Here is a 461373-nt window from a genome sequence, read left to right on the forward strand (position 1 = left end):
TAGTGCATGATTCTTTGCTCTTTTTAATCAGTTCCAGATAATTGTTTACCTGATTGGCTTTTACGTAGCCACGGATATAATCGGCAGCTTCCGGATAATCGGAGTCCTGCATGAGCGAATCGCTTTGCATTTCGATCTGTTCTTCAAAAAGGGATTTGAGAACAATTGCTCCTGCACCTGCTTTTTCAAATTCTTTGTTTCGTTCCGGGTTATTAGTCAATCCGGAGCTTCCAACGATTATAGGATTACGAAGTGTTAGTCCTGCGTATTGAGTTTTAATGTCAATCATGTCAGATTCAATTTTAATGTATTAGTACTCGCGTTCGCCGAAAATACTGGTTCCAACCCGTATCATGGTACTACCCTGGCGAATGGCAACGGGATAATCGTGGCTCATACCCATAGATAGTTCTGCAAAATTATCATTTCCTATGAAATATAGCGCTTTTAACTCGATGAAAAGTTCATGTAAAATGTGAAATTCCTGTTCGATGAGAACGGTATCGTCGGTATAGGTCGCCATTCCCATTAATCCGCATATTTGAATATTGTCAAGTCCGGCCAGTTGTTCGCTTTGCAAAAGTTGACGACATTCGTCTGGAGTCATTCCGTATTTAGTGTCTTCCTGAGCGACATGTATTTCCAACAAAACACGGATCACACGATTGTTTTTTGCCGCTTGTTTGTTTACTTCCTGTAACAACTTAAGTGAGTCGATACTGTGGATAGTATGAATAAACGGTGCAATATCTTTTACTTTGTTACTTTGCAATGGTCCGATAAAGTGCCATTCGATATCATCCGGTAGTACTTTTTGTTTAGCCGTCAGCTCCTGTGCCCTGCTTTCGCCGAAGACACGCTGGCCTGCATCGTAAGCTTCCTTCAATGCTTCTGCCGGATGAAACTTAGACACGGCTACCAATGTCACGTTTGTCGGTAGCGATGCCTTTAATTGTACTATATTCTGGGCGATACTCATGCTTCCTGAACTTTGTCTTCTGCTTGTTTCTTTTGTTCGGCAATCAGTTCTTCGCCGGATTTAGGAGTTTTGTCGTCGCTGGCAGAGAATGGGAATACATCCATAAGCATGGTTTCAGTGACTGAGGCGATTGTGTAGTCGGCCATCGTTCCTTTCATGCCTTCTTCCAATACGGCAATGGCTTCTTTCAGCGTGCATGCCTGTGCAAGCATTTGTGCAGCTGTTTTCTTTTCTGCACCGCTTTTTTCGTCTAACGTGATAAAGTATACTTTAATTTTATAGAAACGATCGCCATTCTCGTTGAAGAACAATTCTGAAAGGCGGGCGCGTTTGATGTCTGTAACAGTAAATTCGCCGGAGATGAACGGGCGGATTTCTTCAATGATACGGGCTTCCGCTTCTGTGAATGACAGGGCGTCAACCAGGTAAGGTTCTGTTACTTTCTTTTGCATTCCATTCTCCAGTACTTTTTCGAAGGAGACTTTACATTCAAACCAACTATGCATATTATTTTCTTTTTATTTTGTCTATACTCGTGTTTAAAATACAGTACAAATATAGGTTCAATTCGGCAATAATACAACTGCAATGAAATTCTTTATTTTTTCGGAACATTTTCTATTAAGGGCTTGTTTATAAGATGTAGTGTGTTTTTCATGGTATTAGATTTTTAGATTAGTAATGAGGTTGTTCATTCAGTCCGGGAGGATAGAATGAAATATCTGAAATAAGAAAGCCGGAAAAGAGAAGACTTATCAACTCCTTTCCGGCTTTTTATTTTATCTTTGAATCCTTAAAATTCGTCGTTTGCGTAGAGACTGGGGAAATAATTCATTTTATAGTCAAATAGTTCATCCTCATTAAAGAATCTCTTTAATTCGATCTCTGCTGTTTCGAGAGAGTCGGATGCATGTACAATATTTTCTTGTACGCTCATGCTATAATCACCGCGAATGGTTCCGGGTGCAGCATTTCTGCCATTTGTAGCTCCGGCCAGGGTACGAACTACCTGTACCGCGTCGACTCCTTTCCAACAACAAACAATGACCGGGCATACAGCCATGGCATCTTTTACTCTTTGGAAGAAGGATTTTTCTCTGAGGTGGGCATAGTGTTCGCTTAAGAGATCATCAGTCAACCAGATCATTTTCATGCCACAGAGTATTAATCCTTTCTTTTCAAAACGGGAAATGATTTCACCGATCAAACCTCGTTGAATGGTACATGGTTTTAATATAACAAGTGTCTTTTCCATACTGTTATCTTTTATAAGGTTCTACGAATATTCTTGATAGCACTAATAATCCCAAAGATAGTGTATTTATTCACTATTAATTAATTTATAGTATAATAATGTGTAAAAACGTGGTAAAAATAACAGGTTTTCACTATTGCAAATATCATTCTATACTAAAGTGGGAACTGGGCTGTTTATCCATTTTAGGTTGGTTGTCCAGCTATCTGATTATTCTGTATTTTATTTTTATAAGCTTGTGTCCATATTTTTATATTCTTTGAATTTTCGTCCTTGGGTGTATTTATTACAATCACAGTTTTATACCCAAAAATATCTATTTTTATCCGAAGATTGCCTGTATGTTTGCCTTTGATATGTGAATCATCCAATATGAAATATTTCTTGATTCAGTTTTGATTCTAAAGTACTTATAATCATCATGAAATAGAGTGTAAAATATCCCTTCAGAACACAAACATTCTTAACTTTGAATTCTTTGGAACAAGTGTTTTCCACATATTTAGAACAAACAAGTTTAAATAAACAATTTAGCTTAGGTTTCATTTGCAGGGATTGCATTGTTTAACAATTTAGACAGTAACTCTCCGGTTGACAATAACTTAATATTTCTATATTTAATCCAACTCTGGATTCATTTTCATAAAGTCTCTCAGTGTTTGCCGGTTTACTCCTAACTTCTTACTTATATACAATCTGGTTTTCTTTTCCTGCAGAAGTTTGCGTATCTGTCCTTCTTTTCCAGATAACTTATACAACTCGGATTTACCACCTTTAGGACGACCAAGCTTGGTCCCTTCTTTCTTTTTTCTGGCCAATGCTTCCTTGGTTCGTTGGGAAATCAGGTTACGTTCAATTTCGGCACTTAAACTAAAAGCAAAAGCCAAAATTTTACTGTTGATGTTGTTTCCTAACTCGTAGCGTTCTTTTACCGTAAGCACGAAAATGTCTTTTTCCATACATTGATGGAGAAAGCTCATAACCTGCATAAGATTACGACCCAACCGGGATAATTCGGTTGTGACCAAAACATCCCCTTTACGGATTTGTTTGATTAATCTACCAAGTTGCCGTTCTGCAACATCAGTTGTACCACTGATTGTTTCTTCTACCCAACGATCAATACGCATGTTCTTTGCTTTTGCGAACTTTTCGATCTCGAATCGCTGATTTTCAGTACTTTGCTTATCTGTACTGACTCTTACATAACCGTATATCATACAATCTGAAAATTAAATGAATAACTAAAGATACGTCAGAAAACTAAATGGTAAGGGGTGATTAGTAAAAACCAACGTTTTTTATCGTCAACTGGATATGTAAGTTGTTTTTCCCTGCAAATATGAATATAATAATTTAAATCAATAGTATCCTGAATTGTGAAATTAAATTAAATTTCAATGTCGGTACATCCAAAACAGAATCGAAAAATAATATCTGGTTCGTTTTATTGTGCTATTGAGTAGGAAAAATTACTTTTGTATTAAAGAATAGATTATTAAACAGAAGCGATTTTCATCGTTTCCATGTAATTGTAAGTATGAAAAAGTTGTTATCGCTCCCTCCCAATCTGGTGAGTAGTTTTCATAAAATCGCGAAAGTCGGCAGGAATGAATGGTTTTGCACATCCGATCCGGTTGGTGCCCGTTTAGGATCCGGGGGAGGCACTACCTGGCTGGTGGAAGCTTGCCGGCAAAATGAAGCTCCGGAAACACCGGTAAAGGAATGGTTGGATAAGGAAAAAAGAATATTATTGCATGCCGGCGGGCAGAGCCGGCGTTTACCGGGGTATGCCCCTTCCGGAAAAATATTGACACCAATTCCTGTTTTCCGGTGGGCGAGGGGGCAGAAGTTATCACAAAATCTATTGTCTTTGCAGCTTCCCCTTTATGAGGAGATTATGGAGAAAGCTCCTGAATCGCTCCATACACTGATTGCCAGTGGGGATGTATATATACGAAATAGTGAACCGTTGCAGGATATTCCGGATGTGGATGTTGTCTGTTACGGGTTATGGGTCGATCCGGCCCTGGCAACCAATCATGGCGTGTTCGTATCGAACAGGCAGACTCCCGATAAGCTAGACTTTATGCTTCAGAAGCCCTCTCTGGCCGATCTGGGGCAGTTGGCCCAGACACATCTTTTTCTGATGGATATAGGTGTGTGGTTACTAAGTGACAGGGCTATGGAGTTGCTGATGAAACACTCGTATACAGCCGATGGAAAGACAATGAAGTCATACGACCTCTATTCTGAATTCGGACTGGCTTTGGGTGAACACCCCCGTATTCCAGATGAAGAGTTGAACCGGTTGAGTGTGGCTATCCTTCCTTTGGAGGGAGGGGAGTTTTATCATTATGGGACGAGCCGTGAACTGATCTCTTCGACTCTGGCTGTGCAGAATCTGGTCCGCGATCAGCGGGCTATCATGCACCGGAAGGTTAAACCTCATCCAGCCATGTTTGTTCAGAATGCATCGATTAATATCACCCTGACTGCCGCAAATTCGGAGTTATGGATTGAGAACAGCTATATAGGTAAGCACTGGAAGCTGGATAACCGACATATTATAACCGGAGTTCCAGAAAATGATTGGGTATTGGATATCCCGTCCGGTGTTTGTATTGATGTTGTACCTGTCGGAGAACAGGACTGGGTGGCTCGTCCGTATGGGTTCAATGATCTGTTTAAAGGAGCATCGACCGATGAGAAAACAGTCTTTATGGGATATCCTGTCGCTAAGTGGGCAGAAGAAAGAGGCTTCCTATTGGAGGCTTTCGTAGACTTACAGAATGCTGCATTATTTCCGGTTTGTAAAAATATCGAAGAATTGGGCTTGGTTATGCGGTGGATGGTTTCTGAACCGGAACTGCAAAGTGGCAGGGATATATGGAAGTCGTCGGAGAAAATGTCGGCGAATGAATTATCCGATCGTGCCAATCTGAGCAGACTTTTTGCCCAGCGTGAGAAATTCCGTTATGCCAATTGGCCTATGTTGGCAGTCAATCATGAGAAAAGCGTATTCTACCAGTTGGATCTGGCAGATGCCGCTCGCGAGTTTGCAGAGGGAAATCTAGATTTACCGGATGTACTTCCTTCTGAAACACCATTGATGAAACAGATACATAACTGGATGTTCCGGGCTCGTGTATTACAATTGGAAGGGAAACCGTATGAGGGAGAGCAACAGGAAGCCTTTTCTTTATTGCGGGAAGGATTAATTGGCTCTGTATCCGGAGAAAAACAGTCTCCTTATCTGAATGTATATCGTGACCAGATTGTGTGGGGACGAAGCCCGGTCCGTATCGACTTGGCTGGTGGATGGACTGATACCCCTCCTTATTGCATGTATGCTGGGGGGAATGTGGTCAATGTAGCCATCGAGTTGAACGGTCAACCACCTTTGCAGGTATATGTAAAGCCTTCGAAAGAATATAAGATCATTTTGCGTTCTATCGATCTGGGAGCGATGGAAGTTGTTTCTACCTGGGATGAATTGCGTGATTATAAAAAGATCGGTTCTCCTTTCTCTATCCCCAAAGCGGCTTTGTCTCTAGCCGGCTTTATCCCGGAATTTTCAGCAACGCATCACTCTTCACTGGAAGCCCAGTTGAAAAGTTTTGGTTGTGGACTGGAAGTTACTTTACTGGCGGCTATTCCGGCTGGATCGGGACTTGGGACCAGTTCCATTTTGGCAGCAACTGTGCTTGGAGCAATATCCGATTTTTGTGGTCTGGCCTGGGATAAAAGTAAAATAGGATATCGTACCTTGATTTTAGAGCAACTGCTTACAACAGGCGGGGGCTGGCAGGATCAGTATGGCGGGGTATTACATGGCCTGAAACTGTTACAGACAGGAGAAGGTTTCAATCAGAATCCTTCCGTGCGCTGGCTACCGGAATATTTGTTTACCGACCCGCAATATCAGGCTTGTCATTTATTATATTATACAGGCATAACCCGTACGGCCAAGAATATCCTGGCAGAGATTGTACAAGGTATGTTCCTGAATAGTACCACGCATCTTCGTCTGCTTTCAGAAATGAAGATACATGCCCTGGATATGTTCGATGCTATTCAATGCGGTAATTTTGAAACGTACGGTAAACTTATCGCAAAGACCTGGGAACAGAAGAAGGCACTTGATTCCGGAACGAATCCTCCTGCTGTAGAAGAGCTGATCGCGCAGATAAAAGATTATGCCTTAGGCTATAAACTACCTGGAGCAGGAGGTGGTGGCTATTTGTATATCGTAGCAAAAGACCCGGAAGCTGCTTTGCTGATACGCAAACAGTTGACGGCTTCTCCGCGTAATCCGAATGCCCGTTTTGTAGAAATGGGGCTTTCGGATAAGGGATTGCAGATCAGCCGGTCCTGACAGGAAGAGACAGAGTTGTTAGAATAATTGTTTGTCCCTGATTAATAGGTAACCGGCCATTCCCGTCAGTGTAATAAACAGGAAACCGATAAGTATCAGTACCTTTTTAGGTGCTGATGCTTTTAGCGGGACAGTAGCCGGCTCTATGATCGTATAGATCGGTGTTTGTTCCTGTACCCGCAGTTTATCCTGTTCCAATTTCTGTGCCAGCGTATTATATACATTGAATGTCAGTGTCATTTCATTGCGCAATCTTTCCTGTTCTGTCCGGTAACTGGCTGAAATGATATTCTTATTACTATCCTCGAAAGCAGCATAAGCCTTTTGTGCCTTATAATAGGCAGCCTGGGCCTCCCTCAGTACTTTATCGGTGAATTCAAGATCCTGTTTGGCCTTTTGTGTCCGATAGTTGGTGATGTAGGTTTGTAATTTACTTACTACACTTTCTGTTATCTGCGCAGAAATGACCGGGTCCTGCATTTCGACGGATACGGTTACCACCTGTGTCTTTTTATCGACAAAGACGGATATTCTGCTTTGCAATTCCTTAATAATATTCTCCTGCTCTTTGGTCAGAAAGAAAGGGTCGACTTTATCTGATTTCTCTTCCTGGTCTCCGAAAAGTCCGATTAAGTATGATAACCCTTTTAATGGTGCTTTCAGGATATAGTTCCACCACGCATCCCGCTGATGTTCGGCCAGATAATCGAATACGGAGACCGACAATGTCTTTTTCTTATTGGTTACCTGTTCCGGAAACAGCTCCAGCAAGAAAGGAGTACTGTGAACCACGTCCGGATACAATTCCGGTGAGATTGCATCCGGGCTGGTTGTACTATTCAAATCTATCCCTGCTATGGCAGCTAATCCGCCCAGGTTTCCCATCTTATTAGCCGGATTGTTTGTTTCAGGCATGAGTTTGATGGTCGTTGTATATTCTTTGGGGATACTGAAAGCTATGATAAGCCCGGCCAGTATAGCTATAACACTACTTTTTAATAGTAGCTTTCGCTTAGACCACAGATAACGGACGATAACGACAATGTCTATATCCTGTTCCGTTCCGGGTTGTTTGTTTTCTGTTGTATCCATTATTACTTATTTTAAATTATTTATTATTGAAGTAACCATGGCGGCCATAGAGGTTGTCGAACTTGCTATACTTAGTATTTCAGCCAGATTCGATCGTCTGTCTCGTTGTGTTTTAGAAGGTACGACGATTTCACATCCCGGTTCGACTTTAGGATAACGCTTAAAGAAGATGCCGACCCTACGTGTAGTGGCTACTTTACCGTTCATATAAATAACGATCGGGTATTTGCGGGCAATGTCGTTATATCCTCCGGCCTGTGAAAGGCAGTCGCGTACGGAGGCTCCTTTTGTATAGGTGATACTGTTGGGATAGGTAACGGAACCGCTCACCTTTACGGTACTTTGTAGCTGAGGTATATAGATTGCATCCCCGTCGCGGAGTACCAGGTCGTGTGTACTTCCTGGATGTGCCAGTGCCTGCTCCAGGTCGATGCCGACCGAATAATCTTTTATGTTAGCAAGCGATAGGGCGATGGAGTCTTTGCTTTGTTTATTATTGTTGCTTAGATGCAATAAAGTCTCTACCTGACGCACTTCATCTCGTGTTAACTGGCGTTTCAAACTAGCTCCTTTCACATAGGCATCTTTGGTGACACCTCCGGATTGGGCTATGATATTACTTAGCCGGGTGTTTTTGGTAGGCAATGCATAATCACCGGTGAAAGTTACTTCACCGTTTACTTTAACAACCTGCTGTTTTTCATAACCAGGGGAGAAGCGTACGAATACCTCATCGAATGGTTCCAGCGTGAAGAGTGTATCCGTATGCGATCCGGATGATTTTGAGGATAGTTTCAGATCATTGTTCAATGAAACTGTATATATCCTGGATATCTGGTTTGTGCTTTTGTCGGCTGTCGGATCTTTTATACGGCGTGCCACTTCCACATTGATTGTAGAGGCTGACTCTTGCAAGCCACCTGCCAGTATAACCGCATCTTCAACTGTCATATTTTTACTGAAAGGAAGGACTGTGTCTGGATAATTAACCGCTCCGCCTACTTTGATGGTATAAGGTTCCCGTAGCTCGAAGAGAGAAGGGATATGTAGTTTGTCCTCTTTCTGTAATTCAATATCAGGGGCTTTCCCGTTCAGGATGTCCTGAACGTCGATAGCTATTACTGTACTGGTAAAATCCGGGTTCAACCGGGTGATATGGGCTCTTCCGATAAATTCGTCTCCTTTCAGTCCGGCAGCCTGGTTGATCAGTTGTTTGACGGTATGTACTCGCGGACTTAACTCATATTCGCCGGGACGCCATACGGCTCCGGTTATTGTGAGCCGGTTGTCATAGAAAGGGATAACAGAGTCTACCAATAGGGAGTCGCCGTCATGAAGGATAAAGGTTGGGAACTCTTCTTCCGTAATGGTGGCAATCTGATAGCGTGAGCCGGATTTTCGTTTGATTGTCACGTCTTCGGTAAAAGCATCTCCGGTAAATCCTCCTGCCATCTTTAATAAATCACTTAAAGTTTCGCCTTTACGAAGTTCGAATGTACGGTTGCGTTTTACTTTGCCTTTGGTGTTGACCAACTGGTCGTAAGGTTCAATGATAATCATATCATTATCTTCCAGGCGGATATTCGTATCGTATTTACCTTTCAGCAGATAGTCGTACACATCCAGGTTGGCAATTTCTTTATTGTTGCGATATACCCGTATGTTACGTAAGGAACCGATGTCATTGACACCTCCGGCTGCATATAAGGCGTTGAATAAGCTGGCCAGTGAGGGAAGTGTATACGTTCCGGGGGTAACGGCTTCACCTACGATATTCACCTTAATGCTACGTATCTTCCCAAGTCCGACGGAAACGAAGGTGTTAGGCTCGCTTCCATCTACCAGGTTTGTCATGATCTTTCCCAGTTCCTGCTTGATACGGTTTTCCGCCTGTTCGACGGTCAGGCCGCTAATAGCTACAGGACCTACATTCGGTATAATAATTGTACCGTCGGGTGATACGGTTAGTTGCAGATTTAACTCAGAGTCTCCCCATACGTTGATTTGTAATTCGTCACCGGCTGATAGTGGATAGTTTCTGGGGGTAGGCATGTTTAGGTTCGGCTCGAAAGACAGGTTTTTATTTGAGAATATTTCACGACCGAATACGAGGTTCTTGCTACTATCCTGCGGAGTATTGTTTTCGCGTTGTAACTCCAGCGGAGGTATCTTTGTATCGAATGTGATCCTGTCCGTAACCGGATGTTCGGTTGCAGAAATTACCGGTTGATTAGAATGCTGTTGTTCCAGGCGTTTTCTCATCTCCTGCTGAATCTGTTCTTCCGTCATACCTGCAGCTTTTGCTTTATCCAATAGCTCTTGCGGTATTTGGGCGAAAGTGACAGCTGGTATAAAGAGACATAAAACACAGAAAATGTATCGGCTCAAAGTTTTCATAAAATCTTTCTTATTTGTGTTACAATTCTTTGGCAGGCCAGTCCATCCCCATAAGGATTAACGGCTTTACTCATTTGATCATACAGATTCTGATCTTCCAATAACCGGGAGGTTTCATCCAATATTTTTATGAAATCAGTTCCTACCAGTTTTACTGTTCCGGCGTCTAACGCCTCCGGACGTTCGGTTGTATCACGCATAACCAATACCGGTTTACCCAATCCGGGAGCCTCTTCCTGGATGCCGCCGCTATCGGTCAAGACGATTGTCGATTGTTCCATCAGATAGACAAACGGAAGGTATTCTAACGGTTCTATAAAGAACATATTGGGGAGATGCGTATCTCCGAATACTTCCTGTATGGGTTTCCGAACGTTCGGATTCAGATGCATCGGATAGACAAAGTCTACTTTCGGGTATTTCTTTGCTAAAGTTTTGATGGCTTTACACATGGCTATAAAACCTTTACCGAAGTTTTCCCTGCGATGACCTGTTATTAAAACCAATTTCCGGTTACTTTGTTCTGCCAGTCTACTTATTTTATAACCTGCTCTTTCCAGTTCATTAGTAAGTTGTTGGCGTAAATTGTCCTTGTTTTTTATTTGCCTGACCACATGATACAAAGCATCTATAACGGTATTGCCTGTTACTGTGATCCGTTCCTCTGCGATCCCTTCCGCCAGTAAGTTTTTTTTGCTTAAAGAAGTTGGAGAGAAGTGATAAGTTGCAATTCTCCCGGTAATCTGACGGTTCATTTCTTCCGGCCAGGGACTGTATATATTATGAGTCCGCAATCCAGCTTCTATATGTCCGACAGGGATCTGTTGATAAAAGGCGGCCAGAGCTGCGGCCGTAGAAGTGGTTGTATCGCCATGTACCAGAACCAGATCAGGCCGGGCTTCCTGTAGAACATCTCTCATTCCGATAAGGACGCGGGCTGTTACATCATACAGATCCTGCCCTTGCTTCATGATGTTCAGGTCATAGTCTGGATGGATGTCAAAAATATGCAGCACCTGGTCCAGCATTTCACGATGTTGTCCGGTGACACAAACGATGGTTTGAAAATTGTCGGTATCTTTTTGAAATTCCTTTACCAGAGGAGCCATTTTTATTGCTTCGGGGCGAGTACCGAAGACTAGCATAATTTTTTTCATATTGTTTCTTTTATTATATGTAACATTCGTTTGGCGAGTAATTTACGGTCGAAGTCGTGAGCCAGTTTCCGACATCCTTCTTGACATTGCTTGTATAAGGCTGGGTCGGATAGAAGCGAATGAAGTTTCCTGTTAAAATCTTCTTCTGATTCCGGCTCAAAGAACAATCCGGCCTGATAAGCTTCTATGATCTGGCGGGCTTCTCCATCTACACCCATAAGAATAGGAATTTCCATACCTGCATTTTCGAATATTTTAGAAGGAATCACAGTGGTGAACAAATCCGATTTACGCAGGTTTATCAAGGCTATATCGAGGATGGATATATAGCGTTTTACATCTTGTTTGGAGACGGGATCGAGCATGGTTACATTTTTTATATTTAATTGCTCTTTTAGTTTTAGTAAGTTCTTTTTTTCCGCCCCGGTTCCGATCAGAAGGAAATGGTAATTATTTTTACCGTGCATGTTGGCGGCACATTGCAGAATAAAATCTAGTTTATGCGCCATGCCATGTGTGCCGATATATCCGATCACCTTTTTCCCTTTCAGGTCTAATTCTTCGATCAGTTTTTCATCTTTCCCGACTGGGGTAAACCTGGTCAGGTCTACTCCATTCTTTATTACTTCTATCTTAGGAGATGTAATACCTTTTTCTTCCAGCTTCTTTTTGAAGGAGTCGGTTACGACAACGATTTTATCTGCCGACCGGTAGCATCTTTTTTCTTCCCATTCGAAATAACGGATGATTGGATTATCTTTCATGGCTCCGACTGTCTTGATCGATTCCGGCCAAAGATCGCGTACCTCCATGATCCAGGGCTTTCTTTTCCAGAAAGCTAATGTGCGTCCCGAGAGGGCCGTGAAGAATTGAGGGGATGTTGCAATGATAATATCAGCCTGTTGAAAGAGGCCGGCGAAGAATGCGGATACAGAAAAACTAATGTAATCAAGTGTACGTTTCAGAAATCCTTCGTTGGCGGTGATATAACTCCATACACGAATAACATGAATGCCATCCATCATCTCCTGTTGATATAATTTATTACTGTATCCTTTATATACTTTTCCTTGTGGAAAATTGGGGACGCAGGTGATAACTGTGACTTCTGCTCCTTGTTGAACCCATTCTTTGCAATGTTCGTAAGTACGTGTAGCGGGTGCATTTACTTCCGGAGGAAAGTTGTCTGTTAAAAATAAAATTTTCATTTGTGTTCTGTCCTGAATTTGTTAATAGTGTATTGCATTTGGTTCGTGAATGCTATACATATTTTTTTTGTGGCGACTCGCTTATTGTATTCGAAAGCTACTTCACAGTCTTCTATCCATATTTCATCTGTTCCGTAAAACCAGAAGATTGCCAGATTGGTTTTTATAGAGTCATTATTGACGGATATGATTCTTATATCCGGATGAAGATGAATCATGGTGATCCCTTTTTTCTCGGATAGAGGTAGAAGAGAATCGCAAATCATGATCTCTTCATCATTCATGTTAAATATCCGTTGGTGACTGATTCCTGTTTCTCTGAAACCATTATGACTTGCCGTAATACAGAATTTGTCTTCTTTTAAGCCGGATATCTTTGCTCGTTGTGCAACCCGGAAACCTCCCCATACTTTACTGGAACTTTTTCCATCTACCTGAACGGTATTATGGGCATGTGTTTCACGTTCGTATTGTCTACGGCTATTTTTTTCATAAGTAGAAATGCCGGAATCGATAATGAAAGGCTTTCCGTCAATGCGAAGTTCATAATTGAATGTATCGGCATGAGCATGCCCCGGAATATAATCAGGACCGATATTTCCGACATCCATAATCATTTCAAACGTATCGGATACAAATTTCCGATATCCGCTTTCTTTTAATTTATGAGTAGACCATTGGATTGCCAGTCGTTTAGCATAGGCGAATAAATCCCTGGCGGAAGGAGCGATCCCGTAAGCGGAATCATTCAATAAAGGAATTGTACCGTCTTTATAGATAATAGCGTTTAGCCAGCTAAGCATAAGCCGGGCTTTTTCTTCCAGAAAAGCAATAACACTCTCTTGTCCTTCAAAACGGTAATTGTATTTTAACGCATTGATACAATCCAGTAACCGGTCCAGAAGTATTTCGTGATACATCGGGCTCAGTTCATAATGAGCCCCATCCGGAAGAATTTGCTCATTGAGCTCTTGCGTCAACAGCCAGACTGCTTTCTCATAAAATTTATCTTCCCGGAAATAAAGTCCTCCCCATAAAAGAGAATAAGCATTTTCAAGGAGATGATTACCCAAGAGGTGGAATTCGAGGTTACTGAATAATCTTTGATACTGGGAATATATGGAAGTGTTCCATTGAGTTAGTTCCGTTTCCGAAATCAGAAAATAATATCGGGATATAAATTTGATCCAATTGATATTACGAAGAGCTATCGGATAAGGATCTAATCCTGTTATATTTGTTGATTGGTCCTGTATAAAGCGGTTGATCCAATCAATACCTAGTTTCGGATCCAATCCTGTTTGTAACAGATAATCCATATAATTGAGATTATACATCCATAGCATGGATCCTTCGGTATAATTCCACTCTTTAACCCTTTTATTGATGTTTAGGAACGTAAAAGATCCGTCTGCTTGTAGACAGATAGATTTATCTATATATGTTAAAAGAGATAATGGTTCTCCTTTTCTATATTTATTTATGCGAAGAGTTTTTTTTTGTATTTGCCAGATATGATGTTTTATCTGATAAATAATTTGTATTGGCCTCAGGTGGCGTAAAGTATGATAATATAAAGATAGTTTCATTGTTGGGGATGTATTAATTCGGATACAACAGCTTTAAATTTTCCAGCTTTGGTGCGAGGTATTTCAGATACGTATTCAAAAAGAACTTGCATATTGAGACTTATGTAATGTTTAACTTGCTTGCGGATGTTGTTTTCTGTTTGGACAGAATAATTATTTCGACGTACAATCCGTAATGTTATTTCATTTGGTTTGGTTTGTACTATCTGGCATTCTTTTATATCGTGAGTATCTTTGAACAGATAATCAAAGCGCATAATTTTTATTCCTTCCGGAGTTAATATATAATCTTCTATTCTTCCTGTGATTTCTTTAATTATCTGACTTTTTAAATGACATGGGCACGGATGATTATCGAATATAGCAGTGTCTCCATTTCTATACCGGATGAAAGGCATTCCGTAATTCGCGAAGCCTGTTGCCAGTAATTCTCCTGACTCTTCACCTTCGTTTTGTACGGAGGAAGCCAGTTCAAAGTGTCCTAATTCAAAATCTTCATGGTATTTGTTGTCTGTGCATTGAGAGGCAGAGGCTGCTTCTTCTGAAAAGCTATAATGTTCATGAATCTCACATCCTTTAAATGTTCTGGCAATTTGATTTCTTTGATATTCGTATAACTTTTCTGCTCCGGTAAATATATGTTTGGGAGAGTTTAATATAATGAGTCCCGCTTCCTCAATCTGAAGCGAGAGTTGGTAGAGGATGGAAGGATATCCTGTGAAATATTTGAAATCGGTTTGATTGATGAAGTCGGTGATGGATTTTATTTTATCTTTGGTAATATGTTGCATGTTAATGAAGTATTGATTTAATATTGTGTTTTTTCTCCAATATGGAGGTTGGCTTATTGATATTGGAACGACTGTTTTTCCTGTAAGAGTGAGATATCTATCACCTAACTTAACTCCAAACCTGGCCATATATCTGTAAACAACAGCCCAGTAGAATTGTGTACTATATTGAGTCCAATAGAAATTTAAAGCAGTACCGGTACTTCCACTGGTATGATATTGGATAAGTTTTCCGGCAGGGATATTATCTGCAAGCATTTCTTTCCAGTGCATACGTATTTCTTCTTTAGTCAATTCTGGGAATAGCAACAGATCGTCTATTGATTTAAAATCAGCAGGAGATAAGCCTACTGAAGAGTATTTTTGTTTGTAATAAGGACAATGGTTATAAGCATGATGTATGATCCGGTGAATATTATCTTCTTTATAAGACAGGATTTGGTCTGGATTCCAGCTGGAGGTACTGTCTAAAAATTTACGGATAGCATAAAAATCCTTATTAAATCGTTGTTCTTTAAGTTTGTATCCATATAGGGAACAAGCTAAATTTTGCAGAGACGGCGTTAGTCTTGCATATATATTTTCATAATTCATATAAAATGTCAATTTGGAGTTATGAGATAATTTTATTTGTGATGCGCTTATTTACTGTGTCAGAATCGAAATTTTCGTGAAAGGAAAGTAAGGCATTCTGAGAATAATTCGAGTAATTTTTTGAATGAAACGATAAGATCGCTTCTTCCAGTTCATCGGTATTCTGAGGTGATATTAATCTTCCGTTATATCGATCTGTTACGATTTCGGGAATTCCTCCGAAGTTTGTAGCTATTACAGGTATTCCCACAGAAAAAGCTTCGATAACGATCCCGGGATATCCTTCTCCCGAATGGAATGTTGGGAGCAACAGTATATCATAGTTGATAAGGGTGTTCGTTACTTGATCCGGATTGATAGTGCCGCGATAGGTCACATTATATTGCTTGAAATAGTCGGCTGTATAGCTCTCGTCTTTAATGGGACCGTAAATATCCAATGTATAATCTGGAGGTAACCGTTTAGATACCTCCAGAATTTCGTTAATACCTTTACTCTGTTTTACATGTGATATAAAAACAAGGCGTTTTTGATAAGGTGATATTTTGATTGTTTTGCTTTTCTTTCGCACATTAGGGAACCATAGTACTTTATCGGGTTTTCCACTTATCTCCGCGAAGAATGATACTAATTCTTTTGTTTCTCCAAATGTCAGGTCCGCTTTTTTTAAAAAAAAGCGAAAGAAAGCTTTAGTAATAGGTGATTGTTTTTTGTAAACGCTTTTAAAACTTCCTGCAAACTTTCGAAAAACAATTTTTTTGTTGAAAAGTAAAGCTAGTGGACTTAAAATAGGAAAAAGTATAAAAGCCCCTTTGCTGGTGACATGAAAAGTTACGATATCTATATTATTAAGATTGATTACATATTTCCATATTACGTATAAGAAATTTATTTTTTTTAAGAGTTTCCCGTTAAAGCGATTTGTCGGTATTATTTTATAAGGATATTGGTTGCTAGCCATATAATCTATGAGATTTTGTAGTAAGACAGTTGTCCCTCCATAACTTTCTTCCCTATTTTTATAAGGAATAGCTCCTATAATAAGTGTTGTTTTATTGTGCTTTTTCATAGGCTTAAAAATTGGGTACTCTCCAATATATTCTATAAATTATTTTGTTTAATAATAGACCAACCGGATTTATTTTGAAGAAATAAAGTAATTTGTACCACTTTGTTTTTTTATGATTTACTTTGCTGAACATTTCAGAAAGTGATGCCTTCATATCCAAACTTTTTCGATTTTGTGTATTGTGTATTCTATATGTAAAAACAGCTTCACTTCTAAATGTTATGATTGTATCTGGATGTTGTATATTAAGCGAATAGAATATACCCCAATCATCAGTCCCTTTATTTTGTAAGTCTGCAAAGCCTCCTACATTTTCAAATAAACTTTTACTAAGAATATATTGTCCTGGTGAAACAGCAATATTTGACATGAGAAATATTTTTAGATCGGTTAAAGACTTAGCCTTTGTATACATTCTGGTTGTTTGGGGGCGAAAGGGATTAAAGTATTTGCCCGTATTCATATTGTATAGATTGAATCCTGAAAAAGCAATCTGTGCATTTTCTTTTTCGATGGCTCTGAGTAGTATAGAATAAAAATCCTGTGAGATATAATCATCCTGATCTATAAAATGTAAATAATTACCAGAAGCTAGACTTGCTCCAATATTACGTGAACATCCCTGTCCTTTGTTAGTTTGGTTATTACGTATTATTGATCGAGGAATGTTATATTTAGTAAACACAGAATAAATAAACTTTTCTATATCTTCCTCCGGACAATCATTTATGATTACGACTTCACTAAATCTTTTGTAGGTGTAGGTCGACTGAAGATTTTGAGCTATCGATTGTATAAGTATATCAAAATATATTTTATTCTTATTGTCCAATAGATGATATACAGGAATGATAATTGATAATGTATTCATTAGATTTATTTTAAATTAAATCATTTCTGGAACTAATCGTGCAAACATTGTATATTCTATAAGAATATTGAAAAATAAGGCTGTCAGTACGATGTTTTTATTCAGAGAGGAGTCTTCATATAAGTAAGTGAGCAAAATGAACTCAAAAAATATGAATATTTCTCCTAATCTTCCACCAGCCGGAACAAAGTAAAACATGAGAGTAAGAATTGTTCCGATACAGTATGTGTTTAAAAAGAAATTGTACGTTTTCAATTTCTCTGGGGATATATAATCTTTTAAATAAACAAACAGAATACCACATAAACCGAATTTTATTTTTGACAGACCATACATTTGTGAACTAATGTCTGCATGATCTATATACTTCTGAAATCTTGGAGAGAATGATAAAAGCTGTGATATTGTCTCTAACTGTGTTAATATATGATTCTGTAGAGATAGAAATGGAAGGAGAATCCCTATACTAAGTATTATATAAAGATATTTCTTTTTTATATTAATAAATCCAACTAATGGTAAAATGTAAAATAATATGGTAGTCTGATGTATAAAAAAAGCGATTGTGACGATGGTATAATAAAGACAGATTCCATATGATGTTTTATGATTTAGTAAATATGTAATTCCTATGAAACAAATAGATATAGCTAATGCAACCCGTATGATGATTCCAAAATAGTAAAATCCGAAATAAGGTAAGAATAGTAGAAATGCTAAATTTACGTTTTCAACGAGTTTTCTTGTACATAAGAAGAAACAACAAAATAAAAAACAGAGATAGATGAATAGAAAAAGATGAAAGCTTATCCCGAAAGATAGAAATGATTTATTGATAAACATAAATCCTTTTTCCACGATATCTTCCATACTGTGAAATAGATAAATCTCTTTATATTCCAGTGTATCGGGGATATTATCACTACGTAATAAAGATAAAAGAATTATAATCCAGATATAAAGAGTCGCATATATCAGGAATTTAGTCCTTTTATTGAATTTTAGAAAATGATCTAATGCGTAGAGGTAAATAGTTAGTGCCAAAGTTGCGATATACATAGTATTTATACTTTGGTAGAGATATCGATTAAATCTTTAAATTTTGAATACGCTTTTTCCCAAGTGAACTGTTGAATGTATTTATGCCCGTTTTCTGCTAATTTATATCTTAATGAATTATCAGTGATGAGCCTTTCTATATTACTGGCTAAAGCGACAGGATCTTTTACCGGTGATAATAAAGCTGTCTTTTCATGATGACAGACTACTTTAAACCCTCCAATATCTGTACAAGCGATCGCACAACCACATTGCATGGCTTCCGGTGGAGTTAGGCAAAATCCTTCTCCATGACTGGCATTAATGAATATTGCAGCTTCATTATACAAACGATTATGTGTTTTTTTGTCTGGCTGCTGATAATAGTTTATCCAATTCGGCAGATCAGGAGGCTGCTTGGGAAAACCAAAAAGATTGACTTGCAAATTAGAAAATTTATTTTTTACGATCGAAAGAGCTTCAAATGCATCTTTACACCCCTTCTCCGGCATAGGGTGATAAAGCATAGTAATACAATATCTGTTTTTGTCTTTATAATCTATTTCTTTTTTGAAATACTTGAAATCAAACCCATTATAGATAAGATCAGCTTTTCCTCCGGCTGATTCTATTTTATCCATTAACCAGGGAGCAATTGTTATTTTTTGAAGTGGATAAGTATATGTTTCTAATACTTTTTTTTCTGGTAAAGCCCAGGTTTCAAATCCTTGTATGAAATAAAACTTTTGATGACTAGTGATTTTTTTATACTCATTCAAATAAACAGCAGTCTGAACTGCTGTAGCAATATATATATCAGCTGCAGGAATATTTGATTCACTAAGATCCCATACAGGAAATAGTTTGACACGTTTATCTAAATTGAACCAGCTATAAGGTGTGTATCTCCTGGGACTGAAATTTAATAAATAGCGAATTATTGCTTTAACTTTCTTTTTTCGACTGAGAGTGTTATAGAAATGTACGGCCGGAAATACAATGGAAACCTGAAAGTCATCATTGACAAATCTATTTGCATATTCAAAAACAACTTTGAATCCTCCAGAAGGAGCATATCCGACAGCCGGCATTAAAAAACATATATGTTTTCCCATTATCTTGCTAATAATTTCTTTTTCTTTATGATGTAATAATTGTAAGTTAACTCGAATATTCCAGATAGACTAACAGCAAAAGCGATAATACCTATTTCTTTAATGAGAGATACTCCGGATAGGCAGACTACCATGAAAATGATCAATGCCCCTATCTGACTCTTAGTGACATAATTATATAACCCTAATGGAACATAGATGAAGTTAATAAAGCAACCTACCAGTAGCCAGCAAGGAATTATAATACTTAAAATCATCATTAGCGGATAGGCCTCTAACATATTGGTTCCGGCAAATAATCTGATAATCAGTTTTCCGAAAATAGCCAGGCCACTTATAATTAGCAGCGATAGTGCACTTTCCATATAGATAATTTTTTTGATATATTGTTTGTTGTATTCTTTTATGACTTTAGGAAATAAAGCATTGTTTATTTGTGCAATAAAGTTCATGGGGACGGCCACTAACTTATTCGCGAGATCATAGATAGCAACATCGGACATGGAAAATGAAATCCCGATGATAAATATAGTAAACTGCTGCTTTATTATACTGGCCGATGAAGAAAAGAAGAAAGGAATTGAATTTTTGAATAACTTTTTAATAGCGGAAAAAGATTGCCATCTGATAATTAGTTTTTCTTTTCTTACTAAAAGATACAAGGTATATAAACCACTGATTCCACCGCTAACAGATATAATGAGTGCTATAATCCAAGTATCGGAAGGATTTGTTACAAATAGAAAAATGAATGGTAACGACATGACTTTTGTTACGACCTGTGCAATCGTGACAGATTTCATCTTTTGCATTCCTTGAAAATACCAGACTGGCAATAATATAGTCGTTATAATATTGGAATAGCAAATAAGATAGATAATCCAATCCTTTCTGAAAAAGTCGAAGCACCCTATTAATAGGATAAATATTATTATCGAAATCGCTGCTAAATATATTTTGGCTGTTAAAACAGATGATACGATGGAGGATTTTTCTTCAATATTATCCGGTTGGGTGGATATAACTTTAACTGCAGGAAAATCAAAGCCGAAAGATATAAAAGTTTGAAAATAAGTCGTTATGGATGATGCAAAAACGAATAGTCCATAACTGTCTGTTCCTAACTTTCGGATAAGAAAAGGATAAACTAATAAATAAAAGAAAGAATTTACGAATTTTATAATAGTCATGAAACAGTAGTTCGTGATTACTGTTTTATGATTGTTTATTATATTCTTTATTCTGAGGTTTGTAATCATTTACTTTTTGAATATCCCACAAAAATCCAATATCACCTTATCTTCCCTGTAAGATAACTCTTTAAACTGCTTATGTGCCACCATCAATGCTACGATATCCGCTTTTTCGTATGCCTCCTTGTAATCGGTGAGTTTAAATACCTTGTGTACTTCGACGTTTGGTTCCACAACCAGAATGTCGGCATTGTTATGGCCTTGCATCACTTTCGTGGTAATATATTTGGCCGGTGATTCCCGTAAATCGTCGATATTCGGTTTGAAGGCCAGGCCCATCATGGCGACAATCGGTTTACGATGATGTTTCAGTTCGAATCTGAGCATGGCGTTTTCTATCTTTTCTGCACACCAGAAAGCTTTGTAGTTATTGATCTCACGCGCTTTGGCTATCAGCTGCGATTCATAGGGGAATTCTGCCGTGATGAAATAAGGGTCGACAGCGATACAATGTCCTCCTACACCGGCACCCGGTTGAAGAATATTTACCCGGGGATGTTTGTTGGCCAGTTCTACCAGCTCCCATACATTGATCCCTGCTTTATCGCATATCAACGACAACTCATTGGCAAAAGCGATCTGTACGTCACGGGAAGAGTTCTCCGTTAACTTACACATCTCGGCCGTTTTAGCATTCGTCTTATGTAATGTCCCTTTTACAAAACGGCTGTAGAACTCTATCGCTTTTTCCGTTGATGCCGGATCGATACCACCGATCACCCGGTCGTTATGTACCAACTCATAAATTACATTACCCGGTAATACACGTTCCGGACAGTAGGCGATGTATATCTTACCCTTCAGCTCTGGGCGAAGGGTAAAAATCAGTTCTGTCATTTTATTCGTTGTCCCTACCGGAGAGGTCGATTCTATAATAAACAGATCGTTCTCCTTAAGGAGAGGAATAACGGAACGGGTTGCCGTCTCGACATAAGAGATATCCGGTTCATGATTTCCTTTGAAAGGTGTCGGTACAACAATCAGGTACACGTCGCTGACCTCCGGTTTGACCGAGGCTTTCAGATGACCGGATACTACTACCTGCTGGCATAACTCCTGCAATCCAGGCTCTACGATATGGATCTGTCCTTTATTGGTCATATCTACAACCTGAGGGTTGATGTCTACACCAACTACATCGATGCCGTTGCCGGCTGCTATTATTGCTGTGGGCAGGCCTATGTAACCAAGCCCCATAAAACATGCTTTCATACTTTTAGTTCAGTCTTTTAAATAATTTTCTTTTCATTGATAACTTTTTTTCTGCGATGCACTTTATCCAGGCAGATATTCAATACCGTCCAGACTACTATATCGCCTATAAAAAGGATATTGATATTAATAAAGGGAGCAAGTATGATATTCAGGCTGCTGAATATCCATGAGATCCCCAGAATATAAAGTAATGCTTTGTGCGGTGAAAAGCCCATCTCCAGAAATTTGTGATGAATATGATTTCTGTCCGGTGAGAACAGGCTTTTCCTTCTGCGGAACCGGATCAACATAACCCGGATCACATCAAACATCGGAACGATCAGTGTTGAGAAAGAGATCAATATCGCACTGGTCGAATAGGGCGCCACATCCGGATTATATACAGCGAAGCGGATGCAGAGAAATGCCAGGATGTATCCTAAAGTCAGGCTTCCCGTGTCTCCCATAAATATCTTTCGTCCATGCTCTGCCTGTCCGAATACATTATAGTAGAAAAAGGGGATCAGTACACCCAGGGTCGAGAAAGATAGCATGGCATACGCCCACATATGATTGTGCAGAAATAAAGATCCCAATATAAGCAGGGCAGCCCCGCTTAATCCGGATGCCAGTCCGTCGATACCGTCTATCAGGTTGATTGCATTGGTAATAAATACAATAGCGAAGATCGTAAGCGGCATTCCTATCCACGGTGCCAGTTCATGAATACCGAATAATCCGTAAAAATTGTTGATCCATAATCCGGAAAGGGGGAGTAGGGTGGCGGCAAGTATCTGTACGATAAACTTGGTATGATATCGCAGACCTATTAGATCGTCTTTGATACCGGCCAGGTAAAGAACGATCAACCCGCAGGTCAATAGATAGAGGTCGGGAGTGATATGAGGTGTAATATCTTTAGGTATTTTAAAACCATACAGATATCCCATGTAAGAGATGGCAGAAACAAAAGCTAATGAGAATAAAATAGTCGGGGCAAATGATATTCCTCCAAGACGGGGAATGGCTCCTGTATGTATTTTTCGCTCATTAGGCATATCGAAGAGTCTTTTCGTTAATGCCACGATCAGGATACGTGGTATTATCAGCATAGAAAAGACTATTGATATTATAAAAGCTAATAAAATCAAGAGATATATCATTTGCGTTGTAAGTTAAGTTATACGACAATGTTCGTCAGTCACAGTAAATGGGACTGTCGGGAAATAATTTTGCTCATAACAAACATACCTGGATTTCTGACTGAGGGGGCGTTTCCCTGGGAAGGTATGTGTCTTTTGTTTAGCTGTGTATATAAACAGAATGCTTCTGAAAACGTTCATCATTTAAAAGGTTATTACTCTATTTTAACGCTGAATTTCAACACATTTGAAGAGGTATGGAAAGTAAGTGATGATTGTCAACGCCTGATAATTCGGCTATACAAATGATTGTATTTTGTCGTTAAAGACGACTTTTTTGAGATAAGAAAAGTGTGGAATATTTACTTTACAGAAACAATTGTTTAGTGTTTTTTACGAGCAGATCTGTCTGTTTGGTTGTCGTTTAGGTTTATTATTTGAATACACAATACCATGTTAAGGCTGCTTTCCCGTTATTGTTAATTCTTAATCATACTGTAATTAAGATCGTAACCTGTGAGAATTAATTCTTTTTCTTCTTTATCCTAAATATGTAAGGCTTACGTTGCTAAAAAGTAAGGCAAGCCTTGCATATTTGTATCCTATGCCTTACATATTTGTAATCTATATGTTTCTTTTTTAATACTAAGGAGAAATTTATCTAATAGTAGGGAGGTATGGAAGTAATCTTCTTATAGAAAGAACTTAATTGTAGGGATGATGCCTACCGGATTATTCATACAAGGACTGTTATAGCGGGATAAAGTGGAAGATATGAAAGCAAAATGAAGGGTCTGTGAATACAATATGAATGCAAAAAAGCAGGTGTATTCATGTGTTTATTGTGCAGAAAATGAGTTGTATAAGGGTATGGAATGAATGCATGAACCCGAAAAGATAAAAAAAGAGAACCAACCTTGTTGATTCTCTTTAGATAGTTGCGGAGGCAAGACTCGAACTTACGACCTTTGGGTTATGAGCCCAACGAGCTACCACTGCTCCACTCCGCGATATAGTTGCTATCATTACCTGATTGCGAGTGCAAAGGTACGAATTATTTCTTACAAACCAAATTATTTTACAAATAGTTTGTATATTTCTGCTTATAGAGGGGATGAGGATGCTTGTATTGCGACAAATTGACACATTTACCTGGCTGATTGTAAGGTAAATGTGTCAGTTGAGGCTATAATTCATTTTCTTCAAAATCTTTTGCTTCGTATATCGTCAGCTTCTTTTTCAGATGCCCAATCTCCTGCTGCATCGATTTGACGCGGTTTAACAGATGATGAATGGCATCTATTCCTTCGAAATTAATAGACAGGTCGTAATACATACGTGTATACCTTTCAATATCGTGCAATTGGGAAGCCTGTAAGAATTTTTCGCCTCCTACAATACGGATCTCGATCAATCCTCCTTCTTCCAGACGAAAGATAAAGGAGGGTTCAATATGACATATCCGGCAATATTCGTTGACTATAATTAAATCTGTTTGCATACTACTCATGTTTTATTGGTTAAGACTCTGTATTTCGCGGAACAACTCTTTCTGTTTGTCCGTCAGATTAGTCGGTATTTCGATAGAGTAGGTCACTATCAGATCACCGAATTCTCCTTCTTTCTTATAGACAGGGAAACCTTTGCCTTTCAGGCGTACCTTTGTATTGTTCTGGGTACCGGGGCCGACTTTCAGTTTAACTTTACTGTCCATTGTTTCCACGATCTGTTCACCTCCCAGGATGGCGGTGTACAGGTTAAGAGGAACGGTAAGGTATAGATCGTCGCCGACACGTTTGAATCTGCCGTCGTCGGTAATATTGAAAGTAATGTACAGATCTCCGGCAGGACCTCCGTTTACACCCGGACCTCCCTGGCCTTTTAATTTGATGGTCTGCCCATCTGCAATACCGGCCGGGACAGTGATACGCAGGTTCTTTCCGTTAACGGTGATGACCTGTTTATGTGTCTTTGCCGCATCTGTCAAGGAGAGGCTCAGTGAAGCTGTATAGTCTTGTCCACGGAACATATGATTACCGCTACCGCTACTACGACCGCTTCTGCCGCCAAACATCGATTCGAAGAAATCGGAGAATCCGCTTCCGTCGTCGGATGCACTCCAGTAAGTTCCGCCACCACCACCGAAACCGCCGTTTTGATACTGTCCGTATTGCTGTTGTTGAGCCTCGAACTGATCGGCATGTTTCCAGTTTTCACCATATTGATCGTATTTCTTCCGTTTTTCAGGATCGCTCAATACTTCATTGGCTTCGTTGATTTCCTGAAATTTCCGGTGAGCATCCGGATCACCCGGGTTCAGGTCCGGATGGTATTTGCGGGCCAGCTTCTTGTAAGCTTTCTTTATCTCATCCTGAGAAGCGCCTTTGTTTACTCCAAGAATGTTGTAATAGTCTATATAAGCCATATTATTTATATTGTTAAGTCTTTATGTCAGTAGATAACCATACATATACATTACAATAAACATGCCTGGGAGTAATTTGATCGTTTAATTTTGGCTAATAAACCTTAGGGAAGTTGAAAAAGAAAAAGGCTCTCAGTTAAAAACTGAAAGCCTTTAGATAGTTGCGGAGGCAAGACTCGAACTTACGACCTTTGGGTTATGAGCCCAACGAGCTACCACTGCTCCACTCCGCGATATAGTTTACAATCATTTCCTGATTGCGAGTGCAAAGGTAAGGTTTTTCATTTACAAAACAAATTTATTGCAAGTTTTTTTTAATATACTTGGTAGAACCAATCTTTTTTAGGTACTTTGCGCACAGTTTTAATCAAAATGTGCAATACGATGCCGATGACAGTTTCTAAAACACGCGAAATGTTGGTGGATGTGGCCAGGCAATTGTTTGCCCGCATGGGGGTGGATAATACGACAATGAACGATATTGCACAGGCTTCCCGGAAAGGCAGACGTACGTTATATACGTATTTCAAGAGTAAAAATGAAATTTATCTGGCTGTGGTAGAATCGGAGCTGGATAAATTATATAAGATGTTACTCGATGTTGCCGGAAAGGATTTGCCTGCCGACGAGAAGCTGATGACATTCATTTATGCAAGATTGGATGCTATCAAAGCGCTTGTGTTTCGTAACGGAACATTGAAAGCGAATTTCTTTCGGGATATCTGGCGTGTAGAAAAAGTTCGAAAGAGCTTTGACATTCGGGAGACTGAATTATTGAAAGGAATCCTGGATGCTGGTGTAAAGGAAGGTATTTTTGAAATGCCCGATACAGAAATTACTGCGGTTGTGCTTCATCATGCCTTAAAGGGATTGGAAGTTCCTTATATAAGGGGTATTATGGGAGATAATATCAGCCAACGAATTAAGAGAAGAGATAATGTGATGAATTTAATATTCAACGGAATAAAGATAAAGTAAACCAGAGATGTTTATTAATGCAACAGGGTTTTATGTGCCTGAAGAACGGGTACACAACCAACATTTTTTGGAATTAAACGGGTTGACAAGCGAGTGGATTGAACAAAGAACCGGCATTAAAACCCGTTCTAAAGCTAAACCGGAAGAGACTATTTGTACAATGGGTATTGAAGCCGTACATAACGCGCTGCCTAAATTGCCTTATGACATTACGGATGTTGATTTAATTATCTCAGCTTCCTATTCGCCGTACGATACAGTAGCAACTGCAGCTCACTATACTCAGCGTGAATTTAATATTACAAACGCAAAAGCGTTGTATTTGTCTTCAGCCTGTTCCTCCTTTCTGAACGCATTGGAGGTGGTGGAAGGTTATTTTGCGATGGGAAAGGCAACGAAAGCCCTGATCCTTTCCGCAGATAAGAACTCTGCCTATTATAATGAAACGGATCCAAAAGCCGGTCACCTTTGGGGGGATGCGGCAGCCGCTTTCTTTATATCTAAGGAACGTGTAACGGAAAATGATCCGCACATACTCGAAGTCTTTACGCAAGGTTTGGGACATTTGGGAAAAGGGCCGGAAGGCGTTCAACTACGTCCGCGCGATGGTGGTATCCTGATGCCGGAAGGTCGCGACGTGTTTATTCAGGCTTGTACCTATATGCCTAAGAATGCTGTATATTTGTTGGAGAAGAACGGATTTACATTGGATGACCTGACTTACTTTATCGGTCACCAGGCTAATATGCGTATCATGTCTAACATCGCTAAGCAGTTGAACCTGCCGGAAGAAAAATTCCTGCATAACATCGAAGAACTGGGTAACACCGGTTCGGTTAGTTCTGCTCTGGTATATGCCCAGAACGATGAGACATTTAAAAAAGGCGATTTGGTTTGTCTGACCGTATTCGGTGGAGGATATTCTGCCGGTGCCTGTTTAATTCAGTGTTAATTAAGACATAAAATAAAAGTATTATGAAATTATTAGAAGGAAAAGTAGCTATTGTTACCGGTGCCGCACGTGGTATTGGTAAAGCCATTGCTTTGAAGTTTGCCGCTGAAGGTGCTAATATCGCATTTACAGACCTGGTTATCGACGAAAACGGTGAGGCAACACAGAAAGAAATTGAAGCTTTAGGTGTTAAAGCAAAAGGTTATGCTTCTAACGCAGCTAACTTTGAAGATACACATAACGTAGTGGCAGAGATCCAGAAAGACTTCGGCCGCATCGATATCCTCGTAAACAACGCCGGTATTACAAAAGACGGTTTGATGATGCGTATGAGCGAAGGCCAGTGGGATGCTGTCCTCAACGTAAACCTGAAATCAGCATTTAACTTCATCCATGCTTGTACTCCGATCATGATGAAACAACGTGCCGGAAATATTATCAACATGTCTTCCGTTGTAGGTGTTCATGGTAACGCTGGTCAGAGTAACTATTCCGCTTCAAAAGCAGGTATGATTGGTTTGGCTAAATCGGTAGCTCAGGAACTGGGTTCACGTGGTATCCGTGCCAACGCGATCGCTCCGGGTTTCATCATTACTGATATGACTGCTAAATTACCTGAAGAGGTAAGAGAAGAGTGGAACAAGAAAATTCCTTTGCGTCGTGGCGGTACGACAGAAGATGTGGCTAATGTGGCTACATTCCTTGCTTCTGATCTGTCTGCTTATGTATCCGGACAGGTGATCCAGGTAGACGGCGGTATGAATATGTAATATGGAGGTTATCTACGAAGACAATCATATCATTGCGGTAAATAAAACGTGCCGTGAGATTGTACAAGGAGATAAAACCGGTGATACTCCTCTTTCTGAAATGCTGAAGGCGTGGCTGAAGGAGAAGTATTGTAAGCCGGGAAATGTTTATGTAGGTGTAACTCACCGGTTAGACCGTCCCGTTAGTGGTGTCGTTCTGTTTGCCAAGACAAGTAAAGCTTTACCCCGCCTGAACGAAATGTTCCGGGTAGGAGAGGTGAAAAAGACTTACTGGGCGATTGTGAAGAATTGTCCGCCTGCTGATGAAGGCGAGTTGGTAAACTGGCTGGTCCGCAACGAGAAGCAGAATAAGAGTTATGCATACGATACTGAACGTCCGGACTCCAAGAAAGCAATCCTGCATTACAAAGTGATTGCACGTTCAGATAATTATTATTTACTGGAGATCGACCTGAAGACCGGCCGCCATCATCAGATACGTTGCCAGTTGGCAAAGATGGGATGTCCTATCAAAGGTGATTTGAAGTATGGAGCCGACCGTTCGAATAAAGACGGTGGTATCAGTCTTCACTCCCGTAGTGCCGAATTCATTCATCCGGTATCGAAAGAAGCGGTAAAGATCGTAGCTCCTGTACCCGATGATAATCTTTGGAAGAGTATTTCTGCGGGACTATAAGAGTCAAATGAAGTAAAATAACAGGAAACTGCATTGAATTGTCGTCAGGCACTTTGATGCGGTTTCTTTTTGTTTATCTTTGTCTGCTGTAAATTTGTGTTATTAATTAATAGGCAGACCATGAAAAAGCTATTAGCAATCTTATTGTGTTCAGTATCCGCCACGGTTGGACTGGCTCAGCAACAAACTTATTTTTCTAACCCCGTTATACATGGAGATCTGGCCGATCCGTCCGTTCTCCGGATTGGCGATATGTATTATGCAACAGGAACATCTTCGGAATGGGCTCCTTATTATCCGGTATTTACTTCTTCCGATCTGGTAAACTGGAAACAGACAGGCCATATCTTTGATGAAAAACCGACCTGGACTAAATCTTCTTTCTGGGCTCCGGAGTGGTATTATCATAATGGTAAAGTATATATGTATTATACGGCCCGTAAAGAGTCGGATAATATTTCATGTATCGGAGTTGCCATAGCTGACTCTCCGACCGGAAAGTTTACGGATTACGGTCCGATTATTGAATTCGGTAAAGAAGCGATCGATGCCTTTGTTTTGGAAGATAACGGACAGCTTTACATCTCTTGGAAGGCTTACGGACTGGATCAGCGACCGATTGAGTTGCTGGCCAGCAAGCTAAGTTCCGACGGATTGCATCTGGAAGGCGAACCTTTCAGTCTGCTCCGTGATGATGAAAGACGCGGTATGGAAGGACAGCACTGGTTCAAGCAGAATGGCTATTACTATATTATATATGCAGTGAACGGTTGTTGCGGCCCAAACAGTGATTATGCAGTGAGTGTGGCCCGTTCGAAGAAACTGGCTGGTCCATATGAGAAATATGAAGGTAACCCGATCCTTCATGGTGGAAAAGATATTATGTCTATCGGCCACGGGACGTTAACCATTACACCTGACGGACGCATGTTTTATCTTTGTCATGCTTATAGCAAGGACGGTGATTTCTTTCAGGGACGTCAACCGCATCTGCAGGAGATGAGGATGGGTGGAGATAACTGGCCTTATTTTGTCACCGGAGAATATGCCAGTATGGCACAGCCGATGCCCTTCACCGATTGTGTGCAGGAGCCGGTTCCCGACTTTGCCGATGATTTTACTGCAACGTCTCTTCGTCCTGAATGGTCCTGGAATTATCCGTATGCCGATGTGAAGATGGAATTGAAAGCCGGAAACTTGTATTTAAGCGGTTCTCCGAAGCCGGGAGTCAGTACCGGTAATGCCCTCTGTTTACGTCCGGTGACAGCCGATTACATTTTGGAGACAGCAGTGGTAAATCAGAACGAAAGTTGGAAAGGTGTTGTCATGTATGGTGACGACAATAACCTATTGACACTCGGTTGTGAAGCGGATCGCCTGAAACTGAAAGCTGTAAACGAAGGAAAGGAACTGATATTGGCTGATATGAAATTGCCGGCTCCTTCCTTGTATCTCCGGATGAAGGTGAAAGACGGTGTTCGTTGTTCATTTACTTATAGTGAAGACGGCTGTAAATGGAAAGAAATAGAGTATGATCTTTCACCGTCCGCCTTGAAATCTCTAGTGCGTTGGGATCGCATTTCCCGTCCCGGACTTTATCAGCAGGGAGATATAAGTAAACCGGCCGTTTATGGTTATTGCCGTTTACAAAATAAATAGAATAAAAGGTTATTCAGGCTTGCCTTGTGCAGCCTGATAACCTTCCAGTTGCGCCCTCGATTTACTTTGTGTTACAATATATACGCCGGAAAAGACCAGTGCAACGGCGATACCTTTCATTACCCCGAAAGTATCCATTCCCCAAAGTACGGCAATCAGGGATGCCACGATCGGTTGTACATAATTATACATGCAGGCTACTGTCGGGCGCAGCAGGTTTTGGCCGATAGGGATAAACAGGTAAGGTAAGAATGTTCCTCCCAATACGACATACGCGATACCCATATATAATTCAGAAGGAAGATGCAGGAAGTCGATGCCTGCAATGTGATTGTAGGAAAACGGTATCGTACAGATAGATGCATACGTAAACATCCATTTCATCAATGTGATGGGTGAGTATTTGCCGATCAATCCCTTAAATAATACAAAATAGAATGAAAAACTGAACTGTGCCAGCAGGCAGAGTAGGTCTCCCCATATATTACTGCTTTTCCCTCCGCCGGCAGCAGAACTCTGACTGCTCAGGATTAGTAGTAATGCTCCTGCTGCTCCTATGAAAATTCCGATCACTTTCTTTCCTGTAACAGGTTCTTTCAGATAGAACGCAGCAATAATCATCGTGATGATAGGTGTTGTGGTCGTAACGATAGATGCATTGATCGGTGAAGTCAGGGAAACTCCGAAAATGAATGAACCCTGGTTCAGAACGATCCCCAGTAACGCAGCAAAGAACAATTTCATCAAGTCCTGATGGTTGACATGTTCCTTTTTAGTAAAGAGGGAAGCCAGCCAGAATATAACTGCTGCTCCTACCATGCGGAACGTAGTCAGTGATAGCGCACTGATAGGACCTGCTATTAATACCGCTTTCGATACGGGAGACATCAGTCCCCATAGTATGTTTGCACTCAGCATCGCCAGATGCCCTTTATAAGCCTGAGATTTCATTTTGCCTTTATTAATAGGTGCAAAGGTAATGGCTTTTTACATAAAAAGTGCATGAAAAGGGATAACCTTCCATGCACTTACCATATATCCCATTTCTTTGTTTATGCAATCGTAATTTCCGGGTTCAGATATACATCCTGAATGGTGTGTAACAGTTCGACACCATCTTTCATGGAGCGTTGGAAAGCTTTACGTCCGCTGATAAGTCCCATACCGCCGGCACGTTTGTTTACAACGGCTGTGATGACGGCATCTTTCAGGTCGGAAGCTCCGTGCGATTCTCCTCCGGAATTGATCAGACCCACACGTCCCATATAACCGTTTGCTACCTGATAGCGACAGAGGTCGATCGGGTGTTCGGTTGCCAGTTCGGTGTACATCTTTTTATCTACTTTCCCAAAGTTGATGGCTGTGAATCCACCGTTATTGGAAGGTAATTTCTGTTTGACGATATCCGCTTTGATCGTTACTCCCAAGTGATTAGCCTGTCCGGTAAGGTCGGCTGCCGAGTGATAATCGATTCCATCTTTTTTGAAGTCATTATTCCGTAAATAACACCAAAGAACGGTGGCCATACCCAGTTCGTGCGCATATTCGAATGCCTCTGCTATTTCTACCAGTTGGTCACGACTTTCGGCAGAACCGAAATAGATTGTTGCACCAACGGCTGCGGCTCCCATATTCCAAGCTTCTTTTACAGTTCCAAACATCACCTGATTGTAACTGTTCGGGTAGGTAAGCAATTCGTTATGGTTTAGTTTTACGAGGAATGGAATTTTATGTGCATATTTACGTGCAACGATTCCTAAATTCCCGAATGTAGAAGCAACGGCGTTACAACCACCTTCGATAGCTAACTTCACGATGTTTTCCGGATCGAAATAAATAGGATTCGGAGCAAACGAGGCTCCGGCAGTATGTTCGATATCCTGATCAACCGGGAGGATAGACAGATAACCTGTATTTGCCAGTCGTCCATGCCCCAGCATTCTCTGCAGATTATTTAATGTTTGAATGTTTCTGTCCGTATTAATCCATATGTCATCAATAATAGAAGGTGATGGAATATGTATCTGCGATTTGTCGATCGTTTTGCATGTATGACCGAGATAATACTCGGATTTGTCGCCTAATAAGCCTGTAATCTTTAATGTATCCATATATATGTAAGTTTTATAAGTAAACAGTTCGCCGTCTGAATAGGTTTCATAGTTTTTATCAATTAACACATAGAATATTTCTATCGGCTATTTCTTGTCCTTTAGATTTGTTTGGTTAATTTTGTCACAGCGAATAACAACGATTATATATACTAATAGTTTTACAACCAATAAAATTTTACGAAGATGAAAAAGAAATGGATCTGCACGGTATGTGGTTATGTTCATGAAGGTGATGAAGCTCCCGAATTCTGTCCGCAATGTAAACAACCGAAAAGCAAGTTTAAAGAACTGGTAGAAACAACCGGTGCTTTACAGTTTGTTGACGAACATGTATTAGGCGTAGCTAAAGGTGTTGACCCTGTTATTCTTGAAGGTTTGAACGCTCATTTCATGGGTGAATGTACTGAAGTCGGTATGTATCTGGCTATGAGTCGTCAGGCAGACCGTGAAGGTTATCCTGAAGTAGCAGAAGCATTCAAACGTTACGCATGGGAAGAAGCTGAACATGCTGCTAAATTTGCAGAATTACTGGGTGATGTTGTTTGGGATACAAAGACTAACCTGAAAAAACGTATGGAAGCAGAAGCAGGTGCTTGCGAAGACAAAAAACGTATCGCGACTTTGGCTAAACAGCAGAATCTGGATGCTATCCACGATACTGTACACGAAATGTGTAAAGATGAAGCCCGTCATGGTAAAGGCTTCGAAGGATTATATAACCGTTATTTCAAATAATACGGTCAAATTCGTTAACACGATAGAAGGGAGTGCCGGGAGGTTACTCCCTTTTTTGACATTATAGTGCTACGTCTTTAAGATAATAGTGCTATACCATCTGACACTATAGTGTGAAGCGTATTAGCACTATAGTGTCATACCGGCTAGTACAGTAGTGTTACTTATTGAAAAAAATAGTCTTCGGAGGATAACGGTACCAAATTTTTCATACATTTGCCACGCAAACGATCAGGAAAGCTGCCGGAGTGGTCGATCGGGCCGCACTCGAAATGCGGTGTACGGGTAACTGTACCGGGGGTTCGAATCCCTCGCTTTCCGCAAAAAGGTAGAAAAACGGGTAGGCATCCATTTATAAAGCGATGCCTACCTGTTTCTTGTTCGGTATTTACCCGTTCCTGGCTTGTTTATAGCTTCAGTGCTTCCAGTAGCTTGTTGACTGCTGCGGCTGCTGTCGGCTCACTTTTCAGTAGTTGTACAAACTTGCTGCCGATAATGGCACCAGAGGAATTGGAGGCTGCTGCTTCGTAAGTAGCTTTGTTGGAGATACCGAAACCGACCAAACGCGGATTCTGCAGATTCATTGCGTTGATACGGCGGAAGTAGGCCTGTTTCTGATCGTCGAAACTTTGTTGTGCTCCGGTGGTGGCTGCACTCGATACCATATAGATAAAGCCGGAAGTATGCTCGTCGATCAGGCGGATACGCTCTTCGGAAGTTTCCGGAGTGATTAGCATGATCATTTTCAGATCATAGCGGTCGGCTGTCTCTTTGTAGTCGGTCATGTAATCGGCAAAAGGCAGATCGGGGATGATCACGCCGTCTATACCAACCTCTGCACACTTCTTGCAGAATGCCTCGAAACCGAATTGCATGATAGGGTTGAGATATCCCATCAGTACCAGTGGCATTTGAACTTCTTTCCGTATGTCTTTCAACTGGTCGAACAGGAGGTGGAGCGACATGCCGTTGCGTAACGCCTGTGTAGCCGCCTCCTGGATAACGATACCATCAGCCATCGGGTCGGAAAAGGGGATACCCACTTCTACCATATTGATGCCTTTTGCCTCCAACTCTTTCAGAATGGTTACCGTATCGTTTAATTGCGGATAACCGGCTGTAAAGTAAACGGACAGGATGCCGTTTTTCTTTGTTTCGAATAAATTTGTAATGCGATTCATATCCTTGTCTTTTTATTATTTCTTAATCTTATCAATAAACGTTTTTATCTTATCCGCATCCTTCATGCCCGGTTCGGTTTCAAACCCACTGTTCAGGTCGATACCAGCCAGTCGGGGATGCCGGAAATTCACGATGGCGTCTGCGCTGTCGGGGTTGATACCACCACTGAGCAGGAACGGTGTGTTTCCTTTATAAGAAGTGAGTACCGACCAGTCGAACTGTTTACCTGAGCCACCATAACCGTTGCATTTGGTGTCGAACAGGAAATAATCGGCACGTCCTTCATATTCGGAAGTCGGAGCCAGGTCGTCAATCGAGGCGATAGAGAATGCTTTGATAATTGTATAGCCACGCTTTTGGAGTGCGTAACAGGTGTCCGGTGATTCGTTGCCATGTAACTGTAAGTAGTCGAGTTTATACAGGTTGGCTGTTTCCATCATATACTCGGGAGTTGCATTGACGAAGACACCTACTTTTTTCAGTTGACGATTGATAGTTGGCAGTTGACAGTTGGAGGAGTGGTTGTTGTCGGTTTTCTTTAAACTGTCATCTGTCAACTGTCCACTGTCCACTGAACCAAATCGCCTTGGCGATTTGGCGTAAAAGATGAATCCCATCCAGTCGATTCCTGTCGCTGCTACCTGCCGGATATTTTCCGGGTCACGCATTCCACATACTTTGATCAGCATGGCAGATCTCCTATGAAAGCAGACAGGGTATCACCCGGCTGCCCGGTTTTCATAAATGTTTCACCGATCAGGAAACCACGGAAACCAGCTTCCCGAAGACGACTTACTGTTTCTGTATCGGAAATGCCGCTTTCGGAAACCAATAGAGGAGAAAGATCTTTTTCTCGGACTATCTCCTGCATCTTTTCTGCCAAATGGAATGAATTAGCGACATCGGTGTGGAAGGTTCCGAGATTACGGTTGTTTACGCCCAGCATGTCGATATGCGGATTCAGATATTCCAGTTCTTTTTCGCTGTGGACTTCCAGTAGTGTTTCCAATTGCAACGTATGTGCCAGTTCTGCCAATTCAAGGCATTGGTCCGGAGTGAGGCAGGCGGCAATTAATAATACGGCATCGGCTCCCATGACACGTGCCTGGTAAAGCTGATACTCATCTATGATAAAATCTTTTCGCAGCAGTGGAATATCGACCAATTTGCGTGCCAGGCACAGGTCACCCAATGAGCCGCCGAAGAATTGCGGGTCGGTAAGGATGGAACAAGCAGAAGCTCCGGCCTCTTTATAAGCTGGTACTATCTCTGTAATAGCCGCATCCGGATGTAACCAACCTTTGGACGGACTTTTACGTTTAAACTCGGCGATGATTCCCGAAGAGGAAGCCGCCAGCGACGCACGCATCGAATAGGTGGTGCGTTCAAGCCGTTCGCCGCCTAATGCCAGTAACGTTTGAAGGCGGACGGCCTGCTTTTGCCGTTCTACTTCAATGCGCTTGTTGGCTATGATGTCTTGTAATATATCTTTCATAATTAATCGTTTAGTGAAATGAACTTCTTCAATGTTGCCAATGCTTTTCCGCTTTCCAGCGACTCGCGTGCCTCGGCGATGCAGGTTTCAATCTTCTTTTCCGGGCAGATCACCTGGATGGCGAAGGCGGAGTTGGCAATCACGCAGTTCTTCTGTGCCGGGGTTGCCGTATTCCTCATTACGTTGTCGAATATCCGGGCGGCATCTTCTACGGTTTGTCCGCCGTCGAGATCGGCCTCGGTACAACGGGAGAAACCTAACATTTCCGGAGTATACAATTTTTCTTTTTCCGGCATAGCTACCTTAAACTCAGTCGTCAGGGATATTTCGTCGAACCCGTCCAGACTGTGAACGACAGCAAAACGTGTTCCGCTTTCCTGATATGTATAACTGTACAGACGAAGCAGCGGTAGGTTATATACACCCAGTAACTGATAAGCGGGCATCACCGGATTAACCAGCGGGCCGAGCATATTGAAGAAGCTACGTACCCCCAGGCTTTTGCGTACCGGAGCGACAGCCTTCAATGCGGGGTTGAACAAAGGTGCATGCAGGTAGGCAATGTGGCAGGCTTCCATCGATTCGCGAAGTTTGTCGATACTGTTCGTGAACTTAACACCGTGTTGCTCCATCACATTGCTGGCCCCACTCACGGAAGTAGCCCCATAGTTGCCATGCTTCACCACGTTGTAACCGGCTCCTGCCACAACGAAGCAGGAGGCGGTGCTGATATTGAATGTGTTTTTGCCATCGCCTCCGGTTCCTACGATGTCGATCGGTTTGAAATCGGTCAGGTCGACCGGTACACGCATTTCAAGCAGTGCTTCGCGGAAACCGGATAGCTCTTCTACGGAAATGTTACGCATCAGGAATACCGTGATCAAGCTGGCTATCTGTGAATCGTTATATTCTCCGGCTGCCATCTTTTGCAATATCTGTCGGGCTTCATCCCGTCCCAGATACTGATGTTCGAATAATCTGTATAATATATCTTTCATTGTGTTATGCTTTTAACCAGTTTTCAATAATGATTTTTCCTTTCGGAGTCAGCACCGATTCCGGGTGAAACTGAATACCCCTGACATCATACGTGCGATGACGTAAAGCCATGATCTGTCTTTCTTCCATATCTTCGGCTGTTATTTCCAGACAGTCGGGGAAGTTATCGCGCGATACGGCCCATGAATGATAACGTCCGGCACGAAATCCAGGTTCAAGACCGGCGAACAAAGGTTCTTTCGCTGTCACCCGGATATCGGAACATACGCCATGATGAACATCTGTCAAGTTAATAAGAGTCGCCCCGAAGGCTTCGCCTATCGCTTGTTCGCCCAGGCAGACACCCAGGATACTTTTGGTCGGGGCATACCGGCGGATCAGTGGGAGCAGGATACCAGCTTCTTCGGGGATACCGGGCCCCGGTGAAAGCAATATCTTATCGAAACGGTTTACTTCGTCCAGTGATATTTTGTCGTTGCGGTGCACTTCCACTTCTGCACCCAGCTCCTTCAGTATGTGTAGTAAATTGTAAGTGAAGGAATCGTAATTGTCGAATAATAATATTTTGCTCATAATCTTAGTTCTTTAAAGTTGCTGCCAGGTCGATTGCTTTTTTCAAGGCTCCCAGCTTGTTGTTTACTTCCTGAAGTTCACGTTCGTCGTTGCTTTTGGCAACGATGCCGGCGCCAGCCTGATAATATAATACGTTGCCACGGCTTACGAATGTACGGATGGTAATAGCCTGGTTCAGATCACCGTCCAGACCGATAAATCCGATACAACCGCCATAAGCGCCGCGGTTATGTTTTTCGAGATCGGTGATCAGTTGCATGGCACGCACTTTCGGTGCACCGCTCAAGGTTCCGGCGGGGAAGGTATCTATATAAGTCTTGACAGGATTGCTATTGCTGTCGACTTCTCCGCTCACACGGGATACGAGGTGGATAACGTGACTGTAATATTGTACTTCTTTATAGAAATCGACCTGTACGCTGTGGGCATTGCGGCTCAGGTCATTGCGGGCGAGGTCTACCAGCATCACATGTTCGGCATTTTCTTTCGGGTCGGCCAGCAACGCTTCTGTACGCTGTTTGTCTAATGCCACATTTCCCGTGCGGAAAGCGGTTCCGGCAATGGGGTCGATGCTTGCGTGTCCTTCTGTCACCTTACAATGTGTCTCAGGAGAAGAACCGAAGATGCGGAAACCGCCGAAATCGAAATAGAACAGATAAGGAGAAGGATTGACACTTCGTAAGGCACGGTATACCTTAAAGTCATCCCCTTTGAATGGTTGTTCGAAGCGGCGGCTCAATACGATCTGGAAAACATCGCCGCGCATGCAGTGTTTGATACCTTCGCGAACCATTGCTTTGTATTCGTCTCCGGTGATAGGAGAAGTTTCCGGACCTGTCGTCTGGAAGTTATAGGAGGCATAGTTGCGGTTTTCGATCAGTGTTTCTATTTCCTGCAGGTTGCTCTTTTCATCTTCCTGCAATAACTCGACTAATGTCAACTCATTTTTGAAGTGGTTGAATACAAGGATATACTTATATAATATGTATAGCATATCAGGCGCATCGTTTTCTTCGTGGTGAGCTTCCATGACCGGGATGTTCTCGAAGTAGCGGACAGCATCAAAAGCTGTGTAACCGAACAGGCCGCATACTTTCTTGTCAGTTCCTTCAATACTGTAACGGCCGAGGAAGTCATTCATTGCATCAGCAACGTTGTAACTTTCGGTGAGTGGAGTAACTTCGCGGTTTCCGTCGGGGAAAGTGGCTGTACACTCACCGTTGTTGATGCCGATACTTGCCAGCGGACAAAGGGCGATAAACGAAAGACTGTTTTCATTTCCGTGGAAGTCCGAACTTTCCAGTAAAGCCGATTCCGGATAGATATCCCGTACTTTCAAATAAATACTGACGGGAGTGTGCAGGTCGCCTAAAACCTGTTTGCTTATAGTTTTGAAATGATAATTTTTCATCGGTTACTTTCTGTTTTTATATTCAATATATGTATCCATATCCTTATCTCCACGTCCGGAAACAGTCAGTACGACCACATCTTCCGGTTTAAAATCCACCTTGGCGAGTGCCCCTAAGGCATGTGCACTTTCCAGTGCCGGGATAATCCCTTCCAGACGGGTCAGTTCGAATGCAGCTTCCAAAGCTTCGTCATCATCGACAGCCAGAATGGAAGCCCGGTGGGAAACAGACAGGTTTGCATGGATCGGTCCGATACCCGGATAGTCCAATCCGGCAGATATTGAATAAGGCTCTTCGATCTGTCCGTCTTCACTTTGCATCACCAAAGTACGAGCTCCGTGGATAATACCCTTTTTCCCCAGTTGGATAGTGGCGGCGCTCATTCCTGAGCAGATTCCTTTTCCTCCGGCTTCAGCCAGTACGAGTTTTACCCGTTCATCGTCAATAAAATGATAGATCGTTCCTGCGGCGTTACTTCCACCTCCTACACAAGCAATCAGATAGTCCGGATTTTCGCGTCCTTCCTGTTCGAGAAGTTGTTTTTTTATCTCTTCACTGATTACTGATTGCAGGCGGGCAACCATATCGGGGTAGGGATGAGGTCCAACAGTCGAACCAATGATGTAATACGTATCGGAAGGATGACAACACCAGTCGCGGATCGCCTCGTTCGTTGCATCTTTTAATGTCATATTACCGGAAGTAACGGGGACAACCGTTGCACCGAGCATTTCCATTTTTTGCACATTGGCATGCTGGCGTTCCACGTCGGTTTTACCCATATAGACGATACATTTCATATTCATCAGAGCACAGACGGTTGCGGAGGCAACACCATGCTGTCCGGCACCTGTTTCGGCGATGATACGTGTTTTACCCATGCGGCGTGCCAGTAGGATCTGGCCGATCGTGTTGTTGATCTTATGGGCACCGGTGTGATTCAGGTCTTCCCGTTTCAGATAGATCTTACAGCCATACTTTTCGCTTAGCCGTTTTGCCAGGTAAAGGGGAGAGGGACGGCCTACATAATCGCGCAACAATTGGTTGAACTCCTGCTTGAAACTCTCGCTTTCGAGTACTTCCAGATAAGTATTCTGTAATTCTTCCACACACCGGTGAAGTATCTCGGGAATATATGCCCCGCCGAACTCACCATAATAACCGTTCTTGTCAACTTGATACGTTTTCATCTTTTTGCTATTTTATTTTAGTTGTATTCCGTTTGCTTACAAAAGAAAAAAGGTCTGTCGCAAGTGCGACAGACCTTTCTATGATATCTTTCTCTAGTATATACACAGGACTGCGTTCCTTACGACCGTTTGAGGAGTAAAGAGCGCCACCACCAAAATGTATTTACTATAAATGTTCTCATCTTTGTTTTTTGTTATTACGGCAGCAAATATAGATATTCTCTGACAAACTGCAAATGATTTGATACTTTTTTTGAAAATATTTTATCTCTGCCTGTTTTGAATAAATGCTGTATCTTTGCCGTATGAAACAGACAGACGAATTCAGGTTATTTGTAAAAGAACATGCCGGTGACGATTTGACACGGTTACTGCTGAGTGCTTCCCGTTATCCTTCGGTGGATGTTCCCTTTGCAGTCGAACAGATTGCTTCCCGGCGTCAGATCAAAGACAAGTTACCTGTATGGTATACGAATGACGCCTTGTTGTTCCCCTCCAAAATATCGGCGGAACAATGTTCGTCCGAACAAACTGCTTTATATAAACAACGGTTGGTTGAAGAAAGCGATACCTTGTGCGATCTGACCGGAGGTTTGGGGATCGACAGTTATTATCTCTCCCTCAAAGCCCGTCATATCACCTATATAGAACGCTTCCCCGCTTACTGTGAGGCGGCACGCAATAACTTTTCCGTACTTGGAGCTGATAATATCACTATCGTGGAAGGAGACAGCACGGAATTGATTTCCCGCGTGCCTGAAATCAGTATTTTCTATATCGATCCTGCCCGCCGTGGTGAAGGCAATAAACGTGTTTATGCCTTACAGGATTGCGAACCGGATCTGCCGGCTCTTTTGCCCGAATTGTTCCGTCATGCTCCCAAAGTAATAGCTAAACTGTCTCCGATGGCAGATATTCAGATGACGCTGGATTTATTGCCGGGAACAACAGCTATACATATACTCTCTGTAAAGAACGAATGTAAAGAGCTTCTTTTTGTTGTAGAGCGCAATGCGGAAGTAGAATCACCCGTTATTCATTGCGTCAACTATAATAGTAATGGACGGGAAGAATCTTTTGTATTTACATTGCATGATGAACGCCGGCAAGAGTTACATTTGGCCGGCCTGATAAGAAAATATCTCTTTGAGCCCAATGCTTCCCTATTGAAAGCCGGAGCTTTTAAGAGTGTGGCAGCTCGTTTCGGTTTGGAGAAACTACAAGTAAGTAGTCACCTTTATACCTCAGACATACCGGTAGACGATTTTCCCGGTAGGCGTTTTGTCGTAGAAGAAGTTTATCCCTTTTCCGGAAAACTGTGTAAGAGGCTGGACAAAGAGATTCCGCAAGCCAATATCACTGTCCGCAATTTCCCGTTATCCGTTGAGGAACTGCGTAAACGTACAAAGATAGCGGATGGAGGAGATGTTTACCTTTTTGCTACTACCTTAGTTAACGGAGACAAAATATTGGTTAAATGCCATAAGTTTTAGCATCGTAAGCTTTCTAAAGTCTTCGATCGACAGATTTTATTTTTATATTTGCGACTGTTAAATCAAATACATGAAATGATACAGAAAGATTCTTACACTTCTGCGCAGTTGACCGCGATGGTTATACTGCGATTATTTATTGGTTGGCATTTTGCCTATGAAGGGTTGGTGAAGATCCTGAATCCAAAATGGACTTCATTGCCTTATCTGATGGATTCCAAAGGTTTTATGTCAGACTTTTTCTCCGGATTGGCTAGCGATCCGGCTATGATGAACATGGTCAATGCGCTGAACGAATGGGCATTGCTGTTGATTGGTCTGGGGCTGATTACAGGTGCTTTCAGCAAACTCTCTTCTATCGGGGCAATGATATTGCTTGCGTTTTATTATCTTTCCCATCCTTCTTTCATCGGTGCACAATATATGATGCCGTTTGAAGGTTCCTACCTGTGGATAGACAAGAATCTGGTCGAGATGGCTGCACTGGCTGTGCTGCTGGCTTTCCCCACCTCACATATTATCGGGCTGGATCGTTATCTGAAAAAGGCGATCCCCTTATTGTCTAAACTCAAACTAATGTAATATCATGGCAACAGAAAATAACAATAATACTCCGAAAGAAAACAAAGGCCCCGAATCGGAAGGCCGGCGCAATGCCCTGAAAACATTGGCTACCATACCCGTGTTGGGAGCATTGGGCTATGGCGTCTATAAGAAACAGCAATACGACAAAAAAACGAAAAGTCTGGGTAGCTCTTTCCGTTTCGATAAAGAACATTATATGATCCCCGCCCAGCCGGACGGAAAGAAGATACGTATCGGGATGATCGGTTTCGGTATCCGCGGTAAGCAGTTGATGCGTGCCGCCGGTTTCGCCGAACCATCCTGGATCGACGGACTGATCGAAGGGGCAAAGAACGACAGTAAGGACAAGCGTTACGAACAGTTCCTGCAACAGGACGACCTGAATATAGAAGTAACCGGCGTATGCGATATTTTCGATGTATATGGCGAAGCGGCTGTACTGGCTGCCTCCAACATCCACCGCGAAGGATCGAACGGTACTTTCGGTAAGGCTCCGAAACGTTACAGAACCTATCAGGAACTGTTGGCGGCCGACGATATCGACGCTGTTATCATTGCGACTCCCGATCACTGGCATAGTACGATGGCGATGGAAGCGGCTAAAGCCGGCAAGCATGTGTATGTAGAGAAACCTCTTTCGTGGACAGTTCCCGAAACTTATAAGGTACGGGAAGTCGTGAAAGAAACAGGTATTGTATTCCAGTTAGGCCACCAGGGACGTCAGACCGACAGTTATATCCGTGCCAAAGAGATCATCGACAAGGGGCTGATCGGTAAAGTATCCCTGATCGAAGTATGTACCAACCGTAACGACCCGAACGGAGCCTGGGTATATCCGCTGATCGACGGTGCTTCCCCCGAAACGATCGACTGGAAACAGTTCGAAGGGCCGGAAGAACGTATCAAGGAATATACCGACTATATGACATCTAATAACCTGCAACGGTATATCGGTCCTGATCCCCGCGACAAGTTCAGCCTGGAACGTTTCTTTCGCTGGCGTTGCTGGTGGGATTACAGTACAGGATTGAGCGGTGACCTGTTGACACACGAATATGATGCGATCAACCAGATATTCGATGTCGGTATTCCTCACTCGGCAACCTCTTCCGGTGGTGTCTATTACTTCAAGGATGGCCGTACCGTGCCGGATGTGTTGCAGACTACCTTCGAATTTCCGGACCGCGATATGACGATGTTGTACAGCGCCACACTGGCAAGCAACCGTCCGCGTGGTAAAGTCATTATGGGACACGATGCCCAGATGGAGCTTTCCAATACGATCACCCTGAAGGCCGATCCGGCTTCCGAGATCTATAAGGAGAAGATCGACAAGGGGATCATCAAACCGAACGAACCATTCTATACCTATGTGCCGGGGCAAAACTCGGTGGATGCCATCACGTCGCCTACGGAGTTGTATTTCGCTCAACGCGGTCTGCTTTATACGTATGTAAGCGGTAAACGTTACGATACGACTCACCTGCATATTCGCGAATGGTTGGAATGTATCCGCCAGAACAAGCAGCCCAGCTGTAATATCGATGCCGCATTCCAGGAAGCCATGACCGCCCACATGGGAACCCATGCTTATCTGGAAGGACGTACGATGTACTGGGATAAGGAGAAAGAAGAGATCGTAAGAGGGTAACTTATTATACCCATTGGCAGAATTAGTTTATTTCGATTCTCGCCAGAATTGAATGTAGTGTCGTTGGTAGGGGCGGTTCGCGAACCGCCCTTACAGGCGCCGTCACAATGGGACAGGCAGGTTCGACTGTAGGGACAGGTTTGGAACCTGCCCTTTGTGACAATGATTACGTCCTGTTGATATTGGGCGGTTCGCGAACCGCCCCTACAAGGTCTGTCATTTTGGTTCACCTTTTACTAGGTTTGTATCTTTAATAAGACACAGCTTTTATAAAAGGAGAACCGTGCGTTATGCAACTAAACACATCGGATTGATGGCAAAATATCACGAACAAGCCACTTTGTACAACAGAGACAAAGAAATAAATGCTCCTGACAGGTTACTTTTCTAAGAATATCCGGCAGCTAGTGGTGATGAAATCGGACTTTGCTTCCATCGGCTGGGACCTAATCGCGATGGAGACCGAGGTAAATGCAGGTGAAGTCCGAGCTAATCCGAATGAAGTCCCGGCTGATGGCAATGAAGTCCCAGGTAGTTGGAGTAGACAGGTAGGGAAGTACTAAAAAGATACAAATACGGCATACTAAATGGCTCTTTTTCTTCCGGAAGTTACTGTCGGTTAATACTTTCTCGACTAACATTGTGTTGCTCAAACTACATTCTTACTACCTTCTTTCTCAATTGCCTGCCGGAAGTATTCTCGCCGGTAATCTATCTGCAATCTTTATCTGCGTATACGTAATCAAAATGTCAATGCTTAACTCCGGCACAGCGGGATATTTGAATAGACCTCTGACCGTAAGTGCATACAACGAAAGGATTTCATGGGAGAATTATCAAAATGGTAAAATGACAAAATGATAAAATGATAAAATAACCGATAGCACAACCTTGTCTCCTCATGCTCGAAACAGAAAAACAAATCCGGCTTTTCCTGCTTATTGACATAGAATATCAACGAGATATTGAATTTGAACGAATAAAGAACGACAATCAAATCGAAAAACTTTTTCCTTTTTGCTTGTTTTATCCGCCGCTTCTCTATATTTTTGCCCTTGTACCCTGGTATAGCGTTACCGGTAAGTACGTTTTATTGATTACGGAAGCGTTTTAAAGATATTATCCAAGAGTTGAAACTTAGACAATTTCATAAACATCGGATAATATACAGGCTAAATGCTCACGTACCTTTTTTGTTATATCTATTCATAGGCATTACTATATGTATATGTTTGTATGGATTTACAAATAAAAGGGCGTGAGGGTAGCTGTTGTATATTGATGTTTAGGGCAGTCTAAGGCCTCAACTCTTGATATATCAACAGTCCTCGCGCCTCTTTTATTTTATAACCTATCCACTCCGGGGATTGATGGATATCAATTCATTTTCACATGAACAAAACATTACATTCAGGTGCAAGCCGTTTGCTGACGCTGGTTTCCGCGTTAGTATTCTCAGGTATTTTACCCGCTTGTACAGACGATGCAGAACGAGAACTGCCCGACAAAGGAAAAGGAGAAACGGCTACGCTGAAATTGTCGCTTGCCGTACCTCCGATAGTTGAGACAAAGGCCGTAATCTGTGAATCCGACTCCGCCAGCGAAGCACGTAAAGCAGGCTTCTACTACGAGATGCAGGTATTGACAACCGATACGGCAAAGACCATCACCACCAAAGCCGCTTCGTCACTAAAGAATATCTATGCTTTTTTGTTTAAGAGCGATGGTACGTTCAACGGGAAGGCTTCGCTTACAATGGCAAGTACAGGTTCAAGTGTGACGCTGGTGTTTACCAATATCGCAGATGCTTCTGCCACCAACGGTCGCTTGGTTATTATTGCCAATGATGCTGCCGGGGATAATTATACAAGTAATACTGCTTTTTCTACTTTTAATGGAAACTATGCCGCATTCCAAAATCTGACATTAACAAGTGATGTAACAAAAGACACGGATATACCTTATGTGGGTAGTGCAACGGTTACTTTATCAGGAGGTTCCTTTACTGCTGTACCAACCGTTCAGCTCTACCGCATGCTTGCCCAGATCAATTTGACTAACAATACTTTTTCCATCGAGGGAGGCCCTTCCCGTAATGCCATCAATTTGTATAATGCAGGAAAGATGTATTTCGGCACTTCCAATAATTATGACGGAACAGGCTCTACAGCAACTGCTTCGGGGCGATATAATACAACTGCCACTGCCGGGAAAAATACAAACGGTAATACCTGGTATGTAGGTGAGAACGTACAAACGACCGCTGATGCGGCTAAAACCGTTTATATCCGGCTGGGAACCGATACAAAGTCAGTAGCAGTCAATACAAATCCGGCAGTTGGGGAGGAATATATAGCCGGTGGCGGCTATGCCTTTACCTATGATGTTTATTTGAAAAATATTGCTTTACGGCGTAATAACATTTATAACATAACAGTCAACGTTAGCGGAACCCTGGCGAAGCATCTGGAATTGGCGGCTACTGCCAATTCAAATGTAACTGTTACCAACACTGTTGTAAAAGGGGGCCTAAACATCGGCCGATTCGGTGGTGCTTCGGGGTACACAACCGGAACAGGTGCTGCGCCGACAATAATCGGCTCTTATACGAAGAACCTGTTGTTACAGCCTAATACGAGTGGGACGACGGCAACAGATAATGTAACAAGAAAGTGGTCAGACAATACTTCGACTCAATATCAATCGGATACCCAAAAATACTGGGATTATACTTATACATTAAACTGTATAAATCAGACTGCCGGTTTAGCTTATGATTATTGCTATAATCTGACGATTGGCGGTGTCGCTAAAGGAACCTGGTATCTACCGACTCAAGCACAGTTGGCAGCAATATGGGAAATATTGAGAGGTATAGAGCAGAACGGCGCTTATGCGGACTACTCTGCGTTCTACACCGACATCTTCTGGAGTTCTTCGGAGGCCAATGCGACTAACTCGTGGTACGTGACTTTCGGTAATGGCTACGTGGACAATAATTTTAAGACCACTATGTTCAGGGTTCGTTGCGCCCGAGATCTTTAACTATTTATCTATATGTATTTGGTGGATATTTTCTAGTGTGTTCATCAATGTATGTAACGTTATTAAAAGAATATAGGAGGAATATAATTATGTATCGAATAAATAAAGTCTGTATCTATTTATTATTGTTGTTGATCTTCTCTGCCGGTTCAATGTCGGCACAGGTTGTTACTATGCCAAGCGGCTATCCGGTAATTGATTTAAGTGCTTTGAATCCGCTGGGGGCTGTGTTGTCATCTACAGAAGCGGCTTCCCGGCATGCGCAGATAAAACAGCAGACACCGTCAAATACAGATTTTTTGTCTGCCGGTAGTTCTGTATCCGGTCAGAATGGTAGCTGGAATGCCAGGATGTCAATAAAATATCAGGTGATGCGGGCTGATTTGGAAGTTACCGTTGACTGGGCTGCTGCCTGGAAGGCTTGTGCGTCGTATAATGGAGAAGGCGGTGGGACAGGTTCTTGGCGTTTGCCTACTCAACGTGAACTGCTGATGATATGGATATTGCACCCTCAGTTAATCGGAAAAGGCCACTTTACTGCGTTTTTCGCCGGCGGCTACTGGAGTGCTACGGAGTACAGCACTAACAACGTGTGGCGTGTGTACTTCGGTAATGGTACCGTGGGTACCAGCAATAAGACTAATTCGTTCTACGTTCGTTGTGTCCGGGATCTTTAACAATTACCTGTTTGTCAATTTAATTCACGCTCAGTCAAATTTCCTGCTTACACATAGCGATTACTAACAAAACAAATATGTTTATAGTAAAAAACTGTTGCTATCGGTTGTAGTATCATTGTTTTTTGTTTGGATACTACTTCCGATAGCTCACATTCTACATTGACAGATTGACTCATTGTTTTACATAAATAGCATAATAATCAACTGTGCCGATATCACCCTGATAAACATGGATAGGGGATAAACCGTAGCGTAGGCTACCGAAGGTTCGTCGCCTTCCACTGTCGTATTGGCATAAGTCAGCGCCATAGGATTCGCCATACTGCCGCAAAGCATTCCGACATTATGTGCATAATCGAGTTTGAGGAATTGGGAGGCGATAAAGCCGACTATCAGTACCGGTACGATGGTCAGCAGGAATCCCAGTCCGATCCATAACAGACCTTCCGTCCGGAATACCGTTTCGAAAAAATGAGCTCCTGAATCGATTCCCAGTCCCGCCAGATAGATCACGATACCCAATTGACGCAACATCAGGTTGGCACTCATTGTTGTATAAGTTGTCAGATGAAAGCGTGGACCGAAGGCTCCCATCAGGATACCGACAATGATCGGGCCACCGGCAATACCCAGTTTAATAGGAGTAGTCATCCCCGGCAGCATAATAGGCAGCGAACCAAGCAGGACACCCAGCGAGATGCCGATAAATACGGCCAGCAGGTTCGGGTTGTCCAGGCGTTTGATCTCATCACCCAGTATCTTTCCTACATTATTAACCGCATTTTTTTCACCGACGATCGTCAGGCGGTCACCGATCTGCAAGCGCAGATTTGTATCGGCTATCAGGTCGATACCGGCACGGTTGACACGGGTGATATTGATACCATACAGGTTACGCAGGCGGAGCGATCCGAGCTTTACGCCGTTCACTCGGTTACGGGTCACGACGATACGGCGTGAGATCAGTTGCGAGTCGATTGCATTCCAGTCTATATCTTCTTTGTTCCAGTCTACATTTTCTTCTTCTCCGAAAAGGACTTTGATCGTTTCTGTGTCTGATTTTTGGGAGATGATCAAGAGGTGGTCGTCCTGGTGGAGGATCGTATCGGAGGTAGGAATACTGACTTTCCCGTTGCGCCATACCCGTGAGATGACAAAATGTTTCTCCGTCAACTTCATGATATCCTTGATGCTTTTATCGTAGATAGCAGGGTTGCTGATATGGAATTCGGTAATGTTGGGTTTAGAGTTATGTTTTTCCTTTTCGTCCGGCAGATTTTTATTGCTGAATACTTTCCGTAGCAGGATAATAGCCATGATCACGCCTACAACGCCCAGAGGATAAGCCACGGCGCAAGCCAGTGCCATGTCGGTCACTTCTTTATAATCGGCAGGATTCACCTGTAGTAAAGCCTGTTGGGCAGCTCCCAATGCCGGCGTGTTGGTTACAGCCCCACAGAGTAATCCGACCATATTGGGTAGCGAAACACCTGTGGTCCAATGCAGGACAAGCGTCATGATCAACCCTAGCAAAATAACGCCCAGCCCCATCATATTCATGGCGACACCGCCTTTCTTCAGTGAAGAGAAAAAACCCGGGCCGACCTGTAACCCCAGGGAATAAACAAACAGGATCAAACCGAAACTCTGTGCAAAGTTCAGCATATCCTTATTGACTACAATCCCGAAGTGTCCGGCCATGATTCCGGCAAAGAAAACAAAGGTGATACCCAGTGATATACCGAATATTTTCTGTCTTCCCAGAAACAGTCCCACCGCAGAAACCAGTGAGATCACGATAACAGCCTGCAACATCGTCGGCTCAAAAAAAGCTTCCTGCAACCAATCCATATCCGTGTTATTTGTTGAGGATGCAAAGATAGGGCTTTATTTTGATAACAGGCGAAATAATGGAGTAATGTGGGAATAGAGGAATGGGGTGGGAACAGGAAAATGTAAAAGGGCAGGTTTAGAACCTGCCCCTACAAGGTTGGTATATATTTACTTGCCGAATAACTGTACTTGTAATTTCTTTTCCGGGCTGACAATCATATTGTCTATCTGATAGCTGACCGACTGACTGCTTTCATTTTTAGGAAGAATAACCAAGACCGTTTCTCCTGCCGGTACTTCGATCGTTTCCGGGTAGCCATTGGCATTTTTGTCGATTTTCTTTAACAGGAAAGGGACATCTGTGTGGTTGACGATGCTCTGGTAAGAACGTTCGGGAGTGGTGTGATGGATCGGTTTCACTTCGATGGAGGCCTGGAAGAACTTCCGCAGCAGGTCCTCTTTTCCCATCAGGGTATCGTAAAACCATATCAAAGTACGGCGGTCGAAGAGCGCTTCACGGATTCCTTCAGTTGTGCGGTCTTTTGATAGGACAAGCGTCATCGGACGGTGGCCAGTGGTGCGGAAGTCATATAAACGTTCGATTACGTCGTGTATGTCGGTGTTACAAAGCAGGGTCAGGTTCTTTTCGTTCACCCAGTTCAATGCCACCGGATACCATTCGAACTCGTTGAAAACCTCGATACCGTTCAGCCAACCTTTTTGGTAGAGTGTCTCGTGCACTTCGTGCCACTGGATAGAGTCGACTCCCCATCCCGGATGATTCCACTGGATGAAGGCTCCCTGGTTGTGTGCTTCTTCAATTGCTTTCATATAATCCTTTTGGTCGAGAGCATTCACATCTTTGACGAACAAAGCATTCAAATGGCCGGGAGGCATCGAGCGGGTGATTTCACCCCCTTTGATAAGGATGATTTCCCGGCGTGCTGCTTCCTCCCGGGCCAGGTCGAAAGAGTAGTTATGATTACCTTTTTCGATGGCCGGGCGTGCCGGTTGTCCTTCGATATGGTCGGTGATGGCAATCGCATCCAAACCTTCCTCCCAGGCTTCCTGCACCCGCAGGGTCGGCCAGACGATACCGTCGGAGAAGATGGTGTGGATATGGAAGTCGCATTTCAACAGGTTGTACCCGTCGATCTGCGGCAGGCGAATCTCCTTGCGGGCCTTTACCCGTTCTTTTCCAGCTTTAATCTGTTTGGGCAGTGCTTCCTGCGCATTTGCACATATACCTGCCGCCAATAATGATAGTGCGATCAATACGTTTGTTGTCTTCATATTATATTTTATATTACCTTATTAAATAATTCTCTATTCTCAATTTTCAATTCTCCTTATTCCCATCCGAACAACTGCGGAGCTAGTGCCGGATTCAGTTCCATTTCGTGTTTGGGGACGGGACGGTAGTAGAACTTAGGTTCCTGAAACGTGCCGATATCTTTGATGGTCAGAATATTACCTTTTGTGCCTTCCGTCAGGTAGACGGTCGCGTTCGTGTCGTCGATCGTTCCGGTTTTGTAGTAGACTAGCTTTTTGCCTAATGAGTTGCTCTCTTTATCCGCTTCGGCAGGGATGTCCTGTGAAGAAGGGATCAGGTAAATATCTTCGATGCCGTCTCCGGTCAGGTCGAACTTGCCTAGAGAGGGGAAGTAGAGACCTTCAGGTTCTTTTTCCAATAGCTTTCCGGCTTTCCAGCGCATCAGGTCGTCGTAGCGGAAACCTTCGAGGGCCAGTTCGACACGGCGTTCGCGGCGTATCTCCTGCAGGGTGGAAGAGATATTCGGGAAGGCTTTCTGCATGACCGGATCGGCTGTCGGGTTCAGTTGCATGGCAGGGAGGCCGGCACGTGAACGGAGCAGGTTGATTGTTTTGTTCAGGTCGTCCTGTGTCAGTTCGCCCAGTTCGGCACGGGCTTCGGCATAGGTCAGCAACACTTCAGCATAACGGAGTACCGGATAGTCGATGCCCAGGTAATAGTCTTCGTCCTTATTGTTGATAAAGCCTTTGATCTGGTGGTAACCCGAGAAGTTCTTGTTTAGGTTCTGCACATAGATACCTGCCCCAGGTGCATAAGTCATCGTGTTGATCAGCTCCCATCCCGGCCAGGCGAGAGTCTGCCACATACGTGGGTCACGGTTCTGGAACTCTTCGACGAACTGTTTGGTCTCGTAACCCGGTTGGGCGGAGTAGTAAGAACCGTCTTTCATCAGGTACGACTGTACCAGGTCTTTGGTCGGACAGGGGATATAATTACCGAACATAAAAGCCCAGAAGCCATTTCCCTGTATCTTCCTGTCGAAGTAGGTCGCCAGAATGATTTCCGGGTTGATACTCAGGTCGGAACTTTCGAACAAGGTGTGATAATCGTTGTCTATATCCCCTGTCGTGTAGATGCTGAAACCTCCTTCGTTCATGATCTGAAGGGTAGCGTCGGCAGCCATTTTCAGGTAAGTGTCGGCAGAACTTTGCAAGTTCAGCTCGTTGTGATACTTACGGTAAGTACCCTCATATAAGGCATGACGCGCCATATAAGTGAGGACAACCCATCTATCTACGGCACCGATCTCCTGTCCGGTCTTTACATGTTCGGCGGCAAACTGATAATCTTCGAATATCTTCTGAACGACAAAATCCCTTGAATCGCGCGGCTTGTATAAATCTTCATCTGCGGTAGTCAATGTCTTGTCGTACCAGGGGACATCGGAGAAGCGTTTCACTTTGTCCATATAGAAACGGGCACGGAAGAAGCGGGCAACCCCCTGATAGTGGGCTAGTACATCTTCGGCTACGGCCGCCCTTTCGCAATTTTCGAGGAAAAGGTTGATCGTGCGCAGTTTATCCCATTCCCAGTCGGCACTGACGGTCGTCGAATTGGGGTTGGTCGAGATCATGATATTCTTTACTTCCACCACGTCCGTCGTAGCCTGGTTATCTGTGCCGGCATCCGCCGTATAATTGTTGAAGTTGGGGAAATTGTAGAGGTTATAGCAGTACATTTTCAGGTCCTGCTCCGTATTGAAGTAACTTTCCACGCCGATTTCCGTTTGCGGTTGACGGTCCATGAAACTGTCGTTGCAGGAGGTCGCTACGAGGCAGGCAAGGATCGTTGCCAGGGAATATAATTCTTTTTTCATTATTTCTCTTTTAAATAGTTAGAATGTCACATTGATGCCGAATGAATATTGGCGGTTGAACGGATAGACATACCCGTAGTTGGATTCGTCGGTCACAGCCTCGGGATCGAAATATTTCTTCAGGGCACTCCATTCGAATATATTATCACCGCTGACGAACACACGTACCCGGCTCAAGTGTGCTTTTTGGGTCCATTCGGAGGGCAGAGTATATCCCAGCGTGATGTTTTTGATACGCAGGTAAGCACCGTTCAATAGATAGTTGGTCTGAGGAATAGCCAGCCCCATCGACTTATTGATATCGGTTCCCAGGTTCTTGTCGGCCAGCCAGGATTGGAGCACCGGATAACGGGCATTTAGATTTTGGTTAGCCAGCCCGGCGGCGATATACGACTGTGAATGTTTGGCCATATCCACATCGCTGTCGGTTGTCGGGCGGTAGAAGTCGAACAGATGTTCGGGACCTCCGGCATAGGGTTGCTGGTAGAAGCCCCAGTATAGGTAACTGACCGGGTAATAGTCGCGTTTGGCAATCCCCTGGAAGAAAGCGGACAGGTCGAATCCATTCCATTCGGCATTCAGGTTGAACCCGAAGCGGAAACGGGGCGAAGAATTGCCGATGATGCTCAGGTCGCCCGGATCGTCTACGGTCGTGTTTCCTTTGGTAATCTTCTTGTCGCCGTTCAGATCTTTGTATTTCGGCCATCCGTTGACGATCTCCAAAGCACCCCAGGGGATGATCGTCGACTGGTCGAGGTTCTTGATCTCCTCTTCACTCTGGAAGAAGCCGTCGCTTTGTAAACCCCAGATCTCGCCCAGTTCCTGCCCTTCGTAATATTGGGTCAGGCTCCGGGTCGGATTGTCGAAACGGGTGATCCAGGAGCGGTTGTCGGACAACATGAACTTAGCTCCCCAATTGAAAGGCTTGCCGTCCAGTTGGAACTCGTCACGGTAACCCACGGTCAATTCCCAGCCGGTTGTTTTCATATCGGCCGCGTTCTCTTTGGGTTCGCTGGCTCCCAGTACTCCGGGAAGCTCTTTTCCCAGGGTAAGCATCCCTTTGGTATCGCGACGGTATACATCGACGGTGGCTGTCAGCTTATTATCGAGGAAAGCCAGGTCGAGACCGCCGTTAAGAGTACGTACCTCTTCCCAGGTATAATCAGGAGAAACCAATGAAGGGGGAGTGACTACCTGTTGCAGCTTGCCGTTAATGATATAACTTCCCCGTTTCGAGCTCATCGCCGGGATATACCCGTATTCCCCGACCAGCTGATTACCCAGTGAACCGTAGGAAGCACGGAACTTCAACTGGCTGACTGTCTCCCTCAGCGATTCGAAGAACGGCTCTGCATCCACACGCCAGGCGGCGGATGCGGAAGGGAAGAATCCGAAACGTTTCTCTTTCGGGAAACGCGAAGTACCGTCGTAACGCCCGTTCACTTCGAAGATATATCGGTTGTCGTAGGTATAATTGGCACGGAAGAAGAGTCCTCGTATCGCCCAGTCGGCATACTGTTCGCTGACGAACTGGTCGCCCGACGAAAGCCCGATGGACGGAAGCGAGTTCGAGATGATACCTTCCCGTTCGGCCTTATACCAATTCCAGCGGTTGTATTCTTGGTTGAATCCGAGGATACCGGTTACATAATGTTTGTCGAACGCCTTATTGAAGGTCGCGAAGAGTTCCAACACGCTGTAAAAATCGTTGGTCGTACTTTTGTACGCTTTGCTGTTGCCCAGTTCGCGGATGTCGTTCGGGCCGTACCCGATGGTATATTTGTTCTTGAACCAGTTGTAATCTTCATTCCCTTTCATAAAGGTGAAGTTGGCATTTACCAATAACATCTTTTCCAGGAAGGACATTTCTGCGGAGAAAGTGCTCTGCAAGCGGTTGTATTTAGTCGTTTCCTCTCCGCCGTCCACTAGCTGGGCCATAGCGATACCGGCAGAGTTATTCGCCCAGGTACCGTCTGGGTTTTTATCCCAGTCGGTAGGAGCGAGGTCGTAGAAGATACTCATGTTCGAATCGCCGATTCCTTTCTGCCGGATGCCGTTACTGTCGATATATGGTTCGCCGCGACTGGAAAGATAACTGGGCTTGATGCGGTTGGTCGCCACGAACGATGTATTGTTCGATAACGTCAGCCAGTCCCACACTTTGTAACTCACCTTGGCACGCATGCTGTAACGGCGGTAGTTGTCGTTCTTTACGATCCCTGCCAGGATACCGTTCTCATCGTCGACACCTCCGGAAAGGTAGAACTTTGTTTTCTCCGTAGCTCCGGATACCGACAGTTGGTGGGTATTACTGAACGTATTTTTATCCAGGAAATAACGTGTCCAATCGCGGTTTCCCATATATTCCCATTGTGTTTCATCCAGCGGATTGAGGCGTACCGGATCGGTACCGTCCGGGTTGTCGGAACGCTGGCGCGCCCATTCGAGGCGTTCGTCGCTGGCGACGTGGCCGGAGCTCCAGGGAGTGTTCAGTACGGCAATGTTTTTCAGTTTCAGGTAGATATAAGGGTCGGAAGTCTTGTTAGGGAGGATGGAGGGGCGTTTCCAGGCAAAGTTATTGTTGTAGCTCACCTGGATACGGTCGGTGTTACCCTGTTTGGTCGTGATCAGGATCACACCGAAGGCGGCACGCGCACCGTAGATGGCAGCCGAAGAAGCATCTTTCAGTACGGAAAGGGTTTCGATATCTTCCGGCAACAGGCGGTTCAGTTCTTCGGCATCCGAAGCGACCCCGTCGATCAGGATCAGCGGACTGCCACCATTGATGGAGGCTTCTCCACGGATATTGATCTTGGCAGCCTGTCCAGGTTCGCCACTTGTAAAGTCGATGTTGAGGTTGGGTACCATTCCCTGTAATCCTTTGGAAATGTTGGTGATCGGACGGACTCCCAGTTGCTTGGCATTGATCTGGTCTACCGAACCGGAGAGATTCACCTTCCGCTGTACCCCGTAGCCGACAACGACCACTTCTTCCAGTTTCTCTGCATCATCTTCCAGTACGATATGGAAGTTTGTCTTTCCGTTGACTACTACATCCTGTGGTTTATAACCGATATAGCTTACCGATAGGACAGCATCGGAGGGGACAGCCAGGCTGAAATTCCCGTCGACGTCGGTAATCGTTCCGTTACCACTGGCTTTTTCCAATACGGTCGCTCCGATCAGTGGCAGGCCGGTAGCATCTACAATGGTACCGCTCACTTGTATTTTCGTTCGCACCTGATGGGAGATGGCTACCGGTATGTCGTTTCCGGCAGCAGCGCAAAAAGGGGTAAACAAGCTGCAGGCCAATATTCCGGCCGGTACTAAGAGCACACGCCTTACACGCGAGTCAGAAGTAAAATTTGTCATAAATTTGTTTCTTTTTGTTGCCGCAAAGGTAAAAGCGTGGAATTACGGAAATGTTGCGGTCATTTTTCATTGCAGAGACAATTCCGTCTCTTCTCTGTTACAAAAAAGATCTTATTTAAAGCCTTCGAGAGGCCGGATATATATGAATTATCTTTTATCTTTGAATACTCATTTAATGAAAACAAGAAAAACAAACGATGTCTTTAAAGATCATACATACTGCCGACTGGCATCTGGGGCAGACCTTCTTCGGTTACGACCGGGAGGAGGAACACGATGCCTTTCTGAATTGGCTGGTCGATACGCTGGCAGCGCAGCAGACGGATGTCCTGTTGATTGCCGGGGATGTATTCGACGTGGCTAACCCGTCTGCTGCGGCCCAACGGCGTTTCTTTCATTTCCTGAAGGAGGCAAACCGCCGTAATCCGCACCTGCAAATCGTTGTCATTGCCGGAAACCATGACTCGGCAGCCCGGTTGGAATCTCCCATCCCTTTGTTGGAAGAATTGAATACCTCTATCGTCGGGATCATCCGGCGGACGGAGACCGGAGAGATTGATTTTAATTCCCTGGTGATACCTTTATATAATAAGGAAAAGAAACGTGAAGCCTGGTGCCTTGCCGTTCCTTATCTCCGGCAGGGGGATTATCCGGCTTCGGAAGAAACACACGATACCTATATTGCCGGTATCAACCGTATGTACCGCCAATTGTATGACTATGCCGATGCCAGGAGGCAACCCGGCGAGGCGTTGGTCGCTATGGGCCACCTGCATGCTACCGGAGCCGAGTTGTCGGAGGATGACCGAAGCGAGCGTATCATTATGGGGGGGCTGGAATCCGTCTCTTCCGATACATTCGACGAGGGATTGGCTTATACTGCCCTCGGTCATATCCATAAAGCGCAACGGATAGGAGGCAGGGAGAACCTGCGCTATTCCGGCAGTCCGCTGCCGATGTCTTTTTCGGAGAAGAACTACCGTCACCAGGTCGTTGCCGTTACGATCGATAACGGATGCCTGTCGGAGGTCGAACCGGTGCCTGTCCCTTTGCTTGTCGACTTGCACCGGATTCCGGAGCAACCCCTTTCACCGGAAGAGGTGGTTACCCGGCTGGCAGAATTGCCTGCCTGCGGAGAGGAAGAATCCGAAAGTCCGAATCGCTGGCCATATATCGAAGTACGCGTTTTACTGACCGAACCCGATCCGGGATTTCGCCACAGGGTGGAGGAGACGCTTGCCGGTAAAGCGGTCCGTCTGACCTCTATCGTTCCGTCTTACCCGAAGCGGAAGGAGGAGGATACCGCCCGCCCGTTGTCTTACAGCGATCTGCAACGGATCGATCCGCTGGAAATGCTCAAACATGCTTTTACCGGCAAATATGGCGGGGAGTTGCCGGAGGATATAGAATCATTGTTTAAGGATGTAATGCGGGAGGTTTCTTTATGAAAGTATTAGCGATACGGGGCCGTAATCTGGCCTCGCTGGAAGGTGAGTTTGAAGTTGATTTTACTGTCGAACCTTTGTTGTCTGCCGGGATCTTTGCTATTTCCGGACCGACGGGGGCGGGAAAGTCTACCATATTGGATGCCATGTGCCTGGCTTTGTTTGCCCGTACGCCGCGTACGGACCAGGCGAAAGAGAACAACGTGAAACTGCGGGATGTAAACGAAGAGGTACTGCCGCAAAGCGATCCCCGCTTTTTATTGCGCAGGGGAACGGCTTCCGGTTATGCGGAGGTCGATTTCCGGGCTTTGAACGGACACCGCTACAGGGCCCGTTGGTCGGTCGGACGTGCCCGCGACAAAGAGAACGGACGTTTGCAGAGTCCCCGCGTTACATTATATAATATAGATAAGGAACAGGAAGAACAAGGTACACGTTCTGAATTACAATCGCGTGTAGTCGAACTGATCGGCCTGACGTTCGAACAGTTCACCCGCTCTGTCCTGCTGGCACAGAATGACTTTTCCACCTTCCTGAAAGCGGAACAGGGAGAAAAGGCTTCGTTATTGGAAAAACTGACGGGTACCGAGCTTTATTCTTCCATCTCCCGGCTGATATTTGAAAAGAATGCGGTAGCCAAAGAGGCTTACGACAAGATACAAGCCCGTATCCAGGGAATCGAACTGCTTACGGAAGAGGCGGAGCAGGAATTGCAGGCCCGTTTCAAAGAATCGGAAGCTGCCTTGTCGGTCCTTGAAAAGGCGAAAGTGGAACAACAAGCCTTACAGGAGGCCGTAAAATCTACTACCCAGCAGATCGATACCCGGCGGGAACAACAAAAGGAGGCTACCGGTAAGCTGCTCCGGGCTACGGAGCTTTTGGATACAGCCCGCAAAGAGTATGAACGAGGTATTCAGGACGAACAACGTTCGGAAACTGACTTTAAGGCCTTGCAGCAGGAATTGCAGCAGGCTCGCAAACTCGATGTACAACTGAATGAAGCAACCCGTTCGGTGAAAGAAACGGAAACCCGCCTCCGCGATGCGCTCCAACGGAAGAAAGAAAGTGAGGATAAATTGAAGGCTGCCCAGACCAAACAGGAACGAAGCACAGCGGAGATCGCCCGCCTAACCGATTGGCGGAAGCGTTATGCGAGTAAGGAGAGCATTGCGGAACAACTATCGGCATTGTTGTTGCATCTGGATGCTGCTTCGGCTGCGCGGCAAACGTTGGAAAAATCCGGTAAAACAATTGCCTCGATTCGTCAGACGACCGAACGTCTGGTCATGCAGCTAAAGAGTGTACAACAGACTGCCGGGACTAAACGAACGGCTCTTCAACAGACGGAAGAATCTATCCGTTTGTTGGAGCAGGAATTGAAAGCGCAGGATCAGGAAGCATTGGAGAAACAGTTGGAAGCTGTTCGTGCGGAACGTGAGAATCTATTGATCGAACAGGCACGGCAGGCTGCCAGCGGTGATATAATGGAGTTACGGAAGAAGTTGCAGGAGGGAAGCCCTTGTCCGGTGTGCGGAAGTACGCATCATCCGGTAATTCACACACCCCCTGCCCCCGGCGATCCCATTACCGAAACTATTGCCGCTTTGACCTTGCAACTCCAGCAGCTAACCACCCGTAAAACGGCTTATGCCGCCAGTGAAAAACAACTGAACCAGTTACGTCAGCAGCTTTTGCAACTACATAAGGAACTGACGGAGGCCGAACAATCGCGTACGGACATCCTCGGACGTCAGAAACTGGCAGAAACCCAGATTGTCCGCGAAGAATCCATCTATGCGGAAAGTAAGGAAGCGCTTAATAAATCTCTCTCTGCCGCCAACCGTCTTTTCGGAAATGATGAATGGCAGAAGGGCTGGCAGCAAGATCCGGACTCTTTCCGAGATACGTTGACGACCTTTGCCCGTCAGTGGCATGAAAATACAGAACGGTTACAGCAACTGCAACGGGAACAAAGCGCCCGGAAAGCGGAATGCGAATCCTTTGCCTCTTTCCTCCCTTCATTAACAAAAGAAGTAGAGGATGCCACCCTGCGGTATGAGAAAAACCGGACGGAACTGTCCGCTCTGCAGGCTGAACGTTCGAAATTGCTGTCCGGTAAGCCTGCCGATCAGATAGAACAGGAATACGGCCGTCGTAAAGAGGAATTAAAAGAACGCCTGAAACGCCTGCAAGCCGTCCAGACCGAACAATCGGGTATCGCCGACCAATTGAGAGGTATCTCCGAACAGATCGCTCGTGATCTGGACAAAGCATCGGAAGATTTACAATTTCGCCGGAAAGCATTGTCCGACTGGTCCGAATCATGGAACCGGGAACATGAAGGGGAAACGCTTGAAACATTGTTGCCCCGCGTCACCCAGGAGAAAAATGAGTATGCTTTCCGTCTCCGTTCCAATACTGAGAATAAACAGAAAATAGCCAGCCAGCAGAAGGAACTGGAGGAATGTCGTCGGGAAAGTGAACGCTGGGCGAAGCTGAATGATCTGGCAGGCTCGGCCGATGGTGCTAAGTTCCGCCGTATCGCCCAGGGATATACGCTCGATGTCTTGCTTAACTATGCAAACGTACAATTGCGAGACCTGAGCCGCCGTTATCGGTTGGAGCGTGTTCCTGAAACTTTGGCTTTACAGGTGATCGACCGTGATATGTGTGATGAGATCCGTACCGTGCATAGTCTTTCGGGAGGAGAGTCATTTCTTGTTTCTTTGGCATTGGCACTCGGATTATCGTCTCTTTCCTCCAACCGGATGAAGGTCGAGAGCTTGTTTATCGACGAAGGTTTCGGCTCGTTGGATGCCGACACGCTCCGTATCGCAATGGATGCCCTGGAAAGCCTGCGTACACAGGGACGTAAGATCGGAGTGATCTCGCACGTACAGGAAATGACGGAACGCATTCCGGTGCAGATACGGGTGAGCCGGGCAGGGAATGGAAGGAGTTATCTGGAAGTTTTGTAAAATGGTAAAAAAGAGACAGACCCCAAAGTCTCTTTCAAAAAGGACTTTGGAGTCTGTCTAAAGATATAATCGAATTGATTTAGATTTGATTGAAAATATATCTATAATCTAATAAAAGTCGATTATTTGAAATCCAAACCTAAACCGAATTCTGTTGTTACCGGCCAATTCTGAGGGAAGTTAAGTAGAATCATAAATGCAGCACTTGCTTCTTGCGGAATTACTTTTGCTGCAACCAATAGATTCCATAATTTGATAATATCTGCATTCATTCCTTGTGTTGCATCCAAAGTTTTATCAACCATGAGAGGGGTCAACGCCTCTTTATCAAGATACATATGAGTTCTTCCTTCTTCTGTTATGACATTCATAGGTATACCGTTATTAGTCCAGTTTAATAACATTTCAAATGTATCATCGCTGATAGAGCTAAGATCGAGACCCGGAACAAAATTACTTAACATCGCTTTGATGGTAGCAGGATCTCCTTGTAATATGCTGTTAATAATTTCAGACATACCACTTGCATCAGAGCCCAGTACTTGTGAAATTATAGCTGTAATATTTAGCTTAACATACAGTTTGTTGTCTTTAACGAACCAGTGAGCTAGATTTTTCGGTGAATCCAACCATCCTTCGGAAGGTATCATTGCCTGTACTTCTTCTGCTGTTGGCGGGGGAGTACCCATCATTAATCCCCTAATAATGTCTGGGTCGAACACGATAGAACCTTTATGATAGCTGGCTGTAATATTACCATCAGTTTCAAGTGTTACCGTTTTTAGTACTTGGGGCATAAGTAGGCTACCAATAGTTCTAAGCATTGGGGCTACGGCTCCTCCGTTACCTTCTGAAACCCAGTTACAGTACATTCCTCCAGTTAATACTATTTCCTGTCCTCCTACTGTTCCTGTCGTATAATCAGCCAAACTGTAAGTCTTAGCCCATCCATTCGGATCATTCATAACCACAGTCAGTTTCAACGTCATGACTTCGTCCTTTACAGAACCGGTATATTCTACGTTTGCATTGGTGGTCGTTGCAGTTCCGGAGAATTCGCCTTTAGTAACAGTGATATTAGAAATTGTCGTTTCGTTTTCACCGGGGATTACATTCTTTAAAAGAAGGCTTCCGTTTGCTCCGCTTGTCGCAGAGAATTTCACTTCTTTTCCTGTCAAAGTCATTTCACCGTATGAGAATGCCAGCTTGTCTCCGCTGTAATCGCCAACCACCTGTTCCCAGCTGTTGTCAACTTCTTCTTTTTTCTCATCATCGTCATCGCTACATGCTGTAAATAGACTGAAAGAACAAATCAGTGTAAGTAGATACAGTAATTTTTTGCTCATAATAAAGTAATTTAATTAATAAAAAATCAGGCTCATTTGAACCAGGACAAATTAACGGCTTTCTTCGTTAACAGACAATTGCTATTTTAAAGAATGAATGTTCTGTATTTAAGAATTAAGCTTAATTACTCTTCAATGATCACACGGAATCCCACATTGAACGGACATTGCCACGGATAGTAGGGTTTACGGATGGACGAAGTGGAATACTTCGGACGTTCGCGCCAGGAGCCGCCGCGTACGACTTTCTGTTCAGCTTTCACAGGATTTGCTTTTTCTTTAAGCGGATAAGGCATATAGTCGGAGCGGGTCCATTCTGCCACATTGCCATTCATGTCATATAATCCCCAGGGGTTCGGTTTCATGGATGCCACATTAGCCGAGATCAGATGATGATCGTTCACGTTCAGCTCTTTGGGTAAGAAGTCCCAGAACTCACGCATCGGGTCGTTCGGACGCATCGGTTTGGGGTTTACACCCGTAACGGCGAGATCCACGGTGGTGCTGTCTGCCAGGTTTTCATACGGACCGAAGTTTGCCTGACGGTTGCCGAACCAAAAATCACCTGCCGATCCGGCACGGGCAGCCCATTCCCATTGTGTCTCTGTCGGAAGGGCGATCCGGCATTGATTTTTCTCTCCCAGCTTCCGGCAGAACTCGTTTGCTTCGTCCCAGCTGACACGGATTACCGGTTGCTTGGGAAGATTGGCGGCATAACCCGGAGTGGTATGATCTTTCCAGGTCTGACCGATGAAACGACTGTCGTGTTCGGGGAACAGGGCACAGAACTGCTCATTCGTGATCTCTGTCGTGCTCATCCAGAAGCCTTTCCTGACTTGCGCCTTGAAAGCCGGAGCTGCGGAAGGTTCGTTGTTGTCGCCCATCGCGAATGTTCCGGCAGGTATCCATACCATGTCGAGCGTAATACCGGGGGCTACAGTCAGCTTGCGAGGGGTTTTGTTGTCTGCCTGCTGTTTCTGCACGGCTTCTTCCCGGTTGAAGGGGAAACCTTTGACCCTGACTGTTTTTACTTTCTTCTTATCTTTCGAAGGAGCGTTGCCGTCGGATGAAGTGGCAGCGGTAGTTCCATCGACTTCTTTACTTTCCCTGTTTTTCAGCCAGGTGGCATAGTCCTTGATTTCCTGCTGCCAGTCCACGCGTACGCCGCTGTATTTCTCTGCCAGCTCCATACGGCGTTCAACTTGGTTCTGAGGAGCTTCTTTCTTTAAGTCCAGTTGGGTGAAAGCTCCGAAATAAGGAGCATTCAGGTCGATCCAGGTATATAAGGTCTGCATATCCTGTTCGGGAACTTTTACACCGTGATGTCCTGCCTGCAGGATACGGATCAATTCGCTGTTGTTGGCATAATATTCATAAGGGCGGAGCACGTAAATATCCGACTCCGGTCCCTGACGATAGACGTACGGATGAAGATTCAGATAACTTTGGTCGTAATGACGTTCGAGTTTGGTCAGGGCACCTCGTTTGTAGGTGACCATTTGATCTTTGCGGAAGTCCGGCTGGGCTACCGTCCCGTTATGGCAGGAGACGCAGTTGCGATCGAGTACCGGTTGCACTTCCAGGCGGAAAGTAAACGGCCGGATGCCTCCTACGGGTGATTTCAACGCATGCGGATTGATTGTCGAGGCGACCGTGCGTTTGGGCATGGCGATTGTATTCTGGTCTTCATGACAACCCGTACAGGAAACGATTTCGCCGGGCATACCCGTCAGCCAGCTTCTCATCCACTGGATGGCTGCTCCGTTTTTATCCAGCGGCTGGATAGAAACAGGGGTGTTGGCCGGTATCTTGAACATGACGGAACCGTCTTCTTCGACCGGAACCGTACCGAGAATACGTTTGATATCCCACCCGCTCTGGATACCTTGTGCATCGTGGTCGGATGGAGCGAGGATATAGGCATATTCATAGGCAAAGATACGGAGTGCCTTGATAGTTCCGCGGGGAACCCCCTGTGTGCCTTCGCCTTCATAGATATCTTGTATGAATACGGTCGCTTCCTTTTCTCCCGGTTTGATCTTGGAGGGGATGACGGGAGGTGTTTCTGTTTTCCTGAGCGGGATAGGGGCGGTGAGGCCTTCGCCCTCCTGTTCAATAATCAGGGTGAGATTGTCGAATACATCGACCAGGTAAATGCCCCAAAGCGAATCCGGTCCCGGCTTACAGGCAACCAGGAAATACTTTTCATTTAGCGGATAAGGTTTCATGAATTGCGGCCATACGCCTTCCACCAGTTCGTCTTTAATGATCGGGACGATCGGGCGTTTACTGAACGGTAATTCCTGTATCATCCCTTTTTCTTCTTTGCGGCTCTTGGCCGGATCGAAGATGATTAGCCGTCCGGAACGCGCAGTTCCGTGATGTCCGGAGATAATACCGACAAAACGGCTGTTGTGTTTGGATAACGGTTTCATATCGAACGTACTGTTAGGGAAATAGGAGCCGCTACCGTAAAGGGCTTTATTCTCTGTCCCGTCCGGGTTCATGTGCATCACGATACGGGAGAAATAATGTGTCAAGTCGGTATATTCCCAACGGGTATACATCAGGCGGCCGTTTGGAATGACGATCGGTGACCAGTTCCCGTCCTGGTCGAATGTCAGGCGGCGTATGTTTTTCGTTTCCGGATCGTAAGAGATGAGGTTGGCGACTACATCATCCCCATGCACACAGGGAACACCGTTGTAACCGATATTGCAGGTAGCAACCACTTTGCCGTCCGGCAGATAGTTGGCATCACAAAATTCCAGGTCCGGCTCATCGACCGTTATCTTTTGGTGGAGTCCGCTTCCATCTGTGTTCATTTCATATATCTGCCATTTCCGGTTTTCGTCGAGCGAAGAAAAGAGCAGGCGGTCGGCATCCCAATGCAGTTGAATGTCAGAAATGGGAACGTCCGCAGTCGGTTTATAGAGTATTTTGCTTTGAATCTCTCCACGTAGATTGGAGAGATGGCAGATTTCGGCATCATATCCTTTGCGTCTGTTGGAGAAAAGGGAGTTATAGTTGGCTGTGGATGTACCGAGTGACGGTCCCATGGCTTTGCGTGCTTTATCGCCTAGATGGTAGCGGGCTATCAACAGGTTATCGATATCCAGCAGGGGGTTAGCCAGGATGATTTCCCGTTTGAGGGCGAGCAGCTTTTTTGCTTCGTCGATTGTTTGCAGGCTTGTGTCTTTTGCAAGATGCTGATTTACCCGGGGCAATAAAGATTCCAGCTCTTCCAGTTTTTGATAGAGTCCGGGAGCCTGGTCACCCAATGATGATTTTGAGTCATCCAGATATGCACGGATGGCTTTGGGATTTACCCAATCCACTTGCTCCTGCAGGCGGTTTATTTGTACTTGGCGCAACGAGTCGGCCTCAGTGGTTGCTTTACCCCATACGGGAAAGGTTAATAAAAGTGAGAATAAATAGAGTTTATATCGCATATTCATGATATTGTTTTAATGTTATTCGATTATTTGTATACAAATGTATAGGTTTATGTGTACGAAAACATATAAAATCGTATCAAATGCGATCATTATTATCTCTGTTACTGTCAATCGTTAAAAGCTAATGATAAAAAGAGGTTATCCGATTGATTATTCGGGTAACCTCTTTTCAATATTAGTCGGTATCAAACCTGTTATTTATTTTCCCAGCCTTGATTTTGAACAAAATTTTCGTTCATAATTAATTCTTCTTTTGGAATAGGCCAGTAATAGCGATAGTCATCCCAAGGTAATGTGCCTTTAATTGTATTTTGATACGGGCTCTTTGGATAACAGATGATAAAACCATTTTCATCAACAAAAACTGTTTTATTTAATTCTACAGCTACTGCCGTTTCCGGTTTGGTGTTATGAGTTCCATCATATAAATCTTGTACAGAAAGAAAGTTCATACCACGCAAAGGCACTGTCAGTAATTTACCGGCTTTCCAACGCATCAAATCTTCGTAACGGTGATTTTCAATTGCTAACTCAATACGACGTTCACGGCGGATCTCTCGTAATAAAGGACTGACTGTGTAGTCTAATTTGTCTGCATAGATTTTGTCCAAACGCGGGTCAGCCGGTTCTTGTCCAACAGTCAATTTGGCAGTCGGATATTTTTCGAAATCAAATCCGGCACGTTCACGCAATGCATTGATTGTTAAGTCAACATCAGATTGGCTCAATGTTCCGTTTAATTCGTATTTTGCTTCTGCGTACATTAACAGAAGCTCTGCATAACGAAATTCGATAGCTGCCTGGATACCATTGGTTGTACGGTTTTCTTCTTCAGGGTCACCCATCCAATGCTTGATTACACGGTAACCAGTCATTGCTGCTCCACTTGCATTGTAGGTTAAATTTGGATAAGTAATACCATTTTGTTCCAAATCAACAACACCTCCTTGATAGATTGTGACATATTCTCCCGGTTTACAAATTGTTTGGGTTAAGCGAGGGTCACGATTTTCTAATTCAGTCCATTTCCCGTAATCAAGGAAGTTCGGATTCTTTTCATAGTTACCTTCACTGCCTCCTGTATAAATCGGACGCCCATCGATGCAAAGGTATTCGTCGACGAGCCCTCGTGTTGCTCCCATTGCTTCACGGTTGGAATTATTTTGATTGTAATAACGTTGAGCAGCATGTCCTACTTTGGATTCCAGGTAGTTGCGAGATAAAATAACTTCTGGATTATTGGAAACGTCTATAGCTGCGAACATTTTCCAATATGTATCATCACCGTCCTTATAGAGTGAATATTTACCGAGTAGTGTTTCACAAGCTTTTACAGCTTCTTTTAACCATGTATTTGCTGTGTTTTGTAAGTTCAATTCCGTGTGATATTTACGGAAAGTTCCTTCGAATAAACAAATACGAGCTTTTAAGAAGTTTGCCTGATCTTTGTTTAATCGGTCTGTTTCCTGATAGGCTTTTTCCGGTAACCAGTCGACAGCTTTGTTTATGCACATTAAAACAGAGTCCATAACTTCTGCACGTGGTGCGCGTGGAGCATATAATTCCTCAGAGTCAACGTTTAAGTCCTTTGTCAACCAAGGTACATCACCGAAGTAGAGAACTTTCTGATAATAGTCCCAAGCTTTGAAGAAATAGGCTTCAGCAGCATAAGCATTTTTCTTTTCCTGACTTAATTCAGCTTTGTCATAGTGTGAGAGGAAGAAGTTTACTTTACGTAAATTCCACCAATACCATCCTGTACTTTCTTTAGCTTCTGTCGGAACGATTAATTCGCCAGCTAAGCTACTGAGTTCGTTACCTGCTCTTACACAGTTATCTGAATAAACATCTCCATACATCAATGGACTGCCTGTAACTCCTAAAGGATTAATATCCGAATCGGCCCATCCACTTCTGTGCCCGATAATATAAAGTGGATATAAACTGTTCAGCATCATTTTTAAATCTGTTTCAGATTTCCAGAAACTTTCATCGGTAATTTTATCCAGCGGATAACGTTCCATGAAATCGTCGTTGCAGCTTGGTAGTAATGTTGCAGCTAGTCCAAGTGCTAAAATGTATTTTTTTATGCTTAATTTCATAATCGATTTATGCTATTTTGAATTATACTATTTAGAAACCAACTTGTAGACCGAATGCAACAGAGCGCATCATCGGATAAGAAGATGAAATCTGATCCGGGTCATAAAGATTCGGTATCTGAGTGATTTCGAATAAATTGTATCCGGAAATACTCAGTCGGACATTAGATAGTTTAGCTTTGTTTACCCAAGCTTTCGGCAATGTATATCCCAGTGCCAATGTTTTCAGACGAAGATAGGCAGCGTTAAACAGATAACCGCTTTGAGTAATGCTGGAAATACGTCCGGCATACATCGGATATTTGGCATTGGTACGTTCCGGAGTCCATGAGTTATTATACATTTCCCAGTTACCGGAAGTTCCGGAACCACCCCAGAATACGTTGTCATTAATCCATACATCTTTTTTACCGACCCCCTGGAAGAAAATGTTCAAATCGAAGTTTTTCCAGGAAATGTTACCAGTAATACCGTATTGGAAACGAGGAGTAGAATTACCAATGATTTTACGGTCTCCCGGATTTTCAACAGTTTCATCGCCTTTGGATATTTCGCCATCGTTATTTAAGTCAGCATATCGTACATCACCCGGATATATGGTTGATTGAATTTTTGTCTGACTTGGACCGATTAGAGTCAATTTCCCATTTTCATCTTTGGTAAAATCACTTTCCTGCAAAATACCAACTGTCTCATACCCCCATATTTCTCCCATTTTCATACCGTCATAAAGGGTAGAGAGTAATTTGTTTGGGTTTCCTGTAAATTTGATAACTTCAGATTGGTAGTCGGATAATACCAAGCCTACATCGTAACGAATACCGTTACTTAATTGATCTTTCCATTTCAAACTTAATTCCCAACCGTTGGTTTTTAGTTCTCCAGAGTTACGCTTAGGAACGGTAGCGCCCAATACCGCTGGAAGTTTTGTTCCGTTCATAAGAATGTCTGTTGTGCGACGGGTGTACCAGTCGAATGTGGCGTCCAAACGACCTTTCAACAGGGTTACGTCTACACCGAAGTCAAGCGTGCTCGCTGTTTCCCAAGTCAAGTCGCTGGCAATGATACCTGTGGGACTCATACCCTTGATCTGATCTCCGTTCATTACCCATGAGATATAGTCGGCTGCACCGTAGCTGGCAATGTAAGCGTAATTGGCTACATCCTGATTACCTAAAGAACCCCATGAACCACGAACTTTCAGGTTGTCTAACCAACTGCGTGTATTTGCCATGAATTTCTCTTCTGAAAGTCTCCAACCGGCAGAGAAAGATGGAAAGAACTTGAAACGAGAGTTCTTTCCAAAGCGGGAAGTTCCATCGTAACGACCGCTGAATTCAAACAGATAGCGTCCGGCATAATCGTAGTTGGCACGAACAAAAGCACCACGGATGGCCCAATGTTCCTCGTTGTCTCCAGAGTATTGGGTACCGGTAGTCATACCTAAAGTAGGCAGGTCATTTGTCAGGATATCCTGAGCTTCTCCATATAGTTTACGATAGTGATACCATTCTTGGTTGAATCCGACAACACCTGATACATTATGTTGTCCGAATGCTTTGTTGTAGTTTGCGTACGCATTGATTGTGTAATAGTCAGAATGGGTTGTTTCTTCTCTTACAGTGGAAGGATTAGTATGTGTCGTATTTAAGTTGACCCAATCGGTTACCACATATTCACGTAAAGGTATGACACGTTTTTGGAAGTATTCAGTCGGGCGATAAGACAATTCAGCCTTGATATTTAATTCCGGCAGGATGGTCAGGGTGGGAGCTACACTATATACAGTGTTGGTGTTGTGTGTTTGGCGCGTTGCACCATAAGCTAACCAACCAAAAATATTGTCTGTCCATGCATTCGGAATCGGGTCATTCGGGCCGGTTTTTAACGGCATATTCAAATTACGTCCAGGTTCATTTTTCATAGAAGCCCATACGGATGTTCCTTTTCCACTTACTAACCATGGTTCGTTATAATTACTGGTGTTGAAAGATATCTTGGATGCGACATCGAACCAGTCTGTAATTTTGGTTGTCAGGTTCACATTAATGTTATAGCGTTTCTGTACATCTGTGTTTACTTCATACATACCTTCCTGGCGTTGGTAGCCCAATGAAATGTAGTAACGTGTTTTAGCCGAACCGCCACTAATAGAGATATTATGACGTTGAAGTGGTGTCCAGTTTTTCACATAATTTTCATACAGGTTGTTGTTGGCAACCCATGTTATGTCTGTTGCACTACCTTCGTTGTAAATCCATGCATTTTCCGGTCTCGGATCTTCCATATATTTCTTTTTGGCAGCCAGCAATGTTTCCATCCAGGGAGTAACTGTTCCACCTGTCATTTCTGTCTGTTTATTGGATGCCAGTTGATGTGTGTATGAATCCAGAATGTCCGGAGTGTGTGACGGTGTATTCCACTGCATATTTAAGTTATATGTAACTGTTGCCTTGGTTTCGTTTTTTCCGGATTTTGTTGTAATCAACATAACACCGTACGTTGCACGTGCACCGTATATGGCTGCAGCAGAAGCATCTTTCAGAATAGAGATGTTTTCGATATCGCTCGGGTTCATCATATTTAGATAATCTGTATCTACCTGGATACCGTCGACAATGATTAACGGACTACCGGACTTTACCTCCCATTCGTCTGTTTTGCCTTCTTTTAAGCCGATAGAAGTACCACCACGTACGTTGAATGAAGGTGATGAATTCGGTGACGCATTCGTAGCCGACACATTTAAGTTAGGAACAACGCCCTGCAATGCCTGACCGACATTGGCAACCGGTTTGTTCTCCAGCACTTCGGCACCGACAGAAGCGACGGCACCTGTCAGGTTTACTTTCTTTTGTGTACCGAAGCCGACTACAACCACTTCTTCGAGTGCCTGAGAGTCTTCTTTTAATGTAACGTTAATAACCTTATTCCCTTTAACAGCGATTGTTTGGGTTTGGTATCCCATATAGGAGAAAACCAACTCGCTGTTTGCGGGCACAGAAGAAATCGTAAAATTACCGTCTATGTCGGTAATGTTCCCGATTGTGGTCCCTTTTACCTGGATAGAGACACCAATCAGCGCCTCGCCCTTCTCATCTTTTACATTACCTGACACAGAAATGTCTTGTGCCATTAATTGGTGGGCGAAAAGAAAAATTCCCATCAACATTGTTAAAAACTTGTTTCTCATATAAATTATAATAAATGGTTAACACTTATTGATTGACCTGCTGCAAAAGTGATGAGAAATCAAGGCGAAAAAAGTCTATTTCGTTTCAAAAAAGGTTAGTTTTGTCTCTAAATAGAGGGCTTGGGACTATTTTTACTTGTTAATAAAGGATATTTGTTTTTAATCTTTTAAATTATTGACGTTTCTGTATTCTTTAGGTGACATGCCATATACAGCTTTGAAGCAGGAGGCGAAATAGCCGCTGCTGCTGAATGCTACTTTTTCCAAAATTTCGGAGATACTTAAATTGGTTTCACGCAACATTTGGGCGGCAGCTTCCAGGCGGAGATGTTTGATCATTTCAGCAGGTGAGAGGGCTGTTAGCGTTTTTGCTTTCCGATAGAAGTTGGCACGGCTCATGCCTATTTCCTTACAGATCATTTCGACATCCAGATCCGGGTTCGAGAAATTGGCTTTAATAATGGCTGTATATTGTTTGAGAAATTCTTCATCCTGCCGGGTTGTTTTAACACCTAGTTCATTCAGATTCAGTTTTTTCTCGTATTTTTGCTGTATCTGCTTCCGTGAGGTTAGCAGGTTTTTTATGCGGGTTTGCAGCAAGGCAATGTCGAACGGCTTTATGATATAGTCGTCTGCTCCGGCCTTGTATCCTTCCGTTATTTGAGAAGGCATCGTTTTGGCAGTCAGTAGAATGAGTGGAATATGAGAGAATTGTTTTTTTTGCTTGATTTGGGTACATAGTTCCAAGCCATCCATTTCCGGCATCATGATATCACTGACAATCAGATCAGGAATTTTTAATGCTATTTGTTCCAATGCTTCTTTTCCGTTTCCAGCTTTTAATATGTTGTATTCATTTTCAAATTGATTTTCGAGGTATTCCAATACATCTTTATTATCTTCTACGAACAGCAGGGTTTGTGTGATGGCTGTATTCCTTTTTTTATCGTTCGGAATGAACTCCTGGATATTAACAGGAATAGCCGGTTCTGTTTGTTTTACCGGAGTACTGACCGGTTTCTCCGGTACAGGAAGTAGTACATGCATTCGGGTTCCGGATTGAGGCATTGTCTCCGCCCATATAATGCCATTATGCTGTTCTACGATAAATCGTGCCAAACTTAAACCGATACCGGAACCTGCAACCTGATGATGCAGATCCTGGGAAGACCGGTAGAAAGGCTGGAATATTTTTTCAATCTCTTCTTGCAATATACCTTGCCCATTATCAGATACTTGTATGTGTAGATAGTAATCTTCGATGAGTTGTTGATTTTGCCTAAGTTTCACACGAACTACGCACTCCTTTAACACTTATCATCAATCCTCTGGAAGATCTTTTAAGCCATAGTGCGTTCTCTACGGAGGTAAAAAACTCCTTGCAACTGATGCGCAGGAATACGCAGCGACTGCTCTTACTCGTTAATAATCTGATGGATGTGCAAAAATATGATGCACATAAAATGGTGTTGCAAAAAACAAAATTCAATCTGTCTGAATTTGTGAAAGAATTATATGATTCTTTTATATCTGTTGCCAACCATCGACACATCACATTTACCCAAAAGAATGCTATTCCTGATGGTTTTTGTGTCTATTATGACAGGCAAGAGATTGAAAAAGTGATGTTTAACCTATTATCCAATGCTTTTAAGTTTACCCCTGAACAAGGTGTGATCGAAATGAAATTATCGATATTATCCAGAGAAAGTGACGTAGTTCGTGTGAGAAGTTGGTAAATAATCTCATACGTTCCTCGTGTAATTCCTTCATTTTTTCCTGTTCAAGCTGTTTAAAACGGATATTACTTTCCAGTTCATGACGAACCTTTTGATGGTATACGAACTTCCATATAATAGTGCATATAATTGTGATATACAATAGATAAGCCCACCACGTTTTATATAAAGGAGGTAATACTGTAATGCTTAAAGATGTTTCCTGAGGGTTCCAGTATCCTTCGTTGTTTGCCACCTTTACTATGAAATTGTAACTGCCTGGAGCTAAATTACTATAATAAGCTACTCTTCGCCCCTTTACATAGTTCCACTCATTTTCTACCCCTTCCATTTTGTAAGCATATTGATTTTGTGAGGGTGAAATAAAGTCTGGAGCAGTATATCCGATAGAAATATTGGTTTCGTCAGCCTTTAACCGGATCGATTTGTTATTCCCAAATTCTACCGGAAAATTATTAATAGACAAGGTGGTCAGATAGACGGGAGGGATATATGTGTTTTTGTTCATTTGAATGGGGTTAAAACACAATATCCCCTTATTTCCGGGGAAATAGAGTGTTCCTTTGCTATCACAGGTTCCTGCCTGTCGGGTAAACTCCAAAGCTTGTTGGCTGGTATTGTGGACAGAGATGAAATGATCCGTCTCCGGTTTGTAATAATATAGACTATTTCCGGATAAAGCCCATATGGTTTGATCTTTACCCTGTATCATCGTGTAGATATAGCCATCTGTTATACCATTGTCATCCGCATAATGTTTGAGCAAATTCATCTCCCGGTCAAACCGATATATGCCGCTGCCGAAAAATGATACCCATATATTCTGCAGGGAATCAGTCAGGATTGTACTGATGGCACCGGGTTTCGAATTTTCAGGCAGGTTTAGTTCCGGGGAAGAAATGGTTTTGAGTGTTCCCTGTTTCATATCGTACCTGTAAAGTTCCTGTTTAAGCGTTCCCATGATAAAAATATCAGGTTCTATTTCTTTTAATGCGGAGACGAAGAAGAATTTTCTGGTTTCTCCGTTTATTGGGAACTGGTTGATCTCTTTGTTTTTATCAATTAAAACCAATCCGGAACTAGAATTAGTTGGAATCCATAATCTGCCTTTATTGTCATATAATAGCGTATAGATATCACCGCGGTTATAATCATAAAGCAATCGGTAATCTTTTCTTTTCTTAGAAAACAGATAAACAGAACCGGCATTGGTTGCACAAATAATGCTGTCGCCTTTGATCAATAGCGATTTGAATATGTTGGAACTGTAATTGCTTTTATACGGTGACTTTTGGGAATAAAACTGTTGGCTCTGTGTCTCTGGATTATAGCAGAACAAACCGGCTCCTTCTGTGGCAAACCAAATATTGCCGTTTTCATCTTCTTGTCCCATTCCTAATAATCCGGTAAAAGCATTTGGGGTAATTTGATAGAATTGTTTACGGGCAGGACTGTAATAATTTAGCCCTTTCCAGGTTCCCACCCATAAAGCTCCGGTATTGTCTTTAAGAAGGTTGTGTACGGAATAATAACTCAATGCACCGGGTTCATCCGGATTGAATTTATAAGGAGTCACCTGAAGTGTTTTCAGATCGAGACGGTTCAATCCGGCAAAAGTGCCGAGTAATAGTGTGCCAGACTCTTCCTCCACTATTGTTCGGACCACATTGCTGCTCAGAGCTGAATTAGCCGTATTCAAGTGAACAAATTTGTTATTAGCCTTATCCAGATAGCATATTCCCGATGTCTCGGAAAGTATCCATAACCGATTGTTGCTATCAGTAAATAATCCGCAAATACTCCCTTTAATAAGGGAAGACGGATCGTCCGGATCATGTTTATAATAATGTATAACTTCTTTTTGTTTGTTTAGTACGACAAGTCCGGATTGAGAACTGACTACATACAGATTGCCTTCTTCATCTTCCTGCATGGCTTTTATATTGGGGGCGATAGGAGTGGAGGTCAACCAATCTTTATAGACAAGTGAATCACCTTGTTCATCGTATTGGTAAAGATACTTTTCTCCGGCAAGTAGGAATTCCCCGTTTTTACTCAGCAGACAGCAGTGCATGAAACGAGTTTCTTTCACATAATATCGTTTGATTGTCTTTGTCTGATGTGTTATTTTGTGAACACCGTTATCTGTAATGACCCAGATATTCTTATTCCTGTCTTCGGCAATGTCTTGTATATTATTATCTGTTAAAGAACAAGAATCAGCCGGATTATTTTTGAAAACTTTAAACTCGTATCCGTCATACTGGTGTAACCCCCCCTGAGTCCCTACCCATAAATATCCGTCTGTGTCCTGGTATATCTTTCCAACAGACCCTTGTGTCAATCCGTCTTCAATCCCAATCTGCGAAAAAAAATAGGGAGATGTACTCTTACTATAACCTGAAAGGGATAGTAGCGAGAGTAGATGTATTAATGCTATTTGTACGTGCTTTATCATAGCTTATTGAAGATTAAGGATGAATCGTTGTAGAATTTTGATGTTGTTGCAAAGATATGTGATTTTTTGTTTATTCTTCGTCTATTCCATTGAATTTCCTGTTGAAATCGCGTAACCTCATAAACCTGGCTTTCGTTTTCAGATTGTTTTTTGAAAAAATCCCCTGCCATCGTATGAATGACAGGGGATAACTGGAGTTTATTTATCAGATAGCGTATAAAATAAGGACAGTGAATTTTCTTTTAGAGAGACATGTATCCGGTAATCTCCAAAAGTATAAACAGCATTCAATATTTCTCCGTCTACTTCGATCTCTTCACCTGAGGCATCGGCTTCCTGTAAAGAAACTTGTTCTAAAAGGTTGGCTGCCCAGTAACGGTGAGCCGGTAACAGACGTTCGTAAGATGTACAGATATTGTTCTTCATATTGAACAAATAAGAAACTTCGAACAGACGGCCTAATTCATCTTCTTCTTGGTAAGTCATGGTGAAGAGTGTATCGGTCTGTTGGATGTCCTTGATGCGTTCTTTGTTATCTGTCGTATATTGCAGGATCTCTTTATCTGTTTTTTTCAGCCATGTTTGTGAGAAAGCGACCTGGCTGCCTAACAGCAGCAACAGGCCTATCATTAATTTATTCCACATAAAATTCAGCGTTTAACGGGGTTGACTTAGATGAGTTTCCGGCAAAGAGGAAGAACTTTCCGGGCTCTACAATAAATTCATTTTTGTCGTTATACATACCGTAAGCACGACGATTTACTTTGAAAGTGACTGTCTTTTCTTCACCCGGTTCCAGAGTAACACGTTCGAAACCGCATAGCTCTTTTTCAAAACGGGAAATGGAAGATGTTTCATCATTCAAATAAAGCTGAACCACTTCGTCTCCTTTTATGGCTCCTGTATTTTTTACTTTGCAGGTTACGGTCAGGGTATCGCCATCAGAGATCCGGGTGGTTGCCGGTTGAAGGCCGCTGATTTCAAAAGTTGTATAACTCAGTCCGTAACCGAATGGATAAAGTTCACCGTCCACACGGGCAAAACCTTTGCCGGTAGCATTCGGCTTGAAGGGGAAAGCCCAAGGGATTTGTCCGACTGACTTGGGGAAGGTTGTAGATAGTTTACCTCCTGGATTGTAGTCGCCGAATAATACTTCGGCTACGGCTTGTCCGGAGAATTCTCCCGGATACCAGGCTTCCACAATGGCAGGCAGGTTAGCGTTTTCCCAGTTCAGGGTAACCGGACGTCCGTTGAAGAGGACCAGTACGATAGGAGTTCCGGTTGCCTGTACGGCACGTACCAGTTCTTTTTGTCTACCCGACAAATCCAGGTTGACACGGCTTCTCGATTCACCGATCGTACGGAAATCATCGCCTACGTAAACGATGGCTACTTCTGCTTTTTTAGCTATTTCTACCGCTTTGTCGATTTCCTCTTTTTCTTTATCGCTCAGTTCGAAGAACATTACATCACTTTGCGGGAAATTCTTGTCTCTGACATTACATCCTTTGGCATACATCAGGTTTACGTTGTCTCCCAATAAGTTCTTTAATCCTTGCAAACCTGTTATTACATTCGGATTGTGTGAACCGTAACGGGAAGTCAGTGATTTCACTTCGTCGGCTTGTGGGCCGATCACTGCAATATTCTTGATATTTTTCGATAAAGGAAGCGTATTGTTCTCGTTTTTCAGGAGAACGATCGACTCGCGGGCAGCACGAAGGGATACTTCCCGGTTCCTATCACTGTTTACCACTTTATCGGCCAGCTTGGTATCTTTTACATACGGTTCATCGAAAAGTCCCAGCCAGAACTTGACATAGAGTACTTCGCGGACGCGCTGATCCAATGTCTTTTCGTCTACCAATCCTTTTTTCAGAGCGTTCCTCAATGTTTCGATAAACACTTCCGATTCTTCAAAGAAGGTACGGATGTTCAGGCCTGCATTCAATTCGCTTGCAACAGCTTCTTCGGGGGTAGAAACGATATGATAGAAATCGACATTCTTACCGATAGACCAACTGTCGGATACGATATATCCCTTGAATCCCCACTGATCACGCATCAGTTCTGTCAGTAAATAGTGATTGGCACTGACGGGAGTCCCGTTATAATCATTGTGTGAACACATGGTTCCCAAGGCCCCGGCTTCTTGAAAAGCAATACGGAACGGTTCCAGATGTAACTCGTGTACTTCCTGTGGTGTGGCGTGAGGGTCTGTTCTCGACTCGCAGTCGCGGCCACCTGCCGGCACACCGTAAATGGCAAAATGTTTCGGAGTAGAGACAACCCGGTTACTTTGGATACCGAGTACTTGCTGGCGTCCCAATTCGCCGACCAGATAGGAGTCCTCGCCGTAACTTTCGACAGTGCGGCCCCAACGCGGATCGCGTGACAGATCGAGAATGGGGGAGTAGACGTTTGTATATCCGAGTGCTTTGGCTTCTTCTCCGGTAATACGTCCGATTTCGCGGATCAATTCTTTATCCCAGGTACAGCCTTGTCCGATCTGTGCCGGAAAGAAGGTGGATTTTTCATGTTTCAATCCCCGGATACCTTCATTGGTCAGATCGGCAGGAATACCCAGCCGGGTTTCTTCCACAAAGAATGCCTGTACCTTATTCATCGCTTCTGCGTGATTGGAATAAGGAAAATCCAGTGAGGTACGTTTCCATTCCCCGTTCAGATGTTCGTCGATATTTCCGATGCCGTCTTTCCAGATACGGGTTTTCCATTCATCGGTAGGCAGTGTGTCTTTAAGGACAGCACCATATCCGTAGATGGTTCCGAGTTGGCAGGTCTTTTCTTCTATCGTCATTTGTCTGAGAAGGTTTTCTACCCGTTTGTCGATAGGTTGGGAAGGATCTTCGTAGATATCTTTCTGACCGTTCTTATTAAAGTCGATCCAGCCTTTGTGATATATTTTTTTCTGATTTTTGGCAGGATGGGGCATGGAAGCCTGTAAGCTGCTGTTACCTGTATTCAACATCGGTAGGATGCCGAACGACAAACAAAGGATCAGACGTTTGGCCGGTGTGTTATTGATGTTCATGATTTTTATATTATATGGTTATACAAATCGGTTTATTCGACGATGTACCAGTTATATCCTTTCGCCGGAATGGTGATAGGGATCGTGATGGAATAGTCGCGTTCCAGGACGTACACCTGCACGTTCTGATCTTGTTCTTTAATCGTTACTTTGTCGGTCAGTCCGGTATAATAGAGAGGTATTCTGATCTCTTTCCGGATAGGAGTATCCAGCGGATTATAAACGGATATGAAACCTTTCTGCTTCAATGCCGGATTGACATGCATGATACCGTCCCAATCCTGTCCGTCAGGACGGCGCAGATGAATAATATCGGAGTCCAGTATCTGACGGTATTTCTTGTAGAAAGAAACCCATTTATTAACAAGTTCTTTCGTCGCTTCGGTATCATACAGCCGGGGACCGCGATAGCAAGCCTGTACGCCTGCTCCAAACAGGTTCCGGAGACGTGTCTCGTAATGGTCCAGATGTTCGTTCAGCGGTTCGATCGTAGCAGCTTCACCACCTCCGTGATATTGGGTAAGAGGTACAAACATAAAGCCCATGCTGGGTGTTTTCTGCCAGGTACCGTCGTAGATATTCTGCCGTTCGATAATCTCCTGGTAAGCACGGGGTAACGACCAGTTTGTTTCGACATATCCCATCGGTGTTTTGTTGGAACCGCTCAGGAAGTACCAATCCGGTACATTCAGATAAACTCCGTTGGCCCGGCACCAACGATAGAACTGACTGATTTTTTTCCATTGTGTCCACTGTGAATCGAGATATCCTTTATGCCCGCTATGTGATGTCGAAGCACAAGGATCACCGGGGTATGAACCGTCGTTTTCGAATACATTCATGCCCGTTGTTGTAAAGAAATTCTGTAATTTACGGAAGTAGGTATCTCCCCAATCGGATGCGATGCAGGGAGATACGCCGAAACGGCTACCTTCTTCACGTGTGTTGGCCGGTTTCCCGGTTTTATGACTGATTGCGGCGTCTTTGTCTGTTGCTCCCCGGCTTGCCAAGAGGGAATAACCTCCGATGGCAATACCTTTTCGGGCGGCATAATCGCTCAGTTCTTTCATGCGTTGTAAATAGGATGCGGAATCATTTTCGATTTTAAAACCACTGCCGAAAGTCATGATCACCATTTCAAAACCTACCGCAGCGCATTGGTCGATCGCCTGTTTGACAGCTTCATTATCCGATTGGCGTACATGCATAAATATAGGGTTCTCTTGTGTCCACGGAGCCATCATACGCCAGAATTTGCATTCCGCCAGTCCGCGTCGTTCCTGGTCGGTGGCATCGCGAAGCATTTCAAAAGCAGTACAGGATTCGAAACTTTCTCCGGCTTTGATATCCAGTCCGGGGCCGAGTAAAGGGGTTACTTCGAGACGGGCCGGTTTATATTGGCCATAATAACGAATACCGGTAAATTCATATTCCGGATGATCGAATACCCAGCGTACCGCCGGATTGTCTTTCATTGCTTCCATATCTCCGCCCATTGCATAATCGGTTACGACGAACAGTTGGGTGAAACGGTCGATATAATCGCGTGGGGCATCTGTCTGTACCGGTTGTTTGCGAAAATCATTCGTGTAGGTACCCGGTTCCTGTGCCATCATACGGACTTCGTGAGGTTCGCCATAATGCACTTTGGGAGCAGTTTCCACCAGCGCCAGTATTTCCGACTTGAAAGAGTCGAGTGTGATTGTTTTTGTTCCTTTATTATCTATTTCGATCCATTTAGCCAGGATGGGAGCTCCATCATATAGTTCGTAGATGACACGGACTTTCAGGTCTTTACATTCCTGTGGTGCTTTTACCGGAGCCTGATAGTTGAAGGTGATCCGTTTTCCCGGAGCAGGCCAGGGATATAAATTAGATATCCATTGCGAGTTCGGTTTCCAGGGGAAACGCTCTTTGCTTTCGCTTATTTGATAATCGACTAATGTAAAAGCCGAGTCGCAAACCTGCATGTTATTAATAAATTCTTCTGTCAGGAAGTTGTTGACGGGTTGTCCGGTCAATCCTCCGACAGGATATTCTTTTCCGTTTATGACGAGTAAGGCTTCAGGACGGACAGCACGTAATTCATTTTGTCCGGTCATCAGGTTGTCGAGGGCTATTGTTGCTGCGTTGGGGGTAAGAAGAAAAGTACGGCGCAGGAGGCCGTTTGTTAGTTCGAGACGTTTCCCTTTGTGCGTTGTCTGTACGGCAGATTTGTAAGAAGAACCGTCGATCAGCCAATCCTGGGCGGATAGGCAGATAGTAGAGGAAATATATAAACTTATTATAAGCAGTAGGTATCTCATGATATGATGTTTTCTTGGTATTTGAAAGGAGAGAAATAAGGGGCAAATACATTGCTTGTAGATGCCCCTTGTTTTGTTGTAGATTAATTAATAACCCGGATTTTGCGGGAAGTCAGCACCTGTGTTAGAATCGATAATAGATTGTGGGATTGGCCACAAAGTATTATGCTCATCTATTTTGCTGCTGTAAGAGTTGTATTTTCTCGTACGTTCAACCAGTTTGCCGGTACGAACCAATGTGAAGCGACGTAGTTCTTCACCTACTAATTCACGAATACGTTCATCCAACAGGAAGTCTATCGTTGCCTGGGATGCCGTGATTTCCGGAGCTCCGGCACGTTTGCGTACTACGTTGATTGCTTCAGCTGCACCTTGTGCGTTACCTTGTTGTAAACGGGCTTCAGCCAACAGCAGGTAAGTTTCAGCCAGACGGAACTTCATACGGTCTTTGTTATTACCAGCATAAGCAGGATCGTCGTCTGTTTTACCATAGTTGAACTTGGTGATGGTTGGGAAAACAGAGCATTTAGACCATGTTTCTTCTGTTATCTCACACTTTTTGCCAAACAGTTCGGGAGTTGCCGGATTGTTGTAATACCAGTCTCTCTTAATACTGTATTTAGAATTACGTATATCCGCAGGAGCATAGAAGTCTTCACTTTCGATCCACCATTTGAACGGAACGATCTGAGCCAGACCACGACCACCCAGTGAGTCACATAATACGAAACCTGTTTCGTTCCAGTATTTGGGAACCCATGCACGTTTAGTCCAGTCTTCGTTTGAGTCACCACCACCAGGGGTGTTATATTCCAATTGCATTACCCAAATAGTTTCCATATTACCGGCTGTACGGTTCTGATTATATTCAAGGAACATATCGGAGAATACATCGCCCGGTGCTGATTTGTTTACACCGAAACGTTCTGTCATCAAATGGAAATAACCGCAATCGATCACTTGTTTAGCAGCAGCTTCAGCTTTATCGTATTGTCCGGCCATTAAGTATACTTCAGACAATAGTTGAATAGCTGCCCATTTGGTCAATTTACCGACTTCATTTACATTATCCGGATTCTCCGGCAAATTATCAGCAGCAAATGTCAAATCCTCGATCATGTGGTTCAACACTTCGGCTTTCGGTGTACGGGTGAAGTCAATACGGAAATCACTTTCTATTTTATCCACATAAGGAACATCTCCATAGAGATAAACCAGGTAGCGGTAAGCATAAGCACGGAAGAAACGTGCCTCAGCCTGGAAGCCTATCTTGTCGGTCGGTGCATCCCAGTTTTCATTCTTATCGGCATAAGTCAATAATTCATTGACGGAAGCAATTAATCCGTAAGACCATTTCCAATAGTTTTCAACGAATGTCAGTGAAGGAGTGATAGCCAATGTTTCGAAAGGAACCAGCGAGCCATCTTTATGACCGGTGTATACAATGTCGGTAGCCACTTGAAACGATTCGTACGGACAAGCCTGTCCTAATGTTGTCGGTGAACTCCCCCAGGTGTTAAATTCAGAACGTGCCCAGGCATACAACCCGTTTACACCTACCTGGAAACCATAAGTACTGGTATAGGTATTATCAGGAGCCAATTCCTTTTTCAGATTTTCATCCAGAAAATCGGAGCAGCCAGTTGCTGTGATTAATAAAAATGCTGCTGCAGCAGCTGCTAATATATTTTTCATATTCTGTCTTTGTTTATGAGATTAGAAAATAAGATTTAAACCCAGCATGTAAGAACGTGCTGTCGGGTAACAAGAAATAATGTTTGCATTATAGTCTGTTCCGTCAAAGTTCAGCGCATTCTTTATATTACTGAATGTGTACAGGTTGTTAACACTCACATTAACGTTCAAAGAAGAAACTCCGATCGGGTTAAGAATACTCTTCGGCAGGTTGTAGCCTAATGAGATGTTCTTGATTCGTACATAATTCATCTTTTTGTAGAATTCATGTTTGTCGTAAGGAACATACCCGGGAGAGGTCATTGCATTTGTCGGATTTTCCGGAGTCCAGTAATCCATTCCGCTGATATAGTTGTATTTGGAACTCCAACGGTCGAAGTTGTAATCGTTCATTTGTTTCCAAGCTCCGAATACACCGTTCAATAAGAACGAGAATGTGAAATTCTTATATGCAAAAGTGTTGCCTAATGACATCGTGAAGCTCGGCAACTTGGAGCCGATGATCTGTTTGTCTTTAGCTGTAATTGTTCCGTCGCCGTCGACATCTTCCAGTTTAGCATGTCCGGGTTTTGCACCTTTCTGTATTTCTTTTCCGTCTGCATTCAGGAAGTTATCGCCTTCCTGCCATGTACCAACTACTTTATAGTCGTAGTAAACCTTTACCGGTTCGCCGATAAACCATTTGTTTGTGATATCATCTTTACCGTCTCCGCGAAGTTCGATGATCTTATCGCGGTTCAGTGCGAAATTGAAGCTGCTGCTCCAGCGGAAGTCCTTACTTTCCACGTTCACTGAGTTCAAAGCCAGTTCGACACCTGTATTACGTGTTTCACCGACGTTGTCCATGATTGAGTTGTAACCGTTCATAATAGGAACTGTACGGCTCATCAACAGATCGGAAGTGTTTGATACATAGAAGTCGATGCTACCTGACAGGCGGCTGTTGAAGAAACTGAAATCGACACCGGCGTTAACTGTGCGGGTCGTTTCCCATTTAAGGTTAGGGTTACCGATGGAGTTGTACGACAAGATCACACCGTTCACAGTTGTTCCTTTGTCTCCCCAGATATAGTTTGTCAGTTTCAGGCGGTCGAGTGTCTGATAGGCTTTGATAGCCTGGTTACCGTTGGAACCCCATGACACACGTACTTTCAACATATCCAACCAACTGTTTGTATTTTCCATGAATTCTTCGGAAGACAGATTCCAGGCAGCAGCCAGAGATGGGAAGAAAGCATATTTGTTATTCTCTCCGAATGCTGAGTAACCGTCCGAACGACCTGTTGCAGTAAACAAATATTTGTTGGCATAGTTGTAGTTCAAACGTAACATATAAGATAGCATCGCTGTCTCGGTCAGTTCGGAAGTAACTGTTTTGTTTTCTTCCGCACCCGCCATGTTGTGATATTCGGAATCGTCGTTTACGAAACTGGTACCTTTTTGTTCGGATATCTCCTGAGAGGTCTGCTGCATACTGAACAGGCCGGTTGCATCGAATTTGTGCTTACCTAATTGAAGCTCATACTTTAATACGTTTTCCCAGGTATAATCCCAGTCATGTTGATTCTTGATTGCGGCAGAACCGTTCTTTGCTTTACCGGTCAGAGTGTTGCGTCCATAATAGGAAGCCTCGAATTTATTGCGGTAGTTGTAACCGAAGTTAGTACGGAAGCTCAATCCTTTTATCGGAAGTTTTACATCTGCATAGGTAGAGACAAAGATGTTACGGCTTGTTTTATCGCTCGTGGCATCCAGATCGGCTAATGGATTGGGGTGTAAAGTTTGGTCCATCGGATAAAAGTTTAATGAACCATCGCTATTATACGGCTGGCCATAAGGAGACTGGCAAAGAGCATCAGAAATGCCGGCCTGTACACCTCCGTATTCTTTTAGTGCTGCTTGTGTTGCCATACCGATAGTTAGCCAGTTACCTAGTTGTTGTGTAACATTCAAAGATATATTGGTACGTTTCATGCCGGTATCTTTAACTACACCTTCCTGATTCAGACGTGAGATAGATGCCATGTAAGTAGTCTTTTCCGTACCGCCCGATACACTGATCTGGTGACTGTTGGTCAATGCATTTCTAAAGATCTGATCCTGCCAGTCTGTTTCGATACCGTTCTTCCAGTTCTCGATTTCACTGACGTTCAGAATATCTTCCGGGTTTTTGATCACCCCGTTATAGTTCATATATGCCCATTGATCCTGAAGGAATTTTACATATTCCGGTCCCTTCATTACATTGATACGGCGTTCCGGCTGTGAGAAACCAACCTGTCCTTTGTAGGATACGGTAGCTGTTCCTTTCTTACCTTTCTTTGTCTGGATCAGGATAACACCGTTGGCACCACGTGAACCGTAGATGGCGGCCGAAGATGCATCTTTCAATACAGACAGGTTTTCGATATTGTCAGGATCGATGTCTCCCAGTGAACCGCTGTAAGGAATTCCATCCAATACGATCAACGGAGAGTTGTCGGCTGTCAATGAGTTTTCACCACGAACACGCAATACCTGGTCTTCCGAAGGGCTTGCCTTTTCCATTGTGATGTTCAACCCCGGAACCTGGCCTGCCAGTTTATCCATCAGGTTGTTGGTAGTAACCATTTGTAACTTCTCGTTACCTACTGCTACGATACCGCCAGTCATATCCGACTTTTTCTGCGAACCGTAACCGATAACGACTACCTCATCCAGTTTTTCGGAATCTTCGGACAGAACGACTTTAATAGGAGCATTTCCGCTCACTTTTATTTCCTGTGCCTGATAGCCGATGTAGGAGATAACTAATGTAGAACCCTGGGGAGCTTCAAAGGAGAAGTTACCGTCTACATCTGTAATAGTACCGATGGTAGTCCCTTTTACCAGAATATTAGCCCCGATGATCGGGTAATTGTCTGCTCCGGAGATAACAGTACCGGAGACTTTAATGTCTTGCGCATATACCTGTACGGATATAAACGCCATAAAAAAGAATAATAAAGAAAGAATCCTGTTCTTTCGTTCTGCTGCCTTATTATAGGGAGGCAGGTTCCCGTCCAGTTGTCTGCTCATGCTTTTCATAATTTATTTGCGCATTAAACAATTTAAGTAATTAACCAGATGGCTATTTTGATTTTTTGTGTCAAAAGAATGAAAGAAGCGCCTTGTGTGCGGACAAAAATGTCTCAAAAGGATGTAATATCGTCCCAATACGCTAAAAAACATGTAATTTCTATAAATTTATCTGGCTAGTCGGTGGATTTCGCATGCTGCCATCAGGAAGGCTCCGGTTCCGTATAACTCGGTCATATCTTTGGTCACTTTACGCGGATCAGCTCCGACAGGTTGTACCCAGCCCAGTTTTCCGTCGCTCTCTACGGCAGAGCATAAGGCAGTCCATCCTTTTTCTATAACCGGGAGGTATTTGTCAGCCGGAAGATATCCCTGGTTGACACCATAAGCTAGTCCGTAAACGATAAATCCGGTGGCACTTGTTTCCGGTGACGGATAGCTGGCGGGATCCAAGAGGCTGGCATGCCAGAAACCGTCTTTGTTTTGTAATCCGGCCAGGCGTTCGCTGATTTCCTTAAATAATTGCAGGTAGAAAGGACGGTATTCGCTATCGTCGGCCGGGAGTGTCTTTAATATTTCAGCCAGTCCGCCGATAACCCAACCATTGCCGCGTCCCCAGAATACTTTCCGGCCGTTTGCCTCCTTTTGGTTGAAATAACGACTGTCGCGGAAGAAGAGTTTTTCTTCTTTGTCGTATAGATGATTGTAGGTGGCCTTAAATTCCGCATCGGCGAAGATCATATACTTTCTATTGCCGGTAAGCGTGTAGAGGCGGGTATATACAGCCGGTGCCATAAACAATGCGTCGCACCATGACCAGCGTTCGTAGGACAGTGGTTTGCTGTAATCGATATCCATACCGCCTTTGGAAGGGTTGTTGACTACCCAGTCGATGCGTGCCAGCGTAGGGAGTAGCATTTTATCTTCCTTATATTTACCATACATGTCGATATAAGTCTGTGATACGCAAACATCGTCGGCATGATACATCCGGTCGGCCACCTGCCAGTGTTGACGGTTGAATACTTTTTTCATCCAGTCGAAATACTGTTCGTCTCCACTGAGTTCTGCCCAGTCGAACATCCCCATATAAAGAGCCCCTGCGATCCAGCCTTTCGGTTCACCGACAGCATATTTATTAGTAGGAAACTCTTTGATCTGCCAGTCTGCTACTTTACGTGCGATGGTTGTAACTTCTTCCTTTTTTAAGTCGGCAGCCTGTAGAGAGACTGCTGCACATCCTAGCATAATAACAGCTGCAATGTGTTTTAATGGTATTCGTTTTGAAATCATAGATCTGTTCTTTTATTATTAGATTAATAAGTTTAATCAAATGAATAAAAGAACAAGATCCTTTGAAAACACAATTATCTCAAAAGCGAGTACAAACGTCTCATTCGTTTTCCTGATACTCGGTAGGTGACATTCCGTATACAGCCTTGAAGCTTCGGGCGAAATAAGAACGGCTACTGAAACCGATGTGCTGGGCTATCTCAGATACATTCATATTGGATTCTTTCAGCAGTTTGGCTCCGGCTTCGAGGCGGATATTCTTTATCAGTTCGATGGGTGATAAACCCGTCACCGCTTTTACTTTCCGGTAGAAATTGGCGCGGCTCATACCCAGTGTCTGATAAATAACCGATACATCCAGATCCTGATTGGAGATGTTTGCCTTTACGATCTCGATGTATTGGGTTAGGAAGTCGTTGTCCTCTTCGGGTTCTTCCACTCCCAGGTGACGGAGACTCAGCGATTCACCGTATATGTTTTTCATCTTTTCGCGAATGGAAAGCAGGTTTTTTATGCGTGCTTTCAGAATGGAAACATGGAACGGTTTCAGGATGTAATCGTCGGCTCCGGCCTCCAAACCTTCCTCTATCTGCGATACCATAGACTTACCTGTCAGCAGGATCACGGGTATGTGGCAGAGGTGTTGACTTTCCTTGATACGTTTACATAGTTCCAATCCGTTCATTTCCGGCATCATGACATCACTGACGATTATATGGGGCGAGGTTGTCTCCAGTTGTTCAAGCGCCTCTTTCCCATTGGTCGCTTTCAAAACGATGTAATCGAGTTGTAATTGATGTTCCAGATATTGCAGGACTTCTTGATTGTCATCTACGAGCAGAACCGTTTGCTTGTTGCGGGTTTCCGTTTCTTCTACAAGCAAAGCCACCTTTTTGCTGATTTCGGAAGAGTGGGATTGGGAAGGTTCTTCCTCCTTTTTTACATCTTGTTTCTCGGTATCGGGAAGAAGGATCAGGAAGGTTGTTCCTGTTTCCTCCGGGCTGTTCGTCCAGATACATCCCTGGTGCTGCCGTACGATCGAACGTGTCAGGCTTAATCCTATTCCGGTGCCGGAAACTTCTTTGTGGACATCCTCTTCCGAGCGGTAGAAGGGTTCGAATATCTTGTCGGCTTCCTCTTTGTTGATCCCCTTTCCGGTATCGCTTATTTCTATCAGGATGTATTGGGATTCTATCAGGGTGGAACTTTCCTGTTCGGGAAACATGGCCAGCTCTTCGCACTTGTCTTGCATTATCCGGCTGATCCGCATTGTCACGTTTCCTTCTGCCGGAGTGAACTTAAACGCGTTCGACAGCAGGTTGAAAAAGACTTTCTCTATTTCCGCCTCATCATAACAGGTAAAGAATGTTTCCGGCAGTTCGTTTTTCAATACGAATGTTATCTCCCGGTTCTGTGCCACACTTTCGAAGGAGCGGTACATCTCCTCGATGAATGCCGAGAAATTGAAACGTGTCTTTTGAAGGATCGTTTTGCCGGCTTCGTATTTCTGGATATCCATCAGGTTGTTGACAAGCAGCAACATACGTCCGGTATTCTTTTTGATCAGTTGCAGGGCATCCTTTACTTCCGGAGAGAAACTGACCCGTTGCAATAGATCGTTCAACGGATTAATGATCAATGTGAGCGGAGTTCTCAGTTCATGAGAGAAGTTGGTGAACATACGCATACGTTCTTCGTGCAGTTCGTTTTCCTTCTCATGTTCCAACTGTTTGTACTTGGCCTCCCGTTCCCGTTCGTGTTTGAGGTGCTGCCGCTGTACGATTCCTATTACGATGATCGACAGGATACATAGATAGATCAGGTAAGCCCACCATGTCTGGTAGAAGGGAGGGTTTACGGTGATGTATAAAACAGCCTCTTCCGGATTCCAGACACCATCGTTGTTGGCGGCTTTCACACGGAAAGTATATTTTCCCGGGGATAAGTTACTGTAATAGGCTTCCCTGCGGTTTCCGATATTATGCCAGTTATGGTCGGCCCCTTCCATCATATAGGCGTACGAATTATTCTGGGAATGGATGAAGTTGAGTGCCGAATAGCGGATGGTGATGTTTCCCTGGCTGGCTTCCAGCGTGATGTTGTTGTTGTATTGCAGGGGCAGCAGTTCCTGGTAAGCCGGCAACCCTTCCGGATCTACCTGCGTGTTTATCTGTAATGAAGTGATATAGACGGGAGGTATGTTCGGGTTTGTAATTGCTTTTTGCGGATTGATAGCCAGTATTCCTTTATTTCCGGAGAAATAGAGGGTTCCGTCTTTCGAAACGCAATTGTTGGCATATAACGAGTATTCCTGTGTAGGGCTGTCGACTGGCCTGACCTGTTTGAACTTGTTTGCCGGACGGTCCAGCTTGTATAGTTCTTTGCCGGTCACGACCCATATATTCCCCTCTTTATCGATTGAAAGCGAATTGATATAACTTTCCGACAGACCATCTTCCTTCTGGTAGTTCTGTATTAAGTTGAGGTCTTTGTCGAGCCGGAACAAGCCGCCTTTGGTGGTGGCTATCCATATATATTGTCCGGAATCTTTCACGACACCGGATATACTTCCCAACCGTTTGTTTTTATCGCCGTTCTGCAATCGGGCGGTGAGGTTGACAGACGTTTTCTTGTTCATGTCGTAGACAAAAGCACTATCGGTGATGGCCCCGAATAGAAATACGTCCGGTTCCAGTTCTTTGATCAGGCACATTCCCCGGAATGCCTTTTCCACACCGTCTACGCTAAACCTGTTGACTATTTTATCTTTGTCCACCATGACGGTATGGGCGGGTGTATTGGTCGGTATCCATAACCGTTGCTGGCTGTCTATATATAAGGTATTGATGTCGTTGTATTTGTAGTCATGTATTTTCTGGTATTGCTCCTTACGGATGGAAAAGAGGTAGACGGAGCCGAAGTGTGTGGCACAGAATATGGAATCTCCCTGTATCAGGATTGTTTTGAGGATGTTTATTTCATAATTCCCGGCTTGTAAAGGCTTTATGGGGTAAAGCTTCTGTTCACCGTTCCGTGGGTTGTAATAAAGCAGTCCCGCCCCTTCCGTGGCGAACCACATATTGCCTTTGTTATCTTCCTGGCCTTGTCCCAATATGCCGGCAAAGGCTTTCGGGGTAATGAATGAGGTCGGTCTATGGAAAGGGCTGTGGTAATTGACACCGGCGGAATAGGTCCCGACCCATAGTGTCTGGTCGCGATCGATCAGCATGCTATGGATAGAGTAATGGCTGAGTGCTCCTTTGGCTTTCATATCCATATTGACCGGAGTGATGGTCATGTCGCGGGTATTCAGGATATTGAGTCCCCTGAAGGTGGCGATCAGTACCGAGTCTTTACCGAATGGAATAAGATGGCGCACCGAGTTGTTGTTGAGGCCGGAGTTGGCGGTGTTGAGGCGCCTGATAGTATCGTCTTTCTTGTTATAAACGCATAGGCCATCTTCATTGGTACCAATGAAGATATTATTGGCTGGCGTAGCCAATAATATGGATATAGTGCTTATAGGAAGTTTATGCGGGTTACCGGAACTGTCCGGCAGAAAATGTTTTTTCAGCTTCCAGTCGGTAGAGTATACATAAAGCCCTTTCTCTTCCGTTCCGATAAAAATATCTCCGTCCTTATCCTGGATAATGGAATGAATAGGTGAGTCCATTTCTTTCAGGTAAGGCATTTCTTCTACCGTTTTATCCGGATTACACTTTAATATGCTACGGGTGGTTAGAGCATAAAGCTCGCCGTCTGCATGGAGAAGGAAATTATTGACTGCATTCGTCGTTATCTCCGGGTTGATAGCCTGGGGATAGAAACGGGAGATCTGTTGTGTCTTGTAGTCGATGCAGTTAACCCCGTTGGAGGTACCTATCCATATGTTTTTATTTCTGTCTTCGTTGATTCTACGAATATAATTGTCGCTTATTGAAGCCGGGTTATTTACCTCGTTCTGGTATATTTTGAATTCATATCCGTCGTAACGGTTCGCCCCGTTGCGTGTACCGAACCATATATATCCGTCCGAGTCCTGGAATATATTCAGTACAGACACCTGTGAAAGTCCGTTTTCAACTCCCAGGTGGGAGAAGAAGAAGGGACTGTTATCGCCGTAAACCGTAGGGGTACAGGCTAGGAGAAGCCAGGCTATGATAAGTTTATATATTGTATTCATCCCTGGTCGTCCTCTTTTTTTAATCCGTATTGTGCATTCGCGCGGTATCCCAGACGGACGATCTTCCCTTCTTCCTGCAAGGTTTTCAGATCTTTCAGGGCTGTATATTTCGAGCAACCGTTGAGCGAACGGCAAAGGAAGGTCGAGATCGTATCATTCTTTTCGATATAAGCCAGAATGTTGGCTTTGCGCTTTTCTTCCGTATATCCTTTCAGGCGGCTGGGTTCGTCGGCACGTTCCACCTTCATGTATCGCAACTCGTTCTTCAACTCTTTGGAGCAGCGGAATACTACTTTGTGGAACTTCACCAGATGAGGTTTGATCTCTTTCTCTGTTGTCAGTGAGGGACATTTAAGCGAGGCGTTGAACGTCCCCAGACCTTCCAACTCGACGATATCGCCGTATTTCAGATGAAAAGCGATCCGGCTTTTCAGCGCGTCCAGCATCCCTTTTACATCGGCAGACGAAAAGGAACTGATCTGTGAGATCTCTTCGCAAAGAGCATCGATACGTACGGTATATTGGTTCACCTGGCGGGCGTGGAGGTTTTCCTTCTTTCCCGGATTTCTGAATAGGTTGTAAGTGGCTGACATCTGCTGTACTGTTAAAGTGTTTATATCGGTTGTTATTAGGCTTGTCCCGGTCTTCTTATCAAAAGACTGCCTTCTAAATTTCCTTTTCTCGTGACAAAAAGTTTGTTCGACTCCTGTCAGACAGCTGTCCGACATTAGTGAGACAGCTATCCCACCCGGGTCGGACAGCTGTTCGATTGCTGTCGGACAAAGATTAGGATAGCACCAAAGATACATTATATTGGGACAAAATGTATCTCTCGCGGCATCTTTTTTTATTTATCCCCGGGTGAAGGCGAAAAGAACTCTTCTATCTGCCGTGTCGGCCTGCGGTCGGTACTTATTCGGCTTAGTAGGGAGGTTTGGCGGCAAATAGAGACAATCTTGATCGGTAATGAGATAATTTTATTAGTTAGTATGGGAGTGGCGAGGTATATTTGCACCTCATTCAATTAACAAATCATGAATAAACGAGTATTAAGTTTAACCTTATTGTTAGCCTGCCTGGGATTGATGACGATGCAGGCGGAAGGCCGGAAAGTGGAATCTTTTAATTCCGGCTGGTCGTTTAAGAAAGCTCCGGTGGAAAAAGAACTGGCCCTTAATGCCCCGAAATGGGAGAGCGGTTGGTCGGAAGTGGAAATTCCTCATACCTGGAATGCCAAGGATATGCAGGTACAGGCCAATAACTTTTATGAAGGGGCGGCTTATTATAAGAAAAACTATTTCTTTCCTGCCGACCTGAAAGGAAAGCGGGTCTTCCTGCGCTTTGAGGGTGTCGGTTCTTGTACGGAAGTGTTCGTGAACGGAATGTTGGCCACTTCTCATAAAGGCGGTTATTCGGCTTTTGCCTGTGAGATCAGCCCGCTGTTGAAGGTAGGAGAGGAGAATGAGATCATTGTGAAGGCGGATAACAAATCGCGTCCGGATGTGATTCCGGTCAACCATAATTTGTTTGGTGTGTATGGCGGTATTTATCGTCCGGTATGGTTGATCGTTACCGAGCCGTATAATATCAGTGTTACCGATTGTGCCTCTCCGGGCGTTTATATAACCCAGAAGAATGTATCCAAAAAGCAAGCGGATGTAAAAGTAAAGGTCAAACTGGATAACGGAACCTTGCAGCCCGTCCCTGTGACCTTACAGAATACGATCTATGACCAGGAAGGGAAACTGATTGCAACGAACAGCCAGTCGTTCGAACTGACTGCACAGGGCGAACAGGCTTACGAATCTTCTTTTACAATCAAAAAGCCGACGTTGTGGCAGGGACGTGAAAATCCGTATCTGTATAAGGTAGTCAGCCGCCTGATCAAAGACGGGCAGGTGATCGACGAAATGGTACAACCGCTGGGTTTACGCAAATATGAAATTGTAGCAGGTAAAGGCTTTTATCTGAATGGAGAGAAGTACCCGATGTACGGTGTTACCCGTCATCAGGATTGGTGGGGGCTGGGTAGTGCCCTGAAGAATGAGAACCATGACTTCGACCTGGCTACTATTATGGATGTCGGTGCAACGACTGTCCGTTTTGCTCATTATCAGCAATCCGACTATCTGTATTCGCGTTGCGACAGCCTGGGACTGATTATCTGGGCGGAGATTCCTTTTGTCAACCGTGTTACCGGCCAGGAAGCGGAAAACTGTCGTAACCAGTTGCGCGAAATGATCCGTCAGAGTTTCAACCACCCTTCCATCTATGTGTGGGGATTGCATAATGAGGTATACCAGCCGCACCAGTACACAAAAGAGTTGACCCAATCGTTGCACGACCTGGCAAAGACGGAAGACCCGGATCGTTATACGGTGTCGGTAAACGGATATGGTCATATGGAGCATCCGGTGAACCTGGTTGCCGATATCCAGGGAATGAACCGTTATTTCGGTTGGTATGAAAAGAAAATACAGGATATCAAACCCTGGGTGGAAGGACTGGAAAAGGAATATCCTCACCAGAAACTGATGCTGACCGAATATGGTGCTGATGCCAACCTGAACCATCAGACCGAATATCTGGGAGATGCCCTGAACTGGACCAAAGAATTTTATCCGGAGACATTTGCCACCAAGACACACGAATATCAGTGGAGCGTGATCGCTGCCCATCCGTATATCATCGCATCTTATCTTTGGAATACGTTCGACTTCTGTGCCCCGATGTGGGTTCGCGGCGGTGTTCCGGCTCGTAATATGAAAGGGTTGGTTACTTTCGACCGCAAGATCAAGAAAGATTCTTATTTCTGGTATAAGGCCAACTGGAGCAAAGAACCTGTACTGTTCCTGACGCAACGTCGTAACTGGGATCGTGAGAAAAAGGAAACTTCAGTGACGGTTTATTCAAATATCGGTACGCCGAAAGTATACCTGAACGGTAAAGAATTGGGCGGTATTCGTGAAGGTTATACGCGCGTACATTATATAATAGATAATGTGACGCTCGATATGGGTAAGAATATCGTAAAGACAGTCGTAGTGAAAGACGGCAAGACATACGAAGATGAGATCGAATGGATGTATAGCGGAGAAAAGAAACGCGATTCGGACCAGTCGGTCAACAAAGAAGAACATGCCGGATTCTGATCTTTTCCCGGAATTAAATGATAGATAAAATCCCGGTATCATTCCTGAAAGCCAAAGGGCAGGGGAGTGATACCGGGATTTACTTTTTACCATCCGTTGTAATGCATCTGTTTCTTATTGAATTTGTCTTTCGACTTTTCTATTCCCGTAGGGTAACCGACCGGAATAACTGTCAGCGGAACGATATGTTCGGGAAGATGCAACGCATCCCGTACAACATTCATCCGTTCGGGATAAGGATAAGCGGCAGTCCATACGGCTCCCAGTCCTAACGATTCGGCCGCCAGCAGTACGTTTTGTGCAGCTGCGGAGCAATCCAACTGCCAGGCATTGCCGGATTTGACGGTATCGCCGCAAACGATAATCGCCTGTTGGGTATCTTTCAACATACGCGCCAATGGTAATCCGTCTCCCATCGTATCCAGGATATCACGGTCTGTTACGATGATAAACTCCCAGGGGCGGCGGTCTCTGGATGAAGGGGCTGCCATTCCTGCGCGGACTAATGTTTCCAGCTTCTCTTTTTCAACCGGTTGCTGCGTATATTTACGTACACTTTTGCGGTTAAAGATCGTTTCCAATGTCTGATTGGTATCTTTATTTTCCTGTTTTATTTCAGTCTTGCTGTTGCAGGCCATTATAAGAAGAGGCAGTGCAATCAGAGTGTATTTCCATTTCATACTAATTGTTTAATTTCTGACATTCAAAGCAATAATAGATACTTCCTCCCATATAATTCTCTTTGCGTATATCTTCTCCGCAAACCGGGCAAGGCTTGCCGGCGGTATCTTTGGATAGTATGGGGATATAGCGGCCTTTATTTCCGAGCAGGTCTGTTTCCGAATTACGTCCGCCTGCCTGATAGATTTCCTGAAGTGTCGCTTTTATGCAATGAAACAACGTATCTTTCTGTTCTTCGGATAATATGTTGATACGAGTCTTCGGATGGATACGGGCTTTGAACAGGATGTCCTGTAAAACACCGTTACCTAATCCCGGTATCGTTTGTTCGGTCGCAAGGAATGCCTTTGCCGTTTTCTTTTGTTTTTCTTCGCTGTTTATCAGGCTCAGAAAATAGGTTTTGTCGAAAGCATCCGAAAGCACCTGCGGTTTGGTACGTGCCCCTTCACGATAGGAGCTGAAACCGCAATCGAAAGAACCGTCTGGAAAACACATGACTGCCCCGTACATCCGGACGGATCCCATGATACAACTCTCGTCTTCGAAAGCAATGAGCAACTGGTGTTTTTCCGGTATCTTTTCACCGGGAGCGTAGTACCGGATATTCATACCGTCTCCGAATAATAAACGCATATCTTCTATCTCTATCTCGATCAACCCTCCATAAGCATGGGCTTCCCCGATTTTCTTACCGGTAAGCATCGTCGAATAATTGGCCGGATCTCCATAGAACCAGGCGAACTTATGAGGTGTATATCCTGCGCTGACAAATGTAATTCTTTTTCCTTTAATCGTTTGATTCATCTGCTCGGAGATGTACAAGGCTTCCGGTGCTTCTATCATGTCTTGTGAGTTTTTAAGCGATAAAGATTCTATAATTAATTACAAACATACGAATATTATGGATTACCGTATACAAAAAGAGGAGGAAAACGTTTCAGGTTTCCTCCTCTTTTCGTGTATAGCATATTGCTTATTATTGCATGCCTTCAGTTGTCATTTCTTTATTGATCTTCTTTACCAGACCTTGCAGTACAGCACCCGGGCCCAGTTCGATGAAATGGTCGGCTCCGTCTGCAATCATGTTCTGAACGCTCTGAGTCCAGCGAACCGGAGCAGTCAGCTGAGCGATCAGGTTTGCTTTGATCGTTTCAGGATCTGTTTCACCTTTAGTGCTTACATTCTGATAAACCGGACAAGCAGGAGTATGGATCGGAGTAGCTTCGATAGCAGCAGCCAGTTCGGCACGGGCCGGCTCCATCAGCGGAGAGTGGAATGCACCACCTACTTTCAGTTTCAATGCACGTTTAGCACCGGCAGCCAGCATTTTTTCGCAAGCAGCATCGATTCCGGGGATTGAACCGGAGATAACCAGCTGACCCGGACAGTTGTAGTTTGCACAAACAACCACTTCGTCCTGAATACTTGCACAGATCTCTTCAACTGTTTCATCCGGCAAAGCCAGTACGGCAGCCATTGTAGAAGGAGTGGCTTCGCAAGCTTTTTGCATAGCCATGGCACGTTTGGAAACCAACACCAGGCCGTCTTCGAAAGACAGTGCTCCTGCGGCAACAAGTGCAGAGAATTCACCTAATGAGTGACCGGCTGTCATATCCGGTTTGAACTGGTCGCCTAATGTTTTGGCGAGAATAACCGAGTGTAAGAATATGGCAGGCTGTGTAACTTTAGTTTGTCTCAGATCTTCGTCTGTTCCAGCGAACATCAGGTCTGTGATGCGGAAACCAAGGATATCGTTTGCTTTCTCAAACAACTCTTTTGCAAGGGGATTGTTATCGTAAAGGTCTTTTCCCATTCCGACAAACTGTGCACCCTGACCGGGAAATACATAAGCTTTCATCTTTCTAATCTTTTTCTAATTTCAGTTTTTTAAGACGGTGCAAAGGTAATAAATTTAGAATAAGAGAGTGACTATTCATTACAAATAGTATCTTTGCCCCATATAAAAGGTGAATATTTAATGACTAATATTATAATATCATGAATGAATTACTATTCTTAGGAAATTTAGGTACGGGCGAAATTGTTATCATCGCCATTGTTGTGTTGTTACTTTTTGGTGGAAAGAAGATCCCGGAACTGATGAAAGGTATCGGTAAAGGTGTGAAGAACTTTAAAGACGGTGTAAAAGGTTTAGAAGACGACATTAAACTCGACGACAACGATAAAAAGTAAGAAATGGAAGAACTGGAACAAGATGAAATGTCCTTTTGGGATCACCTGGAAGAACTTCGTTGGACTTTATTCCGTTCTATTTTAGCACTCTTTGTCTTTGCTATCGGTAGTTTTGCCTTTATGCGTGATATTTTCGATCACGTCATCATGGCCCCCTGTTATTCCGATTTTGTTCTTTATAAATGGTTGTGTGAGTTAAATATCTGGCTTATCAATATAAGCCCCTGGTTTGATGTTCTGCCTGACTTCTGTAACGATAGCTTTCACGTAGATATTGTCAACATTAAGTTGGCTTCCCAGTTTTTTACTCATATGTCAACCTCATTCTGGCTGGCCCTTGTACTGACTTTCCCGTACTTAATGTATGAGGTTTGGAGGTTTGTAAGTCCGGCTTTGTACGAGAATGAAAAGAAGAACATCCGGTGGGTATTCTTTTTCGGAACGATTATGTTTTTCCTGGGTTGTGCCGTAGGTTATTTTATGGTATTCCCGATGACACTTCGTTTCCTGGCAACGTATCAATTGAGTGCTAACATTACTGAACAAGTCTCTCTGGATTCGTATATGGATAACTTCCTTATGCTGATCTTTGTGATGGGAATTGTCTTTGAGATGCCATTGGTATCCTGGTTGCTATCGAAACTGGGATTGTTGCACAGAGGATTTTTCCACAAATACAGACGACACGCTATCGTCGGATTATTGGTTGCTGCGGCATTCATTACTCCAAGTAGCGATCCGTTTACATTGAGCGTAGTGTTCTTCCCATTGTACGGATTGTACGAATTAAGTGCATTCTTTGTCAGAAAAGCTCCGGTAGAAGAGCCTGACGACGACGATGATGAAGAAAATGAAGCTTAATAGGCCATAGACATTAGAAATGAATTTATTCAGGCATGGATTTCGCAGATAAAACTGTGGGGTTCATGCCTGATTTATTATATAGCCTAAAATTTGCTTCTTATCTTAAATCATCCTATTTTTGTGAAAGTTAAATTCATTTCTCATGCTGAAGAAAGAAGATTATATACGTCAGTTGACAGCCTGTAAGCAACAGCTTATGCAGAAGTTCGGGTTACGTTCTATCCGTCTTTTCGGCTCTGTTGCACGGGGAGATAACCATGAGGGTAGTGATTTGGATGTTTGTGTGGAAACAGAAACTCCCAACCCTTTTCTACTGATGGATTTGAAAGAAGAACTGGAAAATATGTTTAAGCACTCTGTCGATATCGTTCGTTATCGTGAACGTATGAATCCTTATTTACGTCAACAGATAGAAAAAGAAGGTATCTATGTATAACAAAGAGTTAGCCACATCCATGCTGATTCAAATAGAAGAAGCTTTATTGCGATTGAAGCACCGAACGGTTGATATCCATTGTGCAAATGACTTTTTATTATCTCCTGAACGGGTTGAAAAGCTGGATGCTGTTTGTATGCTCTTTATTGCGATCGGTGAAAGTCTGAAAAGCCTGGATAAAGTGACGAATAAGGTGTTGTTGCCGCTTTATCCGGATATACCCTGGAAAAAGGTGATGGGTTTTCGGGACGTAATAGCACACCATTATTTCGATATAGATGCGGAAGAAGTGTGATGGGTATTGGAAAATGAGCTGGATCCATTATCGTAGTAATCAAAAAAATGAAAGAGGATATTTAAATTATATAGATTTGATACTGGATTTGTATGTTCTCTTTCGGATCATTCTTATCTTTGTAAACGTCTGAACAAAATTATAAGCAAATGAGGCACATATCATTATTGGCGGTCTCCCTGCTGGCTCTGGTAGCCTGCACGCCTGAGGAACCAAAGGAGGCAGATTATACACAGTATGTAAACCCTATGATCGGTACCGATTTCACTGGAAATACCTATCCGGGAGCACAGGCTCCTTATGGTATGGTGCAGCTTAGTCCTGATAACGGATTGCCGGGATGGGATCGTATCTCCGGGTATTTCTATCCCGATACGACGATTGCCGGTTTCAGCCATACCCATCTTTCCGGTACAGGGGCAGGAGATCTGTATGATATCTCCTTTATGCCTGTCACCCGTCCTTATAAAGAAGCTCCGGCTCCTCTGGGCATTTATTCTACCTTTTCGCATAATGAAGAAGCTGCTTCGGCCGGTTATTACCGCGTCTTGTTGCAGGACTATAATATTAATGTAGAGCTGACGGCTACCGAACGTTGCGGTATTCAGCGTTATACCTTCCCGAAAGCGGAAGCTTCGGTATTTCTGAACCTGAAGAAAGCGATGAACTGGGACTTTACCCTCGACTCTTATATTGAGGTGATCGACTCGGTGACTATCCGCGGATACCGTTTCTCACAGGGATGGTCGCCTAACCAGCATGTTTATTTCCAGACACGTTTCTCCAAGCCGTTTATCGCCTATCATATGGATACGACTGCTATCGTGACAAAAGATAAGGGACAGATCGGAACCGCTTACATTGCCCGTTTCGATTTTAATACGGAGAAAGACGAAGAGATCCTGGTCAATACGGCTATCTCGGGTGTCAGCATGGAAGGCGCAGCGAAGAATCTCCAGGCGGAAGTACCTTTGAATGATTTCGACAAGTATCATAAAGAAGCTGTTGCCCGTTGGAACAAAGAACTGTCCAAGATTGAGGTGAACGGAAATAATACGGATGATCTCGTGAAGTTCTATACCGCTATTTATCACACGATGATCGCCCCGACCATCTTCAGCGATGTCGACGGTTCTTATTACGGCCCCGATAATCAGATCCATAAGGCGGACGGATGGAATAACTATTCCACTTTCTCTCTGTGGGATACCTTCCGTGCAGCTCATCCGTTGTATACTTATACAGATCCGAAGCGTGTAAACGACATGATCCAGGGCTTCCTGAAATTCTACGAACAGAATGGTGCGCTTCCTTTGTGGAACCTCTACGGCCATGAAACCAATATGATGATCGGTTACCATGCTGTTCCGGTCATTGTGGATGCTTATCTGAAAGGTATCGCGACATTCAATCCGGAACTGGCTTTGCAGGCATGTGTCGCTACAGCCAACCGGGATGATTACCGGGGAATCGGAGAGTATAAAAAGTTAGGTTATGTGCCTGCTAACAGTGATCCGGCTAAATGGGAAAACTGGTCGTTGTCTAAAACAATGGAATATGCTTACGACGACTATTGTATAGCGCGTATGGCAGAGAAGATGGGAAAGAAAGAGATTGCAGATGAATTCTACAAACGCTCACAGAACTTCCGGAATGTGTACAACCCCGAAACAACCTTTATGCAGCCGCGTAATGAAAAAGGACAGTTCGTTACTCCGTTCGATGCCAAAGAGTATACCGAAGATATCTGTGAAAGTAATGCCTGGCAGTATTTCTGGTATGTGCCGCAGGATCTGGACGGCCTGATCGGACTGTTAGGCAGCAAGGAACGTTTCACGGAGAAACTGGACAGCATGTTCACCTATGCTCCGGATGCGAAAGAGGATCTGCCGATTTTCAGTACAGGTATGATCGGACAGTACGCGCATGGCAACGAGCCCAGCCATCATGTGATCTATCTGTATAATAAGGTAGACCAACCCTGGAAGACACAGAAATATGTAGCACAGGTATTACATGACCTGTATCTGAATGCTCCCGACGGTATCTGCGGTAACGAAGACTGCGGACAGATGTCTGCCTGGTTCGTCTTCAGTGCGATGGGCTTCTATCCGGTCGATCCGGTAAGCGGACAGTACGAAATCGGTACGCCTCTGTTCCCTGAAGTGAAAATGCATCTGGCAGACGGTAAGGCATTTACTATCCTGGCTCCGGGTGTTAATGCAGAAAACATTTATATTCAGTCGGTTAAATTGAACGGCCAGCCGTATGATAAGAGTTATATTACCCACGAACAGATTATGAGCGGTGCAACGCTTGAGTTTGAAATGGGTAATCAGCCGGGGCCGGTTTGGTATAAGAAATAATATGCCAATGGGGCGGCAGGTTTTTCCGGATCGCTCGGCAGCTTTTCGGGAATGGGTCGGCGCTTATTTAAAATGGGTCGGCACCCAACTGGTTTGCCTAAGATAAGACTGTGGTATAGTTTAGCGGGAGTTGCAACTCTATAGGGCCGGGCCGCTCACCCTTTAGGGAAAGCTGTCCTTCCCTAAAGGGTACGCTCAATTACTTAGTAGGGGATATTGCTTTACCCTGTCTTCATAAATCACTTTTGAGTGGAAAGTTCTGTATCTAAGTGGATTACGCTGAAGTTCCGTATGGAAATTATACTTCTTGTATATAAGGAACTTCAGCGTATACTGCTGAGTATCAAAAGTATTAATCTGAAAAGTGATTTATGAAGATGGAACTTTTAAATTGTAGGTTCTATCTTATTGAGGGGATCTTCTCTGTCGATACTTGAAACAATTGATCGCTGGAATCTTTTCATTCAACTGATTATTTATATCAACTTAATACTAATTATTATGTTAAGAAATACCTTCTTTATTATTCTATTACTAACCGGTAGTTTTCTGGCACAGGCGCAAGACCGTGAGTATGTAATCGTTGTACATGGTGGAGCGGGAGATGTGGCCAAACTGGAAAGCGATCCTGTGCGTTCAGCCCAATATTATGCGGCGCTTGATTCCGCTTTGATGATCGGCGACTGTATTCTTGCCGCTGGTGGCGAAGGCCCGCAGGCTGTCATGGCTGTGATCAATTATTTTGAGAACAATCCGTTATTCAATGCCGGAAAGGGTGCCACCTGTACGGCCGAAGGGACTTTCGAACTGGATGCCTCCATTATGGAAGGGAAGGATCTCTCTGCTGGAGCGGTTGCCGGAGTTAAGACGATAAAGAACCCGATCAATGCCGCTTATGCCGTTAAAACAAAGTCTCCTCATGTTATGCTGAGTGGTACGGGAGCTGACGCTTTTGCTGCCGAACAGGGATTGGAGTTGGTTGATGATAATATGTATTTCGCTACTCCCAAAACGCTGGAATGGATCGATAAGCTGAAGCAGGAAAGCCGGAAGAACGGGACGGTCGGCTGCGTTGTCCTGGATAAGCAGGGAAACCTGACAGCCGGAACCAGTACCGGCGGTACGTTTAAAAAGAAATGGGGACGTATCGGCGATTCTCCGGTGATCGGTGCCGGAACGTATGCCGATAATCAGAGTTGTGCCGTATCCTGTACCGGTCATGGCGAATATTTCATCCGTCATGCCGTAGCTTTTAACCTGTGTGCCCGGTATAAATACCTGAAGGAACCGGTAGAACAGGCGGCCGGTTATATTATCAATACGGAGTTGAATGTCAATGCCGGTGAAGGTGGTCTGATCGCTGTCGATAAGGATGGAAATATCGCTTTTCCTTTTAATACCACTGGTATGTTCCGGGGGTATCTGTATAAGGAAAAAGGCCGTTCCGGGATCGAAAAGAAGGTGGGTATCGGTAAAGCGATGGTTCGCTTTACCGAATAAGTTGTCTTTATTGTTGGTTCCGGCGGAAGGCACCGCTCACGAAACTGAGTACTTCCGGGAGAGCGGTGCGCCAGTATAACCAGGTATGTCCGCCGCCGCGTACACGGAATTCGTGTTTCATTCCTTTCTCCTGCATGATCTTATGGGCCTGGAAATTACCTTCCAACAGGCCGTCTTTGTCTCCGCAGTCGATATAATAGCGGATGCGGGGCAGATTGTCTTTATCGAGTTCGGATAGCATTTTCAATACGCTGTTCTGATGCCAGTAGTCGAGTCCGGGGCCGAACAGGCGGCTGAACAGGTCTTTATGCGATTGGGACTGGCGTTTTTCCATCGTGCTGTCGTCGAAAACTGCGGCGCTGAGCGGTGCACAGGCGGCGAACATTTCCGGGTGATGCAGCGAGTAAAGGAACGAACCGTAGCCACCCATCGAAAGCCCGGCAATGGCACGGAACTCCTGACGGCTGCGGGCGCGGTAGGTCTTTTCGATATAGGGGATCAGTTCTTCAAAGAACATATCTTCGTAAGGGGCTTTGCCATCGTATTGGTTGATGTACCAGGTATCCCAGGCATTGGGCATCACGATGATCATTTGTGAGGCGTCGCCGCTGCTGATCGCTTTGTCGGCAATTTCTTTTACTTCACCGGTCTGTATCCACATGGTTTCATCGTCCGTGTAGCCGTGCAACAGGTAGAGCACCGGGTAATTACGTTGCGAGGTGTTGTAATCGGACGGCAGGTATATCGAGTAGGATACCTCTTTACCTAGTTTCTTACTATCGAATTTCAGCGACTCGAAGACGGCGCTCTGAGCCATTCCGTTCAGATTGAACAGGATGCACAGAACAAGACTGATGAATAATTTGTTTTTCATATACTGACAGTATTAAATGAATAGTTCTTTGCCTGTAAACAGCTTGTAAATACGGAAGGCAAAGTTAGAAAAAACGGAGAGCTATGCTTGATAAAACGTCAGAAAATGTTATTTTTGTTTACGAAACTTACTAATCAATAATTACGTATGTCGCATTTACCCGATTTGATTTCCGATCTGGCTTTGATCCTTATATCCGCAGGTGTAATAACCCTATTATTTAAATGGCTGAAACAACCGCTTGTGCTAGGGTATATTGTGGCCGGGCTACTGGCCGGGCCTTATATCCACATCTTTCCGACTGTTGTAGATGTAGAGAATATCAATCTCTGGGCGGAAATGGGAGTGGTTTTCCTGTTGTTTGCCCTGGGACTTGAATTTAGTTTTAAGAAACTGATGAATGTGGGATCTACTGCTTTTATCACGGCGATGACGGAAGTGATAACCATGCTTATTGTAGGGTATCTGATCGGGCATTTGCTGGGATGGTCTACCATGAATTCTATTTTTCTGGGAGGGATGCTATCGATGTCGTCGACTACTATTATCATAAAAGCCTTTGATGATTTGGGGCTGAGGAACCAACGTTTTACCGGGATCGTGTTCGGGACGTTGGTGGTGGAAGACCTGGTGGCCATAATCATGATGGTATTGCTCTCGACTATGGCGGTGAGCCAGGAGTTTGCAGGAGAAGAAATGATAGGTAGTATCCTGAAGGTCGCTTTCTTTCTGATTCTTTGGTTCTTAGTCGGTATTTTCGTTATTCCGGCTTTGTTGAAAAAGGTAAGGAAGCTGATGAATGATGAAACGTTGCTGGTAATAGCCTTAGGATTGTGTCTGGGAATGGTGGTAGTGGCAACGAAGACCGGTTTCTCAGCTGCACTTGGAGCTTTTATTATGGGATCGATCCTGGCGGAGACGATTGAGGCGGAGCGTATCGAACATATTATCAAACCGGTGAAAGACCTGTTCGGGGCTATCTTTTTCGTTTCGGTAGGGATGTTGGTCGACCCGGCGGTCCTGGTACAATATGCATGGCCGGTAATTCTGATTACGTTGGTTACTATTGTCGGGAAGGCTTTCTTCTCTTCATTCGGTGTCTTGTTGTCGGGACAACCGCTTAAAACATCTATACAATCGGGTTTTAGCTTGGCGCAGATAGGAGAGTTTGCCTTTATTATTGCAGCTTTAGGAGTATCGTTGAAGGTGCTCGACGACTTTGTGTATCCGATCATTGTGGCAGTCTCGGTGATAACAACTTTTACGACTCCTTACTTTATCCGCCTGTCGGGACCGTTTGCAGAATGGCTATACAGAATATTGCCGGATAAGGCGCGTGATTTTCTCGACCGGTATTCTTCCGGATCGAAGACGATTAATCATGATAGCGATTGGCGGAAGTTGCTGAAATTGTACGTTGGAAAGATATTGATCCATTCCGTATTATTGACAGCTATCCTATTGTTGTCTACTAAGGTGATTCATCCGCTGATGGTTGAGAAATTTCCAGCTATGGAAATGTGGGGAAATATCATTATGAGTGTATTGACACTTATCCTTATGACCCCTTTTCTGGCCGGGCTGGTGGCAAATAAGAATAACTCGCCGGAGTTGTTTATGAGTCTGTGGAAGGATAACAAATATAATCATGGGAAACTGGTGGCACTTGTGTTGTTCAGGGTGTTTGTGGCTATTCTGTTCGTTTCGATCGTATTGATCAAGTATTATCATGTGCAGTATGGTATCGGTGCGATTATTGCCGTTGGTGTCTTGATCCTGATTATTTTATTCCGTCGCGATCTGAACCAGTACTCCAAACTGGAAGCCCATTTCCTTACTAATTTAAACCGCCGCGAGGAAGTAGACCGCAAGCGTAACCCGTTGAAGACAAGTTTCAACAAGCAGTTGAGTGATAAAGACATTCATCTGGCCGTAGTGCCGGTTTCTCCTTGTTCACCCTATGCAGGGAAGTCGTTGGCAGAATTGCCTCTCCGGAAAGACTTCGGCGTAAGTATTGTAGAGATCATCCGGGGAGATTATAAAATTTATATTCCAGGAGGCTCCGACCATATCTATCCGCAAGACAAAGTGGTTGTAGTGGGTACGGATGAACAGCTGAAAGCATTCCAGGCTAAACTGGAAGATCAGCAGAATGGAGATGACTGTTGTGGTAACCAACCGGAAGAGATTACAGTCAACTCATTTATTGTCGACGAAAGTTTCCCATTTCTTGGCCAAAGTATTACACAGTCGAATGTAGGTCACCGGTATAATTGCCTGATCGTTGGCCTTGAGCGTAATGGCGATTCCCTGATAACGCCGGACAACGATACGATTTTTGAAATGGATGACCTGGTATGGGTTGTGGGTGACAAGAGTAAGATACAGGAGTTGATAAAAGGAGAGTAAATATATAAAGAAAAGGGGTAGCCGGCATAAAGCTGACTGCCCCTTAACATTTGTAAGAACTTTATTTATTCTTTATCCCACCATACACGCGAGGTCATTCTGTCGCCACCATTCATGCGACCAATAGCCTCCTGATAGTTAGCCTCGTTGTTTTGGCTTTCTGTTACAGGATATTGGAAACGACGCGGGATAGTTCCGTTCGTAACGCAAGTTGAATAGTTTTTGTTTACCGGAGTTAATACCGGATAACCAGAACGACGCCAGTTAGCAAATGTTTCATATTCATCACAGAAAGTCGTGATATAATATTGTGTATTGATTTGCTCGAGAGCTTTGGATTGATCAAATGGATTCTCTGCCAGATATTTATCGATGGCCTCTGCATTCAGATAACGATTGTAAGAACTTTCTGCAGCAGAATAGAAAGAGAACTGTTGCATAGCTGATCTTACGCCTGCTTCATAATAATCTTTTGCATTACCCGAAACCCAGCCACGGTAAGCCGCTTCAGCCAGTAACAACTGATTCTCGGTGTAAGTCAGTAGCATAGTCGGTGCATCCGGACGTGCGTAGGTCTGACGGTTCGGTAAAGAATAGTATGATCTCCAGTTAATTCCCGGATAGCCAGGAGCATTAGACAAGTCCCACTCATTCCCTTTTGTATCATAACCAACCGGCAAGCCGACCTGTTTGGACGGGTCATTATCTCCGAAATCAAAATCACCTTGCCATTTTTCGGAAGGATTAGAACAAACTGTGGCGATCAATGGCAGGCGAGGGTCGTTAGAGTTTTTCAGCATATTGATAAAGAACTCGCTCAGGTAGAAAGCTTGGGTATCTTCATGACTCAGTACTTTTCCATAAGGTTCGGCTGAATCGTCGGTAACCAAACCATCCGGATGTTTTACCATCGCATTATCTGCTGCACTTTCAAACAAACCGTTGGAAATGGCTTTTTTCACCCATGTTTCGGCAGTGGCCTGGTCTACTTTTGTTAAACGCATAGCCAGGCGTAACATCAAAGAATTGGCAAACTTCTTCCATTTAGTTACATCTCCGCCATAAAGCGGATCTTCATTACTTACTGTCGTTGCAACGGAAGTACTCAAGGCTGCCTGAGCTTCGTCTAATTCCTTGAACAAATCATTGTAGATCGCCTGCTGTGTGTCGTATTTAGGGTATCCGAGACCTTCTATACCTTTGGATGCATCGAAATAAGGTACATCACCATACAAGTCGGTCATGCGATGGAACATAAATGCCCGTATAATACGACACATTTGATATTCGTTCTGATACTCAGGTCTGTCTTTCCATTCTTGCATTACCAGGTAGGCATTACGGATGGCTGCTCTGTCTCCACTATAAAATCCATCCCAGTAAGCAGCATTATATCCATCTGAATAGGCATAAAATGTACCGTAATCCCAAGTGACGGATGTTGTATGCTGTAACATACATGCGCTATAAATCATGCCGTTACGCCAAACATCCCAGTCTGAACCGCAAGCCTGTGAGATGACTTGTGTAAATACCAGTTTAAAATCCAAGATAGCTGGGGTCATCTGTTCCGGATCGTTATTCACGTCTCCAAAATCACTACAGCTTGTTGCGCCTGTCATTAATGAAAATGCCGCCGCAGCATATAATATTGCTTTTTTCATATTACCAATGCATTAAATTAAAATTTAACATTCACGTTGAAACCAATGCTTCTTGTTGCAGGATAACCGTTCAACTCTAATCCCTGCCCATTTGTATTGTTGTAAGCAGATTCGGGATCGATATTGTCGGTATGTTTCAGGATAGTCCAAAGGTTACGTCCAACCAGAGAAATAGAGGCGCCCTTCACTACATTCTGTCTGCCTAACAATGATTTCGGGAATGTATAACCAAGGGATAATTCACGTAACTTGATGAAGCTCGCATTATAAATAAATTCTTCTGCGATGTTGTTACTTACGATACCTTGCCAATAAGTTTGGGCTGATACTTTAACGTTATTGGCTACATAGTTGCCGCTTTCGTCAAGCATAACACCTTTCCCGATGATAGTTCCTTTGCCATCATCTCCACGGCCTTCCAATGTGTTTTTATGCAAACCATCGCTATACAGACCGTAGTTTGTTCCGGAAAACAGTTTGGCTCCGGCTTTGAAGTCGAGCAGGAAAGACAATGTCCAGTCTTTATATGTAAATTCATTACGCCATCCTCCGGTTAGGTTATAAACACCGCTTCCTAAGTTTTCCGTTTTGGTAGTTGCCTGTGCAACACCATCTTTGAAAACGATGTTTCCCTGGTCGTCTCTTTGATATTTGAAGCCGACCAATTCTCCATAAGACATTCCAACGATGTTCTTAACGGTCACATTTCCGCTTCGGGATGTTGCGCCGTCAATACTCAGACTGCTTACACCTTCTCCTAGATATTTGACTTCACTATTATTATGAGCGATATTGAAAGTCGTACTCCACTGGAATTTGCTTGTTTGTACCGGTACGGCGTTCACCATTATTTCTATACCGTTGTTTTGGATTTCACCGATATTCTGGATGGCAGATGAAAAACCGGATGCATTACTGGTTGTTACCTGGGCAATGTCATCTTTCGTATTCTTTACATAATAAGCAGCATCCAAAGTCAGGCGATTATTAAGGAAGGAGATGTTCAAACCTGCTTCCCATTCCGAGATACGTACCGGTTTCAACATACTGTTAGGAACTGTGCTATTATTGACTGTCGCTACAGACTGACCGTTGATTTTATAGTTCTGTAATTTATAGGTCAAATAATTCTGATAAGGATTTGTCCCGTTTGATGCAGAGGCATACGATCCACGAACCTTACCGAATGTAAACCATTCCGGCATTTCGAAGGTATCGCTGAATACCCACGACAAACTTACGGAAGGATAGAAATAATGATTATGATCCGGATTCAGCGTGGAGAACCAGTCGTTACGTCCGGTCAGGTTTAAGAATACCTGATTCTTCCAACCTATGTCGGCCGTTGCGTAAACTGAATTAACACGATATTCGGTATAGTCTTTCAAATAGGTACGGTTGCTGATATTGTTGGCAGATTCAAATCCCGGAACCAGGAAGCTTTTGATATTGCCGTCGGTACCCCATTGTTTGGTGATATTACGCTGACGGTTACCTCCGATTGTTGCACCGATATTCCAATCTCCGAATCCCTTATTGAAACCGATCAAATAGTTCAGGTTCATTTCAGAATAGTTCTTTTCATATTCCTGCAAATAGCCGGCTGCATCAGCGGCTGCGCCATAAGGCTGTACATTTCTGAACTCAAAGCTAAAGCCGTCGCGAGTTATACCTCCTTGTGCATACAGCCAGTCAAAAATGTCATATTTCAAAGTGATACCACCTGTCAGGCGGTTTTTGTTGGTCGTGTTTACTTTCCGGTATTGTAGCCAATACGGGTTGTTGAAATATTCATTCGTACCACCAATCATTTCTTTACCACTGGCTGTTGTTCCCCAATCGCTTTCCGGTGTTTCACGTTCCATCCAACGAATATCGAATGTGTTGGCACGATATAACAAAGAGGCATTTGTACTACCGTTACCATCAGACAGGTTTGAACGGCCTTGGTTCTTCTCAAATACGTAGTTCGCATTTACACTCAGATGCAGATTCTTAAGAATATCATAGGTAGTATTCATGTTGATACCCTGCTGGCTGATATTAGCATTGGGAAGAATACCTTTTTCATAGGTATTGGATACGCCAAAACGATAGGTGATTTTGTCACCGGCACCGCTGATAGCTAATGAAGTAGCATTGTTAACACCTGTGCGATAGAAGTTCGACCAGTTATCGACTGGAGAATAAGCATATTCATTTCCCAGGAAATTAACAGCCTTGCCACCGTCCATACGTTCACCCCAGCTCAGTACTTCGGTTGCTTTCGCAGCATCAGCAGTGAGAGGACGTTGTCCTTCCGAACCCTGGCCGAATACATTCTGGAAATCCCTGTAATCATAGATGGCATTGAATGTCAGGTTATTGTTGAAGTCGATGCTAACCGGTTTCCCTTTCTGACCAGACTTTGTCGTGATCAGGATAGCACCATTACCTCCGCGATAACCATATAATGCGGAAGCTGCAGCTCCTTTCAGAACCTGGATATCCGCGATATCGTCGGGATTAATGTTTGATAAACCGTCACCAAGGTCAAGACCACCCCATTGTCCGGCACTACCCATATTGGTGTTATCGAAAGGCACGCCATCCACCACATACAAGGGTTGGTTGTTACCGGTTAAAGAGGCATTACCGCGAATAACGACACGGCTACTACCACCGCTACCGGTAGAGTTTCCGGCTACCGTTACACCGGCAATCTTACCGGACAAGGCATTCCCCAGATTCGGATCACGGGCTACCGTAAAATCGTCACCTCCTACGGTTGTGGTAGAATAACCTAATGCTCTTTTCTGGCGTTTGATACCTAAAGCAGTTACGACTACTTCATCCAGCGTTTGTGTATCCTCTTTCAGGATAACATTAAAAATAGTCTGTCCGTTTACAGGTATACTGACTGGCGCGTATCCGATATAACTGAATTCCAGAATAGCACCGACAGGCACTTCGAGCGTAAAGTCTCCGTCAAGGCCGGTCATTACGCCGTTGGTTGTTCCTTTTTCTATGACATTTGCTCCGATGATCGGTTCGCCAGTTGCGTCTTTTACTATACCTGTTACTTTTTTGGTTTGTTGGGTTATACTTGCTTTCGCATTGTTTTTGGAAGTGTTTGCGGCATACAGTACAACAATGTGGTTTTCGATTTTGTAGTTAACACCCGTGCCTTTCAGGGCTTGTTCGAGTATAGATTCAATACTTTCGTTTTTTGCTTTTACCGATACGTTGTTTACTTTTATTGACTCCAACGTATGATCGTAACTGAATACGACATCGGTTTGTTCTTGTAACAGTTCTACAACATTTTTCAATGTTACTTGATTAACGGAGAACTGAACATCGAACTTCTTTTCAAATGCGCTATTAGTTGCAGCTTGCGCTCCGCTTGCCATACAGCATAAGGAGAGTCCTATGCAGAGGTTTTTGACTGCAATAAAGTTTCTACTTTTTCTTTTCATACATTCTTTTTATTTGTTTTCTTAAGATTAACTGATAACAATTTACTCTTTTTGTATCCTCGGTTAAAACTGAGGTTCTTTCTTTGGCTTCACATAGGCTTTCTTTTTAGTTTAACATAATTGATTTATCATTAGTGCATTATCTTAAATAATGCGCGTTTTCACGAAAGCCCGCTTTATTACATGGCGAACGGGCATACTTATTTATGTAGCAATGGTGTCAGCCTTACGCTTTTACCATTCGCTACATAATAAATACAATTTTGTATAAAGAAGTACCTAAAGGAAAGTTTACTTTTTTTATTCGGATAGGATAGTGGCTTGTACGCCAGTAAGATAGAATAGATGTCTCAGTGCATCTTCCGGATTATTAGCTTGTTTGAATGAGAAGTTATAGCGGCGATTAGTGAATTTTTTAGTATCCATTTGTATTTTTATGTGATAGGTTTCTTCCAGACAGGAGAGAATCTCCTGTAAAGAAACATTAGAAAGACAAACCAGTCCGAATCGCCATAATGTATGCTGGCGGGCATCGATTTTATTTATTTTGACGGATGAACAGTCACTGGTAAATACAACCTGTTGACCGGGTTGAAGGACTACGAGGTTTTCTCCGCTGGATTTTTCCAATTGGATGGATCCTTCCAGCAATACGGCTTCAGCCATATGATCAGCATTATCTGTATTAAGACTGAAGATTGTTCCCAACACTTTGATCCGGTATAAATCCGTAGAAACGATGAAAGGATGCAGCGTGTCTTTAGCTACCTCAAAAAAGGCATTTCCTTTGAGTTTAACCTCTCTTGTATCGCTAATAAATTCGGCAGGATAGCTCAAAGATGCTCCGGAATTCAGCCAGACGGTGCTACCATCGGTCAGTTTTATCTGCATGACAGAATCGGTGAAGACATTGGAAATTCTATTCATAGGTAAGGAAGCCGGCCTTTGCATATAGAAAATCGAGAGAGTAAGGATGATGGCAATAATAGCGGCAGCGCTACTCCATAGATAGAGATATTTTCGGGCGTAAGAACGCTTGTCAGGCTGTTTTTCCAGATTGTCGATACGCTGGTTCAAACTGTTCAATGAATGCTTCAAAACCCATGGATCTTCTCTTTTTTGTTCAGAGCAAGAGTGCCATATTGTTTTTAATTCAAAGAATAGAGCTTCGTTTTCTTTTGAAGCCTTTATCCAGTCCAAAATAGCCTTATCTTCTTCTTCTGTAGTCTGACAGGTAAAATATCTATATATAGTATCCTCTTCCATTTTCTAGTTCTCTTATTGTTATATACAACTTTATAAGAAAAAACACCTAATTCGTTTTATCTATAATTTCTATAAATTTGAACAGAATCGGGATGATCAGTGAACTGCCTTTATGGGATTTCAACTTTTCCCGGAGTACTTTAAGCGCGTTGTAAATGTGGTTTTCAACGGTGCTTTTAGATACTCCCAGTTTTGTGCTGATCTCTTTTGCAGACATATCATATAAGAAGCTTAAAGAGAAAGCCTCTTTGCAGCGAGGCGGAAGGCTTTCAATAGCTGCGTTTAATTCAATTCTGAGATCCTGATTATATAAATTCTGTAATGTGTCGTTGGTATCGGGATTGTAGTACTGATACCCAATCTCTTCAATCTCCTGTTTATATATATTACTGTAATTTTCCAGTAAACCTTTACGCTTCAATATATTTAAAGCGGTGTTATAAACAGAACGGAGCAAATAGCCACGTAAAGAAAGAGTTTCATCCAGTGTATCCCGATGCAACCACAAATTAAAAAATACATCCTGAACGACATCCTCAGCTTCATTTTCATCCAACAATAGCCTGGCGTATGAACGGACAGAAAAATAATGCTGCTTATAAAGATCATTAAAAGCATTTCGATCTCCATTTTTGATTCTTTCTGCTGGCGAGATGTCTTTCATCAAATATTCCTTTATACTCATTTTCAGAGGTCAAATATATCCCTTTTTTTCTTCTTTCCCATTTGTTTTATTCGTTATTTTTTTTGAATATTGCATGCGGAAGTGGTTGTGACATATATACTAAGTTATATATGCACGACCACTTTTTGTTTATTATTGTATAATCCTTTCTTATATTATTATGGTATGAAAATAGTTGGTTATTGTTGTATTTTAATTTTGTTTTTGTGCTCTTTTACCGAATCGGAAAAACGTCTACCTTATAAGGATCCGACATTACCTGTAGAAGAGCGGGTGAAAGATTTGTTAAACCGGATGACGATTGAAGAAAAATTCTGGCAGATTTATATGATGCCGGGTGATCTGGATTTGGGTAAAGAGAAATTCTCTCATGGGATTTTTGGTTTTCAGGTATCGACAGTAGGGGCAGATAATCCCGAACTGAAACAGCTTTTGCAGTATAATCCGACTTTGACAGCACCTGAAACAGTTAAAAAGGTAAATGAGATTCAGCGATTTTTTGTGGAAGAAACGCGTCTGGGAATTCCTATTATTGCTTTTGATGAAGCTTTACATGGGTTGGTACGTGGCGGAGCAACCGCTTTTCCTCAGGCGATTGCTTTAGCTGCCAGTTTTGATACCACGTTAATGAAAAAAGTTTCTCATGCCATTGCCATGGAAACGAAAACACGCGGTATCCGGCAGATCTTATCACCGGTAGTTAATCTGGCTACGGATGTACGGTGGGGACGTGTGGAAGAAACGTATGGAGAAGATCCTTATTTATCGGCTTGTATGGGAGTGAATTTTGTGAGAGGCTTTGAAGAGTTGGGTGTGATAACTACTCCCAAGCATTTTGTGGCCAACTCCGGTGATGGAGGACGGGACAGCAATCCGATCCATTTTACCGAACGCTATTTGGAAGAGACACATCTGGTACCCTTTAAAGCCTGCTTTATGGAAGGTGGTTCACAATCGGTAATGACAGCTTATAATATGTTGGATGGAACACCATGCACAGCCAATCCTTGGTTACTGATAGATAAGCTTCGGGGAGAATGGGGGTTCGACGGCTTTACAATAGCTGATGCTGATGCGGTCGGTATTATTCATAAATTACATCATACAGTTAATAATTTTGCAGAGGCTGGTGCTGATGCTGTTAATGGAGGTTTGGATGTTATTTTTCAGACAACTTACGATGAGCATCTTCCTTTTTTACAGGCTTGCCTGGATGGCCGGGTTACAAAGGAGGCACTCGATCGGGCTGCCGGACAAGTATTAAAAGCTAAGTTCCGCCTGGGGCTTTTCGAACATCCTTATGTTGATGAAACTGAAGCGGAGAAATGGAATGCCTGTGCCGAACATCGGGCATTGACACGCGAAGCGGCCCGTAAATCGATGGTTCTACTTAAGAATAGCGATCAGGTATTACCGTTATCCAAACAAATCAGTCGTATCGCACTGATAGGGGAGGATGCAACAGCTGCTCGCTTAGGAGGATATAGCGGTCCCGGCGTAAAGAAGGTCAGTATTTTAGATGGTATGAAGAATAAGCTGGGTGACCGGACGGAGATACTTTATGAAATGGGGTGTAAACGGGTAAATCCAGCTTACGTGACGGTGCCGGGTAATTTCCTTTTTACGTCGGAAGGGAAATCTGGCTTGGAAGGAGCTTATTTTAATAATATCACTTGTGACGGACAACCGGATCTGAGACGGATCGATAAACAGTTACAATTCTCTTGGACACTTTTTGCTCCGGATACCTGCCTGGCTGTTGACTGGTTTTCTGTCGAATGGAAAGGGAAGATGCAATCCCCTGTTTCCGGAACGTATCAGTTCGGGTTGGAAGGTAACGATGGTTATCAACTTTGGATAGACGGGGAAAAACTGATCGACAAACCTTATAAGACTTCGTTCGGAACCTCTCTTGTGCCGTTCCGTTTTGAAAAAGGGAAGGAATACGATATAAAGGTCCGCTTTTATGAGAATACCCGTAATGCCCGTATTCGCCTGGTTTGGGATTATGGAGTTAAAAATGAAGAAGAGAGTATCGAACGTGCTGTACAAGCTGCCCTTCAGTCGGATGTTGCGGTTGTGGTGGTGGGCCTTGAAGAGGGAGAGTTTCGTGACAGAGGTTATCTGACTTTACCCGGCAGGCAAGAGGAATTGATCAATCGTGTGGCTGCGACAGGAAAGCCGACAGTTGTCGTACTAATAGGGGGAAGTGCCGTTGTTATGTCGGAATGGATAGATAATGTACAATCTATATTAAATGCTTGGTATCCTGGTGAAGAAGGGGGAAATGCCATTGCCGATGTATTGTTTGGCGACTATAATCCTTCCGGAAAACTTCCGATAACTTATCCTATCGATGAAGCTCAGTTACCATTGAATTATAGCCATAAACCTACCGGGCGTAGCGATGATTATCTGAATTTGACAGGGGAACCTTTATTTCCGTTTGGTTATGGATTAAGTTATTCGGAATTCGATTATAGAGATTTGAAAATAGAACCTGTTCCCGGTCGTACATCTTATAAGGTCTCTTTTACAGTAAAGAATATCGGAAAGTATCCGGCGAATGAAGTCGTACAACTTTATTTACTCGATAAAGTGGCCTCTGTTACTCAACCTATCACCTGGTTGATCCATTTTGAACCGGTTCCATTGGCGCCGGACGAAACCCGGAAAGTAAGCTTTCAGATTACAGAAGAAGACTTGTCGATGTTGGATAAAGACATGAACCGGGTGGTAGAACCCGGTGATTTCCGTATTATGGTAGGACGCTCCTGTAAGGATATCCGTTTGAAAGGGACTATCCATCAGCAATTGAAAATAAATCTGGGGACTGTTTCCCAACCTCCACATATTAAACTATAAATACAATGAAAATATCGATCAAACAGGTAACAATGACGATACTGGCACTTTTACTTCTGTCGTGTACAGAACGTGGAAAAAAGTTGTCGGCTGACTATCGTATCATACCTCTGCCGGTAAAAATAGAAGAAACGGGAACCTCTCCATTCACTCTTTCCGGGACAACGCGTATCGGATATCCGGCGGGTAATGAAAAAGCCGAACAATTAGCGGCTTTCCTTTCTGGCTATATAAAAGAAGTAATCGGATTTCAACCGGAAACGACAGAAGGTAGGGTTTCCTCCAACGGAATAAATTTGCTGTTGGAGGATATTTCTGAAAATTCTCCGGAGGGCTATCGATTGGAAGTGAATAATAAAACCGTTTCTATTACAGGTAAAAGTGAAGCCGGGCTTTTTTATGGCATACAAACCTTGCGTAAGTCGTTGCCGTCAGGAGCAGAGAATAAAGAAATCATTCTTCCGGCAATCCTGATAGAAGATCATCCTCGGTTTTCGTACAGAGGGATGCATCTGGATGTTGGGCGCCACTTCTTTTCAACAGATTTTATCAAGAAATATATTGATATTCTAGCTCTGCACAATCTCAATACCTTCCATTGGCATCTGACGGAAGATCAGGGATGGCGGATCGAGATCAAGAAATATCCCCGTCTGACAGAGGTCGGCTCACAGCGTAAAGAATCGTTGCTGAACGATGGCTCCGGAAAGTTCGACGGGATTCCTTATGGTGGTTTCTATACGCAGGATGAAGTCCGGGAGATTGTAAAATATGCAGCTGATCGCTACATAACAGTTGTTCCGGAGATCGATTTGCCCGGTCATATCACATCGGCGTTGGCTGCTTATCCGGAATTAGGGTGCACGGGTGGTCCGTATGAAGTAGCTACAACTTATGGTGTCCATAAAGACGTTTTATGTATAGGGAATGAACAGTCACTTCGTTTTGCAGAGGATGTCCTATCGGAGATTATCAATCTGTTTCCATCACATTATATTCATGTCGGTGGAGATGAATGCCCTCGCGACCGATGGAGTAAATGTTCTAAATGTCAGCAATTAATTCATAAGATGGGCTGGAAAGATACCAAAGAACATCAGGCGGAAGATAAACTACAAAGCTATTTCATGACGCGTATCGAAGCGTTTGTAAACAGTAAAGGCCGCCAGATAATCGGCTGGGATGAAATACTGGAAGGCGGCCTTGCTCCGAATGCAACCGTGATGTCATGGCGTGGAACAGAAAACGGAGTTAAAGCGGCACAACAGCAGCATGATGTCATTATGACACCAGCCGGGATTCTTTACTTTAGCAGTAAACAACTGCTGGAACTTGGTGGAAATCGTGGTATTCGGCGGATATATAATTTCGAGCCTGTACCCGATTCTTTGCCGTTGGATGTACAAAAACATATTATCGGTGTACAAGGTTGCCTTTGGTCAGAACGGATCGAGACGCCGGATCGAGCCGAATATCTGATTCTCCCAAGAGTAGCCGCATTAAGCGAGTTGGCTTGGTCAACACCTGAACAACATGACTTTGACGGTTTTATGGACAGGCTTTATCGTATGGTAGATATCTATGATCGGGAGAAATATACTTATTCTAGACATGCATTCCAAATAACGGAATCTTTTAAACCGGATACCGTCCGCGGAGCATTGGCCGTTTCTTTATCGACCATCGGCAACCGCACTATTTATTATACGTTGGATGGTAGCGAACCGGATATCAGTTCAACGGTTTATACAATGCCTGTTATGGTAGATCAAAAAGCTCTTCTTCAGGCCCGGGTTATCTTCGAAGGAGAAACAAGCGAGCTTTTTACAGAAAATATACAGGTGAATAAGGCAACCTTTAAACCTATCCGCCTATTTAGTTCTCCTCATCCGAACTATACTTTTGGAGGAGCGACTACCCTGACAGACGGTTTACGGGGAAACAGTAATTATAATACCGGCCGTTGGCTCGGTTTCCTGACGGATATGGATGTAATGATCGATCTTCGGGAAACAACCCCGGTGAAGACAGTTTCTTTTACTGCAAATATCTCGAAAGGAGCAGCTGTTATGGGACCGATAGGGTTTGATGTCCTGCTTTCGGCGGATGGGGCAAACTTCCGTAAAGTAGCTTCACAATCTTATCCGGTATTAGGTAAAGACGATAAAGACGGAATCTATCCCTATACCCTGGATTTTACGGAGACGCCGACACGTTATGTCCGTATCGTTGTTAAAGTGACTCCCAAGCTTCCTGCCTGGCATATGTGGCCGGGAAATGCGGCGTTCCTGTTTGTGGATGAAATAAGTATAGAGTAAGGTGATCATCTTCGATGGTTTGATATTCCAATTTGCATTATCAAAAATTAAATATTGTTTGTGATACCTTATTTCCTGCTGTAAGATATTTGTTGATAATATCTTACTCAGGAAATACTTTGCTTAAATTCTGAAAGAATATAGGATTTATTCAAGCTCGATTGCTTAAAATAGGTTACTTCTGCCTTTATTTCTCCAAATATTCTAATTTTGTCATGTTGAATAATAAAAACGGAAGAGATGAAAAAGTATGCATTTTTATTCATGATAATGATTGTCGGATTATTATCTTGCGGAGATGATGATAAACCTGTTGTACCTGAATTGGACAAACTATCCCAGATTACATGTACCAAAGGGACGGATGTGGTGTTTTTTGCATATATCAATTATACGAATGATGATAAGATTGCTTCTATCGACTTTGTTGATGGAAAGAAGATTCCTTTTATATATGTAGATAAAAAGATAACAATGATAAATCCTGAGGAGGGTATCGAACGGATTGAATATACTATGCAGGGAAGTGTCATTATAGAAAAGTCCGTTAAAAAGGATAACCCCTATAATAGAGAGGTTTACACAAGTGATAAATATGATTATAAATATAGTGGTTCCAGCCTGACCGGTGCTTCACGAACAATGACCTGGCCGAAAGAAGGAGGGGACGGCTACGAATCACAAATATTTGACAAAGAAGAAACTTATTCATGGGAAAACAATAATGTTGTCCTTTTCACCCAGGACAAGAAAAGAATAGAATATAAATATGGCATGGCCTTGACTCCGTCCAATTTCCCCTGGCGTGTGATACCTTCTTTTAATCCGGTAGGTTTTGACGCTTTTTCTCCGATAAATCTACTCTATGGAAACCGGAGTAGGAACTTACCTGAATCGGCTACTTACTACAGTCTTTCCGGAGAGGATGACACAACTGCAAATTACACGTATCATTTTACAACTACCGGCGATTATATTACCGCCATGACAATTCAGGAACAGATCAGTTCTACCGATAAAATAGCAGAGACGAATACATATAATTATACGTTTACCTATTCAAAGTAACAGGTCTATTAGTAATAGGGATATTAAAAAGGTTGTTTGTATAAGTTGTTAAACCGCATCTAATTAATATGTGATGCGATTATCTGTCGGTATTGTATAAATATCTCACAAATATCCCTTTTTGCAATAAATCTACAAGCTTTTGCGATAATATTAAAAACGGCAAAGGAGAACAAACAGTATTTTTGGGCAAAAATAAAAGTCTGTCTATTGAGACCTAATTCCATGAATACAAAGTTTTTATTATTGATTTCAATTACCGTATTTGTTTTTAGCTCCTGCTCTCATAAAGCACGATTGAAAAAACAAGTATCCGACCTGTTGTGTTCTGAAGTTGTCCTTCGGGGAAATGAGGCACTGGAAGAGGAACCTGTCACAGTCACATCCTTTGTGGCTGAAAGAAGTGTCGGTGGAATTCACGATTTTTATTCCGAAGGCGATTACTGGTGGCCGAATCCGGCCAGTCCGGATAGTGCTTACATCCGTCGTGACGGAGAGACGAATCCCGATAATTTTGTGGCCCACCGACATGCAATGATACGCTTCAGTACTATCGTTGGCGATCTTACTTCTGCCTGGATCATTACCCAAGATAAAAAATATATTGAGCAAGCCCTAAAACATATTCATGCCTGGTTTATAAATCCTGAAACACGCATGAACCCAGACCTTCAATATGCTCAGGCTATTAAAGGAATCGCAACAGGTCGTGGAATCGGTATTATCGATACGATTCATCTGTTGGAAGTCGTCCAATCCCTGATCGTGATGGAGCAGAATAATTTACTCCCGGAAGAAGAAATGGTTGCATTAAAGGGTTGGTTTTCAGAGTATTTATGTTGGTTGACCAATCATCCTTATGGAAAAGATGAAATGAATGCAAAGAATAATCATGGTACTTGCTGGGTGATGCAGGCTGCCCTGTTTGCTAAATATACAGGAAATACAGAGGTCTTGAATTTTTGCAGAGATCGCTTCCAGACCGTTCTATTGCCGGATCAAATGGATGCGAACGGTAGTTTTCCGTTAGAATTGGAACGGACAAAACCATATGGATATTCCCTTTTTAACCTGGATGCGATGGCTACGCTCTGTCATATCCTCTCTGATGAGAATCATAATCTATGGCAATATACAACGGAAGACGGGCGAAATATGCAGAAAGGGGTGGCATGGATGTTCCCTTACATAAAGGATAAATCCGCATGGCCGTTCGATAAAGATGTGATGTACTGGGATGAATGGCCTGTCGCTCATCCGGCTTTGCTGTTCAGTGTTTACGATACGCCCGACGACGCCTATGTGTCTCTTTGGTCGGCATTGGAACATTTTCCCGTTAATGATGAGGTCACAAGGAATTTGCCTGTTCGCCATCCGTTGTTATGGTTGTGAAAATAATGTCTTACTATATAATCGATTTACTTTATTAGTTGAAAAAATATGAAGTTCAAAACTCCTCTTTTGCTGTTATTGGTTGCTTTGACCTCTTGCGGAAATAAGCCTGATCTTGTTCAGGATAATTTTTCTTTTGCTTCGACCCAATTGAAGCAGGCTTTTGTTGAAATGGATGCTGTCCGTTCCGCTGAATCCCTCGAAAAGCAAGCCTTACGTGATAAACAGAACCTGGGGCCGTTAGCCAGTCCGCGTAATGTGGAGGCAGACGGTACATTGCATATGGTCATTTCCCGTGACTGGACCAGCGGTTTTTTTCCCGGCGAACTCTGGTACATGTATGAATATACAAAAGATGACTTCTGGAAACAAAAGGCCCGGGAGCAAACGGCTTTGATAGAGCGTGAAAAGATGAACGGAGGAACACATGATATGGGCTTTAAGGTGTATTGCAGTTTCGGGAACGGTTACCGGTTGACCGGAGATGCTGCTTATAAAGATATTTTGTTGCAGGCTGCCTATACGTTGACTACCCGTTATAAAGAGAATGTGGGGGCGATCCGCTCCTGGGATCATAGCCGTGATAAATGGGATTGCCCGGTTATCATCGACAATATGATGAATCTGGAACTTCTTTTCTGGGCGTTTAAGACAAGTGGCGATTCTTTATTCTATAATGTGGCTGTGAACCATGCCCGTACCACGATGAAGAACCATTACCGTAAAGATTATAGCTCTTATCATGTGGTTGATTATGATACGATCACCGGGGCTGTGCTGCACAAACATACGCATCAGGGATATGCACATGAATCGGCCTGGTCGCGTGGGCAGGCATGGGGACTTTACGGATATACGCTGTGTTACCGTGAAACTGGTTTGCCCGAATTTCTGGAGCAGGCTAAGCAGATAGAAAATTTTATTTTTTCCCATCCGAACCTGCCGGAAGACCTGATCCCTTACTGGGATTTCAATGCTCCGGGTATCCCCGCCGAACCCCGGGACGCTTCCGCGGCAACGGTAACGGCTTCTGCTTTATATGAATTGAGTATGTATGATCCTGCAAATGGAAAGGATTATATAATGAAGGCAAATACAATCCTGGACAATCTTTCCAAAGGGTACCGTACTGCTCCCGGCAAGGACAGAGGTTTTCTGTTATTACATAGTACAGGTTCTAAAATGCATAACGTAGAGGTCGATGTCCCGATCGTATATGCCGATTACTATTACCTGGAAGCACTTCTCAGGAAACAGAAATTAGAAAAAGAAGGAAATCTTTTTCAGTTGACAAGTGACAGATGACAGTTAGGCTTCGCACTCGAACATAGAAATATTTGAGCCTATCCGGGCATAAACTATCTGTCATAAATAAGGCATACTTAGTTGTAGGTTCATTTGCCGTTTGCTTCAGCTGACGGATTAGTAAATGCTCTATCTCTTTGGACTTTAGTCCCATTTTAAACACACTCTCTATGTTCAGAGAAATGTGGCTAAAGCCAAAAAGAGAAACAACTTGTAGACCGTCAGTTAAAACTGACGGCAAAGGAACCTGTAATAGCCTAGTCACTTTGATTATGGGATAGTTCACTTTTGATTGGTATATATTTCATTGATAATGATTAAATAATATAAAACAAATAAATGATGAGAAACATTCTTTTTTCCTGTCTTTTCCTGTTTTGCTGTTTTTCGATGGCAGGAAAAGTACCCTCTAAACAGAAAATACGATTAACGGAAAACTGGGAATATCTGAAAGGTGACCTGGGAGGGATCTGGGAAGCAGTACGCCCTGCTTCTCCCGGTAATCCTGAAACTGTCCCTGTCTGGCAGAAAGTCACTTTGCCCCATTGTTTCAATGCGGAGGATGCCGTAGATCCCGATGTCAATTACTATCAGGGACCGGGCTGGTACAAAACATTACTGACTATTGATAATCCGTATGCCGACGGTCGTATCGTACTCGATTTCGAAGGTGCCGGGCAGAAAACGAAAGTGTATATCTACACGACGTTGGTCGGTGAACATGTAGGCGGTTACGACGAATGGAGTGTCGACATTACCGAAGCCGTAAACTCCTTTATGGCAGACGGTCAGTTAATGAAACGTTTCAAAGGGAAAATTCCTTTATCAGTCCGTTGCGACAACTCACGCGATCTGGAAATGATCCCGTCCGATTTGTCGGACTTCAACTTATACGGCGGTCTTTACCGTTATCTGAACCTGGTTTATCTGCCGAAAGCTTCTTTTGAACGGATCCGTCTCGAACCGGTACTTTCAGCCGACAGGAAGGAGGGAACCGTCAAAGTAAAGGCCTCTTTCTATAACCCGGAAGATATCCGTAAAGCGAATGTCACCGTTGCCATCTATGATGCAGGGCATAAACAAATATATTCTCAGACGGTACAGAACATCCTACCGCTCGGTAATCAACTCCTTGCGGAAGCCAGGATCAAGAACCCGGCTTTATGGGATGTCGATTCACCGGATCTTTATACTTGCGAACTGACGATCGATGCCGGTGGGCAAACCCTGACGACTGAAGAGCGTTTCGGCTTCCGTCAGTTCGAATTTAAGGAGAAAGGTCCGTTCTATCTGAATGGTCGGCGTCTTTTACTTCGTGGAACACATCGCCATGAAGATCATGCCGGAGTAGCACAGGCTATGACCGAAGAAATGATGCGTACGGAAATGAAGATGATGAAAGACATGGGGGTCAACTTCATCCGTCTCGGACATTATCAGCAGTCGGATATTATCCTCCGGCTTTGCGATGAGCTGGGTATTCTTGTTTGGGAAGAAGAGCCCTGGTGTCGTGGAGGTCTGGGCGGGGAAACCTACAAAGAACAGGCACGCCGCATGTTGACGAATATGATCGGCCAGCATCATAATCACCCTTCTGTCATTATCTGGGGATTAGGAAATGAAAACGACTGGTCGAATGATTTCAGTACGTTCGATAAAGGTGCTATCCGTGCCTTTATGAAGGAGCAGCACGATCTGGCACATCGTCTGGACGATACCCGTATGACGGCTATCCGCCGTTGCGAGTTCTGTAGTGATATTGTCGATGTTTATTCGCCTTCTATCTGGGCCGGTTGGTATCGGGGTGTGTTCACTGATTATAAATCGGTCTCTGAGGAAGAAATGAAGAAAGTGAAACATTTCCTGCATGTCGAGTGGGGAGGTGACAGCCATGCCCGCCGCCATTCGGAAAATGTGTTTGCCAACCTGAAAGGTATCGAGTCGGGGAAAGGCGCGGATGAACGTGACGGGGATGCTTCCCTGTATGGAGGTGCCGCCCGTGCATCCAAAGATGGAGACTGGTCTGAAAGCTATATCGTCCGCCTGATCGACTGGCATTTGAAGGAACAGGAGACAATGCCGTGGCTGACCGGTACTGCCTATTGGCCGTTCAAGGATTTCTCTACGCCTGTACGTCCTGAAAATCCGGTTCCGTATGTGAACCAGAAAGGTGTCGTCGAGCGTGACTTTACTCCGAAAGAGAGTTATTATGTTTTCCAGTCGTATTGGACTACCGAGCCGATGGTACATATTTACGGTCATAGCTGGCCTGTACGTTGGGGTAACAAAGGAGATCGTAAGGAAATTCTGGTTTATTCTAACTGTGAAGCGGTGGAATTGTTCGTCAACGGTGTCAGTCAGGGAATAAAGAAACGTGATAGCCAGGATTATCCGGCTGCCGGGTTGCGTTGGAATTGTGTATATGAGGAAGGTAAGAACGAGATACGTGCAGTTGCCGTAAAGGGAAAAACAAAGGTAACGGATGAGATCGTCCAGGAGTACCAGACGGCAAAATGGGGTAAAGAAGCTGTGGCGGCTTTGTCTGTCGTTTCCCGTGAAGGCGATACCGTTTTACTGGAAGTACAGCTTCTGGATAAAGAGGGCGTCCGTTGCCTCGATTCAAAGAAATATATTGAATTTGAAATCGCAGGCGATGGCTCGTTGATACAGAATCAGGGGACATCTACCGGTAGCCGGAAGGTACAGGCTTACAATGGTCGGGCATGTATCAAAGTCAATCTGAATAAAGGGAAGAGCATGGTTGCGGTTAAAGCGGAAGGCATACCGACCGCTTTTATGGAATTGATGTAAAGACCTGTTCCCATTAACCAAAACTTTTACTATTTTTGTTTTATCTAATCAGATTCTACTACCATGGTAAGGAGATTGTCTTTCATATTATTGCTGGTCCTTTTTGCATTGATATTACATGCAGAAAGGACTAATTATTTGTATTCCTTTAATTCGGATTTGAATGAAGGTATCTCCCAGCTATCCGTCATGGATATCTATCAGGATTCAAAAGGATATTTATGGTTCGCCACGAAGAACGGCCTGAACAGGTTTAACGGAAAGGAGTATGTGATTTATCGCCGGGAAGACGGGAATGAACAGAGTTTGTCCGGTAACTCGATCGCTTCGGTCACAGAAGATCAGGACGGTTATCTTTGGGTGGGTACGAACAACGGGCTGAACCGGATCGATTTGAATACCGACCGGATTAAAAGATATAATTCGGGAGCAAACGGTTTAACTCAAAGTAGTATTACCAAAGTGTATTCCGATGCTGCCGGTTACCTTTGGGTAGGTACATGGGGCGGATTATACCGTTTTAACAGGGAGGAAGATCGTTTCGAACGGATTCTTTTGGATAATAACCTCGAAGATATCTCTGTTTCGGCTTTATTTGAAGACAGTGCGGGACGATATTGGATCGGAACAAGGAACAAAGGGGTTTATTTGTGTGACAATCAAATGAACATTATCAGTCATTTTACCCGCGAATCTAGAAATATGCCGTTGAATAACAATAATATAACCTCCATATATGAGGATACACAGAAACAGATATGGATCGGTAGCAAGTACGGGTTGAACAAGGTCAATTTACGTGAAAATGAGGTTCTGTCTTTTACGAGTGAGAACAGCAAACTAAGTAATAATACTGTCCGTTGCCTGGTCGAATGGGAGGGAAAACTGCTGGTCGGGACTTTTGACGGTATATTTGCTTTGGATCCTGAATCCGGGCAGATAGTAAAAGTGGCGGGATATGATGATATAAACCATTCTTTAAGTCATTATTCTGTCTATGCTTTTTGTGTGGACCATGATTATACGTTGTGGGTCGGGACATTTGCCGGGGGGATCAATTACCTGAATAAGTTTACTAACCGTTTTGTACTTCACCGGCCGGAAGATGAACTGAATATCAGGACGGGGATTTATGGAGCGATAACATATGAATCTCCCTCTGATTTGTGGATAGCCACCGAGGGATACGGATTGTTGAATTATAATTATCAGACGAATACGTCGCATTATTATCTGATCGACCCGTCTGCTCATTTTGCCTTTAATACGAATATTATCAAGTCTGTCTTTTATGAGGATGGATATGTGTGGTGCGGGACGACGAAAGGGGAAATCTATAAATTTAATATCAGGACCAAGACGTTTTCTCTTTATCATAAATATCCGGTTGAATATTCTATCTATTCCATTATACGTGACCGTAAAGGAAATTTATGGGTGGGAGGTGCGTCTACGGAATTCGGCCTGACCTGTTTTGTTAACGATCTATTGGTCACGACTTTTACCAATAATGTAGATGAACCTTTTTATCTATCGAATGTCCGTTGTATCCTGGAAGAAGAAGACGGTGTGTTGCTGTTAGGCAGTACGGCTGACGGATTACTTCGTTTCGATACCAATAAGAAACAGTTGACGAAATATTCGAATGAAGCGACGGTGGAAAGCTATCGTATTCCTAATAATTATATCTCTGCCATCGTCCGTACAAAGTCAGGCGAAATATGGGTATCGACGTATGGGGGCGGTATCTTCCAGTTTGATAAAACAGAGCATGTTAAACGGGTTATGACGGCTGGAGACGGATTGTTGGATAATAATATCTGCTCGTTGGTAGAGAGTAGCGACCGGAAGTTGTGGATGAGTACTGTGAACGGATTGATTATGTTTGACCCCGTAGGAGGTGAGGTCAGGAACTACCACCGTCATAACGGGATAGATATCCGGGAGTTTACTTTACATAGCGGGATTGCTCTGCCGGATGGGAATCTTTGCTTTGCCGGGAGCAATGGTTTTGTCACTTTCCAGGTGGCTGCGATGGATAAGAATGAAAATATTCCGTCGGTGGTACTGGAACAACTGTCCGTCAATAATCGTCCGATCGAAGTAGGGGATGAATCGGGGATATTGGATAAAGTGCTGGATAGTATGGATACGATCCGCCTACTCTATAATGAAAATAATTTCTCGATAACCTACCAGGCTTTGAATTATATCTATTCTACGCAAAATCAATATGCTTATAAGCTGGAAGGATATGATGCCGACTGGAATTATGTGGGAGGACGTAATTCCGCTTTCTATACAAATCTAAGCCCGGGAAAATATGTTTTCCATGTAAAAGGATCTAATAACGACGGTGTCTGGAATGAGCAGGGGCGTTCGCTGACCATTATCGTGCAACCCCCTTTATGGAGGACCTGGTACGCTTATTTGTTTTATGTTATTGCATTGGCTGTTATCAGTTACGTGATTCTTCATTATGTAAATATTAAGCGGAACCTGGAAGCCGGTTTGAAACTGAAACAGTTGGAAAAACAGAAGCAGGAGGAGTTCCATGAAGCAAAGATCCGTCTGTTTACGAATTTCTCCCACGAATTGCGTACCCCTTTGATGCTGATCATTACCCCGTTTGAGGAATTGGTCAAACGGGTGGATATTCCGGCAGAATTGCATGACAAACTTTCCATTATATATAAGAATGCCCGGAAACTTCTGCTTCTGGTGAACCAGTTGATGGATCTGCATAAAAATCAGGCCGGTAGCCTGGAACTGAAGGTCAGTGAAGGAGATGTCTGTGAATATATAAAGGAAATATATTATGCCTTTAACCAGATCGCTCTTACGAACGAAGTGAAGTTTTCGTTGAATTGTACGCCTAAGACGATCAATGCCTGGTTCGATAAGTCTTTATTGGAAAAGGTTGTTTTCAATCTTTTATCGAATGCATTCAAATACACGCCGTCCGGTGAATCCGTTACGATGGAAGTATCGGAAACATCATGGAGCGGACTGGATGCAAAGCAAACAGATGGGTTGTATAAGGATGAAAATGCGAACTATCTGGTATTGCGGGTGAAAGATTCCGGTAAGGGGATAGAAGAAGGGGAAGTCGACAAGATATTTACTCCTTTCTATCAGATTCCGGAAACGTCAGGAATCAATCTGTCCGGGACAGGTATTGGCCTGAGCCTTGTATATACGATCGTCCAGCTTCATCGTGGGGTTATCTATGTAGATAATACGGAACGGTCAGGAGCCTGCTTTGTTGTGATTCTCCCGATCTCCCGTTCCGCTTTTTCCGAAGACCAGATTGAAAATATAGAGTTTGATAAGATTTCGGAAGTGACGAATACGGATGATATTTCCGCATCTCTTCCTGCTCCGGAAAAAGTGGAAGGACCGAAATATAAAATCTTGCTGGTCGAAGACGATAAGGATGTGCGCAGTTATCTGAAAAAGAGCCTGGAAGCTGAGTATACCGTTATAGAAGCGGCTGACGGTGTAAGAGCATATGAAAAAGTAGTTCAGGACTTTCCCGATCTGGTCCTTAGTGATATCATGATGCCGAAACGGGACGGACTGGAACTTTGTACGTTGATCAAAAACGATATAAGGGTGGGGCATATCCCTGTGATCCTGATGACGGCGCGTTCCATGGTTGTCCATATCAAGGAAGGATTCCAGGCCGGTGCGGACGATTATATTGTAAAGCCGTTCAATATGGATGTGCTTCAAACGCGTATCCGCAGCCTGCTGGCTTCGAGGGAGCAATTGAAAAAACTCTATGGAAAGCGTTTCTCTCCGGATGTGATGGGTATCGAGGTGAAGTCGGCCGACGAACGGTTCTCCCAGAAACTGTTTGACGTGATCGAGAAAAATATATCCAATGAAAAACTGGATGTCGAATTGTTATGTACGGAAATCGGTATCAGCCGTGCGAACCTCTACCGCAAACTCAAATCCATTACCGAGCTTTCACCGATGGAATTGATCCGTAACAAACGTCTCGAGATGGCGGCAAAATTGTTGAAAGAATCCGAAATGAATGTTTCTGAAATAGCGTCGCATCTTGGATTTAACAGCCACTCTTATTTTTCCAATTCCTTTAAGACTTTTTATGGTTGCACTCCGACTGAATTTGTGCAGATGAGAAATAACCAGGAACAGGGCGGCTGATAAAATCGTATCACTTTTCTGTAACTTTTGTATCAATCTATTCATATAGAATAATTTAATACAAAATTGGAAGCATGTTTTCTTTTGTAAAAAAGAGAATATGTTTCTTTGTATTATTGAATTTGTTGAAATTTTAAGTCTAATTAAATCCATGATTAAATGAAAAAGGAAATTAAGAAAGCCACTTTGTCGTTTTGGCGATTATTTTTATTAATGGTGGCGTTTAACTCAGGTTTGAGTTTGTTTGCGCAAACACAAACTGTCTCCGGAGTTGTTTTGGATGAGTTCGGAGACCCGGTGATCGGTGTATCTGTATTAGTGAAAGGTACGACTACGGGGATTATTACAGATGTGGACGGAAACTTTACCGTTCCGGCTAACAACGGGGATGTATTATTGATCAAATATCTTGGTTATAAGGATCAGGAAATAAAAGTGACAGGTAATACCCGTCTGAAAATTACTCTTCAGGAAGATTCTCAAAGTTTGGATGAAGTTGTTGTTGTTGGTTACGGTACACAGAAAAAAGTGAATCTGACCGGTGCCGTATCTGCTGTAACCGGCGAAGAAATTGCAAAACGTCCGGTTGCTAATACCTCGACAATGTTGCAGGGACAGATGCCGGGATTGCGTATCACTTCCGACAAAGGTCAGCCGGGTAATGAAAACGTTCAGATCCGCGTTCGAGGACAAGGAACCTATTCTGGGACAGGTTCCGATCCGTTAATCCTGATTAACGGAGTCGAGGGGGATCTTGCCTCCCTCGATCCGAACATAATTGAAAGTGTTTCTGTGTTGAAGGATGCTGCGTCGGCTTCTATTTATGGTTCGCGTGCTGCAAACGGTGTGATTTTGATTACGACCAGGAATGGTTCGGAAACGAAAGATCGTATTTCTATCCGTTATAATGGAAACTTTGCAGTTCACAATCCGACAAACCTGTTGGATGTGATTTGGGATTCTCCTACATATATGAAGTATTTCAATATGGCAAAAGACAATTCCAATGCTCCGGCAACAGACCGTTATTCACAGGAGATGATTGCTAACTATACAAATCCGTCTGATCCGATTAAGTATCCGAGTTTCAACTGGCTGGATTATATGTTTGATCCTGCTTTCGTTCAGCAACATAATTTGAGTGTGGCTGGTACTACCGGTAAAACCTCTTACAATGCTTCTTTGAGTATGATCAATCAGCCGGGTACCATGAAAGGACAGGAGTTCAAACGTTATAATGCTACATTGGACCTGACTTCACAGGTAAATGATTGGATTAGATTCGGTATGTATTTTACGGGTAGCCGCAGTAATCGCCAGGAAACACGCCAGGGAGATACGGATGCTTATCTGTCTACTATTTCACAGGCTCCGACTTATATGCCTTGGTTACCGGATGATGGTACGGGTGTCAAACGCTACACCATGAAAGCTTTTACTTTTGAAAGTAATAATAAAAACATGGTTGCCATTGTTGAAACTGAAAACTTCAAAAATTATGTGAATACCGATGTGAATGCACAAGCCTGGCTGGAAATAAGTCCGGTCAAAGGGTTGAGCTGGTACACCAAAGGTGCCATGCGTTATAAACAACAGCATACAAAAGATTGGGGAACATTGCCTACACCGGTTTACTATTATCATGACGGTGTTCAGAACGGTACATTGAATACGAACGGTACAGGCTTGACCAGTACAATGGAGAACAGTTCATATTATAATTTATATACTTATTTGAAATATGATTGGGCTACCCCGAATAAAGAACATGATTTTTCCGTAATGGCAGGTTATAACCTGGAATATTACAAAATGGATAATCTTTCCGGTTATCGTCAGAACTTCGACTTCCCGTTGCATGAACTGAATACCGGTATCTCTTCCGTACAGACTAATACCGGTAAATCTGAAGAATGGGGGATTATGTCTGCCTTTTTCCGTGCTAACTATGCATTCAAACAACGTTATTTGTTGGAAGTGAATGCACGTTATGACGGTTCTTCACGTATTTCTTCCGAATCTCGTTGGGGGATATTCCCTTCCTTCTCTTTGGGATGGCGCATGACAGAAGAAGAGTGGATGAAGGATTTGAATTGGGAATGGTTGAACAGTTTGAAATTTCGTGGTTCATGGGGTATTTTGGGTAATCAGAATATCGATCTTTACTCTTACTATGCTTTGGTTACAACCGGAAAGGATTATAGCTTTGACAACTCAAATCTGGATGCTGGTGTGGCACAGACTACCCTTACTAACCGCGATCTGAAATGGGAATCTACTTCTATCGGTGACTTCGGGGTCGATATCACTGCTTTCAATGGTTTTAATGTAACTTTCGACTGGTATAGGAAAAGAACATACGATATTCTTCGTAAAGCGCAGAGTAACTCATTATTAGGTTTGACTGCTCCGTATGTGAATGGCGGTGAAATGGTAAATAAAGGAATTGAAGTGTCGTTAGCCTATAACGGATATATTAAGGACGGTGTATTCAAGGGGTTGAGTTATAATGCAGGTGTTTTCTTTGATCGTACAAGAAATGAATTGACGAAATATGGTGCTGATTATGTGGATTCTACTAATGGATTGATCTATAAAGAAGGTCTCCCTTACGGATCATTTTATGGTTATGAAGCAATTGGCATTTTTAGAGATGAAGCTGATGTGACTAATTCTCCAAAGCAATTTAATGATAATACATTGCCTGGTGATATTAAATATGCCGATATCAGTGGTCCGAATGGAGTACCAGATGGCATTGTCGATGAAAATGACCGTAAGGTACTTGATGGTCGTTTTCCTGATTTTGAATATTCTGTAAACTTGGGTGCCAACTGGAAAGGGTTCGATCTTTCTTTGATGGGACAAGGGGTACAGGGAGCAAAACATTATGCCAGTGGCTGGGGATTGCGTCCGTTCTATCAGGGAACTCCGATCTCACAAGATTATATCGATAATATGTGGACGGAAGATCATAGAGATGCTAAATATCCGCGTTTGTATTTCGCAGATTTAGGTGGTGCAAAGAACCAGCGTGAAAGTACTTATTGGTTATACAATGCTTCTTATTTTCGTTTGAAGAACCTGACATTCGGTTATACATTGCCGAAAACTCTTACAAGTAAAGCGAAAATAGAACGTCTGCGTTTCTATTTCTCTGGTGATAACTTGTTGACAATTACTAAATTCCCTCAAGGTGGTGACCCGGAACGTAATTATAACTCTACAAAGGGTACACGTTTGGTTTATTATCCCCAGAACCGTATCATTTCATTCGGTGTAAATCTTGAATTCTAATTAAATCGTAAAATGGTTATGAAAATGAATAAACTATCATATATTTCACTATTGGTTGCCGGTATGATGACAGTGTCTTCCTGTTCTGATATTTTAGATACTCCGCCGACAACTTCTCCGTCAGAAAGTATTTTTTGGCAATCAAAATCTGATTTTGATTCGGCATTGACCGGTTGTTATCAAGGTATGCAAGCTAAAACATTATCTTATGGGATGGTTGTTTATGATTGTTTGACGGACAATGGTTACGGTAGCTCCGGTTCCAGTTATGTATATAAAACAGACTTGATTCAAGCTGATAATATAGACCCATCCATGCAGGGGTTTGTTCCGGATCTTTATAAAGAAGCGTATGAGGCTATTGCCCGGATGAACATTTTTTTATATCAGTTGAATAATTATCAGGGTGGGGACATGAGTAATGTTCGTAACCAATATGAAGGTGAAATTATGTTCCTGCGCTCTTATTGCTACTATCTGCTTTATCTGTGTTATGGTGAAGTTCCGTATCCAACGATGCCGTTGGATCTTACGACACAAAATATGCCGAAAGAAACGCTTGATAATGTATATAAAAATTTGATTGCCGATTTACAGACAGCGATTGATAAGTTGGATGATAAAACTTATAAGGGATCGGGCGGACATGTAACAAAAGGTGCTGCAAAAGCATTGAAAGCTCGTGTACTTATGCTCCATGCTTTTGGAGAAGACGGAAAAGTGGCTAATCGTGACGAGGTTCAGGAAGCTTATAATTTGTTGGACGAAATCAAAGGATATTCTTTGGCTGATCGTTATGCTGATAACTTTACGTATGATACACAGGAATCTAGTCCGGAAATCCTTTTCTCTATTAAGTTCCTGGCTCCGAATAACTATAATAATTTTGACCATATATATGGCAATTATTCCGGAGTTCGTCCGGTTGCCAACCTGACGAATGAATATGAAGAAGGTGATAATCGTTTAGGACAGATCGTTGCTTTCGATGACAAATATCAATGGCCGGGTGGTGAAGTCGTTTCTTTGAATAGAAGTGACTTAAAGAAAGCTATGGTAAAATGGCTGACCCCATTGATGAAAGATGGTGATATGTGGCAGGCAAGTACTCGTAGTGAACAGGATTGGGTATTCCTTCGTTGGGGTGAGTTACTACTGCTGAAGGCTGAAGCTGCTAATGAATTGGGAATTTCCGGGGCCGCTGATATGGTAAACCAGGTGCGTAAGCGTGCAGGACTGGCTGATTTGGCTGCAAACCTGACCCAGGATCAGATGCGTGAAGCGATCCGCCACGAACGTCGCGTGGAAACTCCGTTCGAGTTGATACGTTTCTACGATATGAAACGTTGGAAAATGATGGATAAACTGAACGGACTGGAACTTGATCCATTGTTAGCCGGACATATAACAGCTTGGTCGAAGGCACACGAATATTTTCCGTTACCACAAGATCAGATCGACTTCTCCAACGGAGTGTTGATCCAGAATCCGAACTATTAATCGTTCGCTAATAATTTAAGTATGGGTGAGGAGCCTCGCTGTTATTGGCGGGGCTTCTTTCTCTGAATATAGGAGATAGATATCATGGAAAAGAGATTAATTATTTTATCAGCCTGCCTTGCTTTTTCACTTTCTGCCTTTTCCCAAAAGCAGAAAAAGCAAGGGAATGTACCCGCTTCCTGGTCGGAAAGAATCGCTGTTGCCAAACAGAATGCCTATGAGCAAATGAAAAAGAGCTCTCTTCCGGTCGCATCCAAAGTAATAAAAGCAAAGAAAGCAGCCGAAAAGTTTACCGCCGATGTAACAGGATTGGATGAAATCGTGCTTTATACCTGGGGTACTGTCGACGGTACTGCCGACGACCAGGCTGTATGGGCCAATGCCCGGCTGATCGCAGCCGACGGTTCGTCTGTCTGGCTGAATGACCTGAAGGATACCTTCAAAGATACGGGAACAGGGCGCCTGGTCTTTAATGCCAACGCCAAAAATGTTCCGGTCGTTATGGCTGGAAAAACCTATGAACGGACAATCATGGCGAATGCCAATGCACAGATCGTCGTACCTTTGGATAAGAAATATGTCCGCTTTGAAGCTGAGATCGGACTGGAAAACCGTTCCTCTGCGGGAACAGTTATTTTCCGCTTGCAGGGAATAACCGGAAAAGAGTTATCCGAAGATATTATTGCCGGTTTCCCGGCTGAATCGGCACAATTCCTTCCGTTTGCCGGAAGTGATATGAAAGCATTGGTTACGACCTATAATGCCGATATAGAAAAACATATCGCTCAGTCCGTTGTCGACCTGTTGACGGATAAGGCGTATTTTACAACCCGGATTGCTGCTGCCGGTCAGGAAAAAGAGTTGGATAAACAGGTGATCGCTTATCTGAATATAGCACAGGACGCTATGCAGATATACGAATTGCAGGAATCTCTGAGTTGGCTGAATTTGAGGGCCATCGAAGAGTCATTTAATGATATGAAACGTAACAAATCGTTTGACCAGGCTGTTAACCAATCCCGGCTTTCCAGGTTAAAGGGATTGGTCAATAAAGGTTTTTCCGGTATATATTCAAACGATGAAACTACTATAAAAGATGCCAAACAAGCCCTACAGTTGAAACATGATATATTGTTGGCAAATCCTGAACTGGATATCGACAAATTGATCGTCGGCCGTTATCATATAGGAACTAATGCCCGTCAGATCAATCCCCGTGCTCTGGGAACGCAGAATAACAACTGGTCGAACCAGACTTCTGCCGCCCGTAGCGGATTTGATGCGGAGATTGTGGAATTATCGAACCTGCGTGGCGATATTCAGTCGCGTACTATTTTCAAACCGGATAACGGCTCATCCCTGCCTGACCTGAAACTACATTGGAATGCCGATCGTGTTATGTTCTCCATGGTCGATACTGACAAGCGCTGGCAGGTTTTTGAAGTCGGGTTGGATGGGAAAGGTTTGAAGAAACTGGTCGAATCGCCGGAGAAAGATCTGGAGTTTTTTGATGCGACCTGGCTACCTTCCGGAAAAATCATTGCGATATCCAATATCGGTTATAATGGTGTCCCGTGTGTAAACGGTAACGATGAAGTCGGTAATATGTGTTTGTATGATCCGAAAGACGGTTCGTTACGTCGCCTGACATTCGATCAGGATGCCAACTGGTCGCCAGTATTGATGAATAACGGGAAGGTGATGTATACCCGCTGGGAATATACTGATCTGACGCATTATTTCTCCCGTTTCGTTATGCATATGAATCCGGACGGAACGGAACAGAAGGCTCTCTACGGTAGCGGTTCTTATTTTCCGAACAGTACATTTGATGCAAAACCGCTTCCCGGACAGGCGTCCGGTTTTATAGGAATTATCTCCGGTCATCATGGTGTTGCCCGTTCAGGTCGTCTGATCCTGTTTGACCCGTCTAAAGGGCGTAAGGGGGAGTTGGGAATGGTGCAGGAGTTACCTTTCCGTGATCGTAAGATAGAACCGATCGTAAAAGACCGTTTGGTTGATGGTGTATGGCCACAGTTCATTAAGCCTTATCCATTGAACGATAAATATTTCCTGGTGACAGCCAAGTTAAATCCGAATGCACTGTGGGGAATCTATCTGGTAGATGTATTCGATAACCTGACTTTGATCGCAGAGTACGAAGGGGAAGGCCTGATCCATCCGATCCCGGTCAGAAAGACACCGCTACCTCCTGTTGTTCCGGATCGCACGAAACCGGATACAAAGGAAGCAACTGTATTTATTCAGGATATCTATGAAGGAGAAGGATTGAAAGGCGTACCGCGTGGTACGGTGAAAGCTTTCCGTGTGCTTTCCTATGAATATGCTTATAACAGAACACCATCCGACCATTGGGCTCAGGGTGTGCAAAGCGGGTGGGATATTAAACGTCTGTTAGGTACTGTTCCGGTGGAAGAAGATGGTTCAGCCTTGTTCACCATACCTGCAAATACGCCGATCTCGCTTCAACCACTCGACTCGTGCGGACGTGCCGTACAATGGATGAGAAGCTGGCTGACCGGTATGCCGGGTGAAACCGTTTCCTGTATCGGCTGTCACGAAGATCAGAATCAGATACCCATGCCGAAACGTGTGGTCGCATCGACAATCAAACCGCATGCGATCACCTTGCCGGAAGGAGGACAACGTCCGTTTACCTTCGAATTGGAAGTCCAACCGATCCTGGATCGTGCTTGTATCGCTTGCCATGATGGTTCCAATAAATTAGCCGATCTTACCGGTGGCCGTATCGATGAATTTTCCGGATTTGGCAAAAGCTATCTGAACCTGCATCCTTATGTTCATCGTCAGGGGCCGGAAGCTGAAATAGAAGTCTTGAATCCATATGAGTATCATGCATCTGCCAGTGATTTGATCAGGATATTGAGAACCGGACATCATGGAGTAGAATTAACAGATAAGGAGTGGAAAACTCTTTATAACTGGATTGATTTTAATGCTCCCTATCATAGTAAGTTCAAAGCGAATCTCTTTAAAGGGGTAGAACAGATCAGTCGCCGCACGGAACTGACGGAAAAATATGCCCGTTCAGGTGTAGACTGGCAGGCAGAAATACGTGATTATGCCGATTACCTGGGTAAACAGCCGAAACTCTCTCCCGTAAAACCGGAACGTCAGGAATATAAGGATAAAGAAGTGAAAGTTAAAGGCTGGCCATTTGATGCTGATGCAGCTAAGGGAATGTTGGCAAAAGAACAGGAGACAAAGAAAAGCATCGAACTGGCTCCGGGTATTGTGATGAACTTTGTCCGTATCCCGGCCGGTACGTTTGTAATGGGAAGCAACCGGAGACACTCTGATTATTCGCCGGCCAACAAACAGGAAGTAAAGAAAGCTTTCTGGATGGCAGAGATTGAAGTGAGTAATGAACAGTTCCGTACCGTTTTCCCGGATCATAACAGCCGCTTCATCAATCAGCTTTGGAAAGACCATGTACATGAGGGATATCCGGCAAATAATCCGGAACAACCTGCTATCCGTGTCAGTTGGGATGAAGCCGTGGATTTCTGTAAGAAGTTGAGTGCAAAAACCGGATTGAAGATAACTTTACCGACGGAGGTGCAATGGGAATGGGCTTGCCGGGCCGGTAGTGGCAGTGACTTCTGGTATGGTGCATTAGATACTGATTTTGCTGCGTATGAAAATATGGCGGATAAGCAATTGAATAAATTAGCCGTGAGGGGAGTTGATCCTCAGCCGATGAGTTCGACCGATCCCTGGTATAAATATTATACTTTCCAACCAAAAGATAATGAAGTGGATGACGGTAATATGTTGATGGTGAAAGGTGGCGGTTATCAGGCTAACCCCTGGGGATTATATGATATGCAGGGGAATATTGCCGAATGGACCCGCTCCGATTATTTGCCTTATCCATACAACGAAAAAGAACAAGGACGAGGAATTGAAAAAGTAGTTCGTGGCGGTTCATGGATAGATCATCCGAAAACGGCAACAGCTTATTTCCGTAAGTCTTATCTGCCCTGGCAGAAAGTACATAATGTAGGTTTCCGTGTGATTATTGAAGATTAAGATTATAGTGAGCGCTTTTAAACAATTTGTAGTAGGATTAGTGGCCGGAGCTGTAGTTGTTTGTTGTCATGCACAAACGAAACTGCCTCCGGCCTGGCAATCCGGTTTGATAAAGATCAGTGATGAGGGTACGTTGACTTATATACCCGATAAGGAGGGAAACACTATACCTGATTTCAGTAGAGTTGGGTATCATCATGGCAATAAAAGTATTCCCTGTCATCCGGCTGTAAAAGTAGTATACCCGGTTAAGAACGGAGATAGCCGTGCAGTTATACAGCAAGCTATTGATGAGGTTTCCCGTAGGAAGCCGGATGAGAACGGGCATCGGGGTACGATCCTTCTAAAGCGGGGCGTTTACCGGATAGCCGACTCGATAGTAATCAATAACAGTGGTATAATCCTTATGGGAGAAGGGGATAATATCAATGAAACCCGTTTGATCGCTACCGGTAAAAAACGACGTTCACTTATTCAGGTGAGAGGTGCCGGCTCTATGCAGGAAATGCAAGGAACAAGAATGAAGATAACAGACGATTTTGTACCTACCGGTACCCATTCGTTCCGTATATCATCAGCAGATAGCTTCCGGGTAGGCGACCGTATAATAGTTTTTCGTCCCGGCACTCAGGAGTGGATACATGCTATCAAGATGGATCAGATCGTGGAACGGAAAGGAACCCGCCAATGGACTCCGCAGGAATATAATTTGGCTTTTGAACGGGAGATTACCGGAATAGAAGGAAATAATATCTTTATCGACAATCCTGTCGTTATGCAGATGGATAAGAAGTTTGGAGGAGGCGAGGTCTATAAATATACTTTCGATGGGCGTATCAGTGAAGTCGGAATATCCGATATGTGTATAGAATCTGAGTTCGAAGATTACGAAGATCTTGAACATGGTTGGATTGCCGTAGAACTGGACAAGGTGGAGAACTGCTGGGTAAAAAATATTACGGTACGTTATTTTGCTTACTCGGCTGTCAGTTGCGAACGTTTTGCAAAAAATGTTTCTGTTATCGATTGTCGTTGCCTGGAACCGAAATCACTGATTACAGGAGGATATCGCTATTCCTTCAATAACTGGGGGCAGCAAAATCTCTTTATGAATTGTCAGGCGATAGAAGGCCGTCATGACTATGTCACCGGTGCGCAGGTTTGCGGACCGAATGTTTTTTATAATTGCACGGCTTCGCAAACATTTGCCGACATAGGTCCGCATCACCGTTGGTCGATAGGCACATTGTATGATAATATCATTACGGATGGAGAAATAAATGTGCAGGACCGGGGACAAATGGGGAGTGGGCATGGTTGGGCCGGTGTTACACAGGTATTATGGAATTGCCGGGTGAAACGTGCTGCGGTACAGAATCCGTGGACTTCCGGAAAGAATTATTGTATCGGACTGAAAGGAGAGAAGTATTCCGGCCATTTTACGGATCGTCCGGAAGGTGTCTGGGAAGGACAGAATGAGATCAATATCTTTCCCCGTTCTTTGTATGTTGCGCAGTTGATGGCACGCCAAAAGGAAAAAGATTTGTGCTTTTTAATCAAATAGGTAGTTAACAACGTGAAAGGGCGGACTCCAATGGAGTTCGCCCTTCTTTTTCAAAATGATATTATTCGTTCTCTATCAATAGTTGTCATTCTGCGTTAAAGAACCCCCTACGTAATCGATTTCATTCTGTGGTATCGGATACGGATAGGTTTTGTCTGTAACGTGAGTTCCAGCTCCGGAGTATTTACCTTCGGCTGTTTGACCGAATGCCTGCATGGTAGGAATAAAAGCTCCCCAACGGAGTAAGTCATACAAGCGTAAACCTTCACATCCCAACTCGACTCTTCGTTCATGGCGTAAGGCTTTCTGCAGGTCATCAGATACTTTTACTTTGTATTTCGCGTTGAAGATATCTTCAGTAACCCGTTTATCATCGGTCAGATTGAATTTTCTCAGCTTTGCATAACTGTCTGCCGGAGAGGTGGTGACGAAAGCACGGTGACGAACCTGGTTGATCAGATCTACGGCTTTTTGTTTATCATCGCCCGTTTCGATCAGACATTCGGCATACATTAACAGTACGTCGGCATAACGGATATGATAGAAAGTCCAGTCCGTGTTCAATAAATCGCCGATAGGTCTTCTTGACCAGTCGGGATACTGTTTGCGGCTATGTTGTAATGAGAAATTATCATATCCGGAGTAATCGTGGACTTCCTCTGTTCCATCCGATTTAACGAAGATATCTCCTGATGAAAGTACGGTGTGAACCAGACGCGGATCGCCTACTTCATATTCGTCTACCAGGTCGTAGGTCGGACATTCGCCTCCCCAGCCACCTGCTCCGGCACGTCCGATATTCATTTGAGGACAAACACTTCCTCCCGTATAATTCGGAACATAGGAACGTAAGGTGATAAATACAGCCTCTTTAGACATATACCCCTTAGCGGCACTATTAAACAAGGTCTCGTAATCATCGATCAACTCGTAACAACCGGAGTCGACGACCGTTTTCAAATCAGTTTTCGCTGCTTCATAATTACCATAAAACATATTTACTCTGGCTCTGAATGCTAGAGCTGCTTCTTTTGTGATACGTCCCAGTTCGGATGCGGGTAATGATTTGGCACTCGGCAGATTTGGCTCCGCAATAGCCAGCTCCAGATCCGAAAGGATAAATTTCATAACTTCCGCTTTATCAGCTTTTGTTATATCTCCTTTTTCACTTGCACTTAATGGCCTGTCTATGATCGGGATATTGGAAAACAGCATTGCCAGGTCAAAATAATAGAAAGCACGCATAAAATAGGCTTCTGCTATCCAGCGTTTTTTCTCCTCGGTAGAAACCAGGGAACCTCCGGTTTTGATCAGCTGCGTTTCCGGAGTTATCAGCGAGAGGAAGACGTTGCAGGGAGAAATAGCCTGTTTATAACGATGATCCCAGAATTGTGTCAGTAAACTACTGGTGGCGGTAGGATTACCCCGGGTTACTTCTGTGATAACAGAACGGTCGCCGGCATCCGAGCCTCCTTTGGAACAGTCGTCTGTCAACTGATCGCCAAGGTCAAACTTCATGGTCTGATAATCCCACTGGTTTAGTATAGGTTGATAACAGTTTATCAGAAGTTTGAAGCCCGCATCTTCCGTACTCAGATACGTCGTTTCGTCGAGTGATCCTAAGGTTGGCCTGTCCAGGAAATCGGAATTACAACCGGCCATCAGAAGACTTATGGCTACTGTCGATGCAAATAATGTACATTTATTTAATATTGATTTCATAATACAGTCATTTTTAAGATTAAAGTTTTAGACTTATACCAAACATAAATGTTCTTGGCTGCGGATAAAATCCCATATCACATCCTTTGTATTGAGGATTGTTATTGATCTCCCCGATTTCCGGATCGAGTCCTGAATATCCGGTAATGGTAAATAGATTTTGTGCAGCAACGAATACACGCAGGTTATTGATCGTAATCTTTTTGGTGATGGCAGAAGGGATCGTATAACCTATTTGCAGGTTTTTCAAACGGACATAAGAACCATCTTCCACATACCAGTCCGACATTTCCAGGTTCATGCGGCTATCGGCATCGATACCAAAATTCTTATTCGTACTGCCTGGGCCGTTCCAATAGGTTGTCAGGATATCTTTCGGGGCATTATACCATCCTGTTCCCGAATAAATATCATATTTCAAAACATTCAATAAGTCGTTGCCGACAGATCCCTGGAAGAAGGCTGAAACATCAAAACCTTTATATTCGGCGGACAAGGTTAGGCCGAATGTGAAGTCCGGATGTGGATTACCGGTCATGGTACGGTCTTCGTCATCCAGTTTACCGTCTCCATTGAGATCTTTAAATTTCAGGTCACCCGGTTTAGCTCCCGGCATAACTACCTGGCCATTGTTTTTATAATTGTCGATCTCTTCCTGTGTCTGGAATACTCCATCTGTTTTATATCCATAGAAATAACCGATCGGTTTACCCGGTTCTGTCATGGTGTAGCTATAATAACCCAGATGAATTCCTTTACCGGGAATATTGGCTCCGCTACCAAGACTTTCTACCTTATTGCGATAAGTGGAAATATTTCCATCGATAGAATACTTCAAATCTTTTCCGGCTTTGCCATTATATCCTATTGTCAGTTCGATACCTTTATTACTTACGCTACCGGCATTCATCCAAGGGATATTGGGAAATCCCAGACTGCTGGGAACCGGAACCTGTACAAGCATATCCTGTGTCTTACGGTTGAAGTAATCGAAACTGGCATGTAGCGATCCATTGAAGAAGGCCAGGTCTAAACCGAGGTCTAATTGCCGGGTGGTTTCCCATTTTAAATCCTGGTTACCAACCTGGGTACGGCCACCGTAGAGGATAGTTTCATAAGGATTACCGAAAATGTAATAGCTGCCATTCCCGTAGGTATTCAAATAGGCACCGTCTGAAATAGTCTGGTTTCCTATTTCTCCCCAACCAGCCCTTAGTTTACTGAGGGATAACCATTCGAAATCTTTCATGAAGCTTTCTTCCGAGAAGTTCCAGCCGGCAGAAACGGACGGGAAGCACCCCCAGCGGTTACCGTCTGCGAAGCGGGAGGAACCGTCCCAACGAATATTGGCAGTCAGCATATAACGGTTGTCAAATGAATAGAATACACGTCCGAAATATGAATTCAGTGAGTTGGTGACAGAATATCCGCTGGCTCCCGGATTAAGTGTACCGGCATTAATGATTTGCTGGCTCGGATCGTTGTTGACCATTCCCTGTTTGGATGCACCGATGTATTCGTAGCGTTTCTTTTCGGCCGAGGTTCCTATCATGGCACTGACTGAGTGTTTGTTGAACTTTTGATTGTAAGTAAAATAGTTGTCGAACACCCAATAATCGGTATTGGAAACACCCCTGCTTACGGTTGCATAGGTACTGTATTCATCTCCATCCAGATAATACTTGGGAGTAAAACCATCGCTTTGATTGCGATTCAGGTCAAGTGCGATACTGGATTTGAATGTCAGGAATGGGAATAGTTTGAATTCTCCGGAAACATTCGATTTCGTTGCTATGCCATGCCATTTGTTTTCAGCCATGCGATCTACCTGGGCAACTGTATTAGGTTTGTTTGAGTAAATGACACCGGTATATCTGGACCATGGATTTGTCGGTTCATATCCACCCATAATACGTGTTTGCAGGAAATCTGGAATATCGACCAGATTATCTCTGTATACGGGAGTGATCGGGTCGGCACTGATCGTACTGAATACAGTAGCGGTATAAGAGTTGTTTTCATCCAGGTTTCTTCTGGATTCATAAACCACATTGATGTTTGCCGATAAATTCAACCATTTGGTTACTTCCGAGTCCATGTTCAGACGGCCGGACAAACGTTCGTAGTCGGAACCTCTCAAAATACCATCCTGTTTCATGTATCCGAAACTGGTGCGGTATCTCAGTTTATTCAAGCCACCTGAGAAAGCCAGGTTATAATTCTGGTTAATCGCTTCCGACGGTTTACGGGTAGTTTCGTCCCACCAGTCTGTACCTGCGCGTCCACCGTTCTTTTCAAGGAAGGAGAGGATCTGTTCCCGTTTCTCCGGCGTGGAGAAGTCGTCGATCAATGTTTTGCCGGCTGCTGTGTAAGCACGATTCTTATATTCCATAAATCCTTCGGCATCTAATACGTCATAACGTTTGGGAATGCTTTGGAAACCGATATTCATATCGAATTCGATATTGCTCCGGTAACTTTCACCCGAAGCTCCGCGTTTGGTAGAGACAAGTATAACACCATTAGCGGCACGTGCTCCATAGATAGCCTGGGCGGATGCATCTTTCAGCACTTCGATACTTTCTATATCGCGTGCATTCAGCCAACCTATATCATCCTGCGGTAGTCCGTCCACTACATATAACGGATTATTGTTGTTGATGGTACCGACACCACGGATACGTACATTACCCAACGAACCCGGGCTGCCGGAACTGGAGGTGATGGTTACACCTGCTGCTTTTCCTTGCAAGGCATCTGCGGCACTACGAAGAGGAAGGTTCGCTATATCATCTCCTTTTACCTGGGTAATAGCTCCGGTCAGGTCTCTTTTCTTGAAATGACCGTAACCGACCACTACTACTTCTTCCAGTTTCTGGGTATCTTCCGACAACATGATATCCAACCGGCTTCTGTTGCCTGCATTTATACTTTGCTGTACATAGCCGATGTATGAGAATTCAACAATTGCATTGTCCGGGACATTATCGAGAAGATAATTTCCATCTACATCTGTCATAGACCCCAGCGTAGTACCTTTTACTATGACATTTACTCCGATCAGGGCTTCTCCGTCCGGATCGGTCACTTTTCCGGTTATTCTTTTTTTATCCTGATTAACCGATTCGACCGGGGCCTCTTTAATTTTCTTATTTGTCAGAACGACATGGTTCTTTACGATCTTATAAGTGATATCCGTATCCCTGAACATATCGTTCAGGACATTTTCAATAGGACTTTCCTGTACCTTGATATCCACCTTGTCGTTTACATCGATCTGGTTATCATTGTAAAAGAATTTGTAATCGCTTTGATTCTCTATTGCTTTAAAAACATCAGAGATCGTTCCTTTGGTAATACTTAGTGAGATCATCTGGGCGGATGTTGCCGCTACGTTCAGTTGGAAGATAATTAAGCACAAACCTATTATAGTAAACTTCTTTAAAGTACTCAATTGGGTGCTTCCTGAACTCCCTGCATGATTTGCCATAATTTGTATATTTAAGATTAGTAATTATTTATAAACACAACGATCAGGACCGTTACCGGCCTGTAAAAAGACTTTATGATTGTTCCATAGGCAATTTGTTTTTAGGAGATTGAAACTTCGTTTTATTTAATAATTATCGTATCCTGCCTGGCCTGATACTGAATACCGGTATTTGTCTTGATCACATTGAGTATCTGAGTCAGATCTTCGCTGTTTCGGAAACTTCCGCTGAATTTGAACTTCTTGATCTTTTGATTGTCATATCTGAATACGACATTATAATTTCTTTCCAGCAGTTTGGTTATATCCTGCAGATACATCATCTCGAAAGAGAGATAACCGCCTCTCCACTGCGCAAATAGTTTTTTGTCATAAGGGGTTACCTCTATTTTGTTTCCGCTTTTGTAATAAATGGCGACCTGGTTAGGAGCAAGCATGATCTGCTGCTTGGTCAATGTCGGTTGCACGGCTACCTTTCCACTGAACAGGGTGGTGATCAGCTGGGTATCTTCCGGATAGGCAGATATATTGAATGCGGTGCCGAGGGCTTTTACATCGATCCCGTTTGCCTTGACGATAAACGGCTTATTCTCATTTCTGGCTACTTCGAAATAAGCTTCACCGCTTAAATGGATATTGCGGTTGGATCGTCCGTAATCTTCTGCATATTGGATTGTCGTGCAGGAGTTAAGCCATACTTTTGTTCCGTCGGGTAACTGAAGATAACTTTTTTCTCCTTTCAGTGTGACCAGTTTATATGTTCCGGTTTCTGTTGTATTTTTCTGGTCGATAAAGAAGATGGTTGCCAGCGAAATGCCGAAACCGATAAAAATGGCTGCTGCATACCGGAGGACCAGCAAGAATGTTTTTTCTTTTTTGGGGGTGGGAGAGCTGCTCGGTTCCAATGCCGGTAGCGACGATAACAAGCGTTCCCATTCATAGCCTACAACCACTTCATCGTTCAGACTTTCTTCGATTATATCTTTGGTGTACTCCTTCATTTTTAGTTTTTCTTTTTCTCTTTTATAAGTATGACACATCCGAAGGCTGAGCTACTTACAAGACTGATTCATTTTGTGTTATAAATTTGTTAAGAGGCCAGATAATCTTTCAGGTTATTTTTTAGGATTTTGAGAGCCCGGTAGATTTGTGTTTCCACTGTCCGGACGGAGATAGCCAGTTGATCCGCTATTTCCTGGTTCCTGAGACCGTCTATACGGCTTAACCTGAAGATGGATTTACATTGATCCGGTAATTGTTCGATCGTGTTTTCCATTATTTGTTCTATTTCCAACATTGTCAGTTCTGAGTGTGGATTTGCATCCCCGGCAATTTCTGTTTTTTGACCGGAATCGTTGTTTTCGATGATTGCTGTTGTTTTCATAGTCCGTATATAATTTAAACATTCATTTTGAACAGATCGGTGTAAATAGGCATTTAAGGAAGTGTGGATATCTATTTCTTCTCTTTTTTCCCAGAAACGGAGAAAGACATTTTGTAACAGGTCTTTTGCAATCTCGGGATCGTAAATGAATTTACGGCAGTGGACATATAATTGGATATATACTACATGGAACAGCGTATTAAATGTAGAAATATTTCCAGCCTGGATCTGCGCAATTATTGTTTCATCAGATTTCATTGTAGTTTGAATGTTTGAAATCGTTTTACTTTCTGTTTTTGATGATTAACGGGGACAGGTATTGCCTGCGAAGTTCCTTGGGAGGGTAGTCCCGGACTTCGCAAGCAATTTAGTTTTGCAGATCATAAAATTTCATCTGTCACCTGATTGAAATACTGAATGCATTTTTTGATGTCAGGAACAGAATTTTCCCAGTTATATTCATATTCGATGGAGAATACGCCTTTGAATTTCTGTGATTTTAATTCTTTCAACATACCTTTGACATCAAGTATACCGGTTCCCCAGATTACATCATGCTGTTCTTTCTCGCCGGTTTTTTTAGGTGCGATATCTTTGAAGTGAAGGGAGATCAGGCGGCCTTTCAGTTTCTTCAGGCATTCGATCTGATCCAATCCTTCCCTACGCCAGTGACCGACGTCGGCACAGGAACCGAGCGAGTGACTACGGCCGGATATCGCTTGTAACAGGTTTTCCGGTTTCCAGTAATCGGAAGGTTGGGGATGGTTATGTACGGATATTTTGATTCCATACTGTTTTGAGAGTTTCTCTACCAGGTCCCAGTCCTCGAGAGCCGGTTCGCAAGTGATGAATTCCATATCCATCGCTTTGGCAAAGCGGAACATCTTTTCCCAGTCGGATGATTTCTCTGCTACATAAACGCCTGTTCCGATAATTTTTATGCCTTTGGAGGCTGCCAGTTCTTTCAGTTCTTTCTGGGTCTGGGTATCCAGGTTGAAATCGAAAACCCGGTCGCCCCATGTACCGCCCAGTTTATGTCCGGGATATATTTCTATATACTTCAGGCCTAATTGCTGGGTTTTGTCGAATGCCTCCGTCAGGGAAAAGAGGTGGAAGCTATAGGATTGCATTCCCAGGCGCCAGCCGTTTTTTTCGGCTTTGGTCTGTGCCTGTGCCGAGAAGGCCAGCAGGCAACAAACCATTGTCAATAAGCTGTTGAATATTCGTTTTATCATAATTTATTCATTCTATTTGAGTTATTTAGGCATATCGGGTAAAGAGAACCCGTTATTATAGGTATGCTTGATCCATTCGTCGGCCATTTCAGCTGCATTGAATTCGGCAAAACGACGGTCGAAGCGAGGATCGCCATCTATTACCTTGAAATCGTCTACCGTTACGATCTTTATTTTGTCGGTCGGAGATATATTGGTAAAGCGCATATTCTCGCCATCCCATTGCAGTTCCCGGTGTAAACCTTGCAAACCGGACAGACGTACGGCAAGAACTCCCATCACGACCATTTCATTGAACGGACCGGAGAATTGGAAATTGGAAGAAGCTTCCGTCCTGTTTTCCGGCGATTCTTTACAAGCCCGTATCCAATCCTGTTCATGGGCATTGGTCGACCAGATATCACCGTTACCTCCCTTGATTCGTGGGATAGTCGGTTTTGGCTGGTTGAAATGTTCCATGGCGGAAATGGGTAATAGGGTCGGATTCATTCCGTAACAGCCGGTCATGATCTTTCCTTTGGTACCGACAAAGATGATACCGCCGTTTTCATCTCCCATCATCTGACCGTCTTTCAGTTCTTCAGGGCGCGGAGGCATCAGGCCGCCATCGTACCAGTAAACTTTTACTTCCGGCATTTTGACGCTTCCTTTTGCCGGACGTGCCGGGAAAGTATAAGTAACGATCTGAGCATGAGGCGGAGAATATAAATTGCTTAAGGTCGAGCTACCGATAACACTGGTCGGATATTTCAGGTCGAGTGCCCAGTAGAGCGGGTCCATGATATGACAGGCCATATCGCCTAATGCACCTGTTCCGAAATCCCACCAGCCACGCCAGTTCCAGGGTGTATATACCGGATTATAAGGACGTTTCTGTGCCGGGCCGATAAAGAGATCCCAGTCCAAAGTCTTCGGACATTTAGGCATATCTTTAGGCTGCATTAGTCCTTGCGGCCAGATAGGACGGTCGGTCCAGCAATGTACTTCATATACTTCACCGATGATACCAGCCTGTATCCATTCTGCGATCTGGCGGCACCAGTCGAATGAATTGCCTTGGTTGCCCATCTGTGTGGCTACTTTATATTTCTTGGCCAGCCTGGTCAGTAAACGTGATTCGTAAACAGAGTGGGTAAGCGGTTTTTGTGTGTAGCAATGTTTACCTAACGTGATGGCATGGGCAGTTACGCCTGCATGAGTATGGTCGGGGGTAGCCACCATCACCGCATCGATCGATTTGCCTATCTCGTCGAACATCACACGCCAGTCTTTAAAGCGTTTGGCGTTCGGGTAATCTTTGAAGGTCTTGTCGGCATAATGCCAGTCGACGTCACAGAGTGCCACGATGTTTTCCGTGTTCATATTCGCCAGGTTACGCCGTCCCATACCGCCTACGCCGATACCGGCAATATTCAGTTTGTCACTTGGAGCCGTATGCCCGAAAGTTCTGCCGAGCACGGATCCCGGAACGATAGTCAGACCGGCCGCAGCCACAGCCCCGGTCTTCAGGAAACTTCTTCTTGAAATGTTTTTCATAACTATTATTATTAAAGTAAACGATATGATTATAATGTAGTCAGGCGGAGGTTACGCCATAGGACCTTAATACCTCCTCCATCATGTATCTGAAGAGCGATGCGTCCTTGTCCGGCACCGATTTTCTCGTCCCGGATATTTATCATTTCTTTTCCATTGAGCCAGGTTTGTACGTTATCTCCTTGTATTCTGACCCGCAGGGTATTCCAATCTCCGTATTTCAGGATATCTTCTTTTTCATCCGGGATCTGTATCAACCATCCGCGGCCGTACGATTCATATACACCTCCGGTATCGAAGCCCGGAGGAGCTACTTCTACCTGCCATCCGTTCACTTTCACATCTTCTTCCACGAACGAACGGATGAAAACACCGGAGTTTCCGTCCGATTCCTGTTTGAATTCGACAGTAAGGTCGAAATCGTCATAATATTCTCTGGTGGCCAGGTAGCCGTATTGTTTATCAGGGCCGCTTTCACATATTAAAAGACCGTCTTTGACATACCATAACTCGGTACCGTATTTATCCCAGCCATCCAGGTTTTCTCCGTTGAATAAGCTGACTTCTTTTGTTTTGCGGGGAAGTTCCCTTATCTTAATGTTACGGAACCAGGCGGGATATCCATGATCTTGCAGGCAGATCAATCCTTTGTGAGCCAAACCGTATTCCGGAGTATGCGACCATTTTCCGCTGTTCTTCCGGTTGAACCAGTCGTCCGACCAGGCATCGAATTCGATTGTCTTTTCCCCGTTCATGAAATAGGTGACATGACCGTTGTCGAAAATGATTTTGGAGTTGTTCCATTCTCCTGCCGGATTGATTTTGATTGTGGAGAAATCCGGTGAATACATGGCATAGTCCACGCCGCAACGTTGCCAGTCTTCCAGAGGTTCTGCGAAGTTTATATCGTCGATCAGCTGATATTCGGGTCCGGTTACATAAGGAACTGCAAATCGAGGGCGTTCTACGACATGGTATAATAGTCCGCTGTTTCCTCCTTTAGATATTTTCCAATCCCACGAGAGTTCAAAGTTCTCATATATTTTATCCGTCACTATATAGCCGTTAGCATCACTTCCGTGCCCGTTGGCTTGTATAGTTCCGTCTACCACCTCCCAGGGGCCTGTGAGAGCTGTTCCGTTATAGTCCCGCCAACCGTCGAGGCTCTTTCCATCGAAAAGGAGTTGCCACCCTTCTGCTTTTTCTTTTTCTGTCAGGCTGTTGTTTTCCTGTGTATTGCATGCGCTAAACACCGACATGATTACAGCGGCGAGAGATAAAAAGATTTCGTTTGAATATTTCCCTGTTACCATTGTTTGAGTTTATTAAATGTTCATGATGTAAACTTTACTAGAGTGACAAAATTAGAGTTAGGCCTACTTACAACATGAATACCTTTTTTGTTTATTTTAACCAAAGGATAATGGGAAATATCTGAACTGTGGCGGGAGAAGAAAAGTAATGGAAATGTGGTTCTTATAAACCGATAGAGTTAAGGGCGATATAAAAAAAGCCGCTCTTATTGTTTTTAGAGTCGGCTTTATAATCTGTGATTTATTTATCTTTCAGTAGGTCCGGTCGTAGGCGTGCAGTGCGTTCCTGTGCCTGTTGTAACCGCCATTCATCAATCTTCCGTTGATGGCCGGAGAGAAGGACGTCGGGTACTTTCCAACCTTTATATTCTGCCGGGCGGGTATATACCGGAGGTGCCAGCAAATCATCCTGGAAAGAATCGGAGAGGGCACTTTGTTCGTCACCGATCACTCCGGGGATTAAGCGTACCACTGCATCGGTAATAATAGCGGCAGCCAGTTCGCCTCCGGTCAGGACATAATCACCGACAGATATCTCTTTAGTGATCAGATGTTCGCGTATCCGGTAGTCGATGCCTTTATAATGGCCGCATAGAATAATCATATTATTCAGTAGCGACATGCTGTTTGCCATGGGCTGGTTGAGGGTTTCTCCATCCGGGGATGTATAGATGACTTCGTCATATTCCCGTTCACTTTTTAAAGCAGATATGGCCCGGTCGATCGGTTCGATCTGCATGACCATCCCGGCTTCTCCGCCGAAAGGATAATCATCCACACGCCGCCATTTGTCGGTCGTGTAGTCTCTTAGGTTGTGCAGGTGTATTTCTGCCAGGCCTTTGTCCTGTGCTCTTTTTACGATGGAGCAATTAATCATTCCATCGATCATTTCCGGTAATACGGTCAGTATATCAATACGCATAGAAGTTCATTTATTTACGGTGCAAAATACGGTATTATTTTATAGTTATCAAAATTCTGTTGGTTCATAATATCTTTTTCTTACTTTTGTAATCAGAATCAAACGGCTGATAAATCAACGGTTTTTGCAGGATTTAAGGTGGAATTCGGTATCAGCAAATAATTATATAATGAAAAACACACTAGGTATAGGGCATTTTATCGTATTACTGATTGCTGTCGCAATAGCCATTTTAATAGTGACTACCGCATATTCTTTTGTAAATGAAGGGGAAATAACATTTGTAGATGAAATAGATAATGCAGAGACGGGTGAAAGTTCTTCGTCGGATGAACTGTATTTGTCGAATTCCAACGAATATAAAAGTTGGAAGAACACAACCGATACTACTTTTAAAAGTTTATATAACGGGAATCAGGCGGAAGACATCCTGGCGATGCGTCCGGATATGGTTATCCTCTGGGCCGGCTATGCTTTTTCTAAAAGTTATTTATCCCCGAGAGGACATATGTATGCTATTGACGATCTTCGTTATAGTCTACGTACCGGAGCCCCGCGGAAAGCAGGTGAAGGTCCTCAACCGGCTGCATGCTGGTCATGTAAAAGCCTTGATGTTCCGCGGCTGATAGGGGAAGTCGGTTCGCAAGGCTTTTATAGAAAGAAGTGGTACGACTGGGGATCGGAGGTTGTCAACCCTGTCGGTTGTGCCGACTGTCACGATCCCGAAAGCATGGAGTTGAGAGTGCCGCGCCAGTTTTTGTCCGATGCTTTGAAACGGGCAGGCGATGCGATAGAGAATGCTTCCGAGCAGAAGATGCGTTCGCTGGTTTGTGCTCAATGCCATTCGGAATATTATCTGAAAGGAGAAGATAAAGAGATTGTTTTACCCTGGGACTCCGGCTATACGGTAGAAGCGATTGAAAACTACTATGACCGGATAGACTTTACGGATTATACCCATAAATTAAGCAGAACTCCCATGCTGAAAGCCCAGCACCCGGATTATGAACTGGCTCAAATGGGTATTCATGCCCGCCGTGGAGTCTCTTGCGGGGAATGTCATATGCCTTTTGTGGAAGAGGAGGAAAGAGGATATAATAATCATCATATCCAAAGTCCGTTGGCGATGATAAATAAAACGTGCCAGTCCTGCCATCGTGAAAGTGAGGAAGAACTCCGTCAGGACGTATATATCCGCCAGAATAAAGTGATGGAATTACGGAATCATATGGAAAAAGAATTGGTAAAGGCACATATCGAAGCCAAATGTGCCTGGGATAGGGGTGCAACGGAAAGCCAGATGCAACCGGTTCTTAAACTGCTTCGTAGTGCCCAGTGGCGTTGGGACTTTGCTATTGCTTCGCACGGCGCTGCTTTCCATGCTCCGCAGGAAGTAGAACGCATATTGGGTGACGGCCTGTATAAAACGATGCAGGCACGTATGATAATCAGGAATATATTGGATAAACACGGTTACGACAGGGAGGTTCCTATACCAGATCTTTCTACTAAAGAGAAAGCACAGAAATACATCGGTCTGGATATCCGTTCGGAAATGGCAGCGAAAGATGAATTCCTGAAAACAGTCATACCGGAATGGATTGAAGAAGCCAAAGCCAATAAACGTTTTATTGAGGAGTATAGGGTAGCGAAATAGTAAATTTGCTGCCTTTCCCTTCTTCCGATTCGAGCAGGATCGTCCCGTTGAATGTTTTTATGATACTCAGGCTGATAGCCAATCCCAAGCCTGTTCCTTTGGCGAACTCATCCAGCTTCTGGAAGCGTTCGAACACCTGGTTTATTTTATCTTTAGGAATTCCCTTTCCGGTATCTTCTACAGAAAGTAAAATATGTTGATTGTCTGTGTCGTATTCATATTTGACTTTGATATATCCATGCGATGTAAACTTGGTTGCGTTGTTGATGAAATTGGTCACCACCTGCGTCAGTCTGAAACGGTCTGTGTAGATGATAGCCGGCTTTTCCGGAGTCTCTTTGATCAGTTCGACCCCCTCAGGCATCAGTAACTTATGTGTATTGAAAATTTCATCTACCAGCTGGCTCAGGTCGCAGTCCGCATAAGTAAAAGAGATTTGCCCGGATTCGATACGTGATAAATCCAGAATGTCGTTGATCAGTTTAAGCAGTAGCGTATTGTTCGTGTTTATCAGGCTGATGAACTCGTTCTTTTCTTCCTTGCCCAATTCCATATCCGAACCCAGCAATTGGGAAAAGCCGACGATTGCATTAAGCGGCGTACGTATCTCATGGCTCATATTGGCCAGGAATGCAGACTTCATCTTATCCGACTCTTCTGCCTTTTTCAGGGCATTCGTCAGGTCTAATTCCGTATCCTTGATTTGCTGGATATTGAGACAAAGACCGTTCACTTCAACCGAATATTCGTCATCCGGAGACGATTTAATATTTCTATTTTGCGCATATCTGAACTCCCACCATTCATGCCCTTTTTTATTGAAATCATATCTTCTTCTGGTTATTTGCCGGGAAGGGAAACCATGATCCAGCTTGTAACGGTTAAGCAGGAAATCGGCTTGTTCATCTGCATGGATGGCATTGCTGAATTCTTCCGCACTGATCGGTTTTTCGGGCATATCCAGGTAATGATAGAATTCTTTATCGAAATAAAAGACTCCGTTTTTATAACGGAACGTGAAGATATTACCGCTTTCCAGGGCAAAAGACATGAACTCTTTTTCGCGTTTCAGGTTTTCCTGTATCTCTTTTTTACGTGTGTTTTCCCTTTTGTATAATATTCGTTGGTAGATAATGATTATCAGCAACACTATACCTAATATAATACCTATACATATAATATATGGCTGATACCGGACATAGAAAGGAATGTTTATGATCTCACTTCCGGCAGGAAGTTTACTGGGGCTGATATCCCACTGGTCGAGAATTTTATAGTCGAAGATATACTTTTTTGCTGTTTCCGTAATTTTGGGGAAATCGTTTACTTCTGCTCCCTTCAATATATCGGCTATGCGGTTGGCTGCCACGATCGTTTGCTCTTCCAGGGTGGTCACATATCCTCCGATTACCCCGTAGTTATGACCGATCATTTCGGAAATGACGGAAAAACCGGGAAAAGAACTGAATCGTCCCAGGGAAAGTGTCAGGTAATCTCTCTTAACAGCCAGGTAAGCTTTGTTATAATAGTTCTCGCCCAGGCCTTTCAGTAATGACCGGGTCGATTTGCCGTTGATCGTACTGATATACATGGCATCCGGTATGATCTTTTTATCTTTGGGCAGTGAGATACCGCTTTTCCCCGACAGCCGTATTTTTTCGGAGGAGAAGATATTATTTGTCTTGCAGATATCTTTTATTTGCTGATCCATATCATCCAGCATGATTTTATCTGAATAGATATCGTCGGTGACCCGTACCACGATACATTTCCCGATAAGCTGTTCGATCAGTTCGATATTCGTTTTATAATCCGGCTTGTCATGAAAACCAGTGATGTTGGGATACTTCTGAATAAATGACTGGTTGGGATAATTGACACCGGTAAAGACTACCGGAGTTGTTTTGACGGAAGGATGATCGCAGGTCAGTAATGCGTCCAGTGCCTGGTCGTCGTAGGCCAGGATAATGTCGGGATGCAGCGATGACAACGTATTCAACTTCTCATAGAGGAACATTTTTTGTTTCTTCTCCGTCTTTTTTATACAATCCAGGTAGATGGAATGCACTTCTGCCTGAATCTCTCTTTTCTGTAACTGGTCGGCAAATATTTTCTTTATTTCTTTATAGGCAGGGAACCCGGCTTCGTATGACTGGATTATTACTATCTGTTTTGGGATGGTTGTTTGCTTGCAGGAACTATTCAGAAAGCAAAACAGGACAAGAGTGAATATAGATACATGGAGAAGTCTATTTGACATTAGAATGATGATTTAGTATATGTTTTTATCCCTAGTGTGTTATTGTTTATGACCTCGATCATTAATTTACGCCTCTAAATTAGACTGAATTTTTATATTGAACAAAGATTTAGGGAGTGAAATGTTATAATAACTGTTGATTTCTATGGTTTTTTAGAATCGTGCAAGAATAAAGTCGGCACACACGTTGAATAATTATTCTATTATTTGTACTTTTGCCAGTCAAATTGCCGCTGGCGGTGAAGGCCGCAGACGCATAGTAACTTGATTGAATAAATTTTAGAACAATGAATATATCTTACAACTGGCTGAAAGAGTATCTTGATTTCGATTTACAGCCTGAAGAAGTATCAGCAGCACTAACCTCTATCGGTTTGGAAACCGGCGGAGTGGAAGAAGTTCAAACTGTCAAAGGTGGACTGGAAGGACTGGTTATCGGTGAAGTTCTTACCTGTGTGGAACATCCGAACTCCGATCACTTGCATATTACAACAGTAAATGTCGGTGGTGAAGAACCTTTGCAGATCGTTTGTGGCGCACCTAATGTTGCAGCAGGCCAGAAAGTGGTTGTTGCTGTAAACGGTACGAAACTGTATGACGGTGACGAAGTCTTTACGATCAAACGTTCAAAGATACGTGGTGTCGAGTCAAACGGTATGATCTGTGCAGAAGACGAGATCGGTATCGGAACAGACCATGCCGGTATTATCGTCCTCCCGGCTGATGCGGTTGTAGGAACTCCTGCCAAGGAATATTATAATGTAAAGAGCGACTATGTGTTGGAAGTGGACATCACTCCGAACCGTGTGGACGGAACGTCTCATTTCGGTGTTGCCCGCGACCTGGCTGCTTACCTGAAACAAAACGGCAAGCCGGCGGAACTGAAACGTCCCTCTGTCGACGCTTTCAAAATAGATGATGAAACCCCGGCTATTGAAGTCGTGGTAGAAAATACAGAAGCCTGTCCCCGTTACTCCGGTGTGACAATCAAAGGCGTAACCGTAAAAGAAAGCCCGGAATGGTTGAAGAACCGCTTGGCTATCATCGGTCTGCGTCCTATCAATAATGTAGTGGACGTAACTAACTTTGTCCTTCACGAATTGGGACAACCTTTGCACTCGTTCGATGCCGGTAAGGTTAAAGGAAATAAAGTGATCGTGAAGACACAACCGGAAGGAACGAAGTTCGTTACTCTGGACGGTGTTGAACGTACGTTGACCGATCGCGACCTGATGATCTGCAACGCTGAGGAAGCAATGTGTATCGGTGGTGTATTCGGCGGTCTGGATTCAGGTGTAACGGAACAGACTACCGATGTATTTCTGGAATCAGCTTGCTTCCATCCGACATGGATTCGTAAGACAGCCCGTCGTTTCGGTCTGAATACGGATGCCTCTTTCCGTTTCGAACGTGGTCTGGATGCAAACAATACAATCTATGTATTGAAGCGTGCCGCATTGTTGATTCAAGAAGTTGCAGGTGGTAAGATTACCGGTTCGATCCAGGATGTATATCCGGTTCCAATGAAACCGTACACGGTTGAACTGACTTATAATAAGATAAATTCACTGATAGGTAAGGTAATTCCGGTAGAAACGGTTAAGAGCATTCTGGACAGTCTGGAAATGGAAATCGTTTCGGAAACAGCCGAGGGATTGACTATCCATGTACCTGTTTACCGTATCGACGTACAACGTGATGTAGACGTGATCGAAGATATCCTTCGTATCTACGGATATAATAATATCGAATTCAGCGACAGCGTGAAGTCGAACCTGAGCTACAAAACAGCAACAGACCGTAGTTACGATCTGCAAAACCTGATCTCGGAACAGCTTTGCGGTTCGGGTTTCAATGAGATCATGAATAACTCGCTGACCCGTTCGGCTTATTACGATGAGTTGACTACTTATCCGGTGTCTCACTGCGTCATGCTGATGAACCCGCTGAGTGCCGACCTGAACGGTATGCGTCAGACACTGTTGTTCGGTGGTTTGGAAAGTATCGAATACAATGCCAAACGTAAGAACGGCAATATCCGTTTCTTCGAGTTCGGAAACTGCTACGATTACAATGTAGAAAAGAAAAGAGAAGATGCCACACTGGCCGAATACTCGGAAGACTATCGTCTGGGAATATGGGTTTGTGGTAACCGGGTGGAAAACAGTTGGGCACATGCCGACGAAAAGTCTACCGTATATGAACTGAAAGCTTATGTAGAAAATATCCTTGCCCGCCTGGGAGTAAACCTGAAGAAAGTGATCTTCGGAAACCTGAGCAATGACATCTATTCGACAGGTGTTAGCATCACAACTGCTTCCGGTCGTCAGTTGGGTACTTTCGGTATCGTGAGCCGTAAGATATGTAAGGCGATGGATATCGACTTCGAAGTTTATTATGCAGAATTGTCATGGACGCTGCTGATGAAAGAAACGAAGAAGAACAAAGTTACTTTCTCCGAGATCTCCAAGTTTCCGGCAGTGAAACGCGACCTGGCTCTTTTATTGGATAAGTCGGTTCAGTTTGCTGAAATCCAAAAGATCGCAGAAGACAGCGAACGAAAGTTGCTGAAGGAAGTATCCCTGTTCGACGTTTACGAAGGCAAGAACCTGCCGGCAGGTAAGAAATCGTATGCCGTAAGTTTCTATCTGCAGGATGAGACAAAGACATTGAACGATAAACAAATCGATGCAATCATGCAGAAGATCCGGAAGAATCTGGAAGATAAGCTGGGTGCGTCATTGAGATAATGATTAATTCATAACAATAAAAACATTCATACAATATGGGAAGAGCGTTTGAGTTCCGTAAAGCAAGAAAATTTAAACGTTGGGGTAACATGGCCCGCGTATTCACAAAACTGGGTAAGGAAATCACTATTGCGGCGAAAGCCGGTGGTCCTGATCCGGAAAACAATCCCCACTTGCGTGCTTTGATGCAGAATGCAAAGAAGGAGAACATGCCGAAGGAAAATGTAGAACGTGCTATTAAACGTGCTGTAGAAAAAGACTTCACCGGTTATAAGGAAATGAACTATGAAGGATACGGCCCGTATGGTATCGCTATCTTCGTGGAAACAGCGACTGACAACACAACCCGTACGGTTGCCAACGTGCGTAGCTATTTCAACAAACACGGTGGTTCGCTGGGTACAAGCGGTAGCCTTGAATTCCTGTTCGACCATAAGTGCGTATTCCATATTGCGAAGAAGGAAGGCATTTCACTGGAAGACCTGGAACTCGAACTGATCGACTATGGTGTGGATGAAGTGGATGAGGACGAAGAAGAAGTGGTTATCTACGGCGAATTCTCCCAGAACTCCGCTATCCAGAAGTATCTGGAAGAAAACGGCTATGAGATCACAAGCAGCGAGTTCGTACGTATACCGAACGACCTGAAAGAAGTGACTGCCGAACAACGTGAAGCACTTGACAAGTTGATCGAAAAGCTGGAAGAAGACGACGACGTGCAGAATGTATTCCATAATATCAAGGAAGACGACAGCGAAGAAGAGTAATCTTCTGTCTTATATGTTAAAAGGAAGTGATATCGGAGTAATTCCGGTATCACTTTTTTTATGTCATTGGGTTTTTTTGTACTTTCGCGCCGGACTAGTATATAATTAAACTCTATCTGTATGAAAAAGGTAATTTTTCTGTGGGTTCTCGCATGCCTCGGTGTAATGTGTAATCAGGCTTCGGCGCAAAAGGAGCTGGGCATTTTCAATTCTCTTTCGGTAGGTGTAAGTGCCGGTACGACTGGTATCGGTGTCGATGTGGCAACTCCTGTTACACCTCATTTTGCAATTCGTGGTGGTGTTTCGTTTATGCCGGGAATAAAGATCAATACCGATGCGGATGTCGATCTGACAGATCCGGAATTGGGTGAGCGAACTTCAAGTATCGACCTGACGGGTAGTACGAAACGTGCTTCCGGCGAGTTGCTGGTCAATTATTATCCGTTCCTGAGTTCTTCTTTCTTCGTTACTGCCGGTGCTTATTTCGGTGGTTCCAAGATGGTGAAGATCGACGGGCATAGCGATGAACTGGCCGAATACATAAAGAATGGTGGTGATGCCAATATCGTTATCGGCGACCAGACGATTGCTGTGGATAAGAACGGTAACGTATCCGGCGGTCTTAAGGTATCGGGATTCCGTCCTTACCTGGGTGTCGGTTTCGGACGTGCTGTGCCTAAAAAGCGTGTCGGTGTACAGTTTGAACTGGGTGTACAGTTCCATGGATCTCCTAAACTTTATACAAGTTCCGGTGATCTGGGTAGCGCATTGGGTGACGGCGACGATACTTTCACGAAGATCATGGATAAACTGACGGTTTATCCGGTAATGAAAATACGCTTCTGCGGTAGATTATTCTAATCCCTTTAGGGATGTTGCCGGACATTTGCCTTCATCATTCATATTGTGAGGGCAAGTGTCTGGCTTTTAATTCTTTTATCTATGAATGCAGCCGGGTGAATATCCTTCATTATGCCTTCATCCGAACGATAAACAAGACCGGATTATCTTCCTCCGTACGATCCGGGAAAGCCCGTTTCAACTCTTCTCCTGAACGGCAGTAACAAAACGAATTATTATATACATCCAGGGCTTGCAGGTCGGGGACTTTTCCTGTTTGGTAGAAGTTGTCGTCAAACCCTCCCGCCACATTATAAGCATAATCTTCCCGGCGGTCGTAGCAGAAAGTGTAATTCTGTTCATCTTCGCTTGCATCACCGTAGGTGGAGACCAGGTAACGCCCGGCTATGCACAACGGAAGGATGGAGGAATATCCTTCGTGGATATCCAATTTGTTCCGGCTGATCAGATAAAGTGTATCCGCCAGTATCTCTTCCGGCTGTACGGAAGGGGTGTGGGCATATACATTGCCGTTGGAAACGGACAGTTCCGGCGAAAAGCAGGCTCCGAGATAGAAACGTCCCAGGTCGGCAGCCGTCAGTTTGCGGGCATCCTGCAGATGGAGTGTCGTATCGAATTTATAGAGCCAGCGATCGATATATTGTTTACCGGGTTCTTCTTTGCAGGGAGACAGGGATTGTGCCGTCATCCAGATATGGCGGTCATGATAGATCATCCGGGTAGGAGTGTTCAGCGGATTGATCCCTGCCAGGCTTTTCTGTTCCAGCAATACGCCTTCGTAATCGTAATAATAAACGTTTTCTTTATCATCCATCACGATCAGTTGTTTTTGCAGCGGATCGATCACATAGTCGGTCACCGGAAAGAGGGTGTTCGATGTCACCTGGTTTTCGAATTTACCGGAACAGTTGAAGCGGTAGAGCTGACGGTTGCTGACAAGGAACAAATCTTCCCTGTCGCGTTTAATCTGCGTGGCATATTTCAGTCGGCAGTCGGAATTGGTTTCCAACGGGATGGCGATTACCTCTTCGGCGATATCCGACAAGGAGCCTTTAACGGTGCTTTTCACCGGAGTATCGACACAGAAAAGTTGATATCCCTCTTTTATATAGATGATACTGACGAGCAGTAGCAGTAGTAAACAGGTCTTTTTCATTTCATGATTCGTTTAAAGAGAACGTAAATATAACGATCTTATCTCCGGTTTATTGAATGAAAGGTCGATTTCTTTTGTTCTTTTGAAGTATTTAGAGCAAAATCATTAAATTTGTACAGAAGGTAGTAAAAACACAGAAGTGATGGAGAATTTGATCGAATTGTCGAAGACGGAATTGACTCTTGCCTTTGCAGCTTCATGCATTGAAAGTGTAGCTCGCAGGTTGAGTGTGCCTTATCAGGAAGTATATACCCGAATGAAACGGGTAGGATTGATAGAGCGCTACATACTTCCCTGTTACGACACATTGCATACAATGAGCCGGGAGAATGTAACGGATGATGTAATAGAATGTTTAACTCGGTGGGAGAATCAATAATGAAAATTAGAGTATATCATGGAGGAACGGAATGCGTAGAGACTCCTGTTTGTCGTTTGGGACGGGGAAATTTGGATTTTGGACAGGGCTTCTATGTGACTGATATGAAGGAACAGGCTCTCCAATGGGCTATTACAACAGCTATGAGACGCAAGGCCTCTCCAATTATCAATGTGTACCAATTGGATCGGGAGGCCATTTTGCTTGAAGCACGTTGTAAACTCTTTACGGCCTATGACATGGAATGGTTAGACTTTATTGTAGCCAGTCGTAACGGAAAGAACCCGTCAATTGCCTACGACTATGTGGAAGGCGGTATTGCCAACGACCGGGTAATTGACACTGTTAATCTATATATAGCCGGTCTGATGAGTGCAGAAGTCGCTTTGCAGCGCCTAGCTTTGCATCAGCCCAATAACCAGATATGTTTGCTTAATCAATGTCTTACCGATAAATATCTTGTATATGAAGGATTTGAACCAGTATAGTGATCCGGTGAAGTCTCCTGAAATTCAGGAAATCATCCTAAGCAACCGTATCGGCATGATTGCGGCAGAATTGTCAAAACGTCTGGATATCGCTCCGGGCAGAGCATTGCAATTATTTTATGAAAGCAAGAGTTGTGCAGATCTACATGATAAGGCTACCGGACTTTATCTTTATGGTAACCTCTATATTGTGGATGAAGTTATACGGGAGTATGAAAGGGGATAAAATCAGATCCCCTTTAGCTTTGCAGGAATACCCAGTTGTCGCCATCCGACATGCTTTCGTCGTACCTGAACCCTTCCCATGAGAAACTCTTTAATGCTTCCGGGTCGTTGATCCGGTTTTTTAGTATGTAACGGGTCATCTGTCCGCGGGCCATCTTGGTATAGATCACGATCGTCTGTGCCTTCCCGTTCTTCCAAACCTTGAACTCCGGTGTGATGATGCGTACCGCTTTTTCTACCTCTTTCCAGTTGTAAGCTCCTTGTATCTCCTGGCTGGCAAGGTTGATCAGGATATTGTCGTTCGCTTTCACATCGTCTATAAGCGTTTGTGTCTGCCGCGGGCGCCAGTAGTTGTACATATTTCCTTCGCCCAGTTCCGGCAGTTTCACTTCATATTCCATCCGGTAGGTCTTGATAAGGTCGAGCGGACGCAATAGGCCATAGCAGATGGAAGCGATCCGCAGATGATCATTCATGTAACGAAAATCGTCGGGCGTAAAGTCCTTCGGTGCCAGGTTCTTGAAGACCACTCCGGTATAAGCCAGTATTGCCTGCAACGGATGGTTCTCTTCCGAATGGAACTCCTGGAACCGGTTGTAATTCTCTAACGCCAGCTTGGGGTTGAGCTTCAATATCTTTTTCAGTTCATCGGCAGAGAACTGTGCCATATTCAGGGCTATTTCCTTCGCTTCCTGTGCAAAACGGGGCGTGGTCCCTGCAGGCGCTTTTATCTTAGAGGTGCCGGCCATTGTCTTGGCTGACGTTAATATAATTAGCATATTTATATGTTGTTTCTGGTTTACCGGGTAAATTTAATGTTTTCTTCCCTATATCCTAACTCAAAACATACGAATAACTATTATTTTTCTCCTATGTTTTTTTACTTTTGAGCAAGCCCGAAATTAATTTTTAGCATGCTTGAATTTAATTTTGAGCTAGCTAAAAATTGATTTTATGCTTGCGCAAAAGTAAAATTATTGCTATCTTTCGAACTAAATAATAAGGACTTAAAACTTAAATCTACTGCATATGTGTGCTAAATATACGTTTTATAAGAATCCACCGAACCGGGAAACGGGAGAAACAGGTTCACTGTATGCCAAAGTCGTTTCCGATGGGAAGATCACGACTGACTTGCTGGCGGATGAGATAGCCGGCATCTGTTCGTTCAGTTCCGGCGATGTAAAGGGGGTGATTCGTGCTTTATCGGACAGGTTGGCCTTTCATTTGAAATATGGCGAAACCGTTGACCTGGATGGGATAGGTAACTTTTCTGTCACCTTAAAGACACCGAAGGGCATCACCAGCCCGAAGCAAATTCGTGCCGAGTCGATCAGTTTTAACAATGTTGTCTACCGTTCCTCTCCCCAACTTAAGCAGCAACTGAAAGCAATGCCTCTTGAACGTGCCGTCCTTCCCAAACGCAAGGAACAGGCCGAAGAGGAACGGCTGAAGCGCATCCTCACCCGACTGGAAACCAGCCACCTCATTTCTTCCTCCGATTGCATGTGTTTTAATCAATGCAGCCGTTATCAAGCCCTGAAAGACCTGAAGAAGCTTCACGAACTAGGTAAACTGCTCCGGCTGGGAAGGGGGAAGCAGAAGTATTATGTGCTGGCGGAGAATTGGCAGAAAGGGATGCGGAAGGATGGGGAAAGCAATGAGTAGGTTTCTCTGAACCGATCATGTTAAAGTTTCATTACTACTCAGAAAGAAAAATAAACAGCTCACAGGGCGTTTCTATGCTAAACATTTCATATATTTGTTGCGGCAAAGGATTTATTTCCTGGGCTGACATAAATATTTATAGAAGCGTTTAGCTTATTCCGACGTAAAGAAATCTGGACAATTTCTCGTTAGGTGGAATAAATTGAGACGCTCATCCTTGTTGTATATGTATTTCATATATGATAAAGGTGTGAGCTGTTTTTTTATCTCCTAACAGGGCAGTCCAGAGCCTCTTTACTGGATAAACTAACAGGCTCACACTTCTTTTCTAAAAAAACACTCCGGGCCTCAGTGTTGCAACTACTAGTATTATGAAACACATGTTACACAAGTGGATTATTCCTGTCGTTTTGTTAATCGGGTTTATTGTGGTGTCTGTTAGTTGTCGGAAAGACCTGAGAGATGATGTAGATGATTTGTTAGATAGAGTTTCCAAGTTGGAAATGATGTGTGAACAAATCAACTCGGATATTGCAGGTTTGAAGCAAATCGTATCTGTACTGGAAGCAAATGACTACATTACAAGTGTAAATGAACTAGCTGATAAGAGCGGATATGCCATAAATTTTTTGAAAGGTAATACAATCGTTATCAAACATGGAACAGATGGTGAGTCTCCTGTAATCGGGGTAGAAGAGTTTGAAGATATTTTCTATTGGACACAGAAGATAGGAGATAATTCGCCGTCCTGGATATTAGATTCTGAAAGAAATAAAGTACAGGCAACCGGAGTGAACGGTACAACACCGGTTATAGGTGTCAATAAGAATGGTAATTGGACAGTCGATTATGGAGAGGGCGTCCAAGAAATAAAAGTAAATGGTAAGCCTGTTCCTGCTAGGGGTAAAGATGGGCTCGACGGATATTCTCCGTTTAGAAGTGTGACGGATCAAGGAGATTATGTCGAAATAAAATTAACCACCGGAACTGTATTAAAGTTGCAAAAGTGGGATGAAAAGAAGATGAGGATAGTGTTTGAGGTAAATGCGGAAAATCTTATATCTGATGTGATGTATTTAAACGAGGAGAATGTAGTTCCTTATTATGTAGAAAATCCTGATCCGCAAGCTTCTGTTTACTTTGAAGCAACTAATGGCTGGATTATCAATCATAACTCAGCCGATCAATCTATTACTATAAAACCTTATGCTGCATGGGATTGCGAGGGGCGTATAATTGCTTCTGTAATAAAAGGAGATAAATTAATATCACAATTCAGGTTCTTAGTAAAAACGAATATGCAACAACAACCACTAAAGGAAGATTACATCAAAGCCGAACCACAGCCTTTGGAGGCGATAGGTGGAAAAGTCCCTGTAACCATTAATGCAACTTTCCCGATGAGATGGTTTTGTAAGGAAGCTGTCATAACAGTGACGCCGGTACTTCGTTATGAAGGTGGTGAAGCTTGGGGGACTTCTTATACTTATCAGGGCGAAAAAGTCGGAGAAAATAATCAGGTAATTTCATACGAAGAAGGAGCAAATGTGACTATGAAATCAGCTTTTACTTACAAGCCGGAAATGAAAAAATCAGAGTTGTATTTAACCTTTGACATAATAATATGGGGTAAAAAATATACCTTACCGGATGTAAAGATTGGTGAAGGGGTTATAACTTAACTTACTGATTGAGTATTGTATTGGCGCTGCGTATATAATGCCAGGCTCTGATGTTTATGGATGGGCGTTTGTAAGGCTTATAAACAAAAAAGTTTTGTTTGGATAGAATAGTTTCGTGTTTTTTTGTTATATTTGGATGTGTAAAATTCACATTAGTATTAATGAAAAACACAATAATGTATGTTTACTGTAGCCATGACAAACGCAGAGCTTCAACATGAAGCTTATCTTGATTTCCTTGAGTTGAAGGGGCCTATAAGGATTGCTTTCGGTAATTTCCGTTGGCAAATGAATTCTTCCGGCAAAAAGAATCCTTATTGTATCCATAATATTGTTCAAACGAAAACTTATCGTACCAAACGAAATAATACATGGCAAATAGAATTCCACAGTAATTATTACACCCGGGAAAATGCAATGATAGGAGGTTATGTGATTTATATTCCTTTATATCGGGGAGAACTTACCGAATATCTGTTCCTGAGGAGTATTGATGATTTTTTTCCTGAAAAGATAACTTCCCATTTCGTACAACGTTATAAAGAACGTTATCTGCTGCCGAACAAGATCAATACGAAAGGGATGAATGCTGCCCTTTATTTCCAACGTCACTCTGACGATATGAGGCCAACGGATTTTTATCCGGAAAACTGGAGTGAAGAAGATAAGGAAAATAAAATGATCTGGCTCTCGGATCAAGGACTGTTCGTTACTCATATGGAAGATAAGATGCGCGTTTATATCACTTTCCTTGATCAGGAGAACTTGTCATGCTATAAAGCGATAATTTATGAAGAAGAGAATTTGATGCGATTGTACAATGAAGGGAAAAAGATCAAGGATCCTATTGAGCAGGCTAAACACATGGCTTATATTTACAAACAACCCAATGCCAGAAAGATACAGGAAAGATATCTGGAAAGAACAACTGACTATGATCTTCCTGATCGCGAAGAAATTATCAAGGATTGCCTTAAGGCATGGGATGCAATGGTGAAAGCGACTTTCCAACTGTTGGATAAAGTTAGAGAGCTTGAAGTGGATGCAGATAGGATATTCAGATAAAAGAGGCTATTGAATGGTCGAATTAATGAGTGATTTCCGTGGGTTGTAAAGGTATAGGTGAATATTCAACCTTAAACTCTGTCTCCATATAAACCTCAATCTGTAATCCTATTTTATATTTTCCGGGAGCTAGTATTCCTGCTTTGAAACTCTCTTTATCGTGGCGTGATTGTAAACCATTGGTGTCCCACGATATCGGAATACTGAATAGCATGGCTTCTCCACCTTTCAATAGAGCATGGCTTTTCATCCACTCGACTTCTCCGACCCATCCTGAACGGGCATACGGATGGACATTGTATAATTCGTCTGTTCCGACACTGGGGAGATATACGGGCTGTACTGGCAGATTGGTATGATTTTCAAACAGAATGCGGAGTGAATCGTTCTTTGAGTCCAATACACGGAAGGTAAACGCACCTTTCATTTCGCTGTTTTTTACAGATTGAATACTCTTGTCTGTTACGGTACAATAGGTGTAGATGTTAGCAAAGACATAGAAATGAATTTTGTATTTATTAGGTTCTAAAAGATATTTAAACTCTGACATATTGATAACTTCCGGTAACGTATCTCCTTTGGATAGATCTCTGCCTACTCCGGCAAAAGCCAGATTGTCAATGAATGGGAATTCAGTCCATTTCCCGTTTTCCCATTGCTCCATTCTGTGATATTCGGGTTCGGCAGAAGGCGCGTTGACATTGATCACATCTAATGTGATTTGGTTTGTTTTAGTCGTATAAACAGGTTTTTGGGTTCTTATCTTGTAAGCATCCGGGTGGGTGATCGTTACATTGGGGATACGTTTCAAAGTCACTCGTTTGTTATATTGTTCTATCTCTGACAGAGGAATAGGGGCATCTATGTCGTATTGTTGTGTGTCTGCATTGGCAATGACGATTTCAGTGGTACCATCTGCACCGCCAATGATTGTCGATTGCTTTTGTTTGTTTGTACATCCGGTAAAAAGAATGCAAAGCAGCAGGTTGTATAAAATGACGGATCTCATAGGTTCACGTTTTAAAATTCAGAATTCTTTCTTCCGTATCAGGAAGAATGACCGGAATGCCTTTCTTTGGCTATGTCCGTAAAAATATGAAATTAATCTGAGAACGGATAGAAAGTGTGATTTTTATTTCTCATCAATTGCTTAATGATTGTTGGTCTGGAATTTATCCTATATATTTGAATAGTCTATGATATAGTACTAAGGTTTCATCAGAGAAATTATTATTTATGCTCCAATACATTAAAAACGAACAACATTACTCTTCCCTTATCGAGGCTATCCGGCAGGCAAAGCGGACAGTATGGATCGGCACGGCTGATATAAAAGACCTTTATATCAAAGAAGGAAAAGACGCTGTCCCCCTCCTGAAGCTGTTGGAGCAAAAGGTGAAAGAAGGTGTTGAAGTACGTCTGATCCATGCTAAAGAACCGGGACAGAACTTCCGCGATGATTTTGACAAGTATCCTTTGCTTTGGAGTCGGATGGAGCGCGTACTTTGTCCGCGTGTCCATTTCAAGTTATTGATATTCGACCTGAAGCAGGTCTATATCGGATCGGCAAACTTGACGGGAGCCGCGTTAGGCATGAAAGGAAAAGACAACCGTAACTTCGAAGCGGGAATCTTCACCTCCATAGAAGAGCTGGTGACGGAAGCCGTCGAACAGTTCGATGAGCTTTGGATGGGAATTCCTTGCAAGACATGTAAGCGGAAGAAGTATTGTTCGGACAGGATTACATGATTGAAGATCAGCACTGCCTGTAAGACGGAATCCGTATTACAGACAGTGACTTTCTTTTACTTTTTTGTATATGTTCTGGTGTAACTGTCTTGGGTGAGCGTCAGTGAGTTTTCAGATATCTTGTCAATCTTTAGTGTGTCGGAGAATGAGAGTGTTTGTCCGTTGCCGATACTTTTTCCCTGAAGTACCAAGACATCTGCATTGTCCAGTTTTATAGTTTCCCACTTCTCATAAACCAGTGTTGCCATATTGATAGAAGAGGCAAGTCCATCGTCTTTCAGTTCGAAACCTTCCATCTGTTCGGGCATACCGTTGATAGGAGCGACCCAGGAACCTTTTAATTGGTTTGTAAGATTATTATTTCCGCTGCAAGCAATCAATGCCAGTGTGGCGATAGGTAATAAGAGGCCACACGTAATCGTCTTTTTCATATTAAATACTGTTTTGAATTTGAATAAGTACACAAATATATCTGAAGGATATAGGAATCCGATGATTTATATAGTTTTTTTAGTACAAGCGAGTAAGGTTTGAATATATTTATTATATTTATGCAACCGAAGAATATTAATTAACATACTATGATAGGTGCAATAGCAGGAGACATTATCGGCTCCGTTTATGAATTCGATAATATAAAGACGACGGACTTTCCGCTGTTTACAAGTGAAAGTGATTATACGGACGACACGATCATGACAGTTGCCGTTGCAGACTGGCTGCTTAATGGGGGAGATCTGACCCGTGTCATGCAGGGATACGGACGTAAATATCCATGTCCGATGGGAGGTTACGGCGGTCGTTTCAGCGGTTGGCTTCGGGAAAAGGATCCGCAACCGTATAACAGCTGGGGAAATGGTTCGGCGATGCGGGTAAGTGCTGTCGGATGGAAATTCGATTCGTTGGAAGAGACTTTGGATATTGCCAGGGAAACAGCTATTGTCTCTCATAACCATTCTGAAGGAATAAAAGGAGCACAGGCTACCGCAGCTGCTATTTATTTGGCACGAATCGGAAAAAGCAAGCAAGAAATCAAACAATATATAGAAACTACTTTTTCCTATGATCTGAACCGAACCTGTGACGATATACGTCCGACTTATCATTTCAATGAAAGTTGCCAGGGCACCGTTCCCGAAGCAATTATCGCCTTCCTGGATAGTACAGACTTCGAAAATGCCATCCGTCTGGCTGTCTCTTTGGGTGGCGATAGCGATACGCTAGCCTGTATCACCGGAGGGATAGCCGAGGCTTTTTATGGCGTACCGGACGGAATCCGGTCGGAAGTATTTAAACGGATACCACGGAAATTTCAGGAGATAGTGAAGCAATTAGTTGTTTATTAGGCAACTTCTTTTTGGTTTTGTACAATTTTAATAGTAAACATTATGGCACGACAAATTAAACCAACACCTGTCCTAAAGGACGAAGATGCTGTGAACTTTATACAGAAGCTAGAACAGCGTAAAAAGGCCAGTAAAAAAGAACTGGAGCGAATGAACGAAGGATTTCAGCGAATAAATGAAATGATGACATTTAAATTCTAAGCTATGAAATCCAATTTCCGAATTATTAGATTGTCGGAAAATTTTCAGCTGAAACCTTTTGACTGTGGAGATAATGATCTGAATAATAAAATCTCCATACCGGAGGGTGATAAAGCGATCTGATATACTTCGGTTTATTAAAAAAGATATTTATAACGGATAATAAGACGGGATGTGGTTTTATTACAATTGATGTATTATATGTAACTCTTCCTTTTTATTTGAAAAATGGATTTGAATATCTAAGGAAAGAAGATATGTTGGATGAAACAGATAGTACAATCTTATTATTCTATGACTTATATCCGTTGACATTTATAATGTTACAGGTGGTTACTATAATACGCCGACTAGTATCACCGGAGCAGTTATAGAAGTACTTCTTTATGTCTTTCTTTTGAAGAATTTGTCTTCATGAAAAAGAAAGAGTTAGTGAAATGTCTGACTCTAATGTGATCAAAGAATATACATTCTGTTTTTCTAAACTATATTTCTATAATATAATACCGTCTATCGCTGTTATCATATTTTTCCCAAGTAAAATTATATATTCCTTTAATAGTTATACATTCTTGTCCTTTTGTCTCACCTGTAGGTTTGAATATAGTTTTATAAATTTTATTTTCATCTCGGAAATACTTGTAAATGCCTTCAGATTTAATTGCTGTTGTATAAAATGTTTTATGAGATACTAGAACAACACAATATGTGTGATTAAAACCTAGGTTTTCTTTAATTTGTTCCATGAATTTAATATCCTTTACGAAGGAATACATTTGTTCGGGATATTGGCCATTTAAGGGACATTTTAACTCGATAGCGTATTTCTCACCATTCTTATTATAAATAGAGATGTCAATTTCTTTTTTTATAGAATTGAATTTTGTATTTGTAAAGAACGAAATATTTCGTTCAAATTGTACTTTGAAATCAGGTAAACATTCTCTTAGATAAATACCTAGTTCATGTTCTAGACTAAATTCGTTATAAATTTCTATATCTCTTTGTTGGATAATATTTTTGAAAAAGTCATGAATAATTAGTGGTATATTATTTCTATTATGTTGTAACTTTTTGTGTAATAAAATATTCTGCAATTCTTTTTTTATAGATGTCAAATTATCTTTCGGATCCAGAATACATACGAATAGTTGAATACTTTTAGCAGTTTCTGAAGCTATTATTGAATTAATATGACAAAAGGTAGATGTTCCATGAATGAGACATTTGCTTTCTGTTATTTTTCCAAAACCATTATTTATGACGTTTGCTATATCCGTATCTACTTTGCCAACGTGAATGATTTCGTTATTCACAACAAAATAATATAATCCTGCTGAATTATTGATATTTTGATTTTTAGATATGGAAAAATAACAAAAATCACAATCTCCATATCTATGTTTGGTTTGATTGAGTGAACGGAAATTATACAATTTGTCTTTATTAATATCTAACTTGATTTCTTTAAATACAAGAGGTGCGTGATTTGATATTGAAATAGTAGATGTATTCATAATATGACTTATAATTGATACTATAAAAATACTGTTTTTTACAAAAATATGAATTATCTCTGATATATTTAATAGTTTAATTAAATATTATGGTATGAAGAATTAAATCAATACCTGTTCTTTAGATACGAATAAGTGAAACGATGATATTAAACTCTAATTTATGAAATCTGATGTCTAAATTATTAGATTGTTATGCTCATCTTCGAGAGGGTATACCTGTTAATCGGGTATCTGACTCCATACTTTATTTTCTATATCTTCGATGGAAAATGTATCTTTCTCTTTGTCGTAAGATAAAGAGAACTTGTAGTATGTGTCGTTTTTTACGTGGCGGAGTGCGCCCAGGAACATTCCGTTATCATCATCGGAGAGGTTTATGGTAGGGATTAATTTGACGACGTAAGTCCTATCGTCTATCGCTATATGAACTTGTGAGTTATCTTCTCCCCAATAAGCAAATACGATTGCTTTGTAATGTTGTAGGTTCGCTTTATCCCTGAAGGGATGGATAAGTACCTGGTTCTCTACCAGGACGCTAGCCGATTCGGGAACATTTTTCAATTCGAAATCCAGAAGAGCATTGTAATGGATTAACATGTCGGAAAGAACGGTTGATGCTTTTCCTGTATATTGGCAAGACAGGCAATCGGCGGCCAATAGCTTTTCTTCGGTTGTCTGGTCGAAGAATGTGGGTGGTGTATTATCCGTACTTCCGGATATGAATTCGGAATAATAGCCGGGTGACGCAAAAAGTATAAGCGGACCTGAGCCCAGACCGACCCAGGGGCTTCCGCTGTTGTCTTCCGTTATAAATGAACCGGGAATGTAGCAAGGCTCGTCTTTAGGAAAGGATTTGATTCTTTTACCGTCTATCGTATAATCATATATGTAGTAGTAATTCATTGTCAGTATCCAATTGTTCCGATTGGACAGGTCGACATTTGAAACACCTTCAAATGACTCGATAAAAATATTTTCCTTTTCTTCTTCTTTGTCTTTTTCGCTCAGGAGATATTTATTACATGAGATATTTCCTGATACACAGAAAATAGCAAAGAGCAAACCGAATACATTCTTTCTCGTCATACCTAAAACTTGCATATTGGTGGTTGACAAAGATAGTAAATATTGGATAGCCGGACAGGATTACACCTTTATTCTTCTTCCATTCTCCGAATCTCTTCCATCTCCTTATTCAACCGTTTGAACTGTGTCGGTAAGACATATTTCAGATTTATGAATATGGAGGCAGCCATGACAGCCATGATAAGTAACAACATGACAGCCCCTTCGGTTGTAGTAAACAGAGGTGCATTGATCATCAGGAAAATACCGGCTATTCCCACCGGGCTGCAATAGTAATTCCTTTTCGTCACGTTCAGTTTATATAATTCCAGTTCCCGTATGGTCTTTTTATTTTCAAGATATGAATCAGTTATATCCAGCTTTCTCAGATTCAGATAATATTTTATCAGTCCCCATGAAGCAAAGCAGGCAAAAGCCAGAAACAACACGGTTCCAATATAAAAATTAACCATGTTGTGTATATGAAGGTGTGAAAATAACGTGGCAAGGATAACTACCGGAAAAGGGATTCTGAACAACAAGAGTAACAGATTCTTTCTTTTCATACGGTTTGTTTCTGCCGAGATTTTTTTCATCAGGGCTGTTCTATTCAGATGTACATTCGCTGCAATTTGCCGGTTTTCCTGTTTCCAGCTGTTTTTTATATTATCGAGTTCCATAACGATTCATTTATTGGGGTTCATTTGTTTTCTTAATTGCTCTTTTATCCGGTTCAAACGTGTACTGACGTTCGTCCTGGACAGACCGAGGATTTGAGAGATCTCTTCGTACGATTTATCATCCAGATACAATAGGATAATAGCCTTGTTCTGTTCCGATAAACTTTCGATGCACTGATAGAGTTGGCCGATTTCAGAGGAGTTGTCGGTCGGGACTTCGAGGATATCACTGCCGTCCGCAACCTTCAACTCATCGAAAAACAATACTTTGTTGTTGTCCCGCTTTCGTTTGACATTCAACGCCACGTTGAGTGAGACGCGATAGATCCAGGTCGATATTTTGGAGTCGCCTTTAAACTTCGGGTACGACTTCCACAACTCGAGGATGATGTCATTGATCAGATCTTTCCTGTCGTGCGTGGTATAAGCATACACCCGGGCGATCTTGATCAGTATGCTTATGTTCGATTCCAGCGCAGACAGGAAGTCTGCTTCATCTTTTATCATATTCATTTCTCTTTTAGTTTGTATTGGATTAGTACCCCGGTGTGTGAAAAAGTCACACATCTTCGGCAAAAGTAAACCTTTTTTGCTTTCTTGTTGTTTTCTTACCGAAAGTACAAAATATGTCGTTAATCCCGACTGATCGGCATAACATCTTTCTCTTATAATTAAATAATGCTGACAAAATGACTTGTTTTCGGTATGGTATTTGTTTTGTAGAGTTATCAGTGGAAGTTTAAAATAAAGAAGATAACAAGAAAGTAATATAAGGTATGAATTTAAACAATTTTACAATTAAATCACAAGAGGCTGTTCAGCAGGCGGTGCAGTTGGTTCAGAAGAATAACCAACAGGTGATCGAACCTGTTCATTTGCTGAAGGCTGTCATTATGACGGGCGAAAGCATCACGAACTTCCTCTTCCAGAAACTGGGTGTGAATATTCAGAATCTGAATATGGTGCTGGATCGTCAGATAGAATCCTATCCGAAAGTATCCGGTGGCGAACCTTACCTGTCGAGCGAATCGAATGCCGTTTTGCAGAAAGCAATCGATTATTCCGGTAAGATGGGTGACCAGTATGTTTCTCTGGAACATATCATTCTCGCTTTGTTCACCGTAAAAAGTACGGCTTCGCAGATATTGAAAGATGCCGGTGTTACGGAAAAAGAACTGGAGAAAGCGATCGAGGAATTGCGTAAAGGAAATAAAGTAACGAGCCAGTCGGCGGAAGACACATACGACTCTCTGAATAAATACGCCATCAACCTGAACGAACGTGCCCGTAGCGGTAAGCTCGACCCGGTGATCGGCCGTGATGACGAGATCCGTCGTGTACTTCAGATCCTGAGCCGCCGTACAAAGAACAACCCGATCCTGATCGGTGAGCCGGGTGTCGGTAAAACAGCTATCGCTGAAGGCTTGGCACACCGTATTGTTCGTGGCGACGTTCCGGAGAATCTGAAATCAAAACAGATTTACTCTTTGGATATGGGGGCATTGATTGCCGGTGCCAAATATAAAGGAGAATTTGAGGAACGATTGAAATCCGTAGTCAACGAAGTGACCAAGTCGGAAGGCGAGATCATCCTTTTCATCGATGAGATCCATACATTGGTAGGAGCCGGTAAGAGTGACGGGGCTATGGATGCCGCCAATATCCTGAAACCGGCGTTGGCACGTGGTGAATTGCGTTCTATCGGTGCAACGACACTGGACGAATATCAGAAATATTTTGAAAAAGATAAGGCGCTGGAACGTCGTTTCCAGGTTGTGATGGTCGAAGAACCGGATGAACTGGATACTATTTCTATCCTGCGTGGTCTGAAAGAGAAGTACGAAAATCATCACAAGGTACGTATCAAAGACGATGCCATCATCGCTGCCGTCCAGCTTTCGACACGGTATATTACCGACCGTTTCCTGCCGGATAAGGCGATCGACCTGATGGATGAGGCTGCAGCCCGTCTGCGTTTGCAGGTGGATTCGGTACCCGAATCATTGGATGAAGTTTCCCGTCGTATCAAACAGTTGGAGATCGAACGCGAAGCCATCAAACGTGAAAACGATAAGACGAAACTGGAACAGTTGAACAAGGAAATCGCCAACCTCAAGGAAGAAGAAAAGAAACAGAAAGCCCAGTGGGAAAGCGAAAAGGAACAGATCAACAAGATCCAGCAGAATAAGATCGACATCGAGAACCTGAAGTTTGAAGCCGATAAGGCAGAACGTGAAGGCGATTACGGCAAGGTTGCCGAGATCCGTTACGGTAAACTGCAGGCGAAAGAAGAAGAGATCAAAGAAATACAGGCCAAGCTACACACCATGCAGGGTGCTGCCGCCATGATCAAAGAGGAAGTCGACAGCGAAGACATTGCCGATGTGGTATCCCGTTGGACCGGTATTCCCGTCAACAAGATGATGCAGAGCGAACGCGACAAACTGCTCCGCCTGGAAGACGAATTGCACACCCGTGTGATCGGTCAGGAAGAGGCCATTACAGCCATAGCGGATGCCGTGCGTCGTAGCCGTGCCGGATTGCAGGATCCGAAACGCCCGATCGGTTCGTTTATCTTCCTCGGTACGACCGGTGTAGGTAAGACCGAGCTTGCCAAAGCGTTGGCAGAATACCTGTTTGACGATGAGAACAGCATGACCCGTATCGATATGAGCGAATATCAGGAGAAATTCAGTGCGACCCGTCTGATCGGTGCACCTCCGGGATACGTCGGTTACGATGAAGGTGGCCAGTTGACGGAAGCGATCCGCCGTAAACCTTATTCTGTCGTCCTGTTCGACGAGATCGAAAAGGCGCATCCGGACGTATTCAATATCCTGTTGCAGGTATTGGACGACGGTCGTCTGACGGACAACAAGGGACGTGTCGTGAACTTCAAGAACGCGATCATCATCATGACCAGCAATATGGGTTCATCCCTGATTCGTGAAAGCTTCGAGAAGATTACGCCCGACAATCGCGAAAAAGTGATCGATGAAACCCGTATACAGGTACTGGAATTACTGAAGAAATCCATTCGTCCGGAATTCCTGAACCGTATCGACGAGATCATCATGTTCACCCCGCTGAATGAGGAAGAGATCCGTAAGATCGTTACCTTGCAGTTGAACAGCGTAAAGAAGATGCTGGCCAACAATGGTGTTGCCTTGAGCTTTACCGATGCGGCTATCGATTTTATTTCGGATGCAGGTTACGATTCCCAGTTCGGTGCCCGTCCGGTGAAACGTGCTATCCAGAAATATGTCCTAAACGAACTGTCGAAGGAGATACTGGGTATGAAGATCGATAAGAACCGTCCGATCATTATCGATCGGGAAGGGGATGGATTGATATTTAAGAATTAAAGATGATTGGATTGATATATTAAGTAAAAGGGTCTACTTCCAAAAGAGGTAGGCCTTTTTGATTTATCTGATATGAGCTAAATTTGATATTGTCGTATATAAGTTCTATTTTTGTTGATATAATTGATTTGAATGGATTATCAATCACACATAGAGACAGTGATTCATTATATAAATATGCAAATACGGCATAATTGGTCTTTAGAGTCTGATGATGCATTTAATGAATCGACTTGTATTAATACACTTTCTCAGGTAGCCTGCTTATCAAAGCGTAATTTTCAGCTCGTTTTCAAATCTATAATGAAAGAGTCACCGGGACAATATATTAATCGTGTTCGACTTGAATATGGATTGCAGTTGTTGAAAGAAGGACGTTATTCTCAAAAAGAGATTGCTGAACGTACCGGTTGGACAAATGATACGGCTTTTTATAATGCTTTTAAGAAGAGGTATTTGCAATCACCTGCAAAATATAAGTCAGAAAATTTTGTTTCGGATGTTATATCTGATACGATAGACTGTTCTCTTCTTGAATTATCAGAAATACCAATTATCTTTTTTATATATCAAGGCAGTTATACGGATTTTGTTTCCGGATGTTTTGAAGAAAGAAGTTGGGAACTGCTTTATGATTATGCTCAATCAAATAATTTACTTCCGGAAAAAGAGGAGTATTGGGGTATTTGTTATGATGACCGGGATATTACGGTTGATGAAAAATGTTGCTTTTATGCCGGGTTAACTGTTCGTCATATGCCTAATTTGAAAGTGGACAATGAAATAAAAGCTATGCTTTTGCCTAAAGCAGAGTATGCCGTTTATGTGCATAAAGGTATTTATGACAAACTTGATTCTTTTTACAATGCTATTTTGCAACAAATTCCGGAAGGTTATTGTTTAGGAGAAGGTTTGATTCTTGAACGATATTTGAACAGTGTAGCAGATACTTCAGAAGAGGATTTATTGACTGAAGTTCTGCTACCTGTTGTTAAAGCTAAATCAAATTTATTGTAGTCTATTTATTTTTTGACATAAAATTGATATTCAGCATCCAAAAAGTCAATGAATTTGGAATAGTCATTTTTAAATCTGTTCTTCGCTTTTTCCTTGTCTGCATCATTGTCTTTATTGAATGTGATTTTTCTCTTTCTTTTTAAGATGGTTTTCTCTGTTTTTTCTTTATGAACAATTAATGGATATTCATCAGATTTCATTTTGAATGCGTCAAATGCATCAAATAGTTCCCATGAACTTTTTAAAGGACCATTAATAATCTCATCACCATGTTTTATACTTTTAATCAGAATTCCACCATAGCTTTCGGCATCACTATGCAACGACAGGTCAACACCGCTTGGGTGGAAATACCATTTACCGGCATCTATGGTTCGTGGATAAGTTATGATGTCTTCATGTCCCTTTGTGTAGTAATAAAATTCTATTTCAATGAAATCGTATATATCATTTCCTTTTTTTATATGATATTCTTGAAATAACAACTGGGCAATATTTTTGAATCTATTTTCGAGCTCTCCAATATTGACATTTCTTAAGTCTAATAAATCTTGTAGTTCCATAATGATATTTGTTTATAATTAGGTATGTTTCTTTTTTATTTCATCTAGTATCTTTTTCTGGTTTTTTGAAATTTTACTTGTCCCATTTATCCAACGCTGTAACTTTACTCCGATCCAGAATAGGATAACGAAGATACTAATAATAATTATCAACTCTTTCATGATGTTTGTTTTTTTATGATGTGGGGTATTTTGAGAGTGGATCGCATAAGGGAATGCTTACTTTTTTATGTTCCATGTTATGCAATTAAGCACTCCTCCGTTTGTTGCTATCTCATTAGAATTAACAGGAATGACTTGATAATTAGGAAATAATTCTTTTGTACGTATAAAAGCAAGATCATCTGTATCAAGTCCAAACTGAGGAAGTAATATATAATTTTCAAATTGTAAAAAATTGATATATGTTCCTTTGGCTGTATAATCTCCATCCTGATTTCTCTCCTCTGTAGTTTTAGCAGGGTATTGGATAATGTTTAATCCGGTTTTATCCAGTGCCTTATCCATTCTTGTACGCCAGCTTTTACTTTCATTGGAATAGTCGGCAACCAGTAGGTCTGTGTTGCTTATAAATCTGACCATTCCGTCTGCATGTCCTGTTATATCATAAGGTAATTGAGGTATCAGATAGATATTGTCAAGATGAATCTCTTTTTTTAATAAAGTGATAATAGCCTCTTTACTGAGTCTATGGTTCTCTTTAAGAACTTTTTCTGTTAAGATAACATCAGATGTTGATTTAATAAAGTTACCTCCGTCAATGACTAAATTTATATATTTGAGATCCATTTTTTCATTGGTTCTAACTTCGGATGGTATTGTTAGTTTAGAAATATATTGGGGGGAAAGATAATAATCTGGGAAGAATTCAAATTGAACAAATTGGTTGACATTTAATTGAATGGGCATATAATCCCTACACCAAATGTCACGAGTATTTTCAATAAAACCATAATTGATTTTTTTCTCTGTCAATATAGTATTTAACCTTTTCCAAAATGGTGTATATTGGTCGAGTTCTTTTATTAAAGAACTGAAATAAACGAAATCGGTATTTTTATCTGTAATCATGTCTTTAAAGTTTATGAAGCAAAATTAGATGGAAAAGAAATGTGCGGGACTATTCAAAAGTGCAAAAGTTATTTTTTCTCAGGATGTCTTTTTTGATGTTCGGAAATATGTATTGGGAGTGGTCTTTAAGAATTATAAGGAATATCCGGATTTTACTGATCTTCTATTAATAAAATATAAAGAGCAGGGCTTCTTCTGTTTGTGAAAGACGCCTTGTCTTTTTTTTGTCGTATATTACGGCTGCTAAATTGTATACGTTATGAAACACACATCTCTTATTTTACTTTGCTGGTTTTTGATTGTTTGCGGATTATTTCCACTCTCTGCACAAGAGAAACTAATATTGGCTTTCCCTGATCCCGGGGAAAAAACTTTATTTGATTCCGGCTGGATGGCGCGGAGAGCCAGTGAGATAAAGACTGATGGAAATCTTTTAAGCTCTACGCCCTTGGAAACAACAGGCTGGATGCCTGCCCGTGTCCCTGGGACAATACTGACCACTTTACTGGAAAATGGACTGTACCCTGCACCTGAGTTCGGAATGAACAATAACCTGATCCCCGATATTTATGAAGCCGGCAATGATTTTTATACTTTCTGGTTCGTTTACCAGTTTGAAACGCCGACAGTACCGGACGATCGGATTGTCTGGCTGAACTTCCGGGGAATAAACTATAAAGCAGAACTGTTTCTGAACGGCAAGCGGCTTAATAATACCACCCATGAAGGAATGTTCCTGCGGAAATCGTTTAATATAACGGAACATCTCCGGAAGGAAGGCACAAATGTTTTGGCGGTCCTCGTTTATCCTCCCACATACCCCGGCGATCCGAATGGCGGACAAGGCGGTGACGGACAGATCGCCCGTAATAACACCATGCAATATACGCCCGGCTGGGACTGGGTTCAACCCATCAGGGATCGTAATACCGGTATCTGGGATGAGGTATCGGTTACTACTACCGGTGCTGTAACCGTTCAATCGCCATATATTGTAACGAAAGTGCCTGGTGTCCGCTCTCCGGAAAAGAAAACACAGGAGGATGCTTTTGTAAAGACCTCTGTTGAGGTGGAGAATATCACCGATACACCACGTAAAGGCCTGTTAGTCTGCGAAACAAACGGCATCCGTTTAACGCAGCGTCTTACCTTGTCTCCATACGAAAAAAGGGAAGTTCGTTTCGACCCGATGAAAATAAAAAATCCGCAGTTGTGGTGGCCCAACGGAGTGGGGGAACAGCCTCTATACGATATGCATATTTACTTTGAAGCAGATAACCGGGTCAGTGACAGTCAACAACTCAAATATGGTATCCGTGAGATCACAACAGATAAATGTCCGGATAACGGAGGTCGTCGCTTCTATGTGAACGGCCGGAAGATTTATGTAACCGGAGGTAATTATATCTCTTCCGACTGGTTACTGCGTCTTTCCCCTGAACGTTACCGCGATGAAGTCCGTTTCCATGCCGAAATGAATTTGCGTATGATCCGCGTATGGGGAGGTGCCCTGCTCGAACGCCCGGAGTTTTATAATGCCTGTGATGAATACGGAATACTGGTCTTCCAAGATTTATGGGGCAGCGGCGATTGTAACGGTGCCTGGGAAGACCCGATGAAAATGGACTCCCGCGAACGTCGTTGGGAATATCCCGACAATCACGATCTCTTTATCGCCTCGGTAAAAGACCAGGTTAAAATGATACGTAACCATCCGAGCCTTTGTCTTTGGTGTGGAGCTAACGAATGGCCGTTGGCTAAAAACATCGACAAGCAACTGAAAGAAAAAGTCTTCCCCGAGCTTGATCCCGAACGCCTGTTCGTCAGCTATTCGACCGACTCCCTCTTTACCCGTAACCTGCTGGGCGATAACGGCGACGGTCCTTACGGTATTCAGGAACCGGAATGGTTCTTTACTTTCCGTTCGCATCCGTTTAATCCGGAGGCAGGCTCCGTCGGTTCGCCGGAGGTGGAAAGTATGCGGGAAATGATGACGGAGAAAGACCTGGAAGGATTCCCGAGAAAAGGTTTTACCCGTAATGCCACCTGGCGTTATCATCGGGATCTGGGATATCAGGATCATTTGGAACGTTATGGCGAGGTAAAGGATATCGAAACCTATTGTAAATACGCTCAGGTCGTGAATTACGATCAATACCGTAGCTTTATGGAGGGTTGGGGGTCGCATCTTTGGGACTGGTACACCGGGATACTGATCTGGAAAACCCAGAACCCGTGGACTTCCCTGCGCGGGCAGATGTACGACTGGTTCCTTGATGTAAATGCTTCCCTGTACGGTACACGTAAAGGATGCGAACCCCTGCATCCGTTTTACAATCCCGTTACCCGGCAGGTAGAACTGTTGAATACATCCTTGTCCGATTACCCGGATCTGATCGTAAATGCACGTATCTACGACACCAGCGGTAAGATCCGTTGGGAAAAGGAAATAAAGTCGGATGCCAAAGCCAATACGGTAGCGCCCTTGTTTGATGTTCCCTTTCCGGAGGAGATAGAAGGAGTCTACTTCCTCCGCCTGTCTATGCAACCGGCTGATCCAGCCCGGCCTTCCAACGTAGCTGTCGCATTACCGGATGCCCCGAATATCTATTGGCTGACCACGCTTCCGAAAGATTATTCCGGCTTATCCCGTTTGCCCGAAGCAAAGCCGGAGATGAAAGTATCGCTTCAACGGGAAGGAACAACCTATTCCGGTATGGTATCGCTCCACTCAGAAACGAATATTTCTTTTTTCAACCGCATCAAAGTATTGGATAAGGAAACCGGCAAGCGTATCCTTCCCGTACATTATTCGGATAATTATATCACGCTTATGCCGGGTGACTACTGTACTTTAACGATCAGTTTTACCTCTTCTTTACCCGCAGACCGGATACAGATAGTAGCTGATAGTTGGACGGCAGACCGGATCGTAGCTACAGCCTATTAATATCTGTCCGGCAGTTTCATTCGGCCGGACAGTGCAGATCCTCTTTTTTTGTTTACTTTTGTTGGAATTAATCTAAAAAGGAAAAGATATGAAAAGGTTTTTAATGATGATGTTTGCCGCTATTACGCTTTTAACATGTAATAGTTGCAGTGAAACGAAGGAATCGTATGTAAAGGACTTCACCAAGTTTATCGAAAAGGTGCAGAAAGAAAGTGAAAAATATACTTCTGCCGATTGGGAGAAGGTAGATAAGACATTTCAGGAATTTGCCGTTACCAAATATGATAAATACAGCCCGGAACTCACAACCGATGAAATGTTTGAACTTACCAAACTGAAGGCTGAATATATCACGATCCAGACAAAGCATGGCATCAACATCGGTATTAACAAAGCTATCAGGGAAGGGAAAAAGGCGATTGACGGATTAGTCAAGTGATACGGCGGAGGATTTTTTTTTAATTCTCAATTAAAGCCATATCTTTGCATAAGTATGTAACCAATTAAACTGAAAAAGTTATGAGCGACAAAGACGATTTGATTTACGATGAAGACGAATCTGTAAAATTTATTCAGAATTATCTTCCCCAGGAGTTGAAAGGAAAATTCAGTAACGACGATATCAATTATATTGTAGACCTGATCTACGATTTCTACGAATCACGCGGTTATCTGAACGACGATGCAGACGATAATACCGATATCGAGATCGACGAAGATGAATTGATCGAATATGTTATCAAGAACGCTAAAAAGGATGGCGTAGGCAAATTCGATCCCGAAGCAATAAGCTTTATCGTGCAGGGAGAACTTGAATATTGCGATTCTATCAACATGTTCGATTGATAAACTGTTATATTCATATAAGGTTTATAAAAGAGTAAAAAATCATGAAGAGTTTTAAGTTATTATCTGTACTGCTATGTATGGCAGTAGTATTTACGAGTTGTGGAACATGGACGAATACAGGTAAAGGTACAGCCATCGGCGTAGGTGGTGGTGCTGCTGCCGGAGCCGGGATCGGTGCATTGGCTGGTAATACCGCTTTAGGTGCCGTTATCGGAGCCGCCGTAGGTGGTACAGCCGGAGCCCTGATCGGGAAAAAGATGGATAAACAGAAGAAAGAACTCGAAGCTACTTTACCGCCTGAAACTACTGTTGAAACGATCAACAATGGGGAAGCACTGAAAGTAACTTTCGACTCCGGTATTCTATTTGCCACCAACTCGAGCACATTGAGCGACGCTTCACGCAGCGCATTGCGTAAACTGGCTGTCAGCCTGAATGAGAACCCGGATACCGACATCAAGATAGTTGGTTATACCGATAATACCGGTAAGGTGGATTACAACCAGACATTGTCTGAGAAACGTGCTAAAAGCGTATATGATTATCTAATGGTAGATCAGGGTGTAAGCGGACGACGTATGGAATACGAAGGCAAAGGGGTTCACGATCCCGTTGCCAGCAACGATACTCCGGAAGGACGTGCCTTGAACCGTCGCGTGGAAATCTTGATCCTGGCAAATGATAAAATGATACAGGATGCACAGCAAGGCACATTGAAATAAATATTTATTTCTTAAGAATAATCCAAAAGCCTGAAATAGCGTAAGTTATTTCAGGCTTTTTCGCGTTTTAACTATCGTTTACGAGCGTTTTGAAGTCTTTCTGTAAGTTAATTAACACAGCCAAAATAACATCAAAGAGAACTTTTTTTAATTTCTTGTTGTTTCATGGATAACTTATATATAAGCACAAATAATAGTATAAACTGTTTTAAACGTTAAAATGAGATGAAAAAGATTATTCCTTTTTTCTTGTTGATCCTTTTACTGGCATCCTGTCAGAAAGATCCGGATATGTCAAAGCTGGATAATGATTTCGTGGTGTACACAAATCACGATAGCAAAACGGATTTTAAATCGTTCACCACATTCTATGTGCCTGATAGCGTGTTGGTAATCGGTAGTAATGAGAAACCTCAGTACTGGACAGCAACAGAAGCCGACAATATTATTTCTACAGTGATCGGCAATATGGAAAGTCGTGGTTATACACGCACAATGGATAAAGAAGACGCAGACCTGGGTCTGCAGGTTTCTTTTGTTGAAAATGTAAATTATTTTACAAACTGGTATAATGATTATAACAACAACTACTGGTGGTGGGGTTACCCAGGATATTGGACACCGAATTATTGGAGACCGGGATGGGGTCCGACATGGGGATATGACTGGCACGATTGGTATTATCCGTACCCGGTAGTTTACAGCTATAGCGTAGGTTCTCTGCTTGCTGAAATGGTTGATCTGAAAGCTCCGACTCCTAAAGCCGATGCTAAACTGCCGGTTGTCTGGACTGCTTACATGGCTGGATTATTGTCTGGTTCTGATAAGGTCGACACTCAGTTGTCAATCCGTGCAATCGATCAGGCATTTGTTCAATCACCATACCTCAGGAAATAATTAAACGCGAATCAGTAAAATTTGAGTCTTATGAAAAAGATAAATAAATCAATAAAATTAGTCGCTTTACTTATCGCCTGTTTAGCGATGCCCTCACTGGCTGGCGCCCAGGTTGTAAACAATATGTATTTCAATATCGACTGGGATATTAACACTCCGTTCGGCAATAGCTTTGCCGACAAGACAAGCGGTTGGGGCGCTCACGGTGAAGCCGGTTATTATGTAGTTCCTAATTTTGCAGTAGGTGCATTTATTTCTTATCACACGAATAATAAATATATCGACCGTCAGACACTTAATGTAGGCGAAACTTCTGCTATCACATCCGATCAGCAACATTCCTTATTCCAGTTGCCTTTTGGTGCAGCGTTCCGTTATAGCTTCACCCGTGAAGGTCAGTTCGAACCTTATATTTCAGCTAAATTAGGTACTGAATACAGCGAAATGTCGACTTATATGAATGTAATGAAAGTATACGACCGCCAGTGGGGTTTCTATGTAGCTCCTGAAGTCGGTATGAATATTTTCTTTACTCCGGAAAAGAAATTCGGTTTGCATGTAGCCGCTTATTACAACTATGCAACAAATAAAAGTAAAGTCCTGACTTATTCCATGGACGGAATAAATAACTGGGGCGTACGCTTCGGTGTTGCATTCTAAAATAGAAGTTTGTTCTTTTAAGTGTTTTATGTAGTTTATTAGAAAATGGGGAGCTGCAGCGGCAGCTTCTCATTTTTTATTTTTTATACTCATGCCTGTTATTCGATCAGGAAGTCGTCATTTTCCTCTTTCGGTTTAAAGAGGTCTTTGATGAATAAATAACCAATGCTACCGAATATTGCCAGGAATACGAAGCCTATCAGGATCAGCGGTTTCTTGGGGGATGCCGGTTTCAGAGGAACAGTGGCAGGTTGTATAACGGTATAAACCGGTGTCTGTTCCTGAACCCGCAATTTATCCTGTTCCAACTTCTGTGCCAATGTGTTGTAGACATTGAAGGTCAGTGTCATTTCATTCTTCAATCGCTCCTGTTCTGTCCGGTAACTGGCAGAAATAATATTCTTGTTGGCATCTTCAAAGGTTGCGTATGCACGTTGAGCTTTATAATAAGACTCACGGGCTTCGCCGAATACTTTTTCTGTGAATTCCAGGTCTTGCTTAGCCTTTTGGGTACGGTAATTAGTAATGTATTCTTGAAGTTTATCTACGACAACCTGGGTGATACTGGCTGAGATCAACGGGTCCTGCATCTGGACAGCTACGGTAATGACCGATGTCTTTTTGTCGACAGAGGCGGAGATGCGCTCCTGTAAATCCTTGATTACGTCAGCCTGTTCCTTTGTCAATCGGAAAGAAGTCAACTCCCCGTTACTTGCCGGCTCTTCTTTTGAGAACAATTCTTTCACCCCGCCTATTAATTTGAAAGGTGCCTGTATCACATAACTCCACCAGGCACTTTTCTGATTATCATCCATATAGTCGTATAAAGAGGCTGAATAGTTCCCTTTTTCTGTTGTTACCTGTACCGGAAACAACTCCAGTAGAAAAGGAACACTGCTGACTACGTCCGGATACAACTCCGGAGAGATAGCATCCGATCCGGAAGATGTATTCAGATTAATACCGGCCATGGCAGCGAGTCCTCCCAGGTTCCCCATCTTTTTGGTTGGATCGGAGGTTTCCGGTGCCAGTTTTACGCTGGTACTATATTCTTTAGGTATGCTGAAAGCAACGATAAGTCCGGCTACTACGGCTATTCCACAACATTTAAAGATGAATTTACGCTTACTCCACAACTGTTTGGCTAATTCGATCAGGTCGATTTCCTGTGTGTTGTTGTCCGTATCCGGAGAACTCATTTGAATCATATCCATATATTTTGTCGTATTATTTCATATTGTTAATAATAGAGGTAACCATTGCTGCCATTGAAGTCGTCGAGCTGGCTATACTCAATATCTCTGCCAAACCGGTCTTACGATCGCGTTGTGTCTTGGCCGGTACCACAATTTCACATCCCGGTTCGACTTTCGGATAATGTTTGAAGAAAATGAGTCTTTTCTTTGTGGTAGCGACTTTTCCGTTCATATAAATAACGATCGGGTATTTACGGGCAATATCGTTATATCCTCCGGCTTGTGACAAGCAATCACCCACTGACATCCCTTTCGTATACGTTACACTGTTCGGGTAAGTGACGGCTCCGTTTATCTTTACTGTGCTCTGTAATTGGGGAATGTAAAGAATATCTCCGTCACGTAATACCACATCGTGAGAACTTCCGGGATTAGCTAAAGCTTTTTCCAGATCGATACCGACTGAATAATCCTTAATGTTTGCTATCGATAATGAAATCGAGTCACGACTCTGTTTGTTGGAACTTAGCTCCATCAATGTTTCCAAACGACGCATTTCATCTTCCGTCAACAGTCGTTTCAGGCTGGCCCCTTTTACATAAGCATCCGGAGTTATTCCACCGGCTTTAGAAATAATGTCACTTAGGCGTGAATTCTTTTCGGCTAATACATAATCGCCCGCAAAAGTGATTTCTCCATTTATTTTTACCACCTGTTGTTCCTGATAGCCTGGAGAGAAGCGAACATATACTTCATCAAATGGTTCAAGGGTGAAGACTGTTTCAGCAGTTGTACCGGCTGCCGGTATCAGTCCCAAATCGTCATTCAGTGTGAAATTGAACACTTTCGCTGTGATGTTACTGTTTTGTTCGGCTTTTGAATCTTTAATACGGCGGGCAACTTCAACATTTACTGTAGCCGCAGATTCCTGCAGGCCTCCGGCCATAATGATAGCATCCTCTATGGTCAGACTATGGCGGTAAGGTAACACTGTGTCTTTGTAGTTGACTGCTCCACTTACTTTTATCGTATAAGGTTCGCGAAGGTCGAACAGGGAAGGTATTTCCAGTTTGTCTTCCGGTTTCAGTTCCATATCCGGAGACGTGCCGTTGAGTATGCCGCGTATGTCCACCGCAATAACTGTTGTTGTAAAATCGGGATTCAACCGCGTGATTTGTGCACGTCCGGCAAATTCATCTCCTTTCAGGCCGGCGGCTTGCTTGACCAACTCTTTGACTGTGCGTACCGTCGTACCTAATTCATATTCTCCCGGACGCCATACAGCTCCTGTTATCGTCAAGCGGTTTTCGTAGAAAGGAATTACCGAGTCCACCATCAGCGAATCCGCATCCATCATCGTGAAGGTCGGGTATTGGTCTTCCCTGACGGTGGCAATCTGATAGCGGCTGCCGGCTTTCCGTTTTACGCGGACATCTTTGGTATAAGCATCTCCGGTAAATCCTCCGGTCATATTCAATAATTGCTGTAACGTTTCCCCTTTCTTCATTTCAAAGATGCGGTTACGTTTCACTTTACCTCTTACCACAGCCAGTTGGTCGTATGGAGGGATTATGATCATATCGTTTTCTTCCAACCGGATATTGGTTCCGTATTTTCCGTTCAACAGATAATCGTACACATCCAGGTTAGCCACCTCTTTGCTGTTGCGATAGACTTTGATACCACGCAGCGAACCGATCTCGTTTACTCCTCCGGCTGCATACAATGCGTTGAACAAGGTGGCAAATGAGGGTAGGGTATAAGTTCCCGGAGCGATAACTTCCCCAACGATGTTTACTTTTATACTGCGTATCTGGCTCAGGCTGACTGAAACAAATGTATTGGCCCCGTCGGTAGTACCGGACAGGGTAGACATGATACGTCCCAGCTCTTGCCGGATACGACTTTCGGCTGCTTCAATACTAAGTCCGCTAATGGCTACCGGCCCCAGGTTGGGGATCAGGATGGTTCCTTCGGAAGAAACTTTCAGTTTCATATTCAGTTCCGAGTCTCCCCATACGTTGATTAATAACTCGTCGCCCGCCGACAGGATATAGTTCTTGGGAGTCGGTATGTTAAGATCCGGCTCAAACGACAGGTTCTTGTTTGAAAATATCTCCCGTCCGAAAACAGTTTCTTTCAGATCATTTTCCGGAAGGTTTCTCCGGCGTTGTTCTTCCAGTGTTGTTTCTTCTTTTCCTTCGGGGGTTGCAACAACCCGGTCGGAAACCGTTGCATCGGAAGCCTTTTGGCCCATTTGCTCTGTACCCGACTGTCCCATTCTTTTAGTGATCTCCTGCCGGATCTGCTCTTCCGTCATTCCGGCTGCTTTCGCCTTGTCGATCAAATCTTGGGAAACCTGTGCCGCCATCGGAACCGACAGCAACAGCAATCCCCCCATTAATACATTTCTGATTACGGTATTCATATTGTTGTTTGTTTTTGTTATTTCGATTTTAGAAAGTTTTGAACCTACTTTTGGCTTGATCCAAAAGTAGCCAAAAGATCAAGGCTGCACCTGGTTCGCTACTCCGCATCCTACGTTCGCTGTCGCCTCCGAACTCGCTTCGCTCAGACAGCGGATGCTCCGGACGCTCACTCCGGCTGCTGCGTTTAACGCTCGCCAGCTGACGCCTTTCATAGGAAGCAAAGCTTCCTCTTAGGATGGCCGATACTGTCAGTTAAAGGCGAAAACACCTGTTGTATTATAAAGGTGTCGGTATCGGCAATCCCAAAAGAACGCTTTGCGTTCTCTGACAGGCCTTCGGCGGGTGAGCGTCCGCGAAGGGGAAAGACGAAGCGTGAGGAGGCTGCGCTGTTTGAGCGAAGCGAGTTTCGGATTTTTCAAGCGTAGTCTTTCACCGTAGCAGCGAAGCCGGTGCAGCCTTGAACTTTTGGTTACTTTTCTTTCAAGAGAAAAGTAACATTCATATCTGACAAATATTGAATCAAAACTTTCTGAACTCCAACCGGGCATAGTCTGATTGTAAAACCAAATGTTTGGAGGATAATTCTTTTACTCCGAAACGTTGCTCTGTTCCGTTCATGCCGAAAGGCAATAAATCTTCGACTGTACTGATCGGCATGGTGACAAACAGTGAATCTCCGGTATACTCCATATTCCCGGTTTGCTTTGTAACGCCGACCTGCATTAAGTTGATTGTATGTAATGCCACACTATAATAAGCCCGTTCCGGTGTTTCCTCCTCTCCGGAAGCATATTCTATTTTCATAATCTGCCAACGGCCGTCCAGATCACCATTGATAGGCATTTTGCCACACGCACTGATCAATAAAATCAGCAATGTAAAAATCACTCCTTTTTTCATCGTATCCATCCTGTTTTTCTGATTGTAATCATTCCTCCGGTACTTTTTCCCAGCATAGCACCCCGGTCCATGCCTAATGAAGCAGTGAAGTCCCACCCATTTAGTTGGTGAGGAGTATATTTTAATTCGGCTAAAGCGTTGCCATTTTTCTTGATTTCATAAAAAGGGAGTGCATAAGTACCCCAATTTCGGGAAACCGATAAAAGAATACGATATTGTAAATCGGCACAAGGATTGCCCATTATCCCAAAATGATGTCCTTGCATCCGGTTGCTTTTAAATCGAATTTCCCCATCGGTATTATAAATAGGCGATACGACAAGCGGATTTCCGATCCCCATTCCCCAATGTTGCCAACCGGTATAAATACCATGATTATAATAATCGTCCGTACCACTCACCTGCTCGGGGATTTCCGGCGTGTGATCCCAATAAACAGCCCCTGTCTGATCCTTTGTCGAGATATATTCGTAGACGAAACCACTGATTATGCGGTTCTTAGGGAATGTTACTTCTATTCCCGCCAGACAATCTTTCCAACCATATTCACCGAACATCTGCGAGTGATCCTCGAAATAATGTTCGTAATAGGGGCGGATTGTCCAATTTCCGGGAGCATACCAAGTGAGTGAAAAATTCCAACTCCCCAAATGGTTCCCGTAAATATTTGTTTGTTCACCCATCGGTGTTTCGCTACTGCCTCCACTAGGGATAAACACCTTGAAAAAATCCTTTATCCCGTTCGGCATATCAGTCTTATCGTTCCCGATATACGCATTCCCTCCGAACTGCGCAGCCATTTCCAGCCCCCCTTCAAGGATCAGCGGGAATTTCTCGCGGTTACCGATCTTTACATATAAGTCTTTGGAATGATAGAGCACATGTTCCGTATATTTATTCCCCGGAGCTACGAAATCCTTTTGCCATCCGTCGTCGGTAAACATGCCGTAAGCAACATGACCTTTGAATGCCAGCCATCCTTTGGTACCCGGTACGGGCGTATATTCGGGAATACCGATACGAACTTGAGGGATCGGACGTGCATTCCCTGAAAATGTCAGTCCTCCGCTGCTGAGAAACGGATTATTGAATTCACTATGCCGTTCCTTACTCCCGATACTCAGTTGCAGGCAACGGTATTTCAGGTCTGCATACAATTGTTGTATGATAAAGGATGAGCTGAAATTATAGGCTACAGCCAGATCCGCACCAAAGGCATAGGAGAAACGTTTATCGTCTTCCATCTCCCGGAAGATACCGGCACGAAGGTATCCGCTGTTCTTTTCGATAGACGAAAGTCCCTGTTTATTAGCTGTCAGCCAGAAAGGCGTATGTTCCCCTCCGCTAAAGCTGATCCCGGTCTCTGTCCGGTAATTCAATCCCTTGGTAAACTGAGCATAAGAGGATATGGGAAACATAAAGATGCCTCCAAAAATGATTAGTTTAGATATAAATTTCATTTATTGTTTGATTAGAAAATAGTGACATAGGAAAAGGTGAAACCTTTTCAATTAATAATGAATAATGAATAATTGGGCTTCGCGCTCGGATGTTAGAAATAATTGAGCTATTATAGAAAAATATGAACCTACTTTTGGCTTGATCCAAAAGTAGCCAAAAGATCAAGGCTGCACCTGGTTCGCTACTCCGCATCCTGCGTTCGCTGTCGCCTCCGAACTCGCTTCGCTCAGACAGCGGATGCTCCGGCCGCTCACTCCGGCTGCTGCGTTTAACGCTCGCCATCTGAGGCCTTTCATAGGAAGCGGAGCTTCCTCTTTGGATTGCCGATACCGTCTGTTAAAGTCGAAAACACCTGTTGTATTATAAAGGTGTCGGTATCGGCCATCCCCAAAGAACGCTTTGCGTTCTCTGACAGGCCTTCGGCGGGTGAGCGTCCGCGAAGGGGAAAGACGAAGCGACTCGGAAAAATCCGCTGTTTGAGCGAAGCGAGTTTCGGATTTTTCAAGCGTAGTCTTTCACCGTAGCAGCGAAGCCGGTGCAGCCTTGAACTTTTGGTTACTTTTCTTTCAAGAGAAAAGTAACATTCAAATCTGATAATAATTGCAACATTTAACTCTGATAATATTAGCCCCAAACGGCTCCCGGCCTATCCAGATTCTCCGACACGTGGCGTAACTGTTCGCGGCGTTCAGCGATATGGACAAGGATGGCGAGGCGTTTCTTTTTCTTTTCAGGGGCAGTTTCCAATAACAGGCGGACCTGTTCTTGTATATCCCGGAGGATACGGTTTTCCGCATATAAAAAGAATAACCGGGTCAGGTACATATCCATAATGTTCGTTGCCTCCGGGTAAATAGACTCGAACTGTTCTTTTTCATTGTAAATCAATGAATCATATTCCGTATGCAGCTCATCGGCTATCGCTTTTAATGCAGGTGAAAGGTCCGATTCCAAATGTCCTTCGGCCAGATGGGCCAGTATCATCCGGTTTTCTTTATTTTCCAAAAGCAAGTTGTCCGTTTCCAGGATGCTGTTCAATAACTCGGCAAAAAGACAAAGCAAACCTTTAAACAGATAATAAGTATCCGCAAACAGCAGGCAGGCTGTCAGCAACAACTCTTCCGACAGGTGAGGTTTCGACCGGTATCTGTGTATCAGCGAAGCAAACGCCTCCTTGCCGAGTCTGCGGAATAAGGAATCAGGATCTTCACCTTCCGAAAGCGAAATCGTTTGCACTTCCATCGAAGCCGGATCGAGCGATAAGGATATTTTGCGGGCAGCCTTCCGCCCCGGCATGTCCCCGTCGAGTAATAGACAGATCCGCGTCGTATACTTTTGCAGCAAGATAAGCTGTCCGGCAGTCAACGCCGTTCCACACAGGGCTACCGTATTGGTAAAGCCGGCTGCATGCATGGCAATTGCATCTTTGTAACCCTCTACCAGGTAAACAAATCCTTGCTCTTCAATCCCTTTCTTTGCCCGGTAAAGGGCATAAAGGTTTTCCCCCTTTTTGTATCCGTCAGCTGTCGAACTATTGATATATTTCGGTTCATCCCGATTCCCATCCACCAACCGGCGGGCAGCGAAGGCAACTAGTTCCCCGGCTTCATCCCGGATCGGGAAAACGATACGGTTGCGTATGATATACCATTCCTTCGGAACGTTTACCGGCGATTGTCCGACTTCAAAATCCAGATAGGCAGGCGTTAATTCCGAATTGCCGCATGCATAGGGAAGTAAGTTCTGAAGAAATAACCTGTTGTTTTTGGTTGGAAGGTGACATGAGTTTATAGTGTCAGGAGTAACTTTTTCCCTCTTGAGAGGGGGTAGGGGCTGTGTTACCTTCCCTTTTATATCAAGCTTTCCCACCGCTTCCATAAACCCGCAATGCTCCATCTTTTCTATGAATCCGATCGCATCCCCATGTTCTCCGCAGGCAAAGCAATGGAAAGTCTGCTTCTTGGGATTCACCATGAGTGAAGGATGGTGGTCGTTGTGGAACGGACAAAGTCCGATATAGTTAGCCCCTTTCCGTTCCAGCTTTACAGATTTACCGATCACCTCTTCTATACGGAGCGACGATTTCAATTCTTCTATCTCTTTTTTTGTCATGACCGTCTGCGTGTATAGTTTGTGATACGGGTGTAACTTTCGTTGTAGCGGTAACGGGCAATCCCGGTTGATCCGTTAAGCGTTTTTCTTATATACAGTTTTCCTACCAGGTGCAGGCTCTCTCCGGTGATTTCGTCCGTTGTAATCCCATTATGCTCGGGGATATAAACGAAATAGACACAATCGGCTACCTGTTCGATCACGCCCGAATCCCGCAGGTCATGCAAATCGGGGATGTGTGCCCTGTCGGCCCGGTTCACGCTGTTGCGGTTCATTTGCGAAAGGACGAGTATAGGGATATCGGCATCCAGTGCCAGTTGTTTCAGGCCCTGTATATTACGACCTATCATCTGGTCTAAGGTATCTTTCCCGTGATTCTCCATTTTCATCAGGTGAAGATAGTCTACCACCGCCAGGTCGCATTGTTTCTTACGTTTCTGGAGCATTACCTGGGCACGTATGTTTTCCACACTGTTTGCCGAGGTATGGTCGAAATACAACGGAAGGTTCTGGAACTCATCCGCCATTTTCCCCATTTTCGCCAGATCGGCCGGATTGGCTCCGTCGATACGCAAATGGTTGGCATCCACGCCTCCGTAACCGGCAAACAGACGGTTCATCGTTTGCAAAGCCGTCATCTCGAGACTGAAGAAGCAGACATGCTTTCCCGCCAGGGCGGCATTCATGGCGATCTGCATGGCGACAGCCGTTTTTCCATCGCCGGGACGTCCGGCCCCGACTGTCAGTTCGCCTCTGTAAAGTCCTCCGGTCACATAGTCGAACTCTTCGATACCCGTCAGGATGCGCATCGTGTCTATGCCGCTTGCCAGTCGTTCGCGATGCATTTCCAGTACATCGTTCGCCGTTTTACCGATCCGGGTGATCTGTCTGCCTGCAATCCCGTCCTCCCTCAGTTCCAGTAACGACGATTCCGCCTCTTCGATCAGAGCCATGTAGGATGAATCGAAGCTGTGAGCCTTTGTCTGCAAGGTCGTGAACAAGGTTGCCAGCAAACGAAGCATATACTGCCGCTTCACCTCTTCGACATACTGTTTCAGGTTGCCTGTATGACGGATCTGCATCATGAGCGTATGGATCGCTGCGATCCCGTTCATCTCTTTCCAGCGCTTTTCGTTCAGGCAGCGCATTTCTATATCGGTGGTGACCAGGTCTGCCTTTTCTCCCCGGTCGTTCAGTGTCCGGATGGCCGTGTAAATGAAAGACAACAAGGGGTCGCTGAACATCTCCGGTTTCAATACCGGGGCAACCTGCCAGATGGCAGATTCGGAAGAAAGGAGTGCACAGATCACTGCTTCTTCTACCTGGCGTACAGATTCTATTGTTTCCATAAGCATTGTTAATCAGGTTGGTTAGTCGGATTCTGCATACTTCGTCCGCCCATCTTTTTTTCAGCTTCGGCCATTTGAGCGGCTGCATTCGTTGCCGGTGCATTCCTGGGTGTCTCCTTACTCTCGGGTATCCGGGTGAAAACATCATACCCCTTCACCTGTATACGGCTCCCTCCCGGTATATGAGCGACAGATATCAATTGCAGTCTCACCAGCTTATCGATCAACCGGCTCAATGATCCGGGACGGATTCCTGTAATGTTAGCCAACTGAAGTTGGGTACCGACATATTCCCCTCTTCGGCAACTGACTTTGCGATTGTTTAACATCACATACCCGTCAGTGTGATAACAAAGCCCGAACAGGTATAGATGTAATCGGGCCATCTGGCGTTCGACCAACCGGACGCTGTCTAAGCGATCCATCATGCTTCTGGGGATCTTGATGAAGAATTTCCCTAGATAGTCTAATGCAATCTCCTCATTTTCAGTGTTTTTGTAACATTCCATGATACTAATTTTTTAGTTAATACTTTATATTAGCGCATGATTACGTTTTTCATCCTTTAATGAGTTGATTGCCAGTTGTTTTGATATGTCTCATATTAGACTTCGGTGATGGCTTTATTTTTCTCTTTAATATATATAGAATATTTTTATTAAGATTATATAAGGCCTTCGGCGTTTTTTTCAGCTTTTAAAGGAATCAAAGAGCGCATTTCACATTGCTGATACAAAGGTATATTGCCTCTGCCTTTCCCGTATTACTGAAATAGCCTGTTTTTATTTGCTTAGAATGTTGTTTTACAGCTGGTTATAGAAATAAGTGTTTCGAAAATTATTACTTTTTCAACTTCTTTAGTTCTTTGATAAAGTTCTGAATGACAGCCTGATAAATGTGTTCCTGATAGACTGTTTTCAGTTTTGTACAAATGGTATTTATTGTATTTGTAAAATTGAACGTGGCATATAATATTTTAGCCAGTTGTTTGTAAGAACATTTTCCCAGTAAACCGAACTGTTTCAACAAGGCGAACAGACAAAGCAATAAATTCTCGTCTACTACCGCAAAACGTCCGGTCTGTGGATTGACCGTGTCATAACCACACCAGTGCAGGATCGAATTTTTATACTTCTCAAAGAAACAAGTTCTTAAATTGTCCCACGATTTATGACCGGTTACGCATTTACTTCCCAACAGCAGGGCTAAATAAATGATCAGTTCTTCGCTTTCTTCCTGGCTCTCTATATATTCGACCAGTTTCTCAAAAGCCAGGTCTCTTCCTATGATCCCGGCAATTTTTTTTTATATTGTTTGATTGAGTTGTGCATGGCAAATTTAATATTTACGCTGCAAAACAGGCATTCTCTGTTATATACTCAATCTCCTTTTCATGCGATGTTTATTTTAGTGTTTGCAGATAATCGTTTTCAGTAATAAAAACAATTGTATTTGATTTGAAAAACAGTTGTTTCCGATTACAAATACAATTGTTTTTTAGACGAAAATCGATTAGGGCTCTCCCAGGAAATCGACAATTATTCCCACTTGTAACGGTGAAAGTATTCGGCATCCTTTTGCCCATCCCGAACGGATCATACGTTCATGCAATTCTTTGTTTATAACAACCCACTGTGTAAGTCTTTTTGAAGCGGAATGAGGAGTCAGGTCGGGAGCATAAAGAACTGCCAGTTCCTGCCATCTGTACGTTTTTTGTTGAAAGGAATCTTTCATAATGCTTTGATTTTAATGTTGTTATTGTATTGTAAATATACGGAATAATCCCAATATAATAACCCTGTTATCAAATAAATTCAATAAAAAATACCCATATATTCCTACCGGGTTCCATCCGGTTCATTCACCCCATATCCACATCATATCTTTGTAATGTATTCAAGAGAATAACAGCGGTTAACCTCTCCCGAATCCATAACGAATTATTCACTATTAATTATTCATTATTAATTAAAAAAGCTATGCCGTTAAAGTATCGCATCGTCCTCAAAAAGGACATGAGCAAAGGAGCCGCCAAAGGCGATCAATTGTATTACGGTCAGATCCGTTCGTTGGAAAAGACCAATTTCAAAAAACTGTGTAAACTGGTATCCGGTTACTGCACTGCCAAACCCGGCGAAGTGGAACTGGTTATCGACGGTCTGATCTATGTCTTGTGTATGCTGCTCGAGAGCGGCAATGTGATCCAGATGGGCGAGTTCGGCAATTTCCGTATGGTAGCCGGCAGTAAAGGTTCCGCCACCCTGAAAAATTTCGATCCGATGTTGTTCAAGAAAGCCCGTATCGTCTTTACCCCCGGTGCCATGTTACGTCAACTGATTTCCGAGGCTAGTTACGACCGTCTCGACCCGTTCTCCGATCCGGAAGAGAAAGAAGGCGAAGGTGGAGAAGACGACAGACCGGTAATCGAATAATCCTTCTCTGATTATGACGAAACAAGAATTTATCACCCGGTATCTTCCCCTGGCTCAAAAGGCCGGGGAAGCTTTCCGGATCAATCCGGTAGTGATCCTTGCACAAGCTGCCATTGAAACAGGTTGGGGACAAAGCGATCTTTGTCTGTTGTATCATAACTTTTTCGGTATCACCGCCTACGGTAAAAAGAACGTCTGGTGGCCCGGTACCGGTACGCAGTTAAGCGCGAACTCCCTCTCTTTCCGTACGTATCCCGACCCGTTACACTCTTTCATGGACTATGCCCGTCTGATCCGTCATGCCTACACCGCCGCCGCTGATGTCAGCAACAATCCGTCAGCCTTCGCCCTCAAAATCAGTTACAGTAAATACATCAGCGAAGTAAACGGCGACAACCGCGAAGCGTATCGGCGAATGCTGGTTTCGATTTGCCGGTCGATCGGGAAGTTAATTAAAGACTAATTCATTCATGATACAACGCACTATGACAAGCATCATGCACATAAACATAAGGTTCCCCTGTTTCATCGTCGGTATATATCTGAAATGCAAAATGAATATCTTCTATAATACACTCCCGAAAATTATTTTGTATCCATAGAGGATGAAGACGGGCCTTATTATAAATGGTTGCATATCGTCCCAACTGATCAAGACAGGAAAAGAGTCGTTCCATTTTCCTGACAATCGTTTCTTTATCCAAAGAAGGATGGATGTACAATGCGGTTTCATAGAATTCATTTAATGTTAAATGAACGGTTTGGTCAATAAGTACTTTCATAATAAAATATGATTTTTAATGAAAGTCTCTCTTTATTCTTTCAAAAATCAACCGTTTTGATTCTTCCAGAGGTATTCCGGTTTTTAATGCTTCTTTCATCGACATGACCGGATATTTTTCCAAAGAAGAACTCTGTACATACATCTCTTCCGGTTCTTTTACCGAAGAAGTGTCATTCTCAAAGATGTATTCTTTAAATTTTTTCATAAGGCATATGTTTTTGCAAATTATTTAGCAAAGATATAAAATACCTTTTATCATGATCATTTTTTAATCATTAATTTTCAATCAATCATGAATGTACTCGAAACAATTCTCAGTTTCCTCACCAGTCTTGCCCGGATCATCTTTCCCCGCAAGCGAAAACCGGCAGCCGGCGACTGTCCCTGTCCTGATCCATACCCTCGTCCTCTTCCTGATGGCGATCACCCTATTGTCTCTCCTGATGCAGCAAACGGAAGTGACCCTGACAGCGATCGGAGCGATACTCTCGCTTTGCACCAGGGCGACCGGGGAACAAAACCGCGTATCGAACCCATAAACATGGCCGGTTATTGCCTGATGGCGGTCGGAGGTATCGGTTGTTTGTATAAACTGTTTGCTGTATGAGTCGGAAAGAAAATTACCAACGCATGCTCCTCCACAACAAAGCGACCGGATATGCTATCTTTATGTAAATACCATCTGTTTTTCGTTATCATCGACCAGTATTTCCCGGAAGAGGGGTGGGGGGATGAAGAAACGGAAATTTGAGGGTTTAAAAGGGATGTAGCAAAAGGTTCACTCAGGACTGTTGCTACATCCTTTTACTTATTTCACTAGCATATTCATTTTTAACAATGATTGCCTGTTATCCCATATATAAACTATATGGACAATATCATTCTCTATGAAATAAATTATTTTATGATTAGAATGTTCTGCAAATGAACGATAACATTTATCATGATGAGCTAACATTGGCTCTATTTTACCGATTGTAGGGCATACCTCTAAGGTATTTACAGCCTTTATAATGCTATTCTTAAATTTATCAGCAGCTTTAGTTTCCATTTCTTCAAGATACCAATCAAATATTTTTTTCATGACAGTTAAGGCTTCTTTCTCCCAATGTATCACATACATTACCAGGACTTTATAATTTTCATAGCTTCTTCATTCGTCACATATTCCCCACGTTCAAAAGCTGCTTCTGCTTTATCCAAAATTCCATCAAGTTCCTCTACTGAGCAACATCCCGGACATTTCTTTTCCTCCAATATCTCCTGATGAAGTAACTTTTGTAAATACTGTCGAACTTTTTTCAAACTCTTGATAGAATTCAAACGTCTGAGGCTGTTTTCAATCTCCATTCTTTCTAATTGAATCTCTGTTGTTTTCATAATTATATGTTTTGTAAATTCAAAACAAAGAAACGGATAAATAACTAAAAACCAAAAGAAAACCTCTAAAATGTCCTGAATTTTCTATCCCCTTTACCACTTTGACCATTCACCCCCAAGTTGGGGATATATTAAATTAGCCTGAGACTAAAGCAGCTTTTATCTGGCTTTGCTTAAAGCGTTCACTCAAATTTAGAATCATCTATGACCTTATCACCGACCTTATTATTATCCACTCCTTCTAAATCCTTACAGACTTTACCAATCCCTATCCATCATTCGCTTTTAAAGGTAATCCCTTCCGATGCATCATGTACAAATTCAAACTCCAATGTCCGGGCCAGTCCTTCTCCCAAGGTATAAGGTGCTTTAAATCCGGACTCCTGTACTTTGGTTGCATCAAACTGTGTCGTGGCACAGAACTTTTTTACCCGCACAGAACTTACGGTCAATTTCTTTCGGGTCAGGAAAGCCAGTGCATCAAAGCAATACCCTCCAATCATTCCCAGCCAAAGCGGGAAATGAGTTGCCGGTATATGTCTCTTTAAAACTTTGCTCACATGATCGATTAATTCATTCATCGTGAAATCAGGCTTGTCAATATAGTTATATACGTTATATCCTTCCGTTTTGTTTTCTATCAGAAACTTGATAAAAGCGACAATATTTCCTACATAGGCCATTGATTTTTTATTATTCCCTTTTCCAACCATCAGGAACTTACCTCCGGATATTTGCCGTAGCAAGTTATAAACATTCCCTCTGTTCCGTTCTCCGAATATGACTGTAGGACGCAGGATATTTATATTCCAGTCCGGATGTGCTTTATACCATTCCTGTAATACTTGTTCCGCCTGCCATTTACTTTTACCGTAATGGTTGAACGGATCGGCGGGATGATTTTCATTCGGTTTTTGTTTATTTAAACCATAGACGGCTACCGAACTGGTAAAAACAATGCGCTTGATACCATTAGCTTCCATCGCTTCCAATGTATTCCGCATACCTCCGACATTGACATCGTAATAAAGCGAAGTAGGGGAGACGTCGTCACGGTGCTCGGCGGCAAGCAAAACAACTAAATCTGTTCCAACTAAGAGCTCTGTTAGCTGGTCTTTATCTAATACATTTGCTATTGTTGTTATTTCCTGATGGAAATGACTTAGCTGTTTATCAATGTTTGTAATATCAAAAGAAGTACAATCTTTTAATAGATTGATAAGACGAGTGCCGACAAAGCCGGAAGCTCCTATTATTGTTATTTTCATAGATCAACAATAAGATTATTTGATGAGTATTATATTCGTTTCTTACAAATTAAGAATATACAATCGCATTTTTTTCATAAAATAGCAAGGCATATTGATTATCCAAAAAGACATATAAGCTAGAAGTAACGGGTACTTCAAAACTTGCCTATAGACAGCAATATTATATCTGATAAGCGACAATTTGTTAGAGGATAATGATGTTTCTTGTATTCTATAAACAGCTAATGGTTCTTTCATGCCATAAGCCACTTTTATTTTTTTCAAAATATTAAGCCAAAGTCCCCAATCCTGACGTTTCCTTATATCTGGAAAATACATTTTCCCAACCTTATATACATCAAAAATTGCAGTAGAACAACCTATCCCATTGTCTCTTTTCAGAGCCGCATAGGTAATATTGGAAAGGGAAACAACAATACTTGTAATTACATTACTCTCATCGCAGACCATATAGGAAGTATAAGATAATGCACAATTCTTTTCTTGCATAAAAGCAAGTTGTTTCTCCAATTTTTCCGGATACCACCGATCATCACTGTCACAGAAGGCGATAAATCGCCCTTTTGCCATTTCTATGGAATGATTACGAGCGACACCGGGACCAGAGTTTTCCTTCAATTGAAAAAAATTAATCCGAGTATCCTTTCGTTGATAACTATCTACAATCTCTCGTGTATTATCAACCGAACAATCATCTGTAATCAACAATTCCCAGTTCGTATATGTTTGGGAAAGTATGGATTCGATGGTTTGAGCGATGAACTTGGATGAGTTATAGGAAGGGGTTATGATGGAAACTAAACCGTGATTTTGCATAAGTCTTTTATTTGCATTTTAATTATAGTCTCATAACATACAAGGCTCTTTTACCCGATCGAGAGGAGTCAAAGCTTATATACTTTCCCGATGATGATATACGAGGATGAAGATCACAAGCTATATGGCACTTAAAATCCTTTGTTTGAAACTTTTTAGGGGAATATACATCAGCCAGCAACTTCACATCCGATGTCTCAATATCTACCTTATAAATTTTCGCCATTCGATATTTATCAGGATAGGTATCTGTTACAAAAACTGTATCCGATACAAAAGATTGATGCCCATCAGAGTTTAGCTTGTTTCCTGCAATTATTTTATAGTGATCAACATCTTTCATATCAAACAATACATGACAACTTTGACCATCTATAATGCACGATGCTATTAATTGATTTTTATGATTCCACACATAGTGAGAACCTGAATTTTGAGTAGGTAAGATAATAAGACCATTTATTTCCAAATCATAAACCATAATCCGAGTCCAACGTTTCATATAATTATCACTCTCGCTAATCCAGCGATGTAAAAAAGATATATATCGACCACTCGGACAAAACTCGGAATGGGTTATAAAATGCAGGTAGCCATTCTTAAATTTTTGTTCCACTGTATTTGCCAAATTAGATAGGGGGATCAATAAGCGGCTTGTGTTATTAGCCAAATCTATTATGAACAACCCTGTTTTCTCAGGAGCGGCTTCAGAAATAAAACCATTATCCTTATACGGATATCCATACCCCGGCATACATCTTTCTAAGCGCTCATAACTAAAAGAGGTAGCTAGCATACTATCGGAGTACACTGCATCTATAGGATAGTCCACTATATGTTCCTGAAGAGTATCTATATTTATAATCTTTGATACTAATTTATCATCAATCGCTGTATTAAAAATAAAACTATGATTATTTATCCATTGTAATCGACACCCTTTATGGTAATTCCAAGCATAAGACACTCCCTTCTTATGGAAATCACCTATTTCTATTTTTCTTAGATCAAAATATCCTACATCCAAACCTTCATTGGGTTTTGGCATTTTCAAATCAAAAGAAGAATGATTTGCCAAAAGCTTTGTGTCATCTTTTGAAAAAGGAGAAATGTCATGAAAACCGAAAAAGAAGCCTTCCTTAAATTGATACTTTTGCAAGAAATAATCATTTTTTCGAGGTATCAAGTCAAATACTCCTTGATATAAGTTTCTAATAAATTGTTTTATTGCAGGATTTTTTCGTACAATATTGTATATAAAATATTCTAATTTATTCATCACGAATAGTTAATTTTAGTCCATAATAATCAAGGGTATCTTGCAGTTGTATATCATTCTTTTTTTCTCCAACATTTTTGTCGTGTAATCGATCTCTAGTGATAATTTGGCGGAATAAGTCTACATTATAAGATTTTATCCCCGAATTAGGCACCCAAGTCCGTAATGTCTTATTTTTTATCGACATAACATAAAACCAAATGTCATCAGCCATTGGACATATCTTCATAAATACCTCTTTGTCTAATATATCTTTATCAAAGGCTGAAGGAGGGTAGAGTACGCCACCGAAACCTTGTGGCATTAATAAATTTTCGTTTAACTGTTGCCTATTATTAACTCGGCGATACTCTTTCCAATGCGAGTATGTACAAATATTACCATTGGTTTCAAATTCAGGAATACAACAGCTTAATGCACATATTTTCTCCGGGAATTCTCTATGACGTTGATAAAGTTTCTCAATTAAATGATGTGAATAATAAATGTCATCATCTATTGTTATTATAATTTTATCAGGATACTCAATTAATGCAGGTACTAACTTTGTAAAAGAACGCATATCTTCGCAGAATTTAATTTCAAATCTATCCCATGTACACATTCTTTTTAGTAAAAATGGTATATTCTCTTGATTCCACTTTGTTTTGTCTAGCCATAGGATCACTTTCTCAGGGGATACAGACTGAGATAAAATAGAGAATACCGAGTATATCGCACACTTAAAAACTCTATCTCCATAGCTGGTTAACGATACAATGACATTTTCTGCGATAAAATCAGATTGTTTAGCTCTGATATTAAATAGCAGAAGGAATAATACTTTAATTTTATACATGTTCCCTATTAAAGCGTCTATGAATATTTTTAATAAATGCATTATATGAAAGTTTATATTAAAATAATAGATTTCAATCAGTCATATATGTTTGAAATATTTCCATCCTTTCTTCAAAAGAACGTATGCCCCAAAGTAGATTGTCATACATCGACATAATATTTGAATGGGCAGTGAATGTTTTCATCACACATAGTAAGATTATATATGTTAGGAATAATTGTCTGTTTAATGGTCTTTTTATCAATTGCAATGTGTTTGGATAAAGTATCCAATATGAAAATATAAACAGTACGGATACTCGTTCAGCTAAAACCATTACATCAGTAAACATGTAAAAAGAGAGATAATAGAGTACAAAACAGTTGCTAAAGATACGGTTGTATTCACACTGTACATATAGCTGTTTGTTTAAACACACAAAAAGTATAAAAGCGAGTGTACGTTCTATATATCCAATCGAAAAATTATAATTTTCAGCATTAGACAAATAATTTACAACTTTGTCCGCCATTCTTTCTATTCCAAGTAGAGGCGCAATAAGCTCTACTAGCCAATCCGTCATACTGATATGAAGAAAAAACATAATATTAACAACAAAAAAACCACTCCATATCAGTATTTTGGGAATTTTTTTTGTTAGGATAAAATACATAGGTAAATATAAAAAAGATGTCAGATGAAAAAGGCATCCACCTAAATTTAAAAGAATATAAGGCAAGAATTTACGTTCCTTTAAATAAGGAATAGAGAGTAGAAATAAAGCCATGGCTTTCGTATTACGATATAAATTAAATTCTATCCCAAGTCCTTGGATGGCAAAGAATATAATAAAAGAAAGTACAACCGAGAAACTAAATCTTTGAAATAACCAATAAAAGACAGACAAATCAACTAGGGTATTAATAAATACCCAAAAAAAGAAATCAGGATAAATTGTTTTAATAATGGAGGAGTAAAAGATAAAACCGAATTCAAAACCTTCAGAATACAAACTGTTGAACTCCAGTTTGGAAAGAGTAGGAAGCTCTTCAAAGAAGGGATAATAAGATGCGTAATCAGAAGCAACGAACCCACGTAACCCGATGAAGAACAAAAGTAAGAAGAAGGCTCCTTGCTTCGCAAATCTTTTATGGTTTTGCTCTCTCCTGTACAAGTAATACAAGATGAGCAATATTATTATATAAGGTAATGTATATAAGTAACTGTACTGCACTCTCTTGCTTATTTTTGTAATAATCGGTATAGCTTGATTATCAGATTGCAAATACGTCTTTGTTTGTACATTGCTAATCTAAGTATGACTTTTTTGCTCATCGGTAAATGAAGTTCTTTTAACAGGGTTGGCTTATTTGATTCTGGCCACCACTCGTAAAATTCAGTTGGGACAGATTGATAAAACCATACGGATTTAGCTTTTAATTTTCGTATTAGTAAATCATGATCATATTTATTGCCATACTCTTTATGAATAAAGTTACTAATCCAATTGTTACAGACATAATCCAACTTTTTGATTAATTCAACTTTAGCAATAGAGGTGATTCCCTGCCCCTGTCTGCGGTAATGGTAAAGCGGTTCAGATACATATGCATATTTTTGAGAATAGATAAGCACCTGACAAAATCGTATTGTATCTTCAATGTATCCGCAATCTACAAATTCAATTTTTTTATAAATATCCCTTTTGACAAGTGTAACCCAAGAATAAAAACCATATTTACCTTGAAGGCAAGCTCTAATGCGTTCTTCCTTCGTACCTTCAAAGTTAAGATTTTTTTTTCACTCCTATTTTCCCACTCTGTCCAATAATTGCATAAAACCATATCTGCGTTTTTTGCTTTAGCCTCATTATACAACTTTTTATACATAGTTGTTTCTACCCAATCATCTGAATCACAAGATATGACGTATTCACCTGAAGCGTTTGAAAACAGCGTTTTGAATACTTTGAAATGTCCTTGATTATATTTATTATTTATAATACGGACTTGTTGTTTGCGCTGTGGAAACTCCTCTAAAACATTTTCTAAAATCTCTATACTGTCATCAAGCGTACAATCGTTAATAAACAAATATTCCATCTCTTCCAGTGTTTGGGAAAAAAGAGAGCGAGCACATTGTCCTATGTATTTCGCTGTATTATATATAGGAACACAAACGGTAACTTTAGGTTGCATATGTAGTATTTTATTCAAATGTACAGAACATCATGTTGTGAATATATGTAAATCTGAGTCATAGTAATCAAATTCTTTAATAATATATTATTTGTTATAGGGTGAAACTGGATATCTTAGGTATAATGTATTTCCTATTTTCCCCAGAAATGAATAGGCGAGCTTCCTGAGGAAAGACTTGCATCGTCCTATATATCCTCCATTATATCGCATTTTCATATCTTTCCATTCAGTCATAGATAAATATCTCATCCATTCATCACGATAAGGTAAGTAATCACCTTTAAACCATGGTTTATCACCAGCAAAATGGATTACTACTGGAGCTTTTATGGCTTCTCGGATGGACTTCATATCATTATACCAAACTCGAACGCTTAAATACTTTTCTTTGGCAAAATAAAAACTCATGGTATTGTATTTCTGATGAATATATTTTACTTTACCTTGTAATACAACATTTAAAGTGTCTTGATCAGGGTATAAAATCTTTTCCGCAAAAGAACAAATATAATTTATGCAACGCTCCCCAACTGAGTTTAGTCTCCAATAATTAAGGTTTATCAGTAAAACTCCTGAATTAAAATAAAAATGTTTCAGGTGGTTTATTTCTAAACGATGATAATCTTTTATACGTACAAAATCAGGTATTGCACATAATGCTATTTCGTCATCCATCTTTTCTTCCCATAAAGATCTTAAGTTATCAATCACAATTAAATCTGAATCCAAATAAATAATCCTATCCAAATATTCAGGTAACCACTCTGCCATAAGAAGACGATAAAAAACAGATATATGATATTTTCCTGAAATTCGATTTTTGACTTTTTCTATTTCTTGGAACTTTTCCAAATCAAAATGAACTAAGGACATCTCATGATCATAATGAGCAAACAAATGAGCTAATTTATCTTTATTTTCTTTTTTTAAATCAGGACAAATAATATGTACACAAAAACGATTATCTTTGTTATTTTCAAATAGAGAAACTAACGTGACAGCACAATAAGCCGCATAAGAGTCGGTTATTGTCAACAGGATGTGAATAGTGTCGCTCATGGTTTACTTTTTAAGTAAGTTATAGATGTAAAGTAGTGAGTTGCACAGCTTTTTATGATGGTGGATGGCAAGCCATAAAATCATTTTCTTTCCTATCGAAATGTGGAGTCGTTGTAGGACGGAATCTTGGTTGGCCTCCGGCCATGTGCCATAAAACTCATCCACGACTCGATTTCTCAGCCAGCTGATTTTAAACATCAATTTCACATCAAGTATTTCTTTTGCATATTTATCCCCATACTTTTCCTTGATAAAATCAAATATCCAAGTATATTTTTTGATAAGAGAGTCTCTTTTTTTCTCCAAATGAGATATATCATGGCTAATGCTGTTTGGTATAATACGGTAATGGTAAAAAGCCCTGGGAATAAAAGAGTAAGACTTTATGTAGCTTAAAAACTGGCACATTATGACGCAGTCCTCGCCATAACTTCCTTCGGATTTATCCGGGAAATAGATATTTTGTCCAGTCAGTAGTTCTCGTTTTATTATTCTGCTCCATACATAAGCGGCATATTCCCTTTTTATCCAATCGCCCATTATGGTGTCAAAAGGTCCGATATGGTGACTGGTTGCATATTTGACACCCGGCATAAATTCGATATAATGATCGCAGGCTACCATATCGACTCCGGTCTCTTTGGCTTTTTTGTAAAGTTCCTCATACATGGTAGTCTCTACCCAGTCGTCCGGTTCGCAACAAGCTATATATTCACCGGTGGTATGCTGTATGCCTGTCCGGCGAGCCGTACAGACTCCTTGATTTACTTCATGACGCACTATTTTAACTTGTGGTTTTCGATTAGGGTATTCTTCCAATACTTGTTCCAATATTCTAATGCTATCGTCCGGACTACAGTCATCAACAAAAATGTATTCCAAATCGTCCAGTGTTTGCTCAAATAGGCTTCGAACACACTTCTCAATGTATTTTTCCACTCCGTAAACCGGGACGTAAACCGATACTTTAGTCTGTTTCATTTTTGAATATATTAGGCAAATGGATATTGTCTTCTTTTAATCCGGGTATGGCACCCAAATATGCGGGAATTCTATGAGGGCGGCGCAACATTTTGAATGCTAATTCATTCCTTATATATCCACATATTCTCATGGGGAGAGGACGGTTGTCTTGACACTCTCCTTCCATTTCAAGATACTTGATTTTTAACTTATTATGTATACAATAGAGACCTAACAAAAACTCTCCCATATATGCAATATTGCGATTCAATCTTGTATATTGTGTAGGATGTATCCGATCTTCCACCCTGAATAAAATGTTAAAAAGGAATTGGGCATATTTTTCAAATTCACTCTTTCTAGTCACAAACATTTGAAAGGGAATGAGTTTATTGTTTGCATAATAGTAGTTGATAATGCTCTCTCGATATTCAGGATAAATTTCCAATATGGTATCGATAAAAATACATATATCTTCCAAACAGGTTAGATTGTGAAGTAAATCCATTATAGGACGGGGGCTATTGCCTGTTTTAACTAATATGATGTCTTTTCCATCCATCAATTTGTCAATATTATCTTGTGTTATGTGAGTTTTGAATTTCCTTCTATAATGGTTTAATCCAATATATTCAACATCCTTTAAGTTTTTCCACGCCCAATACAAGACTGTTGTTTCGCAATATCTTTTATTTTTGGCACTAATGTTATCTCCGGTATCATCACCCAATATACCTAAATCCACATTGGAAATAGCTTTACCTCCATGAATGGGGGTATATACTTCATCTTGGTAGAAATTGCCCGGTTTATGGCAACAAACCAATATTTTAATCTTATCCATCTTTTAAATTACCATTCTCAATATTTTTTCAACAATCTGGTGCATATCATAATACTTATACTCAGCCAGTCTTCCGCCAAATATCACCTTCTCATCCTTTTCTGCCAATTCTCGGTATTTCTCATACAATAATGTATTCTTTGTGTCATTCACCGGATAGTATGGTTCGCAGTCTTCTTGCCATTCTTGCGAATATTCTTTGGTAATGACTGTTTTCGGTTGCGTTCCGAACTCAAAATACTTATGCTCGATGATTCGGGTGTAGGGATGGTCTGTATCCGTATAGTTCACGGCAATGTTGCCTTGATAGTTGGAAATATCCAGTACTTCCTCCTCAAAACGAAGGCTGCGGTATTCCAGCTTGCCAAACCGGCAACCGTAATATTCATCGATTTTTCCGGTAAAGACCACTTTGTCAGCCAAAGCCTCCAAACCGCTGCGGTCTTTGATGAAGTCCGTGTTCAGCCGTACTTCTACACCGTCCAACAATCCTTCGATCAATTTGTTATATCCTCCTACCGGATGGCCCTGATAGATGTCATTGAAATAATTGTTGTTATAAGAAAGACGTACCGGTAGCCGGCGGATAATGAACGCGGGCAGGTCTTTGCATCGACGCCCCCATTGTTTTTCAGTATAGCCTTTGATCAATGTCTCATAGATTTCCCGCCCTACTAAAGAGATGGCTTGCTCTTCCAGATTTGCAGGTATCTTTCCCGCCATTTCCATCTGCTGTTCTTCTATCTTGACCATTGCCTCTGCCGGAGTAATCGTACCCCACAATTGATAGAATGTATTCATATTGAAAGGCAGATTATACAACTTGCCCTTGTAATAAGCCAACGGTTCATAACGGAAATGATTGAAAGGAACAATGGAGTTCACAAAATCCCATACATCTTTATTCGACGTATGGAATATATGCGGACCATATTTGTGTACATTTATTCCTTCTACATTTTCACAGTACAAATTACCGCCTGTATGAAGACGTTTATCAATCACCAACACTTTTTTTCCCACCTTTTTAGCTTTGTAGGCGAACATAGAGCCATACAATCCGGCTCCAACTATTAGATAATCATATTTACTCATGTTTATTCTTATTCAGCATATTAACAATTACACTTCGAATCTGATGGACAAAAACATCTTCTTTAATCCAAAGATATCCTCCATATATTAAAATCGAGGATAAACAACCCGTAAAGACATACACTATCTCATCGGTTATCAAGAATTTCAACAAAAAAAGCAGAACAGCCATTAAAAAGGTAGCTACATAATAATGTGTGTTTTGTTTGGATATAAACCTTATAGAAACATATCTTCGAGCGAAAACAATAGCAGTAATCGTCACCAAGCATTCCGCTATACAAGTCGCTATCCCCGCCCCATATTGGGAATAGGAGGGTATAAGAAGCAAATTCAAAATAAAATTCACGACTGCTCCAGTTAACGTAGCATAGACCACCAACTTTTCTTTATCCAGCGGAAACAATATTTGCCAGCACATAATCCCCGAAAGAGAGATAAACAATATAATTGGAGCCATGATCTGCATCGTTAATATAGCAGGTTCAAATCCATCCCCACAAAAAAGATGGATCAATGGCTTTGCCGTGAATATTACCCCGATAGTTAGAGGCAAACTGGTAGCCAATGTGAAATTCATAGCCTTATTCGCTAGTAGTCGGAATTCATCCATACGATTCTCACTAATCAAGTTCGCAAGACGAGGTAATAAGACTGTTCCTAATGATTGCACAATTCCCAAAATGGATTTAGTTATACGGGTAGATGCAGCATAATACCCTACGGTCGCCTCGTTTTTCATGAATCCAAGCATGACAGAGTCTAAGTTCACGTAAATACTGATCACCAGATTCATGGCGAATATTTTCAAAGCTGGTCGTAAATGCCTCAAAGGATGTAACTCTTTCAAACACAATTGACTGATATCAATATACTTTCGTAAGCGAATAAAATTGAATAAGTTGCTCCCCACTTCCGCTGTAACAGATATAGCTGCATAATAAAACAAATCGGACTTATCTTTAATAAAAACAAACAAGCATATCAATGAAAATACGCGAATGACAATAGCCCTTATCGTGATATACTTGAAATCTTCTATCCCTTGATAAAACCAGATCGCTCCGATCGCTGTGAAAAACAAGTTGGTACTTAGTAACAGAAACAAAGGGATATCCACTTGGATCTTCGCAACTGTCGCCACTAGCACATATACTACGGCATACCCTCCCAAAGTCAATACGGAATGTAACAACAATATCTCGATAGCAGTCTTACTACACAAAGTTTTATCATTACGTACACGGGCTATCTCACGTATCGCATACAGAGGAATGCCTAAAGCTGTACAAAGAGAAATATAACCTATTATCCCTTGGAAAAACTGTACTTGACCAATTCCATCTGCCAATAATATTCGTGAGGCATAAGGAAAGGTAACCAATGGAAACAGTAATCCGGAAATGGTATTGACTAAGTTTAAAGCGAAATTACGTTTGATAGAAGATGCCATAAAATCAAACACTCCATATCACACCTTTCACAGCTTGATACTTTAATAAATCATTCATATAGCTTAAATGGGAATAAATCTGTTATTTTAAGCAGATTACTTTTTTATTTTATTCTCGAAATATCCAATTGTTTTCTTCAACCCTTCTTCCAATCGGATAGTAGGTTCCCAATTTAACTTCTCTTTTGCCAACGTTATATCCGGTTTACGCTGTTTCGGATCGTCACCTGGTAACGGGCAATGTACAATCTTTGATTTCGAATTCGTCAACTCTATCACTTTCTCTGCCAATTCCAACATCGTAAACTCACCAGGATTTCCGGTGTTCACCGGACCGATAAAATCATCACCGGTAGCCATCATACGAACCATAGCTTCAATCAAATCATCCACATATTGGAAACTTCTGGTTTGAGTTCCATCCCCATAGATTGTGATATCTTCCCCTTTTAACGCCTGCACAATAAAATTGGAAACGACACGTCCGTCATTCGAATTCATTCGAGGACCATACGTATTGAAGATGCGGATGATTTTAATCCGTACACCATTCTGACGATGATAATCCATAAACAAAGTTTCGGCTGCGCGTTTGCCTTCATCGTAACAACTACGAATTCCAATCGGGTTCACATTTCCCCAATAAGATTCTACCTGCGGATGAATGGCCGGATCGCCATACACTTCACTGGTCGATGCCTGGAGAATCTTTGCTTTCGTTCGTTTGGCCAACCCCAACATGTTCATGGCTCCGTAAATGGAGGTTTTCATTGTTTTTATGGCATTATATTGATAATGGGGAGGTGATGCAGGACATGCCAGATTATAGATTTCATCAACCTCCGCGTAATAAGGAGAAGTTACATCGTGACGAACCAACTCAAAGTTGTCATAATGCAACAGGTGACGAATATTATCCTTACTTCCGGTAAAATAATTATCCAGGCAAATGACGTCATTACCTTCTTTCACCAAGCGTTCGCACAGATGGGAGCCGAGAAAACCGGCTCCACCCGTTACTAATATACGTTTCATTTTTGTCCGATTCTCGAATAAGTAAAACCTAACTCTTTTAACTCTTCTCCATCATAAATATTCCGTCCATCTACAACCACATGATTTTTCATAGCTTTATGGATTATAGACCAACTGGGCATACGGAATTGTTTCCATTCTGTCATCAATGCGATAGCATCAGCATCAATCACGGCTTCATACATATCTTTACAATAGGAAACAATATTCCCAATTTTACGTTTTGTTTCATCCATGGCAATGGGATCGAATACATTAATCATAGCTCCTGCTTTCAATAACTTTTCAATCACAACTAATGCCGGAGCTTCACGCATATCATCTGTTTCCGGTTTAAAAGATAATCCCCACAAAGCAATAGTCTTACCTTTCAAGTCTCCATTAAAAGCTGTACTCAATTTGTCGAATACAATATTCTTTTGCTCTTCATTTACTGCTTCTACAGCCTCTATGACGCGCATATGGTATCCGTTTTCTATTCCTGTATGCAGCAAAGCTTTCACATCCTTGGGAAAGCAAGAACCGCCATATCCACAACCAGCATACAAAAAACGACTACCGATACGGGAGTCTGCCCCCATACCTTTACGCACATTGTCTACATTTGCTCCAATGCGTTCGCAGAGATTAGCTATATCGTTCATAAAGCTGATGCGGGTTGCCAGCATGGCATTTGCTGCATATTTTGTCATTTCGGCAGAAGAGACATCCATTATTAGGATTGGATAGCCATTTAGCGTGAAGGGGCGATATAGTTTTTCCATTAATTTTTTTGCCCGTTCGCTTTCAACACCGACAACTACGCGGTCTGGTGCCATGAAATCTTTGATGGCTGCTCCTTCTTTTAGGAATTCAGGATTAGAAGCAACATCAAATTCAATATCTACTCCACGTTTATCTAGTTCCTCCTGTATGGCTACACGAACTTTTTCGGCTGTACCAACAGGCACTGTACTCTTTGTAACCAGCACGACGTGCTTCTTTATATGACGTCCTACCGTACGAGCAACTTCCAACACATATTTCAAATCTGCACTTCCATCTTCGTCGGGAGGGGTTCCTACCGCACTAAAGACTATTTCAACATTATCTAAGCAAGATGTTAAATCTGTTGTAAAATGAAGACGATCTGCTTTTACATTACGTGCAACCAAATCATCCAAGCCTGGCTCGTAGATTGGCATCTCACCATTTAATAATTTTGTAATTTTGTTTTCATTGATATCTACACAAGTGACATCAATGCCCATTTCTGAAAAACAAGCTCCTGATACAAGACCTACATAGCCTGTACCAACAATTGCTATATTCATATTTTTATAATATTTGTTTGTGAAATATTCTTTTTATTAGACCTTTTATCTCGTATCCTATCAAACCAAACATTTAATCCAATCCAGATAATGATATCTGCTAGAAGTAAAAGGTTGTTGTCTATGTAGGGTATTAATAGAATATTGAGGCAACTAAATGTTATAGCCATAGCTAAAATGCAAATCATTGCTTTACGGGGACTATATCCCATATCCAAAAATTTATGATGGATATGATTTCTATCTGCCTCAAACAGTCCTTTATGATTTCTAAATCTTACTAATATGACCCGGAACACGTCGAACATAGGTACTATCAATGTTGAGAAGGCAACTACTATTGCCCCTTCTGAATAGGGAGCCTTTTCCGGATTATAATTGGTATAGGAGATTGCTAAAAAGGCTAATATATATCCTAATGTCAGACTACCTGTATCCCCCATAAATATTTTTTTGCAACGATCGACTTTACCAAATACATTATAATAGAAGAAGGGTAGTAGTACTCCTAGTGTCGAGAAGGCGAGCATGGCATAGATCCATTGGTCATGATAAAGGAATAAGCTTCCAAGTGCCAACAGTGATATGCTACTTAGCCCTGATGCCAATCCGTCGATGCCATCAATTAAATTGATCGCATTAACAATGAATACAGTTAATAAGATGGTGAAGGGGATACCTAGCCAGGGGGTAAGTTCGTCAATACCGAAAAGACCATACAGGTTATTAATCCATAGGCCGGATAAAGGTATTAGAGAGGCGGCTATGATCTGTACAACAAATTTGCTTCGATAACGTAGTCCTACCAGGTCGTCTTTTATGCCTGATAAATACAATAACGTTAGGCCACAGGCCATGAAGTAAAATTCAGGAATTATGAAATGGAGCCTTTCTGTAGGGATTTCATAACCCATAAGGTACCTTAAACCGGTGGTGAAAGATAGTGCAAAAAGGATGGTGGGGACGAAAGATATACCTCCGAGGCGGGGTACTATTCCATTATGGATTTTTCGTTCATTAGGTATATCGAATAATTTTTTTCGGAAGGCAACTACCAGAATACGTGGAATAATCAACGCTGATAGAATTATTGATATAAATAAGGATATAGCTATAAGTAGGTAAGCCATTATATTAATACTAGTTGTAAAATACGACAATGTTCGTCAGTCACATATATGAGCTGACGAATGAATGACTAAAAAAAACGATCGTTTTTTTTAGTCATTATTATGTTCTTTTTAACATATTGCTTAATTATTCATTAGTGCATGATAATCATGTATTGATAAATTTTGTTTGTTGTATATACAAATAAAATGCATACCTTTGCACTGACTAAAATAAACGATCGTTTTTTTTAGTCATGTATTTTGGAGTTATATGTTTGATATATAGTGGTTTGTGAAGTTTTTTATGTGGGTCCCAAAAGAAACTTTGTTTATATGACGGCAAAGATGAACTTATAAATGAAATCCAACAATAAGTAGACGCGTTTTTCTAATGACTTAAAGTGTGATTTATATATAAGTGATAAATATTATTTAGAATAAACTGTTTTGAATTTATTGTTTGATTCATTTCTTGACAGTTTTGAAACAAATAATCTCCTTTCCTTTTTGTCCGAAGGAAATATTCTATATCTTTGTCACACCGCCTGTTATTGGGTGGCGACCAAAATATATATGCTATGGGAAAGTTTATTAATCCCTTCACCGACTTCGGTTTTCACCGGATTTTCGGTCAGGAGGTGCACAAAGAGTTATTAATTGATTTCTTAAATCAACTGCTGGAAGGCGAACGCCATATCAGCGATATCATCTTCCAAAATCCGATCCTACAACCGGAAACGATTGAAGACCGGGGAGTGATATTCGATATTCATTGCAAGGATGATAAAGGCGGTTGGTTTGTAGTGGAAATGCAGAACGGAGCCCAGCCCTACTTTTACGACCGGGGTATCTATTACTTATCGCGGGCTATCAGTAATCAGGGTGAAAAAGGTAAAGACTGGACGTTTAACCTCTGCCCGGTATACGGCATCTTCCTGTTAAACTATAAGATGGGAATGAACTCCAAATTCCGTACAGATGTTATACTGGCAGACCGTGATACCGGACGGATGTTTAGCGACAAAATCCGGCAGGTATATCTGGAGTTACCCTGGTTCACGAAAGATGCTGATGATTGTGAAACAGATTTTGAACGTTGGTTATATTTGTTAAAACATATGGATACATTAGACAGAATGCCCTTCAAGGCGCAAAAGGCCGTATTCGACAAACTGCTCGAAGTGGCGGATGTGGCTAATCTGAGCAAGGACGAGCGTGTCTTGTATGACGAAGCCTTGAAACGTTATCGCGACTACAAAAATACGATTGACTATGCCGAAGAGAGAGGGATAGAAAAAGGGCGCAAAGAAGGTATCGAGATAGGAGTGACCAAAGGACTAAAGGAAGGACGTAAAGAAGGCAAAAAGGAAGGCGTCTATTCCGTAGCAAAAGCCATGAAAGAGAAAGGTCTTCCTCTCCTGACAATTGCAGAGGTAACCGGTCTCGGCGAGGCGGAGATAGAAACATTATAATATTTATAGTAAATAGATAACTAAACAAGGCAGTTTCATTCGAGACTGCCTTGTTTACGTTAGAAATTGCCTCACTTTCTACGAGTGCGCCAGTCAACCGTTGTTAAAATTAAAATATCCTTTTGCTACTGGAGTGAACCCGCAAAAAGAGCGATCTCAGACGAGACCGCTCCTTTGTTTTCTGTTATATAATGTGGATTTTACAACGCCTGTATCTCGGCTTCACTAAGACCGGTGGCTTGAATGATAGATTGCAAATCCATCCCAAGCCCCTTGAGTCGGGTAGCGACACTTCTGACGCCTTCGGCTTTACCTTTTTCCATCCCGATCTCTATCCCCTCTTCCAGCTTTGTCTCCATACAAGCGTATAAGTCACGCTCTGTCGACAAGCTAAGTTCATAGGCCAACCGCTCGTCGGGGGTCATGCGTTCGATCTCCACAATGCTTTTCAGCTTCTGGAAAATTTGCTCGTTTAATTCCTTGGGTAATCGTTCCATGATCTCGATATTGTTTAATACAAATAAAAACTTCTTATATAATGTATCGCACTGCGAAAGCGCCAACCTGAATTTGGGCATCTCCAGATAAACCTCCGTAAGGGTATCACTGAAAGGCTCCTTTAGTTCACGGTCCATACGGATCACATCCCAGCGATACTTCTCAGGATGCTTACGGTCCATGATATAGTTTAAAACACAAACTACATACACACGGTTCACCGCATAGTTCCAACGAAGACGTTTCGGCACGGTTTTACCGCAGTTTTCTTCGCTATTTCTTTCTCTGCTCTTTTCCCAAGCTGTCAACTCTTCGAGTTCGTGTTCCAACTGCTGTGGTAAATGTAAATATTATATACTAAATAACAAAGCAATTGAAGAAGAAGAATTAGGTGTTAATGGGATGGCGGTTGAATCAATTATTGACAGATATGAATGTAGTGCGTTGGTAGGGGCGGTTCGCGAACCGCCCTTACAGGCGCCGTCACAATGGAACAGGCAGGTTCGGCCGTAGGGGCGGGGTCTGCCCGCCCTTCTTCACCGGTTGTTATATTATTGTCGCAAAGGGTGGGCAAACCCCACCCCTACAAAACCTGTCATTTTGGTTCACATTTTGCTACATCCGAGCGCGAAGCCCAATTATTCATTATTAATTATTAATAGAAAAAGGCTTCACCTTTTTCTATTACAGACTCAAATAATAAATTCAAAACCGTTTCTTATTCTATATTAAGTAGAACTTTCTGAAAGTTGCGAATGTATGGTCTCGTTTGTTATAATATCTGGAACTTCAGCCCGAACGATAAGCTCAAATAGTCTTTCGGTTTCAGGTATTTATTTCCGAATTTACTAAGGATATACAGGTCACAGGTGCTAAGTTCGTAAAATAAGGTGACAGATTTATGCCATCTTCCCGGATTGTTGAATTTGAAGGTGACACGTTCACCCAGGAAAATATGAGTACGTATGCGGGTCGGAAAAAAGTAATATCCATCAGGATATTTGCTTGGGCTGTGTACCCAATAGTCTCTGTCGAGTAAGGTACTGATGTATAGTCCTGTTGTTAATGGTTCGAAATCAATGCTTTTGTGTAAAGGGACTCTCCAGGGTATATAATTTTGTTTAAATGTGAAAGTAGCCATGGCATGCCGTCTTTTGGCACTCTCAGCACTAAGATTGCGTGTCGTTTTAGGTACAAAGCCGAATAATAAATCCGTTTCCCAATGATGACGGTAGTAATCCCATCCCAATCCGAAAGAGAACATCCCGATGGAGCCTGCGAATTGTATTTTGCTATATCGTGGGATTAAATTTTCCCATAGCAAAGTATACTTTTCCACATGCCTTTCATATAGAGTAGGGGCAGGGATGCTATCTTGTGCATTTATATGAAATGAGAAAAAAGCGAATATAAGTAATAGTAAACAGTTAGAATTTAATGATTTCATATGAATAGCTATCCGGTGTTATAGTATAGAGAAGATAAGTTCGTTTTCCTATATTGTCACAACAATAATAAATAATCCCGTCATTGAACAGGTCGCGTGCCACAAAGTTATGATCATGGGCATGCAGGCAGAAAAGGGGAGAAGGAAATTCTCTGATCTTTTCCTGAAAAATATCTGCGACGTTATTGTTGAACTGATCGCTTCCCGGTGGAACATGCATAACAAAGACCGTATGCGTATCCTTTTCATTTGTATCATTCAATTGATTTTTTATGAAGGCAAAATTGGGTACAGGAGTTGAATAGTCATATTCAAGAGCATTCGTATTCAGGCAGATGAAGCGGATTCCTCCTCCCGTCCGGAACGAAAAGTTTTCATTTCCATATAAATCTTCATAAATCAGGTCGCCCTTGCCAATAATATCGTGATTACCGATTAAGGCAATATAAGGGATATTTAACCGCGACAGAATCTTATGTTGCAGGAGATATTCTTTTTTGATACCGAAGTCGGTCAGGTCTCCGCCATGAATGACAAAGTCGACGGAATTTAATTGGTTGACGTGCTTTACGAAATCATCTGTTTCATCATACCAGCGCTGTGTATCGCCGGTAAAAACAAAACGGATAGTATCTTTATCTGCACAAGCTTTTTCGATCTTGACAATATTGGTTGCATTGATGTTTTTGTCTTCTTTCTCTGAAACTCTTCCGTCGTACGGGTGATAATCTATCAAATCGCAAGAGGTGAGTAGGATGAATAGTAATAAAGCATATTTATTTCTCATAATAAAGCCCCATCTTTTTATATGCAAAGATAGGGCGACTTTTATTTTAGAGAAAGGTCTTTATTGAACTATTGGTAGTCAAAATATCTATATGTCGAAGATTTGTTCCAGTTCCGTAAAATCCGAGATCACGAGATCTGCTGTTTCGTCTCCCCGGTATTCTTCCCAGCCAATGCTTCTCAACCATATTGTCTTACATCCGATGGAAGTGGCAGGGATGATATCCTTATCGTAGGAGTCACCGATTACGACGATCTCTCCTGCGGGGAGTGCTAATTCTTTTACGCCTAATCCGAAAATGGCGGGATCTGGTTTACGGATACCGACAACTGCCGATTCGATGATCGACTGAAAATAGATATCGAGGTGGAAGTCTTTCAATACAGATTCGATATTCCCGTAAAAGTTAGAAACCAGCACCAGCGGATATTTTTTAGATAAGGAGGCAAGTATGGGACGGGCTGAATCGATCGATCTTCGTGCATACGCATAGCACCAGTCTGCCAGGCGTTGTTTCAGTCGTGGGGTGGCATATTCTTCCGGCAGAAAATCACCCGCTTTGAGCCATTCGATTTGCAGGTCGGTTTTCAGGCGTAGCATGTCGAGAAAGGTGTGATGCGGTTGTACGATCGGATTTTTACCTAGTGTCCGTTCTCCATGCACATAGGCTTCACGGAAGGTCTCTTTACTTACCGGTACTTCTTCCGCCTGGTAAGCTTTCCAGATCACTTCGGCCCAATGCATACCGTTGCTGTCGATAGTGCCGCCGTAATCGAACAGGATCCCTTTTATCTTATCTGATTCTAACATATTGTCTTATGATTTTGATTTAAGTTCTTTGGTGAATTCTGCACAGAAATGTTCGTGCGTGTATATCATATATATCAGCATCGTATTTAGTACAGTCATCTCAAATACGAAATACAGCCACGGCATATCAATACAAATACTGATGAACAAGGCGATGACACGTGTGTTGAACGACAACATATTCGTGTATTTCATCATCGGGAGGCTCTTTTCCCGGAATGCTTTGCGGAACCATTCCGGAGCTTCGTCATGATATTTGCTGCGGATGATATCCATCATCTTCTGAAACTTCGGTGTTAAAGCTTCCTGGCCGACGGTATAGTTGATATAGAATGTTTCGAATAGTTTGTAGATGAAATCCTTTTTCCAACTCATTGTCTTGTATTTCTCTTTCAGGGCAGGGGAGTGGGATAATTCGCTTCCGGCCTTTCCCTTCAGGAACAGGAGGTGGATGTTCCGGTAATAGTCGGCCATAGCGGCCTGTTTACTATGAAAGAATCCGGTGATGGCTGCTAATATCCATATCCAGATACCCCATTCCGGTGTGAGGCGGAGACAGATTGCCGCATAGATGGCTATGAACCAACAGTCGCCGGCAGTACCGTCGAGTATGCGTCCCAGAGGCGTTTTCTTTCCGGTCATACGCGCCAGTTGTCCGTCTGCACTGTCGTAAGAATTAGCCCAGATAAGCAGTAGCATGCCGATTATATTGATCGTGAGGTCCTGGAAGTAGAAGCAGATACCTGCTGCAATCCCTATGAATATACTTGCAACGGTAATGGCATTGGGGGATACTCCCAGTTTATTGAAGAACAATGCCCAGCGATAACCTATCGGACGGTAGAAATGAATGTCGATAAACTCTTCCGTATCCAGTGATTTGAGAGTTGATTCTATATCGGGTTTCTTTTTTGTTTCTTCCATTATTTGTTGATTAAATTATAGATGCGGCGGGCTATCTGGGGAGCGGCTTCGTCCCGGCAAGGGGCAAAGCTGGGCCAGTCGTTGAAGTCGATCAATCGGATTGAACCGTCTTCGGATACAATGCAGTCGCCACCGTAAACATGTATGTTTAATACCTCGGCTGCCTGGCTACAAAGCTGTTGCAGCTTTGAATCGTTAAACGGAATGCCTTTAGCCGTTCCGTTTATTTGCTCTAAGCCAAATTTGCTGTGATGTTGGTTAGAGGGATAGAACCAGTAAAAGAAATCGGTACCGGTTACACCGTAAAACTTAACCAGGTCACCTACCAGATGTTCGTTGATTACCGCCGTTTTAATGCCGCGAATAGCATATTCTTTCAGAATTGTTTTGGCTTCCTCCGGGTTTCTGACATATGTAACGTCTTCCCTGTGGATGGCATGGAAATCACCGCGTTTGATCCAACAGTTGTAGAATCCGGCTTCTTCCATAGCAGCAGTCGGATCTTCATTGGTGGGAAGGATCAGGCTGGCCGGGTGTGAGATATTGTTCGACATTAACAGGCGTGTCATTTTCTCGCGCGTACAGTTTTCAATACCATAACCGGAGTTGATAACGGTGTATCCCTGATCCTCCATTTGCTGAAGTTTGTGGATGGATGTCCAGTTTCGTACCATGTTGAAGATTGCAGTCTCTTCAAAGTTCCGGACAATCAGGTCTGATTCTATATATTCGTTTACTTCACACCCCAAGTCGCGCAAATATTGAGCGGTCAGGGAAAAGATGGCGGCATCGTTTCCGATATGATTGGGGGAAAATTGATTTTCCCTGCGGATGCCTGCTATTGTTAGTTTACTCATTGTTTACTGTTTTAAAAACTCTTCGGCTTTTTGGATATCTTCGGCATGATCGACATCTACGATTTTACTGAACGGATATGCTTTAAGCTGTAATCCTTCAGTTATAAGCTGGCGTTGATAGTTGCGCATGCGTGACATTCCCTGTTCGATGGCTTTATTCAAAACCTTTAGCCCGGAACGTCTCAGGCAGTAGATACCGCCGGAGATATAAGAGCATGCGGGTTCTCCCTGTTTGTCTAAAAAGCCATGGATCATTAAATCCTTGTCTGTATCTACGTATAGGGGTTTTTCATCATCTATAAAATCGGTTACGGCCATCAGTCCGTCCAGCCGGTTTTCTTTCAGGAATTCATTAATGTATCCACTGAACTCATCTTCCTTAAAAATCGTGTCGACAGTTGTCAGGCAGATATTGTCGCTGTCCAGGTGATGGCTCAATTCATAGAAACTATGCATCGAACTGGGTGTCGACTTTACCAGCAGTCGGAAAGGAACCGGAAGTTCCAGTTTCTGCAGATGTTCCTGTACCTCTGTCATTTCTTCGTTTACAATAATACTGATAGATGACGCGTCGTTTTTCAGGAAGACATTGATCAGACGGTCTATAAGAGTGATACCATTTAGTTGCACTAAAGGTTTGGGCCATTTAATACCTTCTTGCACCAATCGGGAACCCTCGCCTGCTGCAATGATTGCATAATCCATATGTTAGAATCTGTTTGAATTAAAAGGAGTAATATATGAAAAGAATTTCTTCTTTCTGTGAGAAGACGGACTTTTCACGGAAAGAAGAAATCTTTATCTCTGTATGTATTTTATCAATCCAGATAGCTGGGCTCTTTTTCGCCGATCATGTTACGCAGTGTCTGTTTAACCATTCTCCACTGTGTGAACAGGTCATGAACAGGCTGGTGTTCGAAGTCGTGCATCGGGCTCTTGCAGAAGAATGACAACCAGGTCTGGATACCGGACATACCGGCACGCATAGCAAGGTCGCTGAACAATACAAGGTCGAGTGCGATAGGAGCGGCAAGGATAGAGTCGCGGCAAAGGAAGTTTACTTTGATTTCCATCGGGTATCCCATCCATCCGAAGATGTCGATGTTGTCCCATGCTTCTTTGTTGTCTTTACGCGGCGGGTAGTAGTTGATACGTACCTTATGATATACGTCGCCATAAAGATCCGGATATTTCTCAGGTTCAAAAATGTTATCGATTACCGACAGTTTGCTGACTTCTTTCGTCTTGAAGTTTGCAGGGTCGTCCAATACTTCGCCGTCGCGATTTCCTAAGATATTGGTAGAGAACCAACCGCTGACACCCAGCATACGTGTTTTGAACATCGGAGCCAGTACTGTCTTCATCAGAGTCTGTCCGCTCTTGAAGTCTTTACCTGAGATAGGTACATTCATCTGTTTGGAGAATTCCCACATAGCAGGCGTGTCTACGCACAGGTTAGGAGCGCCCATGATGAACGGAGCACCTTCTGCAATGGCTGCATAGGCATAACACATACTGGGAGAAATGGCCTCCGTATTGTTTTCCTTCATTGCTTTTTCCAATGCGGCAAGCGACATATGTTCTTCTGAAAGAGGAATATAGATTTCTGTACTTGCTGCCCATAATACAGCGATACGTTCACAGTTGTTAGCTGCTTTGAAATCGCGAATGTCCTGGCGAATTTGCTCTACCATATCCCAACGAGTAGCAGCTTGTTTAATATGCGTTCCGTTTAAGCGTTTGGCCCAATTGTGATCGAAGGCTGCCGGCATCGGCTTAATAGCCTCCAGTTCATCTTTCACCTTGTTCAGGTCTTTTTCCTTTAAAACTTCTGCATACATGGCGGCTTCATATGCATTGTCTGCGAATATATCCCATCCGCCGAATACAATATCGTTCAGATCCGCCAAGGGTACAATGTCCTTAATTGCCTTCTCTTCTCCATTTTCCAAACGCATCGTCGCCATTTCTGCAATTGACCCGATTGGTTTGGCTACCCCTTTACGAGCGGCCAGTGTACCTGTAATCATGGTGGTTGCTACTGCTCCACCTACACCCACAACGAGAATACCAAGTTTTCCTTTGGCTTCTTTTACTTCGATTTTTTCCATGTCAATTTAAGTTCAAAAATAATGGTGCAAATTTAGGCCTTCTAATTTGAATTAAAAAGGATAAATATGCGATATAATTGGTCAAAAATACTATTATTTCTAACAACTTGTCCGGATAACGATTTAAAAGTACTGTATTTTAAAACTCCGTTTGTCCTGATACTTTGTAAAATGGAGGTTCTGTTGTATACCTCGTTATCCGTTTTATATGTTACAAAATTATAAAATACATTTTACCTGACAAAAAAAATAGTGATTATGATGATATATCAAATAAAAATACTTTCCTTTGCCCCATGTGAACAACATAGTTTTCAGAAATAGTTCTTTTATCTCCGATGTAATATTCAAAAATGAATTTATTTTGTAGTAATCGACCTTTCCAAGCTTATTTGTTACAGTTTTTTTATTAATTATTTTATATCATTTTTGTATGAATATTTACATTGGTAACCTGAACTACCGGGTTAGAGAATCTGACTTACAGCAGGTTCTGGAAGAGTATGGAGTTGTAGAATCAGTAAAGTTAATCATTGATCGCGACACTAACAGATCTAAAGGTTTTGCATTCGCTGAGTTCACAAATGAAAGCGAAGCAAGAAATGCGATCAAAGAATTGGACGGTGCTGAATACGAAGGTCGTCAGATGGTTGTTAAAGAAGCAACTCCGAGACGTTGAGTTAGCTTTAGCAAATAAAATATTGAAAGGGATACGGTGGGTAAAACTTCCGTATCCCTTTTTATTTATGCCGATAATTTCTTACGTTTGCTGCAAATTTAAAAAACAAATGAAAATAATAGGTATTTGTCTTGTGCTTGCCGGTTTGCTGGCTATACAGACTGCTTCTGCACAGATTCCTGAACGTGTATTTAAATCGGACCACAGGATTGATCCGGATAAAAAGGGACAATTGTCCGTGGAGCTCGATAATATAAGCTTTTTCAAAGATAATGAATATACGGGTTCTATTATGAAAGGATACTCACTTCCGGGACTTTGGGTTCAACCGAAAGTGACCTTCTATCCGTTAAGTAACATCAAGCTGGAGGTGGGCGCGCATATGCTGCGTTACTGGGGGGCAACTAAATATCCGAGCCTGGCTTATCAGGATATTGCAACCTGGAAAGGTAACCAGTTTCAGCACGGATTCCATGTACTTCCTTTCTTTCGTGCACAGGTGGCCTTGTCGGATCATGTAAATATAGTATTAGGAGATATTTATGGGGGAGCGAATCATAATCTGATCGAACCGTTATATAATCCGGAGCTGAACCTGACTGCTGATCCTGAGGCCGGCCTGCAATTGTTATACGATTCCCGCCGGTTCGATTTCGATGTGTGGGTGAACTGGGAGAGTTTTATCTTTCATGAAGATACTCACCAGGAAGCATTTACGGTCGGGTTGTCTGCACGGTATAAGTTGAACAATCCGGAATCTCGTTTTCATTTCTATGTACCTCTGCAAGGTCTTGCCCAGCACCGGGGAGGAGAGATAGATACGATCTACACAAATTCTGTTCAGACTTTGATGAACGGTGCAATTGGTGCTGGTGCAGTATGGAATACAGGAAATCCAATATTTAAGAATGTCAATCTGGAATTTGACGTAACCGGTTATTACCAGCAAGCCGGTGAATTATGGCCTTATGATAGCGGGTCCGGTTTTTATGTTCGCGCTTCGGCCGATATTTATGATTTCCGCGTGAAAACATCCTATTGGAATAGCAATAAGTTCATATCGATGTTCGGCAGTCCTTTCTATGGAGCTGTTTCAACATCCACGGAAGGTGTTACGTTTGACGGACAGAATATGTTCTATCTGGGGTTTGAATACTCCCGGAGTTTCGGAAAAGGTTTTTCTATGGGAGTAGATGTCGATATATACCAGCATCTTCCTGTTAACATGTATGAACAAGGAGTTGACGGAGTCAGTAAGTCCGGCAGCGCAACGAGTTTTTCTGCCGGAGTTTATTTACGGATAAATCCGTCATTCCTGATCAAAAGCTTTTAATTCAGCTTCGCCTTTGCCTCTTTCTGATAGGATTCGAGCAGGTAGATCGTTTTAGCCAATGAGGGGAATATCGGGAGGACGACCGGTCTTTCCGGGTCCCATTCCGGATCTTCCGTGATCATGGCGGATAAACTTCCTGCATACATTAATACTGTTTGTGCATCGGTAACGGCCGTTATGATATAACGTTGTTCTGCGGGTAGCAAAACAAAATACCCTTCATTTAGTTCTATGGCCGAAGTCGATGTTTGGGGGTCGATAAGAAGTGTTCCGGAGGTAACAAAAAGTAAGACATTGCCAATCGACTCTGTGTCGTATGCTGTTTCACCTGCTTTAACTTCTTTACATTCAAACTGATTAAAAAAATTCTTCATAAAAAAATATTACTCATTCTGTATTGCTTCAGACTGCCTGTTGGGTAGATATTGGAGCATGCCTTCAGAGTATTCTATCTGATGTTTACCATTTTCATCGGAGTAGATTACATAATATTCAATATCAGGGATGTTTTTAGCTGCCTGGCGTGCTTTTTCAAGACCCATTGCCATGAAGGCCGTAGCGTAGGCGTCGGCGGTGATGCAGTCATCTGCAACAATAGTTGCGCTTAAGATATTCTGTTCAGACGGGTATCCTGTACGCGGATCGATCGTATGTGCATATTTTTTTCCGTCTTTTACATAATAATTCCGGTAATTGCCCGAAGTGGCTACTCCGCCTTTTTTACATAGCTGGACAACCTCTTCTATATCGTTTCTTATTCCGGTGGAATCGTCTTCCGGTTTGTTAATACCGATACGCCAGCAGTTTCCATTCTGGTTGACACCTTTCATGGTAACCTCACCGCCAATCTCAACCATATAATTCTTAACACCTTCGCGTTCAAACAGGCGAGCTATTATGTCGCTCGCATATCCTTTTGCAATGGCTGAACAATTCAGTAAAATGCGGGGATCTTCCTTCACTACTTTTCGTCCGTCCAGTTTTACTTTCCGGTAACCTACAAACTGTTTGATGCTGTCGATCATCTGTGGGGTGATGCTGTCCATTTTGCTGAAGCCAAATCCCCACAGGTTTACCAACGGGGCGCATGTGATGTCGAAAACGCCATCGGAATGGTCTGAGACTTCCCGGGCTTTGTTGAATACTTCGATAAACCAGTCGTCGGCTTCAACAGGCTCGTTCTGATTTACCTTGGATATGATGGAATTCGGGTTGAACGGATTCAATGAAAGATTAAACTTTTGGAATTCAGCATCAATCTTGTCTGTCAGCAGTTCGGACGCTTCATATTTGACATGATAGATTGTATGAAATACGGAACCACTCTCTTCAAAATATTGTTTCTGGTTTGTGCAAGCAGTGAGAATAAATATCCACAGACTTACCAGAAAACCGATCTTCTTATACATCTCTTTTAATTTTAGGTCGGCAAAGATACTAAAATTTATTGTGATTCAACTATTATCAAGGCTTAAGCATTTCTGTTCTCCATGTAGGCTCCTTTCATGGGGGATACGCTGTTATTTGTGAAAATATCGAGGATACCTTGAGTTTGAAGCGGAGCTGGTTTGTTCCATAGTCTCCGGCGCTCCTGTAGGATCTGATTTATTTCTTCCGGTGTCTGTTGTACGCCGTTTGTTCCTGTAATTTCCAGTATCCGGGCTGGGATATCGATATGAACCAAGTCGCCGTTTTCAACCAAAGCGATAGGTCCGCCTTCGTATGCTTCCGGTGAGACATGGCCAATGGCCGGTCCACGGGTTGCACCGGAGAAGCGTCCGTCGGTAATCAGAGCGATACTTTCTGCCAGTTCCGGATCGGAGGCAATGGCTTCTGTCGTATAGAACATTTCGGGCATGCCACTTCCTTTAGGACCTTCATAGCGGATAAAAACAGCATCGCCCGGATGAATATCCTTTTGTAATACAGCCTGTAAAGCCTCCTCTTCCTTATTGAAAACACGGGCGATCAATGTGGCCTGCATCAGGTTGGGAGAGATGGCTGCATGTTTGACAACGGCACCTTCCGGAGCCAGGTTTCCTTTTAATATAGCAATTGCTCCTTGTTTACGGATCGGATTATCGAAGGGTTTGATGATATCGCTTATTTTTACTCCAAGTGCAGGCAGGTATTTCCGACATCCTTCATAAAAGCCGTTCTGCCGGAGTGTTTCAAGATTTTCTCCCAGGCATTTGCCTGTGACGGTTCGTACATCCAAGTTAAGAACGTCTTTAAGCTCTTCCATAATGGCCGGTACACCTCCTGCATACCAGAAATATTCGCCCGGCCAGAATCCACTTGGCCGGATATTCAACAGGAATGGGATCTGCCGATGAATTTCATCGAACAGTTCAGGAGGAAGTTCTAAGCCTAGTTCATGTGCAATAGCCGGCAAATGTAACAGGCTATTGCTTGAACCGGCTATGGCGGCGTGTATTATGATGGCGTTTTTAAAGGCCTCGATAGTCAGAATGTCGGAGGGAAACAGTTCTTCATTCCCCAATTCGACAGCCCGCTGACCTGCGTAGCGGGAAATATCTTTCAGATAATGTATATGGGTAGGGATCAAGGCTGAACCGGGCAATGCGATACCCAGTGCTTCCGCCATTACCTGCATAGTAGAGGCTGTTCCCATAAAAGAACAGGCACCACAGGAAGGGCAGGCGTCTTTTTTATAAGCCAGGAGTTGTTCTTCGCTGATCTCCTTACGTTCGTATTGTGCGTTATATTTGCCGATCTGCTCCAATGTTAGCAGATTGGGGCCGGCTTTCATAATGCCTCCGGGAACAAGTACGGCCGGCATATTCAGGCGGGCGATCGCCATTAGGTGGGCCGGGACGGATTTATCGCAACTCGTGATGAATACGCCTGCATCGAATGGAGTAGCTTTGACATGTATCTCCATCATGGCGGCCATGATATCGCGGGATACAAGTGAATAATTCATGCCGTCATGTCCCTGTGCTTCTCCGTCGCAGATATCGGTTACGTAATAATTGGCAGCCCGTCCTCCGGCATCGTGGATGCCTTTCCCTGCTTCTTCGACCAGTTTATTCAGATGTGCACTACCGGGATGGCTGTGTCCGTAACTGCTTTCGACAATGATCTGGGGTTTGCTGAGGTCGTCGATACTCCATCCGCTGCCGAGTCTGAGCGAGTCGATCTCCGGGGCCAGTTTACGTAACTCCTGACTTTTCATAAATTATTCTTTTAACTGAAGAATATGTGTTCTATTAATATTTTAGTTCCGATACCGATCAGGATCAGTCCGCCGATCAGGTCGAGTTTCAGGTCGACCTTACGTCCGAAGCGGCTTCCGAAGTATACACCGGAAACTGACATCAGGAAGGTAACGATCCCGATCAGGAAGGCCTGGATGATAATATCCGATTTGAGGATAGCCAGCGATATACCGATTGCCAGGGCGTCGATACTCGTAGCAATGGCTAACCCGAACAATGTCTTGTTGCAAAGCGGATTGGATTTACAGTCTTCATCCTCTTCCTGGGTGCTGTCGTAAATCATTTTACTTCCCAGGTATAATAAAAGAATGAAAGCGATCCAGTGGTCGAATGCTGTAATGTATTTCTGGAATCCGACGCCTGTCAGATAACCAAGAGCGGTCATTACTGCCTGTGTGATCCCCATAAAAGAGCCTATCTTAACCATATTACAAGCGGTGCATTTACGAATCATCGCACCGCCGGTTACAGACACGGCTAAACTGTCCATCGATAAACCGATAGCTAGTAACACTATTTCTATAATTGACATATATTAAAAAGTTTCCCTTTTGCTAACCTCTTCGATCGCTTTGTTCCGGAATACGGACAAACTTCCCGTATCTTATATTTCCGATTCAATCTTATAATTGTTCCGGTTGGGGGCATTTCTGGATATCAACTCTCCGATAAATCCGGCAAGGAACATTTGGGTTCCTAGTATCATTGCGGTAAGTGATATATAGAAATAAGGCGAATTAGTCACAAGCGGACGTAAATCACCTGAAAACATTGAGATCAGTTTCATGCTCAGAACGATTACTAAAGCTATAAAACCGATAAAGAACATTACGCTTCCCCAAAGGCCGAAAAAGTGCATCGGTTTCTTGCCGAACTTGGAAGTAAACCACAGCGTAATCAGATCGAGATAACCGTTCACGAAACGATTTAGTCCGAATTTGGTTGTCCCGTATTTGCGTGCCTGGTGTTGTACCACCTTTTCGGCGATCTTATTAAAACCAGCGATCTTTGCCAGGTAAGGAATATACCGGTGCATATCATTATACACCTCTATATTCTTTATTACAATATTCTTATATGCTTTTAATCCACAATTGAAATCATGGAGATTGTTTATACCGGAGAATTTACGTGCCGTAGCATTGAACAACTTAGTCGGTATAGTCTTGGATAATGGATCGTACCGTTTCTTCTTCCATCCTGAAACGAGATCGTATCCTTCGTCTTTTATCATACGGTAAAGTTCGGGGATCTCGTCGGGGCTGTCTTGCAGGTCGGCATCCATGGTGATGACCACATCTCCTTTGGCACGCTGGAAACCACAGTGCAATCCGGGTGATTTACCATAGTTGCGACGGAATTTAACACCTCTGACACATGGATTCTTTTGTTGTAACTCTTCGATTACTTCCCATGAATTGTCCGTACTTCCATCGTTTACAAATATAACTTCGTAACTAAAGTTGTTTTCTTTCATTACCCGCTCTATCCATGCTTCCAGCTCAGGAAGGGATTCAGCTTCGTTATACAACGGAATAACTACTGATATGTCCATTATTTGTTTTGTTTCTCCTTTTATTCTTGTCCGACATTTCCGGTTTCGTTATTTCTGCATATAATAGCAGCTACCGGAATTGAAAGTATGATACCGTAAAATATATTGTTAAAGATACCTTGAATCGCCATGTGGATAGGAGTGAAGTTCGTTCTTCCTACAGCCTCCATTATTTCGGTGCTTACCTGCGAATCTTTCAGTACATCTATCATCTGGTTTATCGAGTTAGACAAAAAGTCCGCCGGTGCGATAAACTGGAAAAATACAAAATGTTCCAGTGCTACGATCAGAGCGGCAAAGAAATAGAGCATCGTACCGAATCGCCATGCGTGAAAGAAACTGATTTTTCCTCCGATGTCTTGTTTATATCGTTTGGTCAGATAGTAGGCGATAAACGGAACCAACAATGTTAGTGCCAAATAGACAATATTAAGAGCGGGGATTGTGTTGCTGAAAATAAAGAATAGATACTTTATCACCCAGTAAATTCCCATGGCCAGGCCATAAGTCATCGCACTTTTTAATAGTAGACCTTTATTTTCTTCCATCGTATATTGCTGTTTTAAAGTTTATATCAGCAAAATTAATCCTTTTGTAAGAATATGCAATTATGATAATAAAAAAAAAGAGGAAGTTTACTTAAATAAACTTCCTCTTTCTGAGAGCCTCTTGTCGGATTCGAACCAACGACCCCGAGATTACAAATCACGTGCTCTGGCCAACTGAGCTAAAGAGGCAGGTGGGTAAGCTTACTACATCGCGCCGCTACAACCAAGTACCCTTGCTGCGGTCAAGCCCTGGGGGATTCCGAGGGAGCATGCCGTATAGGACTTACCCGGGTGCAAAAGTAGATATTATTTTTTACAATGCAAGCGTTTTTGTTTATCTGAAGTGATATTTGTTTCTAAATGGCTGGAAACCTTTTATTTTCGGCGTAGTTAAAAAATGTTTACCGGTCTCTTGAGGGCTTGTGCAGTCTTGTGAGTTGCTCTTCCCTGAGGTGATTCGGCATTTCCTTTGGGGAGGGAATTGTTTCTTTAGCATTAACGGATTGTTTCACTAGGATGAAACACTTGTTTCACTTATGAGAAACACTTGTTTCTTCTTGGTGAAACAGTTTTAAGTATATGACTCTATTTCGGATTTATCGGCAAGGAAGTAAGGAGAGGCTTGCTTGTAATAAGGCGGTAACCGGTCATATTTTTTGATAGATTATGATCTACTCTGGTATATGTATAAATATTCTTGTAACTTTGTGTCCTAATTTAAAAATCAAAAATAGTAAGAACAATGGGTGGTTTTTTCGGAACTATTTCTAACTCGGCTTGTGCTACCGATTTATTCTATGGCACAGATTACAACTCTCACTTGGGGACCCGCAGAGGCGGTATGGCAACTCTCCATAATGGCGTATTTAAGCGTTCTATCCATAATCTCGAAAATTCTTATTTCCGTACACGTTTTGAAAGTGAACTGGACAAGTTTCAGGGAAACTCTGGTATCGGTATCATCAGTGACACGGATCCTCAACCGATCTTTATTAATTCTCACCTGGGTAAATATGCCGTAGTAACGGTTGCCAAAGTGAATAATATGGATGAGTTGGAGAAAGAATTACTGGATAAAGGTTGTCATTTCTCCGAATTAAGTTCCGGACAGACCAATCAAACAGAATTGATCTCATTATTGATATCTGAAGGAAGAACTTTTCTGGAAGGAATAGAGTTGGTATTCGAAAAAGTGAAAGGTTCTTGCTCGATGCTGATCCTTACCGAAGACGGTATTATTGCAGCCCGCGATAAATGGGGACGTACGCCGATACTGGTCGGGAAGAAGGAGGGAGCTTATGCAGCCACCAGCGAACCTTGTAGTTTTCCGAATCTGGGATATGAAATAGAATATAATGTAGGACCGGGTGAAATCGTACATCTTACAGCTGATAAGATGACACAACTGCGTAAACCGAATAAAAAGATGCAGGTTTGTTCTTTCCTGTGGGTTTACTATGGATATCCGGTATCTGAATATGAAGGGGTAAATGTAGACGCTTCACGTTATGCCAGCGGTGTTTCGATGGCAAAGAAGGATGAAGTGGAAGCCGATTTCGTATCCGGTATTCCTGATTCGGGTATCGGTATGGCTTTGGGGTATGCTGAAGGAAAGGGAATCCCTTACCGTCGCGCCATTGTAAAATATACACCGACATGGCCTCGTAGCTTTACTCCGGCTAACCAGGCAGTTCGTGACCTGGTTGCTAAAATGAAACTGATCCCAAATCGTGAACTGTTGCGTGGAAAGCGGGTTATCTTCTGTGACGACTCGATTGTACGTGGAACACAGCTTCGCGATAATGTAAATATATTGTACGGATATGGGGCAAAAGAGGTACACATGCGTATCGGATGTCCTCCTATCTTGCATTCATGCCCGTTTGTCGGATTCTCTGCTTCCAAATCTCATCTCGAACTTATTGCCCGCCGGATTGTTAAAGAAATAGAGGGCGATGATGCTAAGGATCTGGATAAGTATGCGACTACTGGTACTGAACAATATAATAACCTTGTTGAGCGTATCCGTGAACAGTTGAACATCACCACGCTCAAATTTAACACCGTAGAAGATTTAATTCAATCGATCGGCTTGCCTAAGGAATGTGTTTGTACGCATTGCTATGACGGGTCAAGCTGTTTCTAAAAAAACACAGCCTTATGAATCTGACAGAACGATTTTTGAAGTACGTTACGTTCGACACACAGTCGGACGAAGAGACGGGCACAACGCCCAGTACTCCCGGACAACGGGTGCTTGCCCTTGAATTGGTAAAGGAACTGGAAGCAATTGGCCTGGAAGATATTACCCTGGATGATAATTGCTATCTGATGGCAACTCTTCCGGCTAATACAACAAAGAAAGTGCCGACCATCGGTTTTATTGCACATCTGGATACCAGTCCGGATATGTCCGGCAAGGATGTGACGCCGCGTATCGTAACCTATAAAGGGGGAGATATCGTGCTGTGTGCTGAAGAGAATGTCGTACTTTCTCCCCGGATGTTTCCCGAACTGAACGACTATAAAGGGCTGGATATTATCGTGACTAACGGTAAAACCTTGCTGGGTGCCGACGATAAGGGTGGCGTGGCCGCTATCATTTCGGCTGTTCAGTATCTGAAGGATCATCCGGAAATCGAACATGGAAAGATTCGTATCGGTTTTACTCCCGATGAAGAGATAGGCCAGGGTGCCGATCATTTTGATGTGGAAAAGTTCGGTTGCGAATGGGCTTATACGATCGATGGGGGACAGATCGGTGAACTGGAATATGAAAACTTCAATGCTGCCGGAGCAAAAGTAACTTTCAAAGGGTTGAATGTTCATCCGGGTTATGCAAAGAATAAGATGTTGAATGCTTCGCTTTTGGCGATCGAGTTCGCTTCCTGGTTGCCTGCATCGCAACGTCCGGAGCATACAGCGGGGTATGAAGGGTTTTATCACTTGACTAATATGTCCGGTACCGTGGAAGAGGCTTCTTTGTCTTATATCATCCGCGACCATGTTCGTACCTTGTTCGAAGAAAAGAAAGAACAGTTGCGTCTATTGGTAAAACGTATGAATGAAATACATCCGGGTAGTACGACACTCGAACTTCGCGACCAGTATTATAATATGCGTGAGGTGGTTGAACCGAAGAAATATATTGTGGACCTGGCGTTCGAAGCGATGGAAGCTGTCGGTGTAAAACCGTTGGTTAAGCCGATTCGTGGCGGAACGGACGGTGCCCGTCTGTCGTTTATGGGATTGCCTTGCCCGAATATCTTTGCGGGAGGACTGAACTTCCATGGACGTTATGAGTTCCTTCCGGTGGGTTCACTGGAAAAAAGTATGCAAACCATAATAAAAATAACCGAGCTGTTAGCTCAAAAATCTTAAACGAATAATAACATGAAAACGACTCCGTTTACCGATGTGCATATCGCATTGGGAGCAAAAATGCACGAATTTGCCGGCTATAATATGCCTATTGAATATACCGGCATCATCGACGAACACATGACCGTAGTGGATGGTGTAGGTGTGTTTGATGTATCTCATATGGGTGAGTTTTGGGTAAAGGGCCCGAATGCGCTGGCTTTTATTCAGGGTATCACGTCTAATGATGCTTCTGTTTTGCCTTTGGGTAAGGCACAATATACCTGTTTCCCGAATGATAAAGGCGGTATTGTAGATGATCTGCTGGTTTATCATTATGAACCGGAAAAATATTTACTGGTAGTAAATGCCGGTAATATTGCGAAGGACTGGGATTGGTGTGTGAGTCATAACACAGTGGGAGCAGAGCTTGAAAACTCTTCCGATCGTACTGCACAGCTGGCTATCCAGGGACCGAAAGCAACTGAAGTTTTGCAACGTCTTACTCCGGTCGACTTGTCTTCTATTCCTTATTATTCATTTGTAACGGGTGAATTTGCAGGATGTAAGAACGTGATTATCTCTAATACGGGTTACACGGGTGCCGGTGGTTTCGAACTGTACTTCTATCTGGATGATGCTATGACGATCTGGAATGCCATCTTCGAAGCTGGAAAGCCGGAAGGTATCAAGCCGATAGGTCTGGGTGCACGTGATACGCTTCGTCTGGAAATGGGTTTCTGTCTGTATGGAAACGACCTGGATGATACGACTTCTCCGATCGAAGCAGGTCTGGGATGGATCACCAAGTTTGCAGAAGGAAAAGAATTTACCAACCGTGAGGAGTTGGAACGTCAGAAGAAAGAAGGCGTAACACGCAAACTGTGTGCATTCGAACTGATAGATAAAGGTATACCCCGTCATGGTTACGAGATTGTAGATGCTGAAGATAATGTGATCGGGGTGGTTACTTCCGGAACCATGTCTCCTGTATTGAAAAAAGGTATAGGTATGGGTTATGTGAAACCGGAATATGCGAAAGTCGGTACAGAGTTTTTCGTGAAGGTGCGTAACAGGAATCTGAAAGCTCAGGTGGTGAAAGCTCCGTTCCGTAAATAATACAATATAAAGTATGCATAAATAAGAAGCCCTGTTCGTTGTCGAATGGGGCTTTTTTTGTCTATCTTTACGGCGAAATATAAAGACAGATTGTATGTTGAATTTTTTGAAAAACTGGACGTTGCCTATTGCCATGCTGGCAGGTGCGTTGGGTTATTTTATATTTGCCAATGTCGCATTTCTGGAACCGGCAAGACCGTTTCTGAATACGTTTATTTCATATCTCACCCCCTTTTTGATCTTTGGACAGCTCTTGCTTACTTTCTGTAAAGTAGACTGGAGGGAATTGATGCCGTCCCCGTGGCATGGATGGTTGTTGTTGTTTCAGATCGTTTCGTCTTGTGCATTAGCTGCGTTATTGATCTTTATCCCTATGGGAGGCTCTTATCGTGAAGTGTTTGAAGCAGCAATGGTTTGTTTGATTTGTCCGACGGCGACGGCTGCGGCTGTGATTACAGGTAAGTTGGGAGGGAGTGCGTCTAGTCTGACTACTTATACCTTGCTTTCGAATATTATGGCGGCGGTAGCTGTTCCTTTAATATTCCCATTGGTCGAACCCCATACGGATGTAACGTTCTTGACGGCTTTTCTGAAGATATTGAGTAAGGTATTTCCATTATTACTTCTCCCGTTCTTTCTGGCTTTGTTTTTTCGGTATTATCTTCCGAAAGTACATCACTTTTTGTTAGGCTTTCATGATCTGGCTTTTTATATGTGGGGAATAGCATTGGCAGTTGTAACGGGCCAGACCGTGAAGTCGCTTGCCGACAGTAGTATCCCGGTGGAGATAGAGATATTGATCGCATTTGCCGGTTTTGTTACTTGTGCCTTGCAATTTTTTCTGGGCAAACGAATCGGAACTATTTATAAAGACCGTATCAGTGCCGGGCAGGCGTTGGGACAAAAGAATACGGTACTTGCTATCTGGATGTCTTATACTTATCTCGATCCTGTATCGTCGGTAGGCCCAGGATCTTATGTCTTGTGGCAGAATATTTTCAATAGTTGGCAGTTGTGGAAGAAGAGAAAGAATGAGTTGAAATAACAAGTATAAGATATTGAAAATTAGATGTATGAAGACGGACTTTACAATCAGGCAAGCTCAACAGCCGGATGCGGTTGAACTAAAAGAGTTATTTCAAAATACTGTTCTCGTAATAAATAGACGTGATTATTCACAGGCAGAAGTTGAAGATTGGGCATCGTGCGGAGATAATCTATCTGCAATAGGAGAGATGATAAAGACTCACTATTTTATTGTAGCTGTTAATCAACAGTCACAAATCGTTGGTTTTTCATCTATTACGTCTCAAGGCTATTTACATTCTATGTTTGTTCACAAGGATTTTCAAGGTAAGGGTATTGCCACGATGCTTTTGGAAGAAATAGAACGGTATGCAATTACAGCCGGGATTATGCGGATTACATCCGAAGTGAGTTTAACTGCTCGTCCTTTCTTTGAAAAAAAAGGTTATGTAGTAGAGGAAGAACAAAAGCGCAAAGCGAATCAGCTTTCTCTTACTAATTTTTGGGTGGCAAGGGAGGTAGCTAAAATTAAGCCTTATAATGGTCGTATTCCTGCTTGTGGTGTCTTTTGTGGGGGATGTCCCATATATACGAGAGAAAAAAGACCTTGCAGAGGAGCCGAGCTAAATAGTTCTCGCTGTGAAAAATGCAAAACATTTCATTTATGTTGTTTGGGGAAAGAGATAACACATTGTTTCCAATGCAGCAGCTTCCCATGTACCAAATTTAAAGGCTTTACCAAGCGTTGGTTAAAGTATGGACAGAATTTTATTGAGAATCAGAAACTGTTAAGTGAAATAGGCGAAGTGGCATTTTTGGAGTATTGTAATAAAAAGATTACAGATTGAGTTTAGTACGTTCCTTTGTTTATATATCCAAAACGGACTAAACTTCTTTGTCCTGACAGCAAGATAGGTGCCGGCGAAAAGAAAAAATACCTTTGTTTTCTTTTCGCCAGCATTATTTTTGTACTTTTGTTGCATGTAACAAAGCGCAAATGGATATAAATCAGAATTATAGGGAAGCAGTAAAGACTATAAAAGAAGCTATTCTACGCAGCCAGTACCGTGCAGCTGCATCGGTGAACAAGGAACAGCTATCTCTTTATTACGGTATCGGACGTTACGTGTCGGAAAATTCCCGTAAAGGCTTTTGGGGGAAAGGTGCAATTGAACAAATATCTTCTCTGTTGCAAAAAGAACTACCGGGGCTAAGAGGATTTTCAGCTTCGAATATTAAGAATATGCGAATTTTCTATGAAGCATGGGAACCCGTTTTAAATCGCCAGCCAATGGCTGACGATTTAGTGTTGAATGAAAAATTGCTGTTGAGCGTAATTCGCCAGCCAATGGCTGATGAATTTAACTGGTCAGACTTCCTTTCAATCGGCTTTAGTCATCATACCGAAATCATATCCAAAGCTAAGACTTTGGAAGCAAGGCTATTTTATATACATGAGTGCGCCATTCGCTATTGGAGTAAGTACACTTTAAGGGATTACTTAAAAGCAGACCTGTACAGCCATCGGGGAACTTTGCCTAACAATTTCGCACAAACATTGCCTGATACTAAATGAAAATCCCTCTATAGGAATAATTCTTTGCAGGGAAATGAATCAAATCTTTGTAGAGTTTGCAGTTCGTGATTATAACAAACCGATGGGAGTTGCTACATACCGTGCGTCCAAGGATATGCCGGAACGACTTCGTAATGCTCTACCGGACATTGAGGATTTGAAAAAGCTATTGTAAGGAAAAAGTCTTATTTCTTTTTTGGCAGGTAGTTGCCTTTTGTTACTTTTGCACACGAAGCCCACCACTAAGCGAATTTCTTCGTTTTTTGTTACTATTTTGTTACCCACTGTTAGTAATAGGTGGAATTTTCTTTTGATAATCAGGCTTGTATGCTGCTATGTATATAATATGTGGCAGAATATTTTCAATAGTTGGCAGTTGTGGAAGAAGAGAAAGAAAGAGGAAAAGATGAAATATACTATCGCATAATATAATAAAAATAAGAATATATGAGATTAAGTGATGAATGGTTTACAGCATTGTCGGAAGACGAGTCCGGAAATCTGGTAACAATCTATGGGCGTGATGAACTGACAGAGTTTATCCAATCCGGGAAGTTCAAGGAACGTGTAGAGATCACCTGGAAATATGAAGGGGATGAAAAAGGAATGCCAGACGATGCACTTGCCGAACAAATGGAAAACGTTCAGGAGGCATTGAAGAAAGCCATGGAAAAAGATAAACTGTCTATCCTGACTGCCGTATATACCGGAGCGGGAGAGAAGATTTGGGTATTCTATACCCGTACTGTCCGTGTCTTTGGAGAACGATTGAATGAAGCGTTAGCTTCATTCGAACTGCTTCCTATTTCGATTTATACGGAAATAGACCCTGAATGGGAAGAGTATCTGGATATGTATGAAATGAAGCAGTGGGCTGTCGATTGAAATAATTATACAAAAGACGTCAGACGAAAACTCTTCAAGAGTTTTACAAACCAGCCCCAGGCGGAAGCTAATATACATTTGCCGGAGGTAGATTACCAGCCTGGGGGGCGGGGATGTCCGTTCATCTTGACTATTGTATTTGGAACAATTTTAATATTTTTAGTAGGGCTCTTAATATCTCTATTCGCTGCAAAACATGATAATAAACAGAGTCGTTTTTTGTTACTTTACATGGAATTAATGATGGAATAGGATTAAAACATAAAAAGTTATCTCCTTAAAGAGATAACTTTTTAATTTATATCAAAAAAAGAACAATTGAATTATAGATTACTGCAATCGGATTAATCTGTAAAGCAACTGCTGGATAGCTTCCTGATAATCATCAATGATAGATTGAGAGAATGCTTCAGGGAACAGATCTCTGTGTTTTTCTACATAATTGTAGAAATCCGTTGCATGTTTTACAATGTCCTTCGGTGTTTTGGTTTCAGGAATTGAAATCTGCATGTCACCAACCATGGCGTATGTTGTTTCTGTAATTCTGTCGATCACATCCAATAAAGAAGCGATGGCTTCGTCTAAAGCCATATGTTTAGCGTAGCTACCCGTTCCGGTTACACTCCAGTGGAATAATTTTAAACTACTGTTGAAGGAAAACAGTTCTCCAATAAATGTTGCAAGCTCTTTATTTGAAGTATGAGCTACTTTTTCTTTTTGTTCTGATTTTACTGTTGTACTCATAATTTGTTTATTTATGTTTTGTATGTATATAACATTATTGATGTCGGGGATGTTTACAGGAATATGGAAAAACAGAGTAAGAATATTGATGATAACAATACGTTTATAAATCTTGTTTATATAAGCAACTGATATATAAATAAGATATGGTACATATTAAACTAAAACGAGTTTATGAAGATCCTGATGAGTCGGATGGTTATAGAGTTTTTGTAGACCGTCTGTGGCCAAGGGGAATGAAGAAGGAGGCTCTGCATTATGATTTATGGGAAAAAGCGATAACTCCTTCTCCTGAGTTACGTGAATGGTTTCATCAGGCACCCGATGAGAGATGGAAGCAGTTTGCTGCTTTGTATAAAAAGGAGTTGGCAGGTTCGGATGCCATTAAAAAGCTAGTTGAAGAAATAAAGAAATATCCGGTTGTTACTTTGCTTTATGCTGCCAAGAGCCCGGATCATAATCATGCTTTGATATTGAAAGAGTATTTGGAAAAAGTCGTTTGAGTATTTTGTGATTTGAATAAAGTAAATGCCATCAGAAGTGTATAAAGACATTCCTGATGGCATTTGTTTTATAGAATTATATTTGGAGTCCTTTATTTTGACATCAGATACGACTTGAATGTATCGAATTCTTTGTTTAGTTCGATACTTTGTTTCGTACCTTTCATGAATTCCTGCAATTTAGCCGGAATTTCTATATCTGCTTCCAGGATACGGTCGACTGTATCTTTGAATTTGGCCGGATGGGCTGTTTCCAGAAATAAACCGGTTTCGTCGGCTTCAAGTGCATTTTGTATCAATGCCTGGTAGCCACAAGCACCGTGTGGGTCGAGTAGATATCCATCGTTCTTATATACATATCTGATTGTCTGTTCGATCTCCTCGTCGGTGAAGCGATAGCCGGTGATATGTTGGCATATTTCCTGATGTTTATCTTCATAGATATCGAACAGATCCATGATGCGGGCAAAGTTACTCGGATCGCCGACGTCCATCGCATTTGCAATCGTAGCAACAGAAGGACGCGGGGTGTAAACTCCAGTTTCCAGATATTTGAGGAATACATCATTGCGATTGTTGGCTGCAATAAAGCGTTTAACGGGTAATCCCATCCAGTTGGCAAAAATACCGGCTGTGATATTACCGAAGTTACCGCTGGGAACAGAAATGATCAGATTATCGGCTTTACCGATCTTATCTAATTGTGCATAAGCATTGAAATAGTAAAAGGATTGCGGCAGGAAACGGGCCACATTGATTGAATTGGCAGAGGTCAGTTTCATATGACGGTTCAGTTCCTCATCCATAAAGGCTGATTTAACCAATGCCTGGCAATCGTCGAAAGTTCCGTCTATCTCCAAAGCAGTAATGTTTTGTCCCAATGTTGTGAACTGGCATTCCTGGATCGGACTCACTTTCCCTTTCGGATAAAGCACATATACATGAATACCCGGTACTCCCAGAAATCCGTTGGCTACGGCGCTTCCTGTATCTCCGGAAGTAGCAACCAGTACATTTACTTCGTTCAGGCCTTCCTTTTTGATAAAATACCCCAACAGACGGGCCATAAAACGACCGCCGACATCTTTAAATGCCAACGTTGGACCGTGGAACAATTCAAGACTGTAAATATTGTCATGTACATGTACTACCGGAGTTTCGAATGACAAGGTATCTTTGACAATTTCATCCAGAGTTTCCGGTTCGATATCTTCACCAAAAAAAGCTTGTGCTACCGTACAGGCTATTTCGTGGAAAGACTGATTCTTCATATTATCGATCGTACCTTCATCCAGTCTGGCAATACGTTCGGGCATGTATAATCCTTTGTCGCCCGCCAGGCCTTTCACTACGGCTTCTTCGAGGGTGGCCAACGGAGCTTTTTTGTTTGTGCTGTAATATTTCATAATAATTCCTTTATAAATTCATCTTTTTCAAGTACACCATACTTGCCTTTCAATACGGAGAACTCGTCGAAACAAGTTACTGCATCCGGTTCCTGTCCGGGTTTATAGATCAGGAAAGGAACAGGTGTGTTGGTATGTGTACGGATCGAACAAGGAGTCGGGTGATCGGGGAGTATGGCAATGGCGACCGGTTCGTTCCATTTCTGTAACTCTTCGTAAATAATACGGATGGCCCGCTTGTCAAGATACTCGATTGTTTTTATTTTCAGGTCGACATCTCCTTCGTGTCCGGCTTCATCGCTGGCCTCTACGTGAAGGTAAACGAAATCGTTTGTCTTAAGGGCTTCGAGGGCGGCATACGCTTTGCCCTCATAGTTTGTGTCGTATAAACCGGTAGCTCCTTCCACATTGATCACCTCGAGTCCGGCATAAACACCGATACCGCGGATCAGGTCGACAGCGGAAATAACGGAACCTTTTTCGAATCCGTACATCTCCTGCATGGTCTGCATGGCGGGACGATAACCGGGCGACCAGGGCCAGATACTGTTGGCCGGATCTTTTCCTGCGGCAATCCGTTTGAGGTTTACGGGATGATCCTTTAATATTTCCTGTGATTGCAGGATCAGGTCGTTCAATAGATCGGCTGTCTCTTTTGCTTCAGCAACTTCGGGTTTTACCATTAGAGGACGGAAAGGGTGGAGGGGCACATCGTGCGGGGGAGTGCAGTCCAGTCTTTTATCACCGCCTTTGATCACCAGCAGGTGACGATAAGATACTCCTGTATAGAACTTAACCCGGTCAGAGCCCAGTTTTTCGTTGAGGAATTGTATTAACTCGTCGGCCTCTTCGGTGTGAATATGTCCGGCAGAATGGTTTTTCAGTATCTCTCCTTCCACGCAGATCAGGTTGCAACGCATCGCCATCTCACCCGGTTGGAGGGTGACACCGATACTGGCTGCTTCCAATACACCACGTCCTTCGTATACTTTGGGTAAGTCGTATCCTAATACGGCCATGTTGGCAACTTCGCTACCCGGATGAAAACCGTCGGCAACCGTTTTCATTTGTCCGGTGACTCCCAGTGCAGCCAGCTTGTCCATATAGGGAGTATCTGCATATTGCATGGGGGTCTTGCCTCCAAGTGCCTCGATGGGTTCGTCGGCCATGCCGTCTCCCAGAATTATAATACTTTTCATCTTTATCGAATATTTGCAATGGAGATTATATCGGCAAATACGCCTGCTGCCGTTACGTCGGCTCCGGCGCCATAGCCTTTTATAATCATGGGATATTCGTGATATCTTTCGGTTGAGATCATGATGATGTTGTTGCTGCCTTCCAGTTCGTAGAACGGATGATGGCTGTCTACTTCCTGTAATCCGATTTCGCATGCTCCGTTTTCCATTTTGGCAACGAAGCGGAAACGTTTGTTTTCAGCCTCCAGTTGCTGACGTTTGCTTTCGAATTCGGCATCGACTTCTTTTATCTTACACCAGAACTCATCCAACGATCCTTCAAAGAATTTTTCAGGTATGAATAATTTACGCTGAACATCTTCCTGTTCAACCTTATAGCCTGCTTCGCGTGCCAGGATAACCAGTTTGCGGAGTACGTCTTTGCCACTCAGGTCGATACGTGGATCGGGTTCGGAATATCCTTCCTCTTTAGCCATCAGGATGGCTTTGCTGAAAGGGATATCTGCGCTAAGTGTATTAAATATATAATTTAATGTACCGGAAAGGACTGCTTCCAGTTTCAGGATATGATCTCCACTGTTTATCAAGTCATTCATCGTATTGATGATGGGAAGTCCGGCACCGACGTTTGTTTCGAACAGGAACTTTACACCACGATGACGGGCTGTTTCTTTCAACTTGATATAATTACTGTAAGAAGAGGATGCGGCAACCTTATTAGCGGCCACTACCGAAACGTTGTTATTGAGCAATGTTTCATACAGATCGGAAACGGCTGAATTGGCAGTACAATCAACAAAGACAGAGTTGAAGATATTCATTTTCAGTATCTCTTCCTTCAGATGTTCCGGGGAACTTTCTTCTCCATTTTTCTTTAGTTCGTCGATACAGTTTTCGAGGTTAAGGCCTTCACGCAGGAAGAGAGCCCGTTTACTGTTGGATACTCCTACGACATTCAGTTTCAGTCCGTTCTGTTGCATTAACTTCGGTTGCTGGATGCGGATCTGCTCCAGTAGGTTTCCACCGACAGTTCCCACACCGGCGATGAACAGGTTTAAAACTTTATATTGTGACAGAAAAAAGGAGTCGTGAATGGAGTTCAATGCCTTACGCAGGTACTTGAACTTAATAACGAACGAGATATTGGTTTCGGAAGCCCCCTGGGCACAGGCAATAACGCTGATACCGGCACTACCTAATGTACCGAAAAGTTTTCCGGCAATACCCGGAGTACGTTTCATGTTTTCACCAACGATTGCTACGGTGGCCAGATCTTTTTCTGCTACTGTATCGTTCATATCACCTTGGGCACGTTCCAGTGCGAACTCTTCATCGAGTACCTGCACGGCCAGGTCGGCATCTGCGTTACGGACAGCGAATGTGGTATTGTTTTCAGAACTGGCCTGTGATACCATAAATACGCTGATGCCGCTTTTTGCCAATGTCTTAAAAATACGGTAGTTAACGCCGATCACACCAACCATCCCCAAACCCTGAACGGTGATCAGGCAGGTGTCGTTAATAGAAGAGATACCTTTAATAATGGCTTTACCTTCTTCCTTAACTTTTTCTTTGGAAATATAAGTTCCCGGTGCCTCCGGATTGAATGTGTTCAGGATACGGATCGGAATATTCTTATGATATACCGGATAGATCGTTGGCGGATAGATCACTTTGGCGCCGAAGTTACATAACTCCATTGCTTCGGTGAATGTAAGCCGGTCGATCACATAAGCAGAGCTGATCACACGAGGGTCGGCAGTCATGAAACCATCCACGTCTGTCCATATTTCGAGTACGTTGGCATCGAGGGCAGTAGCCAGGATAGAAGCCGTATAGTCGGAACCACCACGTCCCAGGTTTGTTACTTCCCCGTTTTCCGTGCTCGATGAGATGAAGCCGGGAACCAGCGATACTTTGGGTAGCGGATTGAATGTTTCTTTAATCAGTTGATTGGTCTGTTCGAAGTCGACAATATGCTTATTGAACTGCTTGATCGTTTTGATAAACTTGCGTGAATCAAACAACCGCGCATCTTCGATCACATTCGAAACGATCAGGGAAGAGATATGTTCCCCATAGCTGACGATCGTGTCGGAAGTCTTGGCAGACAAGTCATTGATGAGGTACACACCTTTGAAGATATTCCCCAGTTCGTCCAGCAGGCTCATGACTCTTTTCTGTACTTCTATCCGCTGCATCTTGTCGGGTATAACGCCTTCAATCACGTCCAGGTGGCGTGTTATGATTTCGGAAAACTCCCTTTCATATCCTACATCCCCTTTGGATGCCATGACAGAAGTCGCCAACAACTTGTCTGTGATGCCTCCCAGGGCAGAAACGACAACGATTACAGGCTCTTCAATAGCCTCTACTATCTTCTTTACACTCAGAATACTATTCACAGAACCTACGGACGTTCCGCCGAATTTCAATACTTTCATCGGTATGTATTATTTTAGTTGACAATTGACGGTTGACAATTGACAATTTATTTGTAACTAAATTAATTGATAATAAGAACCGGATGGAACCGGCATAAAGGATGCAATACAAATGATTGCAACAATGCAGGACGTGGCCGCTGCGCTTGTTTATTTGTAAATTCTAACCCCCCAAGGGGTCATCAATGCCCATGTATAATATGCTATACCTGCAATCATTCTTTTCTTTTTCTAGTTTTCATATCTTATTGCAGGGGCAATATTACACATTATTTTTCAAATGCAAGCATTTTTTCAGTAGAAAGTGATAAAATAGTGGAAAGTTGACAGGAAAAGAGGATAGGTTGGTTACTATTGTTTTTTTATTTTCTCTTTTCTCACCCTGCGAAGCCAGAAAACCGGGAGGATACAAATCATTGTGACGATGAATGCGATGTAGAAATCGTCGTTGATGCCGCCGATGTATGCTTCGAGTTCGAGTCGTTTGATTATGAGTTGTTCGGCCAGGGAGCGGGCGGACTGTTCGGTGGCTCCGGCGGTTTGTGAGGCGAAGGCACTTAGCTTGTCAATGGTCTGCTGATAGACTTCTCCGGTATAGTTCAAGGCTTCGCTATAACGTTGGGTATGATAGCTGGTACGCGCGGTAAGCATGTGGCTGAAGATTGCAACGCCGAAGCTACCACCCATCTGGCGGACGATATTGGTGATGCTGGATGCCTGTGCCATCATATCCACTCCGATTTTAGCCAGCGACAAGGTTAATAACGGGGTAAAAAGTATTCCCATGCCGACACCGCGCAGGTAAAGACTCAGCATGATATACCATTTCTCCGTAAGAAAAGAAAGGTAAAAGTTGAGATAGAAGCTGAGTGACATCAGGATCAGTCCGGCGGCAATCAGTATCTTCGGGTTGATCTTCTGCCCTAAAGCACCGGCTGCGGGCGAACAGAAACCCTGGATGATCCCCACCGGGATAAAGAACATACCGGCCTGAAACGCTGAATATCCCAGGTTGTTTTGCAGATAAAGAGGGATCAGGAACGTACTTCCGAACATTCCGATGCCGAATATGAACATCATCAGGTTGGAGAGTGCGAAATTACGATCTTTGAATATACGCAGGTTGATAAGCGGATATTTCACAGTCAGTTCGAAGTAGATGAACAGAATAAACACGACAGCCGATATCCACATGGAGCCTAATACTATCGGGCTGTTCCATCCCTGTGTGTTGGTCGATGAGTTTACTTCCGACAGGCCGTACATGAACAAAGGAAGAAAGATACCGGATGTAATAAATCCCGGTATGTCGAAAGGCTGTACCGTCTGCGCTTTATACTCTTTCTGCAAAATAGCCGTAAAGAACAAGGCTAGTGCCCCGACCGGAACGTTTACATAAAATATATAGTTCCAGTTCATATTATCTACCAGGTAACCCCCGATAGACGGGCCGAACGATACCGATGCTGCCGAAGCGATCGCCCAGAACCCCAGCGCCATCCCTCGTTGTTCGGGAGGGAATACATTGCTCACGATAGCCATACCCACCGGCATGATAGCCCCGCAGCCGAGTCCTTCGATCACGCGCCAGAAGATTAATTCCTCGATAGAGGTGGAGTTGCCGCACATGAACGAGCCGAAAGTAAAGACCAACAGGGAGAGGAAATAAATCTTTTTATATCCGAAGCGGTCGGATAACCAGGCAGCTGCCGGAAGGATACTGGCGATTGCCAGCATATAACCGGTAAGTACCCATTCGGCCGTATTGATACTCGCCCCGAGTGTACCCATAATGGCAGGCAGCCCGGTGTTGACAACGGTCGAGTCGAGCACAGCCATGAATGTACCGATCATAATATTGCCCAGTACCAGCCATTTATAGGAACTGTTGCTTGTGTTATCCGTCTTATCCATCACTTTGACTTTTCCTTTTCGATCTTAACGGTTGCAGACATTCCGGAGACAAGTTTTGGCTTTTCTACTTTGTCTTTTTTCCCTACGGCTTTGTCGATGGATATTTTCAGAGGGATACGTTGTGCTACTTTCGTATAATTACCCGAAGCATTGTTGGGAGGGATAAGTGAAAACTCCGAGGCTGTATTTGTACCTATATAGAAAATCTTTCCGGAGAAGGTCAGGTCGGGGAAGGCGTCGAGCGTGAAGATTGCCGGTTGTCCCATCCTGATGTGGTCGAATTTAGTCTCTTCAAGATAGACGGCAACCCACAGGTCTTTCCCTTCGTTGATGGTGAAAAGCGTTTGTCCTGGTTGGATGATATCGCCGGGCAGCGACCAGCGTTTAGCTATCACCCCGTCGACCGGAGCTGTGATCCGGTAATATCCCAGGGATACGCGGGTGGACTCGATAGCGGCATTTGCCGAAACGATAGCTGCTTCTCCGGCAGCGATCCGTGCCTGCGATATCTTGATCTGATTTTTGGCAACGTCCACTTTGATGGCGGCACTTTTATAGGTATCTTCCGTATTCTGGAATGTCTCCTGCGAAACAGCATCACTTCCGTATAACTTTTTGTCGCGGCGGTAGTTTACTTCAGCCTGATGATAGTCTATCTCTGCCAGGCTCAGGTTCTTGATCGCCGTGTTGAGATTCTCTTTATCCAGTTTCAGGTTGGCAACCATTTCCTCCCGGCGTGCAACGGCTTCCTGCAATTGGGCAACAACCGTACTGCTATTCAGTTCGGCCAGGATCGTACCGGCTTTCACCGTATCGCCTTCCCAGGCATACTGTTTAAGCATCGGAGCCATGACTTGCGCCGCAACGCTAACCCGGAAACTGTCGAGGTTTGCATCGTCGGTCGATATATATTTGCGGTAGTTCCACCACCAAAGGAAAGCAATGCCAACAGCAACAATCAGTATGACGATAAGCCATACCATACTATTGCCCGATGTTTTTTTAGAGGGACTTACTGTATCCATAGTTTTGACGTATATTTATTGCATAAAACAAATAAAATATACAAAGGTTCAGAGTTTCTACCGTGCAGACTAATGTTTCTTCTGATGCTGTAACAGCCAGTCAAAGATCTCATTATCTTTATAAAGGTATTGAATGCCATGTCCCTCGCCGGGTAAGCGGGTGAATTTTATATGGCCGTACGTTTCGAGCTTGCTTACGACCCTTTCCGTTTCATTTATCGGGATCATATCATCTGCCGTTCCGTGGAATGTCCAGATGGGAAGATGTTTCAGGCTGCTGATTTTAGCAGTGTCGCTATCGTTTACACCACCGCACAGGGGGGCAATCGCGGCAAACCTGTCGGGATAGTCCAACGCTACCTGCCAGGTGCCGAAACCACCGTTACTGATACCGGTCACATAGATCCGGGTTGTGTCGATCCGGCATTTTGAAGTTAATTCGGCATACAATGAATCGAACCAATTCTCGGTTGTCCAGTATTTGTTTTGTGGACACTGTGGGGAGGCTATGATGAAATCGTATTCATATCCCTGTTCTATATAATAAGGAATTCCATAGGCTTTCAGTTTATTCAGGTCGTTCCCGTTCTGTGCACCGCCGCCCAGGTAGATAACCAACGGGTAATCCTTGTTGTTCGTTGGATAATCTTTCGGAAGATAGAGTAGGTACGGGTAATCCGCTTTAGGTTTTTGCGGCGTTTGTCCATCCGCTTTCATATCGAAAACGAAGAGTATAATCAGGATGGAAAGGAATAGTTTGTTCATCTGTAAATATTTTAGGCTTATGCCTGAACGTAGGGTGTTTTTATCGTATAGCTTCTTTTAATATGATTAATGCATTGACATAGTCATTTTCTAATATGATAGTCAAATCTTTGAAATATAAATCTTCTGTCAATATATTTGTTTCTATATCATACATTTGCAACCGACCGCTCTTTGATGATATGATCTTACTTTCTGTGTTATCATGTCTGATCCCGGGAGATTGTATTTTCAGGTATCTATTCTTTTTCTCTTGAAGTACATATACAGTGGCATTATTCAAGTGTCTATCATTATTATCAGTAAAATCGCTTTCTGCTATTTCAAATAGAGTGCCACAATTATTGAATATAGGTTTCACCTGTTCATTATTCCATTTTAAAATTCGTCCCCATAAAGAAGGCTCGTATAGATTAATGGTGTAATCCAGTAATTCCGCATTGCTGCATTTCCCATGTCCCGGGACGACGATTTCGGCATTTCCATATAATTCTTTTACCCGTTTGATGGTATTAGACCATTCTCGCAGATTGGCATCTTCTATGTTTCCATACCATCCTTTGCTCCGTACTTCATTACCTCCAAAAAGAATTTTCTCGTTCGGCATCCATACGACAATACCGTCGCTTGTGTGTGCTTCTCCCAGATAATGACAAATTAGTTTGCCTTTTCCTACTGTCAGTTCCATTCTGGGGTTAAATCCTTTTTCAGGAATTGGTAGATTTCTATTTTGTGCTATTGTCCTGGTTCCTTCGTATGCATAGGAAGGAATGCCCGCTTTTTTAATTGTCTTTAATCCGCCCATAGCATCTGGATGCCAACGGTCGACAATACAACCGATAATCTGTGCTTTTAAATTTTTGTGGATATAGTTTATTAGGTTATTCGTTTCTTCATCATTTTCTGGAGTAGAGATAATAATGGCCTTTTTGTCATTTACATATACAATGCCATTATTATCATTCTCGGTATGTATATACACATGTTTATTTAATTCTATCAGATGTAATTTCTCGCTTACTCTGATTGTGTCAGCAAAACAATCGGGTAAAATGGCCAACAAGCAGCCCAGTAATAATATTTTTAGGTATAATCCGTATGTATTCATTTTAAAATGTTGTTAATTAGATTGAGATTTTTGTTATTAACGAATTCTACCTTTTTCCATATCTTCCCGGCTCTTGCTCTGGGTCACCAGATAAACCCCTACGAAAACGAGGACAGCCGAGAATGCTTTTTGGAAGGAAAATGTATCTTGTCCCACCATAACGGTTATCAGCGAGGCGATGATCGGTTGTACATAATTATACATACTCACCGTTGTCGGACGAATACGTTTCAATGACATCGGTATCAACAGGTAAGGAATAAATGTGGCGCCTATCAGGACAAAGCTGATCGCCCCGATCTCTTTCATATCGAATACTTCCCGTTGAAAAGCGGGTGTTTCAAGCACATGCCGGTAAGTGAAGGGCAACAATACGAGTGTGGAAAAAAGAAACATCCACTTCATCATCGTCACGGCCGAGTAACGTAAACTCAACGGTTTGGATAGAACCAGGTAGATAGAATAGATGATTGCACTGGTCGTGATCATCAGGTTTCCGGTGAGTCCGCTGGCCTGTCCTGAGTTATGTGTGGAGGCTAATATTAAGGAAATACCACCGCTGCAGCCTAATAATACACCGAAAGCCTTCATCTTCGTAATCGGTTCTTTCAAAATAACGGCAGCCAACAGCATAACGAAGATGGGAACGGCTGTGGCGATTATGGAAGCATCTACCGGAGACGTGCGGTTCAGCCCGATAATAAACAACCCCTGGTTGAACCCGACCCCGCAAAGGGCACAGACGAAAAGCAGACCCAGGTCTTTCATCGTCACCTTTTCCCGTTTCACAAAGAGGGATGCTATCCAAAACAGCAGGCAAGCGGAACTCATTCGCATGATAGTCAGTGCTTCGGGCTGAACATGTGTCGGCAGCAAGTACTTAGATATGGGCATATTGATAGCGAATAGTATATTGGCTATCAGGATCAGTATGTGACCCTTTAATTTTTCAGAGTTCATTCTTTTGCTGTTTTATGCAATGCAAATGTAGTGATATTTATTAAACGCACAATTAGGTTTCATCTTTCACGGTAATAACATCTTTTATCTTGGTTTCATGAATTTATCGTATCTTTGTATACCTAATAATATGATAAAAAGAATATCAATGAAACCGACCCGAATAATCGAGATATGTGCCAACTCGGCACAAAGCTGTGTGGAGGCTGAAGCCGGAGGAGCTAAACGTGTGGAACTTTGTGCCGGCATACCGGAAGGGGGGACCACCCCGAGTTATGGCGAGATCAAAACAGCCCAGGGGCTCACTTCGTCGATCGATATAAACGTAATCATCCGTCCGCGTGGTGGCGACTTCCTATACACTCCGGCAGAAATAGACTCTATGTTGCTCGATATTGAATTATGTAAACAATTGAAGGTACATGGTGTCGTGTTCGGATGCCTGACGAAAGAGGGCGATATCGACGTCCCCCTCATGCGTCGTCTGATGGAGGCCGCCAAGCCATTATCCGTCACTTGCCACCGGGCTTTTGATGTCTGCCGTGATCCGTTTGCCGCTTTGGAACAACTGATCGAGTTGGGTTGCGACCGTATTCTTACTTCCGGCCAGCAATCGGATGCCGTGAAAGGTATCCCCCTCATCACCGAACTGGTGAAGCGTGCCGACGGACGTATCATTATCATGCCGGGATGCGGCGTGCGCGAGAATAATATCGCCCGGATCGAAGCCGAAACTGGAGCGAAGGAGTTCCATACCTCTGCCCGTAGTATCGTGTACAGCAAGATGGAGTACCGGAACGAAAATGTCCCGATGGGTAGCAGTATCGTTTCTTCTGAGTTTGAAACAGTGGAAACCGACCGGAATAAAGTGGCCGCTTACATCTGATATGGAATGAAACACCGGCTATCCTTTGTTACCCTTTTTCTGTCACTCTGTGCCTTCTGTCATGCACAGCAGGATTCTATTGTCCCGTTCAAAGATGCCTACAAGCGCATCTATAATATAACGAAAGTGACGGGAACGAAGCCGGTGATGGACGGACGCCTGGACGAAGATTTCTGGATGAAACAAGGGGAGTGGTCCGACCGCTTTGTCCAGATCATCCCTTACGAACGCGGTATACCGGATTCCCCGACCCGTGTCAAATTGTTTTACGATAATAAATACATCTACGTAGGCGTCTATTGTAAAGATATCCGCCCGGATAAGATGATCCCTTTTATCGGGAACCGGGATGATAACAGCATGGGTGATCTGATCAGCGTGGCTTTCGACACCTATCATGATTACCGGGCCGCTCCCGAATTCAACATCAACCTGGGAGGAAACAAGACCGACCTGGTCGTAACCGATAAATTGAATGTCAACCTCAGCTGGAACGCAGTCTGGGAAGGGAAGACACATATCAACCTGCCGGATTCGAGCTGGACGGCCGAGTTGCGCATCCCGTTCAGCCAGCTTCGCTATAACCAACTTTCAGAAGATGGGATATGGGGACTTCATGTGCGCCGTATCATCCGCCGGAACAACGAAGTACAGAACTGGAGCATGATCCCTTTGAAGAACAACGGTCATGTCTTTTCCTTCGGTGAAATGCACGGGATGACCGATCTACCCAAACCGCGAGGCATCGAGTTTCTCCCCTATGTGATGGGGAAATACCGCAATGAACCGAAGATACCCGGAAGTCCTTACCAGAAGGGGCATAGCTGGGGAGGGAATGTCGGCCTCGACGCCAAGTTCGCCCTTTCCGATTTTACGCTGGATCTGACGATCAACCCGGATTACGGGCAAGTCGAACTCGACCCTTCGGTGATGAACCTGACCGCTTACGAAACCTTTTATGACGAGAAGCGTCCTTTCTTCCTGGAAGGAAAACACATCCTCGATTTTGCCAACGGCAACGATATGATGTTTTACACCCGCCGTATCGGAGCAGCCCCTTCATATACCCCGCAAGGGATAGACAATATAAACAGTTTTGCCGACAGCAAGGAGAACGTTCCGATTATCGGTGCCCTGAAATTGACAGGCACGAATCGGCGGGGGGTGACGATCGGAGTGGTGCAGAGCGTCACAGCCCGTTCGTCGGCCAAGGTGACCCGTAGTGGGGTGGAAGATATCGAAGTGGTGGAACCCCTGACCAATTACACCGTGGCCCGTGTCCAGAAAAACTGGAAAGGAAACAGCCTGCTGGGAGGAATGATTACCTCTGTCAACCGGGCCTTGGATCAACCTTACCTGGAGGATTTCATGGTGCGCAACGCCTTTACCGCCGGTATCGATTTTACCCAGTATTTTAAGAACCGGCTTTATTATATCGATGTGAAAGGAATGGTCAGCTCGCTGAACGGTAGCAAGGAGGCGATTACCCTCCTGCAAACGAACCCGGTGCATTATTATCAGCGGACATCGGCAGCCGGCTACCTGGGAGTCGATCCGGACCGCCGTTCTTTGAACGGAACGGGCGGATATGTGAAAGTCGGGCGAAAGGGAAATGCCAAATGGGCTTTCTCGGAAACATTCAGTTGGTCGTCCCCCGGTTTCGACCTCAATGATATGGGATATATGAAGGAAACCGATAACCGGACGAATGAGACGGAGATTGCTTACCGACAGACCGATATCTGGAAAATATTCCGTTATAACGCTTTTACCGTTACCCAGAAAAATCAATGGAATTACGGCGGTACGCCTTTTAGTAACGACCTAGCTCTCCGCTGGCAGAGTATGACGATGAACCGTTACGAAATGGATATGAAAGAAACCTTTGTCTGGAACCGTCTCGACAGCCGTATGCTTCGTGGAGGCCCCGATATGCGTTTCGATCCTTATTTCCAGACCTCCGTAAAAGTCAATACGGATAAGGCCCGGCGGATGATGTTCATGCTCAAATATGAAGGTAATCATAACCTCGACGGATATAACCGCTTCAATACGTTGATGCCGAGCCTTACCTTCCGCTTGGGAAACCATGTCTACTTATCCGGACAGGTGGATTACGCCTGGAATACAGACAACATGCAGTATGTCGGAACATTACTGCCCTCGGATGCATCCGCCTCCCCGGGCGATCCTTCGCTGATCTACCTGATGGGGCATATGAAGCAGAAAACGTATGGATTGACTATGAAGTTGCAGGTAAATGTCACTCCGGATATTTCCATCCAGTTCTATGGTTCTCCGTTTACGTCGACGGCAAAGTTCAGCGACTTCAAGGCGGCGGCCGATACCCGTTCGCATACTTACGTCAACCGTTTCCACCTCTTTACTGCGGACGAGATCAGTTATGCCGGATTCACAAATCCAGATTTCAGTTTTAATGAATTTCGTTCCAACCTCGTGGCACGGTGGGAGTATCTACCGGGATCTACACTTTATTTTGTATGGGAACACCGTATGTCTAACCAGGATAACCGGATGGTAAGCGGCTGGGGAAGTAACCTCGACCGGATGTTCGGTCTTCCGGCTACCAATACTTTTATGCTGAAGATGAATTACTGGTTCAATTTGTAGCCTGATCTCTTCTACCATATATATATAATTAGTATCTTTACAAAACTAAAATGACAGATCATGGAAGAAGAACCTAAAAGACTTACCCGTTCGAATAACGGAATGATTGCGGGTGTATGTGCCGGCATAGCGGATTACTTTGATTTAGATCCGACGCTGGTCCGTGTGGGATACATCCTGTTGAGTCTATTTACAATGTTTTCCGGAGTGATAGCCTATTTTATCCTTTGGTTGGTTATACCTAAAAAGACTTTTTATTAAGAATGAATTTTGAATTATCTTCACCATTCAGCCCTACGGGAGATCAGCCGGAAGCAATAGCGGCTCTTACGGAGGGCATAGAGAGTGGTGTGCCTTTCCAGACACTGCTCGGTGTTACTGGTTCCGGGAAAACCTTTACTATTGCCAACGTTATTAAAGAGGTGCAACGGCCTACGCTGATATTGAGTCATAACAAGACGCTGGCAGCCCAGCTGTATAGCGAGTTTAAGGCCTTCTTTCCTAACAATGCCGTGGAATATTTTGTCTCATACTACGATTATTATCAGCCGGAAGCCTATTTGCCTTCTTCCGATACCTATATCGAGAAAGACTTGCAGATCAACGAGGAAATTGATAAACTCCGCTTGCGTACGACCGCATCTCTGTTGTCGGGCAGGAAGGATGTGATCGTAGTTTCTTCCGTCTCCTGCCTCTACGGTATGGCAGACCCGACGGCTTTTGCCGAGAAGGTGACTCATCTGGAGAAAGGGATGCAGATCGACCGCGATAAGTTATTGCGGCGTTTTGTCGATGCGTTGTATGTGAACAATAAACTGGAGTTTAATAGCGGCTGTTTCCGTGTGAACGGTGATACGGTCGATATCTTCCCCGCCATCGAAACATTCGACGGTGTGGCTTACCGCATAGAGTTTTGGGGAGACGAGATCGACCGCTTGTCCTCTTTCGATCCGAAGACAGGGCAGGAGATAGACGAGCAGGATGAACTGAACATCTATCCGACCAACCTGTTCGTCACCACCCAGGAACGTATCAACGCAGCCATCGGCCAGATAGATGTCGACCTCGGTACGCAGGTGAACTTCCTGAAAGAGATAGGCAAACATTATGAAGCGAAACGTCTGTACGAACGTGTCACTTTCGACCTCGAGATGATCCGTGAGTTGGGGCATTGTTCCGGGATAGAGAATTATTCCCGTTATTTTGACGGACGTATGGCCGGAGATCGTCCCTACTGCCTGCTCGACTATTTCCCGAAAGACTTTATGCTGGTTGTCGATGAAAGCCATGTGACGATCCCGCAGATCCGTGCGATGTACGGAGGCGACTATTCGCGTAAAAAGAACCTGGTAGAGTATGGTTTCCGTCTGCCCGCTGCTATGGATAACCGTCCGCTAATGTTCGATGAGTTTGAATCGCTTACCCCGTTGGCCATTTACGTCAGTGCAACTCCTGCCGATTACGAGTTGGAGAAGAGCGAAGGTATCGTGGTGGATCAGGTGATCCGTCCGACCGGACTTCTTGACCCGGTGATCGAAGTGCGCCCGACTTTGAATCAGATCGATGATCTGATGGAAGAGATCATCCAGCGCTCGGCTATCGATGAACGTGTGTTGGTGACAACCCTTACCAAGCGGATGGCAGAAGAGTTGACTTCTTATCTGACCCGTATGGGAATACGTTGTAACTATATCCATAGTGATGTCGATACGTTGGATCGTATTCAGATCATGGATGATTTGAGGAAAGGACTTTTTGATGTCCTGATTGGGGTCAACCTGTTGCGTGAGGGGCTCGACTTGCCGGAAGTCTCTTTGGTTGCTATCCTGGATGCCGATAAAGAAGGCTTCCTCCGTTCCCACCGTTCTCTGACGCAGACAGCCGGACGTGCTGCCCGTAACGTGAACGGAAAGGTCATCTTCTATGCCGATAAGATAACAGCGAGTATGAAACTGACGATGGACGAAACAACCCGTCGCCGCGAAAAACAGTTGGCATACAATGAACTGCATGGCATCACTCCTAAGCAGGTAGTAAAAAATAGTGTCTCCCTCTTGGGGGAAAAACAGCAGGCTACCGCGGAACCGTATGCTTATATCGAACCGGAACCAAGCTTGGTTGCCGATCCGGTTGTCCAGTATATGAACCGTTCGCAGCTTGAAAAGGCCATCGAACGAACCAAGAAGCAAATGACCGAAGCTGCCAAGAAGCTTGACTTTATCGAGGCAGCACAGTTTAGGGATGAGCTGATTAAGTTGGAAGACCAGTTGAAAACTAAAGTATAGAAATAATTGAACCTACTTTTGGCTTGATCCAAAAGTAGTCAAAAGATCAAGGCTGCACCAGGTTCGCTACTCCGCATCCTACGTTCGCTGTCGCCTCCGAACTCGCTTCGCTCAGACAGCGGATGCTCCGGCCGCTTACTCCGGCTGCTGCGTTTAACGCTCGCCAGCTGAGGCCTTTCATAGGAAGCGGAGCTTCCTCTTAGGATTGCCGATACTGTCAGTTAAAGTCGAAAACACCTGTTGTATTATAAAGGTGTCGGTATCGGCCATCCCCAAAGAACGCTTTGCGTTCTCTGAAAGGCCTTCGGCGGGTGAGCGTCCGCGAAGGTGAAAGACGAAGCGTGAGGAGGCTGCGCTGTTTGAGCGAAGCGAGTTCGCAGACGACAGCGTAGTTTTTCCCCGGAGCAGCGAAGCCGGTGCAGCCTTGAACTTTTGGTTACTTTTCTTTCAAGAGAAAAGTAACATTCAAAACTGTCAAATAATGAATTTATGAAAACAATCTATTTTTTGCTTTTTACTTGTTTCTTCTTTTTTCGTGCGCAAGCTGCCGATAAAATATATTGTACCGATGAGGACCGTGCTGTCTTTGACCGGTATGTTGCAGAGATGGCCCCAAATAAGTCATTGCCGACCGGGGAACTGATGGTTAAAACGGCCCGTTTTTTCCTGAATGCCCCTTATGTGGCCGCTACTTTGGAAAAGGAACCGGAAGGATTAGTCATCAACCTTCGGGAAATGGATTGTATGACGCTGGTAGAGAATGTCGTCGCATTAACGAGGACTATGCAATCAGCTTCTCCTTCCTTTGAAGAGTTTTGTAAGAATCTGCAAACTCTCCGTTATCGTAACGGGGAAATTCATGATTACGCAGACCGCTTGCATTATACGACAGACTGGATATTTGAGAATCAACGGAAAGGTATCGTGAAAGATGTAACCCGGGAAATCGGAGGGATCTCCCTTCCTGTCGACGTCTCTTTTATGTCGACTCACCCGGACAGTTACAAGCCGTTGAAAGAGAATCCGGCGCTTGTCGCGAAGATCGCCTCCAAAGAAGAGGAAATCAATGCACGCTCTTATTATTATATTCCGGAAACAGATATAGATAAGTTGTCTCCCGGCATCAAAGAGGGCGATATCGTCTGTTTCGTCACTACGATAAAAGGGCTGGATATATCCCATGTCGGTGTCGTTTGCCGGGTAGGAGAGAAGCTTACTTTTATCCATGCTTCTACAACAGGAAAGAAGGTCATAATCAATGAAGCCCCTTTGCAGGAGTATGTGGAAGGCATCAAACGGAACAGCGGGATTATGATTGTCCGTCTGCAGGCAAATCATTGAAACAATTCGAAGGCGAACTTGACACCGATATTCTGGTACTTCCACCTGTCGAAGCCGGCAAATACGGCAACGTTGAAGATATGGTTACCGAAACCATATCCCACCTCCGTGTAGCTAGGAAGAACAGGTGTCCAAAGTTGGCTGAAATAAAAACGCTCGGACAAGATATATTTGGACGTCTTTTTCTTGAATAACTGTGATAGGATAAAAGGACTCTCGTACATCAGGTGCCCCTGTACATATTTGTCGGATGCATTAAACCAGAAACTTCGTAGTTGGTTAAATACGCCTCCGAACTCATCTCCCCATGATTCGGGGAACTGACGGCGCGAAAAATAACGGAAGTCTGCGAAATAGATCGACTTCGGATTTAGATACATTCCTCCGCTAATATGATAATTCAGCTTTCTGGCCAGTCCCAAAGGGATGCTTTGATGAATATCAGCCTCTATACGCGCATAATCACCGGTACTCTTGCCTACTCCGGGTATCGCCCGTGCAAACTCGACGGATATGGTAGGATAGTGGGAATACAGATATTCTTTCCGGTATCCATCCATCCAGTAATACTGCCGGGGAGTATAGGAGATGCCGATAACAGGTGTGAAGTCATGATAGTTCTCATTGATCAGTTCTTCCACTCCTTCGCCGGGATCTGTTATATTGCTGCCTTTTTTCACCGGGATACGGCGGTGGTAGGTGACACCGGCCCAGAGTTGAAAACCGTTGAACAGTTCTATGTTATTACGTATTTCAGCATAGTAATGTTTGAAATACTCGAGATTCAGGTCATCGAAGTTGAACGATGAGTCTTTGAGTTGTTCGTTGATATCTTTCATGATAGCCGACGAATAACTTTGGTTTCCGTTACCGACTGAAATACTGAGTATACCTTTCTTTTCGGGTTGGTACTCCCAGTCACTGTTTACGCTGAAAAATACTTCTTTCCTTTTGAACACGAAACCGACATCCGGGCGGAAACGAAGCTGGCGGTCTTTGTCGAATGTTTTACTGATACGCAGACGTTGCCTGTACGTGATACCGTTGTGTCCGGAGTAACCCAGCTGGAACGGATTGAATATACCCGAATATTTGAGACGGGTCGTCTTGTAGTCCATGCTGATCGTGTTGGTGAACTTTTCCGTCAGTTTCAGGTACTTGGTGATATTGGCGGTATCCGTTTCCTGTTCATTTTTCTTCTCCTTCTCGGCTATCAGGTAGAGTCTTTCCTCATCCGGAGTGAGTGGCAGGTCGCGTTCCTTGTTCCAAAATGCCGTATCGGTGATAATGGGGACGGTATCGGAAGAAAGCTTGTAGTACCCGGTAAGGTCGAGTGACTTCCATTTCTTACTTTCATTATCTTCTTCCACCCATTCGATTGCGTTGTATTTAAACGAAGAATGATAGCTGGTGGCGATAGCATTACCCAATACATGGTAACGCAGGAACAGGCTGGCCTTGTCCGGAAGGATGAACCGGCGGTAATCCCTCCCGAATGTCATTACCAGGTTGAACTCAGCAAAGTCGAATCGACCGTTCACATCTATCTTATCGATGATCCATGACTTGTCGCGGATATACAGATCCCCGCAAATCAGCTTCTGGCTCCACAGCTTAGGCATGAACCGTATCTTGTAGATCTTTATGCCGGTCGTGTCGGAGACTTCCTCGAGATTGAAGGAGTAAAATTTGGATGCGTTTTGAGTCATGGGCGTAATGATTCCTTCATTGTAGATCGTCGAAGAATATACATTCAGGTTGAGGAAGCCCAAAGCCTCCTGTTGTTTTTTACTGTTGGGGATACTATTCCCGTTCACTGCCTGGAAATTGTGTTGGAAGCTGTTCGGAGCATTGAACTTTGAATGACTTACCATCTCGAAGATCATGTCTTTGTTTTTTCTGTCGACAGGGAAAAGATGATGCCCGAAGCGTAACAGAAAGTTGTGTTTGAGTATTTCCGTGCGCCCTTTAATGTATATCTCCGCTTCGTATTTTGACAGGACGTGCTGGTATTTTTCAGCGTTCCTAATCACTTCTTTCATAATGGAGTCGGCTCTTATGGACGACTCTGTTTTCTCTTTTGAGTCGGGCAACAACTTACTTCTATAACCACTTTCCGGTTTGGCGAAAGCAGTTATAGTAAACAAAATCAGAGCAAATATCAAAACGTATCTTTTCAACAAATTATCACCCCTTTTGCTACAAACGTAACGAATAAAATTTGAATTAGTAGTAAAAGAAAGTAAAATGTAATTGAAAATACAATTTATCGTATTAAACATTTTATTAATTCAAAAGAAAAGTTGTACATTTGTGCTTCATAAGTATGTTATAAAACAGTCGTGGTTAAACAACAAAAAGAAGAGGTCGATCTATCGGCCAGTTTGGCAGAAGTATGGAGAGTACTGACCGACAAAGAGCGGGAGATTCTCCGTAATAATTCGACGATCCAGCATTTCAAACGTAACGAGTTGATATATTGCGAGGGCGACGAACCAAGGGACATGATGTGCTTACTAAAAGGTAAGGTGAAGATTTTTAAAGAAGGAGTTGGCGGTAGAAGCCAGATTATCCGTATGATCAAGCCTGTGCAATATTTTGGTTATCGCGCAAACTTTGCTCAGGAAAACTATTTGACGAATGCTTCTGCGTTCGAAGCATCTTCGGTTTGCCTGATACCGATGACGGTTGTTACCGAATTGTTAATGGGTAACCCGCATCTGGCCATGTTCTTTATCCGTCAGCTATCGTTCGACTTGGGAGTTGCGGACGAACGTACCGTGAACCTTACGCAGAAACATATCCGGGGTCGTCTGGCAGAATCTTTGTTATTCCTGAAAGACAGTTATGGATTGGAAGAGGATGGTGCTACCTTGAGTATCTACCTGTCTCGTGAAGATCTCGCTAATTTGTCGAACATGACTACTTCCAATGCCATCCGGACACTGTCCACATTTGTCTCTGAACGTATCATCGCTATCGACGGACGTAAGATCAAGTTGATAGATGACGACAAGCTTAGAAAGATAAGTAAAATGGGATAATAAGGATCAGGACTTTTGAAAATATAAAAGAGAGGGGGCTTTCGGTAAACGGAAGCCCCTTTTTGTTATGGGTAAGCGGTCTCTTTATCTGATAGCTTCGCGGATACGTATCAAACGTGTCAATAGGCCTTCCAGTAAATCCAACTGTAACATGTTGGCTCCGTCGGATTTGGCTTTCGAAGGTTCCGGATGGGTTTCGATAAACAGTCCGTCGGTTCCTACGGCGATGGCGGCTTTAGCTATTGTTTCTATCAATGCGGGCAGGCCACCTGTTACACCTGAAGTCTGGTTAGGTTGTTGCAACGAGTGGGTTACGTCCATGATAACCGGGTAACCGAATGTCTGCATTTCAGGGATACCCCGGTAGTCGACTACCAGGTCGGTATAACCGAAGGTGGTTCCCCGTTCCGTAATCATCACGTTGTCGTTGCCTGCATCGGCCACTTTCTGTACGGCGAATTGCATGGCTCCCGGCGAAAGGAATTGTCCTTTCTTTATATTGACTATCTTTCCGGTCTTCGCTGCTGCCACCAACAGGTCGGTCTGACGGCACAGGAAGGCTGGGATTTGCAGTACATCCACATACTCGGCTGCCATCGCTGCTTCGTGTGTTTCGTGGATATCCGTTACGGTAGGGATATTGAATGTTTCGCCTACTTTATGTAGTATCTTCAACGCTTTCTCGTCGCCGATACCGGTAAATGAATCCAGCCGTGAACGGTTTGCTTTGCGGTATGAGCCTTTAAAGACATAGGGTATGTTTAATTTTTCAGTAATCCCCACTACCTTTTCGGCGATACGCAGAGCCATTTCTTCTCCTTCTATCACGCAGGGACCGGCCATCAGGAAGAAATTATCCCCTTTATTTAAATCGTTAATTGTTACCATATTTATTCGTTACTCCTTATTTCTGTTTAGTAATTCAATTGTCTTCTCTATTTTCTCTTCGGTTGGCAGGGTTGCTTCGATCCAGTGGATAGTGCATCCCCGGCGTTCCATACCACGGAACCAGGTCATCTGCCGTTTGGCAAACTGATGGATGGCTATCTCTAGTTGTGAAACCATTTCTTCATAGGAAAGTTCACCTATAATATATAAGGTAAGGAACTTGTACTCGAGGCCATAATAGATCAGGTCGTCCGGTTTGACCCCCGATTCGATGATTCTTTTTACCTCGTCCACCATGCCTTCGTCGAGACGGGCACGCAGTCGTCTGGAAATCTTTTCCCGGCGAAGCTCCCGGTCGATATTTATACCGATGATAAGGCTGTCGATCGGATCGTATTCGTTTGTTTCCGGCGACTGTACCTTGTAAAACTCTTCTATTTCTATCGCCCGGATGGCTCTTTGGGCAGAATCTACATCCGTTTTGTTGTGCAAAACTTTGTAAGTAGCCAATATCTGCTCCAGTTCCGGCAGCGATTTCTCTTTCAGCGACTCGCGGAGTTCCGGATTTTGGGGAACGTCTAGCAGTTTATAACCTTTCAATACGGCTTCGATGTACATACCTGTGCCACCGCAGAGGATAGGCAATTTCCCTTTTTGCCGTATCTCTTCGTAAGCGCGGAAGAAATCGTGCTGGTATTCGAAGACGTTGTATTTGTATCCCGGGTCACAGATATCGATCAGGTGATAGGGGACGGGCTTCCCGGCGACGGTATAATCGGCCAGGTCTTTTCCCGTGCCTATATCCATGCCACGATAGATCTGGCGGGAATCGGCGCTGATTATTTCCGTATCCAGCCGGTCGGCCAGGGCTGCGGCAAAAGGAGTTTTACCGGAAGCGGTCGGCCCAAGTATGGTAATAAGTTGATATGTTCTCATCTTAGTGCAAAGATACAAAAAAAGCCGTCCCCTTTATAGAGGACGGCTTCCATATACTGATTTGTATTTTGATTACTTACCAGCGATAACGCGAGCCATTTCACAAACTTTGTTTGAATAACCCCATTCGTTATCATACCAAGAAACGATCTTAGCGAAGTTGTCATCCAAAGAGATACCTGCTTTTGCGTCGAAGATAGAAGTGTTGGCACATCCACGGAAGTCAGTTGAAACAACTGCATCTTCTGTGTAACCCAGTACACCCTTCAATTCGCCTTCAGAAGCTTCTTTCATAGCAGCTTTGATGTCGTCCATTGAAGCAGCCTTGTCAAGAACAACTGTCAGGTCAACAACAGAAACGTCAGAAGTCGGAACACGGAAAGCCATACCTGTCAGTTTACCGTTCAATACCGGCAGAACTTTACCTACAGCCTTAGCAGCACCTGTAGAAGAAGGGATGATATTTTCAAGGATACCACGGCCACCTCTCCAGTCTTTCTTAGAAGGACCGTCTACTGTTTTCTGAGTTGCAGTAGCAGCGTGAACTGTAGTCATCAAACCTTTAACGATACCGAACTTGTCGTTCAATACTTTAGCGATAGGAGCCAAGCAGTTAGTAGTACAAGAAGCGTTAGAGATGATGTCCTGTCCTGCGTAAGAAGTATGGTTAACACCATAAACGAACATAGGAGTAGCGTCCTTAGAAGGAGCAGACATGATAACTTTCTTTGCACCAGCCTGGATATGTTTGCGAGCTGTTTCGTCTGTCAGGAAGAAACCAGTTGATTCAACAACAACGTCAGCACCAACTTCGTTCCATTTCAGGTTAGCAGGATCCATTTCAGCAGTCAGACGGATTTTGTTACCGTTTACTACCAAGTTGTTGCCTTCTACAGCTACAGTTCCGTCGAAACGTCCGTGTACTGAATCATATTTCAACATGTATGCCAGGTAATCAGCATCCAATAAGTCGTTGATACCTACAATCTGAATGTCATTGCCGAAGTTCTTAACTGCAGCGCGGAACACCATACGTCCGATACGGCCGAAACCGTTAATACCTACTTTAATCATTGTAATAAAACTTTTATGGGTTTATTAAAAATATTACGTAAAATCATTTAACAGCCACAAGGAGTAGCACACGAAACCAACATCACGAGCATTGATATAAATGCGATCAAAAGAGAAATAGTATGTTTCATTATTTATCCTTGTTTTTAACGACTGCAAATGTAGTCATGTTTTTTCTATTTTACATTTATTATGGAGAGAAAAATATGCCCTCTAACATAAATTAATTGTTAGCGGTCATTTCTTTTTCTTGAATAATAAGCCTGTAAACCAGCTTTGCGCCTTTCTGATTCCCCAAGTCAGTAGAAAAGGTCTCACAACGTCCCATGCTACCGGGAGAAGACCTTGTGCTATACTCAAATAATCGGAGAAACCGATCGGGGTGGCGGGTTGAATAGGCGAAGCCGCCGGCTCGGAAGGATCTGTCTTTTTTGATTTAGTGTTCGGGAAAAGTAAAGCAGTAAAACCGGAAATCAACAGACTTCCTGCATTTTCCTGTATATAGGAAAAATCCTCATTCAGTTTTTGTTCCTGCATGACGCATTGCCTCCGGATCCGTTCTTTATCAGAAATCAGCTTCTCCAGTGGTGTCAGTGGCTTGTTTTGTATCTGTTGCATCGTCTTTTTCGTCATTACTGTTTAATGCTGCAATCACTACGTTCAATACTGTATTGCAGATTCTACCTTTGTTCATTATAATGAGCCCGATCAATAGGAGATATAATACTGCCACAAAAGCAAATCCGGATCCCATGGAGCCGAAGATATCACCCATAAAGAACCCTAAAGCCAGGAATATGAACAGGATGGCAAAGAAAGCCAGGAACAATAAAATTAAGCCATACGAAAGAACCGCGATCAGTTGTCCGCTTCTCTCGTATGTGCTTAACTTTAAAAGTTCAAGCTTTAACTCTACATAAGCTGAAACGTCATCCTTCAGCTCATGAAAGATTTTTCCTGAATCTTTTTCCATAAATGTTTATTCGGCTACGATTTCTTCGGTAGCTTTTACAACTTCAGTTTTACCTTCTTTGTACTTGGCGAGAGCGGAATTAAAGCCTTCTTTTACTTTTCCAACTACACCGTTCAATTCTTCCAGTAACTGTTCTCTCTTATCGGTAGCTGCCAGATATCCAACTGCTGCACCAACTGCTGCACCAACTACCAAACCTAGTAATAATTTAGAATCTACATTTTTCATAACTCTTACATTTAAATGTGTCTACTAAAATAACGCTTTTCTTTGGATGATAGTTTACTTCTGCATTAACTTTTACTGTTAAATAAAGTTATGGCTTCTGCGTTTTGATGGCCACCCAGTTGTTCTTTTCGACATGGGACTGGAATATCAATCCGTTGCGTTCGCATTCTTCGCGGATGAAGGGGATGTCCTGGGTGTAGAACCCACTCATAAAAAGGAGTGCGCCCGTCTTCATGCAGCTGACGTAGTGGCGAATATCGTTCAAAAGTATATTGCGGTTTATATTGGCAAATACGATATCGAACTGTCCGAAGCCTGCGATTTGCTCGGCGCCGCCCAATGCTATGCGGATGTCTTCCGTATCGTTCAGGCGAATGTTCTCGAGTGCATTGTTGTAAGCCCATTCGTCGATATCGATGCCGACCACCTTGCCGGCTTTCTTCATCTTGGCGAGGATGGCCAGGACGGCCGTGCCGCATCCCATGTCGAGCAGGTCTTTCCCGGCGAGGTCGAGTTTCAGCATTTCGCCGATCATCAGGTAGGTCGTTTCATGGTTGCCGGTGCCGAAGGCCATCTTCGGGTCAATGATTATATTATATGTATAGCCCGGCTCCGGTTGGTGGAAAGAGGCGCGGATGATACAGTCACTACCGATACGGATAGGTTTGAAGTAGTTCTTTTCCCATTCTTCGTTCCAGTCTTTGCTTTCCACCAGCTGTGCGGTGTAGTGGAATGTCACGTTTTCGAGGGGGAATTCCTTCAATTTATCCTCCACAGCCTCTACATTATATAATGTGTCGGTGATATAGGCTAATAGGCCGTTTTCATTTTCGGTGAAACTTTCAAACCCGATCTCGCCCAGTTCGGAGGCCAGTATGTCGCTGATGACGGTCGCCTCGACAGGCGATTCGTATGTGAATTTCAGTTCGTAATAATCCATAATTTAATTTTTAATCATTTGCTGGGGCAAAGGTATCGAATATAAATAAAAATCGGAACGATAACGAATATAATCAAAGTAATCTTTTATCCCCTGTTTGACAAAATGTCATATTATGTGTCTTATGAATAAGATGTATGGGGCGAAGCACAGGCTGTCCTGTTTTTATGAGATTGTGGGAAAGGTGGCTTTGTTGTAAAAGTTATTATATTCATAAAGAAAACATTATATTGATAGATTGTTGTGCGTAATATAGTTATAATGCTGTTGTTTAGTTTGTATTGTATGATTAGAGATATTTGTTGAATGCTGGGTGGAATTATTGTTTTAGATATGGAAATATGTTCTACAGCATACATTGTGGGCTCTTGGGACTTTAAAAATAAGGTCGTTTTAGCTGTTGTTAACGTTTGTTTTGCTTTAAAGCGAATAAATTTTTGATTACATAAAAAAAATATCTCGTTTTAAACGAATTCCAATTTCGTTTAAAACGAGATAAAGCTTGGATGCGGTGTTAATAAATGTATCTTTCTCGTTTCTGTAATGGAAATAAAGAAAGAATCTTGTGTTATATAAAGTTGTATTATACGATTGTAAAGTAGGAAAAGTATGATTGAATGTGTCAAAATGATATTTAATGAGGCGAAAGAAACTTAAATATTTTGGTTTGTTTTATTTGTATTTGTTATTACCTTTGTCCTACGTACAGAAAAAACGTAGAAGCGTTACATATTATCCGATATTTGGAATCTGGACAATTTCATCACATTGGATAATATCCAAGATGCTCCTACGCCTATGTTGTTATATACTTACCTTAAAGAGGAACCTATAGCAATCATAAGCGTGGGGCTATTGTATATTATAGTGTGATGGGCCGTCCAGAGCCTCAAATGTCGTAATATCAATAGCTTCCACGCTTTCTTTATAAATTTAATACACTTATGTTTGATGTTTCTTTGTTAAGTCAATTGAAAGAAGGAAACCGGGAAGCTTTTAATAGTCTGTTCCGTTATTATTATCCTCGCGTTATGGCATATGTTACTGCTATGGTGGAACAAGAGATTGCCGAAGATATCGTTCAGGATGTTTTTCTATATGTATGGGAGAACCGCAGTAAGTTATATGTAGGTGACGGTTTTCATTCTTATTTGTTCCAATCGGCCTATACCCGTTGTCTCGATCATTTTAAAAAGCAGCAATCAGCAGAAAAATACTATCTTCATGTAGAAAATACTTATTTAAAGGAGTATGGTGATTTACTAAGAAAAGAAACTTCAGTTATGGAAGAACTGTATTCTAAGGATTTTTATAAGCGATTATATGATTTGCTGGACCAATTGCCTGCTCAACGGCGCGAAGTATTTATTCTGACTTATATTAATGGATTGAAAGCTAAAGAAGTATCCGCACGGACTCACATACCACAACGGACGGTGGAAAGCCATATTTATTTGACTATTAAGTATCTGAAGGAGCATATGTCTAAAAAAGATTTTTACTTGTTGTATGTTCTTCTGCTTACAGAGGGAATGGTTCTGAAAAATATTTCCTGATAAATCGTATTTGTCTCCGTAGTTTTTTCCATTCGTTCGTTTCGCTTATAAAAAGAGAAATAAACGAATGGATTTTGATTACGGGCTTCTAGCAAAATATCTAGCGGATAATATCTCTCCGGATGAAATGGGGGAGGTGGTGGATTGGAGTAATCTGTCTTCTGAAAATAAGAAAATATTTTCAGAGGTGATGTATTTGCGTGCTTCGTGGGACGTGATGCATTATAGTGATGCCGCTCATATTGATCATGCCCTTGAAAAGCAGAATGTAAGGATAGACCGTTTGAACTATAAACGGCTTTTGTATAAGGTAATACAGTATGCGGCTGCCATTCTTGTTTTATTATCTTTTTCTTATGGCGGGTATGAATATTTTAGGCCGGAAAAACAAATAAGTATTACGGTTAAGTCCGGTGAGGATGTAAAAAAGGTGATACTTGCCGATGGTACTTCTGTTTGGTTGAGAGGTGGGGCAACATTAAAATATCCGGAATCATTTTCATGTAAAAACCGTCAGGTTTCTTTACAGGGAGAAGCTTTTTTTGATGTAACAAAGAATGTAGGATCATTATTCAGCGTTTCTACTGATTATATGCATGTACGTGTAAAAGGTACTTCGTTTGATGTAAAAGTAGACGCAGCCAATAAAAAAGTAGAAACGGTTTTGGTAACCGGGAAAATCGATTTGCTTGATATCGCCTGGAATAAAATACTGGATGTATCCCCGGGGGAAAAAGTAACCTATGACCAAAGTAAGAATGAATATACTATGGAGGCTGTAGATACCAATATCTGTACAGCCTGGCGTTTGAATCAGTTTGTTTTTGAAAATGCCACTCTCCGTGAAATAGCAAATAAGCTTTCTGTAAAATTTAATGTGAATATCAATATTCAATCATCGATACTTGCCCAGCGTAAGTTCCGGTGTGTGATTAATGAGGATGAAAGTCTGCCTGACATTTTAAAATTGTTGGAATATTTAGCTCCGATCCATTCAAAGATAGAAGGGAAGGAGATTTTTATTTATAATAATAAACAATAATGCCTATGGTAAAGCAACATGAAAAAGGGAAAAATTACACACGCGTAACATTAAAATTAGTACTAACATTATTAAATCACATGTATGATTAAAAAAGTATCTATTGCGACATTAGCAATGTTTTTGGCATCTGCATCGCCTGCAATAGCAGTAAACGATGCACAATTTTTGTATGTGAGTCTGGAGTTGACCCTTAACCGGACAACGGTCGGTATCGTTATACAAAATATAAGTAAACAAACCGGGTATGAATTTTCTTATGATGAAAACCTGTTGAGAAAGAAGATCTCCAAGATCTCTGTCAATATGAAAAATGAACATATCGAAAATGTATTAAAAGAGGTCTTTAAGAATACGGGGATTTCATATAAAATCATCCATAACCGCATTTTCCTTAAAGATAATACAAAAAGCAGTTATCAGGTCGAACCCATATCAACCGATATCCTTCAGCTGAAAAAGTCCGTAACAGGTGTTGTTGTTGATAATACCGGATTACCTGTTATCGGTGCGAATATTGTAGTAAAGGGTAGTACGGATATCGGAACGATTACCGATATAGACGGAAATTTTAAATTAGATAATGTTTCGGATGGAGCCACTTTGTTGGTAACCTATATTGGTTATGTAGAACAATCTGTCTTAGTAGTAAGGGATAAAAATACTTATCAGATAACCTTACACGAAGATACTCAAAAGCTGGACGAAGTGGTCGTAGTCGGATATGGTGTACAGAAAAAGGTGAATATGACCGGTTCGATATCTAATGTGAAAGCGGATGAGTTGTCTGTTATTCCGAATACGAACTTATCCAATTCGTTGGCTGGTCGTGCTCCGGGGGCTACGATTACTGGTAACTCCGGTTTGATGGGAGCTTCTTCTGAAATCCGTATGCGTGGTGGTTTTGGTGATCCACTGTTCGTCATCGATGGTGTGATTCGTGACAAAGAAGCATTCGATAATCTTGAACCGTATGAGATCGACCAAATGAGTTTCCTGAAAGATGCTGCATCTGCTTCCATCTACGGATCGGCAGCAGGTAATGGCGTTGTTCTGGTGACGACGAAAGGTGGTGTTAAGAATCAAAAACCGACTTTCAATTACCAGGGTTCTTATGCTTTTAGTAAACCTACCCAGGAATTGTTTGCCGACAGATGGACAGCCATCGATGACTTGGATTATCAGAATGCCGTAGCCCGTTTTCAGGGGACGAAAGAACCGAACGGTGAAGCGGAATATGCTTATTTTCACGATAACAACATAAATTATAATGTAAACGACTATATCTGGCAAAATCCCTGGAATACAAAGCACTCTTTGAGTGTGACAGGTGGTAGTGAAAAGGTACAATATTATGTGATGGGGTCTTTTCTGGCGGAAGAAGGTTCTTATGTGTCTTTGGAAAACAAGAAGTTTTCTTTACGTTCGAATCTGACGATGGAATTGAGTAAATACATAAAAATGAATGTAAACCTAGATGCGAACCAGTCTAACGATGAGCGTTTCTATTGGCCGTTCTCGGACGATGACGACCAGGCTGTATACGATTTATATCGTTGTACGTTCAATGCGATGAAAACAACTCCGTTCTATTCAAATCTGGATGGTACTCCCTCAGCAACTATTACGGATTACCCGATCTATCAGGATTATGGATCATGGCAGGGCTGGAACCCGGTAGACCAGGTGGTGGGTAACCGTTATTTGAAGACGCGTCGTCGTAATATGAACGGTATTGTCTCCTTTGATATCAATCTCGATTTTATCACGAAAGGGTTGAGTACGAAAGTTATGGGTAGCTATATCGGTCACGACTATTCCCGTAAGAGATTTATGACTTTCCAGAAAAACTATAAGTTTCAGCAGGCTGATCCCGAAGGGAACCGTTTTTTACCGGCTCCTTTGAATCCGAATGAGTTTAATACATTCAATTTCTCCCAAAACTATGAAAATCTGGATTACCGTATGAAACAGTTGTGGACTGAGCAGTTTAACTGGTTTATAAACTATGCAAATACGTTCGGAAAACATGACATCGGTGGTATGATCGTTTTCGAACAGGCTGCAAACGGAGGAGAGTGGACACAAGCAAAAGCTGAACAACCATTAGCCAATATTGATCAGATGTTTAATTATTCGAAAGATGCGGAACGTCGTTGGGGGGATGCGGAAGAGTATACTGGCGGTCGTCTTTCCTGGATCGGTCGTTTCAATTATACGTTTGACCAGAAGTATATTGCCGAATTTTCTTTCCGTTATGACGGTAATACGTTGTTCCCGAACGGGCACCGCTGGGGATTTTTCCCGTCTGTATCTGCTGCGTGGCGTATCAGTCAGGAACCGTTTATGGAAAAAACTTCCGATTGGTTGAGTAATTTGAAACTACGTGCATCTTATGGAACGACCGGAAATGATTTGGATTTGAGTAAAGATCCGATTGATAAGATTACTGCTTTTTCTTATTTGCAGAAATATAATACGGGGGGGGTATATGTGTTCGGAAATAATTTGGCTAATACGATTACAGCTGGTGCGACTCCCAATTCAACGTTGACCTGGGCAACTTCCACAACTTATAATGGAGGTTTGGACTTCGGTTTCTTCAACAATCGTTTGTCCGGTACGTTTGATGCTTTTTATCGTAAGGAAGTCGATATTCTTGGGCCGCGTACAGTGACACTCCCGAATACTTACGGACAGTCGTTGGCCCCGGAAAACTATGCAGAGCGTTCATGGCGTGGTGGTGAACTGGCTTTGACCTGGATGGACAAAGCTGCTAACGGGATAATCGATTATTCGGCTTATGTAAATTTAGGTTTTGCTCGTGATCAGTGGGATGTATTAGATGTTTCTGCTACCTATCAGGAAGGTGGAAATCTATATGCATTGTCACCGGTGGGTAAAGCGAATGGTATCTTGACAGGCTTAATTGCCGATCACTTGCTGACAGATCAGGCAGAGGTGGATGCTCTGAAAGCGAAAGGTTTCAAACAGTATGGACGAGACCCGTATCTGGGGGGTATTTTGTACAAGGATACACGTGGTGATGGTTATTCGGAAGGACCTGATGGTCGTATTGATGGAAACGATGCTTATAATTTGTTAAGTGAGAATGGAACTCCACGTATAAATTACGGTTTCGGTGGTAGCATTAAATGGAAAGGTATTTCTTTGGATATTCATTTCCAGGGAGTTGGTAAATATGATCGTTTTGTAGGTGGTGTGGATGGCGGTTTTTACCAACATGGCGGTGCTGTCCGTCCTTATTTCCCGATCTGGACAAGCGATAAAGTTTATGATCCGGAATATAATCCAAATGGTGTTTATCCTCGTATCGTGGGTAATGGTTGGTATGAATCAGGTGCAGGGAATACGAGTTATTGGATGCGTAATGGTGCTTATCTACGTTTGAAAAACTTGAATATCGGTTATGATTTACCTAAAGTTATTCTTCGTCCGTTGGGTATTTCGCATGCTCAGGTATTTGCTAATGCAACCAATTTGTTCTGTATTTCAGCAGTAACAGAGTTTTTGGATCCTGAACAAAAATATTACGACTCTTATCCATTGATGAAAACATTTTCTTTTGGTCTTAACTTCTCGTTCTAATTTTAAATCGAAAAGAGTATGAAAATGAATAAAATTAAATATACAATAGTAAGTGCCGTTCTCGTTTTAGGCGGAATGACAACTGGTTGTGATACGTTGGATATCGACAACTTAAATAGCTATGATGAATCTATGGTTTGGGATGATATCAGTTTAGCGACAGCTTATGTTAATAATCTTTACTCGGAATGTTTTGGAAACTGGAGTGCCGGAGCCGATAATAATTCAGAGCAAGTAACCGGTATACCTTGGTATTTGGGTACTATTACGGAAACAGGCAGTGCTTATAAAAAATGGGATTATACAGCGATCCGTCATATTAATGAAGCTATTAAGCGTTTAGAAGAGGGAGTATTGGATAGTAAAAACGCCGATGGATTGTTAGGGCAAGCTTATTTTATGCGTGCTTATACTTATTATTGGATGGTTTTACATCATGGTGGTGTCCCTTATATTAAAATCCCTCAGGATAAAGATAAAGATGATTTATATGTAAAACGTAATTCTACGCCGGAATGTTTTCAGTTGATGGTGGAGGATTTGGATCATGCTATAACATTATTGCCGGAGAAGATAGCAGGTAGTTCTGTTGATTATGGTCGTATCGACCAGTGCTTTGCTAAAGCATGGAAAGCAAAAACATTATTACTGAAAGCTTCTCCGCAGTTCAATCCTAGTAATCCGTATGGTAATGCTTATTGGGACGAGGCTTATTCAGCAGCAAAAGAAGCTTATGATTTTTGTGTAGCTAAAGGGATCTATTTAGCTCCTGAATATGCGAATATCTGGATACAGGAACAGGGACCCGAAGTGGTGTTTGCTGTAGTGAATTCAAATCCGAACAAAGTATCATCTTGGGAATATACGACTCGTCCGGCTTCAGTCAGTCGTGATAAGTCTTATAGTAATCCGACTTGGGAGTTTGTGAAAAGTTTCCCTATGATAGATGGTAAACGTTACGACGATCCGACTGGTAAATATTATGTGGGCGATGAACAGGCTTTATTGAAATCTTTTTGGCAGAATAGAGACCCCCGTTTTAATAATGTATGTTTATATAATGGTCGTGAATATCCGGTAGCGGGAAAACATGCTGATTACAGACAATATAATGCGCTAGGAGTTAGTAGCCCGGATGATCAATATGGTGTGAATCCTGCAGCACATACGAATGCCGTGAACAATGATATTTTTTCCGGTTTTTATATCTATAAGGCAGCAGATTTAACATTGACTCAAGATAAGGTAATGACATACGATATAGATTATATCCTAATGCGTTTTGCTGAAGTGATGTTTATCTACGCCGAAGCAGCAAATGAAACCGGACATTCGGATGTGGCTGTCGAAATGTTGAAACAAATCCGTAAGCGTGCCGGAATAGAAGCTGGAAGTGATGGACTTTACGGATTGAATGTCGCCAGTCGTGAAGAAATTCGTCAAGCTATCCTGGATGAACGTAATATCGAGTTATGTTTTGAAGGTCACCGTTTTTGGGATTTGCGCCGTACACGTAATATGATGAAACTGGCCGGCTGGACCAAACATGGCCTTGAGGCAATTGCTATCAACCCGGATGGTACCGATATGGATTTGAATACTGCCAGGACAAAAATCAATAACAACGAACTGGCTACCGGTGATTTCCGTTATGTAATCCATCAGGTTCCTTATACGGAAGCAGCCGAAAGAGAGTTTGTTATTGAAGAATCTTTTTACTTCTTCCCGATTCAGAAAAGTAATATTGATCAGAATCCCAATCTGGAGCAGAATAATAACTGGGGCGGTACATTTAATCCGACAATGGAGTAAATAAAAAACATATAATTTTAGGACGGAAAGTTTATTAATAAATATTCCGTCCTAACTTTGTATTGACTAAAATAAATTTTTACATTATGAAAGTAAAACATTGTTTGTTGACAGCCGCGTTGCTGTTTGCTTTTACGACCGCACAGGCCGCTGATAAAATCACAATCGGTATTATCCAGTATGACCTGAGTGATATCGACAAAAGTTTCAAGGATCTGCATGAGCAGGGATTCGGTTCATGTGAAATCAATTACAGGAAAAATACGTTGACGAAAGACTTTGCAGAAAAGGTGAAAGAGGCTTCAAGGAAACACGACATCAAGGTGACGACACTGGTCGGTGTGCCCGGAAGCAAAAGTGTATGGAACTTTCGGCAGGGACCAGCTACTATTGGTCTGGTGCCTATGGAAGAACGGGTAGAAAAAATAAAAGTATATCATGAAATGATAGACTTCTGTGCGATGGCGGATATTCCGGCAATGCATTCTCATTTCGGATTTATCCCCGAAGATCCTTCTTCTGAACAATATAAGGATTTCATCAAAGTCATGCAGGATCTGGCCAACTATGCAAAAGGCCGCAAGGTCATGATCTATTTTGAAACGGGGCAGGAGACACCTACAACCCTGATCCGTGCTATTAAAGATATAGGTACCGGAAATGTTTTTATCAATTGTGATTTGGCAAACCTGTTGATGTACGGGAAAGCAAATTCTTTGGATGCGGTGAAGCTGTTTGGTCCGTTAATCAAGGAATTTCATGCAAAAGACGGTAAATATCCGGATCCCAATAATCCATATGAGTTAGGTGCAGAAGTTCCTATTCCTACTGGTGAAGTGGATTTTCCTGCTGTAATTGCCGAATTAAAGAAACAGGGTTTTCAGGGTGCTGTAACAATTGAATGTGAGTTAAATGGTTCCCAGCATGACTATGTCATAAAAACTCGTAAATATTTGCAAGAGTTATTGGATAAATAATATCTTTGTGAGACATTAGAAATGGCATTTGCTTTCTAATGTCTTTTTTATCATGAAAAACGAAAATAATAGCTAATCATTTACATATATTAATCATACTATGAGAACAAACAGAAGGGACTTCCTTAAAACTCTGGGAGGTATTGCGGCCTTTACTATTGTGCCGCGCCACGTGCTTGGAAAAGGCTTTATTGCTCCAAGTGATCAGTTGACTAAAGGTATTATCGGAACCGGCGGTATGGGACGCGGACACGTGGACTATGCTGGAACACGCCTGGTCGCTGTGTGCGACGTCGACAAAAAACATCTTGAATTAGGAAAACAGCTGGTGAAGGACAAGATCGCTGCTTACCATGATTTCCGTGATCTGATTCTCGATCCAAACGTTGATATTGTGCATATAGCTACACCTCCCCATTGGCATGGGATTATGTCGACGGAGGCCGCTAAAGCCGGGAAAGACATCTGGTGCGAGAAGCCGATGACCCGTACGATCGGCGAAGGCAAGCGCGTAATGGAGGCCGTTAAGCAGAACGGTCGTATGTTCCGCCTCAACACCTGGTTCCGTTTCGCCGACCCGTTCTATGGATTGGGTACACCGGTGAAGCCGTTGAAAAAACTTGTTCAGAGCGGAATGCTCGGTTGGCCGTTGAAGGTGACTATCAGTAAGCACACCGGTTTCGACTGGAAGTTCTACTGGGTGGGCAAAGAGTATCTCGAACCGCAATCCGTTCCTGCCGAACTCGACTACGATATGTGGTTAGGCCCGGCTCCTTACAAGCCTTACAACGCACACCGTGTGCATCAGACTTTCCGTGGTTACTGGGATTATGACGGTGGCGGACTGGGCGACATGGGGCAGCATTATATCGACCCTGTACAGTATTTCTTAGGAAAAGACCACACCAGCCCCGTGAAGGTGGAAGTAGATGCTCCACAGCAACACCCGGATGCGGTAGGAACCTGGCGTTCCATCACTTACACCTATGAAGACGGCTGTCAGATCGTTCTTTGGGGTGGCGACTACGGAGATCCGAACACGCCTTATATTTCCGGTCCTAACGGCAACGTTTACAAGAACTTTGTGTGCGATATCCCCGACTGGGAGAAGAAACTGGCCGATTATCCGGAACCGGAACCACAGGTGACAGACTTTATCGAATGCGTCCGTACCCGCCAGCCGTTCGCCTTGAACGAGCAAAACGGTTTCCGCTCGTCGACAATCGTTAATATGGGGGCCGTTGCTCTTCGTCTGAACCGTACGCTGGAATTTGATCCTGTTAAACTTGAGTTTATTAATGATGAGGCCGCTAATCGTTTGCTGGATCAGCCGATGCGTGCTCCCTGGAACATTTAGTTAATTGAAAATTGACAATTGACAATTGAAAATTAAAGAGAATAAGATGAGAAAAGCATATATATCGATTGCTAGCTTGCTGTTATTCGGTAGTGTATTGATGGCCCAGTCGCCGGCAAACCGTACAGCTAAAACAACTGCGGCAGATGTACTGGCCCAGATGCCTGCGGAGCAACAGGCTGAATACAATAAACTGATCAGCGACCTGAAAGGAACCGGTGAAGAAGGTGTCCTGATGTTGGTCAATATGATTAATGCCCCGGGCAAGGGTAGTAACGCCCAGGTAGATTACGCCCTGAGCGGCCTGACGCATTATGTGATGGCTAAAGGCGAAGAAAGTGCCCGCCTGGCTACGGCCAATGCCTACCTGAAAGCTCTTGACATGGTGAACGAACGTGAAACGAAAGCATTCATTATCCGTCAGTTGCAGATACTTGGACAGGACGAATGTATCGATGCCCTGTCTTCTTACCTGAATGAAGAGAGCCTGAGCGGTCCGGCCTCCCGTGCCCTGGCTGCCATCGGAACCGAGAATGCCGGTAAGGCATTGAAAGCGGCACTGATGCGTCGTATGGGAACTCCGAAAACTCAGAAAGATATTATTGTAGCCATCGGCGAAGCACAGGTGGAAGGTGCGGAAGATTTGCTGAAAGCCCTGCTGGGGTCAGGCGATGAGAACATGCAGAAAACAGTTTTGTATGCCCTGAGCCGCGTAGGAACGAAAGCCTCCATCAAGGAAATGTCGGAAGCTGCTGCCGCTGCCGGTTATACGATGACAAATACAAATGCCAATGAAGCTTACATCGCCCTACTAAAACGTGTTGCAGCGCAAGGCGACGCAAAGGAAGTGGAGAAGGCCGCTAACGATTTGTTGAAGAAGGCAACCAAGGCTGGAAAGACACAGACGCGCGACGCTGCTTTGCAGATCTTGCTGTCGCTGAAGAAGGAAAACAGTAGCAAGCTGTTGCTCTCGGCCCTGAAAGATACCGACAAGGAATACCGTAACGCGGCTCTGAATTATGCTTCGGGCTTTGCAGATAAAGATCTTTATATCGAAGTCATGAAGGCGATGCAGAAAGCAAAACCGGAAGTGAAGGTGGATATAACCAACTGGATCGGACGCGAAGCGAAATGCCCGACCAAGCATGATGTCATCAAGAACCTGGAACTGCGTTTCGACCTCACAGCCATGCAGGTATTGCTGGCTCAGCTGAAAAGTACAGACTTCGACGTAAAACAGGCAACAGTCTGGACCTTGGTGAAGATTGGAGACAAGCAGGCGATACCAGTACTTGCCGATCTGTTGACAAGCGATAATAAAGATATTATTTTGTTGGGACAGGATGCCCTCGCTGCCTTTAAGGGAGATATCGACCAGGCTGTAGCTCGCGTGATTCCTTCTGCAACGGATGCGGGAAAGATTGCCGGGGCTGAATTACTGGCCATGCGCAAAGCGACAGCCAACCTCACGACAGTGTTCGAACTGATTAAGTCCGGCTCCCCGGAAGTAAAGAAAGCTGCTTATACGGCTTTGAAGGATGTTGTTTCGGAAGGCGACCTGGTTAACCTTTGTGGCATGCTGGAAACTGCCGAAGCTTCCGCCGTTGCTCCGATACAGCAGGCTGTGATCTCTGCTATCTCTTCTATGTCTCCTGAAAAACAAATGGAAACAATTACCCGCCGTATGCTTCAGGCTGGCGACAGTAAGAAGTACCTTTATTATATTGTTCTGGCCACAACCGGCGAGAAGGATGCATTGGCTACCATCGTCGACGGTTTCCATAAAGGAAAAGGCGATGCTCGCGATGCTGCTTTCGAAGCTTTGTTGAACTGGAAAGGTATCGAAGTTGCCGACGAATTGTATGCGATCTGCAAGGATACTTCTTCATCCGCTTATTTCGACCGGGCCCTGAAAGCCTATGTACAGCTTGTATCTAATCCGGCCTTTACGGGCGAAAACCGTTTGTTGGGTCTGCGTAAAGCAATGGAAATAGCAAAGACGGATGAACAAAAGATTACGATCCTGCGTCAGATCGAACGGACAGGAACCTTCTTGGGTATGCTGTATGCCGGCGAATTCCTCGATCAGAAACCTGTTCAGCAGGCAGCCGCCAACGCGGTCATGAATATCGCTTTGGGAAATAAGGACTATACGGGAACCAATGTGCGTGAATTGCTTAACAAGGTAATGCAGGTGCTTGATAACCCGGATGCTGGCTATCAAAAGGAAGCCATCAAGAAACATCTGGCGGAAATGCCGCAGGGAGAAGGTTTTGTTTCCATCTTCAACGGAAAAGACTTGACCGGCTGGAAGGGGCTGGTTGCTAATCCGATTGCCCGTAGTAAAATGAAGCCAGCTCAACTGGCAAAAGAGCAGGAAAAAGCGGATCAGGTTATGCGTAACGGCTGGATCGTGGAAGATGGTGTCTTGGTGTTTACAGGTAAAGGTGACAACTTGTGTACCGATAAACAATACGGTGACTTTGAAATGTACGTAGACTGGATGCTTGATCCGGCCGGTCCCGAAGCGGATGCCGGTATATATCTGCGTGGAACGCCTCAGGTGCAGATCTGGGATACTTCGCGTGTGAATGTAGGTGCTCAGGTGGGATCAGGTGGTTTGTATAATAACTCGGTAAACGAAAGTAAACCTTCGAAAGTCGCAGACAACAAGCTGGGTGAATGGAACAGCTTCTATATCAAGATGGTTGGCGACCGTGTAACGGTTGTCCTCAACGGTGAAAAAGTGGTGGACGATGTGATCCTCGAAAACTATTGGGATCGTAAACAGCCTATCTTCCCGGTTGAACAACTGGAATTGCAGGCACACGGAAGCAAAGTTTACTACCGTAATATATATGTAAAGGAATTGGACCGCAAGGAACCGTTCAAACTGTCTGCCGAGGAACAAAAAGAAGGTTTTAAGGTATTGTTTGATGGAACCAATATGCACCAGTGGACCGGCAATACAGTAGATTATACGATCGAAGACGGTTGTATCTCTATGATACCGAGTAAGAGTTATGGTGGAAACCTGTACACGAAGGATGAATTCGGTAATTTCGTTTATCGTTTTGAGTTCCAGTTGACTCCCGGTGCCAACAATGGTGTAGGTATTCGTACTCCGATGGAAGGCGATGCCGCTTACGTTGGTATGGAAATTCAGATTCTCGATTGCGAACATCCTATCTATAAGGATATTACCAAATATCAGCATCATGGTTCCGTTTACGGGATTATTCCAACGAATGCCGATCACCACAAGGCTTTCAAACCTGTGGGTGAGTGGAATGAGGAAGAGATTGTGGCCAACGGAGATAACATCCGCGTAACGGTAAACGGTGTGGTTATCCTCGAAGGCAACATTCGTGATGCCGTGAAAAACGGTACTCCCGACGGCAAGGAACACCCGGGACTGTTCAACAAAAAAGGACATATCGGCTTCCTGGGACATGGTTCTCCGGTGAAGTTCCGTAATATCCGTATCAAGGAATTGAAATAAGATTTTATTCTTTTTGGGAAAGCGGGGATCGATCTGTCGGTCTCCGCTTTTCTTTTTAACACAAATCTTTGAAATCCCTTGAATATTAAAGTGATTAAAATTTGCTGGTCTGGTTTATTATAGCGTATTTTGTGCTGTTTAAGCGATACAGAGCAAATGGATATAGAGCAATATCAGTTATTGTTGGATAATGCCCAGGTAGGTTGGTGGGAAGCCGATTTTGCAAAAGGGAATTATATATGTTCAGACTATTTGGTAAGTCTGCTGGAGTTAAAGGACAGAGAAATTCCTATTCCGGATTTTCTGGCGTTGATTCGTGAAGATTACCGCAGTCGAATTGCCAGCGAGTTTGCCTTTTTCAAAGAAATAGGTATTTATGAGCAAGTATTTCCCCTTAAAACTTGTTATGGGGTTAAATTTGTCCGCTCGAAAATATGTAAGCGTGAGATCGATTCCAGCGGGAAAATAAATGTGCTGGGTCTCTTGCAATTATTACCTTATGTCGAGGTCGGTGAGAAGCCGCATGTAGACAATCAGGAAGACAGCCTGCTCAGGCATTTGGGAAGTCTCTCGCGTTCGCTTCATTCTTTTATCCAAACGAATGATTTACCTAAATCGATTCATCTGGTCCTTTCAGAGATCTTGTATTCGATTGGAGCTAAGGGACGTGCCTGCATAATGGAGTATGATAACAGCCAGCAAACACTGAGTTGTACTTACGAAGTATGCAGTGAAGGGGTAGTTTCTGTCCGCTCGTCTCTACAGGATATATTAGTGTCGACATTACCCTGGTCTACGAAGAAAATACAAAGCTTCTATCCGGTATTAATTAACCATCTGGACGAACTGCCGCCTGAAGCCGCCGAAGAAAAACGTTACCTGCAATTGAGAGGATCGCTTTCGCTGATATTAGTCCCTTTAGTTATAAAGGATAAGGCCTGGGGATATATCGGTATTGATATAATGGACCGGAATCGAATTTGGAGTCTCGAAGATTATCAGTGGTTTTCGTCGATCGCCAATATCATCAGTATCATTACTAAAATGGCAAGGATCAACGAAGCACTCGACCGGGGTGAGAAGTTGTTGCGCAATATCTATACCAATATTCCTGTCGGGATAGAGCTTTATGATAAAGACGGTTACCTTGTCGATATAAATAAAAAGGATATAGAGATATTCGGCTTGAAATCTAAAAAAGATGTTCTGGGTGTCAATATCTTTGAGAATCCGATCGTACCGGAAGATGTTTTGGAGAAAATGCGGAAAAAGAAAGCTGTCTCTTTTCGGTTGAGTTACCCGTTTACAAAGGTTGTATCCAGTAATTACTATCCTACCCGTAGAGCAGGAACAATCGATTTGCTATCAAAAGTATGTATGCTTTATGATAATAAAGGCGAACTGATAAACTATCTGTTTATAAATCTGGATAACACGGATAAAACAATAGCCTATAACCGTATAGAAGAGTTTGAATATTTCTTTACGCTGGTAAGTCGCTTTGCCAAAGTCGGATATGCTAAATATGATTTGCTTACCTGCGATGGTTATGCTATTAGCCAGTGGTATCAAAACCTTGGAGAGAAGGATGGGATACCTTTGCCTCAGATTGTTGGTGTGTATGGAGCAATGCATCCGGACGACCGTAATATAATGTTAGACTTTTTTGAAAAAGTTAAAAAGGGACTGGCTACCAGTATACGTCAGGAATTACGTGTCCGTACAGAGGATGGCTGGAAATGGATACGTGTAAATATCATGCGTAACCTTCAATCTAATGATCCGGATAAGCTGGAAATTATTTGTGTTAATTACGATATCACGGAACTGAAAGAAACCGAGCAGCAAAGGGAGAAAGCGGAAGAACTCGACCGTTTGAAGTCTGCCTTCCTGGCAAATATGAGTCATGAGATACGGACGCCTTTGAATGCCATAGTCGGTTTTTCCACCTTGCTGGTCGATACGGAAGATGAGGAGGAGCAGCAGCAGTTCGTGAGTATCATCCAAAAGAATAATGAGCTTTTACTTCAGTTGATCTCGGATATTCTCGACTTGGCAAAGATTGAAGCCAACACGATAGAATTTAAACCTGTGGAGATCAATTTGAAGGAGTTCCTGGAAGAAATAGTCCGCTCGATGAGCATCAAAGTGGGTGAGGGCGTGACGCTTTGCTGTTCTCCGGATCTGGAACCTTGTGTTTTCACTTTCGACCATATCCGGATGAATCAACTATTTGCCAACTTCATAAATAATGCGATTAAATATACGGAACATGGCTCGATCACATTAGGATACGAAATCCGTCCCGATGAAATAGAGTTTACGGTGACGGATACCGGAGTCGGGATGAAAGAAGAAGTGCGTGCACATGTATTCGATCGTTTCTATAAAGGAAATGAATTCAAACAAGGAACAGGCCTGGGGCTTTCTATTTGTAAAAGTATTGTGGAACAGATGAAGGGAAAGATCGGGGTAAGATCAGAGATCGGTAAAGGTTCCTGCTTCTGGTTCTGCTTACCCCGTTAGTTCTTATTCTTTTTCTCCGTATGCCAGGTCGCCGGCATCTCCCAGTCCTGGGATGATATAGGAGTGATCGTCCAGTTCGTTGTCGAGGGCGGCGATCCAGATGGTCGTTTTGTCGTCTGGCATTTTCCTTTGCAGGTATTCGATAGCCTGCTTGCTGGCGATAATAGAGGCCACATGGATATGTGACGGATGTCCCTTTGTCAGCAACGCTTCGTAAGCCAGTTCCATCGAACTACCCGTTGCCAGCATCGGATCGGTGATGATCAGGGTTTTCTCTGTTAATCTCGGGGAAGCGATGTATTCTATATGGATGTCGAAGTTCAGGCGATCCTTGTATTTCCGGTAAGCAGATACGAACGCGTTCTCCGCATAATCAAGATAACTCAGGAATCCCTGGTGATAAGGGAGGCCTGCGCGTAGGATGGTGCTGATCACGACCCGGTCGTCAGGCGTATTCATAGGAGCGATTCCAAGCGGGGACTGGATATCTTTTTGACTGTAAGAAAAATCTTTACTGATTTCGTAGGCCATAATTTCACCTATCCGTTCGATGTTTCTGCGGAAACGAAGACTATCTTTCTGAATATTTACATCCCGTAATTCAGAAACGAATCTATTTAATATGGAGTTTGATTCTCCCAGATTAACTATTTTCATGTGAATATTTTGTATATGCCGGACATTTATTTTTTCGGAGCCGAAATTATATATAATTAGAGCATCATACAAATGTTTGTTGATAAAATCCAAAAGTAGGCACAAAGTTTCATATTCCGAAACAAGATTGGATGTTTAGATTTAAATATTGCGAAAAAAGAAGTGGGGATATGTATTCGGTTGTTTAATTAGAACCGGGCTGCTTAGGTATACTTTTAAATCACCTCGAAATACTAAAATACTATATGTATTTTTGCACAAGTGATATAAATAAGAGAAAAGGAGGTGAAAAAAACTTCCCCCATGCATATGGCATGAAGGAAGTTATAAAAACAAATCATATTATTTTTTCTCGCCAGTGCCGTTCATAGCCTCCAGCAAGAATTTACCGGGTTTGAACTTTACCGTTGTTCTGGCTGGAATCTGTACCGGAGTACCAGTTTTTGGATTACGAGCCAGGCGACTTGTTTGAGGTCTAGGTATTAATGTACCAAAACCAATAAGAGTAATTTCCTCTTTTTGTGACATTTTTTCGGTTACGATCTCGATGTAAGCATCTAATACTTTTTTTGCTTTCTGTTTCTGTAACCCTGCCTTATCTGCTAAGGCCTCGATAAGTTCTGCTTTGTTCATGAGTGTTTCTTTTTAATGATTATATACAGTGCAAATGTAAGCCATACTATCTTTTAAATGGTGTCTTTTTGCAGACAAGAAAAATGGCGTTCATTTCTTATTAAACAATAGCTGTAGGCTTTTGTTACGAATAGAGAAACAAAAAACGTTAATTAGTATCTGTTTGCGGTAATCGAAACGAAAACAAGGCCTTATGCCATTTGGATACACTGGACTGGCAATTTTTTTATGAAAAACATGAGTAGAAACAGTAAAAACAACACACTAATAGTTATGAAAGATGCATTGAATAACGGGCTTATAAAAGCCATGAGGGAACATCTCCCTGAGGAGACAAATTTGGCTAACTATATTATGGATATAATATCTATAGGAAAGGAGGCTGTATACCGCCGGTTGCGTGGAGAAGTTCCGTTTACTTTTTATGAGGTATCATTATTATCCCAGAGCCTGGGTATTTCGTTGGATCAGATTGTCGGAACCAACCGGGCAGAAGGTGCCGTCTTTAATCTGAATGTAGCTGACGGCGTAAGCCATATCGACAATTACCATGATATCATCAAACGCTATCTTAAATTGTTCACTTTCATTAAAGATGATCCGAAGTCGGTGGTCAGTACAGCATGCAACATTATTCCTTTCACGCTCTACTCTCCGTTCGAGCGTATAACGAAGTTCCGCCTGTGCAGATGGTTGCATCAGAATAACGGGATGAAGATGACGGGAAGTATGGAAGATGTTGTGGTTCCGGAGAAGGTGCTGGAGTCGCAGCGGAAGTTGATGCAGGAGATACGCCAGGTTCCGGTGACTTATACTATTTTGGATAACAACCTATTTCAGTCGTTTGTGCGGGAGGTAAAATACTTTGCCGGACTGAATATGCTGTCGGATGACGACATCGAAGTGATGAAGAACGAACTTCACCGTCTGTTGGACGACCTGGAGCATGTAGCATCCTCCGGCGAATTCTCCAACGGGAAACAATCTTATCTCTATTTATCGAACATCAATTTTGAAGCGACTTATAGCTTTATCGAGAAAGGCAGTTTCCAGTTGTCGATGTACCGCCTGTATGCGATCAATTATATGGATTCGCAACACCCGGAAATATGCCGTGCGCAGAAAGAGTGGATACAGTCTTTGAAACGATATTCCACACTGATTTCACAAAGCGGAGAGATACAACGGATGATTTATTTTACGAAACAAAGAGAGATAGTAGACACATTGTAAAAACAGAAAATATTTATACTATATATATAATGTAGGCATATACCTATAATATATGGTGCTTGGCGTTTCCTTCCGGCATACTGTAACGTCCCTTGGGGGGATAACGTTGTGTCGGGAGGAGATGTGTAATTTTCGATTTTGCATTCTGAATTCCCGATTTTATAACTACTTTTGTCCTGCAATAAATAAACAGAGAGATTATGAGGATAGAAGAAAATTACTCGTTGGAAAAGCATAACACTTTCCATCTGCCGGTCAAGACGCGTTGGTTCATGGAGTATGCGGATGAAGAGGAGTTGGGGCGTATTTTACATGATGAGTATTTCCAGGAGTGTTTGTCGTTACACATAGGAAGTGGGAGTAATCTGTTATTTATAAACGACTTCAACGGGATCATCCTGCACTCGGCCATAAAAGGGATCACTCTGGTGAAGGAAACGGACGATCATGCCTACCTGCGCGTAGGAGCCGCCGAGCAGTGGGACGACGTAGTGGCCTACGCCGTGTCGAAAGGATGGGGAGGTATCGAGAACCTGTCGCTTATACCCGGGGAGGCCGGTGCTGCCGCTATCCAGAACATTGGTGCTTACGGCGTGGAAATCAAAGACGTGATCGAAAATGTGGAGACATACAACCAGTTGACATTCGCAAAGCATACCTTCACAAATGCCGAATGCCAGTACGGTTACCGCAACAGCTATTTCAAAAACGAACATAACGATCCGCACATTGTTACTTATATAACACTGCGGTTGGATAAACACCCCCGCCTCTCCGTCAACTACGGAAACCTGAAGGAGGAACTGGCTCATTATCCGGAGATCACACCGGCAACCATTCGGGAAGCCGTCGTCAAGATCCGTCGGGAGAAACTTCCCGACCCTGAGAAGCTGGGCAATGCCGGCAGTTTCTTCATGAATCCCGTTATTGCTGCCGCACAGTTCGAGAAACTGAAGGCGCAGTATCCGGAAATACCGTCGTACGCTGCCGGCGAAGGCAAGGTGAAAGTACCTGCCGGCTGGCTGATCGAGCAATGCGGGTTTAAAGGTAAGTCGCACGGGTCGGTAGGGGTTTACGAAAAACAGGCGCTTGTCCTGGTCAACCTGGGAGAGGCCAGGGGACACGAGATCGCGCTGGTGGCCGAAAGTATCCGTGCCGCCGTAAAAGATCGTTTCGGCATAGAGATCATGCCGGAGGTTAAATATGTAGGATAATGAAAATTACTTTTTTGGGGACGGGGACTTCAACCGGGGTTCCCGAGATAGGTTGCCAGTGCGAAGTCTGTACGAGTAAAGACCCCCGCGACTGGCGTCTGCGCACTTCGGTGCTGGTGGAGACGGAAGGAAAACGCATTTTGCTGGACTGTGGCCCGGACTTCCGTTGGCAGATGATAACAAGTAGGACGTACCATCTGGACGCCGTTTTAATCTCGCACGAGCATTATGACCATGTAGGGGGGCTGGACGATCTGCGTCCTTTCTGCCGCGAAAAGGGAGTCGATATTTATGCTGAAGACTCCGTGGCCGAAGCCATCGAGACACGTATCCCTTATGTCTTCCGTAAACATAAGTACCCGGGCGTCCCGAACCTGGAGATGCACCGGATCGGCACTGCGCCCTTCGTGGCTGCCGGACTGACGATTGTTCCTATTCGCGTGATGCACGGCAGTCTGCCTATCTTGGGCTACCGGATCGGAAATATGGCCTATCTGACCGATCTGAAATCACTTCCGGAAGAGGAATATGTCAAGTTGGAAGGGTTGGATGTCCTGATTATCGCGGCGTTGCGACGGGGAGAGCATCCCACGCACGAGAGCCTGGAGCAGGCTTTGGCCAACGTCGAGCGTATCCGGCCGAAAGAAGCCTACCTGATCCATATGAGTCACCGGATCGGATTACATGCCGAAATAGAAAAAGAATTACCCCCGCATGTACATTTTGCGTATGACGGATTGGTGATTTGAGGCGACTGTCAGAAAGTACATCCCGTATAAAATACTTTTCCGTCCTCCTCATAGCTCTGGCTGGAGATATGGAGTTGGGGGAAACGCTGTTCGAGTCGTAGCGAGAGCGTGTCGGCGATGGTGCGGTAGAGCGTGTCGGCCGGGGCGAGATAAGGCAGGCTGCTGAAATAACAGATGTTGCCTTCGCTTTCGAACAGGTCGGCACCTAGCCATCTGTCGCTTATCTTCCAAAGGGTAGAGTCGCCCGTCCTGACGTAGAGGTTGAGTTTCTCGGACTGTATCATGAGGTTGAGCGGCGCGTTTTTGTCGAGGGTCTTGCGCAGTTTTACCTGCTCTTTCTGCAAGTAGTTCTTCTGGTTTCTTTGTATGTCGGCCACCTCTTCGAGCAGTTTTTTGCTGTAACTGGCTACCCAGATGCCGTTGTACTGATAATACCCGAAAAAGCGATTGTCGGTATCCGGAAAATAAATGAACGTAATCTCCCCTTTGGTCTGCTTTTGGGGCGCAAATGAGGCGAAGGTGCTGCTCAGTATTTCGCTCTCGATGTGACTTACTGTATTTTTGTCGGCTTTGGCATACATCACCACCCCTTGCGTGTGAAATGAGAGTTGCAGGGCGGAAAGCTCCTTGTTCTTCCTGATGATAGACAGGAATATCTCCGGAATCTCCGATGCGAAGGCTTGATATACAGGCTTCTTGGATAGTATCATACCCGCAAAGACAGCCGGGCGGTTCACGGTCAGGATGGCTTCGGGCGACGGAGCGGTCAGGGTATAGAGATCCGTTTGCGCCACGTTCATACCCTTCTTCATGTCACCGAAAAAGTAATAGACTGCCGACAGTGTAGCGAGAGCAGTTAGAATAAAAATTACTATTTCCCGCCTATGGTCTTTCATGTTTTACGTTTTTGTCGTCAGGAAATGCTTGCACCAGGGCTTGAGGCCGCATTCTTCGCATTTAGGTTTCCGGGCGATGCAGGTGTAACGTCCGTGAAGGATGAGCCAGTGGTGGGCGATCGGGATCATTTTCTCGGGTATATGTTTCACCAGTTTGCGTTCCGTTTCGAGCGGAGTCTTGCTGTTGTTGGTCAGTCCGATGCGGTTGGCTACGCGGAACACATGGGTGTCTACCGCCATGGCCGGCTTGTTGTAGACGACAGAGGCGATCACGTTGGCCGTTTTGCGTCCCACGCCGGGTAGTTTCTGCAACTCGTCGATGTCAGAGGGCACCACGCCTCCGAAGTCGGAGATCAGCATCCGGGCCATTCCGACCAGGTGTTTCGCTTTGTTGTTGGGGTAGGAGACGCTACGGATATATTCGAAGATGACCTCGGGTGTGGAGGCCGCCATCACCTCAGCGGTGGGAAAATCCTTGAACAGAGCCGGGGTTATCATATTGACCCGCTTGTCGGTGCATTGTGCAGACAAGATCACGGCAATAAGCAACTGGTAGGGGTCGTCGTAGTGCAACTCCGTTTCTGCAACCGGCACGTTTTCGTTGAACCAGTTGAGTACACCTTTATATCGTTCCTCTTTACGCATACTTTATTTCAATAAAGATAATGTATTTTTTCCAAGCAGCAAACCCAAAAAGACGGCAAGTAGTCCTAATATGTTGCTAGCCAGTATATTCAGTATTGCAAGTTTATATTCGCCGGTTTTCATCAGCGACATTGTATCGAGTGCGAACGACGAAAATGTGGTAAATCCGCCGAAAAGTCCGGTGAAGAGAAAAGCTCTTGCGTTGAGCGACAGGTTGTGATATTCGGCCAGGCTCCAGCAAAATCCGATAAGGAAGGAACCGATCACGTTAACGGAAAGTATCCCGAAGGGAAAGGAGTGCAGCATCGTTCGTTGTATCCACATGGAAACTCCATAGCGTAGTGCCGATCCGATTGCGCCTCCTGCAATTAAAAATAAAACCTTTATCATATTATCCTCCTTGATGTGTTTCCCCCGGGCTGGTTAAAGGCCCGGGGAAGATGGTAAATGATTTAGGTTTCCAATTTAATTGGCTGATTCAAATTGTTTCAGGAAACGAACATCGTTCTCTGAGAACATTCTTAGGTCTTTTACTTGGTATTTCAGGTTTGTAATACGTTCGATACCCATTCCCAGGGCGTAGCCGGTATATACTTTACTGTCGATACCGCAACTTTCCAAAACATTCGGGTCTACCATACCGCATCCCAGGATTTCCACCCAGCCGGTATGTTTGCAGAATGCGCATCCTTTGCCTCCGCAGAGATTGCAGGAAATATCCATTTCCGCCGACGGTTCAGTGAAGGGGAAGTAGGAGGGACGCAGACGTATTTTTGTTTCCGGGCCGAACATTTCTTTTGCAAAGAAGAGCAGGGCCTGTTTCAGGTCGGCAAACGACACGTTCTTGTCGACATACAGGGCTTCCACCTGGTGGAAGAAGCAGTGTGCGCGGTAAGAGATCGCCTCGTTGCGGTACACACGTCCCGGGCAGATGATGCGGATAGGAGGTTGCTGTGTCTCCATCACGCGGGTCTGTACGGATGAGGTGTGCGTACGCAATAGCACATCCGGATTATGTTGTATGAAGAACGTGTCCTGCATATCGCGTGCAGGATGGTCTTCGGCAAAATTCAATGATGAGAATACATGCCAGTCGTCTTCAATTTCGGGGCCTTCTGCGATGCTGAAGCCCAGACGTCCGAAGATGTCGCATATTTCCTTTTTAACAAGAGAAAGCGGGTGGCGTGTTCCCAGTTCAACCGGATAAGCGGTACGGGTCAGATCGATGTCGTCGTTGCCCGTTTGCACGTTATCGAAACTCTCTTTCAGTTCGTTGATCTTATTCTGAGTCGTTTCTTTCAGTTGGTTGAGGAACTGTCCTACTTCACGTTTCTGATCGGCCGCCACGTTGCGGAAATCATTCATCAGCGCGGAGATTTCTCCTTTTTTGCTGAGGTATTTGATGCGTAAAGCTTCCAGCTCTTCGGCATTTGCTGCCTTCATGTTCTCTACTTCTTGTAGCAGAGCCTTGATTTTATTGATCATTTCTAATCATATTTGTTTTCGTCGTGCAAATTTACTCCTTTCTTTTGGATACTGCAACCGATTGCAGCAGGTTTTTTATTAAAAACGCTGTCTGGGTCTTGTTTCCGGTCAGAAATTGTAGGCCAGGCCCACGCCCAGTATCTCTTTGAACTGCACTTTTGCGCCGTGTTTCGTACCGTTGTCGTCGAAAGTCTTGACGTCGTTGTCGTATTTCAGCGTCGTGTTGAGTGTTGCCGAGAGGAATTTGTTGATCTTCATGCTGATGAGCATATCCCAGTTGACGTCGATGTTGCCGAACTGGTTGCTGTAAGGGGTGAAGAAGTCGGCTGTCGTGATGAGACTGACATTTTCCATCAGGGGCATTTCGGCACGTGCTTTGAGGTAGGCGCCGCATTCGATTTTGAAACGGTCGCCCGGATCGACTCCGAAGGCTCCGATTTCTGACAGGTAATCGTCCTCAACAAACGTCATTTTGGCGGATACGGGCGAGAGGTAGACCGAATAGTTGCTCTTCGGGCGGTATTCCATACCCAGCGAGACGTTGGAGTAGGCCGGTGCGAAGAAGTTGGAGATGTAATGTTCCTTGTCCGGGTAGTTGTAGCCTTTGGCGAACTGGGTGTTGATGTCGCCCATGAGGGTGTAGTACCAGACATTGTTGGTCGAGTAGCCGAGCTGGGTGGAGAGTCCGATCTTGTCGGTGCTCTTGCGCATGCCCTGCGATTTGGTTTTCGTCAACCCGTAGTCGAGGACGAGGTTGGTCACCCAGAGCCAGTTGCCGCTTTTGTGCGTCAGCGAGCCGTTGAGGTAGGCGTTTCCGGCTACGGAGTTTTCACCTCCGGCCGACCAGTTGGTCATGGCTGTTTGCGACAGGTTGAGGCCTGACACGCCTTTTAACACATATTTCCCTTCCTCATAGCCTTTGTCGTCGGTCTGGCTGTACACAGCGGTAGCCAGCGCGGCGAATAATATCATTAAGTATGTACGTTTCATTTTCATTTTCTTTTTGTTGTTTTTATTTGAGGGGCGCCTTATTTATAAAACAGGATGGATTAATTTTTGTTCAGTGGCGAGAAAAGAACTTATTGTATATAATTTACCGTGTTGTTTTTAGGTGCAAAACAGACCATCCGTGAGAAAAAAAAATTTCTTTCGGAAGAAAATAAAAATTCTTTCGGAAGAAATTGAAATTTGTTCCGAATGGGGTTTTAGGGGCATATGGGTTATTGTAATAAAACGAGCAGCAGCGGCATATAGTCTTTCAACTCTACCCGCAGGATTTTGAGCGCCTGTGAGATGCGATAGGCCACGGTCTTGGGTGAAACGCCGGTTCTCTCTGCGATCTCGTTGTAGGTAAGGTTGTCGAAACGGTTCATTTCGAAGGCTTTTCTATAATCATCCGGGAGCTCCCGGATCGCCTTGGCTGCCAAGGCGATCAATTCGTTCTCTATGTAAAAGTCGGGATCTTCGAACTGGTTTTCGAATTTGGCGTAAAGCTTTTCATGTACCCGCTGGCGGATTTGGTTGTGGGAGATGTGATTCAGGCATTTGTTCTTCACCATCATAAAGAGTAAGGATTTGAGGGAGAGTTCGGGAACCAGCGAGGCATGGTTTTCCCAGAGCCACATCATTACCTCCTGTACGATTTCTTCTATTTCCGTTTCGGCTACGTATTGGGATGCGAAGGCACACAGCCCCCGGTAGTATTGCTTGTAGACTGTGTCGAAGGCATTGTCGTTGCCCGCTTTCAATAGATGTAAGGTCAGTTCATTTTCCGTATTCACAGTATTTAGTTTTTTTGTTCTCTACAAACATAATCAATTATTTCTTGATTGAAGAGACAAAGCCCGGAATTTTTTATTTATTCCGGGCTTTGAAATTTAATAAGAGGCTGTTATTTCGCTTTCTTTCCCTGGTTGGCGACAGCTTCCATCAGCTTTTTGATTTCTTCGGGGTCGCCGAGGAAATAATCCTTCACGAGGTTCAGGTCGTCATCAAACTCGAGCACGTAAGGCACGGCGGTGGGAAGGTTCAGGTGAACGATGTCCTCGTCCGGGATATTGCGTACATATTTAATGATACCTCTCAGGCTGTTTCCGTGGGCCGTCACCAGGATCTGGTCGGAAGTCTTCAACGAAGGGAAGATCACCTCTTTCCAGTAGGGGAGGATGCGGTCGACGGTATCTTTCAGCGATTCCGTACGCGGCAGCTCTTTGTCGGGCACATCCTTGTAACGGATATCGAAACGTGGGTTACGCGGGTCGTCCTCTTTCAGGGCATGTGGGGCCACATCGTAGCTTCTGCGCCAGATCAATACCTGTTCGTCGCCATATCTCTCGGCCGTCTCGCTTTTGTTGAGGCCCTGCAATGCGCCGTAATGCTTCTCGTTCAGACGCCAGCTTTTCTCCACCGGTATCCAGTCCTGGTCCATCCGGTCGAGTACATTATTTAATGTCTTGACAGCACGCTTTAAATAAGATGTATAGGCTTTGTCGAAAACGAAGCCCTCTTTCCGTAATAAATCACCGGCTTTGCAGGCTTCCTCTATTCCTTTTTCAGTCAGATCTACGTCGGTCCATCCCGTAAAACGGTTCTCCTTGTTCCAGGCGCTTTCGCCGTGGCGGAGCAAAACAATCTTTTTCATATTCTTTTTTATTAATGGTAACTCTCTGTGTATCTACATAACAAGTCGGATATCGGAAAAGATTTTGAATTTTTTCTTAAAAAAGTTACATTTCTGTTTAGTACATTCTTTGTGTGAATTGTATTAATAATAGAAGCAGAAGAATATGGAAACAATTAATGAAGACATATTATTACAGTACATAGACGGAACTCTACCGGCTAGCGGCGTGACGGCTGTCGAAGAGTGGCAGGCTGCTTCTCCTGAGAATGCCAGGCTCCTGGAACAACTTTATTTCACCCACGAAGTGGTAAAACGCGTGCGGGTGATGCAGTCGGTCGACCCCGACCAGGCCTTGCTGCGTTTCAAATCTCAGGTTCAGGTACTAAATAAGAAGGCGCGTCTGCATCGGGTTATTTCAATTTTGCAGCGGACGGCAGCCATTCTATTTTTCCCGATATTAGTTTTATCTGCATACCTATGGGTGCAGGGAGGTAAAGAAGAGGTGCGCATGGTTGAAGTGCGCACCAACCCGGGAGTCGTCTCCGCTTTCGACTTGCCGGACGGTTCGCAAGTATGGTTGAATGCGGCCAGTTCGTTGAAGTACCCGTCTGAGTTCGTGGCTGGCAACCGCCGGGTCGTTCTCGAAGGACAAGGTTATTTCAAAGTGACGCACGACGCAAAGAAACCGTTTATCGTACAGGCCGGTTCCGAATATGCGGTGGAAGTGCTCGGAACAACTTTCAATGTCGCAGCCTACGCCGATGAAGATGAAATCGAAACGACTCTGGTCGAAGGGTCGGTCAAAGTATCGGTACATTCGCCTGGCGGACAGGATGTTTCCCGTAAGATAAAACCGAACGAAAAGGCAACCTTTACGAAAACTACCGGCCAGTTAGACGTCGCAACGGTGAATATCGACCACGAAACGGCCTGGAAAGACGGAACAATCGTCTTCCGCAATCATCCGATGGATGAGGTGCTGAAAGTGTTGAGCAGGCATTACCACGTGAGATTCCTGGTCAAAGACTCGACGGCTCTCCATTCGATCATTACGGCGAGGTTTAAAGATGAACAACTACCCCAGGTGATGGAATACCTCCAACTTGCCTCCGGCATAAAATATAAGATACGGAAAACACCCGTTACTTCCAGTCAAACGCCTGAAATACCGATAATTGAAATAACAAAATAGATAACTAGTATTAATTCTAAAACGATATGATTGCCTATGAAACAGACTTAGGAATAAGACCTTCATGTGCTGTCTCCAAACGAACAGCTTTAATTTTCTATTGTTTAATTTATTAAAAATCACAAAGTTATGATACACACATTATGCATGCTTTGTAACCCTAAATAAAAATGATATGAGATACTCTTTATTCAAGAACTACTCAGAATTAAGAAAATTACTGGGTATTATCGTGGCACTGGTTGCATGTTGTAACCTGAGTGCTCAACAGATTTCCGGTGTAGTGACGGACACGAATGATGGATTCGGACTTCCCGGCGTAAGTGTTTTGGTACCCGGTACCACAGTTGGTACAATCACCGATGTAGATGGTAACTATACGCTTGATGTAGAAGGTGGAAAAGAACTGCAATTCAGTTATATAGGATACGCAACCGTTACGGTGGCGATTAACGGAAAGACTAAAATCGATGTACAATTAAGCGAAGACACACAAAATATTGAGGAGGTAGTGGTTACCGCTTTGGGTATCAAGCGCGAAAAGAAAGCGTTGGGATATTCGATGCAGGAGCTGAAAGGGGAATCACTCACCCAGACGCGCGATGCCAACGTAGCCAACGCATTGGCCGGTAAAGTGGCTGGTTTGCAGATCAAACAGAATGGTACCGGTGTAGGTGGTTCTACCCGTATCGTGATCCGTGGTAACAACTCTATCGCGGGCAACAACCAGCCGTTGGTTGTAGTCGACGGTGTGCCTATCGACAACTTCAGCGGTGGTACCGACGATTTCTACGGTAACGGTAATGTGGATAAAGGTTCCGGTATGTCGGATATCTCGCCCGACGATATCGAGAGCATGTCTGTCCTGAAAGGTCCGGCCGCAGCCGCTTTGTATGGTAGCCGTGCCGGTAACGGAGTTGTGATGATCACAACCAAGAAAGGAACACAGTCGAAAGGTGTAGGCGTAAACTACAATTTGAACTTTACGGCTGAAGACCCGATGCAAACTCCGACTTTCCAGAATGTATACGGACAAGGCGCTGCCGGTGCATATAATAATAATGTATACGGAAGCTGGGGTCCGAAGATGGACGGATCGACAAAAGATATGGCTTTAGGTTCGTTCGGTTATGCCGCTCGCGACAACAATTTGTATAAAGACTTCCTGCGTACCGGTACTTCCTGGACGAACAGTGTCGATATCAGCAAGAGCTCTGAAGATATAACTTTCCGTGCAGGTGTGACCCGTCTCGACAACAAAGGTGTAGTTCCTAACAGCGGCCTCGACCGTACCTCTATCAATTTGCGTTCAACGGTTAAATTGGCCAAATGGTTATCTGCCGACATGAAAGTAAACTATATCAACCAGCATACCAACAACCGTATCAAGCTGGCTACCGACCCCGACAACATCTTCCTGAATTATTTGAGCATGCCGAGAAGCGTTGCTTTCTCCGATTACTCAGGATATGAGGCCAACAACTGGAAACGTGCCGATGGTTCTGCCGCAGGTTTCGTTGTCAATCACAATACAAATGCAGAGAGCCCCTTCTGGTCGGCCTACCGCATGACTAACAGTGATAAGAAAGACCGTCTGATCGGTTTCGCCGCTTTGGACTTTACGTTTACCGACTGGCTGAGCTTGAAGTTGCGTTCCGGTATGGATAACTACACCGTTCAGTATGAATGGGTTCGTGGAACAGGTACACCTTACTGGGAAATGAATGGTAGCATGCAGGCCAAATCTGAAAAATTTAACGAAATCAACTCCGACTTCCTGTTGACAGCTAAAGGTAACTGGGATCGTTTCGGTATCGTGGGTACAGTAGGTGGTAACATTATGTATCGCTCTACCGCTCTTTATACCGAGAACTCCGGCGAGTTCATCATCCCTGATTTCCACGCTATCGCAAACGGTAAGACACATGGCGGCGAGTATGAAAAGACACGCAAGCAGATCAATTCTATCTACGCAACGGCTTCTATGTCATGGGACGATTACCTGTATCTGGACTTGACAGCCCGTAATGACTGGTCGTCTACCTTGCCTAAGGACAATGCTTCCTACTTCTATCCGTCAGTGGGTGCAAGCTGGATCTTTACGCAGATGATCAATAAGATGGGTGGTAGCACCGGTTTCCTTTCTTTCGGTAAGCTTCGTGCATCCTGGGCACAGGTTGGTAACGATACCGATCCGTATATGTTGCGTGACTATTTTAAGATTGGTTATGATATCAAGGGCGGTATCTTCAGTGCCAATAACGAGGATTGGATGGCTAATCCGAACCTGAAGAACGAAACGATCAACTCCTGGGAATTAGGTCTTGAACTGAAAGGTTTCAACAATCGCGTAGGTATCGACCTGGCTTACTACAAGAAAAACTCAAAAGACCAAATCCTGAAGATCGATGTCCCTTCTGCAACCGGCTTCAAGAAGAAGATGATCAACGCAGGTAATATCGAGAATAAAGGTATTGAAATTGCACTTAACGCCACTCCGGTGATGACTGAATCTGGTTTTGTTTGGGATACTCAACTGAACTGGTCGAAGAATAAGAACAAAGTGGTTTCGCTGACCAATGATACCCAAGAACAGATCCTGAGCGATCCTTCCGTTACATTCCTGAAAATTGTGGCTCACGAAGGTGGAGCTTTCGGTGACATTTACGGATATGCTTACGAGCGCGATGACAATGGTCGTATTTTGGTTGGTGACGAAGGTGTGCCTTTGCGTACGGAGGATATGGTTCTATTGGGTAACAACCAGCCGGACTGGATGTTAGGTTGGAACAACTCTTTCTCTTATAAGAACTTCTCTTTGAACTTTATGATTGATATGCGTAAAGGCGGCGATGTATACATGGGATCTATTGCCCGTGGCGCAGCCAATGGTTCGCTGGAAATGACACTCGGCGGACGCGAAGATGGTCTGGTTACTCCGGGTTATCTGTCCGATGGTACTCCGAATTCACAGAAGGTGTCCGCTGAAAAGTACTGGACAAGTCTTTCCGGTATCACTGAAGCCTGGATGTATGATGCAACTAACATCCGTTTACGCGAATTGAGCCTGGGATACAGCCTGCCGAAGTCAATGCTTTCAAAGACTCCTTTCACTGGATTAAAACTGAGCTTCGTTGCCCGCAACCTGTTTATGATCTACAGTAAGACCAAAGGGTTCGATCCTGAAGCTGCTTACACTTCTGGTAATGCACAAGGTATTGAATACGGTTCTATGCCAACTATGCGTAGCTTAGGTTTCAACCTGAATGTAGCCTTCTAAAAATCTACTAATTTAAAAAAGAATTGTTATGAAAAATGTTAAGATATTAGCTGCTTGTTCACTTCTTTTGCTGGGTGTTTCCAGCTGTGACCTGACGGGGTTGAATGAAAATCCCAACAAGCCGTCCAACGATGTCGATTATAATATGAACGAGCCTCGCCTGCTCGGTACCGTACGTGGCGGTAAAATTATTGATGGTGATGTAGAACAGCGTTTGAAAGCCTTGCAGGTTGACTTGTACTCGCAGATGGCGGTCGACGGGGGCGGTTGGTCGACAGCCAACTACGTTCAGAACGATGGATGGAACCTTTTGATCTGGGAACAATACCTTAAACAGCTCGCTTCCCTGAATATTGTGATCCGCGACCTCTCGGCCCGTGAGGATGCTGAAGACTATGCAAATACGATTGCCTTCGCACGTATCTGGCGTGTGTATGTACACTCTATGGCTTCCGACCTGTTCGGTCCGATGCCTTTCCCCAAACCAAGCGATGATCCGGAGGCCAACCCTCCGTACCGTGAGATGGAAGATATCTACACCGAATATTTCTCCGAACTCGACGAAGCTCCGAAGATGTTTACCTCCGGCGCGAAGAGTATCTTCACGGACAAGAGCAACGATATCGTATACCAGTGTGATAACGACGCCTGGAAGCGCTTCGCTAATTCACTTCGCCTGCGTTTGGCTCTCCGGGTTTCCGAAGTAGCTCCCGATGTTTGTAAGACACAAGCCCAGGCAGCGATAAATGCTGACGGCGGCTTGATCAGCAACTCGAAACAGAATGCTTACATGCCTCCGAAGGCTGACGGCTCATGGGGACAGGATTACAACTACGTCATGTTCCAGATCTCCTGGGGTGGCCCGTTGAATATGTCGAAATCGTTTGAGAAACTGGTAACGAACATTGGTGGTGTAGCATGGCCGGAAGGTGTACAAAATACGACTCCTACGCTGACAGGCGAAGCTCCGATACCTGTATCCTCCGTGCATCCTGCAAAGGTTGACCCGCGTGGTCCGAAGATCTTCCAGCCTTCTATCACAGGCGGTAACTGGCAAGGTCTGCCGTACGGTGCTCGTTCGGAAGAACAGAACAAGGGCGACTATGTGGTAAAGAACTATGCCGAACTGGGTTATCTGGTGAAAGACGGTGGCAAGTACAACTCACGCCCGTACGACGTCTTCTTATATGAAGAAGTATGCTTCCTGAAAGCTGAATTGTTTGCCCGCGGTATCTTGGCAGGTGATGCCAAGCACGAATACGAAGAAGGCGTACGCTCTTCTTTCGAAAAGTGGGGTGTAGGCAGTCAAGCCGACGAATACCTGGCATCGACAGAAAAGAACCTGGCCGGTACAAGTGCCAAGTATGACGACCAGGCCGGAGCTGGTAACACAGCTCTTGAAAAGATCATCACCCAGAAGTACATTGCCGGTACTCCCGACTTGTCTTGGGAAGGATGGAGCGACAAACGCCGCCTCAACCTGCCTCGCCTGGATGTTGCTATCTACAGGGATGAAACCGTTTTCGGAGGTTATTCGAAAGATATCAAAGATCCGAAGAATTTCATCAAACGTATCAAGTATCCGGTTAAGGAAAGCTTGGTAAACAAAGATGAATACAACAGAGGTGTTCAGATGTTGGGTGGCAAGGACAACGTGGCAGCCAACCTATGGTGGGATAAAAACGCAAACTACTGTACGTCTGTTGAATAGACCCGAAGAAATATGATTTAATATCATTTCAACATAATTGATGTGTCACTCGCTTGAAGTGCTCTTTCTGTGAAGATGGGGCCTTCGGGCGAGTTTTTTAGTTGGGAAAGTTGTATTTCTTCAATAATTGTGTACATTTACCCGAAATAAGTCTGATTAGAGAGCATGATAAATAACGTTTCTATGAAAATTTACATCGTTCTGCTAGGTTTGCTTCTGTGTGCCGGGCTGCAAGCGCAGGTTGTCCGCGACGATTCGTTTGTGCTTAAGACGGATGTCTACGGGAAAACGCTGGCCGAAGTATTGGACGCAATCGAACAACAGACCGCTTATTCCTTTATATATGACGCCCGGGTGATCGACCTGTCGGCCCCCGTCCGCGAGCGTCTGCAAGGCCGTTCGCTGCTCGACCTGCTCGACCTTCTGTTTAAGGATACCGATATTGCCTTCACGGTCGTTAATAAACAAATCATTTTGAATCACAGGGAATACGTCATCCGTATGCAGGAAAACCAGAACAGGCAGGTGGCAGGTACCGTGACCGACAAGGCTGGCGAGCCGATAATCGGCGCGAATATCCTCATCAAAGGCACCAGCCGCGGCACTGTGACCGACCTTGATGGCAATTTCATGCTCGACTTGCCGCCCAAGGCAACCCTGCAAGTGTCGTATATCGGTTACCTTCCCCAGAAAATCAATTATAACGGTGAACGTGTCCTGCATATCCAGCTGGCGGAGGACTCCCAACAGTTGGGCGAAGTGATCGTGACTGCTCTCGGACTTCACAAGCAGGAAGCCTCCCTGCCGTACGCCACCCAGTTTGTGGCAGGCGACGAGTTGATACGCGCGAAGGAGTTCAACTTTATCCAGACGCTGGCCGGGAAAACCGCCGGTGTACAGATCAACCGCACCTCTTTCGGCCTCGGAAGTTCGGCAAGGGTTATCATCCGCGGTTACCGTTCTGTATCGGGAAACAACCAGCCGTTGTATGTGATCGACGGTATTCCGATGCTGAACAGCAGCAACGAACAGGCCATTTCGGCCATCGGGGGCACTGCTGATTCCGGCAACCGCGATGGCGGCGACGGTATTTCAAACCTCAATCCCGACGATATCGAGAGTATGAGCATTCTCAAAGGTGCATCCGCCGCTGCTTTATACGGTTCGCAAGCTGCCAACGGGGTGATCCTGATTACCACAAAGAAGGGACATGCCGACGTGCAGCGCGTCACCTTCTCGTCCAGTTTGACGGTCGACCGTGCCGTCAGCCTCCCTAAGTTCCAGAACGACTACGGCATGGATCGCGAAACAAATACCAGCTGGGGAGAACGTTCCGAACTGGAAGACTATGACAACGTTGGCGGCTTCTTCCGTAACGGCCTGACGGCTATCAACTCCCTCTCGCTCACTACCGGTAACGAGAAGATGCAGACCTACTTCTCTTATGCCAACACCACCGCCCGGGGGATTGTAGAACACAACAAACTGCAAAAGCATAACCTGAATTTCCGCGAGTCCGCCGGCTTCTTCGATGACTACCTCAAGCTGGATGCCAACGTCAACCTGATGACACAGGGCATCAAAGACCGTCCCGCCTCGGGTGGCTATTACATGAATCCCCTGGTCGGCCTCTACCGTTTCCCGCGTGGCGAGGACATCAGCGTGTATCGCGACCAGTTCGAAACCTTCAACGAAAAGCGCAACCTGATGGAGCAGAACTGGTACACAACGGGCGAGCTCGACATGGAACAGAACCCCTATTGGCTGACCAACCGTGTCGTGAATGACGACAAACGTACCCGCGTCATCGCCTCCCTGACCGCCACCCTTAAGGTGACCGACTGGCTGAACCTGCAGGCACGCGGCACAGCCGATTACGCACACGACACCTTCCAGGAGAAAATGTATGCCTCCACCTCGCCTGCACTGGCGGGGGCTAACGGCCGTTACATCGACTTCAATTATACGGAAACCCTCTATTATGGCGACGCGATGGCGATGGCAAACAAGAAATGGGACGACATCACCTTTACCGCCGCGCTGGGGGGAAGCATCAACAGCCGGACGGTCAATTCGCTGAGACTCGACTCGAAAACCGCCTCGCTGTACTACCCGAACCTCTTCACAGTGGCCAATATCATCATGTCTACCGCCGCCTATATCAACCAGAAGATCAACGAACGACGCGTCATCCAGTCGCTCTTTGCCACCGCGCAGGCAGGCTGGAAGGAAAGTTTCTACGTCGACTTGTCGGCACGCAACGACTGGTCGTCGACGTTGGCCTACACCCGTTACAAAAGTTTTTTCTATCCCTCGATCGGTTTGTCGTGGATCTTGAACAATTCCCTGGAAATGCCTAAGTGGGTCAGTTTCGGCAAGTTGAGAAGCTCGTGGAGTAAAGTCGGCAACGACCTGCCTCTCTTCCTCAGCAACCCTATCCCCGGAAGCAACGACCTGATTATAGCCGGTGGAGCGATCCAAACCAACTCCGGCGCGCCTTTCGACGAGCTGAAACCCGAAATGAGCACCTCGTGGGAGGTAGGTACCGAATGGAAACTCTTCGATTACCGCCTCGATTTCGATTTTACCTTCTACAAGACAAATACGAAGAACCAGCTCTTCACGCTCCCTTCGTCCGCCGGGGCTACCTATAAGTACTACTATGTGAACGCGGGGAACATCCGCAACCAGGGAATAGAAGCCTGCGTCGGTGTCATCCCCCTGCTGACGAACGATTTCAGGTGGAAGACTTTACTCAACTTCTCCACCAACAAAAATAAAGTCATCGCGCTGCATCCCGACCTCAAGACCTTCATTTATGGCGACGAGGGCTTTTCTTCTTCCTACTCCATGCGGCTGGTCGAAGGCGGAGCGATGGGCGACATCTACGGCAAGGCCTTCAAGCGTGACGAAAACGGCCGGATCGTCTACACCAAAGACGAGGATGGCGACCAGATCCCGGTCGTGATCGGCTCCGGCAATACCGAGAAGGTAGGTAACAGCAACCCTAACTTTATGCTCGGGTGGGGCAACGCCTTTACCTACAAGGGTTTCAGCCTCTATTTTCTGATCGACGGCCGTTTTGGGGGTGATGTGCTCTCGCAAACGCAGGCCGATATGGACCAAAAAGGGGTCAGCCTTGCATCGGGCGAAGCACGCAACACGGGCTACGTCGACCTCGAAGGCACGTACCTCGACCCTTCCAAGTTCTATACCATCGTGAGCGGACGCAACGGTTGCACCGAATATTATATGTATGACGCGACGAATATCCGTCTCCGCGAATTTTCACTCGGCTATGCGCTCCCGAAGCGGCTGTTGGAAAAGACGAAACTCTTGCAGGAGATGCAACTTTCGCTTGTGGGGCGCAACCTCTTTTTCTTCCATAAATCGGCACCCTTCGACCCCGATGCCGTGCTCTCGACCAAGAATGACAACCAGGGCATCGATGTATTCGGTATGCCGACCACTCGAAGCCTGGGATTTAACGTGAAACTTTCTTTCTAATCACCACAGACGAAAATGAAAAAGATAACCGCCTATATCGCCCTGATATTTCTGACCGGATGGCTGGGGCTGGCCTCGTGTACCGGACATTTCGAGTCGTACAACACCGACGGAACCGGGTTTCCCGACGATTTGAAGGAACAGGAATTCAACAAGTACGGGCTCCCCCTCAAAGTCGTGCAGCAGGGAATTTACTTCAACTACGATTGGGGCGGGGGGAAGAACTGGACGTTTCAGGTGATGCAGAACCTCGGCGCGGACATGTTCGCAGGCTATTTCCACGACTTTAGCCCCTACATCGAAGGAAGGGGTAACACCATCTATAACATGCAGGACGGTTGGAACGGCGCGTTCTGGGAGAACACCTACGGTTATATCCTGCCCGAAATCCTGAAGTCCGAAGAACTCACCGAAAAAAAGTATGCATCCTTTTTCGGAATAGCACGCATCCTAAAAGTAGAAACCATGCATCGTGTTTCCGATTTGTATGGCCCTATTATTTATACCCAGTTCGGGTCTAAAACCGGATCGATGCCCGACACCCAGGCCGAGGCCTACCGCGTTTTCTTTAAAGACCTCGACATCGGGATCGAGAAGATACGCGAATACCAGGAGGAAAACCCGAAGGTGGAGAATTTTGCCAAGTTCGATTTCCTGATGCCTAAGACCAAACGTACCTACGACGAGTGGATCAGGTTCGCCAACTCCCTGCGCCTTCGCCTGGCTGTCCGTATCGCAATGGCTGACCCTCAACTGGCCGCTTCCCAGGCACATAAGGCTCTGGCCGACAGGGGCGGACTACTGGAGAACGACGATGATATCGTAGCTGTCTCGACCGCCGGCAGCGGCTACAACAATCCTTTGGGGGAGATCAGCGTAGCCTGGGGCAGTGCCATCATGAACGCCAACCTCGAATCGTATATGGGAGGCTATGAAGATCCCCGCTTGCCCCACTACTTCAAGAAGGCTCTCGGTGGGAAAGGGGAGGAGATCGTGCGCGTAAGCGGCACGTTCAAGGGCATGCGTCAGGGAACGGGTTTCAACCATAAGAATTACAGCGAACATTCGAAGAGTACCATCACCCAATCGACCGACGCAGTGTTGATGACCGCCGCCGAAGTTTGGTTCCTGCGTGCCGAGGCAGCTCTGCGCAAATGGTCGGCCGAGGACGTACAGGCCTGCTACGAGAATGGCGTGAGAGCTTCATTTGCGCAGTGGAGCGCCGGTGATGTGACGTTTTATCTCAAGAGTACCCGTACGCCGAAAGAGTATCGGGATGCCTTTAACGCCGCCTTCGATGTACAGGCTATGAGCCGTATAACGCCGGCCTGGGACGAAACGGCCACGAACGAAGAGAAGCTCGAACGGATCATCACCCAGAAATGGATTGCCTGTTACCCCGAAGGTTGCGAAGCCTGGGCCGAACAGCGTCGCACGGGCTATCCGCATCTCTTTCCCGTCCTGGTGAATGCCAGCCAGGGGACGGTCGACACCAACCTGGGCCCTCGCCGCCTCAACTTCATGGTGGGTATCAAGGCCGCCAACCCCCAGCAGTACACCGCCCTGGTCAATGCCCTCGGAGGTTCCGACCATTGCGGCACCCGCCTGTGGTGGGATACGGGAAGGAATTTCTGAAAATTCACCAAATCAGTAATATTGGTAATAATAACTGTAATTTATATTACATTATTTCTTTTTGGCTCCTTTACCTTTGTATCGGTAATAAAATAGTATATTTACCGCTCAAAATAAATGAAGCAATCTATGTCGATAAAACGTTTTGGCGTCTCCCTCGAAGACAACCTATTAGAATCGCTCGACCAGTATGTGGACGAAAATGGCTTTGCCAACCGCTCACAGGCCATTCGCTTCCTGATAGAAAAGAACGTGGCCGAGAAGAAATGGCAATGCAATCACATCGTGGCCGGCACTATTATTATTATGTACGACCAGGAGAAGACCGCCATCGCTTCAAAGATCGTGAGTATCCAGCAGGATTATCAGGATGTGATACTTTCTTCCTCCCAATATTATGTCAATCAGAATTTCTGCCTTCATATCGTTACCGTGATGGGAACTGCCCACCGCCTGACCGAATTGTCGGATAAACTGACTGCCATCAAAGGGATTAAACACGGTAAACTGGTGATGAGCCGGGCCGATTAGTTATATTTTTTTGCATGTAAAGTAACACGATTTTGTTTATTTGTGTTACTTTGCGCTACGGAACAGATGACAAATATTATACAATTTAAATTATGAAGAAAGGATTTTTACTTATTCCGGGGCTACTGTTCAATACGTTAGCCTACTCCTCCGAACCGGTAGAACCCATCGAACCGCTGGGAATAGACAGCCTTATCAACTTGAAGGGTGTTGTGATCTCGGCCAACAAGATACAGGTAAACCGCAACAGCGTCCCGCTTTCCATCTCGGTGGTCGACCGCGACGAGATAGAGGCCAGTAGCGAGTCGGCCCTGCTTCCGGTGCTCTCGCAGCGCGTCCCCGGACTCTTTGTAACGCAGAAAGGCATCACCGGTTTCGGGGTGAACGACGGGTCGGCCGGGACGGTCAACATCCGTGGCGTAGGGCAGGGCAACAAGGTATTGATGCTCTTCGACGGACAGCCGCAGTGGGCCGGTATCTTCGGACATGCGCTGCCTGACACTTATGTGGCTTCCGACGTGGAACGGGTGGAAGTGATCCGCGGCCCGGGCTCGTTGATGTACGGTTCCAACGCGATGGGCGGCGTGGTGAACATCATCACCCGTCACCATAAGCAGCAGGGACGGCGCACTCAGGCACGTATCATGTACGGTTCCTACAACACGCAGAAGTATATGGTGAACAACGGTTACAACCTCGGCAACTTCAGCAGCTTCATTTCCGTGAACCACGACCGTACGGACGGCCACCGGCCCAACTCCAAATTCCATATCACCAACGGCTTTGCCAACCTAGGGTACAAGATAAACGATCATTACCGCGTGACAGGCGACCTGAGTTTGGCCAAGTTCAAGACCCAGAACCCAGGTACGATCGACGAACCGGTGCTCGACTATCTGGTAGACGTGTTGCGTGGTACGACCTCTTTCGCACTCGAAAACCATCACGAAAAGACAAGTGGTGCCCTGCGTGTGTTCTACAACTGGGGAAATCACGAGGTGAATGATGGCTACGAGCACGGCGGAACACCCCGCACATATCTCTTCCGTTCGGACGATCATAACACAGGTGTCCTGCTTTACCAGTCGTTCCGTCTCGTCGAAGGCAACACCTTTACGGCCGGTATCGACTATAAAAACTGGGGTGGACATGCATGGAACGACAGCATCAACGGTCCGAAAGGTGAACTGATTGACAAATCTGTCAATGAAGTGGCTGGCTACGTCATCATGCAACAAGACCTCTTTGATATGTTAAGTATCAACGCCGGTGTGCGTTACGAGCATAACAGTGTGTTCGGGGGCGAATGGGTTCCGCAGGCAGGCCTTACCTTCCGTCCGTTCGAGGGCAATGTGATCCGTGCTTCTTTCTCGAAAGGTTTCCGCAGCCCCAACATCCGCGAGATGTATATGTGGGGTGCGGCTAACGACGAACTGAAACCGGAAAATATGTTGAATTACGAGGTTGCCGTCGGACAGTCGTTCCTCGACGGACGCTTGTATGGCGAGGTGACGGCTTTCTTTATCGATGGAAAGAATATGATCGAGTCGGTAAGCGTGATACCCGGCCAGCAGTATCCGATGAAGAACCGCAACGTCGGAACCTTCACCAACAAAGGTATCGAGTTTGAGGGCCGCTACCAGATCCTCGGAAACCTCAGCGTCGATATGAATTACAGCTACCTCCACACCAGCAAGCCGCTCTTGGCTGCTCCGGCCCATAAGCTCAATGTGGGTGCAACCTATGCTCCTGGACGCTTCACCTTCAACGCGAATGTACAGTCCGTGTACGACCTCTACGTGAGACTGGCCGGCGAGAAAGTTTCCGAAGTCAAGGAAAATTACACCGTTCTCAACGCCCGCGCCGCCTACCGGTTCGGCAGCCGCGACAAAGGCTTGAACCTGTTTGTCAAAGGGGAGAACCTAACGGCTACCCGTTATACGATCAATTACGGTTTTCCGATGCCCAAGGCCGTGTTCATGGGTGGCATAGATGTGACATTCTAGTTCTCAGTATAATAAAGTACTTGCCGGGAGGCTGTTCCAGTGTTTTGGGACGGCCTCTTTTCTTGTATAAAAGTTCTTTTTTAAAACTATGTATTAATAGATGTGAAATTATGCCTGGTGGTTTTGTGTTCCTTTGATTGAATTGTAAAGAATTTTGGCGTAAATGTGTATTATGGTTCCTTTGAATTTGAAAGCTAAGTTAATCTATTTGAATTAACGGTAAATGCTATTTTTAAAAAGTAAATTTGTCTCGGTTTAATAGTATATTTTAATAATTGTATAAGAGTGTGAGGCCCCTTTTATTTTTGGGGTTGAAGATATTTTATAGAACTTTATTTTATTAGAATTATGAGTAAGATTACTGCTGTATTTCTTGTCGGGCATAGCCCTTCAGCTTATTATGTTTGTTATCGTTTGAGGAGATACAAGCGTAAAATTCCTTTCTTTTTTACAAGTAAATCAACCTCCTTTTTTAAGGATAATGTGGATAATGAGTTACATTATCATTCGTGTAATACTCTAATCCATAAAGAAATATGAAAAGACTTATACTTACTTTATTCCAACTATGTCTCATTGCCGGGATGCAATTGACAGGACAAACCGTAGATAATGTTTTGGATTTGCAGGATGCGATAAACAATGTTTCAGATGGAGGAACGATTACTTTATCGTCTTCCTTTCCAAAGGAAAATGCAACTGCTATCGCTCTCCAGGTGAATCATAGTAATAATTTTACGATCAACGGAGGCGGTGAAGAGTATAAAGTGACCGCAGATGTCCGGTTTTTTACGATCAATAAAACCGCATCAGGTTCGACCGGTAGCCTCACTCTGGACGGCTTCCATTTTGTAGGCAGACGTCTGCCTTCTTCGGGTACCGCTTCCGGACTCGGTGGGGGAGGTGTTGTTATTTCAAATAACAGTTACGGAACCATCCAGTTTATTAACTCCAGTTTTAATTCTATATCGGGGGTTGGACTGGTTGCCGGCAATTCAACATGTACAGTCGTGCTTAAGAAGACCACATTTATAAACAACTGGGGCTTCGGTCATGGAGGTGGTTTGTATGTTGCCGGTAAAACGAATGTGATTATCGACTATTGCACATTCGATAAGAACTATGGAGATATGAACGGAGGGTATTCGGGCGGTGCGATGTGTTTTGAAGGATATACCACAGGAGTCGCGAAGATATCCAACTGTGTCTTTACCAATAATGTGGCAAATGAGTGGGGAGGAGCTATCGGAGTATATGCTCCTGTTGGAGGTTCTGTTTCTATCGATGCCTGTTACTTTGCTTATAATTCAACCATTAGGACGAATAACGGGAATGGTGACGGTGGAGCGATCGGCGTACATGGAGGAAATGCAAATACGCATTATGCGAAGTTTTATTTGTCGAATTCTACCTTCTACAGAAACAAGGCCTCCGACGATGGTGGTGCCGTGTATGTACAAAATCCGGCGGCCGGTGCGGAAAGCAGCATCGTTAACTGTACCATGTTTGAGAATGAGTCGAATGATGTGAATCCGGCCACTACCGTACAATTGGGTATGACATTTAACGTTGCTACGTCGGGCGGGGCAGTTCAGGTTTCGTTGCCGACTCCCATCACCATGGAAAATAATACGATCATCCGCAACTATACGACCAGTTCTTATCAAAGGGGTGGTGGGATAGGTGCCCATGCGAACTCGGATGGAGCTCCAAAGTTCACACTAAGGAATAACATCATACTGGGTAATTATATCAAAAGTGGTGTAAATGAGATCACTAATAGTTATGCTAATATCGGGAAACATAGTATTTTTAATCCTAGTTATTCCGTAAATGTAGGAAATATCGGCTTTGATAATGGTTCTAACCTGGCGAGTAATATAACTATAAAGAACACCTTTGGTCGGGATGACGTGGTCCTTCATGGAAATCACGTTCAGGATAATGCGGCAAATAAAGTGGGAAACCCGAATGAACTGAATACCGATTATTATAGGATCATCCCTTCAATATCAATTATTCCTAACGATAATGAATTTACTTTTGGGCTGGCAGACGGGAAAAGCGTTACTAATTCCCTGACATCCGATCAAAGGGGATATGCAAGGAGTACCAGTAAACCGGATGTTGGCTCTGTTGAAATCTTTTGGGCCCGTTTCAATGCTAACGGAGGAATTTGGACGGGATTGGGAGAAAACGCCTATATTGGTGATGATTACTATACCCTGACTGATAGTAAAACATCTTATTATTATAAAGTTTCCTATTCTGGTGGTAAGGTAACCAGTCCGACCACTGCTACGGACAAACTCGTTCATCCGGATGGAAAGGTGTTTGTAAAATGGGTAACAGATGATGAATATGAAACAGATTGGAACAGCAATACCCCTGTTACAGCCGATTTAAAATTGAAAGCTATCTGGAAAGATGGGGCTTTGGATATAATCTATCATTCTAACTTCGGTACGGATCAGACTTTTACCGCATCGGCTTCGGATGGGAATGTTACAGTAGCCACCTATCCGGCCACGAGCCTGCCCAACCGTCTGAACTACATCTTCCTGAAATGGACGACCAAGGCCGACGGAACCGGTACGGCTTACCTGCCCGGAGCGACCTTCACCATCACCGAGAATACCGACCTTTACGCCCGGTGGGAGCCCAATTCCGTGTTGAAGCTGCAATGGTCTGTCTCCAAGACAACCGCCGACCCGTATGAATTCAGCGATGTGGAGAACAATTCCACGACGACCGTCATGGTCGGAACGCCTGTTTACGTGCAGATCCGCCCGGTCGGCCTGGAGCATGTCGACTTCGACACCTGGGCGATCGAGTACATCGCCACCCCGACCGACTACCACTATCCGATGGGAGAGGCTATCGGGAAAACCCTGCGCTATGACTTCAATAAAGGGGAAGCCCACACGCTCGAAGGTACTTACTATTATAATGTGACCAAGCTGCTCCTGTATAAAGGCGGCGTGGAAGTGGCCGCCTATATCTACCGGAACGCTTCCTGTACGCATAAGGTGGTTATCCAGGACGAACCGGTCGTGAAAGATCCGGCCCTGCAATGGTCCGTTTCCACAGTGACGAGCGAACAGCCTTACTTCAAGGATGTGGACGACCAGTCAACCACTTCGGTGAATTACGGCACTCCTGTCTTCGTCCAGATCCGTCCCGTCGGACATGAGGGCATCAACTTCGAACGCTGGGCGGTCGAATACACCGTGACCCCGGCCGAGCACTACTACGGCATGAACGCGACGCTGAAGACCGAACGTCACAACTTCAACAACCGGGAGGCCCATACCGAAAAGGGAACCTACATATACACCATCACCAAACTGACCCTGTATGACATGTACGGCAACCAGACCATCGAGACTTACGACTATGCCGACTCGCCCTACCGCCACACAATCGTGATCGGTGACGGCGAAGGCCCCGGTCCTGGTCCTGGCGGCGCGCTGCAATGGTCTGTCTCCACTGCCTCCAACAAGCTCGAGGACTTCCGGGATGTGGACAACCTGACCACTACCACCGTCACCAAAGGGACGCCGGTGTATGTGCAGATCCGCCCTGTCGGTTTCAACAACGTCACCTACGACCGTTGGGAAATAGAGTACACCGCCACTCCGGCCGGCTATCATTATCCGCTGGACGAAGCCGTCTTGAAAACCGAACGTTACACCTTCAACAAAGGGGAGGCCCATACGCTTGTCGGTACCTATATATATAATGTACACAAGCTGACGCTCTACAACGGCGAAAGCATCGCATCGGAGCTGTATTACAACCAGCCCGCTTACCGGCACACGATCGTCATCACCGACGAAGGCATGATCCATGTGGGCGAGACGGCGCCGTATTGTAGCGTGGACGGCGAATTCAGAATCCCTGTCAGCGTCCTGAATCCGGACTATCCGATCGAGTACGCTGTCCGTTTCACGGATGAAGCGATTGCCGCCGGCTTCAGCGATACGGAATACAAAGACCTGACTCCGGGATACATCACCGTTCCGGTTTCCAACCGCATCCCGAGAGGTATCTACCACGCCAACATCTATGTGCGCCTGAAGAGCGATCCGGACCGCGAGGAGGCTTATCCGTTCAACATCGAAGTGTTGGAGACAACGACCATCACCCGCCAGCCGCAGTCGGTGAACGTTTGCGACGGCGACGCCTTCACCCTGTCGGTCGAAGCGACGGGCGTCAACCTGAGTTACCAATGGTTCTTCAACGAAGTGGCTATCCCGGGTGCGACTTCCGACAGCTACACGGCAGCACTGACTCCGGACAAGGAGGGTATCTATTATGTAGACGTATACGGTGACTGTGGAATGGAGAGCAGCCGCACGGTAACGGTGGGCAAAAACGGCCTGCGTATCCTGGTGAAATGGAACGAATTCCTCTACATCACCAACCAGGATAACGAGTTTGTACGCTTCCAGTGGTACAAAGACGGTCAGAAGATCGACAAAAACGGTACTTCCATCTACTACTCTGTGCCGGAGGGATTACTGGGTACCTACTTCATACAGGCATATCGCGCCGATGATACTTACGTGGTAAGCTGTCCGATCACATTCGAGACACTGACGCAGTTCCAGAGTACCCGCGTTTATCCGACGATGGTCAATAAGAATACGCCGATCACAGTCAGTCTCGGCACGCCGGGTGAAGCTCCCGAATCGGCCGTGATCGAGATCTACAACATGAACGGACAGCTATTCGAGCGTCTGACCACCCTGACCTCTGAAACAACGATCCCTGCCGACATGGCTTCGGGTAGTTACGTGGTGAAGGTGACCACCGAGACGGGCAAGTCCACCACCCATAAAATCATCGTAAAATAAACCAACAGATATGACAACAATGATTTCCAAGATAAATAAAAGCATTCTATTGTTTGCCGCCGGCATCCTGTCCACTACCGTTTCCGCCCAACAAAGAACGGGTGGCAGGGAACACGGCCGGTACAGCCACCAAGAGCAGCAACAACGCCGTCAACAGCAGCGTGAGTACCGGCAGGAGCAGCGCGACACGACGCGCACAAAAACGTCTTACCTCACCGTCTCCGGCGGTGTGGGCTCTTCTTCCTTCCGTTACGACCTTGACTATCGGATCGAAGGTTTCCAGGAAAAAGGCAACCGCGACAGCAAGCTCGGTTATGAAGTCGATATCCGTTACAGTTATTTCTTCAATCCTCACTGGGGTTTTGCTACGGGGATAGGAATCTCCCGTTACGCCACAGTAGGTCGTTTGAGGGGCGATATGTCGGACGACAAATACATGAAACTGGGAACAATGACTGACGATGACGACTTCTCGGGCCACCCGCGTGACTTCGAACTGCGTGCCCGCCTGAAGAGCCTGGAAGAGAAACAGACCGCTTTCCTGTTGGATATCCCGCTGATGGCGATGTACCAGACGCGTTTCGGGGAAGAGGAAAACTGGGGATTGTATGCCGGCCTGGGTGTGAAGCTTCAAATCCCTGTCCAGACAAAATACAAGGTGCAGGGTAATGCAGTCAGCGAACTGAACGTATCGGGTTACTACCCGCATATCCCTTCGGACGTGGGTTCGCCGTCCGAGTCGCCCGTACCTCATCATGGGTTCGGCACGATCAGCGACCCGGGTAAGGAGCTCGACTGGAGCGGCAAGAACAAGTTGAAATTGGGCATAGCCGGAACGGCCGAACTGGGCTTTATGGTTGCCCTGGGCGAGGACACCGACTTGCTGCTGGGCGGCTATATCGACTACGGCTTCACCAACATGAAAAAGAAGAAGGATCAGGGCCTGCTGTCGACTCCTGCGTCTTATCATCCGGAAGGGAATAAGATCGTCGGACAAGGTATTCCATACAACGGCATATTGAATTCGAATGTAACCGATAAGGTGAAAGTGATGTCGTTCGGTGTGAAATTAGGGTTACGATTCAAACTGAATTGATAAAGTTCAGGTATTGGTTTCGGTAATTCCCATAAAAAAGGACCGTAGAGAAAACCTCTACAGTCCTTTTTTTATTTGTTATTCAGATCATCTGAAATCCTGCAACTTCTTCTGGAGCTCCTGGCGGGCGAAGAAGATACGGCTTTTGACTGTTCCGAGCGGGAGATTGAGCTTGTCGGCTATCTCGTTGTACTTGTAACCGCTGACGAACATGGAGAACGGCATCTTCAGGTCGTCGTTCAGGGCGTTGATTACCTTGGTGATCTCCTGGATGTTGTACGCCTTGTCGGGCGAGTCGAAACCGGAGTCGTTAACCACGTCCAGGTTGTAGAGGTCTACGCTGGAGTCTACTACCGTTTGTACGCGTACTACCTTATGGTAGTTATTGATGAAAATATTACGCATAACGGTCAGAACCCAACCTTTGAAATTAACGTTGTCAACGAATTTATCCTGATTATCTAAAACTTTAAGTGCTGTATCTTGCAGTAAATCCTGGGCATCGTCCCTGTTAGCAGTGAGCATAAGAGCGAAATTCATCATATTCTCTTGTAAGCCCAATAATTTTTGTTGAAATTGTATTCCATTCATAATTTTAATTTTTTGAATGTTTATAAGTCGGTTAATAGTTGTAATTCAACAACTAATACAATACAAAAATAAACTTATACTTTATAAAAAACTAATTCTTTTGCTAATATTAATGATATAAGCCTACTATTAATATTTGTATGCTAAAACCGCTTGAAATTGAACGGAATATACAAGTTTTGTACTTGTAAATTACAATATTTGCAAGTATTGCGTCATAATTTTCAATTGCTATGATAATCAAGTGATTTTGTGTGCTTCGGGTGGCTGGTTTTCGGGATTCTGTTTGAGGGGATGTAGAAGGGGGCTGGGAACTTACATCCTTTTCAAAAGAGGGCGCATGTTCTTGTTACAAAACATGCGCCCTTATCGTTATTCCTCCACTCGTTCCTTATGGTTAAGTATCAGGGTGGACGGCATTTTCTGTAAAGCTTCGCGGCGATGTTCGGAGACGTCGTTCCAGCTGTCGTAGCTGATAAGCATGAAGTTGTAGCCGTTGAAAGTAGCCGCGCTCATGTCCTTGTCGGCGATGAGGGAAGCTTGCTTGACCGATTCCGTGAATTGGTGGATGGCATGTTGTATCTTCTCGCTGCCCGGCGTGGTCGAGCTGCTGCGGTCGAGGATGCCTACCGAGCCGTGCGTCGTCTTAAGCAAGGTCGAAGTATAATCGAGGAGGAAGAGGTCACGCTCGGAGTCGATCACCACGATCACGTTGCTCGCTTTTACGAAACCACGGTTCACAAACACGCCTACGTCGCAATTACTCTTGCCGATGAACATCTTCGTCTTATCCTTAAGCAGCGCACCGGGGTAAAACCAGGATTCGGGCGCTTTGAAACGTTTGAAGTACTTGTTGTAGAAAGAGGTGCGGTAACGGTTCGCCTCGATGTCGTCCGGCTGGTTGCTCATGGATATGCCCGAGCCGACGAGCAGGAAGTCGAAACCCTCGGTGTTGACGATGTCGGTGATGTCCTGCCCCGCGTTGTTCGACACCTCGTAGCGCGTTTCGATGTTCACCCCCAGCTTCTTTGCCCCGTAAAGGATCGGGCCGAAGCTCACTTCCTCGAAGTTGTCGGTGTGAAGCGGGTTCACATCCGAGCCGACGGTGAGGTGAAGCGCCGTAAGGTCTACCTGGTGACGGCGGTGCGCAAACATCTGGTAGGCCACGTCCAGCATGATCTGTCCGTTGGCGGCACGTCCGAATGAGAGCAAGACCTTGAAAGTCCCGTCCGCTACGTCCACCGCCTTGTATTCTTTGATCTTCTCCCGCGTCTGGAAGCAGAACTTGATGAACGACACCAGCGGGATGGTCATGAAGGTTGTGACGAGCGTCATCAACACCAACATCACGAAGATCGAGGGCGGAAGTATCTTCATTTCGTAGCCGATGGTGAGCACCACCAGCTCCATTAACCCGCGCGTATTCATTAACGCCCCGATGTAGAGGCTGTCTTTCCAACTCTCCCCCACGAAACGGGCGGAAAACATCGCCCCGCCGAACTTACCGATGATGGCAACGAGTATGAATACCCCGCACATCCACCACAACTCCGGACTGTTCAACAGCCCGATTTCCGTGCGCAACCCCGTCGAGACGAAGAACAAGGGCAGGAACAACGCCAGCGAGACGTCTTCCACCTTCTCGGTCATGATCTTGCGGAACTTAACGTTACTAGGCATCACCACCCCTGCGATGAACGCGCCGAACAGCGCATGCAGCCCCAGCATCTCCGTCAGGTAAGCCGAGATAATCAACAGGAGGAACATAAAAGCAACCAGACCTTTGTCGATCACTTCTTTATTATGATAGATATGTCCCACCATTTTCAGGAACGGCCGGACGGCAAAGAACATGAAAGCGATGTAAATCACCGAGAAGAGTATGTTGTAGATCGCACTCAGCATTGACCCCGCCTGTGCGATGGCTATCACGACCGCCAGCAGGCACCAGGCCGTTATGTCGCCGTTGGCCGCGCTGGCGAGTGAGATCGTCCCCAGATGCGTACGCGTCAACCCCTTCTCCTGTATGATACGTGCCAACACAGGGAAGGCCGTGATACTCATGGCGATGCCCACAAACAGGGCGAAGGATAGGAAAGGCGTGCTTTTATCAGCGTAGGTGTCGTAGACGTAGTAGGCAGTAAGCATCCCGCAGAAGAAAGGAACAATGGTACTCGTATGGCTGATAAGGATCGTCTCCTTCAGCTTTTTCCGTACCTCGGTGATATCCAGTTCCATCCCGATGGCAAACATAAAGAGGATCAGTCCGAACTGGCTCAGTATCGTAATGTTGGCCAGCGACTCGATAGGGAAGAGGAACCCCGAAACTTCGGGCGACAGATGCCCCAATATCGAAGGTCCGAGCACGATACCGGCCACGATCTCGCCGATCACCGTAGGTTGCCCTATCTTCTGGAACAACCACCCGAACAGGCGGCACGTCAACAGGATCGTGATGATTTGCAACAGCAGGATGCCGATGGGCGACTGTATATGATGGGTCATCAGTTCCCAGAAAACGGTGAAACCTTCCCCCAGATCTTTCGGGGCGTCGTAGGTCGATGTGATGGCGCTTTCAAGCTGCTGGCTTTCTCCTTCCTTGGCGATGAAGTACATCAGCGAACCGAATACAACGATCATCACCAGATAAAAAGCGATACTCTTTGTTCCTCTACTCATATATTGCATGGGTTTGATGCAAAATTAAGAAATATCCCCGTAATATCAATACGGTATGTTTTTTTCTTTTATCTTTGCGCTAAACCAATCTCAAATAATCATGGAGTCGCTGAATCTAATAAAGAATGACCCTTGGCTTGCCCCTTATAAGGAGGCGATAGAAGGAAGGTATCAATACGTGATAGAAAAGGAAAACATCCTGACTAACAAAGGGAAACAAACCTTGTCTGAAATGGCTTCCGGCTATCTGTACTTCGGCCTGCACAAGACCAACAATGGCTGGGTGTTCCGCGAATGGGCCCCGAATGCCACCGCTATATATCTGATCGGTACGTTCAACGATTGGAAAAAAGAAGAACGGTATAGCATGAAACGCCAGGGATACGGTGTCTGGGAAATAGCCCTTCCCGAAGAAATGTTGCACCACGAAGACCTCTTCAAACTGCTCGTAGAGTGGGACGGAGGAAGCGGCGAACGCATCCCGGCATGGATACGCCGTGTCGTACAGGATGACAACACCAAGATATTCAGTGCGCAGGTATGGAATCCGGCCACGCCGTATACGTTCAAAAACAAACGGTTCAAACCCAATACCGCCCCGCTGTTGATTTACGAATGCCATATAGGTATGTCCACCAACGAGGAGAAAGTCGGCTCGTACGATGAGTTCCGCCGCAACATTCTGCCCCGTATCGCCCGCGAAGGCTACAACGCCATCCAGATCATGGCCATACAGGAACATCCTTATTATGGCTCTTTCGGCTACCATGTGAGCAGCTTCTTCGCCGCCTCGTCGCGTTTTGGCACGCCCGAAGAGCTGAAACAGTTGATAGACGACGCACACGGCATGGGAATTGCCGTCATCATGGATATCGTTCACAGCCACGCAGTGAAGAACGAAGTAGAAGGTCTCGGCCGTTTCGACGGTTCCTACAACCAGTATTTCCTCAGCGGTTCGCGCCGTGAGCATCCGGCCTGGGACTCGCTTTGCTTCGACTATGGCAAGAACGAAGTATTGCACTTCCTCCTTTCCAACTGTAAGTTTTGGCTTGAAGAGTACAAGTTCGATGGTTTCCGTTTCGACGGTGTCACCTCGATGCTCTATTATAGCCACGGTCTCGGTGAAGCGTTCTGCAACTACGGCGACTATTTCAACGGGCATCAGGACGGCGATGCCATCGCTTACCTGACACTGGCCAACAAACTGATCCACGAGGTCAACAAAAACGCCATCACCATCGCCGAGGAGGTAAGCGGCATGCCCGGTCTGGCGGCCAAATATGAAGACGGGGGCTATGGCTTCGACTACCGTATGGCCATGAACATCCCCGACTACTGGATCAAGACCATCAAGGAAAAGAAAGACGAGGATTGGCATCCTTCTTCCATCTGGTGGGAGACGACCAACCGCCGCGCCGACGAAAAGACAATCAGTTACGCCGAAAGCCACGACCAGGCTTTGGTAGGAGATAAAACCATCATCTTCCGTCTGATAGATGCGGAAATGTATTGGCATATGCAGAAGGACGACCATAACTTCGTGGTCGAACGCGGTGTCGCGCTTCATAAGATGATACGCCTCGTGACGGCTTCTACCATCAACGGCGGCTATCTCAACTTTATGGGCAACGAGTTCGGGCATCCCGAGTGGATCGATTTCCCGCGCGAAGGCAATGGATGGTCGCATAAATACGCCCGCCGCCAGTGGGAGTTGGTAGACAACATGGATTTGAAGTACCACTACCTGGGTGACTTCGACCGCGAAATGATCGAGTTGATCCGTAGCGTGAAGAACTTCCAGTCCACCCCGATACAGAAGGTGTGGGACAGCGACGGTGACCAGATTCTGGCTTATATGCGCAAAGACCTCGTGTTCGTGTTCAACTTCAGCCCGTCGAAGTCGTATACCGACTATGGCTTCCTCGTACCCGTAGGCGAGTACGAAGTGGTACTCAATACGGATGCTACCCGCTTCGGTGGCTTCGGTTTGTCTGACGACTCCATACATCATTTTACACAATTTGACCCATTGTATAAAAAAGAGAAAAAAGAATGGCTTAAACTTTACATTCCCGCACGCAGTGCTGTTGTATTGAGAAAAGTAAAAGTAAAGAAGTAATTTATTAAACAAAAACACATTATGTTATATCCGATGACATTCAAGCCTATCCTCAAGAAGATCCTTTGGGGAGGCTCAGACATCTGCCCGTTCAAGGGCATCACACCGGTTGAAGAAGGAATTGGTGAGAGTTGGGAACTTTCGCACGTGGACGGCAATTTTTCCGTGGTGGAAAACGGTGAGCTGGCCGGCAAAAACCTTGACGAACTGATCCGTACCTATGGAAAAGAGTTGGTCGGAGAGAAGGTGATCGAGCAGTTCGGTGAGACATTTCCTCTGTTGATCAAGTTCATCGACGCCCGTGATGACCTGTCTATCCAGGTACACCCCGATGACGAACTGGCCCGCAAACGTCACAACTCCTTCGGCAAGACCGAAATGTGGTATGTGATAAATGCAGCCAAGGGTGCCGCCCTCTATTCCGGTTTCTCGCAGCAGATCGATGCCGACGAGTATGTGAAACGGGTGGAAAACAACACCATCATGGACGTTTTGCAGCGTTATGAAGTGACGCCGGGTGACGTTTTCTTCCTGCCTGCCGGACGCGTTCATGCAATCGGTGCCGGCTGCTTCATCGCCGAGATACAGCAGACCAGCAACATCACTTACCGTATCTACGACTACGACCGCAAGGATGCCAACGGCAACGGACGCGAATTGCACACCGAGCTTGCTAAGGATGCGATAGACTATACCTTGCTGCCCGACTACCGTACGCACTACAAGGGCCATACCAACGCGACGGTCGAACTGGCCGACTGCAAGTACTTCACGACCAACCTGCTGGATCTCGACACGATGATGGTGCGCGACTTCTCCGAGCTCGACTCTTTTGTTGTCTACATCTGCATGAGTGGCAAGGCTTCCATCCGTGACAACAAAGGCAACGAAATATTTGTCCATCAGGGACAGACCGTGCTCATGCCCGCCGATACCCAGGTCGTTACGATCTCCCCAGCACCAGGCGCGAAGTTCATGGAAACTTATATCGGGGACTGATCCCGTCTCCTTACCGGTTGCCGCCTAATCTACGAAAAGGCGGCATACCGATCTTCCGGACCGACCGGAGGGGATAGAAAAGGGGCTGAAGCTTATCGTCCGGAACAACCGGATCGGATAGCTTTAACCCCTTTTCTTTATTATATATGCCGGAGGCCTGTTTTGCAGATACGTCAACTGTTTCTGCCCGGATAAGGGAACCGCGTCAGCCCTTTGTACATGAACTGGTAGGTAGGAACCCGCAGGCCTGCCTTCTCGGCTTCGCGTACGACGTAGCCCGTCAGTGTCTCGATCTCCGTAGGCCCTCCGCGGCGGAAGTCGCTGTGCATGGAGGTGGTCGAACCGTTCGGCATCATCTTCTGCGACTGGATCGACGTGAATACGATGTCGTCCGGTAACTCTATCCCTTTGGCCTCGGCTACGCTTTTCAATTCATATCCCAGCGTGATAAAGAAATCGTTGTGCTTCTCGATCACGTCGTTTATCGGCTCGTTGAAATAAGAGGTGATGGTGGCGGCGGTGGAGATCATAAAGAATTTCTTCCAGATCTCGGCGTCTATGTCGGCCGGGTTGGTCACCAGGATACGGGCGTTGTGCAGTAAGGAGCGAAACTCCTCCTGTTTGTCGCGGTCGCCCCCGTTATCGCCGAAGAAAAGCCGGTCCTTTAACGTGAATTTCTCCACCCGTCCGGGTTCAACCAGCCGGGCGCCGATATAAACGCAGCCTTTCCAGACGCGGTTGTCGGGCAGTAATTGTTGTATCCGTTCCGTGATGTCGGCTCCGTTGAGCAGGGGCACTACCACGGTATCGGGCCCGATCACGGGACTCAGGTGGCGGATGTTGTCCTCCAGGTCGTAGCTTTTGGTGCAGCACAGCAGGTAATCTACCGGACCGATCTCGGCCGGATTGTCGGTTGCCAGTGTCGGACGGGCGGTTATCCGGCGGTACGACTTCTTGATCTGTAACCCGTTTTCGCGGATGGCCTTCAGGTTTTCGCCACGGGCAATAAAGAAAACGTCCACCTCATCGGAGTTTTCATAATAAGCAGCCAGCGAACCTCCGTAATATCCGCCGACAGCTCCTATACCGGAGATAGCTATTTTAGTTTTACTCATATCGTTATCCAGGGGTTTTCACGTTTATAATCATTATATGGGAGCACAAAGATGAAAAATAAATTCGAAACCTTTTATACGAGTTTGAGTTCTTTTAGAAAGTCGGGGAAACTTTGTTCAAAATTAACACCGAAGCGGTAGTCCGTCTTGGCTTCATAGGTTCGCCGGATACTTTCCGCCGTGAAATTCACGGCGATGGCAGCCGATTCGGTGAGGCTGAAACCGTTTTCCAGACCTGAAAGTAGGGCACTGGCGAAGACGTCGCCCGTACCGTGGTAGTAGCCGGGTATCTTGCGGGTGAAAACGTACTCGATCGTGTCCGTTTCGCGGTCGTAGGTGGCGGCGCCGAGTTCATCCTCCTTGAAGAAGACGCCGGTCAGTACCACCCGTTTGGGCCCGAGGTCGGCCAGCTTACGCAGCGTGCTCTCGATGTAGGCGCGGGTATAAGGGCCGCCGTTGAACGGCTCGTCGAGCAGCAAGGCCGCCTCCGTCAGGTTGGGTACGATGATATCGGCTTTCTCGCAAACCGACCTCATTCCGGCGGCGAACTCGCGGGTGAAGATGGTATACAGTTCACCGTTGTCGCCCATCACGGGGTCGACCAGGATGAGGTTGTCGTCTGTCCTGAACATATCGAAGAACTCCTTTACGATATCTTGTTGCTCGAACGATCCGAGGAAGCCGGTATAGATGGCGTCGAATTTGATGTCGAGTGATTTCCAGTGTTGCATGATCGGCCGCATGTCGTCGGTAAGATCCCGGTAGGTGTATCCGCTGATCCCCCCGGTATGAGTGGAGAGGACGGCGGTTGGGAGTGCCGATGTTTCAATGCCGGCGGCCGATAAAATAGGTAAGGCTACTGTCAGTGAGCATTTTCCGAAACCGGAAATGTCGTGTATAGCTGCAACTCTTTTCTGGTGTGTCTTATTCTTCATACTATTTATTTTTATATCAATAGAACAACGGGTATGCGGGAAATGTTGGAAGCCGCTTGGGGTTGTTTTTCCCGGCAACCAAAAATAGGCAGTTTTCAGCAATATAGAAACGAGATTGTTATGAAATGAGTAAATTTTAGGCTCGGGGAGTCTTTTTGTCTTTTTGGGAGGATTTTGCAGCGGGGTAGGCCTTCTTTTATAAATATCGTAACTGAAATAGTTGAAGATGGTAGTAAAATAGTGGTTTCAGGGAGATATCTTTACATCAAAGTTTTTGAGATTGTTATCAGCCATGCTGAGTAATGTTTAAAAAAAGATTATAGTTGAAATGATTTTTACTAAAATCGAATTCTTTCCACCGCTATCGGGCTGGGGCGAAAGAATACAAAGATCAGTGTTGGTTTCCGGTAAACGGAAACGTGGTGGTTCACCAGAGTGGACTTGTGAAGACTCTGCCAAAGGTAAAAAAGAGGACCAGGAGGCGAGTTACAAGCCGGATTATACGGGTGGTTTTATAACGGACTGGGAAGTTCCCGTTGAAATGTATACCCCGAAAAAGGGTAACAAACCGGGAACAGATTTTATTGTAGATTGGAAAAATTAAAAGTGAGAATAGTTTTTTGAATGTAATTGGTGAAATCATACTTTTTACTCTATAACGTTAATCCTCATATCTAATAACGTTGTATCCCAAGCCCTTTAGAGGGCAAACAACCGCTCTGTTCGTGAGAATAGGGCGGCTTTTGTTTGCGTGCACCATAAGTAAAAAGTTTTGCCATCGTATTGGCAGAACTTTGCCACCCTATTGGCAGACCTCTGCCATGCTGATGGCAGGGTTCTGCCACTTGCATGGCAAAACATTGCACAGAGCGTGGCAAAACATTGCGTTTAAAACGCAAATAAGCTTCTATGATTTACTCTACAATCCAGTTGACAATCTTTTCGGATAGCGGATCTGTTGTCGAGCCGTAGGAGGCGACCCAGTTACCGTTTTCATCGATCAGGAATTTGTGGAAATTCCAGCCTACTTTGGCGTTGGCGACACCATTTTCGCTTTTCTGCGTGAGCCATTGGTAAAGGGGGGCGATGTCCTTTCCTTTAACGGATATTTTCGCCATCATGGGGAATGTGACCCCGTAATTCAATGTGCAAAACTTTTTGATTTCTTCGTTGCTGCCGGGTTCCTGTCCGAGGAAGTTGTTGGCGGGAAAGCCGATTATTACGAAGTTATCTTTCTCATATTTGGTGTATAATTCTTCAAGTTTGGCATATTGTGGGGTGAAGCCACATTTGGAAGCCACATTGACAACTAATACTTTCTTCCCTTTTAAAGAGGAAAGTGGGAAATCCTTTCCGTCGATTGTTTTCACAGTGAAGTCATAAAAACTTTTTTGCTGTGCGTTGATTGTTGTTGTCATTATTATTGCAATTAGAGTTATAATGAATGTTTTCATAAAAATGTCCTTTAGTTATATTAATATAACAACAAATCAATCTAAAAGTTGGATTACATGGGTACAACTTGAATTAAGCGGAAGAGAAGGTAATGCTGGGTAGCAAACAAAAACAGCATTCACCGTTTTACCGATAAATGCTGTTATCCTTTTCTCTTTTGTGACCCGGGAGGGGCTCGAACCCTCGACCCAATGATTAAGAGTCATTTGCTCTACCAACTGAGCTACCGAGTCAACATGTGTTGGTTTCTTTATAGAGTGACCTGGGAGGGGCTCGAACCCTCGACCCAATGATTAAGAGTCATTTGCTCTACCAGCTGAGCTACCAAGTCATTCATGCGTCAGGTTGTTTCCTGATTGCGGGTGCAAAGATAGAGGTTTAATTTTTCTTTGCAAAATTTTCGTCCGGTTTTTTCGAAGGAAATTTACTCGAATTCAAAAATATCGGACGGAGTAGTGCGCTTAAGCGCTATGAGAGAGACGTCTTTGCCTACGCGCACTCCCTCCTGAAAAAGACGTATATCGATCGTTTTGAAGGCTAGCTCCGGGTGGTTGTTGTCGCGACTGAGGTGACACAACCAGATATCCTTCAGTTTCGGATCGTAGTTGGCGGCCAGGAACTCGGCGGCTTCGCGGTTGCTGAGGTGGCCGGTCGGGCTGGCGACACGTTCCTTCAGGAAGGCGGGATAGGTTCCGAAACGGAGCATCTCCTCATCGTAGTTCGCTTCGATAATCAGATGGTTGGCCATGCGCATGTAGCGGGTCACCGTGTCGGTGATATGGCCTACGTCGGTGGCGAAGGTAAACTTATGCTCACCATATTCTATATAATAGCCCACGTTGTCGGTACTGTCGTGGGGAACTTCAAAGGCGATGATATTGAAATCGCGGATGCTGAAAGGCACTTCCTTCTCGATGACCCGGCGGGAGGTAGACAGCGTCTCCTCCACATAACGGCTCTTTTCGATCCCACGGTGAACAGCGGCGGTGGTGTAGACCGGCAGGTTCATTTTTTCTCCCAGGCAGCCTACCGTCTTGATATGGTCTGCATGGTCGTGAGTGATAAGGACGGCCACGATTTTGGAAAAGTCGATCGCTTTATCTTTCAACACCTTCTTTATGGTTCGGATCCCGATACCTGCATCAATCAGTATCCCGAATTCGGGAGTACCCAGATAATAGCAGTTGCCACTGCTTCCACTTGCTAAGCTAAGAAATGATAGTTTCATGTTTTTCTATTCCGCCTCGCGGCACATTCTGTTTTACATAGTATTATCACGAACGGAACGCATCCGGGATCGTCACTTCCCCGATCAGCGAACAGTTCATGTGATCCTTCACTTCCTCCGGAGTCAGTCCGTGGCCGAAAAGGAACATTAACTTGGTGACGGCACTCTCCGTCGTGCTGTCGAACCCGCTTATCACGCCGGCCTCCAGCAGTTTATGCCCAGTCTCGTAACGGTGCATCTCGACGCTGCCGGCGCAGCACTGGGTGACATTGACAATCACAATTCCGCGGTCGACGGCCTCTTTGAGCATGGTCAGGAACCACTCGTAGCTCGGTGCGTTGCCGCTCCCGAAGGTTTCCATCACGACCCCTTTCAGATCGGGTATATTGAGTATGCTTTCCACTACCTGGGGAGAGATCCCGGGGAAGAGTTTAAGTATCGCAATGTTTCTGTCCAAGAGGTAATGAGGTTTCAGCGGTTTGCGTGATACCGAGTGATAAATCTGTCCGGTATCATACTTTATATAGATCCCCGCGTGCGCGAGAGCCGGGTAATTGTACGAACGAAACGCGTTGAAATTGTCAGCATTGATTTTGCTTGTCCGGTTGCCTCTCAACAGGTCGTTTTCGAAGAAGATGCATACTTCGGGCACGATGGGTACACCGTTCTCCTTGGCTGCGGCAATTTCGATGGCGGTGATGAGGTTTTCCTTTCCGTCGGTCCGCAGCATCCCGATGGGCAGCTGTGAGCCGGTGAAGATGACCGGTTTGCTCAGGTTCTCCAACATAAAGCTCAGGGCTGAGGCGGTGAACGACATGGTGTCGGTGCCGTGCAGGATGACAAAGCCGTCGTACTGAGTATAGTTGTCGGCGATAATCCGTACAATCTTCATCCACGATTCCGGGCCCATTTCCGACGAGTCCATCACCGGGTCGAACTGGATGGTCGACACCGAGTAGCCCAGTTTCTTCAGTTCCGGCATATTGTCTCTGAGGTGCTGGAAATTAAAAGATTCAAGTACTCCGGTTTCAGGGTTTTCAATCATTCCGATTGTACCGCCTGTATAGATTAGCAGGATCGATGCCTTGTCACGTTGATCGTTCATGTTTACTGTCATACTGCAAAGGTAATAAATTATTCTTCTCCCTTCAATACCGGGACGCTTATGTGATATTTAACCGCTATTATGCGCATCAGGAATACTCCGAGTGCCGACGAGAACTGCGTGACGGCAGGACTGAGCCCGATCTGCATGCAGAGGTAGTAGACAAGCCCGCCGAAGACGCAGGCCAGCGCATAGATATCTTTCCGGAAAATCAACGGTTCCTCGTTGATTAATATGTCCCGTATCATCCCTCCGAACGAACCGGTGATAGTCCCCATCACGATAGCCACCCACATGGGGAAGCCGAACTCGAGTGTTTTGGCGATACCCACCACCACGAACAGCCCCAGACCGATCGCGTCGAAGATGAAGAAGGTATTATTGAGCCGGATAACGTATTTCCGGAAAATGATAACAAATAATAAAGCCAGCGCCGATACTGTTAAATAAGAAGTCTGTTCCATCCAGAACGGTGTCGCGTTGAGTAGTATATCGCGCACCGTACCCCCGCCAACGGCCGTGACCAACCCGACCACGTAGGCCCCGAACCAATCAAATTGTTTGGCGGAGGCGAGGCGGATACCGCTAATTGCAAACGCAAAAGTTCCGGTATAGTCGCAAAAGGTGATAAAATCTATCATTTTGTTTTTTCTGCAAAAATAAGTATTTCCTTTGGATTGTGGGTGTTTTCTAGTGACACAACCAAAGAATAATTTAAACCAAACGAATGCTGTACTGTTAATTATGTATAAGTTTGCATCGCACGGATGATGCAGGCTCAGGCTAAAAGATTGTAGGATAATGAAGAAGATTATATGGATGGGATTGTTTCTCCTGCTTCCGCTCCAGTGGATGTGGGGCCAGCATTTCCCTAAAATGGATACAAGAAATTACGTGAGTGACTCAACGTATTTTATGCCGAAGAAGCCCTGGTTGGTAGCCGCGGAAGTCTTCGGCCTGAACATGGGGATCTGGGCGTTCGACCGTTTCGCGCTGAACGCCGACTTTGCACGTATCAACGGACATACGATAAAGAGCAATTTCAAGACCGGGCCGGTCTGGGACACCGATATGTTTTCGACCAACCTCGTGGCGCATCCCTATCATGGATCGTTGTATTTCAATGCCGCCCGTAGCAACGGGCTCAACTTCTGGCAGTCGATCCCCTATGCGGCCGGCGGAAGCCTGATGTGGGAATTCTTCATGGAGAACGAACCCCCTTCGATCAACGACCTGCTGGCCACCACCTTTGGCGGCGTGGAACTGGGCGAGATCACCTACCGCTTGTCCGACCTTTTCATCGACGACCGTTCGAGCGGCGCGGAACGTGTGGGGCGCGAGATCCTCTCCGGCCTGATCTCACCGATCAGGGGAATCAACCGCGTGATAACAGGGGAGGCGTGGAAGCACAGGCCACACAAGGGGAGAACCTACGCCTATGTCCCGGTGAACTTCATAGTAACCGCCGGACCGCGTTTCCTCGCCGAGCAGGAACATTCCCGTCACGGAACGACGAGCATGCATGTCGGCCTCCGTCTGGATTACGGCGACCCGTTCGAAGACAAGTTCTATTTGCCCTACGAGTGGTTCCAGTTGCGTGCCGGTTTCGACTTCTTTTCGAGCCAGCCCGTCATCACCCAGGTGAACGCCATCGGTGCCCTCTGGGGAAAGCGCGTCTGGGAGAAAGGCCCTCGTACGCTCACCGCCGGTATCTTCCAGCACTTTGATTATTACGATTCGCAACTGCGTTCGAGCGAAGGTGGCAAGGTCGCGCCTTACCGCATCTCCGAAGCCGCTGCCGTGGGAGGGGGGATCATCTATTATAAACGTGCCGAACCGGCCGACAAGGTGGATGCCTTCGGTGCGTTCTACCTCAACGGTGTCGCGCTCGGGGGCGGCTCGTCCGACTATTTCCGCCTCGACAACCGCGATTACAACATGGGAAGCGGTTACAGTGCAAAGGCCTTTTCGGGCTTGACTTACAACGGTCGCTGGGGTTTCCTGCTGAACCTTGAGAACTACCATATCTTCACCTGGAAGGGATATGACCCGGACGTGGATCTTTCGACCGTCGACCCGCATACCTTCAACGTGCAGGGCGACAAGGGACATTCGCGCCTGACGGTCATGGAGGTGCGGCTCGTCTACCTTTCCGACAAGAAGTGGAACATCAGCCTGTCCAACCGTTATTTCTCCCGCCGCACCCATTACAGCTATCACGAGGACGTGAACCGTTCCACTTACGACCTGCGTCTCAGCATCGGGGTGAAGATCTAGTTCTTTTTCGAACGTTCCAACTCGTTGAGGTTTTCCATCTTCTTCCGTTGCAGGAATTCGTAGATACCTTCCAGATGTTCCGTCACCCGTTGGTTGCCGAACTCGTAGACTTTGGTCACCAAGCCGTCGAGGAAGTCACGGTCGTGCGACACCACGATCAGCGTACCGTCGAAGTCGAGCAACGCCTGCTTCAGGATGTCTTTCGTTTTCATGTCCAGGTGATTCGTCGGCTCGTCGAGGATCAACAGGTTGACCGGTTCGAGCAATAGCTTGATCATTGCCAGACGTGTGCGCTCGCCTCCCGACAGAACCTTCACCTTCTTGGCCGAATTTTCGCCGCCGAACATGAATGCGCCCAGCAAATCCTTTATCTTGTTGCGCACGTCGCCCACCGCCACGTCGTCGATCGTCTGAAACACCGTCAGGTTCTCGTCCAGCAACGAAGCCTGGTTCTGGGCAAAATAGCCGATCATCACGTTATGCCCCATCGTCAGCGTGCCGTCGTGTTCGATCTCCTTCATGATACATTTCACCAGGGTCGATTTACCCTCGCCATTCTTACCGACAAAGGCAATCTTGTCGCCCCGCTCAATTGTCAGGTTGGCGTTGCGGAACACCGTGTGGTCACCATACGACTTCGCTACGTTTTCGATCGTCACCGGATACGAACCGGAGCGGGGCGAAGGCGGGAATTTCAACCGCAAAGCCGAGGTATCCTCCTCGTCGACCTCCAGTATCTCCAGCTTCTCGAGCATCTTGACGCGGCTCTGCACCTGCAAAGTCTTCGAATAAGTCCCCTTGAAACGTTCGATAAACTCCCTCGTCTCGGCAATCATCTTCTGCTGCTCGTCGAAAGCCTTCTGCTGCTGTACGCGGCGTTCGAGGCGGAGTTGCAGGTAACTGCTGTAATTCACCTTGTAGTCGTAGATGCGACCCATCGTCACCTCGATCGTGCGGGTGGTGATGTGGTCGACAAACGCACGGTCGTGGCTGATGACAACCACCGCCTGTCCGTTCTCGATCAGGAAATCCTCCAGCCACTGAATCGACTCGATGTCCAGGTGATTGGTCGGCTCGTCGAGCAACAACACGTCGGGCTTCTTCAGCAACAATTTGGCCAGTTCGATACGCATCCGCCAGCCACCGCTGAACTCGCTGGTCTGCCGTGTGAAATCCTCCCGCTTGAAACCCAGTCCCAGCAGCGTCTTTTCGATGTCGGCGTCGTAGTTGATCTCCTCGATCGAGTAGAACTTCTCGCTCAGGGTCGACACCCGTTCGATCAGCTCCATGTAGCCGTCCGACTCGTAGTCTGTGCGCGTCTCCAGCTCCTTGTTGATCGCTTCTATCTCGGCCTCCATCTCATGTAGGTGGGCGAATGCCTGCGCCGTCTCCTCAAATACCGTGCGACCGTCCTCGGTCATCAAATGCTGTGGAAGATAGGCGATTACCGTATCCTTGGGGGCCGAAACCTTTCCCCGGCTCGGTTCGCGTACCCCGGCCAGGATCTTGAGCAGGGTCGATTTACCCGCCCCGTTCTTCCCCATCAGGGCGATCCGGTCTTTTTCGTTAATCACGAAAGATATATCTGAAAAGAGGGCACTGCCGCCAAACTCTACTGTAAGTCCATCGATTGAAATCATACGTACATTATATATATATTGTAAAAAGCAGGCGCAAAGGTAGGAAAAATGTTCATATAAGCAATCGTACCCCCTCTATGCCGATGGAAATGTTGGTTTTACGACGAAATTTCCCTGATTAATATTTGTTTTATGTCCATAAAGCACTATCTTTGCACCCGCTAATACAAACAGCGTAAATAATAATTCAAACATGGCAACAAAAATTAGATTGCAGAGACACGGTCGCAAAAGCTACGCTTTTTATCAGATCGTAGTTGCAGACAGCAGGGCTCCACGTGATGGAAAGTTTATTGAAAGGATAGGTTCTTATAATCCGAACACTAATCCTGCTACAGTAGATTTGAACTTCGAAAGAGCTTTGTATTGGTTACAGGTAGGTGCACAGCCTACAGACACAACTCGTAACATTCTTTCACGTGAAGGTGTTTGCATGAAGAAACACTTATTGGAAGGTGTAAAGAAGGGTGCATTCGACGAAGCGGCAGCTGAAGTAAAATTCCAGGCTTGGTTGAAAAACAAACAGGCTTCTGTTGAAGCAGTAAAGACAAAAGACAGCGAAGCAGCTAAGGCAGCAGAAAAAGCTCGTCTTGAAGCAGAAAAAGAAGCAAACAAGGCAAAAGCTGAAGAAGTAGCTAAAAAGAAAGCAGAATTAGCAGCCGCCGCTGCCGCAAAAGCAGCTGAAGAAGCAGCAGCAAATGCTCCTGCAGAAGAAGCTCCCGCAGCAGAAAGCGCAGAATAATTCCTGCCTGCCAAATAAAAAAGAGGACATCCTTATCATAAGGATGTCCTCTTTTTTATGCCCGAAACCATGTGGGTATAGTTGAAGCCACGTGGTGTATCTCCTACCCACGCGGCTGAAAATTACTTTTTGCCCAGCAGGAATCCGTTGATCTGTTCAACGAACTGTTCCTTTGAAAGTGCGCCCTGTGCGATCTGCGGTTTTCCCTTTGCCGGGATGAACAGCAGGGTAGGGATGCTCTGTATGCCGAAAGCGGCGGCCAGTTCCTTTTCGTTGTCGACATTGATCTTATAGATGACGATGTCGTTCTTATACTCTCCGGCCAGTTCTTTCAGGATAGGAGAAACTTTCTTGCAAGGTCCGCACCAGTCGGCGTAGAAGTCCACGATACAAGGCTTCGTGCCTTCGTATACCCATTCCGATTGGTTTTTCTCGTAATTATATACCTTGGTCAGGAAGTCAGCTTTGTTCAATACGACTACTTCGCCTTGTGCCGCCACGTTTCCTGTTTCACTTTTATCCGACTTGGCCGACATGGAACAACTGACGAGCAGCAGTACCACCGAAATCAAGAATAAATCCTTTAATTTTCTCATATAAACCTTATTACTACATTGATAATTATTAAATACAAAAATAGCAATAAAACGGATACAATTCCCATCCCTTGCGGTTAAAAGAAAAATATTAGCGTAAAAAGAAAAAAATATCTCCAAAGATTAGGAGATATAAAAATAATCACTACCTTTGCACCGCAATCGAGAGAAAACGATAGCAAAATGTACTGGAGAGATGGCAGAGTGGTCGATTGCGGCGGTCTTGAAAACCGTTGAACTGAGAGGTTCCTGGGGTTCGAATCCCTATCTCTCCGCAGAGTATAAGAAGTCCTTGTAAACTTAGGTTTATGAGGATTTTTCTTTTGATGCAGATTACAAATGTCTTTTATCTGGAAAATTCATGTTTCTATCCGGGCAATGTATCTCTTTTGTTGAAACAACGGACAGTTTCTCTATAACTTAAAATGTATGAAAACACCTGTTATCCTGTTGTTTCCTCCCTGTAAAGTTCGTAGATTTGCTGTCATACAAACAAATACGATACCCAAATGGAAGAAACTATCCGGATACAATACTATCAGTCCCCTTGCGGAAAATTGATTATCGGTTCATACGGTGATAAACTATGCCTGTGCGACTGGCAGGATGAGGAGCGTAGAAAGCTGATCGACGCCCGGCTTCAGAAAGATTTGCATGCCGGATATGAGGAAGGCGGATCCGCGACGATTGAAGAAGCGATCACCCAGCTCGACGAATATTTCGACCATAAACGTACCTTTTTCGATATCCCCCTGCTTTTTGCCGGAACCGATTTTCAGAAGAAGGTATGGAATGAACTATTGGAAATCCCTTATGGAGCGACCGAGTCGTACGCCGGACTTTCCCAACGCCTGGGCAATCCCAAGGCAGTGCGTGCGGTGGCGGCGGCTAACGGTGCGAATGCCATTTCGATTTTTGTGCCCTGTCATCGTATTATCGGCAGCAACCGCCAGCTGACAGGTTATGCCGGAGGTCTTCCGGCGAAGAAGCTGCTGCTCGAACTGGAGTCGCCTGCCGGCCTGTTCGGGTAACCGTTCGCTGGTAGACGGGCGATTAAATCCCGACAATCTTCTCGAACCGCTTCTCCATACATACGCTGACGTCGGTCGTAACGAACTTTCCGTAGTAGAAAAGGGTGAACAGGGTTGCCGGCGTAGGTGCGTCCTGTGCCTGTTCCATCGTCTCCAGTTTGATGATTTTCAGCGGTATGCCTTTCCTTTCGGCCATCTCTGCCAGCGTACCGCGTACATGAAATTCTGTGAACGGGCAACGGTTGGTGTAATAGACGACCGCGCCATTCTTTTCCTCGCATTCCCCGCTTCGCACGCTTGCCCTGAACGACGGGTCAGGGGCTTCGGGGTCGATTTTCAAAGCCAGCAGGCTGAAACCGTCAGGCAGCTTCTCCACCGTTTGGAAACCCTGGCGCAAAAGCCATTTGGTGTCGCTCATAAAATGGAACTTGGAGGTACCCGCTACGGTGACCAGCCCCGCCTTTCCCTGTGCCCTGGCATCGTCGATAGCGGATTGCAACAGGGCCTTTCCGTGCCCGCATCCTTTGTACTGCCCTGAAACCCAGAAGCAGTTTATCATCAGATAACCGGGGGCATCGACGGGAACCCATGCCTTTTCGGCGGGAACATATTCGATAAATACCTTGGCGCGTTCGTCGAGACGGCGGAATACGTATCCGTTATCGAACTCTTTCCTGAGCCATTCCTTTTTCAGCTCGTAACTTTCCTTGCATTTCTTGTCGGAGAAGGCGCAGCAGATATGTTCGGTTGCGATGTTTTCCTTCGTCAGGGTGATGTATTTCGTTTCCATGATGATTTTATTTTATGGGTATGTAAATCTTGGTTAGAGCCGCTTCGCTGTCCGTCCCGGTGTAATGGATGTATTCCTCGAAAGGCATCCCGTGGCGGATGGTGTGGTTGAAGTTGACGCTGATGTTGTTGTAAAACTCCTGCAGGCTGGAATAACTGCCTTTCAACGTATAAACGGCATATTTCCCTTTCCGCAGCCGGAGTGTGCCGAAGACGCCTGCCGCTTCGACCGGCTTATCCACCGTTGCACAGGCGTAGAAGCGGCATTGTCCGGCTGTGGTGACGTTCGGATCGTCGAAGCTCAGGCCGATGAAGCGGGTGGCGGCGGATAGTACCTGCTTTTCTTCCAGGAACTTTATCAGCTTGTTCCAGGCCGTTTCGTAAGGCTTTTCCTTCCCGTACTGTCCCACGATGCGGATATAAATCAGATTCAGGTCTTCCTCCTCACAGATTTCCGAAGGGACGGTTTCGTATTTGCCACCGCTGCTTTTCACATATTCCTGCAAGCGGGCGTTCAACCCGTTGATATAGGCTTTCGGCGAGATTCCGAACAGCTTCTTGAAGGCTTTCGAGAACGATTGCGGATTGTCGTAGCCTACCCGCGCGGCTAGCTCGGCCAGCGTCATCTCCTCCGTCTGCATATACATGATGGCCCGTTCCATCCGCTGCCTGGCCATGTAGGCATGGAGGGATTCGTTGAGGGCGGAGCGCATGATGCGGAGCAACTGCCGCCGGGATACACAGATCCTTCCGGCTATAACGTCCAGTTGTAACGGCTGGTGCAGGTTAGCGCTGATGTAATCGATTACCTGGTTCACCTTTTTCTGATAGATATTTTCGGTACTGCTTCGCATGCTTCTGATTCTTTAGGGACAAAAGTAGGCAATCTATATTGACCGGAAGTTGTCCAATCCGGCCAAATTCGTTTTCGTTTCGATTGCCTCCTGTGCGTCCGTCTCTTCTATCTGTTACGGAGATGGTTGAAGACGTCTTTTATTTTTGCCGTCCTTATTTTTTCCCTGTGCTTGTGTACATATATAAGAAAGAAAACGGTAAAAGTATTTAAGTATATATCTTTCAGGTCAAAAATAAACAAGGGTTTGAGATAGATGAAATCCAATACCCCCTTTTCCCAGACGATATTGCCGAGCAAAGCACAGATAATCCCCGCTGTTTGGAAGATGATGGCAATGTCGAGGAGCTTTGTCTTTTTTGACAGGCTTCTGAAGAAGACATATAATGCCAGTATGATACATTCGGCAACGGCGAAGATGACCATGTGTATCCAAAAGTCTATATTGATATTCAGTTTCTGGTTCAGAAGATAGTTGACGTAGCTGTGTTTGTCGTTGAATACCGGCCTGAACTCGAAGAGCGAAGGGATAATATCGAAATGGGTGTCCATATAAAAATGATAGATCACGATCTTTGTTGCCTGATCGATGAAGATCAGCAGGAGTGTCCACCATATAATCTCTCTGGTTTTCATAATTTATTCTGCTTTTGGAGGATGGGTAATCTGTTCTTTTGCCCGGTTTGTTATTTCGCGGATGAAACCGGTTTTCGCATCGGTGTAGCCGTCGCGGTCATGTTCGTGCTCTTTTTGTAGTTTGACTTTCAATTCTCCGTAGGCTTGCGCCGTGTCGGGATGGGAGAGAAGGTAGTCGCGGAAATAGAGTTCGTCCCAGTCGCCGGAGTATCTTACGTGGAGGTGGAAGGCCTGACCTTTAAAGCCTTCGGGGGTATAGCCTTTCATAAACATCATATGGGGAGGCGGATTTCCGGGTTGGGGGGAATAGATGTAGCCCTCCGCTTCGATGGTCGGGATGAGGCGGACGAGGTCGGTTTCCTGTTGTATTTCCAGCAATATGTCGATCGTCGGTTTGGCTGTCAGTCTCGGTACGGATGTGCTTCCGATATGGCTGATGCGGACGATGTTTTCCGCACCTACGGCTTTCACGAGGCGGTCTTTTTCTGTTTCGTAACGCTTGGGCCAATCCCGGTCGTGCGCCGAGAGGATGATCGGGAACAGTTGCCAGAGTTCTTCGTTGCTCATTTCGTTCAAATTCTTATTTTTCATGCTGCTTTACATTCGATCACGATGTTGATCCGGTTGATTGTTGCTTGCTTTGTTTCCATGTTTCCAAAGATAAGATAAGTTTTTGAGATATGGAATTTCCGGGAAAGAGATGCTATTCGATGGCATAACAGATGCTTCCCGGCAGCATAACAGATGCGCAAATAAGGGAGAGAAGGGAAGAATGGATGGAAATAGTCTTTTGTTTCTTACCGAAAAGGATTAATTTTGTGAGGAAACAAATAAGCAGAAATATTCATGTTCAATAAATTAGTGGCGATAGAGCCTGTAAGCCTGATTCCATCAGCAGAAAAGAAATTGCAAGATTTTGCGAAAGAAGTAGTTATGTACGATGACATACCTACGGGGGATGAAGAGGTGGCTACCCGTATCGGGGATGCGGACGCTGTCCTTTTGAGTTACACCTCCCGAATCGAACGGGCGGCACTGGAGAAATGCCCGAATGTCCGCTATATCGGGATGTGCTGTTCCCTTTACTCGCCGGAGAGTGCCAATGTCGATATCCGCTATGCCAATGAGCGGGGGATTGTTGTGACTGGTATCCGCGATTATGGCGACGAAGGGGTGGTGGAGTATGTTATCAGTGAGCTGGTTCGTTGCTTGCACGGCTTCGGACAGGAGGTATGGGATGAGATGCCTCGTGAGATCACCGGGTTGAAAGTGGGGATCGTCGGGCTGGGTAAGTCCGGTGGGATGATAGCCGATGCCCTGAAGTTCTTTGGTGCCGATGTCGCCTATTTTGCCCGGAGCGAGAAGGAAGAGGCACGTAGGAAAGGTTACCGTTTCCTGCCACTGGGTGAGCTGCTGGCACAAAGTGAAGTGGTTTGCTGCTGCCTGAATAAGAACACGGTCTTGCTGCATGAAGCGGAATTTGAGCAGCTCGGTAATAAAAAGATATTGTTTAATACGGGGTTGTCTCCCGCCTGGGACGAGATTCCGTTTGTGAAGTGGCTGGAAGGCGACAACCTTTGTTTCTGCGATACCGCAGGTGCTTTGGGCAGTGCACAGTTGTTGAGCAATCCGCACGTACGTTGCATGCAGGTGTCGACCGGCCGTACACGCCAGGCGTTCGACCGCCTGAGCGAAAAAGTACTGGCCAACCTCTCAGAATACGATGGGTGAGGTGATATTGAGCAGGGTGTTCACTACCGACCATCCTGCTATCTCTGCCGTTGCGCTGTAGACGTCGATGACGGCATGCACCTGATCGTTCCTGATCTCTACCCGCTGGGTATCGCCCGTAAATCCGGGGGTGGACTGCATTGTCACCTCCATGTTCGCTGGTCCTACCGAAGCCCGTGAGGCCGCTACCGTAACATTTACTTTCGTCGGGAAGAGCCGGATGGCTTCCATCGCATTTCCGGAGAAGACGACGCGCTGTTCCGTTTGCAGCGATTCATCGTAGACGGCGGTTCCTTTCAGGGCGTTAGGGCCTTTCTCGTTGAAGAAACGGGCGGTGGCGTTTCCCATCAGGGCGGCAGTCCGCAATACATCGAAGCCGCCGATAGCCCCGGAGGCCAGGTAGACACGGGTGCCGTTTGCTTTGGCTGTCTCCGCTACCTCGCGATAAAAGAGGTCGTCGGCCAGCGCTCCGATCGAAAGGGTGACAATGGAAGTGCCGTTTTTCAGTGCAGGCAACGCCAGCTCTTTCATGGCGGCAGGCGAGGCGGCTTCCACCAGATAGTCCGGTTTCAGGGCAAGCAATTCTTCGATGGTCGCACATACCCGGCAAGGTTTCCCGTGTTGTTGCATCCGGGCAGCCAGGTTTTCTGCTTTGGAGATTGTACGGGAGTAGACCCCCACTAACTCATATTTGGGCAAAATGCCTTTGATCACAGCGTCGGCTACGATACCTCCGAGCCGTCCGCATCCGACAATTACTAACTTTTCCATGCAGGCAAAGGTACTCGATTTTAATCTGATTTCCCAAACGGGACTGGCGAATATGCGGCGTGTTGTTAATATCTGGGAAGATCCTTGATCCCGTCGTAATAGTTTTCGATGCCGATTTCGCGTATCTTTTCGTTGATCGAGATGAAACGCTTGTACAGATGCTCGTCGAATCCGGTCTGTGAACAGGGGAACGAGTCACATTGATAGCAGAAGTCGACTCCCTTCTGGCGGAAACAATCCCTGACATTACAGCTTTTGAACAAGGCACATTGTTGCTCGCGGCAGCCGTTGCATTTGGTTTCCGAGAAGTAATGCAGCATACTTTTGAACGCCTGGTAGTTTTCGAAGACAGGTTCGTCGAGCATGGTGACGAAACGTTGGGCATAGACATCGAAGTTACCCAGGCTTTTAGCGAGTTCACCGCTGTGTTTCTGTATCTTGCCTCCGTTGAAGGCAAAGCAGCCCCCGCAGTGAAGTCCGCAGGGGGCGATATGTTTCTTTATGATTTCGTTGGGTTGCATATGCTTCTATTTTAATCCTTTTTTGAAAAGTATCATCGATAAGGCATCCTCCACCTGCTCTTTTTCGGTGATGGCAACGGTCATAGGGATGAGTTTTCCGCTGGGTTTGGCCCGGTAGAATTCTTCTTTGATGCTTTCCGTAATTTCCATCCCGGCGATACGGTCCAGGTGTTTTTCCGTGAAGTAGGAAGTGACCTTGAAAAAGCTCTGGTAGACAACCAGCCAGGCTAGGTTTTTTTTCTTCGACAGGACTTTGCATAACCAGGCCTTCCCGTCGTTGTAATAGTTCCACTCGAGTGTCAGGTCGGCGGCTGCGGCCGATGCGCTGAATTCTTCGAATGCGGGAAAACTTGCATCGAGAACGTCGGCGATGACTTCATTAGTGGGGAAAACGTTTTTGTCTTTTAAAATCAGAGGTTCCATAATGTTGTGTATTTCGGTGTATAAAATAAAGAGAATTGTATAAGGATATGTCGCCCGTTAAAGGGGCAATATTTTTTCTCCGTTCTTGAGATATTCGGTTAGCGGGGCCCCCATGTATCTGACGGTAACACCCAGTTTCTCGATGATTGGCTTCACTTCGAACCTTTCGCAGCAGTCCTGGCAGGCTTCGACGGTGACGCCTGCTTGAAGCATTTCCAGGATTTCCGTCTGCACCTGCGTGTCCCGGGCGGCGAGTTTAACGGAGGCTCCCCAAAGGATCACGTTCACTTCTTTCCACCAGTCTCTCTTTTTGGAGTTGAGGGTGTACATCGATAACATATTGAATATGGTGTCTTTATTGTCGGTTGTCCAGAGAATGTTTAATTTGTCGTTCATAATAAGATGATTTATGTATATGGTTATGTTGATTCGCAAATGTATGAAAAAGAAATAGAGATTGTCCGAAAATATTCATGGGCAAAAGTAAAGAAAAAATTCTATGAAGACAGGCGGTGCGTTCGAGAATATATTTTCGTAATTAGTACGAAATAATCTCTTCCCTGCTGACATACTGTTGTCACCCCCTCCCCATACCTTTGCTTCACAGTTCGAATATTAACATTAAAAACTACGAAGATGGAAATGAAATTGTTTTATTTAGGGGAAGTTGCGGGGATGACGAAAGAGCAGGTGGAAGAAGCGGAAAAGTTCATCCGGGGATTTGAATATGGCATCGTTGCCACCAACAATCCGGAGACTGGGCCACGCCTATCGGGACTTAACAACCTGGCAGGCCAGACCTTGCAGCAACTCCATTTTGCGACAGAAGCCAGCTGTCAGAAATTGGCGAACCTCCGCCTGGACCCACGCTGTGAAGTGATGTACGCCACGATGGAGAGCGGACAGGTCCAGATCGCAGGCAAAGCCGAGATCATCACCGACGAAGCATTGAAACGCGAACTCTGGCAAGACTGGATGAACGAATACTCACCCGAAGGACCGACGGGAGAGGGCATCTGCATCATCCGCCTTATCCCGGCTTCTATCCGGGCGATGATCTGCTGATCCCGCTGCCGGTAACGTAAAAGTTGTATCTTTGTCACCAATCAATTCGACAAACGCACACAATGAACCGCCTGGAACGAATATCCGCTATACTGGTCAAGCTGCAATCCCGCCCGGTCGTCACCGCACGTGAGATAGCGGATCAGTTCGGTGTAAGTCTCCGGACGGTTTATCGCGATATCCGTTCGCTGGAAGAGTCGGGTATCCCTGTCGGTGGTGAGGCAGGGCTGGGTTACTCGCTGGTGGACGGTTTCAAGCTGCCGCCCCTGATGTTCACGATTGACGAGGCCCTCTCTTTCCTCGTGGCGGAGAAACTGGTCTGCCATCAGACCGATGGCGATACCTACGATGTATTCCGCAGCGGGATGGACAAGATACGTGCCGTGCTGCGGACGGCCGACAAGGATATCCTCCATCATTTCGACCCCTATATCCGTATCTCGGGTATCCACCAGAATACGCGCACCGCCTCTGCCAACGTCCTGCAAACCCTTATGAAGGCGTTGCTGAACAAGAAACAGCTCGTCATGACCTACAAGGCGGGCTACAACTACCAGGTCACCCACCGTACGATCGAACCCCAGGGTATGTTCTTCATGGGCGGTATCTGGTATGTCCTCGCCTGGTGCAAGTTAAGGAGGGATTACCGCACCTTCCATCTCGGCAGAATCGTCCACCTTTGTCTGGGCGAAAACGGTTTCGAGGAGGAGCATCTTCCGCTCGACGAGCTGATCCCCCGGATCTATGATGTAGAGGACGAGATCGAAGTAACGCTCCGCGTCCACCGCGACGTGGCACGCGATACGGAAGTTTCCAAATACACTTACGGACTTTATGAGGAGGTGGCGGATGGGGAGTACTTCGTCCAGAAATACCGGATCTATTCGCTCGACAAGTTCGGCCACTGGTACCTGTCGTTTGCCGACCGGGCGGAGATCATCGCGCCGGAAGCTTTGAAAACGGTCGTCCGGGAGTTGATCGGCAAGATCCGTATCTGAAAGCAACTGTCTCTATCCTTTAACCGTCTCCCGGTTGGTCAGAATCTCGTCCATATGTCCGAGTGCCCAATCTACCAGGCTCTGGATATGAGGCATGAGCGTCGTGCCCATTTCCGTGAGGCAATATTCCACGCGGGGCGGCACTTCGGGATAGACTTTGCGGTGCACGAGGCCGTCGGATTCGAGGGTACGGAGCGTGACGGTCAGCATCCGTTGCGAGATATCGTCGATGGTCTTGTGGATATCGCTGAAACGCATCGTGCCGTTCGCGCTCAGTGTAGTTAGGACCAGCATCGACCATTTGTCGCCAAGCCGGCTGAGGACGTCCCGGACCGGGCAATTTCCTGTAGGATGAAAATTTTTCATTTTATTTCTTTTCGTATGAAGTTGAAACTCAATAATGGTTACCTGCGTGTAAGTAGCTTATTCCGAGGTGCGTTCTTGTTTCTTTCGCTCGGATCATCTACCTTTGCTGCACAAAGGTAATAAACTTACGAAAGGTAACTATTGTTTCACTTAATAATTACAATTATGTCAAAGAAAGTAGCAGTTTTAGCAGTAAATCCGGTGAACGGATCAGGGTTGTTCCAGTATCTGGAAGCATTTTTTGAAAATGGAATTTCTTATAAGGTATTTGCTGTTGCCGAGACGACAGAGATCAAGACAAATTCAGGAATCAAGCTGATCGTGGATGATGTGGTTGCCAACCTGAAAGGGCATGAAGACGAGTTCGATGCGCTGGTGTTCGGTTGCGGCGATGCCGTTCCGGTGTTCAGCGAAAATGCCGGCAAGCAGTACAATCAGGATATGCTGGCCGTTATCAAAGCCTTTGGTGATAAAGGCAAGATCATGATCGGACATTGTGCCGCCGCGATGATGTTTGAGATCGCAGGCGTTACGAAAGGAAAGAAAGTGGCCGTTCACCCGTTGGCAAAGCCTGCTATCCAGTCTGCCCAGGCTACCGACGAAAAATCCGAGATCGATGGCAATTTCTACACAGCACAGTGCGAAAACGCTATCTGGACGATGCTGCCGCAGGTGGTTGAGGCACTGAAGTAATCCGTTCCTCTTCGTCTGAACGCTTGGATGAAGAAGGTATCTAAATGGAAATCAGGTAAACGTCGGGGAAAGGTTATTTAGATAAGATACACTATCCCCGTACGTTTCTATGAGTAATTTACTTTGGCTTTACAGAGCCTACAACTCAAAACGAGTTCTATCAATTAAAGAGTTTTCTCTGGCAATATTGTATGCGTTTAGCAGTTCTTTGAGGGATTTGCCACCAGATAAGCCCATGAGGGTTTCGAACAGGATAGTTACTATATACCAAACAATCCCGATCCTAATAAATGTAGCGTTCTTCTGTTTACCGATTGATGGTATTAATACATACTCCCGCAGTCCACCATTCAGAATGGCGCAAGGGATGAATAACAGCCAGATTAATAACAATTTTAGTATTGTCATAGTTCTGATTTATACATTGAATAGGTTTCCCGGAAAGACGGAGGTGTTACAGATGCCTGCAACCAACTTTTCATTCTCCATGGCCGTCTTTACCAGAGGTACAAAAAGCGAAGTTTTGGGTGTGAACTGGCTCGTTCCGTCAATCAACACTACCTCCTGAATACCGCTGAGTAAACGGACAGTGCACCAAACACTTTAAACAGGTGCTACATCCATATACATCGATTATTTCGTCTCTTGAAGTATAGCGGCTCCAAGTTTTACTTTTAAGTACTCTCCTCTCGCAGATATTGACACAAGTAATGCAGTTTCCGCACTTTGGATATAGAGGCTTACACAAAATCGTTTCCAATGGTGCATCGGTTAAAACCGTACCAAGGCATTGTGCCGCACCATATTCAGGAGTGATTAACAGATTGTTTTTTCCAATCCACCCTAATCCGCCTAGTAAGGCTACGGTTTTATTCGGCAACAGAGATTGTTTATGTGATTCATCAAATTTTCCCTCGGCAATAAGGCTCTCATCTGATTGCGAAAAAGCTTTGTATCCTTTTTCTGTAATATACGTTGCCATATTATCAGCCAATTCATGGGTCCTATTTTCAGTAAGGAGGTATTCGTCGTCATCGAAATTATAATTGTCATCTATCCGGACCTGTACGTAATTGGGGGTATTACATACTTCTTTTATATATCTGGGCGTTAACGGAAGTGTGAAAACAACAGCATTGGGGAATTCTCTGTTTTGTGTTTCCCTCAAATGTGATATATCGACAAAGCGTATCAGCTTCGCTCCTTGATTAATTAATTCGTTTTCTATTTCCTGATTCAAGTATTTCATATTTCTTTCTTTGCTACAGGGATATAAATATCTGTTATTAACTCCGAAGCCGGAGTTTTCTCAGGGGTATTGATATAAGTTTCAAAAGTGAAAGGCTCCCGCAAAGTATAATCACTTGTAGGCAACCAGTCAAGGTAGATATGGCGATACACCCTATTTAGTTCATGGTATAAACCTTTGAAACGAAAAATAGCATATTCTCCTGAAGGAATTTCATAAATGCCAAAGCCTTTAGGAGGCTTAAATGATTGCGACAATGTTACTCCAATCATAAAACGATTGTGCTCTTCAGGCGTAATCAAAGGATAATCAAGAGTCAAGCTTACATATTTGCATCCTTTTGATGACAATTCATAGTTCTCATAGAATTGTAATAACTGTTTCCATAAGACAGAAAAACTATGACCGATATTATTTGTCCTTTCTAACTTCAAATATGCAATGCGCATGTTAGGCACTTTTTCAAGACTCAATTCAACCCGTATAGGATTCTTTCCTTCAGGGCAACCATTGGAATGTTTCTTGCGAAATTCAGGTATAGAACAATTAAAATAACTTTTGAATGCTCTTGAAAGCGTATGTTTATTCTGATAATTGATTTGACCAAGAAGTTCTGGTACACTTATATCTGTCGATATTAACTTGAATGCAATGTACTCCAGTCTTAGTCGGAAGATGTAATTCCCAGGACTATCGCCACAGACTGCTTTAAAAAGTCTACGAAAATGAAATTTAGAAATGCCTGCAACTTGGGATAGCCTCTCTGAATCAAGGTCGTCAAACAAGTGGCAGTTAATGTATTCCTGAACTTTTATAATTAATTCATACTGTACATGAACGGTGTTGATTTTTTGCTTCCATCTTTTGATTTCCGGTAATCGTTTGGACATAATTTCCCTCAATTCCGATGAAGTATGGCTTATCCCGACCTCTCTATAATATTCTTCGGGGAAAAGTCCCCAAAGATAGATGAGATAATCCATCGAAAAGTCATATAGCTTAACTCCATTTTTCAGGCAGTAGTCGCAATATTCCTCATTCTGACCTTCCTTAAGACTGGCATAATCTATATCTAAGGGTATTCCGCAAGTTTGGCAATATTTTGTTTCAGAATTGATTCTCATAAAATTCCTGTTGTTTAAGTGCAAAATTACTCAATAGATTATGGAAAAGGTTACCATAAATGGCTATCTTTTATCTGGGTTGCAAATTCTCTTATTACGTCATATCTCAGCTTTGATGTATGCTTTTGTTATATCATACACTATAAACTATTGATGGATGTGTCTATAAATGCAAATAAACCATTGCTGTCATGCATTAATGGTTGGCTTTTTAAAATGAAATCCCCTCTCCGCAATATAAACCCCGCTCAGGATAAAGACCGAGCCGATCAGGGCGATCACCGTGATGATTTCGTCGATCACGATGGCGGAAGTGATTAGTGTCACCAGCGGGACAATATAGATATAATTGGCCGTGCGGAACGGACCCAGCTCTTTGACTGCCGTGTTCCACATGATGTAACAAAGCATCGATGCTACCACGCCAAGAAACAGCAGGTTAGCTGCAACGACCGGACGGAAGAGTATCGCCGTATCCGTATTCAGCGGATGGAGTAGGAACATCGGGGTTAATGTGACAAGCCCGTAGAAAAACACCTTCCGGGTAATCAGCAATGTCGGATACCGGTTCCCCATCTGTTTCAGTATCAGGCAGTAAAACGCCCACATCAACGCTGCGATCAGCGTCAATATATCTCCCAGTGGATTGATTTTCAGCAGAAAACTACCGTTGAACACGACAAACGCCACCCCGATCAGCGCTATGATCGAGCCGTAGATCAGATTCGGTTTGATCTTCTCCCCGCGGTAAAACAAGAGCGAAAGAAACGCTGTCAGGATAGGAGCGGTGCAGATGATGAGCGACACGTTTGAAGCCAGCGTGATCCCCAGCGCCGTATTTTCGGTAATAAAATAGATCGATCCCCCGCAAAGCCCGGCGGCAACGAACATAAATTCGTCCCGTTTACTCCGGGCAAACAATACCTTCGGTGAAATAAACCAGATGCAGATATAAGCTAGCGCGAAACGGTAAAAAAGAATGTCGACGGGAGACAGCCCGTGCTGTATCAGGATTTTTGTCGAAACGAAAGTCGTACCCCAGATAATAACCGTGATGATTGCGATCAGATGATACCAGTAAGTCAGATTATTCTTTGCCATATTTTTTAAGTTACTATTAACAATGGAGGAAAATGGTACCGCAAATATATGTATTAAGTAAATAGGTTCTGTGTATTTGTTGAAAATAAGGAATTATTCCTATATTTGGGTTCTATACAGGATGATGTGTGTTTTGGGAATATTTTTTACAACGAAAATAGGAAAAAGTACTATGGCAACACTGGATCAGATCGATATTAAAATTTTACAGGCTTTGCAGAATAATGCGAAAGTGAACATGAAAGAGCTTTCGGCGGAACTGAATATCTCGAAAACGCCTGTTTACGAACGGGTGAAAAGGTTGGAGGAGGAGGGTTATATCAGGAATTATGTCGCCCTGGTGGATAATAAGAAGGTGGGACTTCCGCTCGTGGTATTCTGCAACGTCTCGCTGGCGGTGCACAACGACGAGCATATCCAGCGGTTCAAAGCGGAGATACAAGAAATCGACGAGGTGATGGAATGTTATTCGATCGGCGGCATCTACGACTTCTTCCTTAAAGTGGTTGTTAAAGACCTGGCCGCATACGACCAGTTTGTCTTTAACAAGCTCACCAAAGTGAATGGTATCGTCAAGATGCAAAGCTCCTTCGTGTTGAATGAGATCAAGCATACAACCGCCTTGAAGGTGGTGTCGGGTGAATGATACTAGATAGATAGTAAGCAGGCAAGTACTATGATCACGATCATAGTAACTACCAGGAAAATGAGTTTTGTCCGGAACATGTAACGCTGTTCGGTTCGTTCCCTTTCCTTGATCTGATGGTTTATCCTGTCGAACTCTTCGGCACTGATGTCGGGAATATGGGAGGTATATGCTGTACGGGCATCTTTGTCCCGACCGCGGAGACGGTCGAGTTTTTCCCGATCCTCCTTGTTTCTTCGTATCATATCGAATACATGACCTGCAAAACTCATAAGCTTATTGATTTTAATTTCTTTTTTTACTTACCAACTCCAAACGTTCCATCACCATAGTGCTTTTTATCAGGCCAAAAGCGACAGTGACCCGTTTGCCTTGTATATCTAAAACAGTACCAACAGTAGTCTGACCATTCATCCTGACACTATCCCCTTTTTCGATGACATCATTTTCTGTAGGTTGTTTATTAACTGATTTGTCTTTCTTTTCTTTGACTGGTTCCGGAATTTCAATTTGTTTATCTAATTCCTTTCGTTTCTCTTCCCAATATAGCTGATCGCGGACAATAGACTGAAGAAGGTTATCCATATTGATAAAATCGGTACCCATTTTGGCGGATGAGTCGATAATGATATCTTCCGAAAGTCCGATTTTTCTGGCTACTTCAATGCCAAATGAACTTCCAGGGTTACCGATAGACAATTTGTATAATGGTTGCATACGATCAGTGTCGTAAAGCATGGCCCCGTTTATAACTCCATCTGTCTTATAGGCAAAATGCTTTAAGTTTTGAAAATGAGTGGTTATTATGCCAAAACTCCGTTTGCCGTTAAATCTGTCGAGCAATGTTTCGGCTATGGCACCTCCGATCTGAGGCTCTGTCCCGCTACCAAACTCATCTATCAGAATGAGTGTTTTGTTATTACAGTTCTCTACAAAAAACTTCATATTGGTCAGATGTGAAGTATAGGTACTAAGGCTGTTTTCTATACTTTGTCCGTCACCTATATCTACTAGTATATCTTCGAATATTCCTGTCCGTGAATTTTCATGTACAGGGATGAGAAGTCCGCATTGTAACATATATTGAAGTAATGCAACTGTTTTCAGGCAAAGGGATTTACCTCCTGCATTTGCTCCGGAGACGATAAGTAAACGGTCTTTTTCCGTAAGTCTGATATCCAGCGGAAATGCTTGCTTATTTTGTTGGAGCAATTGTATATTCAATAAAGGATGTATGGCTTGTGTCCATTCGATTTGTTGTTTATCTTCCAACACCGGCTTGATGCCATTGATCCGTACGGCGAAAGAAGCTTTAGCACGAATAAAATCTATTTCTCCCATAAACCGATAGGAGCGTTTTATGTCTGCCATGTGTGGACGGACAATATCCGTAAAGCCGATGAGTATCTTTATCACTTCCCGACGTTCGTCATTTTCTAACTCCCGCAGGCGGTTAGTGGCTTTTGCTACTGCTTCCGGTTCGATATATACGGTTTTGCCACTGCCGGAGTCATCATGTAAAATACCTTTTATTTTCCGTTTGTTGGCAGCCCCGACAGGTATGAGCATATGTCCTTCACGTAAACTGGGTTGTGTATCTCTTCCGATTAACCCTGCTGCTTGTGCGTCGCGCATAGCGGTTTGCATGTTGCGCGTGACCGCTTTCGTTGCTTCTACTTTCTCTCTTCGTATATCTGCAAGTCGGCGCGAAGCATTGTCTTTTACCTGGCAGGATTTATCTAATATGGAGTTCGCTTTTTCGGATAACGAAGGGAATACCCTTATTTTATCAGCTATTGAAGTGAGTGCCGGATACTTCACTTTTCCGTTTTCCATTTTTGCGTTATGCAAGAGAGTAACAATGTTATTGATCGTTTGAAGCGAGTTCATTAAGTTTGAAATTTCTTCTTCGACAAACCAAGCTGTAACATCCTCCTCTATTCGTTGCAGGGAATTACGGATATCTAAAAAGAATTCCACAGGGAAATTTTCCTTGTTATGTACAATTTGTGCAAGCTCGCTTGTCTGTTCCAACCATTTTTTTATAGTTTCATAATCAGTAGAAAACTTCATGTTCGTAACCAGTTCTTCACCAAGTGAAGATAGACATTTCTCAGTAATGAGTTGACGGATCGTGTCGATACCTATTTTTTGCTCAAAATTATCCGGGTAAATCATAATTCTATATGATATTTGCTACCAGCCCTCTGTAAGCAGATAAGCTGCTAATATATAATGTATAAAAATAATTGATTAAAATGTGAATTTTCCATATTCCGACAGAGCACTAATATTCTTTCAGACATAGATATTTATATAGTATATCTACATTGTCTGTTCAGTACCATTGACATCTCCAAAGTTAGAGATGTGAACTCGTAATATGGTATTTACACGGAAGCACGACACATAAAAGGGTGATATTTTTTTATTAGGTGCAAATATATAAAATAAAATGATATCAGACAATTAACTCCCTTTATTTATATTGCAGAATATTTCAGAGAGCGGGGTCAAGTGATGCCTCTCAGTTAGAATATGTGGTAAAGAAACTGAAACAGGCTGCCGGGCAGTATGGATGAAACAAGTTCAACGCCAGATGTGTTATTTATATATACAGGAGTTTGATTGTTGAATGTTCTTACTGTTTTATTAGCTGATGATACTAAAATTACGGCATTATCCGGTTTATTATATTCTCTTTTTCTCCCTGCTGTTTCTCTTTTCGGCAGATATGACGGCCTCTGTTGGGCAGCCGGACTCGTTGCGAACGAACGTGGGCGACTCGCTGGTGCGTAAATCCATCTATCCCCCTTCTGCTACCCGGAAGAGCAATCTATATAATCGCTTGTGGGGCGAACACTACCGTTCGCTTTATTCAGTCCCGATCACCGTGCCTTCTGTCACTTTACAGACATTGTGGGGAGGACTGAAGGTGGTGGAGCAGGTCGCCGACTTCCAGGGCTTGCTCTTGGAAAACAACCGGCGACAACTTTGTCTGTTGAAGCCTCTGGGAGGATACACCACCTTTATCGAGTCGGAATTCTTCCAGGAAGTCTACAACAAGAAAGTATTTAAGAATACCTACCTGGACCAGTTTATTGGAGATGCCTACACCATTATCAACCCTTATACCTTTATTTCTTCCGATTACCTGGCACGCTCGACCGGGCTGAGTTCGAACAACTCGAGGATCTTTTACCTGCCGACGCATTCCACACGCGATACCGTTGCCGACGGAACACCTATCGAAAACAAACTGGTGAGCGTGATCGATGTCCCCGATTTCAATACCCGTCCGAATATTCTCCTGACGGAAGACCTTTTGGACACCTTGCAGGTAAACAATAGTTATCGGGTGAACCAGGAGTTTTATATCCGTGAACGCCTATTCGACATGCTGATCGGAGACTGGAACAAGATACCCGAAAACTGGAACTGGATGGCTCACTCCGGCGGTGACAGCCTCGTTTTCGATCCGATCGTTATCGACCGTAACCATGCTTTTACAAAGGTAGACGGCATTTTGTTCAAACAGATGCTCCATGTTTTGGGGCTGGGTTTCATCGTCAACTACGATGCTTCGCTGAAAAGCGTGCGGAAAGAGAATACTTTGGGCTTCTCTCTGGATATGGCGCTGGCCTCCCAAAGCGATGTCTCCGTCTGGATCGACCAGGCACGGTTTATTCAACGCACGTTGACCGACTCGGTGATCGGTGAAGCCTTTTCCCTACTCCCTAAAGGGGTGGAAGGCCACGAAATTGAACGCATTAGCCGCATTGTAAAAGACCGGCGCGACAAACTGGAAGAGATAGCAACGGCCTATTTCGTCCAACTGCAACGGACGCCGGTTATCACGGGGAGCGACCGTTCGGAACGTTTCGTGATAGACCGTCACAACCCGGACAGCCTCTTCGTACAGATCTACGACAAGGAAACCGGGCGATGTGTGTTCGACCGGAAGTTCAGCCGGAAAAAGACCAAGGAGGTCTGGCTCTACGGCTTGGAGGGTGACGACCGTTTTGAAGTTTCCGGAGAGGCCCGGAAGGAAATACCGATTTTTTTTATTGCCGGGAAAGGGGAGAACAGCTATCAGCTTGCATCAGGTCATCATATCCGTATATACGAATATAAATCGAAGAAGGAGGCGCTCGACACGGTGCCTTATGCCAAAAAGATATTTTCGGACCTCCCCGAGATCCACCGGTACGATTATACTAAGATCAAGCATCACAAGATCGCTTTCACTCCTTGGGGAATTTACGACTCGGACAAGGGATTTAGTCTTGGAACCTATTTCACCTATACGATGTACGGTTTCAAGCGTTCGCCCTTTACCTACCAGCACCGCATAGGGTATAATTATCTGCAAGGGTTTATGTATCAGGGGATTTTTCCATCTTATGACGGGCGAAAGATATTTACCATCGATGCTACGATCAGTTCGCGCCGTGACTTTTACAACTTCTTCGGTTTCGGAAACAATACAGACGGCTATAAGGATGCGAAGAAGAATTACAACCGTGTTCATATCCGGCAGTTCCGTCTTTCACCTTCCTTCAACCTCAATTTCAACGAAAAGGAAAGTTTGACCGTGCAAGCTTCGGTCGAAATGTTCAAGGCCCGGAAAACCTCCGACCGTTTCATCAACCAGTATTATCCGGAGAATCACCGTATTTTCGAAACAAGCCTTTTCTTCGACCTCGGAGCAACCATCCAAACGGAGAAAGAACTAGCTTCGTTTATTTCCCGGGTGGCTGGGGCGCTCACGGCGGGTTGGAAGATGAACCTGAAAGATGCAGGGCGCAACTTCCCTTATGCGAAGGCTTCGGTGGCGATGGATGTCCGGATCACCGACCGTCTTACCTGGGCTACGATGGCGAAGACGCAACTGCTTTTCAACAACAAGTACGAGTTTTACCAGGCTGCCACCACCGAACTCCGCGGGTACAGAGACAACCGTTTCATCGGTAAGCAGTCTTTCTACCAGTACTCGGATATCCGCCTGGATATGGGGAAGTTGAAAAATCCGTTTACCCCCTTGAAGTATGGTGTGTTTGCCGGGTTCGATTACGGGCGTGTGTGGTTCCCGGGTGAAGAATCGAAAAGATGGCATACCTCGTACGGAGGAGGAGTGTGGCTGACATTGATCAACAAGATTACAACGAAGTATTCATGGTTCGGTTCGACCGACAGTTTCCGTTTTATGTTTGAGTTGGGACTGGGTTTTTAGCTGATGATCTGATTTTCGGGCAATCTACCGGAACAAACCGTATACGGGTTTGTTTATTATGTAGTACACAATGAATTAAAACAACCAATAGTATGGAGTCAAATGGCGAAAAAAAGATCAAGGTTCTTCCTAACGGACCTTATGAAGTGATCGGGAATGTCCCCCTCAACCAGTTACGTTATGTAGGTAATCACAAAGGAGCGACGACCGGATATAAAGAAATACAAACTTATGCGGTCGAAGGCGTCTGCCATCTCTGCCGCTGCGGCGGTTCGAAGAATAAACCTTTTTGCGACGGAACGCATAAGAAGAACGGTTTTAAGGGTGATACTACGGCAAGTCACGACAGTTACGACGAAATGGCAGTATTGTATGAAGGCAAGGTGGTCGACATGTTGGATGCCGAAAGCCTCTGTGCGGTAGCCCGTTGCTGCGATACACACGGCACCGCCTGGAAACAGGTGGAGGAGGGCAACTCGAAAGAAACCATTGAAATCGTGAAGGAACAATGCGCCAATTGTCCCAGCGGTCGCCTGACTGCCGTTACGAAGGACGGCAAATGGATCGAACCTGTATTGCCCGAAGGCATCAGTATCCTCGAAGATGTCCCTGCCAGTGTGCACGGACCGATCTGGGTGAAAGGTGGTATTCTTATAGAAGATGAAAACGGACGTGCCTATCCTGTGCGCAATCGTGTCACGTTATGCCGTTGCGGCCTTTCGCAGAACAAACCTTTCTGCGACGGCAAACACATGCGTAACCAGGGAGAGTTGGACGATTGAACAAATAGCTGCCGCCCTTTTTTCGGAAAGGATGTACCCTTTTGCAAAAGAGCACGTATCCTTTCCGAAAAAAGGGCGGCAGTTATTTTAGGACAGATAGACAGGGGTTACACTTTACCCTTTACGAACTTATGCCCGATCCAGTAGGTTGCCTGCTCGGCGGTGAACTTCAGAATGCAATATTCCGAGTCGTCTACTCCTTTGGGGAAGTGCTCATAGAACCAGTCCACCCATAGGGCTTTCTTTTCTGTTGCATCGTTCACGATCGTTACTGTGCCGGTCAGTGTTACACTGTCGCCTTCCTTGAAGAAAGAAATGCCGGCTTTCGGGTTATCGATGAAATTCTTTGTCTTTTCAGAACTTGTTCCCGTTGAAAACCAGATTGTATCGATCCCGTCTGTCTTGATCTTCGAAACGACTACGGGACGTGGATAACCATGTTCGTCGATGGAGGCTAATGATACAACCTCGCAGTTATTCAGCAATTCGATTGCTTCTTGTTTAATCTTTTCCATAAAACTATTATCTTATAATATATGTCGTACTTGGTTTCACCTTTAATCTCCCAATATTTGTCGATATAGGGAGACAGCAACGGGCATGGGGAATATTCCTGATACATATAACGGGCTATACGGTTTCTTAAAATTAATTTATGAGGTTTTTACTTTCCTACAAATATAAAATATTTTTCAAAATTTAATTATACCTTTGGAGATTTTAAATAATTAGACCATGATAAATAGAAGAAATTTCCTGAGAAATGCTTCCCTGTTAACCCTTGGCAGCCTGGTAGCCGGAAAGACGGGAGTATCACACGCAGCCAGCCCTGTTAATATGGAAACGGCTGCAAAGAAAAGTATCGGTTTGCAGATTTATTCCTTGGGAGGTGAACTCACCAAGGACGTGCCTGCCGGAATGAAAAAAATCAAAAAAATTGGCTATTCAACGCTTGAACTTGCCGGATACAAAGACGGGAAGATCAACGGTATGGATATGATGGAGTTTAAAAAGATAGCGGAAGATAACGGGTTGAAGATCACCAGTTCGCATGTTAATCCCCCCACAGGGACATATACTCCGGAAAACCGGCAGTCGATCATGGAATTCTGGAAGAAAACGGCCGACGATCATGCCAAATTGGGTGTGAAGTATCTCGTGCAACCCGGACAGCCCAGTACCCGTAGCGTGGAAGAGGTAGCCTATGTGTGCGACACTTTCAACGAAGCGGGAAAGATAATGAAGGCCGCAGGCATTCCTTTCGGATATCATAACCATGACTTCGAATTTGCACGGGTAGTTCCCGGTGGCAAGGAAGCTGTCTTCAACCGCCATAACAAAGGTGAAATAATTTACGATCTGTTCCTGAAAGGTACGGACCCGTCGCTGGTCTTTTTTGAAATGGATGTTTACTGGACCGTGATCGGCCAGAACGACCCGGTGGAATATATGAAGAAATATCCCGATCGCATTCAGTTATTGCATATCAAGGATCGCGCTATTCTCGGACAATCCGGGTTCATGAACTTCGAAAAGATATTTGAACAAGCTTATAAGAATAAGATTAAAGAATATTATGTAGAGCTGGAAGGTATGCCAGACAACCGTACCCAATTTGAAGGGGTAAAGGATTGTGCCGCTTATTTATTGAAGGCACCGTTTGTGAAGTGATAACCTAATCGCACAACTTATGGGCCGGTACGGGAAACTGTACCGGCTTTTTTTGTAATTCCCCACATTGGGGTGGGGAAAAATTCCACACTTCCACACTTTGTCCACACCGGCCACTTTTAATACTGTGTCCTGGTAAAATATGTAACTGTCTTATAATTAGTGGTGTGTGGGGCTTTTGACGACTTCTGACCATTTTGGCATATCGTTTGCATTATTCGTAAGCGTAGGGGAAACAATTGTTCCTCCTACCCTAAAAATGATGATGAAGTTTAGAATTTAGAATAAGTGTAAGTATCTATCTCCCGATATTGTTTTCTAATATGTATTAGATTAGCAAAAACTTATCGATTGATAAAGGCCGCTCCGCCTGCGAAGGTAGAGCGGCTTCATTTTTATAGTTGCAACGAATTCGACAACTTCTCCAGCCACATCGGTAAAGTGTTGAGGTGGTTGATGCGGTCGTCGATGTAGGTAGGGGCGAAGAGATTTATCTGCAAGTCCTTGCATTTCTCCTGCAAATGCTCATCCACCGGATAGTAACTGGCCAGTACCGCCAGGGAAATATCACCGCCATAGGTTTCGCGAACGGCGTCTACCTTATAAATATCGTTCTGGGTGACTTGGCCGGATTTACACTCGATAAAGATCAACTGCTGCTGGTTGTTGAGCAGGACGTCTACCTCGTTCTTGGTCCTTGAATTGTCGGCCTCTGTACGGAAGATGACGCTTTGCCATACTTCGGGATGCGACGGGTGGTGCTGGCTCCACACCCTGACCTTATGGGCAACCAGTGTTTCCCACCAACGGCCCTTGAAGAACAGCATGCTGGCGTTGGAGGTAACCAGCTTTAGCAGTACATGATTTTGTTGCGCGATCAGGAACGTATCCTGACGGAGCTTGAAGCGAAGCCCGTTTTTGAAGACCCGTGAAGCGGGCAGACGCGAAACTTCCCGGTTACAGAACAGGTTGAAAAACTTCTGGATCATGGTGTGTTCTTTCGGATATTGTTCGATGAACTGCTTGATCAGCGAGGCAGCTTGTATGTCGGTGTCGCTCAGTTGTTTTGCATCGCGGTAGTCGGAAAGAACGTTTCCGCTGAGGCCCAGTATCTCTTTGTTGTCCAGTTGACTCTTCATCGGCCGCTTCTCGAAGTTGTCAAGCCACACCAAGTCTCCTAGTTGGGTGAGGTAGAAAGCCGGTACGTTGTGCTCCTTCGCGATGGTAAAGGCGGCAAAAGCCATCAGTTTCGTACCTTCCGACAGGTTGTAGGCGAAATCGTCCGAAGGATAAGTCGCATGTATCTTCCGGCAGACGTTGCGCACGTCTTCCCCGTCATAGGGTTCGGTGCGGTAAAGCGTGCGGTGCACGGAAGTGGGGAGGAGCGGGAATAAGGGGCCGGCTACGTCCTTCGTTTCGTTGGTACAAAGCAGGTGGACATGGTCGGGCGCAAATTCTTTTATCCCGTGATATACGGAAGTGATGTCTTTTCCGAGTAATATGATCTGATGTTTCATGTTATATATCATATATGAATTAAAGTGCTAAATGTAGTATTATTTTCGATATAATTCATATCTTCGCTCCCTAATCAATCGCTGTTTATATAGCAAATGGAAATATTTATTATTATCGGCCTTATCTTGTTGAATGGTATTTTGTCTATGTCTGAAATCGCTCTCGTGTCCGCCCGCAAGGCCCGGTTGGAACTGGAGGCAAAAAGAGGTAATAAATCAGCACAAACAGCTTTGAAGCTGGCCGGCGAACCAGACCGGTTTCTATCGACTATCCAGATAGGTATTACGCTGATCGGTATCCTGACCGGTTTGTATTCAGGAGAGGCGTTTGCCTATAATCTGGCAGAAATGGTACGTCATGTTTCTGTTCTCGAACCTTATGCCGTGGGAATATCTAAAACAACTATCGTTATCATAGTAACTTACCTGACACTTATCATGGGCGAGCTTGTGCCGAAACGTATCGGTATGGGATATGCTGAACGTGTATCCATGCTTGTGGCCAAGCCGATGTACCTGCTCTCGAAGCTGGCTTCCCCTTTTGTATGGCTGTTGTCGAAAAGTACCGCCCTTACGATCAAAGTAACCGGTATCAAGGCGAACGAAGATAATAAGGTGACGGAAGAAGAAATCAAGGCAATCGTGAAAGAAGGTTTCGATGGTGGCGAGGTACAGGAGGTGGAGCAGGATATCGTGGAACGTGTCTTTAACCTGGGCGACCGCAATGTCGGCTCGATCATGACGCATCGTAGTGACCTGGTGTGGCTGGATGTTACCGACAGTATCGAGAAGATACGCGAAAAGGTGCAGGAGAATTTGTATAATATTTATCCGGTTGCTTCGGAGAAGTTCGATAATATCAAAGGAGTCGTTTACCTCAAAGACTTGTTCGGCCGGATAGACGAGCCGGATTTCTCGCTCGAAGAAGTGATACGCCCGGCACAGTACCTGCCTGAGAACCAGAGTGTATATAATGCACTCGAGCAGTTTAAGCAGGCACGTGTGAAATATGGTATCGTAACGGACGAGTTCGGTGGTATACAAGGTATTGTAACCCTCAAGGATATTATGGAAGGATTGATCGGCCAGGTGCCCGAAATGGGCGAGGAGGCCGAGATTACACAGCGGGCCGATGGTACGTGGCTGGTGGACGGCCAGTATAACTTCTACGACTTCCTCGAATATTTCGATATGGAAGACCTTTACGCCGAACATGATTACAACACGTTAAGCGGCTTGATCCTCGAGATCCTCGAACGTGTTCCGAAGACAGGGGAGACATTAAGTTGGTTGACTTTCCAATTTGAGATCGTGGACATGGACGGTGCACGTATCGATAAAGTATTGGTTTCAAAGATAGATTAGTCTATTGTACCGGAAAGAAAAAGCGGGTTCACCTAAGGACCCGCTTTTTTTATAGCTCTTTAATTTTATGAAGTACTTCCATCTTTCCGAAGAGGATCAGTTTGTCGTCGGCTTCCAAGACCAGATCGTCGGTCAGCGGGTCTATCACATAATATTCGGTTTGTTTCAATCCGATCAGGTTATGTGTTTCCCGGGCACGTTCGACACTCACCAGGCGGATACCGAAATTCGTCTGGAAGTCGATTGTCTTTAAGCTCTGCCCCACCAAGGCTCCGGGTGTCTTTATAGTGTACAGGTGATGGGTCTCCGTTACCTGGTACCAGCGCTGGAACAGGTCGCCGAGCAAGCTCTGGGAGGCATAGGTGGCAGCATAATCCTGTTCGGGACGGATGATTTCAGCTACTCCGATAGAGCGGATCACCGTTTCATGGATCGGGGAGATCGAACGGACGATCAGCTTGCCGGCATCCAGGCTCTTCAATAAAGCGACGGTTTGTACCGATGTTCCGAAGTTCTTGCCGTACGTAACGAAAATAGCATCCATTTCGCTTAACGGAAGTGTGTTGAGTGCATCCCGGTCGGTCGTATCGAGGCTGACGGAGCCCGAGATCGTTTGCTTCACGGCTTCCACTTTATGCAGGTTCAGATCGACTCCTATTACTTCATCGCCGATACGGGTAAGGTTCTCCGCTATGGCGCGTCCCAGATTTCCTAATCCTATTACAAGAAATTTCATAAGGCGTAATTTTATTACATTAATATATTTTCCTGGGGATATGTGTAATCCCTCTTTTTGTATTCCCGGATGAAGCATACCACGAAGGTAAGTACTCCGATACGCCCGATCAGCATGGCGCTGATGATGATCAGTTTACCCTGAACAGATAGTAACGGGCTGAAGTTCAGGCTCGACCCTACTGTACTCAAAGCCGAAACGACTTCGAAGGTAAGTGTAAAGACCGGAGTCCCCTCTTCTGTATAGGATAATATCCATACAGCCGTCGATGCGAAGAGGAAATAGAGTACGATCGTTGCAAAAGCACGGCGGATGGTGGAAGGGGATATTTCACGTTTGCGGATTTCTACTTTTTCCTTTTCCCGTGCCACATTCAGGGCCGTAAGGATAGCTACCAGTACGGTGGTCACTTTCAATCCGCCACCGGTCGACATCGGGGCGGCGCCGATCACCATCAGGATGAGTGTCATCATCAGGGTGACGGGCCGGAGTGCATCCATATTGGCGATGGTGAATCCGGCAGTCCTCGGAGTAACGGCACCAAGCAACGAATCGGCCAGTTTTCCTTTCAGCGGGAGTCCGGCCAGGGTGTTGTCTACCTCAAACAGATAATATAGAACTGTGCCTCCGATGATCAATGTCAGGGTGCAGACTACTACTATATAAGTGTGTATGTTGATAATACGTGGTGTATGGATATAATGTTTCTGTTGCCCGATTACGATCTTGAAAGTATTGACGATGAAATGTCTTAATAGTTTCAGGTAGTTGAATACAATCGGGAAACCCAATCCGCCGAAGATGATCAATAGTGAGATCCATACGTGTAAGTTGTAGTTATGTTCGACTACCGGGTCGCACATATTCCCGCTAAGGGTGGAGATACCGGCGTTACAGAAGGCGGACACAGCATGGAAAGCGGCAAAGAACAGGTCGTCCTGGGTATTGCCTCCCGGAAGTGTCCCCCGGATGTCCATATAAATAAAGTAAGCCCCTACGCCTTCGATGAAGAAGGTAACGAACAGAATGTTCAGGATCACTTTGAACAGGCCACCGATACGGTCTTCGTTCAACATATCTTTCAGGACCAGTTTGCTGGTGAACGAGGAATGTCCCATGAAGGAGAGTGCGAAGAAGCTGGTGAAGGTCATTACTCCGATCCCGCCTATTTGTATCAGGATCATAATGATGATATGCCCTATGTGCGTGAAGGTGGTTGCCACATCGACTGTTGTCAGCCCTGTTACGCAGACAGATGTTGTTGCAGTGAACAAAGCGTCGACGAAATGGATCGGCCGCGTGGTAGCGTTGGGTAACATCAGCAGTCCGGCCCCGATCAGGATCACGAAGATGAAACTGAGCAGGAAGAGTAGGGACGGTTTTATGTGTGTCTGCATCAACGTGAACGTCTGCCTCGAAAGATGAATGACGCTTAACAGCAGGATCATCGTGTAAACGAACAGGGGATTCGACAGGAATTCGAGGTAGGGAAGCGATTGCGCAATCGCTTCTTTAAAGAAGACCTTGGCCGACAGGACTGCGAAAAGAAGGAAATAGATCCCGATGTCCAGGTACAGTAATTTCTCCTGTATGATTTCATTGAAGCGGACGATGTACCGTAACGTAATCCCGATAAAGAATGCAAGCAGGATATAAATACGGCTCAGGTATAAACTATGAATCGTTTCGCCCGTCTGCTGGAACCCGAACTGATAGATAAGAACAAATAGGGAGGCAATAGATGCCAGGAGGATGATACCTTCAGCCACGATATTCAGGAGACCTTTCATATTGGCCCAGTACATCCGGCATGAGAACTGTATGTGTTTTATATCCATGATGAATCTTAATCTGTAACAAAAGTATTAATAAAAGTATTTTAGCGCTCGAATAGTTCGGAAAGTTTTGATAAAGCATGTTAACGGAAGTGTATCGGCCTGAATTTCATAATATTGTTTGGTCTACATTATGGCGTATGTTTGTTATTGTATTAGGTAAGATAGTAAATTCTCAGATAAATAGAGTATTATAATTAGTAAAAAAATAGTTTTGTATATTTGTTATTTGAGAAAATGCTTATATTTGTGGCGGTTTAATGTAATATTATGGAAACACGTATGGAAAATAAAAAGATGCTTTTTTCGCATGTGTCTGTCGATTGCGTCCTGTTGGGGGTTAAAGAAGATACGCTTTGTGTATTATTGGTTGAGAGGAAAATAGACAAAAGTGATGAAAAACACTATAAGTTACCGGGAAGCCTGATTTTCGAAAACGAAGACCTCGACACTGCTGCTTACCGGGTATTCAACGAAGCGACCGGTTTGAAACGGGTCCCCCTGAAGCAGTTCCGTAGCTTCGGATCACCTTCTCGAACAAAAAATAAGGATGATATGCAGTGGCTGGAAAATGCCATGAAATTGAAGATCGAAAGGATCGTTACGGTGGCATATCTGGCATTAAGCAAGATCGGAAGAAAATCTAACCCTACTAATAAATATAATTCACTGGCCTGGTTCCCCGTTGACGCACTGCCCGCTTTGCCGTTCGACCATAAAGAAATCATTGGAGCTGCTGTGGAGGAAATCCGTGACTGGATTGAAAAAGAACCGTCTATCGTTTTCGACTATCTTCCTATGAAATTCACAGCTTATCAGTTAAGACGCACGTATGAGATCATCTACAATAAGGAAATGGATGTCCGTAATTTTCATAAGAAGATGAGTTCGCTTGAATATGTCGTGCCTACGGATGAGGTGGAAGAAGGAGTGGCTCATCGTGCTGCCCGCTATTATCGTTTCGATAAGGTGAAATACAACAAATTACATTCTAAGTTTAATAAAAACTAATCGTTCTGGATATGTATTTATTAGGTTGTGATATAGGAAGTTCATCCGTCAAGGCATCTATTGTGGATGCTAATTCGGGACTGACGGTGGGTGCCGATTTTTATCCGAAAGAAGAAGCCCCGATCAAGGCTGTGAAGCCCGGTTGGGCGGAACAGAATCCTGACGACTGGTGGAAATACCTGAAGGAAGCGATCAAAGGTGCGATTGCTCAAGCCGGAATCGACGGGAGTGATATAAAAGCGATCGGTATCTCTTACCAGATGCATGGATTGGTTCTGGTGGATAAGAAGATGGATATATTGCGTCCGTCTATTATCTGGTGCGACAGTCGTGCCGTGCCTTATGGCGAACGTGCTTTTAAAAATATAGGGGAGAAGCAATGCCTGTCGCATCTGCTGAACTCGCCTGGTAACTTTACGGCAGCCAAGCTGGCCTGGGTGAAAGAATACGAACCGGAGTTGTTCCGTTCGGTACATAAGTTTATGTTGCCGGGAGATTTTATCGCTATGCGGATGACCGGTGATATCGTTACTACCATATCCGGATTGTCGGAAGGCATCTTCTGGGATTTCAGAAATGAAAAGGTGTCGACGGATCTGATGAATTATTTCGGTTTCAGCGATGAACTGGTTCCGGAGATTCGCCCGACATTCGGTTTGCAGGGCGAATTGCTAGGCTCTGTAGCCTCCGAGTTAGGACTGAAAAAAGGAACACCGGTGACCTACCGTGCCGGCGATCAGCCGAATAATGCCTTGTCACTGAACGTTCTCAACCCTGGTGAGATAGCTGCTACCGGTGGTACGTCAGGAGTTGTGTACGGTGTAAACGGTAAAGTCAATTACGATACGCTTTCACGGGTAAATACTTTTGCCCATGTAAATCACTCTCCTGAACAGACCAGGCTCGGTGTCCTGCTTTGCATTAACGGGGTCGGAATCCTGAACTCGTGGGTCAAGAAGAACGTAGCCCCGGAAGGGATCACCTATCCGGAGTTGAACGATGTTGCAGCCGGTGTGCCTATCGGATCGGATGGCTTGTCTATCCTGCCGTTTGGTAACGGGGTGGAACGTATGTTGCAAAACCGGCAAATGGATTGTTCTATTCATGGTCTGAATTTCAATACGCATAGTAAGGCTCATTTAGCTCGTGCCGCACAGGAGGGAATCGTATTCTCTTTCAAATACGGTATGGATATAATGAACGGGATGGGGATCGATATAGATGTGATCCGTGCCGGGAATGCCAATATGTTCCTGAGTCCGGTTTTCCGTGATACCTTGTCGGGTGTTACCGGTACCGTGATCGAACTGTTTGATACCAACGGGGCAGTGGGTGCTGCTAAAGGCGCCGGTATCGGAGCTGGTATTTATCAGTCGGCGGAAGAAGCGTTTGCCTCTCTGAAAAAGATCGATGTGATCGAACCGGACGGACTGAAAGCTGATAAATATTGTGCTGCATACAGCACCTGGAAAGAACGGCTGGACAAGCTGATGGCAGATAATAATATACCAATGTAATATAAATCATTTAAACTATTAATTTCATGAACTTTTATAAAGGCGAAAAAGAATTCTTCCCCGGAATAGGAAAGATTCAGTTTGAAGGACGCGAGTCAAAGAACCCGATGGCATTTCATTATTATGACGAAAACAAGGTGGTGATGGGTAAAACACTGAAAGACCATCTTCGTTTTGCGATGGCTTATTGGCATACCCTTTGTGCTGAAGGGGGCGACCAGTTTGGCGGCGGTACGAAAACATTCCCCTGGAATGTAGCTTCCGACCCGATCAGCCGTGCCAAATATAAGATGGATGCTGCGTTTGAATTTATGACAAAGTGTAGTATTCCTTATTATTGTTTCCATGATGTCGACGTGGTTGACGAAGCTCCTACGCTGGCTCAGTTTGAAAAAGATCTCCAAACGATGGTCGGTCATGCCAAGGGACTTCAGCAGGCAACCGGAAAAAAACTGTTATGGTCTACTGCTAACGTATTCGGTAACAAACGCTATATGAATGGGGCTGCTACCAATCCTTATTTCCCTGCCGTAGCTTATGCCGGTACCCAGATCAAAAATGCGATCGACGCTTGTATCGCCCTGGGTGGTGAAAACTATGTATTCTGGGGAGGACGCGAAGGATATATGAGCCTGCTGAACACCGATATGAAACGTGAAAAAGATCACCTGGCCATGATGCTTACCATGGCACGTGACTATGGTCGCAAGAATGGTTTCAAAGGAACTTTCCTGATCGAACCGAAGCCGATGGAACCTACCAAGCACCAGTATGACATAGATTCTGAAACGGTGATCGGCTTCCTGCGTCACTATGGCCTGGATAAAGACTTCGCCCTGAACATCGAAGTGAACCATGCAACGTTGGCCGGACATACGTTCGAACATGAATTGCAGGCTGCTGTAGATGCCGGTATGTTGTGCAGCATCGATGCTAACCGCGGCGATTACCAGAATGGTTGGGATACCGACCAGTTCCCGATGGATATCTATGAACTAACCCAGGCATGGTTGGTTATCCTGCAAGGTGGCGGACTGACTACCGGGGGGACAAACTTCGATGCGAAGACACGTCGTAACTCGACCGACCTGGATGATATCTTCCTGGCTCATATCGGTGGTATGGATGCTTTTGCACGTGCCCTGATAACGGCTGCTGCTATCCTTGAACAGTCTGATTATAAGAAGATGCGTGCCGAACGTTACGCCAGCTTCGATAGTGGTGAAGGGAAAGCGTTTGAAGATGGAAAACTAACCCTGGAAGACTTGCGTACGATCGCATTCCGTGACGGTGAGCCGAAACAAATCAGCGGCAAGCAGGAACTGTATGAAATGATTCTCAATTTGTATATATAAAAATAGTTACAAGGAGTAACTCTTTCCCCTCTCGAGAGGGGATTAAGGGGTGTGTTAAAGCTCGTTATAAGGCGGGACTATAACACACCCCCTGCCTCCTCTCGAGAGGGAAAAAGTTACTCTTAATCTAGTAGATATGAAAAACAACAATAGTTACATTTTTGGCCTTACCCTCGTTGCAACCCTTGGAGGGTTATTATTCGGATATGATACAGCTGTCATTTCCGGGACTGTAGAATCACTAAGAAAATTCTTTATCGAACCTTACGGACTTCCGCTCGACCAGGCGAATTCGCTGGAAGGATTTGTGGTCAGCAGTGCGCTGATCGGTTGTATTTTGGGAGCCTCTTTTGCCGGCTGGGTCAGCCAGCGGTACGGTCGTAAGCCGACATTGATCGTGGCGTCTATTCTTTTCCTGCTCTCGGCGATCGGTTCGGCATGGCCCGAATTCGGATTGGGATTGCCCGGAAGCGGGGATCATACTTATATGTATTTGTTTGTAGCTTACCGTATCCTGGGTGGAATAGGGGTCGGTCTGGCTTCGATGGTATCACCTATGTATATCGCTGAGGTTGCCCCGGCTGACCGTCGTGGTAACCTGGTTTCGTGGAACCAGTTTGCTATAATCTTCGGTATGCTGGTCGTTTATTTTGTGAATTACACGATCGCTCTGCAGGGAGATGCTACGTGGTTGAATACGGTGGGTTGGAGATGGATGTTTGCTTCCGAAATCATTCCGGCTGTGTTCTTTTTCACCTTGTTGATGTTTGTGCCCGAAACGCCCCGTTACCTGGTGATGCGTGGAAAGACGGAGAAAGCATTGACAATTCTCGACCGTCTGATGGAGAAAGACGAGGCGGCGAAAGAGTTGGTCGATATAAAGGAAAGTTTTAAAGAAAAGGCGCCTTCCATGCGTCCGTACTTCCGTTTTATGGGAGCGTGGCTGGTTTTGTTCCTGTTGGCTTACGGGGCATTGGAACTGGCTGGTAATACAAGTGCGTTGGAGATTGCTTTGATCGGCAGCTTCTTTGTATCGTTGGTGTTCCCGATCCGTTCGTATGGCGTACTTATCATTATGGTAGGTATTCTCTTGTCCGGCTTCCAGCAGTTTGTTGGTATCAACGTGGTACTCTATTACGCTCCGGAGATATTTAAGACAATGGGGGCTGCTACTGATGCCGCATTGCTGCAACAGATCGTTGTGGGCGCAGTAAATCTGTCGTTTACCGTATTGGCAATCTTTACCGTCGATAAGTTCGGCCGCCGTCCGTTGATGATTATCGGTGCTTTGATTATGGCTGTTTCCATGATAATCCTGGGGACTACCTTCTATACGCACTCGGTAGGCATCGGTTCGCTGGTCTGCATGCTGGTTTATACAGCAGGGTTTGCCATGTCGTGGGGACCGGTTTGCTGGGTATTGTTGGCTGAAATATTCCCGAACTCTATCCGTTCTACCGTAATGAGTATTGCCGTAGCCGGACAGTGGATAGCCAACTTCCTCGTATCGTGGACTTTCCCGATGCTCGACAAGAACCAGTACCTGACAGAAACTTTCAATCATGGTGTGGCCTACTGGATATACGGTCTGATGGGTATCCTTGCTGCCGCTTTCATCTGGAAGTTCGTGCCCGAAACAAAGGGGAAGACGTTGGAACAAATGGAGCAATACTGGAAAAGATAATGCTATTCTAGTGCTTTTTTTGTAAGTTTGCCACCGTTTAATGGAGACAATATAATATGCCTTTTATAAAGCGGATTTTAATTTGGTGCAGGAACATTCTCATATTCCTGTTTATATCAAGCATATTGGCGGTGGTGGCTTATAAATTCATTCCCGTCTACTATACCCCTTTGATGCTGACACGTTTGTATGATCAGTATAAGGAAGGCAAACCCTGGAAACTGGATCATACCTGGGTCCCGTTATCACAGATTGCCCAGCCATTGGTTCAGGCAGTAGTTGCCTCGGAAGATAACCTTTTTCTGGATCATAACGGTTTTGATATCGAACAGATCCAGAAAGCCCGCGATGAGGCGGAAAAGGGAAAACGCGTACGTGGTGCCAGCACGATCTCCCAGCAGACAGCCAAAAACGTTTTTCTTCTTCCGACTAAAAGCTATATCCGTAAGGGGATCGAGGCCTATTTCACGTTATTGATCGAGTGGATATGGGGAAAAGAACGTATCATGGAAGTCTATCTGAATTCCATAGAGATGGGGGATGGCATCTACGGGGCCGAGGCGGTGGCAAAGGCTCATTTCAAGAAACCGGCTTCGAAGTTGAGTGCCGGTGAAGCAGCGCTGATCGCCGCTTCACTACCCAATCCGCGGAAGTTTAATTCAGGAAAGCCTTCTCCCTACATGTTGAAGCGGCAGGGGCAGATCCTTTCCCTGATGGGAAAACTGATAAAGATCCAGATGGGTTATGGAGCGGGAGAGATCGAAAACAAAAACGGTAAAATTAAAAAGAGAAAAAAATGGAGAGCTTCACTTTTCACGACCTCGGACATATCGATTACACCGAAGCTTTAGCCGTTCAGACGGAAGCGTTTGAGACGTTGATTCAGGCCAAGATATGGGGCGGACAGGGAGAGAATAAACTCTTTTTCTGTGAACATCAGCCGGTGCTGACCATCGGGAAAAGCGGGAAAGACTCGAACCTATTGATCCCTGTGGAGCTGTTGCAGCGCCAGGGAATATCCTTCTTTCATACGAACCGGGGTGGCGATATAACGTATCACGGACCCGGACAAATCACAGGATATCCGGTCTTTGACCTGGAACACTGGCAGTTGGGGCTGAAACAGTATATCCATACCTTGGAAGAAGTTATAATCCGCTTTCTGGCCCTTTACGGGATCAAAGGGGAGCGGTTGGAAGGTGCGACCGGAGTCTGGATAGATCCGGAGGTGAAAGGCCGCGCCCGAAAGATATGTGCTATCGGAGTAAAAAGTAGCCGGTATGTCACGATGCACGGTTTTGCGCTGAATATAAATACAGACCTGAGCTATTTTTCCCTGATTAACCCCTGCGGTTTTACGGATAAGGGTGTTACCTCGCTGGAAAAGGAACTGGGGGGCAAGCAAGACTTTGGGAAGGCGAAAGTACAACTGCATACATTATTTTCAGAACTGTTTCCCTGATGGATTATAAAGTTCATTTTGCCCCGCTACAAGGCTATACCGATGACGTGTACCGGGAAGCCCATAGCCGTATCTTCGGCGGTGTGGAGAACTACTATACCCCTTTTGTCCGTCTGGAGAAAGAGGGGTTCCGTAACAAAGATTTGCGTGACATAGCCCCTGAGCATAATCAGGATGTCCCGGTCATTCCCCAACTGATAGCTGCTACACCTGATGAATTCCGTCGCATTGCTGCATTTTTCCGGGAGAGGGGTTACAGGCAGGCGGATATAAATATGGGTTGTCCGTTTCCTATGCAAGCCCGGTTGCATCGTGGAGCCGGGATATTACCATACAAGGAAGAGGCTGTTGCTTTGCTGGGTACGATCCGCGAATTTCCCGAGATGAGCTTTTCCCTGAAACTCCGTTTGGGATGGGAGCAACCGGATGAGTCTCTGGCACTCTTGCCTTTTATCAACTCTCTTCCCCTGGCACATGTTACTTTGCATCCCCGAATCGGATTGCAACAGTATAAAGGAGTGGTGGATATCGAAGGGTTCTCCCGTTTCTATGAAGCATGTACATTGCCACTCTTTTATAACGGCGACTTGGGTAGTCTGGAAGATATTCACTCGATAACCGATCGTTTCCCAGCGCTGAAAGGAGTCATGCTGGGACGGGGATTGTTATCTCACCCCTGGCTGGCCGCGGAATATGCAAACGGCAAAACTTTATCGGCCACGGAGAAACAGACTCGGTTGGCCGACTTCCACCGCCTGTTGGCTGAGCAATATAGCTTATGCCTGGAAGGGGGAGATCATCAGATACTGGCAAAACTAAAGACACTTTGGGATTACCTATTGCCGGATGCCGAAAAGCGTTTGCGGAAAAAGGTGATCAAAAGCAACAACCTTACTGTTTATTATTCAGCCGTTAAGGAGTTGCTGTCGTAGTAGTATCCATCCGCATCGGAGGGATCGTATCCGTATTGGCGGGAGCGAGCGGGGTTAGTGGAAGTATTTTCCTTCTACGGAAGAATTCGGACAGGTGTGTGAAGTCTTTTTTGAACATGATACCTACGCCCTGAGTAGTCAGCGACTGTTTTAGATACCGGTACATATCATTCGAATGATTATAAGCCTTTAAGCGGATTTCCCCATTCTTAGTCAGTTTATATTCCAGGTCGAATTCTCCGATGAAGTCGTTCTTTTGCGTGCTTTCGGTAGTTCTGTTTTTATAGCCGAAGCTACCGTTAAGCAGTAGACGATTATCCAGTAGTTGGCTGGACAGCAACATTTCAACTTCAGTATCTTGTATGCCATCTTCACTCGTACGGATATTAGTGCCGATTTGTACTTTGTCGGTCAGGCTATTCAGTATACTGGATATCTGGGAAGATATAGCAGAAGAAGCCACGGCACTGAAATCATTTGAACGATAGGCGTTCTGGCTATATTCGGGAGTATTAAACTTATTCAGAACAAGTAAGTAGATGATCTGGCGTGTCATCATATCTTCGGTGTCGATCAGCGATTTCATTTGCCGTTCTATCTCTTCGTTAGAGCCGGGCAGTTCCAGGTCAAACGAGATACTCGGGTTACGTAACATGCCATCGAGGTTAAGCACGCAGTTTACCGGGACATTGGTTCGTGCACTTTGTCGGGCAAGTTCTTCGTCCAGGTCACGCAGGTTGGCAGTCAGGTTATAGATGGCATTTACGTGCATCGTGGCATTGAAAGGGTCGCCGCGGAAGTCGATCGAACTGCCTTCGCGTATCTTAAAGTCTTTGTGTATGATCTGTTGCAGGCTAAAGTTATAGTTACCGCTGACGATACCCATATTGCCATACATACGCAGGTCGGTCTTTGTTCCGTATTCTATCTGCATACTTCCGCTGCAATTACCTGTGATCTTATCGCCGGCTATCGGATCCATGATCAGTTCGATATCAGCCTCGGGAGTTATGTCGAGCAGGAAGTTCATACGTAGTTCGGCACCTTCATCTTCGATGTTTGAGGCGATCTTCAGCGAGTCGTGCGGGAGTGTGCTGTTTGTTACCGACTCCTGTAATTTCTTTTTGTCGACAAAAGTGATGAAGTCGTAATCGGCTGCCGATGTATTGTTCATGAAGTCGAGCGTAACAGCCGTTTTAGGATCGTTACGCATATTGATATCGAAGTTGATCAATTTGTCATTCCCTTTGATAGAAGCGGTTCCGCTACCGAATACTGTTCCATAGATCAGCGGATTGAGTTTGCGGGTAGCGTTGAACACCAGCATGTTGTTTGTCTTGACATTTACATCGAAGCTGACATCCTTGAAATGGTCATGGTAGACATGCATATTGACGATACCCGGATTACCGAACTTATCGTTCACTTTCAGATCCCGCATATTGATGGAGCCTGCATCCATATGGATAGAGTCGGAGAATGTATAGTACGTATTGGTGTATTCTATTCCCAGGCCACCGTCTTCCACATAAGCGTCTCCCTCGACTGTAAGCGCCTTGAAGGGGCCATGCAGGTGGACACTTCCGAACCCGCGTCCCTGAATGTTCTTGGCTACCTTGTCGACAAAAGGATGGAGGAAAGCGATGTTGAGGTCGTTCGCGTCGAAGAACAAGGATAGGCCGGCATTTTTTCCGACCGGGAATATATACCCGCTCACGTCGGTCCACGTCGTATCGTTCTTATAGATGCTGCCGAGCATCAGGATTCCCTGTTGTTCGTCATCCCATTCGCTGAACAGGTTCAGGCGGCCGAGTCCTACCTGGTTGAAGGAGAAGTCTTTTATTTCCAGGTCGGTGTTCAACATACGGCTACCGTACAGGTCGCATATATTAAACGTACCTGTGGCTTTTCCGGCGAATTGCAGGACAGGGATATTCAGTATGTCGAAAATATAGCTGAGTTCAACCTCTTTCAAGTCCATCAGCAAAGTGTCTGTCGGGTTTTTGGAAATGCTTCCGTCCAGCCGCAAGTACTGCTGCTCGTTGGATACCTTGAAGTTGTCGATATCTATCCTGCCATCGGCGATGGTTATTTCCGAAGGATTGATCTTCCAGATCGAATCGTTGAGGACCAACGGGCTTTCGTTCAGGGATATATTCGTCCTTAAGGTGGCAGGTCCCTTTTCATGCTCTTCTTCCGTGAAGAGGGCGGAAGCGGATAGTTCGGCCCTGAATTCTTTTTCTTTGTTGTTGGCCCAACCGATCAGGGTATTGATCCGGTTATCTTTTGCGTCGGCTTTCAGGTCGAGATAGTTGCGGGTCCCTTTCTGGTTATAATTGATCGCTTTGAGTTGCAGGCTTATATCTTCTGTGGGATTGTCGCAGGTCAGGTAGCCGGATTCGAACATCGAATTGCCCAGTTTGAACTTGGGCAGGAAAGCTTCGAAACGGAATTTGTTGTACAAGTTGTTATAGTGTCCGGTGATACGTCCCTGGCTGACCATCGTGAAAGGCAACTTAAGCGTCTGCGAGATACTGTCGGTGTTTTCGACAGTAAGCAACAGGGAGAAATTGTTTTCTTCCACTTTCTGCTTTTTCTGGGTAACGTTGATCAGTGCCGGTATATACCCTTTGAAAGTATTCATAAAGCTCGGCACGATTGTTTTGAACGAATAGGCTCCGGTTATCTCCCCGTTCAGGATATCCGAAGAGATGGTCAGGTGGCGGTCCAGCGAATGTCCGGAGGCAGTCACCAGCAGCTTTTTCAGGAAGAAACTGCTCGGAGCGGTTTTAAACGAGAGGCTGTCTATTGAAATGTTACCTTCCAGATTGTCGATGTTGTTACCGGTAAAGTCGGCGTTCAGCGATAAAGAGATGTCAGGCGATTCGTATTTGTCGATCAGGTTCAGGCTGTCCGGGCGGAAATGCTGGAGGTTGGCCGTAAAATTGAACATCGAGTTTTGTCCTTCGTGCCTGAACATTCCTTCGGCATAGAGTTTGCCGTTCGGGTCGTTCACCTGAACCATTCCGTCGAAGCTGTTCTTTTTGAAGTTACCGGAAAGCTGGATGTCCGTATAAGTATACTTCCTATATTCAACTTCGTCGATATTTGCCTTTATGTTCCCGAAGAAACCGGTGTGTTCATGCCGTTTGGCATCGAGCGAGATACTGAGCTTTGTTTTTCCGTACGGGTTGCCTTCGCCGAATAATTCATCCAGTTGCAGTCCGGGGGTCGAAACATGTCCTTTCAGGTAGGCCGTGATGCCGTTTTCCTTGTCGCTACCGAATATCATATCCGTTTGCACGGAACCGATGGCCGACGAAAACTTTCCGAAAGCAACCAGGTTATCGAAGAAGCCGGAGATCTCACCGGTAAAGTTTACCGTTCCAAGTTTGACGATCGGATCGGGAAGTATGACGGGTTTCTTATTGAAGTTATTCACCAGTCCGGCTATACCGTCGGTCGTGATATACATCTTGTTAACCTGTCCGAAGATGTAAGCCTCTTCGGGGTGGGAGATACCTTTCAGTTCCATTTTTCCGACGAAAAGCATTTTGTCGCTGTACCGTAAAGTCAACCGTTTCAGGTCGATATTATTGATGTATCCGGATGCTTCGGCCGAAAGTTCGATCGTTTCCGTAAAATTCCGGAAGGCAGGGACGAAAGGCGACAAGTCTTTCAGGCATATCTGTGAAGGAGAAATGTTTAGTTCCAGCGGAGCCTGGTTCAACAACTGGGTGACATTCTCAATTTCGTGCATACCGATTTGTGCACGGCTGATTTTCAAATCCGTTTGCGGTAATTTTATTTCGAAGTTGTTGATGAAAGCACTGTCGCGGTTGCTGATGATATTCATCGAAAGTTTATCCAGTTCAAAACCGGAAGCCTCGTTGAAACTCATCTTTTTGATGTTGGCGTTCAGGCTGTCCTTGTTGAAGGCTTTCAGGGATATTTTCGCGCTCAGGTTCTTGATGTCCACATGCTTGGCATTAAACTTGCCGGGGGTAGAGTCGGCACTTTCCACGTCAAAACGGAAGTTTCCGCGCCGGATCAGGATCGAGTTGAAACGCAAGTCGATATTCGGACTCTTCTTCAAGGTGTCTCTGCTGGCGAAAGCATCCAGGACGAATTGGAGGTTCAGCGGACTTTCAGGTGTCTTCTTTTTCAGATTGACCGAGAAACCGAACAGACGCACGGTCGAGAATACGAATTTGCCTTTCAGCAGGGGAAGGGCTTCGAAGCCTGCCGCCACATGGTTCGCTTCGAATAATGTTTTTCCATCCTGGTCTTCGAGGTATAAGTTGTCGAGAACCACACGGTTGAACCACTCGATACTGACATTTCCTATCTTAACAGGCACACCAAGGTGGCTGGATAATTCGGTCGATGCAATGTCGGAAACCCGGTGTTGAACGTACGGTATCTTCAACAAGATGAAGGGCATTGCATAGAATATCCAGAACAGAGTAAGTAGGGTAATGATTATGTATTTGAGTCCTCTGATATCTTTACTATATTTTAAGCACAAATCTACAACAATATCGCGATAGAATTCATTAAATTTGCACAAAAAAACGAGAGAAGAGTATGAGTGTAACAATATTGGGGATAGAATCATCCTGTGATGATACTTCCTCTTCCGTAATACGCGACGGCGTGATGCTGTCGAATGTGATAGCCAGTCAGGCGGTTCACGAAGCATATGGTGGCGTGGTTCCCGAGTTGGCTTCACGCGCTCACCAGCAGAATATCATCCCGGTGGTCGCAGAGGCTATCAAGCGTGCAGGTATCGATAAGTCGGAACTGAGCGCTGTTGCGTTCACACGCGGGCCGGGGTTGATGGGATCTCTGCTGGTCGGTACCTCCTTTGCCAAAGGATTTGCGGCTTCTTTGGACATCCCGATGATCGAGATCAACCATTTGCAGGCGCATGTACTGGCTCACTTTATCAAGGAAATGCCGGAAGACGATCATGCTCCCTCGTTCCCGTTCCTGTGTTTACTGGTGTCGGGCGGTAACTCGCAGATCATCAAAGTGAATGCTTATAACGACATGGAGGTGATAGGGCAGACGATAGATGACGCGGCGGGCGAAGCCTTCGATAAATGTGCGAAGGTAATGGGGCTGGGTTATCCGGGTGGTCCGGTGGTGAACCGGTTGGCCAACGAAGGAAATCCGAAAGCCTTTACTTTCAGCAAACCGCATATTCCGGGGTACGATTATAGCTTCAGCGGGCTGAAAACTTCTTTCCTCTATACCTTGAGGGATAAACTACAGGAAGATCCGGACTTCATCGAAAAGAATAAACGTGACCTTTGTGCCTCCCTTCAGTCGACAGTGATCGATATCCTGATGGATAAGTTGCGCAAGGCAGCGAAAGACCTGAATATAAAAGAGGTGGCGGTGGCCGGCGGTGTTTCGGCAAACTCCGGTTTGCGCGATGCCTTCCTCGACCATGCAAAGCGGTATGGCTGGAGAGTGCATATCCCGAAGTTCGCGTTTACAACAGACAACGCGGCGATGGTTGCCATCACTGGTTATTATAAATTCCTCGATAAGGATTTTTGTCCGATGGACGCTGTTCCGTTCTCACGGGTGGTTATCTAAAAATGTAGGTAATTGCTGTTTACATACATCCTTTAGAAAAAAGAGTTTCATTACAGTGAAACAACTGTTCCATTACAGTGAAACAACTGTTCCATTACAGTGAAACAACTGTTCCATTACAGTGAAACAACTGTTCCATTACAGTGAAACAACTGTTCCATTACAGTGAAACAACTGTTCCATTAGGTTGAAACACTTTTCGAGTTATAAGGGTATGTCTTCAGCGTAGTGATAAATGATCATGAGTAATCAATCAATCAGTGAACAACTAGGAGAACTTCTTCGTTCAAAGAAGTTGTCGATGGGGACGGCGGAAAGCTGCACAGGTGGTCGTATAGCCAATATGATTACACTAGTGGCAGGTAGTTCCGATTATTTTGTCGGGGGAGTTGTCTCTTACAGCAACGAAGTGAAACAGCATGTATTGGGTGTTTCGGAAGAAAGTCTTCGCCAATATGGAGCCGTCAGCCGTGAAGTGGTGGAACAGATGGCGCAGGGAGCGGTCTGTACCCTTGGATGCGACTGTGCAGTAGCGACTTCCGGTATTGCAGGACCCGGCGGAGGAACCCCGGAAAAACCGGTCGGCACGGTTTGGATCGCCGCAGCTTTGAAAGGCGAAGTCGTCTCACATTGTTTTCATTTCGGAACGGTCAGGGCGGAAAATATACAGGCGGCGGCGGATGCAGCGTTGACCCTGTTATTGGATTTGTTACAAAAATAGCATGGATAAATTCATAGAACAACAGCGGGCGGTTTATCCGATGTCCGACGAGGCGATCCGGTTGCTGGTCGACGAGATGGAGGAAGTGGCTTTCTCGAAAGGAGAACTTTCGACGAGGGAAGGCGACCGCGACCCGTTTGTCTGGTTCGTCAAAGAGGGATTGGTCCGGGCGTATGTCGAACTGGATACGAAAGATATCACCTTATGGTTTGCCAGCGACGGCGAAATGATCAATTTTGTTTACCGTGACATCTCGGTCTATAACGTGGAGATGGTGGAGGATACCATCCTGTTCCGTATCCCTGCCACGAAACTGGAAAAACTTTTCGAACAGTCGCACGATATTGCTATCTGGGGATTGAAACTGCTCGACTATTACCTGCGGGAATATGAGAACTATTTTATTAATGACAGTTGGAGTGATGCCCGCGAGCAATATGAAAGTCTGATGAACTCCCGCCCGGACTTGTTTCAGAGAGTGCCGTTGAAACATATCGCTTCCTACCTGCAGATCACGCCGCAATCGTTGAGCCGTATCCGTTCCTCTTCTAAATAAAAAGGGCAAACCGAAATTATCTTATGGTAATTTTTCTCTGAAAAGACCTCCTTACCTTTGCAGCCGGAACTAAAAGCAAGTTGTTTTATGAGTAAGGAAAAAGCTCTCTTCCGCCAGGAAAGAGAGAGATTATTGTTGACAGGTGAGATTCCCCGGTTATTTACAAAGTATGCACTTCCCGGTGTGGCGGGACTATTATTTCTGGGTATCCAGTCCGTGATCGACGGGATTGTGCTCGGACGGTTTGTGGGCGCTAATGCGTTGGCTAGTGTGAATCTGATCTTACCGTGTTATAGTTTGATCTCGGCGTTTGCCATTGTGATGGGCATCGGGGGGCAGACGATTGTCAGTATCAGTCTGGGAAAAGGTGACAAGCAGGAAGCGAACAATGCGTTGCGTTCGGTATTCTTGTTTCTGATAGCCATGTCTTTGGTGGTGAGCCTGTTGATCTATTTATTTGCGGGGGAGATCGCTTCTTTCCTGGGGGCGAATGCTGTGTTGCAGGGGGATGCCGTAGGATATATCCGGGCATTGGTCCCTTTCTTTCCGTTTTTGTGTACGATGTTCTTCGGCGACTATATCATTAAAGCGATGGGGCATCCCTTGTATGCGACTTCGGTCATGGGGACGACCGTGATCCTGAATATTATTCTCGACCTCGTGTTCGTTGCCGTATTGGGTTGGGGCGTGATGGGAGCCGGACTGGCGACCGGTATTGCCTTTACGATCGGTGCTTGCCTGAATGTGCCCCGGTTGTTTTCGCGTCACGAAGTCGTCGCCGTCCAACGTGGACGCTACAATTGGCGGCTGGTATGGAATGCTTTCTATAACGGGTCGTCGGAGGGTATGTCTGAACTATCGGTGGCAATTACCGTTTTCCTCTTCAATATCACGATGATGAAGTATCTGGGTGAAAGCGGGGTGGCGGCGTTTACGGCAATCAATTATATCCTGTTTATCGGAACCACCATATTCCTGGGGATATCGGATGGTATCATACCTATTATAGGATATAACCACGGGGCGAAGAAGCAGGAACGTATCAAGTCGATCCTGGGACTTGCCGTGCGGGTTAATTCTGCGATCGGGATCGGTCTGTTCCTGGTATTGTTATTGTTCGGCGAACAGATTATCGGATTGTTTTTCAACGATCACAGTAGCGAGGCATTTGCCATTGCGTCGCGCGGTGTCTCGATCTATTGCTTTGCCTTTTTATTGTGCGGGCTGAATATTCTGGCATCCAGCTATTTTACGGCTATCGGGAATGCGAAGATATCAATCATTATATCAGCTTTGAGAGGACTCATATTCGTAGGAATCGGTATACTTGTCCTCCCCGCTGTATTCGGTATCGACGCCATCTGGTATGATATACCGATCGCTGAGATTTGCACGTTGTCAGTCTCTTACTGGCTGGTGCGCAAGTCGTTAAAGAGATAAGGTCGACATACTGGCAGCCTACTCTTCTCCGGTCTTTTCATTCTCTTTTTTGTCTTGTTGCAAAGACTGAATATTTTTAGCATTAAGAGGGGTGACTACTGGCTGTCCTGTCTTTTCCTCCAGCTCCAACCTGGCGTTGCGTGCTACTGTAGCTCCTTGTCGGGCTACTTCAGAGTGCTCATCGAAAGAGTCCGGACCTATGGCTTCCGAGATCTCTTTCGTTGAAAGCTCTGCAAGCATGTTTAGAACTAATTCTTTGTTAGTCATGTTATCACGCAGGTTCTCTTTCTTCAGGTTCTTGAATTGTTTGTATTCTTTTGCTGTTTTTCCCGCCCATGTCTTATAAATAATATCTGTAAGAGTAGCGAATTGTACGCCTTCTTCCAGGCCGTGACGTTTCCATTCATCAGTCAGGTCTTTACGTATCTCGATGCTTTTAAGACGTTGGTTGATCCAATTGTCGGAATAGCCCAAACGTTTGTAATCGCTCATAGCCTGTTCGATGGATAATTCCGGGTCTTGCATCTGTTCAAGGCGCTCTTTTGCTACTTGAGCCATCCAAAGTTTAAAAGGCTCTGCTTTAGGCGAAGGGACAGACTGGATCAGGCGGAAAAGTTGCTCGGTGGTGGCTACGTCGGTTAGACGCATTTTGCCATCTGTGGCGGGCAACTTCAAAGCGTTACAATTTGTAACGGTTTCATTTCCCTCGTCTAATAGCCTTTTTTTCAACACTCGCCAGTATGTTGATGGATTTTTACTATCCGTCAATACGGCAATTACGTCCACTATGGAAAAATACCATTCTTCCGTTTCGCTATCCCATACGGTGCGTACTTTTTTTTCTTCAAAGATTTTGATTGCATTCTGTTGTGTCATAACTTACTGTCTTTATATCTGTAGCTTTAATCCTCGGCTATTGTTTTTGCTATTAACTGATATCCTTTCTCGTTCGGATGCAGGCCGTCGTTGAAAAGCGATTCGTCGATCTTGCCGGTGGGCAGGAGCAAGGTGGTTCCGGCATCGCTGAACAGGCAGTTTTCCTCGTTTGCCATTGTGCGGATTTGCCGGTTGATGTTTTTCACCCAATCCTCGTGTTCCCGGCGGGGAAGGATACCGATCATTTTGACCGTCGCTTTCGGTTGGCGGTTACGGATAGCCCTGATGAGGAAACGCAGACCTTCTACAATATCTTTGTCCGGGCTTATTCCCATATTGTTCGTTCCGATCATCAGGACAACTTTATCCGCTTCATATCCATCCAGCTCACCGTGGTAGATGCGCCAAAGTACGTTCTCTATACGGTCGTAACCGTATCCCAGATTTTGGAATCCGGCCGGTTCCATGATCTTCTTCCAGCTTTTTGCGCCGCTGCTTCTCGGTCCTGCCGGTTCTCCTCCCCAGAAATGAGTGATCGAGTTGCCGAGGATGACGGCTTTGGGCGGGTTTTGCTCGATATGCTTCAATATGTCGCGATGGCGGGTCTGCCATTCGTAATTGTTCGGTTCGCGACGTTGGGTAACAGGTTGGGTCGTCGGGCGGTCTCCTACCGGCAGCCGGAGGATGTCGCGTACTTTCTTTTCAACGGCTGTCGCTTGGTAGGTGGCTCCGAGGTCGGAAGGATGTACGTAGTCAACCCAGGCATCGGGCGGATAGTTCAGTTCTTCGTGTGTCAGGTAATACAGGTCTTTGACACCGGCCTGCAATAAGGTTTCGTATCCTTTGCGTGAAGCGGCGTTCAGGCGGGTGTACGATTCGTATTGTCGCTGGTCGCTGGGTGCGTTGCTGTAACCGGCATGTTCTACCAGGAGAATCGGGGCGTTCCGTTTTTCCCGGATCTGTTTTACGGCGGCGATCACCAGGTCTGTTACTTCCTGATCGGTCTTTTGGGTGAGGTTAGGCAGGCAGTCGAGGATATAGATGCGGGCATCCTGTTCGATGACGTAATTCAATACGTTTTTTTCCAACTGCCCGTTTCCGGAAAATCCCAGGTTGATCAGCGGATAGCCCAGGGTACGTTGCAGGATGTTCGCCCACGCCATAGCCGGACGTGAGGAGCAAGCGCCCTGTGCGATGGAAGTACCGTAAAGGACGACCGGCTTCTCCGGCGATTGAGGAATGAAAGTCAGTTCGGTCCCTTCCGGTGTGCCGATCTCCATCCACTTGATACTATTATATAAAGGTAAGTAGAGCCTGTATTCAAACCCACGGTTATGGAACTTGTCTTGTCCCAGGTTCGTATAGCTGTATCGGATCGTATCCCCGAATGAGTAGTTACCGAAACAGAAACTCCACTTGCCCTCGCTGTCGATGCTGTACAGGTCGAGCCCCGATACACCGGTCGATTGCATGTGTGGCATAGCATACCCGCCGCTTACCTGGTAACGTACGGTTATCTGGGGGGAGTTGCAGTAAAAATGAATAGCCAGTCCGGCAGAGTTGCGGGAAAGGTTCCAAAGCGGTTCCCTGACTTCGGCCTTTGCCCGGTCGGGCAGGCGTACATAGGTCTGTCCGATCTCATCGGGCCAGCCCTGGTTCTGGATCACAGGGAAACCTGCGTCCATCGGATTTTGCCATTTCCATTCTGCCCCGGCAGAGAGGCATACCATACATAGAATAAAGATACTCAACAGTCTTTTCATACGTCGATCTATTTGTTTATGATGCTTTTGATACGATATTGACAAAGATAATACAAAATTGGAATTTTTATTTTCGTTTATTCGTGTATATTTGCCTCAGTTAAAAACAAAAAATTAGATACCATGAAAGTACAAGTATTGCTTACTTTCCTGTTGTTGGGAAGCATGCCTTTATTGGCGCAGAAAAGTTATCAGTTGCAGTCGCCCGACAGGAAACTGCACACTGTAGTGACAGTTGGAGATAATGTAGAGTTCTCATTGAACCATGACGGGACGGAGGTGCTGGCTCCTTCTGCCATATCCATGACCTTACAGACCGGCGAAGTGTTGGGAGGTGACAACCCTAAGGTTTCGAAAGTGACGAAAGGCTCCGTCGATAAGTCGATCCCGTCGCCGTTTTATAAGAAATCGGAAGTAAGCGATATATATAATGAGATGACGATCGCTTTCCGTGGCGATTACAGTATCGTGTTCCGCCTGTATAACGACGGTATGGCCTATCGTTTCGTGACGAAGAAAAAAGGAGATATGATTGTGAAAGATGAAGAAGCATCCTATAACTTCTCTACCGACCATAAGACCTTCGCCGCTTATGTGAACAGCACCAAGCCGACTTTCGAAGAACAGTTCTCCAATTCGTTCGAGCAACCTTATCATAACGAACCGATCACCAAGCTGAACGACAAACGCCTGCTGATCCTGCCGTTCCTGGTCGATCTCGGAAATGGAAAGAAAGTTTGTATCACAGAGGCCGACCTCGAAAGTTATCCGGGTATGTTCCTGAATAACACGACAGATAAGCCTTCTTTGAAATCAGTCCATGCCCCGTATCCGAAGGTAAAACAGCAAGGCGGACATAACCAGTTGCAGATGCTGGTTAAGGAACGCGAAAATTATATAGCCAAGACGAAAGGAAACCGTTCTTTCCCCTGGCGTGTGTTCGTTGTTTCGGAAAACGACAAGCAGTTGGCGGATTGCGATATGGTATATCGCCTGGCAGCTCCCTCCCGTATAAAGGATATCTCCTGGATCAAACCGGGTAAGGTTGCCTGGGATTGGTGGAACGACTGGAATATTTCCGGAGTCGATTTCCGTGCCGGTATCAATAACGAAACGTATAAATATTATATCGACTTCGCTGCCGACCATGACATCGAATATGTGATCCTCGATGAAGGATGGGCTGTAAACCTGAAAGCTGATTTATTGCAGGTGATCCCGGAAATCGACTTGAAGGAGATTGTATCGTATGCTAAATCGAAGAATGTGGATATTATCCTGTGGGCCGGTTACTATGCCTTCGACCGGGATATGGAAAATGTGGTGAAACATTATGCCGATATGGGGGTAAAAGGTTTCAAGGTAGACTTTATGGATCGTGATGATCAGGAAATAATTGACTTCCTGTATCGTTCGGCGGAGACTTGTGCCCGCTATAATATGTTGGTCGACTTCCACGGGATCTGTAAACCGACCGGGTTGCAGCGCACCTATCCGAACGTGATCAATTATGAAGGTGTGAACGGACTGGAGCAAATGAAGTGGTCGCCCGAATCGTATGATATGGTTACTTACGATGTGACTTTCCCGTTCATCCGTATGGTGGCCGGTCCGGTAGATTATACACAAGGGGCTATGCGTAATGCGATCCGTCAGAACTACCGTCCGGTTTATTCCGAACCGATGAGTCAGGGGACACGTTGCCGCCAGTTGGCTACTTATGTGATCTTCGAATCGCCTTTGAATATGCTGTGCGACAATCCGACGAATTATATGCGTGAAAAGGAATGTACGGAATTTATAGCAGCTATCCCCACCGTATGGGAAGAAACCCAGGTGCTCGATGCAAAAGTGTCCGAATATATAGCAATGGCTCGCAAACATGGCGACAACTGGTATGTGGGTGTCCTCACCAACTGGGAACCACGTGAACTGGAGCTGGATCTTTCTTTCCTGGGTGACGGCGATTACAAGCTGGAACTGTTTAAAGATGGCATCAATGCCGACCGTGCTGCCAGCGATTACAAAAAAGAGATCATCCCCGTCCCGGCTGATCGTAAGCTGAAAATCAAGATGGCTCCGGGCGGAGGGTATGCTGCCAAAATCTGTAAATAATCAATTATAGATTGGAAGAAAGGTCAGGTCTGAACCATCTTCTGCATATAATAAGCATTCGAACCGTCCGCATAATAGTTATAAATTATGTGGACGGGCTCGAATCCGTTTGTTAGATAAAGACTGATAGCGGCTTCGTTGGTCACATTTACCTCCAGTGTGATCTTTTTGAGTTGATGCGACCGGGCAAACCCGATCGCCTTTTCCATCAGTAATTGTCCTAACTTCCTGCCTCTGGCATCCGGATGAACGGCTATGGAATAAATACGTAGGTTATGAGTACGGGCATTCGATATCAACGAACTGTATGCAATCACTTTCCCCTTATCCGTAACAACATAAAAGATCCCTTTTGCCTGGGTAATAAGGTATAAGAACTGTCTCCTTGAAAAACTGTCCGCACCGAAACAAATTGTTTCTATTTCCAGTATAGAATCGAGATCCGAACGGACTGCCTGCCTGATTTCCAACTCTTTCTCCATATCCTTAGAAGTGTTTCATATCCAGTGTACGACCGAAATGATTCAGTATACGATAATATAAATCATCTCCCAGTACAGCATCTTCAATCCCGTGGTCGATACTCGGATTATCGTTGATCTCGATAACCATAGCCCGGTCGTTGACCATCTTCATATCGACTCCATATAATCCTTTGCCTATCAGCGAAGCTGCCTTGACTGCTGTGTCGAGTACTTTACGTGGGACTTGATAAATCGGAAGCGTATCGACCAGTCCGCACCGACTTCTTCCCGAATCATAATGGCAATAGATCTGCCAGTGCCCTTTTGCCATATAATATTTACAGGCAAACAACGGTTCTCCGTTCAGGATACCGATTCGCCAGTCGAATTCGGTCGGCGTAAATTCCTGTGCCAGAAGGATCGACGATTTATCGAAAAGCAGATCAAGTGCCGCTTTCAGCTCTATCTCATTGGTTACTTTCTTCATCCCGAAAGAGAACGAGCCGTCCGGGATTTTCAGGATGAAAGGCGAACCTAGTTGTTCGCTGATCTGTTCGAATGTATTTTCATTCGACTTAAAGATCAACATAGACAGCGGAGCCGGTATCTTTTCTTTCTCAAATAATTCGTTCAGGTAGACCTTGTTGGTACACCGGATGATAGATAATGGATCGTCGATCACTACCATCCCGTTTTGCTTCGCCAGTTGCGACAGACGGAAAGTGTAGTGGTTCAACGAAGTCGTTGTACGGATAAACAATGCATCGAATTCCATCAGGCGGGTAGCATCTTCTTCGGTGATTAGTTCGGCATGTATATCCATTTTTTTTGCCACTTCCAGCAGCTTATTCAACGCCTGCTTGTTGCTGGGAGGGAATTTCTCTTCCGGGTCGTATAATACGGCCAGGCTGTAGCGGGCTGATTTCACGGTTTGCGGGGCACGCCATACTTTCTTATTAAAACGGTCGAGCGCTTCAGCAAAGAAGTTCTGCTCTTCATCATCCAATTGTTCCAGTGATAGGAACTGAATGCTCTCGATCTGGTTCTTCGGACGGGTATTCAGACTGATTTTTAACAGGGGAGCCGGATAGTTCTCGAAAATGAACCGGGCTATTTTTTCCAGTCCTTTTTCCTTACAAGTGCCGAAATAGATGTTCAGGTTCCAGATCTCGTCGGTAATGTTGTTCTTCTGTATCCATTGATAACAGAGTTTCTGTAAATTCCGATCCATCCGGACACCTGCTCCGGCTTCCAGTTTGTTGATGATATCTACTCCGGGGATCACTTTGTGTCCCCTGGTTTGAGCTAGTAATGAGCAGTAATACCCTTCCGAGTTATAACTGTAGTCATTGCTAAGGTTAATTACAAACTTACTCCCCTTTTCTTTCTGGAGAGATTTGTTCTTCAAATAATCGGAAACAGCCAGTATGCTACTGGTTTTATAATAAGGTTTCCAATCATTCAGGCTGTCTAACAGAATTAGTACATTATTCATGATGAATATAAATAAGTGCGCAAAAATAGCTAAATAAATCAATCTGTAATACTAATAAATCCTTTTATAATCTGGGGAATATAAAATTGTTTGTAAATACCCTCTACCCTCATTTAGGGAATAAAAGAAGGTCGTAATAAGATAACAGTTTGCGTAAATGAAAACTACAGGTAGTATTACTTGTAGCTTTTTTTATACAAGATCTTCCATCAATATCATTTTTGATATTTTGTATAAATAAAAAGATGGAAAGTGTACAAACGAATTGCCTTCAAAGCTCTTTTTTTGTATATATAAAAGGATACACCCATTGAATTTTATTAAACAACAAAACAGGATAACGACAAAATGAGAAGTTATACGGCAAAAAAAGAGGACGATAAATTAAGGCATCAAGGTTTGAAAACAGGGTTTAGTATTTTCGAAATACCTAAAGGAGAGACTATAACCCAATCTGCATTGTACAATAACCTTATTTTTTTTATTATGAGCGGATCTGTAAAAATCTATTTCAGGAAGAAAGAACTGAAAACGATAAACGAATTACACATGTTTTATCTGAAGAAGCAAGAGGACTATATCTTCGAAATAGAGACAGATGCGAATATTCTCGTATTTTCATTTGAAAGCGTATTGGTTCAGGAGCTTGCCATGTTCCAAACCATTTGTCGTTTTGGAATAGAACAGAACTCTAATATACAGGTATTGAGTATTGTTGAACCTCTATACTCTTTTTTACAATTGATCTCCCAGTATTTAAAGAAAGAGATATACGATTATATCCTTTTCGAAACAAAGCAGAAAGAATTATTTCATATTCTGAAAACATTTTATAGAAAGGATGAAATGGCCGGTTTTTTCGGTATGCTTACCGATGCTACTTCCGTTTTCAAAGCACAGATTTTTAATAACTATATGAAGGTGAAAACCATAAATGAACTGGCCTCGCTTCTGGGTTATGGGGTAACCACGTTCCGGGTAAAATTTAAAGAGCAGTTCGGAGTCTCGGCTTATCGCTGGATACTTAATCAGAAATCAAAGCAGATTATCTATAATATGACAGTTGAAGGTGACGGGTTTGCAAAAATCATCGATGATTTTGACTTTTCTTCTTACTCGCATTTCAATAAATTCTGTAAAAGCCAATATGGATATACCCCGGGTGAATTGCGTAAGAGGCTAAATATAATGGATTAAACACAGATATCTCAATTATTAATACTTAAATCAAATAATATGATGAAAGTGAATTATGTTATGAAAGCCTGGTATAAAAAAATACTATCGCTTTTAATTTGTTGTTTGTCTGCAACCGGATATGCTCAAAGTGCAGGTTGGCAAGAGACTAATAGTATAGATAACAAACCGGCTCGTTGGTATTTCGGGGTAGAATACGGGATACCGTTTCTCTTCGGTGACCTGACTACCTTTTCAGTCGACAAAACCTACTTGGGTTATCAGGTCGGAGGTTTTGCTGGCTATCGCTTCAATCACAAAATAGGTTTGGAATTCGCTGTTGGGACAGGAGGTACGAAACTCGGCTCAAAGTCGTATGCCACAGATTACCTGGTGGATGAGGGAGGGATGACTTATTATGTAGGGCAGGCTTTTCCAACCTGGGCATACAAAGATATTTATTCTAAGGTGCAGTATATAAATATAGGTTTGCAGGCAAATATTAATCTCAGCAACCTCTTTTCGACCGTTCCCAGGGAACGCCGTTGGACGGTTCTGCTAAGTCCGGCAATTTATATGCAGCACTTCTCGCCGGATCTGTATGTAAAAGCGGATAAAAGCCGCTTGAAAGGTGTATCTACAGATAAATTGAATATCGGTTTGGGAGGTAATCTGGCCCTTCGCTATAGTGCATCCCGTCTTTTCGACCTGCAACTGCGTACGGGGATAATCTGGGTAAACAACAACAAGATGGATGGTATATATACTCTCATTAAATCGAAAGACCATTTCATGATAAGTACAGGCATAGCATTGATCTGGAAAACAGGAAGAACCTCTTTCACTCATAAATAAACGTTACGGTTATGACTATAAATAGATTATATCTCTTTCTGTTGATGTTGCCTCTTTTCTTCTGTTGCAAAGAAGTCGATCTGAACGATCTGCTGAACCGACAACAGGAACAGGGAGAACAGTTGCAGGCATTGACTGAATTGTGTAATAAAATAAACAAAGACATACGTGATCTGGAAGTTCTCGTAAACGCTGGTAAAGATAAAAACTACATAACCTCAGTAAAAGAGCTACCGGATAACAGCGGATATGTTGTGTCATTCTCAAAAAGCGATCCGATTACGATCCGACACGGAAATAAAGGACCTGCCGGTGATCCGGGTAAGCCGGGTAACGATGGTCAGAATGGATCGGACGGTACGAACGGTTCTGACGGTGAACCCGGAAAAGACGGTGAATCTGGAAACCAGGGGCCGGATGGGAGCAGTGGTAATAAAGGCGAACAGGGCGATCCGGGGCAAAGTCCCGTCGTCGGGATCATACAAGACCCCGACGATAATGAACTTTACTGGACTATACAGATAGGTTCCGCTCCGGTAGAATATTTGAAAGACAGCGATGGAAACAGAGTAAAAGCAAAATCAACAGTTGCCGATGGCTCGACTCCCCGGCTTAGCATTGAAGAGCTAAGAGGTGATGGAGGCGGTTTCTATTGGATGCAACAAATAGGTTCTGGACCGAAGGAATGGTTGCTGGTGGATGGAGAAAAGGTGAAAGCACATGCGGAAAATGCTGTAATCCCTTCAAAATTCGAATCTGTAGATTATAGTAATCCGGATTTCGTTGAATTCACCCTGATAGACGGTATTACAAAAATCAAAGTACCCAGAGGAGGAGGGAGTATCGTTTTTACCCTGACTTCCGATTTTCTTTTCTTCAGAAGGAATGAAAGACAGACTGTAGACTTCACCTGTACGGGGATAGATGAAAGTAAACTGAATATCAGCACACCCAGGGGATGGAATGCAACAGGCGATCCGTCAACCGGTTCGCTCAGCCTGACCGCCCCTCCCATAACCGACAGGCTTGCCGATCCCGACGGGGTCGTACAACTTAGCGGAGTCAGTCGTACCGGCGAAACTATTGAGGCTTTTCTTCCTGTTACCATGCTGTATAAGTTGCAGATACCCGACTTTAAAGGTTCTTTTGTCTATAATCTTCTCCTGGCAGGCGTTAAGGTTGGAGAGATATGCCGCGAATATATCCCCGCCTATTCGACTAATAGCCAGGCAACTGTTATTTATCCGTATTCCGGTGGACAATACGCAACAGGATTGATTCTGGAGAATAGTGGCCGGATTAGTCATGATGGCGTAACTTATACTTCGGGTAATAAGTCTCCGGCCTCCGTCAGTATTTATACGGAAGACGGTACGGGCTATTACACGGAACAAACCCGCACCGGAACCAAACCGGATCTGGGAGACGGCTTCAAACCTGAATTTCTTACTGATACGGACAAGAATACCTATTCGGTTGTAAAGATCGGCACCCAATACTGGACATCGGAAAATATTAGGACCTTAACTTATGCCGATGGTAAGCCCATCGACACAAATTTGTCGGGTAGCAACTGGACAAGTAGCGGTGCCGGCGGCGGAGGTATAGATGGAGACGGAGCCTGTGCTGTTTACGGTTATCCGAATGCGAAAGACCCGGCTGCCCGGAATGATAAAATGACTTATGGGGTGCTTTATAATTATAATGCCGTACAAAAAGTAATTCTACCGGGGTGGAAACTTCCCAGGAGCGAAGATGTCTCCGTTTTGAAGAACTTTCTCTCAAGCCGGGAGGCTTTCGTGTTGAAAGAATCCGGCACCCAACATTGGACAAGCACTACCCCGGATGTTTCCAACCTCACCGGTTTTACTGCACGGGGGGGCGGTTATCGCGATGCAAACGGAACTTTTGCTGCTTTGCTCAACCAGGGTTACTGGTGGACGGGCTCATCGCAGGAAGATGTCTACTCTGTAATGATGCTGAGTGCGACAAATACTGAGCTGAAGTTAGTCAGCGGTGAGAATAACGCTCGCGGATACCATATCCGCCTTCTGAAAAAATAAAATGACAACAACATGAAAAGATACCGAATCTATATTATACTGTGTACATTGTTGACTACCCTCGTTAGCGGCTGTATGAAAGAAGACATGAATGAAGCATTGCGCCGTGAAGCGGAGCTGAATGTGCGGATCGGAAATATCCGCGAATGGTGTACGAATGCAAACAATGAGCTGATTTTACTACACTCTATCGTCAATGCCGAAAGTACTTCCGATTACATAGAAAGTATTTCCGACTTGGCGGATGGCAGCGGCTATACCATCTCTTTCCATAAAGGCGGAACTATCACTATTAAACACGGAGAGAAAGGAGACAACGGAGCCGATGGCGATGACGGGCAAGACGGACAGAACGGTCAGAATGGAAATAACGGGCAAAACGGATCCGGCGGTTCCCAGGGGCCGGATGGTCCCGGAGGTCCTGACGGTCCCGATGGCGAGAAAGGACCTCCGGGCGATACTCCGCTAATGGGCGCTGCCAAAGATCCTGCGGATGGTGTTTATTACTGGACTGTCAGTATTGGAAATACTCCCGCTGACTGGCTGCTCGATCCGGAAGGAAATCGCCTGCCGGTTTCACCAACCCCCGGCATCACTCCTAAAATGAGTATTGCCAAAGATACGGACGGAGAGTACTACTGGCAACAAACCATGAATGATAAGACAGACTGGGTCTACGATCATGACGGAAATAAACTTCTGGCAAAAGCCGTGGATGGCAAGGACTCCATCTTCTTGTCCATTGACAACAGCAATCCGGACTATGTAGTATTCACGATGACAGACTTCACAACCTACAAAGTGGCTAAAAAGGTACAGATGAGCCTCGCATTTCTGGAATCTGGCCCGGTCTTTTTTCAACGAGGCAAGATACTTGATCTATCGTTCAGTTGTCAGAATATACGGACAGTTTCACATGTTTCGGGGCAATGGCAGTCAACGGTTCATTATACCGAAAATACTAGCCGGGGTATTTTAACTGTAGAAGCTCCGGCAGCCGGAGACAGATTTCTTCCCGCTTCGGAAACTATTGTAATAAAGGGAGAAAGCTCGGCAGGTGAGGAGATACGTGCAGAGATCATTGTAACCTTATATTATAAGTTTGAAATACCGGTTTTTTCTGTTTCCTATGTCTACGACCTGCTGTTGCATGGCCTGAAAGTGGGAGAAGTATGCCGGGAGTATCTGCCGGACTATTCGGACCGGAATCCTGCAACGGTAGTCTATCCTTACGATACCCGTACCAACAGTTACGGCCCCGGATTAGTAATAGAGAACGGTGCCACAATCCGGCATGACGGGACGGGATATATGGCTCCTGTGACTCCTGTTGTTGTTTCAAACTCCATACTGACGGAAGACGGTAGCAACTTTACATTCCGGCAACCGGGCAAAGACGGAGAACCAGCCGGAGGAACAAGCGGTATACGCGCCTCGCTGGTAACCGATGTACAGGGCTACAGTTATCGCACTGTTAAGATAGGCTCTCAATATTGGATGGGCGAAAACCTGAAGTCGACGGCGCTCAACGACGGCACTCCGATACCTACCGGATTTACGACCTCCCTGGACTGGATGGTTCAATGCGGAAATTCACTCATGGCTTGCCAGGTCGATCGTGCAACAGATGCAAACGCACCCGGAGCATTGAAATACCGTAATTTATATGGAGTTCTCTATAATCAGTTCGTACTGTCTGCCGATGTGACGCCCAAAGGCTGGCATATACCCTCCAAAGATGAAATGGATGTTCTGATTAGTTTCGTGAATAATGATGCCGGCAAATTAAAGTCGGTGGCGACGGGCAATGAGCCGGGTAGTTGGTTACCCGATGCTCCCGGTGTTGCAGGCAATAACATCACCGGCTTTACCGCTTTGCCGGGTAATTATGTGGATGGCGGTAATGGTAGCTCAGGGGCATCGGAGACAAACGGAGAGTGGTGGACTACCGATGTGAAATATCGCATGCTGATAACCTATAAATCCGGTTCTGTAGCTTATAATGCGATCATAAACCAGATTTTGGGCGAAGCCTGTAGCATCCGTTGCATAAGAAATGATAATTAAGAATATGAAAAGCAAAGACATGAACAAGATCATAAAAGTATTACTGCTTTGCCTGTTCGTTTCCTCCTGCGTTCAGAAGGAGATGAACGAGGTGTACAAATATCAGGCTGAGATGGAAGAACAGGCAGCCGGTCTCGAAAAAATGTGCGGGGAGATGAACGAAAGTATCACCGCATTAAAAATACTGATAGACGCCGGGGAGAGCGGCGACTATGTAACCGGCTTCAAAGAGCTTACCGACGGTAGCGGCTACACGATTACTTTCGCTAAAGCGGGAACCATTACGATCCGCCACGGTGCCAAAGGGGACGATGGCGTAAAAGGGGAAGACGGTGCCGACGGTACTTCCGGAAATGACGGCGAAAATGGAAGCGATGGTACTCCCGGAAACGATGGTGCTCCGGGAGAGCCGGGTAATCCGGGACAATCCGGTCAGCCGGGCGATAAAGGTGAGAATGGCGTTGTTCCATTGGTTTCCGTGAAGCAGGATACAGACGGTGAATGGTACTGGGCAGTATCCGTCGGGTCACAGGAGAAAAACTTTATCCTCGATGATAACGGACAAAAGGTGACGGCAAAGGGTAAAGACGGCATAACACCGGTAGTTGGAGTCAATGCCGCCGGCAACTGGACAATAGATACGGGAACCGGCCCTGTCGAAATAACGGACGATTCTGGTAATTCTTTCCAGGCAAAAGGAGAGGATGGAGACCCGTTATTTGAGAGCGTAAAAAAAAGTAATGGATACATTTTATTCAATCTGGCTGACGGGACTACATTCGAAGTTCCGGAGTGGATCGGAGCTGCAGGGGCAAAACTGGAAGTCGAAGGAGTATTTTTTTTCCGCCGTGGCGAAACAAAGGAAATCGCCTTTACATGCGACGGAACAGACAATAACCAGTCTCCGGTTTGTACTCCCCTGAATGGCTGGGCTATATCCGCATTGTATAATCAATCGAAAACAGGAGGAACAATTACTATTACTGCCCCTCTTGCCGGAGCTTCTGATCCTGTATTGTCCGGAACATCCACGCTAAGTTTGCCTACAGCGGGTAACCAACCCATAACCCTACCCCTGGAAGTGACTATGCTATACGAACTGAAGGCTCCCTCAACCACTGCCTCCTTTGTTTTCGAGGTTTTGTTTGAAGGTGTGAAAGTAGGTGAACTCTGCCACGAATTTATCCCCGGATACTCTTTCGATGCCGGAAAACCGGCTATTGTTTTCTACCCGCATAACATCTACAACCAAAGTACCGGGAAAGGCCTGGTGTTGGATAACGGCGGCTCGATAGACTATGAAACCCTGCAATATACCGCCGGCAGCGATCCTGCCGCTACCAGCCTGTTCACGGAAAATGGCACAGACTTCTTCACCGGCAATTATTTAGGTTATACCGGAGACAACAGCCTGGGGTGTGTTCCTTGCCGTATTACCGACTACGAAGGGAATGCCTACAAGATAATGAAAATAGGCTCCCAGTACTGGATGGCCGAAAATCTGCGAACGCTGACGGATGGACAGGGGCAGGCAATAGCCTCTGATCTGACAGAAGACCAATGGAAAAACGGAAGAGCCGGTTGTGCAATCTATGGCTTCCCGGATGGTGCCGATGCTGCAAACAAATATGTGCGCGAACAGTATGGCGTATTATATAATGGCCGTCATTTTTTAGCATCATCAGAATCTCCCGTCTCCGGCTGGAAAGTACCTGATCATCTGGCCGACTGGGATAAATTAAGAAACTATCTGGGAAATACCAAAGTAGCCAGGGCACTGAAAATAGCCGGCTTTATCGGAAGTCCCGGAGGCAGAAGGGATGACCAGGCTGTTTTTAAAGAAAAAGACAAGTTGGCATACTGGTGGTTCAACAGTATCGACGGCTCAAATTGCTGGGCTCTTTATATAGACCCGGAGCAGGTAGATTATCCCGATGATACTCCAGACTCCGGGTCTCTCAACAACGCTTTATTTTCCCGTGTAAACGGCTTCAGTATCCGTTGCATTCGCGAATAAGCGATGATAAATTTCGGTCAGCGGTCCCACTGGCCGAAATCTATCAGGACCATTTTGGTTACATTCATTCCGGCATTTGAGGACTGGTGTCCGTATCGTATTCCGCAATTATAGTGAACTTCCGTCTTTTGTAGTTTGACCCCGTCTTTGATGGCTACGCTGATAACTCCCGGATTGCTGTCGGAACTGAGCGTATAGATACATTGCTGTTGAAATAATGACATGCTGTTATTTATATGCTTTTGATAGTCCTGCCTGAGTGTCCATCCGCCCCATGTTACATAGTTGGGGGTCATGGCCTGTACGGCATCGATCACCCGCAGGTTGTCGGAAGTTTCGTAAACGAAGGCCGGCTGTTTGTCGTAGAACTGGCCCGGAACGAACTGCCATTGTTTACTGTAGAGTCCGTCGCCCATCTGCCCTTTGCTGGCCAGATCCATTGTTGCCGTCTTATACGAAATCGAAGTACTCGACTCTTTGGCAAAGCTGGCCTTGAAGGCTTCCCAGGGTTTATCCATCTTGAAGGGGGAAACACCTACGGATACCTGCCATGAGGACGATTCCGAATAGGTCGTTCCGTGATTTACCGTTTGCGGCTGGTATGAGATCTCACGGAATACATTCCCGTCCGCATGTACCGTCACTTCACTGGATGCTTCTGTCATCAGGTTCCATATATAGGCATATACGTTTGCGGATTTAGGGGTTGTATAGTCTTTTACGTTACACGAAAATCCGCTGCCGGCCGAGTTGTAGACACTGACTATACAGTTGTTGTTTTTACTGTATATCTGGAAATTATAAGCATCTATCGTCCAGTGGTTGTCGATGGTTATATCCGGAGACTTTCCTTCCTTCATCATGTATTCGGCCGTTTCGACGGAATAATCCATGCCATCGCCTTTGGCATAACCATACATGCGATCGTATATCTCGATATGTTTCAGTGCTTCCTTATCGGCCATCTGGGCGTTGTACATCTCGTCGGGATCGTCGGGGTCGGTTCCGTTGTCTTTGCCGGTAGACGATGCCAGCATGTTATGGGCAAAAGAGACCATTCCCGCACCTATCATATGATCTTTGGCTGCCGGATCGGCAGCCGGGAAAATACGGTAACGTTGCAGGTTGTCGTAATTGATCCCATAATATCCGGGAGCCTGATAAACGCCTATCAGACCCAGCATTGCCTTTTGAAGACCGGGATTCTCGTTAGTGGCAATAACGTAGAAATCGCGTTTGTAATATTTCAGATTTTCAAACAGGGATATCTGGTATTTGCCCGACTGAATGTCGTCAATATCTACTATGACCGTCAGATAGATGCTGTTGTCCTTTACCAGTTCGTTCAGTCTGGCTTCTTTGTCGCCCTGTATCTGATCGTAAGGCAAAATGCTTTTTTTACCTATATGCCAGGTACTGGGTATATTTTTATACAAACGGTTTGCCACGTCCGTAGCTTCGCTGCCGTCGCCCATTCTGACGAGTATTACGTCTTTGGGGGGAGGTCCGTCTTCCGGGCTGCCGCCTGCATCATCGCCGGTATCCTGCGAGCATGCGGCCAACATAGCCCACAAGAGCAGAAATAATATATATATGTTCGTTTTCATATTATTTTGTTTTAGGGTGATCGTACTTATTACCAGTTATTATAATCTATCCAGACAGTTGTTTTTCTGTTTACATCTACTGTCAGGTCATGCATTGTCGAGCTGTAGGGGAATGGATATTTCTGTTCGGAACCCCAGCCGCAAAACGAAGCTCCCCCTAATTGCAGTACTACGCCGTCGGTGATATCTATTGCAACGAGTCCGGCCGATGCTCCTTCCGTTTTTGTGATGACAGCACATTCCTGCTGGTAGTTCAGCAGGTTCTGGTTGAAACCGGGATCATTGTTGAAATCACAGAAAACGTTCTTTACCGGAGGTTTCCCTACCTGGTCCCAGAGTATTTCGCTCCACATGGGAGAAACCATCGCCTCGCCGTTGATCATGCCATCGTCTTTCATCGCTTTGCTCCCCTGGAAAAGGGTTTCGGGATACCATACCCATTTATAATCCATTTGCGTATCTCCGATATTCCGGGATACTTCCCGGGTCATTTCCATTAACTGGTAGGTGATGGATTTCGTCCAGCGGAAATCGCCTTTTAGTTCAGGCTTAAAGCCCAACTCGAAGCCGATGCTGCGGGTGAAGCCATGTGTGATACCTGTCTCCGATTGCGGGAGTCCCGGTGCAAAATGCACGAGGTTCAGGTTAAGGGCCGATGTTGATTCTTCCCGTATGCTTACTTTGCTGTAAGCATTGTTGCGTAATCCCCATATAAGACCGATTACATCGTTCTTAGGTGGGTTTTCAATCATGAAGTAGCGGCTGTCCATCCGGTTTAGGAAGCCTGCTCCTCCATCGTTGTATACAGCCAGAAGGTTGTCGCCGCTTGTCGGGGAATAGACGCGGAGGTTGTAGGCATCCACAATCCATTCCCTGTCTACTACGGCATCATAGGATTTATCGCTTCTGGGTTTAAAGTATTCTGTTTGTGCCTCATAGGGGTCCAGCGATTCGTAACCGGTCATCCGGTAATCGTAATGATTCGTGTAGATGTGCATGTGGTTGTTGATCCGGAGTCTTTTCAGTGTGTGATACGCCCGGTTGGTTACTTCCGGATCGGAAGGATCGCTTGTACCGCCGCGGGTGAAAGAACTGTTCACGGTTTTGATGCCGCATAGCTTTTTCTTTGCGTCGGGATCGTCCTTCCAGTAGAAGTCGAAGTATTGTTCTTTGGGGAAACTGACGCAGTAATACCCTTTGTCTACGTAGATACCGAAAAGGGTCAGCATTTCACTTTTCACATCATTGCTGTTACCGTCTTTGGCAATCAGTATCACTCCCTGATTATCGTGGCGGATATCCTGTAGCATTTCATTGGTGTATGTTCCTTTCATGAAATCGGCTACATTAGCAATAACGGTGATATCTTTCAGGCTGTCTGCCGCCCAGGTGGTCAGCGTGGCACTTTTGTCCGTTCCCGGCAAGTCGTTGAATGAAAGAACCTGGTCGTAATTGTTTACGCGTTGCATCTCGTCTGCCAGCTCTTTGGCTTCACTACCGGTGCCATTGAGCCAGACAAGGCTGCTTTTGCGGGGGACTACAACTCCCTCGTCGGGTCGTCCGGGGGGAGATAATTCTTGTACTATACCTTCATCTGTGCAGGAGTATAATGCAAGAATTACAGTTAAGAGAATTACAGAGTTTTTCATATTCATACTGTTTATGCATTATATAATCATAAGTAAAACATACGGCTGATCTGAATAGTTGTAGCCCGGAAACGGCTGAAGCCTGTTTTTGATGGGGTACGTAAAATTTGCGATGCAATGTTTCTTAATAAACAAGGCGTGCGTGCAGTGATTAGAATTCTGTTAGAAATCAGACCGACTCCGCAAAGAACTACCGCAATCAACTGGGATAAAAGTAGGCAGACGAAGCCCTTTTCTGATTTTCAAAGCAGGATAACCTTTCGTTAGATACGTCCATTCATACCGATGGAACAAAAAATACGGCTCGAATTACCATTTTTCCGGAAAATGATTTTGAACCTTAATCGCTTCGGTATCGGATGGATGCAAAAACCGAAATAAGTGTAGTTTCAACCGAATTTCTTGTAAAGCCTTGCTGAAAAGTTCCCTCTAATTTTGCAAGGTCGAAGAACAAATGAAATTTTTAAGAAATATGAAAAAGAAAATTATCGTATTGTTTTTGGGGTTGCTCTCGTTTATGAACACCCCGTCTTTCGGGCAAAATACCCGCGTAACTGTCGCCAATGTGCCTATGGTACAATTGAATAATGGAATCTTTATGCCACGCTTCGGACTCGGTACTTTCATGGCATCCGTGGAAGACTGCAAACAAGCTTGTCTCGTGGCATTTAAGAACGGGTATCGGCATATTGATACGGCTCATGCTTATATGAACGAGCGTGGTGTCGGGGAGGCCGTTAAAGAATGCGGTGTCCCTCGTGAAGAGATATGGATTACGAGCAAACTTTGGCCTACCGAATACGGTGAAGGCAAGACGTTGGAGGCCATAGATAAAATGTTGTCCCGTTTACAGCTCGATTACATAGACTTGCTATACGTGCATCAGCCTGTCGGAGATTTTGTAGGCGCATGGAAGGATATGGAAAAAGCCGTAGAAGCAGGTAAGGTTCGTGCGCTCGGAATCAGCAATTTTGATGCAAGTGACGAGGTGTTCCATACTATTATGGACAATGCCCGAATAAAACCCGCTGTACTCCAGATCGAATGTCATCCCTATGCACAACGGTTGGAAATGAGGGAAAAAGTAAAACCGTATGGTATTTTGGTCGAATGCTGGTTTCCTTTAGGCGGCGCAATGTCGAATGGGGCTTTGCTGAAAGATCCGGCCATTCTTAAAATAGCCGAGGCTTATGGCAAAAGTGCGGCGCAAATTATCCTGCGCTGGCATATACAGGAAGGCTTTTCGGTAATTCCGGGCGCTACGAATCCTGCTTATATCAAAGAAAATATCGGTATTTTCGATTTCAAATTGAGTGATGCGGAGATGGCACAGATGCGCTCGCTCAACAAGGATAAGCGTTTTTTCAACATGCCTCTCGGAAAAAAGGCTGAGGTGTATCTTAAGATGCAACTACCGGATTGACGGATTATGAATCATAAACTATAAACACAATGGAATACAGAATATTAGGATTAAGTGGATTGCGAGTCTCCGCAGTGGGCTTGGGTTGCATGGGTATGAGCCACGCCTACGGTGCGCCTGCTGACAAGCGGGAAATGACGGAACTTCTCGGTGATGCCGTGGATATGGGCTATACTTTTTTCGACACCGCAGAAATCTATGGTACTGCCGACCGTCCGCATGATAACGAGGAGCTGTTGGGGAAAGCCCTGCGTCCTTATCGTGACCATATCGTTATCGCCACGAAGTTCGGCTTGACCTTCGACACATCCGAAGCGGCTGGCCCTCACGCTTTGATACCCGATGCACGCCCCGAAACCATCCGTCATTCGGTGGAAGAATCGCTCCGCCGTCTGCAAACCGACTACATCGATCTTTATTATCAGCACCGTATCGATCCGAATATCGAACCGGAAGCGGTAGCGGAGGTTATGAAAGATCTTATCCGTGAGGGTAAAATCCTGCATTGGGGTATCTCGGAAACAACGGAAGAATACCTGCGCCGTGCCCATCATGTCTGTCCAGTGACGGCAATACAAAACCGATTCTCGATGATGGCACGTTGGCACGAGCCGCTACTGTCCGTTGTCGAAGAACTCGGCATCGGTTTCGTGGCACATTCGCCGCTTGCCAACGGCCTGCTGACCAACCGTTATACAGCCGACACGTCTTTTGACCCTAAGACCGACTACCGTGCGTCGATGCCGCAGTACCGTCCGGAGAGTTTCGAGAAGAACCGTGCGCTCTTCTCCTTGCTTGAACAGTTGGCGAACGAGCATAGGGCTACCGCCTCGCAAATTTCACTGGCATGGATGATGAACAAACGTCCGGCCATCGTTCCCATTCCCGGCACACGCCACTTGTACCGGCTAAAAGAGAACATAGGTGCGGCGGATATTCACCTGATGGACGAGGAGGTAAAGGCGATTGACTCGGCTCTCGATGCAATGGAGATGAGCGAAGTATTCGGAGGATCACCTATAAAGAAGTAACGTATGAAACCGAAAATAATATGCCATATCATGAGCTCCGTCGATGGACGACTGATCGACGGACGCTGGACTGCTCCCTACGAAGCGGAACACGGCGTGATGTGGATGCGATCGACGCTACAACGTGCTTTATTTTGTACATGGGCATTACGGCACGGCAGCTTCGTTTTTCCAAGATGAGAACAGCCTGCTGCGCAAGTTGCTCGATCATATGACCGAGAATGGCGATATGGCTCCCACTATCGTCGTGTCACCCAGTTACAATTACGGCAATCCGACATCGAACTATGTTGATGCTGATCCGTATTGCGAAGCTCTGCCGCAAGAACTTGTAAACGACCTTATCCCCATAGTGGAAAGCCGTTACCACACATCCGCCAATCTCCACACGCCGGTACGGGCTTTTATATCTGGGCGGCAAGCGGAACGGACGATTCGGCCTATCATGAAACATTGGTACAGGTCGAGGCAATGGAACAACTTACGGAGGGATTTCCGCTTGCTATTGCATTGAGCGAAATGGGCTATACCCGTAAAAATGGTACTTCTTACCGTAAATAACATAAGACCAGTATCTTGTCTTTACCGTATTTTTGCAATAAAATATTAAGGAACAATGAAAAAGACAATTACGACTGTATTGTGTGCGACAATGGCTGTATGCAATACATTAAATGCACAGGAGAATATGGAAATGAAAGAGAAAACGCCGTTCGCTTATGTGGACGCTAAAACAATCAAAAGTCACAATGACAATCCGTTCGGATTGGTCTATGCTGACGCTATCGCAGAAAACAAAGAGGGAGGAGTAAATATTCATCCCATTACTTATGACTTGAACGGACTGAAAATCTCTGCCAATGTCTATACCCCGGCAGGGTACGATACCGCGAAAAGCTATCCGGCTCTTGTTGTTGCCCACCCAAACGGAGGGGTGAAGGAGCAGGTTGCCGGGCTGTATAGCCAGCGTATGGCCGAGGCAGGCTATATCTGCCTCGCCTTCGATGCAGCCTATCAAGGAGCCAGCGAGGGAGAGCCGCGCAACACAGACAAACCTGCTTATCGTATAGAGGACATCCGCCGTGCCGCCGATATTCTGGCGCAGTATCCGGGTGTGGATGCAAATCGCGTCGGTATTCTCGGCATCTGTGGTGGAGGCGGTTATACGCTGAAGGCTGCACAGACAGACAAACGTTTCAAGGCAGTGGCTACATTGAGCATGTTCAACACGGGACTCGTGCGCCGAAACGGTTTCCTCGATTCGCAAATCAACGAAGTGCAGGAACGTCTTGCCGATGCTTGTGCAGCCCGTCAGAGTGAAGCCGAGGGCGGAGTACCGGTATATGTCGGCGATATGAGCGGGATGGCGCCGGAACAGGCGGCAAAACTTCCGTTCGATCTTTATCGGGACGGGTATGAGTATTACCTCCAAAGCCATGCACACCCCAACTCCACATTCCGTTACACTAAAAGCAGTCTTGTGGAACTTATGGCTTTCGATGCGAGTGAGGGAATGTATCTTATCAATCAACCGTTGCTGATGATTGCAGGAAGCATTGCCGATACGTTCTATATGACCGAACTGTGTTACAGCAAAGCGACAGGAACGCAGAACAAGGAGCTGTTCCTTATTCCCGGTGCAACACACATCAAGACTTACTATGTACCGGAATACGTGGAACAAGCGACAAGCAAGCTGACGGAATTTTTCGGAAAGAACCTTTAATCTGTGGCTTCATAATGAAAAAAGCAATTATCTATATGGTTGTAAGCCTCCTTGCGGGGCTTTGAACTCTTGTGGCGAAACGCAAGCGGTAAAGGAGTTCGGCATCTGTTGGGCGACAACCGACAATCCGACCTATTCTTTGTGGCGACGAAGCTCTCAATTTCGATGAATTGGTAAACGGTACGGCACTCACTTCCGGCTATCGTCCCGTTCTGTACTTACGCATCGACTTATAGGGAGGAAACGCTTGCCAAAATCGTGGAGCTTATCCCCGGTTCCAAACATTTGCAGGGATTCGGAACGACCGGAAGAAATACAGGCGGAGTGGAGAGTTGGTTGCGAGCGATTCATATCATACGATAACCCGTTGGCAATACTGTTAAAACGGTAAAACTTGCAATCGTTGTCGGTGCGATTGCAAGTTTATTTCGTATTTATGATTATTTTTGCATTTAAGGAATTAAAGAGATATGGCATGGAATATCAGAAGGATATAATTGTTGCCGACAGACTCGGCATTGTGAGTACAGATTCCGAAGAGGAGTATCTGGCTCATTTACTTTGTTTGAAAGGAACGTGCCGTTACCGTTTCAACAAACGGGATTTTGAATTACATGCTGGGGACTTGTCTATCGTCCTCAAGAGAAAAATGATAGAAAATATACAACCATCGGATGACTTTCAGTGTAAAATAATCTATGCGAAGCCCGGTTTTATAGAACTGTGTACGCCACAAAGTAACTATGGGATGAAAGGTGCTTTGGCACTTTTTCTCAATCCCATCATGCACCTGACGCCCGAACAGCAAATTGTATGTCGCCGCGATTTCGACTTGCTGGAACTCCGTATTCAAGACACGGGGCATCGCTTTTACCGTGAGGTGCTGATAAATGCCATGCAAACAGCCATTCTTGATTTTTTCGATTTCCATGCACGTATTTATGGTGAGAGCGACATCTCAACACAGAACGCCTCCATCATGAACCGTTTTCTGAAAATGTTGGAAGAGGGTGCATACCGGGAACATCGGGAAGTAACCTATTATGCCGATTGCTTGTGTGTTACATCGAAATATTTGTCGGAGGTTTCTAAAAAAGTAAGCGGATATGCCGCCAACTACTGGATCAACCGTTATACGATACTCGACATTACCCGCTTGCTCCGCGATAAGTCCTTGACTTTCGTCCAGATTTCCGATATGTTCGGTTTTTCGTCGCCTGCCTATTTCAGCCGCTATGTGCAGCAAAATTTAGGTGTCAAACCATCAGATTACAGAGAATAGCTATTTCTCTATTCTTATATAATCAGTAAAAATCGCAGTTTTTACCGATTTTTTTGTATCGTTGCTTTTCTGTATCTCCTCTACCTTTGCAAAGGTTACAATAAAAAATCAGAATGGTATGAAATCATTGATCATTACGGTATTGATGTTCCTGACCTTGTCTGTCGGAACGAAAGCACAAGAGAATCAGAAAGTATTCACTGCCGAAGAGCAGACGATAGTCGATTTATCCAACAATAAGTGGAATTGGATGGCAGAGAAGAATGTAGAGAAGCTGGCAGAGTTGTTTCATGAGAACTCGCAGTTTGTTCATATGGGCGGCTATTGGAGCAAGCAGGAGGAATTGAATACCATCCGCACAGGCGGCATTTGGTACAAGAAAGCCGAAATATATGATGTGCAGGTGAAGTTTTCGGCAGGAACGGCAACGGTTTACAGCCGGATTCATTTGAATTCGGTAGTCGGAGGCAATGCTGTACGTTTCCCTTTTATCGTTACGGAAGTCTATGTAATGGAAAACGGCAAATGGCAGCTTTCTACACTTGCCTTTACAAGAACTTTAGGTGAATAATCGAATAAGAAAATAGACATGAAAATCGGAAAACCGTTATGCTGAAACGAACAAGGTGCTGACTGCCCGTGAACAGGCTGTCGTCGCAATCGCATCCTATACGGGAAAAGGAGATTTGGAACATCTGAAACCGGCACTCGCCGAGGCGTTGGAAGCCGGTATGACCATCAATGAAATAAACGAAGTATTGATTCACGCTTATGCTTATTGCGGATTTCCCCGCAGCTTACGGGCAATCCAGACTTTTATGCAGGTAGTGGATGAACGCAAAGCGAACGGAATGAACGATCCCGTTGGTCGGGAAGCATCTGCAATCAAGGATAGCAACAGTCGTTACGAACGTGGACGCGATGTGCTTGCCGAAATATCGGGCGTGTCGATTGATGCACCGAAAGCGGGATATGCAGTATTCGCTCCGACTATTGAACGATTCCTTAAAGAGCATCTTTTCGCCGATCTTTTCGAGCGCGACCTGCTGACCTATTTGCAGGAGCGGTAAGTCCAATCCGCAGGACGGATGATGCAGCCACCGAAAAAGCGAGGGCTGAAAATGTAGATTAGAGGGAATGTTTGCAGCCGTACGGATATTTACCAACGGAAAATACCTTAGCTTATTAGGAAATTTGTCCGGACCGCATTGCAAGCAACGCGCTACCTCTATTTCTCAAATAGTTTGCTAAGAGTTTATTCTTCAATTGGTTAATCCAAATCGTTGATAATTTAAAATAAGTTGTTTCAATTATTGACAGATTTGAATGTAGTGTCGTTTGTAGGGGCGGTTCGCGAACCGCCCTTACAGGCGCCGTCACAATGGAACAGGCAGGTTCGGCCGTAGGGGCGGGGTCTGCCCGCCCTTCTTCACCGGTTGTTATATTCTTGTCGCAAAGGGTGGGCAAGCCCCACCCCTACAAAACCTGTCATTTTGGTTCACCTTTTTCTACATCCGAGCGCGAAGCCCAATTGTTCATTATTAATTGAAAAGGTTTCACCTTTTTCTAAGCTATGAGTTTTAATCTCAATTTGCTGGAGTAAATCTTTTATCAAATTGTCATTTCACCCTTCATTTCCTTGCTCTGTATGTGCCTATATCCGGATGGCTTCTGAAATATGCGGCTGTGCGGGAGTTGGGGGTTGCCATTTTGGTGGGGTGAGAGGGGGGGATGTGTTTGTTTTGATATGCGGGGCAGCAAGTTCCCTGGGTTAATGGGACAGGGAGATAGTGCCGGTGATTTTTATGTGGCAGAATGTTAGTTGAAAAAGAGATGGATGCAGGAAGAGGTTAGTGGCAGAAAAGTCTGTTTTACCTTAAATAACGACTATGAAAAGTGCTTTTCCGGTGCCCGATCGTCTTTTTTCGGCGGCCGGCTTCCATTACCTCGGACCTAATGCCGGCTGTCGCGGACTTAGTTTCAATTAGCCCGGACTTCACTGCCGATTATCCCCGACCTGATGGCCATTGTCTCGGACTTAATTCCCATTACCCGGCAGATAATGCCGCAAAAGTCTTTTATCCGAGCGATTCGGATAGAATGGGTTGCTATAAAAAATGAATAATATTGAATATTTTGCCAACTGTTTGTGGTTTTTAGTTGCATAGAGTTATCTTTATTCATTTTATTAGATCCCCTTTTTGTTCTCCCGGTTAAATTAACCTATGTCTGGATCGGACAGTCAACAATTCTCCTCTTTTTCCCGTTGTATCTTCATCTATTATTTTGAGTTTATAAATAAATGGAGGGAAAATGACATCTATCAAAATCAGGATGAATACATCGAGAGAATATAAAGACGGCAGATATCCGTTAATTATTCAGGTGATCCGTTACCGGCGGAAGCGGGATATTTATACGCCGTACCGTCTGCATAAAGGAGAATTTAATCCGGAAAAAGAAACTTTGCGTGCCGGAAGCCGCAAAAAGGAGCGGGTAGCATATATCCGCGAAGCCACGGAGTATGTAGCAAAGCTGAGAGAAATTGTAACTAATATATGCAATACATTGAATGCCGGTAAAAAAGACTATTCCGTCGATGATATCATATTGATGTATACGCGCTACAACGACCTGAGCAATATCTTTGTTTTTACCGACTACCTGACTACCGAACTTAAAGAAGAGGGTAAGGACGGGACTTCGTCTAATTATAAGAACGCGATCCGTGCTTTCGATGAGTTTCTGAACGATCCTTTATTTACTTTTGGTAATTTAACTCCCCGTCTGGTTGCGCTGTACCGTAATTATCTCAGGCAAAAGGGGGGTAAACCCAATACGATATGGGCGTATCTGTATCAGTTGCGTGCAATTTATAATAAGGCAAAAATGATGGGTGTGGTTCTTTCGGAGCTCGATCCCTTTAGCGAGGTGACTTTTAAAAAGGAGAAAACAGCCAAGCGCGCTGTTTCTGCCAAACAGATATTGATGATCGAGCAGGTGGATCTGTCCGGAGAGAGTGAACTGATACAACTGGCCCGTGATGTTTTTATGTTCAGTTTCTATGCGCGTGGGATGGCTTTTGTGGACATGTGTTATCTGAAAAAGGAGAATTTGCGGATCAACATTCTTTCCTACCGGCGTAAAAAGACCGGGCAATTATTGGAAATGAAAGTGGAGCAACCCCTTAGTCTGTTGATAGATAAATATGCCGACCCTGCTTCGCCTTATCTGCTTCCTATGTTGCGTGAGGGCGACAGCTATCAGGCCTATCGTCTTATCCAGCGAAAATTGAATAAACGGATCCTGCAGGTCGGTGAGATCCTGCAATTCCCTTTTCCATTGACCTTTTATGCCGCCAGGCATACGTGGGCTAGCCTGGCACAGGAAGAAGGAATACCGGTATCTGTAATCAGCACCTGTATGGGGCATGGTTCGGAAAGTACGACACGCGTTTATTTGCGCCAGATAAATCACGATGTACTGGACGAAGCCAACAGCCGTGTAATAAAAAGCTACAAAAAGAGAATCAACGGGCGACGCTTGTAAGTGCAGAAATTTAATAATACAAATAACAGGAAAATGAGATGTTTAAAAAGGGGCTTTTATAGGATAAAAGAGCCGGAAGTAAATACCTTTCAATTTTTAATTCTGATTTCAAAATATAAAATATTGTTTTTTGTTCTCGAAATCAATGGCAAATATAAGTTATTATTTTCATATACTCAAATATTTTCGCTAAATATAATATTCAAGCTTTTCAGGAAATGTTTCTGCATAATTTGATGTTTCAGCAGGTAGTATAACGGCTCTAACAATATCCTACAACTGTATTATTCTAATAATCAACAGATAACTTATGATATAAAAACAATGAATCTCATTCAAACTGCCATTGTTTCTACACAAGTTTCGGCAAATAATATTAATGAAGCATTGTAAATCATTTTGTATATACTATGTAAAATATTATTACATAATAAATTCATATTGCAGAAACATAATCAGTTGATAAAATGATACTTATATCTAATATTATCAAGTAGTTGCATTCTGTGATTTACTTCATGGCTCTTTTATCCTATAAAAGAGCCATGAAGTAAACTAAAGCGGAAGCGATTATTTGTTTGAAAATGAGGAAACTAGTATTAATATTGGCTCTGCTGTGGACCGGAATGTCATATTTGTATGCCATTGGTTCCGACACTGGAAATGCGGTGAAAAACGTTTTTCGTTTTGCATTTGGTGAAGGGGAAGATGCGTACGAAGATGAGTATTCTGTCAATTCGGTTGAATGGCAACGTCTCTTTAATTACTATACGGATTTGATGAAGGGGGACGATAAGGGCGATTATTATTTTCTGATAGAATCTTTTATATATACAAATGTAAAAGAGCCGGATCTTACCGATCTGAACAGGGCCACTTTTCGTGGCAGTATCATCCGTTCGCAACTGAAAATGCGTTTGGGAGTTTCCTCGGAACAGATAGCCTTTTGTATCAACCGCGACAAGAAAGCGCCGGACCAGGTACATGTAACCCTGATCCGGCAGTCGATGCCTTCTTCGATGAATAAAGATATCTTCTTCTCATTGAGTAATGCCGGACAGGATATTTCCAGAGCCTTGCTACGTTATCCGGAATTAGTGGAAATACTGGCAAAACGGATGAATACTCCGCAGTATAAAGTAAGGGAATTTGTCAACAGCCTTCAGGAAGTAGTGGGAGAAACGTTGTTAAAGGATGATAGCGGGATTATGCTGCAGGGGTTCGGTACTTTTACCTTGTGGAAACAATCTGCTCGTCCGGGCCGTAATCCGCGAACCGGCAACGAATGCCTGATCCATGCACGCAAAAGCGTGAAGTTCAAACCCGGAAAGTTTTTGCTGAGCGCATTAAATGAAAAAGACAGTTAATCCCGAAAGGGTAAATACTGCGCTCCGGGAGGGACAAACCATTCCCCCTTCCGGAATGCAGTATGTATGAAGAACTGAAAAAATTGTTCGGGACAGACACGCCATCTGTCAGATTGTTTAAAATTAAATTGAAGGAACTCTCCGAAGAAGAACAAACCTTCTACTATCAGGCAGCCTTACATGCTGCCTTTTTTGATTGGAGGATCATGTCCGATCGTTACCGTCTCTTTGTTACTCATTTGTTTACTCATAACTGGCAAATGACATTGGATTACCTGTTGCATTCTACTGTGATGGGCTCTCTTCGTTTCGAGTTGCTGGATCCGAAATTGCTTCAACAGGTGATCACCTTGCTTGAAGGGAAGCAGGAGGATGGGTATACGCCTTCGTTTCCGCATCTGGCTTTTGTTTTTATGCTGGCTTTCAAAGAGGATTACAGTGTGAAGTATTTCAGTAAACAGCTCCGTGAGAATAAGTTGCTGGAAGAAGACTTCTGGCATTTACTCGAACGTATCAGGCATGGAAATGAGCCAGAACAACCTTGTGATGATTAACAAAACATAAAAGAACAACTTTCTAACCTTCCGAAATATAATGTGGGTATTTCGTTACTACCTGCCCGTATACAGGCTACCTGTCTTACTGACCTTTCCGGGTTGCATATTTCGGAACATTTCATTTTTCTATCCTATTATCTTTGTTTTGTGCCTGACTAACGGCAGTTTGATTATTAACTACTAAACATTAATTATTATGGGTGTAAAGTTTAAATTGGTATCAAAAAGAAATTTGGGGAATGACAAGGAAGAAACTCCGGAAAAGATTTATGCACAGATTGCGTCGGGCGATTATGTCCCGTTTGAAGAATTTGTAGAGGAAGTGGCAGACAGCAGCGGTGTGGGAAGCGCCGGAGTAAAGGCGGTACTGGATCGTGTGAATGTAGTACTGGTGCGCCATCTACAGCATGGCCGCCGTGTAGCGGTAGGGGAGTTGGGCACTTTCCGTTTTACGCTAGGCTCGGTGGGGGTGGCCGAAGCCACTAAATTCGATACGAATCTGATAAAGGAACCCCGTGTGAGGTTCTATCCGGGGAGGGCACTCCGGACGATCAAGAGCCAGACTAGTTTTGAACGCCTGACGGAGAAGAAGGAGGAAGAAAATAAGGAGAATGAGGACGACAGACCGGTAATCGAGTAAGTTGACAGGTGAAATAGACAGGGAATGATGAAACGGCTAACGGTTCAGTTGATTATTGCAGTCCTGCTCACATTGAGCGGGATTGTTCTTCTCTTCAGCGGTTTCTGGGTAGACCCTGACGGATTGATAGACAGTAGTGTGCTGGTGGCTTTCGGGGAGATCAGCACGTTTGCCGGAGCACTTTTCGGAGTGGATTATACATATAAATTTAAAATGAACAATCATGACTGACACGACACACAAGACGATTACAACACACAAAGCCATGTTGAGCGAACATTTCAGCAAAGAAGAAATGAGTTACAGCCGTATCGCTGTAGAGAACGGACTAGATAATGAGCCTCCGCCTGCGGCGCTTCATGCTCTCGGTTACCTGGCTCTCCATCTGCTGGAACCGTTGAGGCAAGTATACAATGCCCCGATCGCTATCCTGAGCGGTTACCGCAACGAAACCGTAAACCGTTTGGCCGGTGGCATCGCTGCCAGTCAGCACCGGAAAGGGGAGGCTGCCGATTGTTATATCCCGGAAGGGCCGGGTTATTTACTCAATTTGCTGATAAAATCAGGATTAGTTTTCGATCAGGCTATCTTATACAAAAAACGCCGGTTCCTTCATCTTTCTTTAAAAGAGAAGGGATGCAACAGGATGCAGGTGTTATTATATATAATGTGTCTGATATTTCTATTACCCTCTTGCCGGATACGGCGGAATAGTGCAAGGGAAGAATATACTTTCCGCGCTGACTCTTTGATTGTCTCCGGTAAAGGCTCGTCCCTCTTGAACCATAAAATATTTACCGTAGATTCCATAAACTGGAATATAACCCGAATGCTCTTTTCGCCACCCGACAGCATCGGCCATCAATATCCTACAGAAATGACCTTACTACAAGGCAACAAACATCGTAACATGATCGACACGGTCAGTTATACGAATAATTCATTATTGGAAATAACCCATCAACAAACAAACCAGTCCGCTTTCTCTGAAAATAAGGAATATAATAAGTCTTCATCTATAAGAATCTGGATAATTTTCGGTGTCCTATTTGCCGGAGGTTATGTTTGGTGGAATATTGCTTCTTCCCATAATTCTAATAAATAATAATTAGTATAGAACGCATACAATATAAATCAACTTTGTCTAAATCATCCCATACAAATTGGAGCCGGTTCGGTCATTAATAAACAGTTTGTAGGATGCGGAAATATCTATTTGCAATATACAGTGACAGGGGATGTGCCTTAAATATTAAGTTTAAGCAGATATGTAAATGTCTTTAAAGTAGGTTGGAATAGACTGAAATAAGTGATATAAGTTGTAAGTGTTTATAAAAACAAAAGGATTAGAAAATAGTTTCTAATCCTTTTTTATTGGAGGTTCCTGGCGGATTTTAAACCACCAAGATAATCTCTTTATTTCCAATTGATTAGAGCTCTCTTAGCTTCGCTACTGTAAAACAATTGTAAAACAAATATTCTGTTTAAATCGTTTATTAATAGTCAAAAAGATAAACTGATAATTTTAATTTGCAAAGAAAAAAAATGGAAAGATTTATTCTATTTCTTCTTTAAGAGTGCCTCTAAACCATGATAAACAAATGTTTCTGTTAAACAGCTATCTTCGCTTCAACAATCTGCATTAGAAAATCCCTTCAAAATCTTACAAGTTTGTGCTTGGAAAATACTTATTTACCATCTGCCCAACTTCCTTGAGCCATATTTTACGCTGTTCAAGCGAACTGTCTGCTATGATACGGAACATAATACGGTCAAATGTGGTAACCCCGCAAAAATCAAAAATACAGTCTTTCCAAATACGCTGCAAAGGGTCACTAAACACTTCATTCTCTCTTTTTTCAGGAGTATTAGATGTGTTAAAAACAATACCTGTCTTTGCTTTCAATAAGCCAATTGGCAATCCTCCACCATTATCTCCAACTGGAAATGTATATGCCACATTTTCACGTAAAACTCTATCAACCCAACCTTTCAAAATAGCAGGTGGTTGTCCCCACCAATTTGGGTGCACTATTATTATCCCATCCGCTTCTCTTATTTCTCGTTGGTGCAATTCCAATAAAATATCATCGGCTTTGTCACTAACCAACTCCTTGCTAGTTATTACAGGGTTAAAGTTCTCACTACACAAGTCATGGAACATTACTGTATGACCACTTTTTTTAAGGGTATCTATTGCAGTTTGGGCAATAGCTGCATTAAAACTATTCTCATAGGGATGACCTAATATAACAGATATTTTCATTTTGCTTATATTATGTGAATTAGTATATTATAAAAAACATCAAACTTTTATCTTAGCATACTTTGTTCATCAACTGCATATGTTTTAAGATTTCATTCTAGCCTAAGCCATGATAGACAAGTACTTCTGCAAGGCAGTTATCTCCGCTTCAACAACCAGCTTCTGAAAGTCTTCTGTCAAATGCTCTGTGTGCGACTTTTCCAATGCTTTGTAGTAGCAGACTTTAGCATCATTTAATATAGCCGCTTCTTGTAGAGCCTTATGCACTCCTAATAAAGTACATCCGTCAATTATCACTTGCCTTTTCTTTTTACAAACACATTCCACTTTCGAGATAAACATATTATAGAGGCACTTTAATATACTGGCATCCTCATATCTTTTTTCGGAAGTAATACCATCTTTAAGCAGTGCTTCAACCTCTACATAAGTATAGGCATTACTTGCTATTTTAGCAGAATAATAACTCCACACTACAGCCAAGTTTTGGATTTCATGTGAACGTAAATCTGACAACTTTGCCAAAGGATGATTCAATATGAAATCCACTTTCTTTTGTTGTACTTCATTGAATATCTGTATCATAACGGTCGCCCAGCTTTATAAGATGCCAACAAATAGCTCGGATTTTCATAATACATACTGCTGTTATAGTTATCTATGCTATCAGAAATCCAAGAATTGTACACCTCAATCAGTACATCAATTGCAGGTTTGTTATCGGTATTACAAATATCTGCAATCAATCTATGATAAACTTTTCCCATATCCCAATGAGTAGGAATCCGATATTGGCAAGCTGCTACGTTATCAAAACATCCTGTTTCAATAGAGTGTTTATTGATTAACTCATGTGTTATCTTATCTATATTCTCACTATGATAAACATCTGCCAAGTCATAAAGATGTTCCAGTTCGTCTTTACCAAGAGTATTGACTACAACCTTGCGTTCATTCTTTGTTTGGCGGGCAATATAATCAATCAGGCTGCAAACAAAGAAAAGGTCGTTTTGCTTTTTATCTTCCCGTCCGTTCATTCTTTACCTCCTCGCTTCTTTTAAAAGTTAAACACTCTAACGCTTGCTGAGTACAAAAGTTAATCTGATGAGTAGGATATTTGAATTTTGCCAGTACCCAAAATTGTTCTTTTGTCAATACTCCATTTATATAGTCGGAAATGTAGTTGTAGATTTGGTCGTCTGCCATTGCGCCAATAACTATATCATAGTCATGCTTTATGCCATTCCGACAATTCACGATAAAATCCAACCATTCCTCTGTCATTTCCTTAAAATAAAGAACCTTTAAGGCTGGATTTTCTTTATAGTCATAAGTACTGATTATAGGAGTAGGATAGCGTTTTGACCATCGGGCAGCTTGTTCCTTGATTTCTGTACAATAAAAACCATTGCCGAAGTCTTTGGCAAATTCTCCTTCTATTATTCGAGGAGTTTCTACAGATTGGTATCCTCCGTGATATATTGTCATAATGGTTAGATTTTATTATTCCCTATAATGCTCTTAGCCTCATAATGCTTAACCCTGCCTTTCAGTTCATCAATATCCTTCTTAATAGAATCAGTAACAGGAATATTGTGCTTATCCAAAAAAGACATAAGTTTCTGTAATTCTTCCTGTACTTCCATCTTTCGGATGCCATAGTAGTAGGTAGATGTAAAGTCGAACTCGTCTTTTGTCATTAATAATCTTGCGACATCTTTAGAGGTAGTTTTATCAGTAACTTCAATCTCTGATTCCAATAGAGAAGAAATGTATTTTAAATCTGACGCATCAGGACTATACTGTTTCTTTAGTACATTAAAGTATGAATTAAACTTTTGTTCTTCAGCATCCCATTCGAGCTTTACCATCGCAAAGCCATGAATTGAATAGGCAATTACCTTTTTAATGAGTCCTTCTAACTCTTCCTTGTTGATAGAAATACAATTAGAGGTATCGGCAGAGTAGTTATCGAAGAAATAGGCAGGTTCTACATTAAAGTATTGAGCTATAGTTAGCAGCGTGTCTATCTTGGTAGAGTTCGCTTTGATGATTTTGTGCAAACTCTGCTCTGTCATACCCAGTTCAACGGCTGCCTGTTTCATTGTTACGTTTTTCTTTTCGCACAACTCTTTTATTCTTTCAAGATGAACCATAAGATTGTATTTAAAAGTTAAATGCTAAATAAATAGTTTAGCTTCAACTGTATTCTTTCTATATTTGCAGCCACGAAGATAAGAAATAAAATTTAGTTCTAACTATCTATCGTGTCTGCCTTCTGATAAACTTCACTGATGGCTTTGTTGTAGTAATAACAACGAGGTTCAGAACCACGTACCGTATTCGATACCTTGTTCCAGTGTTTGGGGTAAACTGCTATGTTCATACTGATTAGAGTAGAACGACGATAAGCAGTGTAACGCAGACAAACCATTTGTTTGCCTTCTTTGGTTGCATAATCCTTGCGCAACTCAATCTAAATCGTAGCTTTCATTACAATTCTGGGCTGTTTTACTGTAAAACAATTGTAAAACAAAAGCTGAAAACTATGAAATTTCTTCTTCCAATCCTTCCATCACAGAGGATGTAAGTACTTAAAAAAAACAGAAGGATTAGAAATTTTCTTTCTAATCCTTTCTTGCTATTGGAGGTTCCTGGCGGATTCGAACCGCCGTACATGGTTTTGCAGACCACTGACTAAGCCACTCATCCAAGGAACCGGACTTTGTTTTGCAAATATTGATAAGTATCTCTTTGGAGGTTCCTGGCGGATTCGAACCGCCGTACACGGTTTTGCAGACCGCTGACTAAGCCACTCATCCAAGGAACCGTTTGTCTCAAATGACGTATTATCGTTTTTGCGAGTGCAAAGAAAGGCATTATGTTTGGAATATGCAAATCTTTTTCATTCTTTTTGCAGGCGTTGATAGTTGCAGAACTAAGGAAAAAGAAGTTACTTTGTCTCCTGTTAGTATAAATATAAAGGAATGAATTATATAGAAACGGAAATACCCGGTGTCTGGATCATTGAACCAAAAGTGTTTAATGATGCGAGGGGATATTTTATGGAAGCTTATAAGCAGGCTGAGTTTGAACAACACATTGGTAAGATAAATTTTATACAGGACAATGAATCCTGTTCTTCCAAGGGAGTACTTAGAGGTTTACACTACCAACTGGCCCCTTATTCGCAATCGAAACTGGTAAGGGTGATAACAGGACGAGTACTGGATGTGGCTGTCGATCTTCGCACCGGTTCTCCGACATTCGGTAAGTATGTAGCTGTGGAACTTTCAGCAGAGAACAAACGCCAGTTTTTTATTCCACAAGGATTTGCACATGGATTTCATGTGTTGAGCGAAGAAGCAATCTTTACCTATAAGGTCGATAATCCTTATATGCCTACCCATGAAAGAGGCCTGCGATTTAACGATCCTGGGATTGGTGTAGACTGGGGGATCACAAATATAGATGCTGTGAATTTATCAGAGAAAGATACAAAAGCCCCACTATTGAGTGAGGCGGAATATAATTTTACATTTAAATAATACGGACGATGAAGACTTATCTGGTTACCGGTGCAGCCGGTTTTATTGGCGCTAACTTTATCAAATATATGCTGGCGGAACATCAGGATATAAAAATCGTGGTTCTCGACCTGTTGACTTATGCAGGTAATCTGGGTACGATTGCGGAAGATATCGATGGCAAACGTTGCGAATTTGTAAAAGGAGATATCTGTGACCGTGTACTGGCTGATGAACTTTTTGCAAAGTATAACTTCGATTATGTGGTTAACTTTGCCGCAGAGAGCCATGTGGACCGTAGTATTGAAAATCCGCAGTTGTTCCTCGTAACAAACATATTGGGTACACAGAATTTGCTCGATGCTGCCCGCAGAGCCTGGGTGACAGGAAAAGACGAAACCGGCTATCCTCAATGGCGGGAAGGCGTCCGTTTCCATCAGGTATCGACCGATGAGGTGTACGGCAGTCTGGGAGCAGAGGGGTATTTCCACGAAACAACCCCGTTGGACCCGAGAAGTCCGTATAGTGCTTCCAAGACCAGTGCCGACTTGTTTGTGAAAGCCTATTCCGATACCTATAAAATGCCCGTAAGTATCACCCGTTGTTCAAATAATTATGGCCCTTATCATTTTCCGGAGAAGCTGATCCCACTGATCATCAAGAATATCCTGGAGGGTAAATCCCTGCCGGTGTATGGTGATGGAACGAATGTTAGAGATTGGCTGTATGTAGAAGACCATTGCAAGGCTATCGATGCCGTTATTCATCGTGGACGGGTAGGAGAGGTATATAATGTAGGCGGTCATAACGAAAAACAGAATATTGAAATCGTTAAACTGACCATCAATACAATCCACCGGTTAATGACCGAGCAACCCGAGTACCGCCAGATGCTCAAGAAGAAGGAGATTGGTCCGGATGGACAGATTTCGATCGACTGGATTAACGACAGCCTGATCACTTTCGTGAAAGACCGTCTCGGACACGACCAGCGCTATGCCATCGACCCGACAAAAATATCCGAGGAACTGGGATGGACACCTGAAACCAGCTTTGAGGTAGGTATCGTAAAAACGATCCGCTGGTATTTGGAAAATCAACAGTGGGTGGAAGATATCACAGGTGGAGACTATATGAAATATTACGACCGGATGTATTCCGGCCGTTGATTATAAGACACCGGTATCTTCCGTAGCCGGTGTCGGTATATGATTTGAAGAGAGACTGCCCACCAATTCGGGGGCAGTCTCTTTTATTTGCTTACGTATCGATTCCCGTATCTCTTTCCGGATATTTGTGCGCGTGCTATCCAGTTCGGCTTCTTTGGCCGGCTTGAAGATATCTTTATAGCGGCATTTCACGATCTTGTATTTGAAATTATCCAGATTGCCGGTAATATCTATCCCCAACTTGAATGGAACGGGTGATTTCAATACCGAGAGGTGATAGTTGAATGTCATATCGAGATTGTGCGTACCTCCGACAGCCACTTTATAACGGTCCATTTCGACAAGGAAGGGGAATACCTCTATTTTATTGTCCTTGATGGCCAGGTCGACCGAAATGCTATCTATCACATTCCGTTTTTTATTCTTGAACATAAGCGTTTTCGATATTTCGGTAAAAGTCTCGCCATCCAGCAATACCATGTTTTCACCATGCAGGTAACAGGCCGAATGCAGAGACGGGAGTTCGAGCGACATCGTGGAGTCCATCTTACAAGTTGCCGTAATCTGGCAATCCACTACTCCTTCAAATGAACGTAACATAGGTACCAGAGTGTCGATCGCAGGATACAGGCTGATTAGTTTCTCTACCATTACATCTTCCATATCGAGATCGAAGCCGGCAGATGCCCCTCGGCTATCTTTTGCCGTATAGAACATCGTCATATTTCCACGGCCGATGTTTGAGTTCATCGCGAGGTTGCTCAGGTTGACGCTTTGGTTGCGGATAATAATTTCACCTTCTACATTACTCAGTTCGGCATCTTTGAAGTCTATCTTTTTCGCATTGGTATGAAGTGTCATATCCAGATTGGCCGGGATAACGAATACCTGATCGGTCGTGTCGAGTGAGGCGACGGAAATAGCGTCCTGTAAGGTATGGGTATCCAGGGTTGCCAGGCTTTCCGCATCTATACCGGTATGGCCTGCGGACTCTTGTAATTCGGCATATTGCATGCCTGAGTTTATTGCTTTTATCAATTGGTTGCAATCGATATAATCGGAGGTAAGGGAGAAGTTCCCTCTCAACTTGCCTCCCCGCAACATAGCCTGACGGATGCTTTTGATTTCTCCGTTCAACATGAAGTCGCTTTTACCCAGATGCAGGCGAGCATCGGTGAGGGTGATATCGTTTGTGTTAAATTTCAATGTTGTCTGATCGATTTTCATCGGGATAGGCATTATCCGGCTGAACCCACGCATCTGTTTGAACGAGAGGCTGCCCCGCACTTCCCACTGTCGTAATAGTTGGGAGGTGACGTCGGTGGAGTCTATTTGAACCTGATTGCCTGTTGTCCTTGTGCGACGTGGCCGTTTTGCTGAGTTGGTACGTGCGACTGTGTCTGTCCGGGCAAGCCATCGCTGACGCATCGCATCACGGTAAGGCAGGGCTTCCAGATTAAATGTATTTTCCGAGAGTATCATCCCGGTACGCATGGGGATAATAAAATAACGTAGCGTGTCGACGGAGATCGTAGCCCCGAGCGTCGGTATCCGTTTGTCGGAAGCCGACGATTTGATCCCCCCTTTCAGTACAGTTTTTCCGGCTACCAGTAATACGGAGTCCGGCAGGCGGGTACGCAGGTAGTCGAATCTGATTTGGCCTGTCATCGGGATAACGGCTGTTGTATCTATTACAGGAGACGTTTTTGCCTGTATAGCCAGCTTACTTATGTTGGTGTTTATGGCGTCTTGATATTTCATGTTCAGACTATCTACTGACATCGACATACTCAATAAATCTTTGTTGTCCAGATACGAACTGCTCAATCCTGTCGAGTCCACAGAGAAATGTGCTTTGGTAATAAATACATCCATCCCAAGCGGCAAGCTGTAAGCTTTCAGCGTGTCGATATTCAAGCGGCCGGAGGCATGAACCTTTCCGTACTGGCTATTTAGCAGGTCGTCTATATTAAAAGAGGCGGAGAGATCAGCGTCCATCACCCCCTGCAGGAACAAGGTATCCGGATTAATGAACTCTTTTGCCAGACGGGTAAAGTCTATTTTCCCTTTTATGTTTGTATCCACATTCGGTGAGGTTAGCAGATTGGTGACTTTGCCCTGCATATCGAGGGAGGTGGTCATTCCTTTCAGGGTCAGTTGTTCGAGGGATAGGAATGAGGAGTCGGGATACATGCCGTTCAGATGCAGGTCCATATCCATTTGCAGGGTATCGATTCCTTGTTTGACCCCCTTCATATGATAAGAACCGTTCTCTATCTTGCAACACAGGTTGACGGACGGCACGATACTGTCGCCCAGGAAACCATGTATATTCCCTTCCATGATAATAGAACCTTTCGCAACAGTCTTATCCCGGTTTTGGAAATAAGCGTCCGGTATGAAATGAAGCAGGTCATTCATGTCGGATATCTTAAGCCCGACTTCCATATCGATACGTGTCTGTTTCAGGAAAGGCAGGCTGCTGACGGAACCGCCGGCGGTGAAAGGAAGGTTGTTTACCAGTAATTCAGCATTGTTCAGTGTCACGGTGTTGTAGTTATCCGAGAGCAGGAGTTGGCTTTTCAGTTTCAGGGCCAGCTTGTTTGCGAGTGTATAAGTCGGGCTGCTGAAGAGAATGGAGGTACAGCCTGTTTCGACATCCAGCTTATTACCTCCGGTAGTCAGTGAGCCATCGAGACTGAGGAAGAAACCGTTTATCTCGGCAAACAGGTCGCCCTGGCGGTCGTCGTAAGTGAAGCGGCCGTTGGTAATGCGTACTTTCTGCAAGTCGATGGGAGGCAAGGGTTTCTTGTCGGTTGCGGCAGAGTCGGGTTCGCTTGAATAGATATCCCAGTTGGCGGAACCTTTCTTGTTGACGTAGCCGTAAAAACGGGGTTCTTCTATATTTACTTCACCGATCGTAATCTTACCACCGAACAGGTAGTCGGTTGGACGGAACGAGATCACTGCCTGTTTGAATGCCAGTAGCGAGTCGGACGGGATAGCCAGTTCTTCGGCATGTACCGTCGAGTCTTCGGCGGCGTGTGATATCAGGCGCCCGTTGACCAGTTTGATCCCCAGATGCGGATAGGTCTCGAAGTAGGTCAATTCGATCCGTTCGCAATCGAGGTGTGCATCAAGGAATTTATTAGTTTGCTCGATAACGAGTGGAGTCAGTTTTTCGGGAGGTAGTACTCCCCAGTTAAGAATACTGAAACCGATGCCCGGTAGGATAAAGAACAGGGTTACGGCAATGGATACGATGATTGTAATAACTTTTTTATTGATCCTCATAATGTCTTCATGTTACGGTCATACAAAAGTATGTAAATAAACTCATATCTTTGTTCCCGATAAGTTTATTTAGAAATAATAAGGAATATGGATTTTCGTCTGAAGGTATTTTACAGTGTAGCGACGAACCTAAGCTTTACGAAGGCTTCAAAGGAGTTGTTTATCAGCCAGCCTGCTATCAGCAAGCATATTCATGAGCTGGAGGTACAGTATAAGACACCGCTTTTCGACCGTACCGGCGGCCGTATCGTGCTGACAACTGCGGGAGAGTTGCTCCTGTCGCATACCAATAACCTGCTGACGGCTTACCGTCAACTGGATTTCGAAATGAACCTGCTGACCGATAACGTCTGTGGCGAACTGCGTCTCGGTGCCAGTACGACGATTGCGCAGTATGTCCTGCCGCCTATCCTTTCTTCTTTTGTTACCAAGTTTCCAGATATCCGCGTCTCCCTGCTCAACGGCAACAGCCACGATATCGAGAAAGCCCTGCGCGAAGGAAAGATCACGCTCGGACTAGTAGAGGGTAATGCCCGCCAGAGCTCCTTACATTACACCCCTTTTATGAAGGATGAACTGGTATTGTTGACCCATACCGGTAGCAAGCTGGCCCATTACGATGAACTGACGCTCGAACAATTATGTACCCTTCCGTTGATACTGCGCGAAAACGGTTCGGGGACATTGGAGGTGCTCGAGTCGGCATTGGCCGAACATCAGATCAAACTGTCGCAACTGAAAGTGTTGATGCAGTTGGGAAGTACAGAGAGTATCAAATTATTTCTGGAAAATTCGGATGCTTTGGCTATCGTTTCGGTGCGTGCCGTTACCCGCGAGTTGACATCGGGGATATTGAAGGTGATCGATATATCCGACTTTACGGCTGAACGAATGTTTTCTTTTGTGCAACTGCAAGGGCAGAGTGGGGGATTGGAAGAGAGTTTTATACGATATATGCAAGCTTATAAATAATCCATAACCTCAGGTTATCTGCTATTCCTTATAGTAATTGGGAGCGCTTGCTTTTTAATTTTACCTTTGCGCCGTCAAAAGAGAAGATAACTAAATGAAATTATAGTAATGAATACAATCGAGCAAGTTTTAACGAAGTACAACAAACCCCTTTTTATTCTCCTTTTCGCTATTTGTCTATTCCCTTTTATTTCGCCCGCAATAGCCCTGTTTCTGGGGCTTGCACTCGGGATGACAGCCGGGCAGCCTTTTCCTAAGTTTAGTAAGAAGACATCCAAATATCTGTTACAGTTTTCGGTCGTTGGGCTCGGGTTCGGTATGAATCTGCATGAGTCGTTGAAGACAGGGAAGGAAGGAATGCTTTTCACCATTGTATCGGTGGCAGCTGTACTGGTGTTGGGTATATATCTGGGCAAACGCCTGATGATGGATAGGAAAACCGCTTATCTGATCTCTGCCGGAACAGCTATTTGTGGCGGTAGCGCCATTGCAGCCGTGGGGCCGGTAGTGAAAGCTAACGATAATGAAATGTCGATGGCACTGGGTACGATCTTTATCCTGAATGCAATTGCGCTGTTTATTTTTCCCCCTATCGGTCATTTACTCAATATGACGCAGGAGCAATTCGGCATGTGGGCGGCTATTGCTATCCACGACACAAGTTCGGTGGTCGGTGCCGGTGCAGCTTATGGCGAGAAAGCGCTTGAAATCGCTACGATGGTTAAGTTGACACGTGCTTTGTGGATTATTCCGATTACGATCGTCACCATGTTCCTTTTCAAGCAAAAAGGTGGTAAGATCGCTATCCCCTGGTTCATCTTCTTTTTCATTCTGGCAATGGTTGCCAACACCTTTTTAACGATTCCCGAAACTGTGACAGGTTCGTTGGTTTGGTTGGCAAAGAAGGGATTGACCGTCACTCTCTTCCTGATCGGAGCCGGATTATCAAGAAAAGTAATCAAACAGGTGGGTGTCCGTCCGATGGTACAAGGGGTGGTGCTCTGGGTTTTCATTGGTTTAATTAGCTTAGGAGTTATATTATTAGTTTAATTTCTTATCTTTGCGGTTTCTAAGCGAATAAGAAGATGGCTTCAAAAGTAACAAAAGGCATTATAATTACATTCTGGGTACTGTTTGCGGCAGCAGTAGGGACTGTATTCCTGATATTTACCGCAATAGCGAATGGCTCTATCGGATATATGCCGCCGGTGGAACAGCTCGAAAATCCTATTGACAAATATGCATCCCAAATCATTTCTGCTGATGGAAAGACATTGGGGAGTTATGCACATAGTAAGGACAACCGTATATTTGTGAACTACGAAGACCTTTCACCTGATTTGGTGAAGGCACTGATCGCAACCGAAGATATCCGTTTCGCCGAGCATAGCGGTATCGATGCGCAGGGATTGTTCCGTGCCGTCGTTAAGCGTGGTATCCTGATGCAGAAGAGCGGAGGTGGTGGTAGTACCATTACCCAGCAGTTGGCTAAACAGTTGTTTTCGCCAAGTGCCGATAACTTTATGGAACGTCTTTTCCAGAAGCCGATCGAGTGGGTGATTGCCGCCCAGTTGGAACGTTATTATACGAAGGAAGAGATCATCAACATGTATCTGAATAAGTTCGACTTCCTGTATAATGCCGTAGGTATTCAGTCGGCTGCCCGTGTTTATTTCGGTACGACTCCCAAGAATCTGAAGATAGAAGAAGCTGCCACGCTGGTGGGAATGTGTAAGAACCCTTCTTACTTTAATCCGGTACGCCAGAATGAACGTACCCGTGGCCGTCGTAATACGGTGCTCGAACAGATGCAGAAGGCCGGTTACATCTCCCGTGCCGATTGCGACTCGCTGAAAGCGTTGCCGCTGACTGTCCGTTTCAGCCGTATGGACCATAAGGAAGGCTTGGCTCCCTATTTCCGTGAATATCTTCGCCTGACGCTGACGGCTAAGAAACCGGACCGTAAACGTTATGCCTCCTGGCAAGGTCAGAAGTTCTCTGAAGATTCGCTGGCCTGGGAAACCAATCCTCTGTACGGTTGGTGTAATAAGAATAAGAAAGCCGATGGTGAGTTCTACAACCTTTATACCGACGGTCTGAAAATATATACGACTATCGACTCGCGTATGCAGAAGTATGCGGAAGATGCCGTTCGCGAACATGTCGGAAAAGAATTACAACCCGCATTCTTCCGTGAGAAGAAGGGACGTAGTTATGCCCCGTTCTCACGCGATGTGTCGGTCGGACAGGTAGATACGATGATTATGCGTGCGATGCACCAGACTGACCGTTATCGTAGCATGAAGAGTAGTGGAATGAACGAAGCCGATATGCGTAAAGAGTTCCAGAAACCGGTTGAAATGCGCGTGTTCAGTTGGAACGGTCCGATCGATACCATTATGTCGCCGTGGGATTCCATTCGTTATCATAAGAGTTTCCTGCGTACGGCCTTTATGTCGATGGACCCGCGTACGGGGCATGTGAAAGCTTATGTTGGAGGTATCGATTATAATGATTTCCAGTACGACATGATCAACGGCGGACGTCGCCAGGTGGGGTCTACCATCAAGCCTTTCCTTTATTCATTGGCGATGATCGAAGGTATCAGTCCTTGTGAGGAAATGCTTCACGTGCAGCAACAACTGACCGACGAGAACGGCATCCTTTGGTCGCCGCGTAATGCCGGAGCCAAGCGGGTGGGTGAAATGGTGACTATCCAGTGGGGATTGCAGAATTCGTCCAACTGGGTGACTGCTTATCTGATGAAGCAACTTTCTCCTTATACCTTTGTCCGCCTGTTACATTCGTTCGGGCTGAAAGGGAATATCGATCCTGTTATTTCCGTATCGCTCGGTACACCGGATGTGTCGGTGGGCGAAATGGTGGCTGCTTATACGGTGTTTGCTAATAAAGGTATTCGTGTGGAGCCGCTTTATGTAACCCGTATCGAAGACTCGTATGGGAATACGATAGCCAGCTTTAATTCGCAAATGAACGAAGTTTTGCCGGAAGATGCTTCCTATAAGATGCTGTATATGCTGCGGAGTGTGATCGACGGTGGAACCGGTGGACGTGTCCGTTTCCGGTATGGTATAAAGGCGCCTATGGGAGGTAAGACAGGTACGACACAGAATAACTCCGACGGATGGTTTATGGGATTCACGCCGAGCCTTGTGTCAGGTTGTTGGGTAGGAGGCGAGGATCGTTCGATCCACTTCGACCGTCTGCAGGAAGGGCAGGGAGCCAGTATGGCTTTGCCTATCTACGGCTTATTTATGCAGAAGGTGTATGCCGACAAGACCCTCGGCTATTCGGAGGATGACGATTTCGATGTTCCGGAACAATATGCAAATCCTTGCAAGACAACGACGGAGGAAGAGCGGAGGCATATACCGACCGATGTCGGAGGTATCGACAAGATGTTCGAATAACAGACTAAATTAACATACCCGCGACTCCCGCAAATCTAAGAAAATAACTAGATTTGCGGGAGTTGTTATTTTATAAAATACTGAACTTATTCCAGATTGTGTGGTTTAATTAGTAATAAAGTGATATGATATGAATTTCAGACATAAATATGTGCTGGCTATAGACCAGGGTACAACAACTTCCCGGGCCGTTCTGTTTAATCGCCAGGGAGAGATTATTACCTTCTCCCAAAAAACGTTCCAACAGTATTTTCCTAAACCGGGTTGGGTAGAGCACGATCCGAATGAGATATGGTATACGCAATCAACCGCTATCAAGGAAGCGATGGCGAAGGCTGATGTGACGGATACGCATATTGCTTGTATCGGCATTGCCAACCAGCGGGAGACAACGATCGTATGGGACCGCGAAACAGGTTTCCCCGTTTACAATGCTATCGTATGGCAGGATCGACGTACGGCCGATTACTGCGAGGAACTGAAGGCTGAAGGGTATGCCGATTACATACAGCAAAAGACCGGACTGGTGATCGATGCTTATTTCTCCGCCACCAAAGTAAAATGGATACTGGATCATGTCAAAGGTGTCCGTGAACGCGCTGAACGAGGGGAGCTTTGTTTTGGTACCGTCGACTCCTGGTTGATCTGGAAGCTGACACGCGGTAGTCAGTTTATTACCGATATTACTAATGCTTCCCGTACGATGCTTTTTAATATAAATACATTGCAGTGGGATCAGGAGTTACTGGATCTTTTTACTATTCCGGCTTCCATGATGCCGGAGGTGAAGAGTAGCAGTGAAGTTTATTGTGAAGCATCTACTCCCATATTTAAGGCGGGTATTCCTGTTTCCGGGATGGCGGGAGATCAGCAGGCAGCCTTATTCGGACAGCTCTGCCTGGAAGAGGGCATGATGAAGACAACCTACGGAACAGGTTGCTTTATGATCGTGAATACCGGAGATAAACCGGTATTCTCACAAAATAACCTGTTGACAACAATTGCCTGGAAGCTGGGTGACCGGGTTACTTATGCGCTTGAAGGCAGTGTCTTTGTGGGGGGTGCTGTTATCCAATGGTTGCGTGACGGTATCGGGTTGATCCCGAATGCTCCGGTGACGGAACAGATGGCGAAATCGGTGCCGGATAACGGCGGAGTTTATTTTGTGCCGGCCCTGACAGGACTGGGGGCTCCTTACTGGGATCAGTATGCCCGCGGAGCCATTATCGGTATTACCCGTGGTACGACGCTGCCCATCTGACGCGTGCTGCTCTGGAAGGGATCTGCTATCAGGTGTACGATGTCCTGATGGCTATGGAGAATGATATCCACGCCAAACCGAAGGAAATTCGTGTGGACGGTGGGGCTATTGCCAATAATTTCCTGATGCAGTTCCAGTCCGATATCTGCCGGTGTCCGGTGGTTCGTCCCAGAATACTCGAGACGACGGCACTGGGAGCTGCTTATCTGGCCGGTCTGGCTGTGAATTACTGGAAAGATATGGATGAGCTGAAAGAACAATGGTCGCTGGATACCATATTCACGGCTAAGATGAAACCGGAGACAGCGCTGGCATTGCTTACTGACTGGCATAAGGCAGTGGGCCGTACAATGAATTGGGCTATGGATAGTGAAATCTGATATTATATTTAATTGGTTCTTGCGTTAATTTTGCGCTTGAATAATATAGTTTCTGTATAAATCCTTATATTTGCTCATTATCAATTTAAAGAATGAATTAATGAATATCTTTGATCCCTGACATCAATAAATTAAATCAACTCCCGTATAACTCTTATCACCTCCGGAATGGAAGCCTCTACTTTCGGAGTCAGTTCCATATTTACCTCATTCAGGTTGGCAGCGGAGACCACGATCAAGTGTACTTCGGGGAGGTCATCGGTCAGGATCATGGTTTCGATCATGTCACGCAGGCCGATTTCGTGAGCACTCATCAAGGGAGGGTAGTCACTGGCGTATTGGGGACGGATCAGGCGGACAGTTCCCGGCGGGTTACTATCGAGGGTGGCATCTACCATGATGATATGATCGTAGCCCGTCAACCAACTGATCAGATGAAGGCCTCCCGTTCCGCCATCCATTAGGGTGACGTGGGCGGGAAGCGTTTCTTTTTCCAGGGCCTGTATCACATGGATACCGACTCCTTCGTCTTTCAGCAACAAGTTGCCGACGCCTAATATAAGAGTTTTCTTTTCCATTCTGTCGTTGTTAATAGCACTACTATGTCGTTGTAAGTAGCACTATTGTGCTGATATAAGTAACACTACTGTACTACTATTGGCAACACAGTAGTGTTATTGAAGTTACTTTATAGTGCTAAGCTATTCATGTTTCTTTGCAATCTTTGTAATGGTTTCGGCTGTCTCCGTAATCTCTTCTTTGTCGGCGATATCTTCTTCGATAAACTTCCAACCTCCAATGATGGAGGAGGTTTCACCGCGCTGTTCGATATAATCGTGGTAGAATACCAGATAGATATGCACGATAGCGAAGAGGATAAAGAACCACATCAGGAAGTGATGGATCTGCCGGGCCATCAGGTCGCCACCCATCAACGGAATTGTCCAGGCGAACAATTGCGGGAAGAAGGACTGGCTCATTTTGGCATATAGTCCGAAACCTGTAATACTTTGCAACAGGAAAGCCCAGAACGTACCGAAATAGATCAGGCTGGCCAATGCATTATGTCCGATACTTTCGACCGGTTTGTTCTTTATCATCAGAATGTCCACCTTTATTACTTCCAGCACTTCCTGCCACTGTGACTTCTTTAGTGGAATGAAGTTTGTCCACCGGGCAAAGCGGTTTCCTACAAATCCCCAGTAGAGGCGGAATACAAAGTTGAAGAAAAATACGAATGCCGCTATAAAATGGATGAAACGGACTATGCCAAACCAATAGCTGAAATAGGCTTCCGATGCATTCAGTATGGCTGGCGGATCAGCAATAATAAATCCGGTGATGCACAGTATGACGATACACAAGGCATTCACCCAATGGTAGATACGTACAGGAAGTTCCCATACATATACTTCAGTAAGACGTTTCTTGCGACTTTTCATAGCAATACCATTTAAAACGTATCCATTTGATGTACATACTTCCCTTCTTCGTCATACAGGTGCACGGCACAAGCCAGGCAGGGGTCGAAAGAATGGATCGTCCGTAGAATTTCGAGCGGCTGATTGGCATCGTGTATCGGTGTGCCGATCAAGGCCGATTCGTAGGGGGAGAGGTTACCGTTTTCATCCCTTGGCGAGGCGTTCCAGGTGGTAGGAACTACCATCTGGTAGTTTTTCACCCGGTTGTTTTCGATCACGATGAAGTGGGCGAGGGCTCCGCGAGGGGCTTCGGTCAGTCCGACGCCTTGTGCTTTCTTCGGCCAGTTCTCGTTTTCCCACATCACAGGGTTTGCCATGCGTGAGTCCCCGTTTTCCAGATTCCTCATCAGTTGGTCGAAAAATTCGAGTGCCCATCCGGCTACCAGTTGCGTTTCGATACCACGGGCAGCCGTGCGTCCCAGGGTGGAGAAGAGGGCTTCGGGCGGTAGGTTGAGTGCTTTCAGCACATTGTCGACAGCCGATTTCTGAGGTTCTTTGCCTGCGGCATAGGATACGATCAGACGGGCTAACGGACCTACTTCCATAGCATGTCCTTTCCAGCGCGGGGTTTTGATCCAGCTGTATTTATCTTCTACATCCAGGTGTTTGTAGGGAGGTTTCGGGCCGGTATAGTCCAGATTGGTTTCTCCATCGTAAGGGTGCAGGCCGGCTTTATCACCTTCCGTGTATTTATACCAGGAATGATAGATGTATTCTTTTATTTCTTCGGATGAATTGGCATCTACCGGATGTACTTTGCTGAGGTCGCGATCCAGAACGATACCGCGAGGACTCATGAAGTCTTCGATGCCGGCATATCCATGGAGGGGAAAGTCTCCGTACGACAGGTAGTTGCTAACGCCGCCGCCTATCTTGCTCCATTCGTCTTTGTAGACTTCGGCGATCATCAGCAGGTCAGGAATATACACCTGGTCGATAAAGTCTTTTCCTTCCTGTAATTTCTGTTTTACCAGTGCCAGGCGTTCCGCATTGATCGAGTTGGCCTCATTCAGGTCGATGCTGCATGGCATACCGCCGACAAGGAAGTTCGGATGCGGGTTCTTTCCGCCAAAGACTGCATGTACCTTGACGATCTCCTTCTGCCATTCCAGGGCTTCGAGATAATGAACCGTGGCTATCAGATTCTGCTCAGGTGTCAGTTTGTAGGCAGGATGTCCCCAGTAACCGTTGGCGAAGATACCCAGTTGTCCGCTGGCAACGAACTTTTTCAGGCGGTCTTGTGTCGCTTTGAAATAGCCTTCCGTGTTCTTGGCCCACGGCGAGAGTTGCTGGGCAAGGAGGGCGGCTTTCTTCGGGTCGGCTTTCAGGCCGGATACGATATCCACCCAGTCCAGCGCATGCAATTGGTAGAAGTGTACTGTATGGTCGTGCATGTAAAGTACCGCTTCCATGATATTGCGTACCATTTCGGCATTGGGGGGAATGGTGATATCCAGTGCATTTTCCACCGCACGGACGGAACAAAGCGAATGGATAGAAGTACAGACTCCACAAACACGTCCCACGAATACCCAGGCATCGCGCGGGTCACGGTCGCGTACTATATTTTCTATTCCGCGTACCATCGTACCGGAACTGTAAGCATCTTTAATCTTGCCGCCTTCGATGGTAGCTTCTACCCGCAGATGGCCTTCGATACGGGTGATAGGGTCTATAACGATTCTTTCAGACATGGTAATACGAATTTAGATGTTAGATTTACTTTCCGGTTCTTCATTATCGATCAATTCCTTCTTCCGGATATTGGTGGCAACGGCATGGACGGCGATACCGGCAGCTGTTGCAGTCCCTAAGGCAAGGCCGATCTGGTCGGCCGTCGCTTCGATGCCGAAGCCGTGAACGTCGGGCATCCGTTTATAGAACGGGCTGTTATCCCAGAAATTCTCTTCGCTGCATCCCAGGCAGGGGTGACCGCTTTGGATCGGGTAACTTGTCCCTTCGTTCCATTTGATGATACCGCACGAGTTGTAGGTACTCGGCCCTTTACACCCCACTTTGTAGAGACAATAACCTTTCTTGGCATTCTCATCGTCGAAACTTTCAACGAACAGACCGGCATCGAAGTTGGCACGGCGATAACAGGTGTCGTGAACGCGGCGTGAATAGAACATCTTCGGACGTCCCAGACCGTCGAGTTGCGGCATGCGTTCGAATGTAAGCATATAGATAATGACGCCGGCCATCACATCGGCGATAGGAGGACAGCCTTGTACATTAATAATAGGTTTCCCTTTTATTACTTTATGGATCGCTTTGGCTCCTGTCGGATTCGGGTTGGCAGCCTGTACGCAGCCGGCACAGGCACAGTTTCCCCAGGCAATAATCGCCTTGGCACCTTCTGCTGCCTCCTGCGTGATCTGCAAGGCACTTTTACCGCCTACACAACAATAACCTTCGTCTTTTGTCGGGATCGATCCTTCAATCATAAGCAGGTATTCGCCATGATATTTCTTCATGGTTTCCTCCTTGGCCGCTTCGGCTTGTTCGCCGGCGGCAGCCATCAGTGTTTCTGTATAATCGAGTGAGATCTTATCGAGTAGGAGAGTTGCCACGATCGGATGGGCGGCGCGGATGAATGATTCTGTACAGCAGGTACATTCCTGCAGGTGGAGCCAGATAACCGGCAGACGTGGCTTTGTCTCCAGTGCGTTAACAACCTGTGCAACGCCGGATGCTTCCAATCCCATAAGGGCGGCCATGGTAGTGCAGAATTTCAGGAAATCCCTTCGGGAGATACCTTTCTGTCGGCACTCCTCGTAGACGGTCGGTCTTTTTTCTTCCATATCTTAGTAATTTATTGGTTTGCTTTAGCAAATACGTGGTAATTGTTCGCCACTCAGCATATCGACAATGCGATAATTACCGTATAGTGTTTGCATCTTTACGATCGCGTTTCCTTTTACGGTTACACGACCGATAATCGTTGCATCCTTTCCTTCCGGGAAGCTGTTCATGATCGCTAGTGCTTCCTGTGCCCGGGCTTCCGGCAGGATAACTAATACCAGTCCTTCGTTGGCTACGTAAAGCGGATCGAGTCCCAGCATCTCCGAAGCTCCTTTCACGGCATCGGGAATTGGAAGGGCAGCTTCATCCAGTATGATTTCCACGTTGGCTGTTTTTGCTATCTCGTTCAAAGTTCCGCTTACTCCTCCTCGTGTCGGATCACGCAGGACATGGACTTCCTCTATAATTTTTAACAACTGAGAAAGCATATTGTTTAACGAAACTGTATCACTTTTCAGGTTTGTTTCGAATCCGAGGCTTTCGCGAGCGGAAAGAATGGTGATGCCATGTGCTCCGATTGCTCCGCTACAAATGACTACATCACCCGGTTGAACACGATCGGAAGCGATACGGATCCCCTCGGGCACGACTCCGATGCCACTGGTATTGATAAAGAGTTTATCGCATTTACCTCGTTCGACTACTTTGGTATCGCCTGCAACGATTTGTATACCGGCTTTATCGGCAGCACGACGCATGGATTGTACGATGCGTTGCAGGTCGGCCAGCGGTAATCCTTCTTCCAGTATAAATCCGGCAGTCAGATAGAGTGGACGGGCACCGCAACAGGCCAGATCGTTCACCGTCCCGTTCACCGCCAGGTCGCCGATGTCGCCACCGGGAAAGAAGATCGGATCGACAACGAACGAATCGGTCGAACAGGCCATCCGCCCTTCCCGGACAGGAAAGACACAACCGTCATGATCCTGCTCCAACAACGGGTTGCGGAAAGCAGGATAGAATATGTTGCTGATCAACTGATGCGTCATCCGTCCTCCGCCACCGTGTGCCATCAGTACACAATCGGAGTCGTTAAATGGAATCGGACAACTAAAACCTTCATTCTTCATCTTACATATATTTATAGTATGCCGCACAAACTCCTTCGGACGAAACCATCGGTGCCCCTATCGGATGTTCCGGCGAACAGGCTTTTCCGAAGAAAGGACAATCGGACGATTGCTTTATGCCGCGCATGATGTCTCCGGCTATACATCCGGGTGTAATTTCATTTTCTTTCGAATGGAATGGAAATTTCTCCCGGGAGGAATATCTGGCGTACTTTTTCTTTAACTGTAAACCGCTGTTGGGAATAATACCGATACCACGCCATTCCTGGTCACATGGTTCGAGTGTTTCATCCATTAAGGCGCGGGCAACCGGATTCCCTTCTTCGGGGACGACACGCTTGTAGGCATTCTCTACAAAAAAGCTTCCGTTTTCCAGTTGTAGGAGGCAACGGTAGATTCCGTATAATAAATCGACCGGTTCGAAGCCGGTAACGACCATCGGTGTCTTATATTTTTCTGCTAATCGATGATAGGCTGTATTCCCGGTAATGGCACAAACATGGCCGGCTGTCAGGAATCCGTCTACTTTACATTCCGGATCGGAAAGAATCGCTTCCATAGCCGGAGGAACTGTAAACAGAGAGGTGAGGAGCGAAAAGTTCGATAGTTTTCTACGCTGTGCTTCTTTCAGGGCCATCATGTGGACAGGAACTGTTGTCTCGAAACCGATGGCAAAGAAGATAATTTCCTTATCCGGATTTGCATCTGCCAGTCCGACGGCATCGAGCGGGGAATAAAGCATACGGACATCGGCTCCATGTGCTTTGGCTTGCAGCAGGTCTTCTTTTGTTCCCGGTACACGCATCATATCTCCGAATGAAGCCAGTATGACAGAGGTTTGTTTGGCTAGGTTCAATGCCTGGTCGATCAGGGAAATCGGGGTTACGCAAACCGGACATCCGGGGCCATGAAGCAGTCGGATCTCTTCCGGTAATAATTCCTCCAGTCGATGACGGGCAATGGCATGTGTCTGTCCACCGCATATCTCCATAATATGCCATGGTCGGGTAGTCACTTTCCGGATAGCCCGGAGCAGCGATTGTACTTGTTCGTTGTCTCTGTATTCGTCAACGTATTTCATAAGCGTTCCAGCTTCTTGAGGTCTTCCAGTGTTTCTTCTGCTTCCCGGGCGTCCACTACGGAGATCGCCATACCGGCATGAGCCAGGATATAGTCACCTTCCGATACATCCACCCATTGGATACATATATCCTTCATGATACCGCTGAAATCGACCTTAGCCATTGTCAGCTCAGGTTCGGAGCGGTCTATATTTACTATTTTGCCAGGTATTGCCAGACACATAAACTTATTTGTTTTTTATTAACAACTTCAAAAGTAGGTAATATGTTTTAGAAAAGGTGTGTGAAATGATACATATTATGGGTAAACCTTCTATATTTGTTCGGACAGTTAAAATCATAAAGGGTGAAGATTTCGATATTGACAATCCGTGGATTAGTGCAAGGCGTTGGCTTTCGTCCTTTTATCTATCGTATCGCAAACGAGATGGGGATAAAAGGGGAGGTCGATAACCGGAATAACGGTGTTTGTATACGTGCTGTCCTGACTTCGGAGCAATGTGATCGGTTTATTTCCCGTATAAAAAAGGAACATCCTGTTGTTGCAGTGATCCATTCTATCGAGGTGACAGAAACAGAGGTTGCGGTTGCCGACTATGCCGGTTTTTCCATTACCCCCAGTCATTCGGAATCGGATGAGGTTACGCAGGTGGCTCCGGATATTGCCGTTTGTCGGGAATGCCTGTTTGACAGGGAGGAACAACCCCATCGTTTGCAATATCCTTTTATAAATTGTACGCATTGCGGACCGCGTTTCTCTATTATCCGCGATCTTCCGTACGACCGGAAGCAGACTACGATGTCTGCTTTTACCATGTGTCCTGATTGCAGGGGAGAATACACAACTGTCGACGACAGGCGTTTTCATGCGCAACCCGTTGCTTGCAATCATTGCGGACCATTCTATTATGCTATATATAATAATGTAAGGATAACCGATTATCGGGAACTTCTTCATCTTTCTTGTCGACTGCTTCGTGAAGGGAAAGTAATTGCGGCGAAAGGTATCGGAGGTTATCATCTGATATGTGATGCTGCAAATAAATATGCGGTAGCTCGCCTGCGTGAAATAAAACAGCGTGATGGTAAGCCTTTTGCCGTGATGTTTCGTACTGTCGAGCAACTGAAAGAGTATGTCGAGGCCGATCCGGTGGAAGAGGCCTGTTTGATGTCCTGGCGGCGTCCTATCGTTTTATTAAAACAGAAGAAAGCCCTTGCTACGGAGATCAATAGGAATATGAAAACCTTGGGTTGTATGTTGCCGTATATGCCTTTGCATTATGACTGGTTTGCGACACTTGGCATATCTGCATTGGTTATTACCAGTGGCAATCTGAGCGATTACCCGATTGCCATTACTCCTGAAGAGGCTGACGAACAGTTATCAGGAAAAGTATCGTTGTTACTTCATCACAATCGCGATATCCATAATCGGGTCGACGACTCGGTCCTGCAAGTTTGCGGTGGACAACCTTGCCTGATCCGCCGTTCGCGCGGTTATGTCCCGGAGCCATTCTTTGCAGACATGGAGGTGGAAGGAATCCTGGCTTTCGGTGCGGAGAAAGTGAATACATTCGCATTAGGGAAAGGTGATACGATCTTGCAAAGCCAGTATATCGGTGATTTGAAGAACTGGGAAACATTTAGTTTTTATAAGGAATCGTTAGAACGGTTGCAACATCTTTTCCGTTTTATGCCCACCTCTTTAGTGTGTGATTTGCACCCTGATTATTTATCATCACAGGAAGCAGAACGTTTAGCATTGCGGACTGGATTACCTTTGATAAGAGTGCAGCATCATCATGCCCATGCTGTTGCCTGTATGTTGGAGTACGGATTGCATGAACCGGTAATAGCCATAGTACTCGATGGAACCGGATTGGGTGATGATGGAAAAATATGGGGAGGCGAGTTCTTTCTTTGTGACCGTAAGTCGTATCATCGTTTGTCACATTTCGAATATATTCCGTTGCCTGGTGGTGATAAAGCTTCTGTCGAACCCTGGAGAATGGCGGTAGCTTTCTTATGGCATTATTTCAGGGATGCCGTTCGTTTTCCGGATGGGTTTGTTGAACGGATAGGAGAGCAGAAGATTCGGATATTGATGGTTATGATGGAGAAAGGAATAAATACTCCATATACTTCTAGTGCCGGTCGACTTTTTGATGCTGTTGCTTCTTTACTTGGTCTTTGTGATGTATCGTCTCATCAGGCTGAAGCTCCGGTGCGGCTTGAACAAATAGCATCGATTGAACCCGACGACCGTTATCCGGTTATAATAAAAGAAGGTATTATATCTTTCCTCCCGTTGTTTGAGGGAGTATTGAATGATCTGGCCTCGGGAATATCTGTTTGTGATATTTCTGCTCGCTTTCATAATACAATCGCTAAAGTCTTGCTGGAGGAAGTCAAATTTCTTCTAAAGCAAAATGAAGCCAGCCGTGTAGTTATTTCCGGTGGCTGTTTTCAAAATAAAAGGTTGACGGAACAACTACAACGTCTTTTTGCCGAAGCCGGTATACCGTTGTATGTTCCTGGCCGTATACTTTGTAACGATGGGGGAGTAGCATTGGGTCAATTGACAATTGCCGCCTCCCGGAATAAAAAAGAATGATATGCACGAAATGTCTATTGCTCAAAGTATCGTCGAACTTGCCGAAGAGCAGGCGCGCGATCGTGGGTCGTTAGCAGTTGAAGAATTGGAATTGGAGATCGGTCGTCTTGCCGGTGTAGAACTGCAAACACTCGATTTCGCTTTGGAGAGTGCTGTGAAAGGGTCTATGCTTGAACATGCGACGATTGTACGGCATATTATCGATGGTGAAGGGCAATGTGCCGACTGTGGATGTGTATTTCCTATGGACGCTTTATTTGCCTCTTGTCCGGAATGTGGCTCTTTCTGTGTTAAAATCATTAAAGGAAAAGAACTTCGTGTGAAATCGATTGTTATTAAATAATAAATACAAAACGCTTATGTGTGGAACTTGCGGATGCGGAGAGCATCATCATCACGAACACGACCATGGTCATGGCCATGAACACCACCATCATCATCACGATGAAGGTAAGGTTATAACACTTGAACAAGATATTCTTCAGCGCAATAATCTACTGGCTGAACGCAATCGCGGTTATTTTGAAGCAAAAGAAATATTTTGCCTGAACCTGATGAGTTCGCCGGGCTCCGGAAAAACAACCTTACTTGAAGAAACTGTCCGTCGTTTTGTTGGGACTGTTCCTGAAGCACCTTTATCCCCAATACATATATATGTAATTGAAGGAGATCAACAAACCTCCAATGACGCTGACCGTATCGCTGCTCTAAATATCCCTGTTTTCCAGGTGAATACCGGTACGGGGTGTCATTTGGAAGCTGATATGGTAAATCATGCCGTCAAGCACTTAGCGCCGGTAAACGGATCGATACTTTTTGTGGAGAATGTCGGCAATCTGGTTTGTCCTGCTATGTTTGATCTTGGAGAAGCAAAGAAGGTTGTGATCGTGAGTACCACAGAGGGTGATGATAAGCCTTTGAAGTATCCGCATATTTTTGCAGAGGCCGATGTTTGTGTGATAAATAAGATAGATCTTGTTCCTTATTTAGATACAAATGTGGAAACATTGAAAAGTAATGCCCTGAAGGTGAATCATCATTTGCAGGTGTTTGAAGTGTCGGCCACAAAAGGTACCGGAATGGATGCCTGGTGTGATTGGCTGGTCTCAGAGTGTACAAAATGTAAATAAATTACCGTAGATTCGATGAATGAATAGATAAAAAAAACTATATTTGTTCCAATTCATTGAACTTAATTAATCAAAATGTTATGATTAACCGAGAATTAATCGACCCTAAGAGCATCGTTGTAGTAGGTGGCTCAAATAATGTGCACAAGCCCGGTGGACGCTTGGTGCGAAATCTTCTGGATGGTAAGTATAAAGGAGAACTGTATGTTGTCAATGCCAGAGAGGACGATGTGCAAGGTCTGAAATCATATCACTCCGTACATGATATACCAGATACGGAAATGGCTATTATTTCAATTCCCGGTCCTTCTTGTCCTGAGGCTATAGATATACTGGCCAATCAGAAGAATGTAAAAGCTTTTATCGTTGTTTCAGCCGGTTTTGGCGAAGAGACTCACGAGGGAGCCCTTTTGGAAGATCAGATGCTGGCGACTGTAAATGAAGCCGGTGCTTCCATGATCGGTCCTAATTGCATCGGACTGATGAATACGAAGTTTCATGGTGTCTTCACACAACCTATACCTGAGTTTCATCCGGACGGGGTAGACTTTATTTCCAGTTCGGGAGGTACGGCGCTCTTTATTATCGAGTCTGCATTAACGAAAGGATTACGTTTCTCATCTGTATGGTCTGTTGGCAATTCCAAACAGATCGGGGTGGAGGAAGTCCTTGAATATATGGATCGGAATTTTGATCCTGTACTCGACTCGAAGATTAAGATGCTTTATATCGAACAGATCAAGAATCCGGATAAACTGCTTTATCATGCATCGTCTCTGATTCGTAAAGGTTGTCATATCGCTGCGATCAAAGCAGGAAGTACGGAATCGGGAAAACGTGCCGCTTCATCACATACCGGTGCGATAGCCAGTTCGGATTCAGCCGTTGAGGCTTTGTTCCGTAAAGCCGGTATTGTACGCTGCTTTAGTCGTGAGGAACTGACTACGGTAGCTAGTATCTTTACGCTAAAAGAAGTGAAAGGAAAAAATTGTGCTATCATTACTCATGCCGGAGGTCCTGCGGTTATGTTGGCCGATGCTCTTTCTAAAGGACGTTTAAATGTTCCTAATCTGGAAGGTCCGGTTGCAGCCGAATTGAAATCGAAATTATATCCGGGTGCCGCAGTCGGTAATCCGATTGATATAATCGGAACAGGTACGCCTGAACATCTGGCTACTGCAATCGATTATTGCGAGAATCATTTCGATGAGATTGATCTGATGATGGTTATTTTCGGTAGTCCCGGTCTGGTAAAGCTGTATGAAACATACGAAGTGCTTCATAAGAAGATGGAAGAATGCAAGAAACCGATCTTTCCTGTATTACCTTCCATAGTGACAGCAGGGCCGGAGGTTCGTAGTTTTGTAAAGAAGGGACATGTAAACTTTTCTGATGAGGTGACATTGGGAACAGCCCTTTCACGGGTGATCAATACACCTAAGCCAATGAGTACTGATATTCAATTATATGGGGTGAATGTACCTGAAGTGCGTCGTATTATCGATCAGTTACCTTCTAATGGTTATCTTACACCTGAACAGGTTCGTACTTTGTTAGGGGCGGCTAATATTCCTTTGGTGGAAGAATTCACTTCGACCGATAAGGATGAATTGATTGCTTTTGCTAAACGGGTAAAATTCCCGGTCGTAGCTAAAGTTGTCGGTCCTGTACATAAAAGTGATATTGGCGGAGTTGCTTTAAATATCCGTAGTGAAGAACATTTATTGTTTGAGTTCGAGCGCATGATGCGTTTGCCGGATGTAACGGCAATAATGGTTCAACCTATGTTAAAGGGGCAGGAATTATTTTTGGGAGCGAAGTACGAGGAAGGTTTCGGTCATGTTATACTTTGCGGATTGGGAGGTATCTTCGTGGAAGTACTGAAAGACGTATCATACGGTTTAGCTCCGTTATCGTATGATGAAACTTATTCAATGATCCATTCTTTGCGGGGTTACCCGATAATAAAGGGAACCCGTGGACAAAAAGGTATCGATGAGCAACAGTATGCAGATATCATTGTCCGTCTTTCTACTATTCTTCGTTTTGCATCTGAAATAAAGGAGATGGATATAAACCCGTTATTGGCAACAGATAGAGGTTTATTTGCTGTTGACGCGCGGATCAGGATAGAAAAGTAAGATAAATAAAAGGGGAATTGAAAATGTATAAGCCTGTCGATTATTTTCAATTCCCCTTTTTATTTATCAATTAATTAGTCAGTTTTTTTCTTTTTCTTTCCGGTTCTGTTTCTTCCGGGAAGCGTAGGACTAATATTGTTTCTTACAAAATTTTTGAAACTGCTTAATGAAACCTGGTAATATTCTGCCAGTTCGGCATAAGTCGCTTTCTCTTCATTGAGTTCCTTTTCAATCTGTTCTTTCTGTGCAAGTAGATGATCCATTTTAGGAGTTCCTTTCGGTCGTCCGAGGGCTGTTCCTTTGTTTCTACTGATCTCCAGAGATTCTCTTGTCCGGGTTGAGATCAATTTACTTTCAATTTCAGAAACGAGCCCAAAAGTAAATGCCAATGTTTTGCTGTCAACATTATCTTCGAAAGTGTATCCTTCTTTAAGGCAGTAAAGAGTCACTTTCTTTTCGATACATAACAAAATCAAATGCATAATTTCCATCAATTTTCGGCTTAAACGGGTAACATCTGCTACAATCAGCGTATCGCCGGCGTCCATACTTTTGATTATTTCTTCCAGCCTGTTTTTATGACGAGAAGAAGTACTACGGGAATCTTTATGCCATTTGTCTATAGTTATATTGTTGTTCATTGCAAATTGTTCAATCGCATTTTTTTGATTGTCACTTTGTTGCTTGTTTGAATATGTTCGTGTATAGGCAATTATCATACTATTTTCAATATTGATATGTTTATATTATAACATATTGTCTTGCAATATGTTCATGTTTGATGATCTCTTCTTTCCTTTGCTTTTCCTCCTTTCCCTTTAGTTGAGATAATAAAACAGATGCGAAAGTAATCAATTAAAAAAAAACACGAAATATTTGGTGGTTAAAAATAAATGCTTACCTTTGCACCGCAATCGACAATAAAGCGGTTGTAAAACGGGGTGTAGCGCAGTCCGGTTAGCGCACCTGCTTTGGGAGCAGGGGGTCCCAGGTTCGAATCCTGGTACCCCGACAAAAGAAGAGAGTCAACGAGTTTGTTGGTTCTCTTTTTGTTTTGTTTTAATTAGTGCTTCCTCTTCTCTTTTATATTTTATTGCACTTTCCTTTTAATTTCAATGAAATTATTACAGTTAATGAATATAGTATTATCTTTGCAGACCGACTGCGCGTAAAGTACATCATTGTATTTTACAGATACACTTTGTTTATACTTTTGAATTATGAAATTAAAACAGATAAATCTTATTTAAAATGTATAGAACAAGAACTTGTGGAAATTTGCGCCTGGCAGACGAAGGTCTGGTGGTTACTTTGGCCGGATGGGTGCAGAAGACTCGTAAGATGGGCGGTATGACATTTGTCGACCTCCGTGATCGTTATGGTATAACCCAGTTGGTGTTTAACCAGGAAGTAGATGCCGCACTTTGTGAAAAGGCAAACAAGCTGGGGCGTGAGTATGTGATTCAGGTTACAGGAACAGTAAGAGAACGTTCAAGTAAGAACAACAATATCCCGACAGGCGAAATTGAACTGATTGTTTCAGAACTGAATATCCTGAATGCTGCCGTAACGCCTCCTTTTACTATTGAAGATGATACTGACGGAGGCGATGACCTGCGTATGAAATATCGTTATCTGGATTTGCGTCGTAATGCTGTTCGTGCAAATTTGGAACTACGTCACCGCATGGCGTTTGAAGTTCGTAACTATCTGGATAAACAAGGTTTCCTGGAAGTAGAAACACCGGTTCTTGTAAACTCTACGCCGGAAGGTGCACGCGACTTCGTTGTTCCTTCACGTATGAATCCGGGACAGTTCTATGCACTGCCTCAATCTCCACAAACATTGAAACAGTTGTTGATGGTTTCCGGTTTTGACCGTTATTTCCAGATCGTAAAGTGTTTCCGTGATGAAGACCTGCGTGCCGACCGTCAGCCGGAATTTACACAGATCGACTGTGAAATGAGTTTCGTCGAGCAGGAAGATGTGCTTAATATCTTCGAAGGAATGGCGAAACACCTTTTCAAGGTAATTCGTGGTATCGAGATTAAAGAGCCGTTCCAACGTATGACCTGGCACGATGCAATGAAATATTATGGAAGCGACAAACCTGATTTGCGTTTCGGAATGAAGTTTGTTGAGTTGATGGATATCATGAAAGGTCATGGTTTCTCTGTATTTGATGATGCTGCTTATGTAGGTGGTATCTGTGTGGAAGGGGCGGCAAACTACACCCGTAAACAACTGGATGCCTTAACAGACTTTGTAAAACGTCCGCAGGTAGGTGCAAAAGGTATGGTATATGCCCGCGTGGAAGCCGACGGCAGTGTGAAATCGAGTGTGGATAAATTCTATACACAGGAAACATTGCAACAGATGAAGGAGGCTTTCGGCGCTAAACCGGGTGACTTGATCCTGATTCTTTCCGGTGACAATGCGATGAAGACCCGTAAACAACTTTGCGAACTGCGCCTGGAAGTGGCTGGTCAGTTGGGATTGCGCGACAAGAATAAATTCGTATGCTTGTGGGTGATTGATTTTCCTCTGTTTGAATGGAGTGAAGAAGATCAGCGTTTCTATGCAATGCACCATCCGTTTACTTCTCCGAAACCGGAAGATATTCCGTTGCTGGATACCGATACGGGGGCTGTTCGTGCCAATGCCTACGATATGGTTATCAATGGTGTTGAAGTGGGGGGAGGTTCTATCCGTATCCACGACAGCAAATTGCAGGATAAGATGTTCCAGTTGCTGGGCTTCACGGAAGAAAGAGCACAGTCTCAGTTTGGTTTCTTGATGAATGCCTTCAAATATGGTGCTCCTCCTCACGGTGGTCTGGCTTATGGTTTGGATCGTTGGGTGTCTCTGTTTGCCGGCCTCGATTCTATTCGCGACTGTATTGCTTTCCCCAAAAATAACTCAGGCCGCGATGTAATGCTTGATGCTCCCTCTGTGATCGACGATGTACAGCTGGATGAGTTATGTTTGAAGGTTGACGTGAAAGAATAAAATATATCATAATGTTACGGATAAAGGATGTTTTGAAAGAAATAGAGCAATACGCTCCGCTGCCATTGCAGGAAAGCTTTGACAATGCCGGCGTACAGGTAGGTGATGTAAATCAATCTGCTACCGGGGCTCTACTTTGCCTGGATGTCACGGAAGAAGTGATTGACGAGGCTGTAGAACTGGGGTGTAATCTGATTATTTCTCACCATCCTTTAGCCTTTAAAGCTTTTAAGTCGCTGACTGGTTCCACCTATATCGAGCGTTGCATGATGCGAGCGTGTAAGTACGATCTGGTGGTCTATTCTGCGCATACTAATCTCGATAATGCAGCCGGTGGTGTTAACTTTCGCTTGGCTGAACTGATCGGATTGGAAAATGTACGTGTCCTTAGTCCGCAGAAAGGTGTATTGTTGAAACTGGTTACATTTGTTCCCGAGGCATATGCCGAATTGGTGCGAACCACCCTGTTTAATGCCGGGGCCGGAAATGTTGGAGCTTATGACTCCTGTAGTTTTAATCTGCAAGGTAGTGGCACTTTTCGTGCAGGTGAAGGTACCAATCCTTTCTGTGGTGAACAAGGTGAACTGCATGTGGAAAAGGAGATACGTATCGAAACGATACTTCCTGCTTTCCGCAAGGCAACCATTACACGCGCTCTACTTTCAGTGCATCCGTATGAAGAGCCGGTATTCGACTTCTATCCGTTGAGTAATACCTGGGATCAGGTCGGCTCTGGGGTAGTGGGCGAGTTGCCTGTGGAAGAAGACGAACTGAGTTTTCTCGAACGAATCAAAGGACTGTTTCAGGTGGGGTGCGTGAAGCATTCTGCTTTTACCGGTAAACCGATACGTGAAGTAGCTTTGTGTGGTGGAGCCGGTGCATTTCTGATTAAGGATGCGATTGCATATGGTGCCGATATCTTCATCACCGGAGAAGCTAAATACAATGACTTTTACGATGTTGAAGACAGTATTCTGTTGGCTGTAATAGGCCATTATGAGTCAGAAGTATGTACAAAAGACATCTTTTATAACATAATATCGAAAAAATTCCCTACCTTTGCCGTACATTTTTCAAATGTTAATTCAAACCCGGTAAAATATTTATAGAATGGCTACAGATAAACAATCAGCTGAAAAAGAGTATACAGTTGAAGAAAAGCTTTCTACGCTGTATCAACTTCAGACGATGATGACTGAAATTGATAAGATCAAAACGCTTCGTGGAGAGCTTCCCCTGGAAGTTCAGGACCTGGAAGATGAGATTGTAGGATTGGAAACCCGTCTTCAGAACTATCAGACGGAGATCCAGGATTATGAGAATGCTGTTGTTGAACAGAAACACAGAATCACTGAGTCTACCGGTCTGATTGAGAGATATAAATCGCAACTGGATAACGTACGTAATAACCGTGAATTTGATAACTTGTCAAAAGAAATCGAATTCCAGGGACTTGAGATAGAATTTTCTGAAAAGAAGATCCGCGAATTCGGTGAGTCGATTAGTCATAAGAAAGAAGAAATTGCCCAGCTGACTGAAAGATTGGATGGCCGTAAGGCTGATCTGGTTCAGAAGAAGAGCGAACTGGATGAAATTATTTCTGAAACAAAGCAGGAAGAAGAAAGACTGCGCGAAAAGGCTAAAAAGCTGGAAACTACAATTGAACCACGTTTGCTTACTGCATTCAAGCGTATCCGTAAGGGGGCTCGTAACGGTTTGGCTGTTGTTTATATCCAACGTGATGCCTGTGGTGGTTGCTTCAACAAGATCCCGCCCCAGAAACAAATGGATATCAAGTTGCGTAAGAAAGTAATCGTTTGCGAATATTGCGGACGTATTATGATCGACCCGGAACTGGCTGGTGTAGAAGAATAATTTACATAAGTAAATAATAGTTTATGGCTTTAGCTGAAATATAAATTGTTTGGCTAAAGCCATAATTGCGTAATCAAATGAGGAATATTGTTCGTGCGTACATAGAAAAACAGCAGTTGCTGGTCGATAACAGGCCTGTTTTGGTTGGATTTAGCGGGGGAGCCGATTCGGTTGCCTTGCTGGGTTTGCTTGTGCAGCTGGATTATTCTTGTATAGCACTACATTGTAATTTCCATTTACGTGGTGAAGAATCTGTCCGGGATGAACAATTTGCTGCAGAGACAGCTTTCGCACTGGGTGTTCCTTTTCATAAAATAGATTTTGATACAACGGCTTATGCAACTGAACATCGTCTCTCTATTGAAATGGCAGCCCGGGAACTACGTTATAACTGGTTTGAGGAAATGCGGCAGCGTTTTAATGCTCAGGCTATTGCAGTAGCTCATCATCGTGATGATAGTGTAGAGACCGTCTTATTAAACCTCATTCGCGGAACAGGAATTCGGGGAATGGGAGGGATTCGTCCGAAGAATGGCTATGTGATACGTCCTTTGTTGACTGTTAGTCGTAGCGAGATATTAGCTTGGTTGGGAGAGCAGCATTTGACCTATGTAACGGATAGTACGAACTTGTCGGACGCTTATACGCGTAATTTTATTCGTCTTCGTGTGCTTCCCCTGCTGGAAGAGTTGAATCCTTCCGTCAGGACAGCTATTGCCCGTACTGCTGATCATCTGGCTGACACCGAAACTATTTATCTTCATGTTCTGGAAGAAGCCCGTAAGCAGTTAATAGAAGAAGGGGATCGTATTCCGATAGACCGGCTGATGAACTATCCTTCACCTGCAACTATTCTGTATGAATTGTTGAAACCGTATGGTTTTACCCGGCAAGTGGCAGATGACATTTTTCGCTCGCTGGCTAAAGAGTCGGGAAGGATATTTTACTCGCCTGAATATCGCTTGTTGAAAGATCGCGAATACCTGTTGCTTTCACCCATCTGTACGGAAGAAATACCAGAATATACTTTTACCGCTGATGATGTTCTGGAAGATATCTGGTCAGGTCCGGTTGAACTTTCTTTCCAGAAGATTGTTATTAATAATGACTTCAATATCCGGAAGGATAAACATATCGCCTATTTTGATTACGACAAACTCTCTTTCCCTCTAACACTTCGTCGATGGAAAGAAGGAGATTGGTTCATCCCTTTTGGAATGAAAGGGCGTAAGAAGTTGAGCGACTATTTTTCGGATCATAAATTCAGCCGTATAGATAAGGAGCAGACATGGCTTCTTTGTAGCGGTGAAACCATCCTTTGGATTGTGGGAGAGCGCTCCGATAATCGATTTTGTATCGACAAAACGACTAAGAGTGTGCTGGTTGTGAATTTTTTTTCGACAAAAATAATAGAATAACTAAAAATGTTCTTACATTTGCAAAGATTTACTCCGCAGATGTGTTACTAATAATTCAAATTAGCTAAACAATCCGGTTTTTTACAAGAAAGATTTATTTATTATCAAAAACTATTAAGATACAATGATAGCGGTAAGCACGTATTGTACATCTTTGATCGTGTATCCGTTTTTATTACTCACTTCTCAATATGCAGAAATATAATATTCTAGAACTAAATGAAAAACTCCTTCCTGAATTGCAAAGTATAGCGGAAGAGTTAGGAATTAAGAAAATAAGTTCTTTGAAAAAAGAAGAACTTGTTTATCGTATTCTTGATGAACAGGCTATCTCTTATGCAGGTCTACAGGCTGAAAAGGAGAAAGAAAAAGAAGCTAAGAAAGCTGAAAAGCAGACGAAAGCGAAGAAACCTTCTAAAACGGTAGCTGCTAAAGCTCCTAAGGCCGAAAGTAAAGTGAAAGCGGCAAAACCGGAAGTAGCAACGACTCCGGCTCCCGAAGCAGCAAAACCTGTAGAAGAAAAGAAAGTAGCTGTTGCTGCAGAAAAGAAGGAACAACCTGAGCGTAAAAAAAGAGTTCGTATAGAGAAAAAAGAAAAGGTAGCCGGTGCAGTTGCTCCAGCTAATGATGCGGACGAAGTAAAAGTATCAAAAACACCTCAGTCTGTTGTTGCAGAAGTTCCCGTAGTAGAGAAACCTCTATTACCACCTGTTGTGGTTGAAGGTGCCCCTGAAGAATTACCTGTTGTAGAAGCGGTTCCTGAGGTGCCCACAGTTCCGGTTTCTGAAACTCCGGCTAACGATGTCCCGGTATCGGAAAATGAACCTAAAAGAGTTGTATTCAGACATCCTGATACAAAGTCGGTTCTTGATCAGCTCTTCCCGTTCTCTCCTTCACCGGCTAAGTCGCAACCACAGGAAAAAGCGGTTCAACCTGAAAAGGAAGTAGCTTCGCAACCACAGCAACAAAATACACCTCGTCCTAATAACAGACAGAACAACCAGAATAATCAAAATAATCATAACAACCAGCGTAACAACAATGCTCAGCAGGAAAAGCAATACGAGTTTGACGGTATCCTGATAGGAACCGGCGTATTGGAAATGATGCAGGATGGTTATGGTTTCCTGCGTTCTTCTGATTATAACTACCTGACTTCTCCGGATGATATCTATGTATCGCAGTCGCAGATCAAGTTGTTTGGTTTAAAGACCGGCGATGTGGTGGAAGGTGCTATCCGTCCTCCGAAGGAAGGTGAAAAATATTTTCCGCTGGTAAAAGTAGACAAGATCAATGGACGTTCGCCAGAAGAAGTACGCGACCGTGTTCCTTTTGATCACCTGACTCCACTTTTCCCGGATGAAAAGTTCATGCTTACGGCACGTAAGGCTCCGAAGGTGAATGATAATATTTCCGTTCGTGTAGTCGATTTGTTCTCTCCGATCGGTAAAGGGCAGCGTGGTCTGATCGTGGCACAGCCTAAAACTGGTAAGACAATGTTGCTGAAAGATATTGCTAATGCAATTGCAGCCAACCATCCGGAAGTATATATGATCGTCCTGTTGATCGATGAACGTCCGGAAGAAGTAACGGATATGGCCCGTAGTGTTGATGCCGAAGTTATCGCTTCTACTTTCGACGAACCGGCAGAACGCCATGTAAAGATCGCAGAGATTGTATTGAACAAGGCTAAACGTATGGTGGAATGTGGTCACGATGTAGTCATCCTGTTAGATTCTATAACACGTCTTGCACGTGCCTATAATACTGTTCAGCCTGCATCCGGTAAGGTTCTTTCCGGTGGTGTGGATGCTAATGCATTGCAGAAGCCTAAACGCTTTTTCGGTGCTGCCCGTAATATTGAAAATGGCGGTAGCTTGACAATTCTGGCAACAGCATTGACTGAAACTGGTTCAAAGATGGATGATGTGATCTTCGAAGAATTCAAGGGGACAGGTAACATGGAATTACAGTTAGACCGTAAGTTATCAAACAAACGTGTTTATCCGGCTGTTGATATTACAGCTTCAAGTACCCGTCGTGACGATCTGTTACAGGATGAAAGTACGTTGAACCGTATGTGGATTCTTCGTAAATATCTGTCGGATATGAACTCACTCGAAGCAATGGAGTTTGTAAAGAAACGTATGGAACAGACTTATGACAATATGGAGTTTCTGGCTTCGATGAATGGATAAATAGATAATAAACTATTATATAAAAGAAGGAGATATACCGCGATGGCATATCTCCTTTTTGTTTGCATATAATGAACTTTCGTATGTTAAGCTTCTTTTCTAGGTCTACCGCGGTGTTGCTGTCCTTTTCCGGAGTTACTACCTTGGCGATTACTGGGCTTTCTCCCTCCTCCGTTGCCGGATTTGGATGGACGACCGCGGCCACGACGCATATTTCCATACTTTTCAGGTTCGTATAAAGGGGCTTCTCCGAATTTCGGATCGATTGGTATCTTATATACTTCTTTTTCCAGGAACTCTTCGATGCGTTTGAACTGGGCTTGTTCTTCTAAACTGATAAAGGTGATAGCCAATCCTTCACCACCGGTTCCGCGGGCGGTACGGCCGATGCGGTGTACATAATCTTCCGGGTCGTGAGGTATGTCGAAGTTGACAACCAATTTGATATCGTTGATATCGATACCGCGCGATACGACATCCGTTGCTACCAGTATATCGATGCGTCCGTTCTTGAATTCTTTCATTACTTCCTCACGCTGCGACTGTTCCAGGTCGGAATGCATAGCCGCTACGTTGAACTTCATCCGCTTCAGGGTAGAGGCAAGTTCCTTTACCTTCATTTTAGAAGATGAGAATATAATGACACGTTGCGGACGACTTTGTAGGAACAGGTCTTCCAATATCTTGATCTTTTGTGGATCGTAACAGATATAGGCTGTTTGCATGATGGATTCGGGAGGGCGGGAGATTGCTATTTTAACTTCTTCCGGATCTTTCAGGATCGTTTTTGCCAATGTCCGGATTTTGGGGGGCATCGTTGCTGAAAACATAATGGTCTGGCAGGTTTGCGGCAGTTGCTTATGTACCTGCATGATGTCATCATAGAATCCCATATCCAGCATACGGTCGGCTTCGTCAAGGACAAAGAAAGATACTTTCGATAGGTCAACCGAACCTAGTTTGATATGTGATAATAAACGTCCCGGGGTAGCGATCACGATGTCGGCTCCCATTTCCAGCCCCCGTTTTTGTTGTTCCCAGGCAATTCCGTCGGTTCCGCCATATACGGCAACGGCCGATACCGGAACGAAGTATGTAAAACCTTCAATCTGTTGGTCAATCTGTTGAGCCAACTCACGGGTTGGAGCCATAATGATCGCATTAATGGCATTATCCGGATGGTTACCTTTACTTAGTTCGTTAATCAAAGGTAATACGTAAGCAGCGGTTTTCCCTGTTCCCGTCTGCGCGCAGGCTATGATGTCTTTCCCTTCTAAAATAACCGGAATTGTTAATTCCTGTACAGGAGTAGTTTCCTGAAAATTCATAGCATCGAGTCCGTCCAGTACGGCCTCTTCTAAATCCAATTCGTCAAATCTCATCTTCTATCATTAAATTCACCGTAAAGGTAAATAATATTTACCAAATTCTATATAGAAGTAAGTGTTCTTGTTATAAATACTCTTTTTTTTGTTACAGGCGTTGAATTTATTAGTGTTTTCTGGTGAAGTATAATAAAAATAAATATCTTTATACCCGATTTTGATAAAAATTGTAAGTGATATGGGGATAAATGACGGCCTTGACAACCTTCAGTCAAAGTTAACATTAAAGGAGGAACAAGATAGTATTCGCGAATTACTGAATACGATCCTGGATCATCTGCCATTAGGCGTATTTGTAAAAGATGCAGGCGATCATTTTAATTATCTTTACTGGAATAAGTTCATGGAAGATATTACGGGAATTAATACTTCCCAGATAGAGGGCCATGACGATTTTGAAGTAAATTATGATGCTTTGTTGTCGATTGAAAAGCGTTGTGAGATTGACCGGGAGTGATCAATACCGGAAAGACTATAGAATTTCAAGGGAAGGTAAAAACTGCAACCGGTGAATTTAAAGATATTGAAGTCACAAAATTTCCAATTTCGCTGAGTTGTGGAAAAACGCTTCTACTTGCCTTATGGCGGGATATAACAGCTAAAAAAGCTGTAGAAGATGCGCTTAAAAGAACGCAGACGCTCACTAAGATGGCTTTGCAGTCGAGCGATATCCGGACTTGTTCTATTTTTATTAATCCCGACAGCAAAAACGGTTATAAAGATGCTTTGGTTCAACTGAATAGTTGGGATGATCATCCGAATGGTCTGACAGCTATGTCGGGAACAACATTTATGACTTATATTCATCCTGACGATCGGGAAGTTTACTGGGATCTTATTGAAAAGATGTGTACCGGCAAGTTGACCGAAGTGAAAATGGAGGTACGCGTGAAGTACTCGGAACAGGAAGATTATCATTGGCGTGAATCGTCGGCTTATATTTATGAGCGAGATGTCAAAGGGCGTCCTTTGGTCATTCTCGGTTGCTCGACCAATATACAAGATCGGAAGGATCAGGAGTTATCTCTGGAAGAAGCTCGTGAGAAGGCAGAAGTTGCCGATAAAATGAAATCGAAGTATTTGGCGGATATGAGTCATGAGATCCGTACGCCATTGAATGCCATAACCGGCTTTTCCGAACTGATGGCGTTTGCGGATACAGACGAGGAGCGTATGTCATATTATGAGATCATCAAGTCAAATAACCAGTTGCTTATGCAGTTGATCAACGATATACTCGATCTGTCAAAGATTGAAGCGGATGCAATAAAAATTAGTTATGCTCCCATTGATCTGAATGAGATGATGGACAACACGTATGCTTCTATTAAACTTCGTATGCCGAAAGGTGTGGATTTAATATTGGAAAAGGGATTGGAACAATGTACGTTTGGTACAGACCAGATCCGTTTGTTGCAGCTTATAAATAATCTGGCAAATAATGCGATCAAGAATACGAAGCAGGGGAGTATCACTATGGGATATAAAGACCTGGGAGACGGCTGCTTGAATTTTTATGTAAAGGATACCGGCATGGGTATTGCTGAAGACAAGCTACAAAGTCTGTTTAAGCGTTTTGTGAAGATCAATGACTATATGGAAGGTATTGGTCTTGGCCTGGCGATTTGCAGAAGTTTAGTAACCAAAATGGGTGGTTCAATTCAAGTTGAGTCGAAATTGGGTGAAGGTTCGACTTTCTCGTTCATTCTACCTACCCACGATTAGTAATTATTTATTTCCATAATAGCGCTTGTATATTTCCTTATACAAGCCGCTTTCTTTAATTTGTGAAAGCCAGCTGTTCAGGCTGTCGAGCAAGATAGGGGAGTCTTTGCGTACTGCCCATGATTGCAGTTGTGTGAAACTGATATCTGTATCAATATCTATTTCGGGTAGATTCTCTTTGGATATTTTTGCTATCTGCTGATCGCAAACCGCATAATCAATATCTCCTTTCGCAACCATAATAGCCAGTTGTTCGCTGGAATAAAGTTCATCTTCTTTGACATATATCGTATCTCCGATCTCATGTGCCAGATTTTGCAGGCGCAATCTGGCAGGCGAGTCCTTAGGGATATATAAAGTCTTTTGAGCCAGATCCAACTGGTTGCGGATCGGTTTAAATCCATTGTTTGCTTCTTTCGTACGTTGTACCAGAACTTGCTTATTCAATACGATCGGTTCGGTGAATAGATATTCCTCTTTATTATCACTCGTAATAGGGATATTGCGGGCAATTACGTCACACTTATTTTCTGATAATTCCTGGAAACTTTCGGCTAGGCTCATTTCCAGATGGGTCTGAACTTCCAATCCGGATAGTTTGGCTATAGCCTGGCTGAGTTCATACTGGAAACCTTCGATCGTATCGCCGGCTACATAATAACCGGACTGATTATATTCCGTTACGATTCTCAGGATACCTTCCTCTTTTATTTCAGGATAATCTCTGGGGAGGAGCGACGCCTTTTTGAATTGAAACAACTGGAACATGGCAATCAGAACAATTGCCAGCAGAATCATATAGACCACCAGTAACTTCCGCGATTTCATACTCTTTAATTATTGAATGTAACGGCAATACCCATTTTTAGAACCATCGGATTCAAAGGGTAATGTGACAAGGAGAAATAATTGGGCTCGACAAATTTACTACTCAGGTTGTAAGCCATAATGAAGAAGCGAGCCTGTTTCAGATGGAAATTTACATAGGCATTTATAAGAGGATAATTGCCTACTTTAACTTCATCCTGAACCTGGAATTGCTGGGTTGCCGGTTCATAATAGGGTGCATAATACGCTGTATTGTAATACACGTTCGCACCTATCTGAACAGTCAATACTTTTGCCACTTTTGCGGCCAGATACATATTAGAGTAAGCACTGAACTTCGGAAGGGGCAATACATCATTGTCACCGCTCATCTGCCAGCAAATTTCATTTTCCCAACCGAAAGCACGGTAACGGAAGTCCTGTTTTAGGCGGGCACTTACCACCTGCAGATTGCTTCCGTGTTGTTCGGGCATACCCATTTTGTTGAAGAAAATATAATTCTGAATACTTTCCACTCCAGCTGATAATGTAGTTCCGGTCGATTCGAGATTGACTTCTCCACCGACATATATCTGCTGTATCTTCTTAAATTGATCATTGTCCCACCAGAAATAACGCGAATGATTATGGCGCATGTAAAAAGCGGGTGTTACATTTTTAATGTAAGCGTTCGCTTTAATCGTGGCATCTTTTCTGAATAGTTTGAAACGGGTTTGTAAATCTCCTGTGGCGCGGAATTCGCCGACATCGCTACCAATGAGACAAAGTTCACCCCGGGCATTATAGGTCAGGATACTTCCCATGCGTTTAGATAATTCAGCTCCGATATAGGTTGAAAACTCATCGTATATCTTTTCTTTGGGAAGATTATTAAGATCGACATTGTCGACGGAGAAATTAGGGCCTCTACCATATTCTCCGTAATCAAGCCCTTCTATCCTGGGATCCAGCTTGAATCGGCGTTTCTCTAAACTAACGAATGCTGTCAGTCCGAATTTGGCCCAGTCCTGAAATCCTTCCCGAAGAGAAAGACCTATCGTGTTTTTTAAATTCCATGAAGAAGTCTGATCGTTCAGTGTAGCTCCCAGCCCATAGATGCGGGGGAAGCTTTGATTTCCGTCTTTAACTATATAGGCCGAGTCGAGCAGGTTGCTATGAGAGATAAACCGGCGACGGTTATCTTCATAATCGATTGTATGGATAATGCTGGATACAGGCACAAATACTTCTTTCGGGTTACCTTCTTCATCGGTTTCTTCCAGTTCGCGGGTAAATCCGAGGTTATACCGTTGAGTAAGGAAATACCGTTTACCGCGTACACGGTTCCAGGCACTTGCCAGATAACGCACATCGTACGATTTAGTATCGGAAGGACGTCCTTCGGGGAAATATTCGTCCGGATGATTGATTGTCGAGTCATTGGCGAGGCCACCGTTTTCGTAGTTTACAAAGTTAAAGTTGCTCAGGTAAGCATGCATTTCATAGCGGTCGGTCTGATAACTACCGAAGAAGCGGTAACTTAACAATTTGTCTCCATTGTCTTTATAGTGTCCTCGTCCATAGATATAGTCAATATCTCCACCCACGTTGATCTTCTTGCCGAAGTTCATGGTCATAGTTCCTTTCAACTGTTCTTCCTTATTGGTACTACCGCCGGCGGAGGTATACATGATGTTGGTATAAGGAATTTTAGTGTTGTAGAAATAAGCATTCTCCGGTGTCGTGATGTAGTAGTCGTAGGCATCGGCGAAAATAAAGTCGCGAGGTTCCTTCCGTTCGGAAAATATCTTTGTCTGTGCCGGGGCACCTAGATTTGCCAGGTATCCGATAGCCAGCGACTTGCTTTCGACCAATGTCGTATTTCCGAAGTTCAGCTTGTTGGTATCCAGCGGAGCTACATAAGCCTCCCCTAAAAGAGGGGTGAGGTGATAAGCTATAAGACGTTTGGATTTCAGAGCGGCACTGTCTACTACTAATAAACTGTCAGGTATCTCTTTCTGTGATGAAGAAAGATTTGACAGAGAGAATCCACCGCGTTGTTTTCCTCCACTTTCTGATCTGCCACGTGCTTCTCTTTGAGCCTGAACAGTTGCGGCAGATACTATCAGCAATAATAATATGTATAAGCAATGCTTCATGGGTTGCAAAGATAAAACAAAAGGGCGTTCCTACGAAAGAAACGCCCCTCTTTATATTCTTTTTGCAAGATTACATTTTCTGTATGATCTCCATACCTTTCTTTATGGCAGCCTCGTTCATCGGGATCAGCTTGTGATGACGTTCGGGCAGGGACTTCTTCAGACCCAACAGTACATTCTCAAGTTTTACCATCGGAACAATTTTTAATAAACCGCCCAGGATAAGCATGTTGAATGCTTTTTCGTTTTTCATTTCGGTTGCTGCATCCATAGCATCCACACGGTAAACGCTGATATCGGTACGTTTAACAGGGGTATGTATGCCATATCCGTCATAGATAAGGATACCGCCCGGCTTCACCTTGCTTTCGAATTTGTCCATCGAAGGCTGATTCAGTACGATTGCGATATCATATTCATTCAGGATCGGTGAACTGATGGGATCATCGCTCATGATTACTGTTACGTTGGCTGTACCACCACGTTGTTCCGGTCCGTATGAAGGCATCCAGGTAACTTCTTTGCCTTCCATCAAGCCTGAATAAGCAAGTATCTTACCCATCGACAGAACACCTTGTCCTCCAAAGCCTGCTATAATAATTTCTTGTTTCATGTCGTTTCTGTATTTACTTATTCTTTGTTTTTAAGATCTCCCAACGGATAGAACGGGAACATATTCTCTTCCATCCATTTGTTTGATTTCTCGGGTGTCATCTTCCAACCGGATGAACAGGTTGAGACGAATTCGACCACTGAAGTCCCTTTACCGGCCATCGAGTTTTCGAAAGCTTTACGCAGCATCTTTTTTGCTTTGCGAACGGCAGCAGCCGTCTGTACGCTCTGGCGGGTAACCAGGCAAGTTCCTTCCAGTTGAGCCAACAGATCACCGATCTTCAACGGATAACCGTTGAGAGCGATATTACGGCCATACGGACAAGTTGCAGTAGGCATGCCTTCCAGTGTGGTAGGAGCCATCTGGCCACCGGTCATACCGTAGATAGCATTGTTCACGAATACGATCACGATGTTTTCACCACGGTTGGCGGCATGGATCGTTTCAGCTGTGCCGATAGCGGCTAAGTCACCGTCACCCTGATAGGTAAAGATCATCTTTTCCGGGTTCAGACGTTTGATAGCAGAGGCGATGGCAGGAGCACGTCCGTGGGCTGCTTCTATCCAGTCGATATCCAGATAGTTGTATGCGAATACGGCACATCCCACCGGGGAGATACCGATCGTTTTTTCTTCCATTCCCATATCGGCGATCACTTCAGCGATCAGCTTGTGTATGACACCGTGGCTGCAACCGGGGCAGTAGTGCATGGGATTGTCATTCATCAATTCCGGCTTTGTATAGACCAGATTCTCCGGTTTAATTATTTCGTTGAGTTCCATAATTGTAGCTTAATTAACTAATAAATCTCAGTAGATATTGAACAAGTCTGAAGCAGATGGCAGCACCGCCACAATATAAGAATACGTGACGGTCGGGAACGGCAAAATAGCAGATAATAGCTGCTGCCGCTAGCACCATGAACAGGATTGTCAATATACTATCAGTTTTACTTCCGCGTGTCATACGAATTAAAATAATTTTTCTTTCAGCGCGTTCAATACTTCATCCGGAGTAAACACGATACCACCCAGGCGGCCGAAGTGTTCAACCTTTATTTTCCCGTTAACAGCCAGGCGGATATCTTCCACCATCTGGCCTGCATTCAGTTCGACAGAAAGCATCCCCTTTACCTTCTCGGCATAAGCAGCAATTGCTTTTGTCGGGAACGGCCACAAAGTGATCGGGCGCAGTAAGCCGAGTTTGATACCCTCTTCGCGTGCAATTTCCACTACTTTCTGGCAGATACGTGCGGAAGAACCGAAAGCGACAAGCAGGTATTCTGCATCTTCGCAATGGAACTCTTCGTAACGCACTTCATTCTCTTCGATTTTACGATATTTAGCCTGGAAGCGGATATTGTTTTCTTCCATCTTTGCCGGATCGAGTTCCAGGGAAGTGATCACGTTCGGCTTACGGTTTTTCAGTTTGCCTTGTGCCGCCCACGGACATTCAGCGATAATTTCGGCTTCCGTCTTACGGGGACGGAAAGGAGGCATAACCACTTTCTCCATCATCTGGCCGATGATACCGTCTGCCAGGATGATAGCCGGGTTGTTATATTTGAAAGCAAGGTCGAAGCCCAACCCTACGAAATCAGCCATTTCCTGTACAGAGGAAGGAGCAAGGGTAATCAGACGATAGTCACCATGTCCGCCACCTTTTACAGTCTGGAAGTAGTCTGCCTGGCTTGGCTGGATAGTTCCCAGGCCGGGACCTCCACGCATTACATTCACGATCAGACAAGGCAATTCAGCACCTGCGATATAAGAAATACCTTCCTGCTTTAAGCTGATACCGGGGCTGGAAGATGATGTCATTACACGTTTGCCTGTACCGGCACCACCATATACCATATTGATTGCTGCAACTTCACTTTCGGCTTGCAGTACTACCATTCCGGTTGTTTCCCAGGGCATTTCAGCCATAAGGGTTTCCAAGATCTCCGACTGCGGAGTGATGGGGTAACCGAAGTATCCATCGGCACCGTAACGGATAGCCGCATGTGCGATGGCTTCATTCCCCTTCATTAATTTAATCTCTTCTGCCATATCTGTTTTATATTTTTACTTTGTAGATGGTTAAACAACCGTCCGGACAAACTAATCCGCAACTGGCGCAACCGATGCAAGCATCAGGGTTTTTCATGTACACATAATGGTACCCTTTGTTATTCACTTCACGCGGGTGTAATTCCAGTACATCGCTCGGACAGGAAACAACACATAGGTTGCATCCTTTGCAGCGTTCCTGGTTGACAACTACCGCTCCTTTTATTTTTGCCATAGTATAACTAATTATGTTTTATGTCGTGTAGAACGGCAAAGTTAAGAACTAATGTTATATAAACAAGGGGATGTTTTGTTTTTTAATAGATCATCCCTTGTAATGATGACAGATAGCCAATGAATAGCAAAGGCACAGTGTCAGTTTTCATCGGATGATAGCCCATACCGCTTCATTTTGTTAAACAATGTTTTCCGGCTGATATTAAGAGCTTCGGCCGTTAACGTACGGTTGAAGTTATGCTTTTTCAGCGCTTCAGTAATGAGCTCTTTCTCCATCTGGGCATTGACCTCCCGGATACTGTTCCCGCCGGAACCGGTAACGGTTTGTGCCTCGGCCAGTTCGTAACCTTTTATACGGTCGGGTAAATGTTCGGGACGGATCATGCCCCCGGTACAAAGTATCATGGAACTCTGTATGGCATTTTCAAGGTCACGTACATTTCCGGGCCAGTCGTAAGAAGAGAGAAGCGCTATCGCTTCAGGACTGACGGATTGTACATCCAGGCTCAACGTCCGGTTGTATTTACGGATGAAGAAATTGGTCAGCAAGGGTATGTCTTCTTTCCTTTCGCGGAGAGGCGGAAGGATCAGTGTAAACACATTCAGGCGATAGAGCAGGTCGAGGCGGAAATGCCCGTTCTTTACTTCATCATCCAGGTTACGGTTGGTAGCTGCCACGATACGGACATCTACCGGAATCGCTTTTTTACCACCGATACGGGTGATTTTCCTTTCTTCCAGTACGCGGAGCAGTTTGACCTGTGCATCCAGGGGCAGTTCTCCTACTTCATCGAGGAAAAGTGTACCGCCATCGGCCCGTTCGAAGGTTCCTGCTTTTGCCTCCTTGGCATCCGTAAAGGCGCCGCGTTCGTGTCCGAACAGTTCGCTTTCCATTAATGTTAGCGGGATCGCTCCACAGTTGATGGCAACAAAGGGGCCATTGTTACGCAGACTGTTATTATGTACGGCGCGGGCTATCAGTTCCTTTCCCGTCCCGCTTTCGCCATGTATCAATACGGTTGCATTTGTTTCCGCTACCCGGCGGACTTGTGCCATAACCTGCTTCAAGCCGGTGTTTTCTCCGATGACGGGACTTTGCTTTTCACCCAGGCTTTTCTTCAGGTTTGATATTTCTCCTTTCATCCGGCTGTGCTCGACAGCACGGCTAACGGTGAGCAACAGTTTATCGTTGTCGAAAGGTTTCTCTATGAAATCGTAAGCACCTTTCTTTACGGCGTCGACTGCGAGGGAGATAGAACCGAAAGCTGTTACAAAAAGAACAGTCTGGTTGGGAGAGATACGTTTGATCTCTTCCAGGGCTTCCACTCCGGTCATAACAGGCATCTGCTGATCCAACAAAACGACGTCAGGTTGGAAGGAGAGGAAAACCTTCACCGCTTCCCGACCGTTTTCGGCAGGTTTTACTTCGTATCCCTCGTCGGTGAGCAGACGGCAGATCATCTTACGGATATGCGGTTCGTCGTCGGCTACAACTATTTTTGCTTTCATATGCGTTGCGGTAATTTTACATTCATACAAGTGCCTTTACCTGGCGTGCTTTTTATTTCTATCTCGCCTTCGTGACGGTTGATGATCCCGTAGCAGATGGCAAGGCCGAGCCCTGTCCCTTCTTCTTTTGTCGTAAAGAACGGGTTGAACACATTCTCTATATCTTTTTGTTCGATCCCTTTGCCGGTATCTTCGAACGAGAGAATGAGGTAACGGGAATGAGAGTTGATAGGAGCTCCTTTTTCTATACTTATTATTAATGTACGCGAACGGTCAGGCGGATTCTTACTCATCGCTTCTACTGCGTTCAGAATGATGTTCAGAAAGACTTGTTTAAGCTGCTCCGCATCGGCCTGTATCGTCGTATTGTCGGTGAAGTATTCGAATTCGACCTCGACATTTTGTTTACGTAAAGTGTTTGTCACCAGCAGAAGCGTCTGGTTGATCAGTTGTTCGATGTTTACCTCCGAAGTGTCGAGGGCAGACGGACGGGCGAACGAGAGCAATCCCTGTACGATCTTGTTGATGCGCTCCACTTCAGATATCAGTTCCGTCATCATTTCGTTTTTTACGGGATCGGAGCTGAAGTCTTTGCTGAGGTACTGGATCGTACTGCGGATAGCTGTCAACGGGTTTCGTATTTCATGCGCTGCACCGGCAGCCAGTTCGCCGAGGGTTGCCAGGCGGTCGGTACGATACATCTTTTTCAGGCGTTCTGTTTGTACCTCATACAACGAAGCATGCTCGATAGCAAAGTTAGCCTGGTTGATCAGGATAGAGAGAAGGTTCAGTTCCTGTTCGGTAAAACGTGTACCGTCATTTTTCTTTCCTATGAAAATGGTTCCGTTCGTTTGATTCATTACCTTAAGGGGAAAGACCAGTTCGGCTCCCAGTTGCCGTAATGCTTCCTGCTCTTCTTTTGGGAAATAGTTTATGATGTCCGGGTAATCGGATACGATCAAATGCTTTTCGTTGACCGACAGCCAGCTTACCAGGCGGCTCCGGCTGGTAAGGACAACCGGTTTGTTTTTTGCTTCATTCTGTTGTTTGTATTTCCCGGTATTTTCGTCCAATAGAAAGATATAAATGCTTTCTACGGGGCATATCTGCTTTACCTTGGCAACGATGTTGCCGATAAGTAATTGTTTGTCGACGATCAATGCCAGCGACCGGTTAAACTCCGAGAGCAATTGCTCCAGGTTGGGTTGCGCGGATTGTTCCTTCTTCTTAAATAGTGGCATGTTGTTTCTTATCTTTGCACAAAAGTATAAAAAACAGATGAATTTGCCGGACGGTTACCTATAATAATGATTTACGTCCGGCAAAGAGGAGGTGCTTTAGAAGCACTGATAGTCTGGTTTATCACCCATCTCGAGAATTAGTTTTCCACCGGCGGCAATTGCAGCAAAGGGTATCCGGGGTTGTTTTAATTCTTTACCGTTGAGGTAAGCCTTCTGTATATAGATGTTTTCTTTCGAATTGTTACGTGCTTCGATCGTGAAGGTTTTACCTTTGTAGTAATCCGGATCCAGATGAATGGTTATTTTATTGAATAGCGGGCTGGTCAGTTCCAGTTCCGGGCGGGTGGAAGCACCTCCGTTCATTTCGAACAGACCCAACGCACTCATCACATACCAGCCTCCCATCTGTCCTTCGTCTTCGTCGCCTTCCCAACCATGATAGGGAGTCGAGCCGTAGAAACTATCCAGGATCGCACGCGACCATTTCTGTGCCAGCCACGGTTTACCCGAGTAGTTGAATAGGAACGGAGTACACATGTTTACCTCATTTCCCTGGTTGATATAGAATTCGGCAGACTGTCCCGATGTACGGTCGAAGACATGGGCTGCGAACTTATGCTTTTCCGATTTGATAAAACCATCTTCCAGGCGGCTGTTGAAGAGCTCTTTACCCAGAAAGTCGACCAATCCCGGAATATCGTGCGGTACATACCAGGAATATTGCCAACTGTTTCCTTCGATAAACCCTTTGTTGGAAAAGACATCAAACTCCTTATCCCAGTTACCGAGACTATCCCTGCGCATGACAAATTTCATTTCCGGATGAAATACATTCTTATAATTCATGGAACGTGCCAGTAATGCCTTTCCTTCTTTTTTCTTTCCGAGAGCCAGGGCCAACTGGGAGACACACCAATCGTCGTAAGCATAATCGAGTGTTTTGGATACGACGCTCATTTCCATCGGCATATAACCATACTTAATATAAACGTCCAGTAAAGGATTTCCGCAGTTACCGCCGCAAGGATGATTGATCCCGGGTTCCGTCACATTCTTTGATACGGCTTTGTAAATAGCTTCCCCGTCTTTGCGTATCCCTTTCTGGTAGGCGGCCACCATCAAGGCGGTTTCGTGCGATCCTTCCATGATGCCCGAATATTCGAGTCCGGCTGGTCCTTTATTCGTCCATCCTGTATGTTTGAACATTTCCAGTTGTGTGGTCACCCAATCGTCTACGATGCGGGGGGAGATGATCGACCAAAGGCCGTTCAGATTCCAGAAACTGTTCCAGAAGGCATCGCCGCCGTACATATTACCATGCTCCAGCTGCTGCACGTTTTCGCAGGCATCCCGGTACTGACCGTTCACGTCGTTCCAGGTCTGTTTCCCGGCATAAGCCCGATAGAGGTTGGTATAGAATTTGGTTTTATCCACTTCGTCCTGTCCTTCGATCTCTATTTTGCCGAGCAGTTCGTTCCATTTGTTGCGGGTCTGGGCTACGACACGGTCGAAATCGTATTGCAAAGGAGCCAGTTCCGTTTCCATATTTAATCGGGCCTGGTCGATACTGACCAGCGATAAGCCGGTGGAGACCGTGATACTTTCCCCTTCACCGGTGGTGTAGAGGGCATAAACTCCTATATCGTTTTTACCAACGATGGATTGTATATCTTCTACCTCTTTCCCTTCATTCCATCCGTTCAAGCGGGAAAACGGTTTGCTGAAACGGATGATGAAATGCAGTTTGTAATTATTCCAGCTACTCCACGAGCCCGACTGGCAATCGGCATATCCTTCCAGCTCTGTAGAACTTACTTTGGTGATGCAGGCATCCTTCACGCTGAATCCGTAATCCCATTCGGTAGGGAACAACAGGTCTATCAGTATTCTCGACTCCTTTCTTTCGGGGAAAGTATACCGGTGAATACCGCAGCGGGTAGTAGCCGACAGTTCGGCCTTCACTTCGTGATCGTATAGATAGACGGAATAATATCCCGGGGAGGCTTTCTCCGTCTCTTTCAGTATGCGGGAGTGATATCCGGCGTTCGCACCCTTGTAAGGGGAGTCGACCGACGGGTTCGACAGGGCCAGGTCGGCTGTTGTAGGCATAATCATCAGTCCGCCCATCGTCCAGGCATGCAGGTGGCTGAAACCGGAGACGCTGTTGATGGCGTATTCGTATCCGCCCATCCAGACATTTCCCTGATTATCGGGGCCGAGTTGCACCATGCCGAACGGTTCCTGGGCATACGGCCCGAGCATCCAACGGGAATTGGAAGTGCCGATAAACATATCTACATAATCCACAGGTTCTTTTGTCTTTGCGGAAACCACAGTGGTCAGAAGTGAGAAAGATAAAAACGCATAATGCGCTACTTGTCTTATATTCATGGTATTGCTTATTTACTTACGACAGGCAAAGATATAGGTTTTCTCTTGTCTGGTTTATCACTTTCTGCCGAATCGATTGTATTATTTTCCGATAGATACCCGGATGGGTAAAGAATTACCCAAATTGGGTAAAGCTATGGGTAGTTACCCATGAGTAAAAAGTTACCCATTTCTGCAAGGAGCATATAATCAACCGATTGCAATTTTGGCACGTCATTTGCCTTATTAGGGATGGATAAAAGAACAAACAACGCTAATTGGGTAATGTATTACCCGGAAAGACTTAATTCAATATAATATGAAAAGAAATTTGTTAGTATCTCTATTGATTGGATTCGCTTTGGCAGGGCATGCGGAGACGGAGAACCTCCGGACCATCACCTACGACGAGGCTATTCATATCGCCCTGGGTGAAAGCTATACAGTGAAGTATTATAAGGAAGACATGGATGCTACCCGCTATTCTTACTTGTACACAAAGGCACAATTCAAACCGTTACTTAATTTCGATCTTTTTACCCCTTCGTGGGCGGAAGGGATGACGGAGATCTCGCAGGCCGACGGTTTGCCGGTTTATAACTCTATCGGTTCGCTACAAGTAGGTGGAAACCTAAATTTTACGTACGTGCTGCCTACCGGAGGTAACTTTGCCCTTTCCTCCAAAATGTACTGGGAAAACTACCGTACCACGCTTTCGCAACAGGATTATGAAGAACTGGAACGCGACCAGGTGTATAGCCGTTTCGCCTTATCATTCAATCAACCTATCTTTACGGCCAATAAGTTGAAGGAGAACATGAAGGTGGCCGAACTGGACTTTCGGAAGAGCACCTGTTATTTTACCCGTGTCCAGATGAATATTGTATATAATGTAACCGAAGCATTTTATACGGTATACAAACTGGCTTACGAACATAAGATCAACCAGGACCGCCTGACCAACTCCCGTGAAGCCTACCGTATCACCAAACTGAAACAGGAAACAGGCAACCTTCCCGAAGGAGAAATACTGATTGCCGAAATTACCGTTGCACAGGATGAGGCTCGCGTGATGGAAAGCGAAGGTAAGCTTTCCGCCGCCAAAGACCAGTTCAAATTATTGATCGGCCTTGACCTGAAAGAAGAGATCGACCTGAAAGCGGATATGGAGTTCGAAGCTTTTATCGTTGATATGCAGCAAGCCATCGACGAGGCCCTGAGGAACCGCATGGAGATACAGGAAGATAATCTGGATATCGAGTTGCAGGCCATCGAAGTGAAACGCGCCAAGCGTGAACGGGAGTTCAAAGGAAATATCTCCGCCTATTATGATTTCACGGGACTGAGTACGAGAGGAGAGGGGACGGTAGGCCAGCTGGTCGGTTCATCCTTCGATAATATGCGCGACCGCCCTTCGAACCGCGGTATTGCCTTGACCGTCTCTTACCCGCTGTTGGACTGGGGACGTGCCAAGAACCAGGTACGCCGCGAGCAGGTTCGTCTTAAACAACGTGAACTGAACCTCGATAACACCAAAAGAACCATCGAACAGGAAATCCGTGAGATCGTACGCAGTGTGTATGAAGCCGAGAAGCGTTACCGCATCAACCGCCGTAACCAGGAAGTAGCCATACAGAGCTACCGGATCAGCCAGATGCGTTTCGAGAACGGGGATATGACGAGCCAGGAGCTTTCTATCGAACAGGAGCGTCTTTCGCAGGTGCAGCTGGCATATATCGACAGTTATATTACTTATCGTCTGTCGGTAGCCGACCTGAACCGGAAGACGATGTACGACTTCGAACATAACCGCAGTTTCCTTCCGGAATCGTAATGTTATCAAAAATGGTTAGTAGTGTGATTTATAATCTATTACAGTTTCCTCGTAGTTTCGTGCTTTGGAAACTCCAGTTCCCCGCGCAGGGAACTCCAGTTTCCTGCCCAGGAAATTACAGTTTCCTGCCTGGGGAACTCCGGTTTCCTACTGAGGAAACTGAAGCAGATCAAGGAGCAAATAAAAATAACATAATAAGAAAAAGACAAATGAACGAACACATGAAAAGTATTATCACGGTATTGCTGGTTCTCTTACTGATGCCCTTTGCCGTCCGGTCGCAGGAAAACAGTGAGGCTGCTTTGCTGCTCGATTTGAAAAAGACACGTGCCGACTATGAAGTAGCCAAGCAGAAGTATGAGAACGACACGAAGCTCTTCAACGAAAAAGCCATATCGGCCAACGACTTCAACCGTTCGAAGAACGAGTTGTTGAGTAAGGAGGTCGATTATCAGAAACTGATCCTTAAACTGATCTCGCAGCAGAGTTACATCACCGTCGAACGTGCCGTGAAATATCAGGACCAGCGGGGCGAACGAAAGGTAAAGATCACCCTCAAAAGTGCGCTCGAAGGGAACGAAGAATATCTGAGCCAGTTCCAGGAACATTTCGACGTATTCACTCCAGAAATGCGTTCCGGTAAAATATATAATATATATGTATCGTTAGTAGATAATGAATCGAAGACGATAATCGGTTCGCCGTATGAGTTCCGTGTTCCTTTTATTGAGTTGGGAAAGGTGGCAACAGCCGATTTCGAACTGTTGAAGGATGCCGAGAATCTGACCGTATCGCTGAACTACAACAATCGTAAGGACGAGAAAAATATCTATCTGAAGAAAGACGCAAGCGTGAATGTGATCGATATCTCCTCCATGCAGTTCAGCCAGGAAGCTGACCTGAGCAGTAAAGCGACCTATGATCTGACACTCGAACGTTTCTCCACATCCGACGATGTCTACCGCCTGGAGGTTTTAGACCTGCCGCGCCAGATCAGTTACGACTTTACGGATGGTGAAAGTAAGGTTACCCAGATTAAATTTGCACAGGGGGTAAACATAAAGAAGTTATCTTTGCAAGTCTATTTACCGGATCGCGACGATCAGCAGGTAGTCATCGACAAACCTATTAAATTCCAGGTGCAGACAGTAGGTACAGCTAACGGCGAAAAGGCCGGAAGCGAAAACCTGGAAATCATTCCCCGCGGAAAAGGAAAGATCGAAGTACGTGCCAACAACCTCTATCATGAGACAACGGTCGGCAAGGAAATTACGATGGATGTCACTGTCCGCAACGGAGGAACTCGTCGTCTGGATAACATCAAATTGACAACCGAGAAGCCCTTGGGATGGAATACGAATATCGACCCGGACGTGATCAGTAGCCTCGATCCGGAAAAAGAAGTAACAGTAAAGGTTACTATCATCCCTCCGTCGGATGGTGGAGTAGGTGCCCAGGAAGTCAAGATCAAGACAGAAGCGATGGCAGATAACCGCAAGGTAGATACGGAAGATAAAACGGTACGTATCCAGGTGAATGCTGCCACTTCCATCTTCGGAACCCTCTTCCTGATCCTGCTGCTAGTTGGTTTTATAGGCGGAATTGTTTGGTTCGGGATGAGATTGAGTAAGCGGTAATTTAGAAAAATGTGAACCCAAATGACAGGTTTTGTAGGGGTGGGGTTTGCCCACCCTTTGCGACAATAATATAACAACCGGTGAAGAAGGGCGGGCAGACCCCGCCCCTACGGCCGAACCTGCCTGTTCCATTGTGACGGCGCCTGTAAGGGCGGTTTGCGAACCGCCCCTACCAACGCACTACATTCAAATCTGATAATAATTGAAATAAATAAAAACAACTAAAAAATAAACACTATGTTACAAGCGATTGATTTAACAAAGAGATATGAAGACGGCAACCTGGCCCTCGATTCACTGAACCTGGAAATCAAACCGGGTGAGATATTCTTTCTTCTGGGAGCTAACGGTGCAGGTAAAACAACCTCCATCAATATCTTCCTTAACTTCATCGAACCGACTTCGGGCCATGCCCTGATCGATGGTATCGATGTAATGGAAAATCCGTTGGAGACAAAGAACCATGTCGCTTTCGTTTCTGAAAATGTCATGTTGTACGGAAACTTCACCGCCCGCCAGAACCTCGACTTCTTTGCCCGCCTGGGAGGAAAGACAACACTGACGAAGACGGAGTATTATAACGTTATGCGCCGTGTCGGCCTCCAGGAAGAAGCTTTCGAACGTAAGCTGAAGACCTTCTCCAAAGGTATGCGTCAGAAAGTGGGGCTGGCCATCGCCATTATTAAGGATGCCGACAACATCGTTATGGACGAACCTACTACCGGCCTCGATCCTAAGAGTGCAGCCGAACTGATGCAGATACTGATCAACCTGCGCAATGCCGGTAAAAGTATCCTGATGTGTACCCACGACCTCTTCCGTGCCAAAGCGGTTGCCGACCGGGTCGGCATTATGAAAGAAGGCCGCCTGGTCATGCTTCGTAGCCGTGAAGAGTTCCTTCAGGACGACCTGGAACGTATCTATCTGGATTATATGCAGGAAGCAGTCCTGGAATAAGAATACAAACGATATAATATATTGAATACTATGATTTGGTTAATAGCAAAAAAAGATTTCCTGCTGAACTTGTTGTCAGTCAGGTTTATTATAGGGTTTGTATTGTGTCTGCTGGTGATACCGTTCACGATTATCGTCAGTGTGGATAATTACGAGAACCAGGTACGTGTCTATAAGATCGAACAGGCACAAGCGGATAAGGAGTTGAAGGAATGCCGGGTGTGGTCGGCGGTACGCCCTGCCGTTATACAGGAACCTGAGCCCCTGAGTATCTTTAGTACGGGTATTATCAGCAATATAGGGAATAAGGTAAAGATTGCTTTCTGGGAGTATCCGTTGTTTCCGGAAGGACATACGATCACCCGTGATAATCCGTTGCTGAATGCTTTTTTCTCGATCGACTTCTCGAAAGTAATCGCTATTCTGATCTCGTTGTTGGCGCTTGTCTTCTCGTATGATGCTATCACACGGGAACGGGAGGATGGAACGATGAAATTGACATTTACCGGACAAGTGAGCCGTATCTCTTTCCTGATGGGGAAGTTGTTGGGGTTGTTGCTTACGTTGCTGCCGATTCTGTTATTTTGTTATCTGTTGGCTTGCCTGATTATCGTGGTTAATCCGGGAATATCCTTTTCTGCATCCGACTGGGGTGGCCTGTTATTGCTTTTCCTGACCTCTGTTATTTATATGTTGGTATTTCTTTTGTTAGGAATGTTTATTTCCAGCAGGGTAACGCATTCGTCATCATCTATTATTATCAGCTTGTTATGTTGGATCTGGTTCCTTTTCCTGATGCCTAATATTGCAACTTACCTGGCACAGAGTATTTCAAAGGCGCCGTTATATGACAATGTGCAGGCTGCGATGGAAGATTATGATGATACTTATTATAAAGAATATATGGAAGAATGGCCGCGTGCAGCCCAAAGGGTTAATATGAAGTTCTTGAGTTATAACAATTGTAATGGGGATAATGTGGAGTATCTGGAATTAGCCGGAGGGCCGAAGGAAACACCTTTATTCCATCAGCAGATGCAAATTTGGGCAACCCCTGTCATGTTGAATAATGCGGATAAGAAATGGGCTTTGCAACGCGATTATCTGGATGGATTGATGCGGCAACAACACTTGCAACAGACCATCGCTTGGTTGTCGCCTTCCGAACTGTTTGGTCAAGCCACTGAAGCTTTGTGCCATACTAATGCGAATAGTTTTCTGAAATACATGGATGGCCTTCGTAATTATCGTGAGAGTGTAATAACTTATTTTAAAGACAATAAGTTATTCGAATCTACTGCTTATTTTACCCCTCAGCCTTTGGACGAGTTTCCTACGCAGGCAGAGGTGGATTCGAATGATGGAACTGTAAATAAGAGATATGATAGAGGTTACAGTGAATTTCCGTATCTGGATATCAGTGGAGTTCCCCGTTATATACCTCAATCAGCAACAATTTCAGTTGCTTTGGGTGATGCTTTGGGGCGTTTATGCGCTTTGTTGGGGTTGGCGATCGTCTTGTTGGTCGGTACGATCGTATCGTTTATGAAATATGATGTCAGATAAAAAATAATTACAGTTATGTTTACAACTTTATATATACGGGAATTGCAGAACTACTTGTATAGTCTGCGTTTTCAGGTTTCTTTTGTAATTGTTGTGTTGGTCTTTACCTTGGGGAGTATTTCTTTTACTTCTTCTTTTAAAGATATGCATAATAATTACGCCAAGTATAGCAAGGCACAACAAGAGTCTGTGGCTAAACAAGCCGAAAATGTTTCAAAAGTAGCAACGGCGAGGAATAACTTTGTCACTTCTCCACGTGAAAACAGTGTAATTGCTGATTGTAAAGAAAGTTATTTACCTAACCGAATCCGTTACAGCGCTTACAATGTGTTCGACTATTCGGTGCGTCACGATAGCAACAATCCTTTGTTAAGTCGTGGAGACAGTCTGAGTTGGTCATTCATTGTTTCGATGTTTCTGAGTTTTATTACTTTGCTTTTTGCTTTTGATGCAATCTCAGGGGAGAAAGAGGAGAAGACATTGGCGTTGGTCTTTTCAAATGCTGTACCCCGCCGTACTTTTCTGTGTAGTAAACTGGTGAGTATTGTTACGGTTGTGGGGATGATGGAACTGGTTGGCATTATAATAAGTCTGCTTATTCTGGCAGTTTCCGGGCAAGTACAGTTGAATGGTAGCTTTTTGATGGAAACTGCTGGGTTTATACTGATCAGCCTGTTGTTTATTACTACTTTCGCGGTATTCGGTCTATTTTCATCGGTCGTAACGCGTTATTCAAATATCAGTCTATTAATATCTCTCTGTTTTTGGTTGTTTGCTGCAGTTATTATTCCTAATACATCTGTGTTTTGGGCGAAAAAGCTATTCAGCATACCTTCATCGGAAGATGTAAACCAAAAGCTCCGGGAAGCTAGTGATGATATTAATCGTAATGCTCCAGAGGGAAGTTGGTCATCCAGTGGTAATAATCCATTCTATCCCCGTCATGAGTTACGTGCAAAAAATCAGACTAACCTGATGAATAACGCAAAAAAGTTCAATGACGCTTATTACCTGCAACAATTCCGGCAGTTTGAGCAAACCCGTAATTTCACTTTGCTTTCACCGATTGCACAGTTTGATTATATGAATGAAGCTTTCCTGGGAGGTGGTTATCTCCGTTTCCAGAAGAACTGGAATGATTTACATATTTTCCAGGAACGGTTCCTGCAATGGTTTAAGGATATCGATGCAAAGGATTCCGACAGTCCGCACTGGTATAATCCGTACGAAGATTATTCTACCAGTAAGAAACCGGTAGCAGTCGACCAGATCCCGCAGTATCAGGAGCAGATCGCTTCTTTCGGACAGCGTTTCGAATTTATCGGAGGTTATCTGATCGCTATGATAATCACCATTGCCGTACTGTTTATGGCTTGCTTCTATTTCTTTACAAGATATGATGTGAGATGACTTGAATTGTCAAATAATTAGACACTAACGTCTAATTATTTGACATGTCTGAATAACTGTTGAATTAGTATATTATTGATAATTAATAAGATGTGTTTTTGGCACGCTGTTTGCAATAGTATGGGTGATGTGCCGGAAACATGTTGAAAGATGAACAATAATAGAACAATGTGTGTTTTCAACAATAAAGGGAGCGACTCTTGGCGAATAGCTCCCTCTTTAACCCATAATAAGGTTAACATAATTGATGAGGTTCTCTTTGGCGAGAGACCGAACTCTTCCTCGTGCGTGAGCATAGGGAAGAGATTATTTTTTTAGGCTTTAGCTCCTTTCATGGATAACTTTTCAAGGAAATATACGATAGCAAAGCCGAAGATCATTAGTCCGATGGCTTCCCATAACAATTGATCCGGCAGGATGTTTGTTTCTACCAGTGGCTTGACGACACCGTGACTATCTGTATACGTTTCGATCGTCTCCTTCCATGGCCATACTTTATTCAGCGAACCCAGCATGAACCCGGCAAGTACGGCAATTGTAGTGTCGTGGAATCTGCGTAGAGCAAAAGACAGTACACGTGAAAAAGAAGTAATACCTAAAGCTGCTCCACAAATAAAGACAAGCATGACCGGTATATTAAATGTTTTTACCGCCTCCATAATATAAAAGTATTTACCCAGTAATACCAGGATAAAACTACCTGAAATACCAGGCAGGATCATCGCACAGATGGCGATCGCTCCACAGAGGAAGATAAAGAACAGGTTGGTCGGAGTTTCGGCTGGCGTAGCAACCGTAATATAATAGGCGATAACAGCCCCGATGATAAAACATAGGACCGACTTCCAGTTCCATTGCTTAATGTCTTTCGATACGAACCAGGTAGATGCCAGTACCAAACCAAAGAAAAAAGCCCATACCAGGATCGGATGTGTGACCAACAACCAGGTAATAATCTTAGCTAAGGAAAAAATACTGATACCGATACCGGAAACAAGTGCCAACAGGAAGTTTGCATTGATCACTTTCCAGAATGCTGCAATCTTTCCTGTAAACAGTAATTTCAGGCTGGCTCCGTTTATACTTTTGATCGAATCAATCAGTTCTTCATAAATACCTACAATAAAGGCAATCGTACCACC

Annotated in this window: 360 protein-coding genes, 10 tRNA genes and 5 pseudogenes (2 of these 375 only partly in view); 165 read left to right on the top strand and 210 right to left on the bottom strand. The window is 44.3% G+C overall.

Translation table 11 applies throughout. From position 1 onward, the window contains the following. The 5 genes from M1P97_RS00720 to M1P97_RS00740 form a co-directional block, all read right to left on the bottom strand. On the bottom strand, positions 1–289 hold the beginning of the coding sequence (locus M1P97_RS00720; protein ID WP_195373040.1) for a dihydroorotate dehydrogenase-like protein. It extends 689 nt beyond the left edge of the window; only the first 289 of its 978 coding nucleotides appear in the window; the start codon lies at positions 287–289; its stop codon lies off the left edge, out of view. Positions 290–310: 21 nt separating this feature from the next. Further along, on the bottom strand, positions 311–979 hold the full coding sequence (locus M1P97_RS00725; RefSeq protein WP_195373039.1) for a YggS family pyridoxal phosphate-dependent enzyme: 669 nt from the start codon (positions 977–979) through the stop codon (positions 311–313). After that, positions 976–1485 (bottom strand): DUF4494 domain-containing protein, encoded by a 510-nt coding sequence (locus tag M1P97_RS00730; RefSeq protein ID WP_195373038.1) that lies wholly within the window; start codon positions 1483–1485, stop codon positions 976–978. Before M1P97_RS00730 ends, M1P97_RS00725 begins: the two co-directional genes overlap by 4 nt. 287 nt (positions 1486–1772) lie before the next feature. Beyond that, on the bottom strand, positions 1773–2234 hold the full coding sequence (ndk, locus tag M1P97_RS00735; protein WP_195373037.1) for a nucleoside-diphosphate kinase: 462 nt from the start codon (positions 2232–2234) through the stop codon (positions 1773–1775). A 617-nt stretch (positions 2235–2851) separates the two neighbouring features. Continuing rightward, positions 2852–3454 carry a master DNA invertase Mpi family serine-type recombinase gene (locus tag M1P97_RS00740; protein ID WP_195373036.1) on the bottom strand — a complete coding sequence of 201 codons (603 nt, stop codon included), beginning with the start codon at positions 3452–3454 and terminating at the stop codon, positions 2852–2854. Positions 3455–3774: 320 nt separating this feature from the next. On the opposite strand from M1P97_RS00740, the gene M1P97_RS00745 reads away from it, so the two are divergent. After that, positions 3775–6612: a bifunctional fucokinase/fucose-1-phosphate guanylyltransferase gene (locus M1P97_RS00745; RefSeq protein ID WP_195373035.1), complete on the top strand. Its 2838-nt coding sequence runs from the start codon at positions 3775–3777 to the stop codon at positions 6610–6612. An 18-nt stretch (positions 6613–6630) separates the two neighbouring features. Here the strand turns inward: M1P97_RS00745 and M1P97_RS00750 are convergent, their stop codons facing one another. From M1P97_RS00750 to M1P97_RS00825, 17 genes are all read right to left on the bottom strand, one after another. Continuing rightward, positions 6631–7704 carry a Wzz/FepE/Etk N-terminal domain-containing protein gene (locus M1P97_RS00750; protein WP_195373034.1) on the bottom strand — a complete coding sequence of 358 codons (1074 nt, stop codon included), beginning with the start codon at positions 7702–7704 and terminating at the stop codon, positions 6631–6633. A 6-nt stretch (positions 7705–7710) separates the two neighbouring features. Beyond that, positions 7711–10101 (bottom strand): SLBB domain-containing protein, encoded by a 2391-nt coding sequence (locus M1P97_RS00755; protein ID WP_195373033.1) that lies wholly within the window; start codon positions 10099–10101, stop codon positions 7711–7713. Continuing rightward, positions 10098–11258 (bottom strand): non-hydrolyzing UDP-N-acetylglucosamine 2-epimerase, encoded by a 1161-nt coding sequence (gene wecB, locus M1P97_RS00760; RefSeq protein ID WP_195373032.1) that lies wholly within the window; start codon positions 11256–11258, stop codon positions 10098–10100. The genes M1P97_RS00755 and wecB overlap by 4 nt, the downstream gene beginning before the upstream one ends. Beyond that, complete coding sequence (locus M1P97_RS00765; RefSeq protein ID WP_249388119.1) at positions 11255–12466, bottom strand: glycosyltransferase family 4 protein; 1212 nt, start codon at positions 12464–12466, stop codon at positions 11255–11257. The genes wecB and M1P97_RS00765 overlap by 4 nt, the downstream gene beginning before the upstream one ends. Next, positions 12463–13785: an alginate lyase family protein gene (locus tag M1P97_RS00770; protein WP_229058513.1), complete on the bottom strand. Its 1323-nt coding sequence runs from the start codon at positions 13783–13785 to the stop codon at positions 12463–12465. Before M1P97_RS00770 ends, M1P97_RS00765 begins: the two co-directional genes overlap by 4 nt. A 266-nt stretch (positions 13786–14051) precedes the next feature. Beyond that, positions 14052–15440, bottom strand: a complete 1389-nt coding sequence (locus M1P97_RS00775) for a phenylacetate--CoA ligase family protein (RefSeq protein ID WP_195373029.1) — start codon at positions 15438–15440, stop codon at positions 14052–14054. Positions 15441–15459: 19 nt separating this feature from the next. Further along, positions 15460–16509 (bottom strand): glycosyltransferase, encoded by a 1050-nt coding sequence (locus M1P97_RS00780; protein WP_195373028.1) that lies wholly within the window; start codon positions 16507–16509, stop codon positions 15460–15462. A gap of 4 nt (positions 16510–16513) precedes the next feature. Further along, positions 16514–17380, bottom strand: coding sequence for a glycosyltransferase family 2 protein (locus tag M1P97_RS00785; protein ID WP_195373027.1), 867 nt, complete (start codon positions 17378–17380; stop codon positions 16514–16516). Positions 17381–17395: 15 nt separating this feature from the next. Then, on the bottom strand, positions 17396–18439 hold the full coding sequence (locus M1P97_RS26420) for an EpsG family protein (RefSeq protein WP_195373026.1): 1044 nt from the start codon (positions 18437–18439) through the stop codon (positions 17396–17398). A gap of 5 nt (positions 18440–18444) precedes the next feature. Next, positions 18445–19533 (bottom strand): glycosyltransferase family 4 protein, encoded by a 1089-nt coding sequence (locus M1P97_RS00790; protein WP_195373025.1) that lies wholly within the window; start codon positions 19531–19533, stop codon positions 18445–18447. Further along, positions 19533–20723 (bottom strand): oligosaccharide flippase family protein, encoded by a 1191-nt coding sequence (locus tag M1P97_RS00795; RefSeq protein WP_249388120.1) that lies wholly within the window; start codon positions 20721–20723, stop codon positions 19533–19535. Before M1P97_RS00795 ends, M1P97_RS00790 begins: the two co-directional genes overlap by 1 nt. A 69-nt stretch (positions 20724–20792) precedes the next feature. Further along, positions 20793–21998, bottom strand: a complete 1206-nt coding sequence (wecC, locus tag M1P97_RS00800) for a UDP-N-acetyl-D-mannosamine dehydrogenase (RefSeq protein WP_249388121.1) — start codon at positions 21996–21998, stop codon at positions 20793–20795. Positions 21999–22015: 17 nt separating this feature from the next. Then, positions 22016–23143: an MraY family glycosyltransferase gene (locus M1P97_RS00805; RefSeq protein WP_195373022.1), complete on the bottom strand. Its 1128-nt coding sequence runs from the start codon at positions 23141–23143 to the stop codon at positions 22016–22018. Between the two features lie 917 nt (positions 23144–24060). Beyond that, positions 24061–24132: transfer RNA gene (locus M1P97_RS00810), tRNA-Met, on the bottom strand. 176 nt (positions 24133–24308) lie between these two features. Beyond that, the gene (locus M1P97_RS00815) at positions 24309–24623 is read right to left on the bottom strand and encodes a chaperone modulator CbpM (protein ID WP_195373021.1); all 315 of its coding nucleotides are present in this window, start codon (positions 24621–24623) and stop codon (positions 24309–24311) included. A 12-nt stretch (positions 24624–24635) separates the two neighbouring features. Further along, the gene (locus M1P97_RS00820; protein ID WP_249388122.1) at positions 24636–25547 is read right to left on the bottom strand and encodes a DnaJ C-terminal domain-containing protein; all 912 of its coding nucleotides are present in this window, start codon (positions 25545–25547) and stop codon (positions 24636–24638) included. A gap of 161 nt (positions 25548–25708) precedes the next feature. After that, positions 25709–25780 (bottom strand) — tRNA-Met (locus M1P97_RS00825). Positions 25781–25937: 157 nt separating this feature from the next. Between M1P97_RS00825 and M1P97_RS00830 the strand changes: the two genes are divergently transcribed. The 5 genes from M1P97_RS00830 to M1P97_RS00850 all read left to right on the top strand — a co-directional run bounded on the left by M1P97_RS00830 (position 25938) and on the right by M1P97_RS00850 (position 30582). Continuing rightward, positions 25938–26525: a TetR/AcrR family transcriptional regulator gene (locus M1P97_RS00830; RefSeq protein WP_028727551.1), complete on the top strand. Its 588-nt coding sequence runs from the start codon at positions 25938–25940 to the stop codon at positions 26523–26525. A 7-nt stretch (positions 26526–26532) separates the two neighbouring features. Beyond that, positions 26533–27477 carry a 3-oxoacyl-ACP synthase III family protein gene (locus M1P97_RS00835; RefSeq protein WP_195373019.1) on the top strand — a complete coding sequence of 315 codons (945 nt, stop codon included), beginning with the start codon at positions 26533–26535 and terminating at the stop codon, positions 27475–27477. A gap of 23 nt (positions 27478–27500) precedes the next feature. Continuing rightward, positions 27501–28247, top strand: a complete 747-nt coding sequence (fabG, locus tag M1P97_RS00840) for a 3-oxoacyl-[acyl-carrier-protein] reductase (protein WP_046148650.1) — start codon at positions 27501–27503, stop codon at positions 28245–28247. A gap of 1 nt (position 28248) precedes the next feature. Further along, entirely contained in the window at positions 28249–28923 is a 675-nt protein-coding gene (locus tag M1P97_RS00845) for an RluA family pseudouridine synthase (RefSeq protein WP_195373018.1), read from the top strand. A gap of 120 nt (positions 28924–29043) precedes the next feature. Beyond that, entirely contained in the window at positions 29044–30582 is a 1539-nt protein-coding gene (locus tag M1P97_RS00850; RefSeq protein WP_249388123.1) for a family 43 glycosylhydrolase, read from the top strand. 9 nt (positions 30583–30591) lie between these two features. Here the strand turns inward: M1P97_RS00850 and M1P97_RS00855 are convergent, their stop codons facing one another. Continuing rightward, complete coding sequence (locus M1P97_RS00855) at positions 30592–31533, bottom strand: DMT family transporter (RefSeq protein ID WP_129732628.1); 942 nt, start codon at positions 31531–31533, stop codon at positions 30592–30594. 101 nt (positions 31534–31634) lie between these two features. Then, positions 31635–32693, bottom strand: coding sequence for a class I fructose-bisphosphate aldolase (locus tag M1P97_RS00860; protein ID WP_195373015.1), 1059 nt, complete (start codon positions 32691–32693; stop codon positions 31635–31637). A 186-nt stretch (positions 32694–32879) separates the two neighbouring features. On the opposite strand from M1P97_RS00860, the gene M1P97_RS00865 reads away from it, so the two are divergent. Both M1P97_RS00865 and M1P97_RS00870 read left to right on the top strand, forming a co-directional pair. Next, on the top strand, positions 32880–33431 hold the full coding sequence (locus tag M1P97_RS00865) for an NADH peroxidase (protein ID WP_007652517.1): 552 nt from the start codon (positions 32880–32882) through the stop codon (positions 33429–33431). Positions 33432–33665: 234 nt separating this feature from the next. Then, positions 33666–33752, top strand: a tRNA-Ser gene (locus tag M1P97_RS00870). An 86-nt stretch (positions 33753–33838) separates the two neighbouring features. On the opposite strand, the gene trpA is transcribed toward M1P97_RS00870, so the two are convergent. Genes trpA through trpB form a run of 7 tightly spaced genes read right to left on the bottom strand, consistent with a single transcriptional unit; the run spans position 33839 to position 40282 of the window. After that, positions 33839–34612 (bottom strand): tryptophan synthase subunit alpha, encoded by a 774-nt coding sequence (gene trpA, locus M1P97_RS00875; protein ID WP_249388124.1) that lies wholly within the window; start codon positions 34610–34612, stop codon positions 33839–33841. Positions 34613–34627: 15 nt separating this feature from the next. Continuing rightward, a complete protein-coding gene (locus tag M1P97_RS00880; protein WP_195374366.1) occupies positions 34628–35302 on the bottom strand; it encodes a phosphoribosylanthranilate isomerase in 675 nt (224 codons plus the stop codon). After that, complete coding sequence (gene trpC, locus M1P97_RS00885) at positions 35296–36108, bottom strand: indole-3-glycerol phosphate synthase TrpC (RefSeq protein ID WP_249388125.1); 813 nt, start codon at positions 36106–36108, stop codon at positions 35296–35298. Before trpC ends, M1P97_RS00880 begins: the two co-directional genes overlap by 7 nt. A gap of 2 nt (positions 36109–36110) precedes the next feature. Next, a complete protein-coding gene (trpD, locus tag M1P97_RS00890) occupies positions 36111–37106 on the bottom strand; it encodes an anthranilate phosphoribosyltransferase (RefSeq protein ID WP_249388126.1) in 996 nt (331 codons plus the stop codon). Positions 37107–37110: 4 nt separating this feature from the next. Continuing rightward, positions 37111–37680 carry an anthranilate synthase component II gene (locus tag M1P97_RS00895; RefSeq protein ID WP_249388127.1) on the bottom strand — a complete coding sequence of 190 codons (570 nt, stop codon included), beginning with the start codon at positions 37678–37680 and terminating at the stop codon, positions 37111–37113. A 4-nt stretch (positions 37681–37684) separates the two neighbouring features. Continuing rightward, complete coding sequence (locus tag M1P97_RS00900) at positions 37685–39091, bottom strand: anthranilate synthase component I family protein (protein WP_195374362.1); 1407 nt, start codon at positions 39089–39091, stop codon at positions 37685–37687. A 3-nt stretch (positions 39092–39094) separates the two neighbouring features. Next, on the bottom strand, positions 39095–40282 hold the full coding sequence (gene trpB / locus M1P97_RS00905; protein WP_195374361.1) for a tryptophan synthase subunit beta: 1188 nt from the start codon (positions 40280–40282) through the stop codon (positions 39095–39097). A gap of 305 nt (positions 40283–40587) precedes the next feature. On the opposite strand from trpB, the gene M1P97_RS00910 reads away from it, so the two are divergent. The 5 genes from M1P97_RS00910 (at position 40588) to M1P97_RS00930 (ending at position 47733) form a co-directional block, all read left to right on the top strand. After that, the gene (locus M1P97_RS00910; RefSeq protein WP_249388128.1) at positions 40588–41775 is read left to right on the top strand and encodes a class I SAM-dependent methyltransferase; all 1188 of its coding nucleotides are present in this window, start codon (positions 40588–40590) and stop codon (positions 41773–41775) included. Between the two features lie 75 nt (positions 41776–41850). Next, positions 41851–42357: a DoxX family membrane protein gene (locus M1P97_RS00915; protein ID WP_249388129.1), complete on the top strand. Its 507-nt coding sequence runs from the start codon at positions 41851–41853 to the stop codon at positions 42355–42357. Between the two features lie 4 nt (positions 42358–42361). Then, the gene (locus M1P97_RS00920) at positions 42362–44011 is read left to right on the top strand and encodes a Gfo/Idh/MocA family oxidoreductase (RefSeq protein ID WP_195374358.1); all 1650 of its coding nucleotides are present in this window, start codon (positions 42362–42364) and stop codon (positions 44009–44011) included. Between the two features lie 1392 nt (positions 44012–45403). Next, positions 45404–47056 (top strand): DUF1566 domain-containing protein, encoded by a 1653-nt coding sequence (locus M1P97_RS00925; protein ID WP_249388130.1) that lies wholly within the window; start codon positions 45404–45406, stop codon positions 47054–47056. An 89-nt stretch (positions 47057–47145) separates the two neighbouring features. Then, a complete protein-coding gene (locus M1P97_RS00930; RefSeq protein WP_249388131.1) occupies positions 47146–47733 on the top strand; it encodes an Lcl C-terminal domain-containing protein in 588 nt (195 codons plus the stop codon). Between the two features lie 183 nt (positions 47734–47916). On the opposite strand, the gene M1P97_RS00935 is transcribed toward M1P97_RS00930, so the two are convergent. The 4 genes from M1P97_RS00935 to M1P97_RS00950 form a co-directional block, all read right to left on the bottom strand. Then, complete coding sequence (locus tag M1P97_RS00935) at positions 47917–49587, bottom strand: putative transporter (RefSeq protein ID WP_249388132.1); 1671 nt, start codon at positions 49585–49587, stop codon at positions 47917–47919. A gap of 150 nt (positions 49588–49737) precedes the next feature. Further along, on the bottom strand, positions 49738–50862 hold the full coding sequence (locus M1P97_RS00940; protein ID WP_195374356.1) for an Sb-PDE family phosphodiesterase: 1125 nt from the start codon (positions 50860–50862) through the stop codon (positions 49738–49740). A 56-nt stretch (positions 50863–50918) separates the two neighbouring features. Continuing rightward, positions 50919–52718: a RagB/SusD family nutrient uptake outer membrane protein gene (locus M1P97_RS00945; RefSeq protein WP_195374355.1), complete on the bottom strand. Its 1800-nt coding sequence runs from the start codon at positions 52716–52718 to the stop codon at positions 50919–50921. A gap of 18 nt (positions 52719–52736) precedes the next feature. After that, positions 52737–56090 (bottom strand): SusC/RagA family TonB-linked outer membrane protein, encoded by a 3354-nt coding sequence (locus tag M1P97_RS00950; RefSeq protein WP_249388133.1) that lies wholly within the window; start codon positions 56088–56090, stop codon positions 52737–52739. Between the two features lie 197 nt (positions 56091–56287). On the opposite strand from M1P97_RS00950, the gene M1P97_RS00955 reads away from it, so the two are divergent. After that, on the top strand, positions 56288–57538 hold the full coding sequence (locus M1P97_RS00955) for an exonuclease SbcCD subunit D (RefSeq protein ID WP_195374353.1): 1251 nt from the start codon (positions 56288–56290) through the stop codon (positions 57536–57538). After that, complete coding sequence (locus M1P97_RS00960) at positions 57535–60513, top strand: AAA family ATPase (RefSeq protein WP_249388134.1); 2979 nt, start codon at positions 57535–57537, stop codon at positions 60511–60513. The genes M1P97_RS00955 and M1P97_RS00960 overlap by 4 nt, the downstream gene beginning before the upstream one ends. Positions 60514–60635: 122 nt before the next feature. Here M1P97_RS00960 and M1P97_RS00965 read toward each other — a convergent pair whose 3' ends face one another. From M1P97_RS00965 to M1P97_RS00985, 5 genes are all read right to left on the bottom strand, one after another. Continuing rightward, on the bottom strand, positions 60636–61859 hold the full coding sequence (locus M1P97_RS00965; protein ID WP_195374351.1) for a DUF4925 domain-containing protein: 1224 nt from the start codon (positions 61857–61859) through the stop codon (positions 60636–60638). A 125-nt stretch (positions 61860–61984) separates the two neighbouring features. Continuing rightward, positions 61985–65311 (bottom strand): SUMF1/EgtB/PvdO family nonheme iron enzyme, encoded by a 3327-nt coding sequence (locus M1P97_RS00970; RefSeq protein WP_317242253.1) that lies wholly within the window; start codon positions 65309–65311, stop codon positions 61985–61987. 200 nt (positions 65312–65511) lie between these two features. Next, the gene (locus M1P97_RS00975) at positions 65512–67419 is read right to left on the bottom strand and encodes a RagB/SusD family nutrient uptake outer membrane protein (protein WP_249388136.1); all 1908 of its coding nucleotides are present in this window, start codon (positions 67417–67419) and stop codon (positions 65512–65514) included. Positions 67420–67450: 31 nt separating this feature from the next. Further along, the gene (locus M1P97_RS00980; RefSeq protein WP_249388137.1) at positions 67451–70612 is read right to left on the bottom strand and encodes a SusC/RagA family TonB-linked outer membrane protein; all 3162 of its coding nucleotides are present in this window, start codon (positions 70610–70612) and stop codon (positions 67451–67453) included. A 159-nt stretch (positions 70613–70771) separates the two neighbouring features. After that, the gene (locus M1P97_RS00985; RefSeq protein ID WP_249388138.1) at positions 70772–71902 is read right to left on the bottom strand and encodes a response regulator; all 1131 of its coding nucleotides are present in this window, start codon (positions 71900–71902) and stop codon (positions 70772–70774) included. A gap of 38 nt (positions 71903–71940) precedes the next feature. Between M1P97_RS00985 and M1P97_RS00990 the strand changes: the two genes are divergently transcribed. Beyond that, positions 71941–72351 (top strand): sensor histidine kinase, encoded by a 411-nt coding sequence (locus M1P97_RS00990; protein ID WP_249388419.1) that lies wholly within the window; start codon positions 71941–71943, stop codon positions 72349–72351. Here the strand turns inward: M1P97_RS00990 and M1P97_RS00995 are convergent. The 9 genes from M1P97_RS00995 to M1P97_RS01035 form a co-directional block, all read right to left on the bottom strand. Beyond that, positions 72269–74809, bottom strand: coding sequence for a ligand-binding sensor domain-containing protein (locus M1P97_RS00995; RefSeq protein ID WP_249388139.1), 2541 nt, complete (start codon positions 74807–74809; stop codon positions 72269–72271). The genes M1P97_RS00990 and M1P97_RS00995 overlap by 83 nt on opposite strands. A gap of 198 nt (positions 74810–75007) precedes the next feature. After that, positions 75008–75454 carry a hypothetical protein gene (locus tag M1P97_RS01000; protein WP_195374349.1) on the bottom strand — a complete coding sequence of 149 codons (447 nt, stop codon included), beginning with the start codon at positions 75452–75454 and terminating at the stop codon, positions 75008–75010. Beyond that, positions 75444–77861, bottom strand: coding sequence for a glycoside hydrolase family 3 C-terminal domain-containing protein (locus M1P97_RS01005; RefSeq protein WP_249388140.1), 2418 nt, complete (start codon positions 77859–77861; stop codon positions 75444–75446). The genes M1P97_RS01000 and M1P97_RS01005 overlap by 11 nt, the downstream gene beginning before the upstream one ends. A 32-nt stretch (positions 77862–77893) precedes the next feature. Next, positions 77894–80167, bottom strand: a complete 2274-nt coding sequence (locus tag M1P97_RS01010) for a hypothetical protein (RefSeq protein WP_249388141.1) — start codon at positions 80165–80167, stop codon at positions 77894–77896. An 87-nt stretch (positions 80168–80254) separates the two neighbouring features. Next, the gene (locus M1P97_RS01015) at positions 80255–81862 is read right to left on the bottom strand and encodes a RagB/SusD family nutrient uptake outer membrane protein (RefSeq protein WP_249388142.1); all 1608 of its coding nucleotides are present in this window, start codon (positions 81860–81862) and stop codon (positions 80255–80257) included. Positions 81863–81883: 21 nt separating this feature from the next. Beyond that, positions 81884–84919, bottom strand: coding sequence for a SusC/RagA family TonB-linked outer membrane protein (locus M1P97_RS01020; protein ID WP_249388143.1), 3036 nt, complete (start codon positions 84917–84919; stop codon positions 81884–81886). Positions 84920–85087: 168 nt separating this feature from the next. Continuing rightward, complete coding sequence (locus M1P97_RS01025) at positions 85088–86212, bottom strand: glycoside hydrolase family 88/105 protein (protein WP_394803869.1); 1125 nt, start codon at positions 86210–86212, stop codon at positions 85088–85090. Positions 86213–86312: 100 nt separating this feature from the next. Then, positions 86313–90395 (bottom strand): hybrid sensor histidine kinase/response regulator transcription factor, encoded by a 4083-nt coding sequence (locus tag M1P97_RS01030; RefSeq protein WP_249388144.1) that lies wholly within the window; start codon positions 90393–90395, stop codon positions 86313–86315. Then, positions 90392–90988 carry an HU family DNA-binding protein gene (locus M1P97_RS01035; RefSeq protein WP_195374343.1) on the bottom strand — a complete coding sequence of 199 codons (597 nt, stop codon included), beginning with the start codon at positions 90986–90988 and terminating at the stop codon, positions 90392–90394. The genes M1P97_RS01030 and M1P97_RS01035 overlap by 4 nt, the downstream gene beginning before the upstream one ends. 498 nt (positions 90989–91486) lie before the next feature. Between M1P97_RS01035 and M1P97_RS01040 the strand changes: the two genes are divergently transcribed. After that, positions 91487–93547 carry a glycoside hydrolase family 2 protein gene (locus tag M1P97_RS01040; protein WP_394803874.1) on the top strand — a complete coding sequence of 687 codons (2061 nt, stop codon included), beginning with the start codon at positions 91487–91489 and terminating at the stop codon, positions 93545–93547. A gap of 86 nt (positions 93548–93633) precedes the next feature. Here the strand turns inward: M1P97_RS01040 and M1P97_RS01045 are convergent, their stop codons facing one another. The 3 genes from M1P97_RS01045 to fabD form a co-directional block, all read right to left on the bottom strand. Then, positions 93634–94185, bottom strand: a complete 552-nt coding sequence (locus tag M1P97_RS01045) for a nitroreductase family protein (protein ID WP_229058618.1) — start codon at positions 94183–94185, stop codon at positions 93634–93636. A gap of 43 nt (positions 94186–94228) precedes the next feature. Further along, positions 94229–95071, bottom strand: a complete 843-nt coding sequence (locus tag M1P97_RS01050; RefSeq protein WP_249388146.1) for an endonuclease VIII — start codon at positions 95069–95071, stop codon at positions 94229–94231. Positions 95072–95204: 133 nt separating this feature from the next. Further along, entirely contained in the window at positions 95205–96086 is an 882-nt protein-coding gene (gene fabD / locus M1P97_RS01055; protein WP_195374339.1) for an ACP S-malonyltransferase, read from the bottom strand. Positions 96087–96226: 140 nt separating this feature from the next. Between fabD and M1P97_RS01060 the strand changes: the two genes are divergently transcribed. From M1P97_RS01060 to M1P97_RS01085, 6 genes are all read left to right on the top strand, one after another. Then, the gene (locus M1P97_RS01060; RefSeq protein ID WP_007652767.1) at positions 96227–96421 is read left to right on the top strand and encodes a Sec-independent protein translocase subunit TatA/TatB; all 195 of its coding nucleotides are present in this window, start codon (positions 96227–96229) and stop codon (positions 96419–96421) included. 3 nt (positions 96422–96424) lie between these two features. After that, positions 96425–97282 (top strand): twin-arginine translocase subunit TatC, encoded by an 858-nt coding sequence (tatC, locus tag M1P97_RS01065; protein ID WP_249388147.1) that lies wholly within the window; start codon positions 96425–96427, stop codon positions 97280–97282. Positions 97283–97427: 145 nt separating this feature from the next. Beyond that, entirely contained in the window at positions 97428–97721 is a 294-nt protein-coding gene (locus tag M1P97_RS01070) for a nucleotidyltransferase family protein (protein WP_028727642.1), read from the top strand. After that, positions 97714–98016: a HepT-like ribonuclease domain-containing protein gene (locus M1P97_RS01075; RefSeq protein ID WP_249388148.1), complete on the top strand. Its 303-nt coding sequence runs from the start codon at positions 97714–97716 to the stop codon at positions 98014–98016. The genes M1P97_RS01070 and M1P97_RS01075 overlap by 8 nt, the downstream gene beginning before the upstream one ends. A gap of 149 nt (positions 98017–98165) precedes the next feature. Then, on the top strand, positions 98166–100382 hold the full coding sequence (locus M1P97_RS01080) for a GH92 family glycosyl hydrolase (protein WP_195374336.1): 2217 nt from the start codon (positions 98166–98168) through the stop codon (positions 100380–100382). Positions 100383–100883: 501 nt separating this feature from the next. Next, entirely contained in the window at positions 100884–101882 is a 999-nt protein-coding gene (locus M1P97_RS01085; protein ID WP_249388149.1) for an isoaspartyl peptidase/L-asparaginase family protein, read from the top strand. Between the two features lie 7 nt (positions 101883–101889). Here M1P97_RS01085 and M1P97_RS01090 read toward each other — a convergent pair whose 3' ends face one another. Next, positions 101890–102756, bottom strand: a complete 867-nt coding sequence (locus M1P97_RS01090; protein ID WP_249388150.1) for an alpha/beta hydrolase — start codon at positions 102754–102756, stop codon at positions 101890–101892. Between the two features lie 147 nt (positions 102757–102903). Here M1P97_RS01090 and M1P97_RS01095 point away from each other — a divergent pair, with 147 nt between their 5' ends. After that, positions 102904–105165: a cation:proton antiporter gene (locus tag M1P97_RS01095; RefSeq protein ID WP_249388151.1), complete on the top strand. Its 2262-nt coding sequence runs from the start codon at positions 102904–102906 to the stop codon at positions 105163–105165. 65 nt (positions 105166–105230) lie between these two features. On the opposite strand, the gene M1P97_RS01100 is transcribed toward M1P97_RS01095, so the two are convergent. From M1P97_RS01100 to M1P97_RS01115, 4 genes are all read right to left on the bottom strand, one after another. Continuing rightward, positions 105231–106829, bottom strand: a complete 1599-nt coding sequence (locus tag M1P97_RS01100; RefSeq protein ID WP_249388152.1) for a SusD/RagB family nutrient-binding outer membrane lipoprotein — start codon at positions 106827–106829, stop codon at positions 105231–105233. A 17-nt stretch (positions 106830–106846) separates the two neighbouring features. Next, positions 106847–110287, bottom strand: coding sequence for a SusC/RagA family TonB-linked outer membrane protein (locus tag M1P97_RS01105; protein WP_249388153.1), 3441 nt, complete (start codon positions 110285–110287; stop codon positions 106847–106849). 300 nt (positions 110288–110587) lie between these two features. Continuing rightward, the gene (locus M1P97_RS01110; RefSeq protein WP_249388154.1) at positions 110588–111553 is read right to left on the bottom strand and encodes a FecR family protein; all 966 of its coding nucleotides are present in this window, start codon (positions 111551–111553) and stop codon (positions 110588–110590) included. A gap of 46 nt (positions 111554–111599) precedes the next feature. Beyond that, the gene (locus tag M1P97_RS01115; RefSeq protein WP_249388155.1) at positions 111600–112217 is read right to left on the bottom strand and encodes an RNA polymerase sigma-70 factor; all 618 of its coding nucleotides are present in this window, start codon (positions 112215–112217) and stop codon (positions 111600–111602) included. 186 nt (positions 112218–112403) lie between these two features. Between M1P97_RS01115 and M1P97_RS01120 the strand changes: the two genes are divergently transcribed. The 11 genes from M1P97_RS01120 (at position 112404) to M1P97_RS01170 (ending at position 138608) form a co-directional block, all read left to right on the top strand. Then, a complete protein-coding gene (locus tag M1P97_RS01120) occupies positions 112404–115103 on the top strand; it encodes a glycoside hydrolase family 3 C-terminal domain-containing protein (protein ID WP_249388156.1) in 2700 nt (899 codons plus the stop codon). A gap of 5 nt (positions 115104–115108) precedes the next feature. Further along, positions 115109–117421, top strand: a complete 2313-nt coding sequence (locus M1P97_RS01125) for a beta-N-acetylhexosaminidase (RefSeq protein WP_249388157.1) — start codon at positions 115109–115111, stop codon at positions 117419–117421. A gap of 240 nt (positions 117422–117661) precedes the next feature. Beyond that, positions 117662–118489, top strand: a complete 828-nt coding sequence (locus M1P97_RS01130) for a DUF5032 domain-containing protein (RefSeq protein ID WP_249388158.1) — start codon at positions 117662–117664, stop codon at positions 118487–118489. A gap of 225 nt (positions 118490–118714) precedes the next feature. After that, the gene (locus M1P97_RS01135; protein WP_249388159.1) at positions 118715–119881 is read left to right on the top strand and encodes an alginate lyase family protein; all 1167 of its coding nucleotides are present in this window, start codon (positions 118715–118717) and stop codon (positions 119879–119881) included. Positions 119882–119929: 48 nt separating this feature from the next. After that, the gene (locus M1P97_RS01140; RefSeq protein WP_249388160.1) at positions 119930–121186 is read left to right on the top strand and encodes a glycoside hydrolase family protein; all 1257 of its coding nucleotides are present in this window, start codon (positions 119930–119932) and stop codon (positions 121184–121186) included. Positions 121187–121528: 342 nt separating this feature from the next. Continuing rightward, the gene (locus M1P97_RS01145) at positions 121529–123997 is read left to right on the top strand and encodes a glycoside hydrolase family 2 TIM barrel-domain containing protein (protein WP_249388420.1); all 2469 of its coding nucleotides are present in this window, start codon (positions 121529–121531) and stop codon (positions 123995–123997) included. A gap of 63 nt (positions 123998–124060) precedes the next feature. Next, the gene (locus M1P97_RS01150) at positions 124061–128173 is read left to right on the top strand and encodes a hybrid sensor histidine kinase/response regulator transcription factor (RefSeq protein WP_249388161.1); all 4113 of its coding nucleotides are present in this window, start codon (positions 124061–124063) and stop codon (positions 128171–128173) included. 159 nt (positions 128174–128332) lie between these two features. Next, a complete protein-coding gene (locus M1P97_RS01155; RefSeq protein ID WP_249388162.1) occupies positions 128333–131470 on the top strand; it encodes a SusC/RagA family TonB-linked outer membrane protein in 3138 nt (1045 codons plus the stop codon). Positions 131471–131494: 24 nt separating this feature from the next. After that, positions 131495–132970, top strand: a complete 1476-nt coding sequence (locus M1P97_RS01160) for a RagB/SusD family nutrient uptake outer membrane protein (protein ID WP_195374323.1) — start codon at positions 131495–131497, stop codon at positions 132968–132970. Between the two features lie 84 nt (positions 132971–133054). Further along, a complete protein-coding gene (locus M1P97_RS01165; protein ID WP_249388163.1) occupies positions 133055–137044 on the top strand; it encodes an SUMF1/EgtB/PvdO family nonheme iron enzyme in 3990 nt (1329 codons plus the stop codon). Positions 137045–137051: 7 nt separating this feature from the next. Beyond that, positions 137052–138608: a hypothetical protein gene (locus tag M1P97_RS01170; protein ID WP_249388164.1), complete on the top strand. Its 1557-nt coding sequence runs from the start codon at positions 137052–137054 to the stop codon at positions 138606–138608. Between the two features lie 75 nt (positions 138609–138683). Here the strand turns inward: M1P97_RS01170 and M1P97_RS01175 are convergent, their stop codons facing one another. The 8 genes from M1P97_RS01175 to trmD form a co-directional block, all read right to left on the bottom strand. Beyond that, positions 138684–140330 carry a RagB/SusD family nutrient uptake outer membrane protein gene (locus tag M1P97_RS01175; protein WP_195374320.1) on the bottom strand — a complete coding sequence of 549 codons (1647 nt, stop codon included), beginning with the start codon at positions 140328–140330 and terminating at the stop codon, positions 138684–138686. A 19-nt stretch (positions 140331–140349) separates the two neighbouring features. After that, entirely contained in the window at positions 140350–143703 is a 3354-nt protein-coding gene (locus M1P97_RS01180; protein ID WP_317242254.1) for a TonB-dependent receptor, read from the bottom strand. Positions 143704–143942: 239 nt separating this feature from the next. Further along, the gene (locus M1P97_RS01185; RefSeq protein WP_249388166.1) at positions 143943–144821 is read right to left on the bottom strand and encodes a FecR family protein; all 879 of its coding nucleotides are present in this window, start codon (positions 144819–144821) and stop codon (positions 143943–143945) included. Positions 144822–144910: 89 nt separating this feature from the next. Continuing rightward, on the bottom strand, positions 144911–145462 hold the full coding sequence (locus M1P97_RS01190; protein ID WP_195374318.1) for an RNA polymerase sigma-70 factor: 552 nt from the start codon (positions 145460–145462) through the stop codon (positions 144911–144913). A 122-nt stretch (positions 145463–145584) separates the two neighbouring features. Then, entirely contained in the window at positions 145585–146439 is an 855-nt protein-coding gene (locus tag M1P97_RS01195) for a sugar phosphate isomerase/epimerase family protein (RefSeq protein WP_249388167.1), read from the bottom strand. Between the two features lie 21 nt (positions 146440–146460). Next, positions 146461–147975: a Gfo/Idh/MocA family oxidoreductase gene (locus M1P97_RS01200; RefSeq protein WP_195375556.1), complete on the bottom strand. Its 1515-nt coding sequence runs from the start codon at positions 147973–147975 to the stop codon at positions 146461–146463. A gap of 29 nt (positions 147976–148004) precedes the next feature. Then, the gene (locus M1P97_RS01205) at positions 148005–149234 is read right to left on the bottom strand and encodes a 3-keto-disaccharide hydrolase (protein ID WP_249388421.1); all 1230 of its coding nucleotides are present in this window, start codon (positions 149232–149234) and stop codon (positions 148005–148007) included. Positions 149235–149529: 295 nt separating this feature from the next. After that, positions 149530–150210, bottom strand: a complete 681-nt coding sequence (gene trmD, locus M1P97_RS01210; RefSeq protein ID WP_075558248.1) for a tRNA (guanosine(37)-N1)-methyltransferase TrmD — start codon at positions 150208–150210, stop codon at positions 149530–149532. Between the two features lie 169 nt (positions 150211–150379). Between trmD and nrfA the strand changes: the two genes are divergently transcribed. Further along, positions 150380–151867: an ammonia-forming cytochrome c nitrite reductase gene (nrfA, locus tag M1P97_RS01215; protein WP_249388168.1), complete on the top strand. Its 1488-nt coding sequence runs from the start codon at positions 150380–150382 to the stop codon at positions 151865–151867. Here nrfA and M1P97_RS01220 read toward each other — a convergent pair. Next, on the bottom strand, positions 151839–154127 hold the full coding sequence (locus tag M1P97_RS01220) for an ATP-binding protein (RefSeq protein ID WP_249388169.1): 2289 nt from the start codon (positions 154125–154127) through the stop codon (positions 151839–151841). The two genes, nrfA and M1P97_RS01220, sit on opposite strands and share 29 nt — an antisense overlap. 287 nt (positions 154128–154414) lie before the next feature. On the opposite strand from M1P97_RS01220, the gene pheT reads away from it, so the two are divergent. From pheT to M1P97_RS01235, 3 genes are all read left to right on the top strand, one after another. After that, a complete protein-coding gene (pheT, locus tag M1P97_RS01225; RefSeq protein ID WP_195375202.1) occupies positions 154415–156877 on the top strand; it encodes a phenylalanine--tRNA ligase subunit beta in 2463 nt (820 codons plus the stop codon). Positions 156878–156912: 35 nt separating this feature from the next. After that, complete coding sequence (locus M1P97_RS01230; protein WP_129732704.1) at positions 156913–157644, top strand: YebC/PmpR family DNA-binding transcriptional regulator; 732 nt, start codon at positions 156913–156915, stop codon at positions 157642–157644. A gap of 120 nt (positions 157645–157764) precedes the next feature. Then, a complete protein-coding gene (locus M1P97_RS01235) occupies positions 157765–158505 on the top strand; it encodes a hypothetical protein (RefSeq protein ID WP_195375203.1) in 741 nt (246 codons plus the stop codon). Positions 158506–158614: 109 nt separating this feature from the next. On the opposite strand, the gene M1P97_RS01240 is transcribed toward M1P97_RS01235, so the two are convergent. Next, positions 158615–159661 (bottom strand): 6-bladed beta-propeller, encoded by a 1047-nt coding sequence (locus M1P97_RS01240; protein WP_249388170.1) that lies wholly within the window; start codon positions 159659–159661, stop codon positions 158615–158617. Positions 159662–159803: 142 nt separating this feature from the next. Between M1P97_RS01240 and M1P97_RS01245 the strand changes: the two genes are divergently transcribed. From M1P97_RS01245 to M1P97_RS01255, 3 genes are read left to right on the top strand one after another with little or no spacing between them, the layout of a single operon-like run. After that, on the top strand, positions 159804–160040 hold the full coding sequence (locus M1P97_RS01245) for a DUF3791 domain-containing protein (RefSeq protein WP_249388171.1): 237 nt from the start codon (positions 159804–159806) through the stop codon (positions 160038–160040). Then, complete coding sequence (locus M1P97_RS01250; protein ID WP_229058703.1) at positions 160040–160528, top strand: DUF3990 domain-containing protein; 489 nt, start codon at positions 160040–160042, stop codon at positions 160526–160528. The genes M1P97_RS01245 and M1P97_RS01250 overlap by 1 nt, the downstream gene beginning before the upstream one ends. After that, positions 160506–160754 carry a hypothetical protein gene (locus M1P97_RS01255; protein WP_195375207.1) on the top strand — a complete coding sequence of 83 codons (249 nt, stop codon included), beginning with the start codon at positions 160506–160508 and terminating at the stop codon, positions 160752–160754. Before M1P97_RS01250 ends, M1P97_RS01255 begins: the two co-directional genes overlap by 23 nt. 13 nt (positions 160755–160767) lie before the next feature. Here the strand turns inward: M1P97_RS01255 and yaaA are convergent, their stop codons facing one another. Beyond that, on the bottom strand, positions 160768–161532 hold the full coding sequence (yaaA, locus tag M1P97_RS01260; protein ID WP_249388172.1) for a peroxide stress protein YaaA: 765 nt from the start codon (positions 161530–161532) through the stop codon (positions 160768–160770). Positions 161533–161782: 250 nt separating this feature from the next. On the opposite strand from yaaA, the gene M1P97_RS01265 reads away from it, so the two are divergent. The 4 genes and pseudogenes from M1P97_RS01265 to M1P97_RS01275 all read left to right on the top strand — a co-directional run bounded on the left by M1P97_RS01265 (position 161783) and on the right by M1P97_RS01275 (position 165168). Further along, on the top strand, positions 161783–162421 hold the full coding sequence (locus M1P97_RS01265; protein WP_249388173.1) for an HU family DNA-binding protein: 639 nt from the start codon (positions 161783–161785) through the stop codon (positions 162419–162421). Between the two features lie 380 nt (positions 162422–162801). Further along, positions 162802–163410 (top strand): annotated as a pseudogene (locus M1P97_RS26335) (PL29 family lyase N-terminal domain-containing protein); the annotation flags it as partial. A 318-nt stretch (positions 163411–163728) separates the two neighbouring features. Next, positions 163729–164097: pseudogene (locus tag M1P97_RS26340) on the top strand (hypothetical protein); the annotation flags it as partial. A gap of 186 nt (positions 164098–164283) precedes the next feature. Then, positions 164284–165168: a hypothetical protein gene (locus M1P97_RS01275; RefSeq protein ID WP_129732710.1), complete on the top strand. Its 885-nt coding sequence runs from the start codon at positions 164284–164286 to the stop codon at positions 165166–165168. A gap of 22 nt (positions 165169–165190) precedes the next feature. Here the strand turns inward: M1P97_RS01275 and M1P97_RS01280 are convergent, their stop codons facing one another. Then, a complete protein-coding gene (locus M1P97_RS01280) occupies positions 165191–166177 on the bottom strand; it encodes an immunoglobulin-like domain-containing protein (protein ID WP_195375211.1) in 987 nt (328 codons plus the stop codon). Between the two features lie 227 nt (positions 166178–166404). On the opposite strand from M1P97_RS01280, the gene M1P97_RS01285 reads away from it, so the two are divergent. Beyond that, positions 166405–166917: a phospholipase D-like domain-containing protein gene (locus tag M1P97_RS01285; protein WP_195375212.1), complete on the top strand. Its 513-nt coding sequence runs from the start codon at positions 166405–166407 to the stop codon at positions 166915–166917. Between the two features lie 56 nt (positions 166918–166973). On the opposite strand, the gene M1P97_RS01290 is transcribed toward M1P97_RS01285, so the two are convergent. Further along, positions 166974–167348: a lipocalin-like domain-containing protein gene (locus M1P97_RS01290; RefSeq protein WP_195375213.1), complete on the bottom strand. Its 375-nt coding sequence runs from the start codon at positions 167346–167348 to the stop codon at positions 166974–166976. Between the two features lie 150 nt (positions 167349–167498). Here M1P97_RS01290 and M1P97_RS01295 point away from each other — a divergent pair, with 150 nt between their 5' ends. Beyond that, positions 167499–168263: an ADP-ribosylglycohydrolase family protein gene (locus M1P97_RS01295; RefSeq protein WP_249388175.1), complete on the top strand. Its 765-nt coding sequence runs from the start codon at positions 167499–167501 to the stop codon at positions 168261–168263. A 42-nt stretch (positions 168264–168305) separates the two neighbouring features. Continuing rightward, positions 168306–168464: a hypothetical protein gene (locus M1P97_RS01300; protein ID WP_195375215.1), complete on the top strand. Its 159-nt coding sequence runs from the start codon at positions 168306–168308 to the stop codon at positions 168462–168464. Positions 168465–168949: 485 nt separating this feature from the next. Here M1P97_RS01300 and M1P97_RS01305 read toward each other — a convergent pair whose 3' ends face one another. From M1P97_RS01305 to M1P97_RS01320, 4 genes are all read right to left on the bottom strand, one after another. After that, positions 168950–169981, bottom strand: a complete 1032-nt coding sequence (locus tag M1P97_RS01305) for a hypothetical protein (RefSeq protein ID WP_229058704.1) — start codon at positions 169979–169981, stop codon at positions 168950–168952. A 222-nt stretch (positions 169982–170203) separates the two neighbouring features. Then, entirely contained in the window at positions 170204–171070 is an 867-nt protein-coding gene (locus M1P97_RS01310; RefSeq protein ID WP_249388176.1) for a hypothetical protein, read from the bottom strand. Positions 171071–171138: 68 nt separating this feature from the next. Then, positions 171139–171729: a hypothetical protein gene (locus tag M1P97_RS01315; protein WP_249388177.1), complete on the bottom strand. Its 591-nt coding sequence runs from the start codon at positions 171727–171729 to the stop codon at positions 171139–171141. Positions 171730–171735: 6 nt separating this feature from the next. Beyond that, positions 171736–172236 (bottom strand): RNA polymerase sigma factor, encoded by a 501-nt coding sequence (locus M1P97_RS01320; RefSeq protein WP_195375229.1) that lies wholly within the window; start codon positions 172234–172236, stop codon positions 171736–171738. A 269-nt stretch (positions 172237–172505) separates the two neighbouring features. On the opposite strand from M1P97_RS01320, the gene clpB reads away from it, so the two are divergent. Together clpB and M1P97_RS01330 are read left to right on the top strand one after the other, a co-directional pair. Continuing rightward, on the top strand, positions 172506–175094 hold the full coding sequence (gene clpB / locus M1P97_RS01325) for an ATP-dependent chaperone ClpB (RefSeq protein ID WP_195375218.1): 2589 nt from the start codon (positions 172506–172508) through the stop codon (positions 175092–175094). 132 nt (positions 175095–175226) lie between these two features. Next, positions 175227–176111, top strand: coding sequence for an AraC family transcriptional regulator (locus M1P97_RS01330; RefSeq protein WP_249388178.1), 885 nt, complete (start codon positions 175227–175229; stop codon positions 176109–176111). Positions 176112–176116: 5 nt separating this feature from the next. Here the strand turns inward: M1P97_RS01330 and M1P97_RS01335 are convergent, their stop codons facing one another. Then, positions 176117–176674, bottom strand: coding sequence for a hypothetical protein (locus tag M1P97_RS01335; RefSeq protein ID WP_195375220.1), 558 nt, complete (start codon positions 176672–176674; stop codon positions 176117–176119). A 219-nt stretch (positions 176675–176893) separates the two neighbouring features. Further along, positions 176894–177745 carry an agmatine deiminase family protein gene (locus M1P97_RS01340; RefSeq protein WP_249388179.1) on the bottom strand — a complete coding sequence of 284 codons (852 nt, stop codon included), beginning with the start codon at positions 177743–177745 and terminating at the stop codon, positions 176894–176896. A gap of 259 nt (positions 177746–178004) precedes the next feature. Between M1P97_RS01340 and M1P97_RS01345 the strand changes: the two genes are divergently transcribed. The 6 genes from M1P97_RS01345 to M1P97_RS01370 all read left to right on the top strand — a co-directional run bounded on the left by M1P97_RS01345 (position 178005) and on the right by M1P97_RS01370 (position 183823). Next, positions 178005–180695 carry a glycoside hydrolase family 2 protein gene (locus M1P97_RS01345; protein ID WP_249388180.1) on the top strand — a complete coding sequence of 897 codons (2691 nt, stop codon included), beginning with the start codon at positions 178005–178007 and terminating at the stop codon, positions 180693–180695. Between the two features lie 88 nt (positions 180696–180783). After that, positions 180784–181134, top strand: a complete 351-nt coding sequence (locus M1P97_RS01350) for a DUF6565 domain-containing protein (RefSeq protein WP_195375223.1) — start codon at positions 180784–180786, stop codon at positions 181132–181134. A gap of 80 nt (positions 181135–181214) precedes the next feature. Then, entirely contained in the window at positions 181215–181541 is a 327-nt protein-coding gene (locus tag M1P97_RS01355) for a hypothetical protein (RefSeq protein ID WP_075558231.1), read from the top strand. A gap of 44 nt (positions 181542–181585) precedes the next feature. Beyond that, entirely contained in the window at positions 181586–182266 is a 681-nt protein-coding gene (locus M1P97_RS01360; protein ID WP_195375224.1) for an OmpA family protein, read from the top strand. A gap of 225 nt (positions 182267–182491) precedes the next feature. Then, complete coding sequence (locus M1P97_RS01365; protein ID WP_195375225.1) at positions 182492–183163, top strand: DUF4136 domain-containing protein; 672 nt, start codon at positions 182492–182494, stop codon at positions 183161–183163. 30 nt (positions 183164–183193) lie between these two features. Continuing rightward, entirely contained in the window at positions 183194–183823 is a 630-nt protein-coding gene (locus M1P97_RS01370; protein WP_195375226.1) for an outer membrane beta-barrel protein, read from the top strand. A gap of 98 nt (positions 183824–183921) precedes the next feature. Here the strand turns inward: M1P97_RS01370 and M1P97_RS01375 are convergent, their stop codons facing one another. From M1P97_RS01375 to M1P97_RS01415, 9 genes are all read right to left on the bottom strand, one after another. Next, positions 183922–185031 (bottom strand): Wzz/FepE/Etk N-terminal domain-containing protein, encoded by a 1110-nt coding sequence (locus M1P97_RS01375; protein WP_195375230.1) that lies wholly within the window; start codon positions 185029–185031, stop codon positions 183922–183924. Between the two features lie 19 nt (positions 185032–185050). After that, positions 185051–187447: an SLBB domain-containing protein gene (locus M1P97_RS01380; RefSeq protein ID WP_249388181.1), complete on the bottom strand. Its 2397-nt coding sequence runs from the start codon at positions 187445–187447 to the stop codon at positions 185051–185053. A 520-nt stretch (positions 187448–187967) separates the two neighbouring features. Then, positions 187968–188357: a lipocalin-like domain-containing protein gene (locus M1P97_RS01385; RefSeq protein WP_195375485.1), complete on the bottom strand. Its 390-nt coding sequence runs from the start codon at positions 188355–188357 to the stop codon at positions 187968–187970. Then, positions 188345–189808, bottom strand: coding sequence for a capsule assembly Wzi family protein (locus M1P97_RS01390; protein ID WP_249388182.1), 1464 nt, complete (start codon positions 189806–189808; stop codon positions 188345–188347). Before M1P97_RS01390 ends, M1P97_RS01385 begins: the two co-directional genes overlap by 13 nt. Before the next feature lie 625 nt (positions 189809–190433). Further along, complete coding sequence (locus tag M1P97_RS01395; RefSeq protein WP_249388183.1) at positions 190434–191921, bottom strand: DNA primase; 1488 nt, start codon at positions 191919–191921, stop codon at positions 190434–190436. Beyond that, positions 191918–193270, bottom strand: coding sequence for a replicative DNA helicase (locus tag M1P97_RS01400; protein WP_249388184.1), 1353 nt, complete (start codon positions 193268–193270; stop codon positions 191918–191920). Before M1P97_RS01400 ends, M1P97_RS01395 begins: the two co-directional genes overlap by 4 nt. A gap of 8 nt (positions 193271–193278) precedes the next feature. Continuing rightward, entirely contained in the window at positions 193279–193779 is a 501-nt protein-coding gene (locus M1P97_RS01405; RefSeq protein WP_249388185.1) for an RIO2 family protein, read from the bottom strand. A gap of 331 nt (positions 193780–194110) precedes the next feature. Further along, a complete protein-coding gene (locus M1P97_RS01410; RefSeq protein WP_195375480.1) occupies positions 194111–194467 on the bottom strand; it encodes a hypothetical protein in 357 nt (118 codons plus the stop codon). 315 nt (positions 194468–194782) lie between these two features. Then, a complete protein-coding gene (locus M1P97_RS01415) occupies positions 194783–195004 on the bottom strand; it encodes a DUF4248 domain-containing protein (protein WP_195375479.1) in 222 nt (73 codons plus the stop codon). Positions 195005–195249: 245 nt separating this feature from the next. Between M1P97_RS01415 and M1P97_RS01420 the strand changes: the two genes are divergently transcribed. Both M1P97_RS01420 and M1P97_RS01425 read left to right on the top strand, forming a co-directional pair. Continuing rightward, complete coding sequence (locus M1P97_RS01420; protein WP_195375478.1) at positions 195250–195702, top strand: HU family DNA-binding protein; 453 nt, start codon at positions 195250–195252, stop codon at positions 195700–195702. A 13-nt stretch (positions 195703–195715) separates the two neighbouring features. Then, positions 195716–196165, top strand: a complete 450-nt coding sequence (locus M1P97_RS01425; protein WP_195375477.1) for a glucosaminidase domain-containing protein — start codon at positions 195716–195718, stop codon at positions 196163–196165. A 1-nt stretch (position 196166) separates the two neighbouring features. Here M1P97_RS01425 and M1P97_RS01430 read toward each other — a convergent pair whose 3' ends face one another. Then, positions 196167–196484 (bottom strand): hypothetical protein, encoded by a 318-nt coding sequence (locus tag M1P97_RS01430; protein ID WP_195375476.1) that lies wholly within the window; start codon positions 196482–196484, stop codon positions 196167–196169. Positions 196485–196499: 15 nt separating this feature from the next. After that, on the bottom strand, positions 196500–196691 hold the full coding sequence (locus M1P97_RS01435; protein ID WP_195375475.1) for a hypothetical protein: 192 nt from the start codon (positions 196689–196691) through the stop codon (positions 196500–196502). Between the two features lie 87 nt (positions 196692–196778). On the opposite strand from M1P97_RS01435, the gene M1P97_RS01440 reads away from it, so the two are divergent. Beyond that, positions 196779–197093 carry a hypothetical protein gene (locus M1P97_RS01440; RefSeq protein ID WP_249388186.1) on the top strand — a complete coding sequence of 105 codons (315 nt, stop codon included), beginning with the start codon at positions 196779–196781 and terminating at the stop codon, positions 197091–197093. A 201-nt stretch (positions 197094–197294) separates the two neighbouring features. Here the strand turns inward: M1P97_RS01440 and M1P97_RS01445 are convergent, their stop codons facing one another. The 16 genes from M1P97_RS01445 to M1P97_RS01520 all read right to left on the bottom strand — a co-directional run bounded on the left by M1P97_RS01445 (position 197295) and on the right by M1P97_RS01520 (position 213145). Continuing rightward, on the bottom strand, positions 197295–197609 hold the full coding sequence (locus M1P97_RS01445) for a type II toxin-antitoxin system RelE/ParE family toxin (protein WP_262923211.1): 315 nt from the start codon (positions 197607–197609) through the stop codon (positions 197295–197297). Then, positions 197609–197866, bottom strand: a complete 258-nt coding sequence (locus tag M1P97_RS01450) for a hypothetical protein (protein ID WP_249388188.1) — start codon at positions 197864–197866, stop codon at positions 197609–197611. Before M1P97_RS01450 ends, M1P97_RS01445 begins: the two co-directional genes overlap by 1 nt. A 275-nt stretch (positions 197867–198141) precedes the next feature. Then, positions 198142–199134 (bottom strand): NAD-dependent epimerase/dehydratase family protein, encoded by a 993-nt coding sequence (locus M1P97_RS01455; RefSeq protein WP_249388189.1) that lies wholly within the window; start codon positions 199132–199134, stop codon positions 198142–198144. Positions 199135–199176: 42 nt separating this feature from the next. Beyond that, entirely contained in the window at positions 199177–199953 is a 777-nt protein-coding gene (locus tag M1P97_RS01460; protein WP_249388190.1) for a glycosyltransferase family 2 protein, read from the bottom strand. A gap of 22 nt (positions 199954–199975) precedes the next feature. After that, positions 199976–201232 carry a TolB-like translocation protein gene (locus tag M1P97_RS01465; protein WP_249388191.1) on the bottom strand — a complete coding sequence of 419 codons (1257 nt, stop codon included), beginning with the start codon at positions 201230–201232 and terminating at the stop codon, positions 199976–199978. After that, positions 201225–202112 carry a hypothetical protein gene (locus M1P97_RS01470; protein WP_249388192.1) on the bottom strand — a complete coding sequence of 296 codons (888 nt, stop codon included), beginning with the start codon at positions 202110–202112 and terminating at the stop codon, positions 201225–201227. Before M1P97_RS01470 ends, M1P97_RS01465 begins: the two co-directional genes overlap by 8 nt. 31 nt (positions 202113–202143) lie before the next feature. Further along, positions 202144–203337, bottom strand: a complete 1194-nt coding sequence (locus tag M1P97_RS01475) for an EpsG family protein (protein WP_249388193.1) — start codon at positions 203335–203337, stop codon at positions 202144–202146. A gap of 388 nt (positions 203338–203725) precedes the next feature. Beyond that, positions 203726–204250: a glycosyltransferase family 2 protein gene (locus M1P97_RS01480; protein ID WP_249388194.1), complete on the bottom strand. Its 525-nt coding sequence runs from the start codon at positions 204248–204250 to the stop codon at positions 203726–203728. An 87-nt stretch (positions 204251–204337) separates the two neighbouring features. Next, positions 204338–205312 (bottom strand): glycosyltransferase family 8 protein, encoded by a 975-nt coding sequence (locus tag M1P97_RS01485; RefSeq protein WP_249388195.1) that lies wholly within the window; start codon positions 205310–205312, stop codon positions 204338–204340. A gap of 3 nt (positions 205313–205315) precedes the next feature. Further along, entirely contained in the window at positions 205316–206293 is a 978-nt protein-coding gene (locus tag M1P97_RS01490) for a glycosyltransferase family 2 protein (RefSeq protein ID WP_249388196.1), read from the bottom strand. After that, the gene (locus M1P97_RS01495) at positions 206280–207119 is read right to left on the bottom strand and encodes a DUF4422 domain-containing protein (protein ID WP_249388197.1); all 840 of its coding nucleotides are present in this window, start codon (positions 207117–207119) and stop codon (positions 206280–206282) included. Before M1P97_RS01495 ends, M1P97_RS01490 begins: the two co-directional genes overlap by 14 nt. Positions 207120–207122: 3 nt before the next feature. Continuing rightward, complete coding sequence (gene glf / locus M1P97_RS01500) at positions 207123–208214, bottom strand: UDP-galactopyranose mutase (RefSeq protein WP_249388198.1); 1092 nt, start codon at positions 208212–208214, stop codon at positions 207123–207125. Next, positions 208207–209667, bottom strand: a complete 1461-nt coding sequence (locus M1P97_RS01505; RefSeq protein WP_249388199.1) for a flippase — start codon at positions 209665–209667, stop codon at positions 208207–208209. Before M1P97_RS01505 ends, glf begins: the two co-directional genes overlap by 8 nt. A 96-nt stretch (positions 209668–209763) precedes the next feature. Continuing rightward, the gene (locus M1P97_RS01510) at positions 209764–210702 is read right to left on the bottom strand and encodes a UDP-glucuronic acid decarboxylase family protein (protein ID WP_249388200.1); all 939 of its coding nucleotides are present in this window, start codon (positions 210700–210702) and stop codon (positions 209764–209766) included. Beyond that, entirely contained in the window at positions 210699–212015 is a 1317-nt protein-coding gene (locus M1P97_RS01515; protein WP_249388201.1) for a UDP-glucose dehydrogenase family protein, read from the bottom strand. The genes M1P97_RS01510 and M1P97_RS01515 overlap by 4 nt, the downstream gene beginning before the upstream one ends. After that, positions 212012–213145 (bottom strand): MraY family glycosyltransferase, encoded by a 1134-nt coding sequence (locus M1P97_RS01520; protein ID WP_249388202.1) that lies wholly within the window; start codon positions 213143–213145, stop codon positions 212012–212014. The genes M1P97_RS01515 and M1P97_RS01520 overlap by 4 nt, the downstream gene beginning before the upstream one ends. Before the next feature lie 560 nt (positions 213146–213705). Between M1P97_RS01520 and M1P97_RS01525 the strand changes: the two genes are divergently transcribed. Beyond that, positions 213706–214599 (top strand): Rpn family recombination-promoting nuclease/putative transposase, encoded by an 894-nt coding sequence (locus tag M1P97_RS01525; RefSeq protein WP_195375461.1) that lies wholly within the window; start codon positions 213706–213708, stop codon positions 214597–214599. Positions 214600–214799: 200 nt separating this feature from the next. On the opposite strand, the gene M1P97_RS01530 is transcribed toward M1P97_RS01525, so the two are convergent. The 8 genes from M1P97_RS01530 to M1P97_RS01565 form a co-directional block, all read right to left on the bottom strand. Then, complete coding sequence (locus M1P97_RS01530; protein WP_249388203.1) at positions 214800–215426, bottom strand: Rpn family recombination-promoting nuclease/putative transposase; 627 nt, start codon at positions 215424–215426, stop codon at positions 214800–214802. 443 nt (positions 215427–215869) lie between these two features. Continuing rightward, positions 215870–216544, bottom strand: coding sequence for a hypothetical protein (locus tag M1P97_RS01535; RefSeq protein WP_249388204.1), 675 nt, complete (start codon positions 216542–216544; stop codon positions 215870–215872). Next, positions 216525–217331, bottom strand: coding sequence for a metallophosphoesterase family protein (locus M1P97_RS01540; protein WP_249388205.1), 807 nt, complete (start codon positions 217329–217331; stop codon positions 216525–216527). Before M1P97_RS01540 ends, M1P97_RS01535 begins: the two co-directional genes overlap by 20 nt. A gap of 87 nt (positions 217332–217418) precedes the next feature. Further along, positions 217419–218141: an HAD family hydrolase gene (locus M1P97_RS01545; RefSeq protein WP_249388206.1), complete on the bottom strand. Its 723-nt coding sequence runs from the start codon at positions 218139–218141 to the stop codon at positions 217419–217421. Between the two features lie 6 nt (positions 218142–218147). Next, on the bottom strand, positions 218148–219065 hold the full coding sequence (locus M1P97_RS01550; protein WP_249388207.1) for a CDP-alcohol phosphatidyltransferase family protein: 918 nt from the start codon (positions 219063–219065) through the stop codon (positions 218148–218150). After that, the gene (locus tag M1P97_RS01555; RefSeq protein ID WP_195375010.1) at positions 219065–219922 is read right to left on the bottom strand and encodes an ATP-grasp domain-containing protein; all 858 of its coding nucleotides are present in this window, start codon (positions 219920–219922) and stop codon (positions 219065–219067) included. Before M1P97_RS01555 ends, M1P97_RS01550 begins: the two co-directional genes overlap by 1 nt. Before the next feature lie 3 nt (positions 219923–219925). Next, positions 219926–220627 carry a nucleotidyltransferase family protein gene (locus M1P97_RS01560; protein WP_195375009.1) on the bottom strand — a complete coding sequence of 234 codons (702 nt, stop codon included), beginning with the start codon at positions 220625–220627 and terminating at the stop codon, positions 219926–219928. A gap of 113 nt (positions 220628–220740) precedes the next feature. Then, the gene (locus M1P97_RS01565) at positions 220741–222033 is read right to left on the bottom strand and encodes an inositol-3-phosphate synthase (RefSeq protein ID WP_195375008.1); all 1293 of its coding nucleotides are present in this window, start codon (positions 222031–222033) and stop codon (positions 220741–220743) included. Between the two features lie 433 nt (positions 222034–222466). Here M1P97_RS01565 and M1P97_RS01570 point away from each other — a divergent pair, with 433 nt between their 5' ends. Together M1P97_RS01570 and M1P97_RS01575 are read left to right on the top strand one after the other, a co-directional pair. After that, positions 222467–222712: an RNA recognition motif domain-containing protein gene (locus M1P97_RS01570; RefSeq protein ID WP_028730423.1), complete on the top strand. Its 246-nt coding sequence runs from the start codon at positions 222467–222469 to the stop codon at positions 222710–222712. Positions 222713–222821: 109 nt separating this feature from the next. Next, positions 222822–224045 (top strand): hypothetical protein, encoded by a 1224-nt coding sequence (locus M1P97_RS01575; RefSeq protein ID WP_195375007.1) that lies wholly within the window; start codon positions 222822–222824, stop codon positions 224043–224045. Here the strand turns inward: M1P97_RS01575 and M1P97_RS01580 are convergent. The 7 genes from M1P97_RS01580 to M1P97_RS01610 form a co-directional block, all read right to left on the bottom strand. Then, positions 224042–224419 (bottom strand): hypothetical protein, encoded by a 378-nt coding sequence (locus M1P97_RS01580; RefSeq protein ID WP_195375006.1) that lies wholly within the window; start codon positions 224417–224419, stop codon positions 224042–224044. The genes M1P97_RS01575 and M1P97_RS01580 overlap by 4 nt on opposite strands. A 9-nt stretch (positions 224420–224428) precedes the next feature. Continuing rightward, a complete protein-coding gene (locus tag M1P97_RS01585) occupies positions 224429–225454 on the bottom strand; it encodes an FAD:protein FMN transferase (protein WP_195375005.1) in 1026 nt (341 codons plus the stop codon). Positions 225455–225516: 62 nt separating this feature from the next. Continuing rightward, positions 225517–227244 (bottom strand): dihydroxy-acid dehydratase, encoded by a 1728-nt coding sequence (ilvD, locus tag M1P97_RS01590; RefSeq protein WP_195375004.1) that lies wholly within the window; start codon positions 227242–227244, stop codon positions 225517–225519. 11 nt (positions 227245–227255) lie between these two features. Next, complete coding sequence (locus M1P97_RS01595) at positions 227256–227819, bottom strand: manganese efflux pump MntP (RefSeq protein ID WP_195375003.1); 564 nt, start codon at positions 227817–227819, stop codon at positions 227256–227258. A 72-nt stretch (positions 227820–227891) separates the two neighbouring features. After that, positions 227892–228842 carry a glycosyltransferase family 2 protein gene (locus M1P97_RS01600; RefSeq protein WP_195375002.1) on the bottom strand — a complete coding sequence of 317 codons (951 nt, stop codon included), beginning with the start codon at positions 228840–228842 and terminating at the stop codon, positions 227892–227894. A gap of 20 nt (positions 228843–228862) precedes the next feature. Further along, positions 228863–229390, bottom strand: coding sequence for a DUF4199 domain-containing protein (locus M1P97_RS01605; RefSeq protein ID WP_195375001.1), 528 nt, complete (start codon positions 229388–229390; stop codon positions 228863–228865). A 115-nt stretch (positions 229391–229505) separates the two neighbouring features. Then, positions 229506–229579: transfer RNA gene (locus M1P97_RS01610), tRNA-Thr, on the bottom strand. A gap of 553 nt (positions 229580–230132) precedes the next feature. Between M1P97_RS01610 and M1P97_RS01615 the strand changes: the two genes are divergently transcribed. The 7 genes and pseudogenes from M1P97_RS01615 (at position 230133) to M1P97_RS01645 (ending at position 237356) form a co-directional block, all read left to right on the top strand. Next, positions 230133–231536, top strand: a complete 1404-nt coding sequence (locus M1P97_RS01615) for an amidophosphoribosyltransferase (RefSeq protein ID WP_249388208.1) — start codon at positions 230133–230135, stop codon at positions 231534–231536. Between the two features lie 14 nt (positions 231537–231550). After that, positions 231551–232771: a peptidase T gene (pepT, locus tag M1P97_RS01620; protein WP_249388209.1), complete on the top strand. Its 1221-nt coding sequence runs from the start codon at positions 231551–231553 to the stop codon at positions 232769–232771. 12 nt (positions 232772–232783) lie between these two features. Next, positions 232784–233869, top strand: a complete 1086-nt coding sequence (gene gcvT, locus M1P97_RS01625; RefSeq protein ID WP_195374998.1) for a glycine cleavage system aminomethyltransferase GcvT — start codon at positions 232784–232786, stop codon at positions 233867–233869. Between the two features lie 94 nt (positions 233870–233963). Continuing rightward, positions 233964–234914: a transporter gene (locus tag M1P97_RS01630; RefSeq protein ID WP_249388210.1), complete on the top strand. Its 951-nt coding sequence runs from the start codon at positions 233964–233966 to the stop codon at positions 234912–234914. A gap of 28 nt (positions 234915–234942) precedes the next feature. Then, positions 234943–235743 (top strand): GNAT family N-acetyltransferase, encoded by an 801-nt coding sequence (locus tag M1P97_RS01635; RefSeq protein WP_249388211.1) that lies wholly within the window; start codon positions 234943–234945, stop codon positions 235741–235743. A gap of 149 nt (positions 235744–235892) precedes the next feature. Further along, positions 235893–236646 (top strand): annotated as a pseudogene (locus M1P97_RS01640) (PDDEXK nuclease domain-containing protein). A gap of 272 nt (positions 236647–236918) precedes the next feature. After that, on the top strand, positions 236919–237356 hold the full coding sequence (locus M1P97_RS01645) for a DUF695 domain-containing protein (RefSeq protein ID WP_249388212.1): 438 nt from the start codon (positions 236919–236921) through the stop codon (positions 237354–237356). A gap of 330 nt (positions 237357–237686) precedes the next feature. Here the strand turns inward: M1P97_RS01645 and M1P97_RS01650 are convergent, their stop codons facing one another. Continuing rightward, positions 237687–238100: a DUF5856 family protein gene (locus M1P97_RS01650; protein WP_195374993.1), complete on the bottom strand. Its 414-nt coding sequence runs from the start codon at positions 238098–238100 to the stop codon at positions 237687–237689. Between the two features lie 146 nt (positions 238101–238246). Between M1P97_RS01650 and M1P97_RS01655 the strand changes: the two genes are divergently transcribed. After that, positions 238247–238603 (top strand): DUF488 domain-containing protein, encoded by a 357-nt coding sequence (locus tag M1P97_RS01655; protein ID WP_249388213.1) that lies wholly within the window; start codon positions 238247–238249, stop codon positions 238601–238603. 92 nt (positions 238604–238695) lie between these two features. Here M1P97_RS01655 and thrC read toward each other — a convergent pair whose 3' ends face one another. The 8 genes from thrC to M1P97_RS01695 form a co-directional block, all read right to left on the bottom strand. Then, positions 238696–240009 carry a threonine synthase gene (gene thrC / locus M1P97_RS01660; RefSeq protein WP_249388214.1) on the bottom strand — a complete coding sequence of 438 codons (1314 nt, stop codon included), beginning with the start codon at positions 240007–240009 and terminating at the stop codon, positions 238696–238698. Further along, positions 240006–241208, bottom strand: a complete 1203-nt coding sequence (locus M1P97_RS01665) for a cofactor-independent phosphoglycerate mutase (protein WP_249388215.1) — start codon at positions 241206–241208, stop codon at positions 240006–240008. The genes thrC and M1P97_RS01665 overlap by 4 nt, the downstream gene beginning before the upstream one ends. A 2-nt stretch (positions 241209–241210) precedes the next feature. Continuing rightward, entirely contained in the window at positions 241211–243652 is a 2442-nt protein-coding gene (thrA, locus tag M1P97_RS01670) for a bifunctional aspartate kinase/homoserine dehydrogenase I (protein WP_249388216.1), read from the bottom strand. Positions 243653–244003: 351 nt separating this feature from the next. Continuing rightward, on the bottom strand, positions 244004–245566 hold the full coding sequence (locus tag M1P97_RS01675; RefSeq protein WP_249388217.1) for a DHA2 family efflux MFS transporter permease subunit: 1563 nt from the start codon (positions 245564–245566) through the stop codon (positions 244004–244006). Continuing rightward, positions 245566–246591, bottom strand: coding sequence for an HlyD family secretion protein (locus tag M1P97_RS01680; protein WP_249388218.1), 1026 nt, complete (start codon positions 246589–246591; stop codon positions 245566–245568). Before M1P97_RS01680 ends, M1P97_RS01675 begins: the two co-directional genes overlap by 1 nt. Positions 246592–246660: 69 nt before the next feature. Next, a complete protein-coding gene (locus tag M1P97_RS01685; RefSeq protein ID WP_195374977.1) occupies positions 246661–247356 on the bottom strand; it encodes a carboxylesterase family protein in 696 nt (231 codons plus the stop codon). 40 nt (positions 247357–247396) lie between these two features. Then, positions 247397–248464: a subclass B1 metallo-beta-lactamase, long type gene (gene bla, locus M1P97_RS01690; RefSeq protein ID WP_249388219.1), complete on the bottom strand. Its 1068-nt coding sequence runs from the start codon at positions 248462–248464 to the stop codon at positions 247397–247399. A gap of 36 nt (positions 248465–248500) precedes the next feature. Then, entirely contained in the window at positions 248501–249424 is a 924-nt protein-coding gene (locus M1P97_RS01695) for a DMT family transporter (protein ID WP_195374975.1), read from the bottom strand. A gap of 148 nt (positions 249425–249572) precedes the next feature. On the opposite strand from M1P97_RS01695, the gene M1P97_RS01700 reads away from it, so the two are divergent. The 4 genes from M1P97_RS01700 to uvrB are packed head-to-tail and all read left to right on the top strand — an operon-like array spanning position 249573 to position 255226. After that, a complete protein-coding gene (locus M1P97_RS01700) occupies positions 249573–250310 on the top strand; it encodes a copper homeostasis protein CutC (protein ID WP_195374974.1) in 738 nt (245 codons plus the stop codon). A 6-nt stretch (positions 250311–250316) separates the two neighbouring features. Next, a complete protein-coding gene (locus M1P97_RS01705; protein ID WP_249388220.1) occupies positions 250317–252941 on the top strand; it encodes a DUF5916 domain-containing protein in 2625 nt (874 codons plus the stop codon). A gap of 60 nt (positions 252942–253001) precedes the next feature. Continuing rightward, positions 253002–253202 carry a PspC domain-containing protein gene (locus M1P97_RS01710; protein ID WP_075558188.1) on the top strand — a complete coding sequence of 67 codons (201 nt, stop codon included), beginning with the start codon at positions 253002–253004 and terminating at the stop codon, positions 253200–253202. A gap of 2 nt (positions 253203–253204) precedes the next feature. Further along, positions 253205–255226, top strand: a complete 2022-nt coding sequence (gene uvrB, locus M1P97_RS01715; protein ID WP_195374972.1) for an excinuclease ABC subunit UvrB — start codon at positions 253205–253207, stop codon at positions 255224–255226. Positions 255227–255272: 46 nt separating this feature from the next. Here the strand turns inward: uvrB and M1P97_RS26235 are convergent, their stop codons facing one another. Beyond that, positions 255273–255407, bottom strand: a complete 135-nt coding sequence (locus M1P97_RS26235) for a hypothetical protein (RefSeq protein WP_262923212.1) — start codon at positions 255405–255407, stop codon at positions 255273–255275. A gap of 308 nt (positions 255408–255715) precedes the next feature. Here M1P97_RS26235 and M1P97_RS01720 point away from each other — a divergent pair, with 308 nt between their 5' ends. Continuing rightward, positions 255716–256567 carry an N-acetylmuramoyl-L-alanine amidase-like domain-containing protein gene (locus tag M1P97_RS01720; RefSeq protein WP_249388221.1) on the top strand — a complete coding sequence of 284 codons (852 nt, stop codon included), beginning with the start codon at positions 255716–255718 and terminating at the stop codon, positions 256565–256567. Here M1P97_RS01720 and M1P97_RS01725 read toward each other — a convergent pair. Then, positions 256561–258747, bottom strand: a complete 2187-nt coding sequence (locus M1P97_RS01725) for a DUF5686 family protein (RefSeq protein ID WP_394803875.1) — start codon at positions 258745–258747, stop codon at positions 256561–256563. The genes M1P97_RS01720 and M1P97_RS01725 overlap by 7 nt on opposite strands. A 204-nt stretch (positions 258748–258951) precedes the next feature. Here M1P97_RS01725 and M1P97_RS01730 point away from each other — a divergent pair, with 204 nt between their 5' ends. After that, a complete protein-coding gene (locus tag M1P97_RS01730; protein WP_229058665.1) occupies positions 258952–259611 on the top strand; it encodes a Crp/Fnr family transcriptional regulator in 660 nt (219 codons plus the stop codon). Positions 259612–259695: 84 nt separating this feature from the next. Here the strand turns inward: M1P97_RS01730 and kdsA are convergent, their stop codons facing one another. From kdsA to prmA, 7 genes are all read right to left on the bottom strand, one after another. Continuing rightward, the gene (kdsA, locus tag M1P97_RS01735) at positions 259696–260499 is read right to left on the bottom strand and encodes a 3-deoxy-8-phosphooctulonate synthase (protein WP_195374902.1); all 804 of its coding nucleotides are present in this window, start codon (positions 260497–260499) and stop codon (positions 259696–259698) included. Between the two features lie 9 nt (positions 260500–260508). Further along, positions 260509–261435 (bottom strand): tRNA (adenosine(37)-N6)-dimethylallyltransferase MiaA, encoded by a 927-nt coding sequence (gene miaA / locus M1P97_RS01740; protein WP_195374903.1) that lies wholly within the window; start codon positions 261433–261435, stop codon positions 260509–260511. A gap of 72 nt (positions 261436–261507) precedes the next feature. After that, positions 261508–262509, bottom strand: a complete 1002-nt coding sequence (gene gap / locus M1P97_RS01745) for a type I glyceraldehyde-3-phosphate dehydrogenase (RefSeq protein WP_195374904.1) — start codon at positions 262507–262509, stop codon at positions 261508–261510. A 237-nt stretch (positions 262510–262746) separates the two neighbouring features. Further along, a complete protein-coding gene (locus tag M1P97_RS01750; protein WP_195374905.1) occupies positions 262747–263127 on the bottom strand; it encodes a hypothetical protein in 381 nt (126 codons plus the stop codon). Continuing rightward, a complete protein-coding gene (locus M1P97_RS01755) occupies positions 263075–263482 on the bottom strand; it encodes a phage holin family protein (protein ID WP_075558180.1) in 408 nt (135 codons plus the stop codon). Before M1P97_RS01755 ends, M1P97_RS01750 begins: the two co-directional genes overlap by 53 nt. 6 nt (positions 263483–263488) lie before the next feature. Further along, positions 263489–263710, bottom strand: coding sequence for a YtxH domain-containing protein (locus M1P97_RS01760; RefSeq protein WP_007652933.1), 222 nt, complete (start codon positions 263708–263710; stop codon positions 263489–263491). An 88-nt stretch (positions 263711–263798) separates the two neighbouring features. Further along, positions 263799–264650, bottom strand: coding sequence for a 50S ribosomal protein L11 methyltransferase (gene prmA, locus M1P97_RS01765; protein WP_249388222.1), 852 nt, complete (start codon positions 264648–264650; stop codon positions 263799–263801). Positions 264651–265594: 944 nt separating this feature from the next. Between prmA and M1P97_RS01770 the strand changes: the two genes are divergently transcribed. The 8 genes from M1P97_RS01770 to M1P97_RS01805 all read left to right on the top strand — a co-directional run bounded on the left by M1P97_RS01770 (position 265595) and on the right by M1P97_RS01805 (position 281031). Then, positions 265595–266206: an RNA polymerase sigma-70 factor gene (locus M1P97_RS01770; RefSeq protein ID WP_195374907.1), complete on the top strand. Its 612-nt coding sequence runs from the start codon at positions 265595–265597 to the stop codon at positions 266204–266206. Positions 266207–266273: 67 nt separating this feature from the next. Continuing rightward, positions 266274–267248 carry a FecR family protein gene (locus tag M1P97_RS01775; RefSeq protein WP_195374908.1) on the top strand — a complete coding sequence of 325 codons (975 nt, stop codon included), beginning with the start codon at positions 266274–266276 and terminating at the stop codon, positions 267246–267248. 84 nt (positions 267249–267332) lie between these two features. Continuing rightward, a complete protein-coding gene (locus tag M1P97_RS01780) occupies positions 267333–270857 on the top strand; it encodes a TonB-dependent receptor (RefSeq protein WP_249388223.1) in 3525 nt (1174 codons plus the stop codon). A gap of 18 nt (positions 270858–270875) precedes the next feature. Beyond that, positions 270876–272669, top strand: coding sequence for a RagB/SusD family nutrient uptake outer membrane protein (locus M1P97_RS01785; RefSeq protein ID WP_195374910.1), 1794 nt, complete (start codon positions 270876–270878; stop codon positions 272667–272669). Between the two features lie 86 nt (positions 272670–272755). Next, positions 272756–273646 (top strand): sugar phosphate isomerase/epimerase family protein, encoded by an 891-nt coding sequence (locus M1P97_RS01790; protein ID WP_195374911.1) that lies wholly within the window; start codon positions 272756–272758, stop codon positions 273644–273646. 100 nt (positions 273647–273746) lie between these two features. Further along, positions 273747–275003: a Gfo/Idh/MocA family oxidoreductase gene (locus M1P97_RS01795; RefSeq protein WP_195374912.1), complete on the top strand. Its 1257-nt coding sequence runs from the start codon at positions 273747–273749 to the stop codon at positions 275001–275003. Between the two features lie 46 nt (positions 275004–275049). Continuing rightward, complete coding sequence (locus M1P97_RS01800) at positions 275050–278505, top strand: DUF1080 domain-containing protein (RefSeq protein WP_249388225.1); 3456 nt, start codon at positions 275050–275052, stop codon at positions 278503–278505. Positions 278506–278661: 156 nt separating this feature from the next. Beyond that, complete coding sequence (locus M1P97_RS01805) at positions 278662–281031, top strand: sensor histidine kinase (protein ID WP_195374914.1); 2370 nt, start codon at positions 278662–278664, stop codon at positions 281029–281031. A 3-nt stretch (positions 281032–281034) separates the two neighbouring features. Here M1P97_RS01805 and upp read toward each other — a convergent pair whose 3' ends face one another. Beyond that, positions 281035–281688: a uracil phosphoribosyltransferase gene (upp, locus tag M1P97_RS01810; RefSeq protein ID WP_195374915.1), complete on the bottom strand. Its 654-nt coding sequence runs from the start codon at positions 281686–281688 to the stop codon at positions 281035–281037. A 342-nt stretch (positions 281689–282030) separates the two neighbouring features. Continuing rightward, on the bottom strand, positions 282031–282321 hold the full coding sequence (locus M1P97_RS01815; protein ID WP_007652950.1) for an HU family DNA-binding protein: 291 nt from the start codon (positions 282319–282321) through the stop codon (positions 282031–282033). A gap of 273 nt (positions 282322–282594) precedes the next feature. Here M1P97_RS01815 and M1P97_RS01820 point away from each other — a divergent pair, with 273 nt between their 5' ends. The 3 genes from M1P97_RS01820 (at position 282595) to M1P97_RS01830 (ending at position 285517) form a co-directional block, all read left to right on the top strand. After that, complete coding sequence (locus tag M1P97_RS01820; RefSeq protein ID WP_195374916.1) at positions 282595–283554, top strand: hypothetical protein; 960 nt, start codon at positions 282595–282597, stop codon at positions 283552–283554. 200 nt (positions 283555–283754) lie between these two features. Continuing rightward, on the top strand, positions 283755–284768 hold the full coding sequence (gene murB, locus M1P97_RS01825; RefSeq protein WP_249388226.1) for a UDP-N-acetylmuramate dehydrogenase: 1014 nt from the start codon (positions 283755–283757) through the stop codon (positions 284766–284768). Continuing rightward, positions 284768–285517: an MBL fold metallo-hydrolase gene (locus tag M1P97_RS01830; RefSeq protein ID WP_195374918.1), complete on the top strand. Its 750-nt coding sequence runs from the start codon at positions 284768–284770 to the stop codon at positions 285515–285517. Before murB ends, M1P97_RS01830 begins: the two co-directional genes overlap by 1 nt. Before the next feature lie 8 nt (positions 285518–285525). Here the strand turns inward: M1P97_RS01830 and M1P97_RS01835 are convergent, their stop codons facing one another. From M1P97_RS01835 to gpmA, 7 genes are all read right to left on the bottom strand, one after another. Next, positions 285526–286413: a hypothetical protein gene (locus M1P97_RS01835; RefSeq protein ID WP_249388227.1), complete on the bottom strand. Its 888-nt coding sequence runs from the start codon at positions 286411–286413 to the stop codon at positions 285526–285528. A 3-nt stretch (positions 286414–286416) separates the two neighbouring features. Beyond that, the gene (nth, locus tag M1P97_RS01840) at positions 286417–287058 is read right to left on the bottom strand and encodes an endonuclease III (RefSeq protein ID WP_249388228.1); all 642 of its coding nucleotides are present in this window, start codon (positions 287056–287058) and stop codon (positions 286417–286419) included. Between the two features lie 3 nt (positions 287059–287061). Then, entirely contained in the window at positions 287062–287448 is a 387-nt protein-coding gene (gene crcB, locus M1P97_RS01845) for a fluoride efflux transporter CrcB (RefSeq protein WP_249388229.1), read from the bottom strand. A 75-nt stretch (positions 287449–287523) separates the two neighbouring features. Further along, entirely contained in the window at positions 287524–288543 is a 1020-nt protein-coding gene (gene pheS, locus M1P97_RS01850) for a phenylalanine--tRNA ligase subunit alpha (RefSeq protein ID WP_195374922.1), read from the bottom strand. 108 nt (positions 288544–288651) lie between these two features. Then, positions 288652–289533, bottom strand: coding sequence for a DUF3078 domain-containing protein (locus tag M1P97_RS01855; protein ID WP_195374923.1), 882 nt, complete (start codon positions 289531–289533; stop codon positions 288652–288654). A gap of 230 nt (positions 289534–289763) precedes the next feature. Next, positions 289764–290324, bottom strand: a complete 561-nt coding sequence (locus tag M1P97_RS01860) for an RNA polymerase sigma-70 factor (RefSeq protein ID WP_195374924.1) — start codon at positions 290322–290324, stop codon at positions 289764–289766. 110 nt (positions 290325–290434) lie between these two features. Then, positions 290435–291184: a 2,3-diphosphoglycerate-dependent phosphoglycerate mutase gene (gene gpmA, locus M1P97_RS01865; protein WP_195374925.1), complete on the bottom strand. Its 750-nt coding sequence runs from the start codon at positions 291182–291184 to the stop codon at positions 290435–290437. A 145-nt stretch (positions 291185–291329) separates the two neighbouring features. Between gpmA and M1P97_RS01870 the strand changes: the two genes are divergently transcribed. From M1P97_RS01870 to M1P97_RS01910, 9 genes are all read left to right on the top strand, one after another. Continuing rightward, positions 291330–292358 carry a FecR family protein gene (locus M1P97_RS01870; protein ID WP_249388230.1) on the top strand — a complete coding sequence of 343 codons (1029 nt, stop codon included), beginning with the start codon at positions 291330–291332 and terminating at the stop codon, positions 292356–292358. A 175-nt stretch (positions 292359–292533) separates the two neighbouring features. Beyond that, complete coding sequence (locus M1P97_RS01875; protein WP_249388231.1) at positions 292534–295638, top strand: SusC/RagA family TonB-linked outer membrane protein; 3105 nt, start codon at positions 292534–292536, stop codon at positions 295636–295638. A gap of 28 nt (positions 295639–295666) precedes the next feature. After that, complete coding sequence (locus tag M1P97_RS01880; protein WP_249388232.1) at positions 295667–297349, top strand: SusD/RagB family nutrient-binding outer membrane lipoprotein; 1683 nt, start codon at positions 295667–295669, stop codon at positions 297347–297349. A gap of 183 nt (positions 297350–297532) precedes the next feature. Further along, positions 297533–300856 carry a SusC/RagA family TonB-linked outer membrane protein gene (locus M1P97_RS01885; RefSeq protein ID WP_249388233.1) on the top strand — a complete coding sequence of 1108 codons (3324 nt, stop codon included), beginning with the start codon at positions 297533–297535 and terminating at the stop codon, positions 300854–300856. A 15-nt stretch (positions 300857–300871) separates the two neighbouring features. Then, positions 300872–302491, top strand: a complete 1620-nt coding sequence (locus M1P97_RS01890) for a SusD/RagB family nutrient-binding outer membrane lipoprotein (RefSeq protein ID WP_249388234.1) — start codon at positions 300872–300874, stop codon at positions 302489–302491. A 129-nt stretch (positions 302492–302620) separates the two neighbouring features. Then, positions 302621–303022 (top strand): nickel-responsive transcriptional regulator NikR, encoded by a 402-nt coding sequence (nikR, locus tag M1P97_RS01895; RefSeq protein ID WP_075558155.1) that lies wholly within the window; start codon positions 302621–302623, stop codon positions 303020–303022. Positions 303023–303114: 92 nt separating this feature from the next. Beyond that, positions 303115–305028 (top strand): TonB-dependent receptor plug domain-containing protein, encoded by a 1914-nt coding sequence (locus M1P97_RS01900; RefSeq protein ID WP_249388235.1) that lies wholly within the window; start codon positions 303115–303117, stop codon positions 305026–305028. Between the two features lie 536 nt (positions 305029–305564). After that, positions 305565–309887: a T9SS type A sorting domain-containing protein gene (locus M1P97_RS01905; RefSeq protein WP_249388236.1), complete on the top strand. Its 4323-nt coding sequence runs from the start codon at positions 305565–305567 to the stop codon at positions 309885–309887. Between the two features lie 10 nt (positions 309888–309897). Beyond that, positions 309898–310983, top strand: coding sequence for an outer membrane beta-barrel protein (locus M1P97_RS01910; protein WP_249388237.1), 1086 nt, complete (start codon positions 309898–309900; stop codon positions 310981–310983). Between the two features lie 87 nt (positions 310984–311070). On the opposite strand, the gene M1P97_RS01915 is transcribed toward M1P97_RS01910, so the two are convergent. Both M1P97_RS01915 and M1P97_RS01920 read right to left on the bottom strand, forming a co-directional pair. Beyond that, the gene (locus M1P97_RS01915; protein WP_249388238.1) at positions 311071–311574 is read right to left on the bottom strand and encodes an RNA polymerase sigma factor; all 504 of its coding nucleotides are present in this window, start codon (positions 311572–311574) and stop codon (positions 311071–311073) included. Between the two features lie 372 nt (positions 311575–311946). Beyond that, positions 311947–314253 (bottom strand): cation:proton antiporter, encoded by a 2307-nt coding sequence (locus tag M1P97_RS01920; RefSeq protein WP_249388239.1) that lies wholly within the window; start codon positions 314251–314253, stop codon positions 311947–311949. Positions 314254–314353: 100 nt separating this feature from the next. On the opposite strand from M1P97_RS01920, the gene M1P97_RS01925 reads away from it, so the two are divergent. Next, entirely contained in the window at positions 314354–316372 is a 2019-nt protein-coding gene (locus M1P97_RS01925) for an alpha amylase C-terminal domain-containing protein (protein WP_195372831.1), read from the top strand. 21 nt (positions 316373–316393) lie between these two features. Then, positions 316394–317371 carry a type I phosphomannose isomerase catalytic subunit gene (locus M1P97_RS01930; protein WP_195372830.1) on the top strand — a complete coding sequence of 326 codons (978 nt, stop codon included), beginning with the start codon at positions 316394–316396 and terminating at the stop codon, positions 317369–317371. Positions 317372–317544: 173 nt separating this feature from the next. Here M1P97_RS01930 and M1P97_RS01935 read toward each other — a convergent pair whose 3' ends face one another. Next, positions 317545–318486 carry a ketopantoate reductase family protein gene (locus tag M1P97_RS01935; protein ID WP_195372829.1) on the bottom strand — a complete coding sequence of 314 codons (942 nt, stop codon included), beginning with the start codon at positions 318484–318486 and terminating at the stop codon, positions 317545–317547. A gap of 74 nt (positions 318487–318560) precedes the next feature. Then, positions 318561–319421 (bottom strand): pyridoxamine kinase, encoded by an 861-nt coding sequence (locus M1P97_RS01940; RefSeq protein WP_249388240.1) that lies wholly within the window; start codon positions 319419–319421, stop codon positions 318561–318563. A 328-nt stretch (positions 319422–319749) separates the two neighbouring features. Here M1P97_RS01940 and M1P97_RS01945 point away from each other — a divergent pair, with 328 nt between their 5' ends. Beyond that, a complete protein-coding gene (locus M1P97_RS01945) occupies positions 319750–320025 on the top strand; it encodes a hypothetical protein (RefSeq protein ID WP_195372827.1) in 276 nt (91 codons plus the stop codon). 310 nt (positions 320026–320335) lie between these two features. Here M1P97_RS01945 and M1P97_RS01950 read toward each other — a convergent pair whose 3' ends face one another. The 6 genes from M1P97_RS01950 to M1P97_RS01975 form a co-directional block, all read right to left on the bottom strand. After that, on the bottom strand, positions 320336–320875 hold the full coding sequence (locus M1P97_RS01950; RefSeq protein ID WP_195372826.1) for a glutathione peroxidase: 540 nt from the start codon (positions 320873–320875) through the stop codon (positions 320336–320338). 161 nt (positions 320876–321036) lie between these two features. After that, positions 321037–321109: transfer RNA gene (locus tag M1P97_RS01955), tRNA-Lys, on the bottom strand. 25 nt (positions 321110–321134) lie between these two features. Then, positions 321135–321207, bottom strand: a tRNA-Lys gene (locus tag M1P97_RS01960). 93 nt (positions 321208–321300) lie between these two features. Beyond that, positions 321301–322104 carry an MBL fold metallo-hydrolase gene (locus tag M1P97_RS01965; RefSeq protein WP_075558145.1) on the bottom strand — a complete coding sequence of 268 codons (804 nt, stop codon included), beginning with the start codon at positions 322102–322104 and terminating at the stop codon, positions 321301–321303. Between the two features lie 46 nt (positions 322105–322150). Next, positions 322151–323209 carry an asparaginase gene (locus M1P97_RS01970; RefSeq protein ID WP_394803870.1) on the bottom strand — a complete coding sequence of 353 codons (1059 nt, stop codon included), beginning with the start codon at positions 323207–323209 and terminating at the stop codon, positions 322151–322153. 29 nt (positions 323210–323238) lie between these two features. Next, entirely contained in the window at positions 323239–323850 is a 612-nt protein-coding gene (locus M1P97_RS01975; RefSeq protein ID WP_129732809.1) for a trimeric intracellular cation channel family protein, read from the bottom strand. A gap of 160 nt (positions 323851–324010) precedes the next feature. Here M1P97_RS01975 and M1P97_RS01980 point away from each other — a divergent pair, with 160 nt between their 5' ends. Then, entirely contained in the window at positions 324011–325486 is a 1476-nt protein-coding gene (locus tag M1P97_RS01980; protein ID WP_249388241.1) for a DUF3943 domain-containing protein, read from the top strand. Here M1P97_RS01980 and M1P97_RS01985 read toward each other — a convergent pair. After that, on the bottom strand, positions 325483–327126 hold the full coding sequence (locus M1P97_RS01985) for an ABC-F family ATP-binding cassette domain-containing protein (protein WP_249388242.1): 1644 nt from the start codon (positions 327124–327126) through the stop codon (positions 325483–325485). The two genes, M1P97_RS01980 and M1P97_RS01985, sit on opposite strands and share 4 nt — an antisense overlap. Positions 327127–327319: 193 nt before the next feature. On the opposite strand from M1P97_RS01985, the gene M1P97_RS01990 reads away from it, so the two are divergent. Further along, positions 327320–327868, top strand: a complete 549-nt coding sequence (locus tag M1P97_RS01990; protein WP_075558141.1) for a 30S ribosomal protein S16 — start codon at positions 327320–327322, stop codon at positions 327866–327868. 122 nt (positions 327869–327990) lie between these two features. Here M1P97_RS01990 and trxA read toward each other — a convergent pair whose 3' ends face one another. After that, positions 327991–328464, bottom strand: coding sequence for a thioredoxin (gene trxA / locus M1P97_RS01995; RefSeq protein ID WP_195372821.1), 474 nt, complete (start codon positions 328462–328464; stop codon positions 327991–327993). Positions 328465–328654: 190 nt separating this feature from the next. Between trxA and M1P97_RS02000 the strand changes: the two genes are divergently transcribed. Continuing rightward, a tRNA-Ser gene (locus M1P97_RS02000) sits at positions 328655–328739 on the top strand. Between the two features lie 234 nt (positions 328740–328973). Next, entirely contained in the window at positions 328974–329495 is a 522-nt protein-coding gene (locus M1P97_RS02005) for a methylated-DNA--[protein]-cysteine S-methyltransferase (RefSeq protein ID WP_249388243.1), read from the top strand. 22 nt (positions 329496–329517) lie between these two features. Here the strand turns inward: M1P97_RS02005 and M1P97_RS02010 are convergent, their stop codons facing one another. From M1P97_RS02010 to M1P97_RS02025, 4 genes are all read right to left on the bottom strand, one after another. Next, positions 329518–330285, bottom strand: coding sequence for an N-acetyltransferase (locus M1P97_RS02010; protein WP_249388244.1), 768 nt, complete (start codon positions 330283–330285; stop codon positions 329518–329520). A gap of 7 nt (positions 330286–330292) precedes the next feature. Then, positions 330293–331138, bottom strand: a complete 846-nt coding sequence (locus M1P97_RS02015; RefSeq protein ID WP_249388245.1) for an AraC family transcriptional regulator — start codon at positions 331136–331138, stop codon at positions 330293–330295. Between the two features lie 107 nt (positions 331139–331245). Next, positions 331246–331773, bottom strand: coding sequence for a signal peptidase II (locus tag M1P97_RS02020; protein WP_249388246.1), 528 nt, complete (start codon positions 331771–331773; stop codon positions 331246–331248). Between the two features lie 3 nt (positions 331774–331776). After that, positions 331777–332364 carry a GrpB family protein gene (locus tag M1P97_RS02025; RefSeq protein ID WP_249388247.1) on the bottom strand — a complete coding sequence of 196 codons (588 nt, stop codon included), beginning with the start codon at positions 332362–332364 and terminating at the stop codon, positions 331777–331779. Between the two features lie 255 nt (positions 332365–332619). Between M1P97_RS02025 and M1P97_RS02030 the strand changes: the two genes are divergently transcribed. Further along, positions 332620–333504 carry an NAD(P)-dependent oxidoreductase gene (locus M1P97_RS02030; protein ID WP_249388248.1) on the top strand — a complete coding sequence of 295 codons (885 nt, stop codon included), beginning with the start codon at positions 332620–332622 and terminating at the stop codon, positions 333502–333504. Here M1P97_RS02030 and M1P97_RS02035 read toward each other — a convergent pair. The 4 genes from M1P97_RS02035 to M1P97_RS02050 all read right to left on the bottom strand — a co-directional run bounded on the left by M1P97_RS02035 (position 333487) and on the right by M1P97_RS02050 (position 335615). After that, the gene (locus M1P97_RS02035) at positions 333487–334275 is read right to left on the bottom strand and encodes an aspartate dehydrogenase domain-containing protein (protein WP_249388249.1); all 789 of its coding nucleotides are present in this window, start codon (positions 334273–334275) and stop codon (positions 333487–333489) included. The two genes, M1P97_RS02030 and M1P97_RS02035, sit on opposite strands and share 18 nt — an antisense overlap. Positions 334276–334340: 65 nt before the next feature. Next, a complete protein-coding gene (locus M1P97_RS02040; RefSeq protein ID WP_122354033.1) occupies positions 334341–334796 on the bottom strand; it encodes a DUF3795 domain-containing protein in 456 nt (151 codons plus the stop codon). Positions 334797–334802: 6 nt separating this feature from the next. Next, complete coding sequence (locus M1P97_RS02045) at positions 334803–335219, bottom strand: DUF3788 family protein (RefSeq protein WP_249388250.1); 417 nt, start codon at positions 335217–335219, stop codon at positions 334803–334805. A gap of 57 nt (positions 335220–335276) precedes the next feature. Further along, complete coding sequence (locus M1P97_RS02050) at positions 335277–335615, bottom strand: DsrE family protein (protein ID WP_195372813.1); 339 nt, start codon at positions 335613–335615, stop codon at positions 335277–335279. A gap of 240 nt (positions 335616–335855) precedes the next feature. Between M1P97_RS02050 and M1P97_RS02055 the strand changes: the two genes are divergently transcribed. After that, the gene (locus M1P97_RS02055) at positions 335856–336284 is read left to right on the top strand and encodes a pyridoxamine 5'-phosphate oxidase family protein (protein WP_122361663.1); all 429 of its coding nucleotides are present in this window, start codon (positions 335856–335858) and stop codon (positions 336282–336284) included. Positions 336285–336346: 62 nt separating this feature from the next. Further along, complete coding sequence (locus M1P97_RS02060) at positions 336347–337282, top strand: helix-turn-helix transcriptional regulator (RefSeq protein ID WP_249388251.1); 936 nt, start codon at positions 336347–336349, stop codon at positions 337280–337282. Positions 337283–337294: 12 nt separating this feature from the next. Here M1P97_RS02060 and M1P97_RS02065 read toward each other — a convergent pair whose 3' ends face one another. Beyond that, positions 337295–337648, bottom strand: a complete 354-nt coding sequence (locus M1P97_RS02065; RefSeq protein WP_249388252.1) for a winged helix-turn-helix transcriptional regulator — start codon at positions 337646–337648, stop codon at positions 337295–337297. 165 nt (positions 337649–337813) lie between these two features. Between M1P97_RS02065 and M1P97_RS02070 the strand changes: the two genes are divergently transcribed. Next, on the top strand, positions 337814–338341 hold the full coding sequence (locus M1P97_RS02070; RefSeq protein ID WP_195372811.1) for a DJ-1/PfpI family protein: 528 nt from the start codon (positions 337814–337816) through the stop codon (positions 338339–338341). A 547-nt stretch (positions 338342–338888) separates the two neighbouring features. On the opposite strand, the gene M1P97_RS02075 is transcribed toward M1P97_RS02070, so the two are convergent. The 3 genes from M1P97_RS02075 to M1P97_RS02085 form a co-directional block, all read right to left on the bottom strand. After that, positions 338889–339590, bottom strand: coding sequence for an epoxyqueuosine reductase (locus tag M1P97_RS02075; RefSeq protein WP_249388253.1), 702 nt, complete (start codon positions 339588–339590; stop codon positions 338889–338891). Next, a complete protein-coding gene (locus tag M1P97_RS02080; RefSeq protein ID WP_195372809.1) occupies positions 339587–340714 on the bottom strand; it encodes a GyrI-like domain-containing protein in 1128 nt (375 codons plus the stop codon). The genes M1P97_RS02075 and M1P97_RS02080 overlap by 4 nt, the downstream gene beginning before the upstream one ends. 189 nt (positions 340715–340903) lie before the next feature. Next, positions 340904–341815, bottom strand: a complete 912-nt coding sequence (locus M1P97_RS02085) for a DMT family transporter (protein ID WP_249388254.1) — start codon at positions 341813–341815, stop codon at positions 340904–340906. Positions 341816–341987: 172 nt separating this feature from the next. On the opposite strand from M1P97_RS02085, the gene M1P97_RS02090 reads away from it, so the two are divergent. Next, entirely contained in the window at positions 341988–342461 is a 474-nt protein-coding gene (locus M1P97_RS02090) for an Lrp/AsnC family transcriptional regulator (protein WP_195372807.1), read from the top strand. Positions 342462–342463: 2 nt separating this feature from the next. On the opposite strand, the gene M1P97_RS02095 is transcribed toward M1P97_RS02090, so the two are convergent. Together M1P97_RS02095 and M1P97_RS02100 are read right to left on the bottom strand one after the other, a co-directional pair. Beyond that, positions 342464–342733: a hypothetical protein gene (locus M1P97_RS02095; protein ID WP_249388255.1), complete on the bottom strand. Its 270-nt coding sequence runs from the start codon at positions 342731–342733 to the stop codon at positions 342464–342466. A gap of 13 nt (positions 342734–342746) precedes the next feature. Next, positions 342747–344639 (bottom strand): endonuclease MutS2, encoded by a 1893-nt coding sequence (locus M1P97_RS02100; RefSeq protein ID WP_249388256.1) that lies wholly within the window; start codon positions 344637–344639, stop codon positions 342747–342749. Positions 344640–345120: 481 nt separating this feature from the next. Between M1P97_RS02100 and M1P97_RS02105 the strand changes: the two genes are divergently transcribed. Together M1P97_RS02105 and M1P97_RS02110 are read left to right on the top strand one after the other, a co-directional pair. Continuing rightward, positions 345121–347694, top strand: coding sequence for a hypothetical protein (locus M1P97_RS02105; protein ID WP_249388257.1), 2574 nt, complete (start codon positions 345121–345123; stop codon positions 347692–347694). A 92-nt stretch (positions 347695–347786) separates the two neighbouring features. Beyond that, on the top strand, positions 347787–348476 hold the full coding sequence (locus M1P97_RS02110) for a CDGSH iron-sulfur domain-containing protein (RefSeq protein ID WP_195372803.1): 690 nt from the start codon (positions 347787–347789) through the stop codon (positions 348474–348476). Positions 348477–348583: 107 nt separating this feature from the next. On the opposite strand, the gene M1P97_RS02115 is transcribed toward M1P97_RS02110, so the two are convergent. After that, a complete protein-coding gene (locus M1P97_RS02115) occupies positions 348584–348991 on the bottom strand; it encodes a pyridoxamine 5'-phosphate oxidase family protein (protein ID WP_195372802.1) in 408 nt (135 codons plus the stop codon). A 220-nt stretch (positions 348992–349211) separates the two neighbouring features. On the opposite strand from M1P97_RS02115, the gene M1P97_RS02120 reads away from it, so the two are divergent. Further along, positions 349212–350147, top strand: coding sequence for a sugar phosphate isomerase/epimerase family protein (locus M1P97_RS02120; protein WP_195372801.1), 936 nt, complete (start codon positions 349212–349214; stop codon positions 350145–350147). 395 nt (positions 350148–350542) lie between these two features. Here M1P97_RS02120 and M1P97_RS02125 read toward each other — a convergent pair whose 3' ends face one another. After that, the gene (locus tag M1P97_RS02125; RefSeq protein WP_249388258.1) at positions 350543–351676 is read right to left on the bottom strand and encodes a Card1-like endonuclease domain-containing protein; all 1134 of its coding nucleotides are present in this window, start codon (positions 351674–351676) and stop codon (positions 350543–350545) included. 84 nt (positions 351677–351760) lie between these two features. Here M1P97_RS02125 and M1P97_RS02130 point away from each other — a divergent pair, with 84 nt between their 5' ends. Next, on the top strand, positions 351761–353029 hold the full coding sequence (locus tag M1P97_RS02130; protein WP_249388259.1) for a hemolysin family protein: 1269 nt from the start codon (positions 351761–351763) through the stop codon (positions 353027–353029). A 49-nt stretch (positions 353030–353078) separates the two neighbouring features. Here the strand turns inward: M1P97_RS02130 and M1P97_RS02135 are convergent, their stop codons facing one another. Then, a complete protein-coding gene (locus M1P97_RS02135) occupies positions 353079–353765 on the bottom strand; it encodes a potassium channel family protein (protein ID WP_249388260.1) in 687 nt (228 codons plus the stop codon). 14 nt (positions 353766–353779) lie between these two features. Beyond that, the gene (locus M1P97_RS02140; RefSeq protein ID WP_195372793.1) at positions 353780–355603 is read right to left on the bottom strand and encodes a TrkH family potassium uptake protein; all 1824 of its coding nucleotides are present in this window, start codon (positions 355601–355603) and stop codon (positions 353780–353782) included. A 267-nt stretch (positions 355604–355870) separates the two neighbouring features. On the opposite strand from M1P97_RS02140, the gene M1P97_RS02145 reads away from it, so the two are divergent. The 7 genes from M1P97_RS02145 to M1P97_RS02175 all read left to right on the top strand — a co-directional run bounded on the left by M1P97_RS02145 (position 355871) and on the right by M1P97_RS02175 (position 363561). Continuing rightward, positions 355871–356611, top strand: a complete 741-nt coding sequence (locus M1P97_RS02145; protein ID WP_195372792.1) for an NUDIX hydrolase — start codon at positions 355871–355873, stop codon at positions 356609–356611. A gap of 11 nt (positions 356612–356622) precedes the next feature. Then, complete coding sequence (locus tag M1P97_RS02150) at positions 356623–358128, top strand: xylulokinase (protein ID WP_195372791.1); 1506 nt, start codon at positions 356623–356625, stop codon at positions 358126–358128. A gap of 26 nt (positions 358129–358154) precedes the next feature. Beyond that, positions 358155–359483: a xylose isomerase gene (gene xylA, locus M1P97_RS02155; RefSeq protein WP_249388261.1), complete on the top strand. Its 1329-nt coding sequence runs from the start codon at positions 358155–358157 to the stop codon at positions 359481–359483. A gap of 136 nt (positions 359484–359619) precedes the next feature. Continuing rightward, the gene (xylE, locus tag M1P97_RS02160) at positions 359620–361167 is read left to right on the top strand and encodes a D-xylose transporter XylE (protein WP_249388262.1); all 1548 of its coding nucleotides are present in this window, start codon (positions 359620–359622) and stop codon (positions 361165–361167) included. A gap of 56 nt (positions 361168–361223) precedes the next feature. Then, positions 361224–362018: a monofunctional biosynthetic peptidoglycan transglycosylase gene (gene mtgA / locus M1P97_RS02165; RefSeq protein ID WP_249388263.1), complete on the top strand. Its 795-nt coding sequence runs from the start codon at positions 361224–361226 to the stop codon at positions 362016–362018. Continuing rightward, positions 361964–362629 (top strand): lipoyl(octanoyl) transferase LipB, encoded by a 666-nt coding sequence (gene lipB / locus M1P97_RS02170; RefSeq protein ID WP_195372787.1) that lies wholly within the window; start codon positions 361964–361966, stop codon positions 362627–362629. Before mtgA ends, lipB begins: the two co-directional genes overlap by 55 nt. After that, positions 362629–363561 carry a tRNA-dihydrouridine synthase family protein gene (locus M1P97_RS02175; protein WP_195372786.1) on the top strand — a complete coding sequence of 311 codons (933 nt, stop codon included), beginning with the start codon at positions 362629–362631 and terminating at the stop codon, positions 363559–363561. Before lipB ends, M1P97_RS02175 begins: the two co-directional genes overlap by 1 nt. Here M1P97_RS02175 and M1P97_RS02180 read toward each other — a convergent pair. After that, positions 363542–368005 (bottom strand): translocation/assembly module TamB domain-containing protein, encoded by a 4464-nt coding sequence (locus M1P97_RS02180; RefSeq protein WP_249388264.1) that lies wholly within the window; start codon positions 368003–368005, stop codon positions 363542–363544. The two genes, M1P97_RS02175 and M1P97_RS02180, sit on opposite strands and share 20 nt — an antisense overlap. A gap of 143 nt (positions 368006–368148) precedes the next feature. On the opposite strand from M1P97_RS02180, the gene tsaD reads away from it, so the two are divergent. From tsaD to M1P97_RS02200, 4 genes are all read left to right on the top strand, one after another. After that, positions 368149–369168, top strand: a complete 1020-nt coding sequence (tsaD, locus tag M1P97_RS02185; RefSeq protein ID WP_249388265.1) for a tRNA (adenosine(37)-N6)-threonylcarbamoyltransferase complex transferase subunit TsaD — start codon at positions 368149–368151, stop codon at positions 369166–369168. Between the two features lie 241 nt (positions 369169–369409). Continuing rightward, positions 369410–369889: a CinA family protein gene (locus M1P97_RS02190; protein WP_394803871.1), complete on the top strand. Its 480-nt coding sequence runs from the start codon at positions 369410–369412 to the stop codon at positions 369887–369889. A gap of 1 nt (position 369890) precedes the next feature. Beyond that, positions 369891–370445 (top strand): Crp/Fnr family transcriptional regulator, encoded by a 555-nt coding sequence (locus M1P97_RS02195; RefSeq protein ID WP_249388267.1) that lies wholly within the window; start codon positions 369891–369893, stop codon positions 370443–370445. Positions 370446–370532: 87 nt separating this feature from the next. Beyond that, complete coding sequence (locus tag M1P97_RS02200) at positions 370533–371885, top strand: MATE family efflux transporter (protein ID WP_249388268.1); 1353 nt, start codon at positions 370533–370535, stop codon at positions 371883–371885. A gap of 18 nt (positions 371886–371903) precedes the next feature. Here the strand turns inward: M1P97_RS02200 and M1P97_RS02205 are convergent, their stop codons facing one another. Both M1P97_RS02205 and M1P97_RS02210 read right to left on the bottom strand, forming a co-directional pair. Then, positions 371904–372761, bottom strand: a complete 858-nt coding sequence (locus M1P97_RS02205; protein WP_249388269.1) for a BRO-N domain-containing protein — start codon at positions 372759–372761, stop codon at positions 371904–371906. A 26-nt stretch (positions 372762–372787) separates the two neighbouring features. Continuing rightward, positions 372788–374524, bottom strand: a complete 1737-nt coding sequence (locus M1P97_RS02210) for an SGNH/GDSL hydrolase family protein (RefSeq protein WP_249388270.1) — start codon at positions 374522–374524, stop codon at positions 372788–372790. 123 nt (positions 374525–374647) lie between these two features. On the opposite strand from M1P97_RS02210, the gene M1P97_RS02215 reads away from it, so the two are divergent. After that, entirely contained in the window at positions 374648–376639 is a 1992-nt protein-coding gene (locus tag M1P97_RS02215; RefSeq protein ID WP_195372779.1) for a glycoside hydrolase family 97 protein, read from the top strand. Between the two features lie 23 nt (positions 376640–376662). On the opposite strand, the gene rimI is transcribed toward M1P97_RS02215, so the two are convergent. Both rimI and M1P97_RS02225 read right to left on the bottom strand, forming a co-directional pair. Continuing rightward, complete coding sequence (gene rimI / locus M1P97_RS02220; RefSeq protein ID WP_195372778.1) at positions 376663–377121, bottom strand: ribosomal protein S18-alanine N-acetyltransferase; 459 nt, start codon at positions 377119–377121, stop codon at positions 376663–376665. A 4-nt stretch (positions 377122–377125) separates the two neighbouring features. Then, the gene (locus tag M1P97_RS02225; protein ID WP_195372777.1) at positions 377126–378598 is read right to left on the bottom strand and encodes a RimK family protein; all 1473 of its coding nucleotides are present in this window, start codon (positions 378596–378598) and stop codon (positions 377126–377128) included. A gap of 486 nt (positions 378599–379084) precedes the next feature. Here M1P97_RS02225 and M1P97_RS02230 point away from each other — a divergent pair, with 486 nt between their 5' ends. From M1P97_RS02230 to M1P97_RS02250, 5 genes are read left to right on the top strand one after another with little or no spacing between them, the layout of a single operon-like run. Then, entirely contained in the window at positions 379085–379795 is a 711-nt protein-coding gene (locus M1P97_RS02230) for a helix-turn-helix domain-containing protein (protein WP_229058491.1), read from the top strand. Positions 379796–379834: 39 nt separating this feature from the next. After that, entirely contained in the window at positions 379835–380629 is a 795-nt protein-coding gene (locus M1P97_RS02235) for a porin family protein (protein ID WP_195372775.1), read from the top strand. An 11-nt stretch (positions 380630–380640) separates the two neighbouring features. Then, complete coding sequence (locus M1P97_RS02240; RefSeq protein WP_249388271.1) at positions 380641–382692, top strand: FISUMP domain-containing protein; 2052 nt, start codon at positions 380641–380643, stop codon at positions 382690–382692. Positions 382693–382704: 12 nt separating this feature from the next. Further along, positions 382705–384759 (top strand): FISUMP domain-containing protein, encoded by a 2055-nt coding sequence (locus M1P97_RS02245; protein WP_249388272.1) that lies wholly within the window; start codon positions 382705–382707, stop codon positions 384757–384759. Positions 384760–384778: 19 nt separating this feature from the next. Continuing rightward, on the top strand, positions 384779–386776 hold the full coding sequence (locus M1P97_RS02250; RefSeq protein ID WP_249388273.1) for a PL29 family lyase N-terminal domain-containing protein: 1998 nt from the start codon (positions 384779–384781) through the stop codon (positions 386774–386776). 17 nt (positions 386777–386793) lie between these two features. Here M1P97_RS02250 and M1P97_RS02255 read toward each other — a convergent pair whose 3' ends face one another. After that, on the bottom strand, positions 386794–388383 hold the full coding sequence (locus M1P97_RS02255) for a hypothetical protein (protein WP_249388274.1): 1590 nt from the start codon (positions 388381–388383) through the stop codon (positions 386794–386796). Positions 388384–388412: 29 nt separating this feature from the next. Continuing rightward, positions 388413–390032 carry an ATP-binding protein gene (locus M1P97_RS02260; protein ID WP_249388275.1) on the bottom strand — a complete coding sequence of 540 codons (1620 nt, stop codon included), beginning with the start codon at positions 390030–390032 and terminating at the stop codon, positions 388413–388415. Positions 390033–390504: 472 nt separating this feature from the next. On the opposite strand from M1P97_RS02260, the gene M1P97_RS02265 reads away from it, so the two are divergent. From M1P97_RS02265 to M1P97_RS26425, 13 genes are all read left to right on the top strand, one after another. After that, positions 390505–391455: an aldo/keto reductase gene (locus M1P97_RS02265; protein WP_249388276.1), complete on the top strand. Its 951-nt coding sequence runs from the start codon at positions 390505–390507 to the stop codon at positions 391453–391455. Between the two features lie 29 nt (positions 391456–391484). Continuing rightward, positions 391485–392486 carry an aldo/keto reductase gene (locus tag M1P97_RS02270; protein WP_249388277.1) on the top strand — a complete coding sequence of 334 codons (1002 nt, stop codon included), beginning with the start codon at positions 391485–391487 and terminating at the stop codon, positions 392484–392486. Between the two features lie 306 nt (positions 392487–392792). After that, positions 392793–393047 (top strand): hypothetical protein, encoded by a 255-nt coding sequence (locus tag M1P97_RS02275; protein WP_249388278.1) that lies wholly within the window; start codon positions 392793–392795, stop codon positions 393045–393047. A gap of 55 nt (positions 393048–393102) precedes the next feature. Beyond that, positions 393103–394212: an alpha/beta hydrolase gene (locus M1P97_RS02280; RefSeq protein ID WP_249388279.1), complete on the top strand. Its 1110-nt coding sequence runs from the start codon at positions 393103–393105 to the stop codon at positions 394210–394212. Positions 394213–394687: 475 nt separating this feature from the next. Then, positions 394688–395494, top strand: coding sequence for a helix-turn-helix domain-containing protein (locus tag M1P97_RS02285; RefSeq protein WP_249388280.1), 807 nt, complete (start codon positions 394688–394690; stop codon positions 395492–395494). Between the two features lie 118 nt (positions 395495–395612). Next, positions 395613–396065, top strand: a complete 453-nt coding sequence (locus M1P97_RS02290; protein ID WP_249388281.1) for a nuclear transport factor 2 family protein — start codon at positions 395613–395615, stop codon at positions 396063–396065. 55 nt (positions 396066–396120) lie between these two features. Then, a complete protein-coding gene (locus tag M1P97_RS02295; RefSeq protein WP_249388282.1) occupies positions 396121–396564 on the top strand; it encodes a carboxymuconolactone decarboxylase family protein in 444 nt (147 codons plus the stop codon). Positions 396565–397807: 1243 nt separating this feature from the next. Further along, positions 397808–399043 carry a tyrosine-type recombinase/integrase gene (locus M1P97_RS02300; RefSeq protein ID WP_249388283.1) on the top strand — a complete coding sequence of 412 codons (1236 nt, stop codon included), beginning with the start codon at positions 397808–397810 and terminating at the stop codon, positions 399041–399043. A 584-nt stretch (positions 399044–399627) separates the two neighbouring features. Next, on the top strand, positions 399628–400410 hold the full coding sequence (locus tag M1P97_RS02305) for an HU family DNA-binding protein (RefSeq protein ID WP_249388284.1): 783 nt from the start codon (positions 399628–399630) through the stop codon (positions 400408–400410). A 62-nt stretch (positions 400411–400472) separates the two neighbouring features. After that, positions 400473–400964, top strand: a complete 492-nt coding sequence (locus M1P97_RS02310) for a hypothetical protein (protein WP_195372755.1) — start codon at positions 400473–400475, stop codon at positions 400962–400964. Between the two features lie 199 nt (positions 400965–401163). Continuing rightward, positions 401164–401607, top strand: a complete 444-nt coding sequence (locus M1P97_RS02315) for an HU family DNA-binding protein (protein ID WP_249388285.1) — start codon at positions 401164–401166, stop codon at positions 401605–401607. Between the two features lie 27 nt (positions 401608–401634). Continuing rightward, complete coding sequence (locus tag M1P97_RS02320; protein WP_249388423.1) at positions 401635–401838, top strand: hypothetical protein; 204 nt, start codon at positions 401635–401637, stop codon at positions 401836–401838. Beyond that, positions 401831–402712 (top strand): D-Ala-D-Ala carboxypeptidase family metallohydrolase, encoded by an 882-nt coding sequence (locus M1P97_RS26425; RefSeq protein WP_249388286.1) that lies wholly within the window; start codon positions 401831–401833, stop codon positions 402710–402712. The genes M1P97_RS02320 and M1P97_RS26425 overlap by 8 nt, the downstream gene beginning before the upstream one ends. Before the next feature lie 558 nt (positions 402713–403270). Here M1P97_RS26425 and M1P97_RS02330 read toward each other — a convergent pair. From M1P97_RS02330 to M1P97_RS02365, 8 genes are all read right to left on the bottom strand, one after another. Beyond that, the gene (locus M1P97_RS02330) at positions 403271–403873 is read right to left on the bottom strand and encodes an NAD(P)H-dependent oxidoreductase (RefSeq protein WP_195372753.1); all 603 of its coding nucleotides are present in this window, start codon (positions 403871–403873) and stop codon (positions 403271–403273) included. A gap of 102 nt (positions 403874–403975) precedes the next feature. Then, on the bottom strand, positions 403976–404458 hold the full coding sequence (locus tag M1P97_RS02335) for a hypothetical protein (protein ID WP_249388287.1): 483 nt from the start codon (positions 404456–404458) through the stop codon (positions 403976–403978). Continuing rightward, positions 404455–404910, bottom strand: a complete 456-nt coding sequence (locus M1P97_RS02340; protein WP_195372752.1) for a hypothetical protein — start codon at positions 404908–404910, stop codon at positions 404455–404457. The genes M1P97_RS02335 and M1P97_RS02340 overlap by 4 nt, the downstream gene beginning before the upstream one ends. Next, entirely contained in the window at positions 404891–405361 is a 471-nt protein-coding gene (locus tag M1P97_RS02345) for a DUF3990 domain-containing protein (RefSeq protein WP_195372751.1), read from the bottom strand. The genes M1P97_RS02340 and M1P97_RS02345 overlap by 20 nt, the downstream gene beginning before the upstream one ends. 5 nt (positions 405362–405366) lie before the next feature. Beyond that, positions 405367–406029, bottom strand: a complete 663-nt coding sequence (locus M1P97_RS02350) for a helix-turn-helix domain-containing protein (protein WP_249388288.1) — start codon at positions 406027–406029, stop codon at positions 405367–405369. A 98-nt stretch (positions 406030–406127) separates the two neighbouring features. Then, entirely contained in the window at positions 406128–406343 is a 216-nt protein-coding gene (locus M1P97_RS02355) for an Arm DNA-binding domain-containing protein (protein WP_262893293.1), read from the bottom strand. A gap of 175 nt (positions 406344–406518) precedes the next feature. Then, positions 406519–406593: transfer RNA gene (locus tag M1P97_RS02360), tRNA-Cys, on the bottom strand. A gap of 35 nt (positions 406594–406628) precedes the next feature. After that, positions 406629–406703: transfer RNA gene (locus tag M1P97_RS02365), tRNA-Cys, on the bottom strand. A 157-nt stretch (positions 406704–406860) separates the two neighbouring features. Between M1P97_RS02365 and rfbC the strand changes: the two genes are divergently transcribed. Together rfbC and rfbB are read left to right on the top strand one after the other, a co-directional pair. After that, positions 406861–407421, top strand: a complete 561-nt coding sequence (gene rfbC, locus M1P97_RS02370; RefSeq protein ID WP_249388289.1) for a dTDP-4-dehydrorhamnose 3,5-epimerase — start codon at positions 406861–406863, stop codon at positions 407419–407421. Between the two features lie 8 nt (positions 407422–407429). Further along, positions 407430–408569 carry a dTDP-glucose 4,6-dehydratase gene (rfbB, locus tag M1P97_RS02375; RefSeq protein ID WP_195372747.1) on the top strand — a complete coding sequence of 380 codons (1140 nt, stop codon included), beginning with the start codon at positions 407430–407432 and terminating at the stop codon, positions 408567–408569. On the opposite strand, the gene M1P97_RS02380 is transcribed toward rfbB, so the two are convergent. Further along, a complete protein-coding gene (locus M1P97_RS02380) occupies positions 408570–411863 on the bottom strand; it encodes an AsmA-like C-terminal region-containing protein (protein ID WP_249388290.1) in 3294 nt (1097 codons plus the stop codon). Positions 411864–411950: 87 nt separating this feature from the next. Here M1P97_RS02380 and M1P97_RS02385 point away from each other — a divergent pair, with 87 nt between their 5' ends. The 4 genes and pseudogenes from M1P97_RS02385 to glpK all read left to right on the top strand — a co-directional run bounded on the left by M1P97_RS02385 (position 411951) and on the right by glpK (position 417907). Next, positions 411951–412835: a LysR family transcriptional regulator gene (locus M1P97_RS02385; RefSeq protein WP_249388291.1), complete on the top strand. Its 885-nt coding sequence runs from the start codon at positions 411951–411953 to the stop codon at positions 412833–412835. 108 nt (positions 412836–412943) lie between these two features. Continuing rightward, a complete protein-coding gene (locus M1P97_RS02390) occupies positions 412944–413885 on the top strand; it encodes a YeiH family protein (protein ID WP_129732954.1) in 942 nt (313 codons plus the stop codon). Between the two features lie 35 nt (positions 413886–413920). Further along, positions 413921–416266, top strand: a complete 2346-nt coding sequence (locus tag M1P97_RS02395) for a transglycosylase domain-containing protein (RefSeq protein WP_249388292.1) — start codon at positions 413921–413923, stop codon at positions 416264–416266. A 130-nt stretch (positions 416267–416396) separates the two neighbouring features. Continuing rightward, positions 416397–417907: pseudogene (gene glpK, locus M1P97_RS02400) on the top strand (glycerol kinase GlpK). Positions 417908–418038: 131 nt separating this feature from the next. Here the strand turns inward: glpK and M1P97_RS02405 are convergent. From M1P97_RS02405 to M1P97_RS02435, 7 genes are all read right to left on the bottom strand, one after another. Next, positions 418039–418485, bottom strand: a complete 447-nt coding sequence (locus M1P97_RS02405) for a HyaD/HybD family hydrogenase maturation endopeptidase (protein WP_195372743.1) — start codon at positions 418483–418485, stop codon at positions 418039–418041. A 123-nt stretch (positions 418486–418608) separates the two neighbouring features. After that, the gene (gene cybH, locus M1P97_RS02410) at positions 418609–419349 is read right to left on the bottom strand and encodes a Ni/Fe-hydrogenase, b-type cytochrome subunit (protein WP_195372742.1); all 741 of its coding nucleotides are present in this window, start codon (positions 419347–419349) and stop codon (positions 418609–418611) included. 11 nt (positions 419350–419360) lie between these two features. Next, positions 419361–421082, bottom strand: a complete 1722-nt coding sequence (locus tag M1P97_RS02415; RefSeq protein ID WP_249388293.1) for a nickel-dependent hydrogenase large subunit — start codon at positions 421080–421082, stop codon at positions 419361–419363. Positions 421083–421094: 12 nt separating this feature from the next. Next, positions 421095–422192 (bottom strand): hydrogenase small subunit, encoded by a 1098-nt coding sequence (locus tag M1P97_RS02420; RefSeq protein WP_195372740.1) that lies wholly within the window; start codon positions 422190–422192, stop codon positions 421095–421097. A 24-nt stretch (positions 422193–422216) separates the two neighbouring features. Then, entirely contained in the window at positions 422217–423263 is a 1047-nt protein-coding gene (gene hypE, locus M1P97_RS02425; protein ID WP_195372739.1) for a hydrogenase expression/formation protein HypE, read from the bottom strand. A 1-nt stretch (position 423264) separates the two neighbouring features. Continuing rightward, positions 423265–424344 (bottom strand): hydrogenase formation protein HypD, encoded by a 1080-nt coding sequence (gene hypD / locus M1P97_RS02430; RefSeq protein ID WP_249388294.1) that lies wholly within the window; start codon positions 424342–424344, stop codon positions 423265–423267. Further along, complete coding sequence (locus M1P97_RS02435; protein WP_195372737.1) at positions 424341–424568, bottom strand: HypC/HybG/HupF family hydrogenase formation chaperone; 228 nt, start codon at positions 424566–424568, stop codon at positions 424341–424343. The genes hypD and M1P97_RS02435 overlap by 4 nt, the downstream gene beginning before the upstream one ends. A gap of 123 nt (positions 424569–424691) precedes the next feature. Between M1P97_RS02435 and hypF the strand changes: the two genes are divergently transcribed. From hypF to M1P97_RS02455, 4 genes are all read left to right on the top strand, one after another. Then, the gene (hypF, locus tag M1P97_RS02440; RefSeq protein WP_249388295.1) at positions 424692–426959 is read left to right on the top strand and encodes a carbamoyltransferase HypF; all 2268 of its coding nucleotides are present in this window, start codon (positions 424692–424694) and stop codon (positions 426957–426959) included. A 1-nt stretch (position 426960) separates the two neighbouring features. Then, positions 426961–427302 (top strand): hydrogenase maturation nickel metallochaperone HypA/HybF, encoded by a 342-nt coding sequence (locus M1P97_RS02445; protein WP_249388296.1) that lies wholly within the window; start codon positions 426961–426963, stop codon positions 427300–427302. 16 nt (positions 427303–427318) lie between these two features. Then, positions 427319–428089: a hydrogenase nickel incorporation protein HypB gene (gene hypB, locus M1P97_RS02450; RefSeq protein ID WP_249388297.1), complete on the top strand. Its 771-nt coding sequence runs from the start codon at positions 427319–427321 to the stop codon at positions 428087–428089. Between the two features lie 80 nt (positions 428090–428169). Continuing rightward, on the top strand, positions 428170–430230 hold the full coding sequence (locus M1P97_RS02455) for an acetate--CoA ligase family protein (RefSeq protein WP_249388298.1): 2061 nt from the start codon (positions 428170–428172) through the stop codon (positions 430228–430230). Between the two features lie 74 nt (positions 430231–430304). On the opposite strand, the gene M1P97_RS02460 is transcribed toward M1P97_RS02455, so the two are convergent. Next, positions 430305–430949 (bottom strand): recombinase family protein, encoded by a 645-nt coding sequence (locus M1P97_RS02460; RefSeq protein WP_075558061.1) that lies wholly within the window; start codon positions 430947–430949, stop codon positions 430305–430307. Between the two features lie 218 nt (positions 430950–431167). On the opposite strand from M1P97_RS02460, the gene M1P97_RS02465 reads away from it, so the two are divergent. The 6 genes from M1P97_RS02465 to rho all read left to right on the top strand — a co-directional run bounded on the left by M1P97_RS02465 (position 431168) and on the right by rho (position 438730). Continuing rightward, a tRNA-Pro gene (locus M1P97_RS02465) sits at positions 431168–431242 on the top strand. Positions 431243–431481: 239 nt separating this feature from the next. Then, positions 431482–433239, top strand: a complete 1758-nt coding sequence (gene aspS / locus M1P97_RS02470) for an aspartate--tRNA ligase (RefSeq protein ID WP_195372731.1) — start codon at positions 431482–431484, stop codon at positions 433237–433239. A gap of 11 nt (positions 433240–433250) precedes the next feature. After that, positions 433251–434348, top strand: a complete 1098-nt coding sequence (locus M1P97_RS02475) for a Nif3-like dinuclear metal center hexameric protein (protein WP_195372730.1) — start codon at positions 433251–433253, stop codon at positions 434346–434348. A 1-nt stretch (position 434349) separates the two neighbouring features. Further along, positions 434350–435114 carry a zinc ribbon domain-containing protein gene (locus M1P97_RS02480; RefSeq protein ID WP_195372729.1) on the top strand — a complete coding sequence of 255 codons (765 nt, stop codon included), beginning with the start codon at positions 434350–434352 and terminating at the stop codon, positions 435112–435114. Between the two features lie 77 nt (positions 435115–435191). Further along, positions 435192–436532 (top strand): tRNA lysidine(34) synthetase TilS, encoded by a 1341-nt coding sequence (gene tilS / locus M1P97_RS02485; RefSeq protein WP_249388299.1) that lies wholly within the window; start codon positions 435192–435194, stop codon positions 436530–436532. Between the two features lie 191 nt (positions 436533–436723). Further along, positions 436724–438730 carry a transcription termination factor Rho gene (gene rho / locus M1P97_RS02490; protein WP_249388300.1) on the top strand — a complete coding sequence of 669 codons (2007 nt, stop codon included), beginning with the start codon at positions 436724–436726 and terminating at the stop codon, positions 438728–438730. 86 nt (positions 438731–438816) lie between these two features. On the opposite strand, the gene M1P97_RS02495 is transcribed toward rho, so the two are convergent. Then, complete coding sequence (locus M1P97_RS02495) at positions 438817–440112, bottom strand: DEAD/DEAH box helicase (protein WP_195372726.1); 1296 nt, start codon at positions 440110–440112, stop codon at positions 438817–438819. A 44-nt stretch (positions 440113–440156) separates the two neighbouring features. Between M1P97_RS02495 and M1P97_RS02505 the strand changes: the two are divergent. Further along, positions 440157–441840, top strand: a pseudogene (locus M1P97_RS02505) (PAS domain-containing sensor histidine kinase). A gap of 3 nt (positions 441841–441843) precedes the next feature. Here the strand turns inward: M1P97_RS02505 and M1P97_RS02510 are convergent. From M1P97_RS02510 to M1P97_RS02550, 9 genes are all read right to left on the bottom strand, one after another. After that, positions 441844–442668: a transporter substrate-binding domain-containing protein gene (locus M1P97_RS02510; protein ID WP_195372724.1), complete on the bottom strand. Its 825-nt coding sequence runs from the start codon at positions 442666–442668 to the stop codon at positions 441844–441846. 5 nt (positions 442669–442673) lie between these two features. After that, positions 442674–444806, bottom strand: a complete 2133-nt coding sequence (locus M1P97_RS02515) for a putative porin (protein ID WP_249388303.1) — start codon at positions 444804–444806, stop codon at positions 442674–442676. Positions 444807–444876: 70 nt separating this feature from the next. Next, the gene (locus tag M1P97_RS02520; protein ID WP_195372722.1) at positions 444877–445419 is read right to left on the bottom strand and encodes a 2-oxoacid:acceptor oxidoreductase family protein; all 543 of its coding nucleotides are present in this window, start codon (positions 445417–445419) and stop codon (positions 444877–444879) included. Between the two features lie 17 nt (positions 445420–445436). Continuing rightward, positions 445437–446201, bottom strand: coding sequence for a thiamine pyrophosphate-dependent enzyme (locus M1P97_RS02525; RefSeq protein ID WP_075558044.1), 765 nt, complete (start codon positions 446199–446201; stop codon positions 445437–445439). 189 nt (positions 446202–446390) lie between these two features. Then, complete coding sequence (locus tag M1P97_RS02530; RefSeq protein WP_195372721.1) at positions 446391–447470, bottom strand: 3-methyl-2-oxobutanoate dehydrogenase subunit VorB; 1080 nt, start codon at positions 447468–447470, stop codon at positions 446391–446393. Between the two features lie 7 nt (positions 447471–447477). Continuing rightward, entirely contained in the window at positions 447478–447705 is a 228-nt protein-coding gene (locus tag M1P97_RS02535; RefSeq protein WP_046148958.1) for a 4Fe-4S dicluster domain-containing protein, read from the bottom strand. Positions 447706–447845: 140 nt separating this feature from the next. Further along, entirely contained in the window at positions 447846–449216 is a 1371-nt protein-coding gene (locus M1P97_RS02540) for a sigma-54-dependent transcriptional regulator (protein WP_249388304.1), read from the bottom strand. Further along, a complete protein-coding gene (locus M1P97_RS02545) occupies positions 449213–450457 on the bottom strand; it encodes a GAF domain-containing sensor histidine kinase (RefSeq protein WP_195372719.1) in 1245 nt (414 codons plus the stop codon). The genes M1P97_RS02540 and M1P97_RS02545 overlap by 4 nt, the downstream gene beginning before the upstream one ends. 96 nt (positions 450458–450553) lie before the next feature. Continuing rightward, on the bottom strand, positions 450554–452848 hold the full coding sequence (locus M1P97_RS02550; protein WP_249388305.1) for a GH92 family glycosyl hydrolase: 2295 nt from the start codon (positions 452846–452848) through the stop codon (positions 450554–450556). Positions 452849–453146: 298 nt separating this feature from the next. On the opposite strand from M1P97_RS02550, the gene M1P97_RS02555 reads away from it, so the two are divergent. The 5 genes from M1P97_RS02555 to M1P97_RS02575 all read left to right on the top strand — a co-directional run bounded on the left by M1P97_RS02555 (position 453147) and on the right by M1P97_RS02575 (position 460231). Beyond that, on the top strand, positions 453147–454661 hold the full coding sequence (locus M1P97_RS02555; RefSeq protein ID WP_195372717.1) for a TolC family protein: 1515 nt from the start codon (positions 453147–453149) through the stop codon (positions 454659–454661). A gap of 221 nt (positions 454662–454882) precedes the next feature. Beyond that, the gene (locus M1P97_RS02560; protein WP_229058487.1) at positions 454883–456298 is read left to right on the top strand and encodes a COG1470 family protein; all 1416 of its coding nucleotides are present in this window, start codon (positions 454883–454885) and stop codon (positions 456296–456298) included. A gap of 237 nt (positions 456299–456535) precedes the next feature. Beyond that, positions 456536–457255, top strand: coding sequence for an ABC transporter ATP-binding protein (locus tag M1P97_RS02565; protein WP_129732997.1), 720 nt, complete (start codon positions 456536–456538; stop codon positions 457253–457255). A gap of 30 nt (positions 457256–457285) precedes the next feature. Continuing rightward, positions 457286–458821 carry an ABC transporter permease subunit gene (locus tag M1P97_RS02570; protein WP_195372715.1) on the top strand — a complete coding sequence of 512 codons (1536 nt, stop codon included), beginning with the start codon at positions 457286–457288 and terminating at the stop codon, positions 458819–458821. Between the two features lie 15 nt (positions 458822–458836). Further along, positions 458837–460231 (top strand): ABC transporter permease, encoded by a 1395-nt coding sequence (locus M1P97_RS02575; protein WP_249388306.1) that lies wholly within the window; start codon positions 458837–458839, stop codon positions 460229–460231. Between the two features lie 314 nt (positions 460232–460545). Here the strand turns inward: M1P97_RS02575 and M1P97_RS02580 are convergent, their stop codons facing one another. Next, positions 460546–461373, bottom strand: the 3' portion of a protein-coding gene (locus M1P97_RS02580; protein ID WP_195372713.1) for a DUF368 domain-containing protein. It continues 84 nt past the right edge of the window; the window shows 828 of its 912 coding nt (coding positions 85–912); the start codon falls outside the window, past its right edge — the gene reads right to left on this strand; the stop codon is at positions 460546–460548.

Source organism: Parabacteroides leei, from assembly GCF_023369805.1.
In the GTDB taxonomy this organism is placed as follows: domain Bacteria; phylum Bacteroidota; class Bacteroidia; order Bacteroidales; family Tannerellaceae; genus Parabacteroides; species Parabacteroides leei.

Coding starts and splice junctions, on each gene's coding strand:
- M1P97_RS02005 (WP_249388243.1), top strand. CDS start 328,974: ATGGAAGAAACTATCCGGATACAATACTATCAGTCCCCTTGCGGAAAA.
- M1P97_RS02300 (WP_249388283.1), top strand. CDS start 397,808: ATGACATCTATCAAAATCAGGATGAATACATCGAGAGAATATAAAGAC.
- M1P97_RS01790 (WP_195374911.1), top strand. CDS start 272,756: ATGAAAGTAAAACATTGTTTGTTGACAGCCGCGTTGCTGTTTGCTTTT.
- M1P97_RS01035 (WP_195374343.1), bottom strand. CDS start 90,988: ATGTCAGCCACTTACAACCTATTCAGAAATCCGGGAAAGAAGGAAAAC.
- M1P97_RS02475 (WP_195372730.1), top strand. CDS start 433,251: ATGTTACGGATAAAGGATGTTTTGAAAGAAATAGAGCAATACGCTCCG.
- M1P97_RS01135 (WP_249388159.1), top strand. CDS start 118,715: ATGAATACAAAGTTTTTATTATTGATTTCAATTACCGTATTTGTTTTT.
- M1P97_RS00775 (WP_195373029.1), bottom strand. CDS start 15,440: ATGAATTATGAAAATATATATGCAAGACTAACGCCGTCTCTGCAAAAT.
- M1P97_RS01125 (WP_249388157.1), top strand. CDS start 115,109: ATGAAAATATCGATCAAACAGGTAACAATGACGATACTGGCACTTTTA.
- M1P97_RS01175 (WP_195374320.1), bottom strand. CDS start 140,330: ATGAAATCAATATTAAATAAATGTACATTATTTGCATCGACAGTAGCC.
- M1P97_RS01585 (WP_195375005.1), bottom strand. CDS start 225,454: ATGTATAAGAAGATCGGTTTTCTGGTAAGTCTGTGGATATTTATTCTC.
- M1P97_RS02265 (WP_249388276.1), top strand. CDS start 390,505: ATGAAAAAGAAAATTATCGTATTGTTTTTGGGGTTGCTCTCGTTTATG.
- M1P97_RS02230 (WP_229058491.1), top strand. CDS start 379,085: ATGAGCGGATCTGTAAAAATCTATTTCAGGAAGAAAGAACTGAAAACG.
- cybH (WP_195372742.1), bottom strand. CDS start 419,349: ATGAAAAGTCGCAAGAAACGTCTTACTGAAGTATATGTATGGGAACTT.
- hypB (WP_249388297.1), top strand. CDS start 427,319: ATGTGTGGAACTTGCGGATGCGGAGAGCATCATCATCACGAACACGAC.
- M1P97_RS01090 (WP_249388150.1), bottom strand. CDS start 102,756: ATGAAAAACAAATTATTCATCAGTCTTGTTCTGTGCATCCTGTTCAAT.
- M1P97_RS01370 (WP_195375226.1), top strand. CDS start 183,194: ATGAAAAAGATAAATAAATCAATAAAATTAGTCGCTTTACTTATCGCC.
- M1P97_RS01450 (WP_249388188.1), bottom strand. CDS start 197,866: ATGAAAACAACAGAGATTCAATTAGAAAGAATGGAGATTGAAAACAGC.
- rimI (WP_195372778.1), bottom strand. CDS start 377,121: ATGGAGAAAGAGTTGGAAATCAGGCAGGCAGTCCGTTCGGATCTCGAT.
- M1P97_RS01835 (WP_249388227.1), bottom strand. CDS start 286,413: ATGAAAGACCATAGGCGGGAAATAGTAATTTTTATTCTAACTGCTCTC.
- M1P97_RS01980 (WP_249388241.1), top strand. CDS start 324,011: ATGAAGAAGATTATATGGATGGGATTGTTTCTCCTGCTTCCGCTCCAG.
- M1P97_RS02530 (WP_195372721.1), bottom strand. CDS start 447,470: ATGGCAGAAGAGATTAAATTAATGAAGGGGAATGAAGCCATCGCACAT.
- M1P97_RS01945 (WP_195372827.1), top strand. CDS start 319,750: ATGATTTTTACTAAAATCGAATTCTTTCCACCGCTATCGGGCTGGGGC.
- xylA (WP_249388261.1), top strand. CDS start 358,155: ATGAACTTTTATAAAGGCGAAAAAGAATTCTTCCCCGGAATAGGAAAG.
- M1P97_RS00945 (WP_195374355.1), bottom strand. CDS start 52,718: ATGAAAAAAGAATTATATTCCCTGGCAACGATCCTTGCCTGCCTCGTA.
- ilvD (WP_195375004.1), bottom strand. CDS start 227,244: ATGAAAAGTCAGGAGTTACGTAAACTGGCCCCGGAGATCGACTCGCTC.
- M1P97_RS01425 (WP_195375477.1), top strand. CDS start 195,716: ATGACGAAACAAGAATTTATCACCCGGTATCTTCCCCTGGCTCAAAAG.
- tatC (WP_249388147.1), top strand. CDS start 96,425: ATGGAAGAACTGGAACAAGATGAAATGTCCTTTTGGGATCACCTGGAA.
- M1P97_RS01050 (WP_249388146.1), bottom strand. CDS start 95,071: ATGATAGAAGCACCGGAAGCCTTGTACATCTCCGAGCAGATGAATCAA.
- pheT (WP_195375202.1), top strand. CDS start 154,415: ATGAATATATCTTACAACTGGCTGAAAGAGTATCTTGATTTCGATTTA.
- M1P97_RS00750 (WP_195373034.1), bottom strand. CDS start 7,704: ATGGATACAACAGAAAACAAACAACCCGGAACGGAACAGGATATAGAC.
- tsaD (WP_249388265.1), top strand. CDS start 368,149: ATGAGTGTAACAATATTGGGGATAGAATCATCCTGTGATGATACTTCC.
- M1P97_RS01685 (WP_195374977.1), bottom strand. CDS start 247,356: ATGAACAAACTATTCCTTTCCATCCTGATTATACTCTTCGTTTTCGAT.
- M1P97_RS02405 (WP_195372743.1), bottom strand. CDS start 418,485: ATGGAAAAGAAAACTCTTATATTAGGCGTCGGCAACTTGTTGCTGAAA.
- M1P97_RS01295 (WP_249388175.1), top strand. CDS start 167,499: ATGATAGGTGCAATAGCAGGAGACATTATCGGCTCCGTTTATGAATTC.
- M1P97_RS00845 (WP_195373018.1), top strand. CDS start 28,249: ATGGAGGTTATCTACGAAGACAATCATATCATTGCGGTAAATAAAACG.
- M1P97_RS01025 (WP_394803869.1), bottom strand. CDS start 86,212: ATGATTTCAAAACGAATACCATTAAAACACATTGCAGCTGTTATTATG.
- M1P97_RS02340 (WP_195372752.1), bottom strand. CDS start 404,910: ATGAACGGACGGGAAGATAAAAAGCAAAACGACCTTTTCTTTGTTTGC.
- M1P97_RS00725 (WP_195373039.1), bottom strand. CDS start 979: ATGAGTATCGCCCAGAATATAGTACAATTAAAGGCATCGCTACCGACA.
- M1P97_RS01695 (WP_195374975.1), bottom strand. CDS start 249,424: ATGAACTCTGAAAAATTAAAGGGTCACATACTGATCCTGATAGCCAAT.
- kdsA (WP_195374902.1), bottom strand. CDS start 260,499: ATGGTAACAATTAACGATTTAAATAAAGGGGATAATTTCTTCCTGATG.
- M1P97_RS01910 (WP_249388237.1), top strand. CDS start 309,898: ATGACAACAATGATTTCCAAGATAAATAAAAGCATTCTATTGTTTGCC.
- M1P97_RS00855 (WP_129732628.1), bottom strand. CDS start 31,533: ATGAAATCTCAGGCTTATAAAGGGCATCTGGCGATGCTGAGTGCAAAC.
- M1P97_RS01100 (WP_249388152.1), bottom strand. CDS start 106,829: ATGAAAAAAGCAATATTATATGCTGCGGCGGCATTTTCATTAATGACA.
- M1P97_RS01145 (WP_249388420.1), top strand. CDS start 121,529: ATGAGAAACATTCTTTTTTCCTGTCTTTTCCTGTTTTGCTGTTTTTCG.
- xylE (WP_249388262.1), top strand. CDS start 359,620: ATGAAAAACAACAATAGTTACATTTTTGGCCTTACCCTCGTTGCAACC.
- nikR (WP_075558155.1), top strand. CDS start 302,621: ATGTCGATAAAACGTTTTGGCGTCTCCCTCGAAGACAACCTATTAGAA.
- lipB (WP_195372787.1), top strand. CDS start 361,964: ATGGAGAGCTTCACTTTTCACGACCTCGGACATATCGATTACACCGAA.
- M1P97_RS02125 (WP_249388258.1), bottom strand. CDS start 351,676: ATGATATATAACATGAAACATCAGATCATATTACTCGGAAAAGACATC.
- M1P97_RS00940 (WP_195374356.1), bottom strand. CDS start 50,862: ATGAAGACAACAAACGTATTGATCGCACTATCATTATTGGCGGCAGGT.
- M1P97_RS02270 (WP_249388277.1), top strand. CDS start 391,485: ATGGAATACAGAATATTAGGATTAAGTGGATTGCGAGTCTCCGCAGTG.
- M1P97_RS00915 (WP_249388129.1), top strand. CDS start 41,851: ATGATACAGAAAGATTCTTACACTTCTGCGCAGTTGACCGCGATGGTT.
- M1P97_RS26425 (WP_249388286.1), top strand. CDS start 401,831: ATGACTGACACGACACACAAGACGATTACAACACACAAAGCCATGTTG.
- M1P97_RS01245 (WP_249388171.1), top strand. CDS start 159,804: ATGGAGAATTTGATCGAATTGTCGAAGACGGAATTGACTCTTGCCTTT.
- M1P97_RS01580 (WP_195375006.1), bottom strand. CDS start 224,419: ATGAAGAATTTTTTTAATCAGTTTGAATGTAAAGAAGTTAAAGCAGGT.
- M1P97_RS01085 (WP_249388149.1), top strand. CDS start 100,884: ATGTTAAGAAATACCTTCTTTATTATTCTATTACTAACCGGTAGTTTT.
- M1P97_RS01570 (WP_028730423.1), top strand. CDS start 222,467: ATGAATATTTACATTGGTAACCTGAACTACCGGGTTAGAGAATCTGAC.
- gap (WP_195374904.1), bottom strand. CDS start 262,509: ATGATTAAAGTAGGTATTAACGGTTTCGGCCGTATCGGACGTATGGTG.
- uvrB (WP_195374972.1), top strand. CDS start 253,205: ATGAATTTTGAATTATCTTCACCATTCAGCCCTACGGGAGATCAGCCG.
- M1P97_RS00740 (WP_195373036.1), bottom strand. CDS start 3,454: ATGATATACGGTTATGTAAGAGTCAGTACAGATAAGCAAAGTACTGAA.
- M1P97_RS01180 (WP_317242254.1), bottom strand. CDS start 143,703: ATGATCTCACTAAGTATTACCAAAGGAACGATCTCTGATGTTTTTAAA.
- M1P97_RS01665 (WP_249388215.1), bottom strand. CDS start 241,208: ATGAAAAGTATTATAATTCTGGGAGACGGCATGGCCGACGAACCCATC.
- M1P97_RS01680 (WP_249388218.1), bottom strand. CDS start 246,591: ATGGATACAGTAAGTCCCTCTAAAAAAACATCGGGCAATAGTATGGTA.
- M1P97_RS01595 (WP_195375003.1), bottom strand. CDS start 227,819: ATGTCAATTATAGAAATAGTGTTACTAGCTATCGGTTTATCGATGGAC.
- upp (WP_195374915.1), bottom strand. CDS start 281,688: ATGAAAATAGTTAATCTGGGAGAATCAAACTCCATATTAAATAGATTC.
- M1P97_RS01465 (WP_249388191.1), bottom strand. CDS start 201,232: ATGAATAAATTAGAATATTTTATATACAATATTGTACGAAAAAATCCT.
- M1P97_RS00770 (WP_229058513.1), bottom strand. CDS start 13,785: ATGGATTATCTGTTACAAACAGGATTGGATCCGAAACTAGGTATTGAT.
- M1P97_RS01920 (WP_249388239.1), bottom strand. CDS start 314,253: ATGAGTAGAGGAACAAAGAGTATCGCTTTTTATCTGGTGATGATCGTT.
- M1P97_RS01805 (WP_195374914.1), top strand. CDS start 278,662: ATGGATATAGAGCAATATCAGTTATTGTTGGATAATGCCCAGGTAGGT.
- M1P97_RS01195 (WP_249388167.1), bottom strand. CDS start 146,439: ATGATAAAACGAATATTCAACAGCTTATTGACAATGGTTTGTTGCCTG.
- M1P97_RS01650 (WP_195374993.1), bottom strand. CDS start 238,100: ATGAGTACAACAGTAAAATCAGAACAAAAAGAAAAAGTAGCTCATACT.
- trxA (WP_195372821.1), bottom strand. CDS start 328,464: ATGAGAAAATTAAAGGATTTATTCTTGATTTCGGTGGTACTGCTGCTC.
- M1P97_RS01040 (WP_394803874.1), top strand. CDS start 91,487: ATGCAGGCGGAAGGCCGGAAAGTGGAATCTTTTAATTCCGGCTGGTCG.
- M1P97_RS01710 (WP_075558188.1), top strand. CDS start 253,002: ATGGAAGAAGAACCTAAAAGACTTACCCGTTCGAATAACGGAATGATT.
- M1P97_RS02345 (WP_195372751.1), bottom strand. CDS start 405,361: ATGACAATATATCACGGAGGATACCAATCTGTAGAAACTCCTCGAATA.
- M1P97_RS02550 (WP_249388305.1), bottom strand. CDS start 452,848: ATGAATATAAGACAAGTAGCGCATTATGCGTTTTTATCTTTCTCACTT.
- pheS (WP_195374922.1), bottom strand. CDS start 288,543: ATGATCAATAAAATCAAGGCTCTGCTACAAGAAGTAGAGAACATGAAG.
- M1P97_RS02555 (WP_195372717.1), top strand. CDS start 453,147: ATGAAAAGAAATTTGTTAGTATCTCTATTGATTGGATTCGCTTTGGCA.
- M1P97_RS01905 (WP_249388236.1), top strand. CDS start 305,565: ATGAAAAGACTTATACTTACTTTATTCCAACTATGTCTCATTGCCGGG.
- M1P97_RS01080 (WP_195374336.1), top strand. CDS start 98,166: ATGAGGCACATATCATTATTGGCGGTCTCCCTGCTGGCTCTGGTAGCC.
- M1P97_RS01000 (WP_195374349.1), bottom strand. CDS start 75,454: ATGTGGAATAAATTAATGATAGGCCTGTTGCTGCTGTTAGGCAGCCAG.
- rho (WP_249388300.1), top strand. CDS start 436,724: ATGCAGAAATATAATATTCTAGAACTAAATGAAAAACTCCTTCCTGAA.
- M1P97_RS26235 (WP_262923212.1), bottom strand. CDS start 255,407: ATGAAAGGCCTCAGCTGGCGAGCGTTAAACGCAGCAGCCGGAGTAAGC.
- M1P97_RS00930 (WP_249388131.1), top strand. CDS start 47,146: ATGTATCGAATAAATAAAGTCTGTATCTATTTATTATTGTTGTTGATC.
- M1P97_RS02130 (WP_249388259.1), top strand. CDS start 351,761: ATGGAAATATTTATTATTATCGGCCTTATCTTGTTGAATGGTATTTTG.
- M1P97_RS01495 (WP_249388197.1), bottom strand. CDS start 207,119: ATGGATAAGATTAAAATATTGGTTTGTTGCCATAAACCGGGCAATTTC.
- M1P97_RS01155 (WP_249388162.1), top strand. CDS start 128,333: ATGAAAAAGGAAATTAAGAAAGCCACTTTGTCGTTTTGGCGATTATTT.
- M1P97_RS02260 (WP_249388275.1), bottom strand. CDS start 390,032: ATGAAAAACTCTGTAATTCTCTTAACTGTAATTCTTGCATTATACTCC.
- M1P97_RS02135 (WP_249388260.1), bottom strand. CDS start 353,765: ATGAAATTTCTTGTAATAGGATTAGGAAATCTGGGACGCGCCATAGCG.
- M1P97_RS01520 (WP_249388202.1), bottom strand. CDS start 213,145: ATGGCTTACCTACTTATAGCTATATCCTTATTTATATCAATAATTCTA.
- M1P97_RS01365 (WP_195375225.1), top strand. CDS start 182,492: ATGAAAAAGATTATTCCTTTTTTCTTGTTGATCCTTTTACTGGCATCC.
- M1P97_RS02175 (WP_195372786.1), top strand. CDS start 362,629: ATGGATTATAAAGTTCATTTTGCCCCGCTACAAGGCTATACCGATGAC.
- tilS (WP_249388299.1), top strand. CDS start 435,192: ATGAGGAATATTGTTCGTGCGTACATAGAAAAACAGCAGTTGCTGGTC.
- M1P97_RS02420 (WP_195372740.1), bottom strand. CDS start 422,192: ATGGAAGAAAAAAGACCGACCGTCTACGAGGAGTGCCGACAGAAAGGT.
- M1P97_RS01515 (WP_249388201.1), bottom strand. CDS start 212,015: ATGAATATAGCAATTGTTGGTACAGGCTATGTAGGTCTTGTATCAGGA.
- M1P97_RS01355 (WP_075558231.1), top strand. CDS start 181,215: ATGAGCGACAAAGACGATTTGATTTACGATGAAGACGAATCTGTAAAA.
- M1P97_RS01490 (WP_249388196.1), bottom strand. CDS start 206,293: ATGAAACAGACTAAAGTATCGGTTTACGTCCCGGTTTACGGAGTGGAA.
- M1P97_RS00785 (WP_195373027.1), bottom strand. CDS start 17,380: ATGAATACATTATCAATTATCATTCCTGTATATCATCTATTGGACAAT.
- M1P97_RS00850 (WP_249388123.1), top strand. CDS start 29,044: ATGAAAAAGCTATTAGCAATCTTATTGTGTTCAGTATCCGCCACGGTT.
- M1P97_RS00895 (WP_249388127.1), bottom strand. CDS start 37,680: ATGAGCAAAATATTATTATTCGACAATTACGATTCCTTCACTTACAAT.
- M1P97_RS02510 (WP_195372724.1), bottom strand. CDS start 442,668: ATGAAATCGCGGAAGTTACTGGTGGTCTATATGATTCTGCTGGCAATT.
- M1P97_RS01070 (WP_028727642.1), top strand. CDS start 97,428: ATGCTGAAGAAAGAAGATTATATACGTCAGTTGACAGCCTGTAAGCAA.
- M1P97_RS01340 (WP_249388179.1), bottom strand. CDS start 177,745: ATGATTACAGATAAAAATACCGATTTCGTTTATTTCAGTTCTTTAATA.
- M1P97_RS01600 (WP_195375002.1), bottom strand. CDS start 228,842: ATGGACATATCAGTAGTTATTCCGTTGTATAACGAAGCTGAATCCCTT.
- crcB (WP_249388229.1), bottom strand. CDS start 287,448: ATGATAAAGGTTTTATTTTTAATTGCAGGAGGCGCAATCGGATCGGCA.
- clpB (WP_195375218.1), top strand. CDS start 172,506: ATGAATTTAAACAATTTTACAATTAAATCACAAGAGGCTGTTCAGCAG.
- M1P97_RS01890 (WP_249388234.1), top strand. CDS start 300,872: ATGAAAAAGATAACCGCCTATATCGCCCTGATATTTCTGACCGGATGG.
- M1P97_RS01560 (WP_195375009.1), bottom strand. CDS start 220,627: ATGGATTATGCAATCATTGCAGCAGGCGAGGGTTCCCGATTGGTGCAA.
- M1P97_RS02320 (WP_249388423.1), top strand. CDS start 401,635: ATGAAACGGCTAACGGTTCAGTTGATTATTGCAGTCCTGCTCACATTG.
- M1P97_RS01220 (WP_249388169.1), bottom strand. CDS start 154,127: ATGTCAAATAGACTTCTCCATGTATCTATATTCACTCTTGTCCTGTTT.
- M1P97_RS01290 (WP_195375213.1), bottom strand. CDS start 167,348: ATGAAAAAGACGATTACGTGTGGCCTCTTATTACCTATCGCCACACTG.
- M1P97_RS02090 (WP_195372807.1), top strand. CDS start 341,988: ATGGCAACACTGGATCAGATCGATATTAAAATTTTACAGGCTTTGCAG.
- M1P97_RS01150 (WP_249388161.1), top strand. CDS start 124,061: ATGGTAAGGAGATTGTCTTTCATATTATTGCTGGTCCTTTTTGCATTG.
- M1P97_RS01380 (WP_249388181.1), bottom strand. CDS start 187,447: ATGAATACCGTAATCAGAAATGTATTAATGGGGGGATTGCTGTTGCTG.
- M1P97_RS02305 (WP_249388284.1), top strand. CDS start 399,628: ATGAGGAAACTAGTATTAATATTGGCTCTGCTGTGGACCGGAATGTCA.
- M1P97_RS01360 (WP_195375224.1), top strand. CDS start 181,586: ATGAAGAGTTTTAAGTTATTATCTGTACTGCTATGTATGGCAGTAGTA.
- M1P97_RS01385 (WP_195375485.1), bottom strand. CDS start 188,357: ATGGATACGATGAAAAAAGGAGTGATTTTTACATTGCTGATTTTATTG.
- M1P97_RS00765 (WP_249388119.1), bottom strand. CDS start 12,466: ATGAAAATTTTATTTTTAACAGACAACTTTCCTCCGGAAGTAAATGCA.
- M1P97_RS01930 (WP_195372830.1), top strand. CDS start 316,394: ATGTTATATCCGATGACATTCAAGCCTATCCTCAAGAAGATCCTTTGG.
- M1P97_RS01870 (WP_249388230.1), top strand. CDS start 291,330: ATGGAAACAATTAATGAAGACATATTATTACAGTACATAGACGGAACT.
- M1P97_RS02515 (WP_249388303.1), bottom strand. CDS start 444,806: ATGAAGCATTGCTTATACATATTATTATTGCTGATAGTATCTGCCGCA.
- M1P97_RS01750 (WP_195374905.1), bottom strand. CDS start 263,127: ATGCAACAGATACAAAACAAGCCACTGACACCACTGGAGAAGCTGATT.
- M1P97_RS01235 (WP_195375203.1), top strand. CDS start 157,765: ATGAAAAAGGTAATTTTTCTGTGGGTTCTCGCATGCCTCGGTGTAATG.
- M1P97_RS01720 (WP_249388221.1), top strand. CDS start 255,716: ATGAAAACAATCTATTTTTTGCTTTTTACTTGTTTCTTCTTTTTTCGT.
- M1P97_RS02145 (WP_195372792.1), top strand. CDS start 355,871: ATGGAAACACGTATGGAAAATAAAAAGATGCTTTTTTCGCATGTGTCT.
- M1P97_RS01255 (WP_195375207.1), top strand. CDS start 160,506: ATGAAGGATTTGAACCAGTATAGTGATCCGGTGAAGTCTCCTGAAATT.
- M1P97_RS01435 (WP_195375475.1), bottom strand. CDS start 196,691: ATGAAAAAATTTAAAGAATACATCTTTGAGAATGACACTTCTTCGGTA.
- M1P97_RS02080 (WP_195372809.1), bottom strand. CDS start 340,714: ATGAGAATCAATTCTGAAACAAAATATTGCCAAACTTGCGGAATACCC.
- M1P97_RS01420 (WP_195375478.1), top strand. CDS start 195,250: ATGCCGTTAAAGTATCGCATCGTCCTCAAAAAGGACATGAGCAAAGGA.
- M1P97_RS01915 (WP_249388238.1), bottom strand. CDS start 311,574: ATGAATGGAATACAATTTCAACAAAAATTATTGGGCTTACAAGAGAAT.
- M1P97_RS26420 (WP_195373026.1), bottom strand. CDS start 18,439: ATGTATATCGCAACTTTGGCACTAACTATTTACCTCTACGCATTAGAT.
- M1P97_RS01555 (WP_195375010.1), bottom strand. CDS start 219,922: ATGAGTAAACTAACAATAGCAGGCATCCGCAGGGAAAATCAATTTTCC.
- M1P97_RS01615 (WP_249388208.1), top strand. CDS start 230,133: ATGGGTGGTTTTTTCGGAACTATTTCTAACTCGGCTTGTGCTACCGAT.
- M1P97_RS01900 (WP_249388235.1), top strand. CDS start 303,115: ATGAAGAAAGGATTTTTACTTATTCCGGGGCTACTGTTCAATACGTTA.
- M1P97_RS01655 (WP_249388213.1), top strand. CDS start 238,247: ATGGTACATATTAAACTAAAACGAGTTTATGAAGATCCTGATGAGTCG.
- trpB (WP_195374361.1), bottom strand. CDS start 40,282: ATGAAAACGTATCAAGTTGACAAGAACGGTTATTATGGTGAGTTCGGC.
- M1P97_RS02065 (WP_249388252.1), bottom strand. CDS start 337,648: ATGAAAAATTTTCATCCTACAGGAAATTGCCCGGTCCGGGACGTCCTC.
- M1P97_RS01605 (WP_195375001.1), bottom strand. CDS start 229,390: ATGGAAGAAAATAAAGGTCTACTATTAAAAAGTGCGATGACTTATGGC.
- murB (WP_249388226.1), top strand. CDS start 283,755: ATGAGGATAGAAGAAAATTACTCGTTGGAAAAGCATAACACTTTCCAT.
- trpD (WP_249388126.1), bottom strand. CDS start 37,106: ATGAAAGATATATTATACAGATTATTCGAACATCAGTATCTGGGACGG.
- M1P97_RS01005 (WP_249388140.1), bottom strand. CDS start 77,861: ATGAACATCAATAACACACCGGCCAAACGTCTGATCCTTTGTTTGTCG.
- M1P97_RS01780 (WP_249388223.1), top strand. CDS start 267,333: ATGATTAAAAAAGTATCTATTGCGACATTAGCAATGTTTTTGGCATCT.
- M1P97_RS02480 (WP_195372729.1), top strand. CDS start 434,350: ATGGCTACAGATAAACAATCAGCTGAAAAAGAGTATACAGTTGAAGAA.
- M1P97_RS00960 (WP_249388134.1), top strand. CDS start 57,535: ATGAAAGTATTAGCGATACGGGGCCGTAATCTGGCCTCGCTGGAAGGT.
- M1P97_RS01575 (WP_195375007.1), top strand. CDS start 222,822: ATGAAAATAATAGGTATTTGTCTTGTGCTTGCCGGTTTGCTGGCTATA.
- M1P97_RS01925 (WP_195372831.1), top strand. CDS start 314,354: ATGGAGTCGCTGAATCTAATAAAGAATGACCCTTGGCTTGCCCCTTAT.
- M1P97_RS02455 (WP_249388298.1), top strand. CDS start 428,170: ATGATTAACCGAGAATTAATCGACCCTAAGAGCATCGTTGTAGTAGGT.
- M1P97_RS00950 (WP_249388133.1), bottom strand. CDS start 56,090: ATGACAAATTTTACTTCTGACTCGCGTGTAAGGCGTGTGCTCTTAGTA.
- M1P97_RS01940 (WP_249388240.1), bottom strand. CDS start 319,421: ATGAAGAATAAGACACACCAGAAAAGAGTTGCAGCTATACACGACATT.
- prmA (WP_249388222.1), bottom strand. CDS start 264,650: ATGGATTATTACGAACTGAAATTCACATACGAATCGCCTGTCGAGGCG.
- M1P97_RS01185 (WP_249388166.1), bottom strand. CDS start 144,821: ATGAAGGAGTACACCAAAGATATAATCGAAGAAAGTCTGAACGATGAA.
- M1P97_RS01395 (WP_249388183.1), bottom strand. CDS start 191,921: ATGACAAAAAAAGAGATAGAAGAATTGAAATCGTCGCTCCGTATAGAA.
- M1P97_RS00745 (WP_195373035.1), top strand. CDS start 3,775: ATGAAAAAGTTGTTATCGCTCCCTCCCAATCTGGTGAGTAGTTTTCAT.
- M1P97_RS01830 (WP_195374918.1), top strand. CDS start 284,768: ATGAAAATTACTTTTTTGGGGACGGGGACTTCAACCGGGGTTCCCGAG.
- M1P97_RS01455 (WP_249388189.1), bottom strand. CDS start 199,134: ATGAAAATAACAATAATAGGAGCTTCCGGCTTTGTCGGCACTCGTCTT.
- M1P97_RS01990 (WP_075558141.1), top strand. CDS start 327,320: ATGGCAACAAAAATTAGATTGCAGAGACACGGTCGCAAAAGCTACGCT.
- M1P97_RS01675 (WP_249388217.1), bottom strand. CDS start 245,566: ATGGATAAGACGGATAACACAAGCAACAGTTCCTATAAATGGCTGGTA.
- M1P97_RS02570 (WP_195372715.1), top strand. CDS start 457,286: ATGATTTGGTTAATAGCAAAAAAAGATTTCCTGCTGAACTTGTTGTCA.
- M1P97_RS00830 (WP_028727551.1), top strand. CDS start 25,938: ATGACAGTTTCTAAAACACGCGAAATGTTGGTGGATGTGGCCAGGCAA.
- M1P97_RS01160 (WP_195374323.1), top strand. CDS start 131,495: ATGAATAAACTATCATATATTTCACTATTGGTTGCCGGTATGATGACA.
- M1P97_RS02415 (WP_249388293.1), bottom strand. CDS start 421,082: ATGTCTGAAAGAATCGTTATAGACCCTATCACCCGTATCGAAGGCCAT.
- M1P97_RS02045 (WP_249388250.1), bottom strand. CDS start 335,219: ATGGAACCTCTGATTTTAAAAGACAAAAACGTTTTCCCCACTAATGAA.
- trmD (WP_075558248.1), bottom strand. CDS start 150,210: ATGCGTATTGATATACTGACCGTATTACCGGAAATGATCGATGGAATG.
- M1P97_RS02235 (WP_195372775.1), top strand. CDS start 379,835: ATGATGAAAGTGAATTATGTTATGAAAGCCTGGTATAAAAAAATACTA.
- M1P97_RS02085 (WP_249388254.1), bottom strand. CDS start 341,815: ATGGCAAAGAATAATCTGACTTACTGGTATCATCTGATCGCAATCATC.
- M1P97_RS01965 (WP_075558145.1), bottom strand. CDS start 322,104: ATGAAACTATCATTTCTTAGCTTAGCAAGTGGAAGCAGTGGCAACTGC.
- rfbC (WP_249388289.1), top strand. CDS start 406,861: ATGAATTATATAGAAACGGAAATACCCGGTGTCTGGATCATTGAACCA.
- M1P97_RS01240 (WP_249388170.1), bottom strand. CDS start 159,661: ATGAAAAAGACCTGTTTACTACTGCTACTGCTCGTCAGTATCATCTAT.
- M1P97_RS00780 (WP_195373028.1), bottom strand. CDS start 16,509: ATGAAAAAGCACAATAAAACAACACTTATTATAGGAGCTATTCCTTAT.
- nrfA (WP_249388168.1), top strand. CDS start 150,380: ATGAAAAACACACTAGGTATAGGGCATTTTATCGTATTACTGATTGCT.
- bla (WP_249388219.1), bottom strand. CDS start 248,464: ATGAATACATACGGATTATACCTAAAAATATTATTACTGGGCTGCTTG.
- M1P97_RS01445 (WP_262923211.1), bottom strand. CDS start 197,609: ATGTATGTGATACATTGGGAGAAAGAAGCCTTAACTGTCATGAAAAAA.
- M1P97_RS01545 (WP_249388206.1), bottom strand. CDS start 218,141: ATGTTAGAATCAGATAAGATAAAAGGGATCCTGTTCGATTACGGCGGC.
- M1P97_RS02385 (WP_249388291.1), top strand. CDS start 411,951: ATGGATTTTCGTCTGAAGGTATTTTACAGTGTAGCGACGAACCTAAGC.
- M1P97_RS02060 (WP_249388251.1), top strand. CDS start 336,347: ATGAACCGCCTGGAACGAATATCCGCTATACTGGTCAAGCTGCAATCC.
- M1P97_RS00820 (WP_249388122.1), bottom strand. CDS start 25,547: ATGGCTTATATAGACTATTACAACATTCTTGGAGTAAACAAAGGCGCT.
- M1P97_RS00935 (WP_249388132.1), bottom strand. CDS start 49,587: ATGGATTGGTTGCAGGAAGCTTTTTTTGAGCCGACGATGTTGCAGGCT.
- M1P97_RS02565 (WP_129732997.1), top strand. CDS start 456,536: ATGTTACAAGCGATTGATTTAACAAAGAGATATGAAGACGGCAACCTG.
- M1P97_RS01165 (WP_249388163.1), top strand. CDS start 133,055: ATGGAAAAGAGATTAATTATTTTATCAGCCTGCCTTGCTTTTTCACTT.
- M1P97_RS01095 (WP_249388151.1), top strand. CDS start 102,904: ATGTCGCATTTACCCGATTTGATTTCCGATCTGGCTTTGATCCTTATA.
- M1P97_RS02350 (WP_249388288.1), bottom strand. CDS start 406,029: ATGGTTCATCTTGAAAGAATAAAAGAGTTGTGCGAAAAGAAAAACGTA.
- M1P97_RS00925 (WP_249388130.1), top strand. CDS start 45,404: ATGAACAAAACATTACATTCAGGTGCAAGCCGTTTGCTGACGCTGGTT.
- M1P97_RS01510 (WP_249388200.1), bottom strand. CDS start 210,702: ATGAAACGTATATTAGTAACGGGTGGAGCCGGTTTTCTCGGCTCCCAT.
- ndk (WP_195373037.1), bottom strand. CDS start 2,234: ATGGAAAAGACACTTGTTATATTAAAACCATGTACCATTCAACGAGGT.
- M1P97_RS01705 (WP_249388220.1), top strand. CDS start 250,317: ATGAAACACCGGCTATCCTTTGTTACCCTTTTTCTGTCACTCTGTGCC.
- M1P97_RS01140 (WP_249388160.1), top strand. CDS start 119,930: ATGAAGTTCAAAACTCCTCTTTTGCTGTTATTGGTTGCTTTGACCTCT.
- M1P97_RS00965 (WP_195374351.1), bottom strand. CDS start 61,859: ATGAGCAAAAAATTACTGTATCTACTTACACTGATTTGTTCTTTCAGT.
- M1P97_RS02040 (WP_122354033.1), bottom strand. CDS start 334,796: ATGCAACCCAACGAAATCATAAAGAAACATATCGCCCCCTGCGGACTT.
- M1P97_RS01480 (WP_249388194.1), bottom strand. CDS start 204,250: ATGCAACCTAAAGTTACCGTTTGTGTTCCTATATATAATACAGCGAAA.
- M1P97_RS00910 (WP_249388128.1), top strand. CDS start 40,588: ATGAAACAGACAGACGAATTCAGGTTATTTGTAAAAGAACATGCCGGT.
- M1P97_RS02215 (WP_195372779.1), top strand. CDS start 374,648: ATGAAAGTACAAGTATTGCTTACTTTCCTGTTGTTGGGAAGCATGCCT.
- M1P97_RS01020 (WP_249388143.1), bottom strand. CDS start 84,919: ATGAGCAGACAACTGGACGGGAACCTGCCTCCCTATAATAAGGCAGCA.
- M1P97_RS00805 (WP_195373022.1), bottom strand. CDS start 23,143: ATGATATATCTCTTGATTTTATTAGCTTTTATAATATCAATAGTCTTT.
- M1P97_RS01950 (WP_195372826.1), bottom strand. CDS start 320,875: ATGAAAACATTCATTATAACTCTAATTGCAATAATAATGACAACAACA.
- M1P97_RS00995 (WP_249388139.1), bottom strand. CDS start 74,809: ATGATAAAGCACGTACAAATAGCATTAATACATCTACTCTCGCTACTA.
- M1P97_RS02520 (WP_195372722.1), bottom strand. CDS start 445,419: ATGAAACAAGAAATTATTATAGCAGGCTTTGGAGGACAAGGTGTTCTG.
- M1P97_RS02575 (WP_249388306.1), top strand. CDS start 458,837: ATGTTTACAACTTTATATATACGGGAATTGCAGAACTACTTGTATAGT.
- M1P97_RS01330 (WP_249388178.1), top strand. CDS start 175,227: ATGGATTATCAATCACACATAGAGACAGTGATTCATTATATAAATATG.
- M1P97_RS02015 (WP_249388245.1), bottom strand. CDS start 331,138: ATGCGAAGCAGTACCGAAAATATCTATCAGAAAAAGGTGAACCAGGTA.
- M1P97_RS02460 (WP_075558061.1), bottom strand. CDS start 430,949: ATGATAATTGCCTATACACGAACATATTCAAACAAGCAACAAAGTGAC.
- M1P97_RS01300 (WP_195375215.1), top strand. CDS start 168,306: ATGGCACGACAAATTAAACCAACACCTGTCCTAAAGGACGAAGATGCT.
- M1P97_RS02250 (WP_249388273.1), top strand. CDS start 384,779: ATGAACAAGATCATAAAAGTATTACTGCTTTGCCTGTTCGTTTCCTCC.
- M1P97_RS00900 (WP_195374362.1), bottom strand. CDS start 39,091: ATGAAAAATTATCATTTCAAAACTATAAGCAAACAGGTTTTAGGCGAC.
- M1P97_RS01565 (WP_195375008.1), bottom strand. CDS start 222,033: ATGGAAAAAATCGAAGTAAAAGAAGCCAAAGGAAAACTTGGTATTCTC.
- thrA (WP_249388216.1), bottom strand. CDS start 243,652: ATGAAAGTATTGAAATTCGGCGGAACGTCCGTAGGTTCTGTGAATAGT.
- miaA (WP_195374903.1), bottom strand. CDS start 261,435: ATGAGAACATATCAACTTATTACCATACTTGGGCCGACCGCTTCCGGT.
- M1P97_RS00880 (WP_195374366.1), bottom strand. CDS start 35,302: ATGCTGATCAAAGTATGTGGAATGCGTGACCCGGAAAATATCCGGCAG.
- nth (WP_249388228.1), bottom strand. CDS start 287,058: ATGCGTAAAGAGGAACGATATAAAGGTGTACTCAACTGGTTCAACGAA.
- M1P97_RS01635 (WP_249388211.1), top strand. CDS start 234,943: ATGAAGACGGACTTTACAATCAGGCAAGCTCAACAGCCGGATGCGGTT.
- aspS (WP_195372731.1), top strand. CDS start 431,482: ATGTATAGAACAAGAACTTGTGGAAATTTGCGCCTGGCAGACGAAGGT.
- M1P97_RS02200 (WP_249388268.1), top strand. CDS start 370,533: ATGAGTAAGGAAAAAGCTCTCTTCCGCCAGGAAAGAGAGAGATTATTG.
- M1P97_RS01645 (WP_249388212.1), top strand. CDS start 236,919: ATGAGATTAAGTGATGAATGGTTTACAGCATTGTCGGAAGACGAGTCC.
- M1P97_RS00815 (WP_195373021.1), bottom strand. CDS start 24,623: ATGCAAACAGATTTAATTATAGTCAACGAATATTGCCGGATATGTCAT.
- M1P97_RS02310 (WP_195372755.1), top strand. CDS start 400,473: ATGTATGAAGAACTGAAAAAATTGTTCGGGACAGACACGCCATCTGTC.
- M1P97_RS02205 (WP_249388269.1), bottom strand. CDS start 372,761: ATGACACAACAGAATGCAATCAAAATCTTTGAAGAAAAAAAAGTACGC.
- M1P97_RS01405 (WP_249388185.1), bottom strand. CDS start 193,779: ATGGAATGTTACAAAAACACTGAAAATGAGGAGATTGCATTAGACTAT.
- M1P97_RS01190 (WP_195374318.1), bottom strand. CDS start 145,462: ATGAAATCTGATGAAACAATAATTGCGCAGATCCAGGCTGGAAATATT.
- M1P97_RS01535 (WP_249388204.1), bottom strand. CDS start 216,544: ATGAAATCATTAAATTCTAACTGTTTACTATTACTTATATTCGCTTTT.
- M1P97_RS01375 (WP_195375230.1), bottom strand. CDS start 185,031: ATGATTCAAATGAGTTCTCCGGATACGGACAACAACACACAGGAAATC.
- M1P97_RS01540 (WP_249388205.1), bottom strand. CDS start 217,331: ATGAGAAATAAATATGCTTTATTACTATTCATCCTACTCACCTCTTGC.
- M1P97_RS00755 (WP_195373033.1), bottom strand. CDS start 10,101: ATGAAAACTTTGAGCCGATACATTTTCTGTGTTTTATGTCTCTTTATA.
- M1P97_RS02010 (WP_249388244.1), bottom strand. CDS start 330,285: ATGGAAACGAAATACATCACCCTGACGAAGGAAAACATCGCAACCGAA.
- M1P97_RS02150 (WP_195372791.1), top strand. CDS start 356,623: ATGTATTTATTAGGTTGTGATATAGGAAGTTCATCCGTCAAGGCATCT.
- M1P97_RS00790 (WP_195373025.1), bottom strand. CDS start 19,533: ATGGGAAAACATATATGTTTTTTAATGCCGGCTGTCGGATATGCTCCT.
- M1P97_RS01390 (WP_249388182.1), bottom strand. CDS start 189,808: ATGAAATTTATATCTAAACTAATCATTTTTGGAGGCATCTTTATGTTT.
- hypD (WP_249388294.1), bottom strand. CDS start 424,344: ATGAAATACGTTGACGAATACAGAGACAACGAACAAGTACAATCGCTG.
- M1P97_RS01400 (WP_249388184.1), bottom strand. CDS start 193,270: ATGGAAACAATAGAATCTGTACGCCAGGTAGAAGAAGCAGTGATCTGT.
- M1P97_RS02245 (WP_249388272.1), top strand. CDS start 382,705: ATGAAAAGATACCGAATCTATATTATACTGTGTACATTGTTGACTACC.
- M1P97_RS02545 (WP_195372719.1), bottom strand. CDS start 450,457: ATGCCACTATTTAAGAAGAAGGAACAATCCGCGCAACCCAACCTGGAG.
- M1P97_RS01335 (WP_195375220.1), bottom strand. CDS start 176,674: ATGGAACTACAAGATTTATTAGACTTAAGAAATGTCAATATTGGAGAG.
- M1P97_RS01275 (WP_129732710.1), top strand. CDS start 164,284: ATGTTTACTGTAGCCATGACAAACGCAGAGCTTCAACATGAAGCTTAT.
- M1P97_RS01820 (WP_195374916.1), top strand. CDS start 282,595: ATGAAAGATGCATTGAATAACGGGCTTATAAAAGCCATGAGGGAACAT.
- M1P97_RS01060 (WP_007652767.1), top strand. CDS start 96,227: ATGAATGAATTACTATTCTTAGGAAATTTAGGTACGGGCGAAATTGTT.
- M1P97_RS02390 (WP_129732954.1), top strand. CDS start 412,944: ATGAATACAATCGAGCAAGTTTTAACGAAGTACAACAAACCCCTTTTT.
- M1P97_RS01775 (WP_195374908.1), top strand. CDS start 266,274: ATGGATTTTGATTACGGGCTTCTAGCAAAATATCTAGCGGATAATATC.
- M1P97_RS02225 (WP_195372777.1), bottom strand. CDS start 378,598: ATGAATAATGTACTAATTCTGTTAGACAGCCTGAATGATTGGAAACCT.
- M1P97_RS01205 (WP_249388421.1), bottom strand. CDS start 149,234: ATGTCGGTGTTTAGCGCATGCAATACACAGGAAAACAACAGCCTGACA.
- M1P97_RS01110 (WP_249388154.1), bottom strand. CDS start 111,553: ATGGAAGAGGATACTATATATAGATATTTTACCTGTCAGACTACAGAA.
- gpmA (WP_195374925.1), bottom strand. CDS start 291,184: ATGAAAAAGATTGTTTTGCTCCGCCACGGCGAAAGCGCCTGGAACAAG.
- trpC (WP_249388125.1), bottom strand. CDS start 36,108: ATGAAAGATATATTACAAGACATCATAGCCAACAAGCGCATTGAAGTA.
- M1P97_RS02560 (WP_229058487.1), top strand. CDS start 454,883: ATGAAAAGTATTATCACGGTATTGCTGGTTCTCTTACTGATGCCCTTT.
- hypE (WP_195372739.1), bottom strand. CDS start 423,263: ATGAAGAATGAAGGTTTTAGTTGTCCGATTCCATTTAACGACTCCGAT.
- M1P97_RS02055 (WP_122361663.1), top strand. CDS start 335,856: ATGGAAATGAAATTGTTTTATTTAGGGGAAGTTGCGGGGATGACGAAA.
- M1P97_RS01130 (WP_249388158.1), top strand. CDS start 117,662: ATGAAAAAGTATGCATTTTTATTCATGATAATGATTGTCGGATTATTA.
- M1P97_RS00865 (WP_007652517.1), top strand. CDS start 32,880: ATGAAAAAGAAATGGATCTGCACGGTATGTGGTTATGTTCATGAAGGT.
- mtgA (WP_249388263.1), top strand. CDS start 361,224: ATGCCTTTTATAAAGCGGATTTTAATTTGGTGCAGGAACATTCTCATA.
- M1P97_RS01415 (WP_195375479.1), bottom strand. CDS start 195,004: ATGAAAGATTCCTTTCAACAAAAAACGTACAGATGGCAGGAACTGGCA.
- M1P97_RS02030 (WP_249388248.1), top strand. CDS start 332,620: ATGTTCAATAAATTAGTGGCGATAGAGCCTGTAAGCCTGATTCCATCA.
- thrC (WP_249388214.1), bottom strand. CDS start 240,009: ATGAAATATTACAGCACAAACAAAAAAGCTCCGTTGGCCACCCTCGAA.
- M1P97_RS01700 (WP_195374974.1), top strand. CDS start 249,573: ATGAAACCGACCCGAATAATCGAGATATGTGCCAACTCGGCACAAAGC.
- M1P97_RS02315 (WP_249388285.1), top strand. CDS start 401,164: ATGGGTGTAAAGTTTAAATTGGTATCAAAAAGAAATTTGGGGAATGAC.
- M1P97_RS01755 (WP_075558180.1), bottom strand. CDS start 263,482: ATGGAAAAAGATTCAGGAAAAATCTTTCATGAGCTGAAGGATGACGTT.
- M1P97_RS02140 (WP_195372793.1), bottom strand. CDS start 355,603: ATGGATATAAAACACATACAGTTCTCATGCCGGATGTACTGGGCCAAT.
- M1P97_RS01105 (WP_249388153.1), bottom strand. CDS start 110,287: ATGAAAAGAAAAAGTAGAAACTTTATTGCAGTCAAAAACCTCTGCATA.
- trpA (WP_249388124.1), bottom strand. CDS start 34,612: ATGAATCGCATTACAAATTTATTCGAAACAAAGAAAAACGGCATCCTG.
- M1P97_RS01505 (WP_249388199.1), bottom strand. CDS start 209,667: ATGGCATCTTCTATCAAACGTAATTTCGCTTTAAACTTAGTCAATACC.
- M1P97_RS02255 (WP_249388274.1), bottom strand. CDS start 388,383: ATGAAAACGAACATATATATATTATTTCTGCTCTTGTGGGCTATGTTG.
- M1P97_RS02105 (WP_249388257.1), top strand. CDS start 345,121: ATGATACTAAAATTACGGCATTATCCGGTTTATTATATTCTCTTTTTC.
- M1P97_RS01265 (WP_249388173.1), top strand. CDS start 161,783: ATGTGTGCTAAATATACGTTTTATAAGAATCCACCGAACCGGGAAACG.
- M1P97_RS01285 (WP_195375212.1), top strand. CDS start 166,405: ATGCTCCAATACATTAAAAACGAACAACATTACTCTTCCCTTATCGAG.
- M1P97_RS02330 (WP_195372753.1), bottom strand. CDS start 403,873: ATGAAAATATCTGTTATATTAGGTCATCCCTATGAGAATAGTTTTAAT.
- M1P97_RS02540 (WP_249388304.1), bottom strand. CDS start 449,216: ATGAAAGCAAAAATAGTTGTAGCCGACGACGAACCGCATATCCGTAAG.
- M1P97_RS01970 (WP_394803870.1), bottom strand. CDS start 323,209: ATGAACGATCAACGTGACAAGGCATCGATCCTGCTAATCTATACAGGC.
- M1P97_RS01550 (WP_249388207.1), bottom strand. CDS start 219,065: ATGGAAGAAACAAAAAAGAAACCCGATATAGAATCAACTCTCAAATCA.
- M1P97_RS02495 (WP_195372726.1), bottom strand. CDS start 440,112: ATGAGATTTGACGAATTGGATTTAGAAGAGGCCGTACTGGACGGACTC.
- M1P97_RS02025 (WP_249388247.1), bottom strand. CDS start 332,364: ATGAAAAATAAGAATTTGAACGAAATGAGCAACGAAGAACTCTGGCAA.
- M1P97_RS02190 (WP_394803871.1), top strand. CDS start 369,410: ATGAGTAATCAATCAATCAGTGAACAACTAGGAGAACTTCTTCGTTCA.
- M1P97_RS01230 (WP_129732704.1), top strand. CDS start 156,913: ATGGGAAGAGCGTTTGAGTTCCGTAAAGCAAGAAAATTTAAACGTTGG.
- M1P97_RS00795 (WP_249388120.1), bottom strand. CDS start 20,723: ATGACTATTATAAAATTCGTAAATTCTTTCTTTTATTTATTAGTTTAT.
- M1P97_RS01250 (WP_229058703.1), top strand. CDS start 160,040: ATGAAAATTAGAGTATATCATGGAGGAACGGAATGCGTAGAGACTCCT.
- M1P97_RS01305 (WP_229058704.1), bottom strand. CDS start 169,981: ATGAATACATCTACTATTTCAATATCAAATCACGCACCTCTTGTATTT.
- M1P97_RS01470 (WP_249388192.1), bottom strand. CDS start 202,112: ATGCATTTATTAAAAATATTCATAGACGCTTTAATAGGGAACATGTAT.
- M1P97_RS01785 (WP_195374910.1), top strand. CDS start 270,876: ATGAAAATGAATAAAATTAAATATACAATAGTAAGTGCCGTTCTCGTT.
- M1P97_RS01935 (WP_195372829.1), bottom strand. CDS start 318,486: ATGAGTAAAACTAAAATAGCTATCTCCGGTATAGGAGCTGTCGGCGGA.
- M1P97_RS02435 (WP_195372737.1), bottom strand. CDS start 424,568: ATGTGTCTGGCAATACCTGGCAAAATAGTAAATATAGACCGCTCCGAA.
- M1P97_RS01440 (WP_249388186.1), top strand. CDS start 196,779: ATGAATGTACTCGAAACAATTCTCAGTTTCCTCACCAGTCTTGCCCGG.
- M1P97_RS02525 (WP_075558044.1), bottom strand. CDS start 446,201: ATGGAACTCAACGAAATAATTAAACCGGAGAATCTGGTCTATACAAAG.
- M1P97_RS02535 (WP_046148958.1), bottom strand. CDS start 447,705: ATGGCAAAAATAAAAGGAGCGGTAGTTGTCAACCAGGAACGCTGCAAA.
- gcvT (WP_195374998.1), top strand. CDS start 232,784: ATGAAAACGACTCCGTTTACCGATGTGCATATCGCATTGGGAGCAAAA.
- M1P97_RS01855 (WP_195374923.1), bottom strand. CDS start 289,533: ATGAAACGTACATACTTAATGATATTATTCGCCGCGCTGGCTACCGCT.
- wecC (WP_249388121.1), bottom strand. CDS start 21,998: ATGAAAGCATGTTTTATGGGGCTTGGTTACATAGGCCTGCCCACAGCA.
- M1P97_RS01525 (WP_195375461.1), top strand. CDS start 213,706: ATGGGAAAGTTTATTAATCCCTTCACCGACTTCGGTTTTCACCGGATT.
- M1P97_RS01885 (WP_249388233.1), top strand. CDS start 297,533: ATGAAAATTTACATCGTTCTGCTAGGTTTGCTTCTGTGTGCCGGGCTG.
- M1P97_RS01045 (WP_229058618.1), bottom strand. CDS start 94,185: ATGGCCTGCAACAGCAAGACTGAAATAAAACAGGAAAATAAAGATACC.
- M1P97_RS01015 (WP_249388142.1), bottom strand. CDS start 81,862: ATGAAAAATATATTAGCAGCTGCTGCAGCAGCATTTTTATTAATCACA.
- M1P97_RS01630 (WP_249388210.1), top strand. CDS start 233,964: ATGTTGAATTTTTTGAAAAACTGGACGTTGCCTATTGCCATGCTGGCA.
- M1P97_RS01120 (WP_249388156.1), top strand. CDS start 112,404: ATGAAAATAGTTGGTTATTGTTGTATTTTAATTTTGTTTTTGTGCTCT.
- M1P97_RS02115 (WP_195372802.1), bottom strand. CDS start 348,991: ATGGAAAAGATTAAACAAGAAGCAATCGAATTGCTGAATAACTGCGAG.
- M1P97_RS02380 (WP_249388290.1), bottom strand. CDS start 411,863: ATGAGGATCAATAAAAAAGTTATTACAATCATCGTATCCATTGCCGTA.
- M1P97_RS01880 (WP_249388232.1), top strand. CDS start 295,667: ATGAAAAATGTTAAGATATTAGCTGCTTGTTCACTTCTTTTGCTGGGT.
- pepT (WP_249388209.1), top strand. CDS start 231,551: ATGAATCTGACAGAACGATTTTTGAAGTACGTTACGTTCGACACACAG.
- yaaA (WP_249388172.1), bottom strand. CDS start 161,532: ATGCTAATTATATTAACGTCAGCCAAGACAATGGCCGGCACCTCTAAG.
- M1P97_RS01280 (WP_195375211.1), bottom strand. CDS start 166,177: ATGAGATCCGTCATTTTATACAACCTGCTGCTTTGCATTCTTTTTACC.
- M1P97_RS02445 (WP_249388296.1), top strand. CDS start 426,961: ATGCACGAAATGTCTATTGCTCAAAGTATCGTCGAACTTGCCGAAGAG.
- fabG (WP_046148650.1), top strand. CDS start 27,501: ATGAAATTATTAGAAGGAAAAGTAGCTATTGTTACCGGTGCCGCACGT.
- M1P97_RS02210 (WP_249388270.1), bottom strand. CDS start 374,524: ATGAAAAGACTGTTGAGTATCTTTATTCTATGTATGGTATGCCTCTCT.
- M1P97_RS00980 (WP_249388137.1), bottom strand. CDS start 70,612: ATGAGAAACAAGTTTTTAACAATGTTGATGGGAATTTTTCTTTTCGCC.
- M1P97_RS01485 (WP_249388195.1), bottom strand. CDS start 205,312: ATGAGCGACACTATTCACATCCTGTTGACAATAACCGACTCTTATGCG.
- M1P97_RS01800 (WP_249388225.1), top strand. CDS start 275,050: ATGAGAAAAGCATATATATCGATTGCTAGCTTGCTGTTATTCGGTAGT.
- M1P97_RS02035 (WP_249388249.1), bottom strand. CDS start 334,275: ATGGAAAAGTTAGTAATTGTCGGATGCGGACGGCTCGGAGGTATCGTA.
- M1P97_RS02240 (WP_249388271.1), top strand. CDS start 380,641: ATGACTATAAATAGATTATATCTCTTTCTGTTGATGTTGCCTCTTTTC.
- M1P97_RS01010 (WP_249388141.1), bottom strand. CDS start 80,167: ATGAGATACCTACTGCTTATAATAAGTTTATATATTTCCTCTACTATC.
- M1P97_RS01760 (WP_007652933.1), bottom strand. CDS start 263,710: ATGAAAAATGTAGATTCTAAATTATTACTAGGTTTGGTAGTTGGTGCA.
- M1P97_RS02335 (WP_249388287.1), bottom strand. CDS start 404,458: ATGATACAGATATTCAATGAAGTACAACAAAAGAAAGTGGATTTCATA.
- M1P97_RS01430 (WP_195375476.1), bottom strand. CDS start 196,484: ATGAAAGTACTTATTGACCAAACCGTTCATTTAACATTAAATGAATTC.
- M1P97_RS02110 (WP_195372803.1), top strand. CDS start 347,787: ATGGAGTCAAATGGCGAAAAAAAGATCAAGGTTCTTCCTAACGGACCT.
- M1P97_RS02280 (WP_249388279.1), top strand. CDS start 393,103: ATGAAAAAGACAATTACGACTGTATTGTGTGCGACAATGGCTGTATGC.
- M1P97_RS02285 (WP_249388280.1), top strand. CDS start 394,688: ATGGAATATCAGAAGGATATAATTGTTGCCGACAGACTCGGCATTGTG.
- M1P97_RS00860 (WP_195373015.1), bottom strand. CDS start 32,693: ATGGATACATTAAAGATTACAGGCTTATTAGGCGACAAATCCGAGTAT.
- M1P97_RS02120 (WP_195372801.1), top strand. CDS start 349,212: ATGATAAATAGAAGAAATTTCCTGAGAAATGCTTCCCTGTTAACCCTT.
- glf (WP_249388198.1), bottom strand. CDS start 208,214: ATGAGTAAATATGATTATCTAATAGTTGGAGCCGGATTGTATGGCTCT.
- M1P97_RS00975 (WP_249388136.1), bottom strand. CDS start 67,419: ATGAAATTAAGCATAAAAAAATACATTTTAGCACTTGGACTAGCTGCA.
- M1P97_RS00970 (WP_317242253.1), bottom strand. CDS start 65,311: ATGCGATATAAACTCTATTTATTCTCACTTTTATTAACCTTTCCCGTA.
- M1P97_RS00835 (WP_195373019.1), top strand. CDS start 26,533: ATGTTTATTAATGCAACAGGGTTTTATGTGCCTGAAGAACGGGTACAC.
- M1P97_RS01350 (WP_195375223.1), top strand. CDS start 180,784: ATGAAAAGGTTTTTAATGATGATGTTTGCCGCTATTACGCTTTTAACA.
- M1P97_RS01075 (WP_249388148.1), top strand. CDS start 97,714: ATGTATAACAAAGAGTTAGCCACATCCATGCTGATTCAAATAGAAGAA.
- M1P97_RS01975 (WP_129732809.1), bottom strand. CDS start 323,850: ATGATAGATTTTATCACCTTTTGCGACTATACCGGAACTTTTGCGTTT.
- M1P97_RS00730 (WP_195373038.1), bottom strand. CDS start 1,485: ATGCATAGTTGGTTTGAATGTAAAGTCTCCTTCGAAAAAGTACTGGAG.
- M1P97_RS01320 (WP_195375229.1), bottom strand. CDS start 172,236: ATGATAAAAGATGAAGCAGACTTCCTGTCTGCGCTGGAATCGAACATA.
- M1P97_RS02075 (WP_249388253.1), bottom strand. CDS start 339,590: ATGAAATACTTGAATCAGGAAATAGAAAACGAATTAATTAATCAAGGA.
- M1P97_RS01815 (WP_007652950.1), bottom strand. CDS start 282,321: ATGAACAAAGCAGAACTTATCGAGGCCTTAGCAGATAAGGCAGGGTTA.
- M1P97_RS02050 (WP_195372813.1), bottom strand. CDS start 335,615: ATGAACGACAAATTAAACATTCTCTGGACAACCGACAATAAAGACACC.
- M1P97_RS01795 (WP_195374912.1), top strand. CDS start 273,747: ATGAGAACAAACAGAAGGGACTTCCTTAAAACTCTGGGAGGTATTGCG.
- M1P97_RS02070 (WP_195372811.1), top strand. CDS start 337,814: ATGTCAAAGAAAGTAGCAGTTTTAGCAGTAAATCCGGTGAACGGATCA.
- M1P97_RS01310 (WP_249388176.1), bottom strand. CDS start 171,070: ATGACGAGAAAGAATGTATTCGGTTTGCTCTTTGCTATTTTCTGTGTA.
- M1P97_RS01115 (WP_249388155.1), bottom strand. CDS start 112,217: ATGAAAGACATCTCGCCAGCAGAAAGAATCAAAAATGGAGATCGAAAT.
- M1P97_RS01030 (WP_249388144.1), bottom strand. CDS start 90,395: ATGAATACAATATATAAACTTATCATAGCCTGGCTTCTCCTAGCCTGT.
- M1P97_RS02100 (WP_249388256.1), bottom strand. CDS start 344,639: ATGATTTACCCGGATAATTTTGAGCAAAAAATAGGTATCGACACGATC.
- M1P97_RS01770 (WP_195374907.1), top strand. CDS start 265,595: ATGTTTGATGTTTCTTTGTTAAGTCAATTGAAAGAAGGAAACCGGGAA.
- M1P97_RS01460 (WP_249388190.1), bottom strand. CDS start 199,953: ATGCAAAATCACGGTTTAGTTTCCATCATAACCCCTTCCTATAACTCA.
- M1P97_RS02095 (WP_249388255.1), bottom strand. CDS start 342,733: ATGAGTTTTGCAGGTCATGTATTCGATATGATACGAAGAAACAAGGAG.
- fabD (WP_195374339.1), bottom strand. CDS start 96,086: ATGAAAGCTTATGTATTTCCCGGTCAGGGTGCACAGTTTGTCGGAATG.
- wecB (WP_195373032.1), bottom strand. CDS start 11,258: ATGAAAAAAATTATGCTAGTCTTCGGTACTCGCCCCGAAGCAATAAAA.
- M1P97_RS00920 (WP_195374358.1), top strand. CDS start 42,362: ATGGCAACAGAAAATAACAATAATACTCCGAAAGAAAACAAAGGCCCC.
- rfbB (WP_195372747.1), top strand. CDS start 407,430: ATGAAGACTTATCTGGTTACCGGTGCAGCCGGTTTTATTGGCGCTAAC.
- M1P97_RS01315 (WP_249388177.1), bottom strand. CDS start 171,729: ATGGAACTCGATAATATAAAAAACAGCTGGAAACAGGAAAACCGGCAA.
- M1P97_RS01345 (WP_249388180.1), top strand. CDS start 178,005: ATGAAACACACATCTCTTATTTTACTTTGCTGGTTTTTGATTGTTTGC.
- M1P97_RS01985 (WP_249388242.1), bottom strand. CDS start 327,126: ATGATTTCAATCGATGGACTTACAGTAGAGTTTGGCGGCAGTGCCCTC.
- M1P97_RS00955 (WP_195374353.1), top strand. CDS start 56,288: ATGTCTTTAAAGATCATACATACTGCCGACTGGCATCTGGGGCAGACC.
- M1P97_RS02395 (WP_249388292.1), top strand. CDS start 413,921: ATGGCTTCAAAAGTAACAAAAGGCATTATAATTACATTCTGGGTACTG.
- M1P97_RS02180 (WP_249388264.1), bottom strand. CDS start 368,005: ATGCCCTTCATCTTGTTGAAGATACCGTACGTTCAACACCGGGTTTCC.
- M1P97_RS01200 (WP_195375556.1), bottom strand. CDS start 147,975: ATGAAAAACATTTCAAGAAGAAGTTTCCTGAAGACCGGGGCTGTGGCT.
- M1P97_RS02020 (WP_249388246.1), bottom strand. CDS start 331,773: ATGAAAACCAGAGAGATTATATGGTGGACACTCCTGCTGATCTTCATC.
- M1P97_RS02290 (WP_249388281.1), top strand. CDS start 395,613: ATGAAATCATTGATCATTACGGTATTGATGTTCCTGACCTTGTCTGTC.
- M1P97_RS01875 (WP_249388231.1), top strand. CDS start 292,534: ATGAGATACTCTTTATTCAAGAACTACTCAGAATTAAGAAAATTACTG.
- M1P97_RS02195 (WP_249388267.1), top strand. CDS start 369,891: ATGGATAAATTCATAGAACAACAGCGGGCGGTTTATCCGATGTCCGAC.